This window comes from Vibrio barjaei (assembly GCF_001639065.2).
GTDB lineage: Bacteria > Pseudomonadota > Gammaproteobacteria > Enterobacterales > Vibrionaceae > Vibrio > Vibrio barjaei.
This window is the reverse complement of sequence record NZ_LQXO02000053.1, coordinates 403,701-739,060: the sequence shown is the minus strand read 5'-3', so window position 1 is coordinate 739,060 and position 335,360 is coordinate 403,701. Positions and strand designations below refer to the sequence as shown.

308 protein-coding genes and 1 pseudogene (1 of these 309 only partly in view) are annotated in these 335,360 nt (G+C 43.8%); 156 read left to right on the top strand and 153 right to left on the bottom strand.

Annotation, left to right across the window (positions count from 1 at the left end):
* Both AWH66_RS23915 and phnW read right to left on the bottom strand, forming a co-directional pair.
* Positions 1–583 (bottom strand): aminotransferase class III-fold pyridoxal phosphate-dependent enzyme (locus AWH66_RS23915; RefSeq protein ID WP_143081571.1); only part of this gene is annotated, 583 nt, incomplete at its 3' end.
* Positions 583–1,686 (bottom strand): 2-aminoethylphosphonate--pyruvate transaminase, encoded by a 1,104-nt coding sequence (phnW, locus tag AWH66_RS23910; RefSeq protein ID WP_063603143.1) that lies wholly within the window; start codon positions 1,684–1,686, stop codon positions 583–585. The genes AWH66_RS23915 and phnW, both read right to left, overlap by 1 nt.
* Before the next feature lie 224 nt (positions 1,687–1,910).
* On the opposite strand from phnW, the gene AWH66_RS23905 reads away from it, so the two are divergent.
* The 4 genes from AWH66_RS23905 (at position 1,911) to phnR (ending at position 6,707) form a co-directional block, all read left to right on the top strand.
* Complete coding sequence (locus AWH66_RS23905; protein WP_063603144.1) at positions 1,911–2,918, top strand: putative 2-aminoethylphosphonate ABC transporter substrate-binding protein; 1,008 nt, start codon at positions 1,911–1,913, stop codon at positions 2,916–2,918.
* Between the two features lie 201 nt (positions 2,919–3,119).
* The gene (locus AWH66_RS23900) at positions 3,120–4,226 is read left to right on the top strand and encodes a putative 2-aminoethylphosphonate ABC transporter ATP-binding protein (protein WP_063603145.1); all 1,107 of its coding nucleotides are present in this window, start codon (positions 3,120–3,122) and stop codon (positions 4,224–4,226) included.
* A gap of 45 nt (positions 4,227–4,271) precedes the next feature.
* A complete protein-coding gene (locus AWH66_RS23895; protein WP_063603146.1) occupies positions 4,272–5,975 on the top strand; it encodes a putative 2-aminoethylphosphonate ABC transporter permease subunit in 1,704 nt (567 codons plus the stop codon).
* Positions 5,976–6,002: 27 nt separating this feature from the next.
* On the top strand, positions 6,003–6,707 hold the full coding sequence (phnR, locus tag AWH66_RS23890; RefSeq protein WP_006069272.1) for a phosphonate utilization transcriptional regulator PhnR: 705 nt from the start codon (positions 6,003–6,005) through the stop codon (positions 6,705–6,707).
* 127 nt (positions 6,708–6,834) lie between these two features.
* Here the strand turns inward: phnR and AWH66_RS23885 are convergent, their stop codons facing one another.
* Positions 6,835–9,435 carry a cellulose-binding domain-containing protein gene (locus AWH66_RS23885; RefSeq protein ID WP_063603147.1) on the bottom strand — a complete coding sequence of 867 codons (2,601 nt, stop codon included), beginning with the start codon at positions 9,433–9,435 and terminating at the stop codon, positions 6,835–6,837.
* 409 nt (positions 9,436–9,844) lie between these two features.
* Here AWH66_RS23885 and AWH66_RS23880 point away from each other — a divergent pair, with 409 nt between their 5' ends.
* Together AWH66_RS23880 and AWH66_RS23875 are read left to right on the top strand one after the other, a co-directional pair.
* On the top strand, positions 9,845–10,363 hold the full coding sequence (locus tag AWH66_RS23880) for a GNAT family N-acetyltransferase (protein WP_063603148.1): 519 nt from the start codon (positions 9,845–9,847) through the stop codon (positions 10,361–10,363).
* 127 nt (positions 10,364–10,490) lie between these two features.
* Positions 10,491–10,790 carry a hypothetical protein gene (locus AWH66_RS23875; RefSeq protein ID WP_063603149.1) on the top strand — a complete coding sequence of 100 codons (300 nt, stop codon included), beginning with the start codon at positions 10,491–10,493 and terminating at the stop codon, positions 10,788–10,790.
* Positions 10,791–10,864: 74 nt separating this feature from the next.
* On the opposite strand, the gene AWH66_RS25535 is transcribed toward AWH66_RS23875, so the two are convergent.
* Positions 10,865–11,746, bottom strand: coding sequence for a DoxX family protein (locus AWH66_RS25535; RefSeq protein WP_083400122.1), 882 nt, complete (start codon positions 11,744–11,746; stop codon positions 10,865–10,867).
* A gap of 164 nt (positions 11,747–11,910) precedes the next feature.
* Positions 11,911–13,086, bottom strand: coding sequence for an MFS transporter (locus AWH66_RS23865; protein ID WP_063603150.1), 1,176 nt, complete (start codon positions 13,084–13,086; stop codon positions 11,911–11,913).
* Positions 13,087–13,458: 372 nt separating this feature from the next.
* On the opposite strand from AWH66_RS23865, the gene cfa reads away from it, so the two are divergent.
* A complete protein-coding gene (gene cfa, locus AWH66_RS23860; RefSeq protein ID WP_063603151.1) occupies positions 13,459–14,607 on the top strand; it encodes a cyclopropane fatty acyl phospholipid synthase in 1,149 nt (382 codons plus the stop codon).
* Between the two features lie 181 nt (positions 14,608–14,788).
* Positions 14,789–15,274 (top strand): MarR family winged helix-turn-helix transcriptional regulator, encoded by a 486-nt coding sequence (locus AWH66_RS23855; protein ID WP_240495656.1) that lies wholly within the window; start codon positions 14,789–14,791, stop codon positions 15,272–15,274.
* Positions 15,275–15,476: 202 nt separating this feature from the next.
* Here the strand turns inward: AWH66_RS23855 and AWH66_RS23850 are convergent, their stop codons facing one another.
* The gene (locus AWH66_RS23850) at positions 15,477–15,677 is read right to left on the bottom strand and encodes a hypothetical protein (protein WP_063603152.1); all 201 of its coding nucleotides are present in this window, start codon (positions 15,675–15,677) and stop codon (positions 15,477–15,479) included.
* Positions 15,678–15,840: 163 nt separating this feature from the next.
* Between AWH66_RS23850 and AWH66_RS23845 the strand changes: the two genes are divergently transcribed.
* The 3 genes from AWH66_RS23845 (at position 15,841) to AWH66_RS23835 (ending at position 19,476) form a co-directional block, all read left to right on the top strand.
* Positions 15,841–16,734, top strand: coding sequence for a DMT family transporter (locus AWH66_RS23845; protein WP_063603153.1), 894 nt, complete (start codon positions 15,841–15,843; stop codon positions 16,732–16,734).
* Positions 16,735–16,857: 123 nt separating this feature from the next.
* Complete coding sequence (locus tag AWH66_RS23840) at positions 16,858–17,637, top strand: glycine betaine ABC transporter substrate-binding protein (protein WP_063603154.1); 780 nt, start codon at positions 16,858–16,860, stop codon at positions 17,635–17,637.
* Between the two features lie 399 nt (positions 17,638–18,036).
* Positions 18,037–19,476 (top strand): catalase, encoded by a 1,440-nt coding sequence (locus AWH66_RS23835; protein ID WP_063603155.1) that lies wholly within the window; start codon positions 18,037–18,039, stop codon positions 19,474–19,476.
* Between the two features lie 76 nt (positions 19,477–19,552).
* Here the strand turns inward: AWH66_RS23835 and AWH66_RS23830 are convergent, their stop codons facing one another.
* The 3 genes from AWH66_RS23830 to melA all read right to left on the bottom strand — a co-directional run bounded on the left by AWH66_RS23830 (position 19,553) and on the right by melA (position 24,713).
* Positions 19,553–21,763: a glucosidase family protein gene (locus AWH66_RS23830; protein ID WP_063603156.1), complete on the bottom strand. Its 2,211-nt coding sequence runs from the start codon at positions 21,761–21,763 to the stop codon at positions 19,553–19,555.
* A gap of 99 nt (positions 21,764–21,862) precedes the next feature.
* A complete protein-coding gene (melB, locus tag AWH66_RS23825) occupies positions 21,863–23,290 on the bottom strand; it encodes a melibiose:sodium transporter MelB (RefSeq protein ID WP_063603157.1) in 1,428 nt (475 codons plus the stop codon).
* Between the two features lie 70 nt (positions 23,291–23,360).
* Positions 23,361–24,713, bottom strand: coding sequence for an alpha-glucosidase/alpha-galactosidase (gene melA, locus AWH66_RS23820; protein WP_063603158.1), 1,353 nt, complete (start codon positions 24,711–24,713; stop codon positions 23,361–23,363).
* Positions 24,714–25,040: 327 nt separating this feature from the next.
* Between melA and melR the strand changes: the two genes are divergently transcribed.
* The 3 genes from melR to AWH66_RS23810 all read left to right on the top strand — a co-directional run bounded on the left by melR (position 25,041) and on the right by AWH66_RS23810 (position 26,953).
* Positions 25,041–26,045 carry a transcriptional regulator MelR gene (gene melR / locus AWH66_RS23815; RefSeq protein WP_038226208.1) on the top strand — a complete coding sequence of 335 codons (1,005 nt, stop codon included), beginning with the start codon at positions 25,041–25,043 and terminating at the stop codon, positions 26,043–26,045.
* Positions 26,046–26,233: 188 nt separating this feature from the next.
* Complete coding sequence (locus tag AWH66_RS26035) at positions 26,234–26,389, top strand: DUF5993 family protein (protein ID WP_006069256.1); 156 nt, start codon at positions 26,234–26,236, stop codon at positions 26,387–26,389.
* A gap of 15 nt (positions 26,390–26,404) precedes the next feature.
* Positions 26,405–26,953 carry a disulfide bond formation protein B gene (locus AWH66_RS23810; protein ID WP_063603159.1) on the top strand — a complete coding sequence of 183 codons (549 nt, stop codon included), beginning with the start codon at positions 26,405–26,407 and terminating at the stop codon, positions 26,951–26,953.
* 57 nt (positions 26,954–27,010) lie between these two features.
* On the opposite strand, the gene AWH66_RS23805 is transcribed toward AWH66_RS23810, so the two are convergent.
* Positions 27,011–28,411, bottom strand: a complete 1,401-nt coding sequence (locus tag AWH66_RS23805; RefSeq protein WP_063603160.1) for an amidohydrolase — start codon at positions 28,409–28,411, stop codon at positions 27,011–27,013.
* A 555-nt stretch (positions 28,412–28,966) separates the two neighbouring features.
* Complete coding sequence (locus AWH66_RS23795) at positions 28,967–30,058, bottom strand: alkene reductase (RefSeq protein ID WP_063603162.1); 1,092 nt, start codon at positions 30,056–30,058, stop codon at positions 28,967–28,969.
* 253 nt (positions 30,059–30,311) lie between these two features.
* On the opposite strand from AWH66_RS23795, the gene AWH66_RS23790 reads away from it, so the two are divergent.
* On the top strand, positions 30,312–32,006 hold the full coding sequence (locus tag AWH66_RS23790; protein ID WP_063603163.1) for a phospho-sugar mutase: 1,695 nt from the start codon (positions 30,312–30,314) through the stop codon (positions 32,004–32,006).
* Between the two features lie 79 nt (positions 32,007–32,085).
* Here AWH66_RS23790 and AWH66_RS23785 read toward each other — a convergent pair whose 3' ends face one another.
* The 7 genes from AWH66_RS23785 to AWH66_RS23755 form a co-directional block, all read right to left on the bottom strand.
* Positions 32,086–33,087: a CobW family GTP-binding protein gene (locus AWH66_RS23785; protein WP_063603164.1), complete on the bottom strand. Its 1,002-nt coding sequence runs from the start codon at positions 33,085–33,087 to the stop codon at positions 32,086–32,088.
* Complete coding sequence (locus AWH66_RS23780) at positions 33,077–33,637, bottom strand: LbetaH domain-containing protein (RefSeq protein WP_006069242.1); 561 nt, start codon at positions 33,635–33,637, stop codon at positions 33,077–33,079. Before AWH66_RS23780 ends, AWH66_RS23785 begins: the two co-directional genes overlap by 11 nt.
* A 63-nt stretch (positions 33,638–33,700) precedes the next feature.
* Positions 33,701–35,035, bottom strand: a complete 1,335-nt coding sequence (locus AWH66_RS23775) for a dihydroorotase (RefSeq protein WP_063603165.1) — start codon at positions 35,033–35,035, stop codon at positions 33,701–33,703.
* Positions 35,036–35,083: 48 nt separating this feature from the next.
* Positions 35,084–35,542, bottom strand: a complete 459-nt coding sequence (locus AWH66_RS23770) for a Fur family transcriptional regulator (protein ID WP_063603166.1) — start codon at positions 35,540–35,542, stop codon at positions 35,084–35,086.
* A gap of 5 nt (positions 35,543–35,547) precedes the next feature.
* Positions 35,548–36,216 (bottom strand): DUF1826 domain-containing protein, encoded by a 669-nt coding sequence (locus tag AWH66_RS23765; protein WP_063603167.1) that lies wholly within the window; start codon positions 36,214–36,216, stop codon positions 35,548–35,550.
* A 6-nt stretch (positions 36,217–36,222) separates the two neighbouring features.
* On the bottom strand, positions 36,223–37,032 hold the full coding sequence (locus AWH66_RS23760; protein WP_063603168.1) for a metal ABC transporter permease: 810 nt from the start codon (positions 37,030–37,032) through the stop codon (positions 36,223–36,225).
* Positions 37,022–37,753, bottom strand: coding sequence for an ATP-binding cassette domain-containing protein (locus AWH66_RS23755; RefSeq protein WP_063603169.1), 732 nt, complete (start codon positions 37,751–37,753; stop codon positions 37,022–37,024). Before AWH66_RS23755 ends, AWH66_RS23760 begins: the two co-directional genes overlap by 11 nt.
* A 145-nt stretch (positions 37,754–37,898) precedes the next feature.
* Between AWH66_RS23755 and AWH66_RS23750 the strand changes: the two genes are divergently transcribed.
* Positions 37,899–38,882, top strand: a complete 984-nt coding sequence (locus AWH66_RS23750) for a zinc ABC transporter substrate-binding protein (RefSeq protein ID WP_063603170.1) — start codon at positions 37,899–37,901, stop codon at positions 38,880–38,882.
* A gap of 65 nt (positions 38,883–38,947) precedes the next feature.
* On the opposite strand, the gene AWH66_RS23745 is transcribed toward AWH66_RS23750, so the two are convergent.
* The 6 genes from AWH66_RS23745 to AWH66_RS23720 all read right to left on the bottom strand — a co-directional run bounded on the left by AWH66_RS23745 (position 38,948) and on the right by AWH66_RS23720 (position 42,884).
* A complete protein-coding gene (locus tag AWH66_RS23745; protein WP_063603171.1) occupies positions 38,948–39,460 on the bottom strand; it encodes a GNAT family N-acetyltransferase in 513 nt (170 codons plus the stop codon).
* Positions 39,461–39,747: 287 nt separating this feature from the next.
* Entirely contained in the window at positions 39,748–40,197 is a 450-nt protein-coding gene (locus tag AWH66_RS23740; protein WP_063603172.1) for a PTS sugar transporter subunit IIA, read from the bottom strand.
* Positions 40,194–41,450, bottom strand: a complete 1,257-nt coding sequence (locus AWH66_RS23735) for a PTS ascorbate transporter subunit IIC (RefSeq protein ID WP_063603173.1) — start codon at positions 41,448–41,450, stop codon at positions 40,194–40,196. The genes AWH66_RS23740 and AWH66_RS23735 overlap by 4 nt, the downstream gene beginning before the upstream one ends.
* A 12-nt stretch (positions 41,451–41,462) precedes the next feature.
* Positions 41,463–41,732 (bottom strand): PTS sugar transporter subunit IIB, encoded by a 270-nt coding sequence (locus AWH66_RS23730; protein WP_063603174.1) that lies wholly within the window; start codon positions 41,730–41,732, stop codon positions 41,463–41,465.
* Positions 41,733–42,028: 296 nt separating this feature from the next.
* The gene (locus AWH66_RS23725) at positions 42,029–42,514 is read right to left on the bottom strand and encodes a hypothetical protein (RefSeq protein WP_063603175.1); all 486 of its coding nucleotides are present in this window, start codon (positions 42,512–42,514) and stop codon (positions 42,029–42,031) included.
* Positions 42,515–42,671: 157 nt separating this feature from the next.
* Positions 42,672–42,884 (bottom strand): hypothetical protein, encoded by a 213-nt coding sequence (locus AWH66_RS23720; RefSeq protein ID WP_063603176.1) that lies wholly within the window; start codon positions 42,882–42,884, stop codon positions 42,672–42,674.
* A 242-nt stretch (positions 42,885–43,126) separates the two neighbouring features.
* On the opposite strand from AWH66_RS23720, the gene AWH66_RS23715 reads away from it, so the two are divergent.
* From AWH66_RS23715 to AWH66_RS23705, 3 genes are all read left to right on the top strand, one after another.
* Positions 43,127–43,957, top strand: coding sequence for a hypothetical protein (locus AWH66_RS23715; protein ID WP_063603177.1), 831 nt, complete (start codon positions 43,127–43,129; stop codon positions 43,955–43,957).
* 170 nt (positions 43,958–44,127) lie between these two features.
* Entirely contained in the window at positions 44,128–44,757 is a 630-nt protein-coding gene (locus AWH66_RS23710; protein ID WP_063603178.1) for a 3TM-type holin, read from the top strand.
* Positions 44,751–45,215, top strand: a complete 465-nt coding sequence (locus AWH66_RS23705; protein ID WP_063603179.1) for an N-acetylmuramoyl-L-alanine amidase — start codon at positions 44,751–44,753, stop codon at positions 45,213–45,215. The genes AWH66_RS23710 and AWH66_RS23705 overlap by 7 nt, the downstream gene beginning before the upstream one ends.
* Before the next feature lie 21 nt (positions 45,216–45,236).
* Here the strand turns inward: AWH66_RS23705 and AWH66_RS23700 are convergent, their stop codons facing one another.
* From AWH66_RS23700 to AWH66_RS23675, 6 genes are all read right to left on the bottom strand, one after another.
* Positions 45,237–46,223: a helix-turn-helix transcriptional regulator gene (locus AWH66_RS23700; protein WP_063603180.1), complete on the bottom strand. Its 987-nt coding sequence runs from the start codon at positions 46,221–46,223 to the stop codon at positions 45,237–45,239.
* Positions 46,224–46,329: 106 nt separating this feature from the next.
* Positions 46,330–47,352 (bottom strand): DUF1254 domain-containing protein, encoded by a 1,023-nt coding sequence (locus AWH66_RS23695; protein WP_063603181.1) that lies wholly within the window; start codon positions 47,350–47,352, stop codon positions 46,330–46,332.
* A gap of 152 nt (positions 47,353–47,504) precedes the next feature.
* On the bottom strand, positions 47,505–48,458 hold the full coding sequence (locus tag AWH66_RS23690; protein WP_063603182.1) for a LysR family transcriptional regulator: 954 nt from the start codon (positions 48,456–48,458) through the stop codon (positions 47,505–47,507).
* Between the two features lie 71 nt (positions 48,459–48,529).
* Positions 48,530–49,270 (bottom strand): DeoR/GlpR family DNA-binding transcription regulator, encoded by a 741-nt coding sequence (locus tag AWH66_RS23685; protein ID WP_038226276.1) that lies wholly within the window; start codon positions 49,268–49,270, stop codon positions 48,530–48,532.
* A gap of 95 nt (positions 49,271–49,365) precedes the next feature.
* Positions 49,366–51,789 (bottom strand): formate C-acetyltransferase/glycerol dehydratase family glycyl radical enzyme, encoded by a 2,424-nt coding sequence (locus AWH66_RS23680; protein WP_063603706.1) that lies wholly within the window; start codon positions 51,787–51,789, stop codon positions 49,366–49,368.
* Positions 51,790–51,794: 5 nt separating this feature from the next.
* Positions 51,795–52,694, bottom strand: a complete 900-nt coding sequence (locus tag AWH66_RS23675) for a glycyl-radical enzyme activating protein (protein WP_063603183.1) — start codon at positions 52,692–52,694, stop codon at positions 51,795–51,797.
* Positions 52,695–52,857: 163 nt separating this feature from the next.
* Between AWH66_RS23675 and AWH66_RS23670 the strand changes: the two genes are divergently transcribed.
* Entirely contained in the window at positions 52,858–53,532 is a 675-nt protein-coding gene (locus AWH66_RS23670; RefSeq protein ID WP_063603184.1) for a fructose-6-phosphate aldolase, read from the top strand.
* A 90-nt stretch (positions 53,533–53,622) separates the two neighbouring features.
* Here the strand turns inward: AWH66_RS23670 and AWH66_RS23665 are convergent, their stop codons facing one another.
* On the bottom strand, positions 53,623–54,153 hold the full coding sequence (locus AWH66_RS23665; protein ID WP_063603185.1) for a dihydrofolate reductase family protein: 531 nt from the start codon (positions 54,151–54,153) through the stop codon (positions 53,623–53,625).
* 87 nt (positions 54,154–54,240) lie between these two features.
* On the opposite strand from AWH66_RS23665, the gene AWH66_RS23660 reads away from it, so the two are divergent.
* The 7 genes from AWH66_RS23660 (at position 54,241) to AWH66_RS25785 (ending at position 59,888) form a co-directional block, all read left to right on the top strand.
* Positions 54,241–54,810: a TetR/AcrR family transcriptional regulator gene (locus AWH66_RS23660; protein WP_063603186.1), complete on the top strand. Its 570-nt coding sequence runs from the start codon at positions 54,241–54,243 to the stop codon at positions 54,808–54,810.
* Positions 54,811–54,851: 41 nt separating this feature from the next.
* The gene (gene lhgO, locus AWH66_RS23655) at positions 54,852–56,078 is read left to right on the top strand and encodes an L-2-hydroxyglutarate oxidase (RefSeq protein WP_063603187.1); all 1,227 of its coding nucleotides are present in this window, start codon (positions 54,852–54,854) and stop codon (positions 56,076–56,078) included.
* 66 nt (positions 56,079–56,144) lie between these two features.
* Positions 56,145–56,600, top strand: coding sequence for a GNAT family N-acetyltransferase (locus tag AWH66_RS23650; RefSeq protein ID WP_063603188.1), 456 nt, complete (start codon positions 56,145–56,147; stop codon positions 56,598–56,600).
* A gap of 4 nt (positions 56,601–56,604) precedes the next feature.
* Entirely contained in the window at positions 56,605–57,024 is a 420-nt protein-coding gene (locus tag AWH66_RS23645) for an N-acetyltransferase (RefSeq protein WP_063603189.1), read from the top strand.
* 67 nt (positions 57,025–57,091) lie between these two features.
* Positions 57,092–58,255 carry a MalY/PatB family protein gene (locus AWH66_RS23640; protein WP_063603190.1) on the top strand — a complete coding sequence of 388 codons (1,164 nt, stop codon included), beginning with the start codon at positions 57,092–57,094 and terminating at the stop codon, positions 58,253–58,255.
* A gap of 155 nt (positions 58,256–58,410) precedes the next feature.
* Entirely contained in the window at positions 58,411–59,562 is a 1,152-nt protein-coding gene (locus AWH66_RS23635; protein ID WP_031494544.1) for an arginase family protein, read from the top strand.
* A gap of 173 nt (positions 59,563–59,735) precedes the next feature.
* Positions 59,736–59,888, top strand: a complete 153-nt coding sequence (locus tag AWH66_RS25785) for a hypothetical protein (protein WP_006069207.1) — start codon at positions 59,736–59,738, stop codon at positions 59,886–59,888.
* A 62-nt stretch (positions 59,889–59,950) separates the two neighbouring features.
* Here AWH66_RS25785 and AWH66_RS23630 read toward each other — a convergent pair whose 3' ends face one another.
* A complete protein-coding gene (locus tag AWH66_RS23630) occupies positions 59,951–61,483 on the bottom strand; it encodes a phospholipase D family protein (protein WP_063603191.1) in 1,533 nt (510 codons plus the stop codon).
* A gap of 206 nt (positions 61,484–61,689) precedes the next feature.
* On the opposite strand from AWH66_RS23630, the gene yddG reads away from it, so the two are divergent.
* Positions 61,690–62,604 carry an aromatic amino acid DMT transporter YddG gene (gene yddG, locus AWH66_RS23625; RefSeq protein WP_063603192.1) on the top strand — a complete coding sequence of 305 codons (915 nt, stop codon included), beginning with the start codon at positions 61,690–61,692 and terminating at the stop codon, positions 62,602–62,604.
* Positions 62,605–62,626: 22 nt separating this feature from the next.
* Here the strand turns inward: yddG and AWH66_RS23620 are convergent, their stop codons facing one another.
* Together AWH66_RS23620 and AWH66_RS23615 are read right to left on the bottom strand one after the other, a co-directional pair.
* Complete coding sequence (locus tag AWH66_RS23620; protein WP_063603193.1) at positions 62,627–63,307, bottom strand: cation efflux transmembrane domain-containing protein; 681 nt, start codon at positions 63,305–63,307, stop codon at positions 62,627–62,629.
* A gap of 176 nt (positions 63,308–63,483) precedes the next feature.
* Positions 63,484–64,362 (bottom strand): LysR family transcriptional regulator, encoded by an 879-nt coding sequence (locus AWH66_RS23615; protein ID WP_063603707.1) that lies wholly within the window; start codon positions 64,360–64,362, stop codon positions 63,484–63,486.
* Positions 64,363–64,542: 180 nt separating this feature from the next.
* On the opposite strand from AWH66_RS23615, the gene AWH66_RS23610 reads away from it, so the two are divergent.
* From AWH66_RS23610 to AWH66_RS23600, 3 genes are all read left to right on the top strand, one after another.
* Entirely contained in the window at positions 64,543–65,124 is a 582-nt protein-coding gene (locus AWH66_RS23610; protein ID WP_063603194.1) for a class I SAM-dependent DNA methyltransferase, read from the top strand.
* 97 nt (positions 65,125–65,221) lie between these two features.
* Positions 65,222–65,941, top strand: coding sequence for a lipid-binding SYLF domain-containing protein (locus tag AWH66_RS23605; RefSeq protein ID WP_063603195.1), 720 nt, complete (start codon positions 65,222–65,224; stop codon positions 65,939–65,941).
* A gap of 89 nt (positions 65,942–66,030) precedes the next feature.
* Entirely contained in the window at positions 66,031–66,606 is a 576-nt protein-coding gene (locus AWH66_RS23600) for a hypothetical protein (RefSeq protein ID WP_063603196.1), read from the top strand.
* Positions 66,607–66,680: 74 nt separating this feature from the next.
* Here the strand turns inward: AWH66_RS23600 and AWH66_RS23595 are convergent, their stop codons facing one another.
* Entirely contained in the window at positions 66,681–67,169 is a 489-nt protein-coding gene (locus AWH66_RS23595) for a fasciclin domain-containing protein (RefSeq protein WP_063603197.1), read from the bottom strand.
* 169 nt (positions 67,170–67,338) lie between these two features.
* Here AWH66_RS23595 and AWH66_RS23590 point away from each other — a divergent pair, with 169 nt between their 5' ends.
* On the top strand, positions 67,339–68,268 hold the full coding sequence (locus tag AWH66_RS23590) for an SRPBCC family protein (protein ID WP_063603198.1): 930 nt from the start codon (positions 67,339–67,341) through the stop codon (positions 68,266–68,268).
* 28 nt (positions 68,269–68,296) lie between these two features.
* On the opposite strand, the gene AWH66_RS23585 is transcribed toward AWH66_RS23590, so the two are convergent.
* Together AWH66_RS23585 and AWH66_RS23580 are read right to left on the bottom strand one after the other, a co-directional pair.
* Complete coding sequence (locus AWH66_RS23585; protein ID WP_167360985.1) at positions 68,297–68,824, bottom strand: GNAT family N-acetyltransferase; 528 nt, start codon at positions 68,822–68,824, stop codon at positions 68,297–68,299.
* Positions 68,825–68,832: 8 nt separating this feature from the next.
* Positions 68,833–69,741 (bottom strand): hypothetical protein, encoded by a 909-nt coding sequence (locus tag AWH66_RS23580; protein ID WP_240495654.1) that lies wholly within the window; start codon positions 69,739–69,741, stop codon positions 68,833–68,835.
* Positions 69,742–70,154: 413 nt separating this feature from the next.
* Between AWH66_RS23580 and AWH66_RS23575 the strand changes: the two genes are divergently transcribed.
* The 4 genes from AWH66_RS23575 to AWH66_RS23560 all read left to right on the top strand — a co-directional run bounded on the left by AWH66_RS23575 (position 70,155) and on the right by AWH66_RS23560 (position 74,485).
* Positions 70,155–70,829: a hypothetical protein gene (locus AWH66_RS23575; protein WP_143081569.1), complete on the top strand. Its 675-nt coding sequence runs from the start codon at positions 70,155–70,157 to the stop codon at positions 70,827–70,829.
* A 90-nt stretch (positions 70,830–70,919) separates the two neighbouring features.
* Positions 70,920–71,429 carry a YgjV family protein gene (locus tag AWH66_RS23570; protein WP_083400120.1) on the top strand — a complete coding sequence of 170 codons (510 nt, stop codon included), beginning with the start codon at positions 70,920–70,922 and terminating at the stop codon, positions 71,427–71,429.
* Positions 71,430–71,531: 102 nt separating this feature from the next.
* Positions 71,532–71,951, top strand: coding sequence for a universal stress protein (locus AWH66_RS23565; RefSeq protein WP_063603200.1), 420 nt, complete (start codon positions 71,532–71,534; stop codon positions 71,949–71,951).
* A gap of 173 nt (positions 71,952–72,124) precedes the next feature.
* On the top strand, positions 72,125–74,485 hold the full coding sequence (locus AWH66_RS23560; RefSeq protein WP_063603201.1) for a Lon protease family protein: 2,361 nt from the start codon (positions 72,125–72,127) through the stop codon (positions 74,483–74,485).
* A gap of 46 nt (positions 74,486–74,531) precedes the next feature.
* On the opposite strand, the gene AWH66_RS23555 is transcribed toward AWH66_RS23560, so the two are convergent.
* Positions 74,532–75,176, bottom strand: coding sequence for a flagellar brake protein (locus tag AWH66_RS23555; protein WP_240206435.1), 645 nt, complete (start codon positions 75,174–75,176; stop codon positions 74,532–74,534).
* 395 nt (positions 75,177–75,571) lie between these two features.
* Here AWH66_RS23555 and AWH66_RS23550 point away from each other — a divergent pair, with 395 nt between their 5' ends.
* Positions 75,572–76,573: a 2-hydroxyacid dehydrogenase gene (locus AWH66_RS23550; protein ID WP_063603203.1), complete on the top strand. Its 1,002-nt coding sequence runs from the start codon at positions 75,572–75,574 to the stop codon at positions 76,571–76,573.
* A 152-nt stretch (positions 76,574–76,725) separates the two neighbouring features.
* Positions 76,726–77,373 carry a hypothetical protein gene (locus tag AWH66_RS23545; RefSeq protein ID WP_063603204.1) on the top strand — a complete coding sequence of 216 codons (648 nt, stop codon included), beginning with the start codon at positions 76,726–76,728 and terminating at the stop codon, positions 77,371–77,373.
* A gap of 37 nt (positions 77,374–77,410) precedes the next feature.
* On the opposite strand, the gene AWH66_RS23540 is transcribed toward AWH66_RS23545, so the two are convergent.
* From AWH66_RS23540 to AWH66_RS23510, 7 genes are all read right to left on the bottom strand, one after another.
* Entirely contained in the window at positions 77,411–77,980 is a 570-nt protein-coding gene (locus AWH66_RS23540) for a glucose-6-phosphate isomerase family protein (RefSeq protein WP_083400119.1), read from the bottom strand.
* A 1-nt stretch (position 77,981) separates the two neighbouring features.
* The gene (locus AWH66_RS23535) at positions 77,982–79,109 is read right to left on the bottom strand and encodes an AGE family epimerase/isomerase (protein ID WP_063603206.1); all 1,128 of its coding nucleotides are present in this window, start codon (positions 79,107–79,109) and stop codon (positions 77,982–77,984) included.
* A 51-nt stretch (positions 79,110–79,160) separates the two neighbouring features.
* Positions 79,161–80,009, bottom strand: a complete 849-nt coding sequence (locus AWH66_RS23530) for a PTS system mannose/fructose/sorbose family transporter subunit IID (RefSeq protein ID WP_006069166.1) — start codon at positions 80,007–80,009, stop codon at positions 79,161–79,163.
* Positions 80,009–80,812, bottom strand: coding sequence for a PTS mannose/fructose/sorbose/N-acetylgalactosamine transporter subunit IIC (locus AWH66_RS23525; RefSeq protein WP_006069165.1), 804 nt, complete (start codon positions 80,810–80,812; stop codon positions 80,009–80,011). The genes AWH66_RS23530 and AWH66_RS23525 overlap by 1 nt, the downstream gene beginning before the upstream one ends.
* Before the next feature lie 80 nt (positions 80,813–80,892).
* Positions 80,893–81,387 (bottom strand): PTS sugar transporter subunit IIB, encoded by a 495-nt coding sequence (locus AWH66_RS23520; RefSeq protein ID WP_063603207.1) that lies wholly within the window; start codon positions 81,385–81,387, stop codon positions 80,893–80,895.
* 11 nt (positions 81,388–81,398) lie between these two features.
* Positions 81,399–81,827, bottom strand: coding sequence for a PTS sugar transporter subunit IIA (locus tag AWH66_RS23515; protein WP_063603208.1), 429 nt, complete (start codon positions 81,825–81,827; stop codon positions 81,399–81,401).
* Positions 81,828–81,829: 2 nt separating this feature from the next.
* On the bottom strand, positions 81,830–83,590 hold the full coding sequence (locus AWH66_RS23510; protein ID WP_063603209.1) for a class I mannose-6-phosphate isomerase: 1,761 nt from the start codon (positions 83,588–83,590) through the stop codon (positions 81,830–81,832).
* A 242-nt stretch (positions 83,591–83,832) separates the two neighbouring features.
* Between AWH66_RS23510 and AWH66_RS23505 the strand changes: the two genes are divergently transcribed.
* Together AWH66_RS23505 and AWH66_RS23500 are read left to right on the top strand one after the other, a co-directional pair.
* Entirely contained in the window at positions 83,833–84,834 is a 1,002-nt protein-coding gene (locus tag AWH66_RS23505) for a LacI family DNA-binding transcriptional regulator (protein ID WP_063603210.1), read from the top strand.
* Positions 84,835–84,965: 131 nt separating this feature from the next.
* Positions 84,966–85,556, top strand: a complete 591-nt coding sequence (locus AWH66_RS23500) for an alpha-ketoglutarate-dependent dioxygenase AlkB family protein (protein WP_063603211.1) — start codon at positions 84,966–84,968, stop codon at positions 85,554–85,556.
* A gap of 56 nt (positions 85,557–85,612) precedes the next feature.
* On the opposite strand, the gene AWH66_RS23495 is transcribed toward AWH66_RS23500, so the two are convergent.
* From AWH66_RS23495 to AWH66_RS23485, 3 genes are all read right to left on the bottom strand, one after another.
* On the bottom strand, positions 85,613–87,253 hold the full coding sequence (locus tag AWH66_RS23495; RefSeq protein WP_063603212.1) for a diaminopimelate decarboxylase family protein: 1,641 nt from the start codon (positions 87,251–87,253) through the stop codon (positions 85,613–85,615).
* Between the two features lie 386 nt (positions 87,254–87,639).
* Positions 87,640–89,376 carry a gamma-glutamyltransferase gene (gene ggt, locus AWH66_RS23490; protein WP_063603213.1) on the bottom strand — a complete coding sequence of 579 codons (1,737 nt, stop codon included), beginning with the start codon at positions 89,374–89,376 and terminating at the stop codon, positions 87,640–87,642.
* Positions 89,377–89,524: 148 nt separating this feature from the next.
* On the bottom strand, positions 89,525–90,301 hold the full coding sequence (locus tag AWH66_RS23485; RefSeq protein ID WP_063603214.1) for a sulfite exporter TauE/SafE family protein: 777 nt from the start codon (positions 90,299–90,301) through the stop codon (positions 89,525–89,527).
* A 197-nt stretch (positions 90,302–90,498) separates the two neighbouring features.
* Between AWH66_RS23485 and AWH66_RS23480 the strand changes: the two genes are divergently transcribed.
* Both AWH66_RS23480 and AWH66_RS23475 read left to right on the top strand, forming a co-directional pair.
* Entirely contained in the window at positions 90,499–91,017 is a 519-nt protein-coding gene (locus AWH66_RS23480; protein WP_063603215.1) for a DUF2058 domain-containing protein, read from the top strand.
* Between the two features lie 304 nt (positions 91,018–91,321).
* On the top strand, positions 91,322–92,974 hold the full coding sequence (locus AWH66_RS23475) for an SgrR family transcriptional regulator (protein ID WP_063603711.1): 1,653 nt from the start codon (positions 91,322–91,324) through the stop codon (positions 92,972–92,974).
* A gap of 32 nt (positions 92,975–93,006) precedes the next feature.
* On the opposite strand, the gene AWH66_RS23470 is transcribed toward AWH66_RS23475, so the two are convergent.
* The 4 genes from AWH66_RS23470 to AWH66_RS23455 all read right to left on the bottom strand — a co-directional run bounded on the left by AWH66_RS23470 (position 93,007) and on the right by AWH66_RS23455 (position 98,247).
* Positions 93,007–93,240 (bottom strand): hypothetical protein, encoded by a 234-nt coding sequence (locus AWH66_RS23470; protein WP_063603216.1) that lies wholly within the window; start codon positions 93,238–93,240, stop codon positions 93,007–93,009.
* A 144-nt stretch (positions 93,241–93,384) separates the two neighbouring features.
* Positions 93,385–94,311 carry an agmatinase gene (gene speB, locus AWH66_RS23465; protein WP_063603217.1) on the bottom strand — a complete coding sequence of 309 codons (927 nt, stop codon included), beginning with the start codon at positions 94,309–94,311 and terminating at the stop codon, positions 93,385–93,387.
* Positions 94,312–96,222 carry a biosynthetic arginine decarboxylase gene (gene speA / locus AWH66_RS23460; RefSeq protein WP_063603218.1) on the bottom strand — a complete coding sequence of 637 codons (1,911 nt, stop codon included), beginning with the start codon at positions 96,220–96,222 and terminating at the stop codon, positions 94,312–94,314.
* 240 nt (positions 96,223–96,462) lie between these two features.
* A complete protein-coding gene (locus AWH66_RS23455; RefSeq protein ID WP_063603219.1) occupies positions 96,463–98,247 on the bottom strand; it encodes a sigma-54-dependent Fis family transcriptional regulator in 1,785 nt (594 codons plus the stop codon).
* 257 nt (positions 98,248–98,504) lie between these two features.
* Between AWH66_RS23455 and exaC the strand changes: the two genes are divergently transcribed.
* Both exaC and AWH66_RS23445 read left to right on the top strand, forming a co-directional pair.
* The gene (gene exaC, locus AWH66_RS23450; protein ID WP_063603220.1) at positions 98,505–100,025 is read left to right on the top strand and encodes an acetaldehyde dehydrogenase ExaC; all 1,521 of its coding nucleotides are present in this window, start codon (positions 98,505–98,507) and stop codon (positions 100,023–100,025) included.
* A gap of 148 nt (positions 100,026–100,173) precedes the next feature.
* Positions 100,174–100,950, top strand: a complete 777-nt coding sequence (locus tag AWH66_RS23445) for an AAC(3) family N-acetyltransferase (RefSeq protein WP_063603221.1) — start codon at positions 100,174–100,176, stop codon at positions 100,948–100,950.
* 37 nt (positions 100,951–100,987) lie between these two features.
* Here the strand turns inward: AWH66_RS23445 and AWH66_RS23440 are convergent, their stop codons facing one another.
* From AWH66_RS23440 to codB, 4 genes are all read right to left on the bottom strand, one after another.
* Positions 100,988–101,425: a hypothetical protein gene (locus tag AWH66_RS23440; RefSeq protein WP_063603222.1), complete on the bottom strand. Its 438-nt coding sequence runs from the start codon at positions 101,423–101,425 to the stop codon at positions 100,988–100,990.
* 295 nt (positions 101,426–101,720) lie between these two features.
* Positions 101,721–101,930, bottom strand: coding sequence for a cold-shock protein (locus AWH66_RS23435; protein WP_006069145.1), 210 nt, complete (start codon positions 101,928–101,930; stop codon positions 101,721–101,723).
* Between the two features lie 282 nt (positions 101,931–102,212).
* Positions 102,213–103,490, bottom strand: a complete 1,278-nt coding sequence (locus AWH66_RS23430; RefSeq protein WP_063603223.1) for a cytosine deaminase — start codon at positions 103,488–103,490, stop codon at positions 102,213–102,215.
* Between the two features lie 19 nt (positions 103,491–103,509).
* Complete coding sequence (gene codB, locus AWH66_RS23425; protein ID WP_063603224.1) at positions 103,510–104,754, bottom strand: cytosine permease; 1,245 nt, start codon at positions 104,752–104,754, stop codon at positions 103,510–103,512.
* 424 nt (positions 104,755–105,178) lie between these two features.
* Here codB and AWH66_RS23420 point away from each other — a divergent pair, with 424 nt between their 5' ends.
* Entirely contained in the window at positions 105,179–105,919 is a 741-nt protein-coding gene (locus tag AWH66_RS23420) for an RNA methyltransferase (RefSeq protein ID WP_063603225.1), read from the top strand.
* An 80-nt stretch (positions 105,920–105,999) separates the two neighbouring features.
* Here AWH66_RS23420 and fdxA read toward each other — a convergent pair whose 3' ends face one another.
* Positions 106,000–106,323, bottom strand: coding sequence for a ferredoxin FdxA (fdxA, locus tag AWH66_RS23415; protein WP_006069141.1), 324 nt, complete (start codon positions 106,321–106,323; stop codon positions 106,000–106,002).
* 221 nt (positions 106,324–106,544) lie between these two features.
* Between fdxA and AWH66_RS23410 the strand changes: the two genes are divergently transcribed.
* Complete coding sequence (locus AWH66_RS23410) at positions 106,545–108,158, top strand: NAD(P)/FAD-dependent oxidoreductase (RefSeq protein ID WP_063603226.1); 1,614 nt, start codon at positions 106,545–106,547, stop codon at positions 108,156–108,158.
* Positions 108,159–108,283: 125 nt separating this feature from the next.
* Here AWH66_RS23410 and gbpA read toward each other — a convergent pair whose 3' ends face one another.
* The 8 genes from gbpA to hutC form a co-directional block, all read right to left on the bottom strand.
* Positions 108,284–109,735 carry an N-acetylglucosamine-binding protein GbpA gene (gene gbpA, locus AWH66_RS23405; protein ID WP_063603227.1) on the bottom strand — a complete coding sequence of 484 codons (1,452 nt, stop codon included), beginning with the start codon at positions 109,733–109,735 and terminating at the stop codon, positions 108,284–108,286.
* 328 nt (positions 109,736–110,063) lie between these two features.
* On the bottom strand, positions 110,064–111,263 hold the full coding sequence (gene trpB / locus AWH66_RS23400) for a tryptophan synthase subunit beta (RefSeq protein WP_459542009.1): 1,200 nt from the start codon (positions 111,261–111,263) through the stop codon (positions 110,064–110,066).
* 207 nt (positions 111,264–111,470) lie between these two features.
* Positions 111,471–113,003, bottom strand: a complete 1,533-nt coding sequence (hutH, locus tag AWH66_RS23395) for a histidine ammonia-lyase (RefSeq protein ID WP_063603229.1) — start codon at positions 113,001–113,003, stop codon at positions 111,471–111,473.
* 10 nt (positions 113,004–113,013) lie between these two features.
* Entirely contained in the window at positions 113,014–114,705 is a 1,692-nt protein-coding gene (gene hutU / locus AWH66_RS23390) for a urocanate hydratase (RefSeq protein ID WP_063603230.1), read from the bottom strand.
* A 94-nt stretch (positions 114,706–114,799) separates the two neighbouring features.
* Entirely contained in the window at positions 114,800–115,795 is a 996-nt protein-coding gene (hutG, locus tag AWH66_RS23385) for a formimidoylglutamase (protein ID WP_063603231.1), read from the bottom strand.
* On the bottom strand, positions 115,785–117,017 hold the full coding sequence (gene hutI / locus AWH66_RS23380) for an imidazolonepropionase (RefSeq protein WP_063603232.1): 1,233 nt from the start codon (positions 117,015–117,017) through the stop codon (positions 115,785–115,787). Before hutI ends, hutG begins: the two co-directional genes overlap by 11 nt.
* Positions 117,018–117,282: 265 nt before the next feature.
* Positions 117,283–117,825, bottom strand: coding sequence for a porin family protein (locus AWH66_RS23375; protein WP_063603233.1), 543 nt, complete (start codon positions 117,823–117,825; stop codon positions 117,283–117,285).
* A gap of 162 nt (positions 117,826–117,987) precedes the next feature.
* Positions 117,988–118,698, bottom strand: coding sequence for a histidine utilization repressor (hutC, locus tag AWH66_RS23370; RefSeq protein WP_063603234.1), 711 nt, complete (start codon positions 118,696–118,698; stop codon positions 117,988–117,990).
* A gap of 242 nt (positions 118,699–118,940) precedes the next feature.
* Here hutC and AWH66_RS23365 point away from each other — a divergent pair, with 242 nt between their 5' ends.
* The gene (locus AWH66_RS23365) at positions 118,941–119,555 is read left to right on the top strand and encodes a fumarylacetoacetate hydrolase family protein (RefSeq protein ID WP_063603235.1); all 615 of its coding nucleotides are present in this window, start codon (positions 118,941–118,943) and stop codon (positions 119,553–119,555) included.
* Positions 119,556–119,624: 69 nt separating this feature from the next.
* Here the strand turns inward: AWH66_RS23365 and AWH66_RS23360 are convergent, their stop codons facing one another.
* A complete protein-coding gene (locus AWH66_RS23360; protein WP_063603236.1) occupies positions 119,625–121,724 on the bottom strand; it encodes a DUF4962 domain-containing protein in 2,100 nt (699 codons plus the stop codon).
* Between the two features lie 564 nt (positions 121,725–122,288).
* Between AWH66_RS23360 and coxB the strand changes: the two genes are divergently transcribed.
* The 4 genes from coxB to AWH66_RS23340 are packed head-to-tail and all read left to right on the top strand — an operon-like array spanning position 122,289 to position 126,598.
* Positions 122,289–123,461 carry a cytochrome c oxidase subunit II gene (coxB, locus tag AWH66_RS23355; protein WP_420882871.1) on the top strand — a complete coding sequence of 391 codons (1,173 nt, stop codon included), beginning with the start codon at positions 122,289–122,291 and terminating at the stop codon, positions 123,459–123,461.
* A gap of 14 nt (positions 123,462–123,475) precedes the next feature.
* Complete coding sequence (gene ctaD / locus AWH66_RS23350; RefSeq protein ID WP_373455203.1) at positions 123,476–125,104, top strand: cytochrome c oxidase subunit I; 1,629 nt, start codon at positions 123,476–123,478, stop codon at positions 125,102–125,104.
* An 11-nt stretch (positions 125,105–125,115) separates the two neighbouring features.
* Complete coding sequence (locus tag AWH66_RS23345; RefSeq protein ID WP_063603237.1) at positions 125,116–125,724, top strand: cytochrome c oxidase assembly protein; 609 nt, start codon at positions 125,116–125,118, stop codon at positions 125,722–125,724.
* The gene (locus AWH66_RS23340; RefSeq protein ID WP_063603238.1) at positions 125,717–126,598 is read left to right on the top strand and encodes a cytochrome c oxidase subunit 3; all 882 of its coding nucleotides are present in this window, start codon (positions 125,717–125,719) and stop codon (positions 126,596–126,598) included. The genes AWH66_RS23345 and AWH66_RS23340 overlap by 8 nt, the downstream gene beginning before the upstream one ends.
* A 21-nt stretch (positions 126,599–126,619) precedes the next feature.
* Here the strand turns inward: AWH66_RS23340 and AWH66_RS23335 are convergent, their stop codons facing one another.
* Positions 126,620–126,844 carry a DUF2909 family protein gene (locus tag AWH66_RS23335; protein WP_062455699.1) on the bottom strand — a complete coding sequence of 75 codons (225 nt, stop codon included), beginning with the start codon at positions 126,842–126,844 and terminating at the stop codon, positions 126,620–126,622.
* 13 nt (positions 126,845–126,857) lie between these two features.
* Between AWH66_RS23335 and AWH66_RS23330 the strand changes: the two genes are divergently transcribed.
* From AWH66_RS23330 to cyoE, 4 genes are read left to right on the top strand one after another with little or no spacing between them, the layout of a single operon-like run.
* Positions 126,858–127,619 carry an SURF1 family protein gene (locus tag AWH66_RS23330; RefSeq protein ID WP_167360984.1) on the top strand — a complete coding sequence of 254 codons (762 nt, stop codon included), beginning with the start codon at positions 126,858–126,860 and terminating at the stop codon, positions 127,617–127,619.
* Positions 127,620–127,627: 8 nt separating this feature from the next.
* Positions 127,628–128,200, top strand: coding sequence for a hypothetical protein (locus AWH66_RS23325; RefSeq protein WP_083400116.1), 573 nt, complete (start codon positions 127,628–127,630; stop codon positions 128,198–128,200).
* Positions 128,201–128,246: 46 nt separating this feature from the next.
* Positions 128,247–129,413: a COX15/CtaA family protein gene (locus AWH66_RS23320; protein WP_063603239.1), complete on the top strand. Its 1,167-nt coding sequence runs from the start codon at positions 128,247–128,249 to the stop codon at positions 129,411–129,413.
* A gap of 11 nt (positions 129,414–129,424) precedes the next feature.
* The gene (cyoE, locus tag AWH66_RS23315) at positions 129,425–130,327 is read left to right on the top strand and encodes a heme o synthase (protein WP_143081580.1); all 903 of its coding nucleotides are present in this window, start codon (positions 129,425–129,427) and stop codon (positions 130,325–130,327) included.
* A gap of 126 nt (positions 130,328–130,453) precedes the next feature.
* Here the strand turns inward: cyoE and AWH66_RS23310 are convergent, their stop codons facing one another.
* From AWH66_RS23310 to AWH66_RS23275, 8 genes are all read right to left on the bottom strand, one after another.
* The gene (locus AWH66_RS23310) at positions 130,454–131,473 is read right to left on the bottom strand and encodes a porin (RefSeq protein WP_063603241.1); all 1,020 of its coding nucleotides are present in this window, start codon (positions 131,471–131,473) and stop codon (positions 130,454–130,456) included.
* Between the two features lie 467 nt (positions 131,474–131,940).
* Positions 131,941–132,843, bottom strand: coding sequence for an amino acid ABC transporter permease (locus AWH66_RS23305; RefSeq protein WP_063603715.1), 903 nt, complete (start codon positions 132,841–132,843; stop codon positions 131,941–131,943).
* An 8-nt stretch (positions 132,844–132,851) separates the two neighbouring features.
* Positions 132,852–133,622: a transporter substrate-binding domain-containing protein gene (locus AWH66_RS23300; protein ID WP_412104973.1), complete on the bottom strand. Its 771-nt coding sequence runs from the start codon at positions 133,620–133,622 to the stop codon at positions 132,852–132,854.
* Between the two features lie 81 nt (positions 133,623–133,703).
* On the bottom strand, positions 133,704–134,498 hold the full coding sequence (locus AWH66_RS23295; protein ID WP_063603243.1) for an amino acid ABC transporter permease: 795 nt from the start codon (positions 134,496–134,498) through the stop codon (positions 133,704–133,706).
* Complete coding sequence (locus AWH66_RS23290) at positions 134,498–135,220, bottom strand: amino acid ABC transporter ATP-binding protein (protein WP_063603244.1); 723 nt, start codon at positions 135,218–135,220, stop codon at positions 134,498–134,500. The genes AWH66_RS23295 and AWH66_RS23290 overlap by 1 nt, the downstream gene beginning before the upstream one ends.
* A gap of 127 nt (positions 135,221–135,347) precedes the next feature.
* Positions 135,348–136,061, bottom strand: coding sequence for a DUF1028 domain-containing protein (locus AWH66_RS23285; RefSeq protein WP_063603245.1), 714 nt, complete (start codon positions 136,059–136,061; stop codon positions 135,348–135,350).
* 46 nt (positions 136,062–136,107) lie between these two features.
* The gene (locus AWH66_RS23280) at positions 136,108–137,499 is read right to left on the bottom strand and encodes a YfcC family protein (protein WP_063603246.1); all 1,392 of its coding nucleotides are present in this window, start codon (positions 137,497–137,499) and stop codon (positions 136,108–136,110) included.
* Positions 137,500–137,545: 46 nt separating this feature from the next.
* A complete protein-coding gene (locus AWH66_RS23275) occupies positions 137,546–138,781 on the bottom strand; it encodes a M20 family metallo-hydrolase (RefSeq protein WP_063603247.1) in 1,236 nt (411 codons plus the stop codon).
* A 220-nt stretch (positions 138,782–139,001) separates the two neighbouring features.
* Between AWH66_RS23275 and AWH66_RS23270 the strand changes: the two genes are divergently transcribed.
* From AWH66_RS23270 to AWH66_RS23260, 3 genes are all read left to right on the top strand, one after another.
* Positions 139,002–139,742, top strand: a complete 741-nt coding sequence (locus AWH66_RS23270; protein ID WP_063603248.1) for a FadR/GntR family transcriptional regulator — start codon at positions 139,002–139,004, stop codon at positions 139,740–139,742.
* Positions 139,743–139,938: 196 nt separating this feature from the next.
* Positions 139,939–141,600, top strand: coding sequence for a hydroxylamine reductase (gene hcp / locus AWH66_RS23265; RefSeq protein WP_063603249.1), 1,662 nt, complete (start codon positions 139,939–139,941; stop codon positions 141,598–141,600).
* 56 nt (positions 141,601–141,656) lie between these two features.
* Positions 141,657–142,676, top strand: a complete 1,020-nt coding sequence (locus tag AWH66_RS23260) for an FAD-binding oxidoreductase (protein ID WP_063603716.1) — start codon at positions 141,657–141,659, stop codon at positions 142,674–142,676.
* A gap of 86 nt (positions 142,677–142,762) precedes the next feature.
* Here the strand turns inward: AWH66_RS23260 and AWH66_RS25780 are convergent, their stop codons facing one another.
* The 3 genes from AWH66_RS25780 to AWH66_RS23250 all read right to left on the bottom strand — a co-directional run bounded on the left by AWH66_RS25780 (position 142,763) and on the right by AWH66_RS23250 (position 144,146).
* On the bottom strand, positions 142,763–142,954 hold the full coding sequence (locus AWH66_RS25780) for a hypothetical protein (RefSeq protein ID WP_143081568.1): 192 nt from the start codon (positions 142,952–142,954) through the stop codon (positions 142,763–142,765).
* Between the two features lie 98 nt (positions 142,955–143,052).
* Positions 143,053–143,403, bottom strand: a complete 351-nt coding sequence (locus AWH66_RS23255) for a hypothetical protein (protein WP_143081567.1) — start codon at positions 143,401–143,403, stop codon at positions 143,053–143,055.
* Positions 143,404–143,564: 161 nt separating this feature from the next.
* On the bottom strand, positions 143,565–144,146 hold the full coding sequence (locus tag AWH66_RS23250; protein ID WP_063603251.1) for an FMN-dependent NADH-azoreductase: 582 nt from the start codon (positions 144,144–144,146) through the stop codon (positions 143,565–143,567).
* Positions 144,147–144,350: 204 nt separating this feature from the next.
* Here AWH66_RS23250 and AWH66_RS23245 point away from each other — a divergent pair, with 204 nt between their 5' ends.
* Positions 144,351–144,587: a hypothetical protein gene (locus tag AWH66_RS23245; protein WP_063603252.1), complete on the top strand. Its 237-nt coding sequence runs from the start codon at positions 144,351–144,353 to the stop codon at positions 144,585–144,587.
* A gap of 70 nt (positions 144,588–144,657) precedes the next feature.
* Here AWH66_RS23245 and AWH66_RS23240 read toward each other — a convergent pair whose 3' ends face one another.
* The gene (locus AWH66_RS23240; RefSeq protein ID WP_063603253.1) at positions 144,658–145,548 is read right to left on the bottom strand and encodes a LysR family transcriptional regulator; all 891 of its coding nucleotides are present in this window, start codon (positions 145,546–145,548) and stop codon (positions 144,658–144,660) included.
* Positions 145,549–145,637: 89 nt separating this feature from the next.
* Between AWH66_RS23240 and AWH66_RS23235 the strand changes: the two genes are divergently transcribed.
* Complete coding sequence (locus AWH66_RS23235) at positions 145,638–146,858, top strand: multidrug effflux MFS transporter (RefSeq protein WP_063603254.1); 1,221 nt, start codon at positions 145,638–145,640, stop codon at positions 146,856–146,858.
* A 5-nt stretch (positions 146,859–146,863) separates the two neighbouring features.
* Here the strand turns inward: AWH66_RS23235 and mtgA are convergent, their stop codons facing one another.
* Positions 146,864–147,535 carry a monofunctional biosynthetic peptidoglycan transglycosylase gene (mtgA, locus tag AWH66_RS23230; RefSeq protein ID WP_063603255.1) on the bottom strand — a complete coding sequence of 224 codons (672 nt, stop codon included), beginning with the start codon at positions 147,533–147,535 and terminating at the stop codon, positions 146,864–146,866.
* Between the two features lie 162 nt (positions 147,536–147,697).
* On the opposite strand from mtgA, the gene AWH66_RS23225 reads away from it, so the two are divergent.
* Positions 147,698–148,360, top strand: a complete 663-nt coding sequence (locus tag AWH66_RS23225; protein WP_063603256.1) for a lipid-binding SYLF domain-containing protein — start codon at positions 147,698–147,700, stop codon at positions 148,358–148,360.
* Between the two features lie 43 nt (positions 148,361–148,403).
* Here the strand turns inward: AWH66_RS23225 and AWH66_RS23220 are convergent, their stop codons facing one another.
* A complete protein-coding gene (locus AWH66_RS23220; protein WP_063603257.1) occupies positions 148,404–149,309 on the bottom strand; it encodes a chemotaxis protein in 906 nt (301 codons plus the stop codon).
* 178 nt (positions 149,310–149,487) lie between these two features.
* Here AWH66_RS23220 and ppiC point away from each other — a divergent pair, with 178 nt between their 5' ends.
* From ppiC to AWH66_RS23200, 4 genes are all read left to right on the top strand, one after another.
* The gene (ppiC, locus tag AWH66_RS23215; RefSeq protein ID WP_004737764.1) at positions 149,488–149,766 is read left to right on the top strand and encodes a peptidylprolyl isomerase PpiC; all 279 of its coding nucleotides are present in this window, start codon (positions 149,488–149,490) and stop codon (positions 149,764–149,766) included.
* A 47-nt stretch (positions 149,767–149,813) separates the two neighbouring features.
* Complete coding sequence (locus AWH66_RS23210) at positions 149,814–150,170, top strand: YibL family ribosome-associated protein (RefSeq protein WP_063603258.1); 357 nt, start codon at positions 149,814–149,816, stop codon at positions 150,168–150,170.
* 177 nt (positions 150,171–150,347) lie between these two features.
* Entirely contained in the window at positions 150,348–152,279 is a 1,932-nt protein-coding gene (locus AWH66_RS23205) for an alpha-amylase family protein (RefSeq protein WP_063603259.1), read from the top strand.
* Positions 152,280–152,618: 339 nt separating this feature from the next.
* Positions 152,619–153,977: an alpha-amylase family protein gene (locus AWH66_RS23200; protein WP_063603260.1), complete on the top strand. Its 1,359-nt coding sequence runs from the start codon at positions 152,619–152,621 to the stop codon at positions 153,975–153,977.
* 39 nt (positions 153,978–154,016) lie between these two features.
* On the opposite strand, the gene AWH66_RS23195 is transcribed toward AWH66_RS23200, so the two are convergent.
* From AWH66_RS23195 to AWH66_RS23180, 4 genes are all read right to left on the bottom strand, one after another.
* Positions 154,017–155,858 (bottom strand): DUF3413 domain-containing protein, encoded by a 1,842-nt coding sequence (locus tag AWH66_RS23195; protein ID WP_063603717.1) that lies wholly within the window; start codon positions 155,856–155,858, stop codon positions 154,017–154,019.
* A 179-nt stretch (positions 155,859–156,037) separates the two neighbouring features.
* Entirely contained in the window at positions 156,038–156,688 is a 651-nt protein-coding gene (elbB, locus tag AWH66_RS23190) for an isoprenoid biosynthesis glyoxalase ElbB (protein ID WP_063603261.1), read from the bottom strand.
* A gap of 171 nt (positions 156,689–156,859) precedes the next feature.
* On the bottom strand, positions 156,860–158,083 hold the full coding sequence (locus AWH66_RS23185) for an HlyD family secretion protein (RefSeq protein ID WP_063603262.1): 1,224 nt from the start codon (positions 158,081–158,083) through the stop codon (positions 156,860–156,862).
* A complete protein-coding gene (locus AWH66_RS23180) occupies positions 158,077–158,397 on the bottom strand; it encodes a hypothetical protein (RefSeq protein WP_063603263.1) in 321 nt (106 codons plus the stop codon). The genes AWH66_RS23185 and AWH66_RS23180 overlap by 7 nt, the downstream gene beginning before the upstream one ends.
* A gap of 125 nt (positions 158,398–158,522) precedes the next feature.
* Here AWH66_RS23180 and AWH66_RS23175 point away from each other — a divergent pair, with 125 nt between their 5' ends.
* Positions 158,523–159,533, top strand: a complete 1,011-nt coding sequence (locus AWH66_RS23175) for an AraC family transcriptional regulator (RefSeq protein ID WP_063603264.1) — start codon at positions 158,523–158,525, stop codon at positions 159,531–159,533.
* 31 nt (positions 159,534–159,564) lie between these two features.
* On the opposite strand, the gene AWH66_RS23170 is transcribed toward AWH66_RS23175, so the two are convergent.
* The 5 genes from AWH66_RS23170 to AWH66_RS23150 all read right to left on the bottom strand — a co-directional run bounded on the left by AWH66_RS23170 (position 159,565) and on the right by AWH66_RS23150 (position 165,326).
* Positions 159,565–161,463 carry a tetratricopeptide repeat-containing diguanylate cyclase gene (locus AWH66_RS23170; RefSeq protein ID WP_143081566.1) on the bottom strand — a complete coding sequence of 633 codons (1,899 nt, stop codon included), beginning with the start codon at positions 161,461–161,463 and terminating at the stop codon, positions 159,565–159,567.
* A 171-nt stretch (positions 161,464–161,634) separates the two neighbouring features.
* Entirely contained in the window at positions 161,635–162,858 is a 1,224-nt protein-coding gene (locus tag AWH66_RS23165; RefSeq protein WP_063603266.1) for an alpha/beta hydrolase, read from the bottom strand.
* Entirely contained in the window at positions 162,836–163,045 is a 210-nt protein-coding gene (locus tag AWH66_RS23160) for a hypothetical protein (protein WP_006069087.1), read from the bottom strand. The genes AWH66_RS23165 and AWH66_RS23160 overlap by 23 nt, the downstream gene beginning before the upstream one ends.
* A gap of 138 nt (positions 163,046–163,183) precedes the next feature.
* Positions 163,184–164,047 (bottom strand): MurR/RpiR family transcriptional regulator, encoded by an 864-nt coding sequence (locus AWH66_RS23155; RefSeq protein WP_038226420.1) that lies wholly within the window; start codon positions 164,045–164,047, stop codon positions 163,184–163,186.
* 10 nt (positions 164,048–164,057) lie between these two features.
* A complete protein-coding gene (locus AWH66_RS23150; protein WP_063603267.1) occupies positions 164,058–165,326 on the bottom strand; it encodes an amino acid deaminase in 1,269 nt (422 codons plus the stop codon).
* A 182-nt stretch (positions 165,327–165,508) separates the two neighbouring features.
* On the opposite strand from AWH66_RS23150, the gene AWH66_RS23145 reads away from it, so the two are divergent.
* From AWH66_RS23145 to AWH66_RS23105, 9 genes are all read left to right on the top strand, one after another.
* Positions 165,509–166,948: an N-acyl-D-amino-acid deacylase family protein gene (locus AWH66_RS23145; protein WP_063603268.1), complete on the top strand. Its 1,440-nt coding sequence runs from the start codon at positions 165,509–165,511 to the stop codon at positions 166,946–166,948.
* Between the two features lie 70 nt (positions 166,949–167,018).
* Positions 167,019–167,411: a RidA family protein gene (locus AWH66_RS23140; protein WP_006069083.1), complete on the top strand. Its 393-nt coding sequence runs from the start codon at positions 167,019–167,021 to the stop codon at positions 167,409–167,411.
* Between the two features lie 184 nt (positions 167,412–167,595).
* Positions 167,596–169,092: a sodium:solute symporter family protein gene (locus AWH66_RS23135; protein WP_063603269.1), complete on the top strand. Its 1,497-nt coding sequence runs from the start codon at positions 167,596–167,598 to the stop codon at positions 169,090–169,092.
* A 66-nt stretch (positions 169,093–169,158) separates the two neighbouring features.
* Positions 169,159–170,079 carry a sugar kinase gene (locus AWH66_RS23130; protein WP_063603270.1) on the top strand — a complete coding sequence of 307 codons (921 nt, stop codon included), beginning with the start codon at positions 169,159–169,161 and terminating at the stop codon, positions 170,077–170,079.
* Positions 170,080–170,089: 10 nt separating this feature from the next.
* Positions 170,090–170,713 carry a bifunctional 4-hydroxy-2-oxoglutarate aldolase/2-dehydro-3-deoxy-phosphogluconate aldolase gene (locus tag AWH66_RS23125; RefSeq protein WP_063603271.1) on the top strand — a complete coding sequence of 208 codons (624 nt, stop codon included), beginning with the start codon at positions 170,090–170,092 and terminating at the stop codon, positions 170,711–170,713.
* 120 nt (positions 170,714–170,833) lie between these two features.
* On the top strand, positions 170,834–171,553 hold the full coding sequence (locus AWH66_RS23120) for an oligogalacturonate-specific porin KdgM family protein (protein WP_063603272.1): 720 nt from the start codon (positions 170,834–170,836) through the stop codon (positions 171,551–171,553).
* Between the two features lie 10 nt (positions 171,554–171,563).
* Positions 171,564–174,014, top strand: a complete 2,451-nt coding sequence (locus tag AWH66_RS23115) for a family 20 glycosylhydrolase (protein ID WP_063603273.1) — start codon at positions 171,564–171,566, stop codon at positions 174,012–174,014.
* A gap of 176 nt (positions 174,015–174,190) precedes the next feature.
* Positions 174,191–174,613 carry a glycine zipper domain-containing protein gene (locus tag AWH66_RS23110; protein WP_063603274.1) on the top strand — a complete coding sequence of 141 codons (423 nt, stop codon included), beginning with the start codon at positions 174,191–174,193 and terminating at the stop codon, positions 174,611–174,613.
* 398 nt (positions 174,614–175,011) lie between these two features.
* Positions 175,012–175,965 (top strand): sensor domain-containing diguanylate cyclase, encoded by a 954-nt coding sequence (locus AWH66_RS23105; protein WP_063603275.1) that lies wholly within the window; start codon positions 175,012–175,014, stop codon positions 175,963–175,965.
* 12 nt (positions 175,966–175,977) lie between these two features.
* On the opposite strand, the gene AWH66_RS23100 is transcribed toward AWH66_RS23105, so the two are convergent.
* The 3 genes from AWH66_RS23100 to AWH66_RS23090 form a co-directional block, all read right to left on the bottom strand.
* Positions 175,978–176,562 carry an HAD family hydrolase gene (locus tag AWH66_RS23100; protein WP_063603276.1) on the bottom strand — a complete coding sequence of 195 codons (585 nt, stop codon included), beginning with the start codon at positions 176,560–176,562 and terminating at the stop codon, positions 175,978–175,980.
* 70 nt (positions 176,563–176,632) lie between these two features.
* On the bottom strand, positions 176,633–179,434 hold the full coding sequence (locus AWH66_RS23095; RefSeq protein ID WP_063603277.1) for a PAS domain-containing hybrid sensor histidine kinase/response regulator: 2,802 nt from the start codon (positions 179,432–179,434) through the stop codon (positions 176,633–176,635).
* The gene (locus AWH66_RS23090) at positions 179,431–180,468 is read right to left on the bottom strand and encodes a cytochrome-c peroxidase (RefSeq protein ID WP_063603278.1); all 1,038 of its coding nucleotides are present in this window, start codon (positions 180,466–180,468) and stop codon (positions 179,431–179,433) included. The genes AWH66_RS23095 and AWH66_RS23090 overlap by 4 nt, the downstream gene beginning before the upstream one ends.
* A 297-nt stretch (positions 180,469–180,765) precedes the next feature.
* Between AWH66_RS23090 and AWH66_RS23085 the strand changes: the two genes are divergently transcribed.
* The gene (locus AWH66_RS23085) at positions 180,766–181,857 is read left to right on the top strand and encodes an efflux RND transporter periplasmic adaptor subunit (RefSeq protein ID WP_083400114.1); all 1,092 of its coding nucleotides are present in this window, start codon (positions 180,766–180,768) and stop codon (positions 181,855–181,857) included.
* 27 nt (positions 181,858–181,884) lie between these two features.
* Positions 181,885–184,929 carry an efflux RND transporter permease subunit gene (locus AWH66_RS23080; RefSeq protein WP_006069072.1) on the top strand — a complete coding sequence of 1,015 codons (3,045 nt, stop codon included), beginning with the start codon at positions 181,885–181,887 and terminating at the stop codon, positions 184,927–184,929.
* An 86-nt stretch (positions 184,930–185,015) separates the two neighbouring features.
* Here AWH66_RS23080 and AWH66_RS23075 read toward each other — a convergent pair whose 3' ends face one another.
* Both AWH66_RS23075 and dcuC read right to left on the bottom strand, forming a co-directional pair.
* Positions 185,016–185,759, bottom strand: coding sequence for a dienelactone hydrolase family protein (locus AWH66_RS23075; protein WP_063603279.1), 744 nt, complete (start codon positions 185,757–185,759; stop codon positions 185,016–185,018).
* A 166-nt stretch (positions 185,760–185,925) separates the two neighbouring features.
* Positions 185,926–187,293, bottom strand: coding sequence for an anaerobic C4-dicarboxylate transporter DcuC (gene dcuC / locus AWH66_RS23070; RefSeq protein ID WP_063603280.1), 1,368 nt, complete (start codon positions 187,291–187,293; stop codon positions 185,926–185,928).
* A gap of 442 nt (positions 187,294–187,735) precedes the next feature.
* On the opposite strand from dcuC, the gene AWH66_RS23065 reads away from it, so the two are divergent.
* Both AWH66_RS23065 and AWH66_RS23060 read left to right on the top strand, forming a co-directional pair.
* On the top strand, positions 187,736–188,629 hold the full coding sequence (locus AWH66_RS23065; RefSeq protein WP_063603281.1) for a LysR family transcriptional regulator: 894 nt from the start codon (positions 187,736–187,738) through the stop codon (positions 188,627–188,629).
* A gap of 83 nt (positions 188,630–188,712) precedes the next feature.
* Complete coding sequence (locus AWH66_RS23060; protein WP_063603282.1) at positions 188,713–189,492, top strand: helix-turn-helix transcriptional regulator; 780 nt, start codon at positions 188,713–188,715, stop codon at positions 189,490–189,492.
* Here the strand turns inward: AWH66_RS23060 and AWH66_RS23055 are convergent.
* Positions 189,433–190,041 (bottom strand): acyl-homoserine-lactone synthase, encoded by a 609-nt coding sequence (locus tag AWH66_RS23055; RefSeq protein WP_063603283.1) that lies wholly within the window; start codon positions 190,039–190,041, stop codon positions 189,433–189,435. The two genes, AWH66_RS23060 and AWH66_RS23055, sit on opposite strands and share 60 nt — an antisense overlap.
* 397 nt (positions 190,042–190,438) lie before the next feature.
* On the opposite strand from AWH66_RS23055, the gene AWH66_RS23050 reads away from it, so the two are divergent.
* On the top strand, positions 190,439–191,809 hold the full coding sequence (locus AWH66_RS23050; RefSeq protein ID WP_063603284.1) for a sensor domain-containing diguanylate cyclase: 1,371 nt from the start codon (positions 190,439–190,441) through the stop codon (positions 191,807–191,809).
* A 29-nt stretch (positions 191,810–191,838) separates the two neighbouring features.
* A complete protein-coding gene (locus AWH66_RS23045) occupies positions 191,839–192,735 on the top strand; it encodes a LysR family transcriptional regulator (protein WP_063603285.1) in 897 nt (298 codons plus the stop codon).
* A 21-nt stretch (positions 192,736–192,756) separates the two neighbouring features.
* Here the strand turns inward: AWH66_RS23045 and AWH66_RS23040 are convergent, their stop codons facing one another.
* On the bottom strand, positions 192,757–193,386 hold the full coding sequence (locus AWH66_RS23040; protein ID WP_063603286.1) for a response regulator transcription factor: 630 nt from the start codon (positions 193,384–193,386) through the stop codon (positions 192,757–192,759).
* Positions 193,387–193,882: 496 nt separating this feature from the next.
* Here AWH66_RS23040 and AWH66_RS26255 point away from each other — a divergent pair, with 496 nt between their 5' ends.
* Complete coding sequence (locus AWH66_RS26255) at positions 193,883–194,017, top strand: hypothetical protein (protein WP_006069063.1); 135 nt, start codon at positions 193,883–193,885, stop codon at positions 194,015–194,017.
* Positions 194,018–194,085: 68 nt separating this feature from the next.
* On the opposite strand, the gene AWH66_RS23035 is transcribed toward AWH66_RS26255, so the two are convergent.
* Positions 194,086–194,703 carry a glutaredoxin domain-containing protein gene (locus AWH66_RS23035; RefSeq protein ID WP_063603287.1) on the bottom strand — a complete coding sequence of 206 codons (618 nt, stop codon included), beginning with the start codon at positions 194,701–194,703 and terminating at the stop codon, positions 194,086–194,088.
* Between the two features lie 54 nt (positions 194,704–194,757).
* On the bottom strand, positions 194,758–195,654 hold the full coding sequence (locus AWH66_RS23030; RefSeq protein WP_063603288.1) for a DMT family transporter: 897 nt from the start codon (positions 195,652–195,654) through the stop codon (positions 194,758–194,760).
* Between the two features lie 248 nt (positions 195,655–195,902).
* Between AWH66_RS23030 and yfcC the strand changes: the two genes are divergently transcribed.
* Positions 195,903–197,378, top strand: a complete 1,476-nt coding sequence (gene yfcC / locus AWH66_RS23025; RefSeq protein WP_207383168.1) for a putative basic amino acid antiporter YfcC — start codon at positions 195,903–195,905, stop codon at positions 197,376–197,378.
* 76 nt (positions 197,379–197,454) lie between these two features.
* Positions 197,455–198,435, top strand: coding sequence for a succinylglutamate desuccinylase/aspartoacylase family protein (locus AWH66_RS23020; protein ID WP_071487872.1), 981 nt, complete (start codon positions 197,455–197,457; stop codon positions 198,433–198,435).
* Between the two features lie 343 nt (positions 198,436–198,778).
* On the opposite strand, the gene AWH66_RS23015 is transcribed toward AWH66_RS23020, so the two are convergent.
* Both AWH66_RS23015 and AWH66_RS23010 read right to left on the bottom strand, forming a co-directional pair.
* Entirely contained in the window at positions 198,779–199,834 is a 1,056-nt protein-coding gene (locus AWH66_RS23015; protein ID WP_063603290.1) for a porin, read from the bottom strand.
* A gap of 218 nt (positions 199,835–200,052) precedes the next feature.
* Positions 200,053–201,087: a porin gene (locus AWH66_RS23010; RefSeq protein WP_063603291.1), complete on the bottom strand. Its 1,035-nt coding sequence runs from the start codon at positions 201,085–201,087 to the stop codon at positions 200,053–200,055.
* A 691-nt stretch (positions 201,088–201,778) separates the two neighbouring features.
* Here AWH66_RS23010 and AWH66_RS23005 point away from each other — a divergent pair.
* Both AWH66_RS23005 and AWH66_RS23000 read left to right on the top strand, forming a co-directional pair.
* Complete coding sequence (locus AWH66_RS23005; protein ID WP_063603292.1) at positions 201,779–202,861, top strand: porin; 1,083 nt, start codon at positions 201,779–201,781, stop codon at positions 202,859–202,861.
* Positions 202,862–203,273: 412 nt separating this feature from the next.
* Complete coding sequence (locus AWH66_RS23000) at positions 203,274–204,380, top strand: porin (protein ID WP_063603293.1); 1,107 nt, start codon at positions 203,274–203,276, stop codon at positions 204,378–204,380.
* A gap of 74 nt (positions 204,381–204,454) precedes the next feature.
* Here the strand turns inward: AWH66_RS23000 and AWH66_RS22995 are convergent, their stop codons facing one another.
* The 6 genes from AWH66_RS22995 to AWH66_RS22970 are packed head-to-tail and all read right to left on the bottom strand — an operon-like array spanning position 204,455 to position 211,392.
* Entirely contained in the window at positions 204,455–206,089 is a 1,635-nt protein-coding gene (locus AWH66_RS22995) for a BatD family protein (RefSeq protein WP_063603294.1), read from the bottom strand.
* 5 nt (positions 206,090–206,094) lie between these two features.
* Positions 206,095–207,930: a VWA domain-containing protein gene (locus AWH66_RS22990; protein ID WP_071487871.1), complete on the bottom strand. Its 1,836-nt coding sequence runs from the start codon at positions 207,928–207,930 to the stop codon at positions 206,095–206,097.
* Positions 207,920–208,894: a vWA domain-containing protein gene (locus AWH66_RS22985; protein ID WP_063603296.1), complete on the bottom strand. Its 975-nt coding sequence runs from the start codon at positions 208,892–208,894 to the stop codon at positions 207,920–207,922. The genes AWH66_RS22990 and AWH66_RS22985 overlap by 11 nt, the downstream gene beginning before the upstream one ends.
* Positions 208,894–209,388 (bottom strand): DUF4381 domain-containing protein, encoded by a 495-nt coding sequence (locus AWH66_RS22980; RefSeq protein WP_063603297.1) that lies wholly within the window; start codon positions 209,386–209,388, stop codon positions 208,894–208,896. Before AWH66_RS22980 ends, AWH66_RS22985 begins: the two co-directional genes overlap by 1 nt.
* Positions 209,389–209,394: 6 nt before the next feature.
* Positions 209,395–210,423: a DUF58 domain-containing protein gene (locus AWH66_RS22975; protein WP_083400113.1), complete on the bottom strand. Its 1,029-nt coding sequence runs from the start codon at positions 210,421–210,423 to the stop codon at positions 209,395–209,397.
* 12 nt (positions 210,424–210,435) lie between these two features.
* Complete coding sequence (locus AWH66_RS22970; RefSeq protein ID WP_063603298.1) at positions 210,436–211,392, bottom strand: AAA family ATPase; 957 nt, start codon at positions 211,390–211,392, stop codon at positions 210,436–210,438.
* A gap of 260 nt (positions 211,393–211,652) precedes the next feature.
* Here AWH66_RS22970 and AWH66_RS22965 point away from each other — a divergent pair, with 260 nt between their 5' ends.
* The 8 genes from AWH66_RS22965 (at position 211,653) to AWH66_RS22930 (ending at position 217,264) form a co-directional block, all read left to right on the top strand.
* The gene (locus AWH66_RS22965; protein ID WP_006069048.1) at positions 211,653–211,853 is read left to right on the top strand and encodes a hypothetical protein; all 201 of its coding nucleotides are present in this window, start codon (positions 211,653–211,655) and stop codon (positions 211,851–211,853) included.
* Positions 211,854–212,190: 337 nt separating this feature from the next.
* Positions 212,191–212,868 carry a LuxR C-terminal-related transcriptional regulator gene (locus AWH66_RS22960; RefSeq protein ID WP_006069047.1) on the top strand — a complete coding sequence of 226 codons (678 nt, stop codon included), beginning with the start codon at positions 212,191–212,193 and terminating at the stop codon, positions 212,866–212,868.
* A gap of 418 nt (positions 212,869–213,286) precedes the next feature.
* Complete coding sequence (locus AWH66_RS22955; protein ID WP_063603299.1) at positions 213,287–214,006, top strand: hypothetical protein; 720 nt, start codon at positions 213,287–213,289, stop codon at positions 214,004–214,006.
* A gap of 89 nt (positions 214,007–214,095) precedes the next feature.
* Positions 214,096–215,091 carry a hypothetical protein gene (locus AWH66_RS22950; RefSeq protein ID WP_063603300.1) on the top strand — a complete coding sequence of 332 codons (996 nt, stop codon included), beginning with the start codon at positions 214,096–214,098 and terminating at the stop codon, positions 215,089–215,091.
* A gap of 53 nt (positions 215,092–215,144) precedes the next feature.
* On the top strand, positions 215,145–215,441 hold the full coding sequence (locus AWH66_RS22945) for a hypothetical protein (protein WP_143081564.1): 297 nt from the start codon (positions 215,145–215,147) through the stop codon (positions 215,439–215,441).
* Positions 215,442–215,628: 187 nt separating this feature from the next.
* Positions 215,629–216,312, top strand: coding sequence for a LuxR C-terminal-related transcriptional regulator (locus AWH66_RS22940; RefSeq protein WP_063603302.1), 684 nt, complete (start codon positions 215,629–215,631; stop codon positions 216,310–216,312).
* Positions 216,313–216,446: 134 nt separating this feature from the next.
* Entirely contained in the window at positions 216,447–217,028 is a 582-nt protein-coding gene (locus AWH66_RS22935) for a DsbA family protein (protein ID WP_063603303.1), read from the top strand.
* 56 nt (positions 217,029–217,084) lie between these two features.
* Positions 217,085–217,264 (top strand): hypothetical protein, encoded by a 180-nt coding sequence (locus tag AWH66_RS22930; protein ID WP_143081563.1) that lies wholly within the window; start codon positions 217,085–217,087, stop codon positions 217,262–217,264.
* Between the two features lie 64 nt (positions 217,265–217,328).
* Here the strand turns inward: AWH66_RS22930 and AWH66_RS22925 are convergent, their stop codons facing one another.
* The 3 genes from AWH66_RS22925 to AWH66_RS22915 are packed head-to-tail and all read right to left on the bottom strand — an operon-like array spanning position 217,329 to position 219,086.
* Positions 217,329–218,165, bottom strand: coding sequence for a CsgG/HfaB family protein (locus tag AWH66_RS22925; RefSeq protein WP_006069040.1), 837 nt, complete (start codon positions 218,163–218,165; stop codon positions 217,329–217,331).
* A gap of 17 nt (positions 218,166–218,182) precedes the next feature.
* On the bottom strand, positions 218,183–218,593 hold the full coding sequence (locus AWH66_RS22920; protein WP_031494927.1) for a curli assembly protein CsgF: 411 nt from the start codon (positions 218,591–218,593) through the stop codon (positions 218,183–218,185).
* 10 nt (positions 218,594–218,603) lie between these two features.
* Positions 218,604–219,086 (bottom strand): curli production assembly/transport protein CsgE, encoded by a 483-nt coding sequence (locus AWH66_RS22915; RefSeq protein ID WP_240495652.1) that lies wholly within the window; start codon positions 219,084–219,086, stop codon positions 218,604–218,606.
* 398 nt (positions 219,087–219,484) lie between these two features.
* Between AWH66_RS22915 and AWH66_RS22910 the strand changes: the two genes are divergently transcribed.
* From AWH66_RS22910 to AWH66_RS22900, 3 genes are all read left to right on the top strand, one after another.
* Positions 219,485–220,123, top strand: coding sequence for a curlin subunit CsgB (locus AWH66_RS22910; protein ID WP_083400112.1), 639 nt, complete (start codon positions 219,485–219,487; stop codon positions 220,121–220,123).
* 95 nt (positions 220,124–220,218) lie between these two features.
* The gene (locus AWH66_RS22905) at positions 220,219–221,022 is read left to right on the top strand and encodes a hypothetical protein (protein WP_062455534.1); all 804 of its coding nucleotides are present in this window, start codon (positions 220,219–220,221) and stop codon (positions 221,020–221,022) included.
* Between the two features lies 1 nt (position 221,023).
* A complete protein-coding gene (locus tag AWH66_RS22900) occupies positions 221,024–221,401 on the top strand; it encodes a hypothetical protein (protein ID WP_062455532.1) in 378 nt (125 codons plus the stop codon).
* A gap of 19 nt (positions 221,402–221,420) precedes the next feature.
* Here the strand turns inward: AWH66_RS22900 and malK are convergent, their stop codons facing one another.
* Positions 221,421–222,530 carry a maltose/maltodextrin ABC transporter ATP-binding protein MalK gene (gene malK / locus AWH66_RS22895; RefSeq protein ID WP_063603305.1) on the bottom strand — a complete coding sequence of 370 codons (1,110 nt, stop codon included), beginning with the start codon at positions 222,528–222,530 and terminating at the stop codon, positions 221,421–221,423.
* Positions 222,531–223,251: 721 nt separating this feature from the next.
* Between malK and malE (AWH66_RS22890) the strand changes: the two genes are divergently transcribed.
* The 4 genes from malE (AWH66_RS22890) to AWH66_RS22875 all read left to right on the top strand — a co-directional run bounded on the left by malE (AWH66_RS22890) (position 223,252) and on the right by AWH66_RS22875 (position 228,309).
* Positions 223,252–224,433, top strand: a complete 1,182-nt coding sequence (gene malE / locus AWH66_RS22890; RefSeq protein WP_063603306.1) for a maltose/maltodextrin ABC transporter substrate-binding protein MalE — start codon at positions 223,252–223,254, stop codon at positions 224,431–224,433.
* Between the two features lie 84 nt (positions 224,434–224,517).
* On the top strand, positions 224,518–226,089 hold the full coding sequence (gene malF / locus AWH66_RS22885) for a maltose ABC transporter permease MalF (protein ID WP_063603307.1): 1,572 nt from the start codon (positions 224,518–224,520) through the stop codon (positions 226,087–226,089).
* A gap of 11 nt (positions 226,090–226,100) precedes the next feature.
* Positions 226,101–226,991: a maltose ABC transporter permease MalG gene (gene malG / locus AWH66_RS22880; RefSeq protein WP_063603308.1), complete on the top strand. Its 891-nt coding sequence runs from the start codon at positions 226,101–226,103 to the stop codon at positions 226,989–226,991.
* A 394-nt stretch (positions 226,992–227,385) separates the two neighbouring features.
* Positions 227,386–228,309 carry a cation efflux transmembrane domain-containing protein gene (locus AWH66_RS22875; protein ID WP_063603309.1) on the top strand — a complete coding sequence of 308 codons (924 nt, stop codon included), beginning with the start codon at positions 227,386–227,388 and terminating at the stop codon, positions 228,307–228,309.
* Here the strand turns inward: AWH66_RS22875 and AWH66_RS22870 are convergent.
* Positions 228,290–228,538, bottom strand: coding sequence for a hypothetical protein (locus AWH66_RS22870; protein WP_006069029.1), 249 nt, complete (start codon positions 228,536–228,538; stop codon positions 228,290–228,292). The genes AWH66_RS22875 and AWH66_RS22870 overlap by 20 nt on opposite strands.
* 99 nt (positions 228,539–228,637) lie before the next feature.
* Positions 228,638–229,531 carry a LysR family transcriptional regulator gene (locus AWH66_RS22865; protein WP_063603721.1) on the bottom strand — a complete coding sequence of 298 codons (894 nt, stop codon included), beginning with the start codon at positions 229,529–229,531 and terminating at the stop codon, positions 228,638–228,640.
* A 124-nt stretch (positions 229,532–229,655) separates the two neighbouring features.
* On the opposite strand from AWH66_RS22865, the gene AWH66_RS22860 reads away from it, so the two are divergent.
* Positions 229,656–231,284, top strand: coding sequence for a glycoside hydrolase family 13 protein (locus AWH66_RS22860; RefSeq protein WP_063603310.1), 1,629 nt, complete (start codon positions 229,656–229,658; stop codon positions 231,282–231,284).
* A 76-nt stretch (positions 231,285–231,360) separates the two neighbouring features.
* Here AWH66_RS22860 and AWH66_RS26030 read toward each other — a convergent pair whose 3' ends face one another.
* The 6 genes from AWH66_RS26030 to AWH66_RS22835 all read right to left on the bottom strand — a co-directional run bounded on the left by AWH66_RS26030 (position 231,361) and on the right by AWH66_RS22835 (position 237,346).
* Entirely contained in the window at positions 231,361–231,519 is a 159-nt protein-coding gene (locus AWH66_RS26030; protein WP_156020507.1) for a hypothetical protein, read from the bottom strand.
* A 335-nt stretch (positions 231,520–231,854) separates the two neighbouring features.
* Positions 231,855–232,280, bottom strand: a complete 426-nt coding sequence (locus tag AWH66_RS22855; protein WP_063603311.1) for a phosphate-starvation-inducible protein PsiE — start codon at positions 232,278–232,280, stop codon at positions 231,855–231,857.
* Positions 232,281–232,492: 212 nt separating this feature from the next.
* The gene (malE, locus tag AWH66_RS22850; RefSeq protein ID WP_063603312.1) at positions 232,493–233,668 is read right to left on the bottom strand and encodes a maltose/maltodextrin ABC transporter substrate-binding protein MalE; all 1,176 of its coding nucleotides are present in this window, start codon (positions 233,666–233,668) and stop codon (positions 232,493–232,495) included.
* Positions 233,669–233,858: 190 nt separating this feature from the next.
* Complete coding sequence (locus AWH66_RS22845; protein ID WP_063603313.1) at positions 233,859–235,649, bottom strand: alpha-amylase family protein; 1,791 nt, start codon at positions 235,647–235,649, stop codon at positions 233,859–233,861.
* 208 nt (positions 235,650–235,857) lie between these two features.
* On the bottom strand, positions 235,858–236,343 hold the full coding sequence (locus AWH66_RS22840; RefSeq protein WP_063603314.1) for an acyl-CoA thioesterase: 486 nt from the start codon (positions 236,341–236,343) through the stop codon (positions 235,858–235,860).
* Positions 236,344–236,431: 88 nt separating this feature from the next.
* On the bottom strand, positions 236,432–237,346 hold the full coding sequence (locus tag AWH66_RS22835) for a DMT family transporter (protein ID WP_063603315.1): 915 nt from the start codon (positions 237,344–237,346) through the stop codon (positions 236,432–236,434).
* A 99-nt stretch (positions 237,347–237,445) separates the two neighbouring features.
* Between AWH66_RS22835 and AWH66_RS22830 the strand changes: the two genes are divergently transcribed.
* Positions 237,446–238,240: an AraC family transcriptional regulator gene (locus AWH66_RS22830; protein ID WP_063603316.1), complete on the top strand. Its 795-nt coding sequence runs from the start codon at positions 237,446–237,448 to the stop codon at positions 238,238–238,240.
* Positions 238,241–238,309: 69 nt separating this feature from the next.
* Here the strand turns inward: AWH66_RS22830 and AWH66_RS22825 are convergent, their stop codons facing one another.
* The 4 genes from AWH66_RS22825 to AWH66_RS22810 all read right to left on the bottom strand — a co-directional run bounded on the left by AWH66_RS22825 (position 238,310) and on the right by AWH66_RS22810 (position 241,706).
* Positions 238,310–239,266, bottom strand: a complete 957-nt coding sequence (locus AWH66_RS22825) for a LacI family DNA-binding transcriptional regulator (protein ID WP_063603317.1) — start codon at positions 239,264–239,266, stop codon at positions 238,310–238,312.
* Between the two features lie 299 nt (positions 239,267–239,565).
* Entirely contained in the window at positions 239,566–239,883 is a 318-nt protein-coding gene (gene chbA / locus AWH66_RS22820) for a PTS N,N'-diacetylchitobiose transporter subunit IIA (RefSeq protein WP_006069019.1), read from the bottom strand.
* Between the two features lie 106 nt (positions 239,884–239,989).
* Positions 239,990–241,318: a PTS sugar transporter subunit IIC gene (locus AWH66_RS22815; RefSeq protein WP_006069018.1), complete on the bottom strand. Its 1,329-nt coding sequence runs from the start codon at positions 241,316–241,318 to the stop codon at positions 239,990–239,992.
* 82 nt (positions 241,319–241,400) lie between these two features.
* Complete coding sequence (locus AWH66_RS22810) at positions 241,401–241,706, bottom strand: PTS sugar transporter subunit IIB (protein WP_006069017.1); 306 nt, start codon at positions 241,704–241,706, stop codon at positions 241,401–241,403.
* Between the two features lie 366 nt (positions 241,707–242,072).
* Here AWH66_RS22810 and AWH66_RS22805 point away from each other — a divergent pair, with 366 nt between their 5' ends.
* The 5 genes from AWH66_RS22805 (at position 242,073) to AWH66_RS22785 (ending at position 246,531) form a co-directional block, all read left to right on the top strand.
* Entirely contained in the window at positions 242,073–243,395 is a 1,323-nt protein-coding gene (locus tag AWH66_RS22805) for a PTS sugar transporter subunit IIC (RefSeq protein WP_038221529.1), read from the top strand.
* 89 nt (positions 243,396–243,484) lie between these two features.
* Complete coding sequence (locus tag AWH66_RS22800) at positions 243,485–244,390, top strand: DMT family transporter (RefSeq protein WP_063603318.1); 906 nt, start codon at positions 243,485–243,487, stop codon at positions 244,388–244,390.
* Between the two features lie 2 nt (positions 244,391–244,392).
* On the top strand, positions 244,393–244,911 hold the full coding sequence (locus tag AWH66_RS22795) for a MerR family transcriptional regulator (RefSeq protein WP_063603319.1): 519 nt from the start codon (positions 244,393–244,395) through the stop codon (positions 244,909–244,911).
* Between the two features lie 98 nt (positions 244,912–245,009).
* The gene (locus tag AWH66_RS22790; protein WP_143081562.1) at positions 245,010–245,786 is read left to right on the top strand and encodes a CSS-motif domain-containing protein; all 777 of its coding nucleotides are present in this window, start codon (positions 245,010–245,012) and stop codon (positions 245,784–245,786) included.
* Positions 245,728–246,531, top strand: a complete 804-nt coding sequence (locus AWH66_RS22785; RefSeq protein WP_167360983.1) for a hypothetical protein — start codon at positions 245,728–245,730, stop codon at positions 246,529–246,531. The genes AWH66_RS22790 and AWH66_RS22785 overlap by 59 nt, the downstream gene beginning before the upstream one ends.
* Before the next feature lie 11 nt (positions 246,532–246,542).
* Here the strand turns inward: AWH66_RS22785 and AWH66_RS22780 are convergent, their stop codons facing one another.
* From AWH66_RS22780 to AWH66_RS22765, 4 genes are all read right to left on the bottom strand, one after another.
* Complete coding sequence (locus tag AWH66_RS22780) at positions 246,543–247,445, bottom strand: DMT family transporter (protein WP_063603322.1); 903 nt, start codon at positions 247,443–247,445, stop codon at positions 246,543–246,545.
* Positions 247,446–247,553: 108 nt separating this feature from the next.
* A complete protein-coding gene (locus AWH66_RS22775; protein ID WP_063603323.1) occupies positions 247,554–248,177 on the bottom strand; it encodes a 3'-5' exonuclease in 624 nt (207 codons plus the stop codon).
* Positions 248,178–248,305: 128 nt separating this feature from the next.
* Positions 248,306–249,736, bottom strand: a complete 1,431-nt coding sequence (locus AWH66_RS22770) for a sodium-dependent transporter (protein WP_063603324.1) — start codon at positions 249,734–249,736, stop codon at positions 248,306–248,308.
* Between the two features lie 736 nt (positions 249,737–250,472).
* Positions 250,473–252,344, bottom strand: a complete 1,872-nt coding sequence (locus AWH66_RS22765; RefSeq protein ID WP_063603325.1) for a methyl-accepting chemotaxis protein — start codon at positions 252,342–252,344, stop codon at positions 250,473–250,475.
* A 305-nt stretch (positions 252,345–252,649) separates the two neighbouring features.
* Between AWH66_RS22765 and AWH66_RS22760 the strand changes: the two genes are divergently transcribed.
* From AWH66_RS22760 to AWH66_RS22730, 7 genes are all read left to right on the top strand, one after another.
* Positions 252,650–253,345, top strand: coding sequence for an aspartate/glutamate racemase family protein (locus tag AWH66_RS22760; RefSeq protein ID WP_063603326.1), 696 nt, complete (start codon positions 252,650–252,652; stop codon positions 253,343–253,345).
* Between the two features lie 184 nt (positions 253,346–253,529).
* On the top strand, positions 253,530–254,906 hold the full coding sequence (locus AWH66_RS22755; protein ID WP_063603722.1) for a sensor domain-containing diguanylate cyclase: 1,377 nt from the start codon (positions 253,530–253,532) through the stop codon (positions 254,904–254,906).
* A gap of 33 nt (positions 254,907–254,939) precedes the next feature.
* Positions 254,940–255,854: a LysR family transcriptional regulator gene (locus AWH66_RS22750; RefSeq protein ID WP_063603327.1), complete on the top strand. Its 915-nt coding sequence runs from the start codon at positions 254,940–254,942 to the stop codon at positions 255,852–255,854.
* 123 nt (positions 255,855–255,977) lie between these two features.
* A complete protein-coding gene (locus AWH66_RS22745) occupies positions 255,978–256,592 on the top strand; it encodes a LysE family translocator (protein WP_006070556.1) in 615 nt (204 codons plus the stop codon).
* Positions 256,593–256,694: 102 nt separating this feature from the next.
* Positions 256,695–257,402: a hypothetical protein gene (locus AWH66_RS22740; RefSeq protein ID WP_063603328.1), complete on the top strand. Its 708-nt coding sequence runs from the start codon at positions 256,695–256,697 to the stop codon at positions 257,400–257,402.
* 90 nt (positions 257,403–257,492) lie between these two features.
* The gene (locus AWH66_RS22735) at positions 257,493–258,560 is read left to right on the top strand and encodes an ABC transporter substrate-binding protein (RefSeq protein WP_063603329.1); all 1,068 of its coding nucleotides are present in this window, start codon (positions 257,493–257,495) and stop codon (positions 258,558–258,560) included.
* Between the two features lie 2 nt (positions 258,561–258,562).
* Positions 258,563–260,968: a bifunctional diguanylate cyclase/phosphodiesterase gene (locus AWH66_RS22730; protein WP_063603330.1), complete on the top strand. Its 2,406-nt coding sequence runs from the start codon at positions 258,563–258,565 to the stop codon at positions 260,966–260,968.
* 25 nt (positions 260,969–260,993) lie between these two features.
* Here AWH66_RS22730 and AWH66_RS22725 read toward each other — a convergent pair whose 3' ends face one another.
* The 4 genes from AWH66_RS22725 to tal form a co-directional block, all read right to left on the bottom strand.
* A complete protein-coding gene (locus AWH66_RS22725) occupies positions 260,994–261,965 on the bottom strand; it encodes a GGDEF domain-containing protein (RefSeq protein ID WP_167360982.1) in 972 nt (323 codons plus the stop codon).
* Positions 261,966–262,050: 85 nt separating this feature from the next.
* Positions 262,051–262,503 (bottom strand): putative pterin-binding protein, encoded by a 453-nt coding sequence (locus AWH66_RS22720; RefSeq protein WP_063603332.1) that lies wholly within the window; start codon positions 262,501–262,503, stop codon positions 262,051–262,053.
* 221 nt (positions 262,504–262,724) lie between these two features.
* The gene (gene tkt, locus AWH66_RS22715) at positions 262,725–264,716 is read right to left on the bottom strand and encodes a transketolase (RefSeq protein ID WP_063603333.1); all 1,992 of its coding nucleotides are present in this window, start codon (positions 264,714–264,716) and stop codon (positions 262,725–262,727) included.
* 84 nt (positions 264,717–264,800) lie between these two features.
* Complete coding sequence (gene tal, locus AWH66_RS22710; RefSeq protein ID WP_063603334.1) at positions 264,801–265,751, bottom strand: transaldolase; 951 nt, start codon at positions 265,749–265,751, stop codon at positions 264,801–264,803.
* A gap of 439 nt (positions 265,752–266,190) precedes the next feature.
* On the opposite strand from tal, the gene AWH66_RS22705 reads away from it, so the two are divergent.
* Positions 266,191–267,174, top strand: coding sequence for a sugar-binding transcriptional regulator (locus AWH66_RS22705; RefSeq protein WP_394630354.1), 984 nt, complete (start codon positions 266,191–266,193; stop codon positions 267,172–267,174).
* Positions 267,175–267,182: 8 nt separating this feature from the next.
* Here AWH66_RS22705 and AWH66_RS22700 read toward each other — a convergent pair whose 3' ends face one another.
* Entirely contained in the window at positions 267,183–268,073 is an 891-nt protein-coding gene (locus AWH66_RS22700; RefSeq protein ID WP_063603336.1) for a LysR family transcriptional regulator, read from the bottom strand.
* 106 nt (positions 268,074–268,179) lie between these two features.
* Here AWH66_RS22700 and AWH66_RS22695 point away from each other — a divergent pair, with 106 nt between their 5' ends.
* Positions 268,180–268,701, top strand: a complete 522-nt coding sequence (locus AWH66_RS22695; protein ID WP_038226516.1) for a lactoylglutathione lyase family protein — start codon at positions 268,180–268,182, stop codon at positions 268,699–268,701.
* A gap of 38 nt (positions 268,702–268,739) precedes the next feature.
* Here the strand turns inward: AWH66_RS22695 and AWH66_RS22690 are convergent, their stop codons facing one another.
* From AWH66_RS22690 to moeA, 4 genes are read right to left on the bottom strand one after another with little or no spacing between them, the layout of a single operon-like run.
* Positions 268,740–269,573 (bottom strand): sulfurtransferase, encoded by an 834-nt coding sequence (locus AWH66_RS22690; protein WP_063603337.1) that lies wholly within the window; start codon positions 269,571–269,573, stop codon positions 268,740–268,742.
* A gap of 11 nt (positions 269,574–269,584) precedes the next feature.
* Positions 269,585–269,890 carry a hypothetical protein gene (locus AWH66_RS22685; protein ID WP_063603338.1) on the bottom strand — a complete coding sequence of 102 codons (306 nt, stop codon included), beginning with the start codon at positions 269,888–269,890 and terminating at the stop codon, positions 269,585–269,587.
* A gap of 24 nt (positions 269,891–269,914) precedes the next feature.
* Positions 269,915–270,667 carry a molybdopterin-synthase adenylyltransferase MoeB gene (gene moeB, locus AWH66_RS22680; protein WP_063603339.1) on the bottom strand — a complete coding sequence of 251 codons (753 nt, stop codon included), beginning with the start codon at positions 270,665–270,667 and terminating at the stop codon, positions 269,915–269,917.
* A 10-nt stretch (positions 270,668–270,677) separates the two neighbouring features.
* On the bottom strand, positions 270,678–271,913 hold the full coding sequence (gene moeA, locus AWH66_RS22675; protein ID WP_063603340.1) for a molybdopterin molybdotransferase MoeA: 1,236 nt from the start codon (positions 271,911–271,913) through the stop codon (positions 270,678–270,680).
* Positions 271,914–272,136: 223 nt separating this feature from the next.
* Here moeA and folE point away from each other — a divergent pair, with 223 nt between their 5' ends.
* Together folE and AWH66_RS22665 are read left to right on the top strand one after the other, a co-directional pair.
* On the top strand, positions 272,137–272,790 hold the full coding sequence (gene folE / locus AWH66_RS22670) for a GTP cyclohydrolase I FolE (protein ID WP_063603341.1): 654 nt from the start codon (positions 272,137–272,139) through the stop codon (positions 272,788–272,790).
* A gap of 145 nt (positions 272,791–272,935) precedes the next feature.
* Entirely contained in the window at positions 272,936–274,981 is a 2,046-nt protein-coding gene (locus tag AWH66_RS22665) for a hybrid sensor histidine kinase/response regulator (RefSeq protein ID WP_063603342.1), read from the top strand.
* 47 nt (positions 274,982–275,028) lie between these two features.
* On the opposite strand, the gene cqsA is transcribed toward AWH66_RS22665, so the two are convergent.
* The 3 genes from cqsA to clcA form a co-directional block, all read right to left on the bottom strand.
* Positions 275,029–276,210 carry an alpha-hydroxyketone-type quorum-sensing autoinducer synthase gene (cqsA, locus tag AWH66_RS22660; RefSeq protein WP_063603343.1) on the bottom strand — a complete coding sequence of 394 codons (1,182 nt, stop codon included), beginning with the start codon at positions 276,208–276,210 and terminating at the stop codon, positions 275,029–275,031.
* A gap of 221 nt (positions 276,211–276,431) precedes the next feature.
* Complete coding sequence (locus AWH66_RS22655) at positions 276,432–277,400, bottom strand: TDT family transporter (protein ID WP_083400109.1); 969 nt, start codon at positions 277,398–277,400, stop codon at positions 276,432–276,434.
* A gap of 102 nt (positions 277,401–277,502) precedes the next feature.
* The gene (clcA, locus tag AWH66_RS22650; protein WP_063603345.1) at positions 277,503–278,903 is read right to left on the bottom strand and encodes a H(+)/Cl(-) exchange transporter ClcA; all 1,401 of its coding nucleotides are present in this window, start codon (positions 278,901–278,903) and stop codon (positions 277,503–277,505) included.
* 470 nt (positions 278,904–279,373) lie between these two features.
* On the opposite strand from clcA, the gene AWH66_RS22645 reads away from it, so the two are divergent.
* The 10 genes from AWH66_RS22645 (at position 279,374) to AWH66_RS22600 (ending at position 291,337) form a co-directional block, all read left to right on the top strand.
* On the top strand, positions 279,374–280,360 hold the full coding sequence (locus tag AWH66_RS22645) for a CobW family GTP-binding protein (RefSeq protein ID WP_063603346.1): 987 nt from the start codon (positions 279,374–279,376) through the stop codon (positions 280,358–280,360).
* Positions 280,361–280,363: 3 nt separating this feature from the next.
* Positions 280,364–281,401 carry a helix-turn-helix transcriptional regulator gene (locus AWH66_RS22640; RefSeq protein ID WP_063603347.1) on the top strand — a complete coding sequence of 346 codons (1,038 nt, stop codon included), beginning with the start codon at positions 280,364–280,366 and terminating at the stop codon, positions 281,399–281,401.
* A 128-nt stretch (positions 281,402–281,529) separates the two neighbouring features.
* Positions 281,530–283,785: a multiheme c-type cytochrome gene (locus AWH66_RS22635; RefSeq protein WP_063603348.1), complete on the top strand. Its 2,256-nt coding sequence runs from the start codon at positions 281,530–281,532 to the stop codon at positions 283,783–283,785.
* A 103-nt stretch (positions 283,786–283,888) separates the two neighbouring features.
* Positions 283,889–284,878, top strand: a complete 990-nt coding sequence (locus tag AWH66_RS22630) for an AAA family ATPase (RefSeq protein ID WP_063603349.1) — start codon at positions 283,889–283,891, stop codon at positions 284,876–284,878.
* 17 nt (positions 284,879–284,895) lie between these two features.
* Positions 284,896–285,855, top strand: coding sequence for a DUF58 domain-containing protein (locus tag AWH66_RS22625; RefSeq protein WP_063603350.1), 960 nt, complete (start codon positions 284,896–284,898; stop codon positions 285,853–285,855).
* Positions 285,852–286,409, top strand: a complete 558-nt coding sequence (locus AWH66_RS22620; RefSeq protein WP_063603351.1) for a DUF4381 family protein — start codon at positions 285,852–285,854, stop codon at positions 286,407–286,409. The genes AWH66_RS22625 and AWH66_RS22620 overlap by 4 nt, the downstream gene beginning before the upstream one ends.
* The gene (locus AWH66_RS22615) at positions 286,406–287,446 is read left to right on the top strand and encodes a vWA domain-containing protein (protein WP_063603352.1); all 1,041 of its coding nucleotides are present in this window, start codon (positions 286,406–286,408) and stop codon (positions 287,444–287,446) included. The genes AWH66_RS22620 and AWH66_RS22615 overlap by 4 nt, the downstream gene beginning before the upstream one ends.
* On the top strand, positions 287,446–289,134 hold the full coding sequence (locus AWH66_RS22610) for a vWA domain-containing protein (RefSeq protein WP_063603353.1): 1,689 nt from the start codon (positions 287,446–287,448) through the stop codon (positions 289,132–289,134). The genes AWH66_RS22615 and AWH66_RS22610 overlap by 1 nt, the downstream gene beginning before the upstream one ends.
* A complete protein-coding gene (locus AWH66_RS22605) occupies positions 289,131–290,405 on the top strand; it encodes a BatD family protein (protein WP_063603354.1) in 1,275 nt (424 codons plus the stop codon). The genes AWH66_RS22610 and AWH66_RS22605 overlap by 4 nt, the downstream gene beginning before the upstream one ends.
* 26 nt (positions 290,406–290,431) lie before the next feature.
* Entirely contained in the window at positions 290,432–291,337 is a 906-nt protein-coding gene (locus tag AWH66_RS22600) for a LysR family transcriptional regulator (protein WP_063603355.1), read from the top strand.
* 7 nt (positions 291,338–291,344) lie between these two features.
* Here AWH66_RS22600 and AWH66_RS22595 read toward each other — a convergent pair whose 3' ends face one another.
* The 4 genes from AWH66_RS22595 to AWH66_RS22580 all read right to left on the bottom strand — a co-directional run bounded on the left by AWH66_RS22595 (position 291,345) and on the right by AWH66_RS22580 (position 296,305).
* Positions 291,345–292,295, bottom strand: a complete 951-nt coding sequence (locus AWH66_RS22595; protein ID WP_063603356.1) for a LysR family transcriptional regulator — start codon at positions 292,293–292,295, stop codon at positions 291,345–291,347.
* A 92-nt stretch (positions 292,296–292,387) separates the two neighbouring features.
* Positions 292,388–293,506, bottom strand: coding sequence for a bacteriohemerythrin (locus AWH66_RS22590; RefSeq protein WP_063603357.1), 1,119 nt, complete (start codon positions 293,504–293,506; stop codon positions 292,388–292,390).
* Between the two features lie 251 nt (positions 293,507–293,757).
* Positions 293,758–295,467 carry an alkaline phosphatase family protein gene (locus AWH66_RS22585; RefSeq protein WP_063603358.1) on the bottom strand — a complete coding sequence of 570 codons (1,710 nt, stop codon included), beginning with the start codon at positions 295,465–295,467 and terminating at the stop codon, positions 293,758–293,760.
* A gap of 28 nt (positions 295,468–295,495) precedes the next feature.
* Positions 295,496–296,305, bottom strand: a complete 810-nt coding sequence (locus AWH66_RS22580; protein ID WP_063603359.1) for a formylglycine-generating enzyme family protein — start codon at positions 296,303–296,305, stop codon at positions 295,496–295,498.
* Between the two features lie 207 nt (positions 296,306–296,512).
* On the opposite strand from AWH66_RS22580, the gene AWH66_RS22575 reads away from it, so the two are divergent.
* The 4 genes from AWH66_RS22575 to AWH66_RS25775 all read left to right on the top strand — a co-directional run bounded on the left by AWH66_RS22575 (position 296,513) and on the right by AWH66_RS25775 (position 300,530).
* The gene (locus AWH66_RS22575; protein ID WP_063603723.1) at positions 296,513–297,820 is read left to right on the top strand and encodes an anaerobic sulfatase maturase; all 1,308 of its coding nucleotides are present in this window, start codon (positions 296,513–296,515) and stop codon (positions 297,818–297,820) included.
* A gap of 10 nt (positions 297,821–297,830) precedes the next feature.
* Positions 297,831–298,865: a tetratricopeptide repeat protein gene (locus tag AWH66_RS22570; RefSeq protein WP_063603360.1), complete on the top strand. Its 1,035-nt coding sequence runs from the start codon at positions 297,831–297,833 to the stop codon at positions 298,863–298,865.
* Positions 298,866–298,985: 120 nt separating this feature from the next.
* Entirely contained in the window at positions 298,986–300,212 is a 1,227-nt protein-coding gene (gene gltS, locus AWH66_RS22565) for a sodium/glutamate symporter (RefSeq protein WP_063603361.1), read from the top strand.
* 78 nt (positions 300,213–300,290) lie between these two features.
* Positions 300,291–300,530, top strand: coding sequence for a hypothetical protein (locus tag AWH66_RS25775; RefSeq protein WP_143081561.1), 240 nt, complete (start codon positions 300,291–300,293; stop codon positions 300,528–300,530).
* Between the two features lie 24 nt (positions 300,531–300,554).
* Here AWH66_RS25775 and AWH66_RS22560 read toward each other — a convergent pair whose 3' ends face one another.
* Positions 300,555–301,127: a TetR/AcrR family transcriptional regulator gene (locus AWH66_RS22560; protein WP_063603362.1), complete on the bottom strand. Its 573-nt coding sequence runs from the start codon at positions 301,125–301,127 to the stop codon at positions 300,555–300,557.
* A 117-nt stretch (positions 301,128–301,244) separates the two neighbouring features.
* Here AWH66_RS22560 and AWH66_RS22555 point away from each other — a divergent pair, with 117 nt between their 5' ends.
* From AWH66_RS22555 to AWH66_RS22510, 10 genes are all read left to right on the top strand, one after another.
* Positions 301,245–301,862 carry a glutathione binding-like protein gene (locus AWH66_RS22555; protein WP_063603363.1) on the top strand — a complete coding sequence of 206 codons (618 nt, stop codon included), beginning with the start codon at positions 301,245–301,247 and terminating at the stop codon, positions 301,860–301,862.
* Positions 301,863–302,024: 162 nt separating this feature from the next.
* Positions 302,025–302,699: a type 1 glutamine amidotransferase domain-containing protein gene (locus AWH66_RS22550; RefSeq protein ID WP_063603364.1), complete on the top strand. Its 675-nt coding sequence runs from the start codon at positions 302,025–302,027 to the stop codon at positions 302,697–302,699.
* Between the two features lie 166 nt (positions 302,700–302,865).
* Entirely contained in the window at positions 302,866–303,450 is a 585-nt protein-coding gene (locus AWH66_RS22545; RefSeq protein ID WP_063603365.1) for a sugar O-acetyltransferase, read from the top strand.
* A gap of 177 nt (positions 303,451–303,627) precedes the next feature.
* Positions 303,628–305,253, top strand: coding sequence for a sensor domain-containing protein (locus AWH66_RS22540; protein ID WP_143081560.1), 1,626 nt, complete (start codon positions 303,628–303,630; stop codon positions 305,251–305,253).
* 229 nt (positions 305,254–305,482) lie between these two features.
* A complete protein-coding gene (gene rbsD, locus AWH66_RS22535) occupies positions 305,483–305,902 on the top strand; it encodes a D-ribose pyranase (protein WP_063603367.1) in 420 nt (139 codons plus the stop codon).
* A 33-nt stretch (positions 305,903–305,935) separates the two neighbouring features.
* Positions 305,936–307,441 carry a ribose ABC transporter ATP-binding protein RbsA gene (gene rbsA, locus AWH66_RS22530; protein WP_063603368.1) on the top strand — a complete coding sequence of 502 codons (1,506 nt, stop codon included), beginning with the start codon at positions 305,936–305,938 and terminating at the stop codon, positions 307,439–307,441.
* The gene (gene rbsC, locus AWH66_RS22525) at positions 307,438–308,418 is read left to right on the top strand and encodes a ribose ABC transporter permease (RefSeq protein ID WP_006070511.1); all 981 of its coding nucleotides are present in this window, start codon (positions 307,438–307,440) and stop codon (positions 308,416–308,418) included. The genes rbsA and rbsC overlap by 4 nt, the downstream gene beginning before the upstream one ends.
* Before the next feature lie 75 nt (positions 308,419–308,493).
* Entirely contained in the window at positions 308,494–309,372 is an 879-nt protein-coding gene (rbsB, locus tag AWH66_RS22520; protein ID WP_006070510.1) for a ribose ABC transporter substrate-binding protein RbsB, read from the top strand.
* A 151-nt stretch (positions 309,373–309,523) separates the two neighbouring features.
* Positions 309,524–310,444 carry a ribokinase gene (gene rbsK, locus AWH66_RS22515; protein ID WP_063603369.1) on the top strand — a complete coding sequence of 307 codons (921 nt, stop codon included), beginning with the start codon at positions 309,524–309,526 and terminating at the stop codon, positions 310,442–310,444.
* Positions 310,445–310,503: 59 nt separating this feature from the next.
* On the top strand, positions 310,504–311,508 hold the full coding sequence (locus AWH66_RS22510) for a substrate-binding domain-containing protein (protein WP_063603370.1): 1,005 nt from the start codon (positions 310,504–310,506) through the stop codon (positions 311,506–311,508).
* Between the two features lie 96 nt (positions 311,509–311,604).
* On the opposite strand, the gene AWH66_RS22505 is transcribed toward AWH66_RS22510, so the two are convergent.
* Positions 311,605–312,747 (bottom strand): iron-containing alcohol dehydrogenase, encoded by a 1,143-nt coding sequence (locus tag AWH66_RS22505; RefSeq protein WP_063603371.1) that lies wholly within the window; start codon positions 312,745–312,747, stop codon positions 311,605–311,607.
* A 147-nt stretch (positions 312,748–312,894) separates the two neighbouring features.
* The gene (locus tag AWH66_RS22500) at positions 312,895–313,500 is read right to left on the bottom strand and encodes a hypothetical protein (protein WP_063603372.1); all 606 of its coding nucleotides are present in this window, start codon (positions 313,498–313,500) and stop codon (positions 312,895–312,897) included.
* A gap of 158 nt (positions 313,501–313,658) precedes the next feature.
* Between AWH66_RS22500 and AWH66_RS25525 the strand changes: the two are divergent.
* Positions 313,659–314,005: pseudogene (locus tag AWH66_RS25525) on the top strand (cellulose-binding domain-containing protein); the annotation flags it as partial.
* A gap of 83 nt (positions 314,006–314,088) precedes the next feature.
* Here the strand turns inward: AWH66_RS25525 and glgC are convergent.
* Positions 314,089–315,333 carry a glucose-1-phosphate adenylyltransferase gene (glgC, locus tag AWH66_RS22495; RefSeq protein WP_338062037.1) on the bottom strand — a complete coding sequence of 415 codons (1,245 nt, stop codon included), beginning with the start codon at positions 315,331–315,333 and terminating at the stop codon, positions 314,089–314,091.
* 274 nt (positions 315,334–315,607) lie between these two features.
* Between glgC and AWH66_RS22490 the strand changes: the two genes are divergently transcribed.
* The 5 genes from AWH66_RS22490 to AWH66_RS22470 are packed head-to-tail and all read left to right on the top strand — an operon-like array spanning position 315,608 to position 320,767.
* Positions 315,608–316,360: an outer membrane lipoprotein-sorting protein gene (locus tag AWH66_RS22490; RefSeq protein WP_038222067.1), complete on the top strand. Its 753-nt coding sequence runs from the start codon at positions 315,608–315,610 to the stop codon at positions 316,358–316,360.
* Positions 316,361–316,393: 33 nt separating this feature from the next.
* Entirely contained in the window at positions 316,394–317,623 is a 1,230-nt protein-coding gene (locus AWH66_RS22485; protein ID WP_063603374.1) for an ABC transporter permease, read from the top strand.
* Positions 317,613–318,848 carry an ABC transporter permease gene (locus tag AWH66_RS22480; RefSeq protein WP_063603375.1) on the top strand — a complete coding sequence of 412 codons (1,236 nt, stop codon included), beginning with the start codon at positions 317,613–317,615 and terminating at the stop codon, positions 318,846–318,848. Before AWH66_RS22485 ends, AWH66_RS22480 begins: the two co-directional genes overlap by 11 nt.
* Positions 318,849–318,869: 21 nt before the next feature.
* Positions 318,870–319,580 (top strand): ABC transporter ATP-binding protein, encoded by a 711-nt coding sequence (locus tag AWH66_RS22475; protein ID WP_063603376.1) that lies wholly within the window; start codon positions 318,870–318,872, stop codon positions 319,578–319,580.
* Between the two features lie 2 nt (positions 319,581–319,582).
* Positions 319,583–320,767, top strand: coding sequence for a hypothetical protein (locus tag AWH66_RS22470; protein ID WP_063603377.1), 1,185 nt, complete (start codon positions 319,583–319,585; stop codon positions 320,765–320,767).
* On the opposite strand, the gene idi is transcribed toward AWH66_RS22470, so the two are convergent.
* The 6 genes from idi to AWH66_RS22440 form a co-directional block, all read right to left on the bottom strand.
* Entirely contained in the window at positions 320,764–321,300 is a 537-nt protein-coding gene (idi, locus tag AWH66_RS22465; RefSeq protein WP_063603378.1) for an isopentenyl-diphosphate Delta-isomerase, read from the bottom strand. The genes AWH66_RS22470 and idi overlap by 4 nt on opposite strands.
* A gap of 187 nt (positions 321,301–321,487) precedes the next feature.
* Positions 321,488–322,129: an START domain-containing protein gene (locus AWH66_RS22460; RefSeq protein ID WP_063603379.1), complete on the bottom strand. Its 642-nt coding sequence runs from the start codon at positions 322,127–322,129 to the stop codon at positions 321,488–321,490.
* Between the two features lie 175 nt (positions 322,130–322,304).
* The gene (locus tag AWH66_RS22455) at positions 322,305–323,351 is read right to left on the bottom strand and encodes an ABC transporter permease (RefSeq protein ID WP_063603380.1); all 1,047 of its coding nucleotides are present in this window, start codon (positions 323,349–323,351) and stop codon (positions 322,305–322,307) included.
* A gap of 14 nt (positions 323,352–323,365) precedes the next feature.
* The gene (locus AWH66_RS22450; RefSeq protein WP_088878264.1) at positions 323,366–324,391 is read right to left on the bottom strand and encodes an ABC transporter permease; all 1,026 of its coding nucleotides are present in this window, start codon (positions 324,389–324,391) and stop codon (positions 323,366–323,368) included.
* The gene (locus AWH66_RS22445) at positions 324,391–325,899 is read right to left on the bottom strand and encodes a sugar ABC transporter ATP-binding protein (RefSeq protein WP_063603381.1); all 1,509 of its coding nucleotides are present in this window, start codon (positions 325,897–325,899) and stop codon (positions 324,391–324,393) included. The genes AWH66_RS22450 and AWH66_RS22445 overlap by 1 nt, the downstream gene beginning before the upstream one ends.
* 145 nt (positions 325,900–326,044) lie before the next feature.
* Positions 326,045–327,070 carry a sugar ABC transporter substrate-binding protein gene (locus AWH66_RS22440; RefSeq protein WP_063603382.1) on the bottom strand — a complete coding sequence of 342 codons (1,026 nt, stop codon included), beginning with the start codon at positions 327,068–327,070 and terminating at the stop codon, positions 326,045–326,047.
* 434 nt (positions 327,071–327,504) lie between these two features.
* Here AWH66_RS22440 and AWH66_RS22435 point away from each other — a divergent pair, with 434 nt between their 5' ends.
* From AWH66_RS22435 to AWH66_RS22405, 7 genes are all read left to right on the top strand, one after another.
* On the top strand, positions 327,505–328,464 hold the full coding sequence (locus AWH66_RS22435; protein WP_063603383.1) for a sugar-binding transcriptional regulator: 960 nt from the start codon (positions 327,505–327,507) through the stop codon (positions 328,462–328,464).
* Positions 328,465–328,473: 9 nt separating this feature from the next.
* Entirely contained in the window at positions 328,474–329,460 is a 987-nt protein-coding gene (locus tag AWH66_RS22430) for an aldo/keto reductase (protein WP_063603384.1), read from the top strand.
* A 45-nt stretch (positions 329,461–329,505) separates the two neighbouring features.
* Positions 329,506–331,278 (top strand): glycerol-3-phosphate dehydrogenase/oxidase, encoded by a 1,773-nt coding sequence (locus AWH66_RS22425; RefSeq protein ID WP_063603385.1) that lies wholly within the window; start codon positions 329,506–329,508, stop codon positions 331,276–331,278.
* Positions 331,262–332,107 (top strand): class I fructose-bisphosphate aldolase, encoded by an 846-nt coding sequence (locus AWH66_RS22420; RefSeq protein ID WP_083400108.1) that lies wholly within the window; start codon positions 331,262–331,264, stop codon positions 332,105–332,107. Before AWH66_RS22425 ends, AWH66_RS22420 begins: the two co-directional genes overlap by 17 nt.
* Positions 332,108–332,136: 29 nt before the next feature.
* A complete protein-coding gene (locus AWH66_RS22415; RefSeq protein ID WP_063603386.1) occupies positions 332,137–333,624 on the top strand; it encodes an FGGY-family carbohydrate kinase in 1,488 nt (495 codons plus the stop codon).
* Between the two features lie 150 nt (positions 333,625–333,774).
* Positions 333,775–334,932, top strand: coding sequence for an iron-containing alcohol dehydrogenase (locus tag AWH66_RS22410; RefSeq protein WP_063603387.1), 1,158 nt, complete (start codon positions 333,775–333,777; stop codon positions 334,930–334,932).
* Positions 334,933–334,982: 50 nt separating this feature from the next.
* Positions 334,983–335,360 carry the start of a CoA-acylating methylmalonate-semialdehyde dehydrogenase gene (locus AWH66_RS22405; RefSeq protein ID WP_063603388.1) on the top strand. The gene runs 1,146 nt beyond the window's last position, so the window shows 378 of its 1,524 coding nt (coding positions 1–378); its start codon is at positions 334,983–334,985; its stop codon lies beyond the right edge, outside the window.

Here is a 335,360-nt window from a genome sequence, read left to right as displayed (position 1 = left end):
GAATACGTTCAACGCCTGCCATTAAAGGCCCCATACCTTCACGAAAGCAGGCTTCACCGCCGACAGAAATGGCGTCTAACGACGCACCATGGAAAGAATCCCATAAGGAAACTACTTTGTGGCTGCCGGTAATGTAGCGTGCTAACTTAAGTGCCATGCCAACAACGGAAGTGCCTCCAGGCGCAAATAACACACGGTTCAAATCGCCACCGCAAATTTGCGTTAGTTTCTCTGCACATTGCACTGCCGTTTCGTTGGTAAAGCGACGTGGTGAAAACGGTAACGAGTGCATCTGCTCAGTCACTCGTTTAATCACATGAGGATGACCATAGCCCAACTGGTGGACATTGTTGCCATGAAAATCCATATAGCGCTTACCGCGGGTATCTTGAATGTAGATACCTTCAGCTGCTTCTAAAGAGTCCAAGCAAGGCGTGGACATAGATTGATGGAGAAACACATCAGAGTCACGTTTAAGCAGTGCTTGGGTCGCTTGGTCTTGTATGTTCTGATTCCACTCATGGCGAGCGGGTGTGTTATTCACGTCCCCCTCGCTGCGTAAATGGGTCGCTTGCTCTGGCATTATGCTACCTCCCAGTACATCGCCTTTTTGATGGCAATGATAAGGCGCTCAATATCTTCAGGGTGTACGTCGCCAATGTTACCGATACGGAAACAGTCCGCGTTGGACACTTTGCCTGGGTAAATTACAAACCCTTGCTGTTTTAGACGGTCGTAGAACTCTTTGAACTGATAATCACTGTGCTCTGGCGAGTAGAATGACGTAATAATCGGTGAGTGCAAATCGTCGTTAAGAAGTGTACGAAAGCCTAGCGAGCGCATGCCTTCAACCAGCGTTTTCTGATTGGTAAAGTAACGTTGATGACGAGCGGAAATCCCCCCTTCTTGTTCCAGTTCAATTAATGCTTGATAGAAGGCACGCACAGTATGAGTTGGCGAAGTGAAGCGCCACTTGCCGTGATTAACTTCCATGCATTGCCATTGATCATAAAGATCGAGACTGAGAGAACGAGCCTGACCTTTACATTTCTCAAGCTCTGTTTGTTTGGCAATAACAAACCCAAAGCCGGGAACGCCTTGGATGCATTTGTTGGCAGAGCTGATCAAAAAGTCGATACCCAAATCACCAATATCCATTGGAATACCACCAAAGCTCGACATCGCGTCTAGAATGACCACTTTGTTATGTTGTTTTGCCAGCGATGCAATTTGCTTAATAGGGTTCAGCATGCCTGTCGTGGTTTCGCAGTGTACGATGGCAACGTGAGTAATTGTGTCGTCTTGCTTGAGCAGCGTATCAATAGCATCAATATTCGGTTGGTTAACCTCGCCAGGAGCAACTACTTGGGTTGCGATATTGAGATAGCTTGCGATCTGGGCGATACGCGCACCGTATGCGCCATTGTCGATGACAAGCAACTTTCCGTCTTTACTGATGGCACTGCCAATAGTTGCCTCTACCGATGCGGTACCACTACCTTGCATTAAAACGCTGGTATAACCGTAATGGGAAGTCGCTAACTGGGTCAGCTTGGCACGAATGACTTCGACGACATCTTTATTGTATTCATCGTCCCACGTACACCAGTCTTTAAGCATCGCTTGACGTACCGTTTCTGATGTAGACAAAGGACCTGGAGTTAACAGCAAATAATCGTTCTTCATGTTGTTTCTCTTTTTGGACTATACCAATTTTTTTTGGTTAATCTAACAGCGATAATTAGGGGAAGTAAACGATGAAACTTAAGGTTTCATAAAACTTTCACACACGCTGTTCATACCAATCAAAGTTTCTTTAAACTGCCATTATTCGTTCATTTAATCGTCATAATTGGAATTTAACGTTTAGTTCGCAAACTGGTACAGACCAACTCTAACTGGAGAGAAAGATGAAAAACCGTTTGATGAAGGGAACACTAGCTACACTGGTTTCTCTACTAGCGACAAATGCACTAGCTGCAACAGAAGTCACGGTGTATACCGCTTTCGAAACGGACATTCTGGCGAAATATAAGAATGCGTTTGAGAAAGAAAACCCAGATGTAAAAATCAAATGGGTTCGAGATTCAACGGGCATCATGACGGCCAAACTTCTTGCTGAAAAAAACAATCCGCATGCCGAAGTCGTGTGGGGATTAGCAGGCTCTTCTATGGCATTGCTTAAAGAAGAGGGGATTCTTAAACCTTATACTCCAAAAGGTGCAGATGAGCTGAATGCTAGTTTGAATGACCCACAATCTAATCAAGCTTGGTTTGGCAATGATGCGTTTTTCAATGCTGTGTGTTTTAACGAAGCAGTGGCAAAGCAACTCAACCTACCTAAGCCACAGTCATGGGAAGATTTAACCAAACCAGAGTATAAAGGTCATATTGCCATGCCTAATCCTGCTTCATCAGGAACAGGCTATATGCAAGTCTCAGCTTGGCTACAAAAAATGGGTGAGGACCAAGCATGGGACTACATGAAAAAACTCGACAACAACATGGCACATTACACTCATTCTGGTTCAAAGCCTTGTGTTCAAGCGGCGATGGGTGAGGTGGCAATCGGTATTTCGATGGCTGTGCGTGGCGCGAAGCTCAAGAATCAAGGTGCGCCTCTCGCAGTTATCACACCAAAAGGCATTGGTTGGGAATCAGAGGCTGTCGGTTTGGTGGAAGAGTCTGCGGCGGCGAAGCGTATTGTTGACTGGTCAGTGTCAAAAGCGGCGAACGAACTCTACGTTGAATCCTACCCAGTGGTTGCTCATAAAGACGTGAAAGCAGTGGTCTCGAACTACCCTGAAGTTGAAGGGGCAATGGCTGAGATGGATTTTGCGAAAATGGGAGCCGAGCGTGCTGAGATCTTGAAAACATGGTCGAAAAAGTTTGATGGAAAGTCAGAGCCTAAATCCTAATATTCAAGAAATAAAACACATGAAAATTAGTAGATTATAAGTTCTTGAGGAAGGTCGTTGTTGACCTTCCTCTTGTCATTTCTGCCATCCCATCATATCAGACAAGTCAATCATTAAACTGCAATCAACCTGCTACAAAACTGTCATTCCGATGAAATATACCAGATTTAAATTTGGTATATACCATTTGGAGAGTAAACGATGTCAGTATCCAAACCTTATCTAGAAATCAACAATGTGGTGAAGCAATTCGGTCAGTTCACAGCATTAAAACACATTTCTCTATCCATTAATAAAGGCGAGTTCGTCTGCTTCCTTGGTCCTTCTGGTTGCGGCAAAACAACGCTGCTTAGGGCGATAGCGGGTTTGGATCTGCCAACCTCTGGGGAAATCCACCAAGCGGATGAAGAGATTACCTTCTTGCCACCAGAAAAACGTGATTTTGGAATTGTATTTCAATCATACGCGTTGTTCCCAAACCTGACAGTGCAAGAGAACATTGCCATTGGTCTTAAGAATCAGGGGATGACGAATAAAGAAGCGCTTGAAAAAGTAGAGCACTGGCTAAAGATGATTGGATTGCCAACGTCGGGTGAAAAATTTCCCAACCAACTGTCTGGTGGTCAACAACAGCGTGTGGCTCTGGCACGTGCATTGGCATTGTCTCCAGGTCTGCTGCTTTTGGATGAGCCGCTCTCAGCGTTGGACGCGAAAGTGCGTACTCACCTTCGAGATGAAATTTGTCAGATGCAACGCAAACTCGGTATCACCACCATTATGGTGACTCATGATCAGGAAGAGGCGTTATCTATGGCTGATCGCATTGTGGTGATGAACCACGGTGTGATTGAGCAAGTAGGGACGCCACAAGAAGTGTACGAGCAACCTGCTACTCGATTTGTCGCGGATTTTGTTGGCAGTATGAATTTTATCGAAGCATCGGTGCCTTCCTCTAACACCATGCGTATTGCTGAATCTATGCTGCGTTTGCCTACGCTAGACAATAGGACTCTAAATCATGGCGATATATTTGATTTAGCCGTGCGACCGGAGAGTCTACACTTTGTCCAGCACGCTTCGAACGCCATTCCTGTCAGAGTGTTATCCAAGGAGTTTCAAGGGTCTTACTATCGCGTCGAAGTGGCAATGCAACATGCACCATTGGCCAATGCCCTTTATGTGGACGTACCCGTGAAACAGGCGAATGAGCTTAATCTGCGCCGTAATGATATTCGCTATATTGCGTTTTCTGAAAGTGGTTTGCTGGGCTACCCATCGCTAAGTGCAACGTTAGATTCGGCGGCTTAAGGGACAGATATGCAAGCATCTTCAACCTTGACGATAGGCGGATCTATGAAACAACGAATTGCACAGTTGGCGACGCAAAAAGCGAGCTCAACAATGAGCAAGGACAACATTGTCTTGTTTGGTCTCCTAACGTTCGTTTTTGTAGCGATGACATTGTTTATCTTGATGCCTCTTTGGGCCATGATGAAAAAGAGTGTCCAAAACAGTGACGGTGAGTTTGTTGGCCTACAAAACTTTGCTACCTATTTTGCTATTGACAGTTTATGGTATTCACTAAGCAATACCTTCACCCTTGGTCTGATTGTGACTGTCGTAGTAGGCTTTTTGGCGTTTGGGTATGCGTTCGCATTAACGCGCTCTTGCATGCCCTTTAAAGGCGTATTCCAACTGATGGGCACGGCTCCAATATTGGCGCCTTCTCTGTTGCCTGCTATCAGTTTGATTTTTCTGTTTGGTAATCAGGGTGTCGCAAAAGAGTTGCTGCAAGGGCATTCAGTCTATGGCTTAGTCGGTATTTCTCTAGGCTTGATATTTTGGACATTCCCTCACGCCTTGATGATTCTCAACACCTCTTTACGCACCTCAGATGCTAGGCTTTACGAAGCGGCTCGAGCTCTTAAAACCTCTCCGTTCAAGACCTTCTTCATGGTGACGTTACCTGCTGCTAAGTACGGTTTGATCAGTACGCTAATCGTCGTTTTTACGCTGGTGGTGTGTGACTTTGGTGTGCCTAAGGTCATTGGTGGCAGTTACAACGTTCTGGCTACGGATATATTCAAGCAAGTGGTGGGGCAGCAAAACTTCTCTATGGGGGCGGTCACCAGTATCTTACTACTGCTTCCTGCGGTATTGGCCTTCGCGGTTGATCGCTGGGTACAAAAAAAGCAAAAGAGCATGTTGGACAGTCGTTCTGTGCCTTATCAACCATCCCCTAATACACTGCGAGACTCGGTGTGCTTCGTATACTGCTTGGTCATTTCCCTCGCGGTTCTGGCGGTACTTGGTATGGCAGTTTATGGTTCGTTAGTGACGTTTTGGCCTTGGAACAAGGCACTTACGCTAAATAACTATAACTTTGCTGAGATGAGTACTTATGGATGGAGTCCATATTTTAACTCACTGAAACTTGCAACGTGGACGGCGATTATTGGTTCTGTGGTTATCTTTGTCGGTGCTTATGGTATTGAAAAAGGTCGTGCCTTCGCTCCCGTTCGTCAAGCGATGCAAATGATGAGTGTGATTCCCATGGCGGTACCTGGACTCGTCCTCGGCTTGGGATATATCTTCTATTTTAACGATGCCAACAACCCGTTGGGTGTGATGTACGGTACGATGGCGTTTCTGGTGATTAATACAATTGTCCATTATTACACGGTTGGACACATGACGGCTTTGACGGCTCTGAAGCAGTTACCGGCAGAGATTGAAGCCACCGCAGCCTCGGTTAAACTCCCACAATATAAGCTGTTTTTCAAAGTTACGCTGCCTTGCTGTTTACCAGCGGTATTAGATATAGCGATATATTTATTTATCAATGCTTTAACAACCACATCGGCAGTAGTATTCTTATATTCAACCAACACCATCCCTGCATCGGTAGCGGTGCTGAATATGGACGATGCCGGGCAGACGGGCAGTGCTGCGGCAATGGCAGTGATGATCATGCTATCGGCAGCGGTGGCCAAACTTATCCATATGTTTGTTGGAAAGCTGTTTGAAGGTCGAACTCAAGCGTGGCGCAAGCGCTAATAACAATGATTGAATTAAGGATGCGGTGTGCAATACGTAAAAATTAAAGACGCTATCGTTGAGCAAATAGATTCAGGAATGCTCACTCCAAGACAGAAATTACCAGCAGAACGAAAGTTAGCAGAGTCGTTTGACACGACTCGTGTAACGCTGCGTGAAGCGTTGTCATTACTGGAGTCGGAAGGTCGTATTTATCGTGAGGATAGGCGTGGCTGGTTTATCTCACCGGAGCCACTGCGTTACGACCCTACTCAAACATTGAACTTTACCAATATGGCGAAAAGTCAAAATCGAACGCCAAAAACCGAGCTGTTGTCAGCCAAAGCGATGTTAGCCACCAAGCAAGCGGCAGAGCTTTTGCATCTGCCGCCGTTCTCCGATATCTATCGAGTAGATCGCGTTCGTTATTTAGAAGATCGCCCAGTTGTGTTCGTGACAAACTTTATTCGGACGGAACCATTTGCGAATTTGTTAGAGTTTGATATGGAAAATTCCTCTTTGACGGATATCTATCGCGACGAGTACGGCGTCACATACAGTAAGGTGAAATACCGAGTGAGTACCACTTCGCTCCTTGGCGACATCGCGCAAGCATTACGTGCGACCTCTGGAACACCGGCTATGATGGTTGAGCGCATCAATTACAACCAGCACGGTGAGTTGATTGATTGCGATATTGAATATTGGCGACACGATGCCATCAATATAGAATCTATTGCTCAGCTCGATTGATGGCATCGTGTCACCAAGCTAACAACAAGCCCAGCTAAGGTGACTGGAAATAGCCAGATTCAATGATTCGTAACCAAATAGGCTCCCGAAGATCGAGAGCCTATGTTTTTACGGATATAATGGAAAATTACTGAGGGTTTAGACCCAGAGTTTGTAACACAAGTTTGAAGTTGTCTTGACGCTCTTTAACTGCGTGAACTTCACCACTTACCGGGCAATGACTATCAGGGCAGCCACGGTTTACTATGCCTGAAACTGCGTCGATAAACTCAGTGCCTTGTAGGCCACCGTCAACGTATTTCTTCAGTTCGGCATGGTAGTTCCAGTTTGCGTATGGACCACCTTCATCATTGTAAGCCTGTACGGAGGTTACCCAGTAGAATAGACCTGCAATCCATTTGATTTCTCTGTTCTTTTCTGAACTACAAATTAAGCCTGGGTTAGAACAGAAGTCGAGATCGGCATAGAGCGGGTTCGCTGGCGGTGCTTCAACCACAACACCATTCACTGTGGTTCCAATTGTATCAGGGCTGACGTGAGAACGACCCATGAAGTGGTTTAGCGTACCGAAGTTTTGACGACCTGTGGTTTGAATAACGCCACGGCCCCACCAACCACAGCCTTCGACAGTGCCGTTAGTATCGCTACCATCCCAGATGAACTTACCTGCTTTTTGACCTTCATAAACTTTACACTCGCCACGTTCCCACACTTGCTTAGAGGTATCTACGCTTGTCGGGACTTCCATACAGTGACCGTCGTTTGTCCAGCGACCAACATTGCCATTCACGAGTAAACCTTTCTCTGCTAGTACAGAGTCTGGTGCTGCGAAGACTGGCGCTGGTGCACCGTACCATTTGGCATTGGTTAGTGCTGTGACTTCCATCTTTGGATCGCGTGGGCACGAGTAAGGGTGGTCAATGCCGGTAACTGGGTCTTTACCGTAATCGGCGTATTTCTGACCTAACTGACCACAACTTGCTGTCATCGGGTAGTTAACCGGAGCGCCGTATCGAACTTCAGACCAGTTGTTCTCATCACAAGCGTTGTAGCGAATGGTTTCTTGCATACTCTGTGCTAAAAACGCGGCAATGGCGACTTTTGCATAAACTGAGTTCGTCGCATCGCTAGCCTTGTCATCCAGTAGCCAGAACGTGTTACCGGCAACACCGACATTGTGCATCGAATTAAGACCTGCTAAGAAGTCATTCCATTTGTAAACCGTAGATGGTGCCCATTGTGCTTGAGCCACTTCATAAAGGAAGGCTTGGTTGTTCATTGCACTTTCAGCGCTTGCCAACTCAGCATTTAATGAGGTGATTCGAGTGAGTGGTCCATTTTTCACGCTTTCGCCAACGTAATACAAAGGTACGGTCGCAGTCTGGTAACGAGCGATCTTAGTATTTAGGTCAGCACTGTCAGTATCGAATAAAATCGCAAAAATGTTGCTGTGTGCAGCTTTGCGAATATGGCGGTCACCAGAGTTGTTGCCTAAGAAGTAGGTGGAAGCTTGAGTTGTTGGAATAGAAGAGAGCAGTGCGGGTGTTTTGATATGGTCAGACACTTGTTTAACGTATTCTAACGCATAGTGCCATTGCTCATCTGTAAGAGCGGCAGTCGTTGCGGATTTAGTAAAGGAAACAAAATCAGCCTTGTTGAGTGAGTCTGCTTTATAAAGCTCGAAGCTTGCCAACAGGTCTGAAGACGTGCCAGAAGCGGCGTTCCATACTGCTCGTTTACCTGAATGAGTATTGTAAGCAAAGTCACCAATGTTCAATGTCCAACCGAATGTTGCCTGCGGTGCCAGAGCTGAAATGACGAGGTTATGAGCTTGCGCCCAGCCTTTAACATCATCCGTAAGCGTATTGATCGCGTTAACGTCAATTTGGCTATGGGTACCTGTGGCATCTACTGCTGCAGTTAGTGCTTGTTTCACTGAGACAGTACCAAGGGCTGCGCCTTTATCAGCTGTTGCAGCATCCAGTACATCACTGTTGAGGATTATTGATGTTGAGCCAGCAAGTTCTGCTGCTTGAATCAAGGCTACGAAGGCCTCAGTCAGTTTGGTCAGGTCCGTAAGGTCTTGGTTATTAATCGCATTGATGGTCAAAGTGGATGGAGCATCAAGACTTGCAGGGCTTGCAACCACAAAGTGACTTGGCCAACCACTGACTTCGAGCCTTACTGGATCTAGTGGATTTGGCAGTTTCAGTGCAGTAGTGCCACCAGAAGAGCTATTGTTACAATCTAGGTGGTGTCCCCAACTACTGTCACTACCTGGAATGGAAGATGTCCACCAGTTTGCTTTGTAGGCAACATTGTCATTAACCATGATGTCGCCACCAGTGGCATGATCTCCTTGCGTCCAATCTGGGTACACGTTGAATTCAGCACAGGCTCCAGTACCAGGTGCTGGATCAGGAGTAGGATCTGGGGTCGGGTCGGGAGTCGGGTCAGGTGTTGGATCCGGTGTCGGGTCTGGATCAGGCGTTGGCTCGGGTGTAGTGCTGCTGACTAATTTCCATGGAGAATCCCATTCATTGACGTAGTTATCAGTAGGGCTTTGTCCAGCATTAACCCACCATTTTGCTTCATAGGTATTACCACCAACGGTAACTTGGCTGCCGCCAGAGTAGGTTTTCGTTGCATCGTAAGCTTCTGCAGCATAGAGGCTGCCGCTTAAAGCAATACACGCTAACGTAGCCGCTAACTTGCTAATTCTAAACATAATTAATCCTTTTTACTCGTTATCTTATTATTTCCGTTTCACGTTCTAACGCTTTTGATCTGCATATGATTAGTAAATAATCACCTAAAAATAAGTTAGCAAGTCTTGCAAAGGATATTTGGAAAATTGGTTGTGTTAGACGCTTTATGCGGCTGAAATCACGGGTTCATGAGTGATTTTTGTATGTTACTCGGGCTCTGTTGCAAATAAAGTACGGTTGGTTAACCCAATGCGATTCTCTAGCCACGGTTATCCATTATGAATCTCTTTAAGTATCGTCATTTGGGCTGTCCGTTGGTATTGTATATACGGTATCAGTTATCGTGAGTTTGAAGAGATGCTGATGTCATCGAATCAGATGGCGATTTACCGATGAGACTTCCTACTATTCAATGAGTATAGAGATACCATGACTTTTGAAACACTGCTTGATACAGATCGAATTCAACTTGATCACATTACCAGCAATGATGCTGGCTTCTTTGTTGAGCTGATGAACAGTGAAGGATGGCTCAAAAACATAGGTGATCGCAATATTCGTACGTCAGATCAAGCTCAAGAGTATCTAACCAACGGTTTCATCAAAGCTTATCACGAGTTGGGATTTGGGTATTATGTTGTGCGCCTCAAAGCATGTTCAACACCAATCGGAATCTGTGGTTTCTTAAAGAAACCCGACCTGAGTTACCCTGATTTCGGCTACGCGTTCTTGCCTAGCTATCAAGGAAAAGGGTATGCGCATGAGGCCTGTAGCGAACTGCTGACTTTTGCCATTGATGCTTTCCAACTTCCGGTGATTGATGCGGTATCACTGCCACAAAATTCACCTAGTATACGATTGCTTGAAAAGCTGGGATTCCAGTATATCGGCTTACATCAAATTAATAGCGATAGCCCACTTTCTATATATCGCCTGAGCATAAAGTGATTATGATTGACAGGATTGGAAGTCCTCGAAAAGACTCAATTTGATCCAATACATGTTATCTAGGGTTCAGATAGTGTAGACTCGGCGCTGGAGCTAAGCATCTGATAAAAATGGAATTGAGTAGTACATGCAATTGGAACAAATTGAAGAAATTATCGAGTTCACGGATACGGATCATCTTAGTCAGGCAATGGAAGTGTTCAATGAACAAGGATTAGTCAGTCAGGAATTATTGCCCTTTCTTAATGTAGTATTCGATAAAGCGCCAGAGCAACTCTGCCATAAGCTATCCCGTATCGGCTTTAAAGGCCAACCAGCTATCATTTCAACATCAAGTGTTTGTGATTCAGCAGTGACTCAGTTTTTCATCTTTAACGCGAGCATTCTCAGTGTGCCGGATGTTCTAAATCTGATAGAAAAGCCTTAAGTGAAGTAGCGATATTCAATAGAAAGCGGGCAATGATGATTGCCCGCTTTTTTAGTTACTAAGCTTGGCATACGTTAAGCCAAGTATTCCGGCAAACTAATGGAGTTTTGCCCCAACTTTTTTCTAAGCAAGTAATCAAGAGACAGTTTCCCTCCGCCTGCTAACATAAATATCCCAGATACGAAGATCCACATTGCAGGGAATTCCCAGCCGCCCGTGGGTAGTACCCATACATAACCCACTGAATAGTGGCCACCCAAGCCTACAGATACAAATAAATAGACAGCGGAACCAAACCCTGCGAGGCGTGTGAACAGACCAAAGGACAGCATAATCGCCAAGGATATCTCAATAATTCCCGCCAGAATGACAAAGGCCTCGGGGAAGGGTAGGCCAATGCTACCAAAGTAATCAGTAAATACGGCAAACGGGTTACCTCCGACTAGCAAATGGCCAGTGAAATGGGCAATAAACATGAGCCCGACGTATATTCTTACTAGTGTCATGCCCCATGCGTAGTGATCTGGTTTTCCTGTTGCCAGTTGAGTTAGCGACAGTTTGCTTCTCCAAGGGAGAGCGATAAGTTGTAGGGCCAATAAGACGAACAACAAAGTGCTGGTCAGCTCGATGCTTGGGATACCAGGGCCTGTCTCTGCCACCATCAGAGGATCAAGTGACGACAACATTGAAATATCGATTGATTCAAGATGAATGGTTGAAAAAATCCTTCCTAATGTGAGCTGTGCAAACAAAGCGCCTATCAAACCAAAAAAGTTAACCTGTCCTTTGTTGTAGGTTTTAAGTAAGGACGCGATAAGAACTGCAATAAATAGACCTGTGGAGGTTGAGACCCAACTACCTAGTCCGTTGTCCACAACGGCTTTGACAGAGAGTATTACCGTAAAAGTGGCGGCAATGAGGGTGAGTAGTCGTAATGTCTTATCAAAAGTGTTCATAGTTTTCTCCTCAAAGCAAAGCCAATTAAAGCGACGTTGACTTTGCTGAATATCGAATTTGGCTTTTACAGAACGCTGCCGAGCTCGTCGGACTGCTAATGCGTATGCCGTGGCGCGTTAACACGCCACGGCATGGTTGGTAAGGCAGTGGGGAGAAAGGCCTATTACGCTTCTACTGGTTGTGCTTGTTTCTCGTTGCGGTTCGCTTTAAGAATCAACAACACACCGATGATTGGAACGATAACACCCACGTAAGGAATCATTTCTGCACCAAGCTGACCATCAAGAACCATACCTCCAAGGAATCCACCGAACGCATTAGCAACATTAAACGCTGAGATATTTGCTGTTGCTGCCAGTTCTTGTCCGTCACCACCGTTGTTCATTACACGCAATTGCATCGATGGAACGTTAGCGAATGATGCGATGCCGAAGATAAATGATGCAGCGACGAATAGGATTTTGTTGTCGGTAAACACACCAACAAGTACCAGAGACGCAATCATTGCAATGGCCCAAAATAGAGAAGATTTGTTTAAATCTTTGTCTGATGAGTGACCACCAAGCGTGTTACCAATGATTAAGCCAAGACCAACAATGACCAGAATCCATGTCACAGCACTTTCACCGTAACCAGCAACATGCATAGCGATAGGAGCAATGTAACCGTAAAGTGTCATGAAGCCAGTCCAAACCACAGCGGTAATCGCTAGGCTAATAAGAAGTTTTGGATTTTTGAACGCAGCCAGTTGTGCTTTAACATTTTTCGCTTCGCCGTGACCCGTTGAGTGGATAGCGGCAAGAATGGCGAATAGAGCTACAACACCGAACGCAGCGACCACAATAAATGTCGTGTGCCAACCGAATTCAACACCGATCCAAGTACCGCCAGGAACACCTAGTACATTCGCAAGAGTTAAGCCTGCAAACATTTGCCCTACAGCGCGGCCAGCCATTTTCTCGGACACGAGGTTTGTCGCTACAACGGCACCAATACCATAGAAAGGACCTTGTACTAAGCCACTAATAATGCGACTGATGAACAAGATGTCATAACTTGGTGAAAAGGCTGACATGAGGTTACCGGCTATAAATAGTGCCATTAATCCGATAAGAACCATTTTCTTATTAAAGCGTGCGAGATAAATGGTTAAGATTGGTCCTCCAATCACAATGGCAAGTGCGTATGCACTGATTAAGTAGCCTGCCTGACCCTCAGTAATCGACAGCGATGTAGCAACTTGCGGCAAAATACCTGCGATAATGAATTCTGCGGTGCCGATAGCAAAGGCGGCAAGTGTTAGTATCCAGACTTGAAATGGCATCTTCTCTTTGTTCATGATTTTTCTCCTCTAAAACGGTTTGGGATGAGTCACGCTTAGTTGTAAGGTGTCTCGTCTCTCAAGTGATGGTGAGAGTATATTTATTCATTATTATTTTTAGAATTACCCAAAAAATGAAATCATTATTCGTATTTAATGAACAATCCCATCAAATCTCTTTGTTTGGCAGTAGAACGGCTAAGAGTGCTGGTAGTGGTGGGGTATTTCATTCAGGTTGATCTGAATTGTATTGAGCGCCTTAGATACACCAATCGAACTGTCGTCAAAAAAACACTCTTATGAAGGATTTGTGTTTAATTAAATTATGTTTACCTAAATATAATTTAATAATAGTGTGAAGCTTCAAGGTGATTCTTTTGGAGTTAACACATGAAGGATAATGAATACGCAATTTTCGAAAGTATGTTGAGTTCCGCGGATATTAAGATCAATGGCTCTAGACCATGGGATATTCAAGTTAATGATGTAGCCATGTTTGATCGAATATTAGCCGATGGTTCGCTTGGTCTGGGCGAATCCTATATGGAAAAGATGTGGGAATGTAAGGACATCGCAGAATTGATAAACAGGATCTTAGCGTTTGAGCTCGACAAGCACTTAGATTTAAGGACCAAAATGATACTTGGTGCCAAAATTGGTAAGGACAAAATCAAAAAGTTTTTTAACCCTCAAGGCACGACAATTTCCAAGCACAACGTCGCATTTCATTACGATATCGGTAACGACTTATACCGCGCTATGCTCGATAAACGTATGACGTATACCTGTGGATATTGGAAAAATGCAGATAACTTGGATGACGCTCAAGAGGCCAAGTTGGATCTAATTTGTAGAAAACTAGGCTTAAAACCAGGTGTGCGGGTTTTGGACATTGGCTGTGGTTGGGGGAGTTTGATGATCTATGCCGCCGAAAAATACGGTGTAGTTTGTGATGGTTTAACGTTATCTGAAGAACAAGCAAAGCTGGGTACTCAGATGGTGGAGGAAAAACAGCTTCCCGTTAATTTCATTCTTCGAGATTATCGACTCTATGAACCGGAAACGAAATACGATCGTGTTGTGTCTGTGGGAATGTTAGAGCACGTTGGTTCATCGAATTATCGAGATTTTTTCACATGTGCAGATAAATTTCTGAATCAAGATGGGGTCTTTTTACTTCACTCTATAGGTACGTTTGAATCGACAGAAACCAACGATCCGTGGATCCATAAATACATTTTCCCAAATGGTGAAATTCCTTCTTTAGCTCAGTTAGCGACGGCGATGGAGCCTGAGTTTAATATGGAAGACCTGCATAACATTGGAGAGGATTATGATCATACGCTTTGTGCATGGTATCGTAATTTTGACAAGGCTTGGCAGCAAGGTGACCTCAACTACAATGAGAAATTTTACCGTATGTGGAAGTACTATCTATTGAGTTGTGCTGGCGCATTTCGTTGTCGAGAACTGAGCGTGTGGCAGATGGTACTGACAAAAGTTGGGACGCCAAAACCAGCAAGTGCTCGTTCTAAATAACTTTTCTATTGAGTAAACCGACACCATGGTGTCGGTTTTGTGATTAATGATGTTTTGCAGATTCTAGGTATTTTATCGTCAATAGAATGTTGACTGACTAGTGGATGTTAAAGCGAAAAACGGCGAAATATGCTAGGGTAATGCTCTATAACCATCGTCAATGTTAACCGAGGTTAATCGTTTGATTAATAGAGAAAAAGAAGAATCTATCGTAAGTCAGTGGATGAGTGCGGATGCTAGTCTATCTGAATCGTCCGTTAGGTTAGTGACACAATTTGTTTTAGCTTCGAACCAGTTTACTCACGTTCGTTGCGAGTTCTGCAAGCAATATGGATTAAATACGTCTGAATTTGATGTCATCGCAACACTTTATCGAGCGGGTGATGCTTATGAAGTGACAGCGAAAGAACTGAAAGAGCAGACCTTGCTCCCTTCGTCAGGCGCGTTGTCAAATCGAATTGATCGTCTGGAAGCGAAAGGCTTGGTTCAGAGAAGACATGACACGATTGATAAGCGCAGTGTAAAAATATCTCTCACTGAAGACGGTGTGGAGTTAGTCCACCAAATGTATCCAAAGTTCTTCGAGCAAATGTCCAGTCAGTTTTCATCCCTAGAGCCCAGCGAGATAGAAACACTAATAGTATTGATGAGTAAGATGGGAGCCTGAATCTAGCTAGCTCCATACATTGAATACCACGCAACGGGTATCAGTGACGACTCTATAAGTATATGCACTTTCATTACTTTAAAAATACTGTCTTGCCTGATTTAAGGCCACCATTTTAGGGGTAAAGCTTCCGATATGAAATGGGGCCTTAGTCTTATCTAAAAATAATCTCAGCGGAGATTCATAATCTTGTCTATTCATACTATTTGAGTTGATTACCCATATGCGACTGACGGTATTGGTGTCTTGCAATGCTGAGCTTCACACCGTAATACATAATTTTGCTGATCGAACTGATCACATGGAACACCAGCACAAATAGTGAGACTACTTCAATGGCTAGATAAATAGTTTTAGTGACTCCGACGCTCACGCCTTTTTTGAATATGGATAGTGCGTTCATAGTAACTCCTAACTCTTACTGACCTTATGTGGTTCATTCGAACCTGATTGATAACACGGCATACATTAACCCCGTATACCCCATTTGATAACTTGAAGGCACTTTACTATCTATTTTTGTTTATGTAAAGTATGTTTAGTTAAACATAAATAAGAGTCATAATATGAAAATCTTTCTAGCCATGTTGGCTCCACTGTTGTGGGGTACCACTTATGCAGTAGTGGCTTCTGAATTTGTCGGCTGGTCACCATTTGCGTTGGCGGTATGGCGAGCATTACCAGCGGGCATAATACTGCTGTTGCTTAAACCCACCTTACCAAAGGCTTCAGAACTCCCAGCATTGCTACTGATAGGGTTTCTTAATATCGCTCTGTTCTTTGGTTTACTCTTTGCTGCAGCGATGCAGCTACCCAGCACTTTGGTGGGCGTTGGAATGGTCGCATTGCCCGTGATTGGTTTGGCTATAATGGGTATCTTCCATCAAGTAAGACCGTCTCTGATTCAATCACTATCAGCCTTAATTCTCATCGCCTGTGCAACGTATTTGTTCTTCTCAAGTACTGTCCCTGTCAATGTGAGTGCCGTGGTGCTACTTATTGGTGCAATGACGGCACTGATAGGCGGTAGTGTGGTAGCAAAGCACGTTATGAAAAAGATCCATTGGTGGAAGCTACTCACATGGAAACTGATTTTCGGAGGTTTGCTGTTAATCCCCATGGCATATTGGGAAATGGTATGGAGTGGTAGGTCATTTGTCGCAGCCATACCGGTTAGTGGTGAACAGTGGGCGGCGATGTTCTGGCTGACGATAGGACTCACTTCTTTGGCCTATGGTGCTTACATTTATACAATTCCGATGATTTCTACTAATGAGTTGAGTTTCTTTGGAACCTTCAATCCTATATTGGCGATGGTTCTCGGAGCGACAATAATGGGAGATTCATTTAGTCAAATTCAAATATTAGTGATGACTTTAATGGTTCTAAGCAATCTACTAGCACAGTTTTTCGAATATAAGAAAAATCTACCAACCGAACAAACCATAATTGATTACTAATCTTCCATCTCTTCAAATTCTATTTTAATAGGGATTTAATCGGCGTGTATTGAATGTTATTGAAAGAAAATATTTACTAACAAGTCAGACTTTTTATTATAAATAAAATTATACGGTGAAATAATGAACAAAAAAATAAACTTAGGCGTAACAGATTTATCATTCCACAGAATTACCGCCTCACTTATATCTCATGTGCTTACTGATATGGGATTTGAGGTAAATCGAATCTACTCTCCGCACCAAGAAAATTTCGCAAAGCTTAAGTCTGGTGAGGTTGATATTCTAACCTCTGCTTGGCTGCCTTCCAGCCATGGAGTCTACAAACAGGATGTTGAACAAAAACGTCCCGTGATTGAGTTGGGTTTGCACTATGAACCTTATGCGCATTGGGGAGTGCCAAGTTATGTTCCTGAAGAAGCCGTTCGGGAAGTGAAGGACTTGCTCAAACGAGATGTACTGGGCAAAATGCAAAAGGATATTCAGGGCATCAACCCTGGAGCCGGCATTACCAGATTTTCAATTAAAATGATGGAAGAGTATGGATTGAGTGCGGCTGGGTACGAATTTCACACTGGGACTGAGGAAGACTGCTTTACTACCTTTGAGCAACGAGTCGCGAACAATGAGTGGTTCGTTGTGCCACTATGGAAACCGCAGTTCCTGCATTTCAAGTACGACATTCGAGAGATAGAAGACCCTAAAGGTTTACTCGGTATTGTTGACCGTGCTGTACTACTCGTTCCTGAAGACGTAGAAGATAGGTTTACGGCAGCACAAATCAATCAGCTAGATGATTTGAAGTTTTCTAACGAGATTATCGCCGAGCTAGACTACAAAGTGAGTAGGGAAGGTTTGGATATTGACATTGTGACTAAACATTGGTTGGAAAATAATCGATAAATAACTTTGTCGTAATTGCTGATAAAAAATCACTCTCTATGAGTGATTTTTTTAACTTAGTAAACAAAGTTCCAATAAGAGATCTTGCAAGAAACTTTTTAAAAATTATTCCATGTGATGGAAATTATTATATAGACTCATCTATTTAGTTTGCTTCTTTGTATTATTCGCCTATGCAAAAAAGAGAATTCGCTTTTTTAGATATTATGTTATTCATTATAGAGCGTATCCTACATAGTAGTTTACTACTATAAAATGCAAACAAAACCTCTTGCTACCTGTCGATAACGCCCTTTGGTCCACTTTGGGCGTCTTAAATAAAGGACAACTACTGTTTTTGTATTTAATTTGAGAGGTCGTGAGAGGTTACCTACTCGCGAAGTAATGGAAGGATAAGCAATGACTAAAAAACTAACCACTGCAACGGGCTGCCCGGTTGCTCATAATAATCACGCGCTAACAGCTGGTGAACGCGGTCCAATGCTTCTTCAAGACACTTGGTATTTGGAAAAACTCTCTCACTTCAATAGGGAAGTAATCCCAGAAAGACGTATGCATGCCAAAGGCTCTGGCGCATATGGTACTTTCAAAGTTACTCAGGACATTACCAAGTTCACAAGAGCCGCGATGTTTTCTGAAGTAGGTAAAACAACCGAGATGTTCGCTCGTTTTACTACCGTTGCAGGTGAACGTGGTGCTGCCGATGCTGAACGTGATATTCGCGGGTTCGCACTCAAGTTTTATACCGAACAAGGTAACTGGGACTTAGTGGGCAACAATACACCGGTATTTTTCCTCGCCGATCCTCTGAAGTTTCCAGATTTAAACCGAGTGGTGAAACGCGATCCGAAAACGAATATGCACAACGCTGAGAGCAATTGGGATTTTTGGACCTCGCTACCGGAAGCACTCCATCAAGTTACGTATGTTATGGGAGATCGTGGAATACCAGCGAGCTACCGCCATATGCACGGCTTCGGCTCACATACATTTAGTATGATTAACTCTGATAATGAGCGCTTTTGGGTTAAGTTTCACTTCAAAACCCAGCAAGGTATTAAGAACCTGACTGACGAACAAGCGGCGGTTATCGTTGGAGCAGACAGAGAGAGCCACCAAAGAGATCTATTCGATGCGATTGAGCGTGGTGACTTCCCGAAATGGACCTTGTTCATTCAAGTAATGTCTGAGGAAGAAGCTGAATCGGTGGACTTTAATCCGTTTGATTTAACCAAAGTATGGACTCACGCTGATTACCCACTAATAGAAGTTGGTGAATTCGAGCTAAACCGTAACCCTGAGAATTTTTTTGCTGAAGTTGAACAGTCGGCTTTCAACCCGGCTGCTGTTGTACCTGGTATTGGTTACTCTCCAGACAAAATGCTTCAAGGTCGACTCTTTGCTTATCGTGACGCACAAAACTACCGTCTTGGTGTGAATCATCATCAAATCCCAGTCAATGCACCGCGTTGTCCGGTACACTCCTCTCATCGTGATGGGTTGATGCGAGTGGATGCTAACTCGGGGGCAACGATAGGTTATGAACCGAATCAATACGAAGAATGGGCGGAGCAACCAGACTATTCAGAGCCACCTTTGAAAATCTCTGGGGACGCAGACCATTACAATCATCGAAACAATGTTGACCAATTCCAGCAGGCTGGCGATTTGTTCCGCTTAATGTCTGAAGATGAACAACAGCGTCTGTTCGCAAACACGGCACGTGCAATGTCGGGAGTGAGTGAAGCAGTTAAGTTGCGTCACGTATACAACGCCTCTCAAGCGGATACTGCTTATGGTGAAGGATTGTCGCGCATATTGGGGTTGAGTAACAACTAGCAATGACATCAAGGCTCCGCGGCATGAATTCGAGGAGCCTTGTTCTTTGAGCCTTGTTCAATGAACGTGCAGAGCGCTACTTGTGAACGGTGCTTGTGTCTCCCGCTGCTACAGAGACCAGTACATAGCTGACTTGCTGACCATTAACTTGTTTGTGCTGACTGCGAACGGTTTGTCCATTGACAACTAAACTTGGATAATCACCATAGAACCACACCTCCCAATCTAGGTTGTGATTTGAGTCGTTAGTGACGGTGGACTTACTTAAGCCATCATGTCGGACAGTAAGCTCATGCTCTCCCATTGGAAGTTGTGTTACTTCCAGCCAATCAATGTCTGGAGTGAGATGGGAAGCGGTGACCACTTTGTGATTCGCTGCATCAGGTTTAATGCCCATCAAGCCTTCGATTGTGTTGGAGATAAAGGTAAACGAGATTTCAGGGTAATCACCGTTAGTACCTTGAGTTGGACGTTCATGTGGCTCATCTTTGATATCCATAATGTATTGCATCCACTTCCATGCTTCCTCATTGCGATTGTACGGGAAGTAGGTTTCTGGAATGTAAGTGTAGGCCTCAATATTGTTTGGAGCCTCTGGGGTCGAGCCGATGCCATCCCCTAAGTTTTTGGCGATAAAGTCAAGATAACGATTATTACGCTCCCCGGGTTCGGTAATTCGCTTCATTGGCATAAACCAACTGTTTTCCTTACCAAAATCATTCATTCTAAAGCCATCTCTTTGAACGATATTGACGTAGTTATCGAGTGGTTTATCAGGGTCGGCGATGCTCCATTCCTCGTTAAAGTACGTTTTGAGCTGCTGAGCTTTCTCTCGCCAAACCGCAGCTTCACTGTACTCTTCACGAGCTTCTAACATAGCGGAGTAAGCCACTGTTGCTTGGTATTGTGAGCCAATACCATCTCCGGCTTCAATTGGAAACTCGCCGCGCTCGTTATAGGTTGCTGAACCCTCAAAAATCCCACCATAACCTTCTGCGATTCCGTTCGGATCTTGGTCGTCGTGTAATTCGATATAGTCTGTGAGCACTTTAGTGTAAAAGCGCCATAGGTCCTCATCTTCGATGTAGCGCTTATCACCAGTCCACTGATACTGCTGCCAAGCTTTTTCTACGAACTCAAACTGAGCCGGAACTTCACGGACAAACCAGCTATCATCTTTGTAATCAATAGTATGAGGTGTGCCATCAAAGTTCACTGCCCACAAGGTGTACCACTTTCTGGATTCTGTTGAGTGCTTGGCAAAGGTCTTAAACATGGAAAAGTTTTCCATATCCAATCCAGCGATTTTTGCTCCGCTAGCCTGATGTAAAAAATCGCGAGAATAGAAAGCTGTTCTATCAAAGTACCCCGCCCAATAGGATGGGATGTAATCGGCGGTGCCATCCCCATCGTTGTTGAATTCGTCACGGTTAACCAAATCATGCTGGCCAGTCATAACGAAACGACGTGTTTTATCGATAGCCCAATCGAACGACTCCTGGAGCTTTTGGTTGGAAGAGGTGACAACAACTTGCTTCTCTTTTTCGATCGCTTTTATTGTCCAGCGTTGCTTATTACCTTTTGGGTCGGTAACGACAGCACGAACAGGCTGAGTAAAATCAACGGTGTCTCCGTTTTCTAATGAGACATTGCTGGCGGATGAAACGAGAATATTAGCAATGGTGATATGGGTTAAGTCGGTACCATAAGGGACGTAAAATTCAATCTGCTTAGACTTCTTGTTAAGGTTTGTTGTGCCTACTTGTTCTTGAGCAGAGAATTGGATGATCTGATTGAAGTTTAGCTTTTTGTTCTTGTTACTTTTGGTCAAAGAAACACTGTCGATACTAACACCGCCACGTTTAGAACCCGAGAACCAGACCTTTAACTGCTCACCTTGCTCCAAAGGAATATGCTTGAGCTTGTTGCGTTTGTATTTTGTGCTCTGCTTAGCTTTATCACGTACCAAGATTTCATCGTACAGGTTAGTGATAGCAAGGGTGGCGTCTTGTCCTGGGCTGATGATAAACGCAGATAAATCATAATAGCCACTTTCAGGAATCGTGATTTCTTGGCTTATGTGATGGTTTCGACCTTGAGCAATGCGGCCTCGGTATTCACCTTCATGAGTTTGGTCGCTTTTGATATTGGCAAACCAATAGCTCCAACCTAAGCCTTTGTTTTCAAATGTAGGATTTACAATAAGGTTGTCGTTTTGTTGTGCAATTGCCGCACCAGATAGTGTGAGGGCAAAAGTGATTGCGGATGCAAGGACTTTAAGTTTCATACTGTTCTCTTTATTGGAAATGGAAAATCTAGCCGATGTTTGACGTTTGTTAGTGAACCCATGCAGACAGGTCTTCTGCATGGGTTTTATTGTATTGGGTTATAGAGCTTGTGCCGGCTCAGCAGGTTTAGTCGATTGACCGTTTTCGGAACCATCATTGGTAATGTGATCGTATTTCTCTGTGAGGTGATCTTGAATTTGTTGGTGATAGGCACCGTTTAACTTGTAGAAGCGGAAGTAGACCACCAATGCAATCGCAAAGAAGATGGCAGGTAAGCCAACCATGATACATTGCATGCCAAAGACAGTATCAGCACTTTGTTCTACATTTGGCACGTAATCGACAGCAGTGAGCGCGATACCGATGAAGAATGCGGCGAATGCGGAACCTGCTTTTACCACTAATGTCTGCACTGAGTAGGCGATACTCTCACAGCGAGAGCCTAGCTTGTACTCACCGTAATCGACAGTGTCTGCCACCATGATGACGTTTAGTACCCAGAACAAGGCAGTACCGATTTGTAGTAGGACACCAGCCGTTGAAATCAATAGAATGCTTTGTTTGTCGTACATACCGACATAAATAAGTACCGCGCTACCTAAAATTGGGAAGCTAGAAGCACAAGCCCAAAGAACACGACGTGAGAACATTTGTGCTAATTTCGGGAACAGTACTAAGGTAATAAGGTTCGCAATCCCCGCATAAGCCATGTAGTAAGGGAATAGAGCTTCGTTTCCGACCACGTAGGTAAAGTAATAAACCGCGAACGCTGTAATGATGTTTGTCGCCAGATTGTAGGATAGCGCCATACATAGCACGCTCGTTAGCTGATCATTTTTGTAGATGAGTTTAAGAAGCTGTTTTAACGATACTTTTTCTTCTTGTTGTGTTTCATCCAAATTAGCGGTCGAGTAGCGCTCTTTGACGTTACGAAGAGTGATGTAAGTTGAGACAAGGAAACAAGCGATCAAAAGTAACGTAAAGATTTGGAAGCCAAAACCTTTGTCATCACCACCCACATAGTTCACAAACGGCATAGCAATGGCAGCGGTGACTATCCATGCAAGACTTGCAAAGAATCGAGGGTAAGGAACAAGCTCTTCGCGCTCACGTTTGTCTAAGGTTAGAGTCGGTACTAGAGACCAGAACGGGATGTCCATTAAGGTGTAGGTCATACCCCATAAAATGTAGGTGACAGCGGCATAAGCAATCAGCCAAGGGCCGTCAATATAGTGTGCACTGAACAGCATCAGAAGGACCACAGAGTTGGCAAGTGTGCCAATCAAAATCCAAGGCTTGAATTTACCCCAGCGACTACGGGTATTGTTAACGATCCAGCCCATTATCGGGTCGTTGACCGCATCCCAAATACGTGCCACGAGGAAGATGGTACCCACCGCCGCAGCGGAAATGCCTACCACATCGGTGTAGTAGAACATTAAATACATATAGACGATGGTAATTGCGAAGTCCTTGCCAAATGCGCCGAAGCCATAGCTCAGCTTGGTATTCATTGAGATACTCATTTGTTACTCCTTACGCCTTCCCAGAGAGAAGGCGTTAAATATTCACGTTATTGTTTTTATTGGTATTGATTTACTGGTTTACCCACTCAGGCAGCCAGCCTTCATGAGCGTCGATGAGGTCATCAACCAGAGCATAAATTTCCTCTAACCCAAGTACGGCAGCGGTATGAGGATCAAGCATGGCAGCGTGGTAAATGCGCTCGCGGTTTTCGGTGAGAATCGCTTCGGTTAACAGTGTTTGAACATTAATGTTGGTTTGCATCAACGCGGCTAAGTGATTTGGTAGTCGACCCGCTTTGATTGGTTGAACACCGTTGGCGTCAACTAAGCAGGCGACTTCTACACAACAACCCTGAGGTAAGTTATCGATCAGTGCTTCGTTCTTGACGTTGCCGTAGATGACGCTTGGAGTTCCTGTCCAAATTGAGTTCATGATAGTACTGGCGTATTCATGTGACTCTTGAACCGTAATTTTGTCGGCGTTTTTGAATTCTTGAAGGTCTTTTTTCCAGTCTGCAATTTGTTCTACACAGCGTTTCGGATATTCATCTAGTGGCACTTTATAACGTTCTATCAAATCAGGGCGATTTGGTTTGATAAAATATGGCGTGTATTCAGAAAAATGTTCTGAAGACTCAGTGACAAAGTAGCCAAGCTTTTTAAACATTTCATAGCGAACGAGGTTGGTACAGCGTCCATTATGGTGAAGACCCGGTTTAGGCGCTTTACCACTTTCAAAAGCTTCGAGTAGGTCAGGGTAGATATCAACATACTCGCCTTGCTCATTTTTCTTCTCTAAGGTGAGGTAGTAAGCCATGTGGTTGATACCTGCGCAGGTGTAGCGAAGGTCAGCATAATCCAGGTCCAAATCCCGAGCTATCTCTTCAGCCGTACCTTGCACCGAATGGCAAAGACCCACTTGCTTAATATGCGGATACTTTTCATACATCGCCCAAGTGTTCATCGCCATTGGGTTGACGTAGTTAAGCATGGTGGCGTTTGGACAAACTTCGGTCATGTCTTCACACACACTCCATAAATGAGGAATGGTGCGCAGCGAGCGCATGATTCCACCAGGGCCTAAAGTATCAGCGATGGTTTGTTCTAAACCATGACGCTTACACACTTCAAAGTCTGTCACTGTACATGGCTCATAACCGCCAATTTGGAATGCGATAACCACAAAGTCAGCATCTTTGAGTGCTTCTTTTTGGTTTAGATGACAAGTGATGGTGCCGGTCGCACCAGAGGACTCCATAAGTTTGCTCACGACTAGGTGAGATTCTTCTAAACGCAGTTCATCAATATCCATCAGCGCAATCTGCGCTTGTTTTAATGCGGGCTTGTGGAAAACGTCACCAAGGATGTTCTTAACAAAAATGGTGGAGCCAGCACCGATGAATGTGATTTTAGGGCTTTTCATAGTCGAATCCTTTATCTCTCAAAGTTCTGTTTCGATGAAGCTAAGGTACACCTGTGGCAAGAGTAGATTCGTCTCAGATATAACAATGAGTGTCCTGTTTTCTCATATTTCTAATGAGCCAAATAAAAATCTTAGGAAATGGGACAATATTGTCATTTTTGCGGATAAAGGTTGTGAAAATACTAGTGTATTTCATGTAACATACTGACTTTTATCACATAACTTGAATCTTACTTATTGGGTTAGTTTGGCAATATGATCCTGTTCAGAGTTTTAAATTGCACGATTTGCTAAAACAGGTTTGTACGATTTCCTAAGGAGTGATAGATGAAACAATATGACCCAGATGCGCTGAAAGTTGTCACCCAAGACAAATACTCATCAGAAACGGTATCGGTCAGTCCGCTGTCGCTCTATTCGTCGTATGAGAAAATTGATATTGAATTGAGACCGCCACATTCGATGCCGGGATACCATTGGCATGGCCAAATCGAAGTTAATATTCCGTTTGGCGATGATGTGGAGTACATCATTAACGGTAGCCCCATTGTTGTAAAAAGTGGGGCGATTGGATTGTTCTGGGCATCGGTGCCACATCGCTTGACTGACCCAGGTCACAGCCACAATATGGGAATCATAAATATTCCTATCCATCACTTTATGTCTTGGACATTGAGCCGAGATCTCGTCAATCAAATCACTCACGGTAGCGTAATTCAATCCAACTCATGTTCGCTGATTAGTGAGTTTGAAATTGCCCGTTGGGCAGAAGAAATGAACCATCCATCGGAAAGCCGCCAGCAGCTCGCTGTGGATGAAATAGGCTTGATGTTAAAGCGTATTTGCCTTGATGGTTGGCAGCAATTACTTATTAATAAGCAGGACAAGTCAACACCAAAAGGGGTGTCTAAACACTCTCAGTTTTACGTCAGTCAGATGTTGGAATACATAGCAACGCACCACAATCAACCTCTGACGATCAAAGACATCGCTGAACACATTGGTTTACATACCAACTACGCAATGAACGTGTTCCAACGCACCATGCAGATGACCATTAAGCAGTACATCACCGCTATGCGTATTAACCATGCCCGAGCCTTGCTTAGTGATACAGACCGAACCATATTAGATATCTCACTTACTGTCGGCTTTAACTCAAGTAGCCGCTTTTACGAGACATTCCAAACCTATATCGGAGTCACGCCCACACAATATCGCAAGCTGTCGAGAGAAGACCACCGTTGGAGCAGTCACGGTACTAGTCCGTTATATGATCTTGAGAAAGGAGCCTGCGATGGGAAAAGACCGCTGACGGTATTGGGGAGTTAGTATGATAGCTTTTTCTATGTTTTAACAAGAGCATGAAATAGCCTGATAAAGAGCATTTAAGTGATTTTTACAATCTAAGTCTGCAGATTTCCCGCACCTCATTTTTTGCAACCTATGCAACTCTTTCTATACTTAAATTCATGTTATCGAAAGGATAATACTCGATAAAACAATAAGGTAAGTCGCTTATGATGAGTTTAATTTTCTTATTGCTTTTGATCGCCATGGTTAGCGCGTTCATTGGTAAGAAAGAGGTGGGTTACGCATTTTTCGGAGTCTCAGTTGTGCTGGGTCTGTATTGGTTTCATCACCATGCAACCGATACGTTATCGATCTTGTTATAACGGAGGTGACCATATATGAATCAGAAGCACATCACCTTGCTGAACACGCTTGGATTACTTGGGATCACCTTTGTTTTGCTTATGGGGTCGGTTTTACAGGTTGCTTGGAATGAACTGCCATGTCCACTTTGCTTGTTGCAACGGATAGGTTTTGTAATGGTTATGTTTGGATTCCTGCTCAATATCGTGTATGGCACGGAGCAGCGTCACTATGGCGTCATTTTAGTGGGGGCTTTATTTGGTGCGGCGACAGCACTTCGGCAGGTTTCACTGCATGTGATTCCGGGAACCCCGGGTTTTGGTAGCCCGATTTTGGGAATGCACTATTACACGTGGGCTTTTGTGATTTTTGCTATGACTATCGCGGGAGTTGCATTGTTATTGGTACTTTGGAATAAAGACTGGAGTGATGGCCACTACCAAATGAGTAAGTTTGGTCGAGTCGTCTGTATTTTGGCTATCGTGGCGGTAGCTATTAATGTGCTGTCGACCTTTATTGAATGTGGTCCGTATCAATGTCCGGATAATCCGGTGAGCTATTGGTTGCTCGATAGCTTTAAGTAGCTTCACAAAAAACGCTTGGTTAACACCAAGCGTTTTTTTAACGGGTGTATTAGATATCTATTGAACCACTTCGCCAGCTTCAACGACTGTCTTGCGAACCACTTCCGTAAACGCTAATGCTTCCTCACGAATCTTATCTTCATCTACGGTTAGCATGTCACGGTCCTTCATGATGATTTTACCATCAACGATAGTGTGTCTAACGTTAGCGGAGTTCGCTGAGTAAACTAACGCCGAATAAGGGTTGTAAACCGGAACCATGTTTGGCGCTTTGGTATCAATGACGATGATATCTGCCAACTTGCCAGCCTCTAGTGAGCCAATTTTATCTTCCATGTGCAGTGCACGTGCGGCGCCCATGGTCGCCATATCGATAACTTTGATTGGAGGCATCGCTGCTCGGTCTTTGTTGACCAGCTTATGGACCTTAGCCACTTGATTGAACTCGTCAATAGTACTTAGTGTGTTACCAGACATAGGGCCATCAGTACCTAAGCCAATACGTACACCTTGGTCATACATTTTTAGCGCCGGAGAAACACCTTTCGCCGATTTGATATTTGCACTCATATTGTGTGCCACACCCATATCAGACTCTTTCACCAACTTGATGTCTTCGTCATCGACCAAAATCATGTGAGCACCAACAAGGTTTTTATTGAGCGCACCGATACTGTGCATATACTGAACGGGAGACATGCCATTGGAACGTTCTGCGATTTTCTCTTGTTCACGATGAGATTCAGCAAGATGGATCATGACAGGCACGTCGTGCTCTAGAGATAGCTTAGCAATTTTCTGTAGCGTTTCTGTCGTATTGGTATAAGGACCATGAGGAGCAAACGCTGGGGTAATACGAGGGTGGTCTTTATACTCTTCAATAAAGTTCAAAGCGTATTTGATGCCTTCATCAGCATTGGCAGCATCTGCTACTGGGAATTTAATCACGGTTTCGCCCAACACTGCACGCATACCGATTTCATCAACGGTTTTTGCCACTTCATCTTCAAAATAGTACATATCAGCGTATGTGGTAACACCACCTTTCACCATCTCAACGTTACCAAGATTTGCCCCGATACGAACCATATCACGAGACACCAATTTAGCTTCAAGCGGGAAAATATAGCGGTGTAAGCGATCTGGCACATCATCGGCAAGAGAGCGGAACACGGTCATTGATACATGAGTATGGGTGTTGATTAGTCCGGGCATCACGATATCACCATCAACATCAAGTGTTTGTTTGGCTTTATATTGTTCGGCTAGTGCTTCGTCGCCTACGGCGACAATCTTGTTGTCATCGATAACCACAGTGCCGTTTTGGTACACGGTCTTCTCTTGGTTCATTGTAAGCACGAGAGCGTCGGTGATCATCAGATCGACTTTTTGGGCAGCATGTGAAAAAGTACTTAAGCCAGCGATCGTCGTGGCGAGTAACGTTTGCTTGATATTCATAGTAGCTCTTAATTATTGTGTTTTTATGATCGCGAATGATAGTGCGTTCTTAATTGATTGCAAACGTTTGCTGTACTGACGCTGAGACTTGGGTTTCAGGTCTCACTTTTGTTCTTCATAAGCAGGTATTGATCTACTGCTGCGAGAGTTTCTGAGCGATTAATATATCTAGCGATGAAATATGGCGGGATAATAAATGCAATTAAATAATAGGATTCATGGAAGAAGGTTGAGGCAATGAGAGCCTCGTGGTTTATATAGGCGAACAATGCCAGTAGACAAAGCAAGACACTCAGTCCAGCAAGCACAGTACATACGATTAATAGTAATCCCAGAAAATCCCTTACAAACATCTTTGAAGCAGTCATGTTTTTCACTCCTGAAATATGATCGCTCCTAACATACTCCTAACGATGCATATATTTTTGAGCGAGGTCATATTTTGTGCAAATGAAGGGGCTACGAAGAGTTAATACATGATTAATCAGAAGAAAAGCTGGGCTCATGTAGGAAATTGGTGACAAAAAAAGCCCGCGCAAACGGCGGGCCTGAGGGTTATGGCATTGTAGGGTAATCGGTATAACCTTTGTCATTGCCACCAAACAGAGTTGCGCCATCTAATTCCGCTAATGGTTTGTCTTGTTTTAAGCGAGAAACTAAATCTGGGTTAGACACAAATGGGCGACCAAAGGCGACAATATCGGCGTAGTTTTTAGCTAGCACGGCCTCTGCATTTTGCTGGGTGTAACCGCCAGCGACAATGATGCAGTTGTCGAAGCGTTTGCGAAGCTCGATACGAAATGCTTCAGGAATTTCAGGCGCGTCATCCCAATCTGCTTCAGATAAATGTAAGTAAGCGATATCACGTTGTTGCAGTTCTGTCGCTGCGTCAAGAATGGTCGGTACAATGTCTGGGCAATTCATATCTTTAAAAGTTATGAAGGGTGCTAATCGGACGCCGACTTTGTGAGCGCCTATCGCGCTGACAACCGCATCCACAACATCAAGTAAGAAACGAATACGATTTTCTCGTGTACCGCCATATTCATCGGTACGTTTGTTAGAATTGGTGCGAAGGAACTGGTCTATAAGGTAGCCATTGCCACCGTGAATTTCGACACCATCAAATCCTGCTTCTACAGCACGCTTTGCAGCAGTGGCAAAATCGTTAACCACACGCTGAATGTCGTCTTTGGTCATTTCGCGTGGTTCGACACAATCGATCATGTTGCCATTGCCGTTTTCGTCTGCAATCCACACTTGAGTTTCTACTGGTGCCAAAGCAGAGGGTGCCATTGGCTTTTCACCATTTTGGAACGTAGGATGAGATACTCGACCGACATGCCAAAGTTGGCAGAACATTTTTGAGCCTTCATTGTGCACAGCTTGCGTCACTTTGCTCCAACCGGCTACCTGTTCATCGGTATAAACACCTGGAGTGAAAGAGTAGCCTTGAGAGTCATCGGAAATCTGTGTCGCTTCGGAGATAATCAATCCAGCGGTGGCTCTTTGTTGGTAGTAGGTGGCCATCATATCATTAGGAATATTGCCCGGCTGACTGGTACGTGCTCGAGTCATTGGTGCCATCGCGATACGATTTTGAAGTCCTAGACCTTTAATCTCTGTTTGCTCAAATAACTTGCTCATGTTGAATGTCCTGAGTGGCTGATGTTTATTGTCTGCTCATTGTATTCATTTAATAAAATTTGATAATTGGGTCTAATTTAAATTAAGTATTCGGAAAAAGTGAACAATAAAGGTAGCTCTTCACTGAAAATTCATTTTATCGGTTGCTCTCTCGTTAATGATAGTGAGAGTCATTTACTATTGTTAAATAGACAAATGAGAACCTGAAAGATGTCCCTCTCCATCAGGTTGTCTCAATTAAGGAAATATCATTATGACTGAACATACTACTCAATGGTTAGCACGCGACCCTGATCCAATGACTCAACAAGAACTGCGGTTGCTGGTGGACTCGAATGATGAACGAGAGTTGAAAGATCGATTCAGCTCTCGCCTTGTATTCGGTACTGCGGGCTTACGCGGTAAAGTGGGGGCTGGACCAAATCGTATGAATCGTTTAGTCATTCAAGAAACTGCAACTGGGTTAGGTCATTATCTTCTCGAACAAATTAGCGAGGCCTCATCGCGAGGTGTAGTGATTGGTTATGATGGACGCCCTGACTCCAAGCAGTTTGCGCACGATACCGCGTCCGTTCTAACAGCGCTCGGTATCAAGGTGTATCTGACCTATAAAGTTGCAGCAACGCCTATCGTTGCCTTTGGTGTTCGCGAATTAAATGCGGCAGCAGCCGTTGTGGTGACGGCCAGTCATAATCCACCAGAATACAATGGATTTAAAGTCTATTGGGAAAACGGGGCGCAGATTATTCCTCCACATGACTCTGGTATTGCGGCACAGATTGACGATGCTACGACTCAACCTCTAACGTTGTTACCCTTAGACCAAGCGAAACAACAGGGGTTATTGGTTTGGTTAGAAGAGGATTACTATCAAACCTATCGTAAGGCTATAAACCAAAGTGAACTACTAACACCGGATAGCAATACGGATATTTCCATTGTGTATACTGCGATGCATGGTGTCGGTGCTGATATGGCAGAAACGCTGTTAGCAGATGCAGGCTTTAACCAAGTGGCGAGTGTAGCTGAGCAGCGAGAACCGGACGGTACGTTCCCAACCGTTAACTTCCCAAATCCAGAAGAAGCTGGAGCAATGGATATGGTGATGGCACTCGGCAAGTCTGTAGGTGCAGATATTGCCTGTGCCAACGATCCAGATGCTGATCGTTTTGCAGTTGCAGTTAAACGTCCTGATGGTGAGTACCAAATGCTGACGGGAGATCAAGTAGGGTCACTATTTGGGGATTACTTGTTGGCGGGTCAACCTAATGCGCTGGTGGGGAATACCATCGTTTCGTCTCGCCTACTCAGCAGTATTGCCAAGGCTTATGGTGCTGAGTATTACCAAACGTTGACTGGATTTAAATGGCTAACCAATGTCGCAATGACCCAAGAGAGCGTGGCCTACCCGTTCCTGTTCGCTTATGAAGAGGCACTAGGGTATACGGTTGGCAATAAAGTGTGGGATAAAGATGGGCTCTCTGCACTTGTGGCGTTCTCACAGTTAACCGGTAAGCTCAAAGCGCAAGGCAAAACGCTGTGGGATAAGCTTGAAGAACTTTATCGTCAGCATGGTTTCTACTTTAATGCCCAGCGAAGTATTGCGTTAGATCCCAAGTCACCACCTATTGGCGAGAAGCTTCGTAGCAACCCACCTACAGAGATTGCAGGTAAGCGTATTGAAGTCATTGAAGATCTTAATACATCCATTCGACAGTTCGCCGATGGCGCTACAGAAACCATCGATTTGCCAGCTAGTGATGTGCTGATTTATTTGCTTGAGGATCAATCGCGAGTCATTGTGCGCCCATCAGGCACCGAACCCAAGCTTAAATGCTACTACGAGGTCATCAGCGATTTTCCGCCAGAGATGGACTATGCCCAAGCTAATCAAGCCGCAGAAGCTAAAATGTTGGCATTGATTGAAGCGCATCAGCAAAGTTTATAATTCGTTAAGGAATGCAGTAGCAGAGAGCGGCGCATTAACCGCTCTCCTTTTTTAATAGCAGATCGAAAAATGGGTTCATTCACTCTTGAAGACAACCGAGTATCTGCGCTTCAAAATCACTGTCTATACTCTCGGCTATTAGCTCTATACGGCTTTCTGCACAATCATCAAGCTGCACTTCCGATAGGCCATCTGACGTCAGGTTGTAACCAAAAACGCCATCTTCGGTGATAAAAATGGCTTTCATACGTTCGACCTTGAGCTCGACCAATAAGATGATCAGCTTCTTACGATCAAAGATCTTCTCGGGAGAGAAACGCCAGCCCACACTCTGAAAGCCTTCTCCTTCATTGACTGCTTTGAGAATTCCGGTTTCTGGTAGGGGTATTTCAGAGGCAAGTGGTTTGTTGTGGCCGTGATGATGGTGGTGAGGAGGGTGTTGATGAATTGTAGTGTTTCCTTCAAACTCTTCAAAAGGGATAACGCCATGATCAGCGAAGATAACCTTGGTTTTGGGCCGACTCATTTGAGCGACATAGTCAGACAACTTATCGGTATCGCCTTCTTGATACAGATCTATCTTATTACCCACCACAGTGTCGGCGATAGCGATCTGTTGGTTAAAGGTATCATGATCTGTGTAGCGAGTGTCCGCTAAACGGCGAGCATCGACTAGGGTGATATTCTTTTTTAGTGATAGTATCTGGCGGAAGTGCCCTGTAGAGAGTACTTCCAACACTTCTTTGGGATGACCAAGACCTGTAGGTTCGATCAATAAGCGATCGGGCCTCGCTTCTGACAGCAGTTGGTTCAGTGCAATTTGCATTGGTAATCCGGCAGTACAGCACATACACCCACCTGGAACTTCACGGATGAAGACGTTTTGGTTGTCACTGTTTTGTCCACCAACTAAGCTACCATCAACGCCGATTTCTCCAAACTCGTTAACTAGAATTGCCCAACGCTCGTTGTCTGGCTTGTTCTTCATAAGATTAAGAATTGCCGTCGTTTTTCCGACGCCAAGAAAGCCAGTAATGATATTGGTAGGAACCGCTTTAATGGACTGGTTGTTATAGTTCATTAGCGATTCTCCTATACCCTTGAACTAGCGTATGGTTTGCAGATACTACTGACTCGGAAAACGCCGAGTATTCAGGTGGCACTTTTGAAATGCTGTTTAAATCAAAATCTGCACCGATATTGGTCATAGGTGGGACATGAAAGTGCTGAGGGAGGTCAAGCCCATCAATCACACAGTTATGACGTACCACGCATCCTTCCCCTATGACAGCATTAAACACAACGGAATTAAAGCCGATAAATACATCGTTGCCGACCTCACAAGGCCCGTGAACAATAGAGCGGTGCGCAATTGAGGTTCGCTCACCGATGATTACCGAAGCTCCAGCTTTGGAATGAATAACGACACCGTCTTGAATATTGGTGTCTCTTTTGATGACTATCGCTTCCATATCGCCCTGTTCGTTGGTTTCATCAGCACGGATAACGGCATAAGGACCAATAAAAACATTGTCTTCGATAATAACTTTGCCGCAGATAATTGCAGTGGGATCGATGAAAGCCGTTTCAGAGACTTGCGGCATATGGCCATTGGGGTTTCTTCTTAGCATAGTGTTCTTTGTTCAACAGTGAGTGAAAATTGCGCTGTAACGCATGATTAAAAGTCGTATGAGCTATTTATTGAATACCAATCTCATTGCTCCTACGGGCTGTTCAACCACTTTTTGATTGGTATAGACGAGATTGCCATTTACCCAAGTCTTGTTGATTTGCGCAGAGAAAGAGTGTCCATTAAATGGCGACCAACCACAGTGGTACAGGCTATTGTCGTTAGTCACCAGGGTCGTCGTATCTGGGTCGATGAGAACCAAATCGGCATAGTAACCTTCGCGAACGAATCCGCGCTGCTGAATACCATAACGGAGTGAAGGGTTGTGGGCCGTTTTCTCAACCAGTTGCGTTATAGTCATGTGACCTTGATGCACTTGCTCGAGTAAGCTGAGTAGGGCGTGCTGAACCAAAGGCAGTCCAGCTGGGGCTTGCTCATACGGCACATGTTTTTCTGCCCAAGTGTGCGGTGCATGATCGGTAGCGATAATATCTATTCTTCCCGTCTTCAGAGCTTGAAGCAAAGCATCACGGTCACTTGGGTATTTGATAGCAGGATTGCATTTAATTTGATTACCAAGGCGTTCATAGTCTTTGTTGCTAAACCAAAGGTGATGAACACACGCTTCGGCGGTGATATGTTTTTTATCGATTGAACCAGACTCAAACAAAGCCAGTTCTTTTGCGGTAGTGATATGTAGAACGTGCAACTGACTTTGATACTTCTTTGCCAGCTCAACGGCGTAGGATGAGGAAGCAAAACACGCGTCTTCATCGCGGAGTATTGGGTGATCGTCGATGGTCAATGGCGACTTGTCTTGTGCTAACTTCTGTAGGTTTTGCTTTATTACAGCACCGCTCTCACAGTGAGTGACGATGAGCACTGGTGAGTCGCGAAATATAGCCTCTAAAGCGGCTGGCTCCTCAACCAATAAATTGCCAGTTGAAGCACCCATAAAGACCTTCACGCCACAATGTTTCTGAGGATCAAGCTGCTTTATCTGCTCAAGATTGTCTTCGGTGGCACCCAAGTAAAATGAGTAGTTGGCGAAAGAGCTTTGCTCTGCAATGCTAAATTTGTGCTCTAATGCTTCAATGGTTGTTGTGGCTGGATTGACATTTGGCATCTCCATATAGCTAGTGATACCACCCGCTACGGCTGCTCGAGATTCACTTGCAATCGTTCCTTTATGCGTAAGGCCAGGTTCGCGAAAGTGGACTTGATCATCAATCATCCCAGGAATGATGTAGCCACCTTGAGCATCGACAACGGTGTCACCTGGTTTACTGCTAATGTTGGATGCAATCCTCTCGATTCGCTGACCAACAATTCTAATATCCGTCTCAATGATGCTTCTTTCATTGACTAAGCGAGCGTTCTTGATAAGCGTGGCAGACATGGGAATTAGGGACTCCTTTGGGTGAAATAGGCTACTAAATGTTGGTGATTAGTCGTTTCTCGTACATTCGTCGCACACGCCGCTGATCTCAAATTGTGGACTTAGCACGGTAAAGCCTTCCTTTTTGGCGTGTGACTGGAGGCCGGATACCACATTAGGATCAATGATTTGTTCACTGATCTTGTTGCATTGAGAACAGATAAGGAACTGAGGAACGCCGTGCTCATGTTCGCAAAGAATGTGAGAGCAAAAGATGTATTTGTTAGAAACATTGAGCTTATGAGCAAAGTGCTCGCTCTCAAGAAACTCCAAAATACGATAGACCGACATTGCTTGAATATTCTGGTCAAAATGCGTCTTACAATAATCAACTAAGTCATAGGCGGATAACGCTTTATCAGCATGGACTAACGCTTTTAGGACCAATTTACGTTTAGATGTCAGTTGTTTACCGCGAGTCTTACAGCGCTTTTCGGCATGCTCAATGATGTCGTTAATGTCACCCATAATCGCTATACCATATCTAATGTGAGTAACAGCCTTCGTTCATTTGGCAGAACCTCAGGTGAGCGATGAACCAGCCCTAACGCTTCGTTACCTTCCCATCCACTGCCTTTTAACAATGCAACGTCACCAGAAGACAGCTGATTGATACTAGCCTCATTAGGATAAATACCAGACAGATGATCGGGCTTACCATGACTTCCTGCACCGAGTTTACTGCGGTCAACGTCGTTATTACTTAGCCATTGGGTCGCACTGCCAAGATAAGTCGTCACGAGTCGACAAGGGACATGATCGACATGAAATTTAGGACACATGGGCTTATCTAAACGAGTCAGACGCAAGCCCGCCTCCTTTAAATCAAATAGGCAACAGAACATGTCAACGATAAGCGCAATGTCTTCGCCTAAAGCATCGGCGCAATCATGACCAGCCAGTTTTTCCTTTACCCAATGTGCAGTGTTGCTGGGTGTGACAGTTTGCACTAGCGCTAATGATGTCTGCTCTTGAAGCAGCAACTCTATACTTTGAGTCATCTCTGTTGAGAGTGAGCGATGCCAAACCGCGATGTTGTGTTCTGGCTGATAAATTCTCGTCAGAGCGCTGGGTTGTAGGCTCAGTGGCAGTGAAGGGGACATTCCCAGATCTGTGGCTGTATTGGTTAAGTAGTCATGCATAGTTGCTTAGCCTCCATTCTCTTGACGTTTGACGGTCACTTTCCAAACCAAGCTTGAAACAAGAAATAGCCCCGCGGCGATGCAAACGATCGTTGGGCCAGTAGGTGTATCCATTAGGTAAGAAGTACGTAAACCCACAACGCTGGAACTGCTGCCAATAACCGCCGCCAATACAACCATGATTTCGGGGGTTCGGCTAAATGGGCGGGCGGTGGCAGCAGGAATGATCAGCATGGCGACAATCAGCAACACACCCACCACTTTAATGGCGACCGCAACGACGACAGCGAGTGCGATTGTGAGAATCAGCTGCTCTCTTTTGGGAGAATAGCCACTTGCTAGCGCGAGATCTTTGTTTAAGGTGGAGAGCAGTAATCCAGACCAACGAAAGCCAATCAGTCCAACAACCAGCAACGTACCTAGCCAAATCACCAATAAATCGGTTTTGCTTACCGCCAGAATATCGCCGAATAAATAGGCCATCAGATCGAGGCGAATCCCAGATAAAAATGAGACTGCGACGAGGCCTATTGCCAATGCCGAGTGAGCCATGACGCCGAGTAAGGTATCCATTGCATAACCTCTGCCACTGAAGGTAGAGACGGTTATGGCCATTAGTAGCGCAATAAATAGCACGCCTGGAAAAATAGGCAGAGAAAATGCCAGTGATAATGCAACACCCAGCATAGAGGCATGAGCAGTGGCATCACCGAAATAGGCCATGCGACGCCAGACGATAAAACAGCCCAATGGCGCGGCGGCTAGTGTAACCCCAACACCTGCTAAGGCCGCTCGCAATAGAAAATCATCCAACATTGAGTCTTCCTTCTTGGAGAGCGATTGGGGAAGAGTGGTGTCGATAGACACCTAACACGTCTTCATCATCCAAACCAAATAGTGCTTTGTACTCCGGTGACGCACTGACCTTCTCTGGAACACCCTCGCAACACACATGTCCGTTTAAACAGATCACCCGATCTGTTCTTCGCATAACAACGTGAAGATCGTGACTAACCATGATGACAGCACATCCTGTTTGTTTGCGGATCGCGTCGATTTGTTGGTAGAAATCGACAGTACCTCGTTGGTCAAGCCCTTGAGTGGCCTCATCTAGTAACAGTAGGGACGGTTTCTCCAGAAGTGCTCTAGCCAATAGAACGCGTTGTAATTGCCCGCCTGATAGCGATCGAAGTTGCTGAGTTTCTAAATTAGCAACACCAGCTTGCTCCAAGGCTTGTTTGATCCTTGATTTGGGATGACGCAGAGGAAGCGTTAGAAAGCGATATACCGTCATAGGTAGGGTTTCATCAATATGTAAACGTTGGGGCACGTAGCCGATTTTCAAACTCTCACTGCGCTCGATGTGACCGCTAATCGGGGAGATTGCGCCTATCAAGGTCTTCAAGAGTGTGGATTTACCTGACCCATTGGGGCCGACAATCGTGACTATTTCCCCCTGACTTACCGAGATATCTACGTTGTCCAATATTAAATGGCTGCCAAATTTAACTGACAGCTCGTGTGATGAAATCAACATTCACCTTCTCTCACCTAGTGTAATGACTCTTAGCAAATATCTGAGCAAAGAAAAGTAGCTTGCAAGATATCTGGAATAAAAGTTATGTTATAACATAACAATTTAAGTTGCCAATCTTATATCTTAAAAAAACAGGGAGAAGAAAATGTTTAAAAAAGCCTTATCAGGCGTGGTGGTTAGTTTGCTCGTGGCTTCAAACGCTTACGCTAAGGTACCCAATGTGGCAGTGGATATTGCACCATTGCATTCGTTAGTGTCTCAGGTGATGGATGGCGTAGGTGAGCCTGACTTATTGATTCGTCCAGAGTCATCACCACATGAATATCACTTGCGTCCATCTGAGGCCAAAGCGCTTTCAGAAGCGAACGTTGTATTTTGGGTTAGCGAGGGGTTGACCCCTTGGCTCGAAAAACCATTATCCAGCTTAGCGGGATCAGCAAAGAAAGTTGAGATGATGGAAGTTGATGGCACAACCTTGTATGACTTCCGAGAGGGTGCAACATTTGAGGCGCACGAACACCATGGAGATGAGGCTCATCATGATGAGCATGAACATCACGATGCTGAGCACCATGATAAACACCAGGAAGAGCATCATGACCACCATCATGAAGGACATGACCCACATGTTTGGTTAGATCCTCAAAATGCCGAGGTATGGGTTAAAGCCATCGCTAAAACACTCTCTGAAGCTGATAGTGAGCATGCATCGATCTATCAACAGAACGCCAAAGCGACGATTTCGCGCTTACAACAACTGACTTCTGAGATAAAACAGCAAACCCAGAATTTGGGCGGTATTAAATTCATTGTATTCCACGATGCCTATCAGTATTTCGAACAACGTTTTGGAGTGTTAGCGTCAGGAGCAATATCAGTATCGGACGCATCGAAGCCAAGCCCCGCGCGTATTACTCAAATTCGCAACACGGTAAAAGAGCTCGGTGTGACTTGTGTCTTTACGGAACCTCAGTTTAATCCGCAACTGGTGAATTCAGTGTTTGAAAACTCTACTGTCACTACCATCGGTGTGATGGATCCTATCGGTGCCGATATAGCAGTAGGTAAAGACCAATACAGTCAGCTGTTGCTGGCGATGCTAGGTAGCCTTCAACAGTGCCAACAGTAAACTCATAATAGTGAATAACCTCTCTGCATTGTGATATGCAGAGAGGTTTATTTGTTTGTTATGTCCTATGCTGTTTCAAAGAACGCCTTGTGATAGTTTACTTCGCCTTTAGGGATAGTATTCTCAAATCCTTTCACTAAGAAGTATTCCGCTGGGACACCTGCAAACGTAAGGTTTGGATGGGACTCGAAACCAAAACGTCCGTAATAGCTTGGGTCTCCAAGTAACACAATACCTTGATAACCGAGTTGTTTGATTTGAGCTTCCCCTTCTCGAATCAGCGCTCCGCCTATGCCTTTACCTTGATGTTCTGGAAGAACAGATACAGGACCCAATCCAACCCAAGTTGAAGCTTCACCATTTATTAGGATCGGTGAAAACGCAATATGACCGATAACCTCGTTATTGGCTTCGCATACGAGAGAAACGGTAAGTGCGTTGTCACGACGAAGTCCGTCGACAATGAGATGTTCTGTCGGTTTCGCACCTGGTTCGTGATGTGGATGATTCTCAAATGCTTGGTATGTTATTGAGTGGATCTGTTTTGTATCTTCGTGAGTTTCTATTCTGATTTTCATGCAATTACCTGCTATTTGGCCACGCTTGTTTAAGCATCAAGCCGCTGTTCTTCGCTTATGTGATGTCGTCACTATAAAGTGTGAAGTTATAGACAGGTCAACGATAATTTTAAAAATTCTTATTCGATTGGGAAAAGGGAATAACGACGAGTTTTATGAGGACTTTATTTGCTGACAAGCTTCAATCTAAAACTAGAACTGAATGCATAAAAAAGACCTATATGAATAGGTCTTTTCAATCTAGCTACTGTGAATTTAAGAGCGTACTTAACGCAACTTTCAAACCCCTAGTACTTTTTAAGAATTTCCACGATAGCGGCTTCATTTTCCGCAGCAATGATGGCGTTTACGTCTTCATCGTTTTGGAACAGTTCTGCTAATGCCATGATAGTTTGGATATGGCTATCAGAGTCCATCGCTGCCAATGTGACCGAGAAGTAGACGTCTCCGTTATCTTCTGATTCTAAGTCAACACCATTCTTAAATACGGTGATCTGAAGCGCTTTCTCATTCACGCCGTCTTCTGGACGAGCATGTGGCATGGCGATTTTCGGAGCTAGTACATAGTAAGCACCAATTTCTTTGTGCTTAGCCTTAATTGCTTCCAAATAACTTGGCTCGACCTTACCTTGTTCAATCAGTTTTGAACAGGTGATGTCTAACGCTGCGTCTACGCTTAAGTTCGTTTCGTGAGAGATAACGATGCCGTTATCTCCAATTAGATTCATGATGCTCATGATACAATCCAACCTAGAATCAGACCAACTACACCGAAGTCGAAGTCAGCAAACGTCGTTGCTTCAAGACCTAGACCGCCTAGTACTGGCAGTAGTAACATTGGTAGGAACGAGATACATAGACCTTGAGTGAATGCACCTAGTACTGCACCGCGTAGACCACCTGTTGCGTTACCATAAACACCTGCCGCACCACCTACGAAGAAGTGAGGAACAACGCCTGCTACGATAATGGTCCAGTCAAACATTCCTTGGATACCCATTGCTACAAGACCTGCTGAGAATGAAGATAGGAAACCAATTAGTACAGCGTTAGGAGCAACTGGGAATACCATAGGACAGTCTAGTGCTGGTTTTGCACCTGGTACAAGTTTGTCTGAGATACCCTTAAATGCCGGTACAATTTCAGCAATCAGCATCTTCACACCTTGCAGTACGATGTACACGCCACCTGCGAAAGTCAGAGATTGCATGAAGGTGAATACTACCCAGTTTTGACCACCCGAAACACCTTCTACAAACTCACCGCCTGCAAAGATAGATGCAATCATAAAGAACACAGCCATAGTTGTTGCAACAGCGACAGGCGTATCACGCAAGAACATAAGGCTCTTTGGAACATTAATGTGCTCCGTTGATTTTTCTGGGTTACCAAACTTGCTACCAATGAAGCCAGCAACAATGTAGGACAGTGTTGAGAAGTGACCCATTGCTAATTGATCGGTACCCATAACTTTTTCAGTATATTTCTGAGCTAGAGCAGGCATAATGACCATTAGCGAACCAACAATTATTGCACCCATCGCAACTAGAGTCGCACCCGTAATACCTGCTGTTGACAGAATAACTGCAACTAGCATAGACATAAACATAGTGTGGTGACCAGTCAGGAAAATATATTTTAGCGGTGTAAAACGAGCCAAAAGAATATTAACGATGAATGCGAAGAACATAATTAGTGCCATCTCATAACCGAATGCTTCTTGTGCTAGAGCAACAATTGCTTCGTTGTTTGGAATAACACCACTTACGCCAAATGCTTCTGTAAATACAGTGGAAAAGTTATTTAGTGCGCCAACCAAAGCGCCAGCACCAAAACCTAAAATTAGGAAACCCATTACGGTTTTAATAGTGCCTTTTAGAATGGTTGAAATATCAGCTTTTTGTGCAATAAGACCAATAAAAGCGATCAAACCAACCATGATTGCGGGCTCTTTTAATAAGCCCAGCATAAACTCGAAGAAGTTAGCCATTATATTTTTTCCTTAGATGAATTTTTTTAATTGCTCTTCAATTGAAGCTTTGTCAAAAATATTCGCTAGGCTAACAATATTCTCTTTACCAGCGTCTGCTAATTGCGTTGCAACGTCAGTAGCTGCTACCCAAATATCAGCGTTGCTTGATGCTGCTGATGATAGATCTTCATGATCAACTTCTGCGTCTAGACCAATTTTTTTAGCTACTTCTTTAACTGCCATTTCCATCATTAATGAAGTACCTAGACCGTTTCCGCACACAACCATTATCTTTTTCATATCGTCATTCTCTGTAGAGTTATTGAGAAGGAGGCCGTTCACCTCTCTATTGGATTGATTGCATCATAACGAAAAATAGCGGGGTTGCCATGGATCCAAATCACAAAATCAAGTTGACCTTATGATCTGGATCACAGTATTGGCGGAGTGATTTCGATTAAAACTTGAACACTAATACTTAAGGGTTATTTGTGGATTAAATAGGATGGTAGTGATGAAATATCAGAAGAGAAATAGTGTGATCTGTGTATATGAATGAATTTTCATTTGTTTATAAGTGATAGATGTCTATCTTATTACTTACCATAATCAGTGAGCATTTTCTTGAGGAGTTTATTGACGTCTTTGGTCTTTTTATTTCTTTTTGTAAGTGCACTTAATGAGGTTGGTAGTTGAGGTTTATCGGAATCTTCTACCATTTCTTCGGCCTTGTCTCTCAATTTTTGTACAGCTGGTAAGAGCATACGAACTTCATCGCCGAGTTCATTTTCCAATACGACAATGTTATCTGATTCAACTTGAATTATAGTTAACAAACCATGATTGGGTGATTGAATAGTTTCACCAACCATTGATGATTGAACAGGAACAGAACGGTCGGTAAGTTGACCACTTCGAAGTTTAGCGGCTGTAATTGAACGTATATTACCGGTGTTTTCAAACGCAACAATCACGGTATGTGTATTGTAGTATTCAACAACAGTAACATAACCATGTTTTTTAGTTTCAAATCTCGCACCTATTTGCATATCTAATGGTGCGTCCATTTTTTTTATTAACATTTAGTTTCCAGTGTACAAACTTTTTAATTTCACTTTGCTAAGTATACACCCTAGATTTTTCAATATAAATATTTGTATTAGGTTAGTGACTATATTACTTAATGCGCTGAGCAACATAAGGACTTAAAGGTAACCATTTAATGCCGCCTTAGAGCCTTTAGCGATCATCGGCAGAACGTTTTTCCTTCAAGGCATTGGCAGCGTAGCGAACCGCAAACACACACAAAAGCATCATGATAAAAGGAATGGACGCCAAGGAGATTTCTAGCCAAGGGAAGTCGGTAAAGTATTTTGAAAGCAACAAGTGGGAAATGATGTTCAGTAAAGCAATGACAATTGCCACCACGAGTAGTTTCATCTCTTTATTCATTCGAGGTTCCTGCTGAGAATGATAGTTTTGGGAGGTTCGCTATAGTTTCAAGCATGAGGGCGTTATTGTGCCACAAGGAGGGTAGCGTTTGTCGTGTTCATGATCTCGTATTCTCATATTGTACTAACCATACTTAACTATCAGATGAGAGAGGTTAACGTTCCCCAACGCGGGCATTTAGTTCATTCGATTAGCTATGTTAGACTCGCCGCGAAAGGATTGGGTTTAGAAAGGAAGATCAGTTGAAATTTTGTTTATTATCACTGCTTGCATTGGTGCCTGTGTTGAGTCAGGCAAGTACTTTGTGTCACCAAGAAGAAACTTGGCTAGCGGGATGCGAGCTTCGTAATGATAAGGTTGTTAGTTTCTGTGCTGATAAGACAGGGTTAACGACATACCGTTACGGTAAACCGAATAACATTGAGTTGACTATAACGGAGCGACAGCTAGGAACCATGAAAACACTGAGTGAAGGGTATTCACGCGGAGCCGCGTCGGAATATCAAGCCCAAAATGGTCGCTATACCTACACTTATACTGATGGGCTCTATGGCAGCAACGACGCAGCTTATCTCTTGATGGAGCTCAATCATCGCGGCTTTGAAATCTCTGGTTTAACTGAAAACACGCTGTCTCATCATACTGTAGACAAATCGCTTACCGTTTCTCACGATTCTAAGGGCGAACTGGCGAATATCAAATGCGATGACGACAGTCACTTTTATGGAGAACCCGTTGGGCGAAGTGAATACATTCATATCCTCCGGAATGTAACGGATAAATATCGCTTACCACTAACGGATGTGCCTCCTCAATGTCAATCTGATGCCGCACCCTGTGTAGAACTGTATGAGGACTTCAATCGAGATTTCATTTTTGTGCAGTTCCAATCTATCGATCAAAGTAGTTTCGTGAATGACAAAGCATATTTAATCAAAATGGCAACGGGAGATATTAGTCAGGTCACAGTGAAAAATCTGTCATCGTCAGATGAGGTACTGATGAAACCACTGCTTCATCTTACTGTTGATGCAAAACAATACGTGGTGAGCCTAGAAAACGAAATACGTTAGTCACTCTCAGCACTATTCAACTAATTGTTCCTAGTCCTTGGTAACATTTCATCGTCTCATGTGAATACGGTCGAAAAACCTCGTACTTCATGCGACGGCATTGTTCAAGTTGTCATTATAATTTCTCTACCCAACGTTTTGATGTGTAAAGGAATAAGGAGAACGTGAATATGTGGAATCAGATCTGGGGATTTGTGACTGGTAATGCAGCTTCAATTATTGAACAGGTAGAATCTGCCGTAGACGATTATTTTTATACGGATGAAGAAAAGAGCAGAGACAGCGCCTCAGCGCAGAAAAATCGCACTAAGTTTAAAGCACAGATGGCGGCGATTACTTCACAGCTAGCACAAAATGAACAGCTCTTTAAGGTGCAACTTGAACAGTTAATCGCAGAGCGCGAAAAACAAATCCACGATACTTACCAACGAGAAATCAGTGCCTCGAAAGATGTCATTATCGCTGAGCTTCACCAATCTGATCTTTACACTAAGCGAGCAAGGCCAACAGTGATTTATGCAGGGCTTTTGTTTGTGTTTCTAGAACTGCTTGGACTGAGAGTAGCGTTACTTTCGCATCTTGAAGCGAGCTCGGCCGTCATTGAAAGCTCTACGGCAATTTTATCGGCATTTCTGTATATGTGGGGAACAGTAGCGGGGGCCTACGCATTAGGGAGAAGTGCCGAAAAGCGCGGCATCTCTAATTCCGTCACTCGATTGGTAACCGGTGCTTCAAAAGCACAAAGTGAGAACTCCGCCAAAACCCTCGAACAGAGTGTGAAGGAGCAAATTACATGGTAACCATCGTGTTGCATTGTTCTGATTCTCATTTTGGTAACGCTGCGCTCATTGCGAAATGGCACCTTGCGAGAGGCTGGCAAGGGATTGGTTATCATTACGTGATTTTGAATGGTTGGCTGAGCGCCAAATCTTATCATCCTTGCTATAACGGTCACATCGAAACTGGACGAGCGTTGAATAGCGATTCCTTGGTCTGTCCTTTTGAAGTAGGTGCTCATGTGAAAGGGCATAACGCTCGATCTGTTGGGATATGCTTGATAGGTCGTTCAGGTGTGTTTACTGATGAACAGTTGAACGCAGCGTTGTCGGTTATCTATCAACTGGAAAGACAGTTTGGTGAGGTAAGAATTGTTCAACATAGTGAGCTTGATGAAAACAAACCAGAGTGTGCGGGCCTGGATATGGTTCGTTTCCAAACAAACTTGCGTTGCTACAGGCGGTTAATTGATGCGCGTTGAATAGGTAACATCGAACAGCACCTAAAGTGGATAAAGAGCGATACGCGATGGCGAGATGCCCGTCAGTCGCTTAAAAGCGCGCGAGAACTGAGATATGCTTGAGAAGCCCATATTAACAGCGACGCGTGATACTGTTTCACCGCGCTGTAGTTGTTCCATCGCCATGTCTAAAATCAGGTTATCTCGCAGTTGTCGAAAAGTAATGCCTTGCTCTTTGAGCCGACGTTGTAGTGTGCGTTTACTAACATTAATCACTTGAGCTGCACGCTCTAGGTCAAACTTAATTTCTAATACATACGGACGAAGCGCGCTGTATATATGACTGATCGCGTTGTAATAAATCCCGTTGTTTTCCTCTTCCTCTTCACGGAACCCTGTCTCATCTTTCGTAACTGTTATAGTTGACTGCGCCAGTGAATGTTCAATGACCACGCCACTAACAGTGCGAGCCTGAACAAACTGAATTGTTGCTGGAAAACACTGGGTAATGTTGTCATGACACAATGACTGCAAGTGTATTTGCGTTGGTATCCAATCTGTTTTGGTTAACGCTTGAATGGTTTCTATCATTGCCCAAAGACTAAACACTTCGGACCAGACAAAAGTGGTATCTTCAGTATTTACTGCTTTGTAGCGAGAAAATAGAAAATGATCGCCAAATAGTTTCAACTCAATGTCCGATTGGGGTAACTGAACTTTAAGTGCATCAATGACCCGTTTCAATGCTTCTTTGAGAGTAGTCTCTGAACCAACGCTACATAGCAATTGTGGAACAATATGCTCTCGCAATGCAACGCGCATTAGGTGCGTCCCAGATTCAGGACCCAGTTGATCATACGTAAGTTGAACCAGACGAAAGACTGCTTGCAAAGGAAGAAATGTAGGTTCCGCTTGTTCATATTCGGTCGGTAGACCAGCCGAAGAGACAAACTCGTGAACATCAACACCGCTGCGGCGCAATTGAGATAAAATACTCGTGGCATAGTCGCTATAAACAACAGGAATCATGCATTCTCCTTCGTGGTGATTAAAGTTCGATTAAGGCGTAGCAAAAGAAGTGGATAGAAAGAGATGCGCTATGAGCGCATCATAAGTTTTAGGAATCGAGTTAAGGTTATGACTTAACCACGGTTTTCTCTGGTGTGACTTTCCCATCCAGTACTTTTTGGTTCACGCCGTAATAGCGAACGGTAAAAGAGAAGTCTTGGCCGTTGGTGTCAATGTTGTTGACTGCCTCTTGTCCGCAGTTGAAAGAGACAGTGACGGAGCCATCTGCATTTTTCTGCCAGTTATTTGATGATACATGGTTAGCACCATCGATCAGGTAGCGGCTTTGGTCATAGGGTGTAACAGATGTAAAGTACTTGGAGTCAGGACTCTCGAATGTTGTTGTCTGGCACTGATTCGCCTTTAACATGATCGAGTTAGTATATAGGTTAGCGACGTTGGCTTCAGGCGAAGAGCCCCCCCAGCCGTTGGCATTTTCTAAGTTCCACTGATGAAGATCGGTAACGTCAGACGATGAACGTGGAAAAGTGTAAGCGAAGACTTTACCCTGTGTTTCTGCGGTTAACTTTGAAGTCCATGCCTCTACTTCTTTATAGTCGTAGTTTTTGACTTGATAAGTACCAAATTTCAACTGGTCAGTCGTAATTCTGTCCTGAGCTGTTCTCGCCGCATCTAGGCCCTTTTCAGTACCAGTGCGGTAAATCAGAAAGGCATAGTCTGTTTCTACTTTGGTTGTGTAAGAACCTTCACCCACGACGTAATGTTCACCATGTCCCCCCTCATTGACTACTTGAACCGCCATATAGACATCGGTTTGCGGGATATCGAATGTGACAAATCCATTCTGCGCTTCAACAATAGCTACAGAGTAAAGCGTGTCATCATTCATTTGCACGGTAGGGGCGGCTTTACCACGTGGAGGTAGATTTCTCATATGAGTGATGTGCTGGTTAGCTCCGAGTGCTGCCCAATTGCGATAGTTGCGTGCTGTCTCTGCAAACGCGTAGTTTTGCTCGGTTACTTTGATGAATTCGTTGCTGTCACTATTCGTAGTGGTGGTTCCACAGGCGCTGAGTGCAAGGCTTAAGCTGATGATAGAAGTGGCGAGTAACGTTTTCTTGAGTATCATAACTATCTCCGAGGGTAGTAATTAACCAAAGTGACGATTAACTCAACCTTGTATTTAATCGCATTCTTTAACGAGGTTAAGACTACGTAGAGATAGGTATTATTACCAATGATACCTTTTTATTTCAGATATGCATGTAATGTATATCTTAGCTAACTATCTGATACCGATATCTTTTCTGCCAGCGTTTCCAACATTAACGTTTTAAACCACTTATGAGCAGGGCTGCTCAAGGTTCGGCGATGTTCAATCAAATAGATACTGACTAAATAAGGCTTGTCATTAAACGGCTTGATGATCTTGAGATTGGAGCTTTTCTCAAACGTTTGGGCCAAGGCATGGCTCGAAATCATTAATCTATCGGTGTCTTCAAGCGATTCCATCAATGTCGCGAGTTGTCCTGATTTTAATGCGATGTTTCTTGCTAGTCCTTGATTAGCAAGCTCAATATCAATTGGGTTGAGATAATGCTGAGTCGAGCGAACATCTAGAGACAGGTCGACAAATTGATATTCTAAGCAATCATTAATGCTGATGTTCTGTTTATTCCGTAACGGATGGGTACTGGAGCCATAGATAACTGGGTAAGTGCTGCCAATTTGTTGGCAGTGGTATTCTTCACTCTGGTTCGCTTCTTCAACGTGAATTGAAAAGTCTACTTGCCCGTCTTTTAATAATTGCGCAGGATCGAGAGACGACGGGTACTCTTCAAGGGATACATTAGGAGCGACTTCGTTGATCGCTTGAGCTAGGGGAGCAGTGAGAAAGCGGCTCATTAACGGCGGCACAGAAATTCGAAAGACGCGCTCACATTGACTGGGCGAGAAGTTCAGTCCATTAAGTAAGGTATCAATGGATAACAGTATTCGATCGAGTTCGGGCTCCAGTTCTAGGGTTTTGGTGGTAGGTTGCAGGCCATTCGATTCGCGGTAAAACAAAGGATCGTCAAAAAGAGTTCTTAACCGGGAAAGGGTTCGACTCATCGCTGGTTGGGAGAGGTAGAGCTTTTCAGCCGCTCGCGACACATTCCGTTCTTTTATTAGGACGCTGAGTGATACCAGTAAATTTAAGTCTATTCTTGATAGTTCCTGCTCAAGAGTCTTCATATCTTCCTTGCCCGCCATTTATTACACAAAAGCATATCAGTACTAATACTATTGCCTTTGAACTAATATCGCTAGCCGATAATGACTTCAACGTGCTTGGATCGTAAATGTTTAACCATGTTTTCTGGAACTGCGTCATCAGTTAACAAAATGGATATTTCACTGGTGTCGCCAATCGACGACGGAAAGATTTGCCCGAATTTGCTGGAGTCGGTTAAAACAATATTGCGGCGTTTCTTCTGGATGATCGTGTCGGCAATGTCTGCGCGCATCATATCGCGGCTGGTAAATCCGGTATCAATATCAAAGCCATCAATACCTAAAAACGCGGTACTAAAATGAATATTCTCAATGCACAGTTTGGTTAGTGGTCCAACTAAACTTTCACCTTGATGTTGGTAAACACCGCCCAGCAAGATGATGTTGGCTGAGGTATGACGAACGAGATGCGCGATGTAGGCAGAAGGAGTGATGATGGTGACATCACCTCTTTCTGCTAGTGTACGAGCAAGTAACGCATTGGCACTGCCGCCTTCGATAAGCACCGTTTCATTAGCGGCAACAAGATCAGCGGCCTTGTTGGCAAGCTGCTGTTTTATATCGAAATGCACTTCAAGACGAGAGTCGATATCATCACTTTGTAAGGAAACGGCTGCACCATGAACCCGTTTTAAGTAGCCGTTTTGCTCTAGATAATTGAGGTCTTGACGAATAGTTACACCGGAAACACCTGTCAGCTCAGATAGATCGGTGACTTGCACTCGTGTTCTGTCGTTCACTAAGTTTAAGATTTCAGACTGTCTGGAATTCATTGAGGCTCCGAGTGTTTGCATACATCAATTAAGAAGAGGGCCAGTATAGCCCTCTTTCGTTTCAATTTCATTTGAAAGTGTTGATTTGAAACTTGTTATAAGTCGTGCTCGGTACGAGCGATGAGGTCATCCTGCGCGTCAGGAGACAATGCAGTAAAGAACGCCGAGTATCCTGCAACTCGAACCACGAGATCGCGATACTGTTCAGGATTACGTTTGGCCGCCAGTAAGGTGTCTCTCGATACGATATTGTATTGAACGTGCCACCCCTTATGATGATTGAAGAAAGTTCGAATCAACATGGATAGTTTCAGTTTGTCGCTTTCCGACTGCACAGCAGCAGGAGAGAGTTTCTGATTCAACAACACGCCTCCAAGAATCTGATTTGCTTGGATTTTGGCCACTGAGTTGTACACAGCCGTTGGTCCCAAACGATCCGAGCCAGACGATGGGCTTGCTCCTTCAGCAAGTGGCGTTGACGCTTTTCTGCCATCAGGCGTTGCCATTGTCGAGGCTCCGAATGGCACGTTAGCAGAGATGCTAGAGGTCCCCGCATAGTACCCACCGCCAATCGGGCCTCGTCCATGTCGGGTATTAACGAATTGTTTAAGTTCATCAATGTAAACTTGATACGCTTGCGCTAGTAGATGGTCGACGGCGTCATCATCGTTACCATATTTAGGCGCAAAGTTAATCAGCTGGTGGCGCAACTGTTCTTGTTGTGAACCTTCAAAGTTCTCTGCCAGCGCTTTCGCCAATTCCGGCTGGCTGATCTGCTTTTCATCGAACACCAGATGCTTGATAGCTGCCAAGCTGTTACCTAAGTTTGCAATACCCACTTGTAATCCGGATATCCAATCATACTTCGCACCGCCTTCCTTGACAGTTTTGCCACTTGGTAAGCAGTTATCAACCAACGATGAGCAAAAGATATCGTGCGCCTGTTGTTCCAGCACAGAGTCGACAACGGTATCAATTTCAATCGACTTTCTGGTGTAGTAACGGATTTGATCTGCCCAGCTGTGCATTACTTCATCCATACTAGCGAAATTGTTTTTCTCTAGTGATTTACTGTGAGGTAAGAAGCACTCGCCAGACGTGGCATCGACACCTTCATTTAACGCGGCCAATAGGATTCGAGCAAAGTTAATAAAGCTCATACCGGTGCAGCGATAACCCCACTTACCAGGAACCGCGGTTTCAATACAACCAATCGACGCATAGTTGTAGGCATCTTCTCGCTCGACCCCTAGTTTTATAAACTCAGGAATAACGATTTCATCGTTGTTAAACGCCGGCATCCCAAATCCACACTTAATGACTTCGATACAACCCATTAAGAACTCTTGGTTCAGGCCTTCGTGATAGCGAACACTCAAGTTAGGCTGCGTGGAGCGGAGTTGACCACATGACTCAAGAATTGCCCAAGAAAGTGGGTTGACCGCATCCATTGGCACTCCTTTCTCATCAAGCTTTTGACCGCCAATACAGACGTTTTGATAAAGTGGAGAACCAGCCGAGGCTTTGGAATGAGCCCCTGAGCGTATTTTGTTGACTTCCAGCAGTTTTAACCAGCAGCTTTGTAGTAGTTCTGTTGCAAAGCTAGGTTGCAGGGAGCCATTGTTGATATCGGTGATGTAGAAATCATTAAGATATTGGTCCATACGACCAAATGAAACCGAGTGACCGTTTGATTCGATTTGCAGCATCAATTGCACAAAGTAGCTGAGCTGTAATGCTTGCCAGAAATTGCAAGGTGGGTGGTAAGCAATGTGTTCACAGTTTGCGGCAATGGTTTCAAGCTCTAGTTTGCGTTGAGTATCCGACTCCTTTTTCGCCATGCTCAGTGCCAATTCCGAGAAACGCAAAATGTGTTGCTGAATCGCACGTAACACAATATCGACCGACTTATAAAACTGCTCTTTCTTAAGTCCTTCAAAAGTGGAAATATCGTTATTTAAACGGTGATCGTCCACTTCGGTAATGAGCCCATCTAAACCAATGGCGAGAATTTTCTCGTTATCGACTGCTAGGTGAGCGTCACCGGATGTCATATTACCTTCGGCTTTGATAATGGTCGTTGCCAAGATGGCTTGTTGTTCATCGGTGAATAAACCATAGCAACGATCCTGAACCGTTTTACCTCGCCAATATGGGGTAAGGGCGTGAATAACGTCTTTGTCTTGCTCAGTGACAGCAAAGCCTGCTCCTGGTCGGTCAGCAAGCTCATCAATCTCTGCTTCAATCCAACGTACGGTGTACTCAGGGAAGATAGGCGCCGCTCGCAGTTTGCTGGCTTGGTTGCCCACAATTAGCTCGTTATTATCGATCCAAATTGTGCGTGTCGCTAAATGTTCTTCCAGTGCTAGTGCACGTTGGACGATAACTGGCTTGTCTTCATTCTGCTGATAGGCTTTGGTGTATGCTTGCGCACGCTCGGTACAAATAGGTGGCGTAATAATATTAACCAGAGCTTTCTTATGTTCTTGAATACGCTTAGGTAAGTAATTGAGTTCCATAGTCATTAGCCTCTTACAATCACGTTAATATGTGGATACTGCTTGGCGTACTGTCGTGCGTATTCAAGCAGGTCGGGGTTGTTGAGTGGTTCGTCGGAGCATAAATAGGGCATGTCCAACAAACGGTATTTATTGATGCCTAGCGTGTGATAGGGCAGCAGGTGTAGTTCAGTGCAGCTTTCGATACCAGCTGCGAAATCTATAATGTCGTTGAGCTCTTCGGGGGAGTCATTAAAGTCTGGGACCACGGGGACACGAATGATGATTCGTTTTGCAATAGGCGCTAGTTTGTGGAAGTTACTCTTAATACGCTTCAGTGAACCCTGTGCCCAGTCTAAGAATTTTCTTTCGTTGGTATGTTTAAGATCGGTTAGCCAGCAATCAATATAGGGCGCTGCTTGTTCTATGTTTTTCCACGGTACATGCATACACGTTTCTACAGCCGTATTTACGCCTTCCGCTTGGAGTAGCTTGGCTAAGGACGTCACTAAATCCGATTGCATCAATGGTTCGCCACCAGAGAAAGTCACCCCGCCACTACTTTGGTCATAAAACGCCTTATCCTTCATTAAGGTATCGAACAGCACTTTTTGTTGAGCATCTTCACCACACACGGTTAACGCTTGTGTCGGGCACACATTTCGTAATGCAATGACTTGTGAATCATCAAGGGTATCTCTATGTATCTTGATGCCTTCTGGTGTAGCTTCAATTGAAGGGCAAGCGTCCGAACAGCGATGACAGTCACTTAAACAGCTGCGTTTATCGAACAACACAGAATGCTTAGCACTGCGACTTTCTGGGTTTTGGCACCAGGGGCATGCCAAGCTGCACCCCTTGAGAAACAGTAGGCTTCGAATACCATCGCCATCATGAGTAGAGAATCTTTGGATATTAAAATACATGTGTCATCCAATCTTTCATTTTAAGAAGTTATTTACTTTCATTAAGTGAAACTTAATCTCTTCATATGAAGATTGTCTTGATCAAAGTCAAGATCCATCAAATTGGCAAGATCTATATTGTTGGTAACTTGATAATGTTCAAATAAAGGTTTGAGAATAGAAGATGATTGAACTCTACTTAGATACGGCGGATGTCAGCGAGACCGCACGTTTTAACCAATGTTTCCCGTTAAAGGGAGTGACCACCAACCCGACGATTGTCGCTAAATCTAAGGTGGGGCTCACGACGACACTTGCTAATATGACAGAAGTATTGGGTGATACGGCGCGTTTTCACGCTCAAGTGGTGAGTAAAGATCCTCATTCAATGTTAGCGGAAGCAAAGAAGCTAAGTGAACTTCCTTACGATATGGTGATAAAAGTCCCCGCTACGGAGGCTGGGTTAGCTGCTATTAAGTTAATGAAACAAGAGGGTATTCAGGTTCTAGCTACAGCAATATACACGGTGCAGCAAGGATTCATGGCTGCATTGTGTGGCGCCGATTATCTTGCGCCTTACGTTAACCGCATTGATGCTATGAATGGTGATGGTGTCGCAGTGGTTCGTGACCTTCAACTGCTGATTGAAAAGCATGGACTTTCAACAAAAATCCTCGCCGCAAGCTTCAAGAATGTCCAGCAGGCAATGGATGTGATGAAGTTGGGAATTGGTGCTATCACTTTACCAGTTGATGTGGCGGCGCAAATGTTCTCGCATCCCGCCATTGAGCCGGCTGTCACACAGTTTGATAAAGATTGGTCAGGCGTGTTCGGTGACAAGCTTTCATTTGAAAGCTAAAGAATAGAGAGTTGTTCTCACCACACTTTATCTTCGCGAAGGTAGTTCTTTGAGGTGCTAGACAAGCTATCTAGCACCTTTGCAAAATGATTAAACTCTTACATATTGGTTCTTAACAATACAATCAGCGTAACGCTCTGCTGAGACATGTTTGAACTTCAACGGTTTATCGAGCTCGCCAAACAATGGAATGCCGCCGCCAAGCAGAACGGGAATGGTGGTGATTATCATCTCATCAATTAGATCTTCCGCTAAGAAACTCTGAATCGTTTTACCGCCATCGATGTAGAGGTTTTTGTAGCCTTTCGAGTTTAGGTCACTAACGATCTCGCTCAGCTTACCTTTCACCAGAAAGACTTTGTCCTCATAGCCTTCAGGCACTTTAGTAAGTGTATTACTTAACACAAATACCGGCTTAGAGTAGGGCCACTCAATACCAAAACTCAGAACGATTTCTAGAGTGTTTCTACCCATAACGAGTCCATCAATTCGGTCCATAAACTCTGCAAAACCAAAATCTGAGCCCTCAGGGTTTGGCACATCATGTAGCCAATCGAGACCGTTGTTTTTGTCTGCGATATAGCCGTCTAGACTGGTTCCTATGTATACGATATTTGCCATTGTTGAGACTCCGCTATTTGATATTAAAGGTCATTTTGCTATAATTCTACAGCGTAGAAATTAATATTAGTTTAGCTAGGATCTTTTATGACTGTCAAGGCCAAAAAAAGGGGACGTCCAACTAAAGGTAATGTCACGCTGAGCAAAGAAGTGATAGTGGATAACGCAAAACGCTTGATGCAAATGGATGGAAAGATCCCAAGCATCAGAAGGCTAGCGACTGAGCTGAATATAGATGCGATGGCCATCTACTATTACTTCAAAAACAAGGATGAGTTGTTAGAAGCTGTAGCAGTATCTTTGGTTGAGGGGATATATCTGCCGGAGGAAGGACGAGACTGGCAACAGGAGCTGCAGCAACTGGGTTGGAGTTACCTTGAGCTATTGGGACAATACCCGGGCTTGCTAGAAACACTATTCAAGATGAAAACGGCCGGACCCGCTAATGTATTTATCAGTCGGTTTAATCAAGTTATTGAGGAACTTGATCTATCTACGACAGAGAAGCAAAACGCAGTGAGCTTACTTGCGGATTACTTGCACGGATTCGCATTCTCTATGCAGTTTTCCGAGATTGATCAGCAAGCGAAGTACGATATTTATCAGGGGTCAATAACGCTGTACTTAAAAGCTGTGACACCTTCACTTTCCTCTTAGTGACCAGCGGAGTAAGGTAGTGAATATCGAGTTTCACAAGGATGAGAGACATGTACGACTTTATTGTGGTTGGTGGTGGCATTGTAGGTGTATCGACCGCATGGCAGCTTAAGCAACGTTATCCCGATAGTTCTGTTCTGGTTGTGGAAAAAGAATCGCATGTAGCGCAGCATCAAACCGGACACAATAGCGGCGTTGTTCACGCAGGTGTTTACTATCAACCCGGCAGTTTAAAAGCGGATTTCTGTAAGCGTGGTCTTAAAGCGACGATAGAATTTTGTCATCAACACCAAATACCCGTAGAAAACTGTGGCAAGCTACTCGTTGCGACCTCTGAGCTAGAAATGCAACGGATGCAAAGTTTGTATCAACGCTGCCTACAAAATGGAATTGAGGTCGAGCTTATTGATCAAAAGCAGTTAGCAGCGTTAGAGCCCAATATATCAGGACTGGGAGCTATTCGAGTGACCGAAACTAGCATTGTTGATTATCGAAAGGTTACCGAAGTGATGGCACAGCAATTTTCGCTATTGGGTGGTGTCGTGCGGCTATCAACGTCTGTAAAAGCAATGCAGGAGTATGACGACCATGTGACGTTAACCTGCTTGCACAACGGTGTTTTAAGCACACTGAAATGTCGACAACTAGTGGTTTGCGCGGGCTTAATGGCGGATCGAATGGCCACTATGATAGGCATTAAAATCGACTTTCAAATCATTCCTTATCGCGGTGAATACTATCGGCTTGCGGATAAGCATCGTGATGTTGTTAACCACCTTATCTATCCTATCCCTGACCCCGAGCTACCGTTCTTGGGTGTTCACTTAACCAAAATGATTGATGGCTCCATTACCGTTGGCCCTAATGCGGTGCAAGGATGGAAACGAGAAGGTTACGGCTCACTTAACATTGATTGGCGTGACTGTTGGCAAATGCTGACATTTTCTGGTTACTGGAAAGTTACGTTGCAGCATTTAAGGGCTGGATTGTTTGAATTCAAAAACTCGATTTGGAAGCCTGGTTACTTGGAGTTAGTGCACAAGTACTGTCCGTCGATTGCCTTGGGTGATCTTAAACCTTACCCAGCTGGAATTCGTGCGCAGGCCGTCAAAGCAGATGGGTCGTTAGTGCACGACTTTTTATTTGCTCAAACTTCTAGAAGCTTGCATGTCTGTAACGCGCCTTCTCCTGCAGCGACATCGGCCATACCGATTGGTGAATATATTTGTGACAAGGTAGCGCAGCAACTTGTTGATTTTAAGCTGTAAAGCTATAGTCATGAATGGTCTGCATAATTAACGATACCTTTCTCAATTTGAATAAATGAATGTGTTATGACTATAGAAATCCGTATTGCTCACTCTGATGATCTGCCTTCAATACTGCCTCTGTTTTGGGATGATAGACCCGAATTAAAGCAAGCCTGCGATGGGCAAATTACTGACGATATGTATCGGATATTTGACCATTTTGCGACGTCTAAGGATCATTTCCTATATGTTGCTACTATCGATGACGTCGTCGTTGGGACGTTGCAACTGAGTTTTATTCCTCAATTTACTTACAATGGCGAAATACGAGCTAATATTGAAGGCGTGTTTGTCGCAAATCATGCTCAAGGAAAAGGTGTGGGGGCTACTTTGGTTGAGTTTGCTATTGAGCAATCTAGATATCAAGGGTGCAAGATAGTTCAACTTGTCAGTAATCAAGTTCGTGAACGTGCCCATCAGTTTTATGAGCGTCTTGGTTTCGAAAAAAGTCACTACGGATTCAAATATTATATGGAATAGGTCAATGATCAGAGAGTTTACCGAAGAAGATTTAGATTGTGTGTTAAAGATCTGGCTCAGTGCGTCAGTAGAAGCGCATGATTTTGTTGAGCCGCTATTCTGGCACCAACGCGTAGACGAGATGCGTAATAAATACCTTCCGAACTCAGACACCTTTGTATACGAGCGAGCTGGACGGGTTTTGGGTTTCTATTCTTTGGTAAATACCAATTTAGCGGCCTTGTTTGTTGACCCACAAGCACAAGGTGACGGCATTGGGATGCGTTTAATTACGGATGCCAAAGAGAAAAGCCAAGCGTTATCCCTTTCGGTGTATAAACACAACTGTCGTGCAATAGGCTTTTATCATCGCTGTGGTTTTAGCATTGTTGATGAAAGCCTTGATCCGCACACAGGTCACATTCAGTTGACAATGTCGAGCTAACCCTCTGGTTCGCCGAATATCAACAAGTTAAACTGTTTTTCCAACGATATAGACGGTGAAATAAGCGATGTTTGACTTCGATGAGATTGTAGAGCGTAGAGGTACCAATTCGGCTAAATGGGATGAGATGGAGAGCAGTTTTGGTGTTTCTCCTGATGAAGGGCTACCCATGTGGGTCGCAGATATGGATTTTAAAGCTCCGCCTGCCGTCAATCAGGCTTTAATCGAAGCTGCGGACAACGGGGTTAATGGTTACTATGGTGATGACTGTCGTTATAAAACTGCCGTTATTGATTGGATGAGCAAGCGACACCAGTGGAATGTTGAGTCCGAGTGGATAGTAACCTGTGCAGGATTGGTGCAAGGTACGGCACTCTGTGTTCAGGCGTATAGTGAGCCTGGTGATGGCGTTATTTTGTTTACTCCGGTCTATCATGCTTTCTCGCGCGTTATCAATGCCAATAAGCGTGTTGTGGTAGAGAGTCCTCTAGTACAGGAAGACGGTCACTACAAAATGGATCTACCAGCTTTAGCGGCTAATCTTAATGGGCGAGAAAAGATGGTTATCTTATGTTCCCCGCATAATCCCGGCGGCCGTGTTTGGAGTGCCGATGAAATCCGTGAGGTAGCCGATTTTTGTGATCAACATGACTTGGTATTAGTGGTGGATGAAATTCATCATGATCTGGTTTTCCCTCCTAATAAGCACATTGTGGCAACACTCGCAGCTCCTAAACATGAACAGAATATGGTCATCCTTGCGGCGACAACCAAGACATTCAACATTGCCTCCGCTTTGACCGGTGCCGCCATCATCCCAAATGAAACGCTGCGAGCTCAGTATGCGAGTGTTCTTAATGCTGCGGGCATTGGACCCAATCGTATCGGTATGCTGATGGCAACGGCCGCTTATGAACAGGGTGAAGCATGGTTAGAAGCGCTGGTGGAATACTTGGATGAGAACCGTCGTCTCTTTGATGATGCGATTAATGCGATCGATGGATTGCAATCTATGACTTTGCAAGCGACGTATTTATCGTGGGTAGACTTTTCAGGTACAGGTTTAACCCCTGATCAAGTGATTGAAAAAGTCCAGAGTGAGGCCAAAATTGCTGCGAACCATGGCTCGTCATTCGGTACGGGTGGTGAACAGTTTTTGCGATTTAATCTAGCAACACCGAGAGCGCGAGTGGTAGAAGCCATTGAGCGACTACAGCGAGTATTCGCTTAGCCTGACATCAAGAAAATGGTGGTGCAACTTACTATTGGTAACCCTGATCCCAGACGACGTGTCAGGGTTACTTAAGTAACATACCCCTTGCTACTGGTTTTGCCATAACAGAGTCGCTAAAGTGATGATGTTCAACAGAAATGAGAGGCAATACCATGTCTAATGTTAAGAAGTGGCCAGCAATTGACCCAGAGAAAGTTGCTAAATATAAACATATTTGGGAAAACGTATCGGCAGCAGATAACCTTGATCCTGAAGTAGCGGCTTACTTAGCTCGTGTTAAAGAGCAAGGTGGTGGCAAAGGTATCGAGCAGATGAGTTTCATCAATAAAGATTACCTAGGCTTCTATCAAGCGCCGTTCTCGCAAGATTTGGATAACACTGATGTTGTTATCTACGGAATGGGTATTGAGAAATGCTCTCCAACTGGTTCTTCTCACAAGTTCGCACCACAGCGTCTACGTCACCTGAGTAAAATGGGGATGGGAACGGTTGGTGATAACGGTGAAATTCCATTCGAATGGTGCCGCGTTTCTGACTATGGTAACTGGGACAGCTTAGGTCAATTTGAACTAAAAGCAGAAGTCGAGCAGTTAACCGAGCTTCTACACCACATGGTGGTCGAAAAAGACTGTACGCCACTGATTTTTGGTGGTGACCACACAATTCCATATCCAACGATGCGTGCACTTGGCGAGAAGTATGGTCCTTTGCGAGTGATTCACTTCGATGCACACTACGATTTGTCGACACGTGCAGACTTTGATTACCCGTACACATCAGGTCACTGGTTACCAAAGCTTTACTCTGAAGGTTTAGCGGACCCAGAGCGTACGGTACAAATTGGTATGCGTGGTCGTCAAACGGCTCTAGTAAAAGGTAACCATATCGCATTTGGTACTACAGGCTTCACCACCAATGAAGTGTACGAGCAAGGTGTAGATGCAGTTGCGGATAAGATCATCGAGCTTTGTGGTGATGGTGGTCCGGTATACTTTACCTTTGACCTTGATGCACTGGATACTGCATTCTGTCGTTCAAACTCGAGCCCAGATCCGTTCGGCCTTACTCACCTGCAAGTTTACGATATTATTCGTAAAGTAAAGGCATCCGGCAAAGTACGTTTGGTGGGAGCAGATATTGCAGAATACACGCCAGATACGGATCCAACTGACAAAGATGGCATCATTGCTGCCGGCTTTGGTTGGGAACTTCTATGCTGGTTAGCTGAAGAGCGTAAGAAAGAAAACGGTGGTGAGAATCGCCACACGGTTTGGCATCAAGCATTTGGTTCAGTGTCACTGTAAAATACTGATTATGAATAGTAAAAACCACCGCTGAAGCGGTGGTTTTTTATGTCTATCACAACAAAATAATCTTGTCCAAACGACAAAAAATCAGATTAGTTCAAACGCATCAACTTTGCTTCAATAGCGCCCGAAAGATTGCTGTTAATCTTATTTCCAATTAAGGGTTCAAAATGTTTGCTATTGATGATGTTGTTGTTGCAACAAAAGGTATCGATCTAGGTCAGATGGTTGTTACTGGTTTGAGCAGTGGTGGCTACTACGTTCACGTTAAAGTAGACGGCATGTCTCTAACTTACCCAGCACGTGATCTTAAGAAAGCATAATCACTTTCAAGATTGAGAAAAAAGGTAGCCAAGGCTACCTTTTTTAGTTTTTATCCCATCCATTAGAGCTGTTCTTCAATGGGTAGTATGCCACTGAACCAAGCGCCCATTTTGCGCCAGACACTGGCATCAGGTTCAGAGGTGAGTGTATTGCCTGTTGAATGATCTATCCAAACCACATCACCATCTTTGATGGCAATCTCATACGCAGTAGTGGGTATTTCTCGCATAATTTCATCATAGACTTTTTGTGCGTATTCTGGCTGTTCAACAACGACGCCCATTTCCGTATTCAAGTGCGCGGAACGTGGGTCCAAGTTCATTGAGCCTACAAAGATCTTGGTTTTGTCGATAACCATGGCCTTGGTGTGCAGGCTTGAACGGCTACTTCCTGTCAGGCTCCAGTTCTTCTTGATTTCTGCATGAGATTTTACTTCCCATAGCTGCACGCCGCCTTCCACTAAATCTTTACGGTATTTGGCGTACCAACCATGAACGGCAAATACATCATTGGAAGCCAAAGAGTTTGTTATAATGACGACTTCCAGGCCATCTTTGACGGCATTGACCAACTCTTGGGTCCCGCGCTCTGTGGGAACGAAGTAAGGTGAAATGAATACTAAAGAAGTTTCTCCTTCATCTAATACGGCGCCCAAGCTATCGATTAAGGTACTTTGTTTGCTATCCGGTTTATTTGGTAGGTCATACAACAAGTCGCTTTCTCCCCAATACAAATCAATGGTTCCATTGATTAGATCGGTATAAAGAGGCAGCTTAGCAAAGTCATAAACACCGCCTGAGAACTTCGCTTCTAACCCTAGACTTTTAACCCAAGTTTCTACATCTGCGTCAGTGTAGTGTTCCATCTGAGGTGTTATCCATTCAATAGGGACGCTGTAATCGCTATTCCAATAGAGATCAAATTGGCGATTTACCTGTCGAACTGATTTCCCAACCATAAGTAGGTCTAGATCGGCGAACTCGACTGTTGATTCTATGGAGTAGTATTCGTTGCCAACGTTTCTTCCACCAACAATGGAAACCACACCATCTACGGTCAGTGACTTATTGTGCATGCGGTGGTTGAGTCGCTCAAAATCACTAAGCATCGCGATGCCACGAGCCGAGCGTAAGTGATGCGGATTGAACATACGTACTTCGATATTTGGATGACTGCTAAAGCGCACTAGATCACTGTCGTTGTACTTTTGCATGTCATCCAGTAGCAACCTAACTCTAACTCCCCGTTCTGCTGCTTCGAATAGACGCCAAGCAATTAAGTTGCCGGCTTCGTCATCACGGAAAATATAGTATTGAACATCAATGCTGGATTGTGCTGTTTCAATGATGGCTAGACGAGCAAGCAATGCGTCATGACCTTTGTCTAGCGGGTAGAACCCCGTTTCTGTGGTCAATGAATGTGAAGCGACTTCCCGCGAAAAATAGTCGTCCAGGCGTGTTGGTGTGTCATTGATGATTGTATAGGACGGTTTTTTTTCGTACCTCGATGGATCAATGCTTGATGATACACATCCACTTAAGACAATAATCAGTAAAACAGAAAACAGGTTTTTTATAGACAAAAAATTGAGCATAGTTAAAGTGTTACTTTAAATTGTGATTTCCTAAAAATGCAGAGCGAGTTTAGCCACTTCCATTGGCAAATGCACTGTATCCTCAGGCTTTTGACTGATATTTTTCACACTTGCTTAATCTAAGGTTAATAGAAACCCACATAGTTGCATAGTAATTGCTGATATCAGTTTATATAAAATTAGCTGCCATTATTTAAGGAGAGATTATGGCTGGACTTGGTTCAAACAAATACACGCTATTTGGAGTTGCTGCAATATTATTGTGGAGCACATTAATGGCATTGACTCGTAATATTGCTGAGTTGTTTGGGCCAATTGGTGGAGCAGCGATGTTGTACACTGTGAGTACTATTTCACTTGCTATGGTGATGGGAATTCCTAAGCTTTCAGACTTCAATCGCAAGTATCTTTTACTAGGTGGAGCACTCTTTGTAAGTTACGAAATCTTCTTGGCTCTCGCGCTAGGAATGGCAAATGACCGTCATCAAGCGATGGAAATGGCGGTGATCAACTATCTGTGGCCAGCCCTAACGGTATTGCTTGCCGTTGTATCGACTAAACGCAAAGTCAGTGCTCTGGTGTATCCGAGTGTATTGGTGGCATTTGTTGGCGTCGCATGGTGTATTTCGGGGGACTCTGGTTTAGCGTTGTCTGTACTTGCAGCAAATATTGCGACGAATCCGATTACCTATTTTATGGCATTTAGTGCGGCGTTTATTTGGGCATTTTACTGTAATATCACTCCGAAAATGAGTAATGGGAAGAATGCCATAGTATTATTTTTTGCCGCGACAGCCATCACCCTGTGGATTCAATATGGATTCAGCTCTGAAAGTGGAATGACATTTACGCTCTCGTCTGTATCAACATTATTGATATCAGGAGTGGTCATGGGAGCGGGTTATGCACTGTGGAATCAAGCTATCATTGGCGGAAATATGGTGCTTCTTGCGACCTTCTCTTACTTTACGCCAGTATTTTCGACGATCTTCTCTTCATTCTATTTATCGGTTGCTTTAGGCGCTTCATTTTGGCAAGGCGTGGCATTGGTAACGATAGGGTCACTTGTGTGTTATTGGGCCACAAAAGAAAAGCCAGAGCATGAAGATGTTCCGGCTTAAATGAAGTCTTATTGAATTTTGGTTAAGCGTTAGACGCCGATACTTGCTTACTTTGTGGGCTCGAAAGCTGTTCACATGCGTCCTTTAACATGACGGCAGGCACCTTAATAAAATACGCTGAGATCAAAATCATCATCACTGGGTCAGCATAGACGCTGTATGTGGCTAATGGCGATTGCTCTAGTACCCAAGCTGCAATGAAGCCCGTCATTACGGCGACACTTAACATAGTGTCCATTTGCCATTGTTTTGTTTCAGCATCAATAAGATTTGAGTTCAGAGCTACGTTTTTCTTAGCGATGTACCACCATGAAAGTGCACAGCCGATAACGTTAAACAGCCCAAATATGGTTGCAATAGACGTATCTACAGGGCGGCCACCACCAAGTATTGCTATTACTGCAGAATATAACGACGCCAATACAATAAGTAGAATCACAGAAGCTTTAATGGCGATCACGGCACCTTCAACGGTTGTACGGCCGTATTTAGCGAGCGTACTGTTTGGCTTTTTCAACTGTGTCGCAGCAACCAGCGACAATAAAGTTAACAGCAGGCTGACTAATGAATACACACCATCAAAAGCGATGACTAACGAGCCCATTACCACACCGACAACAAGTCCTGCGATAGCAAAGCCCGTTGCAATAATGGCTGATACTGTCAGAGTTTTTGACTCATTATGTGGTTTATTGGGATACATACGATTTACCTTCTTTAAAATCTGTATCCATTGTTGAGCTAGGTTGGTTATCTTTCAAACAAAAGTTTGCTAAATATGACTAGGAAATCTGATGGTGTGAATTAATTTCATGAAAATCAATGTATTAGGATATGTTTTTGTGACAAAATTATTGACACTCACTGATGGTGCCCAGTTTAGAAAGCAAACAAGTAGTCACTGACTTGGTCAGCTAGCCAAATCATCGCTGGATGTTCGGACATACCTGCTGAAGTGAACATGCAATAATCTTCTTGTGTTAGACCATAAGTGTGTTTGATGACAGAGAGCTCTTGTTCTCTTAGATGTTGTCTTATCAGTGGCTCTGGTAGTACACCCCAAGCTCCCTCGGATAGAATCGTTTTCAACATAAATTCAAAACTAGAAAATCCAATGTACTTTAGTGAGAAAGGCAATAGTTCTGGGTTATCGCGATGATTGAGGTAAGCGAGGGAAACCTGCATAGAGTCGCGTAGAACTTCATCAGAGACTCGAGGCAGTTTGGAAAGCTTATTATCGGAACGACATACTGACATCATGCGGATTTTACCCAATGGCTGATAGGCCAAACGAGGGTTTTCAACGCGCTCGAAATCAACACCAAATGCGAAATCTACCTGTTTCTTCTCAACAATGTCGGCTAGGTCTCCTGAAGAAACCAGAACCACATTGAAAGAGATGGCGGGGAATTGCTGATTTAAGTGGATTGAGAGGTCACGCCACAAGGTATCTGGTATGGAGTCATCGTGCGCAATGCGCAACTCGGTGGCAAAATCACCGGAGACTTGAGCGCAGGTCTGACGAATACGCGCCGAAGTAATCAGTAAATTCTCACAGTCTTTGTAGATCGCTTTACCCGTCTCAGACAAAGAGACGTTGTTGCCCGTACGCACAAACAGTTCGGTATCGAGATCTTTCTCTAGTGCTTTGATTGCCATGCTAAGTTTAGTTCTGTTGCAGTCTAGAACTCTTGCAGCCTCAGAGACTGAACCAGTGTCTGCCACTGCACAAAATGCCTCTATTTGAGAAAGATTTATCGACATAGCGGTGAAACTACCTGTTACTTAACGGAACAAAAATCATAGCATGTGTGCCAAAGAATACGAAGATAACACTAGGAATTGATTGGTGTTCTGGTTTAATCTATGCCTAGTTATTAAGGATTAAAGTTTGGTGCCTGAGATATCGTGGTACTAGTAGAAATAATGGAGTGAACTATGTCTAACGAGTGGGATGAGTACGCCGCGACATGGGAAAACAACGAAGCAACGGCAACCTTTGCTCAAGCCTGCTTCAAAGAGTTAACTGAACTCACGTCACTTAAGCGTAAATCGGTATTAGATTTTGGCTGTGGAACGGGTCTATTAAGCCAACTGATGTCTCCTGAGACCAAAGAAATTGTTGCATTGGATGGCTCTGAGGCGATGATCGAAGAGTTAGACAAGAAAGGCTTGGAAAATGTTGAGCCGGTTGTTGACCTTTTAACTCGCGGTTTGGTTGCTCAGCATCCAGCGTTTCGTAATCAGTTTGATCTGGTCGTCGCGTCTTCGGTATGCGGCTTTTTAGATAACCTTCAAGAAACGGTTAATATCATTTACACGCTGCTTGATGAATACGGTTTATTTGTTCATTGGGATTGGGTGACAGAGACAGACGACCAAGATTATGGTTTGACACTGAAACGAGCAAAAGACACATTGCTTAATGCCGGCTTTGATAAAGTTGACGTTACGACACCATTTGAGATCGACACGGGCAAAGGTGTACGAAAAGTGCTGATGGCAGTCGCTCACAAGTAATTATATTTAACGTATCTGAATTTTTAATAGGTGACGCCATTGGTGTCACCTTTTTTTGCTACAATTCTCATCCATACTTCTACTTGGGTTTGCTTATATGTCGTTAACTCATCGCACTCGAACAGTGTTACTTTCCTTCGTCCTGTTAGTTTTGGTGATACCGGCCGAGGCGTATGCTATTGAATCATCAGATAGTCAATCTTTTCGCCAAGCTCACGCTATCATTGTTGATTCTGCCGAGATAATTGACCAGTTCGACTCAACATCTCATTGGGACTCGGTTAAAAATCTCACTGGTGTTGCTAAAGCCATCGTGATTTTCCCTTCCGGTGGACAAGGCGGTTTTTTACTAGGCATGCAGAGAGGTCAGGGCATATTAATGACCAGACAAGCACACCATTGGAGTCAGCCTGTTTTTATCAATTTCAACAGCTTTATGTTTGGGCTTTTGGCCGGAGCTCAGTCTCTCAGTGGCGTAGGTATTGTGCTTTCAAATGATGTGCTGTCCACACTACAGCATCAACCAGTCAAATTAGGGGGAACGGCAGACCTGACTATTGGTAAAGGTGTCAGTGGTAAAGTGATTGGTGGAACGAGTGGAATCAGTGCCATGATGGTATCTGAAAACAAAGGGCTTTATTTTGGTGGCAGTATCGATACGTTTCAACTGTCATTAAATGATGAACTTAACAAGGCCTATTATGGGGAGGGTTTTGATTTAGAGCGCGTACTCTCCAATTTTGACGATAACCAAGGCACGGCACAAGGCCTGAGAAAGCGATTGGAAGGAATCTCGTATCGCGCTGTATTTGAGTAGAAAACTCATCGTTAATGTGTGAAAAACGGTGTCATTCTTTATAGAGTCATTTAGTATTGTAACGGAAAGGCGAATAGAAGAGTGACGAGATGACGAAGAAACTATCCCTATTACTGATTGCTGGATTAGCACTTGTTGGTTGTACAACTACTGCGATCTCACCGCAACCCAATTTATCCTATGGTATTGCTACCACTGGCGATTTCTCTTTCCTGCCAGCCCAAGGTGTTGCAACTTACGCGTGGAGACCGGACTCTGCGGTGGCAAGAGTATCGGATAATGTTGATGGTGAAAAGTATCTCAAAGTCATTAAACATCTTATTGATAACGAACTTGCCAGCAAGGGCTATATTCAAGTTTCCTCTTCTCAACGCCCTAATATGTTCATGGATTTCGGGATTGCGACGGAGTCTGGTATGAATGACCAGGAAATCTTTGAATCGACCCAAATATCAACTGGTATAAAGGTTGATGCGGAACCTGGTGAGGAAGGTGAGAAAGGCAGTGTCTACGTCGCGGCTTTTGCCCCGGTTGGCGATTTCCCACGTTGGCGAGTGTTAGCGCAAGGGCCTACTGAGGGTCGCATTGATGACCCAAGTCAGCAACATGAAATGGAAAGAATCATTACTTCAATGCTCAACTTAATTCCTTCAAGAGCCAATTAGCGCGCTGACTTGTCGAGAGGAATCCAAAAGTAGGTGGTCGTTGTTCCGATCACCTACTCAAAGGTAATCTGATTTTATTTCGGCATTATCACCGTATCTATGACGTGAATTACACCATTCTTCGCCATCACGTCGGTAGCCACAACCGTTGCATTGTCTACCATTACCTTCCCATCTTTTTTGGTAATCATAATGTCTTGCCCTTGAACGGTAGTTGCTTTTTCGAGCCCCATGACGTCAGCGGCCATCACTTTACCCGGAACGACATGATAAGTGAGTATCGCGACTAACTTGTCTTTGTTTTCTGGCTTTAACAAGCTTTCAACGGTACCTGCCGGCAATTTAGCAAAGGCTTCGTCGGTTGGAGCGAAGACAGTGAATGGACCTTGGCCTTTGAGTGTATCGACTAATCCTGCTGCTTGAACCGCCGCAACGAGAGTGGTGAACGAGCCGTTTTCAGAGGCGACGTCGACAATGTCCTTTCCATGATGTCCTGCACTAGCCGAAAATGAAAACAGAAGCACAGAAAAAAAGGTGATCACACGGGATATAAGGTATTTCATAGTTGCATTCCTTGTTTGTTCATATACGCAGAGCTCTGTTACGTGTTGAGTTTTCTATCGATCACTAATACCCGTTTCAAGTTTCTGTTAAACCTCTTAATTGCTGAGTTCGCGTATTAGATTAATCGTGACTAAACTATTGATAAAAAAAGATAGGATCTTCTTAACCATGTTGAACTACACCGTAGAAAAACGAATCGACATAGAGTCCACGGCAGATCACGTAATTGAGTTTTTAGCGGACTATAGAAATTGGCCTGAATGGTCACCTTGGCTCATTATGGAGCGCGAGTGCAAGTTGAATTATCGAGGAGAGCAGGGAAATATTGGTGACGGGTACAGTTGGAAAGGTGACTTAGTGGGCTCAGGCGAAATGACTCTGATGAAGCGAACGTCACATCAATTAGAGATGCATTTACGCTTTTTCAAACCGTTCAAATCAGAGGCGCACGTTTCGTTTCAAGCTGTTCAAATGGGGGTAAGAAGCGAAGTTAGTTGGACGATGACAAGCCAAGTGCCCTGGTATCTGTTTTTTCTCAAAGGTCTTTTCAAAACCATGATAGGTATGGATTATGACCGAGGCTTGAAAATGCTCAAAGCCAAACTGGAAGTTGGGCAAGTCAACTCTGAGCTGTTACTGATTGGCGAGCGACAACAAGATAACGTAGATTACATTGGCTTACGTGGGAGTGGGGCGATAAACGAAATAGGGCCAATTATGCGAGAACATATTGAAAAGCTTTTGGTGCTCATCGAAGAAAAACATATTCCAGCAACCGGCGCACTGTTTAGTTATTATCAAAGTATGAAAATGGAGACTCAGTTTTTTGAGTTTATCACCTGCGTCCCAATAGAACGTCAATTGAGCGTCCCAGAGCCATTTTTAAGTGGCCAGATAAAGGCTTGTGACACATATGTCGTTAAGCACACTGGAGAGTATCAATTTCTTGGCAATGCGTGGTCGATGGCAATGAATGCTTCACGGCATCAGAAAGTCAAAGTGAAGCGTAAGCCATTAGGTATCGAGCGTTACATCAATAATCCTGAACAAGTAGCCGCACACGAGTTAGTGACAGAGGTTATCTTGTTTAAGCGTTAAGCATAATTATGCTCAAATCTTTTGAGAACTAAAATGCTAAACCTTTTAGTTCAACTTTGAAGTGCGGCCACTTTTTATCTGTAAGCGAGGTGACCATGGCGGAGACTGAAGTTGCACGTGGTGGAACCTCTTCTCCAACTAAGTAAAGATTAGTGACGCGTTCATAGCCGCTAGAGCTGTATACTTCGTCTCTCCCAAATAATACCGAGTAGACATAGCCTTGCTGCGCCATCCAGTTATGTGCCTGTTTCAACAACAACTTCACATACCCATGACCTCGATAATCCGGATGCACACACACCTCAGCAACACCGCCAATCAAGGCTTGTTGTGAGCGAAGAAGAACGGTTTTCTCATGTACTGCTAGATGGGCAATGATGGCGTCTCCCGATGGTGACTCGATATACCAGCGGTGTTGTGGCATTTCATTGTAGTAGCGTTGTACTTTAAAACGTTCATCGCTTGGCTTTGTAAAACAGCGACTTAATAACGCTATCAATTGTTGGTTGATGGAGTCGTCTACATTATCATCAAGTATGTATTTAATGTCTGTCACGGTACTTCCTAGAGTTTTATACACTTATCTGTTGTTACGCTATGTGTGCCTTTATCTGGGCCAGAGGCAATGGTCAGTCGACTCAGTATGGAGAAGCAGCGCGATTCACTCAAGTCCTTCATAGATTGAATACTGACAACGCCCGAATTACCGGAGGAGCGGTTACTCCATGTTTTCGATTTGCCTGATTTTGGACTCTTAACTAAGGCTTCGACTGCCTCCTTATGAAGCTCTCTATCCTTCTTGGTGTAACTGTCGTTTTCTTTCAGCCCGAAAGTATCGGCAGACACTTCGGTTATTTTGTCGACCAATTGAAATGGGGAGCTTAAAATGCCGCCAATGACACCGGAGACTGCACCTTTACTCGCTTCCCTTCCTGCCTGTTCAGCTTGCTGAACAAGACCTTCTGCTTGCGTAATAATATCAGGTACTTCTTTTCTAAGAGCTGCACTTTCCGACAAAATGAGCGGAATTTGTTTATTTGTCGCGGCGATTTGCTGGTTGGTTTGGCGAACCGTTGTATTGGTTTTATCCACCTCTGCCAAAATATCTGGCACAGACTGATGCCATTTTTGAGTTTCATTGAGAATGGGTGGAATGGCTTCACGCACTTGAGCGACTTCAGTGACAATAACCGGAACTTGCTGATTTACGTCGTCGATTCGTTTTAGGACTTCTGGAATGAGTCTCTGGTACTCTTCACTTTGAGCCAGAATTTGAGGCACAATTTCTTGGATATTTTTTATTTCTTGAATGACTGGTGTGATTTTCTGAGCAGTCGAGTCAACTTGTGCCAGTAGTGTTGGAAGTTCGAGTCTGAGCTGTCTCGCTTCCTGCGTAAAGTTATAGATGGACGCTGCCATCATAATCAAAGCAATCGAAAAGGCGAACTTGGACGCTGCCACAAACTTTTCCATGTATTAAACCCATCACATCAATCTTGCATAACAAACAACATAACTGATGTGATTTTAGGAGTAAATGGTAGGTTAAATGCTAGGGTAAAAAAGTTTATTTGTCTGCTTCTTATTGAAAGATGATTGGGTGCAAAAGGTCGTTGACCAACGCATCACGATGACGAATAAAACGAACAACAAAAAGATCTGATCAGCTAGCGGCAAACATCACTTTGATGAATGTGGCTTAGTGTGAGCTTTATTTATTACTAATAAATCTAATAATAATGATTCGAGGTTATATGAATTCGTTTAGCCGCCAAACATTTTCCGAGGCGATGCGGTACTTCAGAAAGCAATGTAAATTATCCCAAACAGAGTTAACCGACCAATTATCTACGTCTCATAAGCTATATCAGAATGTGAGCCAGAGTATGATTAGCCATTGGGAAAGGGGAAATGTTGAGCCATCTCTATTAAGACGAATTGGTATCGCTAGCTTTTTCTCTGAAGACTATGTTTATGAGGAAACTGAAATAGCGATTATTTCAAAAGCACTTAAAAATAAAGACAATCTGTTGAACCAGCAGTGCCTCTATAATTTTTCGATCGATAACCAAGTGATAATGCATTGGGACATGTTAGACGATAGCAGTCGCCAAATTATTTCCCAAGGTCACTCAAAAATATTCTCGTTGCCTATTGAGCGTGTACTGAAGCAGATGAACATTCAGCGACCTCAAGTATTGCGACTATTGCATGGGGGGGCCATTATTGGGCATGCGATTTTCTCCATTGAAAATGGGGTATTTTCCCTTGCCAGCTACGGGGCTCTATCGGGAGACGTTCGCATGCGTTTGACCAAAACCATTCTAGAGCTTTGCATTGGTTGTGAGCTTCATGTGTTGGTCCACGAATCCAGTCTTGAATGCTTTTTACGGGATATCTATCTGGAAAAAACGGAACAAAATGGCAACGTGAGCTTTTATCGGGGTCACAGTACCCAATTGATCAACAACCCGCTTTCAGAATCAAATTTGCACACCAATAGCCATTTTAGATGCCTGCGTTATATACAACAGAAAGGATCCAGCCCGTTTGAAATGTAAAGATTAGATAATGCCTAGTTGTTTATCACAATACCGCTCTAAAACTAGTGACATAATAGTACTTTACTAATAACAAATAATGAGTGCTACGTGAGCAGTGAACTAATACAAGCAATAGGGTTTATGGCGTTTGGCGTCAACTTGTTGGCAGGGAGCACGGTAAACGACAATAGAATGCGAGCCCTTATTTGTTGCTCTTGCTTGTTGTTTTCAACCCATTACTTTTTTATGGGGGCCGTGGTCGCTGCCATTAATCTATTGATCAATTCAGTGCGTGCATTTGTCTCTTTGAGGTTTAAAGGCGCGCCTATGTTTTGGTTGTTTATGGCTATCCAAACCGCTATGACCATTACCTATTACACGGAAGCTAAGGACATTCTCCCTTGGCTGGCTTCCTCGTTGAGTTGTTGGGCGCTATTTCTTGGACAGGGTTTGAAAATGCGATTGGCGTTTTTACTATGCACGCTCATTTGGCTGGTTAACGCGGTGATAGTGGGTTCTTACGGTGGGATGCTAAACGACACATTCAATGCCATCGTATTATCGACTACAGTGTATCGCTTGTATCGTCTGGAATGTCAGCCTAGCAAAGAAACCTAAGTGAATACGTAAACTTATCTTGCTGGAATTAATTCACTAATATCTTGAGTTTTGTTGTGTTAAGACCGAAATTATAGGTAGGTATCTTAACGGGACGAAACCATGCTATATCAAACTATTCTTTTAGCGCTTGATCCTGCGGATGAACGTTCTCACCGACTATTGGTGAAAACTGGTGTTATTGCAGAGCAAAACAACGCCGATTTACATGTTGTGTATGTTGAGCCAGGAATCGGCAATAACAGTTTTAATGACCTTGAAGTCGAGTTGGCGTCTTTTCATGACTCTGAACAGTTTCGTAAATTTGAAGAGCTTATGGCGCTTGCTAAGGGAACGAATTATCCCATTCGTGCCATTCATATGACGGAAGGGAATGTGACGAAACACTTACTTGAACTGATTGAGGAGTTGAACGCGAGTCTAGTTGTATTTGGTAAAGAGCATAGCTTCTTCTCCGCAATTTCTGGTGCTGAATCTGAACTCCGCAAGCATCATTCCATGGACTTGTTGTTCATTGGTTAAAGATCTTCTCTGCGTGCCAGAGTATGCCCTCGCTCTGGCACTCTTCACTTCTACGATAAACCTTCGCTTTGTCTAAAAACTGACCACTTAAACGTAATTTCTTACTAAGTCACTAAATTGTAAAGCCAATTCGGCTAAACTGAAGTGAAGAAGGAAATGATAAGGAGCTGGTTATGGCGATCCAACGATTAGAAACAAAACAGCTATACCACGCAGCAGAACTGGAAAAACTGCCTTGTAAATCCACCAAAGAACTTCCACCAATTGATGAAATCGTCGGACAAGAACGCGCTCAGAAAGCGGTTGAGTTTGCGATGTCAATTAAAGAGAAAGGCTACAACATCTACGCTATCGGCCAGAATGGTCTTGGTAAACGTACGATGATCTTACGTTATTTAAGTCGTCATCCTCATGACAGCAGTGACCTATATGATTGGTGTTATGTGGCTAACTTTGCCGATACTCGAACACCTAAGGTCTTGAAATTGCCTTGCGGTGTCGGCGAAAGACTCAAGAAAGATGTTGAGAAGCTTATCCTAAAGCTAGTGAAAGCTATACCGATGGCGTTCGACAATGAGCTTTACTTTGGTCGTGCCGACAAGCTAAAAAATGACCTCGCTAAGAAACAGCAAGTTGAGTTACAAAAACTCAGTGAAGAGGCTAAAGAGAAAGGTATTAGCCTGACCATTACACCTCAAGGTGACTACCAGTTTGTGGCAATGAACGAGGAGGAGCTACATACAGAAGAAAGTTTTGCCGAATTGCCCGATGATGAGCAGGAGCGCTTTGGTTTAACGATCGACGAGTTGGAAGTGAGTCTGCGTGGGATGGCTCGTGAGCTAACCGACTGGGAAGAAACCTATACTGACAATATTCAAAAACTCAATGAAGAAGTGACGCTTGGTGTTATCAGTCATCTGATTAAAAAGCTCAAAAAAGACTACAACGGTTACACCGAAATTAAGAAGTACTTTACAGAGTTGCAAAAGGACATCTGTGAAAACGTTGATATTTTCTTAGAAGAGGGCAGTGAGCAGGGCGAAATCGCGTCGGCCTCCCTTGATAAAAAGTTCCCGCGTCGCTACAAGGTAAACTTGATTGTTAAGCAGGCTTGTTCCGATTTTCCTATCATTGTGGAAGAAAACCCGAATTATCACTCGTTATTCGGCTATATCGAGACGGCGACCTACAAAGGCACAGTATTTACCGATTTCTCATTGATTCGAGCTGGCAGCCTGCATCGTGCTAATGGCGGCGTATTGTTAATGGATGCGGTAAAAGTACTGGAACAGCCTTATGTCTGGGATGGTTTGAAGCGTGCTTTACGTTCACGACAATTAAGTTTTACGTCATTAGAGAAAGAAGTCACTCTGACCGGTACGGTTTCGCTTGATCCGCAGCCAATTCCTCTTGACGTTAAGATCATCTTGTTTGGTGATTATCGTACCTACCAATTGTTGCAACACTACGATCCGGAATTTAGTGAGTTGTTTAAAGTAACTGCTGATTTTGAAGATGAGATGCCGAGGAGCGCAGATTCCGAGCTGCACTATGCCCGCTTTATTTCCAGTATCGTTCATGACAACAATATGTTGCATTGTGACCGTAAAGCGATAGCTCGTATTATCGAACACAGCTCTCGTCTATCGGGTGATCAAAACAAACTGTCATTGCACTCAGCACACATTGCGAATCTATTACGAGAATCAAACTATGTGGCTCGTAATGCCAAATCCAATTTGATTCGAGCTGGGCACGTTGAACAAGCGTTGGAATACCAACAGATGCGAGTCAATCGCTTACAAGATAACGTGATGGAAGGGTTTGTAAATGGCACGACGCTAATTCATACCCAAGGTTCGGCGATTGGGCAAGTGAATGCACTTTCGGTTCTGACAACCAGCGATCATATGTTTGGCGCACCTAATCGTATTACTGCGACGACCTCTTACGGCGATGGCGATGTTATCGATATTGAACGCAGCGTGGATTTGGGTGGCAGTATTCACTCCAAAGGGGTGATGATCTTAACGGCGTACTTGTCTTCAGTATTTGGTAAGACGGCTAAAGTCCCGCTTACCACGACCATCACCTTTGAGCAGTCCTATGGTGGTGTCGATGGTGATAGTGCGAGTATGGCTGAGTTTTGTGCGGTAGTGTCGGCATTCTCAGGACAGGCAAATCGACAAGATATCGCTATCACTGGGTCGATGAACCAGTTCGGTGAATCTCAACCAATTGGTGGTGTGAATGAGAAAATAGAAGGCTTCTTCGATGTTTGTACCATTAAAGGTAGAACCTCTGAACAAGGTGTCATTATCCCTCGCTCAAATGTTCATAACCTAATGCTAAGACCTGATATTGTGAAAGCGGTTGATAAAGGTGAATTTAACATTTGGGCGATTGATCATGTAACAGAAGCGATAGAACTGTTTACCGGGAAAGAGGCGGGTACACCGTCATTGGAGGGCAGTTATCCTATAGATACCGTTTATGGTATCGCCCAAGCAAGGCTTAATGCACTTAGAAAGTAGTTAGCCCATTATTAAAGAGAAAGCCAAGTGTTATCACTTGGCTTTTTTATGCGCGTAGTTTGAGTTTAGTACCATCGAATTTTAGATGAGAGAGCAGCTCTTTTGCGTTCTTCTCGCCCTCTTCATCAAACTTTATTCCGTAACCAGTGTAGTGGCTGGACTTTTGCTGATTACAAATTAATCCCGAGAGTGCAGGAAAGAAGCGGTCTTTGTCTCCACCTGAGGCTACTTTGAGGGCGACTTCCTGTCCAACGGTCAAGCTCTTCCCTAAGGCTGGTAAGATAAATCGACATCCACTTTTTGACATGTCACGAAGTTCACAACGAACTTGTGTATCACCAGTATAAAGACGTGCGCCCAAATTGACCTCATATCGTGGCTCTTTGCGGAGATTAGTCACCTGCATGGATTGGGGAATCGACAAGATGAGCAGTGATAGCGGCTCATCAACTATATGTAGCAGTTGAGAGCGGAACTGAACCACCCCACCTTCTCCACGCTGAGAGATAGCACGAACGATTAACCAAAAGCCTTCTTGAAAAAAGTACTTAAGGTCACTTTCATCGATATTGGGGATTTCTAACAGAATGCGATGATCGGAATGAGCACCAATGAATTTAGTTGCACTACGAAACGAGGTGCCAACGGGAGTGGTCACGGTAAGCGTCACATCCCCGCCATGCTCTATCATGGCTAAAGCATCCGTACTATTTAGTGTTTGTGTGCTTCTTTGAGTTGTGCTGGAGAGTGTTTTTTTATTTGTTTGCGTCACTGCCTGTTATTCCTGACGTTTGTTACTTCACACCTATTATTTTTTTGGAATGGTGTTCGCGAAATACTAGGATCTCAAGCAGTGATATGCAATCAAAAAACTTATCGAAGAGTCAAAATATTGACTTGGTTGTCAATTTTAAAACTAAGTTGGCGATTCTAATGATAGATGTATTGGAAAATGGATGAATTTTATAGACGTTACAGCCATAACTTATTAATTCATCAACAGTTTAACCATACTTTATGTCATGTGTAATTGCTCAAAAGTCGGCGTATGCTAACAGATATACAATAATCGATGGGAGAGAAAGTATGACTTCGATTGCTTTTTTTAGCTCTAAATCTTACGACCAGGATTCATTTTCAAATGTGAACCAACGCTTTGGCAATGAAATGCATTTTCATGATTTCAGGTTGACCGAAAAAACGGCCAAGATGGCAGCTGGATGTGATGTGGTGTGCGCTTTTGTAAATGATGACTTATCGAAGCAAGTGCTGATTAAGCTCCAACAAGAGGGGGTAAAACTTATTGCGATGCGTTGCGCTGGGTTCGATAAAGTGGATTTAGACGCGGCAAAGGCGTTAGGTTTGCAGGTAGTTCGTGTTCCAGCGTACTCACCAGAGGCAGTGGCGGAGCACGCCGTAGGTTTGATGATGTGTCTAAACCGCCGTTTTCATAAAGCCTATCAGCGCACGCGTGATGCAAATTTTTCATTAGATGGCTTGGTGGGATTTAATCTCCACGGTAAAACTGCAGGGATTGTAGGCACTGGAAAAATCGGTGTAGCAACCATGCAAATTCTCAAAGGATTTGGCATGAAGTTGGTGTGTTTCGATCCTTACGAAAACCCACAAGCATTAGAATTGGGAGCAACCTACTGTAGTAAAGAAGAGTTATTCCGTACCAGTGATATCATTTCTTTGCACTGTCCTATGACGAAAGACAACTATCATTTACTCAACGAGCAGGCGTTTAGCTTGATGAAAGATGGGGTCATGATCATTAATACCAGTCGAGGCGAATTGTTGGACTCCTCTGCGGCTATCGAAGCACTGAAGTCTGGAAAGATAGGCTCGCTTGGTCTTGATGTTTACGACAACGAAAAAGATCTGTTCTTCCAAGATAAATCTAATGATGTCATCGTTGATGATGTGTTTAGACGCCTGTCAGCCTGCCACAATGTACTGTTTACTGGCCATCAAGCCTTCTTAACCCATGAAGCATTGGACAATATCGCTGATACCACATTGAACAACATCCAAGCGTTTTTCTCTGGTTCACCTTCCAATAATGAACTCATCGAACTTGGTTGATGCTCGCAAATCTAAGCTCAGTAACAGCGTATGCTGGGCTTTGTTTTTCCTATTACTACTCTTTACTAAAGCTATAGAAATAGACTGAAAAGAGATTGAAAACGTATGATTGCGGCCATAAGATAATCAACGAATCATAAGTGAGATTGAAAATGAACGAAAATGCTAAAAATGAGCTAGGTAAGCTATTAGTGAACCAAGAAGCTCTGCTAGAAGTCCTTTCAAAAAACCACGCTTCATTGACCGACTATCCGGAACTTCAGGAATATTTGGCTCGTAAAAACCCGAATGTTGCGCAATATGCGAAAGCGATAAGAGAAGGACAGTTTACGCGTCAGGAATATTTAGATGAAATAGGTGAACGTCTTAATTGGCTCGCTTATGAGCTTCAACCGCTTATTGATATGGAGTTCATTGTTAACCGTGTTGCCTCTATCGTTGGAGACGACATTGATAAAATAAAGACGCTGACTATCGAAGACATTGGTGCCGATTGCATTTCTAAGTTACTCAATCTTATTGGGCACGCGGTCTACGCTACGCAGCAAGTCAAGCCAAGTTACCCATTCCTTGCAACAAAAGGTCAAGTTGACCATGTTTTTTGGAAACAATCGCATCTTGCGTATGATGCGTGGGTAGAGGGATATCAAAGCCATTATAAACTGACGAATTTCTGCCAAGATCAGCTTGATTGTAAGGCGCCACAAAGTTCAGTCCGATTCTTCCGTCAGTTCGGTGACCCTCGTGATATTCCTGAGTGGCGCGAGTATGCGGGTTATGTGGTTGAAGATAATGCGTAATACCAACAATGATGAGTGCAAGGGATTTGCACTATCGTTAAACGGTTTGCTGCTCTTCCTCAGAAACTATTTGGTATCCGTCATTACTTTTTAGTACCCGTACTTTAAACCCCACCTCATTTAGAAAATCATAGTTATGTCCTGCGATAGCAGGCCAAACTGCAAGCGCAGATAATCGCGTGTTACCTGTATTGATCAATCGGTGGGCGACAAAGCCTGGAATATGATGCACGCTGCCTGGGAACACTTTCTCAATCGACACCTCTCCTTGTTCTGTTTGCATGAGTAATAAACCCTCACCCTGCGAACCGAAATAGAACTCTGCTTGCTCTTTACGTTGGTGGATGTGACCTCTCGTCATGTGGAACTCATCACCTACAGAACCGGGCTCAATATGCGAAACACCAAAGTTTAGTTCTCCTTCTGCATGCTGGGCAGGTAGCATTTCCACTTGGTAGATAATTTGGTCCTGTGCACTTGCGGCACGTTGGGTTTCGTCAGCAAATACACCTTCAAGTGAGCCAAGTGTAGTTTCTTTGCAGACGACGTTTTCTGCATCAATATGACCAGTTAAGTAATTGATGCTAGGAGGAATAGATAAATGCATGTTAATCCTTATTGGCGATTCTGAGTAATTCAGAAAAGGCTAGAAATAGATGATAAAAACTGCTCGCTGGAGAGTGTTCATTTAACGGTTGACCTGTGCTATCTACTTGATCGACCCATAACCCTGGCAACGCTGGATTCAAGTAATGAACGAAGATGTGTTCAACCGCTTGACTGACTGCGGCTCTGCGAGTTTCGCTAGGATCTCTTTCCCAAAGTGCAATACAGGCCTTTAGGTATTCGGTTTGGCACCAAAGGCGTGATGTTGAGCGCAACGGTTTGCCGTTGGCGTATATCTCATCCTTAACAAGACCATTGTTGTTATGTCCATATTGCTGTGCAAAGTGGAACAACACGTCGATGGTTTTTTGTACCTCAACGCTAGTCAGTTTCTGATAATGGCTGAGTAACCAGATCCATTCATAATGATGACCAGGGTCAATATGGGTACCTGTTTCCACGTTAAGTGAGAAATCGGCCTGAAAGAACTCGGCTAAATGGTCACTTTGCATAAAATGAGTTTGGAACAACTGATAGATTTGTGTTGCTCGCTCTAGCCAAATGGGGTTGTCGGTATGCTCATAGCTGACCATTAACGCTTCGAACAAATGCATGTGAGGGTTTTGCCCTTTGTTGACCGCGTTGCCTTCAGTCAGAAAAAAACCACTTTGTTCTGTATCCCAAAGGTGCGTTGAGATGTATTGATAAATGGCTTCCATTGAGGCTAGTGCACTTTCATCCGCCGCTAGTTTGTAGTGCCAAGCAAACCCAAGAAGGGCGAAAGCTTGTTCGTATAGGTTGATCGCCTCACTCTCACTGTCATTGCTTTCGCACAGCGCGAAACGATAACCGGTTGATGGTGAGCCAAAGTGTGCAAATCCTTGTTCAATGGCCGCTAAAACTTGGTTGCGACCGTCGATTAGATTGAGCTCAGTGGCGTGCGCGAAGACGTAAACCTGACGTGGTTGTACGCGAAATCTTAGTAAACTGTCACTAAACTCTTGTCCGTCGGAAAGTAAGCCTTCGGCAAAAATCCCGTTTTGATTAGATAGTGCTTTTTGCCACCGAGGTAGGGCATGCTGGGTGAGCCAGTGTTGGCAACGAGCGATTTGAAAGGTTAGGGAGTCCATGGTTTGCTCCAAAGAATAGGGCACTCAATGAGTGCCCTAAGTATTGAAAAATTAGAAGAGACCGATAGCGACACCGATGAAAGAGATAACCACTAATGAAAGCATTGCTTTTACTGGGCTAAGACCTTTTTTCGCCATCGCAAACCACGTGCCTAAAACGACAACTAATGGTAGTAGTTTAGGGAAGATTCCGTCGAGCATCATTTGTACGTTAATGTCGACGCCGTCTTTGGTTGCAAACTCAAGACCAGTGCCTAAGTTGACGTAACTGGCCGCAACACCACCCATGACAAAGACACCTAATAGTGACAACGCTTCACGAATCTTGGTTGAACGGTGGCTGACAAGCATCTCAACGGAGCCTGCGCCCATCTTGTAGCCTTTCATAAACAGCTGGTAAGAGCCGATGATAGCGATGGCGTTGAATGCTACGATGTAGAAGATCGGGCCTAGCATGCTACCGCCAGCGGCTAGTGCCATACCAATACTGAGTAAGATAGGTACTAACATACCCGGAATCATGGAATCGCCAATACCGGCAACTGGCCCCATCAAACCGACTTTGAGTGTATTGATGGTCTCGCCGTCAATAGGCTCGCCGTTGGCTTTCTTCTCTTCCATACCCACAGCCATACCATTGATGATAGCGCCCAACTGCGGTTCGGTGTTGTAGAAGGAAGCATGGCGTTTCATCGCTTCTTTTCGGTCTTCTTGATTCGGGTAGAGCTTTTTCAAAGCAGGCATCATACCGAGACAGAAGCCAAAAGATTCCAAGCGTTCAAAACTCATCGATGATAGGTTGTACATCATCCATGCACGCCAGCATTTCTTAAGATCTTTTTTGTCGAGTGCGACCTTTGGTTCGATCTCAGTACCAATTTTGTTGTGTTGTACAGTCATTAGAATTCATCCTCGTCATCATCAGCCTGTTGAACTGGCGCAGCGTTAGCTGTTTGTGGTTCTGGTTTGTAGTTGTAATGAAGTAGAGCGAATAGTGCGCCAATCATTACCAAACCCACCATGTTGAGGTTTAGGAATACGATGCCAACGAAACCGACTAAGAAATAAATCAGCATCGTAGACTCTTTGATAATCTGCTTTAACAGAATTGCGATACCAACAGCAGGTAAGATGCCACCAAGAACCGTCATAGTGTTAATCACCATATCCGGGAGGCTGGCCATAAACCCTTCGATGTATTGGTTACCGAAGTAAACCGCAATAAAGGTCGGAATAAAGCGCATCAAGAAGTTGGTGACCTGCGGATAAATGGCGGAGTTCATGTACACGCCTTTCTCATCACCGGCTTCTATGGCTAAATCTGCTTTATGGTTCCAGTAGGAGTTAATGACCATCATAAAGTTGAAGATGATGGTGCCTGCGATACCGATAGTTGCGGCGATAGCAACAGCGACTTCCACACCCTGTCCAGACATGATGCCCAGTGCGACAGCAGGGTAGGCGACGAAGTTAAGGTCGGCTGGCATGGAGCCGCCAGGTGTTACCATTGCGATGTAAACGGCTTGTACCGCTACACCAACCATGATGCCAGTTTGAATATCACCTAAGATGATACCCACCAACATACCGGACACGAGTGGTCGAGTGATAGTGTACCAACCACCGGTTAGTCCAAGTAACCAGGGGGTGGAGAGGGCACCGAGATAGCAGAGTATCCCGATAAATACTGCTTCTATAAACATAATGTCATCCTTTAGCTCACGTATTAGTCTCTCCACTTTTGAAGCTAAAAACCGCGTCAAAAGTGGAGGTTGTTTTGTTGTTATTTCAGTTTTTGCTGTGCATCTTGCCAGGTGTAGGAACTGGCATCAGGAACCAATCTGAAGTCGATGTGGTGACCGTCTTCTGAGAGGTAGTTAAATGCAGAGATTTCTTCTTGGTTGACGCATTGGTTGCCGCCAATTGTCGTTGTGCCTTCTCTAGCGCTCATTGGGCCAACGTTGATTTTGTTATTGAGATTTTCAAGGCTAATACCCGCTTCGCGAATACGGCGCAGCGTGACTGGAGATTTCGCGATGACGAAATACTTCTTGTCGCTGGCGATCACCTTCGGTAGCTTGCTGACGGCGGTCGCCGTGTCAAATAGCCAAACTTTAACGTCGGTTACAGCGCCTTTCATGACTTGTGATAGCAATGGGTCAGCTGCAACAGCATCGTCAATGGCTACGATGCCATCACAAGGAAGTTCTTTTGCCCAACGAGTCATTAACTGTCCGTGAATAACGCGGTCGTCGATACGCACAAATGAAATAGCCATAGTGTTTCTCCTTAAAAATCGTCTTCTTGTGCCAGCTCTACTGGCTTGGCAACGACAACCGTTTTTAGCGCTTCTTGCTGCAAGGTCGTTGCAACGTATGAAGCGTCCATCTCTTCAACAAAGTCTGCCGTCATTAAAAGTGTTGGGAAATTCACCCCTGTAACGACCTCAACCTTTGGATTGAAATCTGGGTTGAAGGCGTAAGTGCAAGCAACGTTGTAAGGCGTGCCGCATTCCAAATCGCATAGCACAACAATGCCATCGACATTGGGCGCTATCGCAGTGATTTCATGGTGGAAATCTCGTTTAAATTGCTCGATGCCTCCCTCTTCGGTGAGACAGATCGCAGTCGTGTTACTGAGTTCGCCAAATACCATTTTGGCACTGCTGATAAGTGCAGTGGCTAATGGACCGTGACTGGCTACGATAAAATGGAGCATGATTAACCTCTTACGAACGCTTTAATAGTGGCAATTTCTTTTCCTTCGCTTTCGCCATAGGGTTGGATGACATAAGCGTCTATGTGAGCTGGGATAACGAAGGTTTCGGCATAATGAACAACAAATGGCTCAAATTTATTGTCTGGACTCAAGATAATTGCCTCTTTACCTTCTACTAAGTTCAGAACATTGACGGTTCCCTCAGTTTTATGAAGAACGGGTTTGCTGAACCAGTGGCGTCGGGTCTCGATAAACTCGCGCTCATGCAAGCCCGTTTTCTCTTCTCTCCAGCCTTCACCTTCTGCGATTGGCGTAATGGCGTTAACTAGATGCTCCTGACACCATTCCGTGTTGCGTTCCCATTGAATGACTTCTTTACCGTGATCCAAATGCACTGGTCGTGGTAGGCCATCAAGCCCTAGACGATCCCAATCCCACAGTTTGAAAGTGAAGATGTATGGGGTTGCACTGATTTCAAGCACCATGGAGTCGGAGCCTGAGCAGTGAATTGTGCCTGCGGGGATTAAGAAATGGTCGTGCTTTTTCGCTGGGAATTGATTGATAAAGCGTTCATCATCGAATGACTTTTCACCGCGCTGCGCTGCATATAAATCATCCATCATTTCATCTGGGTTGATGCCAGACTTAGTGCCAAGGTACACACTGGCTTTTTCTCCAGCGTCTAACATGTAATAGCTTTCGTCTTGGGTATAGTGCATCCCAAATTCGTTCTGAATGTACTCTGTTAGAGGATGTACTTGCAGGCTTAGATGCTGACCTTGCATGGTATCGAGGAAGTCGAATCGAATTGGGAACTCGGCGCCAAAACGTGCATGGACACTGTCGCCTAAGAGAGCGCGCGGTTGTGTTAATACCAAGTCTTGCGATGGAATCTCGACAACAACGTCACCGTATTTAAGCAGTAGGCTATTTTCTTCAGGAACGCAGTCAAAACACCATGCATAGTTTGGCTTGTCTTGATCTAGGTCGCAGACTTCTTTCATCCATTGACCGCCCCAGACCCCAGGGTCAAAGAAAGGTACCAACCTAAATGGTTGAGTTGTTGCTTGTTGTAAGCCTGCGTTGAACGCTGTGCCAGAGACCATTTTAGGGTCAAAAGCGGTGTTGGTGTCTAATAGAAAATCAACATCTGACAGCAGCTTAGTTTTATATCGGTCGAAGACACGCCATTCAATAAAGAATGAACGCTTGTATTTACGCAGGACGTCTTCGTTGTAGTTTTCTGCTCCCCAGTTGCCAAGCTCTCCACGGCGGAAGCGTTGCTGAATTTCCCAACGGGCTAAATCGGCGTAAACAAAGGTATCACCATCAGCGACCAGTCTAGCTCCATGACCAATAACAACGATCAAACCTGAATCAGCATTACTAACCGTTTGTTTCAAGCCTTGTAGCTTTTCGCTGTCAAAGAACTCATCCAGCTTGTGCGGTGCAATGACGCCAAATACTCGATCATCGGTAATGTTGCGTTCTAGCATGGCGAAGATGTGTTCTTCGGAGTATTTCGCATCGTCCATTGACACCACAAGAGCGGGGGAGAGCGGTGCAACAAGCTGGTCGAGGAGTTCATTGTGATTGACACCATGATAGGTGTCGATCACCAAAATATGTTTATCTTGGCCCTGAATACGTTGTTCAATTGTGTCAACGATACTGTCCCAACCGCGAACGGCAGCGTGGTCAAAGCCTTTCACTTCTACATTTGGAAACTTGTCATAATTGGATTGACCAGATAGGTACTTCATACATCACCTTGAGTTAATCATTTGACTACAGTCTAATCACTCAGTTAATCAACTAACAAACTGGTTAACGCGTTTAACCACTCATTTAGCAGTTGTTAACCAATAATTGGCGAGGCAATTTTGTAGTTAATCACATAATCATGACGATAAATGACAGTTGATTAGGTTAATCGATTAACCTTGTTTTAATCAGAAAAGAAAGTCGCTATAACTGGTGCTAATTTCATTTACTGGAGTTCAACATGGCCAAAGCAACCATTGCGGACGTGGCTAAGCATTGCGGTGTTTCCACCGCGACTGTGTCCATGGTATTGACTAACAAAGGACGAATCTCGGCGACTACTCGTGAGCGGGTTTTAGAGGCGGTTAAGGAGCTTGGTTATGTTTACAATCAAGCAGCGGCTAACTTGCGACATAAGCGCAGTAATCTAGTCGGGCTCGTCACACCTGATATTACCAACCCTTTTTTCTCTGAAATGATCGCAGGACTTAGCCATTATCTTGAAGAGCAAGATTCGCTACTGTTTCTCGCTAATGCTGAAGAGAGCGTTGAGCGTCAAAGCAAGTTCATTGATTCATTGTTGAGCCAGAACGCTGGTGGTGTAGTAATGTGTCCTGCGATGGAAACTAATTTGGACTTTTTGGAGACAGTACAAAGTCGTGGTTTCCCAATAGTGCTAGCTGTTCGACCTATTGGAGAAGATCAATTTGATTTCGTTGGTACCAATAACTTCATGGGCTTACAGTTAGCAACGGAGCACCTTATCAAAAAAGGTCACAAACACATTGCGTTCGTTGGTGGACTAGAGATCTCGAAGACGCGATCCCATCGTCTCGGGGGTTATATGTCAAAGTTGATGGAACATGGGATTCCGTTCAATGAACGATACATTCGAAGTTGCTCAGCGAGTCGTTCTGAGGGTGCTAAGGTCACGAGGGAGTTACTGGAGCAGCATCCTGAAATTACCGCTATTATTGGCTACCAAGACATTGTTGCTTTTGGCGTAATGCGAGCCATTAAAGATCTCGGTAAAACTGTGGGCAAAGACATCGCGGTTGTGGGTTTTGATGATGTAGCAGAATCCGCAGATACCAATCCAGCGCTGACTTCCATTTCTGTCTCAGCGAGAGAAATTGGCCGAGCGGCGGGAGAGATCATTCTGTCTCGCATGGAGGGCGACAAACAGCCATACAAAAGCGTGGTGTTCCCGCCCAAGTTGGTGGTGAGAAGCTCATGTGGCTAACGATAGAGTAACTTAGACTTATTAGAACACTACTTAATTGAACGAGAAATGATATGTCGAACATTGGAAAAACTCGGTCTCTTCGATAAAGTATTGATTCCTGCAGATGGATAAATCATCGGGTTTTAGTTATGGAATTAGCACGAGGAAGTTGGACTGAAATACCGGGCGGTAAACTGCTGTGGATTCCTGATTTTATTGACGTGTTCGAATCATTAGAGTGGTTTCGTCTGTTAAACAGCGAGCTGCAATGGCGTGAAGATAAGATCATGATGTTTGGTAAATGGGTGACGATACCAAGGTTGCAAGCATGGTATGGTGACGCGAGTTATCAATACTCCAATTTAACTTTGGATCCTCTACCTTGGACACCGCATCTCGAAGACTTAAGACGGCGATGTGAGTTGGCTTCTGAAGCACCGTTTAATTCGGTTTTAGCTAATCTATATCGAACAGGACAAGACTCGAATGGTTGGCATAGCGATAACGAACCAGAACTTGGCAACTGTCCAGTGATCGCATCGTTGAGCTTTGGTGGCACGCGCCGATTTGCGCTTAAACATCGAGAAACCAAGCAGAAGATAACGCTAGATTTACCCAGTGGAAGTCTATTAGTGATGGCTGGTGATACACAGCACCATTGGTTACATACGGTACCGAAAACAGCCCGCCATGTTGAACCGAGGATTAATCTCACGTTTAGGCATATCTACTCCAAATAAGCTTAAGGCAAAAAAGCTCCTGCCAGTGGCGAGGAGCTTTTTTGTTCTACGTTACTCTATATTTTGTCGGCGCTTCGACGAGACACTCTGCGAGCCGCAGGCTTTTTGGCAGCGGGCTTTTTAGCAGCTGTTTTGGCTGTTGGCTTCTTCGTCGCAGCTTTACGTGCTGGCTTTTTCACTGGTGTTCTGGCTTTTTCGAGTTCCGCTTTTGCTTTGATAAAACGTTCTGGAAGTATCTGAGTTGCAAACACATCTTCTACGGTTTCTGCACGCTTGATTAGTTCAGATTGACCATCCTTAACCAGTACTGTAGCCGGGCGCGGTAACGAGTTGAATTGGCTGGCCTGAGACTCAGCGTAGTGGCCTACATCCATAATCGCCAGTACATCTTTTGGTTGCAGTTCAGGCATGGTGGCACCACTTTCCCAGATTGAAGGGATGCAGATTGGACCTGCAATCTCAGTGGTTTTTGCTACCACTGGTTGTGTCATTTTATTTGCGGGGAGGACAGGGTTTTTAGACTCCTGAGATTCCACCAAGGTCGCTAGGTAAGTAGACGCATCCACCATAGTGTAGGTGTAGTCCATTTCTTGATCGTCTTTAACGACATAAACTGACGTGAGAAGCGTACCTATGTTGCCTGCAATATAGCGGCCCGGTTCTAACCACAACTGAGGGATGTCAAAACCAGCACGGTTGAATTCGTCCAACATGCCCGAGCAAACCACTTTTGCGTAGTCTTCAATGGTATTGGCGTTCATCATGTGCTCTTTGCTACGACATTCAGGCTCACGTTCACGTGGCCAACCGCCGCCAAGATCGACTTGGAATGGTTGAACATCACAAGCACGAGAAATTTCAATCACATCTTTCGCGTATTGGCGATACAACGCATCCCAGCCTGCTGGATCTTTAGAGAAACGACCTAGGTGAGTGTGGAAGCCGTAGAATTCAAATATATCGATCTCTTTTACGCGGTTAACGATTTTCTTCGCTTCTTCACGCAACAAACCAAACTTGATCCACTTCATTGCACCTTTGAAGTCAGGGAATGGGTAGGCATCTGGTGTGAAGTTGTCGAAGAAGTCGTCCGGTAGAACCTTGAGACGAACAGCAATTCTTACTTTGTCCTCAGGTTTTACTTCACGGGCGATACGTTCAACTATTTCGATTTCTTCATAAGAGTCTAGGTGAATGGCATAGCCGTACTCAATCGCTTTGCGAATTGCTAGCTCAGGCTTCACGGTGCCGTTGAGAGCGATCGTTTCTGGATCTGCTCCAGCAATATGAGTCGCTTCTACTTCACCTGGACCAAAGCAATCGCCGCCAACACCTTCTTCATTACAAATTGCACGTACCGCGAAGTTAGTATTCGACTTGATTGCGAACATAACGTTGACGGGTTTCGGCCAGTAATTCCCAAACGCTGCTTTAACACGACGCAGGTTACCACGCAGTGTATCTTCACTCAGCACAAATAGCGGGCTGCCGTATTGTTCAATAAGATCGTTTGCTTTGCAGCCTCCAATTAACAGATCATCGCCTTTAGTTGTGAGTGAGTCTGTGGGAGTGAGAATATTCTCAAGGCGCTCGGCGTAGTTCATGGTTGCTTTGTGTTCTTTAAGCAACTGCTTTTGCTCTGCTAGTACCATGCCGAGATGGTTCACGGTTTCTTCTAAACGATCTTGATATTTCATGTCTGGCCTCTGTTAAAGGTAAAGTCTTGATTCATTTAACTAAGGCTTAGATTAACCAGTGGTCAAAACAGCATCATGTCACTCAGTGTCAATAAAGCTTACTCTGAAGTCACGCTACTTAATTTGAGAAGAGGGAGAAACGGCACTGAGGAGCTAAAAGTAGTGGGACTGTAGAAAGTACCGCTGATGGATATTTCTTATTCAGTATCGTTGGAAGTAAAGATTCGAGTTAACCTTCTTTTTTGAATCCTGAGGCAGTTCTTATAGTTTCTATCAATTTAGTTCATTTATTGTGTATGAAGGTTTAACTAAGTTATAAAACAAGAGCCTCAGTATAGCCATGAGGCTCTGTCTTTTAAGTGAATGAAACTATGTCAAAGAGAAGTTTAATCACCTAACGAAGTCGAGGCTCGGCGACGATCAGTGGCACCATGTAACTCTCCATCTTTAATTTCAATTGCGTTGAGCCCACTTACCACAGGGATAACGTGAACTTTGTAGCCCATATCGGCAAACTCTGGCACCATAGATTCTGCAAATGTGCGCTTTTCGACCAATAGACCTGTAGGGTTATATGGCTTGGTACGGTCGATTTTCGTTCCGTACTGAATATTGGGCAGATCGATGGCATCTTGCGCGGGTAGACCCCAATCAACAATACCAACGATGGTTTTTAGCACATACCCCGGAATCTGAGAACTACCCGGACTGCCAACCACCAAACGCAACTGGCCTTTGTCATCCATCATCATTAGTGGCGTTATGGCAGAACGTGGTCGCTTACCTGGTTCGATAGAGTTTTGAACTGGCTTACCCTTGATACTCGGAATTGAAGAGAAGTTTGCCATCTGAGCATTAAGTAAAACGCCATCGACCATAACGCCGGAGCCCATTCCCGTTCCGACGGTACTCGTCATGGCTACCGCGTTACCTTGTGCATCGACGATAGAAATATGTCCAGTGTCTTGGCTTTCAAAACCCTCGTGATTGGCAGGTGTCTTAGCTGAAGGCAATCCCGGTTTTATCGATTTCTTATTACCTGCCCCTTGCTCAGGAATGAGCTCATAACGATCATCGATATAGTCTTCCGCAAGCAATTCTTTGACGGGCGTATCAACGTAGCTAGGATCGCCTGCGTACGCTATACGATCTTCCTTAGCGAGTCTCATCGCTTCTACCATTAGTCTCCAAGGTTCGGCACTGGTGTACGTCATGTTGGAGATATCATACTTCTCGAGCATATCAAGTGACTGAGAAACAAGAACACCGCCGGAAGCAGGGTAACCAAATGAGACGATTTGATTGCCTCGGTAATTTGAGCGGACGATATCGCGTTGCTTCATTCGATAATCGGTAAAATCCTTTAGAGTGAGTTTGGCTTGTCCATCTTTTAGCTGTGCGTTGACCGTCTCAACAATACGCTCTGCCAATGGCCCTTGATAGAGATAGCTATCCCCTTGTTGGGCGATCATTTTAAGTGTTTTCGCCATTTTAGGGTTGGTCATTTTGGTACCAGTTGGCCGAATCGTCTCTCCTTTCCAGTACAGCGCTTTTATCTCAGGGTCATTGACTAAACGTTCACTTTCACGCACGACAATGTCATAGGTATAGCTGTTCATGGCGTAGCCGTTTTCAGCATAATCTATAGCTGGCTGGACCAACTGTGCCCACTCTAACTTGCCATGTTTTTGATGTGTTTCGTAGAGGAGCTTAAGGGTCCCTGGTATTGCGACAGAGCGAGGCCCCAAAATATCGTTTCGGCTGATTGCCTTGCCGTTGTCATCGAGAAACATGTCGGGCGTTGCACTCGCCGGAGCGGCATCTCGTCCATCGTAGGCGGTAAAACTTTTGGTTTTATTGTCGTAATACAAGGCGAACGTACCACCGCCAATACCGGTCATGTCCGGCTCAACAACTGACATAACCATTTGCATGGCCACCATAGCATCAATAGCATTTCCACCTTGCTTGAGAACGGTGTAGCCAGTGCTTGTGACGTAAGGATTGGTAGCACTGACCATAAACTCTTTCCCAGTATCATTGGGAATGGTCGGGAAAGGGGTTGGCTGTGCAAAAGCCGCCGATGAAACAAGCGATAATAGAACCGCGTAGCGTACTGACATGAAGGCCTCGGTATTTTTGGATACATTTACTAATAAGGGTAGGAAGTATCAGTAACATATCCACAAACCTAGTTGATTACCGTCCGGTCATCACTTTGTCATTGATAGGTCAGAGGGTTATATAAGTTATGTCGGTTATTTCCATTGGTTATAGGTATGTGTCGTAGAAAAAGTAGCAGGTGATGGCAATAGAACTCAATGCAACAAAGCCACGAACGTAAGACTGGGGCACTTTTCGTGATAAATCAGCAGCAAAGTAACCGCCCGTTAATGTGCCCAGCATGACAGCAATACCTGATTGCCAATCAATCAATCCGTTGAAGATAAAAAGTACGATGGCAATAGCTGACACACAGGTAGAAATTAGCAGTTTGAGTCCGTTCATTAGATTGATATCGCGATAGCCTGCGACTGCTAAGTAACTCAGCCCGATAACCCCTAAGCCCGCATTGAAGAACCCGCCAAATACACCTACCCCTATTAGGAACAATGACAGCATTAGCGATATCAACAAGCCAAGCTTAGCGTGGCTACTGATCTTTTTGAGGTGATTATTGATGATGTCGCCAAATAAGAACAACAAGGTAGCGATCAAAAGAAGCCACGGCACCGCGGTAACGAACTGTTGCTCAGAGACTTGAATCAAAAGGAAACTACCTGTGATGCCGCCAAAAAGGCTTAGTACTATGATCTTGGCAAGGTTTGCTCTGTCTCTGACAATTTCACGTCTGAACGCGTAGGTGCCACTTATATAGCCGGCACATGCGGCGAATGTGTTGGTGGCATTGGCGGTTATTGGGGGGATACCAGCCAGAAGCAGGGCAGGGAAAGTAATAAAACTTCCTCCTCCTGCAATGGAGTTGAGAATGCCGCCGAGAATACCGGCAACAAATAAGGTGGCTAATTGAGTGATGTCGAGTAGCATAAAATCGTTAAATTTTTGTTATTTTCTAAGCACTAACATATAGCAATACTGCGTAAGTCTCAAAGTGTTTAAATGCCAACGTGATCTCTGATTTGATGTAGGGATTTTTTATTTTGAGATAGCAGCGTAGCACTTGCTCTCGCGCGCATTTCTTGGGAACATTAAGGCAATAGGTAAATTGATTCAGGTCTACTCCCATGTCGAAACTAAGCCTACAAGAACAGATGCTAAAAGCTGGCCTTGTAAACGAAAAAAAACTTAAGAAAGCCAAAAAAGGCTCTAAAAAATCTCGTGTTCAAGCGCGTGAAGCAAAAGCGGCTGTTGAAGAGAACAAAGCGGCACAAAAAGAAAGAGATCAAGCGTTAAACAAACAGCGTGATGAAGAGAAATTGAGCAAAGAGATTAAGGCTCAAGTTAAACAGTTAATTACGCTAAATACTATCGAACAGCGTGATGGTGATATTAAATACAATTTCACTGATGGCACTTTAGTTAAGTCTATCTATGTGACTCAAGAAACCAGAGACCAGCTCAGTAAAGGGATCCTTTCCATCGCGAGACAAGAAGACACTTATGCGGTTATTCCAAGCATCGTTGCTAAGAAGATCATGGAGCGTGATGCAGAAACTATCATTGAAAATGAATCGAAAGAGGAAGTCCTTGAAGAGGATGACCCTTATGCACAGTATGTGGTGCCTGATGATTTGATGTGGTAAATCGGTATTTTCTGAAAGCCTCGATGCTGGCAACAGTATCGAGGCTTTTTTCTAACTGCGAAATGTGAGTTAGTGTTCATGGTACGGGTTTCTCTACATTTGCCTACAGAACAAGAATGAGTTTTAGAAATACAAACAAAATGCTCAGGAGCTTAGGTTCGGTCACCTTGGCAACATGGTGGTAATCTTGGCGTTCGGCTCTTACAGTGCGTGTTGGATAATATACAGGATACATATTGACCTCCGAGATGGGTGTGTGGTTATTATGTAAACTAATTGACGAACAAAGAATGAAGAGATGATTATGGGAAGTTCACCTTTTTACTCGATAACGCAACTGAGAAGGCTACAACAGCTTAACCGACTGTATTCAGTTGGTACTACTCAATCTGTTACGGTAGGAGAGCTAGCGGAAAACTTGTCGTGTTCCGAACGTAATGTCAGCAAGTTGATGGGCACTTTGATGAATCGTGGGTGGCTGGATTGGAAAGCAGGTCGAGGGCGAGGTAATTTGTCTCAAGTTACATTACTTGTTGATTTTAAAGCAGTTACACTACAGCAGTTGAGAGCTTTAGTTGGTGTAGGACAGGTCCAAACAGCGTTTGAAATAGCGGAACATTTTGACTTCCAGATTGACTTTAAAGCCAACCTTTCTAATTGGTTACAAGATGCAGAAAGTGAGCTAAGAAAGCAAAATACGTTGATCTATGCGACGCCATTCCCACTTCCTGAATGGCGACCGATGCATGCTCGTTCGTCTCGTTCTATCATGCTACTTGAGGGCGTATTTGATACATTGTTAAGATTTGATACTGTCACCCAGCGTGTCATACCGCACCTTGCCCACCATTTTAGCTATCAAGATAATCAACTGAGCTTCCGATTAAGAAATGATGTCTATTTTCATGATAATCATCGATTAACGGCAGAGAAAGTGAAGGACAATCTGTTAATCAGGCATAACAGCGAGCACAGCTACAAAATACTATTCAGGCATTTAGAGAGCGTCACTATAGAGGGACAATGGGTTCACATAAAACTACGTCAACATGACCCTGTGTTTGTTCATCTTTTAGCGGACGTCCATTCCGGTATCTTTGATACCGAACAACCGACCTTTCCTAACGGAACGGGGCCTTACTCTGTTGGTATGTTTAAGTCTTTTCATTGGAGTTTAACTAAGAACCACAGATATTTCGCGCTTGGTGGTTTAATAGAGCAAGTCGAATTTTGGGAAACGGATTCCTCTCCCAAAGCGGCCCATTTTGAGGAACTACGGGACTTATCATCAAACAATGATGAAGATAGCCAAGTAGCCGAACAAGATGGGGGGCTAGTACTTCAGTTCATTCATCATAACAACATGTTATCGCCTGAAGAGCGACATTGGATCGTGAATCAGTTCAGAGCGGTTGAAATGAATATGTGTCAGGCAAACAGCATAATGCGATGTCATCAAAATGAAGGACTGTACTTCTTTACGACAACATCTGCATTACCTCGAAGACCTGTGGTTATTGAAGTCAGGCACGTACATCGCAACCTGCTTTTGAAAGTGCTAGAGCAGATAGATGTCGCGTCTGAATCTTGGGTCGTGGTAGATAAGGGCGATGCACACGATTATAGCGTCGATATCTATTTTGATTGCTATGTGTTTAGTGAGGATCAAGCATTTCAGTATTATGAATGGCTTTTAACATCAGATGTTTTCCTCAGGTGTCTATCGGTAGAAAATCAAAAAAACATGACCCGCTTTCTAGATGAATGGCTAGAAGAGAGCCAAACTAGCGACGACTTCTTATTAAAGATGCACAAAGCTGAAAACTGGCTTATCCAACAGTTCTACTATTGCCCATTATGGCGAGATGACATGATCTTCAAGACGTCACACAACTTATCGGGGGTTGAGATCAATGCTATGGGGGTACCGACACTGGCGAAAATGTGGTTGGATTAGTATCAGACTAGGTTGCGTGATGCTGCGCTGCCCTATTTCTTTTTCCCATGCCCTTTACCCGGATTGTTTTTTCCGTGGGAACTGCGATCTTTTTTATTTTTGAGGTGTTTTGAATCGCATTCTTCTGATTCAATCCGCACTCGGTCTGATTCGTAGCTGATGCAATCTTCACTGAGTTCTAGTTTATCTGTTTTAATGGAGATATCAGCGAATGAGGCAGATACAGGAACAAAAGTAGTTAATAAGATAATAAGTAGTTTGTGCATAGCGGTGCCTCGGCGTTGTATTTAGGATGAGGCGCAGTGTAGAGGTATTTAGCGGCTAGATTTACCATTTTGTGCCAAAAGTGGTGACAGAAAATAGAATGTAAAAAAACAGCAAGACTAAATGGCCTTGCTGTTTTCATGAGATTACTCTTGAGTCGGTCTACTCGCCCAAACATAAAGCAGCTCTAATGCTATGGTTGCACCAGCGAGAGCAGTCAATTCGCTTTGGTCGTAAGGAGGTGAGACTTCTACCACGTCCATCCCTACCACGTTGATACCAGCCAAAGCTCGGATGATCTTTAGCACTTTATCTGAATTTAGTCCGCCGCAAACAGGTGTTCCCGTTCCTGGCGCGAAAGCGGGATCCAAGCAGTCGATATCAAACGTGATATATACTGGTTTGTCACCGATAGTTTCACGGATCTGGCTAACAATTTCTTCAACACTCTGGTCATTCGCTTGCATTGCGTTGATGACTTTAAAACCATGGTCATCGTAATCATACTCAGTACGAATGCCTATTTGGATCGAATGCTTGGCTGAGATTAACCCTTCTTTTGGCGCATGGTAGAACATGGTACCGTGGTCGTAACTACTGCCATTAGCATAAGTGTCAGTATGTGCGTCGAAATGGATTAGCGCCATTTCTCCGTGATGTTTAGCGTACGCGCGTAAGATCGGCAGTGTGATGAAGTGATCACCACCCAATGCAAGCATAGTCTTACCACTCTTTAGAATTTCGCTAGTCGCTGCTTCTAAGCGATAGGTGAAATCTTCTGCGTCACCACAGTCGAAAACTAGGTCGCCAGAGTCGATAACTTTTGTTTTGTCGAATACGTTAAAATCCCAAGGAAACTTCTTTCCTTCCCACGCAAGATTGACTGATGCACGGCGAATGGCGTCTGGTCCTAGACGAGCGCCAGGGCGACCAGAGGTCGCCATGTCGAGTGGAACACCTAAAACAACCACATCTGCGTCAGCAGAAACTGGATTTTTCACGTATGGACGACGAACAAACGTCATCGCGTTTGAATACAGTGAATAATCAGTTTTAGTAAACAAATCATTCATTTAAAAATCCTCTAAATAGGTATAGCCTGTTAGGCCGTATTCTAATTCTTCTAAAATTAAGGCTTGTTCATCAGCTTCGATGTGTTTTTCAACAAGCTCTTTGTAATTGTTTTTGATCGCTTCTACGTCAATGTGCACGTAACGCATCATATCTTCAACGGTATCGCCAAGGTCGATAGCAGCAAACTCGAAATCACCATTATCAGTGACGTTAACTACCGCGCTGTGCGTATCGCCAAACAGGTTATGCATATCACCCAAGATCTCTTGGTATGCGCCTACTAGGAAAAAGCCCATCAAGTATGGTTGGTCTTTGTTCCAAGCTGGCACTGGTAGTGTTGACTCAATGCCTTGACCATCAACATATTGGTCAACTGCACCATCAGAGTCACATGTGATGTCTAGCATAACAGCACGAGTCTGCTCTTCACTTCCTAAACCAGATAGTGGCAACACTGGGAATACTTGTTCAATTCCCCAAGCGTCAGGAAGCGACTGGAACAGGGAGAAGTTCACGAAGAACTTGTCAGCCAAACGCTCGCTTAGTTCGTCAAGAATCGGTCTGTGGAAACGATTCTTGTTGTCCATTTGTTTATGCAACTCGCCATAAATGCTTAAGCTTAACTGCTCAACCCAAGCACGCTGATGCAAATCCACGACACCAGAAGTGAAGAGTGTTTGAGCTTCGCTCAGGTCACTTTGAGTATCGTTGTAAATCTCGATAAGTGCACGTGCATCGGTGCCCGCTCTTAGGTTTTGCCAGTTCTGCCACATATTTTGCAGCAGCAGCGGTGCGTCTTCGCTCGGTGCATCAACCGTTTCCACATTATAGCTTTCCGTACCTATTACATTGGTAATCAATACAGCGTGGTGTGCAGTGAGTGAGCGACCAGATTCTGAAATGATCACTGGCGCGCTTTCTTCATAAAGAGCACACACATCACCTACGGTACTTACGATGTTGCGAGCGTACTCCGCCAAGCCGTAGTTCATGGAACTGCTTGATTGGCTACGTGTACCATCGTAATCAACGGCTAGCCCGCCCCCAACGTCGAAGTAAGCAATAGGCACTGACATTTTGCGAAGCTCACAGTAGAAACGTGCAGCCTCGTTCACACCATTGCGTACATCACGGATGTTGGCCATCTGCGAACCTAGATGGAAGTGAACTAACTGAAGCATTTCTAGCTGGTCTTCAGCTTTCAATCTTTCAACGACTTGTAGTACTTGAGACGCTGACAAACCAAATTTCGACTTCTCACCGCCGCTTGCTTGCCACTTACCTGCACCTTGTGATGCTAGGCGAATACGTAAACCGACACGAGGTTTAACGTTTAGTGCTTTTGCTTCTTTAAGAACGATATCCAGCTCGGATAGCTTCTCAAGAACGATGAAAACTTTGTGGCCAAGCTTTTCGCCAATCAGTGCAAGACGCACATATTCTCTGTCTTTGTAGCCGTTACAAACAATCACAGAGCTTGCTCGTTGAGCCATAGCGAGCACTGCCATCAACTCCGGCTTACTGCCCGCTTCAAGACCGAGCTGCTTAGTTTCAGCTTCGGCTTGGCTAGCAAGAATTTGCTCTACGACGTCTTTTTGCTGGTTTACTTTAATAGGGTAAACCAATAGATATTCGTTGTTATATCCGTAATCATTGATCGCTTGGTTAAACGCGTCGCAGATACCATGAACTCGCTGATGGATGATTTGCGGAAAACGCACTAGAGCAGGCAAGGTTAACCCTTTTTCTTCAAGTGCTTGGGCAATACGAGTTAATGGAACATGGTGTTGACCGTCTTTACGAGGAGAAACAGTTACGTCGCCTTTGTCATTGATGCCAAAGAAATTTTGGCTCCAGTGTTGTACGTTGTAGTCGGCACGGATGCGGTCAAGTTTGGAAGTATTAGTCACGGCATGTCTCACTTATCATGCGCTCAGGCTGGTACTAATCTTTTTTCTTTTTCGAATTTTCGCTCGATTTGATGATTGGGAATTAGCGTTAACCTGAAAAATCAAACCTCGTGATGATCTTCCATGATGGTCACGAACTGCTTCTTGAGTGCCAATGTTGTGGAGCAGGGTACTCAAGAGTCGTGCGCATTAACGGATATATTGGAGTCATTGTCTAACAAAAGGTTTTTCTCGAAACGATTAAGAAATGTTATCCATACCGAGCTTCCTTAATTTTCGATAAATAGTGTTTCTACTCACGCCTAAAATTCGTGATGCTAAGCTTACGTTTCCCTTTGTTTCTTCGATAGTTTTCAATAGCTTATTATCAATTGTCGACTGTAGGTCGTCATCTTTATTTAGAGTGGCAGTGCGTGTAGTGGTGAGCTTACGTAGTATGTTTTCTGGAAGATCATTTAGGTTGATGATCGGACTGTCACATAGAGCGGCGATCAAACGGCAAGTAGAGTGAACTTCTCGAAGATTTCCCGGCCAATCGTACTTAAGCATGAGGTCAATAACATCATTGGATAGACGCTGTTTATTGGACTCCTGCGTAAACGTTGATTCAATGAGTTGCTGTGTGTCCTCTCTTTCACGAACACTTGGTAAGGTAATACTCAATCCCTCTAGTCGATACCATAAGTCTTCTCTGAATTCTCCATTGGTGACCATATCAGTTAGATTTTTGTGACTAGCAACGATGACGTAGACATCGACAGGATAGCTGCGATTGGCTCCAATGGGCGCAACAATTTTCTCTTGCAGTACATGCAGAAGGCGCGATTGAGCGTTAAGAGGTAGGTCTGCAATTTCGTCGAGAAATAAAATGCCGCCATTCGCTTGCCTGAATCTACCTTCGAATCCTTTATGGTGAGCACCTGTAAAAGCTCCCGGAGCATAACCAAATAACTCGGACTCAATAAGGTCTTTTGGTAGCGCTCCACAGTTGATAGCGACAAGAGGTCTTTTGGCAAGTGAGCTTTGTTTATGCAAGGCTTTTACGAATTCATTTTTCCCGGTTCCCGTTTCTCCTGAAATTACCAAACCTATACGTTTTGACATGACTTTAGTGGCTTGTTGCCAAGCTTTTTCAACCCGACTATCTCCTTGGTGTAATGGGCAGTTTGAAGGCTCGGTTTCTGATTGGTTCTTGGGGAGATGAAGCAGGGGTTTAACAGACTCAACCTGATAGTAAAACTGATCCGTTTTACGGATACGATCAAGTGCCAATGAGCCAATGACTGACTCAATGGGATCGCCTGGTTTGAGTTGGTTAGCCAGTACACTGGAGGCAATAGCATTTTGAGCCAGCACTTGCCCATTTTTATCGGTGACAACGATTCCTTGCCAACCACTATTAAGCACGGAACTATCATGACCAAGGCGTATTTTTAATGCCGCATCGGGAATGAAGTTGAGTAGTTCACTCTCTATGTTTTGAACCATGTTTTGAATAAGTACTCGAGTGGCGTCGTTATGGGTTTGATACTCACTAGTCACATCCAATATCGCGATGAGGTCTCCTGTGGGCGAAAAGATAGGGCTAGCAGTACAACTAATGAAATGATGATGCCTAATAAAGTGTTCTCCACCTATGACTGATACTGGGCGTTTTTCTACCAATGCAGTTCCTATGGCGTTTGTACCTTTCAGCCCTTCATCCCAAAGCACTCCTTGATCTAGAGCTATCTCCGTCAGTTTTTCGCGAAATCGTTTTTGTCCCCATGTCTTTACTATTGCCCCATTGATATCCGCTAAGATAAGTCTGCTATCCGTACGAGAAAATATCTGACAAAAAAGTGGGTACGCATGTTTCTCAATGACGTTTATCAGAGTTTGGTGTCTATCAATTCGTTCGGTAACTTCGACGTTGCTAAGTCGATGATCTTCGGGTAAATGGCGGCTACTTAAACCGGCTTGAATACTGCGCTTCCAAGAGTCCTTGATCCACGCTTTTTCATTAGTTGTATGGCTAATTAACATGAGTGTTCCATTTTGTAGCAGTTCACTGTGACATCATGCTCTAAATTGGTACAGGTGCCCGTTGAGCATCTACAACTGTTGAGATAATTAACTAAAGCTAAAACTATTATTAATCATTAATTTACACAATGATAACATTTCTTTGTTCTACCTTGGTGTAAATTTTGCCCTTGTCACAATGTCTACTGACAAGATTTGCTTGTGCCTTCTGTAATAGGCACTTCCAACCGTTTGATAAAACAACAAAAGGAATAGACATGATTTACGCTCAACCAGGAACGGAAAACGCAGTCGTTAGCTATAAGTCTCGTTACGAAAACTTTATCGGGGGGGAATGGGTTGCTCCTGTGAAGGGACAATATTTCCAGAATACGTCTCCAGTTAATGGGAAAGCATTCTGTGAGGTACCTAGATCTGATGAGGCTGATATTAACCTAGCCCTCGATGCCGCCCATGCAGCGCGGGACGCTTGGGGTAAAACCAGTGTTACTGAGCGCTCAAATATCCTGCTCAAAATCGCAGATACAATAGAGCAGCATCTTGAAGAACTTGCTGTCGCAGAGACGTGGGAGAATGGCAAACCGGTGCGTGAAACATTAGCGGCTGACCTTCCTTTAGCCGTGGATCACTTCCGTTATTTTGCTGGTTGTATTCGTGCGCAGGAAGGGTCAGCAGCGGATATTGATGCGAATACTGCAAGCTACCATTTCCCAGAACCTGTTGGCGTCGTTGGTCAGATCATTCCGTGGAACTTTCCAATGCTGATGGCAGCATGGAAACTGGCACCAGCATTAGCAGCAGGGTGTTGCGTGGTACTTAAGCCTGCGGAGCAAACGCCAGCATCTATCTTAATGCTTATGGAAAAAATAGGTCACTTAATTCCTGCTGGCGTAGTCAACATCGTCAACGGTTATGGTGCAGAGGCTGGTCAAGCGTTAGCAACCAGCGAGCGTCTTAATAAACTTGCGTTTACTGGTTCAACGGAAATTGGCCACCATATATTGAAGTGTGCAGCTGAAAGCTTGATACCTTCGACGGTTGAACTTGGAGGTAAGTCTCCAAATGTTTATTTCGAAGATATCTTTGATAAGGATGATGATTTCTTAGATAAGTGCATTGAGGGAACACTATTAGCTTTCTTTAACCAAGGTGAAGTGTGTACTTGCCCATCTCGAGTGTTGGTTCAAGAGTCAATTTACGACAAGTTTATTGCCAAGCTTGAGGAGCGTTCAGCCACCATAAAACAAGGAAACCCTCTTGATGTGACGACGCAAGTCGGTGCTCAAGCGTCACAAGAGCAGTTTGATAAGATCATGAGCTATCTTGAAATAGGACGTCAAGAAGGCGCAAAAGTGATCATTGGCGGCGACATGAACAAGCAAGAAGGTGACTTACAAGATGGCTATTACATACAGCCAACCATGCTTGCAGGTCACAACAAAATGCGTGTATTCCAAGAAGAGATTTTTGGCCCTGTCATCGCGATCACCACATTTAAAGACGAAGCTGACGCATTGCGAATTGCTAACGATACTGAGTATGGTCTAGGGGCAGGGGTTTGGACTCGTAATGGCAACTTAGCGTATCGGATGGGACGTGAGATTCAAGCAGGACGAGTGTGGGTTAACTGCTATCATGCATATCCAGCACACGCTGCATTTGGTGGTTACAAGAAGTCGGGTATTGGACGAGAAACTCATAAACTGGCTCTCGACCATTATCAAAACACTAAGAACTTGTTGGTGAGTTATTCGACTAGTCCGCTAGGGTTCTTCTAAGACCTCTAGTTGGTCGTTAAGCCGGAGCTTTTTGCTCCGGCTTTTTTCGTCATATCTCTGTAAATTTGCCAGAATACACGTCTGGTTAACGGTTATTTACTGCGGTTTTTGTCAGTATCTTTCGACACAACGAAAAACCAACGAAAAAATGATCAAGAAACAGAGATTAATTAGCGATTTCCAAGATATCGGCATCAACCCAAATGGAACGTTGCTCGTACACTCCTCCATGAAAGCCATTGGCGACGTTGCGGGTGGTGCTGACACAGTACTGGATGCCTTGAGTGAGTTTATGTCTGAAGGGTTGCTATTGCTACCCACACACAGCTGGGACAAGCACAATCTTGCAAATGGTATTTACAACCCTAAAACAGAACCCTCTTGCGTCGGTATCCTTGGTGAGATGTTTAGGCAAAGAGAGGGCGTGCTTCGTTCGCTTCATCCTACGCACTCTATGGCCGCTTTGGGAAAAAATGCTGAGCAGTTTATTGCAGGTGAAGAAACATTGACGTCTCCATGCCCTCGACATGGCGCGTGGGGAAAACTCTATGACGTTGATGCGCAGATTCTCTTTCTAGGGTGTCCTCTAACTCGTAACACATATATACATGGTGTGGAGGAGTGGAATGCGATTCCTAACCGTATTGACTCAGAGTCAGAAGCTATCACTATCATTAAGGATGATGAAGCTATTGAGACGATTCTACATCGCCATAAAAGCCCATTTGGCAGCATTCATGAAAACTATGGCAAGCTTGAGCGCCCATTTGTTAAACAGGGTATCGGCCATTGGGGAACTATTGGAGAGGCAAGGTCGTTTTTAGCCAGTGCGAAAGGAATGGCAGATATAGCGCAAGCGTTCTTAAAGCGAAACCAAGATGTCTTTTTGTACGATGACCCCATCCCAGAGTCGTGGTATGAATAAAGTAAGAAGAGCCTAAATCTAGGCTCTTATATATTGCTTATCCGTGACTTTCACCGACGATAACGACTTCCCCTGTGTCCTCATCGAGATACGCACCTATCGGTTGAATATCCACAATGTCGAACTCATAACAGGTTCTAGAATCCCAAACGCCAGAGCGGTTTAGTCCGTCGCCAGCGATCTTTCCCGGCTTATTTTTACTTAGCCATTCATTGGCCACTTCTTGTAACTCCTCAGAATCGGAGGCACTGAAGATACCGCTTTGGTTATAACAAACCAGCATCTTGTTCCTGCTTTTATTATGAGGCACAGGAATACTGTATTGGCTACCATTATCAGAATTATAAATCGCGCTATTTCTTAAGATTAGGTCGTAGTCCGCTTGCAGTTGTCCTGCTTTTACCGCGTTGTAGACGGAACAGCCTGACAATAGTGAAGCGCCAATGACAAGCATTGTTAATTTCAGTTTTTTCATATGTCTTTACGATTCCAAAATTGTCAAAAATACAGTTAGAAAATACCAACTGACGAAATCGCATCCCTGCGTGGAAATCCATAAGATTGGATGACTGACTCTCCTGATTTAGAGCCTCGGAGAGACAGCCTATGTCACGGTGAGTGACAGGAGATATCGTAAAGATGATGAGTTTAGTAGCCTAATGTAGCAGTGTTAGAAAAGCGTTGGAAAAGAGAGGTAGGTAGCTGTGTTGACAGATACAAAAAAGGCTTCGATTACTCGAAGCCTTTTAGAAATTCTTTAACTGTCGTTATTATTGAGGAATAACGTTAACAGCTTGAGGACCTTTTTGGCCTTGCTCAACACCAAAAGAAACCGCTTGGCCTTCTTTTAGAGTTTTGAAACCTTCGCCAGAGATAGCGCGGAAGTGAACGAATACGTCTGGACCGTTCTCTTGAGCGATGAAGCCGTAGCCTTTCTCTTCGTTAAACCATTTTACAGTGCCAGTATTTGTGTTAGACATGTTATGTCCCTTACTTTTAAGATTAAAAATTTTTGCCTTGCGGCGGTCTCGCTTTGTGTTTCCGTTTATTTAATCAAGCCGTAAATGGGAAAAACGAATGACAAATACCCGCTAGGGAGATTATCTGACAATACTTCTCGTACTCTTTTACTCTTACTTTAAATAACTCTGAACACCAGAGCGCAAGCAGTGTAACACACCTAGCAAAGGATTAAATGAATTTCTTATGAATTAGTTACAAAAAGAGCAAGCCATTCGTGACTTGCTCTTTTGAGATGGTGATTAGCGTTTAAACGTAACGTTTTCAGAGGACTCGAGGTGGATTTGAGTCTCAGCTGGCTTCGTTTGAGCAATGACAGTACCGTTACGAATAGAGTAGCTGACAGGGACTTGGCGTCGAACGGCATCAAAGCCATTTTCCGCTGGCAGCAATAGTAAGCTACCTGCTTTGCCTACTTCCAAACCGTGCTTGTTTTGGATATTCAGCGCTTTAGCTGAGTTAGTACTGATCAAGTCAAGTGATTGATTGATTTGATCGTAGCCCATTACCTGACATACATGTAACCCCATGTGCAAGACTTGGAGCATGTTGGCAGTTCCCAATGGGTACCAAGGATCAAAAACATCATCATGACCAAAACAGACGTTGATGTTTGCAGCCAACATTTCTTTTACTCGTGTTACACCGCGACGCTTAGGATAATCGTCGAAACGACCTTGTAAGTGAATGTTAACCAGTGGGTTTGCGACAAAGCTAATGCCTGACATCTTCAGCAGACGGAACAAGCGAGATGCGTACGCACCGTTATAAGAACCCATTGCGGTGGTGTGGCTAGCTGTCACTCTATCGCCCATTTCGTATTTATGAGCGAGTGCTGCGAGTGTCTCAACAAAGCGAGATTGCTCGTCATCAATTTCATCACAGTGAACATCAATCAAGCAGTCATATTTACGCGCCAATTCAAAGACGTAATGAAGTGATTCCACACCGTACTCGCGAGTAAATTCGAAATGTGGAATTGCGCCGATAACATCCGCACCAAGCTGTACGGCTTCTTCAAGGAGCTCTTTGCCATTCGGGTAAGACAAAATACCTTCCTGCGGAAAAGCAACGATCTGGATATCAACCCATTGCTTCATTTCTTCACGAACTTCCACCATCGCTTTAAGCGCGGTGAGTGTTGGGTCAGATACATCAACGTGAGTACGAACGTGCTGAATACCGTTGGCAATCTGCCACTTTAAAGTTTGTTTAGCACGCTGTTTAACGTCTTCAATAGACAAAAGCGCCTTGCGCTCTGCCCAACGTTCAATCCCCTCAAACAACGTACCAGAGATGTTCCAACTAGGCTCACCAGCAGTTTGAGTCGTGTCTAAGTGAATGTGAGGTTCGCAAAATGGCGCTGTCGCCATGTGACCCGTCGCGTCAATGTGTTTGTCTGCAGTTAGCGTTTTTGAGCCAGCAGCTTCAATCGCCTTGAATACGCCGTCTTCTATCAAAAGGTCATACAGACCTTCTTTCATATTGATTGAAGCATTTTGAATGAGCAAAGATGACATAACACCAAATTCCTAATTATTAAGCGTCTGCTTGTTTAAGTTGCGCCGCTTTTTTGTTGATAAGTCGGTCCAATACAACATAGCTGATGGCACCACCAAGTACAGCATTAACTGGTACTACACCTGGCAGAAAATTACCTGCAGCTACGCCGAGACCTACTGCAATGATACCTGCCCAGTTTACAGTTTGGAATTTTGTAGTTTCAAAATTTGCGTAACGTTTTCTGTTTGTAATGAAATCCGCGATGATCACGCCGCCGATTGGTGGGATAGCAAGCGATAGGAAGGTCAACCAACCAACGAAATTGTTATAGAGCCAAAGCGCACATAATGTACCCACCAGACCATTCGCCATAGAAAGATACTTACTTGGCAATCCTGTCACGTTCGAGAAACCAAGACCTGATGCGTAGAGCGCGTTGTCATTGGTTGTCCAAATGTTTAGACCTAGTACGATGATGGCTGGAAGCAATAGACCTTGAGCAATCATCACTTCAGAGATATCGGATTGTCCCGTAACCGATGCTCCTGCGGCACCAAAGATGAACATCAGTGAGTTACCGATAAAGAACGCCACCATAGTAATGAATACTGCGCCTTTTGGATTTCGACCGAAACGAACAAAGTCCGCCGTTAGTGTACCAGCGCTTACGAATGAGCCAACGACCATTGCTAGTGCAATTGAGAAATCAAGAGGTTCTGCAGGTTGAATCTTTTGAAGTTCACCAATGCCGCCCACGCTGTCGACCGCCGTCAAAACAGAATAACCACCAAGGAGGGCAATAGCAGGAACGGCGATGGCAGACAGTACCATCAAGGCAGAAATACCGAAGTAGACCGTTGCCGTCATCAACAAGCCGCTAACAATGATTAGCGTATTGGTATCGATACCTGTTGCTTTCTGTACGGGGATGGCAAACATAGCCACACCGACTCCAAACCAACCTACTTGAGTGCCGCCAAGAAGAACAGAAGGAAGCCAAGAGCCTTTAGAGCCAAAAGAGAAACGAGCTAGGAGGTGAGTGGAGAGGCCAGTGGAAGAGCCGATGTAACCAAGAAAAGAAGTGTAAATACCGAGGATGAGGTTACCAATGAGAACAGCGAGGAAGAAATCATTAAAGGAGAGACCAGTACCGAGTGAACCACCTGTCCACATACTTGCGGAGAAGAAAGTCAGTCCTAACATCACCATGGTTAATGAAGCGACTCCCTTTCTAGCCGATTGTGGAACCGGACCTAGACTGTAGTTGTTATCCGCAGACATCTCTTACCTCACAATTATCTAAATTTAAATACACCATTTACCAGATTTCAGGCAAACGGCGCGTATTATGGTGATGTAAATGTGAGAGTCAAGAGGCGAATTGTCGTATTTTTACAGCTAGCCGAGTGATATTGATATTTAGCATAATAAAATCATTGAGTTAGGTGTTTTATTGTGACGGTGATTATTTTGTGGTTATTTTGTATTGGCAGGTAGCAACCGTTTGCTGAGGCTCTTTAGTGTGCGTTTTTATAAACTTTGTTATCAAATTGGTTCATAACGTCGATAAGTGCAACTTTATGGCTATTGCCCAATATTCTCTGAAACGCCAAGGTTTTAGAAATGACGCTAGGCAGCGTTTTGCTACTCGCATCAGATTCTCAATTAAGTATATAATGCCCGCGCTTTCATCTGGGGTATGACTATGATTTCCAAAAACCAATTAAAACTTCTTCGTGCATTAAGTCAAAAGAAACAGCGTAAAGCACATGGCTTATTTCTCGTAGAAGGTGAGAAGAACGTGTTAGAGCTATTGGAGACATCCATGGTGATAAAACATGTCTTTGCCACCAGTGAATTTTTAGCAAGCAATCGAGAAGCGCTGCAATGTGTTGAATGTATCGAAGCATCACTTGAGGAACTGACTAAAGCCAGTTCTCTTGTGAGTAACAATGCGGCAGTGGCCGTTGTAGCGATCCCTCAAACGGAAATACCAGCGGCTAAAGGGATGATGATCGCCCTAGATGGGGTCTCTGATCCGGGTAATTTGGGTACCATTATTCGAATCGCCGATTGGTATGGCATCAAACATATCGTGGCCAGTACCGATTGTGCGGATCCGTATAATCCAAAGACCATCCGAGCTACGATGGGCAGCTTTGGGCGTGTTCAAGTAACGCTTTTGGATCTTCCTAGCTACCTAGAGCAAGCGTCACTACCGGTATATGGAGCGTTCTTAGAAGGCGAAAATGTGCATAAGATGACCTTTTCTTCAGAGGGAATCTTGCTAATGGGTAGTGAGTCTCACGGTGTCCGCCCTGACGCTGAACAGTATGTGACAGATAAAATTACCATTCCAGCATTTGGTGGTGCCGAATCACTGAATGTAGCCATGGCAACGGGGATTATTCTCGATAACTTCCGCCGCCAACATAGTGAAGTTTAACGGCTTTTCCAGAACACGATTAGAACTAAAAAGGGCGCAATACCTTATTGATATTGCGCCCTTTTTTGGTGTTCATAGTGCTATTTTTCAAGCATGCCTAACTTGTTTGGCACGCCATTCCATTTCTCTGCTTCATCCATAGCAGGTTTGACTTCGGTGATATTGGGCCAGACTTCTGCCAATTCAGCGTTCAACTCAATAAATACTTGCTGGTCTTCCGTAAGCTCGTCTTCTTGGAAAATTGCTTGAGCGTCACACTCAGGTACACAAAGTCCACAGTCAATGCAGTCGATAGGGCTAATGACCATAAAGTTTGGGCCTTCGTAGAATGCGTCAGCAGGGCACACCGCGACACAATCGGTATATTTGCATTGGATACAGTTATCAGTGACGACAAAAGCCATGGTTATCAACTCTTAATTTGCCAAATTTGTGGAGGGGCGATAATACTCATTCGCCAACAAAATTCAATATTAGAAGCAGGTTATTCGTGTATCTAACTCCTGCCTAAAGTGAATTAAGTATGACAGACAAAACAAGTTAACGTAAAATGCGCGCCATTGTGAGCTTATCGGTCCCCAAGTTGACCGATTAGGCTAAGACACCGACTAGGCGAGACCCCTCCATGATACGTTTAACTGAAATTAAACTTCCTCTTGACCACGAAGAAGGCGCAATTTCTGCTGCCATTCTTAAAAAACTCGGCATTTCTGCTGAGCAGATGATGTCATTCAATGTGTTCAAGCGTGGCTATGATGCGCGTAAGAAGAGCAAGATTCTTCTTATCTACACTCTAGATGTAGAAGTGCAGAATGAAGCATTACTGCTTGAAAAATTTACCGATGATCCACACGTCAAAGTCACTCCGGATATGGAGTACAAATTCGTTGCTAAAGCTCCAGCTGATAACACTGAGCGTCCTGTCGTTATTGGATTTGGCCCTTGCGGTCTATTTGCTGGCCTTGTGTTGGCACAAATGGGCTTTAATCCGATCATCGTTGAACGTGGTAAGGAAGTTCGTGAACGTACCAAGGATACTTTTGGTTTTTGGCGTAAGCGTACACTGAACCCAGAGTCGAATGTACAGTTTGGTGAAGGTGGTGCGGGGACGTTCTCAGATGGCAAACTCTATAGCCAAGTCAAAGATCCAAAGCACTATGGTCGTAAAGTCATCGAAGAGTTTGTAGCTGCTGGTGCACCAGAAGAAATTCTTTACGTGAGTAAGCCACATATTGGTACGTTTAAACTTGTGACCATGATTGAGAAAATGCGTGCGAAAATCATCGAACTAGGTGGTGAAATTCGTTTTAGTACTCGCGTTGATGATATTCACATGGAAGACGGGCAAATCACTGGCTTGACACTGTCAAATGGCGAAGAAATCAAATCACGCCACGTGGTACTAGCGGTAGGTCACAGTGCTCGTGATACGTTTGAAATGCTGCATGAACGTGGCGTTTATATGGAAGCGAAACCTTTCTCTGTGGGTTTCCGTGTTGAACACAGACAATCAGTGATTGATGAAGCACGTTTTGGTTCTAATGCCGGTAACCCAATCCTTGGCGCGGCTGATTATAAACTGGTGCATCACTGCAAAAATGGTCGCACAGTATATAGCTTCTGTATGTGTCCAGGAGGAACCGTTGTTGCGGCGACTTCTGAAGAAGGCCGCGTAGTGACTAACGGTATGAGCCAATACTCTCGTGCTGAGCGCAATGCTAACAGTGCCATCGTAGTAGGTATTTCACCTGATCAAGACTACCCAGGTGATCCATTAGCAGGTATTCGGTTCCAACGTGAACTAGAGAGTAATGCTTACCTGTTAGGTGGTGAAAATTACGATGCACCAGCTCAGAAAATTGGTGACTTCTTAAAAGGCAATGACCCAAGTGCTTTAGGTGAGGTAGAGCCGTCATTCACACCGGGTATCAAGCTAACCGATCTCTCTAAAGCATTGCCTGACTTTGCTATTGAAGCAATCAGAGAAGCGATTCCTGCGTTTGATAAAAAGATCAAGGGTTTCGCTGGTGCAGATGGTTTGTTAACCGGTGTTGAAACTCGTACTTCGTCGCCTGTTTGCATCAAACGTGGTAAAGACTATCAAAGTGTTAACCTTAAAGGCTTCTTCCCCGCAGGTGAAGGTGCAGGTTACGCTGGTGGTATTCTGTCGGCAGGTATTGATGGTATCAAAGTGGCAGAAGCGCTTGCTCTGTCTATGGTTGGCGAACAGCAAAACTAAACGCTGGACCAATGAATTATAAAGCCCATTAACTAGAGGTTAATGGGCTTTTTTATTGGCCACTTAAAAGAGTGAAAACAAGAAAGGCAACACCCATAGGGGAAGGTGCTACCTTAGAGGTTAGATTAATTCAGTTTGTTCCAAGCCGATGTCCAGTGGCTACCGACGTCAGGTTCAAACTGGGTTGCTGTTGGTGACCATTGAACACAGTAACCGGAGTTCGGGAATGGTTTGCACTGATAAATGTGACCATCCTTAGCGAGGACTTTAGTGCCTTCTGTGTACTGTGACAGACCATCAGGAAAGACGAAGTCATAGTCGCCAGGGACGGTTTGTTCTACCAGCATAAAGTCCTGCGTCGTTTGGTCGACAAGATTGCCTTTATCGTCTCTTACGCGTGTCACTAACATATGGTGGCCAGCTTCAGATTTAGACAGCATGAGGGTTACATTCTGGTTTTCACCATCCGCTAAGCTAAGTTCCTGACTCGCTAAAGATTCTTGTGCGTGGTTGTAAACATTCATGCTTACGTCTACTTTTCCTGTAGCCGCGACGTTCAGTGCCAGTTCAACTGGTGTTTCACCGATTTGATACTCTGGCTCCAGTCCCGTTACGTCTGCACCGATGGAAGGTGGAGGTGTCACTATATCATAGCCAATTTCAACGCGATCTAAGCCGCTATTATCTGCCACATACACAGTGTTGCTACCATAAACTGGTGAGATATTGCCGTTACTATCTTGCTGTCCAGCTTTGATATCAGTGTGTTCATGATTGATTTGTGTCGCGAGAGCGTGAGACCACTGATTTGCCTGTCCTTGTTGCTCTGAAGTAATGGTAATACTGGTAGAAAGGTTTGGTAGCTCACCGTTAGAATCAAAGACGCGAGTGAAAACGGAGTCGCCAACCTTCAAATCCATCGTTGGATTGATTGTACCTGCTTGAGACCAGCCAGGGATGCCAGGATCATCACCATTAAACTGTACGTCAATAACATTATAGAAAGCAGCGGCAGTATCACCCACATCCCACACCGCTAGTACGATTTGATAGCCTTCCCGTTCAGGGACATTACACTGGTGGCTCATTAATTTTGGTGGCTTCTGCATATTGCCTTCTACCACACAAAATGGATTCAGATCGAATGAATCTCTCGCCAAGGCTTGGTTCGGATTCCAGTTCGGCTTGGTAATGTAATACTTCCAATCTTTAGTGACGTGATTGGCTGTAAATGTCCACTCAAAAGTCTGCATACCTGATTGAATAGGGCGCTTTACCCAACGGTCAGACGTCTGCTCGTTGAGAGGAGAAAACTGCGTTAGGCCTGCACTTGCGATTTGGCCGTCAGGAGGACCCGCTTGAGGAAAGCCCTCAGGGCCTTCAACGCTTTGGGGCTCCCACTGAACGGAGCCACAATTTACGTTCTTTTCTCCAGTGTCAGCTGGATACTTACATAACGTTGCACGAGCTTCTGCAACTCCGCTTTCAACCGCTGAAACGTATCCGTGGCTGTATGCTAACGGGCTAGCAACTAAACCAAGTGCCGCCATTGAAAGCAAGACTCTTGTCTGTTTCATACCAATACCTTCTCTTAATCAGTTTCTAATGCGTATTAACACGCAAGTGGAAGTCTTTATTCTTATGGTCACTCGCATCCGACAAGTGATGGAAAGTAATTTAGATTGGAAAAATAAGTGTGGCGAATGGTTTGCCTTATTTATGGAATCAAACTCAATAAATCGGCGAGGTTGGCATTAAAATGACATATTCTAGATGATTATTCTAAAATAGTGGTCTAAAGTTGGTTTTAATGTTGATTTTATCAATGGGTGAGAATGTTAATTCTGCCTGATAAGAGACTTAATCAGGCAGAACTCTTTAAGGTATGTTGTGGTCTTTTACGGTCTACAGCAGCGATTCAATACCGAAGTCTTGCCCATAATGCTCAACAACAAAATCGATATCTTTGTCGCCTCTACCAGATAAGTTGAGAAGAATAGACCCCTTTTCTCCCTCTTTTGCCAATTTCAGCGCGTAGGCAACGGCGTGAGCCGATTCAATCGCAGGAATAATGCCTTCCAAACGAGATAGCTCGAAAAACGCATCAATGGCTTCTTTATCATTAATATGGCCGTAATTCACTCGGCCAGTATCTTTGAGATAGGCGTGTTGAGGCCCTACCGATGGATAGTCGAGACCACTTGCCACTGAGTATACTTCTTGAGGCTCGCCTTCTCCGTCTTTTAGCATGTACGATTTGAACCCGTGCATAACGCCAGGTTCACCAAGTGTTAGCGTCGCAGCATGTTCACCTTCGGTATGCAAATCACGCCCTGATGGCTCGACTCCATGGATTTGAACATCTTCATCATCCAAGAATGCGCTAAACAGCCCCATTGCATTGGAACCGCCACCAACGCAAGCTACGAGGTTATTTGGCAGTTCTCCTGTCATTTCTTGGAACTGAACGCGGGCTTCGTTGCCGATAATCGATTGGAAGTCTCGCACCATTGCAGGGAATGGGTGAGGACCGACAACCGAGCCAATGGCGTATAACTGAGTGTGCGGGTCTGTTAAGTAGGCTTCAAATGCAGCATCTACCGCTTCCTTCAACGTTTTTCTACCGTGAGTGGCAGGAATCACATTAGCACCTAGAATTCGCATTCTCACCACATTTGGGTGCTCTTTTGCGATATCAACTTCGCCCATATAGATATCACACTCTAGGCCCACTAAAGCTGCCGCTGTGGCAAGGGCAACACCGTGCTGCCCAGCTCCAGTCTCCGCGATGAGCTTTTTCTTACCAAGCTTTTTAGCAAGTAGTGCTTCGCCCAAGCAGTGATTAATTTTGTGTGCGCCAGTGTGGTTTAAATCTTCCCGTTTGAGATAAATAGGTGCACCGTATTTTTCAGAAAGATTTTGAGCGTGGAAGATTGGACTAGGGCGGCCTACAAAATGTTTATATAGGCGTGCAAGCTCGGCTCTGAATTCTGGATCTTGGCGGCATGAGTCGTAAGCTGCGCTGATTTCATTCATGATTTCTTGTAGCTGAGGTGGGATAAAACTACCGCCGTATTCGCCAAAATAGCCCTCAGCGTTGGGCATAGGGTGGTTAAACGTATTTTCCATGTCTTTTGTGCCTCGTTGTTCTTTTATTAAGCACATTTGTTATAACGCAATTTGATGCATGTACACATAGGCTCATTTTAAACTTGTGACTGCCAACATGTCGTCCGGTTATTTAATTGGTAAATAACTGCGTCCAACAAAAAAGAGCCAGCAGTAGGCTGGCTCTTTTTTAAATCTATAAAATCAGAGGCTTGGAAGTATATTCTCAGGCATCAGTGCGTTATGAAGTGCGAGTTTGATAATCTCATTTGCCTTAGCGATATCCGGAGCGAAGTAGCGATCCTTATCATAGAACGGCACCGCCTCACGCAGTATTTGTTTACCTTGCTCCACTCGTGGTGAGGACTTCAGTGGTGCTCTGAAGTCCAACCCTTGAGCTGCCGCTAAGTATTCCACTGCCAAGATACCACGCGTATTTTCTGACATATCTTTTAAGCGACGGGCTGCAAAGGTTGCCATAGAAACGTGGTCTTCTTGGTTAGCCGAAGTTGGCAAGCTATCAACTGAGGCAGGGTGCGCAAGGGTTTTATTTTCACTAGCTAACGCTGCTGACGTTACTTGCGCGATCATAAAGCCAGAGTTCACACCGCCATTGTCGACAAGGAAAGGCGGTAACTTACTCAAGGCACTATCAATGAGTAACGCCATTCGGCGTTCTGAAAGACTGCCAATTTCTGCGATCGCTAGTGCTAAGCCATCTGCCGCCATAGCGACGGGTTCAGCATGGAAATTACCGCCGGAAATAATATCGCCGTCATCAGCAAACACTAATGGGTTGTCAGAGACAGAGTTCGCTTCCACTTGAAGCGATTCTGCTGCGTTACGAATCTGTTGTAGACATGCCCCCATCACCTGAGGCTGACAACGCAGTGAATACGGATCTTGTACCTTCTCACACCCCTGGTGAGAATCACCCACTTCACTATTGCCTTCCAATAGGTGGCGATAGGCTAGAGCTGCATCCATTTGTGCACGATGTCCACGTACTCGATGAATGCGCGGGTCAAATGGACGACGACTACCCAGTGCGGCTTCGACCGACATTGCGCCGCATAGTGTTGCTGATGCGAACAGGTCTTCCGCTAAGAACAGACCTTCTAAAGCAAACGCCGTCGAGGCTTGCGTGCCGTTTAGTAGTGCTAGCCCTTCTTTTGGTGCTAGCGTGATTGGTTCAAGCCCAGCAATTTGCAAAGCTTCTAGACCACTGATGATTTTCCCATTATGTCTCGCTTCGCCTTCACCAAGTAAGATTGTGCTCATGTGAGCGAGTGGGGCTAAGTCACCTGATGCGCCAACAGAACCTTTTTGAGGAACGCAGGGGTAAACTTGAGAATTAACCAGTTCAATCAACGCTTGAATTACTTTAAGTCGAATACCTGAATAGCCGCGCGCAAGACTATTGATCTTTAGCACCATCATCAGGCGAACGGTTTCGTCACTCATTAGCTCACCAATACCGGCGGCGTGTGACAACACGATACTCTTTTGCAGTATCTCGAGATCTTCTGGCTCAATGCGCGTATTGGCAAGCAATCCAAAGCCAGTATTGATGCCGTAGACCGTACGATCTTCGGCGATAACTTGCTCGACAATTCGAGTGCTTGCATCAATGTCTTCTACAGCTGAAGGATGTAAAGATAAGTTCACAGGAGAACGGCTGAGTTGGCGTAATTGCGCCAACGTTAGCTGACCAGGCTCAAGAACTAATTTTAACATGGTGTACTCCTTAAGCTCGGTTATCATCATTTTGATTCAGCATTGGCAGATCTAAGCCCTGTTCTTTGGCACATTGTTTAGCGATGTCGTACCCCGCATCGGCATGACGCATCACGCCAGTTGCAGGATCATTGTGTAGAACGCGTGCAATACGTCGCGCCGCATCATCGCTACCGTCACAGCAAATGACCATTCCACTGTGCTGTGAGAAGCCCATGCCTACACCGCCGCCGTGATGCAGGGAGACCCAAGTAGCACCACCAGAGGTGTTGAGTAAGGCGTTTAATAATGGCCAATCGGATACCGCATCTGAGCCGTCCATCATGCCTTCGGTTTCACGGTTCGGACTAGCTACTGAACCTGAATCAAGATGATCACGACCAATAACCACAGGAGCTTTTAGTTCGCCATTCTTAACCATTTCATTGAAAGCCTGACCCAAACGCTCACGATCTTTCAGGCCGACCCAGCAGATACGAGCAGGCAAACCTTGGAACTGAATACGCTCACGCGCCATATCGAGCCAGTTATGCAGATGTGGATTATCAGGAATCAGCTCTTTGACTTTTTGGTCTGTTTTATAGATATCTTCAGGATCACCAGAGAGTGCAGCCCAACGAAAAGGTCCGATACCTTCACAGAAAAGTGGACGGATATACGCAGGAACAAAACCTGGGAAATCAAACGCGTTTTCTACCCCTTCTTCCAACGCCATTTGACGAATGTTATTACCGTAGTCAGTTGCTACCGAGCCGCGTTGTTGCATTGTTAGAATGGCTTCAACTTGCACTGCCATTGAGGCTTTGGCCGCTTTCACCACGCTGGTTGGATCGCTTTCACGTTGCTGTTTGGCGTGTTCCATGGTCCAGCCTTGCGGTAAATAGCCGTTAAGAGGATCGTGTGCTGAGGTTTGATCGGTGACCACATCTGGCGTGATGTTTTTCTCTACCAATTCTGCATAGATATCAGCGGCATTTCCTAGTAGACCAACTGAGATTGGTTTGTCGCTATTCTTAATGATGGACAATGCTTCATCGAGGCTATGCGCTTTGGTATCGACATAACGAGTATTGAGGCGATAATCGATACGCGATTCGTCACACTCTACGGCTATCATTGAAAAGCCAGCCATAGTCGCCGCGAGAGGTTGAGCGCCACCCATACCGCCAAGGCCACCTGTTAGAATCCACTTGCCATTGGCATCGCCATTAAAATGTTGCTTGGCAATCGCTACAAAGGTTTCATACGTTCCTTGAACGATGCCTTGAGAACCAATGTAAATCCACGAGCCTGCCGTCATTTGGCCATACATCATCAAGCCCTGCTTATCGAGCTCGTTAAAGTGCTCCCAATTAGCCCAATGTGGCACTAAGTTGGAGTTGGCAATTAATACACGTGGTGCGTCTTTGTGTGTCGGGAAAACGCCGACGGGTTTGCCTGATTGAACTAAAAGTGTTTGGTCGTCTTCAAGACGTTTTAATACTTCGACGATTTTGTCGTAACACTCCCAATTGCGGGCCGCTCGGCCGATACCGCCGTAAACCACTAATGATTGAGGATGCTCAGCAACTTCGTCATCAAGATTGTTCATCAGCATGCGCAGTGGCGCTTCTGTCAGCCATGATTTGGCATTTAGCTCAGTACCATGTGGTGCCTTGATTTTGCGAGTTGCATCTAGACGAGCATTATTACTATCAGTCATCTTGTTTTCCTTTTGAGTGGTGGACGCCAAGTTGGTTTGTTATGCGGCGTCGCACTGCGTTTCACGTAATTGGTTGTTAATTGTTATCTATTGTCTATTTTTGCTGCTTGGACATTGCAGTCAGCATTTGCCAACAGAGCCTAGCGGCGAGTTTGGCGGTGCGATTGTCAATGTCATAAGTAGGGTTATATTCAGCGATATCCGCCATCAGCAACTTATTGTTGTGCTGCAATATCGCGTCAAAAAATGGATAGAAGTGTTCAATGGATAAACCAATAGCAGCGGGAGCACTGACTCCCGGAGCAAGCGCTGCGTTGAACACATCTAGATCGATTGTGAGATAGAGGTAGTCGACGCTGGCAATAAACTGTTCAAGTTCCTCAAGCATTGGTGTGTGGGGGTTAAGCAGCAGCTCTGTGTCTTCGATATAGCGAACATTCAAGCGCTGTGCTTTATCAAATAAGGCTTGTGTATTGGAAGTTGAACTGATGCCGATACAAAGGTATTCGAAAGCAAGTTGCTCTGATTGGCAGTGATCAGCGATTTGCGAGAATGGTGTCCCAGAGCTCGGCTTCAAGGCCACGGTTTCAGTTCGGTATTCTCGAAGATCGAAATGAGCGTCGAAATTGATGATGCCGATTCTAGGATTGGGTTCGCTTTGGCGTAGGTAGTTTGATAGCCCTAAGAAAGATGGCCAAGCGATTTCATGTCCACCGCCGAGCACAACGACAGGTCCATGCGAGAGGGCATTGGTAATGATTTCGGCCGTTGTACTTTGATTGTGTTCCAAAGATGTGTTTTGTGAGCCTGAATTGCCTAGGTCTAAAATCTTAGTTTCTGAGTGCCAAGCCAAATTGCTTAAGGCACCACGGATAGCATCAGGTGCCGTTTTAGCGCCAACTCTGCCTTTGTTTCTGGACACGCCCTCATCAGTTTCAAAACCCAGAAGTTGAGCACCACAAGTGTCTGACGTTAGCTCATGAATCTGTGTAATGACGTGATGAACTCTGAGACGCATCTCGCCATCTTCTAGGTCATCACGGCCAGACCAAGTAAAACTGTGCTGAGTATTGAGTGCGTTAAGCGACATGTTCGATACTCCCAGCGAAGATACGTTGTTTAAGCCCTTTCAATCCATACTGATAACTAAGCTCGCTCGGATGATCGATATCCCAAATGGCTAAATTGGCTTTAAATCCTTTGCGGATTTGTCCTATGGTGTCTTTCTGACCAATTGCTGCCGCAGCATGGCATGTCACTCCACGAAGCGCTTCTTCTGGGGTTAGACGGAATAAGGTACAAGCCATATTCATCATTAACTGTAGGTCTGCAAATGGAGAGGTTCCGGGATTAATGTCGCTACCGATTGCCATTGGCACGTTAAACTCACGCAGCCATTCAATGGGTGGCTGTTGTGTTTCTCTTAAGAAGTAAAATGCCCCGGGCAAAAGTGTTGCTACGGTCCCTGAAGTGGCAAGAGCTTTTACGCCCGCTTGGTCCAGATACTCGATATGGTCGACGGACTGTGCTTTGTATTGAGCGGCAAGTACACTGCCGCCAAGATTACTGAGCTGCTCGGTGTGCCCTTTGACAGCAAGACCATGCGCTTTAGCTGTGGCAAAAACACGTTCAGTTTGCTCTAGAGTAAATCCTATGGATTCACAAAAGACGTCTACGGATTCTGCCAAGTTGTGTTTTGCGACGTGAGGGATGATGTCGTTTACCACGTAGTTTATGTAGTCGTCCGCTCTATCCTGATATTCAGGGGGGACAGTATGCGCCGCGAGTAACGTCGTGGTAATACTGACGCGTCTATGGTTTTCTAACGACTTGGCGGCCACCAACATCTTCGCTTCGTCCTCTAGCGTCAATCCGTAGCCTGACTTTACTTCGATAGTTGTACAGCCACTTTTAATCAAACTGTCCAATCTTGGTAGGGCGAGTTCAATTAGCTCGTCCACAGAGGCGGCACGAGTCGATGCAACCGTACTGTTAATACCACCCCCGCGCTGAGCGATAGATTGGTACGATTCGCCGTTTAAACGTGCTTCGAATTCTTGTGCTCGACTCCCGGCAAAAACCAAGTGTGTATGGGGATCAATCAATCCGGGCGTCACAATACTGCCTGCACAATCGAGTACTGGACAATCTGACCACTCTTTTGGCGTATTGCCGTAGAGTGTGGATAGGTCTTCACCCATAGCGACGATTAACCCACTACGAATAAGTAGGTAACAAGGCTCCGTAGGAGTGTATCCAGTTGAGCCTTCTTCCATAGTAACAAGTCGGGCATTTTTAAGAATTAAGTGCATGTTTAATCCAGAGCTTTATTGTATATACAAATATTTAGTCGAATATATACAATTGATCAATAGTGCATCGTACAAAATGTGATCTAAGCGTCTAAGATTTGAGGTTTTAGTAGATGATTAAATAGAAGGATCAGGTTAGGTGATTTTAAATCTTAACGGCGGTAACACTGTGGCTTAACTGACTGATATACATGATCTTAAACAGAAGTAGGCCACTATACGGTGACCTACTGAAGTAATTACAATTTGCCAAATATAGGTAAGATTAGAAGTTAAACTTTACTCCAAGACTGGCTGACTTGGTATTGTAGACGGCGATGTTGTGAATTTCGTAGCTAGCTTGAATCGCAAAGTGTTCCGTGATGTCGTAGCCAAGACCGAGTCCGTATACGGATGCAGTGTCGGAGACTGATGAACCGTTGACCGATACGTTAGTTTCAACTTCAGAGTTAATTTTGTGGAAACCTAGCTTTGCTAGCGCGTAAAAACGTTCGCCCATATAAATCTTGGGGATGACATTGATTCCGTATGAGGTCATCGACAAGGTGTAATAATCGTTGTGGAAAGACTCTTTGGTTGAACCAAGATTCTTATATTCTAGCTCTGTACCAAGTACAAAAAAGCTACCCAAAGCAAAATCATACCCGCCATTCGCTGAGTAGCCATTTGTTACTTCGTTACTGCTAACAAACGCCGCGTCGTAGCTCATTTTTGAATAAGAAGCACCAACGTAGAAGCCTTCGTTGGCCAAAGATGACGTAGAAAAAGCGGCGATGGCTAAAGAAAGTGCTAAGACTGTTTTTTTCATTCTGATTTCTCACTGGTTTATGTGGTTATTATGCGAGAAATCCTAACATTGAAGCTTAGGTGTTGGGGTAAGCCAACGTAAGCTAACTTATTGTATTGCCAATAGTTAGCTTACAAATTAGTGAGTTGTTTAGTTTGTTAAAGCCGAGAGTATTACACGTGACTAAAGGGTGACTTTCGAGCTCAGCTGATAGCGGCTTCCGGGATGGTAGAGCAAGGCTGTACTGATAAGGCGGTCGTCACTCCAAGTTCTTCTGTGGAGCAATAAACAGGGCTCTTTTGTCGTCATTTCGAGCCTCTGACCTATTTCATCATTACAAATAATGGCTTCGACGGTATGTTCAACGGCAGTCATAGGGCAGTTTAGCGTTAAGTACTCGTTTGGAGTGACTTTCGAGAAATCTTGTTTGTAATAGTCAGGTGCAAACTTTGCGTTTACCCAACGACACTCCAACTGAATAGGAAGATCGTTTTCTTTGTGTAAGATCTCACTGTAGTAAACCGAGCTCCCCAACATAACGCCTAGCTTGGTGGCGATATTTTGATCGGCTTTGGTTGCAAGGTGTTTAATGACATCGCACGAATAAGTTTTACCTCTAGATGCGACTTCTTTGGCGATGTTTCGTGTATCAAGTAGAGGACTCTCTGCCTTTTCACTCAGTTTTTTTACGAACGTACCGAGCCTAGGGCGTCGCTCTAATTTTCCTTCGCCTACCAGATCCCTAATGGCTTTATTAACGGTCATTCGACTGACAGAAAACTGTTCGGTGAGCTCCATTTCGGTTGAGATACGCTGTCCAACAGGCCAGTGCCCTTGGTCTATCTTCTGTTCGATGTATTGTTTGATTTGAATATACAGGGGCTCAGCGGACATTAACGACTCGTCACTTGATAAATTGAATATACAAATGGTTGTCGAAATTGAATTAAAATGCAAGGAGTGAGATGAAATCCTATCAAATCTGTGGGCTGGGTGCGCAACTGCGATAACAACTCAAACCTCGATCCTTGCCTCAACTTTGAAAAATACTCTTCTAAATCATAAGTCTGTCACTATAAATCCGCTAAAATGCACAGTTCTTAGTGTTGAATTTACCTGTCAGTCAAGGAAGGGCAATGAAAGCGGTATTTGTTGGAGATGATTCTTTTTTCCCATCGAAGATCTTGTGCGTAGGCCGTAACTACGTCGAACACATCAATGAATTAGGGAATGAGATCCCTGAAAATATGGTGGTGTTTAACAAACCAAACTCTAGTATCGCATCAGAGCTCTATTCATACCTTGATGAGCCTCTTCATTACGAGGCCGAAATTTGCTTCCTTGTCCGCAACCAACAACTCTACGCAGTGGGCTTTGGATTAGATCTTACTAAACGAAGCTTACAGTCTAAGCTGAAGCAGAAGGGTCTGCCTTGGGAAAGAGCTAAAGCGTTTGATAACTCGGCCAAATTTAGCCGTTTCATTCCATTATCAGATATGGATGTCAGTGAGCTTGAGGTGGAGTTGTTTATCAATAGTATGCGAATGCAATTAGGTGGCACCAAACAGATGCTGTATAAACCAGATGTGATTTTGCAAGAACTGGCCTCTTACACCGAATTACAAGATGGAGATATTGTGATGACGGGGACGCCCCAAGGGGTTGGAGAGATAGTCGCTGGAGATAGGTTTCTCGGTCGTATTAAATACGCGGGAAGAGCCATTGTTGAAGTTGAATGGTTGGCGATATAACCCTTAATAAAAAAGAGCCTTCAACGCTGAAATGCAGTGAAGGCTTAATCTTTTAAACTCGTTGAACCACTATAAATCGATGGTCACTGTTTCACCATCTACAACAAGTGTTAGTTCATTGTCGCGGACGCTATGCGACACCTGAACTTGTTCCCCGCTATTCTTGTTAGGGACAAGCAACGTAAGAATGTCGTGTTGCTTTGATGCAGAAAATTCTACTTCTACATGACGGTGGATCTCCAAATCTCGGAACTCGTAAGGGTCCACATCGCCAAAGCCTTCGACGTTGGTCACTGACGTAATTTGGTCTGCGCTCTGATTGATAAAGCTCACATCTAGATTTGCTTTGTCACCGTGGATAGCAAATGACTTTTGAGCTGTCTCGGTATTAAACGTGGTATGCATTAGCCAAGTGAGATCTTTCTCTTCGCCAAAGCTCGCTTTCTCTTCGCCAAAGCTCGCTTTGTCTTGGATGACAAAGAGCTTACCTTTCACGAACCAAATCTTACGTTTGTAGGATTCGATATCTGGCGTAAAGAACTTGTAGGATTCGGTTGCATCACCCTCTACAAATTTGACGTCAGAGTCAGTGTCATAGTCTGTGATTTGACCGCCAGCTTCGATACAGAAGCGGTCTTGATGGCCTTCAAATTTGGTGTTCTTGTTCTCTCCGTACTGCCCTTTGCCGTTAAACAGTGGCAAGTTCTTAGAGAAAGTATGACGACGCCACTTAGTATGCATATCGACGCCAAAACCACCGTAATAGCCGGTGATAGATGCTAATGTTTCACCAAACGCATGTAGAGTGAATGCATTTTGGTCACCATGTGAATGGCTGATGGAACCAAATGGCGAACATTTAAAGACCATATGGATATGGTTGTCACGTTCCGTCATCTTGTTGTGGAAAGCAGCCCAGCCTGTAATAGGAAACACTTTTAACAACGGATCGTTTGACGGCGCTTTTTCTTCAGGCGCATCCCAAAGAATATTAAAACGGAGGTCGTCATAGCCAAAGTCCCACCAACCAAAGTTATAAAACTTGGTATGTGCTTCAGTATCACGGCCTTTCAATTGGTTGTAATACCAAACGTATTCAGGCTTTTGATTTACTCCAGCATAATGCTTGATGTTATAGGCAAGTTTTAACCCTGGGAAGTCACCGATAGAAGATTGGTCACAGAAGCTGGCTCGTTTAGAGTGAACGGGCATGCAATAAAGTGGGAAATCTCCTGTGTTTTCGTAGAACGTTTTATTGAACATATCTACACCACAGTATGCTTTTAACAGATCAAATGCTTCACCTAGAAAGGCAGTTTGAGTATTCCAATAATCGGGACCTTCTGCCCAACCGCCGTCTTCACCACCCCATGGCGGATAGTGGACTGCATAGTATTCCAATGCATACGCAATGTATTCACCGGCTTTAGGATGGTCGTGATAGAGAGCAATACACGTCGGAATAATGGCTGAAGAAATAGAACGGACGCCGTGACTGTTCAAAGGGTTGTTTAATAGGTCAACGGTGACTTTTAGGTGATGCATGATTTCGTCTAAACGAGTCACCAATGCCTCACGTACTATTGTGCGCTCTTCTTCAGTAAAGTGCCCATGTAACCAGTCATAGCCCCAAGCCATTGCTGCAATGACACGGAAGGCGGCTTCGTCATTGTAGCCGCGAGATGTTACGCCGTCTGGATCATAGGACGCGAGTTGGAGCGTCCAAGCTTTAGCTTTGGCAATAAGTTCTTTATCGTCTTTGACAATGCCTGCGATCGCAAGATTACGTGTCGCATTGAGCGCCATCTGGCAATCCACGTACATTTGACGCCAATAAGGTCGCCAGAGAGAGGCTTTGCCAACCGTTTCTTCTGGGTAAGGTTGAGGCTCTGCGTAAGGTTCAGTATCGAAAAACTTGACCGTTGAGTTATTCATGAAGTCGTCGAACATGCAGTGAGACTCATCTTGCATAACTCTTGATTTAAATTCGGCAAGTTCATTGGCTTGGATGAGTAGGCGAGGGCGAGCCTCTGCAAGATTATCTAGGAAGGTCAGATCAAAGTCTCGTTTCTGAACTTCAATAGGCAGTAGATCAACCAAGTTACCAGCTGAAGTGTCGTTTTCCAGCTTCATGGCCTTGATTGCATCGAATGATTTGTCGTTACTCATACCAACTCTCTTGTAAATACAAAGTATGTCTAAGGGGAATGGAGATAATATGCAATATTGTCATACAATAATAAAATACTTCCACAGGCTGATTCATGCTTTTTTACGTATTTTGTGAGCAGTGACAGAATCCACGACTTGCGTTGTTCTCGAGAGATCAATTTTTCAGTTTGTCAAAATTTAAACGACAATCGATAAGCCACCATCACAAAAAGTGACCTTTTATTTTTATCCTTGCGAATCTCGAATTCTCTAACTAGCCTTTAGTTAACAAAAATATAACAAGTTGTTTTGCGTTGTATTTTATTGATTCCGGACTCAATAAGTAAGTGGTTATTGTTCTGTATGACCGTTTACTTGTGCAGTTTGGCTTTATTTTTGAGACTCATTTTCGAGTTGATAAAACCTAGTTGGTCTTCGTTAGACGTCGTCGAATCACAGTTAGTTGGGTTTTGATTACGGGCTGTACCATCCTGAATTGTTTGATCACTCTTCAGACGTGCTTGGTATAAGTCATAGGGGAACCACGTTAGGACAAACGTGGCTAGGCAAAGGAGAAATCTTTTGAAGAGATTGCTGACCATTCGCTTTTGGATTGGTGTGGCTGCTGCGCTAATCAGCCAACCTCTCATCGCCGAGTCGAGCGGCTATAACTTGACTAGAGGCGTTACTAATATCAGTAACCAAGTCTATGACTTGCACATGCTGATTTTCTATATCTGTTGCGCCATTGCGTTCGTTGTATTTGGAGTAATGTTCTACTCTATTTTCAAACACAGAAAATCTCGCGGCGCCGTTGCCGCCAACTTCCACGAAAGTACAAAAGTCGAAATTGTCTGGACAGTGATTCCGATCATCATCTTGGTCGCGATGGCAATTCCCGCAACCAAAACACTAGTGGCAATGGAAGATACGTCTCAGTCTGATATCACCATCAAAATTACAGGCTCACAGTGGAAATGGCACTACGAGTACTTTGGAGAAGAGGTTAATTTCTTCTCCTTGTTGGCTACATCTCAAAAGCAAATAGATGGTATTGAAGAAAAAGGTGCTCACTACCTACTTGAAGTAGACAATCCACTCGTTGTACCTATCAATCAAAAAATCCGTTTCTTAATGACATCCGATGACGTAATTCATTCTTGGTGGGTGCCGGATTTTGCCGTCAAGAAAGACACAATCCCAGGCTTTATTAATGAGGCATGGACCAAGATTGACGAGCCAGGTATTTATCGAGGTCAGTGTGCCGAGCTGTGTGGTAAAGCTCATGGTTTTATGCCGATCGTCGTTCAAGCTATGGAACAGAGTGACTACGATGCGTGGTTAGCAGGAAAGAAACAAGAAATGGCATTGGCAGCAGCGGAAGCAGCAAAGTCTCTAGATGCCACACTTCCACTTGATGAACTGATGACAATTGGTGAAGAAGTGTATGCGGGTCGTTGCGCTGTCTGCCATCAAGCTAACGGTGAAGGTATTACGGGGGCTTTTCCTGCCATTGCGGGGAGCACAGTTGCAACGACTGGAGATGTGTCGATTCACATCAGCAAAATTGTTGATGGGGTAAATGGAACAGCCATGCAGTCGTTCGCTAACCAATTGACAGACAAGGAAATAGCAGCAGTAGTGACTTACCAGCGAAATGCTTGGGGTAATGATACGGGAGATGCAGTACAAGCCTCTGATATCAATGCGTTCAAAGCGCAAGATGGGGAGCAAAATAGCTCCAAGGAGTTATGATGAAAACGGATCCTATGGAAACAGTTAAATCGTCAACGGCGACGGATGCAGAGATGAGTCGTGCAGAAAGCACGGCCGTTATTGAAGACGATCATCATGATCACGCTCCTTCAGGTTGGGCAAGATGGGTATACTCCACTAACCATAAAGATATCGGGACCTTGTACCTGTGGTTTAGTTTCGCCATGTTTCTTACTGGCGGCGCGATGGCGATGGTCATTCGTGCAGAGCTATTCCAACCAGGCTTACAGCTTGTAGAGCCAAATTTCTTTAACCAGATGACCACAGTTCACGGCTTAGTGATGGTGTTTGGTGCAGTAATGCCTGCATTTACTGGGTTGGCTAACTGGATGATCCCTATGATGATCGGTGCGCCAGATATGGCATTACCGCGCATGAATAATTTAAGCTTTTGGATTCTACCGTTCGCCTTCCTGATTCTATTGTCGTCCCTCTTCATGCCCGGTGGCGGACCTGATTTTGGTTGGACATTCTATGCCCCACTTTCAACAACCTATGGCCCCGATAGTACGGCACTGTTTGTGTTCTCAGTACATATCATGGGGATTAGCTCCATCATGGGGGCGATCAATGTCATTGTCACCATTTTCAATATGCGCGCTCCTGGTATGACGTTGATGAAAATGCCACTGTTTGTTTGGACTTGGTTGATTACAGCCTTCCTGCTTATTGCGGTGATGCCAGTGTTAGCAGGTGCTGTGACAATGGTGTTAACAGATAAGTATTTCGGAACCAGTTTCTTCGATGCAGCGGGTGGTGGCGACCCTGTGATGTTTCAGCATATCTTTTGGTTCTTTGGACACCCAGAAGTGTACATCATGATTTTGCCTTCTTTCGGCATCGTCTCGGCAATCGTACCTGCGTTCAGTGGTAAAAAGCTGTTTGGCTACCATTCTATGGTTTATGCGACGTGCAGTATCGCACTGTTGTCCTTCTTGGTTTGGGCGCACCATATGTTTACCACAGGCATGCCGGTGTTCGCAGAGCTGTTCTTCATGTACTGCACTATGCTGATTGCAGTGCCAACAGGGGTGAAAGTATTTAATTGGGTAGCGACTATGTGGCGCGGTGCGTTAACGTTCGAAACGCCCATGCTGTTCGCCATCGCCTTTATTGTCTTGTTTACCATTGGTGGTTTTTCTGGGTTGATGTTAGCTATAGTGCCTGCGGACTTCCAGTATCACGATACCTATTTTGTCGTGGCTCACTTCCACTATGTGTTGGTCTCCGGTGCTGTGTTCTCAATTATGGCGGCCGCTTATTACTGGCTGCCCAAATGGACAGGACATATGTACGACCACAAACTTAGCCTGTGGCATTTTTGGTGCTCGGTTATTTCGGTCAATGTGCTGTTTTTCCCGATGCACTTCTTAGGATTAGCGGGCATGCCAAGGCGTATTCCTGACTATGCAATTCAATTTGCGGATGTAAACCAGATTGTCTCAATCGGCGGTTTTGCCTTTGGTCTTTCGCAGTTGATTTTTTTATGGCTAGTAATCAAGTGTATTAAAGGCGGAGAAAAGGCCGAAGCCAAACCTTGGGACAGAGCGGAAGGGCTAGAATGGACAGTCCCAAGTCCAGCACCACATCACACCTTTAGTACTCCACCCAAAGTGGATTAGAGAGGTGACTTATGAGCGAGCAAAACCGTAAGTCAAACAAAAAGTTAGTAACGTGGCTTAGTGTTGCTGTTATCGGCATGTTTGGGTTCGGTTTTGCTTTGGTTCCGTTGTACGACATTATGTGTGAAGCATTGGGTATCAATGGTAAAACCAATACGGTGTCCGCGGTGCAACCCGTCGGAATGAGGGCGGACATCTCGCGTACGATTCGTATTGAGTTTATGGCACACATCAATCCTGATATGCCGTGGACCTTTAAGCCCGAAACCATCTACCTTGATGTTCATCCCGGCGAGGTGATTCAAACCGCTTATTTGGCAAAGAATAATGCGTCGCAATCTTTAATCGGGCAAGCAGTACCATCTGTATCTCCGGGCACTGGCGCTGCTTATTTTAATAAAATTGAGTGTTTTTGCTTCAACCATCAGCCCCTTGATGCTAATGGCGAAGCGGAGATGCCTCTAATTTTCTATATCGAACCTGATATCCCCGAATCAATTCACACACTGACTTTGTCGTACACACTCTACAACATCACAAGCAATGCAAGCGTGCAGGGTGCCGTTGAACGCAGTAAGGGTAGCAAAAGCGCACTTAACAGGGAGTTAAGCTATGAGTAAACCTCAATCTTATTACGTTCCAGCTCAGAGTAGTTGGCCAATCGTGGGGGCAATCGCGCTGTTTTTGGTGGCGGTTGGTGCTGGGCTCACAGTTCAACATTTAGAAACAGGTGGGGCGGGTAGTGTCATTGGTAACGTTACTCTAGCGTTTGGCTTTGTCGTGTTGCTGTACATGTTGTCAGGTTGGTTTAGCAATGTTGTCAGTGAGTCATTGTCAGGCTTGTATTCAGATCAGATTACGCGTTCATTTCGTCAAGGGATGAGCTGGTTCATTTTTTCTGAAGTGATGTTCTTCGGTGCTTTTTTTGGGGCTTTGTTTTATGCACGAATGATCTCCGTCCCTTGGCTTGGCGGGGCAGATAACAATGTGATGACTCACGAAGTTCTGTGGCCTGGTTTTGAAGCGATTTGGCCTTTGACGACAACGCCAGCAGGTGACACGACTGAGGCGATGCCATGGCAAGGTTTGCCGTTGAAGAACACGATTATATTGCTGCTCTCTTCGATTACGTTGCATATGGCACATGTCAGTTTGGAGAAAAATAAACGAACGGCGCTCATCGTCTGGCTTGAGATTACCATCGTACTAGCGGTATTTTTCCTCTATTACCAAGCGGTTGAATATGCGCACGCATACCAAGATATGGGGCTGACCTTACAATCTGGGATATACGGTAATACCTTCTTTATGTTGACTGGATTCCATGGCCTACATGTGTGTTTAGGGACGATCTTCTTGATAGTACTCTTGTTCCGAATCGCTAAAGATCATTTTACTCCCAAAGACCATTTCGCATTTCAGGCAGGCAGTTGGTACTGGCACTTTGTTGATGTCGTTTGGCTGTGCCTCTTTGTTTTTGTTTATGTACTTTAACTCAGATATTAGAAAACTGACTTAATAAGGACGAGGGTTAGGAGCAAGCAATCCACTTTGAAGGGCGATGATCAAAAGAATAATAACGATCGCAGAAAACAAGACACGGCGACCCAGATAGTGACTCATGGGTTTATCAGAATCAGGGTCGTCTCGCACCATTCGAATTAGGGCAAGCGCTAAGTTAAAGATGATGAAAAGTAACAGCAGTACTAAAACAATCTTAAACAATAGTGTCGGTGACATTGAGGTTCCTCGCGTGGCCTGGTTCAAATCGGTGAAATTCTGGGTCGGCTTTGCATTAACTGTGGTTGTGTTTTCTACTTTGGTCAAATTAGGTTTGTGGCAGCTGCAGCGAGGTAACGACAAATCACATATGGAGTTAATGTTAGCTCAGCGAGGTGAGCAGTCTCCGATTTCTTTGAGCTCTGTCCATTTTTCAAACAATCCCCAGTCAAACAGTGAGTATCTTGATTGGATAGGTGTACCAGTCTTTGCTGAGGTCACACCTCTGCCAGAGCTTTTCTATTTGGATAATCAAACCTTTGAAGGACAAGTTGGTTATTTGGTGTTTCAGCTTATTATCGACGACCAATCACGCTTTTTGCTTCTTGAACTGGGTTTCGTTAAAGGAATGGAGCAAAGACAGTCATTACCAGTTGTTGAGCCTTTAACCCAACCTCTGATGATAACTGGGCGTTTATACCAAAAGATGGACAGCCCTTTAGGCAATGAACTCTACCCAGAAGATTTTACCTCTTCGACTTCTACTAGATTTCGAATTCAGAACTTAAATATAGGTTCATTGGCAGAGCTTACTGGTAAGCCCATACAAGCATGGGCGTTGCAGCCTATCGATTCAACAACGCATTATGCTCACCCATGGAAACCATTGTCTATGAACTCGACTAAACACTATGGGTACGCTTTTCAATGGCTCTCCATGGCGTTGGTATTCGCCTTCGTAGTAGGTATTGCCGTGTATCGATGGGTCAGAAAAACTCATTCAACAAGACATTAGGAGCGTTTATGAGCACAGGGATGACGACACATTCGCTAAAGCCCAAAGCTGTGTTAAGAGGACGACTTACGCTACTGGCGTTGATTCTGTTTTTTGCGTTGCCGTTTATCGTCGCGAAGGCAATTTTGAGTAACCATTGGTATGAGTCTGGCGCGACCAATCATGGTCAGCTGTTGGAGCCTCGTGCGACGTTTGAGTCACTAGGAATGGTTAACCCTCTTCAAGGAGAGAGTTGGCAGCTTGGTTTTATGCTTCCTGCTACATGTGATGATGCGTGCTTAAATCGTTTATACATCATGGGACAAACGTATTTAGCACTAGGAAAGTATAAAGAGCGCGTGACTCCTGTTGTTTACGTACAGACTGGACAAGTACTGCCTGAACTGCCGGATTCAGTGACAGTACTAACCGTTAACGATGCTTTCTCTGCCTTAGTGCCATCACAAGGGTATGTCATTACCGACACGTTAGGTCAAGTCGTGATGTTTTTTGAACCTACAACCAAGGAGCAACAAATCGCCCATAGCAAAGGGTTGTTGTCCGACCTAAGAAAGTTACTCAAGTTATCTCGAGTAGGGTAGACGCTAAAAGGTAAGTACACCAGTGTTGAAGGCATAAGGAGTTGCAATGAGACTGATAGATTTGGTGAAAGGGGCGTTAGTTCTGACCGTTATTGTCATCGCCATGGGGGCTTATACCCGCCTTGCTGATGCGGGTTTAGGTTGTCCGGACTGGCCAGGTTGTTATGGCCATCTTACGGTGCCGAGCAATAACGTTGATGTTGCCGTTGCTAATACTCTTTTTCCCGAACGAGCGGTGGAGCCTCATAAAGCTTGGCTAGAAATGATACACCGTTATTTGGCTGGAACTCTGGGTCTGGTGGTGTTCGCGATGACCTATCTTGCGTTAAGAAATGAGCGTGCAAGACTAGGGGTGACTTTGCCGGTGTCGTTATCTTTAGTGATCGTGTTTCAAGCTGCGCTGGGGATGTGGACGGTAACGCTTAAGCTGATGCCCATTGTAGTCATGGGTCACCTGATAGGCGGCTTTACGATGTTTTCTTTACTGTTTTTCACCTATTTAAAATTACGTCCGAGCGTGACAGCGACGCGGCGGGACAATAAAGCAAAATCACAATCTGAAGCAAGTACGACCTTTCAGCCAACAGTGGTTGAGGCTAAAACCGTGACTAGTGAGCCAAAGATAATAGGTCGTCGACTCAAATTATTGGCTGGCTTAGCTCTTGTCGCAACCATCTTACAAATAATATTGGGCGGTTGGGTATCTTCAAATTACGCAGCTGTGGTATGTACCGCTTTGCCGATTTGTGAGGGCGAATGGGTGCGCTATCTCGACTTCAAAACTGCTTTCACTCCTGTTCATTCTGGCTTTGATAATTACGAATTTGGCGTGCTTGATTATGCTGCACGAATGACAATCCATGTGAGTCATCGTTTTGGTGCGATTGTGGTGACTTTACTTGTTGGGATATTAGGGCTGAACTTGTTACAACATAAGCAACGCGTGGTACGCAACGTCGCAGTACTTTTATTAGGACTGTTAGCTATTCAACTTGCACTTGGCGTGAGTAATGTGGTGTTTCATTTACCTTTGGCAATAGCTGTTATGCATAATCTGGGCGCTGCGCTACTTCTATTAAGCCTAATTCAAGCTAACTATATTCTGTGGAATATACGGTACGCTCAATCAGAAAAGCCGACACTGACAGTCATTGAGTCGGAAAATAAAGTTGAGAGACTGAAAGCATCTGGAGACAAGGAGAGTTCTCTATGAATAAACTGACAATGGCGGCAACAAGTCGTGTGGATTCCGTCGTTAAACCAAGACTCAACTGGCGAGTGTATTTAACCTTGACCAAACCGAAAGTGGTCGCATTAATGATCTTAACGGCTTTGGTTGGCATGTGTTTGGCGATACCGGGTGCCTTACCTGTTCAGGCGACCGTGCTGGGTTTGTTGGGTATTGCGTTAATGGCTGGCTCTGCAGCAGCGTTTAACCATCTAATTGACCGTCGAATTGATGCTGTTATGGCAAGAACCCATAAACGTCCATTGCCATCCGGAGATTTGAGTGTTGGTAAAGTCTTTACTTTTGCACTGAGTATTGGCGTATTAGGTTTTGCAATATTAGCTGTGGGGGTGAACTGGTTAACCGCTTGGCTTACATTTGCTAGCTTGCTTGGCTACGCTGTTGTGTACACCTTATATTTAAAGCGAGCGACGCCACAGAATATTGTTATCGCGGGTATAGCTGGTGCGATGCCACCGTTGCTAGGTTGGACCGCGGTCACAGGGGAACTGCACGCTAATGCTTGGTTACTGGTAATGATTATCTTCATATGGACGCCACCTCATTTTTGGGCTTTGGCGATTCATAGAAAAGACGACTACGCGAAAGCCGATATTCCTATGCTTCCGGTGACTCACGGGGTGGAATACACCAAGACTTCTATTCTGCTTTATACAATTTTGTTGGCTTTGGTGTGCTTATTACCTGCCTTAGTCGGAATGACAGGGTTGGTGTATCTAGCCGGTTCGACTTTCTTGAGTGCAGGTTTTATCTATTACGCTTGGAAGTTAAAGTATGCGGCGACAGAAAAGACAGCAATGGATACTTTCAAATTCTCCATTATGCATTTAATGGTTTTATTTGTAGTGTTGCTGGTGGATCACTACCTACCAATTTGATTTTTAAATGATAAAAAACAGCCATCACAATGTGATGGCTGATAGGGCGTTTGGATTTAAACTAGCTGCCAGGAAAGATCTTCGGTCATGTTAATCCATCCCATCTAACAAAAGTGCAGTTTAGAATTAGAACGTGACGATAGCGCCAACACGTCCTGCTGTATCTTTGTCGCCTTTGAGGTCTTTTGAGATGCCTGCGTAAGTTGTGAAGTAGTTAGTAAACTTGTAGTGTACGCTCGCCGCGATGTTTTGGTCTGTTTCGTCAGCGATATCGAACTTAACTTGTTGGAATGCGGCTGCAAGACGAATACGCTCTGTTAGGTCGTATTTAGATGCTACTTCAAAACCTTTATAGTCTTGGTCTAGCAATTTACCTTGAGTATATAAACCACCAAGATATAGGTCATTTAGCTGATAACCCGCACCAACTAGAACGTTTTGGCTTTTCGCTTCGTCAATGCTAGTTGTTGTCCCGCCAATTTTAGACGTGATATCAGTATCTTTTTGATAAGCATAACCTGCACCGAAGCTAAGATCGCCAAGTTGGTACTGCGCAGCAATGCCATAACCTTGATCTACAGTGCCTGAGATATCAGCATCGTATTTGTTGAATGAATCAGCGCTGCCGCCGCCACTGGCGTTAGCTTTAACTTTAAGGTCCCCGAATGTACCGATATACAACAATTGGTTTGTCGTGCGGTCAGCAGTAGCTGTTTTATTACCAGCTTCGCCACCGAATGCGTCAAGAATATCAGTGTAGTCAGTAATGATGCCTAAAGAACCGTCCGTTTTACCATATTGGAGTTCGTTGTTCTCGCCAGCAATGCCAACATATAGGTAGCGGTTATCATATCCGTCGCCGCTTGCCTTACCGTCGGTCATACTTCCTCGGTTGAACTCTTCTTCAAAGAAGCCTTTAGCTTGAACGCCGTCTGCAATTTCTGTTGTAGCTAGAACATTCACACGTGCACGGCTAGTGTCGGTAACCGCTCTACCATTGCTATTGTTGTCAAAATCAGCACGCGCTTCAGCTCGACCGCCCACTGCTAGGTTCAGATTATCACCTTTATATACGTCAGCTGCATTCGCTGCCGTTGCTGATAAACCTGCAATAATAGCCGCTGTTAAAAGAGAAACTTTCTTCATGTTAAATCCCTATTTAGTCTCTAATAAGTTTTATTATTAATACGCTCTTGGCTCGTCGTATCTATAAATAGGCTAAATGATTATTAACAAAGCTATAAGTGCAGACAAATGGAATTATAGTTTTAGTAAATAGCTAATAGGATATATTTTCTGTGATGATCTTTATGGATAAATTAATTTATATCTAGAAATAGACTCTGAGTCACGGTCCATTGGTACTTGTGAGGTTGTTATGTAAGTTCTGGTAATGTTGTGTATTAAATGTAATATTGTGTCGTACTATAAAGGTATTGTGTTTATATAAAACCGAATAGTAAGATAATAATGTTTATACCTAAAAGTATGACGTGGTTAAAATAATTGGCAGTTACTAATAATGTGGGTATGGATAAGAAATGACCATAACATACTATTACGGCCATAATTTGAATGTTCTGTCAGAAAGTAGTGTTTAGGTTTGTGCAGTGTTAGCGCTGGGTTACTTCTAGCTTTCTAAACAATAGCGATAATGAAAAGCAGAGCAAAAAGTAGCACAAACCTACGATTAACCAGATCTCAAATATCAATCCAGATGAATTAGCGATTTCAGTGCCAACAAATGTCATCTCTTGTATCGAAATCAGTGAAACAATCGAGGTGTCTTTGACTAAGGATATGGCTTGACCGGCTAAAGCGGGGCTTATGGCAGTAAGCACTTGAGGGGCAATAACATCACGATATTGATGCCATGTAGACAAACCTAATGACTGGCCAGCTTCCCACTGACCTTTTGGTATAGCGTTAAGCCCGGCTCTGACAATCTCAGCTACATAGGCGGAGGAAAGCAGACCTATGCATATTACGCCGGATAGTAAGTTCTCCCATAGTGATTGAGGGCCGAATAAGAAGGATTGCCAGTCACTAATTTCACTACTGCTACCACGAAGTAATTCAGATAATCCCAGTAATGGAATTAGCTGATTGGAAATGAAGAAATAGAAAATAAATATGAATACGAGTGGTGGAATATTCCTCACCAACTGAATAAAGATATTTGCCGGAACCCGCAAAAACACCATATTTGAGTGCTTCGCTAGTCCAAGTAGAGTGCCCAAGGAAAGCGCCAACAGCATACCCCAAATACTAAGGCGTAATGTCGAGATGATACCTTGAACGAAATAGGGCAGTCCACCATTGCTAGTGGGAGTAAACACCAACTCAAAAGCCTGAGACCATCGCCAATGGTAATTAATACCGATGGAAGAGCGATAGCCAAGCCAAGCCAGTAGTACAACCAGCACGGTAATAAGAACAAGATCCAAAGTGGATAAGCGCCACTTCTTTTTCATTGCACCATCGCGATATTTAAGACCTGTTGAGTCGGTGTTCATCATAATATTTACTGTCCGCCAGCGATTTGATCTTGCCAATCAAGAGTAGAGAACCAGTACTCATAGCGATCCTTTAGCCAACCATCTTCGGTACGAGCCTGAATCCATTGATCAAAGAAGGCTTTTTTGTCCTCTTCACCCAGGCGCACTGCGAATGCTTCGTTACCTTTTGATAAACGCTCACTAAAGGGAATAAACAGTGCATTGGCGTGTTTGATTGCTTCATGCTCTGGCTTAGGGCTAGATGCGATCACTGCATGCGCATTACCATTGAGTACTTCTTGAAACGCTTGGGCGTCATCGTCAAATTGTAAGACTTTGGCTTTAGGGAAAGTCTCACGAGCAACTTGAACCGTATATGCGCCTCGTCTTGCCGCGATTTTAACTCGACGAGAATTGAAGTCTTCAATGGTCGAGAAGCCTTCTGCAAGTTTCTTACTCGCGGCAATTTGAACTCCTGAATGAGAATAAGGTGTAGTGAAGAGAACACTCTTAGAGCGCTCTGGTGTGATCGACATTCCCCCTATGATGACATCAAATTTTCGCGCTAATAGAGCTGGAATAATACCGTCCCACGCAGTTGGAACAAATTCTACTTTCCAGCCTGAGTCTTCTGCGAGGCGTTTAGCAACATCGATTTCAAAACCAATTAAATCACCTTGTTTGTCACGCATAGCCCATGGAACAAAGGTAGACATACCAACGCGTAGCGTACCTCGTTCATTGATCTTGTCGAGGTTGGGAGTGTCACTGGCAGCGACACCTAGAGACACCGCCATACCGATAGCAGCGGTAGTAATGGCTCTAATTATGTTTTTGAGTTTTCCTTGCATAGTCTGACTCCTTGATTGCGATTTAAGTTAAATCGATTGCGATTGGTTTAAGCGATGCTCCAACCAAGCGGATAAAGCGGATAACGTAAGTGTTAGTACTAAATAAATAGCGGCCACGGTAAACCAAATTTCAAAAGGCATGGCCGTTTCTGAAACGATGTTGCGACCCTCTGTGGTTAAATCGAAAATAGCCATAACGCTGACGATGGATGAGTTTTTGATTAGCGATACGATTTCATTGGTAAGTGGAGGGACAGTGCGCCTCACGACTTGAGGCAGTATCACATCGTAATAGGTGTAGAATCGCGACAAGCCTACTGAGCGGCAGGCTTCGAATTGCCCTTTAGGGATGCTGTTTAAGCCTGCTCGCAATATCTCAGCCGTATAAGCACCTTGAAATAAAGCCAGCGCGAACACGGCGGTAGAAAAACGATCTAGACCTATAATTGGACCAAACACAAAGTAAAGCAGGTAGATTTGAACAAGTAGTGGTGTATTTCGAATCCCTTCGACATAACAATGAGCTATACCGCGACCAACGACTGAGTTTGAGGTTTTAAGTAAGGCAATAATGAGCCCAAACAACAAAGTGAAAACTAGCGCTAATCCACTGACTTTGAGTGTTACGACAAGTCCTTCAAGCAACTCCGCAGGCCACCACTCTCCATCCTCATAAAAGGCTAGGTAATCGGGTACGCGCTCCCATTGCCAGTGATAGCCCATCGCTTCGGCTCCGCTATCGAGCAGCCAAACAAGCGCGACAGTGACCAATGCGATCTGTAACAGTGCCGATAGAACAGGCTTAATAATCTTTAATATCATCAGTGATTTAAGATCTTATCTAAGAAGGCTTTTGTTCTTGGATGTTGCGGATTATCAAAAATCTGGCTCGGGGGAGCGGATTCTAGAATTTGTCCTTCATCCATAAAGATAACTCGGTCTGCGACACGTTTGGCGAAACCCATTTCATGAGTAACACAGAGCATGGTCATCCCTTCTTCTGCCAGCTCAACCATCACATTGAGCACTTCACTGATCATCTCAGGATCAAGCGCTGAAGTCGGTTCATCGAACAGCAATATGTCAGGTTTCATACAAAGAGAGCGCGCTATTGCCACCCTTTGCTGCTGACCACCAGACAATTGAGAAGGGTACTTGTTCGCTTGCTCGGCGATTTTCACGCGCTCAAGCATTTCTAGTGCGCGAGATGTGGCCTCTTTTTTAGATAGCTTGAGTGTGCGAATAGGCGACAGAGTGAGATTTTCTAACACAGTGAGGTGTGGAAATAAATTGAAGTGCTGGAATACCATACCAACTTGTCCGGGCTTGATTCCACTAGAATTGATAGCTTGCCCAAAGACTTGGATGTCTCCATTATTGTATTGCTCTAATCCGTTAATGCAGCGGATCAATGTTGACTTTCCTGAGCCTGAAGGGCCGCAGATTACGACAATTTCACCTTGGAGGACTTCGAGGTTAATTGCTGAGAGAGCTTGGAATTCACCAAACCATTTATCGACGTTGTTAAAGCTTACAGCGTTCACTTGGAACCCATTGTTTTTGTTATATGCGTCTACATTAGCAATATCGTTAAGCTATAACAAGCGCTTGAGAAGTCAGTTGAATAATAAGTGTGTCAGAAGTGATGTCACACTTCTGACACCAGAAGATTTAATGGTCTACTTGGCGAGGGAGCTCAGATAAAAATGATTGAAAGCTACTTTCTCGCACTTTACCCAGTACAAAACGAAGCTCTTCGATAAGGTCGGTCTTTGCCCAATCTACCCGGATGTCGATCGGTGCGAGATGCGCAAATTCAATACGCAATGAAGCAGAAACCGTACCTCGTTTGTCTCCCCCCGCTGATAATGCCGCTTCCAAAGCGTTAATAAGCGCATCGGGCAAAAGCGCTTCATAATCTGGCTTATATTGAGGGGCCTCAATGTGCTCCAATACCGCTTGGGAGTTTATTACCGTTTGTTCAATAAATCCTCGACTGAAATGTTCTAAGACTTGATGCCCCTCTAACATATTGCCGGCCACAGCAATGGTTGGATAGCTAAGGTGGCCAACGTAGGCAATATTATCGCTGCCGTCTAATGCAGCTGATGCCCCGTTTTTGTCTATAACAAGACACTGTCGTTGGCTATGTCCTGAGTCTAAGGCAGTCAGTTCGTTGATAATATCTCTGGCGGAAGTACCTTGCTGTAATTTGTTTTTAGCGAAGTCTGCATACCAAGGGTTGGTAAATAACCCTTGGGTAGCACATCCGCCGACGGAGCGCCAAGAATGATTGACATATCCGCCAACGCAAGGCCCCCCTGTCGCGGTAATGGACGCGGAGGTACCGGTTGATGGGTTAAAATGTAATAGAGATATTGTCATAGTAGCCTGGAAATGGGAGGCACAGTGCCTCCACTTACAATTGAAGTTAGTAGCCGATTAACTGGCCGATGAATAGTGCTACCCAGCTCAGTCCGTATACCATAAGCATGAATGGCATAATGGCTTTTAGCCATTGCTCGTAAGAAACACGCCCCAATGCCAGCATGGCTAGAGTACCGCCCGATGTTGGAACAATTAGGTTGGTTAAACCGTCGCCAACTTGGAAGGCAGTAATCATCAGCTGACGACTCATTCCAACCAAATCAGCAACAGGAATAAGAATCGGCATAGTTACCATTGCTTGTCCTGAACCAGATGGAACAAACAAGTTGATAATTCCTTGTACGACACTAGCTACGATCGCAGAAATAGCAATAGGCATATCTTGGATTAGAGAGCTAAGTGCATTAACAATGGTGTCGATGATCTGTGCTTGATCAAGAATCACCTGAATGGATGCAGCTACACCAATTACCAAAGCACCTGCGGTTACACCTGATGCACCAACCATCATTTCTTTGACGATTTGGTTTGCATTCATTTTGTTGATGATGCCAATAACGATTGCCATGAGCAGGAATAAACCTGCAATCTCATTGATGTACCAACCATTGGCGAAAACGCCGTAAAGCATCACACCAAGACCCGCAACAAAAGCAGCAAGCGTAAGCTTGTTCTCTCGATTCATCGAGTATTCGCTAAGATCTTTCTTAAGACCGGCAGAGTCATCTTGTTCTACAAAGTCCATTTTGGTGACTTTCTTGCAGATAAAGAGTGAAAGAAGAGCCAGCGAGGCGATAACGAGAGCGGTACGCAGACCTGCGCCAGAGAAAGTAGGGAGTTCTGCAATACCTTGAGCAACGCCAACGGTATATGGATTAATAGGTGATAGAGCAAAACCAACACCGATACCACCCACAGCCATTACTGTGCCTACTAGGCTGGAATAGCCAACTGCCGCAGAAATCAAAACAGCGACTGGGACCAATGCAATATTGTTTTCAAAACCAACCGCCACACCGAAGAAACCATAAATAAAAGTACCAATAGTGATGATTAGGTTACGGTTTTCTACTCCTACGCGATTTACGGCCACACCAATAGCATTTTCTAATGCACCGGAACGTTGCAGAATATGGAACAACCCACCAGCGATAAACACAATGAACAGGTATGGTGCTGCGCTAATCAAGCCTTTTGGAATGGCGACGAATATATCAAAGAAATGCACCGATGGTGCGTCTTGAAGGTACGTAAACGATTCAGGAACTACCGTTGTTCTTCCATCAACAACGGCCCTTTCAAATACGCCTGCTGGAACGATGAACGTGAGCAAGTAAGTTGCCACTAAAATGCCAAATATTAAGACCATAGGGTCTGGCATTGACTTGTACCAGGGGCGTTTTGATGTTGTGTCTATCTGATTGGTCATTTCCATGTCCAATATTCTCCATAGTTTGATTCTAGGTTGATTCTTTACGTTTTTATATCGCTAGGCAGAATTCTTTTAGTACTTGTAAAGATGCTTGTAAGTCTTCCTGGGTAATCGCTTCGTCAGGATGATGACTTACGCCATCAGTGCATCGCATGAACAGCATTGCGATGTCGGTTAGAGAGCTGACCGCGAGGCCATCGTGACCAGCTCCACTGAATAAGGTTTTCGGTTTAATACCACAGGTTTCGATAGCTTGAGTAAGCTTATCTGACAGAGCCTTTGAACACTGAACGGCTTGTTGCTCGTAGGTCTGCGTATGGTCGTAAGTGAGGTTGAGTGCGTTAAGTTGTTGCTGAATGGACACTAAAAATGTCGCTCTTGCGTTACGGCGCTTTTCATCAATAGGAGAGCGAAGTTCAACGGTAATATGCGTTTTCTGCGGGATGACGTTAACGCCGTTAGGATAGTTTTCGATTTTTCCTATCACGCCAACGAGCTCTCTATCACTTTTACAAAGCGCATCAAAAGTGCTGATTACACTCGCAGCGCCGACCAGAGAGTCTTGGCGGTTGTGCATTGGAACAGTACCAGCGTGTCCTGCTTTACCGTGAATGGTTATGGTATGTCGTTCGATCCCAGTGATAGCGGATACAACACCGACAGGTAGTTGTTCGGCTTCAAGTTGTGGACCTTGTTCTATGTGCAGCTCAACAAAGCCAATGACCTCTTCAGCGTCGTAGGCGTCATTTTTTATTTGCTGTGTCTCACAACCAAAGTCGTGAAGTGCGTCCTGCAGCGACACCCCTTGTGGATCCATGGCGTCGAGCATTGTAGGGTCGAAGATACCGGAAATGGCTTTCGAGCCGAGTAGTGTTGATTGAAAGCGCGTGCCTTCTTCATCACTAAAGGCGATGACATCAATGTTGTACGGAAGTTGAATACCTTGTTGATTCAGGTGGTGAACGAGAGCGAGTGGAGCAACGACTCCTATAATTCCATCGTACTTACCGCCATTAGGAACGGTGTCTTGATGTGAACCAAAGATAAGAGTCTTTGCGTCTGATTCCGTGCTGGCGTAGCGGCCAATTAGGTTGGCGGCATTGTCCATTCTCACTGACATGCCAGATTCGATCATGTATTGCTTGAGTAGATTGATGGCCTCTTTATGTTCTTTTGTGGCACACAGACGGGTTACGCCTTCTACATCAGGGTTGGTTGTCTCAGAACATTTTGCTAGTTGCTCAAGCCAATCCCAAGCTAGTGATGAAGTGGATGCAATGGTCATATTTATTCTCGTTTTTGATGCTGCGTTTACTTATTTATCATGATAAATTCGCAAAATACACTATTTATCATGATAAATGCAATCGATGTCGTCGGTTTTGTGAGTATGATTTGTAACGATATTGAGTGCTGATAACCGCCTGTTTTGAGGTAACTACTTCACCCGACAGGGAGTTTCGGTTACCGTAGACAGTGAAATCGAGTAAAAATAGAGGTGTCTTTTGACCGTCAAAAAACGACGAACTGAAAACGTAGCGTCAGCTATTAAAAAATGGATTGTGGAACAGAAGCTTCAGCCAGGGGATAGACTTCCTAATGAAGTGGAAGTGATGGAAATGTTCGACGCCTCAAAAAGTACAGTGCGCGAAGCGATGCGATTATTAGATGCTCAGGGACTGTTGCAGACAAAAACGGGTCCCAAAGGTGGCGCCTTTGTTTCCGAAGTCTCTGAAGAAAAAGCACAAATGTTGTTGAGTAACTACCTATTCTTCAAGGAGACTTCAATTGAAGATTTGTATCAGCTACGTCTCGCATTAGAGCCACAACTTGCCGCCAGTTTAGCGGGTAAACTGACATCGAATCAGCTCAAAGAGCTAAAAGACCAAACCAAATTGTATGCTGAGCCACCTCGTGACATTTATGAAGAGCGAGAGCATCACTTAGCGTCGATTGAATTCCATCGTATTTTGGCAAGTTTTTCCTCCAATGAGTTATTAAAACTGGTTATTCGGTTTACTGCTCAAATGTTGTCAGATATGACAATCTATAAGAAGCTTTATGAGCCAGAAAATTACGATCTCTGGCGCACTGGTATCGATAGTCAACTTTCATTAATCGAGGCATTGAGAGTTGGTGATTCTGAAATGGCTTATAAAGTCATGCAGAAACATATGAAAACCGCACTAAAACTCATGAAACTTCAAGAAGTTGAAATGGAGAATCGTTTTCTCGATGTGATGTAGGTCATAATGACACAGGTGTGTATAAGGTGTGTGATTTTTGCCTGTGTCTAAATGACTGTTTTAATTGTAATTTTTGTGTTAAATGCCTTTAATTACAATAAGATAAAAATTGGCACATGTTATGCTATAGAGACTTCAGGAATAATCAGCTTTGGCAAAGTACCAAGGCGCGAATTAAAACACTGGAGTCCTCATTATGTTCTGTATTCAATGCGAACAAACTATTCAAACCCCTGTTGCTAAAGGGTGTTCTTATACTCAAGGTATGTGTGGCAAAACGTCTGAAGTTTCTGACCTACAAGACGTATTAGTGTATACCCTTCAAGGGGTTTCATTCTGGGCCGATCAAGGTCGTAAGTTTGGTATCGTAGATCAAGAAATCGACCAATGGGCACCTAGAGCGTTCTTCTCTACATTAACCAACGTTAACTTCGACCCTGAGCGTATCATCGAGCTTGCCAATTTAGCGGCAACATACAAAGCGCGTCTTCAAGAACAAGTTCAAGCGGCCTCTTTAGTACAAGGCATCGCGATTGATGAACTTTCTCCAGCAGCTCAGTTTGACCTACCAACTACAAAACAAGCGCTATTGGAATTTGCTCCGACTGCTGCGGTAAACCGTGGTCACGATAGTCTACATGAAGACGTGATTGGTCTTCGTTTGCTATGTCTTTATGGTCTTAAGGGCGCAGCCGCCTACCTTGAGCACGCTCGTGTGCTCTCTCAAAAAGATGAAGCTGTCTATGGTGAGTACCACCAAATTATGGCTTGGTTAGGGACTGACCCTGTCGATTTAGAACCATTACTGAACACCTCGATGCAAATTGGTCTTATGAACTACAAGATCATGGAAATGTTAGATAAAGGTGAAACGGAAACCTTCGGTCATCCTGAGCCGACTCAAGTTAACGTTAAAACGGTAAAAGGCCACTGTATTCTAGTCTCTGGTCACGACCTTCATGACTTAGAGAAAATCCTTCAACAAACAGAAGGAAAAGGCATTAACGTCTACACCAATGGTGAGATGCTCCCAGCTCACGCGTATCCAGAGCTTAAAAAGTATCCTCATCTAGTCGGTAACTACGGCAGCGCCTGGCAGAACCAGCAAAAAGAGTTTGCTAATTTCCCTGGTGCGATTGTCATGACGTCTAACTGCTTGCTGAACCCTAATGTCGGCCAATATGCTGATCGCCTGTTCACGCGCAGCATTGTAGGTTGGCCTGGTGTTGCTCATATTGAAGGGGACGATTTCAGTCAAGTGATTGAATGTGCACTTGCGCACGACGGCTTCCAGCATGACGAAATTGAACACATGATCACGGTTGGTTTTGGTCGCAATGCGCTAATGCAAGCAGCCCCAGCTGTTGTCGAGCAGGTGAAAGCGGGCGCAATCAAGCATTTCTTCTTGGTTGGTGGTTGTGATGGCGACAAGGCAGAGCGTAGCTACTACAGTGACTTTACTGCTCAAGCTCCGGAAGATAGCGTTATTCTGACATTAGCGTGTGGTAAGTTCCGCTTCAACAAAAACCAGTTTGGTGACATCAATGGTATTCCTCGCCTTTTGGATGTGGGTCAGTGTAATGATGCTTACTCTGCTATCCAATTGGCATTAGCGCTTGCTGAGGAGTTTGATTGTGGCATTAATGAATTGCCACTGACTCTCGTCCTATCTTGGTTTGAGCAAAAAGCGATTGTGATCTTGCTGACGCTCTTTGCTTTGGGCGTTAAAGGCATTTATACCGGCCCAACGGCTCCTGCATTCCTGACAGATAACCTGCTTAGCATTCTACAAGAGAAGTTTGATATGCGTGGTATTTCCACCGTGGAAAATGACTTAAAGACGATTTTGGCAGCGTAGAAAAGGTACTAGAAATGGCGTTTAAGGCGCCATTTCTTACTCAGAGGAATGATGTAATGGCATGGTCCCAATCAGCTACGATAGAGCTGACATGTACTAAAAAGTGGTTTGAAACACCAGATTCGGTATCGTTTGAACTTGCTTCACAGTCCGGCGAGACTGAATTTCAATTCAAACCGGGTCAATTCTCATCGCTTGGCTTTGATATTAATGGCAGTAAAGCGTTTCGAGCTTATTCAATTAGTTCAGTGCCGGGGAGTAAAACGCTTAAATTCACGGTGAAGCGCGTCGCAGGCGGTTTGGTGTCAAACCATATTGTTGAGCAGCTTGAAGTTGGTGCTCAGGTAGAAGCGTTAGCACCACTTGGTCATTTCAATAATATTGACTGTCAGCCCAAAAACAAGGTCCTAATGATCAGCGCGGGATGTGGTATCACACCTGTCATGTCCATGGTCGATCAATGGCTTACGGACAGTGTAGATGTCAATATCGAATTTCTCCATCTTGCGAAGAGCAAACAAGATGCAATTTACTTTGATAGGTTGGTTGAGCTTAACCAAACGGTCGATAACTTTGCACTAAAAATGCTGCTTGAAGACAATTCTGGCACAGACTTTCCGCAAGGTTTGATCAATCTTGAATGGTTGACGTCGTTAATTCCTGACTTTCATGAACGCACCGTTTATTTGTGTGGTCCAACGGGCTTTATGGAGGTAGTCAAATCTTCTCTGGAGCAAGCCAACTTCGATATGTCGGAGTTCCATCAAGAAAGTTTTACGCCGACTGATGTTGCGGTAGACATGGAAGAGGGCGTCGTAAAAGTGGCGGTGCCTGACTTTGGCGTTGAGCTTGAGGCTGATAAAGGAACTCTGCTAATTGATGCTCTAGAGAAGGGAGGAGTACCGGTTATTGCAGCTTGCCGTAGTGGTATTTGTGGCTCATGTAAATGTAAGGTGAAAGTTGGACAAGTAGACTCTACCAGCTATGAAACATTGACTGAAGAAGAGAAAGCTAATGGCTTTGTGCTGGCGTGCTCCAGTACCATTAAATCGGATGTAGAAGTGAGCTTGAACTGACGAACTGTTGATAATTTGCACTGTTTTGGGAGGGCGCATCGACATAGTTCGAGCGCCCATTTTTTTAACTGAGCTTTACTTCAACGCTAGGTATGACTTTTTGAGCAAGACGAACAATACTCTGCTTGTTTCATCAACTGTTGGAACTGAGCATCGTCAAATGACTTTGGAATGGACTCCAAGTGAGATTGAGGACAAGGGTTGGTTACATAATGGCTGGGGCTCAATAAGGCAAAGGCAACGATTATGGCGATAGCAAGGGCGAAAAGACGTTTCATGGGAAATCAATATGATATAAGTGATGAGTTACCATAACGAATGGCTGTTAGAACGTCGTTTCTAAGAGTATTAATAATGATTAATACTATCTTCAGTGTTATTCCACCATGTGCGGAAAGAAAACACGGGTCAGAATAACTATCACAGTGATAATCAGATACATCATATAGAGTGAATGCAGGCGGTTGCTCGGATATCTGTGAACGTAAATCAGTCGGAAATAGAACATACAAACGGCTGCAATGAGCAGCAAGATAACCTCGATCAAGTTCCCTAAGCTTTGTGCACCTACGCCAAACACTGCCAGTACAGACCAAGCAGCGAAGACCATTAGGGGCAAAAACGCATCTCCCCAACTCAACGCCCCTTTACGGTAGGCGTGAACACCCCCTGGAAAGGCGACTAAGTAGTACGCGCTTAGACAAAAGCAGAAAAAAACGACCAACACGGCTCCCCCAATTCATTGATAAATAAATTATTGCACAGGCGTATAGTTATATCTGTGGAGAAGTGTCATAGGTTTGTATGGAACCAAGGCGAAAGAGTGCGAGAAATTAAGTGGTGAGTACAATTAGCATTACATTTGCTCAATTGACTCACCAAAAATGACTAGACTAGTGCGCTCAGAGATTCTAGTGCAGATGCACGGTTTTCTTCAGCAGGTTCATCACCCATGTTTAGTGCTTCGGCGTAAACGAACTCAACATCCGTCATACCAAGGAATCCTAAAATCGTAGCAAGATAATCATTCATACTATTGCGAGGTGTATCTTTGTGAATGCCACCACGAGTGGTCAATACCACCACTTCTTTCTCTTGGATAAGACCGACAGGCCCTGTTTCAGTGTAGGTGAACGTCACTCCAGCACGAGCGATAAGATCAAAATAGTTCTTAAGCTGAGTTGGAATCATGAAGTTGTACATCGGTGCTGCAATAATTACTTTGTCTGCGCTTATAAGTTCCTCAATGAGGTCGTCTGAAAGTTTGACAATCTCTTGAAGTTCTGGCGCTAAGTCCTCGCCATTGCTGCGAAGGGCTGTTGCCACTTCCATGTTCAATACTGGTACTGGATTAGTGGCTAGGTCACGAATGATCACGTCGGATTTACCTTCAATAGCCTGATCAATGATCTGATTTGATTGAGAGTAATCACCTAGAATGCTGGATTTTAGAACAAGAGTTTTAGACATATCGTTATCCTTTTATAGGGAAGTCACTTTCGCTTCCAAAACAATGCGTCCAGTTTAATCAGAAGAAGAGTGACTGAAAAGCCACTAAATCTGAGAGAGAAGTTCGAAATAACTGAACAAGAACATATCCACAATTAAAGTGGATCTATTTATGCAGGACAATAAGGAATATTTGGATTTTTCATTACTTATTGGAGTTTAATTATGCCTAAATGGATAACATTGTTGATGGTGTTCTGGTTTATTACCTTGGTTTTCTTGAGCATCATTGCTTATTTCCTGGGGATGCAACTCATTGTTTACACGGCATCTGAATGGAAAAACAGTTGGTTAGTTATTGGTGGTCAGCTCGTTTGGTTCTTCTTTTGTTTGTCTTTGGCCATTGGCGTACTAGATAGGACTCTGAAAAAATCAAAGATGCACTTTACTCGTGCATCTTGAACCAAAAGGGAGCTGGCTTTCTCTTTTAATTGGTATAGAGTAGGGTAGTGCTGGCGATTTTTCCATTGCCTTACCCTTCCTCGTTCGACTGAGCCAAACGCATTTTGATATAGTCCAAAAATAGTTTGGTTCTCGTATGCTCATAATCCAGTTTAGGGTAATAGGCGTAGACAGTAGAATCCAAGGCTTGGATCTCGGGCAGAACTCTAACTAAAGCGCCAGACTTGACGTCTTCTTTGATCATAATGTCGTTACTGATTAATACCCCCATCCCATTTTTGGCTGCATAAAACAATGCTTCTGGGTTAGTGGTAGCGAAATTTCCTGACAACATGACGCGTTGTGTTTTGGATATCTTGTATTCTCGTTGTGGACGCTCACCCCAAATAAGGATGTTATGTTGTTTGAGTTCGTCAATAGATTGAGGAGCGCCAAACTCTTTGATGTAGGAAGGCGCAGCATAAAAGCCGATTCGTTGCTCAAATAATGAAGTTTGTCTCATGCTAAGACTGTTGAGTGTTTCGAGCTCGCGACTAATAAATACATCTAGGTTGGTATCTGGAAGCTGACCGGGAATTGTGGTGGTCAGCTGAATTCGAATGTCAGGATATTGCGTCAGAAAGTCGTTTAAATACTGAACCAAAAATTTGGAGCCGACGGCGATGGTTGCGCCTATTTTTAACAATCCTGCCGGAGTTTCATTGACCGAGCGAGTCTCGTCAATGATGGACTGAAACCTATCAAGAGAATCTTTTGAACGTTGATAGAAAAGCGCGCCTGCTTCTGTTTGCGTGACAGAGCGAGTGGTTCTTTTTAGAAGCTGGACACCGATACGTTCTTCAAGCCAGTGGACGCGTTTGCTGATAGCTGAACTGGTAGTATTCAGTCTTCTGGCTGCACCATTGAAACTGCCTTCTTCGACAACACGAATGTAAGTATTGATACACGATATCCAATCCATATGCGCTCCGAGATTGTTTCCTATTTGGACGTATTCTGTTTCCTTTATAGTGTATTATCAATGATTCATACGCAATATAGAATGTGTGTATGAATAGAAAACACAATAAATCTTTTAATAAAACGCCTATGTTGCTCGCGATGATGATCATCGCAACGGGTCAAGTAGGCGTGAGCATTTACTTACCTTCACTGCCACTCATTAGCGAAGCTCTATCGATTGGACATGCGGATGTTCAGATGCTCGTGACACTGTTTTTGGTTGGTTTCGGACTTTCTCAACTCTTTTATGGTCCTTTGTCCGATGCTATTGGCCGACGTCCCGTGTTTATCCTCGGGCAAGGAGTTTACCTAGTCGGAACAGTGCTGTGTATCGCTTTAAATGAACACTTTACCGCGTTAGAAGTAGGTCGATTGCTTCAGGGACTAGGAGCTGGAAGCGCTTCCGTATTAGGACGAAGCGTACTTCGTGACAGCTATGACGGAAAACAGCTTACCAAGGCGCTGTCTTATATTTCGGTGACGGCTTCGGTTATGCCCATTATTGCCCCTGTCTTTGGTGGCTGGATTGCGTTTCATTTAAGCTGGGAAGCGGTGTTTGTTTTCGTCCTGGTATATTTGGTAGCTATCTTCACGCTAGGCTGGTTCATCTTGCCGGAAACCTTGCCTTATAAGCCTCGTAAATTCAAAGTGACAGAAGTGATCCATGGCTATTCAAAGTTAATTGTTAACCCTCAGGTGATTGGCAGTGCAAGTTACAACTGGATCAGTTACCTAGGTGCGGTTGTCTCTTTAAGTTTGTTTCCATTCTTAATGCAGCATCAGCTTGGTTTAACTGCGGCAGAATATGGAACGATAATGATTATTCCGTCAGCAGGTCTTATGATGGGAAGCGTATCGCTCAATATCCTCAATCGGTATTTTTCTAACAACTGGATTTTGTTCCTCGCCATTATCATTATGTCATTATCTGGCGTGTGGTTGTTAATGACTGAGATGACGGTATTTAACCTTGTGTTCGCTTTTACTTGGCTTACTGTTGCTCAAGGATTGTCGTTTCCGATTTCCATCGCTTTGTTGCTTGGTCCTCATAAAGAGAACGCGGGTGCAGTGTCGGCGTTATCCGGCTCAATTCAAATGGTGATAGCAGGAGTGTTTGGTGGGTATCTGGTTGAACGCTGGGTAACTAGCCAAATGACGCTAGGAAGTTTCTATATTGCATCCGCCTTGCTGATGGCCGCCGTTCTGCTAATGAGCCAGATAAGACGCTACGCTGGTGGAACGAAACAAATGGATACCATTGATAGCTAACTGAATTATAGTGAGATGACCCCTAGGTTATTCATCTGACTTACTACCCAGTGTGTCCGCTTGTTAACGTAATCTGACATCGGTGTCGGCTTAATACGATAAGGGTTAGGCAGCACTACTGCGAGTTGAGCGGCTTGAACTTTACTTAATCCGTTGGCACTGATGCCAAAGTAGTATTGACTGGCTGCTTCTACACCATAAATACCAGGGCCAAACTCAATAACGTTCAAATACACTTCCATAATGCGCTCTTTACCCCAAATGAGTTCGAGCAGTAACGCAATATAGAGTTCATAAGCTTTTCGAATGTAAGTTTGGCTCGGAAACAAGAACACGTTTTTTGCGGTTTGCTGAGTAATGGTACTCGCGCCGCGAGACGGGCTGCCACTCTCGGCCAAAACACTAAAAAGGGCCCCAAAATCCACACCAACGTGATTAAGGAAATTCTGATCTTCTGACGCAATAACTGCGAGCGGCATGTTGGGGTTTATCTGAGCTAGAGGGACCCATGTCTGGAGGGTTTGCGTTGGATAACCTTCCGGTGGAAATAGGGTACGAGCCACTTTCCATCCCCAAATTGGCGGATTAAGAAACTTAAGGAATACGACTAACAGAATCGGAACGCCGACTAATACCAAAATTAGATTGATGAGCAGCTTCTTTATCATAGGATTCATTAAGTTATTACTCGATTCGATATGGCAACAGTGTAGATTCTATTTGCTTTAGGTGCAAAACATGCTGTGAAGGAATTGATCTATTGATGAGTGCGTTATAGGGTGAACTAATGATGAAATCTGTCGTCAAAATACGAAATCTTACTCGAGAAAGGAAAGAGTATGTTAGTTAGAATTAGGCCTTATCTACTGGCTGCGTGTATTACCATCATCCCTCAAGCCTATGCTTCAGAAGCACCTCAGAAAGATAGTCAAAGTGTTGCAGAAGAAACTGAGGTAGCTAAAGAAAATGACCAAGCAGTTTCTGCTAACGAGAATAGTAGTAAATATGAAGCGACGTTAAACAAATTCAAGCAAGCAGGCGCAACGCATCCATTTTTCAAAGATGCGTATGGTTATGCGGTATTTCCGACCGTTGGTAAGGGTGGTTTTGGAATTGGCGGGTCCTACGGTGAAGGGCAAGTGTATCGCCAAGGTGTTCACGTTGGTAATTCAACGCTAGCGCAGCTCAGCATTGGACTTCAATTAGGCGCGCAGGCCTATAGCGAAATCATTTTCTTCGAGAGTAAAGCAGACTACTATTCATTTACAAGCGGCAGCTTTGAATTTGGTGCGCAGGCATCTGCTGTTGCTTTAACGGTAGGAGCTAGTGCACAAGCTGGTTCAACAGGTGTTGGGGCACAGGCTGGAGACAACCAAACTAAAGCGAATTACATTAATGGCATGGCGGTATTTACCATGACTAAGGGTGGCTTAATGTATGAAGCTTCTATCGGTGGTCAAGGGTTCTCATTTGCGTCAAACAATAACTACGACGGTAACTAAGTCCATTGTCCCTTTCAGCTTAACTACAAGTTGAAAGGGAACCTCAATTTGCGGTTAGATTCTCCGCCCCTCTCAACATGGCTTCAATCAATTCACCAGCATTGAACTTAACTAGTGCTTCGTGGGCGCCGACTTGATGAGCGCGCTCCGTGCACATTTCGCTTGAAAGCGAAGTGTGTAAGATGCGGTAGGCGTGGCTGAGCGTTTGGTCATTCTGAACTTCGAAAGCCAGTTCGTATCCATCAAGACCGGGCATTTCAATGTCACTGACTAATATATCGATGGCATCATTTTGTTTCGCTTTATTGCGCATAAACTCAAGGGCGCTATTGCCGTCTCGACAGATATCGAAAGGAATATTGATGTTGTTAAGCGCATCACCTAGCTGTTTGCGCGCGATGGAAGAGTCGTCAACCAGCAGAATGTTCAGCGACTTGATTCTTTCGCGCTGGACGTCGGTCAACATTGGGATCTTGGTATCGGCATACTGTGGGTAGATTTTGGATAGCAACAGTTCTACGTCTAATAGCTGAACTATATGATCTTCAAATCGAGTGACACCAGTAACAAATACATTTCTACCCGCACTATCGGGAGCTGGCTCTATGGATTTCCAATTACACTCGATGATTTTATCAATATCTCGAACCATGAACGCCACAACGGTTCTCAAGCAGTCAGTGACTACTAAGTAGGTGTTGTTGTATTCCTCTGCTGCGATAGGTCTAAAACCAATTGCCGCTGCCATATCAATAACGGGGACAGTCAGACCTCGAATACTGACAGTGCCAATGACATGTTGATGAGAATAGGGGATTTGCGTAGTGGGTAAGAAAGGAACGATTTCTCGCACTTTTAGCGTGCCAATGGCAAAGCGTTGCTTTTGCAAGTTAAGGGTAAACAGTAACATGCCCTGTGATTGGTTCGCTTTACTGATGCTAGTATTCATTTGAGTTCTTACTCTATAAGCCAATAGTTTGATTTTATAAACTTTATTATCAAAAGTTAATGCGGCCGGGAAAGAAAAAAGTTTAGTCGCTTGAAAAGTAAACGTGATTTGTATCTCATTTTCTATTACACTCTGCGCATTCCATCATCCCATAGACGCTAAAAAGGGTAGACAACTAATGGCAAGAACTGCGGCAGCACTTCACATTTTAGTGAAACATAAAGAACAGGCTGAAGATATCATCAAACAGCTGAAAAAAGGCGCTAAGTTTCAAACTCTTGCTAAAAAGTACTCCACGTGTCCTTCAGGTAAAAAAGGCGGCGACTTAGGTGAATTTCGAAAGGGACAGATGGTGCCTCAATTTGACAAAGTTTGTTTTAGTGGTGAAACGCTTGTTCCCCATTTAGTGAAGACTAAGTTTGGTTGGCATGTCGTCAAGGTCTTGTACCGCACTTAGTTCGCAACACCGCTATTCGCTAATAATTAACAGGAAACGTTCCGGCCATGAGCATGAAACAAGAACTACAAAAACTGAATAACCGCCTCGATAAGTGTAATCATAAGTTGGCTGGTGCCAAATCGCGTGGCGACAACGAAATGATCTCTCGCTTTACTGATGAAATCGACAAACTGACAAAGAAGATTGCCCAGCTTAAGCACAAGCAGAGCTACGATATGAACAAAGAGCGCAAAAGCTTGCTTGATATGCCGTTCTCTCGTGAGATCACCAAAGCAGAGCAGGCGGATATGGGTAAGCTGAAAAAGTCGGTAAAAGGCTTGGTCGTAGTGCATCCAATGACGAAGATTGGTAAAGAGCTAAAACTGAAAGTGATGACAGGTTTTGCTCCGAAAAAATTCTAAGCCTCGTTCTAGTATTTAGTTAATACCAATGGAAAGCGCATCTTTTGATGCGCTTTTTTTGATTTCTAATCAATGAACTTAATCGATTAAGAAGTTGGTCACACAAAAACTCAAATATCGAAAAACAACATATTCTATAATTGCTTAAGTACAGACTTAATCGATTAAGGTGGGGTAATGCAAGGAATCACGACAAGCCAGAGAGCACTTAAGCAGGTAATGGGATCCATCACCTTACCTAAGTTGACTAAAAAAGATGAAAAAGAGCTTTATAGAAGACTGGAACTGCACTTTCCGGCCCTATTTGAGCACTATTACGCTTTGTATGGCAGTCGTTATGATTTTTTCCTTTATCTACAGAAACTGGTAGCAATGCTCTGCGCAGGATTCGCATCGCGTTCTCGTAAGCTTAAAACCAAAGACGCGATTCGACTTAAAACACCTAATTGGTTTCGAGATGAAAACGTCCTAGGCATGGCCGTTTATGTCGATTTGTTTGCAGGTGATTTTAAAAAGCTGAAAGAGAAGATCCCGTATTTTGAGCAACTTGGCATTAATTATGTTCACTTGATGCCTTTGTACTTAGCACCAGAGGGGAATAGCGACGGTGGTTATGCCGTGTCTGATTACCGTAAGGTAGATCCTAGGTTAGGTACAGAGAAAGAACTGAAGTCTCTAGCAACTGCCTTTAACGAAGCTGGAATTGCCCTTGTGTTAGACTTCGTCTTTAACCATACCTCTGATGAACATGCGTGGGCGAAGCACGCTCGTTCTGGTGACGAGCAATATCAAGAGTTTTACTACTTCTTTGATGATAAACGTGAGGTTGATGAATACAACGCCACGTGTCGAGAGATTTTCCCATCGGTTAGGCGCGGCAGTTTTACCTGGTTGGAAGACGTAGAAAAATGGGTATGGACGACCTTCAACAGCTTTCAATGGGATTTAAACTATAGTAACCCAGCAGTATTTAACGCTATCACTGATGAAATGCTATTTTTGGCCAACTTGGGTTGTGATGGCTTACGTCTCGATGCATTAGCGTTTATCTGGAAGGAGAAGGGGACTCAGTGTGAAAGTTTGCCAAAAGCGCATACTTTGATTCAGGCATTCAACCTCTGCTTACAGATCACAGCTCCAGCGGTGTTGTTTAAGAGTGAAGCCATTGTTCATCCGGATGAGGTCGCTCAATACATAGATAAAGATGAATGCCAATTGTCCTATAACCCATTGATGATGGCTTTGATGTGGGAAAGTTTGGCAACCAGAGAAACTAAGTTACTCACAGCGTCTTTAAAGAAAAGTTTTGCTATCTCGCCGGATTGCAGTTGGGTGAACTATATACGTTGCCATGACGACATTGGCTGGACTTTCGATGATGCTGTAGCGGATCAGGTGGGTATCAAGGGGCATGACCATCGTCAGTTCCTCAATCAGTTCTACATTGGCAAGTTTGAAGGGGCGTTTGCTAATGGTGTCCCGTTCCAAGAAAATCCAGAGACTGGTGATTGTCGAGTATGTGGATCTTTAGCATCGCTATGCGGTTTGGAGGCGGCAATGCAATCTGGACATCAACAAGACATCGAGCTCGCTGTGAAACGAGTTAGATTGCTGAATAGTATTAATTTGAGCATTGGTGGTGTCCCGTTAATTTATCAAGGCGATGAACTAGGGATGTTCAATGATTATCAATATCTTAACGACCCACACAAAGTAGGCGATACTCGCTGGGTTAATCGTCCAGCTATTTCGGAAAAAGACATTGCCATCGCTCGAGACCAATGTGATCCGCGTGGTCGTATCCATCAACATCTCGTAGATATGATTCATCTTCGTCAATCTCTGCCTGTATTAGGCGTAGCGGAGACGGAAGTTCTCGAGACGTATCGTCCTCACCTTTTTGCTTATGTCAGAAAGGCAGCGAATGGTGACCGTTTATTGGCGATATGTAACTTCAGCGAACATCGACAAACCATTCCTACATCCATATGCGATGTTTTGGGTTCAAGAGAGGTGGAAGACGTACTTAACGTCGAACGAAAGCCCTATCACCAAAATATCATTTTTGATGCATATGATATTAAGTGGTTGAAAGTAGTAGAAAACTAATTCGCGTCCTGTTTGCTAATCCAAAATGACTACAAGCTGTGAGCAAGCTCACGGCTTGGTAGATGGCTGAACCACTCGCGATCATTTTGTTACAAATACCAAACCCAGTTTCAAAGAATGCGGGAAAGGAAACATTCTTGTTTTTATATGATAAATATCAGTTATTTAGCTGTTGCTTTTGTCGTGTGCGAGAGTCAGTAATTCCTAATATTCTGTTGTCTTTTTTAGCTACGCCCAACCTCTCAACCAATAGAAAGTGGCTTGAGGATGATTTGCTAACGGGTATGAACCTTATAATTTTGTTCATTAGTAGTGAACCCGGTTTAAGGGGATGGACCAATGACAAAGACACTGAACAACCAAAGCAATGTGATTTTACATGCGTTTGATTGGCCTTATGCGCTGGTGGCTCAGCGAGCAAAAGAAATAAAAGAGCTTGGGTATCAGACTGTATTAGTTTCACCGCCAATGAAGTCGTTTCGTAATAACAAAGAAGTGAAATGGTGGCAACTTTATCAACCTCAGGATTATCGAGTTATCGATAACAAGCTTGGAAATACCGAAGACTTCAAAGCAATGATGCTGGCATTGAATGATGGGGGTATATGGGTCTATATCGATGTGGTTTTCAATCATATGGCCAACGAATCGTCGGCTAGATTGGACTTACAGTATCCAAGCAACAGTGACATGCAAAGTTATTCCGAGCATCGTGCCTATTTCGAGCAGCAAAAACTATTTGGCGATTTGGATAAGGCGCTGTTTGATGAAGACGATTTTGTCGAGGCGTTTGGGATAGAGAATTGGAAAGACCGCTGGGAAGTGCAGAATGGTCGACTAACAGGAGGCCCTCAAGACCCCGGTTTACCAACTCTGCGAACCAGTTCGCATGTTATTAAGCAGCAACAGGCTTATCTTCTAGCAATGAAAAATCTCGGAGTACGTGGCTTTCGTATAGATGCGGCTAAACACTTGACCATCGAGCATATAAAGCAGGTGTTTACTGAGGAGATAACTCAAGACATGCACGTCTTTGGTGAGATAATTACCGATGGCGGAGCGACGGAAGAAGAATACGAGCTTTTCTTGCAACCTTATTTAAAAGAAACTCGCTTGGCTGCCTATGATTTCCCTTTGTTTAAAACGGTACATGAAGCACTTGAATCTAAAAGCGGAAGTTTGACGGCGTTAATTGACCCATACTGTTTCGGGCAAGCGCTAACTAACGAGCGCTCGATAACGTTTGCTGTGACACACGATATTCCTAACAATGACGTGTTTAGCAACCTCGTCATGAGTGAAACCAACGAATGGCTTGCGACGGTATACATCTTAACTCGTGATGGAGGAGTGCCTCTTATCTATTCTGACCTCGACCCTAGCGGTATCAAAAATACCAACGAGGAACCGAGATGGGTAGAAGGCTGGAGAGACCAGAAGTTGTCCCAGGTGATACGTTTTTGCCATGCGGTTCATGGTGAACCGTTTGAGTTGCTGGAAGCGAATGACGATCTATTGGCGTTTAAGCGCGGTAAAAAGGGAATCGTGCTAATCAATAAATCGATGCGCCCGAAATCAATCAATGTCGACATTAATGGACAGTATAACTCGATTCTAACGCAACAATCGGTTGATGGAACAACAGGAAAAATCCACGTGGCGGCAGGATCAGCAGAGCTATTAATGTGCGACGAATAAAACAAAGCCCTCTTTGCAGAGGGCTTTAGTTTGACTATTTTATTTGGTGTATCGAGTCAGTAATTCGATGGCGTATTGCATTCTCTCTTGGTCAATTTCTTGTTTTGGAAGCAACCTATTTCTGCCATCTTTCACTTCGTAAAGGCCATTACCTTTTAGTGAGAAGATCTTATCTTCGGAGACGACGGCATAGTCACCATAGTCTGCAATGATGGTGTATGGTCGATCAACAAACTTACCATAAAGATCTTCACCCACTGTGTAATCTTCAAGATCATTGGTGACACCCAAGTAATTCTTCATTAGTGTTGGAACAAGGTCGAAATGCGTGGTCAGTTTGCCCTCAGGCCACTGATTTGCTTCTTTGTCTACTCCGGCACCTAACATGATGAATGGTACTTTAACCTGAGCTTCGGTGAAGTTACCGTTGTGTCCCCAAAAGTTTTGGCCATTGTCGTTTAATTCTTCACCGTGGTCACCTGTAACGATAATTAGCGTGTCGTCATAAGTACCAGTCTGCTTAAGTTTCTCAACCACGTCTTTGATTTTACTATCTACAAAGTGTGTGCTGGTTCGATAACGGTTAAAGATTGGTTCCGGGTCGGAGTCGTTACTGCGAACAAATGGATTATTTGGTCCCGACATTGGCTCAAATTTTGGCTCATAATCGTCAGGGAAAATGAAACCATGCGGCGCATCAAAGAACAGGAATGAGAAAGTTGGCTTACTACTGTTAACGTCATACCACTTCATCCAATCGTCCACCAGTTCGATGTCACGATCTGCCGCCGTGCCTTTACTTTTTCCTCGAATTCGCAAATTTGGGATATGAGCAAATATGGTTCTGTTGAATTCTGGCGACTCGATATGCGCCGAAGTAAAAACCCCAATCTCATAGCTGAGCTCTTGCAGTCGGTCCATCAGCAGGGTTGGTCGCTGGTTGGCAAGCATCGGGTGCCAATAAGGGCCAGGCAAACCGTAAAACAGTCCAAACGTGCCCATACGTGTCGCATTACCAGAAGAGTAATGCTTGTCGAATGAAAGTCCTTCTTGAGACATTTCATAGACAGTAGGCATATATTTTGGAGTGACAGTATCTGGGCGCCAAGAATCAATCAGAATTAGCATGATGTTCTTTGGCTTTTCAGGTGTATCACCAGTGATTGAATGAAGAGGATAATTTAGTCCTCCTTGCATCTTTGGGGCTTTTGCTTGTTTCTTTTCGAGCTCTTCTCTATCAATGTAACCGTGCTTCATCAAGAATGAGTTAGCGATGGTTGGATAGAAGAGAGGCAAGTATTGGTTAACGAAAGAAACAGGTTGGTATGCAGTAGCAGCTGCCCAAATATGAATGCCATGGCTTGCTAATGTGGTCACAAAAAATAGAGGAAGAAACAGCTTACGAAGTTTCTTTGTGATGCTGAATTGGCCAACCTCCATTTTGCCTAACGCCCACCATTGGAAGCAAAACAAAGCGGCAATTCCGACAACAAGCATTGCCCATGCAGATAGTGGGAATTCCACTATCTGCCCCGACATGACCAATGACAGTACTGGGTAGTTCAAATGGAATCGATAAAATCCAAATACCATGGTGTCTACAAACAAAAATACTAAGGCAATGGTAGCAATAAGCGCTAGTAACGGGCGTTTAGCTTTCAATGGTAGGAAGCATAAAACGAGACCAACCAGCCAAAACACAAGAGCGAGTAGGCTCATGTGACTGAACAAGCTTGTTACAGCAAATGAGAATTGAATCCCATCAAAAGGGACCTCGGGAAAGTACAGGAAGTAGCGAGCGCCTATAAGAGTTGCCAAAAGCGCATTAAGAATCCAAAACTCATAGTAAGGACTTAGCTTAGTTTTTAAGTAAGTAAACATGTTCAATAAACCAATATGATAGATGGCATTTAAAATCGTGAGAACGCTATATCGTGCGTTGTCAAAGAAGCGCGTATTGTATGCGAGTGGAAACAAATTTGAAATAAAAACGATACAAGGCTTGCACATTGTTACAAAGCCCCACGTCTTTCGATGGATGGGGCTTTATTTGAGGTCGTTTAAGCGAGAGAAATCAGTTTATTAACCAATTTTTCTATGCCGTTGTTGGCTTCCGAAATGCTTGTTGCCAGCATATAAGCTGGTGTAGAAATCACGTTGTGTTGCTCGTCGTAAACAATATCATCCACAGCGCATATAACGTGTTCACCTCCTAGCGCCGCAAATCCGGCAGCAGTGTCTGAGTCGTTACCTATTGTTCCTCTGACAGCATTTGGATAAATCAATGGAATGATAGTAGGGGCAATACACAGATAACCTGCAGGCTTCCCAGCTTCGGCAAAGGCACGGCATGCACTCGCTACGTGTGTGTTAATGGAGCATTCTACACCTTTGATGGCAAAGTCAGTAAGGTTTTTGGCTGCGCCAAAGCCACCTGGAAGCAGTAGTGCATCAAAATCATTCACATCCAGCTTTTCGACGTCTTCAATATTCCCTCGCGCAATACGGGCAGATTCAACAAGTACATTGCGACTTTCTTCGGTCACTTCCCCAGTTAGGTGGTTTATGACGTGCAGTTGCTCAACGTTAGGGGCAAAACAGTGCCATGTTGCGTTAGCTTTCTCTATAGCGTGCAGGGCAAGCACTGACTCATGAATCTCGGCGCCATCGAACACGCCTGAGCCACTAAGAATGACGGCTATTTTCTTCATGCTGGTTATTTCTCCTTGTTGTTAGGATACTAAGACTTTAGGACAAAGTAGGGCACTTTGTCTGCTTGCCGTGCCACAGAACACAAGCTCCTTCAAATTACAAAAAAGCCACCCGTTAAAGGTGGCAAAGGGAACTGATAACCTACAGCTTGTTATCGGTAGTAGACGTGTTTAAATCGAGTAGAAGAAGTAAAGCTGCGACTTCATTCTCAAGATGATGCCTCGAATGACGTCTAAGAAAGCAAGAAAACCTATTGGTTTTTCTCCGCTCACCCAAGCTAGTCCAACAGCGCCTACCGGAATGTCATAACCTTCAGTTTCTTGTATTTTCAAGCGCACAAAGTGATGCTTGTTGTTAAGGTTCTTACCAGTAGTGGTGCGGACTGACTGATCAATGGCAAGCAATGTACCTTGCGATTCGCCCGTTGCTTCGATAATGCCTTCCACTTCTGCGGCGAAAACATGTCCCGGGTAAACGGATGTAGAAAATTCAGCGGGTTGCCCAGTTTTAACGTTTCGAATAGCTTGGTGATTAACACGCATTAGTACGTACTTTTCGTTGGTGTACATTTGCAATCGTGGCACTCGCGATAATAACTGCCCTTCTCGAAGAATGAAGTTGGTAACAAAGCCATCAGTTGGTGCATAAACCATGGTACTGTCGAGGTCCCACTGAGCGCGTTCGACAGATTCCGTAGTGTTTCGTAAATCATTCCTTCTGCTGTCCACGGCATATTCATATTTACTGATAGAAAGTAGTGCCTTGTTTGCATCCACTCGGCGTTTATCTAGTTGTGCCTCGGTGGTTTTTACTTTGTGTTTTGCCACTTCAACAATGCTAATCTGCTTGTCTATGTCACTTTCGGTGATTGTGTTATTAACCACGGCGTTCTGCTCTTGGAAGCGTTTCAGCATTTTTCGTTGTAACGTGTAATCTACCTGAGCAGAGCGAAGCTGACTTGCCGTCGTTTCAACACTCTTTTGTGCAGAAAGATAGCTAGATTTCGATATTTCGACATCTTGGATCGCGCTATCTAATGCCACTTGTGCTGCGTCGTGTTGTATTACCGCTTGATCTAGTGCGATCTGATAAGGCTTCGGGTCAATCTCATAGATAAGCTGACCTTTCTCTATCTGTTGGTTGGGCTTGATGTGCAGCTTAATGACTTTCCCCGTCACATTAGAGGAATCTGGACGAAGTTGAATATGCGGAGCCTGAACCAAAGAACCACCGGAAAGGTCCATCGGGGTATAGTTAATCAATCCAACCCAAACGAACATTAGCCAGCCGACGCCACCAATATAGGCGAAGCCTTTAGAAAATTTGTTCCATGGCATGCCTATTAATCGCAGTAGATAAATAAATAGAGCCCAAACTGCTAAACCCTCTAACATGTTGTGTTCTCCGTTTTATCTTCTTTGCCGTGCCAGATATCTCTAAGTCGAACAATCGCTTTCTCCATGTCTACAAAGGCAATGATGACGGCCAGTACCCACACCCAGTGCCAGATAAAGCCTATCCATGTGAGGGCTGTGATTAGACCTAGTTGATGATGATCTTTGCTGTGTGCTTTATTGATAGGAAGCTCGTGGATACGCCAAAAACCATATACCGCGGCAACGACACTTGCGACTAATACGATTCCTGAGACGACGTGCAATGCGGTGTCAGCGCTTGTTCCGACAAAGGGAACACTCAGTAGGCTCATTGATTTACCTTATTAGATATAGAAGAAATGAGAGTCTATTCGACATAGAAATAAACATTTACAAAATGATAGATTTCATCAAGAATCAACATGTTTTGAGGTAATTGATATCATCTGGTGACGCTATGTTTGAGAATGTACACTTTGTAAGAACGATGGGTATTGCAGGGTTGGTCAGAAACCTCCACAAAACTTACGGTGTGAAACCAGAAGAATTGGGGATCCCTGCTAAAGCTCTCGAGTTTCCAATGACATTAATTCCGGTTTCCGTTCTTAATCAATTCTATGAGAACATTGAGTTGGTAACGGGAGATCCGGACGCTGTGCTCAATCTTGTCAGCCAAATGTCGATTGATAGACTTGGTTCTATGAGCCGCTGGTTTTTTTCGGGTCATGATCTTGCCTCGACCATTCGTCGCATTAATTTTGGTATTACTTGTATTCAATCTGGGGCTTTTCTCAGTGGTGAAGTAGTGGGCCCAATTGTTAAGTGGACGTATTACAACAGTTCAATTTCTGCACCCGCAAAAGCCGATGATGGTGTCAGAGTTGCAAACTTCATGTGTAATGTATTGAAGCGCTATCTTGGGGAAGAGTTTGTTCCTGATCGTGTTTGTATATCTGGTACTAAAACGAATCGAAGTAAATACGAGGCCTATTTTGGGTGTCCAATCGAATGGGGACACAATCAAACAGAGGTTTGGTTACCCAACAAGCTACGTTTACAAGGCAACAAGATACCTTCATTAGCCGCAGAAAAGCTTTCTATGAGTTTTGCAGATCTCGACAACTACTTGAATATGCCAGACTCTCAAGATCATATGAAAGTGTTGTATGAGGTAGTGAATTATTCGCGCCATTTTGGCATTCCAACGTTAGCGAAGGTGTCGGAATTGTTGGGTCTGTCGGAACAGCAATTACAAAGACGGCTACAAGCCTCGGGGTTAAACTTTACCTCAGTGGTCGGATTCGTTCTATCTGGGGAAGCGGTGAAGCAAATTGTGCTGGGCACACCTATGGAGCAAATCGCTGAGAGCCTAGGTTATACCAATATGACCAGTTTTAGCCGTATGTTTAAGAAGTACCGAGGTATCACTCCAAAACAGTACCTAAACAACTATCTTTCTGCTTACTAATTTGAGTTTTTAAGCTACATCTAGTTAATACTCAGGAGAAGACGACTTTATTGCGTCCTTCAGATTTGGCTTGATAAAGGCGCTTATCCGCAATGTCGAGCATGTTACGCCAATGCTTTTGGTAGTTTGCAGGACTTAACAAGGTTGCACCAATAGACGCAGTAACCGTTAATCGACCTTCGTCAAAATAGAGGTTGGTCGTTTCAACGGTGGTTCGAAGTGTAGTTAAGCGCTCTTGCAATTGAGAAAGCGTGTCTGCACGGACAATGATCAGAAACTCTTCACCGCCCCAGCGTGCTAGCAGCTCGTCCTTTGACAAGGTGCTGTTAAGTGTTTGAGCAATCTCTTGTAAGACAATATCCCCTGCAGCATGACCTAATTTGTCGTTGATATCTTTAAAGTGGTCAATATCAATTAGACCAATAGCAATATGCCCTTTTCCAGGTAGAGCTCGATCACCACTAAGATAATGCTCTGCAAAACGGCGATTTGGTATACGCGTGAGTGAGTCCAGCATGCTTTGCTCGCGCAACGAATGATTGGTCGACAACAAGGAAAGGTTTTGTTGTTGAAGTGTATTCTTACTTTTAAACAGCAACAAAAAGCCAAACATACCGGCAACAAAAATGGCTGCCCACATTTTTTCCTTAGACTCTTGGTAATCTATGCGAGTTTGTTTGAGCTTGTTCTCCGTATGAAGTTGGGTGATTTTATGCTGCTGCTCGGAATCGGCATGTACTTGCTCTAGTTCAAATAGCGCTTTTTGACGTTTATCGAAAAGTAGGATCTCATTCTCTTCTTGGTAAAGCCGAGCATACTTATACGCAGCATCAAAGTGCTGCTGATGAGCATAAAAGTTTGCGAGTTGGTTGTATGCTTTCGCCGTATTGAGAGGATCTTTGAGAGCAATGAATTGATCTTTGGCACTAATCAACAATGACTCCGCTTTGCTGCTGTTCCCAAGAAAACTCAGAGCCCGTCCAAGGTGTGTAATGCAATGAGGAATTTGGGTTTTTATCTGATGTTTTTCAGCTAAGGATAAGCACTCTTGAGCGAACAATTTAGCTTGTTGATAATGCCCTTGCTCAAGTAAGTTGTAAGCTTTATTACTTTTAACATTGGCGATCAGGCTAACGTCACCGAGCTGATCTGCCTTTAGTTCTGCTAAGTCAAGATACTCTGACTGTTCACTCATGCTACCAATATTACCAGCGATGATAGATCGATTGAGGGCGAGTATCGCCTCTTGTTCTAATTGCGGTTGATGACTCTTCTGGAGCCAAAAATAGCCCTCTTGGTTGTATTCAAGCGCTTTATCCCATTCTTCTAAGTCGGCATAGATTAAAGAGATGTTGGAAATAACTTTGACCACATACGCGGCGTCACCAATACTACGGAAAATCTCCAATGCTGCGGTATAGCTTTTTTTTGCTTGTAACTGTCTATTTTGACTGGAGTGGATGACTGCGATGAGGTTGTGTGTCCTTGCTTCAAGGTGCAAGTAACGCAGCTTTTTGGCGGCCAGCAGTGCGCGGTTTGCTCGTTGTAAAGCGACATCATAGCGACCATCGGTAATATCAAAGGTCGCTAACCACATATCACTCTCTGCCACTATCCAAGGCACATTTCTTTCGATGCCGACTTGTTGCATGGCATCTAATGCTTTACGTGCTTCCAAGGGACGTTTGTGTGCCCGATGATGTTTGAATTTGCCAAGGTAATAGTAATAGCTTGCAATCGGATCGTGTCCAATCTTCGCGCTTCGTTGAAGCTGCGCTAAGAGCTCGACTCCATGACTAAAACTTGAGTAACGTACTGCATTCAAGGCAAGTACCGTTTCTTTGTAGGGTTTGTCTTCTATGAGCGCGAGAGGGGAAAATTGGGCATAAACGGCCCTAGAGCTTAACGCAAACAGAATAATGGTGAACAAGAAACACAGTCGGGTAGCTATTAGCACTGATAGGTTAACAAGAAATAATTGGTATGTCGTATTGTAAATGTTTAAATTATCATCGTCAAATTATCATTTTTGGAACTGATATCAACAAAAATGTCTATTCTGAAGAGCTATGTGATTATAAAAGAAACAATTGATTTGTAGCTAGGAGTCAGGTTTCATTACTAAATCAATAGATTTCACAAGCTCTTGGAAATGAGGGTTGAAGGTTAACCGTGCATGGATTTTGTTTGGTTCTTGATAACCATAAGCGGAATACCATACCTGATGGCCTGACTGGCAGTTTGCATAGTCAATGTCACGTTGACCGTTATCACAAATGGTGATCGTACCACTCTGCCCATAATAAGGATTGTTAGGGCTGAATAGCATACCCATATGAGAGCCGTTGGAAACGCGATATTCAGGCAAAACCATCGTTTGACTCACAATTCTCTGACCGTGAGGAGGGTGTTCTCCTTGCCAAATAAGTCTGCTTTCAGCATGGATAAACTGGTTTTGGAATGCTTGGGAGGCCGCGGTGGTATCGACAACACTATCGGCTTCACTCAACACCATTAACGTTGGCTTGACGAAAGAATGAGTCGCGAGGTTATCTTGTACGACTTTTGCCGTTTGGTAGTAGACGGCTGCGCCATTCATAGGCAGCGAATTGTAGCGTAGTACATTGTTCTCTGGGTCTTGGTCAGCCCAGTCTATGAAGTAACTTGCAAAGCGCGCGTATTTGACTGCTTCCGATTTGGGTTGGAATGCTGGAGAGAAGAGCAACAGCCCAGAGACATGATCATCATTCAGTGCATAGGAAGTCACAAGATTAGCGCCGGTAGAGTATCCGCCTAGCCAAACGTTAGCGTATTCTTTAAGCAGTAGCTGAGTATGGTGCGAAACGATATTTTCCCAGTCAGAGTAGCTAGGCAGCAGCAAATCACCGGCCTTACTGCCATGCCCGGGAAGTAAAATTGCTCTAACTAAATAGCCTTGCTTAACCAAATGTTCCGCAATGTCGTGAAATGAGTAGGGTGAGTCACCAAGTCCGTGTACTAACAATATGGCTTGACCATTAGGGAAGTCAGGCACTAGCTCAAAGGGACTATTGAGCACGATCTCTTGTTGATGATCGTCAGATTTGAATGCACGGTTTTCAGCAAGCCATCGTTGAGTATCTTGGATGTATTGCTCAAACGAAGCTTGCTGATAGGCTGGGAGTGCCTTTGCTTTTTGGTATGCAGGGTTAGTGTTCTTGGCAGAACAACCAAATACACCTGCTGTGATGAATACAGAAATATAGAAGACAAGCGCGACCAGTTTTCTTTTATGTCGCGAACGTATTTCGCGAATAGCAGAACTACTTGGACGAGACTTCTTCATATTCACCTTCTATTGTATTGCCTTGCATATTTTGGCGCTGTTGAGCTAACTCTTTGTCGAGCTCTTTCTTAATACGATTACCTGTGACATATGCAGCAATGGTAAGTGGAATTGCCATGATCAAACTGAACATCATCGCAACAAAGCCAATAAATACGGCGCTAACGGTTAGGAGTGCTTTTTTCATAATGACCTCTCTTGATAAACAGCGTCGGAAAATGGATGAGTCTTTATGTGCATCGCTCCTTGATGGTTAGATAATAGAGCAATCAATATGAACCAAACATGAACGCTAGTTCACAATTGCGTTCATGTTTGAATACTTTTAATCACCTAAAGGTTGGCGATCACTGCCTGTGCGGTGAGTATCTAGAGCGAGTTTGAGGCGACGTAAGCGGTCACGAGAGCGACGCTTGTGATTGACGGCAAGCTCCATCGACAATACGTCAACCAGAGCTAACATAGCGTAGCGAGACGCCGACGGTTTGTAGATGAAGTCGGTTTCTTTGTGAATAATGGGAAGAACAATATCACTGAGCTTTGCTAAAGGTGAGTCAGCAGGGGTTATGGCTATCACTCTAATCCCGTATTGCTGAGCAATTTCTGCGGTTTCGACGATAACAGGGGTATGCCCCGTTGCGGAGATGACCACCATGACATCGTTAGCGTCTGCAGTAGCAGCTACCATTCTAGTAAGCAGACCATCGTTGTATGAGACTACAGGGTAACCTAGTCTAAATAAACGATGTTGAAGCTCTTGCGAGGTAATAGTCGAACCGCCACCCACACCCACTGCGATAATTTGTCTAGCTGAGTGTAGCATGGTAACAGCTTGGCTAATATCGGCTTCATTGATGAGCGCACGGTTGATATCCAACGCCTGTTTGATCGATTCGTAAATGCCTTGGTGGCTTGTTTGGTCAGGTGGTTCAATGATGAAGCGCTGTCCAACGGCGAGTGATTGCGCCAGTTTGATCTTAAGATCTCTAACATTAAGGCAACCTACAGCCTTGGCAAATCGAGTAATAGTCGCTTCACTAACGCTTGCTTGCTGTGCAAGTTCGGTAATACTCGCGTTGGCGGCAGAATGTATGTCGTCGGTAATTAAATCTGCCACTTTCTTTTCAGCATCACGAAGCGCGCTATAGCGCTCCGTGATCTGAGATATGATGTCTACTTCTACGGTCAAAACTTTTCCTCTAAAAAGCCGTTTCTACCCATTGTTCAACGTTATGCTCATTGTCGCTGATCGCGAGAAGACGCCATTTATCAAACGTAAGGCATGGGTGTGACGTTGAGAACGCAATCATATCACCAACTTGAAGTGACGACTCCGGTGGAATGGACAAAAATGTGTGTTGGTCCATAACATCAGTAGCAATGATCTTACTTTCGTTGATTTCAGCACCTGCACGGTAGATACGTTCTGGGATCGGCAGTCCCGCATCGAAGGCGACATCCCTCTTACCGAGTCCTACGATCGCTTTGGTCGGCTCTGGTCTAGAAATTACATACGCCCACACTTCGAGCGAGGACGATAGGTCGCCACCCAACTCACAAGCATAACCGCCATTTTTAACGGCTCTGGCCATGACTTTTTCTTGGGCATCTAGATAGATCCCTGTGTCATGAATAACATAGCAACCTGGTCGAATCACGGCCTGAAAGTCATTCAAATGAGCAAAGGTCTCTGCCACAACGTCATACCATGCGGATCCAGCTCCGGTAAGAATAGGCTTGCTAGGCAGCAGCTCCTGACTGATGAGGTCGCGTCCAAGTTTAATAGTGTCTGTTAAGAAAGCCCTAACGAGAGACTCTTCATCTCCCCCATGAATGACCCCCTCGTAGACCTCGATTCCGACCAAAGAGACATGAGATAGAGTACTAATATGTTTAGCAAGTTCGACTACCTCTTGTTTCGTTCTGCAACCGCAGCGACCCCCAACAACACCGTATTCAATTAATACTTCAATGTTCACATCCATGGTTGAAAAGAACTGCTCCAATTGGTCAGCGTTAATGGCTGAATCTACGCAGACGATGACTCTAGCTTGAGCCTCTTTCTTAATACGAGCCACCATTGCCATATTGGCTTTACCAACCAGTTGGTTAGCTATCATGATATTTCTTAACCCTGCGATAGCTGCTGTTTCTGCTTGTGGTGCCGTCGCTACTGTTATCCCCCATGCACCCTTTTGCTTTTGCAAGGCGAAAAAGTCTGGAGTCATGGTGGTTTTTCCATGTGGACAAAGCAAAACACCATGATAGTTGGCAAAAGCTTGCATCCAGTCCATGTTATTCAGTAGTGCTTGTTTGTTAATAACTGCTACGGGTAGGCTGATTTCTTCATTTATCAGGCTGTACTTAGCCTTAAGTTCTGCCGTTACTGGTACTCCTTTCATTCCTCTGCCAAATGGCACCGGTACAGTTTCTTGTTTGTTTCTATCATTATCTTTTAAATCTATCATTGATGGCGCTCTTTCTAACATAGCCTAAGTTATTGATATTTAATGTTTGATGGTAACAATGATAATACTAATGTTGGAAACTATCAAACTTTATGGTTGGAATTGTGTAATTAGTCACTGTGTTTGTGTGGGTAAATATCTATGATTGTCTGTGTGAAATGCACGAACTGAGAGAGAAGGTCATGTTGTTCGACATAATTATTAGAAATGCAGAAATCGTCGATGGTACCAATACTCCAGCGTACAAAGCGGATGTGGGGTTAGTAAAAGATCGAATAGTCAAAATTGGTGAATTAACAAACGGAAAAGCGACATCTGTTATTGACGCTGAAGGTTTGATCGTCAGTCCTGGCTTTATTGATGTACATACTCATGACGATACTAATGTTATTCGCTATCCTGATTGCTTACCAAAAATCAGTCAGGGTGTTACCACGGTGATCGTCGGTAATTGTGGTATCAGTGCATCGCCTGCTGTATTGGAGTGCGCGCCGCCGGATCCAATGAACTTGTTAGGCAAACAGGAAGATTTTAAGTATCCGACGTTTGCTCAATACGCCGACGCGGTGTCTTCAGCAGAACCAGCTGTGAATGTCGCGGCTCTAGTCGGCCACACTACGTTACGCAATAACGTGATGAATGACCTTTTCAGAGAAGCCAGCGAGCAAGAGTTAGCTTCGATGAGGTCAACGCTTGATTTAGCGATGCAACAAGGTGCGTTAGGTTTAAGTTCCGGCTTGGCCTATGCCAGTGCCAAACAGGCAACAACCAGTGAAGTCATGCGTTTAGCTGAGGTTCTTGCTGAGCATGATGGTATCTATACCACGCACATGCGTACTGAGTTTGAAGAAATCTTGCATGCGATGGAAGAGGCGTTTGAGACTGGAAAGCACGCGAAAGTGCCCGTTGTTATCTCACATCTAAAATGTGCAGGTGCTGGTAATTGGGGTCGTACGGTTGAAGTTCTTGATTTGATGGAGAAGACATCAGCTCATCAAGATGTCTCTTGCGACTGTTACCCATATTCTGCAAGCTCGTCAACGTTAGATTTAAAACAAGTAACTGAAGATTTTGATATTTTCATTACGTGGTCTGAATCAAAACCAGAATGCGCAGGACAAATGCTCGCTGACATCGCAAAGCAGATGGAATTGCCTCTTGTTGAAGCGGCAAAAGCCTTGCAACCTGCTGGCGCTGTTTATCACTGTATGGATGAAGCAGACGTTGAAAGAGTCTTGAAATATCGTTTGACGATGGTGGGCTCAGATGGTTTACCCAATGATCCTCATCCTCATCCACGTCTTTGGGGGACATTCCCCAAAGTGTTGAGCCATTACTGTCAAGATCGCGAACTATTTCCTTTGGAAGAAGCGGTACACAAGATGACGGGTATGTCTGCGACACGATACAACCTATCGAATCGAGGTGTCATTCGCGAAGGTGCGTTCGCTGATATCGTGATATTCGACAAACAGAAAATAAAAGATACCGCTACATTTGAAAACCCTATTTCAGTTGCTGATGGAATTGAGTGTGTTTTGGTTAATGGAAACATTAGCTACTCAAATAAAACTGTTGCTGTAAATAGATTTGGTCGATTTATTTATCGCCAAGAGAAGTAATATTTAAATGAGCAATAATTGCTCTTGGAAATATAAAATTAGTTAAAGAATAGATAATTGGAGAATTGAAATGACGATTAAGCGCTATGGTGTAGAAGGTGGTGTAGGTACAGGTGGTCAACATTTACCGTTCGCTCGCGCAACTGAAGCGGGAGGCTTTCTTTACGTTTCAGGTCAAACGCCAATGACTGACGGCGAAGTCGTTGAAGGAGGGATTGTTGATCAATCTCGTCTAGCAATCCAGAACTGCGTAGACATTATGGAAGAAGCAGGGTATGGCCTTGAAGATGTAGTACATGTCAAAGTCGTTCTGACAGATTCACGCTACTTCCAGTCATTTAATAAAGTGTTTAAAGAGTTTTTCGGTGCAAACCCACCTGCTCGCATTTGTATGGTATGTGATCTTGTTGTCGACGTAAAAGTTGAAGTTGATGTAACGTGCTACCGCGAAGACCGTCGCTAATTAAATACTTATTATATATTACTTAAATTAATATTAGGGGCATTCTAGTGAATGCCCTTCACAAAAATATAAATATTTACAATCTAAATGGACTTAATTCAGAAGTGCATCTTACTTCTGAGTTTAAAATAACGTAAAACGGTAAGTGGCTTAAATTGGTCACTTATATCTCTGGAGGTGTTCAATGAACAGTACACTATTTTTATCCGGCTTCGGAATATATGTGTGTTTTCTAATTTGGCTAGGATGGTTCGTGTCACGAAATCAAAAGTCTGGTGAAGACTTTTTGTTAGGTGGACGTGGTTTACCCCTGTTCCTAGTACTAGGGACGACAGTCGCAACCATGGTTGGTACTGGATCAAGTATGGGAGCGGTCGGCTTTGGTTACGCGAATGGTTGGGCTGGAGCGCTTTATGGTATTGGCGGTGCGTTAGGTATCCTACTATTAGCCCTTTGGTTTGCACCAGTTCGTAAGCTTAATTTCATGACGATGAGTGAAGAGCTTGCGTATTACGTCGGTGCCAACCGTGTCGTCAAAAATGTCGTAGGCGTGCTTATCTTTATTGCTTCTATTGGTTGGCTTGGTGCTCATATTCTTGGTGGCGGTATGTATTTGGCGTGGATTGCAGATATTGACCTCAACGTAGCAAAAGTCATCATCGCAGCGGCGTTCACAATTTATGTTGTCATCGGCGGCTACACAGCGGTAGTTTGGACTGACACTATCCAAGCAATTATCCTATTTGTTGGCTTCATTTTGATGGCGGTTCTATCTGTTCAACACATCGGTGGTATGGACAATCTTTACGAAGCGATGGACCCAGCGGCAACAAGCTTCCTTGCGATAGAAAAACTTGGACTTATTCCTGCAGTCTCTCTAGCCGTGGTCATTGGTGTTGGTGTGTTAGCGACGCCATCTTTCCGTCAAAGAATCTACTCGGGTAAGAATGTTTCAACTATTCGCCGTTCATTTGTATTGTCTGGTGTTTTGTATCTGTTCTTCTCAATTATCCCGGCAATTATCGGTATGGCTGCTCATGCGATTGAACCAGGCCTGGACAATGCCAATTTCGCATTCCCTTATATAGCAGCGACTGTACTACCGGTAGGGGTCGGTATGATCGTTCTGATCGCGGGCTTGTCGGCAACAATGTCAAGCGCAAGTTCAGACGCTATAGCGGGCGTTTCAATCCTTCTTCGTGATGTATATGTAATGTTCACCGGCCGAGTGCCAAATAAAGAGTCAATGCTGAACTACTCTCGTCTAGCATTGGTTGTTGTTATCGGCTTTGCACTGTTATTCGCGCTAACTTCGAATGACATCATTGGCTATATCACTAAGATGATCTCGACTGTCATGTCTGGCATGTTTGTATGCGGTATGTTGGGTCGTTTTTGGAAACGTTACACTTGGCAGGGGGCGATTGCGACACTTATTGGTGCATCGGCAGCATCATTCACAGTAATGTTCAGCGCAGACCTAACTGCTTTCTGGGGCAATCCGGTTATCCCATCAGTGACAGTAGCAACAATTGCTGGTGTTGTGGTTAGTCTAATGACACCTGAAAATAAGGTCTCCCCTGAGCAAGCTCAAGCGATTCTTGATGCTGAACGCGCTCAAATGGAGTTGGGCTCAGCTCCTCAAGAAACTTCTGCAAAACCAACACCAGTGACTGAGTAATTTCGGTCTTATCAAGGGGTGCTCGCGGCACTCCTTCTTCTAATCCTATTATTTTAAGAGGCCCTGATGAAAGTAGCTTTCTTCGGTGAATGTATGGTGGAACTGAGTGGGGAGCCACTCAGAAGAACATTCGGCGGTGATACTCTCAATACTGCGCTTTATTTAGCAAGGCTTGGACGCAATAGAGATATTAGCGTTTCCTACGCGACGGGACTGGGTGAAGACAAACTGTCAGTTGAGATGAAACAGGCTTGGAACGATGAATATATCGACACGAGTTTGATCGAAACCGTGTCTGGTAAGCAGCCTGGTTTGTATTTAGTCGAAACTGATGCAAATGGAGAACGAACCTTTCTTTACTGGCGCAATGACAGTGCAGCAACATACTACTTCGACAATGTGGTAAGTAAACTAGAAGTCGCTTTAGCCGCTAACCAACATGATGCGCTTTATCTCAGCGGAATCAGCTTAGCCATATTAAACAATAGTGCCAAGGAACGAATGCTGACTATGGCTAAACACCATCATGATAGTGGCAAAAAAGTCATATTTGATAATAACTTCCGTCCTCAGCTTTGGAAAAGAGCCGACGCTCAAAAGTGGTATGAAAAGCTGTTGCCTTATGTGGATATCGCGTTACTCACAGAAGATGATGATAGAGAAATATGGGGGATTGAAGAGTCTATTGAGTCACGTTGTGAGCGATTTGAAATTCCAGAAGTGGTGATTAAACGCGGTTGTGAGCCATGTAAGGTGATAATACGAGAAAATAATCAGATTAATACCCACTTTGTCGCAGCATCGAAAGTTGCGAATGTGATTGATACCTGCGCTGCCGGTGACTCCTTTGCTGCGGGGTATTTGTCTGCCAGATTGAGTGGTCACTCGTGCGAGTTATCTGCAGAGTTTGCTCATTCTGTTGCTGCTATCGTTATTCAACACCCTGGCGCCATCGTTCCACTCGGTGCTATGGATCATTTACTGTGAAGAGATCAACATGTCGTTAATTAATAAATTAAAGCAATTCAAAGTTATTCCTGTTATTCAAATTAACAATGTGGACCATGCGATTCCTTTAGCGAAGGCCTTAGTCGAGAATGGTCTTCCAGTCGCTGAAGTCACATTCAGAACCGAGGCGGCTGCGCCATCTATTAAGGCCATGAGAGACGCTTATCCTGAATTGTGTATTGGTGCGGGTACCGTTTTGAACTCACAACAGGTAGATCTTGCTATTGAAGCAGGGGCTGAGTTTATAGTTGCTCCTGGCCTTAATCCCAACACGGTTAAATACTGTCAAGAAAACAACATTGCCATTGTCCCTGGCGTGAATAACCCAAGCCAAGTTGAGCAAGCATTAGAGTTAGGATTGTCTTTCCTCAAGTTTTTTCCTGCAGAAGCATCAGGTGGTGTAAACATGGTTAAGTCGCTACTTGCGCCTTACGGTGATGTTGCATTTATGCCAACGGGAGGCATCAGCAAAGTGAATGTCAATGACTACCTATCTATCGACAGAGTTCATTGCTGTGGTGGTACGTGGATGGTCGCAACATCGTTGATCGAAAACGAGCAGTGGGACCACATTGGTGAGCTTGTGCGAGCAGCGGTAGCCACGACACGATAACTAGTTTTATGTTGTTATTCGGCCAGTAATTAAGCTGGCCGCTTTTTAGTCCAGTTATTTTTGTTTTTATGCCCATTTACTTGGGTAGCCCTTTGACAACCCTAAAATAGATAATTATTAATGAAAAAAATCATATCAATAAGTTTATTAACGCTGGTTTCATCCTCGGTTTATTCAGCAACTACTTATCTCGATTTGCGTCATGAATATAGAGATCCCTCAGATAGACATCGCAGCAGAATTATTCTTGGACATCACTTTAACAATGGATACGGCATTGAAATGCTGACTAATGTCAATCACGGTACTTATGGTGATAGTTTTGGCAGCAATTTACGACTTTCTAATACTGAAGTAACGAACTATTACACCTATTCAGTGAACGATAATTTTGTCGTTAATCCAGGTTTAACGCTTAATTTTCTCAGTTCCAACACATTCTATATGCCTTACTTAAAGCTTAATTATAACTTTGATAGCGGCTTCTTTATTCACGGACGTTACCGTTACGATTTCTCAAGCTCTGAAGCACCGAATGTCGAAGGCGATATGGAAACCATCCGACGTAACCGATATGACGTTTGGACAGGCTACAATTCAGACCGCTTTATGCTGTCGTATGCCTATACGTATTTTGACCAGATTACTAATCATCCAGGAGAGTTGGCTAACGGTCAGCAAACCGCGCGTGAGCATACCGTTAAATTTCTCTACAAGTACTCAGATTTTATGAGGCCATACGCAGAAATTGTTGATGCAGACAAAAACATTTATATCCCCGGACCAAATAAAGGCGAAACTGAGTGGCGCTATCGTATTGGTCTGAACTTTGTATTCTAAGGAAATAATAATGAAAAAAAGTATCTTATCTTTATTGGTAGCCGGTTCACTAACAACAACGGCGGCATGGGCTATGGCACCAAATACTGATCTAAATTTAATGCCTTATCCACAATCGGTGGAATTAGGTCAAGGAAGCGTAACGTTAGACAAAGATTTTAGTATTTATATTAAGGGATTTAATTCTGATCGAGTCGAATATACGGCTAAACGCTTTGTGGAACGCTTAGAACGTCAGACAGGTCTACCAACGCTTAACTGGCAAGCTGAATCAGAGGATGAAGCGACGCTTATTATCGATATTCAGTCCCCAGCGAAGAGTGAGGTGCAAGATATTGATGCCGATGAATCATATAAGGTAACGATTAATGATGGCAAAATCGTTTTAGAGTCGAGTCGCCCATATGGTGCAATTCGTGGCATTGAAACCATTCTCCAGTTGGTCCAGACTGATGCTAATGGTTACTCAGTTCCGGCAATCAGTATTGTCGATCAACCGCGCTTTAGATGGCGTGGTGTTTCTTATGATACATCTCGTCACTTCATTGAGATGGAAGTGATTTTGCGCCAACTTGATGCGATGGCCTCGGCGAAAATGAACGTGTTCCATTGGCATATTTGGGATGACCAAGGAATCCGAATTCAATTAGATAACTACACCAAACTGTGGGAAAAAACCACGGACGGTGACTATTACACCAAAGATCAAATTCGTTATGTTGTGGAGTACGCACGTAAATTAGGTATTCGTGTGGTTCCTGAAATTTCGTTACCAGGTCATGCATCAGCCGTTGCACATGCTTATCCAGAATTGATGTCAGGGTTAGGGGAACAAAGTTATCCGCAACAGAGAGAATGGGGGGTATTTGAGCCTCTGATGGACCCGACGAACCCTGAACTATACGTCATGTTAGAAAGTGTATTCGACGAAGTCGTTGAGCTGTTCCCGGATGAATACTTCCATATCGGTGGTGATGAGCCTAACTACATTCAATGGCAAGAAAATCCAGAAATTCAAACATTTATCAAAGATAAAGAGCTTGATGGTGAACGAGGTCTTCAGTCTTACCTCAACGCGAAAGTGGAAAAAATGCTCGAGGAGCGTGGTAAGAAGATGAGCGGCTGGGACGAAATCTGGCATAAAGATCTTCCTAAATCGATCGTGATTCAGAGCTGGCGAGGTCATGACAGTATTGGTCGTGCGGCGCAAGAGGGTTACCAAGGGTTGCTATCAACTGGGTATTACTTAGATCAACCACAGCCTACAAGTTATCACTATCGAAATGATCCGATGCCGAGTGGCATCACCGTTGACGATAAACTTCACGAAGGGGAACGTTTTGTTAGCTACCAGTGGGAAAAACCGCGTACCAAAGGCGGCCCACGTAAAGGCTTACTCACTATCATTCAAGCAAAAGACGGTAAGGTTCGTGCCTTTACTGATTACAACGGAAAATCTCGCGCTGAAGTTGAGATCTTAGAATATGAACCGGGCAAGATATTCCGCGGCCATTTTGATAACTTCATGTCATACACAGAGTTCAACCTCAAACTAGCGAGAGAACAGTTTGCCGAAGGGAGCTATCAGCTTATTGGTAACGTAAGGTGGCCAACAACGGGGAAACTGGTTGCCTCTTCAGCACAAAAGGGAACGTCAATTCCTGAGCCAACGGGTGGCTATCCTGCTGAGTTGAACGAACAAGAGCAAGAGCTGATATTGGGTGGAGAAATCACTGTTTGGGGTGAAAATATCAACTCGATGACGATGGAAAACAGAATTTGGCCTCGTAGTTATGCAATTGCGGAGCGATTCTGGTCAAATGAAGAGCTGACTGATGAAGCAAGCATGTATAAGCGTATGCGTGCTATTGATAATTGGTCTGAAATTTCTCTGGGTATGCGCCACCATGCAGATGCAAGAATCATGATGCAGAGGTTGGCAAATGGTAGCGATATAACACCATTGTTGGCGCTGACGAAGTACACCGAACCTGCACAATACTATGCGCGCAACTGGGAAAAATGGATTCAAACTGAGAATCCAGGAGATTTATACAATCAACACGAACGCCTAAATCGTTTCGCTGATGCGCTTCCGGTAGAGAGCTACACGGTGTACGAAATGCGTGATTTGGTGACACAATACGTTAATGGGGACAAGTCTGCTTTAACGTCGCTTAAACGTCATTATGAGCAATTGCTCAACGCTTCTTCTGAGGCGGCTATGGTGTTTGCTAACAACGTGGCGTCGGTAGATACGGTAGCGTTAGCGAAGGCATCGCAGAACATTGCTGAGTTAGGTCTGACTCTGGTAACAAAAGCTGAAGCTGGCGAGAAAGTGTCTTCAGCCGATGCACGAGAATATCAGTCTATGATTAATGACTCAGCGAAGATCATTGATGAGAGCATTGTCGCTACTGTGAAGCCGACGGAAATGTTGCTTTGGTCACTATCAAAGTAATCTTGCCAATCTACTAGGTACGGCATAAGAATAAACGCCCCGATTAAACTGGGGCGTTTTATGTTGTATTGACTGATAACCACTGCTTATCAGCTTAATAACAACAAGTGAATTCAGTAATAGGGCTCAAGGCGTTAGTCTAACCACACGCAAACACATAACGTCGAGAGCATCCTATGACATTTTCAATATCTCAACTTAAATCACTTTTCGCTATTTCTACCCTCGCGCTGCTAGCAGGATGCTCTTCGCCCGCGTTTGATGCAGAAAATGAAAACTCTGCAAGAAACCGCGGAGCTGCTGGAGGTGCGTTATTAGGCGCTACCATGGGTGTTTTAACCGGTGAGCCTGAACTCGCGGTTAAAGGTGCAGTCGCTGGTGGTGTTGCTGGTGGAGTCGCTGGTTCAATGAAAGATCTTGAGGATTCGCGCGAAACAAATCGTACCGAAATTTTGGCCGATGGGATAAAACAGGACAATCGTAGTGAAGCGGAGATGCGTGCTGATGAGCTTGAAGCTCAAATTCGCATTAAAGAGCTCGAGCAGAAATTAGCAGAGATGGAAGCGCAGCAAGACGACCAAGTTATCGATGCTAGCTAGTTAAAAGCCGGGCATTACTCTAGTTTTGAATAATCAGATAAAGAAAAGGCCGATTGAGAACTCAATCGGCCGAAAACAGTGTGAACAAATCGGTTCACTAACAACGTCAGTTGGCTAGGTGACCTCAAATTTTGAAGTCATTTTTTATAATGCATTTCGCGTGCCAATATTTCTTTTGGGTAATGTTACGGTTTAAGGCAATATCAATGCATAGTTAACGCTGTGTTTCTCATTGTGCAATTGCAATATGCGTTGATTTTGCAATATGCAATTAACTGCTTTATCACTAATTCCTCTAGGTTCATATCATTTTGTACCATTATAGTTACATAGATATGGCAGAACTCGCGTATTTTGTCTAATTTTATAGCTATCGATAGAGAATGGTTCAGAGACATATGCAACCAGCACCGATACCTATAAATGATGATTACCGACTTAGTGTTCTTCAAACTTTGAAGCTATTAGCCACGCCTGAAGAAAGGTTCGATCGGGTGACACGCCTAGCTAAACGTATGTTTAGCGTAGACATTTCTATGGTGAGCATTGTTGAACGAGATCGGCAATGGTTCAAATCTTGTGTAGGTCTTGATGCTACTGAAACGGCAAGGGATATCTCGTTTTGTGGGCATGCGATTCTTGGTGATGAGCCGTTTATTATCTCGGATGCTCTGTCTGACGAACGCTTTAGCGACAACCCACTTGTTATATCTAAACCCAATATTCGATTTTATGCAGGCGTGCCAATTAAGTTAGCTGACAATGTTAAGGTGGGGACGCTATGTATCATTGATAGCAAACCTCGCCATTTTAGTGATCAAGAAGTCCAAGATCTTATTGATTTGGCGAAACTTGCAGAAGATGAGTTAATAGCGAGCCTTGATAGCACGATTGATGAATTGACTCAAATTTCAAACCGCCGAGGCTTCAATATATTGGCTGACAAAGTCATCAATCGATGTCGTTTCGCTATGGAGCCATACACAATGGCTTCATTCGATCTCAATCACTTTAAACTGATAAACGACACTTACGGTCATGGCCAAGGCGATGCAGCGTTAGTGATCTTTGCTCGATTGCTCGTTGAGAACTTTAGAGATTCCGATGTGATAGCGAGAATTGGGGGTGATGAGTTCGTTGTACTCATGTCTGGAACGACAGGACTGGATGCCAAATTTCCACTGACGCGTTTCAAAGATCAAATAACGATGTTCAACAACTCGAGTGACAGCGAATTTGAGTTGTCTTATAGCGTAGGTGTGGTTTGCTTCTCACCTTTAGAAAAACTCTCACACAGTGATTTGTTGGCCAAAGCCGATCTAGCGATGTACGCAAGTAAACAAGCCAACTAACGGCTATTCTATCTATAAGGTTTCCATTAAATACTGGTGTAACTTCCTGAGGGAAGCGAAAGTATACGTCGCCTCAGTCATGTTAGGTGACGTCTTGTTACCATTAGATATAAAGCAGCTTAAGCAGCCTGCATTTTCTGCGGTCTTAATGTCGTATTCGTGGTCACCGACATAAAGAACTTGTTTCGATGTGAGTTGCCATTTTTCTAGTAAAAAGAGTAACGAATCAGGGCTGGGTTTGGCAGGGAAATCTTCACGAGTAATAAGCTCATGAACCTCTAGGTTATTGGATTTTAGCTTCGTCTCTGCCGCCTGACGACAATTGCGAGTAATGACGCCTGAGTATAGCCGCTTTTCTTCCATCCACTTTAGTAACTCAGGTGCCCCTTTCATCGGCGTACTTGAACGAGCATCTTCGATTTCATGATTAAGAATAATGTCGTTTAGTGCCCTACGTTTAGCGTCCTCGGTCGAACTGGAGACATGCTCTAGCAAATCTTTGTCATCAGGACAGGCTAGTTCTTTACGAAGCAGCTTAAAGTCAAGGTTGCAAGATACCAACGTATTATCCAAATCAAACACTACCGCTTTGAGCATTGAATTCCATCTCTTTTTTCACAACATCCGGTAATGATAATGTATCCTGAACTTGTGTTAGTATCGATAGTTAATTTGGTGAAATTGTTGATATTGGCGGCCGCATACCTTGCTGATGATCAAGTATGCGAATCGCTTCATGGATATTAACTTCGACTAGGTTAACCAGTGATTGCATCGCTTCTAGATTTGGGACCGCATCGTTATTCAACTCATCAAGTAACATGTCTATTTTGTTGATAAGTCTATTCAACTCGGAATCTTGTGCTACCTTCCTGAGCGTTAAAATAACGCTTTTGAGTCCGTTAACGTCTAGGGAAGAATAGACTTTGACGAGTGTGTTGAGTGTTTCTTCGCCGATGGATTTAAATTGTTCTATATTGTGTAACCGCACTTGTTTCGATTCGGTTGTTGAATCCAACAGTGTGAGTTCCGCTTCAGTATTGGTGCAGTCTAGTTGCATGATGTCGTGGCGTACTAACTGAATAACATTACTGTTTTCAGGTGGTATTGAGTTCAATAATAGGTGTTGGTACCTTTGGAGAGCATCGATAAAACTCTCTTTTTGCAGGGGCTTAGTCAGAATATGGTTTGCACCAGCGTCAACAAAATTATCATGAGCTTCCTTAAAAACATCGGCGGTACAGCCAAATATGACGGTTTTTGACCCAAGCTCTTGTCTGATAATACGAGTTGCTTCTATGCCATCCATAACGGGCATATGGTTGTCCATAATTATAAGGTCGTACTGTTTTTTACCGACTTTTTCTACCGCTATTTTTCCATTTTCCGCCACTTCTACATAGTGTCCTTGTTTTACACAAAATGTCTTCGCGACTAGAGCATTAACTTTGTTATCTTCAACGAGAAGGATAGTAAGAGACTGTGCAATTGCCTGTTCATCGAGTGAGACCTTGTCTTTAAGTTGAATTTCTTTGTTCGCAATTGGCGTTAGGTTAGCGGTGACAGTGAATTTGCTTCCTTTGCCTAGTTCGCTGGATACGTAAGCGTCGCCTCCCATGAGGTTGGACAATTTCTTTACAATTGCTAGTCCAAGCCCTGTTCCCCCAAATTGTCTTGTTGTAGATGCCTCTGCTTGGGTAAAAGGATCGAAGATTGTCGTTAGTCTGTCGTGTGGTATGCCTACACCAGTATCTATGACATCAATATTTAACTGTTCCTGACTTATTGACATTGAACTTTGAGAGCTCGAAAAAACCAACTCAACAGTTCCACGTTCTGTAAACTTGACCGCATTTCCGAGCAAATTAAAGATTAATTGTCTGATGCGCGATTTATCTCCTCGGAAAGATTTTCCGGATGGCAATTGGTTGTTTAGTTTGAACTGAATACCTTTTTCATTGCAAATTGCTGAGTATGTACTGATTATTGGAGAGCAAAGTTCGTCTATCGCGAAGTCAATATCTTCAAGTTCGAGTTTTCCTTCTTCTATTTTTGATATATCGAGAATGTCGTTCAATAAAGACAACAAGTGATTTCCGGACTCTAGCAAAACACTGAGTTGCTCTTTGTGTTGCGGTTGCGTCACTGAGGACTCGAGAATTTGAGCCATGCCCAAAATGCCGTTTAATGGCGTCCTCAGTTCATGGCTCATGGTAGCAAGAAATGTTGATTTAGCTCGGTTTGAGGCATCGGCTATTTGGACCGCTTGTTGAAGGTTTTGCTCCAACTGCTTTCTATCACTGCTGTCTCGTTCTACTGCGATAAACTGTTCGATTTGATTATGAATATTCTTAATCGGTGTTATAACAATGTCGATCCAATATGGGCGCCCATCTTTGTGATAGTTCAAAAGCTCTGATTGAACAGTATGCCCTTGACCGAGTTCATCTGAAATTCGCTTTATTTCCTCCTTGGAAGTGTCAATTCCTTGTAGAAGGTCACCTGGCTTCTTACCGATGGTCTCTGCAAGTTGGTAGCCTGAGAGTTTCTCGAATGCACTGTTAACCCATGTTGTTAGGCCATCTCTATTTGTAATCACAATGGCATCGCTGGCGTGTTCGACCACCATGGCTAGCTGAGAGCGCTCTTTTTCGTTGTCGAGCAACTCTTTGTTCAGTTTGGCTTCTATATGTTGCTGTAGCCATTGACGCCAGTATAGATAAGCGCCTAAACACAAGAAAAGCGTTACCGATGACAAAGCGATTTGAAGCTTGGTATCTGAAGAACGTTGCAACCAGAAATCGTTGGTTTGATTTAGTAAACGATGAACTTCACTGTCAATTAGAGCTTTCTTTTCATTGCTAATATCTTTGAGCACACGCTTGTTTAGCCGGATGTAGTTGTCTAGGGTCACGACACTAGTATTGTCGCGGAGTGTGCTTGATAAATCGCTTAAGTTGCTTTTAGCATCAAGGTACCGATAGATGGAAAGCTTGTCAGTTTCATTTAGGGAGTCTCTCCAGAGCTTGTCTTTTAAAGCTTGGATGGTTTTACTGGAATATTCTAGAGATACTTTTGCGCTGAGTAGTCGTTCTAATCTTTGCGTAAATGACAACATTGCGTCTCGAACGGTTTTTGCCGAGGTGACTGCTGCTTCAGGTACCGGGTTTAGAATTGAAAAGTAGGCATTATGGTTTTGTCGAATATTCTCATACAGTTTGTCAGATAAGAGTTCTATAGATACCAGTTCATTTGAAAACTGGTCATAGGTACTGTTGTCACTATATTCAAAGACGTATATCTCTTCGAGGTTGTGAGTGACATTCTGAGACAGCGATAGGTACGCTTTCTGATAAGCTTCACTGACATAACTGTTGACGGCGCTTATTACTAGCCAACATGCGGCTATTAAAGTACCAAGCATGTAGAGCAACTCTATCCGTGAACGGTTAAACAATCTCTTTTTCATTGCACTAACTCCGTCAAGAGTGGGGGAGGCGGTGCTGACAGTGCATTAAGAAAGGCACTAATTTCAAGAGTCGTAGTGGCATCTAACTCTCTTCCTAGCTGTATTTTGGCCATGGTGACAATCGCCTCTTCCAATGTCGCAGCACGACCATCATGAAAATAAGGTGCAGTCTTTGCGACATTTCTAAGACTAGGTACACGAAACACTCCTTTATCGGAATCAATACCAGTGACGTTGTAACGACCTAAATCTCTCTCTCTAGTGGTCGTAGTGTTGACATTGCCAAATCTCTGAAAAAGGTTACCGCCTATGTTAGTTCCCTGATGGCATACCACACAGCCCAGAGACTGGAACTTCTCCCACCCCAAGTGGGCAATTGGCTCCATTGCGTCGGTTTGTCCTTTGAGAAATAAGTCGAAAGGCGAGTCTGGCGTGTTAAGTGCGGTCATAAATGTAACTAAGGCGTTTTTGACAGTCTCTTCGGTGATGACCCCTCCAAAATACTCGTTGAATTGTACGCGATAGTCTTGCTCCGATTGCACGTATTCAACGATGTTTCTCCAGTTAGTGTTCATTTCGAGAGGGTTGTGGACGGGACCGTCTATTTGCTTCTCGAGGCTTGAAGCACGCCCATCCCAGAAAAAACGTGTGTTATAGGCTATGTTGAATACTGTAGGAGAATTCCTAACGCCTGTTCCGTTTACACCCTGTGAGACGCGGGTGCTTTCCGCGCCATTATCGAAAATATGATGGCAAGAGTCACAGCTCACTTGTTGGTTGGAAGACAGCCTAGGGTCAAGAAAAAGTTGTAGCCCTAACTGCGCCTTATTTTTGTCATTGCCCTCTAGTTTGGCGTGTTTTATTGGAGCAACAAGGTTAAGGACGCCATATTGTCGCTTGTGGGCAAGGGAGTGGTGTTCTTCGTGTTCAAGTTGTTCGAGTGTCAGGGGCGAGTCAAAATTCAAAAGCAGGTAGGTGCCAAGTATCAAAATAGCGAATAGTGAGGATAACCACCTAATGAGAATTTTGTTCATACAATGTACATGTAATATTGATCATATGTATCAGTATGGGATACTTATTTATCGTTTCAATTAAAGCTAAAAAAACCAAAAAAAGAATGAACTCGTAGTTAATTTAAGGTCTTAGATATTGCCCTGTCTAGGCTTAGCTAGTTGAGGCAACTAATGGGATTTTTCAAAGGTTGGTTTTTTGTTTGTGGTTTGTTGCTTTTTGCTGCGCTTAATGTAACTTGTACCAATAACGTGTAATTGATTTCTTAGACCTATTATTGTCTTGGTTTTTATAAATTTTTTTGTTGGGTGGTTGTTATGAAAACTCATTTACGTGCGCTAACTTTAGCAACGGTAATCGGTGTTGCTCTATCAGGATGCAGTCCTGAACCAGAACAAAAGGCAGAAGCGCCAGTTGTTCGTCCTGTTAAAACTATGGTCATTGGTTTAGAGAACCAAAGTATGATTCGTGAATTCCCAGCGCGTGTTCTCGCGTCGAATCGTGCTGATATGGCTTTCCGTGTTTCGGGTAAGGTCAATAGCATTCCAGTGAAAGAGGGTGATAATGTTGAGAAAGGCACGGTACTTGCGACATTAGATGACACTAATTTCAAACTTGCTGTGCGTGATACACGCGCGACTTTGCAGCGAACTCAAGCTGACTTCAAACGCGCTCAAGAACTGATCAAAGATAACTTTATCTCCAAAAAAGATTTTGAGCAGTTGCGCGCTAATTTGACACGTGCAAAAGCAGCATACGATAAAGCAAACACAGAACTTGGCTATACCAAACTTTTAGCGCCTTTTGACGGTTTTGTGGCACAACGAGATATTCAAAATTTCGAAAACGTTGAAGCTAAGCAGGTGGTGTTTACTTTCCAAAACCTAAATACCCTTGAATTGAAATTTAACGTTCCTGAAAAATTAGTAAGGCAAATTCGTGATGAACAAGCTGAAGATCCTGTAGAGATACCGGTCTTCGCTTATTTTGATGTAGCTCGAGAGAAACCATATCCAGTCACGGTGACGGAAGTGTCCTCTAAAGCTGATGCTGATACACAAACCTTTGAGGTGACGGTGACACTTGAGGCACCATCGGATCAAAATATCCTTCCAGGCATGACGGGCTATGTCACTGCAGACTTTTCTAAACTTCAAGAAACGAAAGGCTCAATCCAAGTGCCTGCAACTGCGGTAATTAGCGACAATGCACATAATGCCACAGTGTGGGTTGTTGGGGACGACAACACGGTTTCTCCAAAGCAGATCGAAGTCTCCACGATGACTGGTGACAGAATCACGGTACTCTCTGGACTTGAAATGGGTGAACGCATTGTCACTGTAGGTGTTCCATTTTTGATTAAAGGTATGGAAGTGAGCCTAATGCCTGAAATCGATCAGGCGCAATAACTGTAACTCAGCAAGAAGAGATGTTTTATGAATTTAGGTGAGTATTCAGTAAAGAATAAGGTGAATAGCTGGCTTTTAGTCCTGCTAATGACCATTGGCGGTGTTTTGGCTTACTTTGAAATGGGTAAACTTGAGGACCCTGCATTCACAATCAAAGAAGCTAAAATCATTACTGCTTATCCAGGAGCTTCTCCTCAGGAAGTTTACGACGAGGTTACGTACCACATCGAAGATGCGGTTCGTCTTCTTGGGCAAGTTAAACGGATCAAACGCTCAGTAACTCGTGAAGGTTTGTCGGATATTACGATTGAGTTTAAAGACGAATATACCTCAGCTGAAATGCCAGGTATATACGATGAACTTCGACGTAAAATTGCTGACAATAAGCATAAATTGCCTCCTGGTGCAGGCGAGCCACAAATTATCGACGATTTTGCCGATGTTTATGGTGGATTCCTAGCGCTTAATGGCGAAGGTTATACCTATCGTGAGCTAAAAGATGTTGCAGACAACCTGAAGAAACAGCTAGTACTTGTCCCCGGCGTACGTAAAGTTGCAATTGATGGTGACCAAAAAGAAGTCGTTTATGTTCAGATGTCTAGAGCAAAAATGGCGGAACTTGGCATCGATATGGCAACGATAGAGAATCTGCTAAGTTCTCAAAACCTGGTTTCCGATTCTGGTCGTTTCCGTGTTGGTCCCGAGTTTATTCGAATTGAACCTACAGGTAGCTTCAAGCATGTAAGCGAAATTGAAGATCTACTTATCTCAAGCGACACCAAGAAGCTAATTCGTTTAGGCGATATTGCTGAAGTAACGCGTGAATATGTCGAAGAGCCATCGAAGCTTATCTACTTCAATGGAAAACCTTCGTTAACAGTTGGTATTTCAATGCTTCCTGGCAAAAACGTTGTGGAAGTAGGCGGATTAATCGCAGATAAGATCGCAAGTCTAGAGAACCAAATCCCTCTAGGGATGAACCTAGATATCATCTACGATCAGCCATCTGAGGTTGATCAGTCAGTAGCTGGCTTTGTGACCAACACGGTCGAAGCGTTGATTATCGTAGTTGTTGTTTTACTTGCCTTTATGGGTTTGCGTGTCGGACTTATTATCGGCGCTGTATTGATGATCACCGTGGCAGGTACCTTGGCACTAATGCACATGTATGGTATCGAGCTACAACGTATCTCTCTGGGCGCGTTGATCATTGCTCTCGGGATGTTGGTAGATAATGCGATCGTTGTCGCCGAAGGGATGATGATACGGATCAAGCGCGGTGTTCCTGCGATGAAGGCCGCAGGAGAAGTCGTTGGCGCGAATGGCTGGGCGCTACTCGGTGGTACCGCTGTAGGTATCTTAGCGTTCGCAGCAATTGGTATGTCTCAGAGTAACACTGGTGAATTTACCCGCTCTCTATTCTACGTAATCCTAATATCTCTGTCTTTAAGCTGGGTTACGGCAGTATCGACGACACCACTACTTTGTGCATTATTGCTCAAAAAAGACGACAAGAAAGAAGGGGAAGAAGAGAAAGACCCATACGCAGGTGCTGGCTTTGTTATTTATAAGAGCGTCCTTCAGTTTGCGCTTAAGCAAAGAGCACTGACTATTAGTGTGATTTTGGCAATGTTTGTTGCTTCGGTATGGGGATTTGGATTCGTTAAGAATGCGTTCTTCCCAAATGCAAACACGCCAATGTTCTTCGTGGATGTTTGGGAAGTTGAGGGTACCGATATTCGTCAAACTCGCGATGATACCCTGAAAATTGCCGACTTTATTCGTGAACAGGAAGGGGTTGAGTGGACGGCGAGCTTTATTGGTGGCGGAGCATCACGCTTTTCGTTGGTATATACACCACAAGACTCCACAAAAGCTTACGGTCAGATCATTGTTCGTACTGAAACTCGTGAACAGATCGCACCGTTACAAAAGAAAATCGATACTTTCATGACAGAAAATATCGACAATATTGAGCCTAAGATCAAAGGGCTACGTATCGGCCCTGGACGTGACTCTAAAATTGAAGCGCGATTTGCTGGTCCGGATCCAGAAGTATTGCGTGATCTAGCGTCTCAAGCTGAAGCGATCATGCATGCTGACCCTGAGACTAAGGAAGTTCGTAACGACTGGCGTCAACCGGTTAAGTTGATTAAACCAATCTTTAATGAACAGGTGGCTCGACAACTCGGTATCACTCGTACTGAGCTAACCGCTTCTTTGAAAGCAGCGAGTGAAGGCTCTCAAGTTGGTATTTATCGTGATGGGGTGAGGCTATTACCGATTTACTTCCGTTCCGATGCGAGCGAGCGACAAAACGTTGCTCAATTGATGGATGCGCAAGTATACAGCCCAGTACTGCAAAGAACGGTTCCAATTGCACAAGTTGTCGTTGGCTTTGAAACGGTATGGGAAGATGCAATGATTCGTGGACGCGATCGTTTGACTACCATTATCGCTTCTGCTAACCCTACGGGTGAGCTGGCTGCACCATTGTTTGAACGACTAAAGCCACAGATAGAAGCTATCGAACTACCACCAGGTTATTCGATGGACTGGGGTGGTGAGTACGAAGATTCAGCAGAAGCGCAAGGAGCCTTATTTAGTGCTATTCCAGTTTCATTCATCATGATGATTATCGTGGTTGTGTTGCTGTTTGGGAAAGTACGTCAGCCACTGATTATCTGGATTACCGTCCCGCTGGCAATCATTGGCATTACAGCTGGCCTTCTGCTACTTGATGGTGCCTTTGACTTTATGGCGTTGCTTGGTGCATTGAGTTTAATCGGTCTATTGATTAAGAATGCGATAGTGTTGTTAGAAGAAATCGATATGCAAGCGGAAGAAAAGCCGCTCTATGATGCGATTATTGATTCTTCGATCTCTCGTATGCGACCAGTAATGCTTGCGGCATGTACAACGATATTAGGTATGATCCCACTATTGGGAGACGTATTCTTCGTTAACATGTCTATTACGGTCATGTTCGGGTTGGGATTTGCGACCATTTTAACCTTGGTCTTCATCCCAGTAATGTACGCGATTTTGTTTAAGGCTAAGAATCCAGCTTAAGTTACATTGAAATGATTAAAAAGGTCAGACGTATCGTCTGACCTTTTTTTGTTTACCATTTATCTAGTTTAAGCCGAACAGGTGATTTATTTTCCGGTCTTAGCAACCAAAAACTCAGAGAAGGCTTTCCAAGACTTTTTATCAGCGTCTTCGCGGTAGTTTTTAGAACCAAACACGGTAAAGGCATGTGGTGCACCACTGTAGGTGATCATCTCATGCTCTACACCGTTCTCTTCTAATTCCACCGCAAGCTGTGCAAACTGAGACATGGGTATTGCAGTGTCAGCAGTGCCGTGAAGTACTAGGATCGGTGCTTTAGTTTGTGCGTAGTTTTGTCCATCAGGCGTTGTCAAGCCACCATGGAAGCTAACAAAGCCTCGTGCATTCATACCTGATCGCGCTGATTCCAAGACAGCAGCACCACCGAAGCAGTAACCCATGACCACAGTATCATCTAAGTTTCCGCCAAGCTTGCCGGCTTCTTGTAGTCCAGCATTCATCAGAGCTAGAAGCTTGCCCCTGTCTTTATATAGCTCACCCGTGTGCTGCTTCTTGTCTTCTACTTTTGTTGGACGAACGTCTTGCCCGAATAAGTCTACTGCGAATACGTTATAGCCCATTTCATTAAGCATTTCCGCTCGGTCTTCTTCGTACTCAGTGAGACCGTCCCAGTCATGAACTAGCAGCACAAGTGGAGCTGTATTATTCACTTTGGCCCAGTACCCTTCATAAGGTTGTCCATCTACCTCATAGATAACATGTTCACCCGCTACAGAGTAACTACTGACTAACGCTGTACCGAGAAGCATTCCAATGAGTCTCTTATTCATTATTGTTTCCTCTTTACTGGCTTTATTGTCCTCGCACTACAAAGCTTAGTACGTACATTTCAGCTTGAGGTGTAACCATTTGATTTTTTATTTAGCCTAAGGTTAAGTTTTGGTTTGGACGTAAAAAAGGGAAGCAGTTGCTTCCCTTGGATAATCGATTATCAGACTATGCACTCATCGGTACTAATACCATGGTGCCTATGATTACTGTAATCAGGCCTGCAAGCACAGGAACCGAGGTACGCTTCACAACCTCAAATGGAGAAATATTACCCATACCCGATGTGGCGACGATAACACCAGAAACTGGCGATATTGTGCGACCTAGGTTTGAGGCTTGTAGCATAGGGATGATTAGGAACGCAGGATTTAATCCCATTTTTGCTGCTAGAGAAGGCGCTAGTTCAACGAACGCATAGAATGGTGCATTACCCGAACCTGTTGCAATCGCTGCTGCGACAGTCAGACCGGTTAGGATTAGCATTAGTGCGACACCACCAGCTCCCGCTTTGTCTGCAAGGTGAAGAAGATTGTCGATCGCACCAATAGACATTAAGCCTTGTGCGAATACACCTGCGGCAACTAAGAGCATGACAACGCCTTTAAAGGCATCGGCCATACCTTGATAGCAAGATTCTAAGTCTTCTAATGTTTTTTGGCCGTTGAAGCGCTTAGTAATAAAGTCGATGACTGCACCTAGGAAGATAGAGCCTACAACGATAGTGTAGATATCAAGTGTAAGACCTGGAATCGTACGGCCATTGAAAAGGAAAACACCGATGATCGGTAAGAAAGGCAGAATGCAGTAGAACGCTGGTGCGTCTACTTTCATTTCTGACACATCAACACGCTCCATTGGCGTATTTTCTTTCTTATCTAGATATTTATTCCAAAAAAACGCGGCAGCAGCCATAACAATAATGGCACAGATTGAAACTGGTAAGACGGTTTGTACTGCGAATACGTCAAGCGCAAGACCAGACTTTTCTGCGGCAATCACGACGTCACCGGAAGTTGGAGACAGAATGATGGCAGCTGGTGAAGCACACACTGCAACCGCAGCTGGGCGAGAGATACCCATGGCCGTCATCATAGGGAACAAGGTTGCCATTAGTAGAACACCAAGACCCGTTGCTGAACTCACCGCTAGAGACATTAAACAAGCCACAATATAAGCGGCAACAAGTAGAATGTAAGGAGACTTGATGAAAGAGAGGGGTTTTGAAAACTGTTTTACTACTACGTTGTTTGCGCCAATGTGGGTCATGTAAGAGGCAAAACCACAAAGTAGCATGATTTGCATACCCAGACCGCCACCTCTATATTGCAGCATATACTTCACGTATTCGAGTGAATCAGTAACGATGTTGCCCGTAGAGGTGATTTTCGCCGGTAGTACGGTATGGCCCAAAATCCCTGTTAATAGCAGTAGTGCAATACCTGCGGTCAGTAGTACGCCAGCTGGTCGGTAGCCTTTTACAATGAAGTAGCCGACGGCGACCGTCACGACTAGACCAATTAATAGTTCTAACATAATTCTCCCTTGAAACTGTTAAATATCTAAAGCATCTATTTCAAAATATGTCAGAAACTGTACAAAATATTACACTGTGGCACGACAACTACATGCCGATGTAATGATCTAAGACAAACAATTAATTCAATTGAGAATATTGGGTAATTTATCTGTTTTATATTTGTTCTCTAGCTGTTAATTCTAGATTAAATCACTACCACAAAAGTATTACTTGGCTCACGGTGAAGAATAATTATCCAAATCGGAGAGGGATTTGCTTTGTGAATGATTTGGTGAAATACACTGTGTGTCCTTGGTGTTTCTTTTAGTATCTAGTCAACTTAAAGTGATTCAGTATTGATCTAGCAGTACTTAACGATGAGAGATTAATTCTTGGTTTCTATTGCAATTCTAGCCATGCACGACAGAATAATGTCATCACTTGCTTGAGAGCTTCATCATGTATCATTCATCTATTAATCTTCTTGATGTCCGCGCTTTTGTGCTGGTCGCTAACTTAGGTAACTTTACCAAGGCTGCTGAAGCGCTCAACGTGTCGAGATCCCATGTTTCGAGGCAGATTCAATCGCTGGAAAAGCAAATGGGAGTGAGCCTACTTATTCGAACCACTCGAACAATGAAGCTAACGGACGCTGGCAAAGCGTTTTTAAGCTCCTGTGATGGTGCATTGCAGTCGATAGACCAAGCAGTACATGCTGCAATTGATGATGTGGAAGAAGTCCGAGGAAGCATTAAGATCAACTGTGTAGGTGGTTATATAGGTGAAGAGCTTGTTGCAACCTACTTGTCTCAGTTTATATTGAAGTATCCAGAGGTGAATATAGAGCTCGACTTCTCGAGCCATCGGGTAGATTTACTCGAAGAAGAGTTTGATTTAGCCATACGTATGGGGGTATTACCTGATTCCAATTATATCGCTAGACATCTCACAAACATCGAAATGCAAACGCTAGCCAGTCCTGATTACCTTGCTAAATACCCTAAGTTGACTCACCCACAAGAACTAAAGCATCACAAATGCATTACAGGTTCAGTAACCAAATGGCGCTTTGTAAATAACATCAATCAAGAAGTCTTCGAAACTTCTATAAATGGCACCCTGAAATGCAAAAACGGGCGTGTGCTAATTAATGCGGCAAAGTCAGGGTTAGGGTTAATTCGAGTCCCGACACTATACTGCGAAGACGAATTAGCGGCAGGGGTGCTAAGGCCAGTATTTGATGATTGGGGCATTGAATTGGTACCACTTTCGCTAATTTATCATAGGGATAGGTATCAACCTCGTAAGATTAAGGAGTGTGTACGTCATTTAATTGCGTGCTTCAGTTCTTAATGTTTGTAATCTGGTTTTAGTCTCGTTATCTTGTTCAATAGAGTGCATAGTCTCATGGGCGTAATTGGAGATAAGGGCTAATTGTGCAGTTAGTTGATAAAATAAACGCGACTTTGATCAGAGATATAGGATCAAGCGACGAATTTAACTTTGAGGATCTCAGTGGTAAACTTGCCGAGGTAACTGAAGTTATTGGCTTTGAGCACTATCTTTTTGCGGTTTCGGTTCCGGTGACAGTAATGAGAGCTGAAAATGTCGTGTTGACTAACCAACCTTTAGCTTGGCGACAGTTCTATGAAGACAATGAAGTCATGTACTTCGATCAAGTTGTTCTTCATTGTCGAAATAGCATGCTTCCTCTCCAATGGCGATCTCTTCTCGCTAATGATATTCCAGATGATAAAAATGTTATTAAATTGGCGTCTGATTTTGGTTTAGGGGATGGTATTACTATCCCGCTTCGCGCCAACCATGGGTGTTTGGGACTAATCAGCTTTTCTAACAGGAAAGGAACTCGGAAAATAGGCCACGAATCAACGATCCTGTCAACTTACGTCGGGAGTCTGGTAGCTGATTACATTAACGATATCAGAAACCATGTATGTGAAAAGCAGTTCGGACAAGTTAAATCGAGCCTCACACTTAGAGAGCAAATATGTTTAGCTTGGGTTGCGGAAGGCAAAAGTTCATGGGAAGTGGCCCAGATTATCGGTTGCTCTGAGCGCACAGTAAATTTTCATATTCAGAATGCGAGTGAAAAGCTCAATGCATTCTCTCGCACGCAAGCGGTCTCTAAGGCCTTACTAACTGGCTCGATCGAGCCTATGTTGGTTTATGGAAGCGTTGGTAAACCAATTTCGTAAGGCACCATTAATAGGCACACGTAAAGCGACACTTTTCGTGTGCTCTAACATTCTTATTTTTCCATCACCTATGCGTTGATTCGGGATACCCACGTGGCGCATAATCCTTTCAATTCCTGTGGTTGTTGGCGTAATAAATGCCGTTAACCCTTGTTCAAAACCATATTGCACAACCAAATAGAAAAGCAGTTCAGTAAAGTTAATGTGAGATGCTTGTTTGGATACCTCGCGATCTACTGCAAACCTTGAGAGCTCGATAACATTATGCTCGTCAAAGGATTCACCTTGAAGTAGTTCTGGAAAAGTGTGCTTCAGCATGTAAGGCGTATCAGCATGTATAAGCCTCCAACACGCGACAACCTTGTCCTGGTATTCAATAATAATGAATTTGGCATCCGGTCGGTCATACTCATCAATGTCTAGTTGATTTTCAGTATTCAGCGACCAACGAAGTCTGCGTACGAAAACATTATATCGTAGCGTGTGCATTTCGTATTTCTGCCTCTCGGTCAATTCATCGTATTTTCGGATATAGACAATAGGTTCCATGGGGTTTCCTCCTATACAGTTTCATGCATAGGTTAGCGCCGCACTTTGGAGAGGATAACTGACAGTTTAGTCAGCTTGAAAAATTAAAATTATTAAAAAGTCAACCTGTCAGTTTCTGCAGTATCTTATTTTCGATACACGCGTATAACAGTATTAAGACCCTGTGAACCTGACTAACAACGTCCGAACGATAGATTCAGAGCAGAATATAGAATTACACCATGGCTAGGTGACTTTTGGGTTTACAGGGTCTTTCTTTTTTCGTCAGTATTCCCCCACACCTATTTCTTGACTAGTCCTTACTTGCCACGACTTGAGCTATTTGTATTGATAATGCTTACGGCATCACTGATAATTGCATGTCATTCATATTCTAACGATGTGTTGCGAAGTCTAGATGCAAAAGCTGACGAAGAAATACACTTTACTCTTGTTTAAATCAGCGCTGGTATCATCTTTGATTTACGGCTTCGCTGTGTTCCAATCCCTTGATAAATTGGTAAAAAACGAAGTAGCTCAGTTTCATCTAGTCACTAAATCCATTCAAGATTACAAATCCACCTTGTATATATTGGGTGTTCTTTTTGAGGCACTAATTGCCGCCAATAAAGGTGAAGAGGTTGGCTACCCACTTTTCGACAAAGGGCGGGTCTACTTGCTCAATCCAGGTGAGCCGCTGACTCATAATGAACGGGTGGTCAGCATGACGGCACAACGTATGTTTAATAGCATGCCCGAATTAGCCCTAGGCCAAGAATACCTCCTGTATTATCGCTCCTATGAAGGGATGAAAATACTAGCTAGTCATGCTTTCGGCCTTACCAACACGAATGTGAACGAAGTTTTCTCTAAAAAAATATGTTTGGAGTCGTTTAAGTGTTCAAAGTATGCGTCTCAAGAAGATTTGGATAATCGAATTGTTGTTTCCGATATCTACAGAGATAACGTAACTAATAAAGCGGTTATCACCATCTCAAGCCCTGTTTATGACGAATTCGGAATGATTGGAGATGTAAACGCTGATGTTTATCTCGATAAGTTTCCATTTCTCTATAACAAACAGTATTTTAGTACGAGAAGTGAAATAGGGCGGGAAATCATTATTGAAGACACTCGTTACCCTTTCCATCAATCAGCACACGCGGAACGAACTCAATTCGATGATAGACTTAGCATTGTCTATAAAATCCCCTACAGCAAGATTGTCGTAGATTCGCTTTGGATCTACTTTTCTATGGTGGCACTGTTTTTCTATGTCGTCATTCGACTGGATGAGCTCAAGGTCAAAAGAGAAAAGTTAAAACTGGCAGAGTTGGCAATAAAGTTAGACGAACTAACAGGGCTTTATAACCGTGCAATCCTTAGAGATAGTGGTATTAAGTATGCGATTGAAAAGAAGGGATTGGCTGTCATTGTCATTGATGGTGATAAATTAAAGCTGATTAATGATAATTATGGGCACCATGTCGGGGATGAGGCTATTGTGTATATTGCACGATGTATGCGTCAGTGTTTTCGTGAGAGTGACTACCTTATACGCAGTGGCGGTGATGAGTTTCTAGTCTTGTTACCGGGGTGCGGACTGCAAACTGCAGAGCGCTTGGCCAATACTTTGAGTCAAACTATACGCTCGAAAACGTTTGGGGCGAATGATTTGACGCTTGATATCAGTTTTGGTGTTACGGTGTTACAAGAAAAAGAGTCTCTCTCATCAGCTATTAAGCGGGCAGATGCTTTGTTGTATCAGGTCAAGCGAAATAAAGCTTAACCCTCCATTACAAATTAATCAGGCGAATAATGCATAAAGAACACGACTACAACTTATTGAAAGTATTGGTTTTAATATATCAATATCGCAGTTTGACCACTGTAGCTGCCGTGTTAGGTAAAACAGAAAGTGCCATCAGTAAGCATCTGTCCAAATTGAGAGAACAGTTGGGTGACCCGCTGTTTGTAAGGTCGTCTAATGGGCTAGAACCTACACATTATTTAGAAAGAATAATCCCTGGCATCGAAACTGGTTTGCGTTCTGTCGAACAGGCTTTGAAAAGAGGAGAAGCCTTTGACGAGAAAAGCTATGAAAAACCAATCGTTGTTGCGTTAGATAATTTGTCTATCGAGTGTTTTGGAACGGAGTTGCTCGTCGCACTTAAGTCTGTATTCTGTCGTTCGAGGGTCGAACTAAGAACTTGGCGTTCAGATACTTACCAATCTATTGTTGACGGGAAAACAGACATAGGTATTCAGTTCTTTAATGAAGATTGCTCCAAAGCAGTCTATCAAGCCAGTTTAATTAATGTCGAAATCGGGGCGGTTGTAGCGAGTAATAGTCATGTAGAAAGCTGGGAGCAGGTATTTGAAAATCCATGTGTTTTCTTTGAAATTCGCGGATGGAACGAAACCAACCACAGGTTGATCAAACAGATGGCAAAATACGACTTATCGTTCGATTATCAAGTTAAATTGGATAATCTGAGTGTCGCTCTATCCATGATTCAGAGAGACAATTATTCGGTGGTGTTATCCAAACACCTGATGCCGAGTAGCGGTTTTAGATTTGTGCCATTCCCGGACTACATGCAGACCTTTACGCCAGTTGTGACATGCATGAAGCAAAGTAATCGACAAAATCCGTTGCACCAAAAACTGCACGACATTATTAAAAGTATCGTAAATAAGAAAGGAGAGGGGTAGGCCTCTCCTGCTCAAAATTAGCTAACTTGCGAGGGCGGGTTTCTTACTCTCGAGCACATCGTGTGAGTTGATCAATTCCACGATTGAGTTTGCTTCATACTTATCCAGAATTCGAGACTTGTACGTACTGATTGTTTTCGCACTTAGTGACAAAAATTCTGAGATTTGTTTGTTGGTATAGCCTTTTTTAAGGTAGTTAAATACTACAGTTTCTCTTTGAGAGAGCACAATGTTACGGCTTCGCTCTTTATAGTCAGTCTTAAATAGGTTGTAACCACGCATCACACCACTAATCGCATCACGGATAAGCGGACTATCTTCTGATTTACTAATGTAACCGTTTACGCCCAGTTTATAAGCAGTTTCGGAGTAAACCGGGTAACCGTAGCTGGATACGAAGATTGCTTTACCATTGTATCCACAAGCGTAGGCTCTACGCATGAACTCAAAACCGTCAGCTTCTGCGAGGTTTACATCCAGAACGATAAGTTCGATATTACCGTTCTTTATTAGGTTTAAAGCCGTCTGAATATTACCAGTTTGGTGGACTAGATCTAAATCATCGATGCTAGACACGATCTGAGCTAGTGCTTCCCTAACTAGCGGGTAGTTATCAATGATGAGGCAGTCTTTCGTGTTTGGATAGAGCATTCACTTTACCTTGCTATACAAATGATTGGCGAAACAGGGTCGGGAAAAGGACGCGATCACTTGTCAGTTATGTCTAAAATCTTAAGAATTATTTTTAGTGTCGAATTAACGATGCTCGGAAGTATAGGAAACAATGCACTGAAAGTGTGGAATGATGGAAATTCCAAATAGGAATAATGTCAGAATATTGGAGTTATTTATTTAAAACAGCAGGTTACGAAAGATAGATAAATAGTATTTGTCGATAAGGCGTATAATTTGAGTTGACCTTGGCTGATGATCTCGAAGAGGTAAGTGAAGAGAGAGGTATAATGTTCAAGAAGGGTTCTATTTTTTATGTATATTTATCATAAGGTTAGCCATATATCATAATGCGACATTGTTAGTGGAAAGTTAATTACATAAAAGTGTGATTAATGTCTTGTTTTTGCGTCTCTTAGGTATATAATTACGCCATAAAGTAATTAAATTACAAAATACCTATTGGAGAAAGAACATGGGTTATGAACTAGGTGCTGCTTACATTGGTCAAATCGCTGCAAAAAAAATGATTGACGAGATGCTGTATGGCAAGCCACAACCTAAAAAAGTATCTTTCATCAAGCGAATGATGAAAAAACTAGCTAAGTAACGGAATTCTTGCAAAAAGCCCGCGATTTAATCGCGGGCTTTTTGCTATTTCACAGCTCTAATTTTTGATTAGGAAACGTTTTTCTCACTAAACTCTAGAACGTTATCAGGTTTGCTATCGAGATTACGCTTGCTAAGCCAACTTTCCAAATTGTCTGCACCGCCAATGTACTCATCTTCTAGCCAGATTTGTGGTACGGTTACCGGTGTTTTTAATCCGATGTGTGCCTTTACTTCAGGGATCATTCTATAAAGGGCGGCACTATCTTTAACGACATCAGAGTATGTATAAGGAATGCCAGCATCATCAAGCATTTGCTTAGCTTTGACGCAATATGGGCAGGTTGCTTTGCCATAGACAATGTTACCTGAAAGCGTATCGCGCTTTGTCCACTCTTGAATAACAGATTGAACCAATACACCTCTGTTCAGGGCTTCACCTTGACTGATTACCTTACCTTCAACCATTAAAATAGGGGCGTGCCAAGCTCCAGATTTTAAAGGTTCCCACCAGTGAGATAACCAATCTTTCACTTCTAACTTAATGGGGATACCGTCCAATTCGTTATTGAAAGTGTCATTGAGAATATCTTTAGTCAATGTGCATTCTCCGCATGGAATGTTGACGTTAAATGGTCCCCAACTACCTGCCCAACGATAAAGAGTGATTTTGATTGGTTCCGCCATAGTGTTAGCCTCTTAAATAATCCGTTTAATAATTAGAACTGCTAACTCAGGGTTTTATTTCACAGTTGCTGCACTTTTTCGCTTTCTAGTTTCCCACTGAGTAATAAATGCCACCGACGCTATAATTATAGCCGCTCCTAACCATAATCGGCCTGGGGGAGCCCAACCAAAAACAATCCAACCTGCAAGTACATTCATTGGTAATTTTGCGTGATCAAAAGGCTGGACAAATGACGCATCTGCGACCGAATAAGCTTTAACAATCGCCCACTGTGCAAGCGCTGTTAGCGATCCTGCTACGATCAGGAAGCCCCAAACGACGCCGGAAGAAGGGAGAGACCAATCTGGTAAGGCAAGGAAAAGGTTAAATGGCGTTATCAATAGCAGCAGGTATACGACCATAGTTGATGGCGAGTCATCGGAAGAGAGCTTTTTCACCATAAGTGAATAACACGCCCAAAAAAACGCTGCGCCAACAGGAAGCAAGGATGCCCAACTGAAGTTATCAGACCAGGGCTCTAGGATTATCATGGCACCAACAAAACCACACAAGGTTGCAAACCAACGCGCAGGACCGACATTTTCCTTTAATATTAAACCTGAACCTAAAGTTGCAAAAAGAGGCGACGTCATCAACAGCGCAATGCCTTGCCATATTGGGACCGGATAAGCCAGTGCCCACATCCATAGTTGTATACCTATTACCGAGAGAAAGACACGAAATAGGTGTGCTGGAAAATGAGAGGTTTGCAGTGACTGCCGAAAGCCCAGAGTTCTCAGATAAGGGATGATAACTACAAAGGCGATGGCATATTGAATCAAAGCCACCATAGTAGAGGACATACCGTGGTTAATACTGACGACTTGGGCAATGTTATTGACGAGAGCGAAGGAAGCGCCAGCTGCTAGCATCCATGCTGCGCCCTGAATAGGGTGGTGTTGTAAGCTCATAATTGACTTCTTTATTTTTTCTCAATGTTACTACGAATCTTATCAAGCACCAAATAGGTTAACGGCGGATTTATTTCTGCTACAGATCAATTATTGGTTCGAATGTTCAAATGTTATTCGATGCTATATTGATTTTTTATGCCAATTAATGGATATTTATGCCAAATTTTATGCTTGGCTAATACATAATTATGAACACTCATACTAAAGAGCATGCGCATGTTGCCGATGGCACAAAAACATGGCAGATGCCGGATACTCTTATCTTAATTTTCATTGTCGGCATTCTTGCGACAATTTTGACTTACTTTATCCCTGCGGGACACTTCGACAGTCAGCAAGTTACCTATATGGTAGATGGTGCAGAGAAGTCACGTACCGTTATTGATCCTCATTCATTCCAATATGCGACTGATGAAAATGGTGAATTAGTCTATCAGTCAGTCGGATTATTCGCATCGGGTGGCGGCATTGGATTAATGAATTTCGCGTTTGAAGGACTAGTTTCTGGTTCTAAGTGGGGTTCTGCGATCGGTGTAATCATGTTTATGCTCGTGATCGGGGGCGCATTTGGAATTGTGATGCGTACCGGTACGATCGATAACGGTATTCTACGTTTGATTGATAAAACCAAAGGAAGTGAAGCACTTTTTATCCCTGTTCTTTTTGCTTTGTTCTCTTTAGGTGGCGCGGTATTCGGAATGGGAGAAGAAGCCGTTGCCTTCGCCATTATTATTGCTCCGCTTATGGTACGTCTTGGCTATGATGGTATTACTACTGTAATGGTGACGTACGTAGCTACGCAGATTGGTTTTGCTACCTCATGGATGAACCCGTTTTCAGTGGCCGTTGCTCAAGGTATTGCCGGAATTCCAGTTCTCTCTGGAATGTCGATGAGAATTGCTATGTGGGTTGCATTTACCATCATAGGTATTGTGTTCACTATGGTGTACGCATCTCGAATCAAAGCAAACCCAGAATTATCATATAGTCACCGTACCGACATCTTCTTTAGAAAACAGACAGACACAGTGCAAGAATCACGCTGGAATCTTGGTGATACTCTCGTTCTGACCACTGTTGTAGCAACGACCATCTGGGTTGTCTGGGGGGTGGTAGCACATGCATGGTATATCCCAGAAATTGCTTCTCAGTTCTTCACCATGGGTTTTGTTGCGGGACTGATTGGTGTGGTATTCCGCTTGAATGGTATGACCCTTAACGATATGGCGGACGCTTTTAAAGAAGGTGCTGGTATTATGTTAGCGCCTGCTTTGCTAGTAGGCTGTGCCAAGGGCGTTCTACTAATTCTTGGCGGTGGTACCACGGACGAATCTAGTGTATTGAATTCGATCCTTAATGGCGCTGGTGGAATGATTAGCGGCCTGCCTGATGTGGCTGCTGCTTGGTTAATGTATGTGTTCCAATCCATCTTTAACTTCTTTGTGACCTCTGGTTCGGGTCAGGCAGCGTTGACTATGCCACTGTTAGCGCCGTTGGCTGATATTGCAGGTGTCACTCGTCAAGTTGCCGTACTTGCTTTCCAATTGGGTGATGGTTTTACCAATGTTATTGTTCCTACCTCTGCATCTTTGATGGCAACCTTAGGGGTCTGCCGTATTGATTGGGGTGATTGGGCAAGGTTCTGCTGGCGCTTTATTTTGCTGCTATTTGTTTTAGCAAGCTTTGTGGTCGTTGGAGCACACTTAATGGGATTTGCTTAGGCTTAAGCATTGATTTAGTGTAGTGATTAAGCGGGCATTAGCCCGCTTTTTATTATCAGAAAGAGAAACGAAACACGTGATTGAGTCAGAAAATTTTCCTGCCATCAGCTCATTAGATGTTGAAACCCTATCCGCCGGCCTTCATCACTTTTGGTTTAAAGCTTCAACCAACGCCATGGGGATTGCGGTTCAACTCCCTGTGGTTGTCGCTAAAGCAGAGAAACCTGGGCCTAAAGTTGTTATCACTGCTGGTGTGCATGGTGATGAGTTAAACGGTGTTTTGACCGCTCAAGAACTTATTAGGCGTCTACCAGAAGTACTAGACGCTGGCTCGGTAACAATTGTCCCATCAATCAATCTATCAGGCATTTTAAACCACAGTCGAGATTTTCACTCATCTGACCCTGATTCATCTCCGGCCAATCTTAATCGTTTTTTTCCCGGTAATCCGAATGCTGATACAGCCAATCGCTATCTTGATACAATTTGGACACAGTTATTAAAACCAAATGGTGAAATCGCTATCGATTTGCATACGCAAACGCGTGGTGCTACGTATCCACTGTATGTGTTTGCAGATTTTAGGTTAGAGCAAGCATTGGAGATGGCTCGACTCATGGAGCCAGATGTTATTCTCAACGATCCAGGTGATCACGGTGTGTTGGAAACCGTCTGGAATAATTCGGGTGTTCCTTGCATAACAGTAGAAGTTGGAATGGGTAAAGTGACTCAACCTGAACTCATCGAGAGAGCGGTGTGCGGCATCAAGCAAATACTTGTTAGCCAAGGAGTGATTGAAGGAGAATCACCAAACGTTACCCCGTGTGACATCGAAGGGAAAGAAATCATCAGCGTTCGTGCTAATAAGGGTGGTTTTGTTTTACCACAAGTGACCCTTTTGGAAAGAGTGGAAAAGGGACAACTTCTGGCGGTGCAATATGATAGTTTTGGTCGTATGACCGACAGTTACTACGCACCTAATGATGGTACCGTCATTAGCTACAACGTTGATAGTTTGAGAGAGGCGGGGGCTCTTGTTGTTCGCTTAATCCGATAAAGTAAAAAAAAGCCTCCCTCTATTAGGGAGGCAAAAATAGTGACCACTTGTTCAGTCTCTTCTGCCTAGATAGCATAGCTAAGAATCACCTTCTCCCTCTTAGAAAAACAACTCCGCCATGCTGAGTCTGACAAGTGCAAATGCTGCTAACATTTGTCTCTACTACTAAAGCAGTAGTTGTGCCAACTTCACTAAAATTCTAACTATTTGTTTTATTGGGATATTCTATTTCTCTAAGGAAGAAGGACGTCAACATTACGACAGGATATGGTGCAGCTGCACGAAAGTAGGGAAGGCTAAGCCATGATGACCTAGCCCTCTTATCTATACGATACGTTAAAATTTAGAAGTCGTAACGTAGACCTAGACGTAGCGTGTTTTCAACATCGTAGGCGATCTTATCGTTTTCGATGTCTGAATAGTCACCTTTACTGCGATTATCTATTTTGTAAGATAGATAGGTGCGTAATGACTTATTGAAGTGATACTGTCCTGTTAGTTCAAAGAAGTCATCTTTGTCGTATTTGCTTTCACCAACGCCTTTCCCTTCGTATTGAGCTTTAGCATAAGCCGCCATGATTCGGAAACCATTATCAAACTTGTAAGTACCAGACAGCTCGACACCATTGTAGTCGACATCAGAAGCGTTATCGAAATCGTAAGTACCTTGAGTATATGTACCACCAAGAGTTAGGCTTGCAATAGAGTAGCTTAGACCGCCGATAAACTGATTTGCTGAACCGGTTTCATCTACATTACCACGGAATTTATCTTTCGATACGTCGTTCATGGCGTAACCTAGACCAATATCTAAGCCAAATGGAGTGGCATAAATACCAGAAAGGCCATAGCCATTTCCATTTTTCTCTTCAGCAGCAATAGCACTCGCCTTGATAGATAGAACATCTGCAAATACGTTTGAATATGCGATAGTATTATTTATCTGCTCATTACCCGCATTAATGAAAGTCTTCTGACCTCCAGTCCAAATCTGTCCATCGTCTGACATTTGTGAAATTTGAACGCCTGCAGTATCTTGCTTACCAAAAGAGATATCACCAAACTGGGTTCCAATACCTGCAAACATGTAACGCTGTTTTAGAGTATCAGTTGCAGTGTTATCGCCAGATGAATGAACACTTTGTTCAGCTTCGTAGAACCCAAATCCAGTAAGGCCATCAGCAATTTGAGTCGCACCACCAACATTTAGACGAAAGCGAGACTTGTTCGCCATTGAACCTTCGATCTCCTCCCCTTTGTCGCCAATAAAATCACCACGGAACTCAGCACGACCACCAATATTTAAGGTTGTTCCATCCTTGCTATATACTTCTGCGGCCAAAACTGAACCTGAAACCATCGCTGCTAAAACAGCACTCGCTAGAATTGCCTTTCTCATTTTTCTTACCTTTTAAGTATCAATAAAACGCGTCCTTCTTTCGGTGAGGACGTCGTCTTCTTGGGATGCGAGTAAGTTATTGGATGGGTATGACAGAAAAATGTGAGTTGTGTTACGGTTTGATTTAATTGGGGTTGGGCTAAAAAGTATGTTTAAAGGATTACGTCGGTGCAAAAAAAGGGCGTTTAATCGCCCTTTTGAAGTATGTAATGCTGGTTTTAGAAGTCGTAGCGAAGACCTAAACGAAGTGAATCATCCGCATCTTTGGACAACGAGCTACTGTCAGCTTTTAGCATATTGAACTTGTAGCTCAAATAAGAGTGAATCGAATTGTTGAAGTAGTATTTACCCGTCAACTCGACATAATTGTTTTTTTCTAAGGTAGAAGAGTCTGTAGGAGAGGTATCACTTTCTTGTTTTGCGTAAACACCTTGAGCCACAAAACCATTATCAAACTTATATTGTCCAGCGAACTCGTAACCGGTGAAATCTACATCACCAGCTGATTCTTTGACCTTACCTTGAGTGTATGTACCAGCTACATATAGTTGACCAACAGCGTAACTTAGACCACCCATAAACTGGCTTGTCTCCGCAGTATCGGTAGCACTAGTTATCCATTCGTCTCCCCCTGCATAACCTAAACCAATACCAAGACCCATAGGTAACGTGTAGATACCAGATATACCGTAGCTATTTTGATCTTTTTCATCACTCAGAATAGCATTTGCTTTCAAAGACAAAGCATCATCAGCGAACATTCCAGTATAAAGGATGTTGTTGTTAGCTTGCTCGTTACCGGCATCAATAAACTCTTTTTGAGCACCAGTGTATGTTGCAATATCAGACATTTGAGATAGCTGTACTAAAGCTGTATCTTGGCGACCAAATGAGATTGCACCAAAGTTAGTTTGAAGGCCTGCATACATGTAGCGTTGTTTGAAATTTTCTGTTTGACTATTTCCCGCTCCAGAACCATCCGAATTCACGCCCTGTTCCGCTTCGTAAAATGCGAAACCAGAAAGGTCATTGGTTATCTGTGTGTTTCCGCCTACGTTCAAACGGAAGCGGGAGTTGTTATCCATTGAACCGTCCAACTCAGCACCCGATGATTTACCGATAAAATCACCACGGAACTCTGCACGTCCACCAATATTTAATGAAGTACCATCTGAATTGTAAACCTCTGCAGCAAGTGCTGAACCAGAGACGAATGCTGTTGTAATCGCCGTAGCGATGGCTGCCATTTTCATAATTCTATCCTTTGATTATTATTAACCACTGCAATGTTTCCACTGCTAGACCATTTATTGCCTTATGACATAAGTGGCCTAATGGAAGGATAGAACGCCTTTTCTAGCTTTCCTTTCTAAATTCCAAATAGTTCCCCTCTAATTACTCTTTTGTGATCTATCGCTCATAAATGACGTGCTTCATTGGCAGTTTTATAACTCACAACAAAGTCACTCAACAGGCGTTACTCAAAAAATGGGAGATTGTTGACAAAAATGATGTGTTTTGAAGACTTAAATCTACTAATTAAACAGAAATAACAAAACGTAACTTGTTGAATTTCACGTGCTTCTCTGTCTGATAAATAACCGGAAAGTGTTTAAAAATGTGAATTTAATCACTCTAAAACAACAAAAAACATAAATCATCCTCATCTAAATGGTTGTTTTAGATCGTTTTACGTTTTTTCTAATTATCTTAAGTTGTTGTATTTTAATGATTATATAAAATAGAAAACACTGTTTTTAATCTTTTACGTCTTTTTATGAAGCCTTTGGGAACTTTAGGGTTAGAGTGATTTCCGTCATGTTAATCCAGCGTTACATCAAGTCGGGTTACATGCATGGGTGTTATGTCTGTGTACGTAACAGCTTTATGTGCGTTATGTCATTCGTTGAAATGACACATAAAACTTGAAATATGGAAATCCCAATGAACAAAAAAATTATTGCATTAGCAGTTTCTGCTGCAGCTTTCGGTACTACTGCTCAAGCAGTTGAGCTATACAACCAAGACGGTTCTACTTTCTCTGTAGGCGGTCACGTTTCTGTTGGCGTTCAAGACTCTGAGAAAGGCGATGCTGGTGTAAACTCTGTATCTCCACGTATTAACTTTGAAGCTACTCAAGATCTAGGTAACGGCTTTACTGCTGATGCTAAAGGTGAGTGGGCTCTAAACATGCTTGACGGCGGTGATAACTCTTTCACTACTCGTCTAGGCTACATTGGTGTTAGCCACGCTGAACTAGGTCGCGTAGCGGTTGGTACTCAGTGGGCTCCATACTACACAGCTGGCGGCGTAGCTGACCTTCCAATCGCTTTTGCGAATGACTTCCTATACGACAACCACGGTGCCCTAGGTACTGGTCGTGCAGACGCTATGCTTGCTTACACAAACGCATTTGATTTTGGTAACGCTGGTGCATTTAACTTCGGTCTAGGTTGGCAAGGTGCTAACGACATCGATAACACAGATATTCCTAGCGGTGTTGTTGCAGGTAAATACGACCTAGGTCAACGTGGACAAGTTCAACTTGGTTACGATGTAGCGGGCTTTGGTATCAACTATGCGTACACTGGTGGTGATATTACATCGACAGGTACACTGACACCTTCACTAGATGACACAGCACAATCTCACCTAATTTCTGCTAAGTACGGTACTTACGGTAAAGGTCTATACGTAGCTGGTGTTTATGCAATGAACGATTACATGAACAGCTATGAAGGTATCCAGCTTAAAGATACTAAGGCTTATGAAGCAATCCTAGCTTACGGTCTGTCAAACAGCCTTAACCTATCTGTAAACTACGAAGCAGTTAAGAACGACGGTGATACGCTAGGTTCTGGCTACAATGGCGAAACTATCTACGCAACTTCAGCAATCCAAGCTGAGTACGACGTAACTACTCGCATGCGTGCATATGCAGGTTATGAGTTCGACCTTCAAGGCACTGGCGACTTCAAAGAAGACCGCGACAACATGTGGATGGCTGGTGTTCGTTTCTTCCTATAATGGAAAGCTAACTACCTAATTCTAAAAACCCGCTCTAAGAGCGGGTTTTTTTGTTAGATAAACGCCGCAGTGAATGTGAGCTTTGGGTGTTATTTAGTGCATAAATGTGTTTGTGGTAAAAATATCTTACAAATTCTAGTAAGTTGTCTAAATTACTAATCAATTTAGTTATAACTATTTGTTTTTAAATAATAAAAATAGCAGTTACTTTATACTCTAAAACTTCATTTCATTTCACATCACTTCTGGGAACTCTCTCTTTAAAGTATCTCCATATTACAAGTTTCAAGTTTTTAACGAATTGTTCATCAGTGTTGCGCACAGCACCTATGAGCAATACGGCATTAACACCCAAGTACTTACGTTCTGTAACGCGAATAAAAGTACCTAACTGTCATATATGGAAATCATAATGAACAAAACTCTACTTGCTCTTGCAGTGACTGCAGCAACGATTGGCACTCAAGCTAACGCGCTAGAAATCTACAACAAAGAAGGCACACAAATGTCTATCGGTGGTCATGCGACTATCGGTCTAACTGGTGCTCATGCAGGAAAAGACGCTCGCGTTGAAGAAAAGTCTCCTCGTATTAATCTTGAAGTGATCCATGACCTTGGCAATGGCTTTAAGGCAGACTTCAAAGGAGAGTGGGCAATGAACATGTTAGAAGGTGGCAAAAACACCTTTACGACTCGTTTGGGTTATATTGGTATAGGGCATGAAACATACGGCCGTATCGCAGCAGGTACTCAATGGTCTCCTTATTACATGGCAGCCGGCGTTGTCGATACGCCAATCGGTTGGTCTAATGATTTCCTTTACGACAATCAAGGTTTATTTGGTACTGCGCGTGCTGATAAGTTAGCGGCGTACTACAATACTATTGACTTTGATGAAGCGGGTGCTTTGACAATCGGTGCTGGCTGGCAAGGTGCTAACTCCGTCGATGAAACCATCGGTTATAAGCAAGATGGCAAAACGGTAGCGGGTGCTGGCGATCAAGTTTATTCAACAAAAACTCAAACTTGGCTAAGTTCGCAAAACCGTGGTCAAGTTGCTCTCGGCTATACGATCTCAGGTTTCAACGTCAACTATGCATTCAACAGCGGCAATGTTGTTGAGCGCAATGTAGCTAAGCTTGCTGAGTCTAACTTGGTTTCAGCTAAGTATGGTAATTTCGGCGCGGGTTTATATGTTGCAGCTACATTCGCTGACAACAAAAATATGAACTCATTCGACAGCAAACTAATTGCGAAAACTCAAGCTGTAGACTCGATTCTTGCATACGGTTTTGACATGGGTTTGAACTTAATCCTAAAGCATGAAGAAATGCAAGACACAGAAAACAATGTGCGTGTTAAATCTGGAACTTCTGTTCAAGCAGAATATACAATTAACCCACGCGTTCGAGCATATACAGGTTATAACTTCGACAACCAAGGCGAGACTGGTGCGAATGTAGATTACCGCAAAGCGCAAGACAACCAATTCATTATCGGTACTCGTTTCTACTTATAATGTCTTGAAAACCTAAAACGACGAAAGCGCCCCTATTAAAGGGGCGCTTTATTGGATCTATTAGGTATTGCACATTACAGTTGAGCGAGTGCTGATCCTGCTTGGGGTTGCTGAACCTTCGCTTTCCCAATCAATTTCAATGCGGTCTTATCATCCCATATGACGTCTTTGTCGCTGCCAATTATCGCACTGTTCATCTTGGCTATTTCGTTCCTCAAAAGTGCATCATCTTCTTCTGACAATGAGATTGTTCTTTTCCATGACCGATATGCTGTTTGTGTTGCAATTGGATCTCGGTTTTTAATCGCAGCAATTAAGTTTTCTTTAATCGATGCATTGTTTATTGAACTCATTGGTGATTTGTCATTAATTTGGTTCTGATTGGCTTTACTAGTGCGGTACCACATTGCACTAGAGAAAACCCAGAGTGCAGCTAATAATCCGGCGATATAAGGCCAACTACCTGAGTCTTTAACGATTGTTCTACCAGGCAGGCTTGATGTTGTACTTGAGACTGGCGATACGGCGTTAATCACTTCGTTGGCTGTTACCGAAACGTTCAACCCTTCCAGTTCAGTTTGGGCTGGCTTTTTATTCACTGAATCCCACCAATTAATCTTTACAGCAGGAAGAGTAAAGTCGCCACCATGTTGAGCTATGAGAACTTGTTTAGTGATCATAGTGACGCTGCCATCATCGTTACTTTTGAACGATGGCTTTTCTGAATAGACCCGAAACGCATCGGGGTTACTGACCGATATATTAGGTAACTGAGCTGACGTTAGCCCTGTTGCCGTTAGAGTAATGGTTCGTGTTAAGGAGTCGCCGCTGGCAATTGAAACTGACTTCGTCTCTACGTTTTTCCCACTATCTAATTTCCAGGTTTGAGACAGAGAAAGTTTCGAAGTCGGTAACCAACTATCGGTATAGCCTTCCGGTACTGGGTCAACTTTTAAGTCAACCGTAGGTGAGTTGGTATCCAGAGTGAGGATCTTCGTAGTTCCACTTCTATTGTTCCCATAAAGAACCCCCCCAGTGAGTGTTGGCGCTTTAATGGCGAAATTACCACTATCGATAGCGGTGACTCTGTATGACTGATCAATGATCATAACCTCCATACCATCAAGCACAGCTTGATACTGTTTAGGTTCGCCAACTGCCTCAATATCTAACCCTGGCGCTTCTGGTGAGGTTAAGTTGGGGTTTTGCAGTAAACGGGGATCGACCTTAACAATGATTCTTGTATCTAGTAACGCACTTTCCTTGGGATAAAGTTCTGACTTACTTAATTGAGTACGAACTTCAATCATGTCTTTGGTCGTAGGTGTTTGCTCATCGATGGTAACGTTCAATGTAATAGGGGAGGTGGCAACACCATTGACATCAAAACTAGGGATGGTCAGTTTGCCAATTCTTTGTGGGGCGATCGCCACCGTCCAAATACTGCTGTCTGTACGCGTGCCATTCAAGATATTGACGGAAGAGCTAAAATTGGGTCGACCAAGATAGAAGTCTTTTGAAAGTGAACTAAAGTCCACCTTATTTCCGTCTAGTTTTTGGTCTGCGACGATTTTTAACTGAATGACCTCATCTTTGCTGACTTTGGTCTTGTTTACGCTTGCTGTTACGTTCAATGCCCATGATGAAAAGCTGACAGCAGAACTAATAATAGCGAGTAGCACTAAGGTGAGAGATTTTATGTTCTTCATTGTAATTACCAATCTTTCCCTGTTGAGGTAGGGACTTCTTTATTCTTCGATTGCAACAACATTTGTGCACGCAGCAAATAACTTGGGTCGCGCACGCTTTCAATTTGCTCAAGTTTTCTAAGATCGGGGTCGACGTTTTGTTGTGTTGTCTCTTTAGCTAGTTGAGCTTGCTTTTGCTCTTCAGAAGCTTGTGACTGTTGCTCACCGGAACTCGCACTAGCGGATTTCTCAGTTGATGCTTTAGTTGTATTGTCTTTCTCTTGAGGCTGCTTTGCCTGCTGATTCCGAGGTTCTTTATTACTATCGGAATGCTCTGGTTGCGAATTATTCTTTGTGCGCTCTGAGTCTGGTTTTGCGGTTTCACCAGATGAGTTCTCTTTACTGCTTGAATTAGCGTTAGATTGCGATTGTTGTTGACTTGTCTTTGCCCCGTTGCCACCATTTTGTTGCTGTTGCTGTTGCTGTTGCTGTTGCTGTTGCTGTTGCTGTTGCTGTTGCTGTTGCTTCATTGCGTCTTTAACTAGATTAAGATTAAACTTCGCATCAGCATGGTTAGGCTGTTGATTGAGCACTTGTTGATACATATCAGCTGCTTTTTCCAATTCACCATGCTGGGCATAGGCATTACCAAGGTTATATAAAGCGCTGATATCGCTCTCGCCCTGTAAGTTGTCGATAGCTTGTTGGTAATCGCCATTTTCATATTGCGCCGCTGCTAACCATTGCTTGTTGCTGAACAAGTTCTTGGCGGACTCGTAATCTTTATCTTGAAAGGCGTGGTAACCAAGTTGGTTCTGATTATTGAATGCGCTATCAATGATGGACGCCTCTGCGCTGTTACTATTAAAACCAAAAAGAATAGCGAGTAAAGGAGAGCAAAACACTACGCCTTTTCTAAATAATGGCAGCAAGAGTACTAATACAAGAGGAAGTAGCCAGTAGCCGTTATTTACCCTTATATCGACGCTTTGCTCTCCTTCTTTCTTAAGGTTTGCGGTTACATCTGAGGTTTGGATCAGACTCGAAATGTCCTGATTGTCACTTCGATACGTTGTATAGTGCCCTCGTCCCACTTTTGCTGCTTGCTCTAAGTTTGTGAAGTGAGTTTTGGCAACGACGGTGTTTCCCGACTTGTCAGTCAGCAGAGAGCCGTCGGGTAGTGCAATAGGTGCGCCTCCAGTGGTTCCGAACGCTAAGACTGAAAGTTTCCAGCTATGACCGCTGAGCACCGCTTCAATTGCTTTAAGTTCACTTTGGCCTAGATCATCAGAAAATAGAATGATTTCACCGTTAGACAAGCCTGCTTGTTTCATCATATCGATAGCTTGCTTTACGGCTAAGTCTGCTCTCGCACCTTGGAATGGCATGATCTCCGGCGAAAGGTTTGTGATTAGGTTGCCCAGCGTGGCGGAATCTGTCGTTAGGGGGCTTAAAGTGTAAGCATCGCCTGCGTAGGCTACTAATCCGGTCTGCCCATCGGTAATCAATGGAAGTAGATCCTGTGCCTTGTACTTTATTTGAGCGAGGCGGCTAGGTTTGATGTCATTGGCATAGACCGAACGAGACATGTCTAACACTAACACTCTGGCACTGGATGATTGAAATGCAGGCCGAGTTTGGGTTTCAAAGCTCGGTCCTGCAATCGCGGTTATCAGAACAAGACAAAGTAACGTTAACCAAAACTGAGCTGACTTTTTGGAATCAGATTGCAACTTCAACGCTTTTTCTAAGTGAGAGGCGATAAGTGATGAGCTAGATTGACGGTAGTTCTTCACCGCAACAACTAAAGCAACAGGCAAAAGTAGCCAAAACGCTTGCGGATAGAGAAATTCAAAATTCATCTTTTTCTCTCCTTAGTATCACTAAAAGCATAATCAGCAACAGGCTGACCGTCGCGGGTAGTGCAAACCACTCGGTTTGAGGTCTCCAGGATTGGGTGGCTTGCTGAACAGGTTGTAGTGCATTGATGGTATCGTAAATGGTCGCTAGTTCATCGGCATTACGAGCTCTGAAATATTGTCCGCCAGTTATGTTAGCGATTTTTATCAATGTCTTTTCGTCTAAATCTTCTGCGGTGTTTACCGTGCGGGTCATAAAGAAATCTTTAACCTGCATCTCACCTGCGCCGACACCTATGGTGTAAATCGTGGTGCCGTACTTTTTGGCGATTTCTGCTGCTTGAACAGGGTCAAGAACACCGGCGTTATTGCTGCCATCACTGAGTAATATCATGACTCGTTGCGGAGCGTTACTATCGACAAAGGTTTTTGTCGCAAGTCCAATACCGTCTCCTATGGCAGTCTGGGTGCCAATCAGTTTTAATACGGTTTGATTAAGCTGAGTTTTAACGGTCTCTCTGTCGAAGGTCAGTGGGGTCTGCAAATAAGCGTGGTCAGCAAAATATACTAATCCGACTCGATCTCCCTTGCGACGGTCAACAAAATCTGACACCACATGTTTGACGGCAGTGAGCCTATCAATGTAACCATCTTGATATGCCATATCTTGTTGGCTCATTGAATAGGAGAGGTCGATGACAAGCATCATGTCACGGTGCTTTGGCTGAATCTCAATAGGCTCGCCATACCAAATTGGTCGAGCAGCAGCACATACTAGGCTTACCCATGCCATTATTGCGATGGTCCGGACGAGTAGTATTTTCTTTCGGCTCGCAGCTGGCATGCCTGAAATGTGAGGTAAAACTATAGATGCGCTTGGTTGTTTAGGTTGAAAGAACTTATAACTGAGGTATGGCAGGGGTAGCAAAGCGAATAGCCACCACCATTCAAATGTAAATTCACTCATTATGCAGCATTCCAGTTTCGATATTTTCTTTTTGGAGGCAGCGCATTCTGTACCCAGTATTTACAATCGGAGATTAAGTTTGCCTCCTCATCTTTTGGAGGATTGGCGCTGTTGTATAGTGCGGAGTGCCACGAAGATTCATTGGGTATAAACCTCGGCGAGGCAAGTTGTGAATCCAAAAAACTCAACCATGATTGTCCAGTCAAATTAGCCACCTCTTTTCTAGGGAAGTAGCTAAGCGCCGCTTGGCGTAATATTTCATTGGCTTCAGCGGGTGACAATGTGGACACATCGCTTGTAAGCATTTTTAAAGCGGCTTTTTTTGCGCGCTCTTGCTTACGTTTTCTACGTATCAATAGAACAGTTAAAATGATGGAAAGCACAATGAAACCCAGTAAAGCCCAGTATCCCCAAGGTAGGGGCCAAACGCTAGGCTCGGTTGGTAGGTGTAATGGCTTTAAAGGTAAAGTTTGAGGCTGACTTAGCTGGCTCATAATTCACTACTTAAAATTGGACATTAATAGCTGTTGTAAAAGCGGTGTTCCGCTTGATACTTGAGATAAGGCAATACCATATCGATTTAACTTGGAAGTTAGCTCGCGCTGTTGCTGCGTATATATGGATTCAACGGTTTTCCTTGTACGATCATTAGAAAAGTCTATTGATAACCGTTCATTTTTACCCATTACGTTTTGTATACCCTTAGCTTTGGTGATACCAAGCTCGATAGGGTCAAACACCTGAATAGCTCGTACACGGTTGTGTTTAGATAGCTTCGAAATGGCGCTTATATCCCTATCAGAAGTCGCCGAGAAATCACTGATCACAATGACCTCACTTCCTTTATTGCAGAGATTGGCTAGTACTTGATAAGGGTCTTTGTCACTTTCCATATCGTTAGAATTAGGAACACTCTTCGATTCCGTTACTACGTTATGAAAACCCTCATTATGAGCGTCGACGAGTTGCTGCAGTAATTGGTATAGCGAGGCTTTTGAGCTCGAAGGACGAAGCTCAAACAAACGTCTATTGGTTCGAATAACCGCGCCGACGCGATCTTTATTGCCAATAGCAATCCAACTTAACAAACTGGCTAAGTGACAAAGCTGCACTGACTTTAACAGCAGTTGCGTTCCCGTATACATGCTTGGTGTCAGGTCTAAGAATAGAACGACAGGGCGTTCTCGCTCTTCAGTAAAAAGTTTAGTGTGCACCTTGCCAGTGCGAGCGGTAACGCGCCAATCTATTTGTCTAACGTCATCACCAGCTTGATACTGGCGAACTTCAGAAAACGTCATTCCACGTCCCTTGCGAGGGCTGGCATGCTGTCCGTTAAGTTGTGACCAGAGGCTTTTAGCTGGTGGCTGCCAACGTTTACCGTGTGTTTGATAGAAGCAGAGCTCCTGCAGAGAAATCGAGGCTCCATTACACTGTATAGGCAAGTCTCCGCGCACGATAGCGGTCTCGAGGACGTGACTGTTATTGGTATCTTTTCGAAAACCTTTAGCAAGGTTAAATTTTCCGAACATAAGCCAGTTTACCTACGCCGATGCAACGGTTTTTAGTAACTCGTCAATGATTCTATTGCCATCAATTCCTTCGGCCTGCGCTTGATAAGTCAGTAACAGTCGATGTCGCAGAACTGGGTAAATGATTTCGTGAATATCTTCTGGGCTTACAAAGTCGCGACCAGATAGCCAAGCGTGAGCTCGAGCTGCTCTATCTAATGCGATAGTTGCACGTGGACTCACTCCCATCTCAATCCAGCTGACTAGGTCGTTGCTATAAGCATCTGGAGTTCGTGTTGCCATAACCAATCGAACGATATATTTTTCAATAGACTCTGCCATATGAATGGATAAAACTTGGCGTCGCGCTTCGAAAATTTCTTGTTGGGAAATACGATTCTCAAAGTGGTGACTTTCTCCTAAAGCTTCACCGCGATTGAGCCTCAAGATCGCTAGCTCACTATCCGCATTTGGGTAATTGACCTCTAAGTGAAGCAAAAAGCGGTCTAACTGAGCTTCTGGTAGTGGATAGGTTCCTTCTTGTTCTATGGGGTTTTGTGTGGCCATAACGAGGAAAAGATCGGGAAGAGGGTAGGTCGTTTGACCAACACTAATCTGCTTCTCCGCCATTGCTTCTAGCATCGCCGCTTGTACTTTAGCTGGTGCGCGGTTTACTTCATCCGCCAAAATAAGGGAATGAAATATCGGACCAGACTTAAATTGAAACTCACCAGTCTCAGGACGATAGATATCAGTACCTGTTAAATCTGATGGTAGAAGGTCCGGTGTAAACTGAATACGATGAAAGCTACCTTCAATGCAATCGGCTAAGGACTTTACCGCACGTGTTTTTGCAAGACCAGGAGGGCCTTCTACCAGTATATGTCCATCAGCGAGCAACGCTACGAGCAACTGTTTCACTAAGTTGTCCTGACCAATAACCTGAGATTCGAGATAGCGTTGAAGTTGTTGGAAAGACTGCGCTGGCATGATGATGTTTCCTTATGGCGAGCGATTGAGATAAATAGGTAGATGGAAAACTACCGCGAAAGTTCCCTAAGTTATGTCATTGTTTTGTAATTACAATCAAGGATGTTACCACTTCACGTTTCATAATTTGGCAATACGTGTTCATTGTTGAAGGAAGTAAACATGCTCATAAGTAGGCTAATTGTAGCTGGAATATGGCATGAGCACGCCAAAACAAGTAAACTAGAACCAGTTTAAGTGATTAAGTAAGGTAATTTGTTATGAGTGATTTTGAGAAAGAATTAGAGTTGATGTCTTCTCAAGCAGAGTCTGAGCCAGAGGTAGCTCTTCCTTCAATTGAAGAGCAGCGTGAAATTGCTGCAGAGTTAAAGAAGCTTGAGGCTGAAGGTAAATTGACTCCAGAAGTGCTAGAAAAGTACTTTGGCAAGTTTAATCAAAAGAGCCAGACACCAATTCACTAAACCACCTATCTAAGCCCCTGTTAAGTGCTATTTTAACTAGGGGCTTTTAAATAAAAGTACCACTGCTAGCTAAACCCCCTCAATATTTCACACTGAACTTTTGATTTAGTATTTGAGAGCTATATCTCATATCTCAATTTAACACTCGATGCTTAGTTGCAACTGATATTTTTCTCAAAAATGAGACTGCATATGCAAGCCGTTGTTTTGAATAAAAGTTAGTCAAATGCAATCGATTTCATTGCACTTCTAGGCTATTGACGGATGAGAATGCATCGAATTCAATATTAACTTTGGAACTACTTTTCAAAACAAAAATAATCACATGGAGTGAACTATGGCTACCTTGGTAGAGGGAAACCAACGTGCGGTTCTGTTGGCAGAGAATAATTTGCAATCGAGTCTGTTAAAAGAGTCGATTGAACAGCAACTTAATATGGAAATTCGGCTAATTTCACCTGAACGTATTGGTCAACTCAGGCGCAGCACCAAAGATTACAATGTCGATCTAATTATTATTGACTACCCGACGATGGACCATGCGGCGGTAAGACAATACCATGAAGTTAGGGATGTTTTCTCACTAGAAGCTCAAGAAGTTTTGATAAATACCTCTCCAGGTATTCGTCATTCGGAGATGTTACGTTGGCAACGTTTAGTAGGTGTATTCTATGCGACCGATAACCTAGAGCGGCTTATTACAGGTTTTAAGTGCATACTAAACGGTGAGATGTGGATGAGCCGAAAGTTGGTTTACGAATACATTAAACTTTACCGAGGAAAACATTGCCATACGACAAACCCTTACTACACTAAATTGACTAGAAGAGAACAAGAAATTATTAAACTTTTGGGTAATGGGGCTTCTAACACGCAAATAGCAGAGACTCTTTTTGTGAGTGAAAATACAGTAAAAGCACACTTGCATAATACTTTTAAAAAAATAAAGGTGAACAATCGTCTGCAAGCCCTCATTTGGGCCAAAGATAACATAGCTCCCCATGAACTTGCGTAGTCTTCGTTATTCATATTAAATGGCTAACCCGTCTTTTTTGGCGGGTTTTCTATATGAGTTAAATGAAAGTGAATATTTAGCTTGCTTGTTGTGGATGATGTTCTAATATTATTTTTGATCATGATCACAAAACCAATTCCGAGGTCCATTATAGAGATCTAATGTGATAATTTTTCTAAAAGGCTGTTTGTTATGATGTTATTTATTTTTATCATACGATAGTTTAAGTTTCGTAAATGTTTCGATTAGCTAATCTGCGTCATTCCTACTCTTTCCTGTTAACTATTCTCATCTACTTGCTACCAAATTAATAACCCTAGTTAGTTTATTGGTGTTCTGATGGATAAACTTTAAGCTTGATTCAAGGTTTAGGTTTATATGCAACGTCAGATTGCTGAGGCTAGGAAAGGGTATTCCCATGAAAATGGAACAATGGCTTACCGTTCTATTTAAAACTCCAGGTTTGTTTAAATGCAGCGCTTTATTTAGTTGGATAGTTGTTTGTCTTTTTCTATCTGAAAGCGTCGTTATTGCTGGCGAAGTGAACACCTCTAAAGTAATTGTACATACTGTCCCATTTGAGTCTGGAGAGTTTTTAACCGGTGTTACTGACGCTACTCTGTCGAAGTATGGGTTTGAAGAAGCCAACAATTCAGATTTGAGTACTGAGTCAGATCTTGATAATTATTCAGATATAAATATAGCGAATGCTACATCGGCACAAGTAGTCATCTTGCAAAAAAGCTATGGGTCTGATGGGAAAAATAAAGCAAAAGTCAGTGTTTCCGGGGCTGGGAATCGTGTATTGGCAGCACAACTAGGAGGCAGGAATGAAGCCTACATAGCGCAAGAGGGCAATAATAATACAGCTATTGTAGGTCAAGTTGGCTGGGATTTAAGTTCAGAAAGTGTCGCCGTTGTTATCCAAGAGGGTGATGATAACGAAGCCTACATTGGTCAAAAGCGATACAGAAGTGTATCTAGCAATGTCAGTGTTAATCAAATTGGTAATGGGAATATTGCAGCGGTAGTCGCCGGTTCAGGTGCAGACCTTGGAATATCTCAAGTAGGAAATGGAAGTGAGTTAATAATTAATGCTTCCGGTTCAATGGGAATTTACGTCAATCAAACTAACTAGCGGCGTGGTATGTTGGTGGGTTGATATAAATACGTGCTTCTTTAGAAGTATATGTCGACAAGGAATTATAAAGGATTAAGGTTGTTATTATGAATAAATTAGCATTAGCTGTAAGTATCTCTGTTATATCAGGTTCGGCGATGGCTACTGTAACTCAGACAGAAGTAGATTTTAATGGATATGATGTAGAAACGTTCGCTAGACCGGATAATCAATCAGTTATTCTACAATCTAATAACACTACAAGCTCTGTTGTGATTCAGCAAGGTTCTAAAGGCGATTATGACGCTAATATATCTGTTGTAGATATGAGGCTTCAAGGGTGGGGAAAACGAAATAAAGTTTATGTTAATCAGGAAGGAGGCGATGGTTTCTTCCCTAGCGCACAGGACTCATTGGTAAGAATAGCTGGGACTAGCGGAGGCGCTAAAATTACAGTTGATCAAAATGGGAAGTACAATGACTCGCAAGTAGTGTTGTCCGGTGATGCTGATAATAATACGGTTGATGTGACACAAACTAATGGCAACTTTTCTGAAGGTAACTGGTCTGATGTGGCAATATCTGGTAGTAGCGACTTCAATAAGGTTGATATAGATCAGAATGGTAGCGGAAACATATCAGAAGTGAGTATTTCTGGTGGTAGTAGCGGCTCGTCGGCAGATTCGCAGAAAGTTAAAGTAAACCAGAAAGGAAGTAACAGTCAATCATACGTGAATCTTTATGATGCAAGTGTTGATAATGATGTAAATATCGACCAAGATAATGACGGTCATTATTCCAATGTTAGTATCAATGGTAACCTGAATGATATTGATGTTAAACAATCAGGTTCGGCGAGTGATACATCTGATATTGCTCTCTATGGCGAAAGTGATAACAACATAATTAATGTTACTCAATCTGGCGACTACTTCAGTAACAAGTCCGAGATTAAACTTTATGCTTCCTCTGGAAATGGAGTGGGCGCGGCTAACCATATTAATTCGGTGGAAGGTATTAGAGTAATTCAAACTGGTGGTGACATTTCCACTATTGTTATGAACAATTCCACTAATAGTGCTATTTACGTCAATCAACAGTAACTTTGATGGTTGATTTGTTAACTAAAGGACCCACAATTGTATTTTGTACAATTGTGGGTCTGTATTCTTCTAATGGTTTGTCTACTTTAGTAAGTACAGACATCCAATGTCAACGTAACCTTAATAGTAACCAAGTTACCATTACACAGCACGCTGAAAGTGAAGGTGTCACGTTGAGAACTCAGTCGGGCTCTTCGATATTTATTTCTCAGAATGGAGGTATTTCAGTATATGAATTACCGACTTCTCAATTTCCTCTGCTTTTAGAAAGCGTATCCAACGCACGCTGGGAAATTCGTAGCGACTGCATGGTAACTGAAGTAGGCGCATCTCAAGATCTCACTGAGTAACACGCTTGCTAAAGATACTCAGTCAGGCATATATCTAAACTTTCTCACTACTGAGACTCTAACTCTAACTTACTGTAATTCCACAAATAAGACTTATTCTTCGGACTTAGCGCCAGATCCGCTCAATAAATGCTCTGTTATACTTCACAGAATACGGCGTACTAAGCATAGTTACAGGGAGTTGGTTATGTCTGTTGAAAAGGATAGCAACAACGTGCACGCATTATTGTTAGCAGAGAATAGTCTGCAATCCGGTTTGCTCAAAGATTCAATAGAGCAAAAGGTCCCGATCACCATTAGGTTAATGTCTGCTGAGAAGCTTTACCGCTCACGAGATGATGTGGTTGAGAGGGATGTGCGCTTTATTATCATTGACTACGCTGCCATTGGTCATGGCACTGCCACTCACTATCACGAGATTATAGAGAGTATGGACAACAGCATCAAAGAAATTTTATTGAATGCGCCCAGTGACCTAGAACACGCGGAAATGCTTAAATGGCAAAACCTTGTTGGTGTCTTTTATGCCTCGGACACTATTGAAACTTTGGTATCGGGCTTTGAGCGCATTTTAGCTGGGGAGTTGTGGATGAGCAGAAAGCTGGTCTACGAGTACGTGAATTTCTATCGTCGTCGTCAATGCTCAAAAACCAGCCCGTATTATACCAAGCTAACGAAACGAGAACAGCAAATCATTAAGCTGCTTGGCGATGGAGCGTCTAATACAGAGATCGCCGATACTCTATTTGTTAGTGAGAATACAGTGAAAGCCCACCTTCATAATGCATTCAAGAAAATTAAGGTCAAAAACCGTTTGCAAGCATTGTTGTGGGTGAAAAACAACATAGCATCTAGTGAATTCGTTCAATAGTGTGACTATCCGCTGAGCGAAACAGAGCCTCTTTTAACAGTACGTTGTAACCATTTTCTAACAGTGTCTGATTTCACTAGAAATAGATACTGTTTTATCGTGTGCACATTTCCATATTTTGAGTGTGGCACGTGATGAAAAAATCTCTCCTATTTTGGGCATTTAGCTTGTTGTCGACCGCTATATTTGCTGGTCAGTTTGAAAAGGGTAAGCACTATGTAACCTTGCCTCGACCTCAGACTATTGAATCTCAGGTTATGTTATTCCATTCACCTTATTGTGGTCCTTGCGCCATGGTTCACGGGCCATTGGTGGATATTGTTCAAAAACATGACTTAACCTTTAACGAAGTTGTTGTAGGTATGGGGCCTGTCGGTCGCGACGTTCAAGAAGCCTTTGTGGTTGCCAAAGGGCAGGGCACAGAGCAAGCATTTATTGAAGAGTTGATTCATAGAATTCACTTTCGAAGGGATCAAACTCCAAGGTTTCGTAGTGATATTGCCGATGTCTTAGAAATGTGCGGTGTTAATTCTCAACCTTTTGAGGAGCGCTGTGAGCAAATACAAGATGAAGTCGATGACTTTAACAGTTTAATAAAGGAGTATAGGGTTCGAGCGACACCGACGATAATTGTAAATGGTAATCAGCAAGTCATATTGCACCAATTGAGTAGCTTAGAAGAATTAGAACGCCTTATTGTGGAGTTAACAACCTAGTGGTTCAACAAGACGTGCATATCACTTTGTTAAGTGTAGTTATATTGATAGCGCCCATGCTGCTTAGTTGGAACCGTTCAAACCGAATGATGGTCATTGGCTTCAATATGTTGGGTGTTATCTGTATTGCTGCGGCATACCACTATTGTTATCACCCCTTAGCGTACCTTCCATTCTTTATGTCAGGGCTCACTTGTTGGATGTTTGCAGTCGGATTTGCGGTTAATAATCGATAAAAAAAACAGGGCTACGGGTAAGTTCCATTTTCCGCATAGCCCTGTTTGCTGCTTACTCGGTTAGCTATAAAATTTCCGTTTTAGCTTGAGAGTATTTGGCGATAATCGGGTTAGACATTGCATCTGGGTCACCAGATGACCACATTCCTCTTTCCATCCCTTTGACAATTAGATGTATAACAGCGGCGTCAATAGCCGACATAATCGCGATATTGACGGGCTCATTGTTGCTGTAACCCAACTCAATTTCGAGTAGCTCTTTATAGTCAATGAATCGGAATGCGCCCAAACCAATTTCATGAGAAGAGATGGTTTTTGAAGTAGTTATACTTAGCAAGACTTGTCCACTACGCACGTCGACTGCTCTAAGGTTGACGGTAACTTGGTCAGTTCGATATTGACCTGAAGCACCTATGCCTAAGTATTTTGCACCTGCGCCGCCAGTTCGTATATTGGAGTCATACGCGACAATACCCCCTTCAATCACCACATTAGCGGAGTTAAGTGACGATAGATCCGAACCATGATTTGAGATCACTTTGTCTTTTTTCTGAGCTGCTCGAATAATCTTACGCTCAGTTAGTAGGTTTTGAAGGCCTTCTCGCTCAAGTGGAACAAACCATTGAGAGTCTAGTAGTGATGTTGTCAGCAATGACGTACCACCCTGAGGTACTGCAGTAGAGAAGTTACTATTAGGCTGAGGCTTATATTGGCCTGTCTGGTCGCGAAAATCATAGACAGAAACTAAGATTTTACCTGCTGGTTTAGGCAGCGCGATCAAGTCGGTGTAAGTAGCGCCTCGTGGCATTAATTTAGGCTCTGCAGAGGTATCAGGTATATCCAAAGAATGTGCGCAGCCACCAAGCATTAATGCTAGGCTCAAGTAAATTAGACCTTTCATAATACGTTCCTTGTAAATTAGAGGTCGGGATTAAGTCCAGAAACACTGATTTCAGTGGATTCTCCAGTTGCCTTGTCGACGATCTGAACCAATAAAGTGCCTGAATCATCAACGACATTAAGGAAGAAGTCGTCAGTTTCCAATTGGCCAGTATTGCCATTACCAATATCTGCCAATAATTGGCTAATTAGTCGGGACTCTAAGCTTGAAGCAAGCCTATCTAGTGCTGATTCTTCTTCAAAATCAAACGAACTCGCGTTCGGGTCTTGATAGTCGTTAATTGCGTTCGCATGATTGATCAAGATCGTACTGTTTAATGGGTTCCCCCCAAAGGTAGGATTAACTGGGGTGTAGACGAGTTCGCTCGCCAGTGTTAATGGAGACCCCAATATTCCAATTAACGCGAGTTTAGTTGATAAATTTGCCATCCTTGCCGCCTTAAAATTCATCGTGTTCCAAATCAAAGGTGTCCATGTAAAGACGCTCAGCCTGCCATCGGATAATGTAATTACCCACGACTTGTAAGGCATCGTTTGCCCGGTCTTTAGCCTGTCTTCGACCTGGTGACAACGCTGTTCTGTAGATAGCTTTTCGAGAATGGTATACCTCAATAATACTTCCGGAAAGCGCTGTCGGGATTTCTTTGATAGTGAGATTTTCTTTAAGGTCAGGGTATCTATCATTAAGTTGTTGAGAGAAGAAAAAGTAAAAGTCTTCCCCTAAACGAGTGATAGTTCTATCGACGATAACACCACTAACTTCGCTAAAGTCGTTAAAATTAACCTTAAGTTTGTCTCCTTGCCCTTCTATCTTTTTACCGTTTTCCAAGGGAGCCCCATTTTCAATACCATTGCTGTTCCCCGTCCCAAAAGCAGAAGAGGCAAAAAAACAGACAATACTTGTAAGCAGCAATAACTTCATGTTGGCTCCCATTCAAAAATCCGTTTAAAAAATGAGAAGAGCGAGTTCAAATGAACTTAGTTAAATATTAACTCAAAGCGTTTTTTCACTGCATAAACTTTAGCACTAGTTATTATGACTTTTTTTTCATACTTCGGTTCTTTTAATTACCTAAAAGTTACGTCAAATATCCAAGGTTTATTATTTACAAATCAATTTAAGTTTAGTGTGAATAAAAGTAGTTGTATTTAGAATTTTAAAAGTCAACGGTTCTATTTTTTTTGGCGGAAAGACATTACTGTATTGAACGCACCATAACATCTCTTTAAGAACCTTGGCGTTTAAATATGAAATTTGTGCTCAGGTAACTCTGAAGCAGGGTGAAAGTCGATACATTTAGCAATTCAGGGAAGGTCGCAATGAATGCTTCGATAAAAACGAAACTTCAATCGGTGTTAAGCGCAGCGTGTTTAGTCGCTAGTGCTAGTGCTGCGGGTTCAACTCTGGTTTTTGCTCCCAATGGAGGAGTCGATTCTCAAGGTGTTTTCTTACATGGAGTGAACGATGATATCCAAAGTGATTTCAATGATTTACTCAATACTGTAGATGACATCGATAATTATTCAGAGGTCCAAATAACTAACGCTACTGATGCGCTTGCGGTTGTAGTTCAGGAAAGTCCGGGAAACTCAGCAGGTAACAAGGCGAAAATAGTACAAAGTGGTAGTAGCAATACTGCCCTAATCGGACAGAAAGGGGCAGCGAATACCGCCTATATCAATCAACAGGGTGATAACAACGCAGCAGCTATTGGTCAGATTGGAAGAAATGGTCAAGCTCTTGTTGCCCAAAAAGGAGACAATAACCTAGCGGTAATAGGTCAAGCAAATATATTTCATCCTTCGAGCAAACTCAGTATTAATCAAGAAAACGATAACAATATTGCGTTTGTCGCTGGGTCAGGTGGTGCTAATTTAGGTGTTTCTCAGAATGGTGGGGATAACATATTAATTAATGCATCAAGTGCAATGAGAATTTACATAGACCAATCTAACTAGCGCGCGGTACTAACGTTATTTTGGTTTAGTAAATGACTTCTTTTTATAGAAGTTATAGTCGACATGGAAACTTAAAAGGAAATAAGGGTTTTATTATGAAAATGTTAGCATTAGCTTTAGGTGTTGCAGTTGCTTCTTCGACAGCGATGGCCGCAGGCCCTGGTACAGGGAAAGAAATATCATTCAATAATTATGCAGCATATCAGAGCATGGATGTTCAGGGTGATAAAGACAACAAAAGTGTGGTCTTGCAATCAAACGATGTAGGTACTAGCGTAACAGTGATGCAAGGGGAGTTGGGCGTGTTTGATGGTAACCGTTCGGTTGTTGATATCAGATTGAATAGCCCAGGTAATAATAATGATGTGATGATTGACCAATCTGGTGGTTACAGTTTCAATGACTCCAAAGTTAAAATCAGTGGAACCACAGGCGGAGCAGATATCGACGTAACTCAAGATGGCCATGCGAATGACTCTGTCGTCAATTTCAGACATGATGAAGATAACTCGACAGCAACGGTTGCGCAAACTGGTGTAGATAACTGGTCGCGAGTTCGCTCTAGAGGTGCGAGTAAATCGAACACAATTGCAGTAACTCAGAATGGGGAAAACCAAGACTCGGAAATTCGTTTATCTGATAGCTCTTCGAACAACATGATTACTGTTATGCAAGGTAAAAATACTAGTAAGAAAAACAATGTGTCTATTGTTGAGCTGAGTGCATCTAGTTCAAATAATGACTTGATGATTAACCAGAAAGGCAATAATAACCTCTCAGAAGCGTATCTAGTGGCCTCTAGTGGCGGTGATATTGATGTTATCCAAAGTGCAGCAGACAGTTCATATGTTTCACAAATGAACTCTTTGAATAGCACAGTCTACGTACATCAAAACTAAAATGCGTTTATTTGATATAGAAAAGACGGTGTTTAACACCGTCTTTTTTTGGGTCATAGCTTTTGATGGGTCTTCTTCGTTATTGAAAGAGCAAGTTAAGTGTGAACTCAAGCATCAGCAGATAGAGATAATATTAGAGGTTGATAAAGGTAATCCAATCATCGATGTAACGACATCTATGGACGACCGCTTCCGTTGGCAGGCCTCTGGTGGTACAGCTCTTTTTAGCTTAAATAAAGAGGTTTTCCCTATAGTAGTCGAAGATAGCAAAAGCACGAGTAAATTAATTATCGATAAGCGTTGCTTGATTGAAGACATAAAAAAGTCCTCACACTCTCATAAAGAGAAGGAGGACTTTTCAGTAAGTCTCAACGCGTGAAGCGATTAACTAGAAAAGATTATACACCTGCCTCTTTATACAAGCGACGACACGCCTTACCATCACTATGGAACAAGTGGCAACGATGTGCTGGGATACCAATCTTAATACGGTCACCGACTTCTACCTCAAGGGTGTCAGGTTGACGGTAGATAACGTCAGCATCAGCACTTTCTAGATTTAGATAGACTTGAGTCTCGTTGCCAAGCTTCTCAACGATCATAACTTCGCCTTCAACTTTAGCATCGCCTTCCTCTTCAGAGACAAGGTGCTCTGGACGTACGCCCATAGACATACGGTCACCCTTGTTTACGGTTGTCCCATCTACTGGAATCCAGAATGAGTCGCCGTCAGAAAGCTGAACTTTTACGCGCTCTGCTTCTACTTCGTCGATGAAAACACTCATGAAGTTCATCTTTGGAGAGCCAATAAAACCAGCGACAAAACGGTTGTCAGGATAATGATAAAGCTCTAGTGGTTTACCGACCTGTGCCACGTAGCCAGCATCTAGGACAACAATTTTGTCTGCCATAGTCATCGCTTCCACCTGATCATGCGTTACATAGATCATGGTGCAACCAAGTTGACGTTGCAGCTTAGTGATTTGCGAACGCATGTTGACACGCAGCGCTGCATCAAGGTTAGACAAGGGTTCATCTAGTAAGAATACATTGGGTTGAGATACTAGAGTACGACCAATAGCGACACGCTGACGTTGACCACCAGAAAGTGCTTTAGGTTGGCGCTCTAATAGATGACCCAACTGAAGAATTTCAGCAGCATGTTCAACACGGCGGTCGATTTCTGCTTTATCTGCTTTAGCGAGTTTAAGACCAAACGACATATTGTCGTAAAGATTAAGGTGAGGGTAGAGTGCATAAGACTGGAATACCATACCTACGCCACGCTTTGATGGCTCTACATCATTCATGCGCTCATCACCAATATATAAATCACCGGACGTGATGTCTTCTAAACCTGCGATACAACGTAGTAGAGTTGATTTACCACAACCAGATGGACCGACAAAGACAACAAACTCGCCTTCGTTGATTTCTAGGTCGACATTCTTGGAGATCAGTACGTCGCCGTACGCTTTACTAACATTTTTTAACGTGACACTCGCCATGTAGCTCGTCCTCGATTCATTTTTTATCTTTCTGCCGGTCATTATAAAGATAAGTTGGCAGCTAATAATAGTAGGAAATTGGTAAGTGAATAGGGTATTGCTCGATTTTGTTAAAAGGCCTTGTCCTTTGATTGTCTATCTAGCCCCCGATGGAAAGAAAAAAGGGCGGCGCTGTACGATATGGCGCCACCCTCAAAGCCAAGACTTCGCTAGTATCCCCCGACATAAATTGAAGTTCTCCCCCGTAAAATAAATTACCACTAGTACTTCATTTATGACTACTTGGCGAGTCCGGCGATGCAAACCCAGCATGTGTTTCGTATGAAACTCAAGGAGCACATGGCTCTTACTGGTAAAGGGTTCTTACCATCCACTCTTGGATGACTGCAGTTTCCTTGATTCATGTAAGTCGTACATCCTCCTGATAAAAATAATTGTGGGGGGAGTAGGAAGGGAGGAGGGGTTAGGGGAGGAGAAAAGGCATATGAGATCCAGTTCAAATAATTACTCCTCATAATGGTGAAACATGTCACAACAGAAGATTGTTTTGTGATGTTGATCTATAGTCTTGGGCGATTGAGATCACGGAAATCATTGCTACTCCAAAGGGCGTAGAGAGTAGGAGGATGAGACCTTGCTGTATTTTTTAGATGATACTCATCGAAATTTAGGAAAATCCTCTGGATGACCCTGCGATCAAAACTATAAAAAGGATATGAACATGAAAAAAGCCCTAAGCACTGTAGCTCTAGGTACACTAGTTGCTCTAGGTTCTTTTGGTGCAAACGCTGCTATCGAAGAAGGACAACTCACTATTTGGATCAATGGTGATAAAGGTTATAACGGTCTTGCAGAAGTAGGTAAGAAGTTCGAAGAAGACACTGGTATCAAAGTGACAGTTGCTCACCCTGATGGTCTAGAGAGCCGCTTCCCTCAAGTTGCAGCGACTGGTGACGGTCCTGATATCGTGTTTTGGGCTCATGACCGTTTCGGTGAGTACGCTCAAGCAGGTTTGCTAGCTGAAATCAAACCTTCTAAAGAAGTTAAAGAAGGCATCATCGATTTTGCATGGGATGCAGTTAAGTACGATGGCAAGATTATCGGTTACCCAGTAGCGGTTGAATCCCTTTCTCTCATTTATAACAAAGACTTGGTTCCTAACCCACCTAAGACTTGGGAAGAAGTAGAAGCATTGAATGCGAAACTTGCGAAAGACGGCAAGTCGGCAATTATGTGGAACCTAAAAGAACCGTACTTCACATGGCCATTAATGGCGGCTGATGGCGGTTATGCATTCAAATACAATGGCGGTACTTATGATGTTAAAGACGCAGGTATTGCTAAAGATGGCGTGAAAGACGCACTTTCATTTGTGAAAGGTCTTGTCGACAAAGGAGTTATCTCGGCGGATATGGATTACTCAGTGTCTGAGTCTTCGTTTAACCAAGGTAAGACTGCGATGACGATCAACGGTCCATGGGCATGGGCAAACATTGAGAAGTCAGGCATCAACTACGGCGTTGCAACACTTCCTAAATTTAACGGCCATGCATCTAAGCCTTTTGTTGGTGTACTAACTGCCGGTATCAGCACTGCATCACCTAACCGTGACCTAGCGGTTGAATTCCTAGAGAATTATCTACTGACTAACGATGGTCTACGTCAAGTCAACAACGACAAGCCACTAGGCGCCGTTGCACTAACGTCATTCCAAGAAGAGCTAGGTGCTGATGAGCGTATCGCGGCGACAATGGACAACGCGATGAACGGTGAAATCATGCCAAACGTTCCACAAATGAGTGCGTTCTGGGCATCGGCTAAAAACGCTATCGTAAACGTAGTTGATGGACGTCAGACTGTTGATGCTGCTGTAGCAGATGCAGAAAAGCAAATGACTAAGTAACAATTGATATTAGAACTACCCTTTTAAGGAGGGGGCAACCCCTCCTTCTTTTCTATTTTTGTATTATCGCTAGCAGGTCCTTTTATGCAGTCAGTTCAAGGTACAGATGCCATGTCAGCAACAACCGCTACAGTTCCAAGCAGCAAGAAAGTATTCATTAAGTGGGGACTTCTTGGCTCAGTTGGACTAGTGAACGGTTACGCGACCATTCTTATGTATTCACGCGGTGAGCTTGCTTTTGCAATGCTTACTGTGATCTTAACCGCTCTGGCACTCTATATTTTCGGCAGTAAGAAAACTTACGCTCACCGCTATATCTATCCAGGTATTGCGGGCATGATTCTCTTTATTCTTTTCCCATTAGCGTATACCGTCGGACTCGCTTTCACTAACTACAGTGCGAAAAACCAACTCTCTTTGGATAGGGCACAAAGTGTCTTAATGCAGCGCACATTCCAAAGCGGTGAAAGCTTCTCTTTTGATTTGTATAAAACGGATAATGGCCATCGTATTTACGTTAAAGACGGTGATCAGCTGCTTGTTACGCCTGAGTTCGATATCTCAAGCCCTAAAGCAGAATATGACCTTTCTGAAGCTCAGTCTCCGTCGGGTGAAAAAGAGAAAATTAAGGCGATTATTCAAAACCGTTCTGCGCTAAATACTATCGATCTTCACATGCCAGATGGCGCTGATATCAGAATGAGTGGCCTACGTAAGTTCGCGTCGGTACAACCGTTGTTTAGCAAAATTGAGGGCTCTGACGATCTTCTGAACAACAAGACGGGTGAGACATTCCGTCCGAATATGGAAGTTGGTTTCTATCAGCCTATTGATGCGAATGGAGAGTTTACTGGCAATACGGTTTCTCCGGGTTTCATCGTTGATATTGGTACGCACAACTTTGAGCGTGTTTGGAAAGACGATGGTATTAAAGAGCCGTTTATTAGCATCTTTATTTGGACGGTTGTGTTCTCAGTACTGACTGTGATCTTTACTTTGGTCATCGGTATGGTGTTGGCTAGTGTGGTTCAGTGGGAGGAACTGAAAGGACGTGCGGTGTATCGCGTACTGCTTATTCTTCCATATGCGGTCCCAGCGTTTATCTCAATCCTTATCTTTAAAGGTCTATTCAACCAAAGCTTTGGTGAAATCAACATGGTGTTACAGAGCCTATTTGGTATTAGTCCAAGCTGGTTCTCTGACCCAATTCTGGCGAAAACCATGGTGTTGATTGTTAACACTTGGCTTGGTTTCCCTTACATGATGATCCTATGTATGGGTCTACTAAAAGCGATTCCAGATGATTTGTATGAAGCATCGGCGATTGATGGAGCAAACTTCATCCATAACTTTACACGCGTTACGTTGCCATTGATGATCAAACCATTAACGCCGCTTTTGATTGCAAGTTTTGCTTTCAACTTCAACAACTTCGTAATGATTCAGCTATTGACTCAAGGTGGTCCAAACATGATTGGTACCTCTGAGCCAGCGGGTTATACCGACCTATTAGTAAGCTATACCTACCGTATCGCGTTTGAAGGTTCGGGCGGTCAAGACTTCGGTCTAGCAAGTGCGATTGCAACGCTTATCTTCCTATTGGTTGGCGCGTTAGCTCTACTCAACTTACGTTTCACTAAACTTGAGCAAGATTAAGGAATATCACGATGGCAATGGTACAAGGTAAATCATTAAAATACCGAGTGTGGGCAACCCATATTGCGCTTTGGGTGTTCCTATCACTTATCATCTTCCCACTGTTGATGGTAATCGCAATCTCTTTCCGCGAAGGTAACTTTGCGACAGGCAGTCTGATTCCAGAAAATCCATCGCTAGAGCACTGGAAACTGGCGCTAGGGTTCTCTGTGACCAATGCAGATGGTTCGGTGACACCGCCGCCATTCCCAGTACTAACATGGCTGTGGAACTCGGTGAAAGTAGCAGGCATCTCATCGATTTTGATTGTGGCTCTGTCAACAACATCAGCTTACGCTTTTGCACGTATGCGTTTCCCTGGAAAGAGCACCATTCTTAAAGCGATGATGATCTTCCAAATGTTCCCAGCTGTACTGGCGTTGGTTGCACTATATGCACTATTCGACAAACTTGGTCAGTACATTCCTTTCTTAGGATTGAACACGCATGGTGGTCTTATCTTCTCGTACTTAGGCGGTATTGCACTGCACGTATGGACGATCAAAGGCTATTTTGAAACGATTGATAACTCTTTAGAAGAAGCCGCTGCACTAGATGGTGCGACTCCTTGGCAGGCGTTCCGCTTAGTACTATTGCCACTGTCTGTGCCAATTCTAGCGGTAGTCTTTATCCTGTCGTTTATCGGGGTCGTAGGTGAAGTACCAGTAGCGTCATTACTGCTTTCTGATGTAAACTCATACACATTAGCGGTTGGTATGCAGCAATATCTGTACCCTCAGAATTATTTATGGGGCGACTTCGCGGCAGCGGCGGTATTGTCAGCATTACCTATCACAATCGTATTCTTACTTGCGCAGCGCTGGTTAGTGGGTGGCCTCACAGCTGGCGGTGTTAAAGGATAATAACGATAAGGGTGACCGCAAGGTCACCCGTTTTTCTATCTTGTTTGACACTCAATTGGTTTGGCCGCCGACAAGTCAGATAAGATCACTGGTGTTACGTATAGCTGGCTGTTACCAGGATTCCTTACTATCACGAATAACAGTTTCTTGTAACCGATGCCCGAGCTTAGTCTCGGGCGTTTTCTTTTCTAGCTTTCAATTCTTTTCGTTCATCAAATTGTGACCTAATAGGAATAGCCGTACATCCGTTCATTACCTATTGTTATTATTGACAATTAATGCTGTTAAAAGCAGCAGTTGGCTTGCGTTGTCGTAGGCAGTCTGTGTTTGGTGTGTTATAAGTTTTAACAGACCTGAAATAGGTAGTCAGTTTGTCTGAAAAAGGGAGAATCAGATGACAAGAATCACGGAATCGAAAGCCTTAATTTATTCAGCTGTTGGGGCAGGCCTGTTAGCGCTGTGGGGCGGTCTAATGGCAATGATTTCTGGCTCAAGTGCCATTTTGCTTGATGCCTCGTTTAACCTATTGTCAGCGGTGGTGTCTTTCGCTTCTCTGCGCATTGCGAAGTTGACTGAATCTGGTACGTCACGAAACTACCCCATGGGTTTCTTCGCCTTTGAGCCACTTATTGTAGTCATCAAAGGCATTACTATATTAATACTTATCGCATTCGCGGTCGGTAGTAATATTCCGGTTATCCTTGCAGGAGGCCGCGAGCCAGCACTGAGTTTAATGGCAATTTACGTCTTTCCTGCCGTGGCGTTGTGTGCTTTTCTCTATTGGATTTGTCACCTAGGACACAAACAGTCAAACTCCGACATTCTTAAGGCAGAAAAGAACGCTTGGTTTATCAATGGAATCATTTCGGGGGCTATTGGGGTAGCACTGATTCTAGTGATGTTGATACAAGGGACATCGTTTGGATGGGTGGCGCGCTATATCGACCAAATTCTAGTTGTGCTATTTAGTTTGGCCTTCATCAGTGACCCAATCAAACTTATCAAAAATGGCATGCGTGAACTCACCTTAGCCATGCCTCCGATAGAGCACACTAAGCCTATTTATCGCGGTTTGAAAGGTTTAGCTCAGGAGTATGAGATTGAGATTGTCGATATCTTTATTGCTAAGCTTGGTCGAAAAACTTGGGTGTCTGTTTATGTGGATCCTAAGCGTGAGTCGATGACATTTAAGAGCTATGAGCGATTTGTTGATGATTTGAGGGCTAAAGTAGATAAGCCTTACAGCATGACCGAGGTAGACGTAATCCTTAAGCGCTCACCAACAGCAGCAAGTGAGGCTAACTTAGTTCACGACTAGAGGGTGCGCATCCCACGTACTGGAGCAGAACGTAAAGACTTTCTTGCTCCAGTGCGACTCGCTGTAACAAATCAGCAAAAACATCGTCGCCACCAAAGCACGCTTTAATGTAGTGATTGATCTCGTCTCTTTGATAACCTTCCACATACATCGTTCTGATCCATTGGTACTCGACAGATTTTAAGTTAGTAAGTGTTGTTTCACTTAACGTGATGTCGTTGAGGGTCAAGCCGAGCTCCTATCTCTTTTGGCATTAAAGTTTGGCGATTACATCAAACTTTAATGAAAGAAAAATGACAGTTGCGTGACTTGACAGTGAATTGACAAACTAGACTATTGATTCAACATTCTGTTTCAAAAGGTAAATTAGTTCGTTTACGCTGTTTTTATGTTCACCAAGCTTGGTATAAATCCCGATATTACCTACTTTTTGCCTATTAATATGGCAGGCTTTTAAACCTAAGCTTGATAACCACTGTTCCGCTCTGTGACTGTATGGCATAACTGCTTGAGTCATATGAAGCATGTCTATACTGGCTAATACCGAGTCTACATCGTAGACAACACGTTCTTCTAGAGAGCCATCATGAGGTAGGCCATTAGACAGCACGGATTGGTGTCGGGGGTGGTTCGGTGTCACTCGAAGCAATGGAAACTGATCTATCTCGTTTGGCTCTGCATTCGATTTCGCTAGCGGGTGTTGTTGTGATACGTAGGTTGCTTCGTAATCTTGGAAAAGAGGTTGGAAGGCGACACGGCAGTCGTCAGAGAGATCCAATACCTCATGACCTATAAATAAATCTATATCACCTCGTGTGAGGTGACTCAGTAGGGAGAGGTTGTTACCAAACTCGAGATGAAACGAATTTGCTGGGTTTAATGACTGATAATCCTTTACCGATTGACGTACAAATCGTTCCCACCATACTTCTCCAGTACCGATTTTTATCTTGCCGAACTGGCGTTGTTGCATGTCATTAAATTGATGTTTGAGAGAGAAGTATTGTTCCTGCTGTTCCTGCGCAAATGCCCGAAATTTCTGGCCATAAGGTGTGAGTTCAACACCTTTCGATAATCGATTAAATAGAGGTGCACCCATTTCGGATTCCAATTTTTTTATCGCGGATGTCAAAGACGGTTGACTGATAAATAGTTCGTCAGAGGCTCGTTTGATGTTGCCATGCTTTGCGACTGCTAAGAAGTACTTTAGCGATTTGTTGATAGCCATATTGCGCACCAAGGTGTTATATAAAAATTCTATATGATTATACGTATATTCTATTTTCTTTCCTATTGAGCAATGCGTAGAGTGATGGAATAAATTAAGCCTATTGAAGGAATTGAACATGGAAAAAAGATGGTGGCATAACTCCGTTGTCTATCAGATTTACCCGCGCAGCTTCTGTGACTCCAACGGTGATGGAATTGGAGATCTAAACGGTATTCGTTCCAAACTAGACTATTTAACTGAACTAGGTGTGGATGTGATTTGGTTATCGCCTGTCTATCAATCTCCAATGGACGATAATGGTTATGATATTTCAGACTATCAAGCAATCGCACCCGAGTTCGGGACAATGGAAGACATGGATGCCTTACTAGCGGAAGCCAAAGAAAGAGGCATCAAAATCGTCATGGATTTGGTTGTAAATCATACCTCTGACGAGCACGAATGGTTTAAACGCGCTTGCGAGTCGAAAACGTCGCCTTATCGAGATTATTATGTTTGGCGAGATGCTCAGCCGGACGGCAGCGCACCAAGTGATATGGGCTCAATTTTTGGTGGTAGTGCTTGGGAGTGGCACGAGCCCACACAGCAATATTACTTACATTTGTTCTCAAAAAAACAGCCGGATTTAAACTGGGAAAACCCTAAAGTACATGATGAAGTTCATAAAATGATGAACTGGTGGATCGATAGGGGGATTGGAGGTTTCCGATTAGACGTCATTGATTTAATTGGCAAAGAAATTGATAACGGTATTACGGGTAATGGGCCACGCCTACACCCTCTACTTAAACAGATGAACAGTGCCACATTTGGCAACAAAGATTTGCTAACGGTAGGAGAAACTTGGGACGCAACGCCGGAAATCGCCAAGCTTTACAGCGCGGAAGACCGCGAAGAGCTATCGATGGTGTTCCAGTTTGAACATATTACCTTGACTTGGACGAATGGTGACAAGTGGAAGCCTGCGCCGTTAGATCTAAAGGCATTCAAACAGGTTCTGACTAAGTGGCAATTGGAGCTTAAAGAGACAGGTTGGAATTCGCTGTTTTGGAATAATCATGATTTACCACGTGCTGTGTCTAAATATGGAAACGACGGCCAGTATCGAGTGAAATCGGCCAAAATGTTAGCGACAGTATTACATTGCTTAAAGGGCACGCCTTACATCTATCAAGGCGAAGAGATTGGTATGACGAATGTGAAGTTCGACAATCTTGAGCAATATAAAGATATTGAAACGCTCAACTTTTACAAGGTAAGAACCGAAGCAGGTGTGAGTCATGAAGAGATGATGGCGGCGTTGGCTGAAAACAGTCGCGACAATGCTCGTACACCAATGCAATGGTCAAATGAAGCCAATGCAGGATTCTCTACTGCTGAACCTTGGATCGAGGTCAATCCGAACTACACAGCCGTGAATGCTAAGCTTGATAGAGCCTCGAACGAATCAATCTATGAGTATTACAAAGCACTTATTGGTCTTCGTCGTGAGTTTGAGGCGGTGGTTTACGGCGACTTTATTCCTTTACTCGAAGAACATGACAAGGTATTCGCTTACCTACGTCGACATGGAGAGCAAACCTTACTTGTGGTTGCAAACTTTAGTGATGAGAGTGTTGATGTCGATTTAGGCATTGAGGCTCCAACTCAGTGTACAGAGTTATTGTCAAACGCAAGCATTGATTTCTCAGATTTTAGTTGCCTGACTTTAAAACCTTATGATGCAGCAGTACTGCGCCTATAGAGCTGGGGGGTTAAAATGAAACCAAAAAGGCGAGAACTTAAGTTCTCGCCTTTTTGGTTTCAATTGGCTAATCCACTTAGTAAGGCTGATTGTTCTCGCTGTCGCGCTCTCTATCCACGTCTAATTCGTAAGAGTATGGGTCATAGGCGCAATCGCCGATATCATTCCTAGGACACACATGTTCAGTGTTTCTCTCTACCATTGGGGTGTTACACATAGGGCAAGTACGATCCATTTTCTATCTCCTATATTCACCTGACGTGATGTTGTGAAGCCTATACCGTTACTCAAAAAAGACAAACGTCTTCCGTTTTTACGTCGAATAATCTAGAAAGATCTTTTCTCGACCTCTAATGGTATAGACAGCTATATAGATGAATTCAATGGCACTTTTATGAATGACTTGGAGAGTGTGATCCTGCGTTAACAATTACAAAAACGTACAGAGCTCTGTTACATCGATATTAGTTTGAATTTAAGGGGCTTTTTCCCAAATTGCGATGAAAAAGCCCAAATCAGTCGGAAATAGGTTGAAATATTTGCTAACAGTAATCACTTGGTTTCGCGGAATTACTCATCTGGCTGATTGGTTTTGTCGTCCACGTAAGGCCAATAATGATGACCAACTCGAATAAGTATGGTCGCTGCTGCCAAAACAAATGCAGCAAGAGACAGCCAAACGATAGGGATAGCATCCAACTCTTTCATTCCCAGCGTGATATAACGGGCGATTGCCATCATGGCAATGTAGATAGGATAACGTACTGGGATTTTACCATTCATCACAAACTGTTGGACCATCGCCAGCACTTCCAAATAGATGAACATTAGCAGAATATCAGTCAGCAGAACGCGGCGTTCGGTGAAGACGTGCATGAACTCTTCAATCATCGCAAACAGCGTAGCGAGCGTGATTGCAACCAACAAGACAGCTTCAAGAATATGAAAGACTTTTAAGAAGGGTTTACTGAATGATTTTGGTAAATGGGAAGGCATGAAATTTCTTCGATAATAACTGGTTAAGATCTACCTTAGCATAGATGCGGTGAACTCGCGTAGTTCTATAATTGGTAACAGTCAGATATAAAAGCGATTATCGTGAAACGCGCTGAGTTGATGAGCGGTGAAATATATCAGTGGAAAGGCAAGGCGATCAAAAAAGCCCGCTTTTTTACGACGGGCTTGACCTACGATCAAAACAGTAATAACTATCTTAGAATTTGTTTCTCTGCGGTTGTGAGTGCATCTTCAACCGTTTGGCGTCCGTTAAGTGCATTTTCAATCGCTGCACCCTCTGAAATCCAATACGTCATCATTTGTGGGATGGCTGGCATAATCTCACCGTTTTCGGCATTGAGCATAGTGGACTTAATGCGGGCATCCGATTCTAGAGAATTCTGAAATGTCTTAAGTGTCACAGCACCAAGCGGTTTGTCGTTATTTATCGTTTTAAGAGCTTCATCGGTAAACAGGTAGTTTTCGATAAACTCAACCGCTAAATCCTCATTTGGACTAGCTGAACTGATACCGGCACTCAGAATGCCAACAAATGGATTGGATTTATTGCCATCTAGAGTAGGGAATGTCGCAACACCGTAATTTAAGCCTGCTTTATCTAAGTTGCCCCATGACCACGGTCCATTAATGGTCATTGCCACATCGCCTTTCGCGAATGCAGATTCAGCATTCGCATAATCCATTCCTGGGTCGACAATGCCTTTCTTTTTCATATCAAGCAGGAAGGCGAGGTTTTTGCGAGCTTGTTCGCTGTTAATACCAACGTCTGCTGCGTCGTGACCATTTTCAGTTTTCTTAAATGAGTAGCTTCCTGCTGAGACGATAGGCCATGTGAAATACGCATTTTTCACATCCCACATGATGGTTTGTTTTCCTTGCGCCTTCATGTTCGCTTGGATAGCAGGGAGCTCTTCCCATGTTCTTGGCGGCTCTGGCAACAAGTCTTTGTTATAAATGAGAGATATCGCTTCGATGGCAAGAGGGTAGCCAATTAACTTACCGTTATAATTAACGGCATCCCAACTGAAATCGACCAGTTTTTCTTGAAACTCTTTGCTTGGTTTTACTTCACGTAGTAAGCCTGCTTCTGCATAGCCACCAAAGCGGTCGTGAGCCCAGAAAATAATGTCAGGACCATCGCCAGTTGCCGCAACTTGTTGAAAGCGAGACTCTAATGACTCTGGAAACTGAACGCTAACTTTAACGCCAGTATCTTCTTCGAACTGACGACCAACTTCTGCTAAGCCTTCATAGCCTTTGTCACTGTTGATCCAAATTAGCAGTTCACCTTCAGTCACTGCGAATGCTGGTGTTGCCATTAACGTCGCTAGTGCGATAGCGGACAAGGATGTTTTTAGATTTTTCATTGTTACGATCCTGACTATTTGTAATGGCATTAGAATAAACCTAATCTCAGTAGCACAAAAATAGGCATTTTGATGTGTGGTATAGTTTTTATCTATTCCATGGCGATTAAATGTGATTTGAGTGGTTGCAAATAAAAAAGCTCCAACGCGAAGGTTGGAGCTTATGCACTTTTGTGTTTGGGTCTCAAAATTACCCAATGTCTACGAGCTGCAAAATATGTGATGTGAGTGGTTTTAATGGCTGTGCAATATGTCCTTCACCGTCTTTAACTTCAACCTCAAACTGAACATTTGAGTTTAATAAATCCTGATAGACATAATGTCCATCAGCCAGCGTCAATGTAGTAACTACCTCAGCAGGTAGTGCGATGGGCTGTGTAGTACTGCGCGTTGAATCGAAGTTTAGCAGGATAAGCGCATGTTCTTTGTGAGTGTATCGAGCATAACCGTAAAGTTTGTTAGCTAAACTGCCGTGCGCTTTATCTTCATCCGTTCTTAATGGTTGCATATCTCCTGTTAAGGCAGGGCAGGTCAGCGCTATGTTCATTAGTCTTTGATAAAAATGACGCAGCGCCAATTCATCCGAAGACGATTGTCCTCCATCAAATTCGCCGCCATTCATCCATCGCTGGTGGCTTGGAACACCAATATAGTCAAAGATAGAGGTTCGAGTTGGCTGCCCAAAACCGGCCTTCTCTGCACCGGCTTCTCCCACTTCTTGACCAAAATAGATCATCGTAGGCGCATTACTAATCGTCGCAGAGAGCACCATGGCAGGCAGAGCTGCCTGGGCATTGGAAGCAAACTCGCTGCAAGGTATACGCTGCTCGTCGTGATTGTCTAAGAAGTGAAGCATGTGGGGTTCTATATCGTTCAGTTCTTCTTGAATTCGAGTGATGTTTTGAGTATCGCCGCGCCCCTGAATGATATCCTTCAAGGCGTCGTAAAGGTCTACTTTGTCGTAGAGCGCATCCATCTTGCCTAGCTGAATATAATCTCGATATAAATGCGGTTGGTACACTTCTGCAACTAAAAAGGCATCTGGATTCACCTCTTTGATTGATGAATTCATAAAGCTCCAGAATTCTACGGGCACCATTTCGGCCATATCATATCTAAATCCATCGACACCCTGTGATAGCCAGTAAAGTGCGATATCACGGAATTTTATCCATGAGTTTGGTACGTGCTTATCTTGCCAAAACTCAAAATGTGCTTGGCATGATTTGTGGCGATAAGCTTGTGGTAGTTCCGGAAAGTCTTTGCTGCCATCGGGTTGAACGCCGTAGTTTATTTTTACGGTTTCATACCAATCGTCAGCATTGGGTTTGGCAAGTCGAGACCCATTCCCGGTCCACTTAGCGGGAAGCTCTTTATATGGCTCACTTAGCAGAGTATGCTCTTCACCGCCAAGTGGTTGAAGGCATTGTGGAATATCGGGAAGTTGGAAGGCTTGATCAGGTATATAGTAGAAGTTGTTATCAACCGCGTATTCTACGTTCACGTCATCATCAGCTCCAAAATCACGAGTACCAGCTGGATTATTTAAACCTTGGTAGTGTCTCGCCACGTGATTGGGCACAATATCGATAATAACCTTCAAGCCAGCGCTATGTGTTCTTTGGATCAAAGACTGAAACTCTTGATTACGTTTGCTAGGGTCATCGGCTAGATCAGGATCAACCGAGTAATAGTCCTTTACTGCGTAGGGAGAGCCAGCCCTACCTTTTACAACAGTAGGATGGTCGTTTGAAATACCAAACTCAGTGTAGTCAGCGACTAATGCATGATGCGGTATACCTGTGTACCAAACATGGGTCATGCCGAGATCTCGGATTGAGTTAAGCGCTGTTGGGGTGATATCGCTGAATTTACCCACGCCATTTTCTTCGATAGTTCCCCATGGTTTGTTATTTGAGTTTTTGTTGCCATAGAGTCTTGTGAAAATTTGATAAAGATGGATTTTAGTTTTTTGGTTCATACTCATCTCACAGTCAACGTAGAGGTCTGGATATAGAAAAAATCTATTATATAATTGGAGTGTAGAGTAAGGGTGAGTCAAAAAACTCATCCTTTTAGGTTTAAAATAGGGGCGTAGATGTGAGTTGTGTGACGAATGCAGACAATGGCTAGCACATTATCTGCATTCGTTAAAACGACTTGTTGGACTATTGGATGTTACGGGCACGCTATTTTAGATATTTAACGTGCGCTTCCATCTCTTCGCCGATCTCTTTGCGCATATTCATCAGTTTGATGGCGGACTCGCGTAGCTTGATATCTTCGTCGGTTGTAGGAATCCACTCAGGAACTGAAGTCGGTTTTCCATCTTCATCTACGGCGACCATGATGACGATACAGTGTGTGGTGAGACGATTTTTAAGTTCTTTGGGATCGCTTGCTTGTACATCAATGGCGATGTGCATTGAAGACCGTCCTGTGTAAATGACTTTAGCGCTGACTTCCACAAGGTTACCGACGTGAATCGGTTGAACAAATCGAATTCCGCCAGCATAAGCGGTGATACAGTATTTACCACTCCAAGCTGCCGAACAGGCATAAGCGGCCAAGTCGATCCATTTCATAACCGCACCACCGTGCACTTTCCCGCCAAAGTTTACATCACCAGGTTCAGCAAGAAAACGAAGGGTGATATCTCTTTTGCCACCACTCATTTGAACATGTCCTTATTGTTATTTGGGCTTCGCTGAGTATGACAAAATTGTTAACAGTAGGCTACAGAGATTGTGTAACCGCAGGAGATTATTGCTTATCTATGGTCAAGTTTTGTTCCACCGTGTCAGTTGCCGATTTACGGCGTTTCACTTTCACTTGAGATAGAATTACCCCAGATATCACCATTAAACCACCAATGACGTGGAATTGAGTAATGGTTTCGCCCAATAGTGCTGCGGCGAGCGCAACTGCAATGACAGGTAACAAGTTCATAAACATTGCGCTGTTGTCTGCTCCAATTAGGTCAATCGCTTTAACCCAACATAGTGGTGCAATCAAAGAAGCTAATAAACCTGCGTAGGCGATTAATGGTAGGGATGCTGATGTTGGCATAATCGTCTCGCTAGTAAGCAAGAGAGGAAATAGCATAATGACGGCAAACACGCCTTGAGTATAAATTAGCATCCAGCTAGATAACTGCATTTTCCATCGTTTCAACAGTACGCAGTATGTGGCGTAAACGAAAGCGGCGAGAACCATGAGTGCGTCACCCTGAGCCACGGTTTGATGCATGAAGAAAGCGACGTCGCCTTGACCTAGCATGAAGGCAAGTCCTGCTAAAGAAATCACTCCGCCAGCAATACTAAGCATGGAGATTTTTTTACCAAGCAAAGGGACAGACATGAACACGCTGATAAGCGGCACTAAAGAAGTGATCAGCGCCATGTTGGAAGCAGAGGTTGTCAATGCTGCGTAGTAGCCTAACGATTGGTTAAGCACCATTCCAAGTAGCGCAAGAAAAGCAAGCTTACCGCTGTTGCGACGAATCTCTGGCCAGTAGCGTTTTAACTTTGGCAAGCAAAACGGAGTCATGACCAACATAGCTAGAGCCCAGCGATAAAAACTCATCGCGCTTGGTTCGATAGTCGACGCGGCGATCTTATTAACAATGGCATTCCCACCCCAGATGAGTACGGTTAGGAAAGGTAGTAAATAAACCATTGTGAGCCTCGTCGCGTTTTGTGAATTGATGTATAGTGTGACAGGTCGTTATAATTATAAATATCTCCATTCAGACATTAAGCGCGATAGGAAGACAAGTTGAAAAAAAAGTCACGCAACCTCCATCCTTCTCTTTCTATTGATAAAATGCCGTCGGACGTTTTCATGAATTTCGACGCGTTTCTTTCCAATACTGAGACGAGAGTTCATTGCCACCCTTGGGGGCAGATTCAGTTGATAAGTGGTGGCATATTGGAAATGGAGGCGCAAGATACGCGCTTTCTCGCGCCGCCTCATCTTGCCATTTGGGTACCGGCGGGAGTGATGCATTGCAGTTACAACCGCAAACCATTGGAGTACTGCTCTCTCAATATTGCCCATCAGCTGACGTCGACCTTCCCCGAAAAGACCAGCCTAATTAAGGTGACGCCGATTGTTTCGTCGATTATTGAGGATTTTCGCCATCGAAGTATAAATGTGGCCGAGTCCGAAAAAGACAAACGATTAGTACAGGTGCTTTTAGATCAGCTAAGTGACCAACAAGAACAGCATCACTTTTTGCCCTCCAGCAATAACAAATATTTAGCACCGATATTGGCGGCGATTGAGGAAGAACCTACTAACGATATTAGCTTGAATGAATGGGCGAGTAGGGTACATACAACTGAGAGAACGCTCGCTCGTTATTGTCAAAGCGAACTAGGAATGAGCTTTACAGAATGGCGTTTGAGGGTACGTTATCTATATTCAATGGATTTACTACGAGGAGGGCACTCTGTAAAGGAAGTGGCTTTTACCCTCGGCTACAATCAAGCAAGCCCTTTTATCGCGATGTTCAAGAAATACTCAGGTCAAACGCCAGAGCAATACAAAAACAAGTTATTGCAAAGTTGATTGAAGATTGTGGTGAAGTAGAACTAAAAAAGGAATATGTCACACACTCCTTTTTCTAAATTACTTGTACTAGCTGCGATTAGTGACGGAATCTCGCGTGACAAGGCGGCCAGTGATAAGCGGTTTTGGAGTCATTGGTTTATCATCTAAAATGGCGTCCAATTGCTCCATGGCAAAATCAACGATTTGCTGTGATGGGTAGCTAATGCAGGTCAGAGGCGGATTTAGTTGACTCGCCAGTTGAGAGTCTTCTAACGAGACGATGGATACCTCTTGTGGCGTTGCCAAGTTAAAATCTCTAAAGAGGTTCATGGCTACCGCAGCTTGGCTATCGCGCATTACAACCAATGCCGTAAATGGATGATAGCTGTTAAGTAAAGACATGATAGCTTGTTCACTGTTGCCATTAGCAGTCACAATCAGTTGACGATTAACGGGCATTGCAGAGTTTTGCAATGAGGTCTTATAGCCCTCAATGACCTGATTTGAGGCGTAACTTTCATCGTCTACGACAATGGCGATGCTCGAATGGCCTTTACTAGATAGGAAACGACAAGCGCTTTCTGAAGCAAATTTATAATCATAGCCAATAGATTGAGATGCATCCGCCAAACTGTCTATGGCAATAATGTTGTCGTTCTTTAACTCTTCGACCGTTCCACCCAGAGAAATAATTGCATCACAATGTCTTTGGTTTAGATCTTCGACGATACGTACTTGTTCAGCAGGCGTTTCGGCAAACTGTACAAGCATGTGTTTACCTTTGGCTTTCAGCGATTTCGCTAATAACGGGAGATAGGTAGACACTTGGCCGGCATCCGTTGAAGAAAGAATAACACCGATGTAATCAGAGCGCTGATTGGCCAGTGTTTGCGCCGCAGCATTTGGGCGGTAATTGAGTTCTTCTGCAGCACGCAGAACGGCTTCACGACTCTCGGGCTTAACACCGCGACTACCACTCATCACGCGCGAAACCGTGGCTTTCGACACGTTTGCTAGCAAAGATACGTCTGTGATAGTAGCCATGAAAACAACCTTATTTCATTTGCAGGGTTTCTGAAGTTGGGAAACCGTTTCCCAAAATTTCCAATATTGTACTCTTTTACTGGTACGTAGCTCAAGCTTGATGAAGGTAGAAGTGTATTATAAAACCGAGGAAAACAAGTAAAAGCAGTAAGTTGTTGAAAAAAGCAGCTCCCAAAAGGGTAGGAGCACATGAGAGCTGCTTCGACCAATTTTAAAAGATGCTCCTATACAACACCTTCCCTCTGACTCGTTCCCTGCATGGTCGACAACTATGAAAAAAGTAAAATGGGTTTACTTGCTTATTTCGCGGTGCGCTTGTGTAGTTCGATCATTTCAGCGACGAGTTCTTTTGCTAGCATAGATGTCATTAAGTGGTCTTGTGCATGAACCATCACCAAAGTCATCTTCATTTTTCCCGTACCTTCATCCGCTTCGATAAGCTGTGTTTGAACAAGATGTGCTTGGTTTGCAAATTCTTGTGCTTCTTTCATCAGGCCTTCTGCTTCTTCAAACTCGCCGTTTTTAGCATGACGAAGTGCTTCGTAACATAGGCTGCGCGATTGACCAGCGTTGATGATGATGCCCATTACTTGTTCTTCTAAATCCATTGGTTCCATTTTGTACCTCTTAATTCTTAATGGTTCTATCTCAAAGATAGGTGTCGCCCCATGCTTATCCCCAACTAAGACTGAGGGGCGACATTTAATTTATGTAATTTGGGGTTTAAGCCGTTACAGGTTGACCTGCAGCTTCTTGTTGTTTCTTCTCTTCCGCAGCTTCTTGCTCAAGAAGTTGCTTTTCGTATGCTTTCAGGAATGGCAGGTACATCATTGCTGACATAGCCATACAGATGAAGCACATGATGACAGGACTGAATGCCCAGTTAGCTGCCCATGAAGCACCGATAGGACCTGGAGTTGTCCAAGGTGTTAGAGAAACAACGCGCTCAACTAATCCCCAATCAAGAGCAAACCAACCTAATGTTGCGTTAACCATAGGAACCAAAATGAATGGTAGGAAGAACACAGGGTTCATGATGATTGGTGCACCGAATAGGATAGGTTCGTTAATGTTGAACATACCTGGAACTGCACCCATTTTACCGATAGTACGAAGGTGAACGGCTTTACTACGTAGTAGTAGGAAAGCAAGTGGAAGAGTAGAGCCTACACCACCAATTAGTAGGTAGTGATCCCAGAAACCTTGAACAAAGATATGTGGGATAGCTTCGCCAGCCGCCATTGCCGCTTGGTTTACTGAAAGGTTAGCCATCCAGAATGGGTTCATGATACCAGTAACGATTAACGCGCCGTGGATGCCTGCGAACCAAAGGATTTGACACACTAGTACTGCAAGAAGTACTGCTGGTAGCGTATCTGAAGCTGATACTAGAGGCTGTACTAGTGCCATGATTGCTTCAGGAATGATCATGCCAGTTTGTGCTTCAATGAAAAGATTCAATGGATGCAAGGTCATGATGATGGCTAATACTGGGATTAGGATTTCGAATGAACGAGCAACACCTGTTGGTACTTCTGGTGGAAGTTTAATAGTGATGTTGTTGCGCTTTAGGTAAGCATATACTTCAGTTGAGTACAGCGCCGTAATAATCGCGGTAAAGATACCTTGGCCTGAGAAGTACTGCATAGAAAGCATGCCGTCTTGTACTGGCGCAGCAACTAAAAGGAAGCTCATCAATGAAAGTAGGCCCGTTGTAACAGGATCTAAATCGTGATGACGTGCCAAGCTTGATGCGATGCCCACAGATATGAATATCGTCATGATGCCCATACTTAGGTTGAACGGCAGCATGAGTTGTTCACGGTAAGTATCAGAAAAATCTAGCCATGCTCGTGCGAATCCCCATGTTGTTTCCGCTGAAAACGGAGGGAATATAAACACCAACATGAATGAACCAACAATCATAAAAGGTAGTGCCGCGATAAAACCGTCGCGGATAGAAGTGATGTATTTTTGTTGGCCAATTTTACCAGCAATAGGAGTCACCTTTTGCTCGATAACGTTGACCATTTTGTCGTACATAGCGCCCATGTCGTAGATCTCGTTTGGATATTAAAGAATAAGAAAGCTCGGTGTCGAAATGTGACTACAGGGGGGACACCGAGCCAGAAAACTAGCCGATTAGTTCTAGAGCGAAATCAAGAACCTTGTCGCCTTTCTGCATGCCGTAATCCATCATGTTGATTGGCTCAACTTTGATGCCGTGTGCATCCGCTTTCTTTTGGAAATCTGCTTGCATGTATTTAACTTGAGGGCCAAGTAGAACCACTTCGTAGTTGCCGACTTGCACATCAAATTCACTTGCGCCGAACGCTTTAATTTCAGCCGCGATACCACGTTCTTGAGCTGACGCTTCCATCTTTTTCACAAGAAGAGAAGTAGACATACCAGCAGAGCAGCAAAGCATAATTTTTTTCATTTTTAGTTCTCCAGAATCTTGAATTCCTTTTTACTATGCCGTTCTGGAAATCATTTGGAAACCGGTTTCCAAATGATTTCCATTTAAGTGTGAAAACGATCACTAGAAAATCTCCGTAAGGTGGATTTTTCGTGACTCAGTTAACGAACTATCGGTGGTCTGGAAACAGCATGTGAAACAAAACTATGCTGACCTTAAAACGTTATGAACATCTGAAATGACGGGGAGGGTTAGAGCTGATTTTCAATGTATTTACGGCGACCAAGAGTCGAAAAGTGTGCTGAAGTCATCAGATTTGGATGCGAAGTTTCCGCACTATTGAGTATTAGGTTATTCTTGCCAGGATCTCGACACTCGGTAACTAAGATGAACCACTCTGTAATGAGACTGTTTGCCAATCAGGTAGAGCAGTTCATGAACCCCATTGCTAAATTGCTTATGCGTAGTCAGCATTTGATGGCAATGCGTGATGGTTTCCAGTTGGCGATGCCGTTTATTTTTGTCGGATGCATGTTTGTCCCGATTATTTTCCCTCCGTTTGCCAACCCAGAGTCATGGATGTCAGTCGCTTGGCTGAACATGTCTTACACCTTAAGACCTATTCTATTGCCTACCTATCAATTAACTCTTGGAGTTGTTGGGCTCATTGTGTCGTTTGGTGTCTCAGCAAGTTTGGCAAAAAGTTATCAACTACCTGAACGACTCTCGGGATTGACGGGTTGTATGGCCTTTCTGATGTTGGCTGGTTTCTATCTGAATGGACAGGAGGACGTCAGATATCTCGGCGGGTCTGGATTATTTACTGCGCTAATCGCGAGTATTTACTCTATTGAAGTGGTTAGGTTGTTTATTCGAAAAGGGTGGTATATCAAGATGCCTGAAGATGTGCCCATCCTTACGATTCAAAGCTTCAAACTGATGATCCCAATATTCGTGGTGCTCAGTACCATTTCAACCTTTAACGTTGCGTTGGAAGCTCAGTTTGGTGTGCATTTTCCTCAGTTGATTGAAGAGCTTTTTAGGCCCTTAGTGCTTGCGTCAGACAGTTTAGTTGCTGTACTGGTATCAATTTTAATTTGTCAGTTGCTGTGGTTTATGGGTATCCATGGAGCATTAATCATAACCGGGATTATGAATCCATTTTGGATGTCGAACCTCCTCGAAAACCAAACGGCATTAGAAGCTGGTGAGGCGGTGCTACCGCATATCTATCTGCCTGCTTTTTGGGACTTTTTTTTGTTAGTGGGCGGCGTTGGTTCAACCTTGCCATTGGTTTATTTGGCGATTAAGAGTCGGTCAAATCAATTGAAGTCGGTTGGTAAAGTGGGCGCTATTCCAGCGATATTTAATATCAACGAACCGATTCTTTTTGGCTTCCCAATCATTATGAATCCCTTGTTCCTAGTGCCGTTTGTAATGGTGCCTATGATCAATGCCACCTTGGCGTGGTTTCTCACCTCAGCAGAGATATTGGACCGAGTGGTATTGATGATTCCTTGGTCAGTACCAGCGCCAATAGGAGCAGCGTGGGCAGCAAATGGTAGCGTGGTGAATGCTCTTATGGTCGGCTTCGCTATGCTTAACTCGTATTTTATCTATCTACCATTTTTCAAGGCACATGAAAAAATCTTGGTAGAGCAAGAAGCGGAGCGCGCTGAAAGAATGCAGCGCCGCAGAGAAGTACAATAGTTCTAATGTTAAGTTCTTTCAGCGACTAGATTGACCCGTCTACTGGTATAGGGTTTAGGCTTCGTGCTCTTATTAGTAAGAGGGCGCTCATGTCTATAAATCTTCCCACTCAATCATGCTGGCACAAGGTTACAACTCAATGGTCTCCGACGACGAAGGGCATCACATTAGCGTTGGTGTCTACGGCACTTTTTACCGCTGTTGGCGTTATCGTTCGTCTACTCAGTGAATCGATAGGTGTGTTTCAAATTCTATTGTTTCGCCAGTTAGTGTTTTTGGTATTGCTCATGCCAGCTATTGTTATTAACTTTGCCAGTTTAAGGCAACCAACCCATTTGAAACTGCATACGTTTCGAATTCTAGGAGCATTTACTGCTCTCTCTATTGGCTTTGTCGTGGTGAGCGCAATCCCGCTAGCGAATGCGACCGCACTTAGTTTCACACAAGTATTGTTTGTTGCCTTACTCGCGAGGCTATTTCTACGTGAAACGCTTTCTATGAGCCGCATATTGACGCTGATATTAGGATTTGCCGGAGTCATGTTGATCGTACAACCTAGTTTTGATGATACGTCGCTGGGTTATATAGTTTTAGGTATAGTGGCGTCGATGGGAGCGGCGATTGCTGCGATATGTGTCCGACGGATTGCGCAACTTGAATCTAAACTCGCTCTTTTGGCATACCAAGCGTTGTTCGTGGGTCTTTTGGCGTTGGTTCCGTCCACGTTAGATTGGGTATGGCCAAGTTGGAATGAGTTACTGCTTTTGGTTAGTGTCGGTGTTATTTCATCAATCGCTCAATGGTTTGGCGTGAGCGCTTATAAATATGGCGCGGCGAATGTGGTTTCCAATGTCGAATACGTGAAAATTATTTACGCTATGGGTATTGGTTATCTACTATTTGCAGAAACACCAAACCAACTAGCAATGATCGGTGTGGTTCTGCTCTTTCTGAGCATATGTGTTCCAAAATTGTTCACGAATAGGAATAAGTAAAAATGTTAACCGTTACTCAGCTAGCGCGAGAATGTAATATATCGAGAACTACTATCCTCTACTACGAACGCGCAGGTCTTTTATTTCCTGCTTATCGTTCAGGCAATGGGTACCGCTGGTATGGAGAGAAACAGGTCTCAAGGCTTAAGAGTATCCTCGCATATCGCTCTTTCGGGCTACCAATTCAAGAAATAAGTTCTTTGCTCGATAGGCAAGGAGATCAAATACAAGAGCAGACCTTGAGAGACCAGTTCAATGCACTAGAAAGAGAAATAGAGGCATTGCGAAGCCAACAGAAAGCGATTCTCACTGCGCTAGAAGAGCCTAATTTGTTGGAGACCAATTCCATGAATAAAGCACAGTGGGTTGAGATTATGAAACACTCCGGTTTTAACGAAGAAGATATGGCGAATTGGCATCGACAGTTTGAAAAAATGCAGCCAGATGCGCACCAAGAATTCCTAGAATCTCTGAATATTAGTTGTGAGGAGATAGAAGAAATTCGCAAAAATTCTCGGTAGTTGAGAAAACTGAAGACACAATATTGAGTTGAGATAAAGAAACTGGCATTTATCGAGTGTTATGATTTCTTGTCTTAATATTCTCCCTGTTGATACTTATGGTAACCAGACGGACTTGGCAGAACCTTTCTCTGATTTTTCTCTACACCTTGCTCATCGGTTGCGTCTATCAAATGATGACCTTTCGAGAGGAGTTGAGTTGTGATGCTGAACAAGTTGTTGGTCGAATCGACGAACACCTATCCAAGATAGAGTCTGAGTTACGTGCTATACCCATTGCTGAAACCTGCACTTCTGACGTTCAAACTGCGCTGGCTCACCATGTGTTTAATAGTACCGGGATACGGGGAGTTGTGATTGCTAATACAGTAAACGATGACCCTAATTACTGCAGCAATTTTGGTGCTCACGAACGGCTTATTGATGAAGCATTTTGGGATGCAAGACAAGAAGGGGACGTAATCTTTGCTCGTCTTCATGTGACAGAGTTTCGTCGTGACCTCTCGTTCGCTCTGGCCGTTTATCGTGGTGACCAAATTGTGATTGGTACCATTAACCCCAGGGTTATCCTAGGATGGTGGATTGAACCGTATAATAATGACGCGCGTATCACCATGTCTTTCCCTGAGTCATCTAATGTCTTGTTAGACCGCAACCAAAGTGCTTTTTCCGGAAAGGAATTATCTACCTCATTAGCTTCTGAGCGTTATCCGTTTGCAATCAAAGTGACTAAGACTATGGGCTTGCTGACCAACAGAATTAAAACTTTCTTCATACGTTTATCTGTACTCGGGTTTATCGTCTTTGGTGCGGTTTTTGCCGTTGATATCTATTCAAGACTACGTAGCGACCAAGATGCCTATGAACACCTATAACTTCCCATGGGCAAAGACAGCTTCCGTGTTGATCCTTGCGTTGCTTCTCAGTGGTGGTTTAGCTTATTTACATATCTTAAATGAGATAAAAGCAAGCGCTCAGACCTCGGTACTCAGTGTCGATAAACGCATTGATGAAGTCGTCTCGGTCATCAGAAAAGTGCCCTACGATGAATCATGTCCAGACTCATTGATGCACGACTATGCCAACCTAGCTTACGAAAATGAACGAATTCGAGCAGTCGGGTATATCCGTGAGTCTGATGATGGTGCTTTTGTATGTAGTATGTTTGGCAAGACCTCGTTGCATCAAAAGTATTGGCGTGGCGAATCAAATACCGATGTATTCATCGGTTGGTCGTTGTTAACCAGTTATTTTCCGGAAACATCGTTGGTTGTTGATATCGATGATGGTGATAAACGGTTCTTTGCTTACGTGAATCCACGACGCCTAGTAGGGTATTGGTTGGAGCCAACACTGCCTTACGCTAACTACGCCTTTAAGTTGGATGGCGACCTTAACTCCACTTACTCTAGGAATCCGGTTGAGCTTGATGTCAATGAGATGGAGTTTGAGGTTAGTTCTTCACGTTATTCATATTCAATAATCGTTTATTCGGCTTATCATACCTTGATAAAACGTATTTTGATCTATTGGTTACGTTCAATTATCGCAGTTGCCATTCTATGGTCTTCGGTTTGGTTGCTAAACCAGTCGTTTCGGGATAACCGAAGCCAAGCCTAGCAACCTTAATTCTAGCGAGAGCGTAAGAAAGGCAATCGCAGATTTTTCCCAAAGACATTGATTAGCGCACCTAAAACAATGAGTGCACCGCCTAAGTAAGTCCATATCGATGGCAGCTCGTTAAACAGAACAAGACCTAGCAATATCGAGAACACTATTTGAATGTAGGAATAAGCGGATGCTTTACCTGCTGCTTGTGTCTGCATTGCCTTAGTCAACCCAAGTTGTCCTAATTGGGTGAAGATCCCTACGAGTATGAGCATCACCGTAAGGTGCATATCGGGTATCACAAAGTCGTCACCGATGAGTAATAGCGATAAAGGGAGGGCAACGAGAGGAAAGTAAAAAATAATGACCGAACTATCTTCAGTTTGGCTTAATTTTCTGACAATAACGTAAGCTATAGAGCTCCCTAAGGCGCCAAGTAAGGCCACACCAACACTGAATAAGGGTAAATGTTCAGTACTGTTAGCGCCCAATGTAGGACTGACCATGGTGTATAGACCTAACAAGCTCAGCAAAATACATATAAAGGTCGAAAATTGCACACGCTCTTTCAAGAATAAGAAGGCAAGCAGCGCAGTAAAAACAGGGTGAATGTACTGTAATATTGTTGCTTCAGCTAATGGTAGGGTCGTCACGGCATAGTAGACACAAATTAAGGCAAGCGATCCCATAACACCACGAGCAAACAGCAGCTTTTTGTTGTTGCCCCATATCGAGATACCTTTCCTTTTTACATCAATATAGCTGAGTATCAGTGAGACAAGGGCACGAGCTGCCACAATCTCAAAGACAGGTATTCCATAAGTACTGACGTATTTTACTGATGCCGACATCAAGGCGAAGCCAAGTGCAGAGAGCACCATATAGCGCACACCAACGGGTACTAACTGGTCAAAGCTTGAATTCATTTGAGACTCTGGTTAATAAAAATGACGTTAACGTAATACATAACACAGTGAGAAGCATTTCACACTACGATCTGATTTTTATATAGAAAATGACCGATGTCTAAACAATTACACAGCTTGTTTTGTTAGGAACTGAGCTATCGATGCTTTCGGTTGTTTGGATAGCTTTTGCATTAAAGCAAAACTAGGATCATTGATCTGGAATCTCTCAGTCAATGAATCAACGAGGAGTAACCATAGTGATGCTGTCACTTCTGCATCGGCTAAAGCACGGTGAAAGACGCCATCATTAGCAATATTGTGATAAGCCACTAAGTCACCGAGTTTATGCGAGTGAGTTTCTTGATTTAAACGTCTCGAGACTAGAAGAGAACAGGCAAATCCTCCAGTATAACTTTCGTTGATAAGTTCTAACTCTGCATCCAGAAATCGCTTATCGAACGAAGCGTTGTGAGCCACGAGATTACTATTCTGTATGAATGTCGAAAACTCACCCATCACGTCTTTACAGCTTGGCGCGTTAGCCAGCATCGCATTACTGATGCCAGTGTAATTTTCGATGAATCCACTGACACGAAATCCCGGATTCATGAGGGATTGAAACCTATCGACTACGGTTCCGTTTTCTAGCTTAACTGCACCAATTTCAATAGCTCTGTCGCCTTGATTTGGTGAAAGACCAGTGGTCTCAAAGTCGAGTACCACGACAGATTTGGCAGATGAAAGCATCATTATAATCTCGTTATTTAGGTAGGGCGCAAAGTCTAACGTGAAGTAGCAGGAAGGGGAACATCAAACAGGGAGAGTTAAACAAAAAAAGAGGAATCCTAGGATTCCTCTTTTTCAATAGGGTTTAAGTCTTACAGTTTCTTCGAAAGAATACCTGTTAGAGCAATGATCCCGATACCCATCAACATGATTGGACCTTTGCCACTGTCGAAGCCGCTTGAGATTCCCGCAAATGCAACGATTGCTACCGCTACAGGGATAACGAATTTAACTAGGTTGTACCAAAGACCGAATAGTGGGAATTTCACTTCACCGTCGTTAGTGATTTCCTTCTCAAGTTCTTCACGGCTTAGTCTCCAACCTGCGAAGATACACACCAACATACCGCCAACAGCTAGGAAGATCTTATCTGTCATCAGGTCGAAGATGTCGAATGCACCAGTGTCAAACAATGTTGGACCAACGCCACCTAGAGATAGAGAAGCAAAGATACATAGTACCGCCATTACTGCAGCTGCAGAGAGTACCGCTGTAGTACGCTTGAAGCCTTTCTCATCGATTAGGTAAGATACAACTACTTCTAGTAGAGATACCGAAGACGTTAGCGCTGCAACCGTTAGGCCTACGAAGAATAGCAGTGCGAAGATTAGACCAACACCGCCCATTTCTGCGAATAGCTGAGGTACAACAACGAAGACTAGACCTGGACCAGCAGCTGGTTCCATACCTAGAGCAAACATTGCAGGGAACATTGCGATACCCGCTAGGATTGCAACACCCGTGTCCATTGCCGTAACCATACCTGTAGTTTGAACAAGGTTTTCTTTCTTCTTCAAGTAGCTACCGTATGTAATCATACAGCCCATACCTAAACTTAGAGAGAAGAATGCTTGGCCAAGTGCTGCAAGTACAACGCCACTGTCTACTTTAGAGAAGTCAGGGCTGAATAGGAATTCAACGCCAGCCATCGCGCCAGGTAGAGACAAGCCTTTTACTGAAACGATAATTAGAATCAGGAATAGGATTGGCATTAGGATTTTACCTGCTTTCTCGATACCGCCAGAAATGCCACGGCTAACGATGATGATGTTCATCAGAAGGTAAATACCCATCCACATAAGCGGCTGAATTGGGTTAGTGATGAAACCGCCAAAACTATCGCCGATAGCTTCAGGGTTGCTAAGAAGACCAGTAGATACTTTTTGAACGTACGCTAGAGCCCAACCGCCTACAACAGGGTAGAACCCCATAATAAGTAGACCACTCAGTACGCCGATGACACCTACGAAAGTCCAACGACCGTCTGTCGACTTGAACGCACCTACTGCGCTACGGCCAGTCTTACGACCTACCGCAAACTCAGTTAGCATTACGCTAAAGCCAATGAAAATTACGAATGCAAGATAGATAACGATGAATGCACCACCGCCATTTTCGCCTGCTGTGTAAGGGAATTTCCAAATGTTACCAAGACCTACTGCTGAACCTGCAGCGGCCATTACGAAGCCTAGCTTCGAACCCCAATTGTCGCGGGGTGCTGTGTTTGTATTACTCGTTGCCACGATAACTCCGATAATCTGTTGTGTTTGTCCGTAACTTTGGCGCCGAAAAGTTTGTGTATTTATTTTTATACACTTTCTAAAATTTGTGGAGGCGCTTTATCAGTGACAAGTAAACCAGTTTATGATTGGAGTTGGAAGTCTAAAAAGTGTTTTTTTCTAACTTTTGTCATCAAATTGTTGTCAACTGCTGATTTTTTAAACGTTCGTCATTTTATTTTCTAAATTTTCTTGACTCAATAGCGCTATTTATTGAATTAGAATAATCACTCCATTGCATAAAGTAGGGATTTGTTCTGATGCTATCCATATTTCTAGCACCACTTTAGGAAATCGTAGGATATTATATTGCAGAATGGTCCATTAACAATTCGGCAAAAAATCAGGTTGTTTTGACTAAAAATGCAATACAAGTGGCTAACATAACGCATAATTGCGCAGAGATTTTATGGGGAAATCACATTGTCAACATCAGGGCTTTATAAAGTTTATTGTAGTGAATGTAAATTCTAATTTGCAGTTCATTTGGTGTTTGAACTGGCTAAGTGGAATTTGTATAGATAATTATATTTAGTTTAGTTTAAAAAATAGGTTATTGCTTCGATTGGTGGTGCTGGGCGGTATATAACCAAGAACTCATGGGTCATTTTGTTGTTGAGCAAATTGTTGTTGAGCAAATTTCCATCTGGGATAAAAAAGCTCCGCCAAATTGGCAGAGCTTGGTTGACGTCAAAAGACGTTATACTTTGAATCGATTGAGTATGTTCTCTTGTTGGTGAACATTACTAAACTGCTCAGTCATTGCTGTGTTCGCATTGTTAGCCGAATCGGAAACCTGTTCACTAAGATCTTTAATCTTGATGGTGTTGGCATTGATTTCCTCTGCAACTAAGCTTTGCTCTTCGGCAGCCGCAGCAATTTGCATATTCATGTCAGAAATCTGTGCGATAGATTGGCGGATACGTTCCAACGCATCATTTGCACTTTGTGCTCGTTCAACCGCAAGGCTAGCGCTCTCTTTACTCTGAGTCATAGCGCTAGAGACAGAATGCGCTCCACTTTGTAGTTGCTCTATCATACTACGAATCTCTGTGGTTGATTCTTGAGTGCGTTGTGCAAGCGTACGGACTTCATCGGCTACAACAGCAAACCCACGACCAGATTCACCTGCTCGAGCAGCTTCAATAGCGGCATTGAGTGCAAGCAGATTGGTTTGGTCGGCAATGTCGTTGATGACTTTAAGTATGGTTTCAATATTGTCTGTTGCCGTTTCAAGCCCTTGAACTTCAACTACCGCATCTTCAATACTGTGTGAAAGGTTGGTGATTGCTGATGTTGTGTCTAACACGACAGCAGAGCCTTCCTGTGTTGCATTGTCCGCTGCTTGAGCTGCACTGGCTGCGCCTTGAGCATTGTTTGCAACTTCAGCGGAGGTACTTGCCATTTCATTCATCGCCGTAGCAAGCTGTTCCAATTCTTGCAATTGCGTATTCATTGCTATTGCCGAGTACTTTGAGCCTTCGGTCGTTTGCTGCGTCAGGGTCAGAATCTTGGTGGAGATCTCTTTAGATTGAATGATCTGTTGCTGAAGGTTCGCAGTAAAGGTGTTAAACCCTTTTGCTAGTTCGGCAAACTCCTCGTCGGTATCTGTATCTAAACGATGGGTCAAATCGCCATCTCCATTCGCTACATCCTGAATCGCTGCATTGAGATCATTCAATGGGCGCATAAGGAAACGAATGAGTAACGTTAGTGCAATGACACTGACAATTAGACCCGTCAAAATGAAGAAAATGGACTGATTTCGTAGTTCGCCAATTGCAGAGAACGCGATGTCTTTATCGATGATCGCACCAACATACCAGTGCTCTTCCGGTACTTGGACCAGATTAACTTGATAATCTTTGCCATCAAGTTTTAATTCTTGAACACCCTCAGAGAGTGTAATACCTGGCAAAAACTTGCTGATTGGCTCTCCGTTTAAACTACTATTTGGGTGCGCGATAGTCATGCCTTTATCTGTCACTACAAACAAATAGCCAGCGTTGAATAAATCGGTTTGGTTTACCAGATCCGCGAGTGTTGTTAGGGTCACGTCGAAAACGACGCTACCAATGAAACGCCCTGTTTCATCATTAAGCGGCGAACCAAGGGAAATAATGACGTTCTTTGTCGACGAATCTACATAAGGATCGGTAATGATAGTGTTTCCCGAGGACTTAGCTTCTTGATACCAAGGACGTGACCTCGAATCATAGGAGGCATCTGGCACCCATCCATCATTACTTACAAGTGAACCGTCGTTTTCGTAGCCGACACCAACCGCTTGGAAACTGGATTTAAGTGTTGGTGTTGTTATGACATTGGCGACATAGTCATTTTCAGTAGGAGCAATCTCTAGAGATTCAGTGACAGCACTCGCCAAATCTCGCTTAGAGTTAAGATCATAAGTAATGGTGTTTTTAACGCCAGTAATAAGCTCATGAATACTGCCGTCAATATGACTTTGTAGCTCAGAGCGAACGGTAACAAGTTGGGTAATTCCGAGAGTGGAAACGGTCACGAGCAGCAAGGCTGCTGAGGCCGAAACGATTTTGTGACTAAATTTCATACTACGTCCTAGATTGGCTTAAACCTATAGCCGGTTGGCTAGCCAGTACTGCTTTGAAAATTATCGTTATTTTTAGGGTTAATAAGAACAGTGTCTTGTATAACTTTAAATGTTATCGGTGGCAAGCAGCATTACTTTAGTAGTTATGTCATTAAAATTGACTGGTCGGTGTTCTGATATAACCAGCCTAGCAAATTGTTCTGTAACGATTTGAGAAATCTATGATACAACAATGGTAGGGCAAGGGGAGAACCACCAGTTTTTACCAAGTTTGATAGGAAGCGTCGTATTAATAGGATGGTGATATGAAAACAATAGGTTTGTTAGGTGGAATGAGCTGGGAGTCTACGGCTAACTACTATAAAGCTATTAACGAAGGTGTTAAGCGAGAACTAGGTGGTTTTCATTCTGCCAAAGTTGCTCTATACAGTGTCGATTTTGCGGAAATAGAGACCTTACAACGTCAGGGAGATTGGGACGCTGCGGCTAGATGCTTAAGTGAATCTGCCAAGTGTATCGAAGCTGCAGGTGCCGACTGCTTACTGATATGTACCAATACTATGCATAACGTTGCATCAGAAATCGAAGAGGTCATATCAATTCCTCTTTTGCATATTGCTGATGCCACCGCAGAGCGCTTGAAGTATGACGGGATTACAAAAGTTGGCCTACTGGGTACAGCATTCACAATGGAGCAGAGTTTTTACAAAGGACGCCTTGAGCAGAAATACGATATCGAAGTAGTCGTGCCTAGCCAAGAGCAACGAGCACTCGTCCATAACGTTATATACAGTGAGCTAGTAAAAGGGAAGGTGAGTGATACTTCGCGTCAACGCTACTTAACGATCATTGAAAGCCTAAGAAATAACGGCGCACAAGCGATTATTCTAGGGTGTACCGAAATAGCGATGCTAGTGGAGCAAAAATACACTGATGTTCCTTTGTACGACACAACACAGATCCATAGTGAAGCTGCTGTTGATTTTGCTTTAAGCAAATAAACCACAAAGATCTGGAGTGCGGTAACATCTAAGAAAAGTGAACTGCGTTCCAGAGATATTATGAGATTTTGATCGTGATTTAAAATATCTGAGGGGAAAATCACGAAATTTACGACTATAAATAACACTCTTGTTGGTTGTTAATTTAGAGGCGTCAGTGTTCTTCCTCAAAGTAGTGTTTGTAATGGTTGCGTTGATACTGTTTCCGGCTAGCACTTTAGCTGTCGAACGCGGTACTGACACTATTGTCATTTCAAACTCAAAAGCGTGGAAACCCTACTCTTACCTTGATGAAAACAATCAACCCGCAGGCATTCTTATCGACTTTTGGCGAGCGTATGGCGAGGCGAATGATGTCGAGATACAGTTCAAGCTAGTTGATTGGCAATCGTCGCTAGACTTAGTTCGCGACGACCAAGCAGATGTACATGCGGGACTATTGTGGTCCAAAACGCGTGCAAACTACCTTGATTACGGTAGTGAAATATTCGAAATCGATACCCAGCTTTATTTTCATAGTAGTTTGCAGTCTTTTAATGTTAACTCGTTCTTGATGGGGGGACATAACTATAAGGTAGGCGTCGTTTCTGGAAGCTATGAAGTTGAATTTTTAGAGACGAACTACCCGAATGTCGAATTAACCTTGTTCGATAATAATTCGAAGTTATTGCAAGCGGCTTTTTCCCACCAGATTCGTGCTTTTGTCGCGGACCTTCAGGTTGCGAATTACTATTTATATACGTCGTCGAACACAAGTGAATTTATCGGTGTTAAGCATCTTTATTCCGGTGCGCTGTATTTTGCTGTGGCCAAGAACAAAACGGCAACGCTTGATGTTTTGATCCCTAACTTTAGTAAGATCAGTGTTGATGAACGACAGCGTATACTCAGTCGATGGATGCACATTGAAACGGTGTATCCAGAACATCTAATACCGATCATTGGTATTATGATCATTCTCGGTGTGTTCGTTTATATACTCTTACTGCGCTATACGGTAAACACTAGAACAAATGAACTGGCTAACGCCAATAGAGAATTAAAAGTCTTGTCTGAAACTGATGCACTAACTGGTTTGAGTAATCGTCGCTATTTTTTAGAAAAACTAGAGAAGTATCGACATACTGGTGGTTATCTTGCGATTATCGTTGTCGATATTGATGACTTTAAGAAAATCAACGATACATTTGGTCATGTTCAAGGCGACAAAGTGATTAAATCTGTTGCGAACTCAATTCGGTCGCTCCTCAAAAGTGATTGTGTCATCGCGCGTATTGGTGGTGAGGAATTTGCACTGGTCTATGTGTATCAAGGATTTGAATATTCTTATCAACTATCACAAAATATCTGTCGCTCTATCAGAGAGTTAGATGTTAAAGATATCTGCTCCCAACCAGTTACAGTGAGTGTAGGTTGTGCGGTGTACGAAGATGCGTCGGAGTGTGAGACACTATATGAAGCCGATAGACTGATGTATGTTGCTAAAAAGCAGGGGAAAAACCGTGCTGTGGTAGAGCTAATATCCTCACAGGCTAAGAGAATGTCCACGATAGACAAGTGATGACATCTCTTTTACGAATAGATGTCGAAGTAGATGAATCAAAAAACCAACCTTAATCTTCTCTATACCCTAGAAGTACTATTAGCTGAGAAGCACGTGAGTCGCGCGGCTGATAGGCTGAACTTAACTCAGTCCGCCGTAAGCCGCCAGCTTAGTCAATTGCGCGATATCTATCACGATCCTTTGCTAGTAAGAAGCGGCAACCATTATGTTTTGACCCCGCGTGCTGAGAGATTAGGAGCAGAGCTTGAAGGTTTGTTCCAAAACATTACTAAGGTGTTAGGCCAAGCGGACTTTGACCCACAACTGTTCGATCAAACGTTCACCTTTTCTTCTTCTGACTATGTGGCTCAATATATACTTCCAGAGCTCGTTGAACATTTGTCGTCTTTGGCTCCCGCGATGGAGTTTGCCTACCGGTTATGGGAACCAGACAACCTAGCTAAACTCAGTGAAATCGATGTTCAACTGGCATCCACTATGTTAACAGAAGCACCTTTAGGTTTGAGTTCTCAGCAAATAGGGGAGGATATACCTGTCATTGTGACTCGCAAGAATCATCCACTATCAGGTACTAAAACAATTACAGAGCAGGAATTGGGCGAGTATCCGCACATTCGAATCTCTGGTGGTGGAGATAAGGACAGTTTCCTTGATAGAGAAATGAAGGCACGGAGCTTAAAACGAAGAATTCTAGTTTCAACGCCTTTTTTCTCTTCAGCCTTTGCACTGTTGCAACAAACCGACGCACTGTTGACCGTTCCACTACATATCGCCGTGAATCTCAAAAAGACCCAAAGATTACATGTTATCGATATCCCCTTTAATGTACCTACTCATAAGTATTGGTTGTTATGGCACCCGAAATACGACCATGAACCCGCGCACCGTTGGACTCGAGACCACGTGTTATCCATAATGCGTAGTTCGATGTACTCGGTACGATAGTCTCACAACGGCACAGTATCAATGTTCTGGTTATGATTTGATTTCATTACAACGATGAAAAATGGTGATTTCAAATCATAATATTGCAGTGATAAAGTAGCTCCAGTTATTTGAGGAGCTGTTATGACGTTTACTGTTTGGTTATCTTTAGTTGCAATCTGTCTTCTTGGGGCAATGTCTCCAGGTCCTAGTCTCGCTATTGTCGCAAAACACAGTTTAGCTGGGGGAAGGAATCATGGACTGGCAACAGCATGGGCACATGCATGTGGGATTGGAGTTTATGCACTGGTAACGGTTCTTGGTTTGTCGGTGTTATTGCATCAATTCCCGATTGTTTTTAAAACAATATCATTGCTTGGTGCACTCTATCTTGCGTGGCTAGGATTCAATGCTATTCGTTCAAAAGGTGGAATTGTCGAGCGCCTCGAGTCTGGCAAACAGGTATCGGTAGCATCAGCGGCAAAGGAAGGGCTGTTTATCTCACTTCTGAGCCCGAAAATCGCGTTATTCTTTACTGCACTATTTAGCCAATTTGTTGCAATAGGAAGTGAAGTATCAGATAAAGCCATTATTGTCGCGACACCTCTGATTATTGATGGGCTTTGGTACACACTCATTACCTTTATGCTGTCATCGCCAAGGTTGTTAGATTCATTGAAGTCGAAAGCGAAAATTATCGACCAGTTGTCGGGTGTTGTCTTAATACTCTTGGCTGTTCGCGTCGTTTATACTTTGTGATTCTAAGGTTCGAGTAATACTAAGATAGTTGAATCAATAGCTTGAGAGATGCCATTTAACTTCTTACACTTAGGAAATAATGGACTACTTTGAGACTGTAATTTGAAATTAAAAAAGCTATTGATTCTCGGTTCCTTAGTGATTGGCCTTACCGGTTGTCTTCATAGTGCTTCAGAGGAACCTAGACCAAGTGTGTTTACATTGGATAATGTTGACCGCTTAGTGAAAGAAGACATTCTACAACCAGAACAACTCGATCCTGATGAAAAAGACTATAAATACCTAGCTGGGTCTACTGACCTGAATAAAGATGGCGATGATGAACTGCTTGTTCTTATGCAGGATCCTTATTTCTGTGGTTCTGGAGGTTGTACGGCCTACCTATTCTCTTCATCGGGTGACTTGCTCAACAGAATGACGGTGACACGAAAGCCTATCCTTGTTTCAGATCGAACAACGAATGGTTGGAAAGACTTTTACGTTTGGAGTAATGGTTCACTTAGAACGATGAGCTTTGATGGAAAAGCCTATCCGACAAATCCATCTGTCGCTCCCGAGTATAGTCGAGAGCGTGAGAGACAAACTGCCGAACAAACTCTTGAGGTTCAAGAAATAGTGGTTCAAGACGGTTATGGTATCGCTATGGTCGAAGACCTTCCCATTTTCTACCCTGCTCATAGTTACCAATTTACTTTTAGGCACTATGGGGACCCTGAAAACTTATACCTTTTTAAAATCAACATGGTAACAGGTGACTCTGAATTAGAAACACTACCAATCCCGAAAGAGAAGGATAGTACGCAAAAGTAACTATTCTCAGTAATGAGATAGGGTTTGCATCGCAATCACTAACACTATGTTCTAGTCTGATTATGTTAGTAAAAGCTAAAGGACTAGCAGATGCAACGACAGGTTCTGCCAAAAGTGGTCGTAATTAAACGAGTAGTACTTTCTGCTCTCGTGCTGATTGCGCCTGCTTTTGCCGATCATAGTAGCGACACCGTCCACCTATACAACTGGGAAGCCTACCTCTCTCCAACAGTCAAAAATGACTTTAAATCAAAGCATAATATTACCATTGAAGAGTTCTTCTTTTCTGATGAAGCGGTGCGTGACGAACTGCTCCTCAGTGAAAGGGGACGAACCATTGATTTGGTAGTAGTTGAAAGTGTGCGCTTGCAGATGTTAGCTAAACAGGGAGCTATACAAAACATAAGCTCTATTCAAAATCGAATAGCCAATCGATTTGAAAAACGTTGGTTGGATGCGTGTGGCGAGTATGGAATCCCATATTCATGGGGAACCAGTGGTATTCTGTATCGTAGCGACAAGACCCAAAATCCAGTTACATCTTGGGCGTCATTGTTGAACCCCGACGATGCTCTTAGAAACAAGATCTCCATGTACTATCACCCCATCGATCTCATTGGCGCGGCGATGATGTTTCTAAAACATGACCCTTTTTCAGATAACGAAGAAAAACTTCACGATGCCTACCAACTGTTAGAGCAGCAGCGACCTTTTCTAAGCTCTACAGAATATATTTTGGAGGCCATCCAAGAGCCGAAAAAGCTTGATAACATTTACATGGCATTTGGCTTTTCTGGTGACGAGTATGTATTAAACCAATTGAGCGATTCTGACGAAGTCCAATGGAAATATGTGGTTCCTGAAGAAGGTACTGTAGTTTGGCTTGAATGCCTTGCTGTGCCTGCAGGTAGGCCAGTGAGCAAAGCGACGATCAAAGCTATCGATTATTTATCCTATCCTGAAGTCGCCGCTTTGAATGCAGAAGAATCTTGGTTTTCATCACCCAATCTCAATGTCGCTCCTTATTTGAGTGAGGAATACTTAAGTGACCCCATCATCAACCCCGACCCTACATTAATTGAACGTAGCTATATCTACCGACCTATCAGTGACGTCGGCTTGCGATTGAGACAGCGAATTGTAGAAGACCTGAGGTGACGATGAAGTTATTGCAAAGGCTGCATTTAGCATTGATACCAACGATCGGCGTAATTACTGTTGGGGCAGGAGCTGTACTTTACCATTGGCAGCTTGACGAACTGAAGTTGCTGGAACGTTCGAAATGGATCGCAAATGTAGAAGCTGCTCTAAAGGCTACACGCTTTGAGATAAAAGGCATAGAGGCTTTAGGCTATGAAATATCAGGCAGTACGCAGTTTTTACGTCATATTCAAGACACTGGCGTTTTAAGCAGTCGGAACTTCCTTGAGTCACATATCAATTATGTACTAAGTCGAGATCATAGTAGGCAAGAGAGCAATACGGCAATCTATGTACTAGATGAAATGTTTACTATGACAGCCGCTTCTTCAAAGTCGAATCCATTTAGCGCTCGGTCTTTGCCTGATGACCTTTACCAGCATGTCTTTGACTCCCATGTTAAGGTTTCCCTTAGGGAGCCTTTTGATCTGTCGGGAAATATCTACCAATCTTTAACAGGAGAGGTCAGATATAGTTCGACAGGTGCTTATGATCCTACTTTACTTCCTGATGACAAATATGCGATAACTCGACCAGACCGTAGTTTATTAGTTGTTGATGGTAGTCTTATAGAAATTAACGCTTTGTTTAGCGAAGCATCTCAGTATCCATATATCAGCTTAGAATTTAGTAATGGTGTTTTGGAAGACAAAATTGGTGCTAATATTGTGGTTAAAGAACTGGGTAGTGAATTCATTGATGGCAATATTATGCGTATTGCCGGGGCTGGATTAATTGTAGAGCTGAATATTCTAGATTCACATTACACAACCATTAAGAAAGAACTTGCCTTAGATGTGTTTGGGTATCTGTTCCTGGTAATGTTCGTGCTGTTGATGGTCATTCACTTGATTATACGCCGTCGAATACTTTATCCGATAGATGCTTTGTTGTCAGAAATCCATAAAGGTGGGTTGGAGCTACGATACTTTAAAAGAGCTAAAGGTACTGATGAAGTTTCAGTTCTAAAAAATGCCTATATAGATAGCTTGAGTAAAGTAAAGTTTGAAGCGGAGTTCGATGGTCTTACCCGTCTTGCCAATCGCAGGTCATTTATTCATTTTGTAGAGCAGCGTATTGCCAGCTATTCGACGAAAACGACCTATATTGTCGCTTGGGATATTATCGATTTTAGACGAATCAATGACCTTTATGGAGCACGTATTGCTGACCAAGTTTTAAAGAACTTAGCGAGAGAAATAGAATTGCTTGTCAGCCAATATCAAGAGAGTAAAGGTTCTGTAAACAGTGATTATTCAGTTTGTCGATACGGTAGTAATACATTCTGTGTACTTCTTGAAGCGAGTGATGAAAATAAAGTTAAGTTGCAAATAGTGAATAGTGAGAAGGCACTTAAGCGAGCAGGGTTACTTGAAGTCTTACCAATTAACTTGGAGCTTGCTATGGCCATTTTTCCTCTCTGCCGTGGCGAACAATCACACTTGTGGCAAAAAGGGTTGGAAGAAGCGCTAAACAAAGCGAAGCAAATTAAGAACCAGCGCTCCTTAGTGCTATTTGACGACCAGTTATTGGATGATTTGTCTCGTATTGATGACATTGAGAGGGTACTTATGACATGTACCCAAACGCATGGGTTTGAGCTGTGTTATATGCCAATAATTGACGCGAAATCCTTTGAGATTGCCAGCCTTGAGGCATTAGTGCGATGCCCGGTGTTACAGGAGAAAGGCATTGGACCAGATGAATTTATCCCGGTAGCAGAGAAAGCAAACATTATTGGTGATATTGATCGATGGGTTATAGAGAATGCATTGAGAGACTTGCAAAAAATGAAAAGAGATTGTGATTATACGGGAAGTATCTCGATCAATATCTCTGCGTTAGAGTTATACAATAACGAATTCATTGAGCAAATCTGTAACCTGTGTAGGAAGTATGGTGTCAAGCATCATAGAGTTATATTAGAGGTGACCGAGACTAGTTATGTACGAAGTACTCAAGACACAGTTGCCATCATCTCGGGGCTTCGAGAGTTGGGTTTCAAGGTGTCCTTGGATGACTTCGGAACTGGTTACGCTTCAATCAATCAGCTGCTCCTATACCCAGTTGATGAACTGAAGATAGATAAGAGCTTTGTTGATCGAATTAGTGAGCAAGCAAGTGAAGAGCGAATGCTTAAGTCAATCATAGCATTAGGCCATAACTGTCAAGCTAAGGTCGTGGGGGAAGGGGTAGAGACCGCCAATCAATTTCGCTATCTAACTGAAATTGGATGTGATTACTTGCAAGGCTATTTCTTCAGTAAACCCCTTGGATACCTTGAATTATGTAAGTTCTACAAAGTAGGACCTTATGATGTACTCTCTGTTAAAGTGACCAATCTAAAAATCGCAGATCGACCTTAGTGAGTCTATTAAGTGGGTGAAGTTATTAAGTGGTTAGAGCTTTACGGGATAGTTGCGTTAGTGCCTCCATCAAGCTGCTTCGTTTAAGATTAAGCTCTTGCGATAGGGAAACGTCCAGTACCAACTCCATGTCACTCAATTCGATGGTTTTTGAAAGCTCTTCTTTGAGTTTCTGTACTAACTTATCGGAAATTAACGAATCTTCTGTCTTGCCTAAAATAATGAATTGGGCACCACTATAGCGATATAGCAGTAAATCATCGGTTAGAAAAGCCATTACCCTCTGTGCCGCAGTTTTTATGATGACATCACCGTAATCGATGCCGTATTTTTGATTCACTTCTGCTACGTTTTGCACTCTGATTGATAGCAAATTGTAGTGAGGAGCCGTGAGATTCGCTTTAATGTCAGTCGTAAGAGCAACACGATTTAACAAGCGTGTGAGTGGATCTCTTCGCTGAGTGGTTTGCCTCATTTGGGTCTCAATCCAGAAAATCACCGATATAACGATGAACAAGACGATTAACGCAACAGTACTTACTTTCTGAAGTACCAATAAGCGTTCTATTAAAGTGCGACTCTTCTCACTAAGAGGGCTCTCTATTTGGAATTTATTATTAATAAAATGAATGACTTCATTGAAGTTGAGCTTGATACGTTGGTTGAGTGCAGTTTGAAGTTCAGGTTTTTCTTGTAGTAGTTTTAAGGAGCGCTCAAGGACTTTGAATTTGTCGAATTGAGCAATGAAGAAGTCGTGATAATTGGCTTGTTTGATGAAGTTAGCGGATTCTTTGCTATTCAGAATAATGTCAAAACGACTCCAAGTGAGGTCATAAGAGAGCCAAATCTTCTCTGTGTCGAGCGGTGTGATATGGGTTTGCGTAATGAAATTAGAATATTCTTTGACGAGCTGTAGTATAAACCATGTCGCTTCGTTCTTTCGTTCAGACAGGTCTTCGTTAATATGATTAATGCGGTCTATGGTAATAACGTTCACTGCCAAAACGCAGGAAGTGATTATGATCAGTATGAGCTTCGCCAGATTGATAGGAAACCGGCGAATAGAATAAGTATTTAGCATATCAGTAGCTAACTTCTTTTAACTGCCAAATCATCATAGAGTGATAGTCAGTTGTATCAATTTCAGGGAATTGAGAAATGGGGAATATCACCCAGAAAGGTCCTTTATCCCTGACAGACATCTTTTCACCATTTTTCCGATTCGCGACGATAGGGTTGTAAGCTTGGATGTCTTTGAGGTTAATTGCGACTTTATAATCATTAAGTGCGACAAAGGTAATCGTGTCAGGGACTTGTGCGTTTGCTTGAGCAAAAAGTTCGATAAGTGAAACACCGGTGAAGTGATTTTCACCTTCTAACCAAGGTAGCTCAGTCGTAATACTAGTTTGTGGCATATTCGCCAAGTCCTCATCCGTGTATGTTTTGAAAGTGACACCTTCACTCTTCATCGTTAAATTTGAGGCCAAAGCTAGGGAAGAGAGAAGCGCACACAATAGAATCGTACTCTTGAGCATAATGAAGTTCCTTTTCGTTGCTACATTGATAGTGTAGGAAGCATGTTTGCGTAATCAATGTAGGAGGTGTTTCATATATGAGACAGACACAAGATGAAACCAAGGAACTATCTGATAATAAAGCGAACCGTTCGTGGATCGATATATTGAAAGTAGATAACGACAACAAAAAAGCCGAGCATTTATGCTCGGCTTAGTCGTTTAGGTTTTATAGCTTAGTCTTACGCGAGAAGATCTTTAGCAGTGGTCACAACATTTTCAGTCGTAAAGCCAAACATTTTGAATAGCTCGCCTGCAGGTGCAGATTCACCGAATGTTGTCATACCGATGATCTTGCCACCAAAACCAACATACTTGTACCAGAAGTCAGCAATACCCGCTTCAATAGCGATTCTTGCTGTCACATCTGAAGGAAGTACAGACTCGCGATACGCTTCGTCTTGTTTATCAAATACGTCTGTTGCTGGCATAGAAACAACACGTACTTTCTTTCCTGCTTCATTCAGTTCTTGAGCGGCATTCACAGCTAACTCAACTTCAGAGCCTGTTGCAATCAGGATTAACTCAGGCTTGCCTTCGCAATCTTTGAGCACATAAGCTCCTTTTGCGATATCAGCAACTTGCTGAGTGCTACGCTCTTGTTGAGCTAGATTTTGACGGGAGAAAATCAGTGATGTTGGACCGTCTTTACGCTCGATAGCGAATTTCCAAGCAACCGCTGACTCGACTTGGTCACATGGACGCCACGTGCTCATGTTTGGTGTTAGGCGTAGTGATGCCATTTGCTCAACTGGTTGGTGTGTTGGGCCATCTTCACCCAGACCGATAGAGTCGTGTGTGTAAACTTGGATGTTTTGCACTTTCATCAGTGCCGCCATACGCATTGCGTTACGAGCGTATTCCATGAACATCAGGAACGTTGCCCCGTAAGGAACAAAGCCGCCATGTAGTGCGATACCGTTCATGATCGCAGTCATACCAAACTCACGCACGCCATAGTGGATGTAGTTACCTGATGCATCATCAGCTGTTAGCGATTTAGAACCTGACCACATGGTTAGGTTTGATGGAGCTAGGTCAGCAGAACCACCTAGGAATTCTGGTAGCATGGCACCAAAAGCTTCAAGTGCATTTTGAGATGCTTTACGTGATGCAATATTTGCCGGGTTCGCTTGAAGATCGGCGATAATTTGACTTGCTTTTTCTTCCCATTGAGCCGGAAGCTCACCGTTTACACGACGTTTGAATTCTGCGGCTAACTCTGGGTAAGCTGCTTCATACGCTGCAAGTTTTTCGTTCCACGCTGCTTCCTTAGCCGCGCCCGCTTCCTTCGCATTCCACTCTGCGTAAACTTCTGTTGGAATTTCAAAAGGACCGTACTCCCAGCCTAGTTGCTTACGTGTTGCCGCGATCTCTTCTGCGCCAAGTGGTGCACCGTGGCAGTCATGAGAGCCAGATTTGTTTGGAGAGCCAAAACCGATAATGGTTTTAGTACAAATAAGAGTAGGGCGAGGATCTGCTTTCGCTGCTATGATTGCCGCGTTGATCGCTTCTGAATCGTGACCATCTACCGCTGGGATAACGTGCCAGCCATATGCTTCAAAACGTTTTGGAGTATCGTCAGAGAACCAACCTTCCACTTCACCATCAATAGAAATGCCGTTGTCATCCCAGAAAGCGATAAGCTTACCGAGGCCTAGCGTACCTGCGAGAGAACACGCTTCATGAGAAATGCCTTCCATCAAGCAGCCATCACCCATAAACGCATAGGTGAAGTGGTCAACGATGTCATGACCTTCTTTGTTAAATTGTGCCGCAAGTGTCTTCTCAGCTAGCGCCATGCCCACAGCGTTAGTAATACCTTGGCCTAGAGGACCAGTGGTTGTTTCAATGCCGGGTGCGTAGCCATACTCTGGGTGGCCTGGTGTTTTTGAGTGCAACTGACGGAAGTTTTTAAGGTCGTCAATAGAAAGCTCGTAACCTGCTAGGTGAAGTAGAGAGTAAATCAACATTGAGCCGTGGCCGTTAGACAGTACGAAACGGTCGCGGTCCGCCCACTCAGGATTTGATGGGTTGTGGTTTAAGTGAGAGCGCCAAAGTACTTCAGCGATGTCAGCCATGCCCATAGGAGCACCTGGGTGACCAGAGTTAGCTTGTTGAACACCGTCCATGCTTAGTGCACGGATAGCGTTTGCTAGGTTTTTACGATCCATAATAAACACCGAATAAATTTGATTTTTGAGAGGGGGAAATTAAAGAGGGGAACGCAAACGTTCCCCTCTTATTAATCTTGTGGATTAAAGCTTAGCTTCAATCATTGCTTCTAGTTTGCCTTGGTCTACGGCGAAGTTGCGGATGCCTTCAGCCAGTTTCTCTACTGCCATAGGATCCTGGTTGTGATCCCATAGGAACTCAGCGTGAGTCATCGCTGCTGGGCGCTCTTTAGAGCCTTTTGAGTCGACAAGTTTCTCTACAACTTCACCTTCAGCAGCTTCTAGTTCAGCGAGAAGTTGTGGAGCGATAGTCAGACGATCACAGCCTGCTAGCTCAAGAATCTCACCGATATTACGGAAGCTTGCACCCATTACAACTGTGTTGTAACCGTGGTCTTTGTAGTAGTTGTAGATGCTTGATACTGAGATAACACCTGGGTCTTCTGATGCTTCGAAGTCACGACCTTCTTTCGCCTTGTACCAGTCCATAATGCGACCTACGAAAGGTGAAATTAGATAAACACCTGCTTCAGCACATGCACGAGCCTGAGCGAATGAGAATAGTAGTGTTAGGTTACAGTTGATGCCTTCTTTCTCTAGAACTTCAGCTGCACGAATACCTTCCCAAGTAGAAGCCAGTTTAATTAGGATGCGGTCATTGGCGATGCCAGCGTCATTGTACATTTTGATAAGTTGACGAGCTTTAGCAACGCTGCCTTCAGTATTGTAAGAAAGACGAGCATCCACTTCAGTAGAGATGCGACCTGGGATAGTTTTAAGAATTTCTTTACCGATGTTAACCGCTAGCATGTCACAAGTGTCTTGAACTTGTTGTGCTTTATCGTTGCTTTGAGTTTTAGCGTATTCAATCGCTTGGTCGATAAGCGGTGCGTAATCAGCGATTTGCGCTGCTTTCAAAATCAGAGATGGGTTAGTTGTTGCGTCTTCTGGTTGGTACTTACGAATTGCTTCGATATCACCAGTGTCCGCTACTACAGTAGTCAATTTGCGAAGTTGCTCTAATTTGTTGCTCATCGGTACGTTCCTATTCTTGAGGGCATAAATTTGTGAGGAATGGCCTCATACTACAAATGCTATGTTACGAGCCAAAGTTTCAACTTTACGTTGGATTAGCTCGTAAACCTTTTCCGTGTTAGTGAACAAATATGCGTGAACATATGTATCACTTCTGAGTAAATGTTGAACCCATATTTACCCCATGCAGAAATAATGTCAATCAAATACTGGTCTGAAAAGTAGTATTCATAAGGTTATTTTTGTTTTTTGATAACGCAAGCGTACTTCAATGTCGATTCCATGTTTTATAAGGTCTGTAGGCTGCTTTTTTCGCTGAAATCTTGACCTGAGAAAATGTAATGGTATTGAGCGAATGCTTAGTTCTGTTTATGATTGAGCATATGCGTGAGGTGTGAACCAATGAGCACCACTATTTTTACCAATTAGGTGAGTGATGATGAAAAGTGAAATTAGTGAAACAGGCAATGACTTGCTGACAGAAATTGCCGTTGCCTATTACCAAGATGGTGCGACACAAGAGGAAATATCTAAGAAGTTTGGTGTATCACGAGCCAAGATTGGTCGACTTCTCAAGCAGGCAAGGGATGAAGGCATCGTCGAGATCACGGTTAAATACCATCCGGTATACAGCGCTAAGATTGAACAGCGTTTGATTGAGCGTTTTGGAATTAAGCGCGCGCTCATTGCATTGGACCAAGCTGATGAAGACGCACAGCGTATGCAAGTGGGAGGGCTAGTCTCAAACTATCTGGCGCAGACACTAAAAGGTGGAACTGTGGTGACAGTCGGGCAAGGCAGAAACGTTTCGTCTGTAGCTCATCATATGGGTGTAATTACTCCTAGGGATTGTAAGTTTGTTTGTGGGATTGGAGGAATTCACCCGCGTGGGGGACGCTTTAATGCCGACCATATTTGTCGTCAGTTGGCGAAAAAATACGGTGGTAGTTCTGAAACCTTATATGCGCCGGCATACGCTGAAAATAAAGATCAAAAGTTAGCGTTTATGCAAAATGCTACGGTCAAGCAGACTCTCGATTTAGCGCGCAAAGCAGATATGGCTATCGTAGGTGTCGGTGATATGAGTGAGAACAGTTACATGGTTGACTTAGGATGGTTTACCGCTGATGAAGTCGTTCAATCAAGGTTGAATCAGGGTGTAGTTGGTGATTTTGCTGGTTATGACTTTTTCGATATCCAAGGGCAAGCCGCCAATACAGTGATGAGTGATCGAGTGATTGGCTTGGGGCTTGAAGAGTTTCGCATGATATCAGAGGTGATTGCGATCGCTTCTGAAAATAGCAAACCAATGGCGTTACTCGGAGCATTGCGTACCGGCGTAATCGATGTGGTGGCAACCAGTGTAAGCAATGCTTTAACAGTACTAAACCTTGATGAGCAAATGAAGAATTTACCGAGCTGAATAGCAGATTACGCGAACTCAGTTGCTTTGATAAGTTCCAGCAAAAATGAGTACCGAGCGGCAAGTTGCTTTCGCTTTTTCTTCACAAAATAGAGTGGTTCACTGACTAAAAGTTCAGTGGGCCAAACATTAACTTTATCTCTATAACCTGAATACTCAATGGCAACTTTGGGTAATACAGTGACACCAATGCCCATAGATACAGGCTGTAATATCTGACTATGCTGGTTAATGTAGGTGACTTTATTAAAATCTTGCCATTCTGCTTGCTTGAGCTCTTCGAGTCGGCTGTCTTCGATGTATTTCTGTAAGTAGTATTGCGCATCAGGATGGTCGACCACGCCAAGCTGATTAATCGCTTCTGATGCCGAAAATTTAGCTACCGCATCTCTACTACCAATGAGACATAGCTCTAGTTGTCCTATGTACTCTGCTGATAGTTCAGGGTTCTGAATCGAAGCCGTGACCATACCAGAATCTATAACGCCATTACTAATACTCTCTATGATCCGACGGTTTGGCGCTGCTTCAACATTGACCTTCAAACCCGGATATCGTTGCTGCAGATCCAGCAAACTTGGGTAGAGTGCGGTAATGATAGCGCCCGACGCTGAAAAGCTAAGGTTACCTGATTCAGGGTCATCATATCGTAGACGTTCAAGTAACATGTTCTCCCTACTGGCTAGTTCAAGGGCGTATTCGTACACTAAACGTCCTTGCTCAGTGAGCTCAAAACTCTTTCCTTCTCGAGTAAGTAACTCAATATTAAGGCTAGCTTCGAGCTTTTTAATATGTTGGCTGACGCCGGGTTGTGTCATGAAGAGCTTTTCTGCGGTTTGGGTAAAGTGCCCGATCTCTACTAGAGTTTTAAAAGTATTTAGCCAAGTCGTATTTATCATGACAGTTTCGTAGATAACAATTGATTATAGTTTTTAGGTTATATGATAACTATTGGCTAATCCACAACGAAATACTCAAATTTCATCACCTAGAGGACATCTACTAATGACTTCAGCCAATACAAACCATACCTACCCACGTTGTTTTAGCCACATTGGAATATCTGTGCCTGATCTGGAAGCGGCCGTTAAGTTTTATACCGAGGTATTAGGTTGGTATCTCATCATGCCGCCGACCGATGTAACTGAAGACGACTCCGCTATTGGTGTTATGTGCACAGACGTTTTTGGGGAAGGCTGGGACCACTTTCGAATTGCTCATCTGTCCACCGGTGACAGGATTGGCGTAGAGCTATTTCAGTTCAAAGATCAGCAAAACCCAGAAGATAACTTTGAATATTGGAAGACCGGCATTTTTCATTTTTGCGTACAAGACCCAGATGTTGAAGGATTAGCTGACAAAATCGTCGCGGCAGGTGGTAAACGACGAATGAAAGAGCCACGTTACTATTACCCGGGAGAGAAACCGTACAGAATGATCTATATGGAAGACCCGTTTGGTAATATTCTAGAGATCTATTCACATAGCTATGAGCTTCATTACTCAAGTGGTGCTTATAACGGGTAGCGAAAGGAAGCAGGTCCCATAGACCTGCTTGTCTTCTTTTACTTTTCTACAGGTAGATCAATACGTTGACCCCATTCAGTCCATGAGCCGTCATAGACAGATAAATTATGATAACCGCAGACATAAGCGCCAAGAGCGAGAATACAAGCCGTTACGCCGGAACCACAGCTAAACACCATGTGCTCTCGTTTACTTGCTGAGATAGCTGAATACAAAGGAGCAAGATCTTCTAGTGGTTTGAGGGTGCCATTATTGATGAGTTCAGCAAAAGGCAGACAAACAGAATTTGGAATATGGCCGCTTCTGACACCTTCTCTTGGTTCTTTCACTTCGCCTTTAAAACGTGCTAAAGAGCGAGCGTCGACGATATGAGCATTTTGCTTTTCGGAATACGTCAGAACTTGTTCTGCTGATAGGAAGTAATGCTGATCTAGTGACAGAGAAGGGGAGGTGGGTGCTCCAATCGAATAATCCTCATCGCAATCGTAACCAGCAGTTTTCCAAGCAGGTAAGCCTCCGGAGAGCACATAAACCTCACTTAGTCCCATTGCTTTAAGCATCCACCACGCACGAGGTGAAGCATAAGTACCGGAATTATCATAAACAACTATCGTACTATTTTCAGTAAGGCTCAGTTTCGAAGCTAGTTCATTGAAGCGTGCTTCAGTTGGCATCATATGAGGAAGAGAACTGTCTGGGTCGCAAAAGACGTTGTCATAATCAAACCGCTGAGCACCAGGAATCACACCATTTTTGTCCTTTTCAGGCTCTAGTGGGATTTGAAACTCGATACTTGCATCAAGAACAATAATGTCGTTGTTAGCATCTAGCTGTTGCTTTAGCCACTGAGGAGAAACAATAGGTTGTGTCATCAATGATTTCCTTATCTGTTGAGGCAATGCTGAAGGCGATAGGTTTTGGTATTGGAAACTGAGCTCTGTTGAGAGCTGAGTGTAACTTCTGAGCCTACGGGGCATAGTGTTGCTTTATCCGTAGTGATGCGACTGTTAGTACCATCTCTATGTTCCACGATGAGGTAGTAGCGATTACCGTCTAAAGATTGTGTGAGAACATGGCTTATTACTTTGGCTTGTTCTGTTTCTTCTGTATTTGAATCTGAAGATAGGAGAAGCAGCAAGAATCCAACACCCACAGCGAGAATAGCAAATGCGATGGTTAGTTGTTTCAATAGTACTTCTCCATAGGCTACTCTCTATTCACCACAAACTTTGCAGGCCTTGGATTTAGGCAACCCCATGTCTCGCCAGCTTAATGATAAACCATCAAATATTAATAGTTTACCTATTTTAGGCTGCCCATAGTTAGCGAGCACTTTTATCGCCTCTAGTGCCTGCGTAGCACCAATGATGCCAACGACAGGTGACATGACGCCAGCTTCAACACAGCTCAGCGTTGTATCTCCAAACAGTGCGCTTAAACAAGCATAGCAAGGTAGACTGTCGTCTTTATATGTAAAGACTGAGACTTGACCTTCCATTCTAATCGCAGCCCCACAGACCAGCGGCTTTTTGTGTTTAAAGCAAAGGCGATTGAGTTGGTTACGAGTATCTACATTATCAGTGGCATCAAGAACAAGGTCGTGTTCTTTAATTTGTGCTTCGAGAGCAGTATCGTCCAAGCGATGATTAATGGTTTTAATCATCACATTAGGGTTGATTTTTCTCAACGCAGTTCGGGCTGACTCAACTTTATCTACACCAATAGAGTCATTGTTGTGTAATACCTGTCGTTGCAGGTTTGATAGCTCCACCTTATCGTCATCGACTAAGGTGAGCGAACCAATACCTGCTGCGGCAAGATACTGACTAGAGGCACAGCCTAAACCACCGGCTCCAATAATCAAAATTGAAGATTGTTTGAGTGCTTCTTGTCCATCAAAATCGAAGTTCTTTAATATAATTTGACGGTTATAGCGAAGCATCTCTTCATCAGACAGTATGTCCACAATAGCCTCGTTAGAATAAAGTTGGGTTAAACAACTGGATTTGAACCGTTTCTCCTACATCAATTGACGTACGATCGCGCTCAAGCACTACAAAGCAGTTTGCTAGGCTCATCGACCTAAAGGCTCCTGAGCTTTGGTTTCCGGTCGTTTCTACTACAAACTGGCCATCTTCAATCGAGTAGATACCGCGTTGGTAATCGGTTCTTCCTGGGGCTTTCTTGAAGGCGCTGCGTGTGATGGCTGGAATGGATTCAGGCTCTTTCCACTCTGAGTGACCAGAAAGCTTAGCGATGAGAGGTTGCACTAAGACATACATAGTTAATACAGCAGACACAGGGTTTCCAGGTAATCCGCAGAACCATGCGTTGTCGAGCTCACCAAAAGCGAAAGGCTTACCGGGTTTGATAGCAAGTTTCCAGAAGCCGATTTGACCTAATTCTTCAAGAATATCTTTAGTATAGTCAGCTTCACCAACGCTAACGCCGCCCGAGGTAATTACAACGTCGGATAGTTGCTGCGCTTGCTCAAATGTGGCTTTCAGTGTTTCTGGGCAATCAGGAATAATACCTAAATCAATGGCCTCACAACCGAAGTTCTCGATAAGTGGTTTGATTCCGTAGCGGTTGCTATCGTAAATCTGCCCATCTTTAAGCTCAGTACCAAGCGGGCGCAGTTCATCTCCGGTAGAGAAGAAAGCAACAACCGGTTTGCGGAATACGCTGATGTGGCTAATTCCTAACGTAGCAATCATAGGAATATCGCGAGCGGTCAAACGAGCGCCTTTTTTTAGTACGACATCATTTACTCGAATGTCATCACCAGTAGGACGAATGTTCATATTCGTTTTTGGAGAACACTGATTGAACGTAATGTTATCACCGTCTACCGTGGTGTTTTCTTGCATAATGACGGCATCACAACCTTCTGGGATTTTCGCGCCAGTCATAATTCTAACAGTTGTCATGGAAGGCCAGTCACCTTCATAGGGTACGCCAGCAAATGACTTACCAACCATTGATAGAGTAGTACTTTGCTCTAAGTCACTGAGACGAATGGCGTAGCCATCCATTGCGGAGTTATCAAAGGGAGGCACGTTAATAGGGGAAAGAATGTCTTCTGCTAATACATACCCTAGCGCGTCAGGTAACGGCAATGTAAGAGTGTCAGTAACAGGAGTAATTGGTGTGAGCATTTTATCCAATGCTTCTTCTATAGGCATTAAGCCTGGTGCGTCGCAGCAACCCATAAGATAAGCCGTCCTAATTGATTCAGTGGAACTATTTAATTCAATAAAGTCTTCGGAATGTAACACATTTTGTCTAAAGAGAGGCTTACTCCTATGGATAAAATAGCCAAAAACATGCTTCAAATCATAATGCATACAAAGCAATACAGAATTTGTGGGTGTAATTGATGAAAATTCCGAGTATCCTTGTGCCCCCTTACGGGTGTTAGTGCGAGGAAGTAAGATGTCAGGATTAAGTGAATCAGCAAAAATGGTGAAAGCCGCGTTGTCAGAGCGAGGGTTAGAAACACCGATGCTGCCAAATGAAGTCAGCCGTGAAGAAAAGAAAGAGCGTATTGAACATCATATGCGTGAAATTCTTACGTTGTTACAGCTTGATCTACAAGACGATAGTTTGATGGAGACGCCGCATCGCATTGCCAAGATGTATGTGGATGAAATCTTCTCAGGCTTGGACTACGAGAACTTCCCTAAAATCACCGTCATCGAAAACAAGATGGACGTTAGTGAGATGGTTCGTGTTAAAGACATCACGGTGACCAGCACTTGTGAACACCACCTTGTGACCATCGACGGCAAAGCTGCAGTAGCCTATATCCCTCGCGGTAAAATCATCGGTTTGTCTAAAATCAACCGTATCGTAAGATTCTTCGCACAGCGTCCACAAGTTCAGGAACGCATGACGCAACAAATTCTGGTTGCTCTACAAGCCTTGCTTGAAACCGACGATGTCGCAGTAACGATTGATGCGGTACATTATTGCGTGAAGTCCCGCGGTGTCATGGATGCTACCAGTGAAACGACGACTACCGCATTGGGTGGAATCTTTAAATCGAAGCCAGCGACTCGACATGAGTTTTTGCATGGTTTGCGATAGTTCTTTCTGGAAGACGCATCACATATTGGTCTGCAACGCCCTCTGATTACGAGGGCGTTGTTGTTTTACAAAGCTTTCTTACCGATCAAGCCAATGTTATGCTTAACCAATAGTAATGAGTTTTAAATCTGGATTGATTGCACAGATGGAAAGGATAAAGAGAACCTACGAGTATGCTGCGCCAAATATTACACTTGTCGCATGGATGGGGATTTTGGGCTTTCCACTCTATTACGTTATTTGGAAGTATGTATTTCCGCAGCCTTATGAAAGTGAGCTTTTAAGAACTATTGGCGCAATCATGTTAATAGGGTTTATCTTATTACGTGCTTTTTCAGAAAAAACTAAGCGAATCCTCCCATACTATTACCTAGTAGTTATTGGCTTTACTTTGCCATTCTTCTTTTGCTATATGATGTTGATGAATAACTGGACGACAGTTTGGGTTATGTCGTTTATGTCATCCATATTTCTTCATATATTGCTTATTTATGATACGAGGATAATGGTCGCTCAGGCTGTAATATCTGTTCTATCTGCTGTTTTACTCGCTTACATTATGGGTGGACAAGGAATCTACATGGCGCAGAGTCTAACGTATTTACCCATATTTGCGTTTACTTATATTTTCGGCAGTTTATTCTTCTTCCGTAACCAAAATGAGCATGAATCCAAATTTGCAATCGCTAAATCGTTTGGTGCTGGTATTGCTCATGAAATGAGAAATCCTCTTAGTGCTATGTATTCTTCGTTAGAGGTAATGCGAGCAATTATTCCTAATAAGAGTGCTATTTTTCGTAACTCGCACCAGTTGAATACCGAAGAGCTTCAACGTTTGAATGAAATCATAGATGATTCCATGAAAACGATCATGAACGGCAATGAAACCATTGACTTATTACTGACGTCTATCGATCAAAGCCGAGTATCTACATCGACTTTCTGTCGCAATGACGGTAAAGAAGTCATTGAAAATGCAATCAGAACGTTTGCATATAAAACAGCGTTAGACACTAAAGCTGTCTCAGTTAACATTCCAAGCAGTTTTGACTATTTTGGTAGTGATACTTTATTGAAGTATGTTTTGTTTAACTTACTGAAAAACTCATTTCGCCACAGAGGTGCAGGGAAGTTCACGATAACGATTGACGCTCAAAACCAAGACGATTGCAATATCATTACTTTTAGAGATACCGGCAAGGGGATTGAAGAGCAACTACTCCCCTATATTTTTGAGGATTTTTATACCACCGGTAAATCAGGATCCTATGGTTTAGGCTTGGCATTCTGTAAAAAGGTCATGAGGTCGTTTGGTGGTAAGATAGTATGTCAATCCGAGTTTGGTGCATGGACAGAGTTTAAATTAATATTTCCTAAGTATGAGTCGAATGAAGTGGCACAGATTAAGAGTGAATTGGTGAAAGATAAGTCAGTGTTGTTTATTGGTGAATCATCTAGCATGTTGGACTTGGTTAAGGGTGCTCAATATCACCGAGAATTCAAGCTAACGGTTGAAGATATCAAAGCGGCAAGTTACCGCGAAGAATACAGTTTTGAGTATAGCCTTATTATCATTGACGGTAATCTATCTAGAGAAGGGTGGATCTACCTTTCGAGTCTAGAGGCGAAGCTTGAGTTTACCGAGGCACGAATTGTTCTAGTTCACTCTGCAAATGACCAGAGAAATCTGTACTTCAAGCGCTATCTTAACGTCGAGTTAATGGATTATGATGAATTTACCTCTGATATAAGAGATACATTAGATAAATTGTTTTTCAGAGAGGTGGAAGAGCTTGCGACGGCTCGTCCTTACAACACAATATCTTCAACCAAAACAGTTCTCTTAGTCGATGACAACCATTCCTTGCGAACAATTACTAGCATAATGTTAGAAAAAGAGGGTTTGGTAGTACTACAAGCTAGCAATGGTGCTGACGCTATAGTCATGCTTGATGAAGAAAATGTTGATTTAGTTATTATGGATATCGAGATGCCGATTCTAGATGGCATTTCCACTGCGGATAAGATAAGAAAATCTACTGCAAAGTATAATACAGTGCCTATCATTGCCTTCACTGGTGATGCGAATCCAACAACTCGTGAAAAAATCAAGCAATCTGGGATGGATGACTTATTAATTAAACCGACGCCCAAAGACGAGTTAGTTGATAAAGTTGCGTCTTGGATATAGATGAGGGAGCTCAGAGTATAGGTTGAGCCCCACATCCAATTTATTGCCTATAAGAAATAGAACTCTTTATTTTCCGTTGCTTCTTTACAAGCTTGCACTACTCGATCCAAATCCTCGAGAGTATGCTCTGAAGTGACTGAAAATCTTATAATATTCTTTCCTTTTGGTGTTGCTGGTGTACAAAATATAGAACCAAAAACACCTTTGCTCTCTAAGAAATCCCGAACAATCTCAGTGTTTTCAGCGTCACCAGTCTCTAAAGCGATGATCTGAGATTCACTTCGAATAGATAGCCCTAAGTTTCTTAGCTGATTTCTTAAATAGTCACTATTTGAGAACAACGAGCGCCTTGCGTTGTCGGCGCTCTTGATCACGTCGACGGTAGCGCTTAACCGTTCAGTTTCGTATGGGAGCAGCATGGAACTGAATATCGCAGGAAATGCCACAAATGGAAGACAATGCGCGGTCTTTTTATTGGACAAAATAGCGCCCGCACGATATGCAAATGTTTTTGCTAAGCTCACGGTAATATAATCTACATGCTCAGTTAAGCCTAATTCAGCAACCAAACCAGCGCCTTTAGGACCATGAGTCCCAAGTGAATGAGATTCATCCACGACCAGAGCACAGTCGCACTCATAAGCCATTGATACAAGGTCTACGAGCGGTGCGATAGTACCCAAAGTACTATAGATAGAATCAACTAGAATTATGCCTGGGCCATTCTTTTGAATCTGTCGCTTTAAGTGCCTGATGTTGTTGTGCATAAATGGATGAACCATAGCACCAGCAATTCTTGCACCTTCCCACAATGAAGCATGAGCGAAGAAATCAACATACACATTGGTGTCTTTGGTACAGATAGCCTGCAGTAAGCTCAGGTTTGCGGTATAACCTGATTGTGATACTACACACTCTTCAAATCCTGTTAGTTTAGCGAGTTTTTTTTCAAAAGCAGAGCTGTCTTCCGCTTCAGCAGTATAAACACCAGACATCAACATACTTTCCGTATTGTCTCGAATAGCGTCTATGTGCTTCTCCTTAATATAGGCGTTGTTATTCAGACATAGGTAGTCATTTGTTTGGTAACTGGTATCACTTGCCGTAGGTCTTTTCCCAGAGACTAGATGCTTTTTACTTTTGGTTGAATGGATATTTTCAGCGATATAAATATCGTGTTGCTGTTCAATAAATTTAGGCAACGTTTTTGTTATTTTCTCTAAGTGCATAGCTAGGTTCTCTCGACATTTAAAATGGGTTGTCGGCCGACAGAACGAAATATTGCCCAATATGCAAAAATAGTCACTAGTGACTATTTTATTTTTTGGAGTTACTAGCAATCTTCACTATACTACATAGCGATATATTCATCTTGCTTATACCTGTTGGGGGTCTGTGCGAGACTTTTTATACTCTTTTTGGTCTTTATTGATATATGTATCACATTTTTTCATTGTCGTGACATTAACTCCGGCCAGTACATTTTTATAAAACCAAAACTCACCCAGATAACCGCCAATGTTGCTACAGATAACTCCAAAAAGCCGAAGTTGTGCAACCAATGCCAATGTGGGTATTCGCCCTCGAAGAAATCCGTTAACCTGTACATTGCTATCGAACTTATGACTGAAGGAAAGGTAATCGCAGCGATAGATGGTTGAAATTTCAGTTTTAATAATCTGAAGTAACACAAGTAGATAAGTAACGTCATCGTGATGGCGATACCAGCTAGCGCACCCGTCAGTATAGGATCAGGTTCAGAGAAATTGACTAAGTATGCTGATAATGTGAGGTTGATCGGCGCTGCCATGATAGCGATAGTAGGCCTGGCTCTCTTGCGAAGCATACCTTCAAACACCAATCGATATAGAACCAGTGGTAGCATAAAGAAATATATTGCTATACATACACTAGCAATGGTTTCAGAATATACCGTATGGCCAAATTGAGTTCCTGCTAAAGAGCTACTAATAAGTCCAACAGGATAAAGAAACCAACTTGGAACTATATTGGCAATTTTAAAATTCTTAATTTGATAGAAAAAGAATAATATCGCCATGAGTATATGCAACATCAACGCGGCAAACCAAAGAGGGTAGGCGATGAGTGGTCTTATAACGGCTAAGTAATCACACAGGATTAATAACGCCATACTCATTGGAGCCATTAAGCTGCCTGTTAATGGGTGCTTTATATCAGCAGAAAATATATGGCGATTGAGCAGATATTTTAACAGTACGGGAATTAACAGTAAGGCGCCGATAGTGGCTAAGACTGGCTGAATAGTCTTACCAAGTTCTGGTACATACATTGCCCAAGCGTGGCCGAGGCCGATCATTCCTAAAGCTAACGAGGCTTGAGAGGTGGGGACACTGTGAAACTGTGTCAGTCGTTTTAGGGCAGCAAGACTTGTTGTCACGAGGAGAGCTCTCTTTAATATCCTTATTATTATCTGCTAGCTCTTTGGGGAGAGCTAGCAGTCTAGCCGTCTAATTATACACGGTTTGGATAGAAAATGCGCTCAGTTTTCCTTTCGTGGTAGATCTTCTTGTCGCAGTTTTTCGTTTTTGATGGTGCGGTGTAGTAGTTGACTATAGATAGGCTGACCACCCATTGCTTGAGCAATCACAGTCGCACCTAATGCTGTGATGATAAGGGGTAAGATCAAGTGGTAGTTATTAGTCATTTCAATGACTAGTAAAATCCCAGTAATCGGTGCTCGTACCGTTGCAGAGAAGAGTGCGCCCATACCCGCGATAGCAAAGACACCAGGTTCTATTGGTAAGTCAGGAAATAGCGCTTTTGCTGTTAATCCGAAGGCATAACCAAAGGACGTTCCCAATGCCAGCATAGGTGCAAAAATACCGCCAGGTGCGCCAGACCCAAAACAGATAAGAGTAGTAAGCACTCTACCAATAAACAGCAATACCAAGATGGAAGCGCTAAAACTGCCATTTGTTATATCAGGAATAATACCGATACCGCCACCAGTTAATTCTGGCACATAGAGGAGCAGTAGTCCGAAACATCCACCAATAATAGAACCTGTAAACAGGAATCGCTTAAGGTCGTTTTTATGAATGCGTACGAACAGATCCTGAAACACAGTAACAAGTTTATTGAACGCAACACCAAATACACCGAAAAGTGCACCTAAAACCAGAAATAGCCACAACACATTAAGTTCTGGTGAACCGTATTGTGGAATGGAAATGACGGCGCTTTGACCATTAATATAACGAAAAACCAAAGTCGCAGTTACTGCTGAGATAAGTACGGCTTTGATTGAAATAAGAGAGTAGCGAAAATGCGGACGCATCTCTTCGACAACAAACATGATACCGGCAAGAGGTGCGTTAAATGCAGCTGCGAGACCACCTGCGGCACCGGACGCAAGTAAGGTATGGCGGCTGTCATCGTTTTTTACTCGAAAAATATCTGTCACCATCCGAGCTAAGTTGCCGCCCATTTGTACCGTAGGACCTTCTCGACCAAGTACCATTCCTGACCCAAGAGCTCCTAGTCCACCAAAGAACTTAACGGGTAACACGCGCCACCAACGAACTGGTCGCATATTGTCCATCGCACCCTCAATTTCAGGAATGCCTGAGCCTGCAGCCTCTGGTGCAAATTTATGGACTAGAAAATAACCAATGAAGGCGAGTAATGCACTGATTAGAAAAGCTGAAAGCCACAGGGGAAGGACTGAACCGATTTCGTCACGAAGCCACTCGGTGCGCGTCTCAGTCACAAAGTGAACACCAAGCTCAAACAATGTGCCTACTAAACCAGCAAGTACACCCACAACACAAGACAGCAAAAGCACTGAGATAGGTGTCGTATCTCTCGAGAGAAATTGATTAATCGTTCCGCGTGGCACATGGGCAAGTAACGACTGTTTGATTCTTTCTCTCTTTGTCATTGTATTTAAAGACCTTGGTTCTTCGGATTGGCGGGAATGTATAAGTAAAATTATACGACTTAGAACAATTGGCAACAGTGGTAAAGATGAAAAGTAGTATTCCAAATTTAATGTTGCCTAGTGTTGCAGCATTTTGTGATTCACCTCAATGTTCTCTACTTGCAATAATCCAGATATGTACCATATTTAAAGCGTAGGGATTGTATTCGACGAGCATGGAGGATTTGAAAACCCTACGTACAATTTGGATGTGCAACAAACACATACTACTGCCCCGTAAATTATCTCAGCCGCGTTAACAAGGTTCAGAGATTCGCAAACTCACGATTGAGTAACGGGGGATCAAGGCGCGCGCAAAGTGCGCCTTTTGTCTTTTGGTCTTTTTTACTTATTCCTAAACCTATTCAATATAGAACCTACGAGTCACTTGGGTATATACTCATACCAAAGCAACATTCAGAGAGTTCATAATGTCAAATCAAGTACCTACCAATATCATCACTGGTTTTCTTGGTGTGGGTAAAACCACTACAATACTTAATCTACTTAAATCAAAACCTGAGAATGAGAACTGGGCGGTACTCGTTAATGAGTTCGGAGAAGTCGGTATTGATGGTGCAATGATGGCTGAGGGCGGTGCACTCATTAAAGAAGTCCCTGGCGGCTGTATGTGCTGTACCGCAGGTGTTCCGATGTCGGTAGGTATCAACGTACTGTTAAGGCAAAAGCCAGATCGTTTGATAATCGAACCAACGGGGTTGGGGCATCCCAAGCAGGTCATTAAAACGTTAACCTCAGCGCAGTACACTGATTATATTGATTTAAAAGCGACGATTGCGCTGGTGGACCCGCGCAATTTATCCGATGAAAGACATTTATCTAATGCTAACTTTAATGATCAACTTAGCGTCGCTGAGGTTGTGATCGGCAATAAAGTGGATCAATGCACCGCTGAAGATGTCGATGTGTTCAATGACTGGGTAACAGACCAAGTACCTGCCAAGATTTTCCACAAACTGGTAAAAAACGGCGTGCTTCCGATAGAGGTATTGGATATAGAGCGACGAGCTCAAGAAACGGAATCTTCGACTCATTCCCACGACTTTCACGACCATAGCGATCTTGAACCAGTGTTCGAGTTAGCTCCTGAAAAACCATTTATTCGCCGCGAGAATCAGGGACAAGGCTACTTTAGTTGTGGATGGATTATTGGTGCAGAACACATATTCGATTTTGACCAGTTATTCTCAATGTTCAGTGATTTGAATGCAGAGCGTATTAAGGCAGTCGTAAATACAGATAAAGGATGTTATGCGTTTAACGTTGCTAATCGCGTTGTTTCTGTCAATCAGATGTCGTTAGAAGGCTATGAATCGCGAATTGAAGTCATCGATAGTGAACTCCTGCCATGGGAGCAATTGGAGACAGTACTCCTTCGCTTGTGTGGCTTACGTTAGCGTATGGACTCAAATGAACTTCTAAAGACGGCTTCGACCAGACAGATCATCGATGTGCAGTGGCTTCGGTCTCTTGACGAGGCCGCTAAGCGCTACGGTCTCGATATTGCTACGTATCGCGGCGGTATCAAGGACTGGCATGAGCAAATGGAGAGGCCAAAAGTTTCCCTCGATTCGCTGGAAGAAGCGATTGCGCTGGTGGAAGCGCACCCTGCCGCGTTTGATATTGTTATAGATGCTGGTACCAGTATTACGGCAAATCATCTCGGTGTACTTGGTGCGTTTTTATATAGCGCTCCCAGTGTTGATGTGATGTTGAAGTTCTTTGAAGCATTTTCATTGGTGTTTTGTCCTGCTGTAAAGTTGGTGTTTATTCATCGCCTTAATGAGAAGTCTGAACTTTGGATGCTCAGACACGACGACGACAAAGGTATGCCGACCTTTTCCAATCTTGGTTTCAGTTATTACTGTATCGCCTTAATTACTTTTATTCGTTCGACACAAAAAGAAGCGTGCACAGTAGAGTTTTTCTTTGAACGAGATCCTTTAGATGACGACGTCATAGAGTCATTAGAACAGCGATTTAATTGCCGAATTTTCTATGGACATAAGATCCGACGTATCACCTTACCGAGCTGGTTTGTCAATAAGCCATGTACCTACGCGAACTCTGAGCTTAACGCGACCTTAGTGGCACCGATGCATTACAGCGCCGAAAGCACCATGGATTCGAGTTTAGCGGAGCAGGTGTTTTCCGTTTTTAAGCAGTATGAGGTCACAGATATAACGATTGACTCTGTGTCTCGGCATTTTCATATGAGTAGTAGAACGCTAACAAGAAAACTCAGTGCACAATCTTTGTCGTTTCGAACCCTGTTAGACCGTTACAAATTAGAACGAGCGATTTCGTTGTCCGCCAATCCAAGTACAAACCTAACTCAAATTGCCTTAGAAGTTGGTTTTAAAGATCTCAGCTCCTTCTCCAGAGCCTTCAAACGTTGGACTGGGGAATCGCCAAAATCGCTGTTTAATAGTAGGTAAATCACCTCTTTGCTAACTCGCTCACCCAATTGGCTTTTATCTTTTAAGAACACCTTGCGCCTATGACTAGGTAGTCTATTGTTATTATTGAAATAACAATAACTTGCACGTGTTAGAAGGGAAGCTAAATGGGTGTGGTGGTAAGGGTTTTATTAGCACTAGTTAGTGTCGGTTTCACATCGTCGTCAGTAAGCTCTGAACTTGAAGAGGCTTCCTTTGTTGGTAGTGATACTTGTATTGAATGTCATACTAAAGAAGTTGACTCTTGGACGGGCTCTGACCATGAGCGGGCCATGGATCACGCGACATCGGAGAGTGTTCTCGCAGATTTCAATAATGTTCAGTTTGAACATCAAGGGAAAACGAATCGTTTCTATAAGAAAGACGACGAGTTTTGGGTAAATATTCAGGGACCTGACGGTGACTTCCACGCCTATCAAATTCTTTACACTTTCGGTCATTATCCACTTCAGCAATACATGGTCCAGTTTGATGACGGTCGTGTACAGCTGATTCCTTTTACATGGGATTCGAGAGACAAGAAGTCAGGTGGACAAAGGTGGTACCATCTCTACCCAGATACCACGCCAAACGATGAGTTTTATTGGACCAACTCTGGTCAAAATTGGAACTTCATGTGCGCAGATTGCCATTCTACAAACTTACGCAAAGGCTACGACAAAACCACCAATCAATATCAAACCACTTGGTCTGAGATTAATGTGGGGTGTGAAGCCTGTCATGGTCCAGCTAGTGTACATTTAGAGCTTGCAAAGCAAGGCAACGAGGGGCGCCTTAGGACTGTTGACCATTACGGTTTCAATCGTGATCTATCTCAAGCGGTGACAAGTTGGGTATTCAAACAAGGGAAGTCGACGTTACAGCCTAGTGATATTAAATCGACCCAACAGGTGAAAGTGTGTGCTCAGTGTCATAGTCGACGTGTTCAGCTCACTGAAGACTACGATCATGTACAAGGCGAAATTTTGGACCGTTACTTGGTTTCCAACCTTACTCAAGAACTTTATCACGCCGATGGTCAAATCTACGATGAAGTGTATGTGCTTGGCTCATTCGAACAATCGAAAATGGCTCAGATGGGCGTCACGTGTACCAATTGTCATGAGCCACATACAGCCAAGCTTAAAATCCCAGAGGAAAGTGTTTGCTTACAATGTCACATCGCGTCTGAATATAGCTCGGAAAATCATACATTCCATCAGAAAGGCAGTGAAGCAGACAAGTGTACGACTTGTCACATGCCTGAAACTACTTATATGGAAGTCGACCCAAGAAGAGACCACAGTTGGCACGTTCCTCGTCCAGACCTCACACAACATATCAAAACGCCCAATGTCTGTACGACATGTCATGAAAGTGAGTCACCTGAGTGGGCTAGTAAAGCGCTTGCGGCGTGGTTCCCTGAGTCTAAATATCAAAACAGCCAGCATTATGGAATTGCCTTCTATGCAAGCGCTATAGGACACCGCGCTACGGCGGATGCCTTATCGTACATTGCGCAAGATAACACTGAAGCTTCCATTGTAAGAGCGTCAGCGTTGCAACGTTTAGCCAATTATCCTGGCCAAAATAGTTTGATAGCGCTCGGGCGTGCTGTAAAAAACAGCGATGCTATGGTTCGGGTGGGGGCGATCCAAGGCAGTGAACGTTATCCTTCACACCAACGTTGGCAAATTATCTCGCCGTTATTGACTGATTCAATACTAGCTGTTCGAATTGAAGCCGCTGGCGCGTTAGCGCGTTATTGGCAGGAGCTAAATCCTCTTCAAAAAGATCAACTAATGCCTGCGTTAAAAGAATATATAGCAGTACAAGAGTTTAACTCTGACAGAGGTTTTGGTCGCACCAATCTAGGTAACGTGTATGCCGCTCAAGGTAAGACAAAGCTGGCCATTACAGAGTACGAAGGTGCCATTCTTGTTGAACCATACTTTGCCAATAGTTATATCAACCTAGCGGACCTTTATCGTTCTCAGGGTCAAGAGACATTAACCGAGCAGACTCTACAGTTGGGTATCAAAAATCAGCCGAACTCAGCGGCAATTCGTTACAGTGCCGCGCTTTCCAAACTAAGACAGGGTGAAAAACTGGCAGCGTCTGACTTATTAAAACAAGCGGTAGACCTAGAACATGACAATGCCCAGTACTGGTACGTTTATGGTCTATCGATGGAGTCAATTAATCTAGGACAGGCAATTTCTGCTCTGAACCAAGCGTTCAAGCTCAGTCGAAATCCAGAACAGTTATACGCACAATGTGACATGTTGTTGAAATACCAAAAGCCTGAATCGAAAGCTTGCTTGCAGCAATTGTCGCAATTCGCACCTAAGGAAGTAATAGAGCAACTACAATCACGTTATTAAAGTGCGATGAGCATTATCAATATAACTAAAAGTTATGACCGCTAAAGATAGTATGAAAGTATGTGTTATCGCCTAAATTAAGTGTAGCTGGAAGGGTAAACGAATGAATCAAGCACAAACAGAGCTTAATCGCCTAATATCTGAAGTTGGTGAGTCAGTGATCGGACAACAGCATGTGGTTACTGCACTGGTGGTTGGGCTTATTACTAATGGTCATATTCTTCTAGAAGGTTTACCAGGTACGGCTAAAACGCGCTCTATCAAAGCCTTAGCGGACCGTCTACACACAAGTTTTGGTCGTATTCAGTTTACCCCTGATTTGTTGCCTTCCGACGTGACAGGCACCGAAATCTATCAAGATGTGGATGGGAAACCTCAGCTACATTTTCAATCTGGACCTATTTTCAACAGCATCGTGTTGGCGGATGAGATCAATCGAGCTCCTGCTAAGGTTCAAGCCGCCTTATTGGAAGCAATGGCAGAAGGCACGGTCACCGTGGGTGGCGAAAGCCACTCTCTCCCAGAACTCTTTATGGTGTTAGCGACACAAAACCCTATCGAGCAAGAAGGGACTTATCCATTGCCTGAAGCACAAATGGATCGCTTTATCATGAAAGTGACTGTTGATTATCCAGAAGATGAAGCCGAAAAAGACATCATTCGCCTAGTTCGTGATGAAGAACTGGGAGCACGTTCGAACACAACAAAGAACAATGACTCTGAATCGTCCATCTCGCCGGAGTCGGTGTTTCTTGCTCGTGAAGAAATGGCAAAGATAGAAGTATCTGACATTGTTGAAAACTACATTGTTGGTTTAGTGATGGCGACTAGACAGCCGCAACGTTACCCAGACTCTTCGTTACAAGATTGGATTCTAGTAGGCGCTTCGCCCCGTGCCTCTATCGCTCTCGATAAATGCAGTCGAGCCTATGCGTGGTTGCAAGGCCGCTCTCACGTTGAGCCGGATGATGTTCGTGCTGTGGCGCATATGGTATTGAGTCATCGGGTTGCGCTGTCATATAACGCGCTCGCAGAGCAAATCACTCAGAGGGAGGTCGTCGACCGTCTGTTGGATGTTGTGGCTATTGGCTAACCGCAGAGGTAGATAATATGGCTCACAATACCGATGCGTCGCTCGATACTCGCATTTATACTCCATACTCCAGATTGGTGAAACTGCAATCGCAAGTTCAAGCTTTCTCACTATTGCCACACTTAATGGCGCAGTCGGCAATGTCTGGCAGACACAGTTCTCCGTTTCGCGGTCGTGGTCTTAACTTCGAAGAATTGCGCCATTACCAGCTTGGTGATGACATTCGTAACCTCGATTGGAAGGTCACAATGCGTACTGGTAAACCGCATGTCAGAACCTATACCGAAGAGAAAGATCGTAACTTTATTCTGTGTATTGACCAGCGAAGCGGGATGTATTTTTCGTCAGTCGATACGATGAAATCAGTCGTTGCAGCTGAAGTTGGCGCACTCGCTGCTTGGCGAATCATAAAAGATAACGACCGTGTGGGTTTTATCATTAATCATAGTGACCACATCGAGTACATAAAACCACAGCGCTCGCAAAATCATCTGCTACACGGACTTAAGCGCTTGTGTCACGCAAATCAATCCCTTGGTTTACACAGTGAAGACGGTGACAACGTAGGCTTTGCAGCGACCATATCTATGCTTGGTAATCTGGGGTTAAAAAACGCCACCGTAGTTTTTATATCGGATTGGTCAGATGCTACAGAGCATGATATTGACCGACTGAAATACCTACAACAGCACAATGACATCCTCAGCGTAATCATCTCGGACCCACTAGAGCGTCGACTACCTGACGAGATTCTTGATGCGTCAACGTTAGTATTTGGCGACGGTAAGTATCAGTTAAGTGTGACAGAGAAACACAAACTCAATGCCGCCAATGCTGGTTTGGCAGCGCAATCTCAAAGCAAACTGGAAAGCTTACGCCAGCTTATGTCGATCAAAAAATTACCTGTGATTGAACTGACGACCGATGGTGACCACATTGCCAGGTTTAAACGAGCTGTAGGAGGGTTTAGCTCATGACTCAACCTGCACCTAGCTCTTACATTTTGCGTAACATGCTCGAAGTGCCTAATCCTGATTCTGTTAGTTGGTTGCCACAAACCATTGGATGGCAACTTATCGGATTACTCATCGTTCTACTCATTGGCGTTAAACTTTTTCGCGGCTATTGTCGCCATTCTATGCTTCGTTACCGAAGAGAAGCGCTGGACGTACTGCAAAGCAACAAAACATCACAACAGCGCGACCAGATGTGTTACGACGTTCTAAAAAGTGTCACGCAGTACCTTAAAATCTCTGAATCTCAGCAATATGGAACAGCATGGATAGAGCAATTGAACCGCTATGTCAGTCCTGATGCTCAATTTAATATCGAGTTGGGTGGAAAATGGTTACGCACTTTACTGAGTTCAAAAGTGACACTAGACGCTTCGGAATCAGAACATATTTATCAACAAGTACATAGGTGGATTGAACATCACCCCGTACCTAATTGGCTTAAACAGTATTGGCAGGCAAAACAAGTGATTGCTCGCAGTCTTAGTAGAATGGGTATTAAAGGAGGCCAGCGATGAGTTGGTCTACCTTAACATTGACGTATCCATTGTGGCTTTTGCTTCTGCCGCTGCCAGTGGTTGTCTATCGATTTGTGCCTGCATATAAGACCAAGCTAAGTGCTATCAAAGTCCCTTTCTTTAATAAGTTGCTGGATATTTTGGGTGAGCAGCCAGAACTTGGTGCCAGCCAATTGCAACCCTCTTGGTGGCAACGTGGAATACTGATCGTTTCATGGTGCTTATTGGTTATTGCAATGACCAAACCTACGGTATTGGGCGAGCCACAAACGAGAGAGAAGCTTGGTCGAGATGTGATGGTCGCGGTTGATTTATCGGGCTCTATGTCTGAGATGGATTTCTCTTCGTCAGATGGCGAAGCGGTCTCAAGGCTTGATGCTGTCAAAAGTGTCTTGCATGAGTTCGTTGCAACGCGAGAAGGTGACCGACTCGGTCTGATACTGTTTGGTGATGCGGCTTATCTTCAAACGCCTTTCACCGCGGATCACGATGTCTGGCTTGCGTTACTTGATCAGACTGAAGTTGCGATGGCAGGGCAGAGCACGCATCTAGGTGATGCGATAGGTCTCGCGATTAAGGTATTTGAACAATCTGAATCGTCAAAAGACAAAGAGAAAGTAGTCGTGGTACTGACCGATGGTAATGACACTGGCAGTTTTGTAGAACCTAAAGATGCAGCTATTGTCGCGGCGGCAAAAGGTGTGCGTATTCACGTGATTGCGATGGGCGATCCCGCCACCATCGGTGAGCAGGCGTTGGATATGGCCACGATCGATAATATTGCTAGCCAATCAGGTGGTCAGGCATTTCAGGCTCTAGACCAAGAAGCACTTCAGCAAGCGTACCAAACGATTGGTGAGTTAGAACCGAAGTTGTACGAAAGTACTCAATACCGGCCTAAACAAACCGTGCACCAGTATTTATTGATGGTAGTAGTCATCTTGTATTTGATTGCCTTTTCAACTGCAACGCTACGTCGTCGGTATGGTCAACCTCGCGAACTCAACGAGACCAATCAAACAGGGAGAAACATCTAATGAACTCCCTAGTCGTCGAGCAAATTATTTCTCAGTTCCATTTTATGCGTCCCTATTGGTTGCTTGCTTTTGTGCCATTAGCCTTGCTGTTGCTACTTCGTTGGCGCAGAGAGTCATCTGCTGCTTGGAAAACCATCATTCCTGAGCATTTGCAAAAGGCGTTGGTTATTGGCGAGCAAGGGTGGAAAAGCCAACTACCACTTAAACTCCTTAGTGCGATTCTTGGATTAGCTATTATTGTTTGCGCCGGGCCAACTTGGCAGCGTGAAGCCTCACCATTTGGTGAGGATCAAGGCGAGTTAGTGATAGTGCTCGATACCAGTCAATCGATGATGCAAAGTGATCTTCCGCCTTCTCGACTTGAGCGTGCCAAGTACAAAATTCGTGACTTACTGCAAGTTCGTCAAGGTGGAAAAACATCGCTTATTGTATTTGCTGGCAGTGCTCATACCGCGATGCCAATGACACAAGATAATCAGGTGTTCTTACCATTCTTAAACGCTATTTCACCAGAAGTGATTCCTGTCCTGGGTAAAAGTGCCCAAGCCGCTATCCCTCAAATACAGTCACAGATAAAAGACAGTTCGTCGGGTTCAGTGCTCATTATTTCTGATGGTATAGCGTCAGAGGCGATTGAACAGTATAAGGCGGCGTTTGAAGGCTCAAACGTGCTCGTCATGGTGATGGCGGTAGGTAGTGAACGCAACCAATCAAGCGCGGCAACAGATTGGGATAGCCTTAAGCAGCTTGCTAATGAAACTGGAGGAAGGTACTACGAGGTAAGTCTGGATAACGCAGATGTTGAGCAAATTGCTACCGATGTAGAAAGGCACATGCAAATCTCGGGAGAGTCGGCTATGCCTTGGCGTGATATGGGCTACTATCTGGTCTTTCCAATTATGTTGCTTGCTTTGCTTTGGTTCAGAAAGGGTTGGTTGGTGCAGTGGATGTTCATTGCAACCTTGTTAAGTCCAAATCTTATGGTTTCGGAAGCACAAGCAGAAACGGTGTCGTCGGTGGCAAGAACCGAGACAGCAGCGCAACCTGTGTCACAAGTGGAACAATTCTGGATCTCAACGAAACAAGAGTGGATGAATCTTTGGCTGACACCCGAGCAACAAGGTCAGTGGTACTTTGAGCGTGGAGAGTTTATAAAAGCGGCGCAGCATTATCAAGAGCCAATGAATAAAGGCATTGCCTATTACTACGGCCGCGATTTTAAGTCGGCACAAGCACAGTTTTTGCAAGTTCAGAACAACGAACTAAGTACCCTATATCTGGGTAATGCATTAGCAAGACAACGAGAATATTTGGCGGCAAGAAATCTATATCGATCACTTGCTAAGGACGCACAATCTGCTGATATTGCAGAAAAAGCGACGCATAACTATCAGGTGATGCAATCACTTGTTGACGAAATAAACCGTTTCAGTGAAAGCCAGCAAGGGACCACAGATGGGCCTGAAGAATCTATAGAACTGGGTGATAATCCTCAAACGGCAGATGGTGCTGATGAAACGACGACCGCGGAAATGATGCTAAAAGAGACGCTCAATGCACGAGAAATCCTCGGAAGTGAAGAACTTGCTGATAAATGGCTAAGCCGAGTGGAAGCCGATCCAAAAAACTTCTTACGCAATAAATTCCAGATTCAACTGCGCGATACTCAGAGAGGTCAAACTCAATGATTTTTCGACTTTGCTATGTAAAACAATTGAATCCAAAACGATTGAGCTTATTGCTTATTAGCACGTTCTTACTGATGTTCTCTGTACAATCGAATGCGACTATGACGCTCAATGAACTTGAGCGTGCAGGAGGCGTAGAAATCAAATCGTGGCTCAGCAAAGGCGCAGCCGCGGCTGAACCTGCTGCCATTAGAGAACAGGTAATCTTGTACATTGAGGTATCGACACCTCGTTGGTTTACAGGTGGTACTCGTATTTCAGCGTTTGGCATGCCCGATCTTATTGTCAAACAGCGAAACCAGCTGGCGACCAATTATACTGAGAGAAAAAATGGCCAAACATGGTCTCGTCAGCGTTGGGAGATTACATTATACCCTCAGCAAAGTGGTGAATATCGTTTACCCAAAGTGCCGGTTAGAATTCAGGTTTCAGCACCTGATGGGACTAACGTACAAGGTACACTCTATACCAAACCGATGTCGCTATTTACTCAACTTCCAGATGCGTCCTTTACTCCAAACAAGCCTTGGTTTGTTGCCAGTAACGTCAAGGTTTCGGAAGATTGGCAGCAATCATCTGAGAAGTTGGAAGCAGGAGATAGCGTGACAAGAAAAGTAACCATTAAGGCCGATGATACGTTATCCATATTATTACCTCCATTAGACAACGAACAATCCATCGTTGGCACTAAATCTTACCCAAAACCAAGTGTGCTGACTGATAGTCAGACTCGTGGAAACTATCAATCGACCCGACTCGATGAGACGGTGTATGTACTGACAACAGGTGGTGAGGTCACGTTTCCTCAGCAAACGATTCGTTGGTGGGATAGCGAGTCACAATCTGTCAAAGAAGTAACACTAGCGACTAAAAAAATAACCGTTGCTCACACTTGGCGATCTTTATTGAATACCTATTGGTCTCAGATAGCTATACTAATTAGTGCCTCTATTGTATTGATTGGCTTGATGATATTTGTAAGTCGTTACTATAAGCATCACCCTAAACCGCCTTGGTGGCTGTTCCAACAAGCCGTAAGACGACAAGACTGGCCTAAGGTGAGAATGTTACTTTATCTGAAAGGTCGAAAGCGCACCGCCAATCTAGAGCTAAAGCGAATGAATGATGGTAATAAGTGGCAAGAGGCGAGTGAGTACGTTCAGAGGCATACGCCAACCAAAGAAAACAGCTGCTGGCTTTGGCGTCATTTGAAAAGTAGCAAAGAACAACAGCGCGTAAGTGACTTAAAAGGCCTTGATAAATGGCGCTGAGCACCGTGCGTTAAGTTAAGGTAATAATGAAAAATACTGAGCTAAACCTAATTCCCGTATTCGTTGCCATCTATGAAGAGCAAAGCCTTTCTAGTGCGGCTTCAAGGTTGGGAATTAGTCAGCCTGCCGTCAGCAAAGCTTTAAAGCGATTAAGAGAAATCTACGATGACTCGCTATTTCATCGTAACGCAAGTGGTGTAGAGCCGACCACGTTTGCCAATGATATCTATCCGGCACTGGCAACCTCTTTAAAGAACTTTACGTCAACACTAGAAGCTTCTCGAGACTTTAACCCGAAGACATCGACCAAGACATTCTCGATAGCCTCAGTGTCCGCTGCCAATTATGCGATATTGCCAGAGCTGTTGGTTCGTATCTCTAAAATTGCCCCCAAAGTATCTCTAGAAGTTCATCCTTTGTTTACTGAAGACCATGAGTCTGATTTGCGTCTGCAGCGATACGATTTGGTCATTGATAGAACTCGAAGTGAAACTCCAACGTTGAAAGTTAGGGAGATTTTCCGGGAAAAACTGTATGTGGTAGTCGCAAATAACCACCCACGTATAACCGGAGAGACGATTACTACCGAGCAATATTTAGCGGAGCAGCATGTGGTGATGTCTCAATGGCAGACACGTAAAAGCTTCTTTAATGAGAAGGACTTCCCAGAATTCGGCAAACGTAAAATTATGTACCGAGCGGCGGGTGAGGTAGATATGTTGCCAGCGATTAGCCAAACTGACGCAATAGGTATTATTACCCACTCAACATTCAATAAGTTTGCTGTTGGGTTAGATGTTAAGGCATTGATGATGCCATTTGGCGCGTCGGATTATGGACTAAGCATGGTTTGGCATCCGAGTCGCAACTCGGATGCGGCGCACCAATGGCTAAGGCAACAAATTATTAAGATTGCCTCTCAAGTTAATTAATCTAAGGTCATTGTTTGTACATATGCTGATAATCAGGAATATGGGCTTCCCAGCGAGCTGGCTCTCCAATGTAGCTCTTCAATTGATTAATAAACTCGGAAACAAGCAAGGTTTGTTTCCGATGTGGATAAATAGCGTAAATCCCTGTGTCCTGAGTAGATAGGGTATAGTCGGTGAGCAATGGCACTAACCCTAATTCATCGATTGGTTTTTCCAAATTAAACAGGTCAATAACGCAATAACCAATTCCATTCTGCGTTGCAGACATCATGGTTCGAACGTCGTTGACCTTATAGTTACCCTGCATTTTGTAGCTAGTCATTTCTTTGCATCCTGGTGTTCTGCTCATTTTAAAACTATCAAGGCATACATCGCCGTTATTGTAGATGACGGCGGGTAGGGTAATGAGTTCTTCCGGTGTTTGTGGCGTCCCATGTTGCTCAAGGAACTCTTTAGAGGCGACGATGGCAAAGTTAGTCTTAGCCAGTTTTTTAGCAATTAAGTTTGAATCCGTTAGCTTGCCCATCCGAATGGCTAGATCAAAGTGATCGGCAATGATATCGGTTTTTCTGTCGTCCAAATGCAAAGTTACTTGAACGTTTGGATACTTTCTCATAAAGCAGCTAATAACGGGTTGAACATATTGCTGTCCTAAGAACACCGCGGAGACAATCCGTATTATACCTTTTGGCTCAGAATGGTAAGAATCAGCAATTCCCTTTATGTTATCCAACGATTCTAACAACACATGAGTTTCAGCAAGAATATCTTCCCCTGCCGAGGTAAGAAAAAACGAACGAGTAGAGCGGTTGAGCAACTGCACGCCCAATGTCTCCTCGAGCTTTTTTATCTGCTTTGATAGTGAGGAGTTATCCATATTGTTAAGCGTCGCAGCTTTGGCGAATGAACCTTGCTGGACGACATCCACGAAGAGCCGAAGCTGATGAGTAATAGACATGTTAGCCAATTTATCTGTAGGGAACAGCCTTCATACTAGTGGACTCGTTTCAAGATTGGAAGATACCCCCATAAGGTTTGAAAACGGGGACACTACTCCAAAACTGAGAGTACGCAGTTTCGACCTTGCTCTTTTGCTTTGTAGAGAAGTTGATCGGCCCGCTCCATAAAGTACATGAAATCTTCGTTTTCTTCGGGGATGTGTGTGAATACCCCGATGGATGTTGTGATAGCGCTGGAACTTGACGAATCAATTAGACATTGTTGTTCGAGCGAACTTCTCACTTGTTCTGAAATTTCAATTACTTGTTGATGTTCAGCGCAGCAAACAACCACCAAGAATTCATCGCCGCCCATCCTAAAGATAAAATCGTTCTTGCGGCAGAACATTGATGTTAATACGTGACTAAAGTGAATGATGGCTTCGTCCCCTCTAGCATGTCCGAGCGTGTCGTTTAGATGCTTGAAATTGTCGAGGTCGAGAGATATAAAGCTTAAATAGCTATTCTCTACTTTCGCTCTTAACAAGGCTTCTTGTGTCATCATCATAAAGTATCGGCGATTGAACAAACCAGATAACTCGTCGGTGACTGCCAGTTGCTGGAGTTTGTCATTGAGCGCTTTTAGTTCTTTCTCGGCAACGATGCGACGATTCTTCTCTCTAATGAGCTCAATCGCATGAGAGGAGAGCTCAAAGTACATATTTAAAATAGTGTCAGTGAGCGTTCCATGTTCCCCAACGAGGGCGGCTTCGGCTTCTATTTTTGCTTGATTTAAGTCGAGGGTACCCTTTGAAAGCGCGTTTAGCACCAAGCCCATTTTTTTGTCTTCATTGAGAATGTGCAGTAGCAGCCAGCGAATAAGAAAGTGCAGAATTTGCTCGGTCGCTTCATGCCAGCCTACACTCTTCGTACTACGTTGTAGCCTAATAATCTCTGGCACGAAGGACTCGTGGTTACCTTTATGAAGTTCACTCCAAGAATCTTGCTCAAAGTATTGCTGCCAAACACGCTCTTCTTCCGCGAAATGGTAGCGAGCATAGTCAGCCAGTTCATCAAAAATGGTAGAAACGTGAAGCTGGTTATCGTAGACCAAGGCATTAGCGAGTTTGTTGATCAACGAAAATAGGTTTTTGTGTTGCTCGTCAATACTGGCTATTCCGGTTTCGAAATTGGTATTCCAAGGAAAAAGCTCGATTTGGTTGCTAGGCATCAATGGGCTATCTGTGATGACAAGTGATGCACGATGGTATCGAAATTGCCCAAGCCAAAAAAGCCAAAGAGCGCGAAAATGGACTAATTGGTCATTAAATCAGCGTGTTAGAAGCAGCTTTCTGAATGGAATGATGGTGTTTTGAACATCAAATATGGAGAAAACTTCATGTTTTCCTACATGATTTTAGTGTGTTCGAGGAGAGAATTGTGACCAAGAGAGCGTAATGCTCTCTTGGTGGTCAAGATAAGTTAATCTTGAAACACTTCTTCTAATAAGACGCCTGTGGCACCGCTTGGTGCACTAACGTCTAAATATCCAGATAGTGTTGGCGCGATATCATAAGGTGTGACAGGGCGCGTAACAGTTTGGGGCTTGAGGTTATGCCCAGCAAAGATGACTGGAACGTGCGTATCGTAGCGCCATGGTGAACCATGCGTTGACGCAATAGTGAGTCCATCCATATTATTAATATAGGTACGAGGACCAAATACCATATAGACGTCGCCAGAGCGAAGAGGGTGATAGTTGTTGCGAATCAACTCATTAACTCGTGAATCCGCGACTCGATTGTTAGCGATATCCTCACTGGTTACTGCAGTAGCCACCCCTTTTACTTTCATTACTTCTTCAGCAATAACTTTTTGCACATCTCTGAGTGATACTTTTTTAGCAGCAATGAGTTCGTGATCGAGGTAAATATACGGCTGTGCGTAAAGCTTAATGACGTCTTTTTCCAGACCAAATTCGTTTTTAAGTCGTGTCATAAGAGCGTCAGTCAGCAACGCATCTTTATTAAAGTAAAATGGTTGTCTAAAACCAAGCGTGTTTACAGTTGGAGATGCTTCGGGGACTCCGTGGTCTGCAGAGAGCACGATAAGGGTATTCTCTAAGCCAATAGAGTCGTCAACATATTTAAATAAATCAGCGAGTGTTTTGTCCAATCGAACGAGATTGTCTTCGGTTTCTAAGCTTGATGCACCATAAAGGTGAACGACGTAATCATTGGAAGAAAAGCTGATAGCCAGATAATCCGTTGCGTCTCCGCTTCCTAACTTTTCTTGCGCCAGCAGAGTCTTGGCAAAGTCAGCCGTGATCTCATCGCCAGCTGGGCTTACTGTCAACATTGTCGAGTAGTACTTATAAGAAGCTGGCCCATAAGGGTGAGGGAAGGTGCGCGCAAACCCGCCTAAATCCACTTTATGATCTTTGTTGTTTTCTTGTAGAGAGTACTGGTCTTTGGGCAGTGACAGTTCCCATCGCTGCCCTGAATACTTGGCAGGAATAGCTTTCTCATTCCAGCGGTCAACCCAAAAAGGGTTGGTGTCGTAATAATAATCACTGGTAACAAATTGAGACTGTGCTTTTGAGAACCAAAAGGCTTTACCACCATGTCCGGCAAGGGAAATTGCGCCGCGGTCTTTCACCGATACAGAGAAAACGCGAGATTGTCCATTATTGCTGATAACGAGCTCGTCACTAAATGTGGTCGAAAGAATGGGTTCAGGTGAACGACCATCGCCAGCAGCCGCTTTCTGTGTTGGGTCTATTTCAGTGGATTTATCAACACCCGCACCAGATGTTAGCATCGAATAATTAGGGTCTTCGACGTTGTAGACCAGCCTATCTAAGCTCCGGTCAAACCAAACGTTACCGACCATGCCATGCACGGCTGGTGGTGCACCTGTTGCTAGGGAAACATGACCTACGATGGTTTCGGTATTGGCATGCTGATAATTGGCGTTTTTATAGTAAACGCCTTGATCCATAAGGTATTTAAAACCATTTTCTGAGAAATTGTGTTTGTAACGCTCAATCAGATCTGCTCGCAATCCATCAACCGTTATTTGCAGCACGAGATTGGGTTTTGACTCTGTTGCTAGCGTGGCGCTAACGTTGAAACACAAAGCAACCAATAGTGACGCTGTCACAATTGATTTGCTGAATTTATTATTACGCATAATCTGTCCTTGCCGTGACGATAAAAGTTTATTTGTCTTTTGCGAGTCTAAGTCCCATATCCGACATAATGATTGATTGACTAGCAAAGTCGCGTCGGAAGTTTTCAGATTCGTTCGCGTCGTAAGAGAAACTGCCACCTCTTACAGATTTATGTGAAAGCCCTGAATCCGAATGTTTAGCGTTATTTGGGTTATCAACAGGAGAAAAACGATAGAAACCGTCGTCGAAAGCATCTTGGACAAACTCACCTACGTTTCCTGTCATATCATACAAACCTAGTTCATTAGGTTGTTTCATTCCAACTGGGTGAGCGCGATTATTAGCGTTTTCTGAGTACCACGCGACGTCATCAATGTTGTTAGAACCTGCGTAGAGATAACCTTTAGAGTGGATCCCGCCTTTCGCTGCAAACTCCCATTCGGCTTCTGTTGGTAAGCGATAGCTCTCGCCAGTCAGTTCATTGAGTTTCTCAACGAAGTAGTTGGCTTGTTGCCAGCTTAAATTGTTAACCGGCACATCAGGCGCTGCGAAGTAACTCATCGATGAACCCATAACGGACTCGAACAGTTCTTGAGTGACTTCAAACTTAGAGAGGTAGAAGCTATCGACTCGAACTGGGTGGGCCGGGCGTTCTGATTTCGCAGCGGTTTCGGAATCTGAGCCCATAGTGAACTCACCGCCTTCAACGAGAACCATATCTTGGTTGATACTCAGCGCGATAGGATGGTTGGACGGACTCGCGCAGCCAGAAAGTAGTATAGGTAGCGCAATGATGGCTAAGACAACAAAGAGTTTTGTTGTATTCCATGCCCTTTTTTCCTCTGAGTATTCAGTCATAGTTTGGCTCTGTAGTGTTAAGAAACATCTCCTCAATTTTAACGACTGCCCACTTTCTTTTTGGTTATAAGCACTATAACGCCTGCGTGTTTTGCCCTGATATAAAATGCGATGAGTCTCAACATAAAAGGTGCATGAGTTATGGTATTAAGTGTGAATTCAGCTCAGTCGATAGGCGATTCCCAAAAGACAGAGTCCTCACAGTCAATCCACTTATCGCAAGGCCCCCAATTCCAAGGGAAAGCTTCCAAAAGAATGCATGTGATGGCGAAGCCAATTGGCGCAGTGTGCAACATTGATTGCAATTATTGCTATTACCTAAGTAAACAAGACCTGTTGGAATACAAAAAAGGCTGTTCTCCGGAGATGGACGAAGCGCTGCTAGAGCAGTACATCAAAAACTACATTGAAGGACAAAATACGCCGGAAATTATCTTCTCGTGGCAGGGTGGGGAGCCAACTATGCTTGGCCTCAGTTATTTCGAAAAAGTGGTTGAACTACAAAAGAAATACCAGCCTGCAGGCATCAAGATTTCCAATGATCTACAAACCAACGGTACCTTACTTGATGATAAATGGTGTGAGTTTCTTGCTAAGAACCAATTCCTTGTGGGGTTGAGTATTGATGGTCCACAAATGTTACACGATGCTTATCGAACCAACCGTGCGGGGCGTGGCACACATAAGCAAGTGATGAAGTCGGTTGAACTGTTGCACAAATACAAGGTGAGCTTCGCAACCTTGACTTGCGTGAATAACCTCACGAGCAAGAATCCCTTAGAAGTATATCGATTTTTACGTGATGAAGTGCGTTCACCACAAATGCAATTTATTCCTATTGTTGAGCAGAAATCCTTCCGAACCACCGCACCGCAAACGTGGACATCAAATGAGCAGCTCAAGCAAGGAGACAAAAGACTGATTCCGGGTAACGCCAACTCGATTATGGAATCATGGTGCGTCTCTGATGAAGCTTGGGGCAATTTCCTTATTGCCATCTTTGATGAGTGGATTCAACGAGATATCGGCCGCGTGTTTGTTCAGTACTTTGAAGCGAGTGTGGAAACTTGGATGGGACGAAAAAACCCCTTATGCACGCTTGGGCAATTGTGTGGCAAAGGCTTGGCGATGGAGCCTAATGGTGATGTTTATAGTTGCGATCACTATGTCTATCCTGAGTACAAAATTGGCAATATCAACGAAACTAAATTGGAAACAATGGCTTATAGCCAAGCGCAACAAAATTTCGGATTCGCTAAATCTAAGACGCTAACGACACAGTGTCAGCAGTGTGATTATCAGTTTGCATGTTATGGCGAATGCCCAAAAAACCGATTCATTAAAACCCGTACAGGTGAGCCTGGTCTCAACTACCTCTGTGCAGGGTGGAAAAAGTTCTTCTCGCACGCAGATAAAGCGATTGCCTATATCTTACGTGCCACCGGTAATCCGGTAGCTCATGGAAAGTACAGCGACCAAGCCATTCGTAATGTTGGATTTGCAACCAAGTTCTAGGAGCCTACCAATGAAAAATAGACGTCTGATCGCTTTAACTGCGATGGCAACGATCTTCAGTCTTTCGGCAGTCAGTGCTGAACCACAGAAAGATCAAGTTACCAAAACCAAGCCACAAAGCGTCGTTGCTTCAACTCAAGAAAATACGGCGCAACAAATTCAGCGCTATTCCTACACGGCGCAGAATCAGTCAGAGACCGTACAACGTCGCGTTGATGCTTTGCATCAGCTTAGTCAGTTTCCAAACCAGAATGCACTGGTTGCAGTTTCAAGAGCTCTTAAAGACTCAAACTCTGATATTAGACAAGCAGCCATAGTTGGTGCCAAGCCTTATCAATTTGAATATCGATGGAAGTTGGTTGCTCCGTTGTTAAATGATGAAAGTAGTGATGTACAGTTGGCTGCTTTAGTTAATTTGATTCCTGACTACACCAATATGAATGAGCAGCAGCAAAAAGAGCTTGATAAGATTTATCCAAGCGCTATTAAACAGTTGAAGCAGCAATCTGGTAGTGAAAAGCAGTTACTTCTCGCGGATGTTTACCGTTGGCATCAAGACTTCAGCAGTGCTGAATTAATCTACCAACAGTTAATAAAGAACTCTGCAATGGCGACGCAAGTCTCTTTGAGTCTATCAGACAACTATCGAGCGCAGCAGCAAGATGAGAATGCGCTAGAAGTGTTAAATCGTGCCATTGAAGAAGACAGTACTTCAGCTCAACTATATTATTCGAAAGCGCTAACGTTAGTCAGAATAGGCAACAAGAACGAGGCGGCTAGTGCTATCGAACAGGCGACCAAGTACGCGCCTGACAACAGTTACTATTGGTATTTAAATGGCGTACTTCAAGAACCGCTTGATATAGCGAAAGCGACGGACTCGTTTGAAAAAGCGTACTTGATTTCTGGCGCGCCAGAACAGCTCTACGCGGTTTGTGACATTTATGTCCGAACTGGGCACGAGAAAGCTGACGTTTGTTTGACGGAGCTAGAAAAAGTCGCACCACCTTACGTTATTGAAGAGCTGAAGAAAAAAGGTAAGTAGGAAGCGGAAAGAACAAGTAAGTATCAGTTATCAAGGTTAAAAATCTTTTAAAAAGAGTTGGATAGCGCGGAAAATCAAGGCATTCTATTCTGTATCGTTTTCTAACAGGATGTGGAATACATGATTATTGAAGATGGCGCTGTCCATATTGATTCTTTTTTAGCTGTTACTCTGGGTATTATTGTTCTCTTTGTTGGTCGTAGACTGAATCAGGTTGTTGGATTCCTAAAAGAATTCAGCATTCCTGAACCGGTCTCTGGAGGAATCGTCTTCTCGGTTCTCTTTGCTCTGTTCTATATGGCGACCTCAATCGAGGTCAGTTTCGATCTGATGGCGCGCGATGTATTGCTTGTTTACTTCTTCACCACCATTGGTATTAACGCCAGCCTGAGTGACCTCAAAAAAGGTGGAAAACCACTCGTCATATTGTTGGCAGTGACCATTGCCTACATGATAGTCCAGAATTTAACTGGTATTACCGTTGCTACGGCTTTTGGTTTAGAACCAGTAGCAGGGCTACTCAGTGGCACCGTTTCTCTTATTGGTGGACATGGCACTGCTATCGCTTGGGCTCCAAAAATCCAGGAACAGTTTGGCTTAAATTCAGCAATGGAACTGGGTATTGCAAGTGCAACCTTTGGTCTTATCCTTGCGAGTATAATGGGCGGTCCAATTGCTAAGTTTCTTATCAAGCGATACGACCTTAAACCACAAGAGCAGCAGTCGTTAGATATCGGTGTCTCAGAAAATCAACCAGAGCCTAAAATTACCTCCTATGATTTTCTTGATGCTATGCTAGCCATTCATACCTGTATCATTGTCGGTGTGTTCTTAAATGAAGGTATTGAGCATTTAGGGTTACAGCTTCCACTTTTTGTGACCTGTCTATTTGCCGGCATCATTCTTTCTAATCTCGTGCCGCATAATTATCCGCGAATTACTGGAACCTCATGGCCTGCAAACAAACCTGCTGTTGCTTTGATTGCAGATATGTCTTTAGGAGCTTTCCTTGCGATGTCACTAATGAGCATGCAGTTATGGACATTAGTGGATTTAGCCGGACCAATTTTCGCGATTTTAGCAGCGCAATTTATTGTGGCGATATTAGTCAACCTTTTCGTGATTTTTCCAGCAATGGGCAAAAACTATGATGCAGCGGTTATTTGTTCAGGCTTTGGCGGGATTTCGTTAGGCTCTACGCCAACGGCAATGGCAAATATGTCGGCGGTTGCGCAAAAATATGGTAATTCACATCAAGCATTTATCGTTGTTCCATTGGTCTGTGCGTTTTTTATCGACCTTGCCAATGCGTTTATCATCCCGTATTTCATGGGTGTTCTTATGTAAGTTCTTTTGAACGGTATCTGATTAGAACTTAAATCTTACGCTGTATACCCTAGGTACGATGACTTAGGGGATACAGCCATGACGAATAGACAACTAAACACTCACCATCATCCACTCGATAGCACTTTAGCACAACAGCTTGCTGACAAACTCTATCAAGGTTCGAATAGACATCAGCTTTGCCGAGAGCACAGCATTTCACTGCACCAACTCAAGTCAGCGGTAAACCAAATACGCTTAAATGAATATCAAGAAATGCCTTGTAGAGACACTCAGTATCTTGAAGCCCTTTACAAACGTTCACTTAGAACACAATGACATTCAGCCAATTAAAGTTAGACGTTATTTGATTGCCTTAATTAGCATTTTGGTTGCGATATCAATGTTGTCGTAACGTTTTGCTTTTCCTAATACTCGGATACCTTGCATATGGCAGATAATGAACTGCGTAAGTGTACTTACATCTGTGTCCGATTCCAGTTCTTGGCGCTGTTTGGCGTTATTGAGTACATCTTCGATTGCCTTTTCTAATGTGTCAAATAAGGAATCACTGCGTTTGAGTACCATGGCGTTTGTAGCGGCATGTTCAACAACAGCATTTTGAATGAAGCAGCCACATGTATTGTCTTTTTGTTTCTCGGCAAAAACTATTAAGAAGTCACGGAGCGCTTCCAACCCGGAATCGGGTTCTCGAAGTGTAGCAAGCTTAGGAAACGAAATTTGCTCCAGGTAGTTGTCGAGTGCGAGATAATAAAGCGATTCTTTGTCACCAAACGTGTTGTACAGGCTAAAGCGATTGATTCCGAGAGTCTCGATAAGATCATTAATAGAGGTATTCGCATACCCTTTGCTCCAGAACAACGTCATTGCCTGCTGCAGTTTTTCTTGTTTACAGAAGTTTGCCTTTCTCGCCATCTCAATACTCTTAAACACGGTTCTAATCGTTCAATATTACAGAAAATTATTCTTGACCGATCGTTTAGTTATTTCGTAGATTATATCTGAACGATCGGTTAGATAAAAGGGATGATAATGAAACTGTACGAACAAGCGGCAACAGTAAGCTGCAAGCGACTCAATTTATTTTTGCGCGAAATTGATGCAATAGGGTTTGAGCGAGTTGAGATCAACGTTCGAGAAGGGGACAACTTAAGTGACGCCTATAAGGCAAAAAGTGCCAATGGTAAGGTGCCATTGCTAGAGCTTGATGATGGTAGCTTCTTAAGTGAAACCGTTGCTATTAGTCGGTATTTTGATGAATTGCAACCTAATGACTTGGATTTGTTTGGAGATAGCGTAGCGGCTCGTGCCAAGGTTGAAATGTGGAATCGCATCGTTGAAATCGATGGAATTCAAAACGCATTTCAAGCGTTTCGGAATACGACTGGGCTGTATAAGGACCGAGAGAATTGTATAGAGGCTTGGGGTGTAGAAGCGAAGCATCGAGTGGAGCTTTTTTTACCGAAACTTGATAAGCAACTTTCTCAATCTGATTATGTAGCGACAGAGCGTTATACCATCGCCGATATTAGTGCTTATATATTTGTTGTTGTGGCTATCAATGCACTAAAAATTGAAGTGTTAGAGTCGTACCCGCATATCAAGCGTTGGTTTGAGGTTGTGTCGTCTCGTCCTGCAATGAAAGGCTAACGCAAGTGCAAGGTTAAGGTAGTTTAGGTTGGTGTCCATCGCCTTAGGTAAGATGCCAACCTTTAGTAAACTGGAGTTTGGATTTGAAAATTCTCATAAACTCACTAGGTTTAAAAGAAAGCTCTAGTAGGAGAATTCTTAGTGAGTCAAAAGAAAATACTGATGGTAATCACGTCCCATGACCGTCTGGGCGATGTGGATGAGAAGACGGGCTTTTGGCTTGAAGAATTCGCTTCACCTTACTATGCCTTCAAGGCCGCTGGCTTACATATTACTCTTTGTTCTCCTAAGGGGGGACAACCTCCAATTGACCCCAAGAGCGCACTGCCAGAGTTTCAAACTGAGTCCACTACCAAATTTGAACAAGACCCAGTCGCGCAAACTCACCTAGCTCAAACTCTTAGGCTGGTAGAAGTTCAAGCGTCAGATTACGATGCTGTTTTTTATCCTGGTGGGCATGGACCCCTTTGGGATCTGACCTGTGACCCAGATTCTGTTTCTCTTATTGATGATTTTTTCAGTCAAGGTAAGCCCGTAGCGACAGTCTGTCATGCTTCCGGCGTTCTTATCAATGTTGTTGGAGAAGACGAGGAGCCGCTAGTAAAAGGCAAAAGAGTTACGGGTTTTAGTAATAGTGAAGAACAAGCCGTTGGTTTGAGTGACATTGTGCCATACCTTGTTGAAGAAGAACTCACCAATTGCGGAGGGCTCTATTTTAAGGGCGATGATTGGAACTGTTACGTTGAAATAGACGGGCAGTTAATCACAGGCCAAAACCCCGCAAGTTCTGCAGCAACTGCAGAAGCTGTTGTGGATTATCTTAATTCAGGGCGTTAGATATGAAGCCCAAAAATCACCGATGAAAGACTCACTACAAAGTGTGATGACGGCGAGATTGTTTGCTTTCGTTGCTCTATATCTGACGTTTTGTTGACATAGTAAATAGTGCAATAGATTCAATTAGAGCAATATATTTTAGTTAATTACTCTACTGGTTCTAGCAATGACAACAAAAACTGAACGTGAAAAGATGTTAGCGGGTGAAGCTTATCAAGCTTGGGATGAAGAGCTGCTTCAAGCGCGTGTAAACTGCCGAAAAATTCTAAAAAAACTCAATGATAGTATTCCTAACACAGAGGATTGGAAACAAGCGCAGGAGGCGTTAATTCCTAATTGCTCTGGCAATTTATATTTGGAGCCACCATTTCGATGCGATTATGGTGAAAATATTCATGTTGGAAAAAACTTTTACGCTAACTTCAATTGCGTCATCTTAGATGTCAACGTGGTCGAGATAGGCGACAATGTTCTTTTTGCTCCTAATGTACAAATATATACAGCAGGCCATCCACTGGATGTTAAAGGTCGAGTGGAGGATGAAGTGGAGTTTGGACTGCCTATTAAAATTGGGCACAATGTTTGGTTAGGCGGCGGCGTTATTGTTTGTCCGGGCGTTACTATTGGTGACAACGCTGTTGTTGGTGCAGGAAGCGTGGTAACAAAGGACATTCCGGCTAATAGTCTAGCGGTAGGCAATCCTTGTAAGGTTATTAAAGAAATCGATAATGGCCAACGATTCAGTCAATAAATGCCTATTTTGCGTCTCAACGCAAGAATAAAATAAAGTAAAAACAGTAATTTAACTTTGCGTCAAAAAATTGTTGATCGGATAACGATTTTTTGACGTTTTGTTTGATGTCCATTCCATAAAAATTTATCATAACGGCGTTAGTTCTATAAGTTTCTATTTGTAGTGGATTTGGCGTTGCAGTATTCGGATTTTGAATTGTCATTAGGTTTGATGGAAAAAGCATTGGAAAGTGCCTCTGCTGCTGTCCTAATTACTGACGTCAATGCACATATCAAATATGCTAATAAACAATTCTATAATCTTACCGGATACTGTGAACAAGAAGTGATTGGAAAAAATCCCAATTTTCTTCGTTCTGGAAAAACAACAGACAAAACCTACCGTGATATGTGGTCGAAACTTCTTTCCGGCAAGGATTGGTATGGTGAGCTGATAAATAGAAAGAAGAACGGTACGTTATTTGTTGAAAAAGCACACATTAGTCCATTCGAGTACCAAGGCCAAAAATTCTATATTGCGGTCAAACGAGATGTTACCTCTGAAAAGAACTTAACCGAAAAACTAAGTGACTTAGCGTATTTTGACGCACTCACTCGCTTGCCTAATAGAACGTCATTTTTCGATCATCTTCAGAATTTCTTAGTAGAACACCAAGACTCCACTGAACCATATTCGTTGCTGTTAATTGATTTAAATGAATTTAAATCAATTAACGACAGTAAAGGGCATGATTATGGTGATCTCTTTCTACAAAATGTTGCCAGACGTTTTAAGAATGTAGTAGGAGAGGACGGAGTGGTTGCTCGTCTCGGAGGGGACGAGTTTGTCGTGTTATTGCCCAAGTGTGATGTCGACGTTGCAGAGCGCGTCGCCCAAAATCTATTGGACGCCATTGCTTACATAGAAATCGGTAATAAATCCGAGCGCGGCTCAGCTGCGGTTGGTATTACAACGAATGAAAGTAAGCGTATCCCAACAAGTTTGCTTCTTAAGCAGGCAGACCTTGCTATGTATCGTGCCAAGCAGTGCCAAACGATGTGGGTAAGTTATAACGAAGAGATGGGAATCCAGTGGGGACGTAAAAAAGCCTTGGCTCAAAGGCTTGCTGAGGCAATCGAACTGCATAAGTTAGAAGTGAGCTTTATGCCAGTCATCGACCTTCATAAGAATGAAGTTGTTGCTTATAAGAGCCGCTTAGAGTGGGTGGATCAAGTCCTAGGTAACGTCGATCGCTTTGAATTTATTCCTATTGCGGAAGAGTCGCAATTGGTTCGCAAACTTAATCTATTTACTATCGAGCAAGCTTGTAAATATGCAACCGTAGGTGAGCTAAAAACGGTTGCTGTTAAAGTGTCTTCAAAGAACTTTGGTCACGGTTTGTTTGTTCAAGAAGTCATTGAAATTCTTGAGCGCTTTAAATTGCCTCCTCAATGCTTAGTATTAGAAGTGTTTGAAGATATGCTTTCTAAAAAGCGCTGTGTTGATGAGCTCTATCAATTAGTCGATTTCGGCTGTCAAATTACCGTCGCCGATTTTGGTATGGGTCATATTTCCATATCCGAATTGCGTGCGCTGCCTATTCAAAAACTAAAAGTAGGCGCTCAGCTGACAGAAGAAATTGCGCAAGATACGTCAGTAGAGCAGGTGGCTAAAGCGATTGTTGGGTTGGCTAACGTGCTTAATATCGAAACTATTGCGGAAGGGGTAACGACTGAGCAGCAATTACAGTCGTTAAAAATGATTGGCTGCCATTTTGCCTCGGGTCCTTACATTTCATTTCGTATGCAACAAGGTAGTTAAGCTGCCTATTTCCCTCTTTTAATTCCAATTGTCACAATTTGAAACCATTCACGGAAAACTCATCGAAACGTTTCGATAGTCCGATCTGGCTCACACTTGCCCATTGAGTCCCTCGATCTTTTGATTAACTACGCTAGGATTATCATCGAAACGTTTCGATGACAGAATTATCAAAAAACATTTATCCAGAATACAGTCTCGATAAAGCCGCATGAAGCAGGTATAAGACATGAAAAAAAGTGCTCTAATTAACTCTGAACTTTCCTACTTAGTGTCCACATTAGGCCACACTGATGAAGTGACTATTTGTGATGCAGGGTTACCTATAGCAGACCACGTGCAGCGCATCGACCTTGCGTTAACTCACGGCGTTCCCGCCTTCCTGGATACGGTTAGAGTTTATCTTGAGGAAGCGCAAATCGAAGGTGTGATAATGGCAGAGGAATTTAAACATGTAAGCCCTGAACTCCATGATGCACTGATTACGACGATAGAAGAAGAGAAGCAAGCAACGGGCAAAGTGATTTCAGTTGCATACGTTTCACACGAAGAGTTCAAAGTAAGAACACATGATTCAAAAGCGGTAGTAAGAACAGGTGAATGCACGCCTTACGCTAACGTGATTTTTCAAGCGGGCGTCGTCTTTTAGTCCGGCCAGCACAGACAGTACAGGACAACTAACATGCTGCAACCAATATTACATTTAAGCGATATTGAAAAAGCTTTCCCAGGAGTTAAAGCCTTGGATAAAGCCAGTTTGAACGTGTACCCGGGCAAAGTCATGGCTTTGCTAGGTGAAAATGGCGCTGGCAAATCGACGTTAATGAAAGTGTTGACGGGTATTTATTCCAAAGATTCTGGAGAGTTGCGTTACCAAGGTACTGAGGCTGCATTCCAAGGTCCAAGAGACTCTCAGCAAGCCGGCATCAGTATTATCCACCAAGAGTTAAACCTCATTCCCGAGCTTACTATTGCGGAAAACATCTTTCTAGGTCGAGAAAAAACGAACGCGTTTGGCCGAATCCTGTGGACGGAGATGTATGCCGAAGCCGATCGTTTATTGGCTCGTTTGAATGTAAAGCACAGCTCCAAAACACCATTGGGTGAGTTGAGTTTGGGCGAGCAACAGATGGTGGAAATTGCCAAAGCACTATCGTTCGAATCAAAAGTCATCATTATGGATGAACCCACCGACGCATTAACTGACACCGAGACTGAATCGCTATTTAGCGTTATTAATGAGCTGCGCGATCAGGGTTGCGGCATCGTTTATATTTCACACCGTTTGAAAGAAATCTTTGAGATTTGTGACGACATCACGGTATTGCGTGACGGTAAATTCATCGGCCAACGTACTGTAGCGGAAACCGATGAAGATCTACTTATTGAAATGATGGTTGGTCGTAAACTGGACGAACAATACCCACGTATCGATGCGGTTCACGGCAAAACGAGCCTAGAAGTGAAAAACTTGTCAGGTCCGGGCGTTAATGATGTCAGCTTTACCTTAGACCAAGGAGAAATTCTTGGAATCTCTGGGCTCATGGGAGCAGGGCGTACCGAGCTTATGAAAATTATTTACGGTGCTCGCAAGCGTGAGTCTGGCTCCGTGATACTGAATGGCAAAACCATTAACCCAAGCAGCCCTCAGGATGGCTTGGCAAATGGTATCGCTTATATCTCCGAAGACCGTAAAGGTGACGGTTTGGTACTCGGTTTATCCGTTAAAGAGAACATGTCGCTTTGTGCCCTCGAACAGTTGTCTAAAGGTGCACAGATTCAACATGGCGAGGAAGTCATTGCAGTAGAGGATTTCATCAAGCTCTTTAACATCAAAACCCCGTCTCGTGATCAGATCATTGGTAACTTATCGGGTGGTAACCAGCAGAAGGTGGCTATTGCCAAAGGGCTGATGACCAAACCAAAAGTTCTTATTCTGGATGAACCCACTCGTGGCGTTGATGTTGGCGCGAAAAAAGAAATCTATCAGCTTATCAACAAATTTAAAGCAGATGGTATGAGCATCATTCTCGTATCGTCAGAGATGCCTGAAGTATTAGGTATGAGTGATCGCATTTTGGTTATGCATGAAGGGCATATAAGCGGAGAGTTTATGGCACACGAAGCAGACCAAGAAAAACTATTAGCATGCGCTGTCGGCAAAAATGTAAGTGAGGAAGCAGCATGAGCAACAAAACAATGAGCGTTGACACGGAAAAAAAGAAGCCTCTTTTTAACAAAGAGTGGTTAATCGAGCAGAAGTCGCTGATCGCTTTGATCTTCTTGATTGTCGTGGTGTCATTCCTTAACCCTAACTTTTTCACCGTAGACAATATTCTGAATATTCTACGTCAAACCTCTGTTAACGCTATTATCGCGGTTGGTATGACCTTGGTCATTTTGACGGCGGGGATCGACTTGAGTGTTGGCTCGGTATTAGCACTTTGCGGCGCGTTTGCAGCAAGTTTGATTGCCATGGAAGTGCCGGTATTAATTGCCGTTCCTACTGCCTTACTTGCAGGTGCTGCATTGGGTGCGATCAGTGGCATCATTATCGCGAAAGGTAAGGTGCAAGCCTTTATTGCCACATTAGTAACGATGACGTTGTTACGCGGTGTCACTATGGTTTACACCGATGGTCGTCCTATTTCAACTGGCTTCACCGATACTGCAGATGCGTTCGCATGGTTTGGTACAGGCTACGCTATGGGCATTCCGGTACCCGTTTGGATTATGGTGATTGTTTTTGCCGCAGCATGGTACCTACTTAACCATACACGATTTGGTCGTTATGTTTACGCACTAGGCGGCAATGAATCAGCGACACGTTTGTCTGGTATTAACGTCGACAAAGTAAAAATCGGTGTGTACGCCATCTGTGGTTTGTTAGCAGCACTGGCGGGCATCATAGTGACTTCCCGTTTATCATCAGCGCAGCCTACGGCAGGTATGGGCTATGAGTTAGATGCTATCGCAGCCGTTGTTCTTGGCGGCACTAGCTTGATGGGTGGTAAAGGTCGAATCATGGGAACCTTAATCGGTGCTCTTATTATTGGCTTCCTAAACAATGCTTTGAACTTATTAGATGTTTCCTCTTACTACCAAATGATTGCTAAAGCAGTGGTAATTCTGCTGGCAGTACTGGTAGACAACAAAAACAAGTAATAACTCTTAAACACAATTTAACAATAACTGGCTCGACATTAAGTTGAGCCACCCCCTACACAAAGGACTAAAACGATGAAAAAACTAGCAACTCTTATCTCTGCTGCGGTACTTTCTGCTTCGATGTCTGCAACGGCATCGGCACAAGACACGATGGCAATTGTTGTATCTACTCTTAACAACCCATTCTTTGTAACCATGAAAGAAGGTGCAGAGGCAAAAGCAAAAGATTTGGGTTATAACCTGATCGTTTTGGACTCTCAGAATGACCCAAGCAAAGAGCTGTCAAACATCGAAGATTTAACCGTTCGTGGCGTCAAAGCGATTCTGATCAACCCAACAGATTCTGACGCAGTATCTAACGCAATCCGCATGGCTAACCGTTCTAATATTCCTGTACTTACTCTTGACCGTGGTGCTAGCCGTGGCGACGTAGTGAGTCATATCGCATCTGACAACGTAGTTGGTGGTGAAATGGCTGGTCACTACATCATGGAAAAAGTAGGGGAGAAAGCGAAAGTCATCCAACTTGAAGGTATTGCTGGCACGTCGGCGGCTCGCGAACGTGGTGAAGGCTTCATGAACGCTGTAAAAGGTTCTCAAATGGAGCTGCTTGCTAGCCAACCTGCGGACTTTGACCGTACTAAAGGTCTGAACGTCATGGAAAACCTTCTAGCAGCTAACCCTGATGTTCAAGCGGTATTCGCGCAGAATGATGAAATGGCACTGGGCGCACTTCGTGCAGTTGAAGCCGCTGGTAAAGATGTGATGATTGTTGGCTTTGATGGTACAGAAGACGGCATGGCAGCGGTTAAACGTGGCAAACTTGCCGCGACTATCGCTCAACAGCCTGACATGATCGGTGCGTTAGGCGTTGAAACAGCAGATAAAGTACTAAAAGGTGAAAAAGTCGAAGAGTACATTCCAGTACCACTTAAAGTAGTGACTGAATAATCCTTTGGTTCCCTCTTTTTGATGGTAGTAAAGCTCTCCTTTAACCAAAGGAGGGCTTTAAAAGAAGCCAGCCCATCTCGTCCAAGTTAATTTCGGTCTGTCATATCAAGGCAACCCCAAGTTAATTTATTTGAGTAAAAAGGAACAATGTATGAATAAACTCATCGTATTGGGTAGTGTGAATGCAGATCATGTGCTGCAAGTTCCTTCTTTCCCTAGACCGGGTGAAACTTTGCACGGTATGAATTACCAAGTGATTCCAGGTGGTAAAGGCGCGAACCAAGCAGTAGCTGCGGCGCGTCTTGGTGGAGATACTGGCTTTATTGCCTGTGTGGGCGATGATGCGTTTGGCATTAACATTCGTGAAGCATTCAAAGCTGACGGTATCAATATCGCGGGTGTGCAATTGGAGCCAGGAACCCCAACAGGTATCGCGATGATACAAGTGGCAGAAAGCGGTGAGAATAGTATTTGTATTTCTGCAGAAGCGAACGCAAAGTTAACTACTGCTCGCGTTGAGCCACATAGGGCAATGATTGAAAACGCAAAATATCTACTGACACAGCTTGAGACGCCTATTGAAGGCATTGAGTATGCGGCAAAACTTGCGAAACAATCCAAAACTAACGTCGTACTAAATCCCGCACCTGCGATGGCGTTACCGGACTCTTTGCTTGAATGTGTTGATGTGATTACGCCAAATGAAACAGAAGCTGAAGTACTTACTGGCATTACAGTCACCGACGATGAGTCAGCCCAAGAAGCAGCGAATGAACTTCACCGTAAAGGCATTGAAATTGTAATGATCACGCTGGGTTCAAAAGGTGTATGGTTAAGTCAAAATGGTCGCGGTGAGCGCATCTCTGGGTTTAAAGTTGACGCCACGGACACCACGGCTGCGGGTGATACATTTAATGGCGCGTTGGTGACGGGCTTAATTGAAGGAAAATCGATTGAAGAGGCGATCGTTTTTGCTCATGCTGCTGCCGCTATTTCGGTGACTCGATTTGGTGCTCAGACTTCCATTCCTTCGCTAGATGAAGTAAAAGAGTTTTTAGAGCAAAAAGCTTAGTATAAGGCGCTGATATTAGACGACTAGAATAAATAAGCAGTAGCGGAGAGCATTGCCCAATGGCAACGATGAAGGACATTGCAAGACTGGCTGGCGTATCCACATCGACAGTGAGTCATGTCATCAATAAAACACGGTTTGTAAGTGAAGAGATTTCGGAGCGTGTGAATAGCGCTGCGAAAGAGCTGAACTATGCCCCCTCAGCACTAGCTCGTAGCTTAAAAATGAACCGTACTCGAACAATTGGAATGTTAGTGACAACCTCAACCAACCCGTTTTTTGGTGAGGTTGTGAAAGGGGTAGAACGTAGCTGCTATCATCAAAACTACAACCTTATTCTGTGTAATACAGAAGGGGATACTGAGCGTATGAGAGCATCCATCGATACGCTTCTGCAAAAGCGTGTCGATGGGCTGATTCTTATGTGTTCAACACTAGAAGGCGAGAAACTGGATATCTTCGACCAGTACCCAACTATACCCGTGGTAGTTATGGACTGGGGGCCTATCCATTTTGAAAGTGACAAAATTCAAGATAACTCTTATCTAGGAGGTTATCTAGCGACTAAGCACTTGATCGAATGTGGGCATAGGGAAATCGGTTGTATCACTGGACCATTGAATCGCCATCAGGCTTTGATGCGTTACGAAGGCTACAAAAAAGCCCTAAAAGAACATTCACTGCCACTAAATCCCGACTGGATTATTGAGTCAGATTTTGAATGTGATGGTGGAGCTAAGTCTCTAGAGATATTAATGTCTCGTGGCGCGCTACCGAGTTCGTTATTTGTGTGCAATGACATGATGGCGATGGGCGCCATAAATATCGCTCATGACAAAGGCGTAAAGGTGCCCGAAGAGCTCTCTATAATAGGCTATGATGATATTCACATAGCAAAATACATGACGCCTGCTTTAACAACGATTCATCAGCCCAAATATCGTTTGGGTAAGGCTGCGGTTGAAACTTTGTTAGCTAAGATAGATAAAACGACAGAGGTTCCGGACGTAGTACAGTTAGAGCCAACTCTGGTCGTGAGAAACAGTGTAAAGTCCTTATTGTAGACTGTTCACTGCGAAATAAAAAAAGCACCTCGCATTTGGCAGGTGCTTTTTTGATGTTATTGGTAACTGTTTCAAATACGGCGTTCTAATGAGAATTTACAGCGCGTTAGTGAGAATTTCTCGGCTGACGTCTAGGGTAATTGCTTGGTTTTCACCTAACTTAACATAGCCATTTTGCTCAAGCTTCGCTAAGACTGCGTCTACTGCATCAGACTTGTCACCGTTTACTTCGGATAGTTGAGCATCAACATTTAGGCTAGTATAGAAAGCTTCAATAGCATTGATGGTACGTTCCGCTAGATCATCGCTATCTTCTAATTGGAAGACGTTGCGTCCCATCTGCTCGATCTTTCCTCGTTTGAAAGCCATCTGACTGCGTAGCAGCGACGGTTGAATAATCGCCAGTGAGCGAGCGTGATCGACATTCCAAAGAGCGGTCAATTCGTGGCCAATCATATGAGTAGCCCAATCTTGAGGCATCCCTGTACCAATCAAACCATTAAGCGCTTGGTTAGCTGTCCACATTAAGTTCTCACGCCACGCATCATCACGCTGCTCAAACTTAGCTCCGAGCTCGAGCAGGTTACGTAGAAGTACTTCGGCATACCCTTCTTGAACCATGTTGCCTGTTTGAGTTGTGATGTATTGTTCGCAAACGTGGACCCATGCATCCACAAGCCCATTGATCAGCTGACGCTCTGGCAATGTTTTCATTGCATCCGGATCGAGTACTGCGAACTGAGGACGAACTAATGGTGTCATAAAGCCCAGCTTTTCATGAGTCGATTTCTTGGTGACAACCGCGCCCATGTTTGACTCGGAACCTGTTGCTGGTAACGTCAGTATTACCCCGATAGGCACAGCAGTTTCGGGTTTATATTGACCAGTAATCAAATCCCAGCTGTCGCCATCGTGTAATGACGCTGCGGCGATGTACTTAGTTCCATCAATAACAGAGCCGCCACCCACTGCGAGCAGATAATCTACGCCTTCAGATTTAACCAACTCGATAGCCTTATCTAACGTCTCTTTAGTAGGATTGGCTTCTACGCCAGAGAACTCCAACCATGTGTGATTTTGCAATGCTTCAACGACTTGATCGTAAACTCCGTTGCTTTTAATAGAGCCGCCGCCATAGATAACGAGTACTTTGGAGGATGTTGGTATGCTAGAAGAGATCTGTGCAATTTGGCCTTGGCCGAAATGAATAACTGTAGGGTTTACGTAGCTAAATTTCATGGTATTGCCTCACATTCCAATGTAGTTAATGCACCTAAACTATGAAGGAGGTGCATTGCATTTATGCTACTTATGTTTGGGGCGAATAGATCAGGCTTCAAGTGTTAAACCTGATCTATCTTGAATGAAGGGTGAATTAATGCGCAGTTAAGAGCAATTGGGGGATAGGCCAGCAATCTCTCGTTCTTGCTGCAGTTCTTTATGGAACGCTTCTAACTGGGTTTGTGCGACGGCGGGATCGTTGATAGATGAACTCATCTTAACGAATTTGCTCACAGCTCGATCAACACCTTCAGTGTTATCACGGTCAAAGTCGATCAGAGCCTGCATAGCGACTCCTGCTTCCTTATAAGATTCTTGAGAAGCGCTCTCGGCAGCAAGCGCTGAGCGGTACGCATTATCATGTTGACAGGCAATTAATGCGTTTACCGAGGCATCGATATCGGGACCAAAATCCAATGAGGGTTTAGCGGGTGCAGGTGCTTTCTGTTGTTGTGTTTCTTGTTGTTGGTCTTTGGCGTATCCATCGACTGCTCCGGCAGTACCGCCAGCTAGAGCCCCAGCCGTAACATTTCGACTCAATCGATAGGTGTCGACTTCACCATCAACGATTAGGTCGGTAAGTGCTCCCAACATACCGGCAGAGACAGCACCGACTGCCGCGCCTTCTGCGGCACCTTGTGTAGTATTGGCGCCACAGCCCACTAGTAAGACAGAAGAAATGGCGACAGCTAATAACGAACATACTTTCATGATCAATTCCTTGTCACTGATAGTTATTGAGCCAGTATAGGATGGTTCTATAAATTTTTCTCCATTTAATTAGTATGTTAGCGAAGTATTTAACATACTAAACTGACGTAAAATAAGTGCACTGTCATTTCGGTGCAGCTGGCAATAAAGCCGCTACGGGCGCGAGCTATGAACTGGATATGGTGGATTACCTACCTATCTTTGGCCCTCTAATTATGCATTCAATGTTAATGGTGTTGACTATGCATTTAAGTTCGAGCAGCCTGACCTTCCTCTTGCTGACTTGAACGCTGGTGGTGGGAATAATGGCGGTGGCGATGGAAGTGGTAACTCGGGAACGTGTGTTACCACAGGGGTTAATGCTTATCCAAATTTCCCTCAAACGAACTGGAAAGGTGACCTTAGCCAGGCGAATGGTGGTGATAAAATGAGTCACAATGGGGTAGTTTACAAAGCGAAATGGTGCACGAACTCAGTACCCGGAAGTGACGGTAGTTGGGAATAAGTCTGCGTTATCTAATAGGTAGCAACTAAACAACAAAGCCACCAAGTTATATTGGCGGCTTTTGCAATTAATGTCATAGAGTTTTAGTCCGCAAAGACATAGCCTTCGGGTATTACAACAATACCTTTCTCCGAGATATGAAAACGCGCCGCGTCTTGTGTTGGGTTTAGGCCAATCACTGTGCCGGCGGGAATGACAACGTGCTTGTCGATAATACAGTTTGCTAACTGACAGTTTTCACCAACGGTAACCTCTCCAAACAAAATACTGTCAGCAATGGTTGCACCATCATTGATCCTTACGTTAGATGACAGAATGGAGTGGTGGACTGAACCACCAGAATTGACCACACCGTTCGCGATAATCGAGTTAATAAATATGCCTTCGTTCCCAGTCGCAGAAGGGACGGTGCGTGCTGGAGGCAACTGAGGTTCATATGTCCGTATTCCCCAGTTTTCTTGATATAAATTCATTGGCGGAACAGGCTCTAGCAAGTCCATATTCGCCTCATAGAACGAATCAATGGTGCCGACATCACGCCAGTAGCAATCTCGTGCCACGCGGCCTTTATCTTGGCCGAAGTTGTAAGCATAAACACCTTGTGAATCTATCAACTTAGGAATGATATCCTTTCCGAAATCGTGACTTGAACTATCGAGTTCGGCGTCATCTTCAAGAGCTTGCTGAAGTGTTTCCATATCAAATACATAAATGCCCATAGAGACAAGGGAGCGACGAGGGTCTGTCGGCATGGCCGCTGGATCTGCCGGCTTTTCAGCAAATGCTGTCACTTGCGACTTAGCATTGATTGCCATTACACCAAACGCACTGGCTTCATCTCGGGGGACGTCCATACAGGCAACCGTAAGTTTTGCGCCAGTTTGCTTATGCTCTTCAACCATAGCAGCGTAATCCATACGATAGATATGGTCACCTGACAACACAACAACATGCTTAGCGTCACTTCGCGAAAGGAGCCACATATTGTGATAAATAGCATCGGCAGTGCCTTCATACCATTTGCCGCCTTTTCTCATTTGTGGTGGTACGACGGTAATAAATTCTTTTAGTTCGGGATTGAAGATCGACCAACCGTCTCGGATATGTTTATGCAAGGAGTGAGACTTGTATTGAGTGAGAACCAGAACTTGTCGCAATCCAGAGTGCAAACAGTTGGTTAGCGTAAAGTCGATAATTCGGTATTTGCCACCGAAGGGTACGGCAGGTTTAGCGCGGTCATCGGTTAGAGGGCTTAACCGTGAACCCATGCCTCCTGCGAGAACAATCGTAAGGACATCTTGCATCGTCTTCTCCCTGAATGTGTGCAATTTTTATGGGGGTCTATTAATCCTTACAAGATCTAAGCCATATCGTAACTTACTGATTATTAATAGTGATGGAGTTCCTTGAGTTAGGCTTTGCACCATTTTAGTGATGTCTATTCGAAAATTGCACCCGAATCTCTGCAGTGGTATCGCATTGACTCAATATGGTGCAACTTACCGAATATTAACTTCGATAGTTATGGAAATGTCATACATCACAAATATGTTTTTAAAGAATTGATATAGTTTTCCAAACTGATAAGAACAGGTATTCCCAATGAGATTTATATTGCGCGCTATTGCTGCCTTACTATTGTTGTTTTCCTTACCGAGTTTGGCATTAAGCCCATCGGATATCGTCATAAAATCTGACCAATCCATGAGGGGAGACTCAAGCTATACCGAACTCACCATGCGCATTATCAGGCCTGATTGGACGAGAACAATGAGTATGAAAAGTTGGACTAAAGGGCAAGATCTTTCCCTTGTTTTGGTTACAGCACCTGCAAAAGATAAAGGGTCTGCCTCGCTAAAACGTCAACGGGAAATGTGGAACTGGCTACCGAACATTGAAAGGGTGGTAAAGATTGCGCCATCTATGTTGGGACAGTCATGGATGGGCTCGGACTTTACCAATGATGATCTTATAAATCAGTCTTCTATTGTAGTTGATTACACACATGAGTTAGTGAAAGAAGAGAGTTTCGATGGTGAACAAACTTGGGTCATTGACGCTTATGCTAAGCCGGATGCGCCAGTCGTTTGGAGTAAGGTAAGACTATGGATATCAAAAGAGACCTTTCTACAACGTAAAGCAGAGTTCTATGACGAGTTTGATGAGAAGGTAAATACGATGCAAACCTTTGATATCAAGGAATTAGGTGGACGTAAAGTTGCAACACGTATGGAGATGATTCCAGCTGACAAACCCGGACAGAAGACAGAAATGATCACTCATCAGGCACAGTTTAATTTTGCTATTGAAGACAGCTTCTTCTCTCAAAGCCAAATGAAAGCGCTACGCGACTAAAGCCCACATGAAAACAAGGAGTGAGCGTTCATCATGTTATTAAAACTGGCTTGGCGAAATCTGTGGAGACAAAAACGTCGAACCTTGCTGACCGCATCGGCGTTGGCATTAGCTCTTTTTTTGTCGCTGTTAACTCGTAGCTTTCAAGAAGGAAGCTACAACGCCAACATAGATAACGCAGCACGCTTTTATACCGGCCTCATTCAATTACAGCACCCAGAATATGCTGAAAGCAGCAGTATCGATGATGTGATATCGGGTGACCTAGAACAGTTTCCTTATCTAAAGAACATGAACAGTGTTAGCTATATTTTGCCGAGACTTGAGTCTGTAGCATTGGCTGCGGTGGATGACCGTTCTAAAGGTGTGTTGGTTTTGGGCGTGGATCCAGAAGCAGAAGATCGTTATTCACATATTAGTAGTAAAGTCAGTTCTGGGAATTTTATCGATTCTGACAGTAACGGTGTTTTGTTGGGCGAAGGACTAGCCTCGTATTTAAAACTGAGCGTAGGTGATGAAATAATACTCTACGGGCAAGGTTACAGAGGGCACACTGCTGCGGGGCTTTACACTGTAAATGGATTGCTTCATTTCCCAGTAAAAGCACTGGATAACCAAATGGTTTATATGCCGATTAAGCTCGCTCAAGAGCTTTACAGCACTGGAAATCAAGTCACCTCTTGGGTGCTGCATACCGACTCCCTTGATCACGTTGCAACTGTCGAAACAGAGCTTAAAGATCATTATCAGGATCAATTGAAAGTTAGGGATTGGCAAGACCTGTCCCCTGAAATGGCACAACAAATTGCACTGGACCGTGCAGGTGGGATTTTCTTAATTTACATCTTATATGGCATTGTTGGTTTTGGTTTGTTTGCGACTGTCATGATGATGACATTAGAACGACAGCGAGAATTTGGCGTCATGCTTGCAACGGGTATGGTACGACGTCAACTACTGGGGTTGTTATTCATTGAATCGGCGTTCATTTGTCTTTTAGGTATTGTTATCGGTACGCTATTGACCATGCCAGTTCTGGGTTATTTCTTCTTAAATCCTATCGAGATAACAGGTGATGCTGCTCAAATGATGCTTGAAGCCGGCTTCGAGCCGATTCTTCCGGTTCACCTCGATCCTTCGTTATTTATGACCCAAGCCGTGGCTGTCACGTTCATCTTATTATTGTGTCTAGTTTACCCAAGTTGGCGTCTCTATCGTCTCAATCTGGTTTCTGCGCTAAAAGGAGGATCACATGCTCATTAAATTGGCGTGGCGTAATCTATGGCGCAACAAAATTCGCACCGGAATCATGGCGGGCGCTATGGTGTTCGGTCTGGTGGGGGTGGTTGCAATGATGGGATTCATGAATGGTATGACTGACAACATGGTCCATAATGCTATTGCTTGGCAAACCAGTCATTTACAGATCCATAATCAAAGGTTCGATGAGAATCCTGATATTAAAGACACCGTAATTGGTGATAAGCAAATTGAAGCTGCACTTGAGGCAAACCCGAATATCAATCAGTGGGTATCTAGGTTCGTTGTGGATGGCATGATGGCATCAGCCCGCAGCACCCGTGGTGTAACGATATTGGGCATAGATTCGACCAATGAACGTGGCTTCACTCCAATTGCAGAACGTCTCGTTGATGGGGAGTGGCTTGATGAAAAAGGTCGTAACCCGATATTAGTTTCGGCCAAAAATGCGCAGCGTCTAAAGCTTCGCGTGGGCTCTAAAGTGGTGATTACGTTTACCGACCCTGAAGGAGAGGTGACGGGAGCGGCATTCCGAGTTCGTGGTATCTTTAAAACGCCATCATCTGCTTACGATGACGGTCACGTGTTAGTCCGAAAGTCAGACATCCAATCTTTGGCAAAACTTAATGGGGTTCATGAGTATGCCGTCCAAGTAACCGCAAAGGCTAACGCTGACAGTGAAGAGCAAGTGCGACATGTTGTCTCAGAACTACAATCGCTCATTCCGAGCGGTAACATGGTACAAGGTTGGTATCAATTACAACCGCTATTGGCAACCATGATTAATACGATGAAAATCAGCAATCAAGTGATGTTGACGGTTTTTGTTGTGGCGATGGCGTTTGGTATCGTCAATATCATGTTGATGTCGGTTTTTGAACGTACTCAAGAATTTGGCGTTTTAATGGCCGTAGGAATGCAAAAGCACAGAATATTTATGCTAGTGATGCTAGAAACTGTGTTACTAGGTAGCTTAGGTGCCATTCTAGGTATTGTATTTAGCAAAGCACTTATTGCTATTTTAGGGTACACGGGGTTGTCACTGGGTTCTATGGCACAAGGGTTAGGCGCTTATGGCGTAGACACGTTACTGTTCCCAACGGTCTCCAATGAACAATATCTGATGGTATTTGTCACCGTGTTTATCGCCTCTATAATGGCTGCGCTCTATCCTGCACGACAAATCCTCAAACAGAAGCCCGTTGAAGCCATGTCTGATAAGAAATAATCGAAAGGTAAGTGAATTGAGATGACCATAGAGATTAAGCAGCTTAACAAAATCTATAACCCAAAAAGTGAATTTCCGGTGCATGCGGTTCAAGACTTGTCTTTGACTATTAAACAAGGAGAGTTTGTCGCCATTATGGGACCATCGGGATCCGGAAAAACAACCATCCTCAATATGTTAGGGGGCATTGACACCCCTACGTCGGGAGAAGTATGGATTGAGGGAAGTAACATTTGTCAGCTATCTGAGAAACAACTCATTGCATTTCGCCGTGACAATATCGGGTTTATCTTTCAGGACTATAGTTTGTTACCTGTCTTGACTGCTCAAGAGAATGTCGAGTTTGTCATGCAATTACAAGGCGTAGCAGAGAAGCAGTGCCAGCAGCGTGCGAGTGAGTTATTGGCCCAAGTGGGGCTTGAAAATCAGAAAGATAAACGGCCACCAAAAATGTCTGGGGGACAACAGCAACGTGTAGCCGTCGCACGTGCTCTAGCGCCAAGACCACGATTTGTAATGGCGGACGAACCGACAGCAAACCTAGACGCAAAAAGTACCGCAGAACTGTTAGATATTATGCAACACCTAAACGAAGTAGAAGGAACGACATTTATATTTTCTACCCACGATCCTCGAGTGATAAAAAGGGCAAAGCGCGTCATTGTGTTTGAAGATGGCAAATTGGCGTCCGACAAACTGCAAAGTGATCTCACCACGGAGCTCGAACACTAGTTATGTGGAAAAAGTTAGTCACCACCATTTTTATCATTGGCGCAGCTGTCTATATGGTAGAAGCGAAAGCAGAGATACCTGGACTACAGCCAGAAAAGGACTGGGACTTAACCGGTTATGTGAAATACATGGCGACAGGAGGTATTCCAGAACACGGAGAAAATACCCTAGATCACCTTATACATCAGAGATTTAACTACGAGTATCGCTTTTCTTCCTCATTTCGTTTTAATGCAGGGATGCGCAATAGAGTACTCGCTGGCGATAGCTTAAGTGCGCCTTACTATTCAGAGATTATTGCGGCGGACAATGGATACTTTGACCTATCAAGAAACCTCGTCGATAACGACAACATGATCATCAACAGCCAATTTGACCGTTTGTATTTTGACTGGAAAGGGGATGACTGGAGCTCAAGAATAGGACGTTATCGAGTCAATTGGGCGATGAACACCATTTGGAATCCTAACGATTTGTATAACTCTTACTCGATATACGACTTTGATTATGAAGAAAGGCCAGGAACCGATGCGATATCGCTCAGCCGCAAACTTGGATTCGCGAGTAGTATAGACTTTGTCTACAGTCCCAACAAAGACAGCAATTTACAGCGATATTCTGCTCGCTATCTGTTTAATCACAACGGTTGGGACATGCAGGTTTTAGCTGGACGATCAGGTTTGGATTACGTTGTAGGTGGTGGTTTTGCCGGTGATATTAATGGTGCTGGGTTTCGAGGGGAGCTGACATGGTTTGACCCATGGAAGTCCGAGTATCAAGGTCAATCTTATGAAAAGACCATCGTATCAAGTATTGAAACTGACTATAGTTTTGGTGGAAGGCGCAATTGGATAGGGCGAGCATCGGTACTTTATATTAGTGAACCGCAACAAGCAGTTGATGCTGCGGTATACTTAACTCTACCTCTCACTGCGAGAACTCTGAGTTTTACAAAATTTACGGGCTATGCTGACTTAGGTTTCGACATTACACCATTATCGCGATTTACCGTGTCTGGCAGTTACTATCAAGATGGCTCTTTTTTCGTTGGTTTATCGAACAGCTACTCGCTATCTGACGACTGGCAATTACTTACAGTATTACAGCGTTTTGATGGCAGTTCTGGAAGTTTATTTGGAGCAACCCCTTCAACACTGCTGTTTGCCAACATCAAATGGTCGTTCTAATTACTTAGATGATGAGTCGTTTTTTCTAGAACTAACCGAAACCATGCACTGAAGGTTGCTGGCTCCGCCTTCATCGTTTGCTCGATATCAGACTGCTGCCACCATTCACACTGTTCTGCTTCGTCTACGTTAAGGTCGAAGTCGACCTTGTTCGATTCAGCAATAACCACGTGATCAAGTTCATTCTCAGTTAAACCATTGCTGAATTTAGCACAATAACTAACGGTACCAATATCGATGAGTTCGAGTGGGGTCGTTATGCCAAGCTCTTCGACAAGACGACGTTGTGAAGCCGAGATAATCTCTTCATCTGGACGTGGGTGTGAACAACAAGTATTACTCCACAATCCGCCACTGTGGTATTTGTTGATCGCGCGTTTCTGAAGTAGGAACTCTAGTTGGCCAGCGTTATAACGATAAATAAGCACTGAAAAAGCCAGATGCTTAAGGCCTAAACGGTGGGCTTCCAGCTTCTCTTCGGTGCCGATTGGTTTCCCAAATTTATCGACGACGACAACCAGTTCACAACTCATATTCTATCTCACGCTTGCTTATTGACCGCTTTAAATACTGCGATTTTTCTTTTGTTTCACTGTGCCAACCAGCGAGGGCGCGCATCATAGCACAAAAGAGCAAGTGATGGAGAGTGGAGTCGGAGATTAATTCATAACATTGATACTAAAGATGAAGAGAGATGGATGATTAATGTATTGATTGGGTTCATTCTTTCAGATGTGGATGAGAGTAGCGTTGGTAATTCGGTAATTGATTTCTTAGGTTATTGAACGTCGCTCTAGCACTTTGGGTCGAGAGTTTGTTCATCAGCCAGTCGGGTAATATTCCACCAGGATCTGCATAGGCTTTGTATTCGATAAGTGTCGTACCGTTGGTCAGCTTTTGTAGATTCCAACTCGCATCGACAGAAGTAATTCGAATATAACCCTCTTGTATTGGTAATGAAGATTCAGGAGCATCGTTAATTTCGATAGTGAAACCATAATCGTCGACCCAATACTTCGAGTAGGTAACCATATCGCGGTCTCTCGCTGGCCAAGGTGCTTTAAACTGGGTGTAAACAATGTTCTCGTTGATTGATATTTGCCTTAACACTCGGCTATGGCTGGCGTTATCTATCCAGTTGGGTACGTTTTCACTATCTTCTAATAAGGTTAAGAAGGCACTATAAGTTGTTGGTGTGAACATTTGCGCTCGGATTTCGACTAAGCCATCGGTGTGTTCTCGAGTGTAGATAGTGATTCCGTCATTATCGCTGTCAAATTGCCAATAGCTGTTTTCTTCAGCACTTAATGAGCCTGTAATTAGTATCGCTGAGAACAGTATAATGATGCGTAAAACGTCCATGTTTCACCTGTTGGATGTCGATTTATTGTATTAAGCATATACAATTTTATTCGAAAAATCAGTGTAGTAGACATTTGAAGTAAAAGAATGGAAGCAGAAGTAGGGAAAGGCTTCCCAAATAGTAAGAGCCAACAGGGCAGGGCGCGCTTGTTGGCTCTTTAGGCTATTATGAATATTAGCCTTCGTTACGTTTTCGACTTACCAAGTGATTTGACGCCGCCGCTGCTAATAGCGCACCTCCTATTACCAAAGTTTGGTAGTAGGCTGGCACGAGAGTAAGCATCCCAACAGTCAGCGTCATGATAATCAGCGCACCAACAAATGAACGCAGTACTTTGCCTTCACCGCCACTAAACGCTGTACCACCAATTAACACCACAAGAATCGCGGTCAACTCCATACCGTCACCCGACAGCGGGTCACCAAGCGACATAAAGCTTGAGCGTGCAATGCCTGCGAGCGCTGCAGTTGCTCCGACAATAGCGTAGAGCGTGAAGACGACTAGCCCGGTCTTAATACCTGATAATTTGGCCGCCGTTGGGTTTCCTCCCGTAGCGGCGGCGTATTTACCTAATAGAGAACGGTTTTGTAGGATGATGAGTAGAGCCGTAACACCCACCGCGACCCAAAACGCCATTGGCAAACCAAGTAAAACAGCATCGCGACCATAGTCGTTAAACCAAGCCGGCATTTTTAGATCGCCCATGGACTTGATGGCTGACACGCCATCCTCAACCAAAAGCAGTGCAATGCCTTTATATAAACTCAGGGTAATCAAGGTGGCAATAACGGGCGTGATATTAAACTTTACCACTAACAAGCCGTTGAATGCACCCAGCAATACACCACAAAACACGGTAATGGAGAAAGCTGCCCACATTGGAACACCATTAATGGCAAGAAGGGCATATATGACCGCAGTGAGTCCCATGGTGCTACCAACGGATAAGTCGATGTAACCCGAAACCATAAGTAAGGTAAAAGCACCTGCTAGCACCAACAGTGGGGCGGAGACGCGTAAAATGTTGATGACGTTTTTCTTATAAAGAAAGTTCCCGCGCTCAAACAGTGCGTATTGATCTAAGTTAACGCTACTTAGAAAAATAACAATCGCTGCCAAAACAAAGTAGATGTAATAGTTACGGAAAAACTCGGCCACTTGTCCGCCCAGTGCAGGTGACGGGGCAGATGATGAATTAAGTGAATTGGTTGAATCGGACATAACGTTTCCCTTCCTTATTTGTTTCTAAGGGACAATGCCCAAGTTTGAGCAGTAATCGCTAAGAAAACAGCGACTGCTTTGAGTATGAATTGCCAATCCGGTGAGAGGGTTAACCCAGTTGCAGCCGAGGTTACCACCGCCAAGATAATGGCACCAAAGAACATGCCAATGACTGAACCGAAGCCACCAGCAATAGCAATACCGCCAAGTAGCGCGATAACCAATGCATCAAACTCCATCAGTAAACCGCGATTAGAAAAGCCTGACTTAAACTCAGAGGAGAGCAGGATGCCAACAATGCCGGCCACTAGCGCACTAAATAGATATAAGTAAGTAATGTGTTTGGAATTATCGATACCTGACAGCTTTGCGGCCTCAGGGTTGGCACCAATCCAATAGGTGATGCGGCCAAACACTGTTTTACGCTCAATGAAAATGGCGACAAAAAATAGGATGAGCATAAATAGCACTGGGAACTGCATTGAGGTCCCGAACACTTTCAAATTACCAAGAAGGCCAAACTCTTCGGGCAAATTGGTGTTACGTTGTGAGCCTTGAGTAATCACCTGCGCAATACCTCTCGCCACCATCATGGTACCTAGTGTGACGATGATTGATGGGATGCGAAACTTCACTACGAACAGAGCGTTCAGACCACCGATAGCCAGTGCACCCATTAAAGCGCCGACCACGGCTAACCAATAAGGTAAGCCTAAACCTGTGGACAGAGCAGAACCGCCACCTATGGCTTGAGCAAACCAAACCGACAGCACGCCTGAAAGCGCAACAATACCGCCAACGGATAGGTCAAAGTTGCCTGAAATCAACAAGAAAGAGACGCCAACACCAAGAGAAATCACCGCCCAGTTATTGGTAATCAGATTAAGCATGTTTTGAACTTGGAAAAAGTTCGGGACAAACGCTGACGCAACAAGGAATAGCCCGATAGCGACAAATGCCACTAACAAGGTAATGTACATTTGGTCGCTCACCCTTCGATACTCGACTGGCGAGTGATTAGGCTTTACTGACGTGTTCATTATACTGCCTCCTCAAGGCCACCCGTAGCGGCATTTAAAATAAAGTTAGTGTCGACGTTCGGTCCATTCTTGATTTCAGATACCAGTGAACCGTCATAAAGTAAGAAGATTCGGTCACAAACGCCCAAGATCTCTTCGAGTTCTGTGGAAAACACCGCTACTGAGTTGCCTTCGTTGGCGAGGCTTTTCACTAAGTCATAGATCTCTTTTTTCGCTCCCACATCGACGCCGCGAGTGGGTTCATCGAGCAGCAGAAGCTTCGCCTGTGAGAACAAACATTTAGCGATAACCACTTTTTGCTGATTACCACCGGAGAGTTTCTCTGTATGTTTTTCTATCGAGCTGGTGGCAATAGAGAGCTTATCGACGTAGTCGATCGCCGCATTCAGCTCATCATTTTCTCTGAATACCCCAAAGTCAGACATTCTTGGCAGATTCATGACTGGGATATTTTCTCGAATGGTTAAATTGGTAAATAAGCCTTGAGTACGACGCTCTTCAGGTACGAGGGCAATACCCGCAGCAATGGCTTCACGTGGCGAATTACCAACATCTTTGCCATTGAGTCGAATTGTGCCAGACACTTTGTCGGCACCGAATATCGCGCGTGCGATCTCTGTTTTTCCAGCGCCAACCAAACCATAAAACCCAACAATCTCACCTTTTTTTATATCAAACGAGACATCTTTGAGGCGGTGATTGTTAAGGCGCTGCGCCGCAAGGAATACTTCATCAGTAATGGCATCGCGCGGGGAATAATCATGCATGATGCTGCGACCAATCATCATATCGATAAGCTCGGCGCGACCATCGACTTCAGACATGGGTTTGGTTGCGATGTGTTTGCCATCGCGCATTACGGTGACGCGGTCGCCTAAGGTCAAAATCTCATCCAGCTTGTGAGAGATATAGATAACCGTCACGCTTTGTTCTTGTAGCCTACGAATAACGGTAAAAAGTCTTTCGACTTCTCTTTCCGACAACGCTGCCGTTGGTTCGTCCATGATAATGACGTTAGCGCCAGATGAAGCGGCACGGGCAATTTCAATAATCTGCTTTTGAGCGACACCTAGGGTCGAGACTCGGGCATATGGGTCGATAGACGGCTCGATGGTCGCCAAGGTCTCGATTACGCGATCTTCTAAATCTGATTTGATCAAAAAGCCAAATCGGCTCTGTTCCATACCCAGCGTTAAGTTTTCAAGTACAGTCAATTCATCAACGACGTGTAGCTCTTGGAATAAAGTGGCGATTCCCGATTCACGCGCTGACTGAGTGCCAGTGGGTCGGTAATCCTTACCGTTCACTTTCATTTTGCCTTGAGTAGGCTGAATAGCGCCGGTGATCATTTTTACCAATGTGGATTTTCCTGCGCCGTTCTCGCCAATCAGGCAGTGAACAGTACTTCGTTCAATCGCAAAGCTCACATCGTTAACTGCCCGAACACCGGGGTAGTCCTTAATCAGCCCTTCAATTGATAATACAGGTGTTGAATTGTGACTATTCAAGACGATCTCTCCTTCAGTGGTTGCACCTTCGATACTGCTAGGTCACAGATGACATGACAGATGAAGCGAGTTTTTCCTTAACACTGAGATTTTGAATAAATGAATATATAAGGTCGGCGGTCTAGCCGCCGACCTTAAGCCTGGGTTAGTTACTGAACTGAGCGTCTAGCCATTGCTCTGCAGCAGGTTTTGGCATTGACCAGTAAGAGATGGTGTAAGCCTTGTAGAAGAATTCTTCTGCTTGATCTTTTGTCGGTGCAACTTTTTTGTTGATCACGTCCATAACCAAGTCGATACGACCACGTGCTGTTTCAATTGGTGGAAGACCCATAGAGACTTTTAGGCTTGATTCAGGGTCATAGATTTGACCAAATTCAACCGAGTCAAAGTCAACACTAGCGACGATCTCTGTCACTGGTTTGCCATCTTTGAATTTGCCGCGACCTAGCTGGTTAAGACCTGCCATTGTGCCAACTGTTAAGTTAGAGGCTTCGGAATAAATCAAGTTAACTTCTGGTTGCTGAGTAAGAAGGTCAACGATGATCTGTTTCGCCGCTTCTTGACCACCACTAGCGTCAAGAGCGCCGAGGTTCTTAGCTGTTGGATCAACTGAAAGCACGCCTTCTGCAAATGGGTTAGTTCGACCAGAACTTACTTCGGTATGGTTTGGCCAACCGAGTTGAACCATGACGATTGGCTTGTCAGGATTCGCTTCTTTCCACGCTTTTGCCATTTGTGCGCCCATATCGAAAGAGACGGTCGCTTCATCACTTCGAGCCGTTGGAATGCCGGTATCAGTAATTGGGCTAAAGAAAGACGTCATAGCGATGTTCTCTTCTAATGCTTCTTCAACACCCGGTGTCGCAGCTTCGCCATCCCAAATATGCAGTGAGGCACCGTCAAATGCCCCTGCCGCTACTTGGTCAACGTTTTGCGTCATTACCGCTGAATCGGCTTTGCCATCGAAGATAACTACTTCAGCACCGTACTTCTCTTTAGCGTAGCGCTTTGCTTCCGTCGCTTGAGATTGGTGGAATACATTAGACAAATCAGAAACGAAAAACGCGATTCGTTCGTTTGCATGTGTTGTGGCAGCTAGGCTTGAAGCGACAATAATACTCGTAGCGATAAGTCCTTTATTAAATATCTTTTTCAAAGTCACTGACTTCATAATTTTCTCCATTTGTATTTGCTATTCACTCGTCGTCTTTGGAGCAACATCTGCTTTGCTTCTATAAAACAGCTTCGTTCTTAGTAAGCCAAAAGCAGCACAACACGTTGTTCTCGATGATGTGAATTATCTTTCAGACAGGTGAAATATATTTCACGTGTTAAAAGGTAGTGAACAAAATGTAGCCGGTCAATCCTATATCGATACAATACGTATCACTTTGGTCATTATTTGTGATCTAACGCACTTAAATGGTCAAAACGATACGATTGGTATCATTTTAACTTGTAAAAGTCTTTTTCTATGATTACTTTTTACTCAGATGAAATAAATTTCACACTTGGTTAACCAAGATTGCCAAGATAAAAAGCCATTGAGTGTTAACGAAATGTGAAGCCTATATAAAGGCAGAAAGCAGTAATAAAGGTAGAGATATGACGATGAACGAACGTGACGACATACTGAGACAAACAGCGAAGATCTTAACGTTGCGCTATATGGAAAATCGCAGCCAGTCGGATATTGCTAAGCAGCTTGGGTTGTCCACAGCGAAAGTGAATCGTGTAATTAAGCAAGCGCATGATGATGGTCTGGTTGAGATTACCTTAAAGCTTCCACAAGAAAGAACGCATACCTTAGAACAACGTTTGTTGGATAAGTTTGGTCTGAAAACTGCGGTGATTCAGCCAAGTCTCAGCCAAGATGACGAAGTCGTTACTCGCCAAGTGGCACAAGCCGCAGGTGAACTACTTATAGAAACCATCAAGCCAGACAGCATTATTTGCATTAGTGCGGGTAAAACTATGGCGCAGATTGTTGAGCAGCTAAAACCCATGCACTTTCCGAATGTGAGAGTGGTTCCGGCTACGGGGGGGATTCAGGGGCATCACTTTACGGATGTGAACTACCTAGCAAGCAAGTTGGCAGAAAAGCTAGGCGGAACAAGTACTCAGTTGCACGCGCCGCTTTTCGTTGATACTGACGAACAGCGCAATATTTTGATGGAGATGCGTAGTATTAAGGACGTGCTCGACTTGGCTCGAAATGCAGATATTGCCTTGGTGGGTATCGGTTCCGTCGCTAGTGAAAGCGATAGCTACTATGACCTGCGCTCGTTAAGTGGTCATGAAACAGAAACACTGATCAGCGCCCAATGTAAAGGGGAAGTACTGGCCCACCTTTATGATGCACAGGGCGATAAATGCGCAGAACATATCAACCAAAAACTTATCGGCCTCAATCTTCTAGAACTCAATAGCATTGAACACAGTTTCGGTGTAGCAGCAACTCGCTCTAAAGTGTCTGCCATGTTAGCGGCATTGAGAGGCGGATTGATCAACGGGTTAGTCTCGGACGAAGACACCGTCGCCAGTGTATTAGAACAAGCAGAATAGGGAATCAACATGCAAACTAGAGAAATCGGTAATTCAGGTATTGAAGCATCAGTCATCGGTCTTGGCACGTGGGCAATGGGTGGTTGGATGTGGGGTGGAACAGATGAAAAGGCCTCAATTGATGCCATTCATGCTTCATTAGATCACGGCGTGTCTTTAGTTGATACCGCGCCAGCGTATGGACTTGGTGTGTCTGAAGAAATAGTGGGCAAGGCGATCAAAGGACGCCGCGACAAGGTAGTACTGGCAACCAAATGTGGTTTGGTTTGGCACACCAGTAAAGGTAATCACTTTTTTGATGAGAATGGCAAGCCAGTGCACCGTTATCTTGGCGCTGATGCTATCCAACATGAGGTGGAGCAAAGCTTAAAACGCCTGCAAACGGATTATCTCGATCTCTACATTACCCACTGGCAAGACCCAACCACGCCGATTGCTGAAACCATGGAAGCATTATTGGCGCTAAAGAAAGCCGGTAAGATCCGTGCCATCGGGATAAGCAACGCCAATCAAGCGGAGTTGGAACAGTATCAACAAACCGGCGTTGTGGACGCGGTGCAGGAGAAATACAACCTAATTGAACGTCAGTTAGAGCAAACCTTGTTGCCGTCAACCATCAAAACTAATGTCGCGTGTCTTAGCTATTCATCACTTGCTATGGGGTTGCTGAGTGGAAAAATTACCCCTGAACGTGTTTTCACTGGCGATGACCAGCGTATCACTGATCCTATGTTTACTATCGAAAATCGCCGTTGGGTACAAAAGTTCTGTCAGTCAATCGAGCCGATTGCTCGTCAGAAAAATGTGAGTGTTGCACAGCTAGTGATTGCCGCAACACTGCAACAGCCAGGTATTACTTATGCCCTCTGTGGTGCACGAAATGCAGCGCAAGCAATAGAAAACGCCGAGGCAGGAAGTGTGGTGCTATCTCAGGAAGAGGTGAAGTTTATTGATGCAAAATCCCATGAGTTTTTTGGCGAGTTGGAATTGGCGTAAAGCCGCATCGTAAGGAAAAGCGGAAAACAGTGGCAGGGAGCAACAATGAATAACAACTCAACCGCCTTTAGGCGAATAGAAGAGAATAGTGACTTTGACGCCGTGGTCATTGGCGGAGGAATAAATGGCATTAGCGTTTTTCGAGAACTGGCATTGCAAGGTGTGAAGGTCTTGTTAGTCGAGAAAGATGACTTTTGCTCTAAGGCCAGTGCTGCGCCATCTCGCATGATACATGGCGGACTTCGCTATCTAGAAAATGGTGAATTTCAATTGGTGAAAGAAGCACTCTATGAGCGAAACCGCCTGCTTGATAACGCGCCTCATTTTGTTGCTCCTTTAGAAACTACTATACCTATTTTCTCTACTTGGTCGGGTATGTTTGATGGTTTGTTTAAGTTCTTAGGATTGAAAGACAAGCCTTCACAGCGCGGCTCTGTGGTCATCAAAATTGGGTTGAGCCTTTACGATTGGTTCACCAAGCGTGATCAATTGATGCCAAATCACCAAATGCATTCAGCTCGCTCAACCCAAAAACGCTGGCCAATGATGGGGAGTGACGTCAAGAGCAGTGCCACATACTTTGATGCCTGGATTAGCTCACCCGAGCGCCTCGCCTTGGAATTGATTCAAGAAGGGGTGGAAGCGGGAGGCGTTGCCCTAAATTACACCATGGTCTCTGAGTTAGATCAGGGGCAGCTGACGATTTCTAATCACGATGTTGCGGACGCAATCCAAGTTAAAACGAATCATGTGGTCAATGCGACAGGTGCTTGGGTCGACACGACCAATGGACTATTGACTGCACCTAGCCAGTATATGCAGGGGACGAAAGGGTCGCATATTATCGTCGATAATGCAGAGCTGCTTGCTGAGTTGGATGGCAATATGCTGTTTTATGAAAACAGCGAAGGACGAGTTTGTATCTTGTTCCCGTACTTCGGAAAAGTACTGATCGGCTCGACGGATATCCCAGTAAGCGACCCTGAATCGGTGCGTTGTACTGACGAAGAAATTGATTACATCATCGAATCACTAAGAGGCGTGCTACCAAAGCTGGATATTGAGCGTGAGCAGATCGTATATCAGTTCTGTGGCGTGAGACCACTTCCGTCAGTAAATACCTCAACTACAGGGCAAATCCCCCGTAGCCATTCATTGAAACAAGACAAGATTGGCGACACTCATATCTACTCGCTTATCGGCGGCAAATGGACAACGTTTCGTGCCTTTGGTGAGGAAGTGGCAGATGAACTCTTAGCGTCGCTTGGCAAAACGCGAGTATGCGATACCAAACAAAGAGCGATTGGTGGTGGCGATGGTTACCCTGTCACTGATTCATTAAAAGCGACTTACTTAGCCTCATTGAGTGAGCGTCATCCACAATATTCAGAATGCCAAATCGAAACTTGGTTTCAGCGCTACGGCACCGCTTGTGAATCACTTCTTGGCACACTTCAAGGAATACAAGATAAAGCGTTAGCGTCACTCAATGACTACACCCAAGGAGAGCTCAAGTTCATTCTGGAACGTGAGTATGTATCGACAACGTTAGATGTGCTGCTTCGCCGTACCTCGATAGCGATTGAAGGCAAGTTAACTGCGGAAAGCTTTGAAGAGATCTCTAATTTAGTCGCTGACCACTTTTCTTGGAGTCAAAGTAAGCGCGATAAAGATAGAGCTCAATCGAAGCAAGTGTTACTGGATTTCCATGGCGTTGAATTGGACGCCTTACCAAGAGTTTCAAAACCCAAATTACAACCTACCGTTACGGAAAATGAACAACTATTAGATGGAGAAGATTATGTATTTAACCAGTAAAGTCAGGATGAATCGCCTATTTAAACAGGGGCGTTGTTTGGATGTGGCTATCGACCACGGCGTGTGCAACGAGCCTTCGTTTTTAGATGGGCTGGAAGACATGTCTTCAGTAGTAAAACAACTTGTGGATGCCAAACCAGATGCGATTCAGATGAACGCGGGTCAAGCTGACTTACTGCAAACTGTTGATGGCAAAGACAAGCCTGCGTTGGTCATGCGAATCGATTTGGGGAACCCGTATAACGCAGAACGTCACCGCCACATGTGGGCGCTACTACAAAATGCGGAGCAGCCTCTTATTCAAGCTCTTCAAATGGATGCGGCGTGCGTTGTGGTGAACTTATTCATGCTGCCTGATGAACCTGACTTATTTAAGCAATGTGTTGCCAACATCAGTAAGGTCAAAGCAGAGTGTGAGAAATACGGTATGCCACTGATGATCGAACCATTAGTGATGCAGCCTAACAGTCAAGGACAGGCTTATATGGTCGATGGCGACTGCGAAAAGATTGTCACGCTAGTACGCATGGCACGTGAGCTAGGCGCTGACATTATTAAAGCAGATCCAACGAGCCAAGCGGAAGACTTCCATAAAGTGGTTGAGGCGGCAAGGTGTCCGGTTCTGGTTCGTGGCGGTGGACGTGAAGACATTGAATCTGTGTTTAGCAAAGCGCGAGCACTGTTAGATCAGGGAGCTCTTGGCATGGTGTATGGACGCAACATTTATCAACACCCAAATCCAAGCCGCGTTGTCGACGCTTTGATGGCTATGATTCACAATGGTGCGTCTACCTCAGAAGCAATGAACATCTACATTGGCGATAAATAGCAGATACAGAACTAGAGCAAGGAGGGGATATGAAGTCATATGCGATAGGAATTGATTGTGGTAACACGGCGATCAAAGCGGCGTTGTTCGATGAGCATGGCTGCGAAATAGGCGCTGTAGCCAATAATTATCCGACTCATATCCCTCAACCTGATCACACCGAAGCGAACTTAGAACAATGCTGGTCGCTGTGCGCAGAGGTGATCGCTAAGTTGATTGAGCAAACCGGTGTGGACAGCAGCCAAATTATCGCACTAGGAACCAGTGGTCATGGGAATGGACTGTATCTGCTTGATACTGAGTTAAAGCCATTACTTGGCATTAAGTCGCTGGATAATCGCGCTGCAAGCGAAGTCACCTTGCTACAAGCATCTAAGGGATTCACAGATCTCAAAAAGCGTAATCGACAAGGCGTGTGGCCATCTCAAACCGCGGCACTACTTACATGGCTAAAGAAACATCAACCACAGACGTTTCAAAAAATCGGCCAGGTTCTGTTTTGCAAAGACTATGTGAACTTCTGCCTGACGGGGCAATGCGCGACAGAATGGGGAGATATCACTGCATCGGGTTTGTTCGATTTTGAAACCGACTCAGTGTCTCTTGAGCTTCTTAATCACTACCAAGTGGCAGACATTAGCACGAAGTTGCCGCCAATTTATGAAAGTAACCAAGTGATAGGCTTGGTCACCGAAGACGCTGCACGTATAACAAAGCTTAAAGCGGGGACACCTGTCATTGCGGGTCTGTTCGATGTAGTGGCATGCGCCTATGGTTCACAAGCCAGTGCGTTAGGTAATACCTCGGTGGTCGCCGGAACATGGAATATCAATCAGGTAGTGACGGATGAGCTGCCTCTTGAAGAGGTATTTATGGCGTGCAAATTCGCCGAGAATCGGTACTTAGCGATAGAGTCCAGCACCTGCTCGGCATCCAACTTAGAGTGGCTGGTGGAGCGATTTTTCTCTGAGCGAAGAGAACGAGAAGCAAGTATTGGCAACAATATTTTTGAACAGTTCAATCGCCAACTGGAAGATGTCGAATTAATGCCAACGTTACCCATGTTCCATCCGTATCTCTATGGCTCGACCGGGCAAGATAGCCAATCTGCCAATCTATTTGGTTTGAAAGGTTGGCATCAGGACATTCATGTGGTCTACGCCTTTTATGAGGGAATTGTGTTTGCTCACCTTGAGCATATCCAAAGACTGCGCTCGGCAGGATATGACGTGGATCGAATTGCCATTAGCGGTGGCGCTTCTCGAAGTGAATATTGGTGCCAACTGTTTGCAGACATATTAGGCGTCACGGTGACGTCGACAAATTGTAACGAAGTTGGGGCAAAAGGTGTGGCGCGACTGGCGATGAGTACTGTCACTGAAGGTCAAAATGATCAACTAAGCACTCAGCTTCAAGCGGACAAGTGTTATGTGCCTAATACTAAGCGCTCAGAGTTCTTTACGACTCGATATAGTAAATACTGTCTTTTGAGAGATGCATTACGCTCATTGGGTTGATTGAGACCTGATGAGCTTCAAGCGACAAGTTTAGCTAGATAGTGACTAACAAGGCTTTACCACAGCAAAGTTGTGGGGACCTGTTACGTCCTGAATAAATTATTTTAAATAATGATACAAAATGTATCGGTATGAATTGTGAGGTGAATTATGAGTCAATCTATTGTTTTGCCAAAGCTTTTAGAGGTAGGTGAAGGCGCAACAGCACGAGCTGGGGAAATAGCTATCCAACTGGGTTGTCGCCGAGTCATGATTGTATCTGATCCAGTGATGAAAACGTTAGGTCAGGTCGATCAGCTAAAGTCCGTCGTGAATCAAGCTGGAGTTGAGGCGGATATTTTCACGGACACCGTTCCAGAACCAACAGAGGCGTCAATACTACCAGCGGTCAATAAGGTGATTGATGGGCATTACGATGGCGTCATCGCGCTAGGTGGTGGCAGTGTGATTGATAGTGCTAAAGCGATTGCTTTGCTTGCGGAGCACCAAGGTCGAATTCGAGATTACAGTGTCCCTAATATTGTAACTTCGCCAATTATGCCGTTAATTGCGATTCCAACAACTGCAGGAACGGGCTCGGAGGTCACCAAAGTGACCATTATCACCGACGAAACCAATGACGAAAAGTTGCTTTGTATGGGACCAGGTCTTATTCCATCAGCCGCCATCATTGATTTTACTTTAACAATGACGGCTCCGGAGCGCATCACAGCGGATACCGGAATTGATGCGTTAACTCACGCCATTGAAGCCTATGTCAGTGGAAAGTCGGGTCTGTTTACTGATCAGCAAGCGCTATTGGCGATGAAACTTATCGCGCCAAATCTACGTGAAGCCGTCAACAATCCAGACAATAAAGGCGCCAAAGAGCAAATGATGCTCGGAGCTACGCTCGCAGGCATTGCGTTTTCTAACGCATCTGTCGCTTTGGTGCATGGCATGAGCCGCCCAATTGGCGCGCACTTTCATGTGCCTCACGGTATGAGTAACGCGATGTTATTACCGACGGTAACGGAATACTCGATCCCAGCGGCTAAAACTCGTTATGCCGAGTGCGCGCGAGCAATGGGCGTGGTTGATTCGAACACCAATGACGACGATGCAGTCGCTGCGCTACTGCTTGAACTTAAGCAGATCAATCAGGATTTAAGCGTGCCTTCCATGAGCGACTTTGGCATTGATAAACAGGCGTTTTGGTCAAATCTCGACATCATGTCTGAGCAAGCTCTGGCTTCTGGATCGCCTAACAACAATCCTCGAATTCCGAACAAAGAAGAAGTGATCGAGCTGTATAAAGCCGCTTGGTAGCGCCTGAATTTCCTCAATTAAGCCTCAGAATACTAAACAAGGATGAAAACATGATCAGTAGTTTTATTAATAATCAATATGTTGAAAGTCAGTCGGAAAGACATTTGCCTGTCTATGACCCTGCTACAGGTGAAGTGCAGAACCAAGTTGAACTGTGCTCGAAACAGGAAGTAGAGCAGGCAATTACCATTGCACAGGCAGCGTTTGACTCTTGGGCTAAAACCACGCCGCTTAATCGCGCCAGAGTGATGTTCAAGTTCAAAACTCTGTTAGAACTAAATCGTAATGAACTGGCGAATATCATCAGCCGTGAGCATGGCAAGGTATTTAGTGATGCATTAGGTGAGATAACTCGAGGGCTAGAGGTGGTCGAGTTTGCCTGCGGCATCCCACACCTGCAAAAAGGAGAGCATAGCCTAAATGTTGGA

Bases quoted from the DNA above. Each gene is read 5' to 3' on its own strand.
- phnW (WP_063603143.1), bottom strand. From the start codon at position 1,686: ATGAAGAACGATTATTTGCTGTTAACTCCAGGTCCTTTGTCTACATCA.
- AWH66_RS23905 (WP_063603144.1), top strand. From the start codon at position 1,911: ATGAAAAACCGTTTGATGAAGGGAACACTAGCTACACTGGTTTCTCTA.
- AWH66_RS23900 (WP_063603145.1), top strand. From the start codon at position 3,120: ATGTCAGTATCCAAACCTTATCTAGAAATCAACAATGTGGTGAAGCAA.
- AWH66_RS23895 (WP_063603146.1), top strand. From the start codon at position 4,272: ATGAAACAACGAATTGCACAGTTGGCGACGCAAAAAGCGAGCTCAACA.
- AWH66_RS23885 (WP_063603147.1), bottom strand. From the start codon at position 9,435: ATGTTTAGAATTAGCAAGTTAGCGGCTACGTTAGCGTGTATTGCTTTA.
- AWH66_RS23880 (WP_063603148.1), top strand. From the start codon at position 9,845: ATGACTTTTGAAACACTGCTTGATACAGATCGAATTCAACTTGATCAC.
- AWH66_RS23875 (WP_063603149.1), top strand. From the start codon at position 10,491: ATGCAATTGGAACAAATTGAAGAAATTATCGAGTTCACGGATACGGAT.
- AWH66_RS25535 (WP_083400122.1), bottom strand. From the start codon at position 11,746: ATGAACACTTTTGATAAGACATTACGACTACTCACCCTCATTGCCGCC.
- AWH66_RS23865 (WP_063603150.1), bottom strand. From the start codon at position 13,086: ATGAACAAAGAGAAGATGCCATTTCAAGTCTGGATACTAACACTTGCC.
- cfa (WP_063603151.1), top strand. From the start codon at position 13,459: ATGAAGGATAATGAATACGCAATTTTCGAAAGTATGTTGAGTTCCGCG.
- AWH66_RS23850 (WP_063603152.1), bottom strand. From the start codon at position 15,677: ATGAACGCACTATCCATATTCAAAAAAGGCGTGAGCGTCGGAGTCACT.
- AWH66_RS23845 (WP_063603153.1), top strand. From the start codon at position 15,841: ATGAAAATCTTTCTAGCCATGTTGGCTCCACTGTTGTGGGGTACCACT.
- AWH66_RS23840 (WP_063603154.1), top strand. From the start codon at position 16,858: ATGAACAAAAAAATAAACTTAGGCGTAACAGATTTATCATTCCACAGA.
- AWH66_RS23835 (WP_063603155.1), top strand. From the start codon at position 18,037: ATGACTAAAAAACTAACCACTGCAACGGGCTGCCCGGTTGCTCATAAT.
- AWH66_RS23830 (WP_063603156.1), bottom strand. From the start codon at position 21,763: ATGAAACTTAAAGTCCTTGCATCCGCAATCACTTTTGCCCTCACACTA.
- melB (WP_063603157.1), bottom strand. From the start codon at position 23,290: ATGAGTATCTCAATGAATACCAAGCTGAGCTATGGCTTCGGCGCATTT.
- melA (WP_063603158.1), bottom strand. From the start codon at position 24,713: ATGAAAAGCCCTAAAATCACATTCATCGGTGCTGGCTCCACCATTTTT.
- melR (WP_038226208.1), top strand. From the start codon at position 25,041: ATGAAACAATATGACCCAGATGCGCTGAAAGTTGTCACCCAAGACAAA.
- AWH66_RS26035 (WP_006069256.1), top strand. From the start codon at position 26,234: ATGATGAGTTTAATTTTCTTATTGCTTTTGATCGCCATGGTTAGCGCG.
- AWH66_RS23810 (WP_063603159.1), top strand. From the start codon at position 26,405: ATGAATCAGAAGCACATCACCTTGCTGAACACGCTTGGATTACTTGGG.
- AWH66_RS23805 (WP_063603160.1), bottom strand. From the start codon at position 28,411: ATGAATATCAAGCAAACGTTACTCGCCACGACGATCGCTGGCTTAAGT.
- AWH66_RS23795 (WP_063603162.1), bottom strand. From the start codon at position 30,058: ATGAGCAAGTTATTTGAGCAAACAGAGATTAAAGGTCTAGGACTTCAA.
- AWH66_RS23790 (WP_063603163.1), top strand. From the start codon at position 30,312: ATGACTGAACATACTACTCAATGGTTAGCACGCGACCCTGATCCAATG.
- AWH66_RS23785 (WP_063603164.1), bottom strand. From the start codon at position 33,087: ATGAACTATAACAACCAGTCCATTAAAGCGGTTCCTACCAATATCATT.
- AWH66_RS23780 (WP_006069242.1), bottom strand. From the start codon at position 33,637: ATGCTAAGAAGAAACCCCAATGGCCATATGCCGCAAGTCTCTGAAACG.
- AWH66_RS23775 (WP_063603165.1), bottom strand. From the start codon at position 35,035: ATGTCTGCCACGCTTATCAAGAACGCTCGCTTAGTCAATGAAAGAAGC.
- AWH66_RS23770 (WP_063603166.1), bottom strand. From the start codon at position 35,542: ATGGGTGACATTAACGACATCATTGAGCATGCCGAAAAGCGCTGTAAG.
- AWH66_RS23765 (WP_063603167.1), bottom strand. From the start codon at position 36,216: ATGCATGACTACTTAACCAATACAGCCACAGATCTGGGAATGTCCCCT.
- AWH66_RS23760 (WP_063603168.1), bottom strand. From the start codon at position 37,032: ATGTTGGATGATTTTCTATTGCGAGCGGCCTTAGCAGGTGTTGGGGTT.
- AWH66_RS23755 (WP_063603169.1), bottom strand. From the start codon at position 37,753: ATGTTGATTTCATCACACGAGCTGTCAGTTAAATTTGGCAGCCATTTA.
- AWH66_RS23750 (WP_063603170.1), top strand. From the start codon at position 37,899: ATGTTTAAAAAAGCCTTATCAGGCGTGGTGGTTAGTTTGCTCGTGGCT.
- AWH66_RS23745 (WP_063603171.1), bottom strand. From the start codon at position 39,460: ATGAAAATCAGAATAGAAACTCACGAAGATACAAAACAGATCCACTCA.
- AWH66_RS23740 (WP_063603172.1), bottom strand. From the start codon at position 40,197: ATGAGCATCATGAATCTAATTGGAGATAACGGCATCGTTATCTCTCAC.
- AWH66_RS23735 (WP_063603173.1), bottom strand. From the start codon at position 41,450: ATGGCTAACTTCTTCGAGTTTATGCTGGGCTTATTAAAAGAGCCCGCA.
- AWH66_RS23730 (WP_063603174.1), bottom strand. From the start codon at position 41,732: ATGAAAAAGATAATGGTTGTGTGCGGAAACGGTCTAGGTACTTCATTA.
- AWH66_RS23725 (WP_063603175.1), bottom strand. From the start codon at position 42,514: ATGTTAATAAAAAAAATGGACGCACCATTAGATATGCAAATAGGTGCG.
- AWH66_RS23720 (WP_063603176.1), bottom strand. From the start codon at position 42,884: ATGAATAAAGAGATGAAACTACTCGTGGTGGCAATTGTCATTGCTTTA.
- AWH66_RS23710 (WP_063603178.1), top strand. From the start codon at position 44,128: ATGTGGAATCAGATCTGGGGATTTGTGACTGGTAATGCAGCTTCAATT.
- AWH66_RS23705 (WP_063603179.1), top strand. From the start codon at position 44,751: ATGGTAACCATCGTGTTGCATTGTTCTGATTCTCATTTTGGTAACGCT.
- AWH66_RS23700 (WP_063603180.1), bottom strand. From the start codon at position 46,223: ATGATTCCTGTTGTTTATAGCGACTATGCCACGAGTATTTTATCTCAA.
- AWH66_RS23695 (WP_063603181.1), bottom strand. From the start codon at position 47,352: ATGATACTCAAGAAAACGTTACTCGCCACTTCTATCATCAGCTTAAGC.
- AWH66_RS23690 (WP_063603182.1), bottom strand. From the start codon at position 48,458: ATGAAGACTCTTGAGCAGGAACTATCAAGAATAGACTTAAATTTACTG.
- AWH66_RS23685 (WP_038226276.1), bottom strand. From the start codon at position 49,270: ATGAATTCCAGACAGTCTGAAATCTTAAACTTAGTGAACGACAGAACA.
- AWH66_RS23680 (WP_063603706.1), bottom strand. From the start codon at position 51,789: ATGGAACTCAATTACTTACCTAAGCGTATTCAAGAACATAAGAAAGCT.
- AWH66_RS23675 (WP_063603183.1), bottom strand. From the start codon at position 52,694: ATGTATTTTAATATCCAAAGATTCTCTACTCATGATGGCGATGGTATT.
- AWH66_RS23670 (WP_063603184.1), top strand. From the start codon at position 52,858: ATGATTGAACTCTACTTAGATACGGCGGATGTCAGCGAGACCGCACGT.
- AWH66_RS23665 (WP_063603185.1), bottom strand. From the start codon at position 54,153: ATGGCAAATATCGTATACATAGGAACCAGTCTAGACGGCTATATCGCA.
- AWH66_RS23660 (WP_063603186.1), top strand. From the start codon at position 54,241: ATGACTGTCAAGGCCAAAAAAAGGGGACGTCCAACTAAAGGTAATGTC.
- lhgO (WP_063603187.1), top strand. From the start codon at position 54,852: ATGAGAGACATGTACGACTTTATTGTGGTTGGTGGTGGCATTGTAGGT.
- AWH66_RS23650 (WP_063603188.1), top strand. From the start codon at position 56,145: ATGACTATAGAAATCCGTATTGCTCACTCTGATGATCTGCCTTCAATA.
- AWH66_RS23645 (WP_063603189.1), top strand. From the start codon at position 56,605: ATGATCAGAGAGTTTACCGAAGAAGATTTAGATTGTGTGTTAAAGATC.
- AWH66_RS23640 (WP_063603190.1), top strand. From the start codon at position 57,092: ATGTTTGACTTCGATGAGATTGTAGAGCGTAGAGGTACCAATTCGGCT.
- AWH66_RS23635 (WP_031494544.1), top strand. From the start codon at position 58,411: ATGTCTAATGTTAAGAAGTGGCCAGCAATTGACCCAGAGAAAGTTGCT.
- AWH66_RS25785 (WP_006069207.1), top strand. From the start codon at position 59,736: ATGTTTGCTATTGATGATGTTGTTGTTGCAACAAAAGGTATCGATCTA.
- AWH66_RS23630 (WP_063603191.1), bottom strand. From the start codon at position 61,483: ATGCTCAATTTTTTGTCTATAAAAAACCTGTTTTCTGTTTTACTGATT.
- yddG (WP_063603192.1), top strand. From the start codon at position 61,690: ATGGCTGGACTTGGTTCAAACAAATACACGCTATTTGGAGTTGCTGCA.
- AWH66_RS23620 (WP_063603193.1), bottom strand. From the start codon at position 63,307: ATGTATCCCAATAAACCACATAATGAGTCAAAAACTCTGACAGTATCA.
- AWH66_RS23610 (WP_063603194.1), top strand. From the start codon at position 64,543: ATGTCTAACGAGTGGGATGAGTACGCCGCGACATGGGAAAACAACGAA.
- AWH66_RS23605 (WP_063603195.1), top strand. From the start codon at position 65,222: ATGTCGTTAACTCATCGCACTCGAACAGTGTTACTTTCCTTCGTCCTG.
- AWH66_RS23600 (WP_063603196.1), top strand. From the start codon at position 66,031: ATGACGAAGAAACTATCCCTATTACTGATTGCTGGATTAGCACTTGTT.
- AWH66_RS23595 (WP_063603197.1), bottom strand. From the start codon at position 67,169: ATGAAATACCTTATATCCCGTGTGATCACCTTTTTTTCTGTGCTTCTG.
- AWH66_RS23590 (WP_063603198.1), top strand. From the start codon at position 67,339: ATGTTGAACTACACCGTAGAAAAACGAATCGACATAGAGTCCACGGCA.
- AWH66_RS23580 (WP_240495654.1), bottom strand. From the start codon at position 69,741: ATGGAAAAGTTTGTGGCAGCGTCCAAGTTCGCCTTTTCGATTGCTTTG.
- AWH66_RS23575 (WP_143081569.1), top strand. From the start codon at position 70,155: ATGATTAGCCATTGGGAAAGGGGAAATGTTGAGCCATCTCTATTAAGA.
- AWH66_RS23565 (WP_063603200.1), top strand. From the start codon at position 71,532: ATGCTATATCAAACTATTCTTTTAGCGCTTGATCCTGCGGATGAACGT.
- AWH66_RS23560 (WP_063603201.1), top strand. From the start codon at position 72,125: ATGGCGATCCAACGATTAGAAACAAAACAGCTATACCACGCAGCAGAA.
- AWH66_RS23555 (WP_240206435.1), bottom strand. From the start codon at position 75,176: ATGATAGAGCATGGCGGGGATGTGACGCTTACCGTGACCACTCCCGTT.
- AWH66_RS23550 (WP_063603203.1), top strand. From the start codon at position 75,572: ATGACTTCGATTGCTTTTTTTAGCTCTAAATCTTACGACCAGGATTCA.
- AWH66_RS23545 (WP_063603204.1), top strand. From the start codon at position 76,726: ATGAACGAAAATGCTAAAAATGAGCTAGGTAAGCTATTAGTGAACCAA.
- AWH66_RS23540 (WP_083400119.1), bottom strand. From the start codon at position 77,980: ATGCATTTATCTATTCCTCCTAGCATCAATTACTTAACTGGTCATATT.
- AWH66_RS23535 (WP_063603206.1), bottom strand. From the start codon at position 79,109: ATGGACTCCCTAACCTTTCAAATCGCTCGTTGCCAACACTGGCTCACC.
- AWH66_RS23530 (WP_006069166.1), bottom strand. From the start codon at position 80,009: ATGACTGTACAACACAACAAAATTGGTACTGAGATCGAACCAAAGGTC.
- AWH66_RS23525 (WP_006069165.1), bottom strand. From the start codon at position 80,812: ATGTTTATAGAAGCAGTATTTATCGGGATACTCTGCTATCTCGGTGCC.
- AWH66_RS23520 (WP_063603207.1), bottom strand. From the start codon at position 81,387: ATGGCTATTTCATTTGTGCGTATCGACGACCGCGTTATTCACGGACAG.
- AWH66_RS23515 (WP_063603208.1), bottom strand. From the start codon at position 81,827: ATGCTCCATTTTATCGTAGCCAGTCACGGTCCATTAGCCACTGCACTT.
- AWH66_RS23510 (WP_063603209.1), bottom strand. From the start codon at position 83,590: ATGAAGTACCTATCTGGTCAATCCAATTATGACAAGTTTCCAAATGTA.
- AWH66_RS23505 (WP_063603210.1), top strand. From the start codon at position 83,833: ATGGCCAAAGCAACCATTGCGGACGTGGCTAAGCATTGCGGTGTTTCC.
- AWH66_RS23500 (WP_063603211.1), top strand. From the start codon at position 84,966: ATGGAATTAGCACGAGGAAGTTGGACTGAAATACCGGGCGGTAAACTG.
- AWH66_RS23495 (WP_063603212.1), bottom strand. From the start codon at position 87,253: ATGAAATATCAAGATCGTTTAGAAGAAACCGTGAACCATCTCGGCATG.
- ggt (WP_063603213.1), bottom strand. From the start codon at position 89,376: ATGTCAGTACGCTACGCGGTTCTATTATCGCTTGTTTCATCGGCGGCT.
- AWH66_RS23485 (WP_063603214.1), bottom strand. From the start codon at position 90,301: ATGCTACTCGACATCACTCAATTAGCCACCTTATTTGTTGCCGGTATT.
- AWH66_RS23480 (WP_063603215.1), top strand. From the start codon at position 90,499: ATGTCGAAACTAAGCCTACAAGAACAGATGCTAAAAGCTGGCCTTGTA.
- AWH66_RS23475 (WP_063603711.1), top strand. From the start codon at position 91,322: ATGGGAAGTTCACCTTTTTACTCGATAACGCAACTGAGAAGGCTACAA.
- AWH66_RS23470 (WP_063603216.1), bottom strand. From the start codon at position 93,240: ATGCACAAACTACTTATTATCTTATTAACTACTTTTGTTCCTGTATCT.
- speB (WP_063603217.1), bottom strand. From the start codon at position 94,311: ATGAATGATTTGTTTACTAAAACTGATTATTCACTGTATTCAAACGCG.
- AWH66_RS23455 (WP_063603219.1), bottom strand. From the start codon at position 98,247: ATGTTAATTAGCCATACAACTAATGAAAAAGCGTGGATCAAGGACTCT.
- exaC (WP_063603220.1), top strand. From the start codon at position 98,505: ATGATTTACGCTCAACCAGGAACGGAAAACGCAGTCGTTAGCTATAAG.
- AWH66_RS23445 (WP_063603221.1), top strand. From the start codon at position 100,174: ATGATCAAGAAACAGAGATTAATTAGCGATTTCCAAGATATCGGCATC.
- AWH66_RS23440 (WP_063603222.1), bottom strand. From the start codon at position 101,425: ATGAAAAAACTGAAATTAACAATGCTTGTCATTGGCGCTTCACTATTG.
- AWH66_RS23435 (WP_006069145.1), bottom strand. From the start codon at position 101,930: ATGTCTAACACAAATACTGGCACTGTAAAATGGTTTAACGAAGAGAAA.
- AWH66_RS23430 (WP_063603223.1), bottom strand. From the start codon at position 103,490: ATGTCATCTTTGCTCATTCAAAATGCTTCAATCAATATGAAAGAAGGT.
- codB (WP_063603224.1), bottom strand. From the start codon at position 104,754: ATGTCTGCGGATAACAACTACAGTCTAGGTCCGGTTCCACAATCGGCT.
- AWH66_RS23420 (WP_063603225.1), top strand. From the start codon at position 105,179: ATGATTTCCAAAAACCAATTAAAACTTCTTCGTGCATTAAGTCAAAAG.
- fdxA (WP_006069141.1), bottom strand. From the start codon at position 106,323: ATGGCTTTTGTCGTCACTGATAACTGTATCCAATGCAAATATACCGAT.
- AWH66_RS23410 (WP_063603226.1), top strand. From the start codon at position 106,545: ATGATACGTTTAACTGAAATTAAACTTCCTCTTGACCACGAAGAAGGC.
- gbpA (WP_063603227.1), bottom strand. From the start codon at position 109,735: ATGAAACAGACAAGAGTCTTGCTTTCAATGGCGGCACTTGGTTTAGTT.
- trpB (WP_459542009.1), bottom strand. From the start codon at position 111,263: ATGCCCAACGCTGAGGGCTATTTTGGCGAATACGGCGGTAGTTTTATC.
- hutH (WP_063603229.1), bottom strand. From the start codon at position 113,003: ATGTTAAAATTAGTTCTTGAGCCTGGTCAGCTAACGTTGGCGCAATTA.
- hutU (WP_063603230.1), bottom strand. From the start codon at position 114,705: ATGACTGATAGTAATAATGCTCGTCTAGATGCAACTCGCAAAATCAAG.
- hutG (WP_063603231.1), bottom strand. From the start codon at position 115,795: ATGTCGCTTAACGCACTCAATACTCAGCACAGTTTTACTTGGTCTGGC.
- hutI (WP_063603232.1), bottom strand. From the start codon at position 117,017: ATGCACTTAATTCTTAAAAATGCCCGACTTGTTACTATGGAAGAAGGC.
- AWH66_RS23375 (WP_063603233.1), bottom strand. From the start codon at position 117,825: ATGAAAAAAACAGTCTTAGCACTTTCTTTAGCCATCGCCGCTTTTTCT.
- hutC (WP_063603234.1), bottom strand. From the start codon at position 118,698: ATGTCCGCTGAGCCCCTGTATATTCAAATCAAACAATACATCGAACAG.
- AWH66_RS23365 (WP_063603235.1), top strand. From the start codon at position 118,941: ATGAAAGCGGTATTTGTTGGAGATGATTCTTTTTTCCCATCGAAGATC.
- AWH66_RS23360 (WP_063603236.1), bottom strand. From the start codon at position 121,724: ATGAGTAACGACAAATCATTCGATGCAATCAAGGCCATGAAGCTGGAA.
- ctaD (WP_373455203.1), top strand. From the start codon at position 123,476: ATGGAAACAGTTAAATCGTCAACGGCGACGGATGCAGAGATGAGTCGT.
- AWH66_RS23345 (WP_063603237.1), top strand. From the start codon at position 125,116: ATGAGCGAGCAAAACCGTAAGTCAAACAAAAAGTTAGTAACGTGGCTT.
- AWH66_RS23340 (WP_063603238.1), top strand. From the start codon at position 125,717: ATGAGTAAACCTCAATCTTATTACGTTCCAGCTCAGAGTAGTTGGCCA.
- AWH66_RS23335 (WP_062455699.1), bottom strand. From the start codon at position 126,844: ATGTCACCGACACTATTGTTTAAGATTGTTTTAGTACTGCTGTTACTT.
- AWH66_RS23325 (WP_083400116.1), top strand. From the start codon at position 127,628: ATGAGCACAGGGATGACGACACATTCGCTAAAGCCCAAAGCTGTGTTA.
- AWH66_RS23320 (WP_063603239.1), top strand. From the start codon at position 128,247: ATGAGACTGATAGATTTGGTGAAAGGGGCGTTAGTTCTGACCGTTATT.
- cyoE (WP_143081580.1), top strand. From the start codon at position 129,425: ATGGCGGCAACAAGTCGTGTGGATTCCGTCGTTAAACCAAGACTCAAC.
- AWH66_RS23310 (WP_063603241.1), bottom strand. From the start codon at position 131,473: ATGAAGAAAGTTTCTCTTTTAACAGCGGCTATTATTGCAGGTTTATCA.
- AWH66_RS23305 (WP_063603715.1), bottom strand. From the start codon at position 132,843: ATGAACACCGACTCAACAGGTCTTAAATATCGCGATGGTGCAATGAAA.
- AWH66_RS23300 (WP_412104973.1), bottom strand. From the start codon at position 133,622: ATGGCGGTGTCTCTAGGTGTCGCTGCCAGTGACACTCCCAACCTCGAC.
- AWH66_RS23295 (WP_063603243.1), bottom strand. From the start codon at position 134,498: ATGATATTAAAGATTATTAAGCCTGTTCTATCGGCACTGTTACAGATC.
- AWH66_RS23285 (WP_063603245.1), bottom strand. From the start codon at position 136,061: ATGACAATATCTCTATTACATTTTAACCCATCAACCGGTACCTCCGCG.
- AWH66_RS23280 (WP_063603246.1), bottom strand. From the start codon at position 137,499: ATGGAAATGACCAATCAGATAGACACAACATCAAAACGCCCCTGGTAC.
- AWH66_RS23275 (WP_063603247.1), bottom strand. From the start codon at position 138,781: ATGACCATTGCATCCACTTCATCACTAGCTTGGGATTGGCTTGAGCAA.
- hcp (WP_063603249.1), top strand. From the start codon at position 139,939: ATGTTCTGTATTCAATGCGAACAAACTATTCAAACCCCTGTTGCTAAA.
- AWH66_RS23260 (WP_063603716.1), top strand. From the start codon at position 141,657: ATGGCATGGTCCCAATCAGCTACGATAGAGCTGACATGTACTAAAAAG.
- AWH66_RS25780 (WP_143081568.1), bottom strand. From the start codon at position 142,954: ATGAAACGTCTTTTCGCCCTTGCTATCGCCATAATCGTTGCCTTTGCC.
- AWH66_RS23250 (WP_063603251.1), bottom strand. From the start codon at position 144,146: ATGTCTAAAACTCTTGTTCTAAAATCCAGCATTCTAGGTGATTACTCT.
- AWH66_RS23245 (WP_063603252.1), top strand. From the start codon at position 144,351: ATGCCTAAATGGATAACATTGTTGATGGTGTTCTGGTTTATTACCTTG.
- AWH66_RS23240 (WP_063603253.1), bottom strand. From the start codon at position 145,548: ATGGATTGGATATCGTGTATCAATACTTACATTCGTGTTGTCGAAGAA.
- AWH66_RS23235 (WP_063603254.1), top strand. From the start codon at position 145,638: ATGAATAGAAAACACAATAAATCTTTTAATAAAACGCCTATGTTGCTC.
- mtgA (WP_063603255.1), bottom strand. From the start codon at position 147,535: ATGAATCCTATGATAAAGAAGCTGCTCATCAATCTAATTTTGGTATTA.
- AWH66_RS23225 (WP_063603256.1), top strand. From the start codon at position 147,698: ATGTTAGTTAGAATTAGGCCTTATCTACTGGCTGCGTGTATTACCATC.
- AWH66_RS23220 (WP_063603257.1), bottom strand. From the start codon at position 149,309: ATGAATACTAGCATCAGTAAAGCGAACCAATCACAGGGCATGTTACTG.
- ppiC (WP_004737764.1), top strand. From the start codon at position 149,488: ATGGCAAGAACTGCGGCAGCACTTCACATTTTAGTGAAACATAAAGAA.
- AWH66_RS23210 (WP_063603258.1), top strand. From the start codon at position 149,814: ATGAGCATGAAACAAGAACTACAAAAACTGAATAACCGCCTCGATAAG.
- AWH66_RS23205 (WP_063603259.1), top strand. From the start codon at position 150,348: ATGCAAGGAATCACGACAAGCCAGAGAGCACTTAAGCAGGTAATGGGA.
- AWH66_RS23200 (WP_063603260.1), top strand. From the start codon at position 152,619: ATGACAAAGACACTGAACAACCAAAGCAATGTGATTTTACATGCGTTT.
- AWH66_RS23195 (WP_063603717.1), bottom strand. From the start codon at position 155,858: ATGTTTACTTACTTAAAAACTAAGCTAAGTCCTTACTATGAGTTTTGG.
- elbB (WP_063603261.1), bottom strand. From the start codon at position 156,688: ATGAAGAAAATAGCCGTCATTCTTAGTGGCTCAGGCGTGTTCGATGGC.
- AWH66_RS23185 (WP_063603262.1), bottom strand. From the start codon at position 158,083: ATGTTAGAGGGTTTAGCAGTTTGGGCTCTATTTATTTATCTACTGCGA.
- AWH66_RS23180 (WP_063603263.1), bottom strand. From the start codon at position 158,397: ATGAGCCTACTGAGTGTTCCCTTTGTCGGAACAAGCGCTGACACCGCA.
- AWH66_RS23175 (WP_063603264.1), top strand. From the start codon at position 158,523: ATGTTTGAGAATGTACACTTTGTAAGAACGATGGGTATTGCAGGGTTG.
- AWH66_RS23165 (WP_063603266.1), bottom strand. From the start codon at position 162,858: ATGAAGAAGTCTCGTCCAAGTAGTTCTGCTATTCGCGAAATACGTTCG.
- AWH66_RS23160 (WP_006069087.1), bottom strand. From the start codon at position 163,045: ATGAAAAAAGCACTCCTAACCGTTAGCGCCGTATTTATTGGCTTTGTT.
- AWH66_RS23150 (WP_063603267.1), bottom strand. From the start codon at position 165,326: ATGATAGATTTAAAAGATAATGATAGAAACAAACAAGAAACTGTACCG.
- AWH66_RS23145 (WP_063603268.1), top strand. From the start codon at position 165,509: ATGTTGTTCGACATAATTATTAGAAATGCAGAAATCGTCGATGGTACC.
- AWH66_RS23140 (WP_006069083.1), top strand. From the start codon at position 167,019: ATGACGATTAAGCGCTATGGTGTAGAAGGTGGTGTAGGTACAGGTGGT.
- AWH66_RS23135 (WP_063603269.1), top strand. From the start codon at position 167,596: ATGAACAGTACACTATTTTTATCCGGCTTCGGAATATATGTGTGTTTT.
- AWH66_RS23130 (WP_063603270.1), top strand. From the start codon at position 169,159: ATGAAAGTAGCTTTCTTCGGTGAATGTATGGTGGAACTGAGTGGGGAG.
- AWH66_RS23125 (WP_063603271.1), top strand. From the start codon at position 170,090: ATGTCGTTAATTAATAAATTAAAGCAATTCAAAGTTATTCCTGTTATT.
- AWH66_RS23120 (WP_063603272.1), top strand. From the start codon at position 170,834: ATGAAAAAAATCATATCAATAAGTTTATTAACGCTGGTTTCATCCTCG.
- AWH66_RS23115 (WP_063603273.1), top strand. From the start codon at position 171,564: ATGAAAAAAAGTATCTTATCTTTATTGGTAGCCGGTTCACTAACAACA.
- AWH66_RS23110 (WP_063603274.1), top strand. From the start codon at position 174,191: ATGACATTTTCAATATCTCAACTTAAATCACTTTTCGCTATTTCTACC.
- AWH66_RS23105 (WP_063603275.1), top strand. From the start codon at position 175,012: ATGCAACCAGCACCGATACCTATAAATGATGATTACCGACTTAGTGTT.
- AWH66_RS23100 (WP_063603276.1), bottom strand. From the start codon at position 176,562: ATGCTCAAAGCGGTAGTGTTTGATTTGGATAATACGTTGGTATCTTGC.
- AWH66_RS23095 (WP_063603277.1), bottom strand. From the start codon at position 179,434: ATGAAAAAGAGATTGTTTAACCGTTCACGGATAGAGTTGCTCTACATG.
- AWH66_RS23090 (WP_063603278.1), bottom strand. From the start codon at position 180,468: ATGAACAAAATTCTCATTAGGTGGTTATCCTCACTATTCGCTATTTTG.
- AWH66_RS23085 (WP_083400114.1), top strand. From the start codon at position 180,766: ATGAAAACTCATTTACGTGCGCTAACTTTAGCAACGGTAATCGGTGTT.
- AWH66_RS23080 (WP_006069072.1), top strand. From the start codon at position 181,885: ATGAATTTAGGTGAGTATTCAGTAAAGAATAAGGTGAATAGCTGGCTT.
- AWH66_RS23075 (WP_063603279.1), bottom strand. From the start codon at position 185,759: ATGAATAAGAGACTCATTGGAATGCTTCTCGGTACAGCGTTAGTCAGT.
- dcuC (WP_063603280.1), bottom strand. From the start codon at position 187,293: ATGTTAGAACTATTAATTGGTCTAGTCGTGACGGTCGCCGTCGGCTAC.
- AWH66_RS23065 (WP_063603281.1), top strand. From the start codon at position 187,736: ATGTATCATTCATCTATTAATCTTCTTGATGTCCGCGCTTTTGTGCTG.
- AWH66_RS23055 (WP_063603283.1), bottom strand. From the start codon at position 190,041: ATGGAACCTATTGTCTATATCCGAAAATACGATGAATTGACCGAGAGG.
- AWH66_RS23050 (WP_063603284.1), top strand. From the start codon at position 190,439: ATGCAAAAGCTGACGAAGAAATACACTTTACTCTTGTTTAAATCAGCG.
- AWH66_RS23045 (WP_063603285.1), top strand. From the start codon at position 191,839: ATGCATAAAGAACACGACTACAACTTATTGAAAGTATTGGTTTTAATA.
- AWH66_RS23040 (WP_063603286.1), bottom strand. From the start codon at position 193,386: ATGCTCTATCCAAACACGAAAGACTGCCTCATCATTGATAACTACCCG.
- AWH66_RS26255 (WP_006069063.1), top strand. From the start codon at position 193,883: ATGGGTTATGAACTAGGTGCTGCTTACATTGGTCAAATCGCTGCAAAA.
- AWH66_RS23035 (WP_063603287.1), bottom strand. From the start codon at position 194,703: ATGGCGGAACCAATCAAAATCACTCTTTATCGTTGGGCAGGTAGTTGG.
- AWH66_RS23030 (WP_063603288.1), bottom strand. From the start codon at position 195,654: ATGAGCTTACAACACCACCCTATTCAGGGCGCAGCATGGATGCTAGCA.
- yfcC (WP_207383168.1), top strand. From the start codon at position 195,903: ATGCCGGATACTCTTATCTTAATTTTCATTGTCGGCATTCTTGCGACA.
- AWH66_RS23015 (WP_063603290.1), bottom strand. From the start codon at position 199,834: ATGAGAAAGGCAATTCTAGCGAGTGCTGTTTTAGCAGCGATGGTTTCA.
- AWH66_RS23010 (WP_063603291.1), bottom strand. From the start codon at position 201,087: ATGAAAATGGCAGCCATCGCTACGGCGATTACAACAGCATTCGTCTCT.
- AWH66_RS23005 (WP_063603292.1), top strand. From the start codon at position 201,779: ATGAACAAAAAAATTATTGCATTAGCAGTTTCTGCTGCAGCTTTCGGT.
- AWH66_RS23000 (WP_063603293.1), top strand. From the start codon at position 203,274: ATGAACAAAACTCTACTTGCTCTTGCAGTGACTGCAGCAACGATTGGC.
- AWH66_RS22995 (WP_063603294.1), bottom strand. From the start codon at position 206,089: ATGAAGAACATAAAATCTCTCACCTTAGTGCTACTCGCTATTATTAGT.
- AWH66_RS22990 (WP_071487871.1), bottom strand. From the start codon at position 207,930: ATGAATTTTGAATTTCTCTATCCGCAAGCGTTTTGGCTACTTTTGCCT.
- AWH66_RS22985 (WP_063603296.1), bottom strand. From the start codon at position 208,894: ATGAGTGAATTTACATTTGAATGGTGGTGGCTATTCGCTTTGCTACCC.
- AWH66_RS22980 (WP_063603297.1), bottom strand. From the start codon at position 209,388: ATGAGCCAGCTAAGTCAGCCTCAAACTTTACCTTTAAAGCCATTACAC.
- AWH66_RS22975 (WP_083400113.1), bottom strand. From the start codon at position 210,423: ATGTTCGGAAAATTTAACCTTGCTAAAGGTTTTCGAAAAGATACCAAT.
- AWH66_RS22970 (WP_063603298.1), bottom strand. From the start codon at position 211,392: ATGCCAGCGCAGTCTTTCCAACAACTTCAACGCTATCTCGAATCTCAG.
- AWH66_RS22965 (WP_006069048.1), top strand. From the start codon at position 211,653: ATGAGTGATTTTGAGAAAGAATTAGAGTTGATGTCTTCTCAAGCAGAG.
- AWH66_RS22960 (WP_006069047.1), top strand. From the start codon at position 212,191: ATGGCTACCTTGGTAGAGGGAAACCAACGTGCGGTTCTGTTGGCAGAG.
- AWH66_RS22955 (WP_063603299.1), top strand. From the start codon at position 213,287: ATGAAAATGGAACAATGGCTTACCGTTCTATTTAAAACTCCAGGTTTG.
- AWH66_RS22950 (WP_063603300.1), top strand. From the start codon at position 214,096: ATGAATAAATTAGCATTAGCTGTAAGTATCTCTGTTATATCAGGTTCG.
- AWH66_RS22940 (WP_063603302.1), top strand. From the start codon at position 215,629: ATGTCTGTTGAAAAGGATAGCAACAACGTGCACGCATTATTGTTAGCA.
- AWH66_RS22935 (WP_063603303.1), top strand. From the start codon at position 216,447: ATGAAAAAATCTCTCCTATTTTGGGCATTTAGCTTGTTGTCGACCGCT.
- AWH66_RS22930 (WP_143081563.1), top strand. From the start codon at position 217,085: ATGCTGCTTAGTTGGAACCGTTCAAACCGAATGATGGTCATTGGCTTC.
- AWH66_RS22925 (WP_006069040.1), bottom strand. From the start codon at position 218,165: ATGAAAGGTCTAATTTACTTGAGCCTAGCATTAATGCTTGGTGGCTGC.
- AWH66_RS22920 (WP_031494927.1), bottom strand. From the start codon at position 218,593: ATGGCAAATTTATCAACTAAACTCGCGTTAATTGGAATATTGGGGTCT.
- AWH66_RS22915 (WP_240495652.1), bottom strand. From the start codon at position 219,086: ATGAAGTTATTGCTGCTTACAAGTATTGTCTGTTTTTTTGCCTCTTCT.
- AWH66_RS22910 (WP_083400112.1), top strand. From the start codon at position 219,485: ATGAATGCTTCGATAAAAACGAAACTTCAATCGGTGTTAAGCGCAGCG.
- AWH66_RS22905 (WP_062455534.1), top strand. From the start codon at position 220,219: ATGAAAATGTTAGCATTAGCTTTAGGTGTTGCAGTTGCTTCTTCGACA.
- AWH66_RS22900 (WP_062455532.1), top strand. From the start codon at position 221,024: ATGCGTTTATTTGATATAGAAAAGACGGTGTTTAACACCGTCTTTTTT.
- malK (WP_063603305.1), bottom strand. From the start codon at position 222,530: ATGGCGAGTGTCACGTTAAAAAATGTTAGTAAAGCGTACGGCGACGTA.
- malE (WP_063603306.1), top strand. From the start codon at position 223,252: ATGAAAAAAGCCCTAAGCACTGTAGCTCTAGGTACACTAGTTGCTCTA.
- malF (WP_063603307.1), top strand. From the start codon at position 224,518: ATGCAGTCAGTTCAAGGTACAGATGCCATGTCAGCAACAACCGCTACA.
- malG (WP_063603308.1), top strand. From the start codon at position 226,101: ATGGCAATGGTACAAGGTAAATCATTAAAATACCGAGTGTGGGCAACC.
- AWH66_RS22875 (WP_063603309.1), top strand. From the start codon at position 227,386: ATGACAAGAATCACGGAATCGAAAGCCTTAATTTATTCAGCTGTTGGG.
- AWH66_RS22860 (WP_063603310.1), top strand. From the start codon at position 229,656: ATGGAAAAAAGATGGTGGCATAACTCCGTTGTCTATCAGATTTACCCG.
- AWH66_RS26030 (WP_156020507.1), bottom strand. From the start codon at position 231,519: ATGGATCGTACTTGCCCTATGTGTAACACCCCAATGGTAGAGAGAAAC.
- AWH66_RS22855 (WP_063603311.1), bottom strand. From the start codon at position 232,280: ATGCCTTCCCATTTACCAAAATCATTCAGTAAACCCTTCTTAAAAGTC.
- malE (WP_063603312.1), bottom strand. From the start codon at position 233,668: ATGAAAAATCTAAAAACATCCTTGTCCGCTATCGCACTAGCGACGTTA.
- AWH66_RS22845 (WP_063603313.1), bottom strand. From the start codon at position 235,649: ATGAACCAAAAAACTAAAATCCATCTTTATCAAATTTTCACAAGACTC.
- AWH66_RS22840 (WP_063603314.1), bottom strand. From the start codon at position 236,343: ATGAGTGGTGGCAAAAGAGATATCACCCTTCGTTTTCTTGCTGAACCT.
- AWH66_RS22835 (WP_063603315.1), bottom strand. From the start codon at position 237,346: ATGGTTTATTTACTACCTTTCCTAACCGTACTCATCTGGGGTGGGAAT.
- AWH66_RS22825 (WP_063603317.1), bottom strand. From the start codon at position 239,266: ATGGCTACTATCACAGACGTATCTTTGCTAGCAAACGTGTCGAAAGCC.
- chbA (WP_006069019.1), bottom strand. From the start codon at position 239,883: ATGGAACCAATGGATTTAGAAGAACAAGTAATGGGCATCATCATCAAC.
- AWH66_RS22815 (WP_006069018.1), bottom strand. From the start codon at position 241,318: ATGGGCGCTATGTACGACAAAATGGTCAACGTTATCGAGCAAAAGGTG.
- AWH66_RS22810 (WP_006069017.1), bottom strand. From the start codon at position 241,706: ATGAAAAAAATTATGCTTTGCTGCTCTGCTGGTATGTCTACTTCTCTT.
- AWH66_RS22805 (WP_038221529.1), top strand. From the start codon at position 242,073: ATGAACCACTCTGTAATGAGACTGTTTGCCAATCAGGTAGAGCAGTTC.
- AWH66_RS22800 (WP_063603318.1), top strand. From the start codon at position 243,485: ATGTCTATAAATCTTCCCACTCAATCATGCTGGCACAAGGTTACAACT.
- AWH66_RS22795 (WP_063603319.1), top strand. From the start codon at position 244,393: ATGTTAACCGTTACTCAGCTAGCGCGAGAATGTAATATATCGAGAACT.
- AWH66_RS22790 (WP_143081562.1), top strand. From the start codon at position 245,010: ATGGTAACCAGACGGACTTGGCAGAACCTTTCTCTGATTTTTCTCTAC.
- AWH66_RS22780 (WP_063603322.1), bottom strand. From the start codon at position 247,445: ATGAATTCAAGCTTTGACCAGTTAGTACCCGTTGGTGTGCGCTATATG.
- AWH66_RS22775 (WP_063603323.1), bottom strand. From the start codon at position 248,177: ATGATGCTTTCATCTGCCAAATCTGTCGTGGTACTCGACTTTGAGACC.
- AWH66_RS22765 (WP_063603325.1), bottom strand. From the start codon at position 252,344: ATGAAATTTAGTCACAAAATCGTTTCGGCCTCAGCAGCCTTGCTGCTC.
- AWH66_RS22760 (WP_063603326.1), top strand. From the start codon at position 252,650: ATGAAAACAATAGGTTTGTTAGGTGGAATGAGCTGGGAGTCTACGGCT.
- AWH66_RS22755 (WP_063603722.1), top strand. From the start codon at position 253,530: ATGGTTGCGTTGATACTGTTTCCGGCTAGCACTTTAGCTGTCGAACGC.
- AWH66_RS22750 (WP_063603327.1), top strand. From the start codon at position 254,940: ATGAATCAAAAAACCAACCTTAATCTTCTCTATACCCTAGAAGTACTA.
- AWH66_RS22745 (WP_006070556.1), top strand. From the start codon at position 255,978: ATGACGTTTACTGTTTGGTTATCTTTAGTTGCAATCTGTCTTCTTGGG.
- AWH66_RS22735 (WP_063603329.1), top strand. From the start codon at position 257,493: ATGCAACGACAGGTTCTGCCAAAAGTGGTCGTAATTAAACGAGTAGTA.
- AWH66_RS22730 (WP_063603330.1), top strand. From the start codon at position 258,563: ATGAAGTTATTGCAAAGGCTGCATTTAGCATTGATACCAACGATCGGC.
- AWH66_RS22720 (WP_063603332.1), bottom strand. From the start codon at position 262,503: ATGCTCAAGAGTACGATTCTATTGTGTGCGCTTCTCTCTTCCCTAGCT.
- tkt (WP_063603333.1), bottom strand. From the start codon at position 264,716: ATGGATCGTAAAAACCTAGCAAACGCTATCCGTGCACTAAGCATGGAC.
- tal (WP_063603334.1), bottom strand. From the start codon at position 265,751: ATGAGCAACAAATTAGAGCAACTTCGCAAATTGACTACTGTAGTAGCG.
- AWH66_RS22705 (WP_394630354.1), top strand. From the start codon at position 266,191: ATGAAAAGTGAAATTAGTGAAACAGGCAATGACTTGCTGACAGAAATT.
- AWH66_RS22700 (WP_063603336.1), bottom strand. From the start codon at position 268,073: ATGATAAATACGACTTGGCTAAATACTTTTAAAACTCTAGTAGAGATC.
- AWH66_RS22695 (WP_038226516.1), top strand. From the start codon at position 268,180: ATGACTTCAGCCAATACAAACCATACCTACCCACGTTGTTTTAGCCAC.
- AWH66_RS22690 (WP_063603337.1), bottom strand. From the start codon at position 269,573: ATGACACAACCTATTGTTTCTCCTCAGTGGCTAAAGCAACAGCTAGAT.
- moeA (WP_063603340.1), bottom strand. From the start codon at position 271,913: ATGGGTTGCTGCGACGCACCAGGCTTAATGCCTATAGAAGAAGCATTG.
- folE (WP_063603341.1), top strand. From the start codon at position 272,137: ATGTCAGGATTAAGTGAATCAGCAAAAATGGTGAAAGCCGCGTTGTCA.
- AWH66_RS22665 (WP_063603342.1), top strand. From the start codon at position 272,936: ATGGAAAGGATAAAGAGAACCTACGAGTATGCTGCGCCAAATATTACA.
- cqsA (WP_063603343.1), bottom strand. From the start codon at position 276,210: ATGCACTTAGAGAAAATAACAAAAACGTTGCCTAAATTTATTGAACAG.
- clcA (WP_063603345.1), bottom strand. From the start codon at position 278,903: ATGACAAAGAGAGAAAGAATCAAACAGTCGTTACTTGCCCATGTGCCA.
- AWH66_RS22645 (WP_063603346.1), top strand. From the start codon at position 279,374: ATGTCAAATCAAGTACCTACCAATATCATCACTGGTTTTCTTGGTGTG.
- AWH66_RS22640 (WP_063603347.1), top strand. From the start codon at position 280,364: ATGGACTCAAATGAACTTCTAAAGACGGCTTCGACCAGACAGATCATC.
- AWH66_RS22635 (WP_063603348.1), top strand. From the start codon at position 281,530: ATGGGTGTGGTGGTAAGGGTTTTATTAGCACTAGTTAGTGTCGGTTTC.
- AWH66_RS22630 (WP_063603349.1), top strand. From the start codon at position 283,889: ATGAATCAAGCACAAACAGAGCTTAATCGCCTAATATCTGAAGTTGGT.
- AWH66_RS22625 (WP_063603350.1), top strand. From the start codon at position 284,896: ATGGCTCACAATACCGATGCGTCGCTCGATACTCGCATTTATACTCCA.
- AWH66_RS22620 (WP_063603351.1), top strand. From the start codon at position 285,852: ATGACTCAACCTGCACCTAGCTCTTACATTTTGCGTAACATGCTCGAA.
- AWH66_RS22615 (WP_063603352.1), top strand. From the start codon at position 286,406: ATGAGTTGGTCTACCTTAACATTGACGTATCCATTGTGGCTTTTGCTT.
- AWH66_RS22610 (WP_063603353.1), top strand. From the start codon at position 287,446: ATGAACTCCCTAGTCGTCGAGCAAATTATTTCTCAGTTCCATTTTATG.
- AWH66_RS22605 (WP_063603354.1), top strand. From the start codon at position 289,131: ATGATTTTTCGACTTTGCTATGTAAAACAATTGAATCCAAAACGATTG.
- AWH66_RS22600 (WP_063603355.1), top strand. From the start codon at position 290,432: ATGAAAAATACTGAGCTAAACCTAATTCCCGTATTCGTTGCCATCTAT.
- AWH66_RS22595 (WP_063603356.1), bottom strand. From the start codon at position 292,295: ATGTCTATTACTCATCAGCTTCGGCTCTTCGTGGATGTCGTCCAGCAA.
- AWH66_RS22590 (WP_063603357.1), bottom strand. From the start codon at position 293,506: ATGCCTAGCAACCAAATCGAGCTTTTTCCTTGGAATACCAATTTCGAA.
- AWH66_RS22585 (WP_063603358.1), bottom strand. From the start codon at position 295,467: ATGCGTAATAATAAATTCAGCAAATCAATTGTGACAGCGTCACTATTG.
- AWH66_RS22580 (WP_063603359.1), bottom strand. From the start codon at position 296,305: ATGACTGAATACTCAGAGGAAAAAAGGGCATGGAATACAACAAAACTC.
- AWH66_RS22570 (WP_063603360.1), top strand. From the start codon at position 297,831: ATGAAAAATAGACGTCTGATCGCTTTAACTGCGATGGCAACGATCTTC.
- gltS (WP_063603361.1), top strand. From the start codon at position 298,986: ATGATTATTGAAGATGGCGCTGTCCATATTGATTCTTTTTTAGCTGTT.
- AWH66_RS25775 (WP_143081561.1), top strand. From the start codon at position 300,291: ATGACGAATAGACAACTAAACACTCACCATCATCCACTCGATAGCACT.
- AWH66_RS22560 (WP_063603362.1), bottom strand. From the start codon at position 301,127: ATGGCGAGAAAGGCAAACTTCTGTAAACAAGAAAAACTGCAGCAGGCA.
- AWH66_RS22555 (WP_063603363.1), top strand. From the start codon at position 301,245: ATGAAACTGTACGAACAAGCGGCAACAGTAAGCTGCAAGCGACTCAAT.
- AWH66_RS22550 (WP_063603364.1), top strand. From the start codon at position 302,025: ATGGTAATCACGTCCCATGACCGTCTGGGCGATGTGGATGAGAAGACG.
- AWH66_RS22545 (WP_063603365.1), top strand. From the start codon at position 302,866: ATGACAACAAAAACTGAACGTGAAAAGATGTTAGCGGGTGAAGCTTAT.
- rbsD (WP_063603367.1), top strand. From the start codon at position 305,483: ATGAAAAAAAGTGCTCTAATTAACTCTGAACTTTCCTACTTAGTGTCC.
- rbsA (WP_063603368.1), top strand. From the start codon at position 305,936: ATGCTGCAACCAATATTACATTTAAGCGATATTGAAAAAGCTTTCCCA.
- rbsC (WP_006070511.1), top strand. From the start codon at position 307,438: ATGAGCAACAAAACAATGAGCGTTGACACGGAAAAAAAGAAGCCTCTT.
- rbsB (WP_006070510.1), top strand. From the start codon at position 308,494: ATGAAAAAACTAGCAACTCTTATCTCTGCTGCGGTACTTTCTGCTTCG.
- rbsK (WP_063603369.1), top strand. From the start codon at position 309,524: ATGAATAAACTCATCGTATTGGGTAGTGTGAATGCAGATCATGTGCTG.
- AWH66_RS22510 (WP_063603370.1), top strand. From the start codon at position 310,504: ATGGCAACGATGAAGGACATTGCAAGACTGGCTGGCGTATCCACATCG.
- AWH66_RS22505 (WP_063603371.1), bottom strand. From the start codon at position 312,747: ATGAAATTTAGCTACGTAAACCCTACAGTTATTCATTTCGGCCAAGGC.
- AWH66_RS22500 (WP_063603372.1), bottom strand. From the start codon at position 313,500: ATGAAAGTATGTTCGTTATTAGCTGTCGCCATTTCTTCTGTCTTACTA.
- AWH66_RS22490 (WP_038222067.1), top strand. From the start codon at position 315,608: ATGAGATTTATATTGCGCGCTATTGCTGCCTTACTATTGTTGTTTTCC.
- AWH66_RS22485 (WP_063603374.1), top strand. From the start codon at position 316,394: ATGTTATTAAAACTGGCTTGGCGAAATCTGTGGAGACAAAAACGTCGA.
- AWH66_RS22480 (WP_063603375.1), top strand. From the start codon at position 317,613: ATGCTCATTAAATTGGCGTGGCGTAATCTATGGCGCAACAAAATTCGC.
- AWH66_RS22475 (WP_063603376.1), top strand. From the start codon at position 318,870: ATGACCATAGAGATTAAGCAGCTTAACAAAATCTATAACCCAAAAAGT.
- AWH66_RS22470 (WP_063603377.1), top strand. From the start codon at position 319,583: ATGTGGAAAAAGTTAGTCACCACCATTTTTATCATTGGCGCAGCTGTC.
- idi (WP_063603378.1), bottom strand. From the start codon at position 321,300: ATGAGTTGTGAACTGGTTGTCGTCGTCGATAAATTTGGGAAACCAATC.
- AWH66_RS22460 (WP_063603379.1), bottom strand. From the start codon at position 322,129: ATGGACGTTTTACGCATCATTATACTGTTCTCAGCGATACTAATTACA.
- AWH66_RS22455 (WP_063603380.1), bottom strand. From the start codon at position 323,351: ATGTCCGATTCAACCAATTCACTTAATTCATCATCTGCCCCGTCACCT.
- AWH66_RS22450 (WP_088878264.1), bottom strand. From the start codon at position 324,391: ATGAACACGTCAGTAAAGCCTAATCACTCGCCAGTCGAGTATCGAAGG.
- AWH66_RS22440 (WP_063603382.1), bottom strand. From the start codon at position 327,070: ATGAAGTCAGTGACTTTGAAAAAGATATTTAATAAAGGACTTATCGCT.
- AWH66_RS22435 (WP_063603383.1), top strand. From the start codon at position 327,505: ATGACGATGAACGAACGTGACGACATACTGAGACAAACAGCGAAGATC.
- AWH66_RS22430 (WP_063603384.1), top strand. From the start codon at position 328,474: ATGCAAACTAGAGAAATCGGTAATTCAGGTATTGAAGCATCAGTCATC.
- AWH66_RS22425 (WP_063603385.1), top strand. From the start codon at position 329,506: ATGAATAACAACTCAACCGCCTTTAGGCGAATAGAAGAGAATAGTGAC.
- AWH66_RS22420 (WP_083400108.1), top strand. From the start codon at position 331,262: ATGTATTTAACCAGTAAAGTCAGGATGAATCGCCTATTTAAACAGGGG.
- AWH66_RS22415 (WP_063603386.1), top strand. From the start codon at position 332,137: ATGAAGTCATATGCGATAGGAATTGATTGTGGTAACACGGCGATCAAA.
- AWH66_RS22410 (WP_063603387.1), top strand. From the start codon at position 333,775: ATGAGTCAATCTATTGTTTTGCCAAAGCTTTTAGAGGTAGGTGAAGGC.